This window comes from Mobiluncus holmesii ATCC 35242, from assembly GCF_000185445.1.
In the GTDB taxonomy this organism is placed as follows: Bacteria; Actinomycetota; Actinomycetes; order Actinomycetales; family Actinomycetaceae; genus Mobiluncus; species Mobiluncus curtisii.
In genome coordinates, this window is the sequence record NZ_GL622346.1 from 1,322,353 (window position 1) to 1,783,725 (window position 461,373).

378 protein-coding genes, 5 tRNA genes and 3 pseudogenes (1 of these 386 only partly in view) are annotated in these 461,373 nt (G+C 57.8%); 143 read left to right on the forward strand and 243 right to left on the reverse strand.

Annotation, left to right across the window (positions count from 1 at the left end):
• Positions 1-88: 88 nt before the first annotated feature.
• Together HMPREF0576_RS05735 and HMPREF0576_RS05740 are read right to left on the reverse strand one after the other, a co-directional pair.
• The gene (locus tag HMPREF0576_RS05735; RefSeq protein ID WP_004011085.1) at positions 89-1,075 is read right to left on the reverse strand and encodes a nucleotidyl transferase AbiEii/AbiGii toxin family protein; all 987 of its coding nucleotides are present in this window, start codon (positions 1,073-1,075) and stop codon (positions 89-91) included.
• Positions 1,076-1,078: 3 nt separating this feature from the next.
• The gene (locus HMPREF0576_RS05740) at positions 1,079-1,636 is read right to left on the reverse strand and encodes a type IV toxin-antitoxin system AbiEi family antitoxin domain-containing protein (RefSeq protein ID WP_004011086.1); all 558 of its coding nucleotides are present in this window, start codon (positions 1,634-1,636) and stop codon (positions 1,079-1,081) included.
• Positions 1,637-2,145: 509 nt separating this feature from the next.
• Between HMPREF0576_RS05740 and HMPREF0576_RS05745 the strand changes: the two genes are divergently transcribed.
• A complete protein-coding gene (locus tag HMPREF0576_RS05745; RefSeq protein ID WP_004011088.1) occupies positions 2,146-4,335 on the forward strand; it encodes a cell wall-binding repeat-containing protein in 2,190 nt (729 codons plus the stop codon).
• A 418-nt stretch (positions 4,336-4,753) separates the two neighbouring features.
• Here the strand turns inward: HMPREF0576_RS05745 and HMPREF0576_RS05750 are convergent, their stop codons facing one another.
• The 4 genes from HMPREF0576_RS05750 to HMPREF0576_RS05770 form a co-directional block, all read right to left on the reverse strand.
• The gene (locus HMPREF0576_RS05750) at positions 4,754-7,069 is read right to left on the reverse strand and encodes a cell wall-binding repeat-containing protein (protein WP_004011089.1); all 2,316 of its coding nucleotides are present in this window, start codon (positions 7,067-7,069) and stop codon (positions 4,754-4,756) included.
• A 554-nt stretch (positions 7,070-7,623) separates the two neighbouring features.
• The gene (gene glgB / locus HMPREF0576_RS05755; RefSeq protein WP_004011090.1) at positions 7,624-9,846 is read right to left on the reverse strand and encodes a 1,4-alpha-glucan branching protein GlgB; all 2,223 of its coding nucleotides are present in this window, start codon (positions 9,844-9,846) and stop codon (positions 7,624-7,626) included.
• A gap of 40 nt (positions 9,847-9,886) precedes the next feature.
• Positions 9,887-12,373 carry a maltotransferase domain-containing protein gene (locus HMPREF0576_RS05760; RefSeq protein ID WP_181964216.1) on the reverse strand — a complete coding sequence of 829 codons (2,487 nt, stop codon included), beginning with the start codon at positions 12,371-12,373 and terminating at the stop codon, positions 9,887-9,889.
• A 159-nt stretch (positions 12,374-12,532) separates the two neighbouring features.
• Positions 12,533-13,279 (reverse strand): VIT1/CCC1 transporter family protein, encoded by a 747-nt coding sequence (locus HMPREF0576_RS05770; RefSeq protein WP_036324304.1) that lies wholly within the window; start codon positions 13,277-13,279, stop codon positions 12,533-12,535.
• A 479-nt stretch (positions 13,280-13,758) separates the two neighbouring features.
• Between HMPREF0576_RS05770 and HMPREF0576_RS05775 the strand changes: the two genes are divergently transcribed.
• Positions 13,759-14,706, forward strand: coding sequence for a tetratricopeptide repeat protein (locus HMPREF0576_RS05775; protein ID WP_004011095.1), 948 nt, complete (start codon positions 13,759-13,761; stop codon positions 14,704-14,706).
• Here HMPREF0576_RS05775 and HMPREF0576_RS05780 read toward each other — a convergent pair.
• The 3 genes from HMPREF0576_RS05780 to HMPREF0576_RS05790 all read right to left on the reverse strand — a co-directional run bounded on the left by HMPREF0576_RS05780 (position 14,690) and on the right by HMPREF0576_RS05790 (position 19,803).
• Positions 14,690-15,430, reverse strand: coding sequence for a TetR/AcrR family transcriptional regulator (locus HMPREF0576_RS05780; RefSeq protein ID WP_004011096.1), 741 nt, complete (start codon positions 15,428-15,430; stop codon positions 14,690-14,692). The genes HMPREF0576_RS05775 and HMPREF0576_RS05780 overlap by 17 nt on opposite strands.
• 312 nt (positions 15,431-15,742) lie before the next feature.
• The gene (gene glgP, locus HMPREF0576_RS05785; RefSeq protein WP_181964220.1) at positions 15,743-18,364 is read right to left on the reverse strand and encodes an alpha-glucan family phosphorylase; all 2,622 of its coding nucleotides are present in this window, start codon (positions 18,362-18,364) and stop codon (positions 15,743-15,745) included.
• Between the two features lie 107 nt (positions 18,365-18,471).
• Positions 18,472-19,803, reverse strand: a complete 1,332-nt coding sequence (locus HMPREF0576_RS05790; protein WP_004011098.1) for a DivIVA domain-containing protein — start codon at positions 19,801-19,803, stop codon at positions 18,472-18,474.
• A 201-nt stretch (positions 19,804-20,004) separates the two neighbouring features.
• Between HMPREF0576_RS05790 and HMPREF0576_RS05795 the strand changes: the two genes are divergently transcribed.
• Together HMPREF0576_RS05795 and HMPREF0576_RS05800 are read left to right on the forward strand one after the other, a co-directional pair.
• Positions 20,005-20,991, forward strand: a complete 987-nt coding sequence (locus HMPREF0576_RS05795; RefSeq protein ID WP_004011099.1) for a hypothetical protein — start codon at positions 20,005-20,007, stop codon at positions 20,989-20,991.
• A complete protein-coding gene (locus HMPREF0576_RS05800) occupies positions 20,981-21,967 on the forward strand; it encodes a hypothetical protein (protein ID WP_004011100.1) in 987 nt (328 codons plus the stop codon). Before HMPREF0576_RS05795 ends, HMPREF0576_RS05800 begins: the two co-directional genes overlap by 11 nt.
• A gap of 99 nt (positions 21,968-22,066) precedes the next feature.
• Here HMPREF0576_RS05800 and HMPREF0576_RS05805 read toward each other — a convergent pair whose 3' ends face one another.
• Entirely contained in the window at positions 22,067-22,843 is a 777-nt protein-coding gene (locus tag HMPREF0576_RS05805) for an alpha/beta fold hydrolase (RefSeq protein ID WP_004011101.1), read from the reverse strand.
• Positions 22,844-23,019: 176 nt separating this feature from the next.
• Between HMPREF0576_RS05805 and HMPREF0576_RS05810 the strand changes: the two genes are divergently transcribed.
• Both HMPREF0576_RS05810 and HMPREF0576_RS09210 read left to right on the forward strand, forming a co-directional pair.
• Positions 23,020-24,306, forward strand: a complete 1,287-nt coding sequence (locus HMPREF0576_RS05810; RefSeq protein ID WP_004011102.1) for an N-acetylglucosamine-6-phosphate deacetylase — start codon at positions 23,020-23,022, stop codon at positions 24,304-24,306.
• A gap of 11 nt (positions 24,307-24,317) precedes the next feature.
• Positions 24,318-24,620, forward strand: coding sequence for a hypothetical protein (locus HMPREF0576_RS09210; RefSeq protein WP_004011103.1), 303 nt, complete (start codon positions 24,318-24,320; stop codon positions 24,618-24,620).
• Positions 24,621-24,748: 128 nt separating this feature from the next.
• Here HMPREF0576_RS09210 and nucS read toward each other — a convergent pair whose 3' ends face one another.
• The 22 genes and pseudogenes from nucS to HMPREF0576_RS05925 form a co-directional block, all read right to left on the reverse strand.
• A complete protein-coding gene (nucS, locus tag HMPREF0576_RS05815) occupies positions 24,749-25,441 on the reverse strand; it encodes an endonuclease NucS (protein WP_004011104.1) in 693 nt (230 codons plus the stop codon).
• 36 nt (positions 25,442-25,477) lie between these two features.
• On the reverse strand, positions 25,478-25,915 hold the full coding sequence (locus HMPREF0576_RS05820) for a DUF2550 domain-containing protein (protein WP_236589683.1): 438 nt from the start codon (positions 25,913-25,915) through the stop codon (positions 25,478-25,480).
• A gap of 180 nt (positions 25,916-26,095) precedes the next feature.
• The gene (locus HMPREF0576_RS05825; RefSeq protein ID WP_004011106.1) at positions 26,096-26,404 is read right to left on the reverse strand and encodes a F0F1 ATP synthase subunit epsilon; all 309 of its coding nucleotides are present in this window, start codon (positions 26,402-26,404) and stop codon (positions 26,096-26,098) included.
• A 6-nt stretch (positions 26,405-26,410) separates the two neighbouring features.
• Positions 26,411-27,856, reverse strand: a complete 1,446-nt coding sequence (gene atpD, locus HMPREF0576_RS05830) for a F0F1 ATP synthase subunit beta (RefSeq protein WP_004007334.1) — start codon at positions 27,854-27,856, stop codon at positions 26,411-26,413.
• Between the two features lie 33 nt (positions 27,857-27,889).
• Positions 27,890-28,822, reverse strand: coding sequence for a F0F1 ATP synthase subunit gamma (locus tag HMPREF0576_RS05835; protein ID WP_004009039.1), 933 nt, complete (start codon positions 28,820-28,822; stop codon positions 27,890-27,892).
• 70 nt (positions 28,823-28,892) lie between these two features.
• Complete coding sequence (gene atpA / locus HMPREF0576_RS05840) at positions 28,893-30,515, reverse strand: F0F1 ATP synthase subunit alpha (RefSeq protein ID WP_036324579.1); 1,623 nt, start codon at positions 30,513-30,515, stop codon at positions 28,893-28,895.
• Positions 30,516-30,577: 62 nt separating this feature from the next.
• A complete protein-coding gene (locus tag HMPREF0576_RS05845; protein ID WP_115306602.1) occupies positions 30,578-31,399 on the reverse strand; it encodes a F0F1 ATP synthase subunit delta in 822 nt (273 codons plus the stop codon).
• 24 nt (positions 31,400-31,423) lie between these two features.
• A complete protein-coding gene (locus HMPREF0576_RS05850; RefSeq protein WP_004009036.1) occupies positions 31,424-31,972 on the reverse strand; it encodes a F0F1 ATP synthase subunit B in 549 nt (182 codons plus the stop codon).
• A 9-nt stretch (positions 31,973-31,981) separates the two neighbouring features.
• Positions 31,982-32,197 carry an ATP synthase F0 subunit C gene (gene atpE / locus HMPREF0576_RS05855; protein ID WP_004007339.1) on the reverse strand — a complete coding sequence of 72 codons (216 nt, stop codon included), beginning with the start codon at positions 32,195-32,197 and terminating at the stop codon, positions 31,982-31,984.
• A gap of 61 nt (positions 32,198-32,258) precedes the next feature.
• The gene (gene atpB, locus HMPREF0576_RS05860; protein ID WP_004011108.1) at positions 32,259-33,083 is read right to left on the reverse strand and encodes a F0F1 ATP synthase subunit A; all 825 of its coding nucleotides are present in this window, start codon (positions 33,081-33,083) and stop codon (positions 32,259-32,261) included.
• Between the two features lie 109 nt (positions 33,084-33,192).
• On the reverse strand, positions 33,193-33,696 hold the full coding sequence (locus HMPREF0576_RS05865; RefSeq protein ID WP_004011109.1) for a Cg1360 family ATP-synthase-associated protein: 504 nt from the start codon (positions 33,694-33,696) through the stop codon (positions 33,193-33,195).
• On the reverse strand, positions 33,693-34,877 hold the full coding sequence (locus tag HMPREF0576_RS05870; RefSeq protein ID WP_004011110.1) for an MraY family glycosyltransferase: 1,185 nt from the start codon (positions 34,875-34,877) through the stop codon (positions 33,693-33,695). Before HMPREF0576_RS05870 ends, HMPREF0576_RS05865 begins: the two co-directional genes overlap by 4 nt.
• 130 nt (positions 34,878-35,007) lie before the next feature.
• Entirely contained in the window at positions 35,008-35,655 is a 648-nt protein-coding gene (locus HMPREF0576_RS05875; protein ID WP_004011111.1) for an L-threonylcarbamoyladenylate synthase, read from the reverse strand.
• 179 nt (positions 35,656-35,834) lie between these two features.
• Complete coding sequence (locus HMPREF0576_RS05880) at positions 35,835-36,323, reverse strand: response regulator (protein WP_004011112.1); 489 nt, start codon at positions 36,321-36,323, stop codon at positions 35,835-35,837.
• A 126-nt stretch (positions 36,324-36,449) separates the two neighbouring features.
• Positions 36,450-37,988: an ATP-binding protein gene (locus HMPREF0576_RS05885; protein WP_004011113.1), complete on the reverse strand. Its 1,539-nt coding sequence runs from the start codon at positions 37,986-37,988 to the stop codon at positions 36,450-36,452.
• A gap of 84 nt (positions 37,989-38,072) precedes the next feature.
• A complete protein-coding gene (locus HMPREF0576_RS05890; protein ID WP_004011114.1) occupies positions 38,073-39,443 on the reverse strand; it encodes an ABC transporter permease in 1,371 nt (456 codons plus the stop codon).
• A complete protein-coding gene (locus HMPREF0576_RS05895) occupies positions 39,440-40,246 on the reverse strand; it encodes an ABC transporter ATP-binding protein (protein ID WP_004011115.1) in 807 nt (268 codons plus the stop codon). Before HMPREF0576_RS05895 ends, HMPREF0576_RS05890 begins: the two co-directional genes overlap by 4 nt.
• Positions 40,243-42,330, reverse strand: coding sequence for an efflux RND transporter periplasmic adaptor subunit (locus HMPREF0576_RS05900; RefSeq protein ID WP_004011116.1), 2,088 nt, complete (start codon positions 42,328-42,330; stop codon positions 40,243-40,245). Before HMPREF0576_RS05900 ends, HMPREF0576_RS05895 begins: the two co-directional genes overlap by 4 nt.
• A 230-nt stretch (positions 42,331-42,560) precedes the next feature.
• Positions 42,561-43,433 carry a N5-glutamine methyltransferase family protein gene (locus tag HMPREF0576_RS05905; RefSeq protein ID WP_004011118.1) on the reverse strand — a complete coding sequence of 291 codons (873 nt, stop codon included), beginning with the start codon at positions 43,431-43,433 and terminating at the stop codon, positions 42,561-42,563.
• A 127-nt stretch (positions 43,434-43,560) separates the two neighbouring features.
• Positions 43,561-44,664 carry a peptide chain release factor 1 gene (gene prfA, locus HMPREF0576_RS05910; RefSeq protein WP_004011119.1) on the reverse strand — a complete coding sequence of 368 codons (1,104 nt, stop codon included), beginning with the start codon at positions 44,662-44,664 and terminating at the stop codon, positions 43,561-43,563.
• Between the two features lie 195 nt (positions 44,665-44,859).
• Positions 44,860-45,060 (reverse strand): annotated as a pseudogene (rpmE, locus tag HMPREF0576_RS05915) (50S ribosomal protein L31); the annotation flags it as partial.
• Between the two features lie 690 nt (positions 45,061-45,750).
• A complete protein-coding gene (locus tag HMPREF0576_RS05925; protein WP_004011121.1) occupies positions 45,751-46,446 on the reverse strand; it encodes a hypothetical protein in 696 nt (231 codons plus the stop codon).
• 291 nt (positions 46,447-46,737) lie between these two features.
• Between HMPREF0576_RS05925 and HMPREF0576_RS05930 the strand changes: the two genes are divergently transcribed.
• Complete coding sequence (locus HMPREF0576_RS05930) at positions 46,738-48,216, forward strand: L,D-transpeptidase (protein WP_245527351.1); 1,479 nt, start codon at positions 46,738-46,740, stop codon at positions 48,214-48,216.
• Between the two features lie 20 nt (positions 48,217-48,236).
• Complete coding sequence (locus HMPREF0576_RS05935) at positions 48,237-49,226, forward strand: L,D-transpeptidase (RefSeq protein WP_036324310.1); 990 nt, start codon at positions 48,237-48,239, stop codon at positions 49,224-49,226.
• A gap of 13 nt (positions 49,227-49,239) precedes the next feature.
• On the opposite strand, the gene HMPREF0576_RS05940 is transcribed toward HMPREF0576_RS05935, so the two are convergent.
• The gene (locus HMPREF0576_RS05940) at positions 49,240-50,121 is read right to left on the reverse strand and encodes a stage II sporulation protein M (protein ID WP_392390511.1); all 882 of its coding nucleotides are present in this window, start codon (positions 50,119-50,121) and stop codon (positions 49,240-49,242) included.
• 120 nt (positions 50,122-50,241) lie between these two features.
• On the opposite strand from HMPREF0576_RS05940, the gene HMPREF0576_RS05945 reads away from it, so the two are divergent.
• A complete protein-coding gene (locus HMPREF0576_RS05945) occupies positions 50,242-51,099 on the forward strand; it encodes an RDD family protein (protein ID WP_004011125.1) in 858 nt (285 codons plus the stop codon).
• A gap of 28 nt (positions 51,100-51,127) precedes the next feature.
• Here HMPREF0576_RS05945 and HMPREF0576_RS05950 read toward each other — a convergent pair whose 3' ends face one another.
• The 4 genes from HMPREF0576_RS05950 to manA all read right to left on the reverse strand — a co-directional run bounded on the left by HMPREF0576_RS05950 (position 51,128) and on the right by manA (position 57,911).
• Positions 51,128-52,789 (reverse strand): DUF5719 family protein, encoded by a 1,662-nt coding sequence (locus HMPREF0576_RS05950; RefSeq protein WP_004007359.1) that lies wholly within the window; start codon positions 52,787-52,789, stop codon positions 51,128-51,130.
• Positions 52,786-56,118 (reverse strand): glycosyltransferase family 2 protein, encoded by a 3,333-nt coding sequence (locus HMPREF0576_RS05955; protein ID WP_036324313.1) that lies wholly within the window; start codon positions 56,116-56,118, stop codon positions 52,786-52,788. The genes HMPREF0576_RS05950 and HMPREF0576_RS05955 overlap by 4 nt, the downstream gene beginning before the upstream one ends.
• 30 nt (positions 56,119-56,148) lie before the next feature.
• Complete coding sequence (locus HMPREF0576_RS05960; RefSeq protein WP_004007361.1) at positions 56,149-56,442, reverse strand: WhiB family transcriptional regulator; 294 nt, start codon at positions 56,440-56,442, stop codon at positions 56,149-56,151.
• 257 nt (positions 56,443-56,699) lie between these two features.
• Positions 56,700-57,911, reverse strand: a complete 1,212-nt coding sequence (gene manA, locus HMPREF0576_RS05965) for a mannose-6-phosphate isomerase, class I (RefSeq protein WP_004011127.1) — start codon at positions 57,909-57,911, stop codon at positions 56,700-56,702.
• Positions 57,912-58,007: 96 nt separating this feature from the next.
• Here manA and rfbA point away from each other — a divergent pair, with 96 nt between their 5' ends.
• Positions 58,008-58,871, forward strand: a complete 864-nt coding sequence (rfbA, locus tag HMPREF0576_RS05970) for a glucose-1-phosphate thymidylyltransferase RfbA (RefSeq protein WP_004007363.1) — start codon at positions 58,008-58,010, stop codon at positions 58,869-58,871.
• Between the two features lie 34 nt (positions 58,872-58,905).
• Here the strand turns inward: rfbA and rfbD are convergent, their stop codons facing one another.
• Positions 58,906-59,769, reverse strand: a complete 864-nt coding sequence (gene rfbD / locus HMPREF0576_RS05975; protein ID WP_004011128.1) for a dTDP-4-dehydrorhamnose reductase — start codon at positions 59,767-59,769, stop codon at positions 58,906-58,908.
• Between the two features lie 130 nt (positions 59,770-59,899).
• Here rfbD and HMPREF0576_RS05980 point away from each other — a divergent pair, with 130 nt between their 5' ends.
• On the forward strand, positions 59,900-60,946 hold the full coding sequence (locus tag HMPREF0576_RS05980) for a glycosyltransferase (protein WP_245527352.1): 1,047 nt from the start codon (positions 59,900-59,902) through the stop codon (positions 60,944-60,946).
• On the opposite strand, the gene HMPREF0576_RS05985 is transcribed toward HMPREF0576_RS05980, so the two are convergent.
• The 9 genes from HMPREF0576_RS05985 to HMPREF0576_RS06025 form a co-directional block, all read right to left on the reverse strand.
• Positions 60,914-62,188 (reverse strand): lipopolysaccharide biosynthesis protein, encoded by a 1,275-nt coding sequence (locus tag HMPREF0576_RS05985; RefSeq protein ID WP_245527353.1) that lies wholly within the window; start codon positions 62,186-62,188, stop codon positions 60,914-60,916. The genes HMPREF0576_RS05980 and HMPREF0576_RS05985 overlap by 33 nt on opposite strands.
• Before the next feature lie 2 nt (positions 62,189-62,190).
• Positions 62,191-63,285 carry a glycosyltransferase gene (locus HMPREF0576_RS05990; protein WP_004011131.1) on the reverse strand — a complete coding sequence of 365 codons (1,095 nt, stop codon included), beginning with the start codon at positions 63,283-63,285 and terminating at the stop codon, positions 62,191-62,193.
• Positions 63,278-65,005: a DUF2142 domain-containing protein gene (locus tag HMPREF0576_RS05995; RefSeq protein WP_004011132.1), complete on the reverse strand. Its 1,728-nt coding sequence runs from the start codon at positions 65,003-65,005 to the stop codon at positions 63,278-63,280. Before HMPREF0576_RS05995 ends, HMPREF0576_RS05990 begins: the two co-directional genes overlap by 8 nt.
• Positions 65,002-66,087, reverse strand: coding sequence for a UDP-N-acetylglucosamine 2-epimerase (locus HMPREF0576_RS06000; protein ID WP_004007369.1), 1,086 nt, complete (start codon positions 66,085-66,087; stop codon positions 65,002-65,004). Before HMPREF0576_RS06000 ends, HMPREF0576_RS05995 begins: the two co-directional genes overlap by 4 nt.
• Positions 66,084-66,518, reverse strand: coding sequence for a DUF2304 domain-containing protein (locus HMPREF0576_RS06005; protein WP_004007370.1), 435 nt, complete (start codon positions 66,516-66,518; stop codon positions 66,084-66,086). Before HMPREF0576_RS06005 ends, HMPREF0576_RS06000 begins: the two co-directional genes overlap by 4 nt.
• Positions 66,518-67,279 (reverse strand): glycosyltransferase family 2 protein, encoded by a 762-nt coding sequence (locus HMPREF0576_RS06010; RefSeq protein WP_004011133.1) that lies wholly within the window; start codon positions 67,277-67,279, stop codon positions 66,518-66,520. The genes HMPREF0576_RS06005 and HMPREF0576_RS06010 overlap by 1 nt, the downstream gene beginning before the upstream one ends.
• Positions 67,280-67,309: 30 nt before the next feature.
• Positions 67,310-68,302 carry a dTDP-glucose 4,6-dehydratase gene (rfbB, locus tag HMPREF0576_RS06015; protein ID WP_004011134.1) on the reverse strand — a complete coding sequence of 331 codons (993 nt, stop codon included), beginning with the start codon at positions 68,300-68,302 and terminating at the stop codon, positions 67,310-67,312.
• Positions 68,303-68,380: 78 nt separating this feature from the next.
• Positions 68,381-69,949, reverse strand: coding sequence for a DUF2142 domain-containing protein (locus HMPREF0576_RS06020; protein WP_004011135.1), 1,569 nt, complete (start codon positions 69,947-69,949; stop codon positions 68,381-68,383).
• A gap of 196 nt (positions 69,950-70,145) precedes the next feature.
• Positions 70,146-72,500, reverse strand: a complete 2,355-nt coding sequence (locus HMPREF0576_RS06025; protein WP_004011136.1) for a cell wall-binding repeat-containing protein — start codon at positions 72,498-72,500, stop codon at positions 70,146-70,148.
• A 221-nt stretch (positions 72,501-72,721) separates the two neighbouring features.
• On the opposite strand from HMPREF0576_RS06025, the gene HMPREF0576_RS06030 reads away from it, so the two are divergent.
• The 4 genes from HMPREF0576_RS06030 (at position 72,722) to HMPREF0576_RS06045 (ending at position 78,064) form a co-directional block, all read left to right on the forward strand.
• Positions 72,722-73,558: an ABC transporter permease gene (locus tag HMPREF0576_RS06030; protein ID WP_004011137.1), complete on the forward strand. Its 837-nt coding sequence runs from the start codon at positions 72,722-72,724 to the stop codon at positions 73,556-73,558.
• The gene (locus tag HMPREF0576_RS06035; RefSeq protein WP_004011138.1) at positions 73,555-74,799 is read left to right on the forward strand and encodes an ABC transporter ATP-binding protein; all 1,245 of its coding nucleotides are present in this window, start codon (positions 73,555-73,557) and stop codon (positions 74,797-74,799) included. Before HMPREF0576_RS06030 ends, HMPREF0576_RS06035 begins: the two co-directional genes overlap by 4 nt.
• On the forward strand, positions 74,796-75,866 hold the full coding sequence (locus HMPREF0576_RS06040) for a rhamnan synthesis F family protein (protein ID WP_004009000.1): 1,071 nt from the start codon (positions 74,796-74,798) through the stop codon (positions 75,864-75,866). The genes HMPREF0576_RS06035 and HMPREF0576_RS06040 overlap by 4 nt, the downstream gene beginning before the upstream one ends.
• 68 nt (positions 75,867-75,934) lie before the next feature.
• Entirely contained in the window at positions 75,935-78,064 is a 2,130-nt protein-coding gene (locus tag HMPREF0576_RS06045; RefSeq protein WP_245527354.1) for a glycoside hydrolase family 99-like domain-containing protein, read from the forward strand.
• A gap of 97 nt (positions 78,065-78,161) precedes the next feature.
• On the opposite strand, the gene rfbC is transcribed toward HMPREF0576_RS06045, so the two are convergent.
• From rfbC to HMPREF0576_RS06060, 3 genes are all read right to left on the reverse strand, one after another.
• Complete coding sequence (rfbC, locus tag HMPREF0576_RS06050; RefSeq protein ID WP_004011140.1) at positions 78,162-78,779, reverse strand: dTDP-4-dehydrorhamnose 3,5-epimerase; 618 nt, start codon at positions 78,777-78,779, stop codon at positions 78,162-78,164.
• A gap of 85 nt (positions 78,780-78,864) precedes the next feature.
• The gene (locus HMPREF0576_RS06055; protein ID WP_245527355.1) at positions 78,865-80,034 is read right to left on the reverse strand and encodes a glycosyltransferase family 4 protein; all 1,170 of its coding nucleotides are present in this window, start codon (positions 80,032-80,034) and stop codon (positions 78,865-78,867) included.
• 92 nt (positions 80,035-80,126) lie between these two features.
• Complete coding sequence (locus HMPREF0576_RS06060) at positions 80,127-82,280, reverse strand: DUF6541 family protein (protein WP_004011142.1); 2,154 nt, start codon at positions 82,278-82,280, stop codon at positions 80,127-80,129.
• 121 nt (positions 82,281-82,401) lie between these two features.
• On the opposite strand from HMPREF0576_RS06060, the gene wecC reads away from it, so the two are divergent.
• From wecC to HMPREF0576_RS06085, 5 genes are all read left to right on the forward strand, one after another.
• Positions 82,402-83,634 (forward strand): UDP-N-acetyl-D-mannosamine dehydrogenase, encoded by a 1,233-nt coding sequence (gene wecC, locus HMPREF0576_RS06065; RefSeq protein ID WP_004011143.1) that lies wholly within the window; start codon positions 82,402-82,404, stop codon positions 83,632-83,634.
• 121 nt (positions 83,635-83,755) lie between these two features.
• Positions 83,756-84,889 carry a non-hydrolyzing UDP-N-acetylglucosamine 2-epimerase gene (wecB, locus tag HMPREF0576_RS06070; protein WP_004011144.1) on the forward strand — a complete coding sequence of 378 codons (1,134 nt, stop codon included), beginning with the start codon at positions 83,756-83,758 and terminating at the stop codon, positions 84,887-84,889.
• Positions 84,890-84,927: 38 nt separating this feature from the next.
• Complete coding sequence (locus tag HMPREF0576_RS06075) at positions 84,928-86,049, forward strand: glycosyltransferase family protein (RefSeq protein ID WP_036324584.1); 1,122 nt, start codon at positions 84,928-84,930, stop codon at positions 86,047-86,049.
• 19 nt (positions 86,050-86,068) lie between these two features.
• A complete protein-coding gene (locus HMPREF0576_RS06080) occupies positions 86,069-87,385 on the forward strand; it encodes a lipopolysaccharide biosynthesis protein (RefSeq protein ID WP_004011146.1) in 1,317 nt (438 codons plus the stop codon).
• A complete protein-coding gene (locus tag HMPREF0576_RS06085; protein ID WP_115306601.1) occupies positions 87,372-88,433 on the forward strand; it encodes a glycosyltransferase in 1,062 nt (353 codons plus the stop codon). Before HMPREF0576_RS06080 ends, HMPREF0576_RS06085 begins: the two co-directional genes overlap by 14 nt.
• A 58-nt stretch (positions 88,434-88,491) precedes the next feature.
• Here HMPREF0576_RS06085 and HMPREF0576_RS06090 read toward each other — a convergent pair whose 3' ends face one another.
• Positions 88,492-89,574 carry a glycosyltransferase family 4 protein gene (locus HMPREF0576_RS06090; protein WP_004011148.1) on the reverse strand — a complete coding sequence of 361 codons (1,083 nt, stop codon included), beginning with the start codon at positions 89,572-89,574 and terminating at the stop codon, positions 88,492-88,494.
• A 144-nt stretch (positions 89,575-89,718) separates the two neighbouring features.
• Between HMPREF0576_RS06090 and HMPREF0576_RS06095 the strand changes: the two genes are divergently transcribed.
• Positions 89,719-90,711 carry a glycosyltransferase family protein gene (locus HMPREF0576_RS06095; RefSeq protein WP_004011149.1) on the forward strand — a complete coding sequence of 331 codons (993 nt, stop codon included), beginning with the start codon at positions 89,719-89,721 and terminating at the stop codon, positions 90,709-90,711.
• Between the two features lie 40 nt (positions 90,712-90,751).
• Here the strand turns inward: HMPREF0576_RS06095 and HMPREF0576_RS06100 are convergent, their stop codons facing one another.
• From HMPREF0576_RS06100 to HMPREF0576_RS06130, 7 genes are all read right to left on the reverse strand, one after another.
• Positions 90,752-92,116, reverse strand: a complete 1,365-nt coding sequence (locus HMPREF0576_RS06100; protein ID WP_004011150.1) for a nucleotide sugar dehydrogenase — start codon at positions 92,114-92,116, stop codon at positions 90,752-90,754.
• A gap of 169 nt (positions 92,117-92,285) precedes the next feature.
• Positions 92,286-93,362: a non-hydrolyzing UDP-N-acetylglucosamine 2-epimerase gene (gene wecB / locus HMPREF0576_RS06105; RefSeq protein WP_004011151.1), complete on the reverse strand. Its 1,077-nt coding sequence runs from the start codon at positions 93,360-93,362 to the stop codon at positions 92,286-92,288.
• Positions 93,363-93,438: 76 nt separating this feature from the next.
• Positions 93,439-94,671, reverse strand: coding sequence for a glycosyltransferase (locus tag HMPREF0576_RS06110; RefSeq protein WP_004011152.1), 1,233 nt, complete (start codon positions 94,669-94,671; stop codon positions 93,439-93,441).
• 149 nt (positions 94,672-94,820) lie between these two features.
• Positions 94,821-95,807 carry a Gfo/Idh/MocA family protein gene (locus tag HMPREF0576_RS06115; protein ID WP_004011153.1) on the reverse strand — a complete coding sequence of 329 codons (987 nt, stop codon included), beginning with the start codon at positions 95,805-95,807 and terminating at the stop codon, positions 94,821-94,823.
• Between the two features lie 112 nt (positions 95,808-95,919).
• Entirely contained in the window at positions 95,920-97,020 is a 1,101-nt protein-coding gene (locus HMPREF0576_RS06120; RefSeq protein ID WP_004011154.1) for a DegT/DnrJ/EryC1/StrS family aminotransferase, read from the reverse strand.
• Positions 97,021-97,052: 32 nt separating this feature from the next.
• Positions 97,053-97,685, reverse strand: a complete 633-nt coding sequence (locus HMPREF0576_RS06125; RefSeq protein WP_004008980.1) for an acyltransferase — start codon at positions 97,683-97,685, stop codon at positions 97,053-97,055.
• Between the two features lie 143 nt (positions 97,686-97,828).
• Positions 97,829-100,147 (reverse strand): cell wall-binding repeat-containing protein, encoded by a 2,319-nt coding sequence (locus HMPREF0576_RS06130; RefSeq protein WP_004011155.1) that lies wholly within the window; start codon positions 100,145-100,147, stop codon positions 97,829-97,831.
• Positions 100,148-100,367: 220 nt separating this feature from the next.
• Between HMPREF0576_RS06130 and HMPREF0576_RS06135 the strand changes: the two genes are divergently transcribed.
• Entirely contained in the window at positions 100,368-101,102 is a 735-nt protein-coding gene (locus HMPREF0576_RS06135) for a glycosyltransferase family 2 protein (RefSeq protein ID WP_004011158.1), read from the forward strand.
• Position 101,103: 1 nt separating this feature from the next.
• Entirely contained in the window at positions 101,104-101,556 is a 453-nt protein-coding gene (locus tag HMPREF0576_RS06140; RefSeq protein WP_004011159.1) for a DUF2304 domain-containing protein, read from the forward strand.
• Here the strand turns inward: HMPREF0576_RS06140 and HMPREF0576_RS06145 are convergent.
• Entirely contained in the window at positions 101,510-102,436 is a 927-nt protein-coding gene (locus tag HMPREF0576_RS06145; protein ID WP_004011160.1) for a glycosyltransferase family 2 protein, read from the reverse strand. The genes HMPREF0576_RS06140 and HMPREF0576_RS06145 overlap by 47 nt on opposite strands.
• 96 nt (positions 102,437-102,532) lie before the next feature.
• Here HMPREF0576_RS06145 and HMPREF0576_RS06150 point away from each other — a divergent pair, with 96 nt between their 5' ends.
• The 4 genes from HMPREF0576_RS06150 (at position 102,533) to HMPREF0576_RS06165 (ending at position 107,146) form a co-directional block, all read left to right on the forward strand.
• Positions 102,533-103,990, forward strand: a complete 1,458-nt coding sequence (locus tag HMPREF0576_RS06150; protein ID WP_004011161.1) for an LCP family protein — start codon at positions 102,533-102,535, stop codon at positions 103,988-103,990.
• Positions 103,987-105,318 carry an LCP family protein gene (locus HMPREF0576_RS06155; protein ID WP_004011162.1) on the forward strand — a complete coding sequence of 444 codons (1,332 nt, stop codon included), beginning with the start codon at positions 103,987-103,989 and terminating at the stop codon, positions 105,316-105,318. The genes HMPREF0576_RS06150 and HMPREF0576_RS06155 overlap by 4 nt, the downstream gene beginning before the upstream one ends.
• 138 nt (positions 105,319-105,456) lie before the next feature.
• Positions 105,457-105,990: a 5-(carboxyamino)imidazole ribonucleotide mutase gene (purE, locus tag HMPREF0576_RS06160; RefSeq protein WP_004008972.1), complete on the forward strand. Its 534-nt coding sequence runs from the start codon at positions 105,457-105,459 to the stop codon at positions 105,988-105,990.
• Between the two features lies 1 nt (position 105,991).
• Positions 105,992-107,146: a 5-(carboxyamino)imidazole ribonucleotide synthase gene (locus tag HMPREF0576_RS06165; protein ID WP_004011163.1), complete on the forward strand. Its 1,155-nt coding sequence runs from the start codon at positions 105,992-105,994 to the stop codon at positions 107,144-107,146.
• 74 nt (positions 107,147-107,220) lie between these two features.
• Here the strand turns inward: HMPREF0576_RS06165 and HMPREF0576_RS06170 are convergent, their stop codons facing one another.
• The 4 genes from HMPREF0576_RS06170 to HMPREF0576_RS06185 form a co-directional block, all read right to left on the reverse strand.
• Positions 107,221-108,057, reverse strand: a complete 837-nt coding sequence (locus HMPREF0576_RS06170) for a hypothetical protein (RefSeq protein ID WP_004011164.1) — start codon at positions 108,055-108,057, stop codon at positions 107,221-107,223.
• Positions 108,047-108,781 (reverse strand): ABC transporter ATP-binding protein, encoded by a 735-nt coding sequence (locus HMPREF0576_RS06175; protein WP_004011165.1) that lies wholly within the window; start codon positions 108,779-108,781, stop codon positions 108,047-108,049. The genes HMPREF0576_RS06170 and HMPREF0576_RS06175 overlap by 11 nt, the downstream gene beginning before the upstream one ends.
• The gene (locus HMPREF0576_RS06180; RefSeq protein WP_004011166.1) at positions 108,774-109,136 is read right to left on the reverse strand and encodes a GntR family transcriptional regulator; all 363 of its coding nucleotides are present in this window, start codon (positions 109,134-109,136) and stop codon (positions 108,774-108,776) included. Before HMPREF0576_RS06180 ends, HMPREF0576_RS06175 begins: the two co-directional genes overlap by 8 nt.
• 116 nt (positions 109,137-109,252) lie before the next feature.
• On the reverse strand, positions 109,253-109,927 hold the full coding sequence (locus HMPREF0576_RS06185; protein WP_004011167.1) for a Maf family protein: 675 nt from the start codon (positions 109,925-109,927) through the stop codon (positions 109,253-109,255).
• A gap of 323 nt (positions 109,928-110,250) precedes the next feature.
• Here HMPREF0576_RS06185 and HMPREF0576_RS06190 point away from each other — a divergent pair, with 323 nt between their 5' ends.
• The 4 genes from HMPREF0576_RS06190 to brnQ all read left to right on the forward strand — a co-directional run bounded on the left by HMPREF0576_RS06190 (position 110,251) and on the right by brnQ (position 115,218).
• Positions 110,251-110,928 carry a response regulator transcription factor gene (locus HMPREF0576_RS06190; RefSeq protein ID WP_004007408.1) on the forward strand — a complete coding sequence of 226 codons (678 nt, stop codon included), beginning with the start codon at positions 110,251-110,253 and terminating at the stop codon, positions 110,926-110,928.
• 3 nt (positions 110,929-110,931) lie between these two features.
• On the forward strand, positions 110,932-112,251 hold the full coding sequence (locus HMPREF0576_RS06195) for a HAMP domain-containing sensor histidine kinase (protein ID WP_004007409.1): 1,320 nt from the start codon (positions 110,932-110,934) through the stop codon (positions 112,249-112,251).
• Positions 112,252-112,313: 62 nt separating this feature from the next.
• Positions 112,314-113,498 carry a site-specific DNA-methyltransferase gene (locus HMPREF0576_RS06200; RefSeq protein ID WP_004011168.1) on the forward strand — a complete coding sequence of 395 codons (1,185 nt, stop codon included), beginning with the start codon at positions 112,314-112,316 and terminating at the stop codon, positions 113,496-113,498.
• 271 nt (positions 113,499-113,769) lie between these two features.
• Complete coding sequence (gene brnQ / locus HMPREF0576_RS06205) at positions 113,770-115,218, forward strand: branched-chain amino acid transport system II carrier protein (protein WP_004011170.1); 1,449 nt, start codon at positions 113,770-113,772, stop codon at positions 115,216-115,218.
• Positions 115,219-115,294: 76 nt separating this feature from the next.
• Here brnQ and HMPREF0576_RS06210 read toward each other — a convergent pair whose 3' ends face one another.
• The 4 genes from HMPREF0576_RS06210 to HMPREF0576_RS06225 all read right to left on the reverse strand — a co-directional run bounded on the left by HMPREF0576_RS06210 (position 115,295) and on the right by HMPREF0576_RS06225 (position 119,358).
• The gene (locus tag HMPREF0576_RS06210; RefSeq protein ID WP_004011171.1) at positions 115,295-116,989 is read right to left on the reverse strand and encodes a methyl-accepting chemotaxis protein; all 1,695 of its coding nucleotides are present in this window, start codon (positions 116,987-116,989) and stop codon (positions 115,295-115,297) included.
• Positions 116,990-117,207: 218 nt separating this feature from the next.
• Positions 117,208-117,597, reverse strand: coding sequence for a 50S ribosomal protein L7/L12 (gene rplL, locus HMPREF0576_RS06215; RefSeq protein ID WP_004007413.1), 390 nt, complete (start codon positions 117,595-117,597; stop codon positions 117,208-117,210).
• Positions 117,598-117,704: 107 nt separating this feature from the next.
• On the reverse strand, positions 117,705-118,226 hold the full coding sequence (rplJ, locus tag HMPREF0576_RS06220) for a 50S ribosomal protein L10 (RefSeq protein WP_004007414.1): 522 nt from the start codon (positions 118,224-118,226) through the stop codon (positions 117,705-117,707).
• A 445-nt stretch (positions 118,227-118,671) separates the two neighbouring features.
• The gene (locus HMPREF0576_RS06225) at positions 118,672-119,358 is read right to left on the reverse strand and encodes a TetR/AcrR family transcriptional regulator (protein ID WP_236585819.1); all 687 of its coding nucleotides are present in this window, start codon (positions 119,356-119,358) and stop codon (positions 118,672-118,674) included.
• 140 nt (positions 119,359-119,498) lie between these two features.
• Here HMPREF0576_RS06225 and HMPREF0576_RS06230 point away from each other — a divergent pair, with 140 nt between their 5' ends.
• The 5 genes from HMPREF0576_RS06230 to HMPREF0576_RS06250 all read left to right on the forward strand — a co-directional run bounded on the left by HMPREF0576_RS06230 (position 119,499) and on the right by HMPREF0576_RS06250 (position 125,526).
• Positions 119,499-122,042, forward strand: coding sequence for a DMSO/selenate family reductase complex A subunit (locus HMPREF0576_RS06230; protein ID WP_004011172.1), 2,544 nt, complete (start codon positions 119,499-119,501; stop codon positions 122,040-122,042).
• A gap of 11 nt (positions 122,043-122,053) precedes the next feature.
• Positions 122,054-122,692 (forward strand): DMSO/selenate family reductase complex B subunit, encoded by a 639-nt coding sequence (locus tag HMPREF0576_RS06235; RefSeq protein ID WP_004011173.1) that lies wholly within the window; start codon positions 122,054-122,056, stop codon positions 122,690-122,692.
• Between the two features lie 2 nt (positions 122,693-122,694).
• Positions 122,695-123,690, forward strand: coding sequence for a dimethyl sulfoxide reductase anchor subunit family protein (locus HMPREF0576_RS06240; RefSeq protein ID WP_004011174.1), 996 nt, complete (start codon positions 122,695-122,697; stop codon positions 123,688-123,690).
• A 76-nt stretch (positions 123,691-123,766) separates the two neighbouring features.
• The gene (locus HMPREF0576_RS06245) at positions 123,767-124,702 is read left to right on the forward strand and encodes a TorD/DmsD family molecular chaperone (protein ID WP_004011175.1); all 936 of its coding nucleotides are present in this window, start codon (positions 123,767-123,769) and stop codon (positions 124,700-124,702) included.
• Positions 124,699-125,526, forward strand: coding sequence for a 4Fe-4S dicluster domain-containing protein (locus tag HMPREF0576_RS06250; RefSeq protein ID WP_004011176.1), 828 nt, complete (start codon positions 124,699-124,701; stop codon positions 125,524-125,526). The genes HMPREF0576_RS06245 and HMPREF0576_RS06250 overlap by 4 nt, the downstream gene beginning before the upstream one ends.
• A 74-nt stretch (positions 125,527-125,600) precedes the next feature.
• Here HMPREF0576_RS06250 and HMPREF0576_RS06255 read toward each other — a convergent pair whose 3' ends face one another.
• The 12 genes from HMPREF0576_RS06255 to lepB form a co-directional block, all read right to left on the reverse strand.
• On the reverse strand, positions 125,601-126,554 hold the full coding sequence (locus tag HMPREF0576_RS06255; protein WP_004011177.1) for a HaeIII family restriction endonuclease: 954 nt from the start codon (positions 126,552-126,554) through the stop codon (positions 125,601-125,603).
• Complete coding sequence (locus HMPREF0576_RS06260) at positions 126,535-127,602, reverse strand: DNA cytosine methyltransferase (RefSeq protein WP_004011178.1); 1,068 nt, start codon at positions 127,600-127,602, stop codon at positions 126,535-126,537. Before HMPREF0576_RS06260 ends, HMPREF0576_RS06255 begins: the two co-directional genes overlap by 20 nt.
• Before the next feature lie 232 nt (positions 127,603-127,834).
• Positions 127,835-128,524, reverse strand: a complete 690-nt coding sequence (gene rplA, locus HMPREF0576_RS06265) for a 50S ribosomal protein L1 (protein WP_004011179.1) — start codon at positions 128,522-128,524, stop codon at positions 127,835-127,837.
• A gap of 61 nt (positions 128,525-128,585) precedes the next feature.
• A complete protein-coding gene (gene rplK / locus HMPREF0576_RS06270; protein ID WP_004007424.1) occupies positions 128,586-129,011 on the reverse strand; it encodes a 50S ribosomal protein L11 in 426 nt (141 codons plus the stop codon).
• Between the two features lie 215 nt (positions 129,012-129,226).
• A complete protein-coding gene (locus tag HMPREF0576_RS06275; RefSeq protein ID WP_004011180.1) occupies positions 129,227-130,531 on the reverse strand; it encodes an MFS transporter in 1,305 nt (434 codons plus the stop codon).
• A gap of 9 nt (positions 130,532-130,540) precedes the next feature.
• Complete coding sequence (locus HMPREF0576_RS06280) at positions 130,541-132,184, reverse strand: MFS transporter (protein ID WP_004011181.1); 1,644 nt, start codon at positions 132,182-132,184, stop codon at positions 130,541-130,543.
• A gap of 48 nt (positions 132,185-132,232) precedes the next feature.
• Positions 132,233-132,317: transfer RNA gene (locus HMPREF0576_RS06285), tRNA-Tyr, on the reverse strand.
• Positions 132,318-132,569: 252 nt separating this feature from the next.
• Entirely contained in the window at positions 132,570-133,850 is a 1,281-nt protein-coding gene (locus HMPREF0576_RS06290) for a UDP-N-acetylmuramate dehydrogenase (RefSeq protein ID WP_004011182.1), read from the reverse strand.
• A 50-nt stretch (positions 133,851-133,900) separates the two neighbouring features.
• Complete coding sequence (locus tag HMPREF0576_RS06295) at positions 133,901-136,510, reverse strand: hypothetical protein (protein ID WP_004011183.1); 2,610 nt, start codon at positions 136,508-136,510, stop codon at positions 133,901-133,903.
• Positions 136,511-136,681: 171 nt separating this feature from the next.
• On the reverse strand, positions 136,682-137,731 hold the full coding sequence (locus HMPREF0576_RS06300) for an adenosine deaminase (RefSeq protein WP_004011184.1): 1,050 nt from the start codon (positions 137,729-137,731) through the stop codon (positions 136,682-136,684).
• A 60-nt stretch (positions 137,732-137,791) separates the two neighbouring features.
• On the reverse strand, positions 137,792-138,643 hold the full coding sequence (gene htpX / locus HMPREF0576_RS06305; RefSeq protein ID WP_004011185.1) for a zinc metalloprotease HtpX: 852 nt from the start codon (positions 138,641-138,643) through the stop codon (positions 137,792-137,794).
• A gap of 69 nt (positions 138,644-138,712) precedes the next feature.
• Positions 138,713-139,612 carry a signal peptidase I gene (lepB, locus tag HMPREF0576_RS06310; protein ID WP_004011186.1) on the reverse strand — a complete coding sequence of 300 codons (900 nt, stop codon included), beginning with the start codon at positions 139,610-139,612 and terminating at the stop codon, positions 138,713-138,715.
• 114 nt (positions 139,613-139,726) lie between these two features.
• Between lepB and HMPREF0576_RS06315 the strand changes: the two genes are divergently transcribed.
• Positions 139,727-140,587: an SDR family oxidoreductase gene (locus HMPREF0576_RS06315; protein WP_004011187.1), complete on the forward strand. Its 861-nt coding sequence runs from the start codon at positions 139,727-139,729 to the stop codon at positions 140,585-140,587.
• A gap of 115 nt (positions 140,588-140,702) precedes the next feature.
• Here the strand turns inward: HMPREF0576_RS06315 and HMPREF0576_RS06320 are convergent, their stop codons facing one another.
• The 15 genes from HMPREF0576_RS06320 to ndhC are packed head-to-tail and all read right to left on the reverse strand — an operon-like array spanning position 140,703 to position 158,012.
• On the reverse strand, positions 140,703-141,755 hold the full coding sequence (locus HMPREF0576_RS06320; protein ID WP_004007433.1) for a polyprenyl synthetase family protein: 1,053 nt from the start codon (positions 141,753-141,755) through the stop codon (positions 140,703-140,705).
• A gap of 10 nt (positions 141,756-141,765) precedes the next feature.
• The gene (gene nuoN, locus HMPREF0576_RS06325; protein WP_004011188.1) at positions 141,766-143,352 is read right to left on the reverse strand and encodes an NADH-quinone oxidoreductase subunit NuoN; all 1,587 of its coding nucleotides are present in this window, start codon (positions 143,350-143,352) and stop codon (positions 141,766-141,768) included.
• Positions 143,349-144,941, reverse strand: coding sequence for a complex I subunit 4 family protein (locus tag HMPREF0576_RS06330; RefSeq protein WP_004011189.1), 1,593 nt, complete (start codon positions 144,939-144,941; stop codon positions 143,349-143,351). The genes nuoN and HMPREF0576_RS06330 overlap by 4 nt, the downstream gene beginning before the upstream one ends.
• A 12-nt stretch (positions 144,942-144,953) precedes the next feature.
• The gene (gene nuoL, locus HMPREF0576_RS06335; RefSeq protein ID WP_004011190.1) at positions 144,954-146,945 is read right to left on the reverse strand and encodes an NADH-quinone oxidoreductase subunit L; all 1,992 of its coding nucleotides are present in this window, start codon (positions 146,943-146,945) and stop codon (positions 144,954-144,956) included.
• Between the two features lie 15 nt (positions 146,946-146,960).
• Positions 146,961-147,260, reverse strand: coding sequence for an NADH-quinone oxidoreductase subunit NuoK (gene nuoK / locus HMPREF0576_RS06340; RefSeq protein ID WP_004007437.1), 300 nt, complete (start codon positions 147,258-147,260; stop codon positions 146,961-146,963).
• The gene (locus HMPREF0576_RS06345) at positions 147,257-148,231 is read right to left on the reverse strand and encodes an NADH-quinone oxidoreductase subunit J (protein WP_004011191.1); all 975 of its coding nucleotides are present in this window, start codon (positions 148,229-148,231) and stop codon (positions 147,257-147,259) included. Before HMPREF0576_RS06345 ends, nuoK begins: the two co-directional genes overlap by 4 nt.
• Positions 148,228-148,965 carry an NADH-quinone oxidoreductase subunit NuoI gene (gene nuoI / locus HMPREF0576_RS06350; RefSeq protein ID WP_004011192.1) on the reverse strand — a complete coding sequence of 246 codons (738 nt, stop codon included), beginning with the start codon at positions 148,963-148,965 and terminating at the stop codon, positions 148,228-148,230. The genes HMPREF0576_RS06345 and nuoI overlap by 4 nt, the downstream gene beginning before the upstream one ends.
• The gene (gene nuoH, locus HMPREF0576_RS06355) at positions 148,962-150,320 is read right to left on the reverse strand and encodes an NADH-quinone oxidoreductase subunit NuoH (RefSeq protein ID WP_004011193.1); all 1,359 of its coding nucleotides are present in this window, start codon (positions 150,318-150,320) and stop codon (positions 148,962-148,964) included. Before nuoH ends, nuoI begins: the two co-directional genes overlap by 4 nt.
• A gap of 5 nt (positions 150,321-150,325) precedes the next feature.
• Positions 150,326-152,938 (reverse strand): NADH-quinone oxidoreductase subunit G, encoded by a 2,613-nt coding sequence (locus tag HMPREF0576_RS06360; protein ID WP_004011194.1) that lies wholly within the window; start codon positions 152,936-152,938, stop codon positions 150,326-150,328.
• Positions 152,939-154,267, reverse strand: a complete 1,329-nt coding sequence (gene nuoF / locus HMPREF0576_RS06365; RefSeq protein ID WP_004007442.1) for an NADH-quinone oxidoreductase subunit NuoF — start codon at positions 154,265-154,267, stop codon at positions 152,939-152,941.
• A gap of 2 nt (positions 154,268-154,269) precedes the next feature.
• Positions 154,270-154,971 (reverse strand): NADH-quinone oxidoreductase subunit NuoE, encoded by a 702-nt coding sequence (gene nuoE / locus HMPREF0576_RS06370; RefSeq protein WP_004007443.1) that lies wholly within the window; start codon positions 154,969-154,971, stop codon positions 154,270-154,272.
• Positions 154,968-156,341, reverse strand: a complete 1,374-nt coding sequence (locus HMPREF0576_RS06375) for an NADH-quinone oxidoreductase subunit D (protein ID WP_004011195.1) — start codon at positions 156,339-156,341, stop codon at positions 154,968-154,970. The genes nuoE and HMPREF0576_RS06375 overlap by 4 nt, the downstream gene beginning before the upstream one ends.
• Positions 156,338-157,078, reverse strand: a complete 741-nt coding sequence (locus HMPREF0576_RS06380) for an NADH-quinone oxidoreductase subunit C (protein ID WP_004011196.1) — start codon at positions 157,076-157,078, stop codon at positions 156,338-156,340. The genes HMPREF0576_RS06375 and HMPREF0576_RS06380 overlap by 4 nt, the downstream gene beginning before the upstream one ends.
• A complete protein-coding gene (locus HMPREF0576_RS06385) occupies positions 157,075-157,620 on the reverse strand; it encodes an NADH-quinone oxidoreductase subunit B (protein WP_004007446.1) in 546 nt (181 codons plus the stop codon). Before HMPREF0576_RS06385 ends, HMPREF0576_RS06380 begins: the two co-directional genes overlap by 4 nt.
• Positions 157,621-157,652: 32 nt before the next feature.
• Positions 157,653-158,012, reverse strand: a complete 360-nt coding sequence (gene ndhC / locus HMPREF0576_RS06390; RefSeq protein ID WP_004011197.1) for an NADH-quinone oxidoreductase subunit A — start codon at positions 158,010-158,012, stop codon at positions 157,653-157,655.
• 572 nt (positions 158,013-158,584) lie between these two features.
• Here ndhC and HMPREF0576_RS06395 point away from each other — a divergent pair.
• Entirely contained in the window at positions 158,585-159,889 is a 1,305-nt protein-coding gene (locus tag HMPREF0576_RS06395; protein WP_004011198.1) for an isochorismate synthase, read from the forward strand.
• Between the two features lie 525 nt (positions 159,890-160,414).
• Here the strand turns inward: HMPREF0576_RS06395 and HMPREF0576_RS06400 are convergent.
• Positions 160,415-161,701, reverse strand: a complete 1,287-nt coding sequence (locus HMPREF0576_RS06400) for an ATP-binding protein (RefSeq protein ID WP_004011199.1) — start codon at positions 161,699-161,701, stop codon at positions 160,415-160,417.
• A gap of 198 nt (positions 161,702-161,899) precedes the next feature.
• Here HMPREF0576_RS06400 and relB point away from each other — a divergent pair, with 198 nt between their 5' ends.
• The 3 genes from relB (at position 161,900) to ubiE (ending at position 163,488) form a co-directional block, all read left to right on the forward strand.
• Positions 161,900-162,127, forward strand: a complete 228-nt coding sequence (relB, locus tag HMPREF0576_RS06405; RefSeq protein WP_004007452.1) for a type II toxin-antitoxin system RelB family antitoxin — start codon at positions 161,900-161,902, stop codon at positions 162,125-162,127.
• A gap of 9 nt (positions 162,128-162,136) precedes the next feature.
• Entirely contained in the window at positions 162,137-162,421 is a 285-nt protein-coding gene (locus HMPREF0576_RS06410) for a type II toxin-antitoxin system RelE family toxin (RefSeq protein WP_004007453.1), read from the forward strand.
• A 374-nt stretch (positions 162,422-162,795) separates the two neighbouring features.
• The gene (gene ubiE / locus HMPREF0576_RS06415) at positions 162,796-163,488 is read left to right on the forward strand and encodes a bifunctional demethylmenaquinone methyltransferase/2-methoxy-6-polyprenyl-1,4-benzoquinol methylase UbiE (RefSeq protein WP_004011202.1); all 693 of its coding nucleotides are present in this window, start codon (positions 162,796-162,798) and stop codon (positions 163,486-163,488) included.
• Between the two features lie 238 nt (positions 163,489-163,726).
• Here the strand turns inward: ubiE and HMPREF0576_RS06420 are convergent, their stop codons facing one another.
• From HMPREF0576_RS06420 to HMPREF0576_RS06465, 10 genes are all read right to left on the reverse strand, one after another.
• The gene (locus HMPREF0576_RS06420) at positions 163,727-166,789 is read right to left on the reverse strand and encodes a glycoside hydrolase family 2 TIM barrel-domain containing protein (protein ID WP_004011204.1); all 3,063 of its coding nucleotides are present in this window, start codon (positions 166,787-166,789) and stop codon (positions 163,727-163,729) included.
• A gap of 172 nt (positions 166,790-166,961) precedes the next feature.
• Positions 166,962-168,905, reverse strand: a complete 1,944-nt coding sequence (locus HMPREF0576_RS06425) for a trypsin-like peptidase domain-containing protein (RefSeq protein WP_004007456.1) — start codon at positions 168,903-168,905, stop codon at positions 166,962-166,964.
• A 257-nt stretch (positions 168,906-169,162) separates the two neighbouring features.
• Positions 169,163-170,935, reverse strand: coding sequence for a 2-succinyl-5-enolpyruvyl-6-hydroxy-3-cyclohexene-1-carboxylic-acid synthase (gene menD, locus HMPREF0576_RS06430; protein ID WP_004011205.1), 1,773 nt, complete (start codon positions 170,933-170,935; stop codon positions 169,163-169,165).
• A gap of 245 nt (positions 170,936-171,180) precedes the next feature.
• Positions 171,181-175,434 carry an FtsK/SpoIIIE domain-containing protein gene (locus tag HMPREF0576_RS06435; RefSeq protein ID WP_004011207.1) on the reverse strand — a complete coding sequence of 1,418 codons (4,254 nt, stop codon included), beginning with the start codon at positions 175,432-175,434 and terminating at the stop codon, positions 171,181-171,183.
• A complete protein-coding gene (locus HMPREF0576_RS06440; protein WP_004011208.1) occupies positions 175,434-175,895 on the reverse strand; it encodes an FHA domain-containing protein in 462 nt (153 codons plus the stop codon). The genes HMPREF0576_RS06435 and HMPREF0576_RS06440 overlap by 1 nt, the downstream gene beginning before the upstream one ends.
• Positions 175,892-176,827, reverse strand: a complete 936-nt coding sequence (locus tag HMPREF0576_RS06445; protein WP_004011209.1) for a PP2C family protein-serine/threonine phosphatase — start codon at positions 176,825-176,827, stop codon at positions 175,892-175,894. Before HMPREF0576_RS06445 ends, HMPREF0576_RS06440 begins: the two co-directional genes overlap by 4 nt.
• Before the next feature lie 47 nt (positions 176,828-176,874).
• Complete coding sequence (locus HMPREF0576_RS06450; protein WP_004011210.1) at positions 176,875-177,942, reverse strand: enolase C-terminal domain-like protein; 1,068 nt, start codon at positions 177,940-177,942, stop codon at positions 176,875-176,877.
• The gene (locus HMPREF0576_RS06455; RefSeq protein ID WP_004011211.1) at positions 177,939-178,844 is read right to left on the reverse strand and encodes a hypothetical protein; all 906 of its coding nucleotides are present in this window, start codon (positions 178,842-178,844) and stop codon (positions 177,939-177,941) included. Before HMPREF0576_RS06455 ends, HMPREF0576_RS06450 begins: the two co-directional genes overlap by 4 nt.
• A gap of 50 nt (positions 178,845-178,894) precedes the next feature.
• A complete protein-coding gene (locus HMPREF0576_RS06460) occupies positions 178,895-179,947 on the reverse strand; it encodes a 1,4-dihydroxy-2-naphthoyl-CoA synthase (RefSeq protein ID WP_004011212.1) in 1,053 nt (350 codons plus the stop codon).
• A 44-nt stretch (positions 179,948-179,991) separates the two neighbouring features.
• The gene (locus HMPREF0576_RS06465) at positions 179,992-181,113 is read right to left on the reverse strand and encodes a DUF3048 domain-containing protein (protein WP_004011213.1); all 1,122 of its coding nucleotides are present in this window, start codon (positions 181,111-181,113) and stop codon (positions 179,992-179,994) included.
• A gap of 25 nt (positions 181,114-181,138) precedes the next feature.
• Between HMPREF0576_RS06465 and HMPREF0576_RS06470 the strand changes: the two genes are divergently transcribed.
• On the forward strand, positions 181,139-182,731 hold the full coding sequence (locus tag HMPREF0576_RS06470) for an AMP-binding protein (RefSeq protein ID WP_004011214.1): 1,593 nt from the start codon (positions 181,139-181,141) through the stop codon (positions 182,729-182,731).
• Between the two features lie 25 nt (positions 182,732-182,756).
• On the opposite strand, the gene HMPREF0576_RS06475 is transcribed toward HMPREF0576_RS06470, so the two are convergent.
• Entirely contained in the window at positions 182,757-183,149 is a 393-nt protein-coding gene (locus HMPREF0576_RS06475; protein WP_245527359.1) for a hypothetical protein, read from the reverse strand.
• Positions 183,150-183,304: 155 nt separating this feature from the next.
• On the opposite strand from HMPREF0576_RS06475, the gene HMPREF0576_RS06480 reads away from it, so the two are divergent.
• Positions 183,305-183,787, forward strand: a complete 483-nt coding sequence (locus HMPREF0576_RS06480) for a PLD nuclease N-terminal domain-containing protein (protein WP_004011216.1) — start codon at positions 183,305-183,307, stop codon at positions 183,785-183,787.
• 144 nt (positions 183,788-183,931) lie between these two features.
• Here the strand turns inward: HMPREF0576_RS06480 and HMPREF0576_RS06485 are convergent, their stop codons facing one another.
• From HMPREF0576_RS06485 to HMPREF0576_RS06500, 4 genes are all read right to left on the reverse strand, one after another.
• Entirely contained in the window at positions 183,932-185,341 is a 1,410-nt protein-coding gene (locus HMPREF0576_RS06485) for an AI-2E family transporter (protein ID WP_004011217.1), read from the reverse strand.
• 139 nt (positions 185,342-185,480) lie between these two features.
• The gene (locus HMPREF0576_RS06490; RefSeq protein ID WP_004007471.1) at positions 185,481-189,374 is read right to left on the reverse strand and encodes a DNA-directed RNA polymerase subunit beta'; all 3,894 of its coding nucleotides are present in this window, start codon (positions 189,372-189,374) and stop codon (positions 185,481-185,483) included.
• 30 nt (positions 189,375-189,404) lie between these two features.
• The gene (gene rpoB / locus HMPREF0576_RS06495) at positions 189,405-192,911 is read right to left on the reverse strand and encodes a DNA-directed RNA polymerase subunit beta (protein WP_004007472.1); all 3,507 of its coding nucleotides are present in this window, start codon (positions 192,909-192,911) and stop codon (positions 189,405-189,407) included.
• 428 nt (positions 192,912-193,339) lie between these two features.
• Positions 193,340-194,125, reverse strand: coding sequence for a DeoR/GlpR family DNA-binding transcription regulator (locus HMPREF0576_RS06500; RefSeq protein ID WP_004011218.1), 786 nt, complete (start codon positions 194,123-194,125; stop codon positions 193,340-193,342).
• A gap of 133 nt (positions 194,126-194,258) precedes the next feature.
• On the opposite strand from HMPREF0576_RS06500, the gene HMPREF0576_RS06505 reads away from it, so the two are divergent.
• From HMPREF0576_RS06505 to HMPREF0576_RS06520, 4 genes are read left to right on the forward strand one after another with little or no spacing between them, the layout of a single operon-like run.
• Positions 194,259-195,140, forward strand: a complete 882-nt coding sequence (locus tag HMPREF0576_RS06505) for an SIS domain-containing protein (RefSeq protein WP_004011219.1) — start codon at positions 194,259-194,261, stop codon at positions 195,138-195,140.
• A gap of 21 nt (positions 195,141-195,161) precedes the next feature.
• Positions 195,162-196,223 (forward strand): ROK family protein, encoded by a 1,062-nt coding sequence (locus tag HMPREF0576_RS06510; RefSeq protein WP_004011220.1) that lies wholly within the window; start codon positions 195,162-195,164, stop codon positions 196,221-196,223.
• 20 nt (positions 196,224-196,243) lie between these two features.
• The gene (locus HMPREF0576_RS06515; RefSeq protein WP_004011221.1) at positions 196,244-197,233 is read left to right on the forward strand and encodes a 1-phosphofructokinase family hexose kinase; all 990 of its coding nucleotides are present in this window, start codon (positions 196,244-196,246) and stop codon (positions 197,231-197,233) included.
• Positions 197,234-198,070, forward strand: a complete 837-nt coding sequence (locus HMPREF0576_RS06520) for a class II fructose-bisphosphate aldolase (RefSeq protein WP_004011222.1) — start codon at positions 197,234-197,236, stop codon at positions 198,068-198,070.
• A 54-nt stretch (positions 198,071-198,124) separates the two neighbouring features.
• On the opposite strand, the gene HMPREF0576_RS06525 is transcribed toward HMPREF0576_RS06520, so the two are convergent.
• From HMPREF0576_RS06525 to HMPREF0576_RS06535, 3 genes and pseudogenes are all read right to left on the reverse strand, one after another.
• Complete coding sequence (locus HMPREF0576_RS06525) at positions 198,125-199,084, reverse strand: aldose 1-epimerase family protein (protein WP_004011223.1); 960 nt, start codon at positions 199,082-199,084, stop codon at positions 198,125-198,127.
• A 336-nt stretch (positions 199,085-199,420) separates the two neighbouring features.
• Positions 199,421-201,094: pseudogene (locus HMPREF0576_RS06530) on the reverse strand (FAD-dependent oxidoreductase).
• A 174-nt stretch (positions 201,095-201,268) separates the two neighbouring features.
• Positions 201,269-202,183 (reverse strand): 1,4-dihydroxy-2-naphthoate polyprenyltransferase, encoded by a 915-nt coding sequence (locus HMPREF0576_RS06535; RefSeq protein ID WP_004008905.1) that lies wholly within the window; start codon positions 202,181-202,183, stop codon positions 201,269-201,271.
• Between the two features lie 396 nt (positions 202,184-202,579).
• Here HMPREF0576_RS06535 and HMPREF0576_RS06540 point away from each other — a divergent pair, with 396 nt between their 5' ends.
• A complete protein-coding gene (locus tag HMPREF0576_RS06540) occupies positions 202,580-204,097 on the forward strand; it encodes a DNA repair protein RadA (RefSeq protein ID WP_004011226.1) in 1,518 nt (505 codons plus the stop codon).
• 34 nt (positions 204,098-204,131) lie between these two features.
• Here HMPREF0576_RS06540 and HMPREF0576_RS06545 read toward each other — a convergent pair whose 3' ends face one another.
• From HMPREF0576_RS06545 to HMPREF0576_RS06595, 11 genes are all read right to left on the reverse strand, one after another.
• Complete coding sequence (locus tag HMPREF0576_RS06545; protein ID WP_004007483.1) at positions 204,132-205,094, reverse strand: DapH/DapD/GlmU-related protein; 963 nt, start codon at positions 205,092-205,094, stop codon at positions 204,132-204,134.
• A gap of 107 nt (positions 205,095-205,201) precedes the next feature.
• On the reverse strand, positions 205,202-206,506 hold the full coding sequence (locus HMPREF0576_RS06550; RefSeq protein ID WP_004007484.1) for a citrate synthase: 1,305 nt from the start codon (positions 206,504-206,506) through the stop codon (positions 205,202-205,204).
• Between the two features lie 237 nt (positions 206,507-206,743).
• Positions 206,744-207,067, reverse strand: coding sequence for a ferredoxin (fdxA, locus tag HMPREF0576_RS06555; RefSeq protein WP_004007485.1), 324 nt, complete (start codon positions 207,065-207,067; stop codon positions 206,744-206,746).
• 24 nt (positions 207,068-207,091) lie between these two features.
• The gene (locus tag HMPREF0576_RS06560; protein ID WP_245527361.1) at positions 207,092-208,996 is read right to left on the reverse strand and encodes a VanW family protein; all 1,905 of its coding nucleotides are present in this window, start codon (positions 208,994-208,996) and stop codon (positions 207,092-207,094) included.
• Positions 208,997-209,042: 46 nt separating this feature from the next.
• The gene (gene typA, locus HMPREF0576_RS06565; protein WP_004007487.1) at positions 209,043-210,962 is read right to left on the reverse strand and encodes a translational GTPase TypA; all 1,920 of its coding nucleotides are present in this window, start codon (positions 210,960-210,962) and stop codon (positions 209,043-209,045) included.
• A 57-nt stretch (positions 210,963-211,019) separates the two neighbouring features.
• Positions 211,020-212,861 (reverse strand): dipeptide ABC transporter ATP-binding protein, encoded by a 1,842-nt coding sequence (locus HMPREF0576_RS06570; protein WP_004011228.1) that lies wholly within the window; start codon positions 212,859-212,861, stop codon positions 211,020-211,022.
• Positions 212,862-212,863: 2 nt separating this feature from the next.
• Positions 212,864-213,832 carry an ABC transporter permease gene (locus HMPREF0576_RS06575; RefSeq protein ID WP_004008897.1) on the reverse strand — a complete coding sequence of 323 codons (969 nt, stop codon included), beginning with the start codon at positions 213,830-213,832 and terminating at the stop codon, positions 212,864-212,866.
• A 10-nt stretch (positions 213,833-213,842) separates the two neighbouring features.
• Complete coding sequence (locus HMPREF0576_RS06580) at positions 213,843-214,769, reverse strand: ABC transporter permease (RefSeq protein ID WP_004008896.1); 927 nt, start codon at positions 214,767-214,769, stop codon at positions 213,843-213,845.
• A gap of 170 nt (positions 214,770-214,939) precedes the next feature.
• Positions 214,940-216,655 (reverse strand): peptide ABC transporter substrate-binding protein, encoded by a 1,716-nt coding sequence (locus tag HMPREF0576_RS06585; protein WP_004011229.1) that lies wholly within the window; start codon positions 216,653-216,655, stop codon positions 214,940-214,942.
• Positions 216,656-217,005: 350 nt separating this feature from the next.
• On the reverse strand, positions 217,006-217,299 hold the full coding sequence (locus HMPREF0576_RS06590) for a hypothetical protein (protein ID WP_004007492.1): 294 nt from the start codon (positions 217,297-217,299) through the stop codon (positions 217,006-217,008).
• Positions 217,292-217,573, reverse strand: a complete 282-nt coding sequence (locus HMPREF0576_RS06595) for a toxin (RefSeq protein ID WP_245527362.1) — start codon at positions 217,571-217,573, stop codon at positions 217,292-217,294. Before HMPREF0576_RS06595 ends, HMPREF0576_RS06590 begins: the two co-directional genes overlap by 8 nt.
• Positions 217,574-217,860: 287 nt before the next feature.
• Here HMPREF0576_RS06595 and HMPREF0576_RS06600 point away from each other — a divergent pair, with 287 nt between their 5' ends.
• On the forward strand, positions 217,861-218,124 hold the full coding sequence (locus tag HMPREF0576_RS06600; RefSeq protein WP_004011231.1) for a hypothetical protein: 264 nt from the start codon (positions 217,861-217,863) through the stop codon (positions 218,122-218,124).
• A 455-nt stretch (positions 218,125-218,579) separates the two neighbouring features.
• Here HMPREF0576_RS06600 and HMPREF0576_RS06605 read toward each other — a convergent pair.
• Positions 218,580-218,664: transfer RNA gene (locus HMPREF0576_RS06605), tRNA-Ser, on the reverse strand.
• A 180-nt stretch (positions 218,665-218,844) separates the two neighbouring features.
• On the opposite strand from HMPREF0576_RS06605, the gene HMPREF0576_RS06610 reads away from it, so the two are divergent.
• The 3 genes from HMPREF0576_RS06610 (at position 218,845) to HMPREF0576_RS06620 (ending at position 222,420) form a co-directional block, all read left to right on the forward strand.
• Positions 218,845-219,465 carry a superoxide dismutase gene (locus HMPREF0576_RS06610; protein ID WP_004011232.1) on the forward strand — a complete coding sequence of 207 codons (621 nt, stop codon included), beginning with the start codon at positions 218,845-218,847 and terminating at the stop codon, positions 219,463-219,465.
• 305 nt (positions 219,466-219,770) lie between these two features.
• A complete protein-coding gene (locus HMPREF0576_RS06615; RefSeq protein WP_004011234.1) occupies positions 219,771-221,747 on the forward strand; it encodes a cell wall-binding repeat-containing protein in 1,977 nt (658 codons plus the stop codon).
• Between the two features lie 40 nt (positions 221,748-221,787).
• Positions 221,788-222,420: a hypothetical protein gene (locus HMPREF0576_RS06620; RefSeq protein ID WP_245527363.1), complete on the forward strand. Its 633-nt coding sequence runs from the start codon at positions 221,788-221,790 to the stop codon at positions 222,418-222,420.
• A gap of 159 nt (positions 222,421-222,579) precedes the next feature.
• Here HMPREF0576_RS06620 and HMPREF0576_RS06625 read toward each other — a convergent pair whose 3' ends face one another.
• From HMPREF0576_RS06625 to HMPREF0576_RS06635, 3 genes are all read right to left on the reverse strand, one after another.
• The gene (locus tag HMPREF0576_RS06625; RefSeq protein WP_004007498.1) at positions 222,580-224,109 is read right to left on the reverse strand and encodes an NAD(P)(+) transhydrogenase (Re/Si-specific) subunit beta; all 1,530 of its coding nucleotides are present in this window, start codon (positions 224,107-224,109) and stop codon (positions 222,580-222,582) included.
• 3 nt (positions 224,110-224,112) lie between these two features.
• Positions 224,113-225,645: a Re/Si-specific NAD(P)(+) transhydrogenase subunit alpha gene (locus HMPREF0576_RS06630; RefSeq protein WP_004011236.1), complete on the reverse strand. Its 1,533-nt coding sequence runs from the start codon at positions 225,643-225,645 to the stop codon at positions 224,113-224,115.
• Positions 225,646-225,764: 119 nt separating this feature from the next.
• Entirely contained in the window at positions 225,765-226,868 is a 1,104-nt protein-coding gene (locus tag HMPREF0576_RS06635) for a beta-carotene 15,15'-monooxygenase (RefSeq protein WP_169761436.1), read from the reverse strand.
• Positions 226,869-227,147: 279 nt separating this feature from the next.
• On the opposite strand from HMPREF0576_RS06635, the gene HMPREF0576_RS06640 reads away from it, so the two are divergent.
• Positions 227,148-227,930, forward strand: coding sequence for a DUF4234 domain-containing protein (locus HMPREF0576_RS06640; protein ID WP_004011237.1), 783 nt, complete (start codon positions 227,148-227,150; stop codon positions 227,928-227,930).
• 3 nt (positions 227,931-227,933) lie between these two features.
• Here the strand turns inward: HMPREF0576_RS06640 and HMPREF0576_RS06645 are convergent, their stop codons facing one another.
• Complete coding sequence (locus tag HMPREF0576_RS06645) at positions 227,934-231,251, reverse strand: MMPL family transporter (protein ID WP_004011238.1); 3,318 nt, start codon at positions 231,249-231,251, stop codon at positions 227,934-227,936.
• 116 nt (positions 231,252-231,367) lie between these two features.
• Between HMPREF0576_RS06645 and HMPREF0576_RS06650 the strand changes: the two genes are divergently transcribed.
• From HMPREF0576_RS06650 to HMPREF0576_RS06660, 3 genes are all read left to right on the forward strand, one after another.
• Entirely contained in the window at positions 231,368-233,194 is a 1,827-nt protein-coding gene (locus HMPREF0576_RS06650; RefSeq protein ID WP_245527364.1) for a cell wall-binding repeat-containing protein, read from the forward strand.
• Between the two features lie 94 nt (positions 233,195-233,288).
• Positions 233,289-233,951, forward strand: a complete 663-nt coding sequence (locus HMPREF0576_RS06655; RefSeq protein WP_013189036.1) for a VTT domain-containing protein — start codon at positions 233,289-233,291, stop codon at positions 233,949-233,951.
• A 14-nt stretch (positions 233,952-233,965) separates the two neighbouring features.
• Positions 233,966-236,911 (forward strand): FAD-binding and (Fe-S)-binding domain-containing protein, encoded by a 2,946-nt coding sequence (locus tag HMPREF0576_RS06660; RefSeq protein ID WP_004011240.1) that lies wholly within the window; start codon positions 233,966-233,968, stop codon positions 236,909-236,911.
• A gap of 296 nt (positions 236,912-237,207) precedes the next feature.
• Here HMPREF0576_RS06660 and HMPREF0576_RS06665 read toward each other — a convergent pair whose 3' ends face one another.
• The 4 genes from HMPREF0576_RS06665 to HMPREF0576_RS06680 form a co-directional block, all read right to left on the reverse strand.
• A complete protein-coding gene (locus HMPREF0576_RS06665) occupies positions 237,208-238,872 on the reverse strand; it encodes a hypothetical protein (RefSeq protein ID WP_004011241.1) in 1,665 nt (554 codons plus the stop codon).
• A 130-nt stretch (positions 238,873-239,002) separates the two neighbouring features.
• Positions 239,003-240,466: an AI-2E family transporter gene (locus HMPREF0576_RS06670; protein ID WP_004011242.1), complete on the reverse strand. Its 1,464-nt coding sequence runs from the start codon at positions 240,464-240,466 to the stop codon at positions 239,003-239,005.
• A 112-nt stretch (positions 240,467-240,578) separates the two neighbouring features.
• Positions 240,579-241,088, reverse strand: a complete 510-nt coding sequence (locus HMPREF0576_RS06675) for a GNAT family N-acetyltransferase (protein ID WP_004011244.1) — start codon at positions 241,086-241,088, stop codon at positions 240,579-240,581.
• 124 nt (positions 241,089-241,212) lie between these two features.
• Complete coding sequence (locus tag HMPREF0576_RS06680) at positions 241,213-242,109, reverse strand: Bax inhibitor-1/YccA family protein (RefSeq protein WP_004011245.1); 897 nt, start codon at positions 242,107-242,109, stop codon at positions 241,213-241,215.
• A 215-nt stretch (positions 242,110-242,324) separates the two neighbouring features.
• Between HMPREF0576_RS06680 and HMPREF0576_RS06685 the strand changes: the two genes are divergently transcribed.
• Entirely contained in the window at positions 242,325-243,284 is a 960-nt protein-coding gene (locus HMPREF0576_RS06685; RefSeq protein WP_036324586.1) for a sensor histidine kinase, read from the forward strand.
• Positions 243,285-243,309: 25 nt separating this feature from the next.
• Positions 243,310-244,056, forward strand: a complete 747-nt coding sequence (locus tag HMPREF0576_RS06690; protein WP_004011247.1) for a response regulator transcription factor — start codon at positions 243,310-243,312, stop codon at positions 244,054-244,056.
• 23 nt (positions 244,057-244,079) lie between these two features.
• Here HMPREF0576_RS06690 and HMPREF0576_RS06695 read toward each other — a convergent pair.
• Positions 244,080-244,155, reverse strand: a tRNA-Leu gene (locus HMPREF0576_RS06695).
• 73 nt (positions 244,156-244,228) lie between these two features.
• On the opposite strand from HMPREF0576_RS06695, the gene HMPREF0576_RS06700 reads away from it, so the two are divergent.
• Together HMPREF0576_RS06700 and HMPREF0576_RS06705 are read left to right on the forward strand one after the other, a co-directional pair.
• On the forward strand, positions 244,229-245,596 hold the full coding sequence (locus HMPREF0576_RS06700) for a Na+/H+ antiporter NhaA (protein ID WP_004011248.1): 1,368 nt from the start codon (positions 244,229-244,231) through the stop codon (positions 245,594-245,596).
• Between the two features lie 249 nt (positions 245,597-245,845).
• Positions 245,846-246,997, forward strand: a complete 1,152-nt coding sequence (locus tag HMPREF0576_RS06705; protein WP_004011250.1) for a hypothetical protein — start codon at positions 245,846-245,848, stop codon at positions 246,995-246,997.
• A gap of 271 nt (positions 246,998-247,268) precedes the next feature.
• Here HMPREF0576_RS06705 and HMPREF0576_RS06710 read toward each other — a convergent pair whose 3' ends face one another.
• From HMPREF0576_RS06710 to HMPREF0576_RS06730, 5 genes are read right to left on the reverse strand one after another with little or no spacing between them, the layout of a single operon-like run.
• Positions 247,269-248,297: a Ppx/GppA phosphatase family protein gene (locus HMPREF0576_RS06710; protein WP_004011251.1), complete on the reverse strand. Its 1,029-nt coding sequence runs from the start codon at positions 248,295-248,297 to the stop codon at positions 247,269-247,271.
• Complete coding sequence (locus HMPREF0576_RS06715) at positions 248,297-248,869, reverse strand: DUF501 domain-containing protein (RefSeq protein WP_004011252.1); 573 nt, start codon at positions 248,867-248,869, stop codon at positions 248,297-248,299. Before HMPREF0576_RS06715 ends, HMPREF0576_RS06710 begins: the two co-directional genes overlap by 1 nt.
• 32 nt (positions 248,870-248,901) lie before the next feature.
• Positions 248,902-249,561, reverse strand: a complete 660-nt coding sequence (locus HMPREF0576_RS06720; RefSeq protein WP_004011253.1) for an FtsB family cell division protein — start codon at positions 249,559-249,561, stop codon at positions 248,902-248,904.
• Positions 249,562-249,594: 33 nt separating this feature from the next.
• Positions 249,595-250,341: a YggS family pyridoxal phosphate-dependent enzyme gene (locus HMPREF0576_RS06725; protein ID WP_004011254.1), complete on the reverse strand. Its 747-nt coding sequence runs from the start codon at positions 250,339-250,341 to the stop codon at positions 249,595-249,597.
• A gap of 9 nt (positions 250,342-250,350) precedes the next feature.
• Positions 250,351-251,274 carry an EamA family transporter gene (locus HMPREF0576_RS06730; RefSeq protein ID WP_004011255.1) on the reverse strand — a complete coding sequence of 308 codons (924 nt, stop codon included), beginning with the start codon at positions 251,272-251,274 and terminating at the stop codon, positions 250,351-250,353.
• A 255-nt stretch (positions 251,275-251,529) separates the two neighbouring features.
• Here HMPREF0576_RS06730 and HMPREF0576_RS06735 point away from each other — a divergent pair, with 255 nt between their 5' ends.
• Genes HMPREF0576_RS06735 through HMPREF0576_RS06750 form a run of 4 tightly spaced genes read left to right on the forward strand, consistent with a single transcriptional unit; the run spans position 251,530 to position 257,631 of the window.
• Positions 251,530-254,277 (forward strand): ABC transporter ATP-binding protein, encoded by a 2,748-nt coding sequence (locus HMPREF0576_RS06735; protein WP_245527366.1) that lies wholly within the window; start codon positions 251,530-251,532, stop codon positions 254,275-254,277.
• Between the two features lie 5 nt (positions 254,278-254,282).
• On the forward strand, positions 254,283-256,856 hold the full coding sequence (locus HMPREF0576_RS06740; RefSeq protein ID WP_004011257.1) for an ABC transporter permease: 2,574 nt from the start codon (positions 254,283-254,285) through the stop codon (positions 256,854-256,856).
• Between the two features lie 59 nt (positions 256,857-256,915).
• Positions 256,916-257,335, forward strand: a complete 420-nt coding sequence (locus HMPREF0576_RS06745) for a phage holin family protein (protein WP_004007521.1) — start codon at positions 256,916-256,918, stop codon at positions 257,333-257,335.
• Positions 257,332-257,631, forward strand: coding sequence for a DUF3618 domain-containing protein (locus tag HMPREF0576_RS06750; RefSeq protein ID WP_004011258.1), 300 nt, complete (start codon positions 257,332-257,334; stop codon positions 257,629-257,631). Before HMPREF0576_RS06745 ends, HMPREF0576_RS06750 begins: the two co-directional genes overlap by 4 nt.
• A 103-nt stretch (positions 257,632-257,734) precedes the next feature.
• On the opposite strand, the gene purM is transcribed toward HMPREF0576_RS06750, so the two are convergent.
• The 9 genes from purM to HMPREF0576_RS06795 form a co-directional block, all read right to left on the reverse strand.
• Positions 257,735-259,021 carry a phosphoribosylformylglycinamidine cyclo-ligase gene (gene purM / locus HMPREF0576_RS06755; protein ID WP_004011259.1) on the reverse strand — a complete coding sequence of 429 codons (1,287 nt, stop codon included), beginning with the start codon at positions 259,019-259,021 and terminating at the stop codon, positions 257,735-257,737.
• Between the two features lie 5 nt (positions 259,022-259,026).
• Positions 259,027-260,700, reverse strand: coding sequence for an amidophosphoribosyltransferase (gene purF / locus HMPREF0576_RS06760; RefSeq protein ID WP_004011260.1), 1,674 nt, complete (start codon positions 260,698-260,700; stop codon positions 259,027-259,029).
• Positions 260,697-260,918: a DUF3073 domain-containing protein gene (locus tag HMPREF0576_RS06765; RefSeq protein ID WP_004007525.1), complete on the reverse strand. Its 222-nt coding sequence runs from the start codon at positions 260,916-260,918 to the stop codon at positions 260,697-260,699. The genes purF and HMPREF0576_RS06765 overlap by 4 nt, the downstream gene beginning before the upstream one ends.
• A 100-nt stretch (positions 260,919-261,018) precedes the next feature.
• Entirely contained in the window at positions 261,019-262,674 is a 1,656-nt protein-coding gene (locus HMPREF0576_RS06770; protein WP_004011261.1) for an ABC transporter substrate-binding protein, read from the reverse strand.
• A gap of 516 nt (positions 262,675-263,190) precedes the next feature.
• Positions 263,191-264,144: a flagellin N-terminal helical domain-containing protein gene (locus HMPREF0576_RS06775; RefSeq protein ID WP_013189023.1), complete on the reverse strand. Its 954-nt coding sequence runs from the start codon at positions 264,142-264,144 to the stop codon at positions 263,191-263,193.
• A 235-nt stretch (positions 264,145-264,379) separates the two neighbouring features.
• The gene (locus HMPREF0576_RS06780; protein WP_245527367.1) at positions 264,380-265,591 is read right to left on the reverse strand and encodes a flagellin N-terminal helical domain-containing protein; all 1,212 of its coding nucleotides are present in this window, start codon (positions 265,589-265,591) and stop codon (positions 264,380-264,382) included.
• 243 nt (positions 265,592-265,834) lie between these two features.
• A complete protein-coding gene (locus HMPREF0576_RS06785; protein WP_004007529.1) occupies positions 265,835-266,251 on the reverse strand; it encodes a hypothetical protein in 417 nt (138 codons plus the stop codon).
• Positions 266,248-266,433: a hypothetical protein gene (locus HMPREF0576_RS09455; RefSeq protein WP_036324903.1), complete on the reverse strand. Its 186-nt coding sequence runs from the start codon at positions 266,431-266,433 to the stop codon at positions 266,248-266,250. Before HMPREF0576_RS09455 ends, HMPREF0576_RS06785 begins: the two co-directional genes overlap by 4 nt.
• 735 nt (positions 266,434-267,168) lie before the next feature.
• On the reverse strand, positions 267,169-267,729 hold the full coding sequence (locus HMPREF0576_RS06795) for a CDGSH iron-sulfur domain-containing protein (RefSeq protein WP_262360605.1): 561 nt from the start codon (positions 267,727-267,729) through the stop codon (positions 267,169-267,171).
• A gap of 505 nt (positions 267,730-268,234) precedes the next feature.
• Here HMPREF0576_RS06795 and HMPREF0576_RS06800 point away from each other — a divergent pair.
• Positions 268,235-269,140, forward strand: a complete 906-nt coding sequence (locus tag HMPREF0576_RS06800; protein WP_004011265.1) for a flagellin family protein — start codon at positions 268,235-268,237, stop codon at positions 269,138-269,140.
• A 49-nt stretch (positions 269,141-269,189) separates the two neighbouring features.
• Here the strand turns inward: HMPREF0576_RS06800 and HMPREF0576_RS06805 are convergent, their stop codons facing one another.
• On the reverse strand, positions 269,190-269,633 hold the full coding sequence (locus tag HMPREF0576_RS06805) for a sterol carrier family protein (protein WP_004011266.1): 444 nt from the start codon (positions 269,631-269,633) through the stop codon (positions 269,190-269,192).
• 135 nt (positions 269,634-269,768) lie between these two features.
• Between HMPREF0576_RS06805 and HMPREF0576_RS06810 the strand changes: the two genes are divergently transcribed.
• Positions 269,769-270,554, forward strand: coding sequence for a hypothetical protein (locus HMPREF0576_RS06810; RefSeq protein ID WP_004011267.1), 786 nt, complete (start codon positions 269,769-269,771; stop codon positions 270,552-270,554).
• 171 nt (positions 270,555-270,725) lie between these two features.
• Here the strand turns inward: HMPREF0576_RS06810 and galK are convergent, their stop codons facing one another.
• Together galK and galT are read right to left on the reverse strand one after the other, a co-directional pair.
• Positions 270,726-272,126, reverse strand: a complete 1,401-nt coding sequence (gene galK, locus HMPREF0576_RS06815; RefSeq protein WP_004011271.1) for a galactokinase — start codon at positions 272,124-272,126, stop codon at positions 270,726-270,728.
• A 98-nt stretch (positions 272,127-272,224) separates the two neighbouring features.
• Positions 272,225-273,484: a galactose-1-phosphate uridylyltransferase gene (gene galT / locus HMPREF0576_RS06820; RefSeq protein ID WP_036324333.1), complete on the reverse strand. Its 1,260-nt coding sequence runs from the start codon at positions 273,482-273,484 to the stop codon at positions 272,225-272,227.
• Between the two features lie 204 nt (positions 273,485-273,688).
• Between galT and HMPREF0576_RS06825 the strand changes: the two genes are divergently transcribed.
• Complete coding sequence (locus HMPREF0576_RS06825; RefSeq protein ID WP_004011274.1) at positions 273,689-275,800, forward strand: hypothetical protein; 2,112 nt, start codon at positions 273,689-273,691, stop codon at positions 275,798-275,800.
• Positions 275,801-275,967: 167 nt separating this feature from the next.
• On the opposite strand, the gene gdhA is transcribed toward HMPREF0576_RS06825, so the two are convergent.
• The 44 genes from gdhA to HMPREF0576_RS07045 form a co-directional block, all read right to left on the reverse strand.
• On the reverse strand, positions 275,968-277,308 hold the full coding sequence (gdhA, locus tag HMPREF0576_RS06830) for an NADP-specific glutamate dehydrogenase (RefSeq protein WP_004007539.1): 1,341 nt from the start codon (positions 277,306-277,308) through the stop codon (positions 275,968-275,970).
• A 285-nt stretch (positions 277,309-277,593) separates the two neighbouring features.
• A complete protein-coding gene (locus HMPREF0576_RS06835) occupies positions 277,594-278,196 on the reverse strand; it encodes a redoxin domain-containing protein (protein ID WP_004007541.1) in 603 nt (200 codons plus the stop codon).
• A 111-nt stretch (positions 278,197-278,307) separates the two neighbouring features.
• The gene (purL, locus tag HMPREF0576_RS06840) at positions 278,308-280,638 is read right to left on the reverse strand and encodes a phosphoribosylformylglycinamidine synthase subunit PurL (RefSeq protein WP_004011275.1); all 2,331 of its coding nucleotides are present in this window, start codon (positions 280,636-280,638) and stop codon (positions 278,308-278,310) included.
• Positions 280,639-280,706: 68 nt separating this feature from the next.
• A complete protein-coding gene (gene purQ, locus HMPREF0576_RS06845) occupies positions 280,707-281,411 on the reverse strand; it encodes a phosphoribosylformylglycinamidine synthase subunit PurQ (protein WP_004007543.1) in 705 nt (234 codons plus the stop codon).
• Entirely contained in the window at positions 281,408-281,668 is a 261-nt protein-coding gene (gene purS / locus HMPREF0576_RS06850; RefSeq protein WP_004007544.1) for a phosphoribosylformylglycinamidine synthase subunit PurS, read from the reverse strand. The genes purQ and purS overlap by 4 nt, the downstream gene beginning before the upstream one ends.
• A gap of 57 nt (positions 281,669-281,725) precedes the next feature.
• Complete coding sequence (locus tag HMPREF0576_RS06855) at positions 281,726-282,709, reverse strand: phosphoribosylaminoimidazolesuccinocarboxamide synthase (RefSeq protein ID WP_004007545.1); 984 nt, start codon at positions 282,707-282,709, stop codon at positions 281,726-281,728.
• Between the two features lie 370 nt (positions 282,710-283,079).
• A complete protein-coding gene (locus HMPREF0576_RS06860; RefSeq protein WP_004007546.1) occupies positions 283,080-283,568 on the reverse strand; it encodes a hypothetical protein in 489 nt (162 codons plus the stop codon).
• Entirely contained in the window at positions 283,565-283,924 is a 360-nt protein-coding gene (locus HMPREF0576_RS06865) for a response regulator (protein ID WP_004007547.1), read from the reverse strand. The genes HMPREF0576_RS06860 and HMPREF0576_RS06865 overlap by 4 nt, the downstream gene beginning before the upstream one ends.
• Before the next feature lie 21 nt (positions 283,925-283,945).
• Complete coding sequence (locus tag HMPREF0576_RS06870; protein WP_004007548.1) at positions 283,946-284,410, reverse strand: chemotaxis protein CheX; 465 nt, start codon at positions 284,408-284,410, stop codon at positions 283,946-283,948.
• A gap of 81 nt (positions 284,411-284,491) precedes the next feature.
• Entirely contained in the window at positions 284,492-284,866 is a 375-nt protein-coding gene (locus HMPREF0576_RS06875) for a response regulator (protein ID WP_004007549.1), read from the reverse strand.
• Complete coding sequence (locus tag HMPREF0576_RS06880) at positions 284,863-285,687, reverse strand: CheR family methyltransferase (RefSeq protein ID WP_004007550.1); 825 nt, start codon at positions 285,685-285,687, stop codon at positions 284,863-284,865. Before HMPREF0576_RS06880 ends, HMPREF0576_RS06875 begins: the two co-directional genes overlap by 4 nt.
• Positions 285,684-286,811, reverse strand: coding sequence for a protein-glutamate methylesterase/protein-glutamine glutaminase (locus HMPREF0576_RS06885; RefSeq protein ID WP_004007551.1), 1,128 nt, complete (start codon positions 286,809-286,811; stop codon positions 285,684-285,686). Before HMPREF0576_RS06885 ends, HMPREF0576_RS06880 begins: the two co-directional genes overlap by 4 nt.
• 240 nt (positions 286,812-287,051) lie before the next feature.
• On the reverse strand, positions 287,052-287,489 hold the full coding sequence (locus HMPREF0576_RS06890; RefSeq protein WP_004008847.1) for a chemotaxis protein CheW: 438 nt from the start codon (positions 287,487-287,489) through the stop codon (positions 287,052-287,054).
• A gap of 6 nt (positions 287,490-287,495) precedes the next feature.
• A complete protein-coding gene (locus HMPREF0576_RS06895) occupies positions 287,496-290,018 on the reverse strand; it encodes a chemotaxis protein CheA (protein ID WP_004011276.1) in 2,523 nt (840 codons plus the stop codon).
• A 185-nt stretch (positions 290,019-290,203) separates the two neighbouring features.
• Complete coding sequence (gene csrA, locus HMPREF0576_RS09615; RefSeq protein ID WP_004011277.1) at positions 290,204-290,620, reverse strand: carbon storage regulator CsrA; 417 nt, start codon at positions 290,618-290,620, stop codon at positions 290,204-290,206.
• A 325-nt stretch (positions 290,621-290,945) separates the two neighbouring features.
• Positions 290,946-292,355, reverse strand: coding sequence for a hypothetical protein (locus HMPREF0576_RS06905; protein ID WP_004011278.1), 1,410 nt, complete (start codon positions 292,353-292,355; stop codon positions 290,946-290,948).
• Complete coding sequence (gene flhA, locus HMPREF0576_RS06910) at positions 292,330-294,423, reverse strand: flagellar biosynthesis protein FlhA (RefSeq protein ID WP_004007557.1); 2,094 nt, start codon at positions 294,421-294,423, stop codon at positions 292,330-292,332. Before flhA ends, HMPREF0576_RS06905 begins: the two co-directional genes overlap by 26 nt.
• Before the next feature lie 117 nt (positions 294,424-294,540).
• Positions 294,541-295,644, reverse strand: coding sequence for an EscU/YscU/HrcU family type III secretion system export apparatus switch protein (locus HMPREF0576_RS06915; protein ID WP_004011279.1), 1,104 nt, complete (start codon positions 295,642-295,644; stop codon positions 294,541-294,543).
• On the reverse strand, positions 295,641-296,387 hold the full coding sequence (locus tag HMPREF0576_RS06920) for a flagellar biosynthetic protein FliR (protein WP_004007559.1): 747 nt from the start codon (positions 296,385-296,387) through the stop codon (positions 295,641-295,643). The genes HMPREF0576_RS06915 and HMPREF0576_RS06920 overlap by 4 nt, the downstream gene beginning before the upstream one ends.
• A gap of 13 nt (positions 296,388-296,400) precedes the next feature.
• Positions 296,401-296,673 carry a flagellar biosynthetic protein FliQ gene (locus HMPREF0576_RS06925; RefSeq protein WP_004007560.1) on the reverse strand — a complete coding sequence of 91 codons (273 nt, stop codon included), beginning with the start codon at positions 296,671-296,673 and terminating at the stop codon, positions 296,401-296,403.
• Positions 296,670-297,938: a flagellar type III secretion system pore protein FliP gene (gene fliP / locus HMPREF0576_RS06930; protein WP_004011280.1), complete on the reverse strand. Its 1,269-nt coding sequence runs from the start codon at positions 297,936-297,938 to the stop codon at positions 296,670-296,672. The genes HMPREF0576_RS06925 and fliP overlap by 4 nt, the downstream gene beginning before the upstream one ends.
• The gene (locus HMPREF0576_RS06935; protein WP_036324339.1) at positions 297,935-298,891 is read right to left on the reverse strand and encodes a flagellar biosynthetic protein FliO; all 957 of its coding nucleotides are present in this window, start codon (positions 298,889-298,891) and stop codon (positions 297,935-297,937) included. Before HMPREF0576_RS06935 ends, fliP begins: the two co-directional genes overlap by 4 nt.
• Positions 298,892-298,921: 30 nt before the next feature.
• A complete protein-coding gene (fliN, locus tag HMPREF0576_RS06940; protein ID WP_004011282.1) occupies positions 298,922-299,674 on the reverse strand; it encodes a flagellar motor switch protein FliN in 753 nt (250 codons plus the stop codon).
• Positions 299,671-300,591 carry a flagellar motor switch protein FliM gene (locus HMPREF0576_RS06945; RefSeq protein WP_004007564.1) on the reverse strand — a complete coding sequence of 307 codons (921 nt, stop codon included), beginning with the start codon at positions 300,589-300,591 and terminating at the stop codon, positions 299,671-299,673. The genes fliN and HMPREF0576_RS06945 overlap by 4 nt, the downstream gene beginning before the upstream one ends.
• 105 nt (positions 300,592-300,696) lie before the next feature.
• On the reverse strand, positions 300,697-301,287 hold the full coding sequence (locus HMPREF0576_RS06950) for a flagellar basal body-associated FliL family protein (RefSeq protein ID WP_004011283.1): 591 nt from the start codon (positions 301,285-301,287) through the stop codon (positions 300,697-300,699).
• 203 nt (positions 301,288-301,490) lie between these two features.
• Entirely contained in the window at positions 301,491-302,414 is a 924-nt protein-coding gene (locus tag HMPREF0576_RS06955; protein WP_004007566.1) for a flagellar motor protein MotB, read from the reverse strand.
• A gap of 58 nt (positions 302,415-302,472) precedes the next feature.
• Positions 302,473-303,252 carry a motility protein A gene (locus HMPREF0576_RS06960; protein WP_004007567.1) on the reverse strand — a complete coding sequence of 260 codons (780 nt, stop codon included), beginning with the start codon at positions 303,250-303,252 and terminating at the stop codon, positions 302,473-302,475.
• A 2-nt stretch (positions 303,253-303,254) separates the two neighbouring features.
• The gene (locus HMPREF0576_RS06965) at positions 303,255-303,527 is read right to left on the reverse strand and encodes a flagellar FlbD family protein (RefSeq protein WP_004007568.1); all 273 of its coding nucleotides are present in this window, start codon (positions 303,525-303,527) and stop codon (positions 303,255-303,257) included.
• A gap of 125 nt (positions 303,528-303,652) precedes the next feature.
• Positions 303,653-305,107 (reverse strand): flagellar hook protein FlgE, encoded by a 1,455-nt coding sequence (locus HMPREF0576_RS06970; protein WP_004011284.1) that lies wholly within the window; start codon positions 305,105-305,107, stop codon positions 303,653-303,655.
• Positions 305,108-305,128: 21 nt separating this feature from the next.
• The gene (locus HMPREF0576_RS06975; RefSeq protein WP_004007570.1) at positions 305,129-305,893 is read right to left on the reverse strand and encodes a flagellar hook assembly protein FlgD; all 765 of its coding nucleotides are present in this window, start codon (positions 305,891-305,893) and stop codon (positions 305,129-305,131) included.
• 16 nt (positions 305,894-305,909) lie between these two features.
• A complete protein-coding gene (locus tag HMPREF0576_RS06980; protein WP_004011285.1) occupies positions 305,910-307,475 on the reverse strand; it encodes a flagellar hook-length control protein FliK in 1,566 nt (521 codons plus the stop codon).
• Between the two features lies 1 nt (position 307,476).
• A complete protein-coding gene (locus HMPREF0576_RS06985) occupies positions 307,477-308,631 on the reverse strand; it encodes a C40 family peptidase (protein ID WP_004011286.1) in 1,155 nt (384 codons plus the stop codon).
• Positions 308,628-309,167 carry a flagellar export protein FliJ gene (locus HMPREF0576_RS06990; protein WP_004007573.1) on the reverse strand — a complete coding sequence of 180 codons (540 nt, stop codon included), beginning with the start codon at positions 309,165-309,167 and terminating at the stop codon, positions 308,628-308,630. Before HMPREF0576_RS06990 ends, HMPREF0576_RS06985 begins: the two co-directional genes overlap by 4 nt.
• A gap of 11 nt (positions 309,168-309,178) precedes the next feature.
• Positions 309,179-310,513 carry a FliI/YscN family ATPase gene (locus tag HMPREF0576_RS06995; protein WP_004008830.1) on the reverse strand — a complete coding sequence of 445 codons (1,335 nt, stop codon included), beginning with the start codon at positions 310,511-310,513 and terminating at the stop codon, positions 309,179-309,181.
• Entirely contained in the window at positions 310,510-311,214 is a 705-nt protein-coding gene (locus HMPREF0576_RS07000; RefSeq protein ID WP_004008829.1) for a FliH/SctL family protein, read from the reverse strand. The genes HMPREF0576_RS06995 and HMPREF0576_RS07000 overlap by 4 nt, the downstream gene beginning before the upstream one ends.
• Positions 311,204-312,229 (reverse strand): flagellar motor switch protein FliG, encoded by a 1,026-nt coding sequence (fliG, locus tag HMPREF0576_RS07005; RefSeq protein ID WP_004007576.1) that lies wholly within the window; start codon positions 312,227-312,229, stop codon positions 311,204-311,206. Before fliG ends, HMPREF0576_RS07000 begins: the two co-directional genes overlap by 11 nt.
• 2 nt (positions 312,230-312,231) lie before the next feature.
• Entirely contained in the window at positions 312,232-313,848 is a 1,617-nt protein-coding gene (fliF, locus tag HMPREF0576_RS07010) for a flagellar basal-body MS-ring/collar protein FliF (protein ID WP_004011287.1), read from the reverse strand.
• Positions 313,848-314,279 (reverse strand): flagellar hook-basal body complex protein FliE, encoded by a 432-nt coding sequence (gene fliE / locus HMPREF0576_RS07015; RefSeq protein ID WP_004008826.1) that lies wholly within the window; start codon positions 314,277-314,279, stop codon positions 313,848-313,850. The genes fliF and fliE overlap by 1 nt, the downstream gene beginning before the upstream one ends.
• A gap of 7 nt (positions 314,280-314,286) precedes the next feature.
• Entirely contained in the window at positions 314,287-314,685 is a 399-nt protein-coding gene (gene flgC, locus HMPREF0576_RS07020) for a flagellar basal body rod protein FlgC (RefSeq protein WP_004007579.1), read from the reverse strand.
• Positions 314,682-315,029: a flagellar basal body rod protein FlgB gene (gene flgB, locus HMPREF0576_RS07025; RefSeq protein WP_004007580.1), complete on the reverse strand. Its 348-nt coding sequence runs from the start codon at positions 315,027-315,029 to the stop codon at positions 314,682-314,684. The genes flgC and flgB overlap by 4 nt, the downstream gene beginning before the upstream one ends.
• Before the next feature lie 803 nt (positions 315,030-315,832).
• Complete coding sequence (locus tag HMPREF0576_RS07030) at positions 315,833-316,171, reverse strand: hypothetical protein (RefSeq protein ID WP_004011288.1); 339 nt, start codon at positions 316,169-316,171, stop codon at positions 315,833-315,835.
• The gene (fliS, locus tag HMPREF0576_RS07035; RefSeq protein ID WP_004007582.1) at positions 316,161-316,607 is read right to left on the reverse strand and encodes a flagellar export chaperone FliS; all 447 of its coding nucleotides are present in this window, start codon (positions 316,605-316,607) and stop codon (positions 316,161-316,163) included. Before fliS ends, HMPREF0576_RS07030 begins: the two co-directional genes overlap by 11 nt.
• A 96-nt stretch (positions 316,608-316,703) precedes the next feature.
• On the reverse strand, positions 316,704-318,323 hold the full coding sequence (fliD, locus tag HMPREF0576_RS07040; RefSeq protein WP_245527369.1) for a flagellar filament capping protein FliD: 1,620 nt from the start codon (positions 318,321-318,323) through the stop codon (positions 316,704-316,706).
• 134 nt (positions 318,324-318,457) lie between these two features.
• Positions 318,458-319,759 (reverse strand): sigma-70 family RNA polymerase sigma factor, encoded by a 1,302-nt coding sequence (locus HMPREF0576_RS07045; protein WP_004007584.1) that lies wholly within the window; start codon positions 319,757-319,759, stop codon positions 318,458-318,460.
• Positions 319,760-319,939: 180 nt separating this feature from the next.
• On the opposite strand from HMPREF0576_RS07045, the gene HMPREF0576_RS07050 reads away from it, so the two are divergent.
• The 4 genes from HMPREF0576_RS07050 (at position 319,940) to fliW (ending at position 324,056) form a co-directional block, all read left to right on the forward strand.
• Positions 319,940-320,425: a flagellar protein FlgN gene (locus HMPREF0576_RS07050; RefSeq protein WP_036324346.1), complete on the forward strand. Its 486-nt coding sequence runs from the start codon at positions 319,940-319,942 to the stop codon at positions 320,423-320,425.
• A 126-nt stretch (positions 320,426-320,551) separates the two neighbouring features.
• Positions 320,552-322,618: a flagellar hook-associated protein FlgK gene (locus HMPREF0576_RS07055; RefSeq protein WP_004011291.1), complete on the forward strand. Its 2,067-nt coding sequence runs from the start codon at positions 320,552-320,554 to the stop codon at positions 322,616-322,618.
• 5 nt (positions 322,619-322,623) lie between these two features.
• Complete coding sequence (locus HMPREF0576_RS07060; protein WP_004011292.1) at positions 322,624-323,607, forward strand: flagellin N-terminal helical domain-containing protein; 984 nt, start codon at positions 322,624-322,626, stop codon at positions 323,605-323,607.
• A complete protein-coding gene (gene fliW / locus HMPREF0576_RS07065) occupies positions 323,604-324,056 on the forward strand; it encodes a flagellar assembly protein FliW (RefSeq protein WP_004007588.1) in 453 nt (150 codons plus the stop codon). Before HMPREF0576_RS07060 ends, fliW begins: the two co-directional genes overlap by 4 nt.
• A gap of 61 nt (positions 324,057-324,117) precedes the next feature.
• Here fliW and purD read toward each other — a convergent pair whose 3' ends face one another.
• Complete coding sequence (purD, locus tag HMPREF0576_RS07070; protein ID WP_004011293.1) at positions 324,118-325,380, reverse strand: phosphoribosylamine--glycine ligase; 1,263 nt, start codon at positions 325,378-325,380, stop codon at positions 324,118-324,120.
• Between the two features lie 81 nt (positions 325,381-325,461).
• On the opposite strand from purD, the gene tmk reads away from it, so the two are divergent.
• From tmk to HMPREF0576_RS07095, 5 genes are all read left to right on the forward strand, one after another.
• Positions 325,462-326,181: a dTMP kinase gene (tmk, locus tag HMPREF0576_RS07075; RefSeq protein WP_004007590.1), complete on the forward strand. Its 720-nt coding sequence runs from the start codon at positions 325,462-325,464 to the stop codon at positions 326,179-326,181.
• A gap of 20 nt (positions 326,182-326,201) precedes the next feature.
• Positions 326,202-327,518 (forward strand): DNA polymerase III subunit delta', encoded by a 1,317-nt coding sequence (locus HMPREF0576_RS07080; protein WP_004011294.1) that lies wholly within the window; start codon positions 326,202-326,204, stop codon positions 327,516-327,518.
• Positions 327,519-327,540: 22 nt separating this feature from the next.
• The gene (locus HMPREF0576_RS07085; RefSeq protein ID WP_004011295.1) at positions 327,541-329,112 is read left to right on the forward strand and encodes an alpha/beta hydrolase; all 1,572 of its coding nucleotides are present in this window, start codon (positions 327,541-327,543) and stop codon (positions 329,110-329,112) included.
• Between the two features lie 119 nt (positions 329,113-329,231).
• Positions 329,232-329,304 (forward strand) — tRNA-Thr (locus HMPREF0576_RS07090).
• 766 nt (positions 329,305-330,070) lie between these two features.
• A complete protein-coding gene (locus tag HMPREF0576_RS07095) occupies positions 330,071-330,409 on the forward strand; it encodes a histone-like nucleoid-structuring protein Lsr2 (RefSeq protein ID WP_004007647.1) in 339 nt (112 codons plus the stop codon).
• 66 nt (positions 330,410-330,475) lie between these two features.
• Here HMPREF0576_RS07095 and ispF read toward each other — a convergent pair whose 3' ends face one another.
• The gene (ispF, locus tag HMPREF0576_RS07100) at positions 330,476-331,063 is read right to left on the reverse strand and encodes a 2-C-methyl-D-erythritol 2,4-cyclodiphosphate synthase (protein WP_004007648.1); all 588 of its coding nucleotides are present in this window, start codon (positions 331,061-331,063) and stop codon (positions 330,476-330,478) included.
• 35 nt (positions 331,064-331,098) lie between these two features.
• Between ispF and HMPREF0576_RS07105 the strand changes: the two genes are divergently transcribed.
• The 7 genes from HMPREF0576_RS07105 (at position 331,099) to HMPREF0576_RS07135 (ending at position 340,758) form a co-directional block, all read left to right on the forward strand.
• Complete coding sequence (locus HMPREF0576_RS07105; protein WP_004011296.1) at positions 331,099-332,292, forward strand: TFIIB-type zinc ribbon-containing protein; 1,194 nt, start codon at positions 331,099-331,101, stop codon at positions 332,290-332,292.
• Positions 332,293-332,303: 11 nt separating this feature from the next.
• Positions 332,304-333,347, forward strand: coding sequence for a TPM domain-containing protein (locus HMPREF0576_RS07110; protein WP_004011297.1), 1,044 nt, complete (start codon positions 332,304-332,306; stop codon positions 333,345-333,347).
• A 174-nt stretch (positions 333,348-333,521) separates the two neighbouring features.
• Positions 333,522-334,379: a phosphatase PAP2 family protein gene (locus tag HMPREF0576_RS07115; protein ID WP_004011298.1), complete on the forward strand. Its 858-nt coding sequence runs from the start codon at positions 333,522-333,524 to the stop codon at positions 334,377-334,379.
• A 90-nt stretch (positions 334,380-334,469) separates the two neighbouring features.
• Complete coding sequence (locus tag HMPREF0576_RS07120; RefSeq protein WP_004011299.1) at positions 334,470-335,930, forward strand: cell wall-binding repeat-containing protein; 1,461 nt, start codon at positions 334,470-334,472, stop codon at positions 335,928-335,930.
• 190 nt (positions 335,931-336,120) lie between these two features.
• Complete coding sequence (locus HMPREF0576_RS07125) at positions 336,121-336,750, forward strand: response regulator transcription factor (RefSeq protein ID WP_004011300.1); 630 nt, start codon at positions 336,121-336,123, stop codon at positions 336,748-336,750.
• A gap of 11 nt (positions 336,751-336,761) precedes the next feature.
• Positions 336,762-339,329, forward strand: a complete 2,568-nt coding sequence (locus HMPREF0576_RS09580; RefSeq protein WP_245527371.1) for a hypothetical protein — start codon at positions 336,762-336,764, stop codon at positions 339,327-339,329.
• Positions 339,322-340,758 (forward strand): sensor histidine kinase, encoded by a 1,437-nt coding sequence (locus HMPREF0576_RS07135; protein WP_004011302.1) that lies wholly within the window; start codon positions 339,322-339,324, stop codon positions 340,756-340,758. Before HMPREF0576_RS09580 ends, HMPREF0576_RS07135 begins: the two co-directional genes overlap by 8 nt.
• Before the next feature lie 29 nt (positions 340,759-340,787).
• Here the strand turns inward: HMPREF0576_RS07135 and HMPREF0576_RS07140 are convergent, their stop codons facing one another.
• From HMPREF0576_RS07140 to HMPREF0576_RS07150, 3 genes are read right to left on the reverse strand one after another with little or no spacing between them, the layout of a single operon-like run.
• A complete protein-coding gene (locus tag HMPREF0576_RS07140; protein ID WP_004011303.1) occupies positions 340,788-341,954 on the reverse strand; it encodes a pyridoxal phosphate-dependent aminotransferase in 1,167 nt (388 codons plus the stop codon).
• Complete coding sequence (locus tag HMPREF0576_RS07145) at positions 341,951-343,093, reverse strand: sensor histidine kinase (RefSeq protein WP_013188988.1); 1,143 nt, start codon at positions 343,091-343,093, stop codon at positions 341,951-341,953. The genes HMPREF0576_RS07140 and HMPREF0576_RS07145 overlap by 4 nt, the downstream gene beginning before the upstream one ends.
• Positions 343,032-343,697 carry a response regulator gene (locus HMPREF0576_RS07150; RefSeq protein WP_004011305.1) on the reverse strand — a complete coding sequence of 222 codons (666 nt, stop codon included), beginning with the start codon at positions 343,695-343,697 and terminating at the stop codon, positions 343,032-343,034. Before HMPREF0576_RS07150 ends, HMPREF0576_RS07145 begins: the two co-directional genes overlap by 62 nt.
• A gap of 371 nt (positions 343,698-344,068) precedes the next feature.
• On the opposite strand from HMPREF0576_RS07150, the gene HMPREF0576_RS09585 reads away from it, so the two are divergent.
• The 15 genes from HMPREF0576_RS09585 (at position 344,069) to HMPREF0576_RS07225 (ending at position 359,630) form a co-directional block, all read left to right on the forward strand.
• Positions 344,069-344,422, forward strand: coding sequence for a hypothetical protein (locus HMPREF0576_RS09585; RefSeq protein ID WP_245527372.1), 354 nt, complete (start codon positions 344,069-344,071; stop codon positions 344,420-344,422).
• Between the two features lie 13 nt (positions 344,423-344,435).
• On the forward strand, positions 344,436-344,714 hold the full coding sequence (locus HMPREF0576_RS07160) for a hypothetical protein (protein ID WP_004007661.1): 279 nt from the start codon (positions 344,436-344,438) through the stop codon (positions 344,712-344,714).
• A gap of 344 nt (positions 344,715-345,058) precedes the next feature.
• Positions 345,059-346,954 carry a ribonucleoside triphosphate reductase gene (locus tag HMPREF0576_RS07165; protein WP_050779757.1) on the forward strand — a complete coding sequence of 632 codons (1,896 nt, stop codon included), beginning with the start codon at positions 345,059-345,061 and terminating at the stop codon, positions 346,952-346,954.
• A gap of 77 nt (positions 346,955-347,031) precedes the next feature.
• On the forward strand, positions 347,032-347,832 hold the full coding sequence (locus tag HMPREF0576_RS07170; RefSeq protein ID WP_004011308.1) for an anaerobic ribonucleoside-triphosphate reductase activating protein: 801 nt from the start codon (positions 347,032-347,034) through the stop codon (positions 347,830-347,832).
• A gap of 66 nt (positions 347,833-347,898) precedes the next feature.
• Entirely contained in the window at positions 347,899-349,089 is a 1,191-nt protein-coding gene (locus tag HMPREF0576_RS07175; protein WP_004011309.1) for a variant leucine-rich repeat-containing protein, read from the forward strand.
• Positions 349,090-349,110: 21 nt separating this feature from the next.
• Positions 349,111-350,961 carry an N-acetylmuramoyl-L-alanine amidase gene (locus HMPREF0576_RS07180; protein ID WP_004011310.1) on the forward strand — a complete coding sequence of 617 codons (1,851 nt, stop codon included), beginning with the start codon at positions 349,111-349,113 and terminating at the stop codon, positions 350,959-350,961.
• Between the two features lie 66 nt (positions 350,962-351,027).
• Positions 351,028-351,882: a DsbA family protein gene (locus HMPREF0576_RS07185; RefSeq protein ID WP_004007666.1), complete on the forward strand. Its 855-nt coding sequence runs from the start codon at positions 351,028-351,030 to the stop codon at positions 351,880-351,882.
• Between the two features lie 70 nt (positions 351,883-351,952).
• Positions 351,953-352,873: a cytochrome c biogenesis CcdA family protein gene (locus HMPREF0576_RS07190; protein WP_004011311.1), complete on the forward strand. Its 921-nt coding sequence runs from the start codon at positions 351,953-351,955 to the stop codon at positions 352,871-352,873.
• 41 nt (positions 352,874-352,914) lie between these two features.
• The gene (locus HMPREF0576_RS07195) at positions 352,915-354,399 is read left to right on the forward strand and encodes a magnesium transporter MgtE N-terminal domain-containing protein (RefSeq protein ID WP_004011312.1); all 1,485 of its coding nucleotides are present in this window, start codon (positions 352,915-352,917) and stop codon (positions 354,397-354,399) included.
• On the forward strand, positions 354,392-354,946 hold the full coding sequence (locus HMPREF0576_RS07200; protein WP_004011313.1) for a DUF1003 domain-containing protein: 555 nt from the start codon (positions 354,392-354,394) through the stop codon (positions 354,944-354,946). The genes HMPREF0576_RS07195 and HMPREF0576_RS07200 overlap by 8 nt, the downstream gene beginning before the upstream one ends.
• Positions 354,947-355,007: 61 nt before the next feature.
• Positions 355,008-355,985, forward strand: coding sequence for a 23S rRNA (guanosine(2251)-2'-O)-methyltransferase RlmB (rlmB, locus tag HMPREF0576_RS07205; RefSeq protein WP_004007670.1), 978 nt, complete (start codon positions 355,008-355,010; stop codon positions 355,983-355,985).
• A gap of 211 nt (positions 355,986-356,196) precedes the next feature.
• On the forward strand, positions 356,197-357,717 hold the full coding sequence (gene cysS / locus HMPREF0576_RS07210; RefSeq protein ID WP_004011314.1) for a cysteine--tRNA ligase: 1,521 nt from the start codon (positions 356,197-356,199) through the stop codon (positions 357,715-357,717).
• Between the two features lie 21 nt (positions 357,718-357,738).
• Positions 357,739-358,497: an AzlC family ABC transporter permease gene (locus HMPREF0576_RS07215; protein WP_004011315.1), complete on the forward strand. Its 759-nt coding sequence runs from the start codon at positions 357,739-357,741 to the stop codon at positions 358,495-358,497.
• Positions 358,494-358,817, forward strand: a complete 324-nt coding sequence (locus HMPREF0576_RS07220) for an AzlD domain-containing protein (protein ID WP_004007673.1) — start codon at positions 358,494-358,496, stop codon at positions 358,815-358,817. Before HMPREF0576_RS07215 ends, HMPREF0576_RS07220 begins: the two co-directional genes overlap by 4 nt.
• A gap of 78 nt (positions 358,818-358,895) precedes the next feature.
• Positions 358,896-359,630 (forward strand): phosphoglyceromutase, encoded by a 735-nt coding sequence (locus HMPREF0576_RS07225; RefSeq protein WP_004011316.1) that lies wholly within the window; start codon positions 358,896-358,898, stop codon positions 359,628-359,630.
• Positions 359,631-359,899: 269 nt separating this feature from the next.
• Here the strand turns inward: HMPREF0576_RS07225 and HMPREF0576_RS07230 are convergent, their stop codons facing one another.
• Positions 359,900-360,133 (reverse strand): hypothetical protein, encoded by a 234-nt coding sequence (locus HMPREF0576_RS07230; protein WP_004007675.1) that lies wholly within the window; start codon positions 360,131-360,133, stop codon positions 359,900-359,902.
• Between the two features lie 138 nt (positions 360,134-360,271).
• On the opposite strand from HMPREF0576_RS07230, the gene HMPREF0576_RS07235 reads away from it, so the two are divergent.
• Positions 360,272-360,754, forward strand: a complete 483-nt coding sequence (locus HMPREF0576_RS07235; RefSeq protein ID WP_004011317.1) for a CarD family transcriptional regulator — start codon at positions 360,272-360,274, stop codon at positions 360,752-360,754.
• 89 nt (positions 360,755-360,843) lie between these two features.
• Here HMPREF0576_RS07235 and HMPREF0576_RS07240 read toward each other — a convergent pair whose 3' ends face one another.
• The 4 genes from HMPREF0576_RS07240 to HMPREF0576_RS07255 are packed head-to-tail and all read right to left on the reverse strand — an operon-like array spanning position 360,844 to position 364,953.
• Complete coding sequence (locus HMPREF0576_RS07240) at positions 360,844-361,155, reverse strand: P-II family nitrogen regulator (protein WP_004007677.1); 312 nt, start codon at positions 361,153-361,155, stop codon at positions 360,844-360,846.
• Positions 361,152-362,786 (reverse strand): DUF1538 domain-containing protein, encoded by a 1,635-nt coding sequence (locus HMPREF0576_RS07245; protein WP_004011318.1) that lies wholly within the window; start codon positions 362,784-362,786, stop codon positions 361,152-361,154. Before HMPREF0576_RS07245 ends, HMPREF0576_RS07240 begins: the two co-directional genes overlap by 4 nt.
• A complete protein-coding gene (locus HMPREF0576_RS07250; RefSeq protein WP_004008784.1) occupies positions 362,787-363,464 on the reverse strand; it encodes a P-II family nitrogen regulator in 678 nt (225 codons plus the stop codon).
• Entirely contained in the window at positions 363,457-364,953 is a 1,497-nt protein-coding gene (locus tag HMPREF0576_RS07255) for a DUF1538 domain-containing protein (RefSeq protein ID WP_004011319.1), read from the reverse strand. Before HMPREF0576_RS07255 ends, HMPREF0576_RS07250 begins: the two co-directional genes overlap by 8 nt.
• Before the next feature lie 593 nt (positions 364,954-365,546).
• Between HMPREF0576_RS07255 and HMPREF0576_RS07260 the strand changes: the two genes are divergently transcribed.
• The 4 genes from HMPREF0576_RS07260 (at position 365,547) to HMPREF0576_RS07275 (ending at position 370,521) form a co-directional block, all read left to right on the forward strand.
• Positions 365,547-366,290: an IspD/TarI family cytidylyltransferase gene (locus HMPREF0576_RS07260; protein ID WP_004011320.1), complete on the forward strand. Its 744-nt coding sequence runs from the start codon at positions 365,547-365,549 to the stop codon at positions 366,288-366,290.
• Between the two features lie 418 nt (positions 366,291-366,708).
• The gene (locus HMPREF0576_RS07265; protein ID WP_004011321.1) at positions 366,709-368,283 is read left to right on the forward strand and encodes an MFS transporter; all 1,575 of its coding nucleotides are present in this window, start codon (positions 366,709-366,711) and stop codon (positions 368,281-368,283) included.
• The gene (locus HMPREF0576_RS07270) at positions 368,280-369,002 is read left to right on the forward strand and encodes a hypothetical protein (RefSeq protein ID WP_004011322.1); all 723 of its coding nucleotides are present in this window, start codon (positions 368,280-368,282) and stop codon (positions 369,000-369,002) included. The genes HMPREF0576_RS07265 and HMPREF0576_RS07270 overlap by 4 nt, the downstream gene beginning before the upstream one ends.
• A gap of 142 nt (positions 369,003-369,144) precedes the next feature.
• Positions 369,145-370,521 carry an MFS transporter gene (locus HMPREF0576_RS07275; protein ID WP_004011323.1) on the forward strand — a complete coding sequence of 459 codons (1,377 nt, stop codon included), beginning with the start codon at positions 369,145-369,147 and terminating at the stop codon, positions 370,519-370,521.
• 48 nt (positions 370,522-370,569) lie between these two features.
• On the opposite strand, the gene HMPREF0576_RS07280 is transcribed toward HMPREF0576_RS07275, so the two are convergent.
• Positions 370,570-371,052 carry an ArsR/SmtB family transcription factor gene (locus tag HMPREF0576_RS07280; protein ID WP_004008777.1) on the reverse strand — a complete coding sequence of 161 codons (483 nt, stop codon included), beginning with the start codon at positions 371,050-371,052 and terminating at the stop codon, positions 370,570-370,572.
• Positions 371,053-371,247: 195 nt separating this feature from the next.
• Here HMPREF0576_RS07280 and HMPREF0576_RS07285 point away from each other — a divergent pair, with 195 nt between their 5' ends.
• From HMPREF0576_RS07285 to HMPREF0576_RS07300, 4 genes are all read left to right on the forward strand, one after another.
• Positions 371,248-372,888, forward strand: coding sequence for an ABC transporter substrate-binding protein (locus HMPREF0576_RS07285; protein ID WP_004011325.1), 1,641 nt, complete (start codon positions 371,248-371,250; stop codon positions 372,886-372,888).
• Positions 372,876-373,889: an ABC transporter permease gene (locus HMPREF0576_RS07290; RefSeq protein ID WP_004007687.1), complete on the forward strand. Its 1,014-nt coding sequence runs from the start codon at positions 372,876-372,878 to the stop codon at positions 373,887-373,889. The genes HMPREF0576_RS07285 and HMPREF0576_RS07290 overlap by 13 nt, the downstream gene beginning before the upstream one ends.
• Positions 373,879-376,464, forward strand: a complete 2,586-nt coding sequence (locus HMPREF0576_RS07295) for an ABC transporter ATP-binding protein/permease (protein ID WP_004011327.1) — start codon at positions 373,879-373,881, stop codon at positions 376,462-376,464. Before HMPREF0576_RS07290 ends, HMPREF0576_RS07295 begins: the two co-directional genes overlap by 11 nt.
• A gap of 125 nt (positions 376,465-376,589) precedes the next feature.
• Positions 376,590-377,060: a peroxiredoxin gene (locus HMPREF0576_RS07300; protein ID WP_004011328.1), complete on the forward strand. Its 471-nt coding sequence runs from the start codon at positions 376,590-376,592 to the stop codon at positions 377,058-377,060.
• A 113-nt stretch (positions 377,061-377,173) separates the two neighbouring features.
• On the opposite strand, the gene topA is transcribed toward HMPREF0576_RS07300, so the two are convergent.
• Positions 377,174-379,915 (reverse strand): type I DNA topoisomerase, encoded by a 2,742-nt coding sequence (gene topA / locus HMPREF0576_RS07305; RefSeq protein WP_004011329.1) that lies wholly within the window; start codon positions 379,913-379,915, stop codon positions 377,174-377,176.
• Positions 379,916-380,335: 420 nt separating this feature from the next.
• On the opposite strand from topA, the gene HMPREF0576_RS07310 reads away from it, so the two are divergent.
• Positions 380,336-382,093, forward strand: a complete 1,758-nt coding sequence (locus tag HMPREF0576_RS07310) for a CAP domain-containing protein (RefSeq protein ID WP_004011330.1) — start codon at positions 380,336-380,338, stop codon at positions 382,091-382,093.
• 129 nt (positions 382,094-382,222) lie between these two features.
• Here HMPREF0576_RS07310 and HMPREF0576_RS07315 read toward each other — a convergent pair whose 3' ends face one another.
• The 5 genes from HMPREF0576_RS07315 to uppS all read right to left on the reverse strand — a co-directional run bounded on the left by HMPREF0576_RS07315 (position 382,223) and on the right by uppS (position 388,324).
• Positions 382,223-384,064 carry a phosphoenolpyruvate carboxykinase (GTP) gene (locus HMPREF0576_RS07315; RefSeq protein ID WP_004007693.1) on the reverse strand — a complete coding sequence of 614 codons (1,842 nt, stop codon included), beginning with the start codon at positions 384,062-384,064 and terminating at the stop codon, positions 382,223-382,225.
• Between the two features lie 249 nt (positions 384,065-384,313).
• Positions 384,314-385,600, reverse strand: a complete 1,287-nt coding sequence (locus HMPREF0576_RS07320) for an adenylosuccinate synthase (protein ID WP_036324357.1) — start codon at positions 385,598-385,600, stop codon at positions 384,314-384,316.
• A 116-nt stretch (positions 385,601-385,716) separates the two neighbouring features.
• Entirely contained in the window at positions 385,717-385,890 is a 174-nt protein-coding gene (locus HMPREF0576_RS07325) for a hypothetical protein (RefSeq protein ID WP_004007695.1), read from the reverse strand.
• A 150-nt stretch (positions 385,891-386,040) separates the two neighbouring features.
• Positions 386,041-387,450 (reverse strand): RNA 5'-3' helicase PhoH2, encoded by a 1,410-nt coding sequence (gene phoH2 / locus HMPREF0576_RS07330; RefSeq protein ID WP_004011333.1) that lies wholly within the window; start codon positions 387,448-387,450, stop codon positions 386,041-386,043.
• Positions 387,451-387,547: 97 nt separating this feature from the next.
• Positions 387,548-388,324 (reverse strand): polyprenyl diphosphate synthase, encoded by a 777-nt coding sequence (uppS, locus tag HMPREF0576_RS07335; protein ID WP_004011335.1) that lies wholly within the window; start codon positions 388,322-388,324, stop codon positions 387,548-387,550.
• A gap of 109 nt (positions 388,325-388,433) precedes the next feature.
• On the opposite strand from uppS, the gene trhA reads away from it, so the two are divergent.
• Positions 388,434-389,126: a PAQR family membrane homeostasis protein TrhA gene (trhA, locus tag HMPREF0576_RS07340; protein ID WP_004008765.1), complete on the forward strand. Its 693-nt coding sequence runs from the start codon at positions 388,434-388,436 to the stop codon at positions 389,124-389,126.
• A 194-nt stretch (positions 389,127-389,320) separates the two neighbouring features.
• Positions 389,321-389,806 carry a transcription elongation factor GreA gene (greA, locus tag HMPREF0576_RS07345; RefSeq protein ID WP_004007699.1) on the forward strand — a complete coding sequence of 162 codons (486 nt, stop codon included), beginning with the start codon at positions 389,321-389,323 and terminating at the stop codon, positions 389,804-389,806.
• Here greA and HMPREF0576_RS07350 read toward each other — a convergent pair.
• From HMPREF0576_RS07350 to xseA, 3 genes are read right to left on the reverse strand one after another with little or no spacing between them, the layout of a single operon-like run.
• Entirely contained in the window at positions 389,797-390,894 is a 1,098-nt protein-coding gene (locus HMPREF0576_RS07350) for an acyltransferase family protein (protein WP_004011336.1), read from the reverse strand. The two genes, greA and HMPREF0576_RS07350, sit on opposite strands and share 10 nt — an antisense overlap.
• Positions 390,891-391,151 (reverse strand): exodeoxyribonuclease VII small subunit, encoded by a 261-nt coding sequence (locus HMPREF0576_RS07355; RefSeq protein WP_004011337.1) that lies wholly within the window; start codon positions 391,149-391,151, stop codon positions 390,891-390,893. The genes HMPREF0576_RS07350 and HMPREF0576_RS07355 overlap by 4 nt, the downstream gene beginning before the upstream one ends.
• Positions 391,152-391,157: 6 nt before the next feature.
• On the reverse strand, positions 391,158-392,420 hold the full coding sequence (xseA, locus tag HMPREF0576_RS07360; RefSeq protein WP_004007702.1) for an exodeoxyribonuclease VII large subunit: 1,263 nt from the start codon (positions 392,418-392,420) through the stop codon (positions 391,158-391,160).
• 184 nt (positions 392,421-392,604) lie between these two features.
• Between xseA and ispH the strand changes: the two genes are divergently transcribed.
• Together ispH and ychF are read left to right on the forward strand one after the other, a co-directional pair.
• Positions 392,605-393,615: a 4-hydroxy-3-methylbut-2-enyl diphosphate reductase gene (gene ispH / locus HMPREF0576_RS07365; protein ID WP_004011338.1), complete on the forward strand. Its 1,011-nt coding sequence runs from the start codon at positions 392,605-392,607 to the stop codon at positions 393,613-393,615.
• A 911-nt stretch (positions 393,616-394,526) separates the two neighbouring features.
• Positions 394,527-395,611: pseudogene (gene ychF / locus HMPREF0576_RS07370) on the forward strand (redox-regulated ATPase YchF).
• A 43-nt stretch (positions 395,612-395,654) separates the two neighbouring features.
• On the opposite strand, the gene hypD reads toward ychF, so the two are convergent.
• The gene (gene hypD / locus HMPREF0576_RS07375) at positions 395,655-396,803 is read right to left on the reverse strand and encodes a hydrogenase formation protein HypD (RefSeq protein WP_004007705.1); all 1,149 of its coding nucleotides are present in this window, start codon (positions 396,801-396,803) and stop codon (positions 395,655-395,657) included.
• A gap of 65 nt (positions 396,804-396,868) precedes the next feature.
• Entirely contained in the window at positions 396,869-397,138 is a 270-nt protein-coding gene (locus HMPREF0576_RS07380) for a HypC/HybG/HupF family hydrogenase formation chaperone (protein ID WP_004007706.1), read from the reverse strand.
• A gap of 172 nt (positions 397,139-397,310) precedes the next feature.
• Here HMPREF0576_RS07380 and hypE point away from each other — a divergent pair, with 172 nt between their 5' ends.
• Positions 397,311-398,369 (forward strand): hydrogenase expression/formation protein HypE, encoded by a 1,059-nt coding sequence (gene hypE, locus HMPREF0576_RS07385; RefSeq protein WP_115306605.1) that lies wholly within the window; start codon positions 397,311-397,313, stop codon positions 398,367-398,369.
• A 68-nt stretch (positions 398,370-398,437) separates the two neighbouring features.
• On the opposite strand, the gene hypF is transcribed toward hypE, so the two are convergent.
• Positions 398,438-400,762, reverse strand: coding sequence for a carbamoyltransferase HypF (gene hypF, locus HMPREF0576_RS07390; RefSeq protein WP_004011342.1), 2,325 nt, complete (start codon positions 400,760-400,762; stop codon positions 398,438-398,440).
• A gap of 95 nt (positions 400,763-400,857) precedes the next feature.
• On the opposite strand from hypF, the gene HMPREF0576_RS07395 reads away from it, so the two are divergent.
• The 6 genes from HMPREF0576_RS07395 to HMPREF0576_RS07420 all read left to right on the forward strand — a co-directional run bounded on the left by HMPREF0576_RS07395 (position 400,858) and on the right by HMPREF0576_RS07420 (position 407,058).
• Positions 400,858-401,208: a hydrogenase maturation nickel metallochaperone HypA gene (locus HMPREF0576_RS07395; protein ID WP_004007709.1), complete on the forward strand. Its 351-nt coding sequence runs from the start codon at positions 400,858-400,860 to the stop codon at positions 401,206-401,208.
• Position 401,209: 1 nt separating this feature from the next.
• Positions 401,210-401,998 (forward strand): hydrogenase nickel incorporation protein HypB, encoded by a 789-nt coding sequence (gene hypB / locus HMPREF0576_RS07400; protein WP_036324361.1) that lies wholly within the window; start codon positions 401,210-401,212, stop codon positions 401,996-401,998.
• A 126-nt stretch (positions 401,999-402,124) separates the two neighbouring features.
• On the forward strand, positions 402,125-403,336 hold the full coding sequence (locus tag HMPREF0576_RS07405) for a hydrogenase small subunit (RefSeq protein ID WP_004008755.1): 1,212 nt from the start codon (positions 402,125-402,127) through the stop codon (positions 403,334-403,336).
• Positions 403,336-405,078 (forward strand): nickel-dependent hydrogenase large subunit, encoded by a 1,743-nt coding sequence (locus HMPREF0576_RS07410; RefSeq protein WP_004007712.1) that lies wholly within the window; start codon positions 403,336-403,338, stop codon positions 405,076-405,078. Before HMPREF0576_RS07405 ends, HMPREF0576_RS07410 begins: the two co-directional genes overlap by 1 nt.
• The gene (cybH, locus tag HMPREF0576_RS07415; RefSeq protein ID WP_004011344.1) at positions 405,075-406,406 is read left to right on the forward strand and encodes a Ni/Fe-hydrogenase, b-type cytochrome subunit; all 1,332 of its coding nucleotides are present in this window, start codon (positions 405,075-405,077) and stop codon (positions 406,404-406,406) included. Before HMPREF0576_RS07410 ends, cybH begins: the two co-directional genes overlap by 4 nt.
• A gap of 10 nt (positions 406,407-406,416) precedes the next feature.
• Positions 406,417-407,058 carry a hydrogenase maturation protease gene (locus HMPREF0576_RS07420; RefSeq protein WP_004011345.1) on the forward strand — a complete coding sequence of 214 codons (642 nt, stop codon included), beginning with the start codon at positions 406,417-406,419 and terminating at the stop codon, positions 407,056-407,058.
• Positions 407,059-407,081: 23 nt separating this feature from the next.
• Here the strand turns inward: HMPREF0576_RS07420 and HMPREF0576_RS07425 are convergent, their stop codons facing one another.
• Positions 407,082-407,468, reverse strand: a complete 387-nt coding sequence (locus HMPREF0576_RS07425; protein ID WP_004011346.1) for a hydrogenase maturation nickel metallochaperone HypA/HybF — start codon at positions 407,466-407,468, stop codon at positions 407,082-407,084.
• Between the two features lie 23 nt (positions 407,469-407,491).
• Between HMPREF0576_RS07425 and HMPREF0576_RS07430 the strand changes: the two genes are divergently transcribed.
• The 4 genes from HMPREF0576_RS07430 (at position 407,492) to HMPREF0576_RS07445 (ending at position 409,948) form a co-directional block, all read left to right on the forward strand.
• Positions 407,492-408,745: a nickel-dependent hydrogenase large subunit gene (locus HMPREF0576_RS07430; RefSeq protein WP_004011347.1), complete on the forward strand. Its 1,254-nt coding sequence runs from the start codon at positions 407,492-407,494 to the stop codon at positions 408,743-408,745.
• A gap of 69 nt (positions 408,746-408,814) precedes the next feature.
• The gene (locus HMPREF0576_RS07435) at positions 408,815-409,042 is read left to right on the forward strand and encodes a HypC/HybG/HupF family hydrogenase formation chaperone (RefSeq protein WP_004007717.1); all 228 of its coding nucleotides are present in this window, start codon (positions 408,815-408,817) and stop codon (positions 409,040-409,042) included.
• A gap of 146 nt (positions 409,043-409,188) precedes the next feature.
• Positions 409,189-409,575 carry a hypothetical protein gene (locus tag HMPREF0576_RS07440; RefSeq protein ID WP_004007718.1) on the forward strand — a complete coding sequence of 129 codons (387 nt, stop codon included), beginning with the start codon at positions 409,189-409,191 and terminating at the stop codon, positions 409,573-409,575.
• 10 nt (positions 409,576-409,585) lie between these two features.
• Complete coding sequence (locus HMPREF0576_RS07445) at positions 409,586-409,948, forward strand: hypothetical protein (RefSeq protein WP_004011348.1); 363 nt, start codon at positions 409,586-409,588, stop codon at positions 409,946-409,948.
• Between the two features lie 133 nt (positions 409,949-410,081).
• Here HMPREF0576_RS07445 and HMPREF0576_RS07450 read toward each other — a convergent pair whose 3' ends face one another.
• From HMPREF0576_RS07450 to HMPREF0576_RS07465, 4 genes are all read right to left on the reverse strand, one after another.
• The gene (locus tag HMPREF0576_RS07450) at positions 410,082-410,504 is read right to left on the reverse strand and encodes an Hsp20/alpha crystallin family protein (RefSeq protein ID WP_004011349.1); all 423 of its coding nucleotides are present in this window, start codon (positions 410,502-410,504) and stop codon (positions 410,082-410,084) included.
• A gap of 228 nt (positions 410,505-410,732) precedes the next feature.
• Positions 410,733-411,812 (reverse strand): uroporphyrinogen decarboxylase family protein, encoded by a 1,080-nt coding sequence (locus HMPREF0576_RS07455; RefSeq protein WP_004011350.1) that lies wholly within the window; start codon positions 411,810-411,812, stop codon positions 410,733-410,735.
• 206 nt (positions 411,813-412,018) lie between these two features.
• Positions 412,019-415,630, reverse strand: a complete 3,612-nt coding sequence (locus HMPREF0576_RS07460) for a putative Ig domain-containing protein (protein ID WP_004011351.1) — start codon at positions 415,628-415,630, stop codon at positions 412,019-412,021.
• Between the two features lie 364 nt (positions 415,631-415,994).
• The gene (locus HMPREF0576_RS07465) at positions 415,995-417,029 is read right to left on the reverse strand and encodes a DUF4428 domain-containing protein (protein WP_245527373.1); all 1,035 of its coding nucleotides are present in this window, start codon (positions 417,027-417,029) and stop codon (positions 415,995-415,997) included.
• A 285-nt stretch (positions 417,030-417,314) separates the two neighbouring features.
• Between HMPREF0576_RS07465 and HMPREF0576_RS07470 the strand changes: the two genes are divergently transcribed.
• The gene (locus HMPREF0576_RS07470; RefSeq protein WP_004011353.1) at positions 417,315-418,550 is read left to right on the forward strand and encodes an SPFH domain-containing protein; all 1,236 of its coding nucleotides are present in this window, start codon (positions 417,315-417,317) and stop codon (positions 418,548-418,550) included.
• Between the two features lie 59 nt (positions 418,551-418,609).
• Here HMPREF0576_RS07470 and HMPREF0576_RS07475 read toward each other — a convergent pair whose 3' ends face one another.
• Positions 418,610-419,158, reverse strand: a complete 549-nt coding sequence (locus HMPREF0576_RS07475; RefSeq protein WP_081456832.1) for a low molecular weight protein-tyrosine-phosphatase — start codon at positions 419,156-419,158, stop codon at positions 418,610-418,612.
• A gap of 213 nt (positions 419,159-419,371) precedes the next feature.
• On the opposite strand from HMPREF0576_RS07475, the gene HMPREF0576_RS07480 reads away from it, so the two are divergent.
• Positions 419,372-419,445: transfer RNA gene (locus tag HMPREF0576_RS07480), tRNA-Pro, on the forward strand.
• A gap of 387 nt (positions 419,446-419,832) precedes the next feature.
• On the opposite strand, the gene HMPREF0576_RS07485 is transcribed toward HMPREF0576_RS07480, so the two are convergent.
• Positions 419,833-421,107 (reverse strand): ATP-binding protein, encoded by a 1,275-nt coding sequence (locus HMPREF0576_RS07485; protein ID WP_004011355.1) that lies wholly within the window; start codon positions 421,105-421,107, stop codon positions 419,833-419,835.
• A gap of 443 nt (positions 421,108-421,550) precedes the next feature.
• Here HMPREF0576_RS07485 and HMPREF0576_RS07490 point away from each other — a divergent pair, with 443 nt between their 5' ends.
• The 5 genes from HMPREF0576_RS07490 (at position 421,551) to HMPREF0576_RS07510 (ending at position 426,596) form a co-directional block, all read left to right on the forward strand.
• Positions 421,551-423,305: a cell wall-binding repeat-containing protein gene (locus tag HMPREF0576_RS07490; protein ID WP_004011356.1), complete on the forward strand. Its 1,755-nt coding sequence runs from the start codon at positions 421,551-421,553 to the stop codon at positions 423,303-423,305.
• Between the two features lie 108 nt (positions 423,306-423,413).
• A complete protein-coding gene (locus tag HMPREF0576_RS07495) occupies positions 423,414-424,568 on the forward strand; it encodes a cell wall-binding repeat-containing protein (protein ID WP_004011357.1) in 1,155 nt (384 codons plus the stop codon).
• A 12-nt stretch (positions 424,569-424,580) separates the two neighbouring features.
• On the forward strand, positions 424,581-425,876 hold the full coding sequence (locus tag HMPREF0576_RS07500; protein ID WP_036324369.1) for a hypothetical protein: 1,296 nt from the start codon (positions 424,581-424,583) through the stop codon (positions 425,874-425,876).
• A gap of 46 nt (positions 425,877-425,922) precedes the next feature.
• Positions 425,923-426,180: a FitA-like ribbon-helix-helix domain-containing protein gene (locus HMPREF0576_RS07505; RefSeq protein WP_036324372.1), complete on the forward strand. Its 258-nt coding sequence runs from the start codon at positions 425,923-425,925 to the stop codon at positions 426,178-426,180.
• On the forward strand, positions 426,177-426,596 hold the full coding sequence (locus HMPREF0576_RS07510; protein ID WP_004011359.1) for a type II toxin-antitoxin system VapC family toxin: 420 nt from the start codon (positions 426,177-426,179) through the stop codon (positions 426,594-426,596). Before HMPREF0576_RS07505 ends, HMPREF0576_RS07510 begins: the two co-directional genes overlap by 4 nt.
• Before the next feature lie 171 nt (positions 426,597-426,767).
• Here HMPREF0576_RS07510 and HMPREF0576_RS07515 read toward each other — a convergent pair whose 3' ends face one another.
• A complete protein-coding gene (locus HMPREF0576_RS07515) occupies positions 426,768-426,899 on the reverse strand; it encodes a hypothetical protein (RefSeq protein WP_004011360.1) in 132 nt (43 codons plus the stop codon).
• A gap of 201 nt (positions 426,900-427,100) precedes the next feature.
• Between HMPREF0576_RS07515 and HMPREF0576_RS07520 the strand changes: the two genes are divergently transcribed.
• Positions 427,101-429,260 carry a PASTA domain-containing protein gene (locus HMPREF0576_RS07520; protein ID WP_004011361.1) on the forward strand — a complete coding sequence of 720 codons (2,160 nt, stop codon included), beginning with the start codon at positions 427,101-427,103 and terminating at the stop codon, positions 429,258-429,260.
• A 93-nt stretch (positions 429,261-429,353) separates the two neighbouring features.
• On the opposite strand, the gene HMPREF0576_RS07525 is transcribed toward HMPREF0576_RS07520, so the two are convergent.
• Both HMPREF0576_RS07525 and HMPREF0576_RS07530 read right to left on the reverse strand, forming a co-directional pair.
• A complete protein-coding gene (locus HMPREF0576_RS07525; protein WP_004011362.1) occupies positions 429,354-430,628 on the reverse strand; it encodes a metallophosphoesterase in 1,275 nt (424 codons plus the stop codon).
• Between the two features lie 41 nt (positions 430,629-430,669).
• Positions 430,670-433,006, reverse strand: coding sequence for a transglycosylase domain-containing protein (locus HMPREF0576_RS07530; protein WP_004011363.1), 2,337 nt, complete (start codon positions 433,004-433,006; stop codon positions 430,670-430,672).
• 241 nt (positions 433,007-433,247) lie between these two features.
• On the opposite strand from HMPREF0576_RS07530, the gene HMPREF0576_RS07535 reads away from it, so the two are divergent.
• Positions 433,248-433,607 carry a WhiB family transcriptional regulator gene (locus tag HMPREF0576_RS07535; protein ID WP_036324376.1) on the forward strand — a complete coding sequence of 120 codons (360 nt, stop codon included), beginning with the start codon at positions 433,248-433,250 and terminating at the stop codon, positions 433,605-433,607.
• A gap of 72 nt (positions 433,608-433,679) precedes the next feature.
• Complete coding sequence (sp36, locus tag HMPREF0576_RS09330; RefSeq protein WP_004007743.1) at positions 433,680-433,838, forward strand: Sp36 family protein; 159 nt, start codon at positions 433,680-433,682, stop codon at positions 433,836-433,838.
• Positions 433,839-433,872: 34 nt separating this feature from the next.
• Here the strand turns inward: sp36 and HMPREF0576_RS07540 are convergent, their stop codons facing one another.
• The 3 genes from HMPREF0576_RS07540 to HMPREF0576_RS07550 all read right to left on the reverse strand — a co-directional run bounded on the left by HMPREF0576_RS07540 (position 433,873) and on the right by HMPREF0576_RS07550 (position 437,982).
• Positions 433,873-434,796 carry a Crp/Fnr family transcriptional regulator gene (locus HMPREF0576_RS07540; RefSeq protein WP_004011365.1) on the reverse strand — a complete coding sequence of 308 codons (924 nt, stop codon included), beginning with the start codon at positions 434,794-434,796 and terminating at the stop codon, positions 433,873-433,875.
• 42 nt (positions 434,797-434,838) lie between these two features.
• Complete coding sequence (locus HMPREF0576_RS07545) at positions 434,839-436,074, reverse strand: Yip1 family protein (RefSeq protein WP_004011366.1); 1,236 nt, start codon at positions 436,072-436,074, stop codon at positions 434,839-434,841.
• 138 nt (positions 436,075-436,212) lie between these two features.
• Positions 436,213-437,982, reverse strand: coding sequence for a hypothetical protein (locus HMPREF0576_RS07550; RefSeq protein ID WP_036324379.1), 1,770 nt, complete (start codon positions 437,980-437,982; stop codon positions 436,213-436,215).
• Between the two features lie 186 nt (positions 437,983-438,168).
• Between HMPREF0576_RS07550 and HMPREF0576_RS07555 the strand changes: the two genes are divergently transcribed.
• The 6 genes from HMPREF0576_RS07555 to HMPREF0576_RS07580 all read left to right on the forward strand — a co-directional run bounded on the left by HMPREF0576_RS07555 (position 438,169) and on the right by HMPREF0576_RS07580 (position 443,160).
• A complete protein-coding gene (locus tag HMPREF0576_RS07555) occupies positions 438,169-439,338 on the forward strand; it encodes a hypothetical protein (protein ID WP_004008710.1) in 1,170 nt (389 codons plus the stop codon).
• Positions 439,335-440,807 carry a TadA family conjugal transfer-associated ATPase gene (locus HMPREF0576_RS07560; protein WP_004011369.1) on the forward strand — a complete coding sequence of 491 codons (1,473 nt, stop codon included), beginning with the start codon at positions 439,335-439,337 and terminating at the stop codon, positions 440,805-440,807. Before HMPREF0576_RS07555 ends, HMPREF0576_RS07560 begins: the two co-directional genes overlap by 4 nt.
• Positions 440,807-442,033 carry a type II secretion system F family protein gene (locus tag HMPREF0576_RS07565; RefSeq protein ID WP_004011370.1) on the forward strand — a complete coding sequence of 409 codons (1,227 nt, stop codon included), beginning with the start codon at positions 440,807-440,809 and terminating at the stop codon, positions 442,031-442,033. Before HMPREF0576_RS07560 ends, HMPREF0576_RS07565 begins: the two co-directional genes overlap by 1 nt.
• A 113-nt stretch (positions 442,034-442,146) precedes the next feature.
• Positions 442,147-442,350: a DUF4244 domain-containing protein gene (locus tag HMPREF0576_RS07570; RefSeq protein ID WP_004008707.1), complete on the forward strand. Its 204-nt coding sequence runs from the start codon at positions 442,147-442,149 to the stop codon at positions 442,348-442,350.
• 8 nt (positions 442,351-442,358) lie between these two features.
• Entirely contained in the window at positions 442,359-442,787 is a 429-nt protein-coding gene (locus tag HMPREF0576_RS07575; RefSeq protein WP_245527374.1) for a pilus assembly protein, read from the forward strand.
• The gene (locus HMPREF0576_RS07580; protein WP_004008705.1) at positions 442,771-443,160 is read left to right on the forward strand and encodes an Rv3654c family TadE-like protein; all 390 of its coding nucleotides are present in this window, start codon (positions 442,771-442,773) and stop codon (positions 443,158-443,160) included. The genes HMPREF0576_RS07575 and HMPREF0576_RS07580 overlap by 17 nt, the downstream gene beginning before the upstream one ends.
• A 52-nt stretch (positions 443,161-443,212) precedes the next feature.
• On the opposite strand, the gene HMPREF0576_RS07585 is transcribed toward HMPREF0576_RS07580, so the two are convergent.
• The 8 genes from HMPREF0576_RS07585 to hemC form a co-directional block, all read right to left on the reverse strand.
• Complete coding sequence (locus HMPREF0576_RS07585) at positions 443,213-444,634, reverse strand: MFS transporter (protein ID WP_004008704.1); 1,422 nt, start codon at positions 444,632-444,634, stop codon at positions 443,213-443,215.
• A gap of 122 nt (positions 444,635-444,756) precedes the next feature.
• Positions 444,757-447,240 carry a heavy metal translocating P-type ATPase gene (locus tag HMPREF0576_RS07590; protein ID WP_004011372.1) on the reverse strand — a complete coding sequence of 828 codons (2,484 nt, stop codon included), beginning with the start codon at positions 447,238-447,240 and terminating at the stop codon, positions 444,757-444,759.
• A 65-nt stretch (positions 447,241-447,305) separates the two neighbouring features.
• Entirely contained in the window at positions 447,306-447,530 is a 225-nt protein-coding gene (locus tag HMPREF0576_RS07595) for a heavy-metal-associated domain-containing protein (RefSeq protein ID WP_004007756.1), read from the reverse strand.
• A gap of 134 nt (positions 447,531-447,664) precedes the next feature.
• On the reverse strand, positions 447,665-449,122 hold the full coding sequence (gene purB / locus HMPREF0576_RS07600; RefSeq protein WP_004011373.1) for an adenylosuccinate lyase: 1,458 nt from the start codon (positions 449,120-449,122) through the stop codon (positions 447,665-447,667).
• Positions 449,123-449,165: 43 nt separating this feature from the next.
• The gene (gene hemL, locus HMPREF0576_RS07605; protein WP_004011374.1) at positions 449,166-450,575 is read right to left on the reverse strand and encodes a glutamate-1-semialdehyde 2,1-aminomutase; all 1,410 of its coding nucleotides are present in this window, start codon (positions 450,573-450,575) and stop codon (positions 449,166-449,168) included.
• Between the two features lie 87 nt (positions 450,576-450,662).
• On the reverse strand, positions 450,663-451,787 hold the full coding sequence (gene hemB / locus HMPREF0576_RS07610) for a porphobilinogen synthase (protein ID WP_004011375.1): 1,125 nt from the start codon (positions 451,785-451,787) through the stop codon (positions 450,663-450,665).
• A gap of 9 nt (positions 451,788-451,796) precedes the next feature.
• On the reverse strand, positions 451,797-452,555 hold the full coding sequence (locus HMPREF0576_RS07615) for a uroporphyrinogen-III synthase (RefSeq protein ID WP_004011376.1): 759 nt from the start codon (positions 452,553-452,555) through the stop codon (positions 451,797-451,799).
• Between the two features lie 6 nt (positions 452,556-452,561).
• Positions 452,562-453,683 carry a hydroxymethylbilane synthase gene (gene hemC / locus HMPREF0576_RS07620; protein WP_004007761.1) on the reverse strand — a complete coding sequence of 374 codons (1,122 nt, stop codon included), beginning with the start codon at positions 453,681-453,683 and terminating at the stop codon, positions 452,562-452,564.
• Positions 453,684-453,774: 91 nt separating this feature from the next.
• On the opposite strand from hemC, the gene HMPREF0576_RS09340 reads away from it, so the two are divergent.
• Entirely contained in the window at positions 453,775-453,936 is a 162-nt protein-coding gene (locus tag HMPREF0576_RS09340) for a type II toxin-antitoxin system VapC family toxin (protein WP_004011377.1), read from the forward strand.
• A gap of 97 nt (positions 453,937-454,033) precedes the next feature.
• Here the strand turns inward: HMPREF0576_RS09340 and HMPREF0576_RS07625 are convergent, their stop codons facing one another.
• The gene (locus HMPREF0576_RS07625) at positions 454,034-455,575 is read right to left on the reverse strand and encodes a protoporphyrinogen/coproporphyrinogen oxidase (RefSeq protein WP_004011378.1); all 1,542 of its coding nucleotides are present in this window, start codon (positions 455,573-455,575) and stop codon (positions 454,034-454,036) included.
• A gap of 48 nt (positions 455,576-455,623) precedes the next feature.
• Complete coding sequence (locus HMPREF0576_RS07630) at positions 455,624-456,754, reverse strand: uroporphyrinogen decarboxylase family protein (protein WP_004011379.1); 1,131 nt, start codon at positions 456,752-456,754, stop codon at positions 455,624-455,626.
• A 74-nt stretch (positions 456,755-456,828) separates the two neighbouring features.
• Here HMPREF0576_RS07630 and HMPREF0576_RS07635 point away from each other — a divergent pair, with 74 nt between their 5' ends.
• Genes HMPREF0576_RS07635 through hemQ form a run of 3 tightly spaced genes read left to right on the forward strand, consistent with a single transcriptional unit; the run spans position 456,829 to position 460,265 of the window.
• Positions 456,829-458,115 (forward strand): glutamyl-tRNA reductase, encoded by a 1,287-nt coding sequence (locus HMPREF0576_RS07635; protein WP_004011380.1) that lies wholly within the window; start codon positions 456,829-456,831, stop codon positions 458,113-458,115.
• A 5-nt stretch (positions 458,116-458,120) separates the two neighbouring features.
• Positions 458,121-459,428, forward strand: coding sequence for a ferrochelatase (locus HMPREF0576_RS07640; RefSeq protein WP_004011381.1), 1,308 nt, complete (start codon positions 458,121-458,123; stop codon positions 459,426-459,428).
• A gap of 21 nt (positions 459,429-459,449) precedes the next feature.
• Positions 459,450-460,265, forward strand: a complete 816-nt coding sequence (hemQ, locus tag HMPREF0576_RS07645; RefSeq protein WP_004011382.1) for a hydrogen peroxide-dependent heme synthase — start codon at positions 459,450-459,452, stop codon at positions 460,263-460,265.
• Positions 460,266-460,339: 74 nt separating this feature from the next.
• On the opposite strand, the gene HMPREF0576_RS07650 is transcribed toward hemQ, so the two are convergent.
• The gene (locus HMPREF0576_RS07650) at positions 460,340-461,086 is read right to left on the reverse strand and encodes a M48 family metallopeptidase (RefSeq protein WP_004008690.1); all 747 of its coding nucleotides are present in this window, start codon (positions 461,084-461,086) and stop codon (positions 460,340-460,342) included.
• A gap of 202 nt (positions 461,087-461,288) precedes the next feature.
• A protein-coding gene (locus tag HMPREF0576_RS07655; RefSeq protein ID WP_004011383.1) for a cell wall-binding repeat-containing protein crosses the window boundary here: on the reverse strand, positions 461,289-461,373 show its final stretch. The gene runs 1,553 nt beyond the window's last position; only the last 85 of its 1,638 coding nucleotides appear in the window; the start codon falls outside the window, past its right edge; it ends in the stop codon at positions 461,289-461,291.

Sequence of the window (461,373 nt, forward strand, 5' to 3'; positions counted from 1 at the left end):
TACGCTTCACCCCGGGCTACACGAACCGTAAAAACCGCCCGGGGAGACTATTGAATCCTCGACAAACATTAATCACGCAAAAATGCTCTTAACTAGCTTCGTCGACGAGACAGAGCCAGGTATTGAGTTCCTCAACGCATTCCTGGAGAGACCCGTTTACACCGCTTCCCTCAGATTCTGTAGTAAAACTTGTTTCCCAGTGCGGCCACGCCACTACTCGTGCAGGCCATGTTTGCACCTTCACGCCCAGGTTAGCGGCTTCGCGCGCCCGGACTTCGAACACGTCGTGTATCGCTGCTGCAATCTCATCCAGTTCTGGAGCCCCGCTACGTTGCACCAAGTCACGTAAAAGCAGCAGGTCAACCACATCACGCGAACGGTCGTTTACAAGCTCAGGGGGTTGATGCGGGCCGGTGACCGCGTGCACCTTCTGCGCTATCTGGTAGCTCATGGACAAAGTCGCAATCCTAGCCGGCGATTCAACACCAAAGCCAGCCAACGAGGGCGCCACCACGCTTTCCACCAACCGCCCGGCATCACCCTCATCAGCGGAAATCTCGACCTGGACGCGACGCCACGTAACACCCTTAATCAACACCAAAACATCAAAACGCCGCGGTTTCAGCACACGCCCGGGCACCGTGATGACTTCCGCTTCCGTGCGTGAAAACTCGAAAGGACCCCAAGACTCAACTAAAACCTTGTCTAATTCATTAAAGAAAGTGTCGAAATCCGTACGCACCAGACCATCGATATCCCGCGTGTTGCGTGTCGTATCCCCGAGCCGGTACTGCAACATAGTCCCGCCTTTCAGCAAGAAAAACGGGCCCGAATTCTTCCCATCTCCCGCAACACAGGCCCGCTGCAGCACTCCAGTCACCACCGTGGCAGCAATCAACCAACCCAACCGTGGCCCACGCGTCCCCAACTGCGCTTGAGCCTGTTCCACCCACTTATCCAAAACACGAGCCGAAAACGGCTCTTTACTCTTGGCTTGCAACAAACCCAGCCGCGCAGCTAACCCTTGCAAGCCCGCCGGTTCCTCCAGACGCTGGGAATCCCGCAATTCTGCCATGACTCACACCCCGTCCCGATGTGCCAAAGCAGACAAAAATAGCTCGTGCTGCGTCGAGGTCAACAGCCCCCGTTGCAAACCCAACTCACCCGCACGCTTCAGCACCCGTGTCGATACCCCGTAGTCCACGCACTGGACCAAGGCTGTTGACACTACCACCACCGGAAGCCCTTGGCACCAAGCTCGTTCCCGTGGCTCCAAATCCTGGTAATGAACCACAAACCCTTCACCATCTGAACGCCGCACACGTCGCCCCCGACCAACCGTCACATGCTTCACCTCGGGCAGGCTTTCCGTGACTTCCCACACCTCCAAAGCCGTCTCATGGCTCAAACAAGCCCGGGTCTCTCCTGTCCACAAAACCGGCAAATGGTAAGCATCCCAGGGCGTCTGCGCCACACCTGGCACACGATAAACACCCCGGACCAGACGCCCAATCCGGCCCCGAGATACCATCTTGGACAAATCCGCGTCTGTCACCCCTGCAGCGATTGCCTGACCCCGAGTCACGAATCCGTGCTGGTCAAGGGCAATCTCGCGCAAATCATCTAATCCAGACATGTCAATACCTTACCAAAAAGGAAAGGTATTGACAATCGCTGACCTCTCATGTTACGCCCTCAGCCTTGCAGGACAGACGGCCAACACGGGCGACCATACCCTCATTAACAAACTCCCCGGGTTACGTCGATCGGGTCGAGATTCTTCACCTTTCAATAGTCTCCCTGGGCGGTTTTTACGGTTCGTGTAGCCCGGGGTTTTAGGGTCTGGGCGAGTGGATGTTTCGGTGTTTGGGGGTTTATAAGGTGGTATTTGGGCTGTAGCTGCCATTATTGGCAGCTACAGCCCATATTCCACTAGTTATTCACACTCCCGCTGAGTATCAACTTGCCGAACCTCCCCGGTTTGCCTGCAGCACTGGCAGGTGTCTACCCGAAAATGCCTATGTGCCTGCAACCCTGGCAGGTATCGGCACGGGGATTTCTCGCGCGTCTGCACCCCTGGTATTTACCCAGTATTTACCCAGAATTCCTGACCCTTTATTACCCAGAAGAAGGGTTTATTTGAAGATGAATTTGAAGAAGAAGTTTGTGATTGGTGCTGCTTCGTTGGCGCTGGTTGCTGGCATGGGCGTCGCCCCGGCGATGGCTGCTCCGGCTGATATTTCGGCTAATCGTTGGGCGGGTTCGGATCGTTACGATACCGCTATTCAGGTTGCCTTGAAGGGCTGGGCTGACGCTAATGGTGAGAATCCGTCCGCTGCTACGGTTTACGTTTCTAACGGTGCTTCCTTGGTGGATGCTATCGCTGGTGGCGTGTTGAAGAATGGCCCGATGTTGCTGGTGAACGGCGATAAGGCGGTGCAGTCTAAGGTTGCTGACGCGATTAAGAAGCTCAATGCTGGCAAGGTTATCGCTTTGGGTGGTACCGGTGCCGTGTCTGATGAGGCTTTGAAGGCTGTGGCTGGTACTGCCACGACTGAGCGTATCGCTGGTGCGGATCGTTTCGAGACTGCCGCTAAGATTGCGGAGGCTGCTAAGAAGCAGGGCGTGTCGGTGAATCGTGTGTACTTGGCTAATGGCCAGACTTTGGTTGATGCCTTGGTTGGCGGTCAGCTGAAAGATGGTGTGATTTTGCTGACTGATGGTGCTGACAAACTGCCGGCTGCTACTGCTAAGGCTTTGAACAAGATTGGTGGTGGCGCTTCCCTGTACGCTTTGGGTGGTACTGGTGCTGTGTCTGATGCGGTCTTGAAGAGTGCGGCTGTGTCTCAGACCATTCTGATTGATTCTTTCTTGGAGGATAACAAGGCTGCTGTCGAGGCTTCCGCTAAGGCTGATTTGGCTGTGAATGGCTGGGTCAAGGTCAACGGCGCAACCCAGGACCAGTTCACTGACGCTCTCAGTGCTACCCCCACTACGAAAGCTAAGATTGCTGCGACCTGGCCGAAGGTCGACGCTGCCCTAGCCGCCAACCCCAACGTCAATGGCAAATCATGGTATTTGAAGAATGATGCTAATGGTCAGGCGACGAAAGAGACTTACGCTAACGCGATTGCTGATGCTTCCCCGACGGAGAAGCTCGAGTCCGGCGCTGAAGCCACCGCCTACCTGGGTACCACCAAGGCTGTCGCGGCCGCTCAGGAGGTCGCTGATGACGCTAAGACTGACGTCACAGCTGGCACCTTGAAGGGCAAGCTGGTCGCCGCTACCGGTATTATCAACGCTAGTGCTGATGCTTTGTTGGATGAGGTCATCAACGACGGTACTAACGGCAAGAAGGGCTTGGGTTCTGTTCCTATTTTGACTGATGTTCAGAATGTGTTCCCGGATGTGACTGCTAAGACTACTGGTATGGAGTTCGTGACTTCTATCGGTTTGGATCCTGCTAATTTGAAGACCGACATCGCTGGTCAGACTAAAGTGTTGGATTCTGCTTTGAAGGCTCAGGTTGCTAAGTTGCAGGCTGATGCGGCTGCTGCTGGTAAGGCTAATACTGCTGCGATTAAGGCTAAGACTAAGGCTTCTGAGGCTCTGGACAAGCTGATTCATGGTGGCGCTGTGAACTACAACGTGAATCGTCTTGGTGGTGCGGATCGTTTCGAGACTGCTGTAAAGATTGCTAATCACGTTTATGGTGAGAAGGGCGAAAAGTCTGATCCGACTCGTATCTACTTTGCTAACGGCATGTCTTTCGCTGACGCGGCTGTCGCTGGTTACATTGATAACTCGAAACGTCCTGGCCCGGTGTTGTTGGTCAACAAGGATTCTGTTCCTTCCGTGACTGGTGAGCAGGCTCTGGCTTGGGACAAGGCCGTGGATTACGTGCGTAAGAACGTGACTTTCATTGGTGGTACTGGTGTTATCTCTGACGAGAACGGTGCTGCCGAGCTGGAGAAGCTCGCCCCGGCCACCGCTGCTTCCGGCAAGGTTTCTTTCGGAACCTGGGATACATCTGCCACCAAGGTAGCTGAGATTGCTGTCACCACGAAGGATATGCCTAACGGTTCTACCCTGAGCATCGAGTGGTACGGTCGTACCGGCAATGCCGGCACCGGTGATTTGCTGGCTGCTACCAGCACTTTGGGTGGTGCTACCGTGCAGTCTGCTACCACTACTGTAGACCAGGATGGCAAGGTCAAGATTATCTTCGCTGCTGTTCCTAGCCCGACTTCCTATGTCCGTGTGAAGGTTACCGCTAAGAACTCTTCTGGCGAGGTCATTACCGAGACCTACTCCACTTGGACCGAGGTCAAGTAGTCTCAAACCAGGATTCATCCTGGATACTGACTGAAAACTAAATAAACACTGTGCCCCGGACTGGGAGTCCGGGGCACAGGTGTCTATAAAACCGGGCTGGGCAAAAATGTGTGTCTGGGGTCTTGTTCAACCTGTTGTTCCGGATGGTATAGCTAATTCAAAGTTATCGGGCACCTAAACAGCAACAAGACAAAGCAAAAACCGTCCCCGCGCAGAAATTCATAGCCACCGACTTCGCAGGGACACCTCGCTACCACGTATTTAGCCTCTCACGGTCGGGCAAGCTGTAAAAAGCTTTTGCCGGGCTGGTCGCCCAGCCCGGCAAAAGCGTGGCTCCGCTAGGAAAACCTAGCGGAGCCAACCATTTTATGAAGTTATCGTTGAAACCATTGAGGTTTCACTAGAATCAAAGGACTCACTAGGAGATGTTTACAGTAACGTCTTTCTCCGCACCATCGGAAACCGTCTTAGCTGCACTGGCGGCGCCGTCCTCGTCAACCTTGACCGTCACTTTAATCGTGCCAGAGACAGCACCATTGTGAGAGTCGTCGGTAGCGGTAACCTTGCAAGCCTTTGTACTAGCATCCCAAGCAACAGCGAACTTTACCTTGCCAGAAGTACCAGCAGAAATCTCGTTCTTATCGATAGAGCAGGTGTACTCGGCAGGCGCAGACTTAGCGCCAGTCACAGGAACCGAAGCAGTACCGTTTACGGCAGTGATTGGGCTGCCAGTTACTGCACCCAAGGTTGGCTTTGCCGAAGCCGTGGGAGCCGCGGGGGCGGCTTCCGGCTGGTCCTTGAGACCTTCAGCGAAGGACTTCACGGCAGCTTTCAGGGTATCGTCAGACACAGCGTTGGTACCACCAATGGTGTAGCCTTCCTTCATGGTGTTACCCTGGGTCATGCCCAAACGCTTGAACTCAGCCAGAACGTTGTCGCTTGGGGTGCCGGTAGAAGGCAGCAGCAAAATCGGACCCTTTTCGAGCTGACCTGCGACCATGGCGTCGACAATGTTAGCGTCGTTACCGGAAGCAACGTAAACGCGACCTTGACCGCTCAGCTGACCGTTATTCTTGCCCTCCGGACCTGCGGTCAGGTAGTAAGACAGCAAAGCAGCGGTTTCGTACCGGTCAGCACCTGCCAAACGCTGATGGGTCCCAGTGGAAGTAATCACCTTCGGCAGCGGACCAGCTTTGTAAGCGTTCACGGCATCTTTCAAAGCCTTGTAAGACTTGTTAGCCTGAGCCTTCACCTCAGCGGCCTTCTTCGGGGCAGCAATACCCATAGCAGCAGCAGAAACCGGTGAAGACGCCGCGTTCGTCTGGAAAGAAGCGAAATTAGCAGCCTCGTAGCCCACAGCATCAGCATAGGTAAACTGCTCAGCACCGATCTTCAACAGATTATCCTTAGACTCAGCAATCTGCTGAGCCTTCTTGTCAGCAGCCGCGAAGTCATAACCAGTCACCACATCACCGGTCGTTGTAAACCCACCAAGGTTCACGCTACCATCACCGTTAACCACCAGCTTCTGAGCATCAAAACCGTAGTAAGCCTTGAACGCGCTCAGGAAACCAGACTGAGCGGCGGCAACACTCGCCGGAGCAGCACCCTGTGCACCAACAAGTGCGTCCAGCGCATCGTTCATAGTTTCCTTGAGCTTGTTGACGGTATTATTGGCAGGATTATCTGCCTTGCCCATAATCTTCGCCAGGTTAGCAGCTACCTCATTGTTAGCGTTCTTCCAGCCCTTGAAAGCCTTAGCTTCCTTGCCAGCTGCAATCCCATCCTTGATGTTAATATCATTCTCATTAGCAGAAGTTCCAGTAATCTCAGCCTTGCCCAAGCCGAAGTACTTGTTGGTTGGCTCTTCGAGAACGTCCTTATCCATGTGCTGCCAAGCTCCCTGACCATAGTACTTAGCAGCAGCGGTCTGAACATCAGCCTTCAAAGAATCAATAGTAGTGTTGTACTTCCAAGGATTGATTTCTTCCTTGCCGCCGGTTACTTTGTTCACCTGGTCATCAGACAAAGCCCCGGTACCGCCCAGAACGATAACACTCTTGTTAGCCAGGTTCTTCTGGTAGTAGTCAACAGTGCCCTGAGGAACATCACCAGTAGGAGGAACCAGGATAATCGGACCATTAATAACCGCGCCAGCAGTCAAAGCGTCAACAACAACATTGCCCTGAGCGAAGTAGTTACGATCCCAGTTGGCACCAGGGGCATCCTTGGCCTTCTTAATGATTTCGATATTCGTGGCGTAACGATCTGCCCCACCCAAACGAGAAATCGTAGGGACACCGTTATCGTAGCCAGCGACGACGTTATCAATCCAAGCATTCGGAACCACGCTGGTACCACCAACAGCAGTGAACTCCTGTACGTTCTGACCAATCAGCTTCTTGATTTGATGACCGACAACAATCTGTCCAGCCTTATCAGCCGGAACCAACACGACCACACCATCATTCAAAATACCTGACGATGCCGCATCCACCATAGCCTTGTAATTAACCAGATAGACCTTACGTGCCTTAGCCGGAGTATCCTTGGCGGCCTTCATCGCAACCTTCAAAGAGGTCTCCACACGCTCCGCACCAGCAACACGATCAAAAGACTGACCGCCAGGCAACACAATCTTGTCACCATCAGCAGCCATCGCGGGGGCGACGCCCATGCCAGCAACCAGCGCCAACGAAGCAGCACCAATCACAAACTTCTTCTTCAAATTCATCTTCAAATAAACCCTTCTTCTGGGTAATAAAGGGTGGAATTTTTTAAACCACCCAGGTGATCCAGGACGGAAGCACCCAGGAAAAGTTTACACCACCCAAGTGTTCTGTCAATACTGCGAAAGACCCAGAGTCGCGAATTCTCGCGGTTTATAGGACCTCACGCTTCCGAGGACTTCCCCGGAACCAAGGAACCCAGCGCACCCCGTGGCTATCAGCTCAAAGGGACACAGGAACCTTGCTAACAACCTCTATATGTAAAGGCTCCAGGCATTCTTACACAACACCGAGAAATATAGGTGTGATTTAGGTCACATCCAGACCTGGACCCAGAGCGACGCCCTATCCGACACAAGCGACCGATTCCAACGCACCCCCGACCACAACCTCGGACAGCAAATGACCATCACCTGCGTCTTTACCGACACCGCGGCGTACATTCACCCGAATTCCCCGGCGAAATCGGTCACTCGTGCACCGACCTCATTGACTAAGGCGCAAAATCCCAGGAGCGCCCTCTGGGGCGCGCGCCGCAACACCCTGGCGAAGTGAAAACTTAACGCGGGCGGTACGGGTTATCCTCGGCGGGGCGCAAAATCACCACACCGAGCGGGGGAATCCGCAAAGACACCGAGCAGGGGCGGTTATTCCACGGAATCTCCTCAGCGGTGACCTGACCCAGGTTACCCACGCCGGAGCCGCCGTAAACTTCAGCGTCCGTGTTTAGCACCTCGTCCCACTGTCCAGCGAAAGGCAGTCCGACCCGGAACGGATCGTGAGGATTGCCACTAAAGTTCGCCACCACTGCCAGCAAGTGACCCGATTCAATCCCCGAAGGATCCGATTCCGCCACGGACCGGCGCAGATACGTAATCAAGTTATGGTCAGCATCACTGGGCTCAATCCACTCAAACCCGCGATAGTCGTCACACCACAGCGCCGGGTTGGATGCATACAGGTGGTTCAAATCGGTGACCAGTTGACGAATCCCCTGATGCTCGGGAATGTCCAGGTGCCACCAATCCAAGGATGCCCCCGAATTCCATTCCGCGCCCTGACCAAACTCGGAGCCCATGAAGATGAGCTGCTTGCCCGGATGCGTCCACTGGTAAGCAAATAGCAGGCGCAATCCTGCCAACTGGCGCCAATAATCGCCGGGCATCTTGGACAGCAGCGAGCCTTTGCCATGCACGACCTCATCGTGGGACAGCGGCAGCACAAAGTTCTCTGAAAAGGCGTAGACCAGGCTAAACGTCAGCTCGTTGTGATGCCACTTGCGGTTCACCGGGTCCTCTGCCAAGTAGCGCAGAGTGTCATTCATCCACCCCATGTTCCACTTGAAACCAAAACCCAGACCCCCCTCGGAAGTCGGCTGGGTGACGCCGGGCCAGGCGGTCGATTCTTCGGCAATCATGACCGTGCCGGGGCAGACCCGGTAGCAGGTCGCGGTGACTTCTTGCAGCAGGGCGATAGCCTCGAGGTTTTCCCGTCCACCGTACTGGTTCGGGTGCCACTGACCTTCCTTGCGGGAATAATCCAGATAGAGCATCGACGCCACCGCGTCCACCCGCAGTCCGTCAATGTGGAACTCTTCCATCCAGTACAGGGCGTTAGCGACCAGGAAGTTCTTCACTTCACGCCGACCGTAGTTGAATACCAGTGTCCCCCAGTCCGGGTGCTGACCGCGCTGCGGATCGGGGTCCTCGTACAGAGCCGTGCCATCGAACCCCGCCAGCGCCCAGTCATCCTTGGGGAAATGCGCCGGAACCCAGTCCAAAATCACGCCAATCCCGTTTTGGTGCAACGCATCCACCAGGTAACGGAAGTCGTCAGGCGTCCCAAACCGGGCGGTCGGAGCATAGTATGACGTGCATTGATACCCCCAAGACGGCCCGTAGGGGTGTTCCGCCACGGGCATGAACTCCACGTGGGTGAAACCCATTTCCTTAACGTAAGGCACCAGGTGTTCCGCCAGGTCACGGTAGCCATAGCCTTCTCTCCACGAGCCGATATGGCATTCGTAGATGCTCATAGGCTGGGTATGAATCGGATGGGTGTCCACGTTCGTGGCGCGCTGTTCCATCCACTCCGCATCGTTCCAAGTATGGAACTGGTCGGTGACCACCGAGGCGGTGGCGGGAGGAATCTCCGTCGCGCGCGCCATCGGGTCAGCCTTTTGACGCCAGTTCCCGTCGGGACCTTTAATGTCGTACTTGTAGCGTGCGCCTATCTCGACACCGGGAATGAACAGCTCCCACACCCCGGACGCCCCGAGGCTGCGCATCGCGCACCCCGACCCGTCCCAAAAGTTGAAGTCCCCCACGACCTTCACTGCTTGTGCGTTCGGCGCCCACACCGCGAAAGCCACACCTTTCACGACCCCCAGCGGACCCTGGTACTCCTTTAAATGAGCACCCAAAACGTCCCACAGACGCTCGTGACGCCCTTCTGAAATCAGGTAAGTGTCCATTTCGCCCAAGGTCGGCAGGAAACGGTAGGGGTCGTCCCCCAAGACTTCCTGATCACCGTAGGTGACTTTCACCCGGTAGTCCTCGACTTCGGCGTGCGGGATGACTGCCACCCACACCCCGTCCTGTTCAGGTTCCGCGGGGAAGTCACCGTGTTCGGTGACGATAGTGACGCTTTGCGCCATGTGACGCACGGTGCGGATGGTGACATCCTCGCCGTCCGAGTGTGGTCCCAGCACCGAGTGCGGAGAGTAGTAGTTCGCGTAGGCGACCTGGTTCAAAAGTTCCGGGGAAACGGTGATTTTAGCCATGAGGTAATTCTGTCACATTTTGCTGTGCTAGTGTTTGGGTTCACTCTGGAATGGGGCTGAAACTGAAAATATGACCGGGACCGGTAGAGGGATTGAGCTGCACAAAATTATCCAATCCCCAGGTATATTCACCGCCAGTCAGCTCATCATGCACCACAAACAGGCGTTGCCCCTCACCGGGCGCGGCAATCTCCGGGAACTCCTCCGGGCACAACCCTAGTGACGGCAAATCCAGGTGCACCCAGCCGGACTGGGTGTGATGCGGATCCAGGTTCACGACGACCAGCACCGTGTCCGCCCGGCCGGTCGGGGAATGCGCCGCGTCAATATGCTTGGAAAAAGCAATAATGGCGTCATTCTCGATAGCGTGGAACTTGATGTTACGCAGCTGCAACAGTGCGGGATGCGCGGAGCGAGCCGCGTTCAAGGTGCGCAACAGGGAGGCGATGCCGTACTTGTCACGCGCCGCCCAGTCATAGACTTTCACCTCATATTTCGGGTTGTCGATGGATTCCTCGACGCCCGGACGCTGCACATGCTCGCAAAACTCGTAGCTGCCCCCGAGGATTCCCCAGGTCGGAGCGGCGGTGGCAGCCAGCAGCGCACGCGCTTTAAACGCTCCCACCCCAGCCGTCATATAGTCGGTCAAAATGTCCGGGGTCATGGGGAACAGCGCCGGGCGCAGCACGTGCGCCGTTTCATAAGCCAGTTCCTCGAAGTACTCGGTCAGCTCCACCTTTGTGTTGCGCCACGTAAAGTACGTGTAAGACAGGTGGAACCCCGCTTTTGCCAGCCCGCGCATCATCGCCGGAGCGGTGAACGCCTCCGCGAGCATCACCACTTCGGGGTGGGTTTGGTGCAAGTCAGCCGCCAAGCGCTGCCAGAACCGCACCGGCTTGGTGTGTGGATTATCCATGCGGAAAATCGTGACCCCATGGTCAATCCAAAACTCGATTACCCGCCGGATTTCGGCATACAGCCCGTCCGGGTCATTATCAAAGTTCAGCGGATAAATGTCTTGGTATTTCTTGGGGGGATTTTCGGCGTAAGCAATCGAGCCGTCAGCCCGAGCCGAAAACCATTCGGGGTGAGCCTTTACCCACGGGTGGTCCGGAGAGCACTGCAGAGCAAAATCCAGCGCAACCTCCAGGTGGTTGCGCTGCGCCTCCGCGACAAACTCGTCAAACGCTGCAATTCCGCCCAAAGCCGGGTCGACCGCATCATGTCCCCCATGCTCGTTACCAATCGCCCACGGCGAGCCGGGATCGCGAGGTCCTGCCACCAGGGCGTTGTTGCGTCCCTTACGGAAAGCGCGCCCAATCGGGTGGATGGGCGTGAGATAGATAACATCAAAACCGTCGGCAGCCACCTCGGGCAAGATTTCCGCTGCCGTGCGCAAGGTCCCCGGCACAATTCGACCATCCGACCCGTAATATGCCCCGATGGAGCGCGGAAAGATTTCGTACCACGCTCCTGCCACGGAACGTGCCCGGTCCACCCGCAGCGGGCACAGTTTCGTGCGCGTCGCCAAATCCCGCAGCGGATTCTCTGCAAAAATGTTCGCGACCAGCTCGTTTGTGGCAGCCGAGAGACGCACCTGGGGGCGGCGCTTTTGCTCGCGCAAACCCGCAATCGCGCCTTGCAGCACTGCCACGTCAGCCGGGGGCAGCGGGTCGGCAGGGGACGCGGTGTCACGAGCCGAGCCGTGGGCGGGTATCGCTTTGCCTGCAATCGCACGTTCTAGTAGGCGGGCGCCTTCCTCTAGGGTCAGCTCCACGTCAATGCCCGCCGGGATTTTCACGTTGGCGTCATGCACCCAGGTTCCATAAGCGTCAATCCACGACTCGACAGCAAAAGCGTAACGTCCCACAGTGTTGGGCTGGAGCCAGGCTTCAAACTGGTTTTCACCAGTGCCGATTTCATACATCCGGGCACGGTCCACGACTTCCCAAGCGGTCGGGTCCCCCGGATCAGGAGCGCCCTCGGGTCTGCCCGCCGGCGCATAAAGGTCATAGCCCCCTTCGCCGTGGCGTTTCGGATCGACGGGGCGCAACAGCACCGCATCGGCGCCAAAGAGGGAATGCCCGTCCACAAACACGGTGGCATGGACCGGGAACATCTCACCGACCGCAGCTTTTGCGGGGAACAGCCCGTTCTCCACAGTGGGACGCAGCTCGGTGACGCTGATACGGTTTAGTTCCGCGTCAGCAGGCAGGTGGTAAAGGTTTGCGGAAGGGGTCGGAACCGCCGGGGTCGGGATTGTGGTTTTTGCCGTCGCGGATTTTGCAGCGGTGGATTTCGCCGCCGCAGCGCTCGCCACAGTCGGGGTTGATTTTGTGGCGCGTCCCGAGGACTTTGCCGCCGGCTTGGCAGTGGTGGTACGAGATTTGCGGGTGGCAGCCGGTTTACGCGGCTGGCTGGACGGGGGCTTTGCCGCCGGCTTCGTCGCCGGACGAGTGTTAGAAGTGGAATGGCGCCCCGGTTTCTTGGCGTCAGAATTGCCCGCAGAATTCGTCGTCTCACTCACATCTGAAATTCTAAAGCAAAACCTGGGAAATTATGGTCGCTCCGGTAGGGGCGCACGCAGCTATCGGAAAGCCGAAGGCAGCGTTGCCGCCCCACCCAGCGCACCCCCGCCACGAGAAACTGAGCCCACCCGAAAACCCGGCGCAACGCCCTTGTGAATCTAAACAGCTGCCCCCACGAAATGACCAACCCCGCCGGTGATAATCATCGCCAGGGCACCCCCAACCATGACCCGGATCACCGCACGCAGCCGCGGAGCCTCGCCGCGCCATGCCGAAAGCCAGCCAACCAGCGCTAAAGCCAGCATCACCAGGATGAAGGTGGCTTCGATTTTCCACGGACCGCTCAGCAGCAAAATCGCCAGTAGCGGCACCAGCGCACCGACCATAAAGGAAACCGCTGAGGAAAAAGCCGCCGCCCAGGGCGAAGTGAATTCCTCAGAACTCAAGCCGTAATGAGCCTGGACGTGAGCCTCGACCGGATCATGGGCAGAATACTCCTGAGCGACCAGGGTTGCGGTGGCGCGGGATAAACCCTTTTCGATGTAGTTTTGCACCAGACCCTGAAATTCTCGGTCCGGGTCCTGGGCAATCAGACGACGTTCCTTTGCCACCACCGCTTTTTCCGTGTCACGCTGGGTGGACACCGAGACATATTCGCCCGCCGCCATCGACAATGCCCCAGCGACCACCGCCGCAATGCCAGCGGTCGCAATCGCCATCATGTTTTCAGGGTTCGCTGCCGCCACCCCCACGACCACGCCCGCGGTCGAGACAATGCCGTCATTAGCCCCCAGGACTGCAGCTCGCAGCCGATTGAGACGCGAGGAAGTCACTGCCGACTGGTCGTGTTTTTCATCCACTTCGCGCAACTGTTCGCTAGGTTTGTGCGCCAAATGATTACTCATGATGCGCCACCCCCGTATCTCCGTCCAGTACTGTTTATCCGATTTCAAATTACGGGGTTTTTGGCGTTATTTCAACGAACCTAAGGCTTTCCTTGGTTAGGTGGGGCTACGCCGGGAGGGGTGGCACGTGGGGATTGGGGCACCTGGTAAGGCGAGCAGAGCCAGGAGACAGCGCGAACAAATACGAGTACGGAGGGCGTTGCGGGCAAGGCGAGCAAGGCGAACGGGACGAGCGTGGCGGGACGGGACGGGCGGGACGATAACGTCAAGGGCGGAACCTCACTTGTGAAAAAATCTGGCGTTTTGAAGCGCATTTGCGGAAATCCCGCCAGCTGGAGTCAATATCCGGACAGTTTTAAGCGCTCCGCGATTTTCCCCGCTTGGACTTGATACCGTCGAGGCTTAACGGGTTAAATATCAACTAGACCGACTTGATTGATTGGTCACGCGGTCCGATTTAGGAAAGATGAGGCACAGACATGAACGTTCCCGCAGAACTGCACGATATTCCCGCTGGTCAAGATGGCGAAGCTGGTTCGGGCGGTTCCGGCACGCCGCAAACAATTCCGGGACCGCTGGTGCGTGATGTCACTGATGAAACGTTTTCCCAGCTGCTAGAGCTTTCCAAGACAGTTCCGTTCCTTTTGGACATGTGGGCGCCCTGGTGCGCTCCGTGCCGTCAGCTGGGACCCATTTTGGAAAAGGCGGTACAGCAGGCAGGCGGGCGCGTCGCTTTGGCAAAGGTCAACGTGGACGAAAGCCCCGCCATCGGTCAGGCATTCCGGGTGCAGAGCATTCCCGCCGTATTCTTGCTGATGAACGGGCAGCCCGCACCGTTGTTTAACGGCGCCTTGCCCGCTTCGTCCGTGCAGGAAGTCATCAACAAGGTCATCGCGTTGGCGCAAAAGGAAGGTGTCACGGGTCGCGTTGAGACTGACGGAGCCGAGACGGCTGGGCAAGCCGGCGCCAACGGAGTCACCGGTGCTGCCACCCCGGCTCCGGACGCTCCGTCCGCGATGCCTGAGGAAATTGAAACCGCGCTAAAACTTCAAGCCCAGGGCGACTATGACCAGGCTATCGAGACGTTAGAGACTTATTTGAAAGCCAACCCCGGCGAATCTAGCAAGGTGAATCCGCTGCTGGCAAAAGTGCGGTTGCAAGCCCGCTCGGCAGAAGCCAAGCCTGCCACCGAGACAGCTGGTTCGACCGCAACCGGCGAAGTAGCAGCACAGCTTGAAGCCGCGGATGCCCAGATGAATGCGGGAGATGCCGCCGGGGCACTGTCCCGCTTGCTCGCAGTCGTGGCAGAAACCAGCGGCGAAGATCGCGACGCGGCACGAGCGCGATTGGTCGAGTACTTCGCGATTCTGGGCGATGACCCGCTGGTCCCGCAGATACGTTCGAAGCTGGCTACTTTGCTTTACTAGCCTTTTTTGCCGCGGGCTTAGCGGCAGCAGTCTTTCGCGAAGTTCGGCTCGCGGGCTTAGCAGCTGACTTAGCGGCAGGTTTCCGGGCAGGTTTAGTCGCTGGCTTAGCCGCCGGTTTGGCTGCGGGTTTAGCCGCAGATTTCCTGGTGTGAGACGTTTTTCCAGATGACCCGCTAGCTGCGGCAATAGCATTCGTGACCTCTGCCGACATGGTACGCAAACCGCGGGAAAGCGCTCCGGCATCATCAAAACCTGCTGCCAGCGTGAGCGTACCTTCCACCCCGGACAAGGTGCGTTCCGACAGTGAAGCCGCCAAGCCACGATCCACACCGAGGCTGAGCAGCGCTTTCGTCAGCGCTGCACGCCACGTGTTGAAATGTGCCTGCACTTCCGGCGCAAAATCGCGAGCAGCGGCGTCATGAACCAGTTTGCCCCAAATGCTCTGTTTCTCGCCGTGGTCAAAAAACGCCAAGATTCCGGTGAACATCCCGGTGACATCCCCCGCTTCTAGCGGTGCCACCACGGCGGCTTGAAAGTCATGTTCCACTGCCACCAGGACTTCCCGCATCATCTGTGCTTTACCGTCAGGAAACAGGTGATAGAGCGAGCCACGTCCCAATCCGGTCGTTGCTGAAATCTCTGCCATGCCCGCACCGGTATAACCATGCGCCTGAAACAGAGCCGCCAGTTTCCCTACTATCTCCACGCGATTTGGTTTCCCCACCGCCGGTCCTTTCCGTGAGCCAATCCATCTAATCGACAGTATGGCGAATTTTTGACCGTTCGTTCCATTGACGCGCCGGCTTGCCCAGTTTTCGCGAAAAATCCCTCGGCATCGGGGGTGTGCGGAGATTATAAGGTGGTATTTGGGCAGTAGCTGCCATTATTGGCAGCTACTGCCCTATTTTCACCTTATATTCACACCCCAGCGAGTATCCCCCAACAAACAGCGACTCGAACGCCCGCAGAAATAGCAAAAGCCCGGTCGGCTGGGTTTCCCCAGCCGACCGGGCAAAATGCGGTCAATCCCGCAAGTTTAGTTACCGAAATAGAAGTGCGTCTCCGGATTATCGGCAGCGCGCTCCGCATTGGTCACCAGACCCAGCTCGGTGTAGCCCGCCATCAAGGGATGGGTCGGCACCACACGAACCTGGTATCCCAGCGGACCGGCATTGTTCAATCGAGTCTCCAGGCGGTAAGAAACCACGCCGTTTTCAGCATGTTCTGCCTGCATCGCCAAGACCTCAAAACCGGACAGGTCATCGTTAGAAGTCACACGCCCCAGCAACAACTGCACCTCCACGTCTTCAGGATGCAGATGCCCCAGTTGCACGTCAGCATAGAACGAGGCGCTGTCCCCCACGGTGGCGACATCGCCGACCTTGGCGTCAACGTGTTTCACCGCGACCTGATCCCAGCCCGAACGCACCCGCGCCTTGTAGGCTGCCAAATCGCGAGCTGCCTGGTGACCCGTGCCGTTCAGCACTCGACTGGACGCAGCAACCGGAGTGTAGAGGTTTTCCACATACTCGCTGACCATTCGCTGCGCCTGTACGCGCGGTCCCAAAGTCGCCAACGTGTGACGTATCATTTCCATCCAGTTGCGCGGAATCCCGTTTTCGTCCCGATCATAGAAGCGCGGGGCGACGGTGTTCTCGATGAGGTTGTACAGACCTTCGGCCTCGATAGCGTCACGGCGCTCCGGGTCGTCGACTCCGTCAGCAGTGGGGATGGCCCAGCCATTGCGACCGTCATACATTTCGTCCCACCAGCCGTCCAAGATGGACAGGTTCAAAGCTCCGTTGATGGCGCACTTCATGCCGGAAGTCCCGGAGGCTTCCAGCGGGCGCAGCGGATTGTTGAGCCACACGTCCACGCCGGGCATCAGGGTTTGTGCCATATCCATGTCATAGTTGGGCAGGAATGCGATGCGATCACGCACGTCGTACTGGTCAGCGAAAGCCACCAGGCGCTGAATCAAGCTGACGCCCTGTTCGTCGTCCGGGTGGGATTTCCCTGCCACGATGATCTGTACCGGGCGCTCTTTGTTCGTCAAAATGGACGCCAAGCGTTCCGGATTGTTAATCATCAACGTCAGACGCTTGTAAGTCGGTACGCGACGAGCAAAACCAATGGTCAAGACGTCAGGATCGAGAATTCGGTTCGTCCAATCCAACTCGGCAGGAGACGCCCCGCGCTCCAGCCAAGACTCACGCACCCGCCGACGTGCGTCCAGCACCAACTGTTCACGCAGTTCACGGCGCAAATTCCAGAGTTCCTCATCGCTGACGCCGCCTTCCTCCGGGGGACGCGCCCAGCGGTAGGTATTGACGTGTTCGCCGGGTTCCTGGTGCTTGCGCGCCAGCTGTGCCAAGCGACCATCGGTCCAGGTCGGACCGTGTACCCCGTTGGTGATAGAGGTGATGGGCACCTCTGAAACATCAAAACCGGGCCACAGCTGGTGGAACATGCTGCGTGAGACTTTGCCGTGCAGCTGGGCGACACCGTTTGCCATACGCGCCATACGCAAGCCCAAAACCGCCATATTGAACACGTTGGGATCCCCGCCCTCGTACGTTTCCGCACCCAGAGCCAGCAGCTGATCGGTGGTCACGCCGGGAATCTCAATCGGCGCCAAGTAGCGTTGTACCAGGGACCGGTCAAAACGGTCGATACCGGCAGGAACCGGCGTATGGGTGGTGAACAGTGTGCCGGAACGTACCGCTTCAATAGCCGTGCCGAAATCGAGATGTTCCTCGCCGGTCATCAGCTCGCGGATACGTTCCACCGCCATGAATCCGGCGTGACCTTCGTTGCAGTGATACACCTCGGGAGTCGGCGCGCCGGTCAAACGGCTGTAGGTGCGCAGGGCTTTCACGCCACCCACGCCCAGCAGCAGTTCCTGTTCCATGCGGTGATCTTTCGACCCGCCATACAGACGGTCTGTAACCAGGCGGGCAGCCTCGTCATTCTTGACCACGTCAGAGTCCATCATCAGCAGGGCGATACGACCCACTTTCGCGACCCACACTTGTGCATACAAAGTACGGTGATCGGGCAGAGGCACGTCCACCAGCGCGGGGGTGCCGTCGTTCTCCCGCAGCAGGGTCAACGGCATGTTATCCGGGTCAATAACCGGGTAGGATTCACGCTGCCAGCCTTCGCGAGTCAGGGACTGGCGGAAGTAGCCCGCCTGGTACAGCAGACCCACGCCGATAATCGGGACGCCCAAGTCAGAAGCAGACTTCAAATGGTCGCCTGCCAGGATCCCCAGACCGCCGGAATACTGAGGCAACACAGCCGTTACCCCGAACTCGGCTGAGAAATACCCAATCGCGCTGGGCTTGTCAGCATTGTTGAACTCGGACTGGAACCATTGCGGCTTTTCCAGGTAATCACTCAAGTCGCGTTCCAATTCCGCGGCTCGGTTTACAACGTCCGGGTTTGCGGATAATTCGTCCAGCTTTTGCACTGAAATCGAACCAAGGAAAGCCGCCGGATCGTGACCGACTTCCTCCCAGACTTGCGGATCTAAGGACGCGAAGAAATCGCGGGAAGGCCGGTTCCAAGACCAGCGCAGATTTTGAGCCAAATTTCCAATTGGCTTCAAATTTTCGGGAAGAACGGATCGGACAGTAAATCTTCGTATAGCTTTCACAGTCCAATTCTACTGTGGGAGTCACCTATTTGCGAAAATCTTAACTCAAAATATAGTTTTGGCGACCCCTAAGGGCCGCCAAAACTTGGGGGTGTCATGAAAAAAGATTATTCGCTGGCTTCTTCCGGCAGAGCGTAAGCGTCCACGTAGGCGGGCAACTCGACCGGTTCGCGCGTCTCTTCTTCCTCTTCCAGAGCCTGCAAGCCAGAGATGGCATCGGCGGCGCGAGACCCCAACAGACCACGCATTTCGTCGAGGTAGGCGGCCACAGATTCGCGCTGACGTTCCAGCTTTTCGACCGTGCGCTGCGCGGCGGCGCGCTCGGCTTGGGCTTCGGCACGTGCCGCTTCGCGCAACTGCTGGGCTTCGACTTCCGCGGCCGAGATGGTCGCTTCGGCAGTGCGGCGGGCGTCCTCTTGGCGGCGACGCACCACAGCATCGGTATCGGTCAGCAGGCGCTCGGCACGCTGCAACGTCTCACCGAGGTGCTTCTCAGCGTCAGCAACCTGAGCCTTCGCGGTGGCGACCATCGCGGAGGTTTCAGCACGAGCCTGTTCGTGAGCCTGTGCATCGGCTTCACGAGCGGCGGCACGAGCGGAGGCAATCTCAGTTTCGGTGTCTTGACGAGCCTGTTCGGACTCGGCGCGCAGACGCTCGGCTTCGGCACGAGCGTTAGAGATAATCTTGTCGGCTTCGGCGCGGGTTTCCGCGAGCAGCTTTTCTGCCATCTGCTGAGCCTGTTCACGCACCTGGGTGGCTTCGGCAGTAGCGGTCTCGCGCAGTTCTTGAACCTCCGTCGCGGCTTCGTTGCGCAGGGCGGTGGTTTCCTGTTCAGCCTTTACCCGAGCCTCGACGTAATCTTTTTCGGCTTGGGCGCGCTGCAACTCGGTTTCCCGGTCAGCCGTGGCCCGCAGGTCGTTGACCTGGGTGTTCACCTCGGCGCGCAAGGAGGCGGCTTCACGTTCCGCCGCGGCGACCAGTTCATCAGCGCGGTGCTGGGCGTTGGTAAGCACGGTTTCCGCTTCGGTTTCTGCCTGGGTGGTGCGTTCCTCGGCTTCACGGCGAGCCTCAGCCAGCATCGAAGCCGCTTCGGCTTCGGCGCGCTGGGTCAGGCGCTGCGTATTAGAGCGGGTCTTTTCCAACAGGGATTCCGCGTCAGCATTCGCCTTATTGATGACGGTAGTGGACTGTTCCTCAGCCGACCGCAGCAGTTGTTCGATGCGCTCGCCCAGACCGGTATAGCTGGACTTGTCGCTTTCCTTTAGACGACGCTGAGCTTCACCCAAATCCCCAGCCAGGGTGGCGTTACGCGCGTCGAGGGTTTCGACCTCACGGCGAGCCTCAGCCAAAGCCGTCATTAAAGTTTGAATCTGCAGGTCAACCTGAACGCGGTCGTATCCGCGCATCACGATTGGAAAATCTGTCTGCTCTTCGGTCACTTGTGAGTCCTCCTAAAGACGTCAACCAACGGGCAAATTAACCTGCCCCGCCAAACTTAGTATAACGATACCCTAAGTCTATAACGAAACAACCCCTGATTAACCATTTACACGAACCTTTATGACATGGCTAAGTCGCTGTGCGTCGCCATTCTCGGTAAAGTTAAATGGTAGCCGGTTTCAAATTTTTCGAGGAGACTCATGTCATCGAATCGCACTGCCCGTTATCTCAGCATTGCCCTGCTGTTTCTCTCGCTTTTGGTGGCTTTCGCCGGGATTTCTCGCCTGACTTTCCTGCGCCCCAGCGCGAATGTGGCGTTTCAGAGTGAACCGACTCGGACAGCAGTAGTCCTAACGGGGAAAAATTTGCTGGAATCTACGGGAGATAAAGTCACGATTCGTGCCACCGGTCCCGCAAAACAAGAAGTCTTTTTAGGAATCGCCCTGACTGCCGACGCCCAGGCTTTCGCCAAGTCCGTCGACCACTTAGAACTCACCGATTTCAAAGCCGATAACCAACTGGCTTCCCGAAGCATTAAAGCGAAAAAAACTGATTCTGCTCCTGGCGAACAAACTTTGCCCGACGGCTTTCAACAATTAGCTACCCCCGCACAAAGCGACACCGCAGACCTAACATCCTTAGACATTTGGAAACAAAGCGCTCGCGGCACCGGGAAAGCCTCCCTGACCTGGCAGCTCAGCGATAACCGCTGGAGCGCGGTGGCTTTTGTGGTGAATCCTCCTGACAAACCGGACAAAGCCGACAAATCTAGCAAAACTGCCCACACCCCCAAAGCGGCAGGACCGCAGCTGGAGCTGAAGTGGAAACTGAAGCACGAACCCTCCAGTTTCTGGGGAATTCTTCTGGTCATTGTGGGAATTATCGGCGCGGGAGCCATCGGAACTTTCCTGACGCTGCTGGTGCTGTCCGAACGACGTTCGCGTGCCAAACGCTTAGATACTTTGGAAAAGGATCAGGCACGCCAGATTGCCAGTCAGGTCACTTCCGCGGTCACCGGCGACGCCCCCACAGATACCGGCGTGATTCCGGCAGTCCATCCCACCCGGCGTTCCCTGCGGATGGCGGAAGAGGCCGAAAATCGGACGCGGCGTGCCAAAAAAACGCGGCGTCGCGCGGAAAAAGAGGAACCGAAAGACGCCGAGACGGAGGACACTAATGAAGAATAAACTGACCGCCCTTCTGACCGCGGGAGCAACCGCGCTCGCCCTGACCGCTTGTTCCTACACACCCACCCTGGTGACCTCCCCGAAAGCCGGCAATGAGCCGCCCGCCTTGGACCAGCAGCGCATCACAAAAATCACCACGGAGGCAAATGCCGCCGCCACCGCTGCAGACGGCGCAAAAGACCAACAGCAGCTCACCAGCCGTTTCGTCAACCCGGCTCTGCGGATGCGCAACGGGGAATACATGATGACCAACGCGACCCGTGGCGCGAACCTGGGGTCACTCCCCTTGGCAAATCCCCAGGTCGCAGTGGTGCAGCAGGATTCAGAGTGGCCACGTTACGCCTTTACAGTTTCACCCTCAGCGGAAGGACAGCCCCTGTACGTGTTCGGCCTGATCCAATCCTCACCGCGCGCTAACTACGCCGTGTGGGGTTACACAAAGCTGTTTCCCAAAGCGAGTTTCCCCGCGACGTTCAAGCCCGAAGTAGGCTCGCCCCGCCCCGCGGCGAAATCCAAAGATTTTGCGATGGCGCCCGGAACCTTGGCGCGGACTTACGCCGGCTACCTGAACGACCCCAACAGTACCAAAGACGTTTTTGACACCGAAAACGATTCTTTCGCGGCGACTTTCGCCAAACGACGCGCGGACTATGCCACTATCTCTCAGCAAAACCGCGGTTTGGAATTCAACATGACCGCCCGACCCGCCACTGACGGATTCATCTCGCTGGGCACCACGGACGGCGGAGCCCTGGTCATGGCAACTCTCAACTACGACTTGACGATGAAATCTCCTCGGAAACTCCAGCTTTCTGCCCTGGCTCAGGCCTACACCGGAAAAACGACCGCTGCCTCGACCCTAACTGAGACGCACACGGTGGTGGCGCTGTTTAACTTGCCAAACAAAGCCAGCCAGAACCAGAAAGTTACGGTTTTGGGCGCCTCCGATGCCGTCACTGCGATGACCGCGGACTAGGGCGTCACGCTAGCCCTTCAGGGTAGGTTCCCTATCAGGCTTCACCAGGGCGTTCGTTCACAAGGGCGGTGACCGCGAGCGGGTGCGTTTGGGGACGGTTTACATGCACTGGGGATAGAGCGCCATCAAACGACGCGAGACGGCGCCAGGATTTTCAATCGGCACCAGGTGTGAAGTCTCGTGGACTTCCACGACTTCCGTGCGGGCAGCTTGTGCCGTCGCGGCGGCGCACTCCGGGGAAATGACCGGGTCTTCCTCACCGCGCATGACCAAGACCGGCTTGTCAAAACTCTCCAACAGTGCAATCCGATCCGGACGGGCCGCCATTGCCCGCTGCGCCCAAGAAATTCCCTCGTTAGAGGCTTCCTCGGACCACTGCACTGCCTGAGAGACGACTTCGGGACGCGACCGGCGAGTCGAAGCGGTGAACTGAGATTCAATCTGTGGGGTCAGCAGGCTCGCGCGGTCCCCTGCCAGCATGGTGATGAGGTTTTCAAAACGGTCGGCTTTTTCACTGACCGTATCCGCGTCTGCCCGCGTACCAATCAGACCCAGACCAGCCACCACGTCAGGGTGGCGCTCCAAAATCGCCAAAGCCACACAGCCCCCCAGCGAATTGCCCACCGGAATGATGCGCTCGATGCCGAACTTGCCCAAGTTTGCCACGATTTCATCCGCAAATACATCAAGCGAGGGGGTGTCCATCATCGGAGGAGTTTGACCGAATCCGGGCGCATCCACCATCAGCAGTGGCACCCCACCCAAACGATCCGCAGTCGGCAACCACATCTGGTGATCCATCGGGAAAGCGTGCAGCAGCACCACCGTCGGACCAATTGGTCCGGGGATAATGTCGCGGGCAATCATGTTCAGCATGGTTTTATCTTAAAGGATTTCCTCTGATACCGGGTAAACCCGAATGGTTTTGCCCCACCTGCCAACTCCGCCAACAGCAACCCACCGGCACTCACCGGAGTCGCTCCCGCTGGCGACAGACAGGACACGGGGTCACATATTACTTTGAAACAACGCAAAAATGCGATAATCGGAACATGAGTGAACCTTTTGCAGTACGCGGACGCATCGTCACGCCGTCTTCCATAATCGTTGATGGAGCCGTCATCGTCGACGGGGAATCTATAGTGTGGATGGGAGAAGCGCCCCAGGCGCAAGCAGCAGGTTACGGTGCTGAGGTGGTGGCAGCGCCTTCCCCAACAGACGGACGCTACATATTGCCCGGACTGGTCGATACGCACTGCCACGGAGGTGGCGGCAGCGCCTTTCCTACTGCCACCACGGTCGAAGCCATGATGACTGCCGTGTGGGAACATCGGGTTCACGGCACCACCACCCTGGTTGGTTCACTCTCTACGGCTTCCCCAGAAGACCTGCGTCGCCAGGGACAGATGCTGGCAGACCTGTGTGACGCCGGGGAGCTGGACGGAATCCACTTTGAAGGTCCGTTCCTCGCATCGGGACGCCTGGGCGTGACCGGGATGTTGCCCGGAGACTCCCCCGCCGATGCCATTCCGGGGGAAGGGCTCACCGCCCAGGAACGCGAGGACCGGGCTCGTGCCGTCCTCGGTTCGCAAGATTTCGCGCAAGTACAGCCACCAAACCCCGCGCTGACCCGTGAGCTGATGATTACCACCCGCGGGCACACGGTGTCGATGACGCTGGCACCCGAAGGCAAACGCGCCATCGGTTCCGGCTCGGTGGCAGAAGTTTTAATCGAAAATGGGGCGGTCCCCGCTTTTGGACACACGGTCGCCTCGGCTGAGTTTATCCGCGGGGCTGCGGCGTGGACCCGAGAAAAGCTGGGGCTGACTCCCGCGGAAAAACTGCGCTGTCCTCGATACATAGTCACGCACTTCTTTAATGGGATGCAGCCTTTCCATCATCGCCATCCCGGTCCGGTGTTGGAGCTGCTGGCAGATGCCGCCGGAGGGGGCTGCATTCTGGAGCTGATTGCGGACGGGCAACACGTCGATCCCAGCGCCGTACGCAATGTGTTTGAGCTGGTCGGACGCGATTCGGTGGTGTTTGTCAGCAACGCTACCGCCGACACCGGCATGCCCTTTAGCGAACCAGACTCCGCCGAGGGCGAGCCCAACCTGCACTTGGTAGACATCGTGCGCCGGGCGTGGAAAGGCGCGGGAATCCCGCTGACCGACGCGGTGTACTGCGCTTCTGTACAGGGCGCCCGCATTTTGGGACAGACCAACATCGGTGAAATTACCCCTGGTAAACGCGCGGATTTGCTGGTCACGGACGAGAACCTCTATCCGCTGGCAGTGTATCGTCGCGGCGCTCTGGTGGCTTCCGTACCCAAGAATTAATCGGATCAGCAGTGCCCAGTCAGCGAAAATCCAAACGTCACGGTCAGCCCTATCGTCCCTTGGACATGCAGCGTCTCGCCAGTGTACCCCGAGTCGTGACGCGCGCCGGACGGGAATACCACGTTCAGCGTCTCAGTGGCAGTGCCGGTCAGAAGTCATACGTCTGCCCCGGTTGTGGGCACCCGGTCGACGCCACTAGTCCGCACATTGTGGCGTGGCCGCTGACCGCTCCTTTTGGGGTGGACACGGGTGTGGGGGCGCGCCGCCACTGGCACACTTACTGTTGGGGCTCCGGCACCACCGGGGGATATTGAAGCCCCCGTGGCGCCGACACTCCGGTCAGGCTCGTGCAATCACGTCGTCCTCTGGCACAAGTGGGGGGCGTCGCGAATTGCGGTAATCTTTCGGGGGTCGGCAGCGTCAGAGGCAGGTTCCCCGAGGTTTAAAACAGCCGATTCTCGGCATCAAAATCCAAGCCGCGCATGTCATCGTAATCCAGCAAGACGCAGCGAATCCCCCGGTCTGTAGCCAGCGTACGCGCCTGAGGTTTAATCTCTTGGGCAGCAAAAATCCCGGTAATTCCCTCCAGGTCAGCCTGTCGCCCCAGCAAATCCAGGTAGCGAGTCAACTGTTCCACCCCATCAATTTCGCCGCGACGTTTCACCTCTACCGCCACCGGACGCCCTTGTGCATCACGAACCAGCAGGTCAACCGGACCAATAGGAGTCGGCCATTCCCGGCGCACCAAAGTCCAGCCCTCGCCCAACCGCACCGCGACCTGTTCTGCCAGCAGCTTTTGCAGATGCGCCTCGACCCCGTCCTTTTCCAGCCCCGGATCGACCCCCAAATCGCAGACGATGTCTTGATAAACCGTCGAGATATTAATCAGCAGGGCGTCCCCGGATTTGGCTTGCACCCGCCACGTCTGCGGACCCTGCGGGGAATCGGGGTCTTCCGGCTCAATGTGCAGCTGGCAGGGTGGACTCATCCAATTCAGGGGCTTGTAAGAACCGCCGTCGCTGTGAATCAACACAGAACCGTCGGCTTTGACCATCAACAGGCGTTTCGCCGCTGCCAAATGCGCGTCCAAACGCCCCGAGTAATTGACTTCACAATCCGCTATGACCAGGCGCATACAGCAAGCCTAACCGAAGCGCGCGAACCAGGAAACTCAGTAAACCATCTGGGTGCGCGGCGGAGCAGATTCTTTCCAGCTAACCAAGCCGGAATAATCATGTTCATTCATCGCCAGCCAAAAATCGTCCGGCTCGGAAAATCCCTGACGCGGCGCGCGGCAATGCAAAATAGCCAGGGCAAAGTCTGACCCCGGCTCTGTATCTATCGCTGCTTCTAAAATCTCAAAATCCGCGCGTTCCCAACGGCGATTTGAGCCCCAACGCAGGGAAATAACCCGATACCACTTCAGGAAATCCTCGGAATAATGGCACACCCCAGCCCGCCACGGATCACCGGTATGAGCCCGCCACGCCACATTAAAAGAGCCATTATTTTGAGCTTTAAAACGCAAGCGCGCTAGGAAATAAATCGCCAGCGCGCATATCAGGAACAGCATCAGGAGCAGTCCAGTCAGCATAAAACTGGTCGACATACCCATGAGCTCCTCCTCACATTAAGTGCCAAAACATCCAAACCTAATCAGGTCAATTTGCAAATGGCGGGCGTCTCGAAAGACGAACCCGCCACTGCCATCTCCGAGAAATCCGCGGAGAAAGCGAATAGCCTTATGGGACATCATATCCCAATCAGACTCATTCGTGTAAGTTGCACATTATCCTGCCACTGCAGGGGTCGATTCCGCAGAGCTGTCAGCCAAGTTGCGTTCCAGCACCACGGTGACGGTGTCATTATCCACCGAGGCAAACCCAGCTTCGACCGGGAATTCATGCGAACCCGCTTTTCCGGTCGAGCCCGGTGCGTCCACGCGTACCTGACCTGCCCGCAGCACGACCAACAGCGGCTGGTGACCTGGCAAAACCCCCAGGTCACCGTCTGCGGCAGGCATGATGACCTGGGACGCTTCTCCCTGATACAGGGTGCGCGAGCGGTCTACCACCGCCACTTTCAGCGTGTCTGCCATGGTTTATCACATATCCTTTTGCAGTTTCGCCCAGGCCGCTTCGAGATCCTCGATGCCACCAATGTTAAAGAACGCCTGTTCCGGAATATGGTCATACTTGCCTTCGCAAATCCGCTTGAACGCCTCGATGGTCTCGCTCATCGGCACGGTCGAGCCGGGCACGCCGGTGAACTTTTCTGCCATGTAGGTGTTCTGGGACAGGAACTGCTCGATGCGACGTGCGCGCGCCACAGTGACCTTGTCCTCTTCGGAGAGCTCGTCCACACCGAGGATAGCGATAATGTCTTGCAGTTCCTTGTTCTTTTGCAGAATCTGTTTGACCTGGGTCGCGACCTCGTAGTGTTCCTTGCCGACATAGCGCGGATCAAGGATACGCGAGGTCGACGCCAGCGGGTCCACCGCCGGGTACAGACCACGCGACGCGATGTCACGAGACAGGTTCGTGGTCGCGTCCAGGTGCGCGAACGTGGTCGCCGGGGCCGGGTCGGTGTAGTCGTCAGCCGGCACGTAGATGGCCTGCAGCGAGGTAATCGAGTGACCGCCCGCGGAGGTAATCCGCTCTTGGAGCTGACCCATTTCGTCTGCCAGGTTAGGCTGGTAGCCCACGGCGGAAGGCATCCGACCCAGCAGGGTAGATACCTCGGAACCGGCCTGGGTGAAACGGAAAATGTTGTCGATAAACAGCAGCACGTCCTGGTTTTGCACGTCACGGAAGTATTCCGCCATCGTCAAGCCGGACAGTGCCACGCGCAGACGCGTCCCCGGCGGCTCGTCCATCTGACCGAACACCATCGCGGTCTTGTCCAAGACGCCCGCGTCTGCCATCTCGTGAATCAAGTCGTTACCCTCACGAGTACGCTCGCCCACGCCGGCGAACACGGACACACCGCCGTGATCCTGAGCCACACGCTGAATCATCTCTTGAATCAACACGGTCTTGCCCACACCGGCGCCACCGAACAGACCAATCTTGCCACCCTGCACGTAGGGGGTCAGCAAGTCGATTACCTTAATGCCGGTCTCGAACATTTGAGTCTTGGACTCCAACTTGTCGAAAGCCGGAGGGGTGCGGTGGATGGACCAGCGATCCTTGACCTCCAGGGTTTCGCCTTCTTTCAGGTTCAAGCATTCGCCAATCACGTTAAAGACGTGCCCCTTGGTGATGTCGCCCACCGGCACCGAAATCGGAGCGCCGGTATCCACGACCTTGGCTCCACGCACCAAACCGTCAGTAGGCTTCAGGGCGATGGAGCGGACGATGTTATCACCCAAGTGCTGAGCCACCTCCATCGTCATGGTCTGGGTCTGTCCAGCTTCGGTGCTGCCCATGCCCGTGTACTCCACAGTCAAAGCGTTGTACATCTCAGGCAGTTGATCCGGGGGGAACTCCACGTCCACGACCGGGCCAATAACCCGGGAGATACGACCGGTTCCTGGGGTTTTCTCACTCATTTTCGTTTCCTCTAATCGGCGTTTGGTAATCGGTTATTTCTTAGAATCTTGGAGCGCATCAGCACCGGACACAATTTCCGTAATCTCGGTGGTGATGTCGGCCTGACGGGCCTTGTTCATGTCCAAAGTCAAGGTGTTAATCAGGTTGGATGCGTTATCGGTCGCGGCGTGCATAGCGTTTTGACGGCTGGCAAGCTCAGCAGCAGCAGCGTGCAGCAAGGCGGTACGAATCCGCGATTCTACATACAGCGGCATGACCGTCTCAAGGACTTCCTCGGCACTGGGCTCAAAGTCATACAGGGGCATGACGGATTTGTCGGTCCCCTCGCCCAACCCCATACCATCAATCTGGATAGCTTCGTCGGGGTCGATGACCTTAATCGGCAGCATCTTGCGCACCTGAGGCACTTGGGAAACCATCGAACGGAACTTGGTGTACACCATGTACAGCTCGGACACGCCACCCGCCTCGGGCGACTTGAGGAACGCCGCCAGAAGCGTCTTGGCGATTTCCATCGTCCGTTCCTCCGTCGGCTTGTCCGAGTCCCCGGTCCATGCCCGGCGCACTTCCATGCCACGGAAGTTGAAGTAGGACAAGCCACGGCGACCCGAGACATAGACCACCGGGTCTTTGCCTTCCTCGCGCAAACGCTCCAACAGGCGCTCCGTCTCCCGCAGGATAGACGCGGAATATGCCCCCGCCATGCCACGGTCGGAAGTGACCGCTAAAACTGCCACCCGATTGGTGTCGGTGCGTTCGGTAATCAGCGGATGATCGAGTTTGGCGTGGGCAGACACCGCCGCGACTGCTGCTGCGATAGCCGAGTCATAAGTGGTGATGGATTCCGCCCCGGCACGAGCCTTGCCGACACGGGAGGCGGCAATCATCTCCATAGCCCGGAAAATCTTTTGCAGAGTCTCAGTAGACCTGATCCTCTGCTTGAGAGCCCTTTGCGAACCTGACACTTTGCCCTTCCCCTACGTTCTGTTCGGTTACTTCGTTGCTAATCGAGTTGCTCCCGTGGGAACATCCCTATTAGCGCTTGGCAACTATCTGTTCCTCGGATTGCTCTGCCTCAGCATCGCCTGCAGCGGCATCCAAGTTAGCCTGGGGAACCAGGTCGTAAGACTTGCGGAAATCCTTGACGGCAGTTTCCAAACGCGCCACCAGTTCATCCGGCCACGCACCCTTTTCCCGAATTTCAGCCAGGATGGTGCCTTCGTTACGCAGGTAATCCAACCAGTCCTTTTCGAACTGAAGCACCTTGTCGGTAGCGATGTCGTCCAGGTAACCGTTGGTGCCTGCCCAGATGGAGCAGACCTGTTCCTCGACGGGATAAGGCGTGTACTGGGGCTGCTTGAGCAGCTCCATCAGCCGCTCACCGCGGGTCAGCTGCTTGCGAGTCGTGGCGTCCAAGTCAGAAGCCAGCATGGCGAAAGCCGCCATCGAACGGTACTGCGCCAAGGTCAGCTTCAAGGTACCAGCGACCTTTTTCATAGCCTTAATCTGGGCGTCGCCACCCACACGGGACACCGAGATACCTACGTCCACCGCCGGACGCTGGTTCGCGTTGAACAGGTCGGACTGGAGGAAAATCTGCCCGTCGGTGATGGAAATCACGTTGGTCGGAATGTAAGCGGACACGTCGTTCGCTTTCGTTTCGATAATCGGCAGACCGGTCATCGAACCGCCACCCAACTCGTCGGACAGCTTCGCACAGCGTTCCAGCAAACGAGAGTGCAAGTAGAACACGTCACCGGGGTAAGCCTCGCGCCCCGGCGGACGGCGCAGCAACAGCGACACCGCACGGTATGCCTCAGCTTGCTTGGACAGGTCATCAAACACAATCAACACGTGCTTGCCCTGGTACATCCAATGCTGACCGATAGCCGAACCGGTGTAGGGAGCCAGGTACTTGAAACCTGCCGCATCCGAAGCGGGGGATGCCACGATGGTGGTGTACTCCATCGCCCCAGCGTCTTCCAGCGCGCCCTTGACAGAAGCAATCGTGGAGCCTTTTTGACCGACCGCCACGTAGATGCAACGCACCTGCTTGTTGGGGTCGCCCGACTTCCAGTTATCACGCTGGTTCAAAATCGTGTCGATGGCGATGGCGGTCTTGCCGGTCTGGCGGTCGCCAATAATCAACTCGCGCTGCCCACGCCCAATCGGAATCATGGAGTCGATGGCTTTCAGACCGGTCTGGAGCGGCTCAAACACGGAACGGCGCATCATCACGCCGGGAGCCTGCAATTCCAGAGCACGGCGCTCACCCAAGTCCTTGATTTCACCCAGACCATCAATCGGATTGCCCAGCGGGTCAACCACGCGCCCCAGGTAACCATCACCCACCGGCACGGAGAGCACGTCACCCGTACGGTAGACCTCTTGACCTTCCTCAATCCCCGTGAAATCACCCAGGACGATAGCGCCAATCTCGCGTTCGTCCAGGTTCATTGCCAGACCCAGGGTGCCGTCTTGGAAGCGCAGCAGCTCGTTGGCCATAGTGCCGGGCAAGCCCTCGATGTGGGCAATGCCGTCAGCAGTTTCGGTCACGTAGCCGATTTCCTCCGCAGTTGCGGCGGATGGTTCATACGCATCCACAAACTTGTCCAGGGCGTTCTTAATGTCCTGGGGACTTATTGATAGCTCAGCCATCAGCATTCCTTCTGTTGTCGTTCCATAGGGACTTGCCCTATCGGTCATATTTTCGTTTCGTTCTAGCTTGCCAGCTTGCGCCGGAACTGCTCGGCGCGAGACTTGACCGCGCCATCCATCACCGTGTCACCCTGCACAATCTTGATGCCGCCCACCAGCTTCGGGTCTACCACTACGTTGACCTCGACCTGTTCGCCGGTACGAGTGGACAGCAACTGAATGAGCCGGGACTTTTGGGTGTCGCTCAACGGCGTAGCGGTGTAAACCGTCGCTATCCCCCGCTGCCGCAACCGCGCTGCCGAATCCAGCAAAGCCCGCAGGTCAGCAGTGAGCCGACCGGGAGCCGCTTTGGCAATCACCGCGTTTACCAGGCGCAATGCCAGAGGCTTGACCCCCTCACCGACCAGCGAGTTGAAAGTCTCCAGACGCTGATCCAGGGAGGCGCGATGATTGTCTGTCAAGAAGTTACGCAAATCACGGTTCTGGGATACTACCTGGCTCATCGCAAAGATGTCGCGTTCGACATCTTCTAGCTGCCCATCATCCTGGGCAGTTTTCAGCAACACGTGGTTTGCCAGCAACCGGCAGGACTCTTGCAAGTCAAGCTCGCTGGACCAGCGTCCAGCAGCGAGTGCCAGCACTCCTGCCAGAGCCGGGTCCGAAAGTTTCGAACCCAAGATGGTGCGTGCCAGTTCTTGCTTGTCAGCAGTGGTACGCGCCGGGTCGGACAGGTTACGTGCCAGGCGGATATTGTTTTCCAGCAGTTCAGACAGGGCAAAGTATTCCTCGGCGACCGCGGGACCAGTCTTGGTCGTGGCTTTTCCCAAGGTCTTATCGACAGCCATGACCATAGCGGCCAAGGTCCTTACCGACGAGGCTCTCATTGACTTCCCTTACCTTCTCTATCTTTAAGCCACCGGCTGAGCTTCGAGTTCGTCGAGGAAACGATCCACGACGCGAGAGCTCAGGGCTTCATCCTTCAGCTGTTCGCCCACAATCTTTTCCGCGAGCTGGGTAGCCAAATCGCCCACGTCCTGACGCAGGGAGGCTTCCGCTGCCGCCCGCTCAGCAGCAATCTGGCGCTGAGCTTGCTCGATAATGCGCTTGGCTTCTTGATCAGCACGTTCCGTAGCGCGGGACACGATGTCCTCCGCTTGCGCATTGGCTTTGTTGCGAATCTGGGCGGCTTCTTCCTTTGCGTCACGCAGTTCAGATTCAATCCGCTGCGCCGCGGCTGCCGAGTCCGCCTGTGCCTTTGCCGTAGCGTCCAAACCCTCTTGGAGCTTGTCAGCGCGTTCCTGCACCAGTCCGTTGTACTTCGGCAGAGCGACCTTCACAACCACCACCAAGATGACCAGGAAGATAATTGCCGACCAAACGATGTCGTAAGTCTCTGGCAGCATAGGGTTCGGGGTATCGCCCGCCTTAGCTACTAGTGATACCAAAGTGCCTAACATACGTGCTCCTTACCGGAACAGGAAGCCCGTTACCAAACCAATCAAAGCCAAGGCTTCGACGAAGGCGATACCGATGAACATGTTAGTGGTGAGCTTTCCGGACAGTTCCGGCTGGCGGGCAATAGCGTCCTGAGTGTGACCAATCAGAATGCCCAAGCCGATGCCAGGTCCAATGGCGGCCAGACCATAGCCGATGGTTGCGAGAACAAGTGCACTTCCAGTCATGTTTTCTTTCCTTATTTGTTGTTATTCTCATGCCGGTTGGCGTGAGAAGCCTATTGTTTTTCTAATGTGCGTGTACGGAGAGGTTCACATACACCGCGGTCAGAATCGCGAAAATGTACGCCTGTAGGAAAGCCACCAGGATTTCAAACAGGGTAAACGCGAAAGCTGCCGCAAAAGTCAGAATCCCTATCGGGGATAGCGCCGAGAGATGCGCAAAGAGGAAATAGTTCGTGGCGCTCAGAGTCAAAGCTAGCAAGAAGTGACCGGCAATCATGTTTGCCAACAAACGGACGAACAGAGTAAACGGGCGAATGATAAAGGTGGAAATCGCCTCAATTGGGGTCAGCAGGAGATACAGCGGCCACGGCACGCCCGGCGGGAATAGCGAGGACTTAAAGAAATGACCCACACCGGTCTCGCGAATTCCGGCATAAATGAAAACAAACCAGGCAAACACTGCCAACAGCAGCGGAAAGCCCGGTTTTGCGGAACCCGCCAGGTTAAAGCCAGGAATAATACCCGCAATGTTCATGAACAGCACCGAGAAGAATACGGTCGTGATAATCGGGGTGTATTTACGCCCGATTTCCTTACCGATGACTTCCTCAGCAATGCTCTCTTGGCAGAATTTAAAGCCAAACTCCAGCATGTACTGGGCACGTCCCGGAATGAGCTTGGCTCGCGTGGCATACAGCACCAGGCACAACACCAGCAGCAGGGTCATGATGAGACGAATCATCATGACGCGGTCAATAGTAAAAGGCGTTCCGGCGAAAGCAACTACCGGGGGGAACAAGTCCATAATGGTGGGGGCATGGAACGAGTCATCTGTAGCGGGAACCAAATTCGGCACCAATGCCGACATGAGCGTCAACTGCACTCCCATTGTTCTCCTTTGAGTCCGAATTCACGAGTTCGCCTAATAACGTTACCACGAAAATCAGCCGTGATTAACCCACCTCTTAACAAGATGTGGCGAAAAACACACTTTTGTTCTATCTAGACGGGTTTTCCTCGACCGTTTCAGATTGTGACGAGGTCACGACCGAGTCCAACAGGGGCACCCGCGCTTTGGTCAGCGCCACCGGGAAGACGATGGCTTGCACCAAAATCATTGCCAGCAGGGTGAAAAAGATGGTTTCAGCATCCAGCCCCGGCAATTTCCGCGCCACCCCCACAGCCACCAAAATGACAACTACTTTTAAGACGAAATCCCCGCCCATGCCTGCCATCATCAAGTCGGGATGATTCAGCGTAAACAGGTGTGTGGCAAACGTCACCGCCACCAGACCCGCGCCTACGACGGCACATAAACCAATGGAACGCAGCCCCGCCGCCCCCACCAGCCACGCGGCTAAGCCCGCCGCGACCAGCAACACTGCCACCACCGCTAGGGAAATCGCAAGCAATGAAAACTTCACTGCCCGGCGCGTTCCCGCCCCCACCGAAGCCGCGTGAAAAGCGTCAGTTGGTACTGACAAAGGAGTCGTTTCGTTCACGACTTCACGCTATCAGAAAGGGCGGAGTCATGGTACAGGGCGTGTTCCGGACCGTGGGGCTGACGATATTTCGGGTTGAACCAGCGGTGTACGCCTTCGCGCCAAGCGGGCAGAATCTCAATCGTCGCCACCATCGACAGCAAGGACGCCACCAACATGACCACCAACACGTAGCGCATCCGCAGCAGAGTCAGAGACGCTGCCCCCAGGGAAAACACTGCCGTCCACAGATACATGACCAGCACGGCGCGCACCCGCGAGCGCCCGGCGTGGGAAAGGCGATGGTGCAGGTGACCAGCATCGGCTTGGAAGGGCGACTGGTGATGATACAGCCGCCGTATCACTGCGGTGACCATATCAATTATCGGGATTGCCAACACTGCCAGGGGCAAAACTATGGGCAGGAAGGACGGAAAAGCCTGGCGGAAATAAACTACTGCCGGGTCAATCTGACCGGTGACAATGATGGCAGAAGCCACGGTCAGTAAGCCCAGCAGCATCGCGCCGGTATCGCCCATAAATATGGAGGCGGGGGAAAAGTTGTGCGCCAAAAATCCCAGGCAGATTCCTGCCAGCGCCGCTGCCACCGTCGAAGCCAAAGAGGCATACGACGCAGCACCGAGCGTGCGCGTCAAAGTATAGGAATAGATGAACAAGCCGGTGGCGCTAATTGCCATCATGCCGGAGGCTAAGCCGTCCAAGCCATCCACGAAGTTCACCGCGTTGATTGCAGCCACCACTACCAGCACTGTGACCAGCAAGGACAGGCGGGACGAACCGATGGTTAGACCGAAAATCGGGAAAGACGTCAGCTGGATGCCCAACCAGGACATCAATCCTGCCACCAGGATTTGCCCTGCCAGCTTCGTGTACCAATCCAAATCCCAGATGTCGTCGATGATACCCAAAATCACAATCAGGACGACTCCCACTGCCAAACCTTTGATGTTATGAAAGCTAGCTGCGTCTGCCAAGAATGGAGTATGCGAAGCGATAGCTAACGCCGTGAGGAAACCCGCGCCCATGGCTACACCGCCCAGACGCGGGGTGGGAAATTCGTGGACGTCACGTTCCCGCACCGGCGCTAAAGTCCCGGTAGCCAGGGCAAACTGGCGTACCAGCGGAACCGTCAGGTACGTCACCGCGACCGCAATCAGGAATATCAACAGGTAAAACTTCATACGGGCTTTAGTTTAGCGGGTTAGTGGCGCGGGATTCGTGTTTGTTTTAAATAAAAGGTGGGATATGGGCTGCAGCTGCCAATAATGGCAGCTACTGCCCATATCCCACTATATAAACGCAGGGGAGCCATCAGACCAGGGCGGCGAGGATGTCCGACAGCGGAATATCGCCCTGACGCAGCAAGCGCGGGGAATCCTGTGTCAAACTGACAATGGTGGATGGATGCCCAGAGGGAGACACGCCAGCATCCACGTAAACGCTGACCCGTTCCCCAAAATAGTTCGTGGCGGCGGCAATATCGGTAGCGGGAGGTCGCGTATGCAGGTTGGCAGACGTAACCGCCAGCGGACCGGTATAACGCAGTATTTCGAGGGCACGAGGGTGGTCGGGCTGGCGCAACGCAATCGTCCCGTGAGTCTGACCCAGGTCCCAGCCCAAAGCCGGGTTGGCAGTCACGATTATGGTCAAAGCACCGGGCCAAAAGCGCTCTGCGAGCAAGCGGGCGGCGCGCCGCTGACTCGCGCTAGCCTGCGGTTCCGGCGCCATTAAATCCTCCAGTGCTGCCGGACCGGAAACCAACACCGGCGGAGGAAAATCCTCGCCCCGACCTTTGGCATTTTGCAAACGCGACACCGCCACGGGCGCGAACGGCACCGAAGCTATTCCATAAACCGTATCGGTCGGCATGACCAGCAGCTCGTCACGTTTCACCGCTGCGTCAATCACTGCCAAGTCAGTCTGGGTAATGGGACCGGTCAGAGCATCAATTATTTTCATAGAGCCGATTTTAGTCCCCCGGTCGACCAAGCTGACACCACCGGAACAGACAGTCCCACCACCCTTGTGACCGAGGCACCAAATCAAATACCCGGTGCAGCTCCGCAGTAGCGCGCAATAAGCCAAAGCGCCCGAAGCGCTAACCTATTGCGCTGTCACCCCACGTGCTCAGCAATCGGCTATTCCGGGCGGTTGAGCCATTTGGTTAACTCCGTTGCCCGCGCCGAATCCAGGGCTGAGAGATAGGGCACCGGATCAATGCCCGCCAACTCTACGTAATCAGTCAACATGGTGCGCACCACGTCTTGCAGCTCCTCGGGTTTCCACGGTTTCGCCACGTACTGATCGAGCCCAGCTTCGTTCACCGCGCGCACGGTGTCAGCCAGGTCAGCCTGACCGGTCACCAGGACTTTGCGGGTCAACTGGGTGCGTTCGTCAGACATCATCTGGCCCATGAACTCGATACCGGTCGTGCCGGGCAACCGATGATCGCACAGCGCCAATGCCAGGACATCACCATCGTCAGAGATTTCGTCGATAACCTCCCAGGCATCGGGCACATCCTCCGCCGGCTCAATGCGTAAAGTGTCCGCAAATCCCAGCAGGTCACGAGTCACGGCGGCACGAACTTCCGGTTCATCTTCAAGAATTAGGATGGCGAGTTTCATGGTTTCTCCTTCATTGGGGATGCTCCTATTCTTTCATCCCGTCGTGAAGTTTGGACAAATTTGCCCTAAACGTCAGAAAACGAGAACTGACGAGCCACGCAAACCTGCCCGACTTGGCTGGTGAATCTAAAGCGAGACGGGAGTCCCCGCGATTGGCAATTCCACGGTGGCCAGGGTGCCCCTCGGGTGGGAGACGTTTTCCAGGCGGATGGTCCCGCCGTGATTTTCCACAATCGAGCGGCACAACCCCAGACCAATGCCCATTCCAAACCGCACTTCGCCGCCCTTGGTGGAAAAATGCGGCTCAAAAATGTGTTCGATGACGTCAGCCGCGATACCCGATCCGGTGTCGCGGAAAGTCACGACGATTTGGTCGCCACGGGCTCTGGTCGCGATGGTCAGCTGACCAATTATTCCCGCCAGTTCGTCTCGATTGGTGGGGCGCTTGCCGACCGCGTCGCTAGCGGCAGAAGCCTCGCCGGACATGGCCTCTACCGCGTTGGTAATCAAGTTCGTCCACACTTCGTCGAGCTGACCGGGATGGCAAGAAATCCTCGGCAGTTCACCATAGTCCACGCTGAGGTCGATTTTGTCTAAGCGATGCGACAACAGGCGCAGCGTGTCCTGCAGCCCGGAGTTGATGTCGACGTTTTGTACCGGATCCCCATCGGGACGGGCATAAGAGCGCAGCGAGGCGACCAGGTCAATGATGCGTCCCGAGGCGGTACGCAGGTTGCGCAGACTGGTGCCGATGGCAGCAGCTTGTTCCAAAGCTCCCAGATCCGCGTCCGGGTCGGCTTGCAGGTCTCTGGCGAGGTTGCGCGCCAAGTCGGTGCTGTAGACTCCCGCCACGGACAGGCGTTCCACCAGGCTCGCGTCTCCGAGGATTGCCAACAGCTCGCGTTTGCGCGCCCGCGTTTCCTTGGTGGACAAGAACGGGGCATCCTCCGCATTTTCCAGGGACTCCAGAGCCAGGTCGCGCCAAGTCGGGTCCGGGCAGGTCGACAGCAACATACGCATATCCTCATGAATGTAATCTGCGGCGCGGCGAATCGCTGCCACCGGATTGTTGAGTTCGTGCGCCACTCCCGCCGCCAACTCGCCCAGTGAAGCAAACCGGGCTTGAGCAGCCATTTCCTCCCTGGTTTCGCGGAGTATTTCCAGGGCCTTTGCCAAATTTGCCCGCTGCACTGCCAGTTGGTCTGCCAGCACTGCCGACTCAATGTGGAGGTTTTCGGCACGCCGCAACCGGCGGTCATAAGTGCGCATAAACAGGGCTGCCACCAGCAGCGACACTCGTGAGTCCCCGGCGATAATCATGTTCATTTCATCGAGTGTCAGTTCAATTCCCACGACTTCTTCGGTCACCACGGCAGTAAAGAACGCGCCGATTTCTTCCCCGGAGGATAGCATCCCGATGATGCGCCCGGTCGAAGCGTGGTGCATCAGTAAGTCCCCGCTCGCCGAGGAACGTTCCAGCGCGATACTGCCCGATAGCGCCAGGATAATGCTGCGAACTGGCTGACCTTCCTCAGTCAGATGCGCCCCCACCGGGAACGTAATCCGCTCCTGGGGTCCCAAGATAGTCTCGGCACGACGCACAATCTCGGCGATGATTTCTTCATCGTCCTGTTCGAGGTCAAACACAAAGCGTCTTTCGTACATGCCACTATCATGCCGGAATTTTTCCCGCACACAGGTAGGTTTACGAGCCGAGGATTGTTTTGGATCAGGTCGACGAGACTCCGACTACTCGTAACGCAGCGCCTCGATAGGGTCGAGTTTGGCAGCTTTGGACGCTGGATAGTAACCGAAGAAAATCCCGATACCAAGCGAGAACGCCAGCGAGAACAGCACTCCACCCAGGGGTGGAATCGCGGGATTACCCATCGCGTTAGCTCCCAAATATCCCGCGAGACCACCAAACGCCACTCCGAGAAGACCTCCCAACAGACACACCATCATGGCTTCAACCAGGAACTGTAGCCGGATATTCCACTGGGTCGCCCCCAGGGCTTTGCGAATGCCTATCTCCCTGGTACGTTCAGTGACCGACACCAGCATGATGTTCATCACCCCAATACCGCCGACCAGCAAACTCAGACCCGCAATCACCGACAGCCCCATAGCGATAGTGGAAAAGACTTTCTTAACCTGATCCATCATTGAATCCATAGAATCAATTTGCACTCCATACTCGGAGTCAGCCCAGGTTTTATCCAAGAACTCCTGCAAATCGTGTTTCAAAGCCTTCGCATCAGTACCGGGAACCGGACGCACGGTCGCCCAGTTAAAACCGGGTTCTTTGGTGCCGGTAACTTCCTCTTCCAGGGTGTAGGGGATATAAAAGGTCGTTCCACTCGCCCCTCCGCCACCGCCGAGGAGGGCGCCGGCAGCTCCTTTCATTTGCACCTGTCGGACGACTCCGATGACTTGGAAAGTCGTTTGGGACTCGTCGCTGTCGAACTCGAAACTCTGGCCCACGGCGTTTTGCGCCGCTCCCCCGAACAGTTTTTTCGCTATTTCGTCAGTGATGACTGCCACCGTGTCCGCACTGTCCACTTCACTGTCTTCAAAACCGCGACCGGCGACCAGTTCCATGTTTGACCCGATGAGGAAATCTTGGTTGGTGGTTTGCACATCCGCGTCCACGTCTCCGCCCGTGCCCGTAGCAGTGCCGTAGCCACCCGCACCTTGCACGCTGATACCTTTGATTTGATCGGAAAACTCCTCACGGATCTGGTCCAGGATTTCCGGAGTCAGATATTGGTCGTCGCCGTCGCTATCCGCACCAGCCGAGCTGGTACCGTCATTCCCGGACATGTCCTCGTCCTCTTCATCAGGCTCTGCGGGCATGCTGCCGTCATCTTCCGTACCAGGCGAATCTTCGTGAGATTTATTCTTGGCGATGTTTTCTTTGGTATCCACCGAGAGGTACATATCCTGCCCTCCCAGAGAACCCAACGAGTCCGTCACCGCGCTGGTCACCCCGCGAGAGATAGTGAGAATCGCCACCACGGAAGCAATCCCGATGATGATACCCAGCAGAGTCAGAATGGCTCGCATCTTGTTCGCCCACAGTCCCGCCAGGGCTAGGCGCACGTTTTCTCCGAAAGTCATTGAGCGCCTCCTTTGGCCGACACGCCCTCGCCCAGCACGCCGTCCACCATGGTAAAGATGCGCTGAGTTTGCTCGGCAAGCTCGGGGTTGTGGGTAATCAACACGATGGTTTTACCCTGCTCGCGGTGCAGCCGGTGGAACAGGTCCATGACCATCAAACCTGTGGCGGTGTCCAAAGCCCCAGTCGGCTCATCTGCCAAAATAATGTCCGGGTCATTGGCCATCGCGCGCGCAATCGCCACCCGCTGCTTTTGCCCGCCGGACAACTCGCTGGGCTGATGGTGAATCCGTTCGCTCATGCCGACCAGTTCCAACAGTTTCAGCGCCCGTTCACGCCGCTGAGCACGCCCTACTCCGGCATACATCATGGGCAGTTCTACGTTCTTTAACGCATCGGTACGTCCCACCAGGTTAAAGTTTTGAAACACGAACCCGATGGAAAGCGAGCGTATCAACGCGGCTTCGTTATCGTCAGCTTCGGAAATATCCACATCTCCCAACAGGTAACGCCCCGAAGTGGGTCGATCCAGCAGTCCGATAATGTTCATCAGGGTGGACTTGCCCGAACCGGAGGACCCCACGATGGACACGAACTCTCCCGGATAAATTGCCAGGTTTACACCCTTCAACACAGTTAGCTCGTGGTCGGTACCCAGAAAGAACCCCTTGTAAATGTCGCTCAACTGGATGACCGGCTGCACTGTTGCTGTCCCAGACGGACCAGCACCCTGCGGAGCGAGCGCGGGAGGGGACGCTGGCGCAATCACCTGACCCTCAGCATGACCTACCGGCAGGCTCATCATCCCATCGCTCCATCTGTCTGCTCCATTGTCTGTGGAGTGTCGACGTAGTGACCAGTTTCTCCAATCAAGTCGAGATAGTTCATGGCGTTATCCAGCACGGATGTGCCGTCTTTGATGCCTTTGCCCTTGATTGCTGCCATGCCGTTACCTTCCACCAGGACTTCTACCTGGACTTCACGAATCTTCGGCTGTTCTGAGTCAGGGTTTTCGACCACCAGCACGGACTTTGGACCATCATCAGCAGACGTCCCCGGCGCCATCATTCCTCCCGAAACGGGAGCTTTGGGAGAGTGCGAGTCCTGACCATCTACCGGGGTGGCAGAGTCAATGAGGGCACCTTTTGGCACGGTCAAAGCGTTCTTTTGCCCGGCGATAATCGCCTTAACCTTGGCAGTAGAACCCAGGCGCAAGCCCTGTAAATCGCCCGTCACCGTAATCTGCACCGGGAACATAACCGAAGTATTTCCACTCCCGCTCCCGCTGTTAACACCCTGGTCAGCACCCGGACCGGACGGCGCGGCGGTCTGGTCGACGGCTGCCGGAGAGATAAATGCCACGGTCCCCGTGAATTCCTTGTCTCCGGTGGCGGGGGTGGTAAAAGTGACCTGGTTACCCACGTTGAGCTTGGCGACCCCGGATTCTTTAATCTGGGTTTCAATGACCATATTTTGATCGTCTTCCACCGTCATCAGGGAGCCTTCCGGCGCGGCACCGACCTTGGCGGTTACGGAGGTCACAATGCCTGCCATCGGGGACGTCACGTGCGCCGAGCTAATGTCTGCCCGCAGCTTTTGGATGGCGCTCTGACCTTCTGCCATGCCCGAGCCGGCAGTGGCTTGCGCTGCCCGCAATGCCCGCAGATTTGAGTTCACTTCCTGGGCGGCATGGATTTTGGCAGAGTCCAGGGCGACTTTGGCGTCAGAGACGCCGGTTTGCGCCTTGGCGACCGCTTCGCCCGCATCGGCGATTTGGGAGTCAATCTGGCGCAGCGCAGCGCGGAATTGGCGCCGTGCCATGCCCAAGTTTTCGCTGGCGTGGTTGGCGTTTTGCTTGGCTTGAGCCTGCTGGGACCACGCGTCCTTGACGGCTTTCTCGGTAGCATCGGCGTTTTGGTCCTTCGCGTCGACCTCCGACATCAGTTCAGCGATACGTTGCTTGGTTGCCTCGATTAGCTCAGCGAGCTTATTCGGATCAGCTTTCAGTGTCGGGTCCTTCTTAATTCGCTCTAGTTCTTTCCTCGCTAGTGCTAAATCGTCCTTAGCGGAGTCCCTTTCAATAGCCGCAATATCGCGCTGCGTTTTCGCATCTGCCACCGCGGCCCCAGCCCGGTTCGCTTCCATTTTGGCGTTTTCAGCTTCTTGATTTGCAGAACGCAAAGCATTTTCCTGGTCCAGCAAAGCTTGCAGGGTGCGGTTATCCTTTTCCTGCTTCATCTGGTCATAAGCGCGGGATGCTTTCACATATTCGTTCTGCGCTTCGTGCAGGGCGGTCTGTGCCCCGCGAATATCCTGGTTCAAGCCCTGGTCCAAGGCACTTTTGGCGTTTTGGTAATTTTGCGCAGCCTCGTCAATGCTGTTTTGCTGGGTGACGCGACTCTCGTTTAGCTGGGACTGCTGACTGGACAGCTGGGACATGGCCTCAGAGCTGTCCAGCTGCGCTAAAAACTGCCCCCGACTCACGCGGTCCCCTGGCTTTACGTTGAGCGTCTGTACTTTCGAGTTCAACGACGAAAACAGGGTCATGCTCTTGGCGCTTTTCAGCGTGCCGGTCATGCTGAGGCTCTTGGTCACGTCGTCTTTCGTAACGGTAGCGACGTCCCCGCGATAAACGGCGGTCGGGTCGTACTTGGGCGCCCCTATCCCCAGCAACGGCGGAACAACCAGCCCGGCGACAACCAAGACTGCCACCACGCTCACCCCGATAATGATTTTCTTTTTCTTGCTTGATTTTTTCTTGCCGAATTTCAGCTTTTTCTTGTCCTTAATCAGGGATTTCGAGGACTTTGCCGAACCCTCTCCCGCCACGGCAGTGACAGGGGTGACAGTCGGGTCATCGACGGGAGTGATCACAGGTTCGTCGCTCACAATAACTCCTTATTATCAAAAACGCTTTTGAAAAACTATAAACTCCGAGGGACGATTTTGTCCTGTCAAAAGCGTCGTTACCAGGAAAATCAGTCCGAAGTAGGAGACTTTACCGGTGCCCGGATACGCCGCTCTCAACCCTCAGGAGGAGACAGTCCCAGATTATCCCGGATCCCGGTTCACTCGCCATCAGGGATATCCCTGATTTAACCCTGACCAGCCCTCAGCCTTCACGCCATAGCTTGCAAGAAACGAGGGCGTCCTGCCAGGTCACACCGGGTTTGCGCGCCCCTGAGTCCGAGTGCTTCGGCAGCTTTCACCAAGGCTTCACCTTGCGACTCGGCGTGTTCCATCACGATGGTGGCTCCCGGCAGTGCGACAGCGACGGCAGCAGCCAAAAATGCCCGTGGCCGCTCCAGACCGTCAGTGCCCCCGCCATAGAGTGCCAACTGCGGGTCTTGAGCGGCTTCGGGTTGCGTGACCGGGTCGACCACGTAGGGCGGGTTAGTGGCGATAACGTGGAATTGTGGTGGGATTTCGGCTTGCACAAGGGCGTTGCGTAGCGTTTGCGGGTCGGTAGCGTCAGTGAGCAGGACCCGCGCCGCTACCCCGGTAAACCGGGCGTTTTCCGCCGTCAATTCCACCGCCGCTTCTGACACGTCCACGCAGGTCAGCACCGACTGGTGAACTTCGGAGGCGATAGACAATCCCAGCGCCCCAGAACCGCAGCCGAGGTCCAGTACCCGCGGAGCCACCCCTTGCCGCACCCAATCCGCTGCCGCGTCGATGGCCCCTTGTGCGACCCACTCCGTCTCGGGACGCACCACAAACACTCCGGGACGAGCGTGCAGAGTCAGGTGGCGAAAGTACATTATCCCCATGACGTGCTGCAACGGGACCCTGGTGGCGCGCTGTCCGACCAGCTCAAAGAACCGTTGCCAGGTAGCACCGTCCAAGCGCTCGCCGTAGCCGGGTCGGTGACCCAACACGTGCTCCAGCAGTAGGCGCGCTTCACCGGGAGCATTGTTGATTCCGGCCTCGCTCAACACGAAAGCCGCGTCATTGAGCGCCGACCGCGCTGCCGCATGCTGGGGTATCTGCATCGAATTCCTTCCGCCGTCTGGGGAAATACACACCTATGCGGCGAATCCACGGGCGTCAAACCTGCTGTTTCGCCTGGATTGCCAGGTCTGACAGACCGGCACTATGGGGAGGTTTGAGCCGGGGTGGTTAGTGGGCGGACTTGCCCACTGCCGCCAGGCGGGCGGCTTCGTCGGCATCAATAGCGGATTGGATGACCGGAGCCAGGTCGCCGTTGAGCACCTGGTCCAGGTTGTAAGCCTTGTAGCCGGTGCGGTGGTCAGCGATGCGGTTTTCCGGGAAGTTGTAGGTGCGGATTCGCTCGGAGCGGTCCACGGTGCGGACCTGGGAGGCGCGCGCCTCAGCCGCTTCAGCCTCGCGCTTCTCTGCCTCCAACTGCATCAGGCGGGAACGCAGCACCCGCATCCCCGCTTCTTTGTTTTGCAGCTGGGACTTTTCGTTTTGCATCGACACCACGATTCCGGTGGGCAGGTGGGTGATGCGCACCGCCGAGTCGGTGGTGTTCACGGACTGACCCCCCGGTCCTGAGGAACGGTACACGTCAATGCGCAGGTCATTAGGGTCAATCTCGATGTCTCCGGTTTCCTCAGCCTCCGGCATGACCAACACGCCTGCTGCCGAAGTGTGGATGCGCCCCTGGGACTCGGTGACCGGCACGCGCTGGACCCGGTGCACCCCGCCCTCGTACTTCAGGTGTGCCCACACGCCTTCCTCCGGGGAGGGGTTGCCTTTCGCTTTGAACGCAATCGAAGCGTCTTTGACTCCACCAAGGTCGGATTCAGTCAAGCCCAGCACCTGTACCGTCCAGCCCATCTTTTCGGCGTAATGCTGGTACATCCGCATCAAATCACCAGCAAACAGGGCAGATTCCTCGCCGCCCTCACCGGCTTTGATTTCCATAATCACGTCACGGGCATCGTCAGGATCCCGCGGGGTCAGAGCCTCAATCAAATCAGCGTTGGATTGCTCAAAAGCGGCTTCAAGACCGGGGATTTCCGCCGCAAAGTCCGGGTCCTCGCCTGCCATTTCGCGCCCGGCTTCCAAGTCGTCACGCGCCTGCAACCAGCTCTGCACCACGGTGTTGACACGGCTCAGTTCCGCGTAACGGCGACCGACCTTGCGGGCATGAGCCTGGTTGGAATGCAGGTCCGGGTCGCTCATCTGCACCTCAAGCTGGTGATACTCCTCCAGCAGGGCTTCCACACCGGCAAATTCTTCAGGAAAGTCGCTCATTTCGGACCTTTCAGTTCGCTTTCAAAATCGAGGTGAGTACGGGGAAAATACCAGGGAAGTCCCTGGCAAATAAAAGACACCGGTCGGTAAAATGTACCGACCGGTGCCAAAGTTTTGCTATTCCGCTGCAGCGGCAGAAGCCTTTGCGGCGTCTTTCTTAGCTTTATCTGCAGCTTTCTTCTTGGCATCGTTAAACTTGGCGTAGCGAGCCTCGAAGCGAGCCACACGACCACCGGTGTCAAGAATCTTTTGCTTGCCGGTATAGAACGGGTGGCAAGCCGAGCACACATCCACACGCATCTGACCGGAAGTCAGGGTGGAGTGAGTGGTAAAGCTGTTTCCGCAGGTGCAGGTGACCTCGGTCAATACGTATTCGGGGTGGATTCCCTGTTTCATGATTACTCCTTGGGTATAAAGGCTCCGGGTCCCGCGGCGGAGGCTTAGGGTGAACCGGAAAAACCAAGGGTCTATTATGCCACAATCCACAAAGTCACACCAACTAGCGCTACCGAGACTGTGCAGCAACACCCGCTGGTTAGCCAGAATCCCTAGATAGCGTCGTTGACCGTAATTGCAGGAACACGTCGGACAGTAAGCCAATAGTGAGCCATTTGGGTCAGGAAAACCACGACAGCAAGCAGTGTGATTACCCATCCAGTGAACATCTCTAGGATTGTCCCTGCCGAACAGAGAAGGCAAATGAATCCGATCCATTTGCCCAGTTGATCACGAAAACGCACTAACATCACCAGTAGCAGGACAAAAGCTGCCAATAAACTGCTGAGAGTAACTACTGTAGCCGGTAGAAACTCTATGTCAGGACGTATTTGAAAATGTGTCAGCATGATTCCGCAAGCAATCAGATAAAGTCCTACCATTGCCGTGAGTACAAATACCGGAACTGCACCCCGAAAGGGTGAAGACGGAACACGCCACGCAAAGGGCAAAACCAAAAGTATTCCTAGCAAATACACTAGGGAAACCCCTGAATGTGCGAAAACTGAGGGCAGTGAAGCGTTCGAGAAGAACGGGGTGGGAATGACACTGCAAACGATTAGCGCCAATCCAACCAGAGCAAAAGCAGTCCTAGCGCGCATAATGACTCGTTTCTGCGTGTACCGTATCAACTATGCAGCCTCGCAAATCATGCGAAAAACCAGCTGAATAACTGCCGTTGGGATTAGAAGTAGCCGAATTGCTCATGTTGTAGGTTTTACCCCTGCAGGTAACAAAGTCAGTTTTAAAATCCGCGACTGCACTAATTCGCGCGTTCCTACCAACAGTGTCTCCAATCGAGGTAAAACGTGCATTATTCACAACATGGTTCCAGGATAATGGCGCGGTTGCGTTGGCGTATCTGGGAGCACTGAAATAACTCATACTCCCGTTCCAGCACATCAAGCTGTTCATTTTCAGACTTGAAATAACTAAGCCAACGGGATCCTTCAAATAATGGTTGGTGTAGAGCGTCTTACACTGGTAGCCCGACCGGGTACTGCTGGTCAGCTGCGTCTTAGCGGGTAGGTTTTCAAAGCTGCTGGTAAAGTTCGAAACCCTGCAAGAAGCATCAATATCATATGCGAGCTTTACGACTCTGTCATTTCTATCGTTTCGAACCACCTCATTGACACGGAAAGACTCGCAATTACCCTCGTTCCAAATTTTCAGAGTTGCTCCTGTGAGGGAATCCGTGACCTCGCGGTACTCAGCGGCTTGTGCTGGCAAAGTGGCTGCTAAGCTCAAAGCTAAAATGCTCACCACTCCATAAATCAGGGATTTCATAAAATTTCCCCCTAAACGTTGGATGGCTTAAAAACGCGCTGAACGAGACACGCCGCCGACCTCCTGCGCTATTTCATTGTAGCGCGATTCTCCGTTGAAAACTAGGGTTAATTATTTGATTAAGTATGCCCAGCGACCATCCACTTACAGTCAGTCAGATGACAGACTGTAAGTGATCCCAGTGAAATAAATAGCGCAGATCATCCACTTGAAACGTCAAAGTGCTCAGACAATCATTCACTTGGGGAACAACAGGTTTCAGCTATGATTAACGAGGATGGAGAGGTGGCAATGACAGCAGACAATTTGAACCCCACTTTAGAGATTCGTGGTGTTGTCAAGCAAAAACGCCGCTGGTCCATCGTGGTCGGCGTCAGCGCGGGGGTTCTCGCCCTCGGTTTGACCGGTGGCGGCTGGGCTTACGCCGCGCACTATTCCAAGTTGGCCCTGCCCCACACTACGGTCGGAAAACTCGACGTCGGGGGCATGACCCCCGATGAACTGAAACGCCATTTGACCGACAACTGCCAAAATCTGCGCGTCACCTTTAGCGGAGACATTCCCCAAAAATCCTTGAGTCTGGGACAGATGGGTTTGGACTGCGACGTTCCCGGCACCGCCGCTGTCGTGATGAAGGCCAACCACAACCTGGGCGAAGTCTTGGCGTCCACCGTCAAAGAACGCCAGGTCACCCCCCTTTTCACCCTTGATAAAGTCGTCGCCACCCAAGCCGCTCGTGCCCTGACCGCTGGACGACCCGACACCGTCGTTGACCCGCATCTGGGATTTAACAGTGAACGCGGCACTTTTGAGGTGCAGGCGGGCAGCGCTGGGCAAGGCGTCGACCCGAAAATCGTCATCGCCGCCGCTCAAAAAACCTGGAAGACCCAGATGAAACAAACCCTCAAGGTGAAACTGACCAAAGTTTCCCCCATCGCCCCGGATGCACAGCTGAAAACTTGGGCAAAGACCGGAAACGAACTGATTGCCCCGAAAGTAAACCTGATTGGTCGCAAGGTCGGGCACGTCATTCCCCCGGCAGACAAAGCCCAATGGGTCGAAGTCACCGAGAACGGACCGGTCATCAGCGAAAAGAAAGTGCTGGATTGGCTAAAAACGTTTACCGACGAAAAAATCGACGTGAACCATGGTCCCGGCGAACGCACCATGACGAAAGATGGCTACCTGTTGACCCTGACCAAAATGGCTCTGGACTCCAAGAAAGTCTCGAACAATGAGACCATCGCCGCCGAAATCACCGCCGCCCTGAAAGCCGGACAAAACTATCGCGGCGTTTTTGAAATGGCAGTCCAGGAAGGCAAATTTCACGACACGGTCGTGGACGAAAACCTGCCCCGCCCGCCCTACAAAGCCAAGCCGGGGGAAAAGTTCATCAGTATCGACCTGACCAACCACACCGTAGCGGCTTGGGAAGGCGACAAAGTTGTGTGGGGACCCGTCGAAGCAGTCCACGGATCGCTGCCATCCCCGACCTATCCCGGAATTTTTCACGTCCAAACCAAACTGGTGAACGCCCACATGAAAAACGATAACGCCTGGGACGGCGCTTATGACACGTGGAGCCCCTGGACCATGTATTATCACGGCGACTACGCCGTACACGGCACCAATACTCGCTGGAATTGGGTGCAGACGAACTACGGTGGGTCACACGGCTGCGTAAACTTAAAGCCCGCCAATGCCAAAGAGCTGTTCAACTGGGCTCGAGTGGGAACTCCGGTGGTCATCCACAGGGCTGGGGTCCTCTAGGTATTCGAAAGGTTCCATGGATGCCCTTCCCGTATCATCCGACGCATTTGACGCCGCAGCATCGGCGTGGTTCGCTCACATCCCACCCCGGCTCACTCGTGCTCGGGGCAGCGTTGCTGCTGGTGTTCGGAGCGAGCTGGCTGACATTTAGCCACCCGCCGGTGTGGAGCCCGGAGCAGTCTGCCCAAATCAGCGCTGCACGCCAGGCAGCGTGTCAGCGCAGCGTCACTTTGCGTCTGGGGAGCAAAAGCTTTTTAGCTAAGCCCGACCAGGTTTGCTCCTGGCTGCAGCCGGTACCGCAACCCACCAAACAGTTCAACCCTCAGCCGCTGCCCAAGCCCCAGTTCAACGTCGACGCAATTACTCAGTGGGTACACTCCTGCACCTCCCAAGTCGAAAAAACCGCCGTAAACGGAAAACGACAGGTAGACAGTGCGGGTCGCCTGGTGAGCCTGCTGAAAGATCCGGTCAATGGGGCGACGGTAGACCACCCGAACAGCCTGGTTACCCAGATTAAAACAGCCCTGCACAACAGCACCGGCAACGTGAAAGTCGCCGGAAAGCTGTCTCCCCGCCACGCCGGTTTCGATGACACCGTGGTGGCAGATCCGCCGCTGACCTACCACCCCCAACCCAATGAGAAATGGGTTGACGTCAACCTGACCACCCACACTTTGGCAGCCTACGAAGGCGATAAGCTGGTCATGGGACCAGTCCCGGTCGTTCACGGACACCGGCTCGCCCCCACCGTGCAGGGCGTGTTCAAGATTTATTCACGAGTTCCGTTCCAAGACATGACCGGGATCGGGTTTGACGGACCGTATTCCGAGCCGGCGAACTATATCCAGTATTTTCACAAGGGGTTCGCCCTCCACCCCGCACCGTGGCGCACCAGTTTCGTCTATACTCCCGATACCGGTTCGCACGGCTGCGTCAATATGCGTCCCGACGACGCCAAGTGGATGTGGGATTGGGCGGACACCAACACCACGGTGGTGACGCACCCGTAAGTCCGCCGGTCCGCTACGCCACGTAACCAGCAGCTGATTCGTCCAAATCCCCAGTCAAACCGGCGCGCTGCGCGCGTCGACCGAAAACCACAATCCACGCCACGAGAACCGCATAAACCACCACTGCCACCGTTATCTTTACCGGTGTCAACAACGCAGACGGCGTCAAGAACGCTTCTTCTAGCCCCGAAATCCCCAGCAGGATAATCAGCCCGGCTGCCACCGGACCGAACTGGCGACCTGCCCGCGCCAAGGACACCATGCGTGGATCCTCACCGGGCACAAACAACGCCCAAAACAGCCGCAGCGCCGCGGCGCAAGACAACACGATACAAGACAGTTCCAGCAACCCGTGAGGGGTGATAAGCCCGAAGAAAATCCCCAAATCACCGTACTTTGCCATGATGGCTCCTGCCACCCCCACATTGGCGAAGTTCATCAACAACTGGTAGACCGGATAGGCACCGGTAAAGAACATAGCCACCATCATCACGGCAATCGTCGCGTTATTGGTCCACACTTGGGCAGCAAAATCCGGGGCAGGATAGTTTGAATAATAGGCTTTGAAAGAATCTTCGGCATATTGGCGCATCTCAATCTCGGTTTGCTGCGCCAGCAGAATCTCGGGATGGGTATAGATCCAAAAGCCCGTAAACACCGCGGTAATCAGCGATAGCGCCAGTAGCGCCAGGAAAATCGGTCCAATTCGATACAGCGCCAGGGGCAGAGTCACGGTAAAGAATCCGCCCACGGACTCCCGAAACGTTCGGCGTGTCCCCCCGATACGCCCTCGTGCCGTGGACACCAGATTCGTCAAATCCAACACGACATCCGGGTCAGTCGGTACGGAAGTGATAGTCGCCAAATCCGCACTAGCGCGGTGATATAGCCCCATCAGTTCGTCGATTTCTGCCCCGCTCAGACGGGGTTTGCGGTTTAACGCCGCCAGGCGTTTCCAGTCCTCAGTCCGCCCTGCGGTATACGCATCGATGTCCATGCTGCTAATTTATACTCAATGGAACAATTTAGCGGAACGAAAATCCGACCCGACGTGGTCATCACCGGTGAAGCCATCGCCCTGCTGGTGCAGCCGGCGTCACTATTTTTGCGCGTCGCGGCAGCTATTGTCGATGCCATCGTCGTGATTTTAGGGATGATTATTACTTACGAAATCCTGTTCCTGATTATGGAGCTGCGCGGTGACGGCGACGAGATTCCATTTTTTTCCAACGAGGCACAAGTCGCCGCGTTCATCTCGATAGTCACGGCGGTATGGCTGTTTTTGGTGCCGATGCTGGTCGAAACGCTGACCCGCGGCAAATCGCTGGGACGTTTCATCGTGGGGACGCGCATAGTTCGTGATGACGGAGGTCCCATCACTTTGCGCCATGCTTTCGTGCGCACCCTGATTGGCTTGGGCGAGCTATGGATGACGATGGGTGCCGGGGCGATTATTGCGGCATGGACGAACCGGAGAGGCAAACGCATCGGGGATATTTTCGCCGGAACTTACGCCGTTTCCGAGGCGTCCGGAGTGACCCGTAGACCGCTGCTGATGGCTCCGGAGCTGGCAGATTGGGCAGGGGACGCCAACGTCGGAGAGCTTGACGGGGTCACCACCGTAGCAGCACGCCGGTTTTTGCAAAGCGCCACCAAGATGGACCCAATCCACCGTCAGCGCACCGCCCAAGCGCTCGCCACCGCCCTGGTGAACAGGGTGTATCCACCACCGCCCCCCGGAACTGACCCAGAGCGCTTCATCGCCGCGGTCCTGGTGCTGCGCCGGGACGCCGAGTATCGCACGAACACTGCGATTCAGGCACGTTTGGAACAGAGACTTTCCGCGGTGTCTGGCTCGCGATACGGGATTTAGCGTCTCGCCCTCGCTTTTAAACCACTGCTCAGCTGGTGAGATGGACATAGATTTGGCTGGACACAGCCAGGTCGGGAATCGGCTCTAGGGCATCAATCCCATCACCGTCACCCAAGTTCGTGGTGACCAGCTGGGTTACATACAAATCCGGGGCTTCTACCAGCTGCGGAGTTTCTTCCTTGAGGGGCATCACCGCCGTGGTCATCGCGTTGACGACATGGGTGGTTTCCGCAATCCGATATTCCTGAGGTTTGTTGGTGAGATTTGTGACCAGCAGCTGCCGCTGGGTTGCGGCGGGTCCCATCACCACTCCTCCGCCGGTAGACAGCGCGGGCAGCCACGCCACATCGCGCACAAATTTGTCCGGGTCCGTGGGAGAAACCGAGCCTTGCCGATAGATGACCGCTCCTGCCACCACGGGCTGAGTGGCGTTGACAACCACCGCATAGTTGCCCGGCTGCAAGCCACCCAGCGTGAAATCCAGCACCGCGCCGGGATCCAAATCCAGGTCTTTGCCTCCCGGCAGCGGGAAACGACCGTTTTCGTTGACGACTTCAATGCTGGCTCGTGCCGTATCCGCACCAGGATTTAACAGGCGCACCGCGCCAAGACTCCCGTCCATCGCCACGCCCGGAATGACCTGGGTGGTGTGCGGCAGGGTCGAGGCGTGTACCAGGGAGACTCCCCCCGCCGTCAAGCCCAGCAAACTGTGCGTCTGCAGTGAAGACGCCAGACCGGCTCCGTTTGCGGTGACTCGCACCACCAGACGCTGGCTCCCTCCCACCTGGGATTCCAGGGGAATGGCTTGCAGCTGATGTGCAGGCACGTTGATTTTGTCCCCGCGGGGAAAATCGAGTTTCCCGGTGTCTCCCCAGACTTCGACCTTGGCATCCACCGGATTGGCGGAGGGGTTCATCAGCTGCAACACGCTCGATTCCCCGACCTCGCTCGAACCGCCGACCAGCCAGGATTCCAACTGTGCCGGTTGACAGGACGCACTGGCCAAACCACGATAGTCACCCGAAGACACCGACTGTTCGATGTCAGCCGCCGCCAGGGCAACTTTGCCATCCCACGGTTGCGCCGTGAGGAAACCGCTGACCGGAGTGGAAAAACTGCCGTACAGCATCGCCGATTTCGGGGTCAGCACGAGGTCGTTGCGGGGATTCTCCGGGGGCGGGGCGACTTCTTCGGGGTCATTTTTTGAGGCGTGCGCGGTCCCGGCATGATGCGACTTAGTTTGGTTCGGGGTCGTTTCTGCCGGAGTCGGAGTGGCGGGCTGCGGGGCGCGTCCCAGCGAGCCCAGGGGCTGGTAGACAGCCTTTTCCGGAACCCTATCAGTGCGAGCCAAAACGGTGGAGGTCATCGACCCCGCGATTTTGGGCGGGGTCAACGGCTTGCCCTCCCCATCGACCGCTGCCGGATTCACCGTAGGCGGCACCTGAGGACAAGCCAAGGTAATCTGACCGGGAGGAACCGGGACCGGCTCGCCATAGTGCGGCTTCTGAGCAGCTGCCGGTCGAGTCAAACCAATGGCGACCACCAGCCCGGCCACGGTCACGACCAGCAGGGTGGCGAGGAACCAACGTACCCGCTCCCACCGGCTGACCGTCGCGTAACGGGAGTCCGCCGATTTCACTTCTGGGGACTCCGCCTCTGGCAGCGTATCCTCAACCGTTTCGAGTTTCACAATCTCACCTCCGACACCCGACGCAGCGGTAGGGCTGCTGCCAGGGCAATCAGCAGGGACACCAGCAGCACCGCACCCCACAGCTGGTGGGGAAGATAAGCGTAGGTGATGGTCACGGTGCCGGAGCTGGGGGGTAGCTGATAGAGCGCATTCCACTGACCCGTTTCTACCGGGTCGATAATTTTGCCGTTAAACCGCACGGTAAAGCTGCTATCAGCACGTTCACTCAACGCCAGCAAGCGCCCCGCCGGTCCCTCCGGGACACGAGCTTTCCCGCCACGCACGTTGAGAGCCTGCGCCTTGACTTCACCAGTCGGCCAGGACGGGTGTCCCCCCTTCCACTGGGCAGGAGCAATCCGAGCCAGGCTCGCCGTGGCGGAATCAGCCAGACGCCACACCGTGCCAGCCTCCGTGGTGGTAATCCGTTCCAGTGGCGCTGCCGAATCCAACGTGTTGACCAGGGCAGTGGTCGCGGCATCACGACTGGGGGGCACGATAATGAAGTTCACGTTCAACTGGGCGAGCTGTTCGCCCAGCTTCGGAGTGGAACCCCCCAGCACCGCTGCCACCGTGGTCTGTAGCACCGCGTCAGCCGCATCGGGGGTACGGGACCCGGTCACGTTACGGTAATTTTTCAGTTTCAGATAGGGGGAAGCCTCAAAAGTCGTGTCTCGCCAGTCCCGCCACAGACTCGCCGTCACCAGGGTGGATTGGTGCGGGGCGCTGGCGACCTCCAGGTTCAGCGCCCGCAGGTGGCGCGGGGAAGACTGCCCTTGCGCGACCGTAGCGGGAAGGCTCGCCTCCCGGAACGTTTTCAGGGCGTTAAAGCCGGAATCGGCAGGAGCCGCAAACTGGTTTACCAACACCGGGGTGGCACCCAAGACCGGAATCAACAGCGCGGCTGCCACCACGGCTTTAGCGCTGCGATTGCTCCAGTTGGCAATCTCTACCGGCATTGTCAGCTCGAGACGCCCCATCGAGAACAGGGCGGACGTAATCAATCCCGCGTGAAACACCGCCAGCCCCGGTCCGCCCCACGCGCATACGGCGTCAGCTCCCGAAACGGAAACCGGGGTGGAACTCGCCAGCCACGCCGTCACCACGCCCCCCAGCGCAAACAGCAGACTCCAGTGCGCCCCGGTGGAACGACCCGGAATAATCACCCCCACCACCACGGTGAGCAGCAACAACCCCAGGGGCAGGAAAGCGAGAATTTGCCAGCCCGGCAGGGCAATGGGCAGGGCTGTCGCCGCCACATCAAGCGGCCACGCCGTGAGCAAATCCCACCAGTTCGGCATAGAGACGGGCAGCGGCACCGACAGACTGGACAGCCACAGCGACCATTGGGCAGGCGAACTCACCGTGCGCATCGCTGTGGGCAAAGCCAGCAGCACCGCGGGAGACAACACAATCAGAGCATGAACGGCTTTCAGCCGTAAACGGGCAGGAATGCGGCTAAAAGTAGAAGCTCTCGTCTCCGCTTGCGCGCCGACATAAAGCGGGTTAGCGACTCCTTTCAGCATCGCCAGCCCCACCAGCAGCACCACGGGAATGACCATAATCACGGACGCACTCACTGTCAGGAACCCGGTGAGGGCAGCAATACCAACCTGAATAATCGCGGCAGAATGCACGCTGACGGTGACCGGTTCGATTTCTCCCATCACGGTGCGAGTCACGGGCATCCCCGTGCCCCGCGCTAGTGAACCAACGAAAAGGGGCACGCTCACTGCCAAAATCCACACCGGCAACTGCCCCAGCCCCATACTGACCAGCAGGTTCGGGCTCAAAGTCCAGGACAAGGCAGCGAGGGCACGCAACGTGCGAGAGTCCGTGAGGACTCCGCTAGCCCACCACGCGCTCAGCCAGGCGAGAGGCAGGGTCGCAAACAACAGGACTGCCAGCACCACCGCCCCTTTTACTCCGACCAGACCGGCGACCTGTCCCAGGCTCGCCACTTCCAGCCCTAGGGGATCCGCTGCCCCGACTGTTGAGCCATAGCCCAGACCGGCAGGAATCCACCCGGAAATCAGGTCATTCCAAAAGTCCCGGTTGCTGGCCGGCAGGTTCGCCAATGCTCCCCCAGACACGCCGCCGATGGCAAAGCGCCAGCCCACCAGCGCTACCAGAATCAGAGCGGCAGCGACGCTCCACACGAGGGTGCGATCCAAGGATTTTTCGGTATAAAAATTACGTCGTGCGACCCCGTCCGGAATCTGGGGACGGCGCTGATCCTTCGCGACGCGCCGGGCAGTCGTTTTGGCTTGGCGGATTTGGGACGACTTCGCTTGGAGGGGTCGCAGGGTGCGGGGGCTAATCTTGCTTTGTCGTGCCCGTCGCAATCGGGATTGCCACGCTGCAAAAGGTCGGAACACCGTTACCAGGGTGGATTTCACTTCTCCTGCCGCCAGTTTTGGCTCTTTCGTGATGATTCGCCAGAGCACCCGCAGCGCGCCGAGTACCAAAACTGCCAGGGGGAGGAAGATAAACTGCCACCAGGGCGCTGCCACCATCCAGTTGTGCAGCTGGGCGGTGCGCCGGGCAGCAAAGGAACGCTTCGGATTCGGTTCCAGCTTGCCGTTGGCATCCGCATCGCGCCCGGTGGGGTCAAAGCTGCGGGCAGAACGCGCGGGACGTCCTCCATCGGGACCGCGCAGCCCAAAGTAGCCTGCCATCTTGTGATAAACCACGGCGTGCGGCGCCACCATGACCCGATACCCCGCCAGGCGAACCCGCCGGGAAAACTCCAGACCATCACCGAAAGGTCCTAAGTGCGGGTCGAAACCGTCCAGACGGCGAAATGTGTCCCAGTCCACCAGCATTCCCGCCGTGCCCACTGCCAGCACGTCTCCGCGACCGTCGTATTGCCCCTGATCGACTTCACCGGTGTCCATTTCTTGCAGACGGCGCCCGGAGCGAGTCGCGTGGATGCCGACCTCGACGATTTGATTGGCTTTGTCCCACAGTCGCTGTTTCGCTCCCACTACTTTGATGGCAGAGTCAGATTCCAGGACTTTCAGCTGTTCAGCCAGGCAGGTAGGAGCGGGGGCGGAGTCATCGTGCAAAATCCACAGGGCGTGGGGTTGTCCCGGCGGGGGCGTCGGAAAATCGGGTTGCGCGGTAGCTTGGCGCAGCGCTTCGCCCAAGTTGGGAACTCCCGGCGTTTTCAGGACTTTTGTGCCGGAACGATGCGCCACCCCGGAGCTGGAAACGTCGATGACGAACACGTCGCGCGGCGCCAAGGTTTGCCGCGAAACCGCCAAAAGGGTCGCTGCCAAATAGGGCGTCTCCCCGGAAGTGACGATGAGGGCGGTAACTGCAGTGCGCACAGAGTTAAGGATATTACTTCCCTATTGGAGTCAGGACACGCGACGCTTCAAACGACGGCGTTCCCGCTCGGACAAGCCACCCCAAATCCCAAAGCGCTCGTCGTTTTCCAGCGCATATTGCAGGCATTCAGCCTTTACTGGGCAGCAGGAGCAGACGTTCTTTGCTTCCCGTGTCGAACCGCCCTTTTCCGGGAAAAAGGCTTCTGGATCGGTTTGAGCGCACAGCGCCTGAGCTTGCCAAGCGAGTGGTCCGTTGAGGATTTCGTCAATCTCTGGGGCTGTATCAGCGAAATCGAGATCGCCTTCACCAAACAGATTCCACAAGGACCCTTCACCTCATTCGCTCGGACAACTTCTGTAGACTCGGCACCGCGTCTCAGAGGGGCCAAGAACCGTTACCTCTAAGTTACACGTGTGTGATTCCAGAGTTCAAGTGGGTTCAGGCTCAGCGTTTGGCTCAAGCACGCGAAAATCCACCAACTGCACAGTTTGAGCGCAAATGTGAGATATGTCACATGAGCTCGACACGCCCCTGGAACGTTTGCCACAAAAGCAGGTTTGAGAATAATTACCTACTCGTCTCAAGGAATATCAGTCTGGAGCACTACCCCGGTTCCGGCAGCATAGACTGGAACCTTATCTGCCCGGACAAACACAACCTCTCCCGGGTGCAACACCAGACCGGCAGTCGCCCCATCACGCATGGTCGGAGTACCTTCCAAACACAGAATCAGGCGCCCCCCGTGACCGGGCAACGCCAGTTCCCGCCCATCCAGGCGGGTCACCGAAAACTCGAAATCATCCACCGGAGCATAGAACACCTGGGTCGACTCCGTCACCCACTCCGGAGCGATGCGCACCGGCGGGGCAGCGACATAATCCAGACAGTTCAACAGCTCCTGACAATCCACGTGCTTTTCAGTCAGCCCTGCCCGCAACACATTGTCCGAGCTGGCCATCACTTCCACCCCCAATCCGGACAGATAGGCGTGAATCCCGCCGGGGGGCGTAAACAGCACCTCCCCCGGGCGCAACGTCACCGGATTCAGCATCGCTGCCACAATTGCCCCCGCATCCCCCGGATAAGAACGTGCCAAACCCATCACGGTCCGGTCCACGCGCACGGACGGAGAAGTTCCCGCCTGTAAGCGATCCGACATCGCCGCCACCGTAGCCTCGACCTGCGCAGCTTGTGGGGTCGTATGGGGAGATAAGAGTCGATCCACCACCGTACGGATGCCCTGGGGAGACGTATTGACCCGCAGCATGGACACGATTTGCACCGCTAGCTCGGTGTCTAAGTCAGCAAAAATCTCGATAATGCGCCGAGGCGCCCGAAACCCTGCCAGTGCCTCGAACTTCGTAATCGCATAGATGAGTTCAGGTTTATAGTTGGGGTCTTTGTACAGCCGCTGCGGGGAATCCAGCGGGATGCCCGCCAAATCCTCAGCTTTGTAGCGGGCCTCGGCACGGGCTTTGTCCGGGTGGACCTGCAGAGACAACGGGCGTTTCGGGGCTATGAACTTCATCAGGTAGGGCAGGCGCGGTCCGAAACGCTCCACCACCGAAGCCCCTAATGTACCGACCGGATCAGCCGCAATCCAGTCCTCCAAAGTTAAGGGGTCCTCCTCTGCCTGACCGGACTCATCAAGCAAAACCGAAGGCGACAGCTGGTGAGCGCCGAACCACACTTCTGCCAGCGTCTGACCGGGCGTACCAATGCCAAAGCGCTCCTGAATAGCGCTATCTGACCCCCAGGCGTAGCGTTTCTCAATCCCTCCGATGCGTTCCACGGTGTTTCCCCTTTCACTGGTCTGGGATTAATTTTAGGGAGGTTTTCGCCGTTCATAAGTCATTTCGGGAGGCTTTTGGTTGATAGGCTTAGTTTCATGCGTGGAATTATTTTGGCCGGCGGATCCGGCACTCGTTTGCATCCCATCACTCTGGGCACTTCGAAACAGCTGGTGCCGGTCTATGACAAGCCGATGGTGTATTACCCTTTGACGACTTTGATTCTGGCAGGAATTCAAGACGTCCTGGTCATTACCACCCCGCACGATGCCCCGTCTTTCCATCGTCTGCTCGGTGACGGTTCTCAGTTTGGGATTCACCTGGAATATCAGGTGCAAGAGGTGCCCAATGGGCTGGCTCAAGCGTTCGTGTTGGGGGCGGATTTCATCGGTTCGCAAGAAGCCGCCCTGGTGCTGGGGGACAACATTTTCTATGGTCCGGGCATGGGCGACCAGCTGCAACGCTTCAAGGGGATTGACGGCGGGGCTGTATTTGCCTACCACGTCCACAACCCCAAGGCTTACGGGGTGGTGGAGTTCGACGAAAACTTCCGCGCGATTTCTATTGAAGAAAAACCCGCGCAGCCCAAGTCAAACTATGCGGTGCCGGGGCTGTATTTCTATGACAACGACGTGGTGGAGATCGCTCGGAACCTACAGCCCAGCGCCCGCGGGGAATACGAGATTACAGACGTCAATAGGGTGTACCTCGAAGCCGGAAAACTGCAGGTCGAGGTCCTGCCGCGCGGCACGGCTTGGCTGGACACCGGCACTTTTGACTCCCTGGCGGACGCAACCGCTTTCGTGCGAACCGTGGAAAAGCGGCAAGACCTGAAAGTGGGCTGCCCCGAAGAAGCCGCATGGCGCCGCGGATTTTTGAGCGACGCGGAGCTGGTCAAACGCGCCGAGCCGCTGCGGAAATCCGGCTACGGGGATTACCTGCTGGGGCTGCTGGAGGCATAGTGCCTCCGCGCGTTGACGCCCCGCAACGCGGGGTTCAATCCAAGTAATCAGCCAAAATCTCTTTAGCTGCTACTTCCCAGCGTTCCTCCCAGGGACCGATTGGCTCCAATCCCAGGTCACGGATAGTTTTGTGCGCCAAAACGGAGAAAGCCGGGCGCGGGGCCGGGCGCGGGAAATCAGCGGTGGTGACCGGAACGACCATCGACGGATCCTTGCCCAGGGAACGTACGATAGCCTGCGTGAAACCATGCCAGTTCGTCTTGCCCTGAGCTGTCCCGTGATAAATTCCGCTGGGCGCTTTCGCTGAAATCAGGCGCCAAATCAAATCTGCGAGGTCACAAGTCCAGGTCGGTTGGCCATACTGATCTGCCACCACTGTCAGTCGGTCATGTTCCCCCGCTAAACGCGCCATAGTCTTGGGGAAACAATTGCCCTTGGCGCCATACAGCCAGGCAGTACGCACAATCAGGTAATCCTCGCTGAGGGAACGCAGCGCCCATTCACCCGCCAGCTTGGTCCGTCCATAGGCTCCTGCCGGTTTCGGTAGAGCGTACTCTTCGCAAGGCGTCTCTCGGTCTGCCGGTTCATCAAACACATAGTCGGTAGAAATATGCACCAGGCGTGCCCCGATTTCACGGCACTGCGCTGCCAGATACTGCACCGCGGTCGCGTTGATATCAAAGGCCGCGCGTTCTTGTTCCTCAGCCTTATCAACCGCGGTAAAAGCGGCGGTGTTAACCACCACGTCAGCCTCCACCACGTGTTCTTTGACGGAAGACTGCACCGTCAAGTCGATTTCCGGACGGTCATAAGTGCGCACGTCCTCCCCCTGGGATTGCAACATCTCGACCAAATCCTGACCGAGCATTCCGTTCGCTCCCACAACTATCCACCGCATTTTGTTTCCCTTCCATTGATTCGCCTGAGTATCAGGACTGTTTTGGGACGCTTTCGCGAGCCAAACCTACCGGGTCTTGTTCCGTGTTCATCATACCCGGCTTTTTCGGCGGGCTTTTATAATGGTAGAGATGAGTACCCAGATTTGGCGCCGCGACCTCACCCCGCTCCCTCCCCACCCGACCTTGGGGGTGGCCATGACGACCTGTAACGGTTCCCGTTTTGTCGCCACGCAGGTACGCTCCATTTTGAATCAACAACTTCCTATCGACGAGCTCACCATCGGGGACGACGATTCTGGTGACAACACCGTAGAGATTGTGCAGAGCCTGGTGGATGATTTTAATCGTCAACATCCCGCCCATCCGATTCGTCTCAACTGGCGCTTACACCGTCCCCGGATAGGAATTCGCGACAACTTTTCTGACGCAATCAGTGCCACCACGACTGATGTTGTGTTTCTCTCCGATCAGGACGATGAATGGGGTCCCGAAAAGACCACGGTACTAACCGCCGCTTTGCACGACGCGGAGCTGGTGCATTCCGATGCGGTCTTGACCGGCTCCGACGGGCGACCCCTGGGAAATCCGCAACGTCCCAAGACCCTGTTGCGCGAACTAAAAGCCTCGCCGTCAGAACTGCAGCACTTGACCGAGGGAGATGCGTTTTCCGTACTTTTGAAACGTAATCTCATCACCGGGGCAACGGTGGCGCTGCGGGGAGAATTCGCCCGCGAAAATATGCCGACCCCACCGGGACTGCTGCATGATGAATGGTTGGCCATGATGGCGGCATTAGACGGACGGTTACGCCTGGTGCAGACTTCTGTGCAACACCCACTAACGTACTATCGCCAACACGGAGGGAACGCGGTCGGGGCTCGAAAAATTACCTTGCGAGACCGTTGGAAACAGCTCACCGCAGGGAATGAATCGGATAACCAACGTCGGCTGACCCGCGCGCGTTCCTTGGCTCAAGCTGCCGACACACGTCAGCTGGGCACACCCCCGCAACGCCACGACCTGGTGAAAGCATTGGCACACCAGCAAAACCGCAGTGACCTGCCCCACCATCGGTTAGCCCGGATTCCCGGCATCGTTGCTGAAGCCATCCGGGGCAACTACAGCCGGTACTCTCGCGGCTGGCTAACCATGATTCGCGACCTGCTCTCTGCCTAGACGCCCCAGCGCGAAGCGAAGCAACAAAGCAGAGAGAAGGTATCCCAGCAGCGAAGCCGCCACGAAACCGGCAGTGCCTCGAGAAAGCGCCTCACCGGGAGTCCCCCACAGTGCCGCTACGGTTCCAGCCAAGGTCACTGCCCAGGTCAGCACCGCATAGAGATATTTTTGCAACGAAACAAAAACTGCGGCTTGGAGCAAAGCTGCCCCCAAGACCACCGTCGCCGCGAGGATGACCGCCACCAGCCAGCCGGGAGCCACGTAAGCGGGACCAAACAACAGGGCTACTGCCCACGGCCCCAACCACCATCCCAGAGCAAAACTTGTGAGCGCTACCGACACGGTCGCGAAAAAGACCTTTCCCAGCAGGGTATAGAGTTCTGCAGCGCGTCCCGCCGCGAGTATCCGGGTAGTCTCCGGAATGACCAGCGCCTGAATCGGGGACAGCAGCACCAGCGGGATACGGCACAGCGTCACCACTGCAAAAAATACGGCAAGACCGCGTGAGCTGCCTAACAATCCGGTCACCAAAGCCGGGTATCCAGTCAAAATAGCAGCTAAAAGGGCGTTTGCCGCCCCCAATGTCAGCACCCGTCCCGCTACGGTCCGCCACGGCTCTCGTGAGTCTGGGGCAAATGGATGCACCCGTAAGCGCCCCAGAGCCACTATCCAACCATAGGAGCCCAAGGCGGTCGCGACTAATGCCCACAGCAGAGAAGGGGCGGTCAGCCAAATCGCGAAAGGCAACAGTCCCAGCAGGCGCAACACCGGTTCAGCCACCAATATCACCGCGTAGATGCCTTCCCTCCGACTCCCCAAAGCCAGACCTCGCATCGAAAATTGCGCCACAAAACCTAAATAAGCAAAAGCCAACACCGCCAGCGTAATCCAGTGAAAAGAACTGGTGCGAGACTCCGAAGTATCACTCCCAAACAAAACCGCCCCTCCGGGGGTGACCCCAACAAGCAGCAACACCATCCAAGCAAATCCGAGAGCCACAAGGTTAAGCTGCCATATCGAAGCCGGAGGGTTCTGTCCGCGAGAGTGGGCTAGGGCGGTCTGACGCGCAGTTTCCTGTTCTACCAGGGATAGCGCCGACCCCCCGGCGAAAAGGACTCCCCACAAGGCGATAAACGCAGCGTTTTCATCAGGGGGAAGCCACCGTGCCACCCATGCCAACAGCAAGATTCCGAGCAGGCTGGCTGCTATCAGTGCCACCCCAATTATTCCCACTCGTTTCACGGTTATTCTCCCTGCGAAACCGTGGGGTCGAAGAATTGCGGTGTAAACGCGGCGGTTTCCTCGGGGCGCGATTGTTTTCGGTAGCCGGCACGGCATCCCATTGCCAAACCCCTCAAAAATCCGCTTCCGAAAATGATTCCGAACGGGAGAGTCAAAGCACCCACCGCACAGGCTTCGCCCTTGGTTCCCCCACAAGCCTTCACGGCACCTCCCGCCGCGGCACTACCAGCTAATGCCAGCCCTGCCACCACACGAGGATGCCAGTGCAGCAGCGCAAATCCAGCCAGGGCAGCACTTCCCGCCCCCGCAAGGATTCCCAGTAAGCCAAACCAAGGCACGTTTCCCAAATAAGAATCCACAAAAGTGGTGCCGCGGTAAAAGCATTGCTTCGACCACTTTCGGGGTGTGTCTTTGCCGAAATAATCACAGCTCACTGCCGGATCGAGACTGATACCCGGCACAGCCGCCAAGGAACGCAGCAAACCGGTGTCATCCGAAACAAGTTTGGGGTTGTCAAAGCTGGAGGAGAATTCCCCAACCGCTGCTAAAAGCCGTTCCCGCGGCGCAAAGAAAGCACCGGTGCCTTTGGGATAACTATTAAAGTTTGCGGAATTGATAGTGACGGGACGGGGGTTCATCCAGTAGTGACGCCACCAGACTTTTGTCAGTCCAGACCAAAACGCTGCCCAGGGACTGGTGGTGTTAGCCAGCTGAACATGAAAATTCCAGACCTCCCGAACCTGATGAGAGGCTTCACTGGCGAGCAGTTCCTGTCTGAGTCGGCGCAGCGCATCCGCGGCAAGGTTCACTCGGGCATCAAGGAGCAGGACATAACGGGTTTGCGCCGCGGCAAGCCCCCGGGAACGCGCCAAGAAACGCCCACTGTTTGGTTGACGCAGCAAGAAAATCTCGCCCTGCTGCGCCAAGACATCGAGTTTGGCAGCATCCGCCGGACCGGATCCGTCATCAACCACGATGAGACGAGTTTTAATCCCCGCGTGGGCAGCAGCAATTTGCAGATGAGCGGCTGCATCGGAAACATGGTCGCCTTCGTTAAATACCGGCATAACTACGTCTAGCTCAGTAAAGTCAGGCATGGGATACCTCAAGTTCACCAGAGTTTGTTTCGGTAAGAGTGCCCCGGTGCGCGGGCGAAACGTGAACCAACCACAAGGTAGCGAAAACCGCGAAGATAAAGGTCAGCGCGCCGATAATCCAGGTCTGGAGAGGTAGCGGAGCGGGAAAATCCCACCACCATGAGATTTTACTATTGAGATTCACTCCGCCTTTCCAGGTTTCGCCACGAACGTAACGTCCTACCACCGCAAAGAGGGATTGCAGATTTGCCCAGCACATAAAGAGCAGCACAAAAATTTCATAGCACAGAGTACTGGTCACGAATTTGTGGGCAGGTTGGTCCGGCTCCGCGCAGACCGGCGGTAACAGCCAAATCACCATCACGATGACCAGCAGCGGAAGCATGTATCGGGGCTGGTAGCGGTTGATGTCGACGTAGTTTTGCAAAAACATCACCACGAAAGGTACTCCCAACAATGCACCCAAACTGAAAAAGATGCCCCAGAATTTTCGTGCCGTGAACGTGGACAAGCCCAGAGAAATCAGCACTCCCACCGCGATGGCAGAAGCAAAAACTCCTTCAGGGCGCAGGTTGACGTCAAACCATCCCGGCCCCCATCCGGCACCCCACAAACCGAAAAAGAATCGGGGCAGCGACATGGTCAAACCAAACAATTTCCCCAAAAGACCAGGCATTTCGCGATCATTATCGCCGGAATCGCTCAGGGCTTCGTTCTGTCCGGAGGTAGCGGTGACTATCAGACCGAGCACCGAAGCAATGATTGAAAAGATTAGCAGCCAACGGCGGCGTGGGCAGCGCGGAATCAGCATCCAGATGCTCAACGACACAACAAAAATATAAAACGCGGCATCAGCGCGCGACGCCATTGCCATCAGGCACCCCAGGGCAGAAAGCACCACTAAGACTATTTGCCGCCACCGCAGCGACACGGGAAGACGCGCGGGCGTTGTGGCGGGAAAAACTTCGCGGCGCGGCTCGCTGAATGCCGCGGCGTGAAGCCCCAGCCCGAATCCCGCGACTCCTATCAGAGCCCAGGAGGAGGGATTATTTGAGGCGATTAAATAAATCCCCATCGGGACCCACGACCCCACCAAAGCAAGGAAATACCACGGTCGGAATCGCGGTGGAGCCAGTAACAATATGACCCCGAGCAGCAGCACCGCCAAAGCCACGTTGCACATCCGCATTGCCACCACGGAAACCTCCACGTTTTTTCCCACCAGGAGATGCTGTAGCTGGTAGTAACCCCAGGGATAGTCGCCACGATCAACACGATTGGTAAATGCCGTCTCGCCGTCAAAGTCTTCGCTGCAAGCCGCTGAAACCTTTGACTTCGTCACAAAACAGGTCAACTGGGTGAAACGGGCGGGAACCTTCACCGCGGGTTTGCCGTCGATGGTCTTTGTGGCACATCCGGAACTTTCCACCGGTCGTGGACACCAGATACTAGCGAGGTGATAATCGTCGTCCGGAGAACCTCCCGGCGGGGAGGCTAATGACCAAGCGAAACCGGTGAGCAGAAACCCTCCCACGGCTATCAACACCAGCACCGCGCGCAGCCACAGTGGAGCCGCAACAGCCCAGTGTCCGATTTGGGCAAACTTTCTCCGCATGCCCCCTATGGGTTTTTCGGTAGCGGGGGTGGCACCAATCTGTACTGTTCCAGAACATGTTGGCGCCGGCTCGACACGGTCGGCGGGGAGGTTCGATTCGCTCATGCTTTCTCCGTCAGGGTGTCCGCGATGATTCGCGATGGATGATAAGCCTCCACCAGTGAATCAAACTGATATTCTCTCCAATGAGTTAGGAAATCATCCAAAATTGTTAAATCCATCTTGGTCAACACCACATTACGACCTAAGCCTTGTTGCCTTTCGGTGTGCGCCCGGTGCACCGCGGTCGGAACTCCCAGTACCGCGCATTCTTCTTGCAGTCCGCCGGAATCCGTGATGACTAAAGCTGCGCGGGTCAAAATCGCCATGAAGTTTATGTAGCGTTCTTTCTCTAAAACTGTGATGTTACCGTTCAAGATAGAGGTCAGACCATATTTCTTAAGCAGCACCCGTTCGGATTGTCCCAGCATCAGCACCACGGGCATATCCTCCGCGAGACGCTCGACTCTGCGCAATATCGTCGTATAGTCGTTCTGATTTTGCACCAGTTCGAAACGATGCAGGGTAACGAGTGCAAAATGTTCAGGTAAATCTTGCCGCGGGGTGGTGTGATTAATCGCGTAACGCAACGCATCAACTACCGTATTTGCTTTCGTCACGATAATCCGCGATCCCCGCGTCACAGAACTCGCGAGGTTATCCCTTTCCAGCTCTGTAGGGGCGAAATGCAGCTGCGCTAAGCGACCAACGATACGCCGGTTAATTTCTTCTGGGAAAGGATTAAACAAGGCTCCGCTGCGCAGCCCCGCTTCTACATGAGCGACCCGGCAACCCCACAGTCGTCCCATTAGCGCGCCGATAACAGTCGTGAAGGTATCACCATGTACCACCACAATCCCTCGGTCACACCGCCTGCGAAATTCCGGAAAGAAACGCACAAAAGTCCCAGCAATGCGGGCTAACCACGGGATGACTTGACCGGTCCTCGCCACGGTTTGACGATGCGAGGACGGCACAAAGTGCGCGTCTTCCGGAGGCAGTCCAAAGTCTTGCAGGACCTCGGAGGCGCCTTCGACATGCTGGTCAGTGGCCCATAGTTGGTATTCCACCCCTCGTTCCCGCAGTTCACGCAAGATGGGGGCGATTTTTATGTATTCGGCGGTAGTACCTGCGATGAAAGTAATCATTGTGATTTGTTCTCCTTTGCGTCCTCATCCGGAGCGAAATCAGTCGCATCAGCCCCTGCTCGCGGATGTCTGGTAACGCCGGTTTTCCGTTCCAAGACTTCAATCCGCTGTTTTAATAAAGCAACTTCTTCCACCAGATGCCTTTTTTCGGCGTCACTGCGGCTCAAATCCACCGAAAACTGTAAAGTCATCAGCAGTAAAACGACCCCAGAGAGGAAAAACCCCAAGTTCAGGGGCACTACCACACCGAGACTCTTTGCCACCCACGTCAAGACACCGGGGAAAATGGACACAACCAATACCGCTACGCCAACCAAAAACCACCATACGGAATATTTTTCTTTCATCCCCGAATTGCGCAGCGCCAAGATAATCATCAGGAACACCAGGAGAGAAAAAACCACCCCGATTAGGTACGTGCCACCCATCATCACTTTCCTCCCTTTCGCCGGGACAATGCTACCAACAATGCCAAACCAGCCCGGAGCAGGTACACCGCGGAAGCTACCGGACTGTGGGAAGGCTCTCCCCCCAGGCGCGGGCGCATCTCCACCGGCACTTGCATGATGCGCAGTCCCGCTTTTGCCGCAATAACCAGAGCTTCGATGGTGTCACCGAGATACTGGGCGGGGAGTTCCCGCGCAAAGAGTTCCATGCCCCGGCGATTGACCAGTTTAAATCCTGAAGTCGTATCCGTGAGTTTTGTCCCGCACACCCGGGAGAGCACTATTGCTAACAGACGCATCGCTAAACGCCGGGGTCCGCGTGCCTGATAGTCTCCGCGACCGGCAAAACGAGCGCCGATGACGATGTCAGCACCTTGTTCTTGACAGGCTGTCAACAGGTTTTCCACATACAGCGGATCGTGCTGCCCATCGCCATCAATCTGAATCGCATAATCATAGTCATGTTCCACCGCGTAGCGATAACCGGCTCGCATCGCTCCGCCAACCCCCAGATTTAAGGGCAAATCGAGCAGCTCCACCGGTGGACCATAATTGCGTACTATGTCGGGAGTGGCATCTGTGGAGCCATCATTGACCACCAAAATGTCGGCGCCCAAATCTGCCGCTACCACTTGGTCCAAGACCACCGGCAAGGTCACCGATTCATTCCAGGCAGGAATGATAATCAGGGTTCTCGCGGCTTGCAGCCCTGTCCCGGTTTGCTGCTCATCTGCATTTGCGTCCAAGGGTGCTCTCAGTCATTTTGTACGGAGTGTTCAATGACCTTGCTGAGCATATTTGGCCTCAGTTTCGACCTTGGCTCCTCGCCACCAGTCCTCGTGGGTGGTGTACCACTCGATGGTGTCGCGCAACCCCTCCTCGAACGAGGTGAACCGCGGGGTCCAGCCAGTTTCCTCGCACAGCTTCGTGTTGTCAATCGCGTAGCGTCGATCGTGACCGGGACGGTCCTTCACATGGTCAAAATCATCCTCGGGGAATCCCATCATGCGGTTCAGGGCTTGCACGACTTCCAGGTTGTTCTTTTCACCATTAGCACCAATCAGGTAGGTTTCGCCCAACCGACCTTGGTTAATAATCGCCCACACGGCAGTATTGTGATCCAACACGTGAATCCAATCCCGGACATTCAACCCATCTCCATACAGGCGCGGGCGCACCCCGTCGATACGGTTCGTAATCATGCGCGGAATGAACTTTTCCACATGCTGATAGGGTCCATAGTTGTTTGAGCAGTTTGAAATGGTCGCCTCCACCCCGAACGAACGCACCCAGGCACGAACCAACATGTCGGACCCCGCTTTTGAAGCTGAGTAGGGTGAGGACGGCAGGTAGGGAGTTTCCGGCGTGAACTTGTGGGGGTCGTCTAGCGCCAGGTCGCCATAGACTTCATCGGTCGAGATGTGGTGCAGACGCACGTGGTGGCGTCGGCAGGCTTCGAGAATGTGGAAGGTACCCACCAGGTTGGAGTAAATAAACGGCGAGGGATCCACCAGCGAGTTGTCGTTGTGGGACTCGGCAGCAAAGTGAACCACCAGGTCAGCATCCTTCACAAGGGAGTCCACCAGGTCACGGTCGGCCAGGTCACCGACCACCAGGTTCACTCGGTCCAGTCCTTCAATGGAGGCAGGATTGCCGGCATAGCCCAGCTTATCCAGCACCGTCACGGTGGCATCCGGGTAATCCTCTACAGTAGTGTGGACAAAGTTAGCGCCAATAAAACCGGCTCCGCCGGTGACTAAAACATGCATTCTCAGTTCCTTCTTTCGTCTCTCTACGTTTCTCAGCCTACCGTGGTACTGGAGAGATTTTAACCACTCTCGCCGCTGTTATTCCGTTCTGAGGTCCTTTTCAGCGCTTTCCGGCTGGTTTTGTCTCGATTCTCGCAAAATGATTACTGCCCAGATTCCAAAGGTTAGCACTTCCATGACCAACCAGAAATGGGGACCCGGCACTCCCTTCCACCACCAGGTCGATTCCCCCAGGAGATACTGTGTGCCACGCCAATAGCGCATCGCCACCGCATAGAGCGCGACAGACGCAGACACGGTCGTCCCCAATCCGGTTACCCACCGCTGCACAGAAACCATCAGGGCAGAGCGATTGAACGGATAAAGCCACACCCCCACAATTAGTGTGAGCAAAGGCAACAGGTACCGCGGTTGAACATAAACACCGACGGTAGCGTGTTTTTCAAACAACAAGAGTAACGGCATCGCCACATAAAACAGCAGCAATACCAACGCAATCAGGTTAGTTCGCCGCGACGCCTGACACAGCGCTAAAAATAGCACCCCGGAACAGACAGCGAAACCCAAGAACGGCACCACTCGAGGCAGGTCGATTTCCAGAGCACCCAGAGGCCACAGCCCGAAAACGCCCAGGAAATAATCTGGGATGTTGAGCAGATTCATGAAGATATCGTGACGGCTCTGTCTCTCCGCTGCATCGCGTCCCAATACCGCCGCAAAAAAATCCCCCAGCACGGTTGAGTGCAGGAAACGAGCGGACACGGCAATAATCACCAGCAAAAACACCACCAGGGAAACTGCCACCCCGCTGATGGTGCCTGCCCCCCGGAATCGGCGACGTAACGCCGAAAAATCCAATCCCCAAGCTAATGCCGCAAGGAGAGCCAAACCACAAAAGACGACGGAGTCCCAGCGGGCCCCAGAACCGTACATAAAAGACACCACCGCCAGAATCACCAAACCTGCCCGGCGCTTCACACTCGCTGAGTCCCGTTCCATAGCTCCGCAAATCGCAAAGAATACCAATACCGGAGCCAGCGTCGCCCAGGAACTGGGGTTGAGGGAAGACAGCAGGGACAATCCCAAGGGAACTTGGGTGACCAAAACGGTCAGCCACAGGTTACGGCGCCGGTTCCTCCCCAAAAGACCAGCAACCGCTCCGGTCAGTACCGCTGCCAAGGCTGCATTGACCAGGCGGGTCAACATGGTGGTCAAGACGAGGTTTTTCCCGGCATACAAGCTGTGGAATCTGTAATAAAACGACGGATAGGCACCCTCGGAATTCCAACGCTTCGTCCGGTGCATCTCAGCGTTGCCGGATTTCAGTGCAGACTCGACGCAGGCTGCAGAATCGGTGGGTGTTTTAATGTAGCAGTTCACCGCTTCAGTATTCGTGGGCACTTCCACAATGCGCGCATCGGTCGCGGAGTGACGGCAGGTTCCCCCACGGTTCTGCGCAGAACACAGGATGGAATTCAAGTGAAAGTCTGCATCGGGCGTGCCTCCCACCGGAGCAGCCACCGCCCACGGCACCAGAATCAGGAAAAACAGCAGCGGTAGAATTAGCAATTCGCCCCAGCACCGCCACCGCACAGACTGCGCAAACTGCGCAAACCGCGCCGCGGGATGGGAAACTTCGGACCTCAAAGTGTCTCCTTAAATGCGGTAAAGATAGCTTATTCATTGTAAGGGAAAGCTGCAGCAGGATGGGGCTTACGGTCAATCGAGTCCGCCAGGTACCGCAAGTTAATCAACATTCAGAGATTTTTTGGTGTCGGCTGGCGCGATTAGGGGTAAAAAGCAGTGGTGGGGACTTTGCAGTCCCCACCACAGACAGTTGCGATTAGTTGCAATCGTAAATACGCGGATCTCGCGGTACGTACGGATTGCTTCCTAAACCGGGAACTTGCCAGCCGGTGCAGCGCGCCCCGAACACTTGATCGTTGCCCAGCTGACCGTCGGGATTGTAGCCCCAGCACCGCGCGCCACCGTCACCGGTAATGGCGCAGGCGTGCGCCCACCCTACTGAAATGGCTTTCACATGGGTGTCTATCGAGCCTACGATACCAATCCGCACCGAAGAGTCATCGTTATCTTTAGCTGACTGACTCCTGCCGACCTGACCCGCATCGTTGAGCCCCCAGCAATAGACTCTGGAATTCGGCCCAATAGCACATGAGCTGTTACGTCCCAAGCTAAACCCTTTGATACTGCCCCAACCGGAAGCGGTATAAGACTGCGCGTGACGATGCACCGGGAATTGTCCATTTGTCGGTGCCATCGTCGCCGGATTAATGTCTTCAAAGAACTGCTCGCGAGAGTTGTATCCCCAGCAATGCATGGAATTCCCCATTTTGGCGCAAGCATAGTACGACCCGGTTTCCAGTTCAGTCGCCCCGTGTACCGAGGTCACCTGTCGAGGGGTCAGTGAATCTGCATAGGAGACGTTGGCTAGCCAGGGATAGCCTTGCCCAGCCACCTGGTTATTCGTGCCCTGACCCCAGTCATGACGGAACGTCCCCCAACAGTACACGTCACCATTGTTGGTCAGCGCACAAGAATAGGTTTCTCCAGTCACGACTTTCTTTGCAGCTTGAGGTATTCCAGAAACCGCTAGAGGCGTGGGTGATGAGATCTTGTTGCCATTACCCAGCTGACCCCACTTATTGTCGCCCCAGCAATAGACCGTGCCGTTCGCGACTGCGCAGGAATGTCCCGTCCCGGTGGGAATCCAGTCCGCCCTGTCTTTACGGATAGACCAAGGACCATTGGTTTCTCCCGCCGCGGCAATGGAGGTTACTCCCGTCAGCGACGGCACCAGAGCGGGGGTGGTGCGGGAGTTGGTGTCCCCTTGCCCCAGTTGACCGGTAACGTTGGACCCCCAGCAGAAGGCATGACCGGCGGCATCATAGGCACAGCTGTGGGTCAAGCCCGAAGAAACTTCCGCCACATTGGTCAGTGTCGACACCAGAGCCGGTTTGCCCACGTTCGCATTGTGACCGGTAAAGGAGTGATACGTTTCCGGCAGCGGATCAGTGGCTAGGTTAAAGCCATAATTCGGCGAGGCGTTGCCAATTCCAATCTGACCGAAACGGTTTGAACCCCAGCAGTACAGGTTTCCCGATTCGGCAACGGCGCAGGTGTGGTCACCGCCCGCACTAATCTGGCGCAGTTTCTTGGGATCACCCTGTCCGGTCGCAGGTTTGCTGTCGGGTTTGGCCCGACCCTCTGCCAGACGTTTTGCGTCTTGCAAAGCTGCTGCCGGCACGGAGCCTTCTCCGCCCAATGCCACGATTTGCTGGGGTCGAGTGCTAGATAGGTACTGAGCGACAGCTTGCGGAATGGTATTGCTGCGCGCCACCAGCAGCACCGGACCATCGGTAAGGCATCCTGCCACAACCGCATCTGCGAAAATATCCCCGCGGGTCAGGTAAACCCGGGAAACCTGATTGGGATTACTGGCTTTCGCGATTTCTACAGAAGTGGCGTAACGATTATTTCCTTGCAATGCCGAAACTATCCCGTAGTGAGAGTTTTGGAAGTTGTTAAACGTGGCAGCTCCGCCCAAACGCACCGGGCTACCGCCCAAACGCTCAATTTCTGCCTTTACCGCCTGGGCATCAGCGCCGTCAGTGCGGGGAGCTAGAAGAATTGCAGCTCCGGGAACGGTTCCTCCCGCTACTGCATCCGGAGAGCCGGTCCCGTCAGGTCCTAACCCGTCTGCCAAGAGAACTTTACTGGGCTTCGCGGCGGGGAAGGCTCGTTTAGTAATTTCTATAGCTGTCAAGAAGCGGGTTTTGCCGGCTAGTCTCTCGGTCTTTCGACCTTGCGCGGCGGAATCCAGCACTGCTTTCGAGACTGAGCCTTCGCCGCCCAAAGCCACGACGCTCTCAGGATTCATGCGCGCTACCGCTTGACGAACCTCCACCGGGGCAGTGCCTGATCTCGGAACCAGCAGTGTCGGACCGTCCGTTAATGCTCCGGCGGCGAGGGCGTCTGCAAAGACATCCTGACGTGCCAAATACACGTGCTTGGCAGTGCTTGGGAAGCAATGCAAGCCCACGTTAACTGCGGTACTGATTCGGTTAGCTCCAGCGATTCTTTCGGTGACGCTATTGGCAGCCCAAGCCGGAGCAGCTAGTGCTGCCGCACAGGCAAATGCGCTGAAATAGACGACAACATCCCGCAACTTTCCCATATTTCCTCCAGAAATTAAGATTGGGGTTTGGATTTGATTTAAACTGCATTCTAAAGTAGCTCTGCATACACAGAGGGCGGTTTGATAAAATTTAGATATTTTTCAAGAAGCCCTCAGGAGGGATGTCTAATCAGACTTTTGCCAGCCGCTAAGCGTTTCCGATATACTTTCTCGATGTCTCATTTCAAGGCATCTCGATAGCTTTTGGAGGATTGCTAAGCATGAGCTCAGGCAAGACCGAGTTTAACGATGTCCGCGACACTAATCTGATTTCTCGCCGCTGGAACCTCATTAGAGCTTTTGGGACACGCGATTTGAAAGCGCGCTACAAGGGATCTTTTCTGGGCTGGGCGTGGTCTTTGCTGGTTCCTTTAGCCACGTTGGGCATCTACACCGTGGTGTTTAGTGTGATTTTTCGTGGCGCTCCTCCACCAATGGGAAATGGTCAAACTATTTTCGTTCTCTGGCTGTTTGCGGGTCTGACCACGTGGACATTTTTTTCATCATCGGTAAACGGAGGCATGGCAGCTCTGACCAGCTCCGGCGGAATGCTCCAAAAAGTGTACTTCCCCGCTTATGCCCCCGTCATGGGAGCGGGCTTGGCTGTCGGCGTGCAGTCGCTGATAGAAATCGGGATTTATGTCCTGGTGATGATTGTCCTGGGAAATATGAGTTGGACCTGGCTGTTGGTACCGCTATGGATGATATTGTTCATCGCTGCCTGCCAAGCCTTCGCGGTGATTGTTGCAGTGCTCAACATTTACTATCGTGATTTGGCTCACCTCATCGCTATTGCTTTGCAGTTGTTGTTTTACGCGACACCGATTATCTATCCCCTCTCCATGGTCAATGCCTCATGGAAAGGAATCAGCTTAGCGTTCATAATCAAGCTGAATCCCCTCACCGAGTACATCGAGCTGTATCGTAATCTGGTTTACTCCTTGAACCCGGGTTCCCTCGGTCAGTGGGCGGTCTGCGTCGGTACTGCCATCGTGATGATGCTGCTAGCGTGGTGGGTATTAAGCAGAAAAGGTCGCGATTTGGGAGAGAGAATTTGAGCGATATTGCGGTTTCAGTAGAACACGTCACGAAAGAATTCGTCCTCCAGAACGAACGTCGTGATTCCCTCAAGGAACGCCTGGTAAAGGGGCGGTCTAAAGGCGGGAAAACTTTCCGAGCGTTAGATGATGTTTCTTTCCAGATCCCCAAAGGGTCGACTTTCGGACTGATAGGGCACAACGGTTCAGGCAAATCCACCATGCTCAAACTGCTGGCAGGCGTGTATCGTCCCACCTCTGGAAGCGTCATGGTCAACGGGAAAGTGTCGGCTTTGCTGGAGCTCGGAGCGGGCTTTCACGGAGACTTGACGGGGCGTGAAAATATCTTTCTCAACGGCGCGATTCTGGGCTTAACCCATAAAGAAATCGAACACTCTATTGACGAAATCATCGAGTTTGCCGACATTGGTCAATTTATTGACGAGCCGGTAAAGGTCTATTCCTCCGGAATGTATGTCCGGCTCGGATTCGCCGTGGCGGTGACTTTGGATCCCCAAATCCTGATTGTGGATGAAATCATTGCGGTTGGGGACGAAGAATTCCAACGTAAATGCTTTGACCATTTGTATCAGCTTCGCAAGAAGGGCTGCACCATAGCTTTCGTTACCCATTCTTTGGGCTTGGCTCAGGATTTGTGCGATGAGGCAATCTGGCTCGATCACGGTAAGACTCAAAAATTAGGTAAGACCAGAGAAGTCATTGACAGCTATCTCAACGCGGTCAATTCTGCGGAAGCTGAAAAAGCCTCCGTGCAGAAACAGGATGTTTTAGCGCCCGTTCCACGCCAAGGATCCGGCGAAGTACGGATGTCCAAAGTCGAAATTATCGACGAAGCCGGGAAATCAGTGCCTTTTGCGGTGTTTGGCAAACCGCTAACGTTGCGGATTTGGGCTCATGCGGTAGAACCAGTCTCCGACGTGGAGGTCGGTCTGGCTTTCGTCCATCAAGATGGGATGACCTTGGCAGGACCAAATTCTGGAATGCAAAAGGTGAAGTATTCTTTCCCAATCGGTGATTCTTTCGTAGATTTTCACTGGCCGGCGCTGATGATTCAACCCGGCACCTACGGCGTATCCACTTCCTTTATTGATTCTGGACATCCCTATGATTATTCCGACCGGGAGTTCGACATCACTATCCGCAGCGAAAGCGCCATCCCCGATCCGGGTCTGGTTCGCCTCAACGGACAGTGGAGCCGCGAGATTAACGATTCTTTAGCCGGAAAGGATGCTGAGTCATGAATGATTCCGAGAACCCAGATTTGCGCGAAGAAAACAGGCTGCTGCGCGTGGCACTCGAACAGACGAAGCTAGATTTGGCGCGTGCCGGCGAGCAGGTTGAAAAACTCCAAGATGAACTGCAGCACCAGCGGATGTTCGCAGCCACAGCGATTGGTCAAGTGCAAGAAATGCGGGCTTCTAAATCCTGGCGCGTCACCGCACCGCTGCGAGCTTTATCCCGTAAATCCCACGATGCGAAGCAGCGAAAGCAAGATTCGGGACCAACTATTGTGCAATCCGGTAGAGACCAAATCACCGTGGAACGCGGCGACGAAACAGTCTTGACGACTGCCGAAAAGGTTGCGTTGGTCGCCTCCTGGAGCAAAGAGTGCACGGCGAGCAAGTCCGTTTCTGTCTATCTTCAAGAACTCGCGAAAAACGGCTACGCAACCGTCCTGATTTCTACCTGCGAAGCTCCCGGAAAATTGCAGTTTCCCCACGGAATTCCGCAGCAAACGATAGTGTTGCGTCGCCCCAATGTGGGATACGATTTCGGCTCGTGGGCGCTAGCGCTGGATCGCTACCCACAAGTGCGTCAGGCTGCGCACGTCTTGATTACGAACGATTCCATGATTGGACCTTTCGAGCCACTCCAAGATTTGCTACGCCTGACCGAAGAGCCCGGACCTGACGTCACCGCCGCAACGCTTTCCTACCAGGTCAGCGGTCATTTCCAATCTTTCTTCGTGTGTTTTCACAACGGTATTTTAGATGCTGAGCCGTGGCGACGCTTTTTTGATTCCATCCAGGAAAAGAGCGACAAGATGAGTGTGGTGCTCTCTTACGAGTTGGGGATGCACGACGTTTGTGTCAAAAATGGTTTTTCCCATAAGGAACTGTTCCTTCCCACCGACTTGAACTCCGGAGGTGGCAACCCCACCTTAGTGTCGTGGTCAGCTTTGGTAGAGAAAGGTTTTCCATTTATCAAGCGAACGATTTATACAGATCCGTCAACTGCCCCCGGTGGTGAATCCCTCAGGGAATTCGTACATTACCGTTACAACGAAGATTTAGAAGATTGGGTTTGAGCTTCGCCGCCGATAACCTTGGGTAACCATCTCGAAAGCGAAACTACCGGAACAGAAAGAAGTCTAGAGTGCGTTTAAAGTTTCCCACCCCCGCTAGAGTTCGTCGAACCTTGGCACGCTACCGGCAGGCTGCACGGGTACGCGTGTATAACGCCATGGAGGACGGGCGACTCAGCCAACTCTGGAACAAAAAACACGCCCCGGTCGACTATTTAGACTGGGTAGCGCGGGGAGCGGGACGACGCGATTCGGGGCACCCGGATGCCTGGCGGGTGGACTCACAGTTCGATTTTGAGACTGACTGCCGCCTAGCGGTAGTCATGCATGTCTACTATTCAGACTTGGTCACAGAAATCGTGCAACGACTGAGTAATATCCCCGTCGAGTTTGACATGTTTATCACCAATGCCAGCGGCGCGGATTTACCGCTGCTCCCCCAGCAGATTCACGAGCGTCTGCCCCTGTTAAAACACCTGGTAGTGGTCCCGGTCGAGAATCATGGTCGGGATATTTTCCCACTGGTTCAGCTGGTAAATTTCGGGGCTTTGGATCCCTACCAGTTAATTTTGAAAGTCCACACCAAGAAATCCGCTTGGCGGGAGAGCCACCCCGATTTGGAAGGTTCCGGAGCCCAGTGGAAGGACGAATTCTTAGACGCACTGCTGGGAAGCAAAGATTCCGTAGAAAAAATCATGAGCGCATTTGGCTCTGACCCCTGGCTGGGATTGGTGACTGCTCCCGGTAACATCGTGGGACCCCAATTTTGGGGCGGAGATCAGGCCCTGACTGCCGAACTGCTGCGCCGGCTGGAAATGCAGTTGAAGCCTTCTAAACTCAAATTTGCCGCCGGTTCAATGTACTGGGTCCGTGGCTTCGTGATTCAAGGATTGCGGTCACTGGGTCTTTCTGCCACAGATTTCGAGACAGAGGCAGGGCAGATTGACGCCACGACCGCTCATGCCCTGGAGAGAGCTATCGGAATCCTCACCACCGAGGCCGGATTGAAACTGCGTGAGACCAACCAGCTCGCTCTCCCGATGGATAAATCCGGTAATGACCACGCGGTCCCAGGCACTGACCACTATCTTGAGCAATCTTGGCAGCGGTTCAACCCGACCTCACAGATTCAGCCCATTGCTCGGTTTATCCCGTTTTATCTGCCACAATTTCACCCCACTGTCGAGAATAACCGCTGGTGGGGAACCGGTTTCACGGAATGGACGAATGTCACCGCTGCCAAACCCGTCTATCAAGGACACGACCAGCCAAAATTGCCTTCCGATTTGGGATTTTACGATCTCAGATTGGACGAGGTTCGAATCGCTCAGGCAGAGCTGGCCGCCCGCCACGGAATCAACGGTTTCATGTATTACTACTATTGGTTCGCCGGCAAACGCTTGCTAAATCTGCCGGTGGAACGTCTGCACAGCGCTGACCCCGCAACGGTCAACATGCCCTTCTGCCTCATGTGGGCCAACGAAAACTGGACCCGCAGTTGGGATGGACGAAACAAAGATATTCTGATTGGGCAACATTACGATGACGTTCCAGCCGAAAAATTTATCGACGATGTGGTGGAGTTCTTGCGCGATTCACGCTACATGCGCGTCGCAGGCAAAGCCATCTTGGCTATCTACCGTCCCGCCCAAATTCCTAACTTTACCGACGTGGTGAAGCACTGGCGGGAACGTGCTCGTGAGCTCGGCATCGGCGAACTGTGGTTATTGAGTGTGGACGTAGCCACCGAATTCGACGGATTGGGAGCCTCCGTGTCCGAACTCGGTCTGGACGGTTCTCTAGGTTTTCCTCCACACAACCTGCCCTGGGAGGGAGCACCCGCCGGAAGCGTAAAAATGCGCCGGAAAATGCGCGGTTCGGTGCTGTCCTACCCCGCATTGGTTCAGGTAGCTACCGAAAAATTACGCCGCCTGCCCAGGGAATTATCCCCCGGAGTTATGGTTAACTTTGATAACACCGCCAGACGCCAATGGAAACCCGATGTCTGGTATGGTGCCAATCCTTATTTGTTCCGCCGCTGGCTAGCTGCTGCAGCACGCTCTGTACTGGATAGACCAGCACCGGAACGCATCGTGTTTATCAATGCTTGGAATGAGTGGGCAGAAGGCGCGATTCTCGAGCCCACCCAAAGATTCGGTAAGACCTATCTACAAGCAGTTCGCGACGTCGCCTTCGGGTAGCCACCGCGAGGGGCAACTAATCGTGAGCAATCAGCCCACCGGGTCAGCCGCGCTCTGTCCGCGGACACCGGCTAGTGCAGAAACTCGATTGACCAGCCTAGCGCCCCAGCGACGCCACGTAATCCAAAGTCTCCTGGTAGTCCGGCAGCAGACCCTGTTCACGAGCCTCGGTCAGGCTCGGCGCGGCGGTGTCCTTTTCTGAAAGAATGACCTCCAGCGGTCGACCCGCCAAGTCGTGGTCCGGCCACTTGAGCGCCACCTCGGGATCGACTGGGGAAACCCCGTGTTCACGCCCTGGATTGTAGCCCTCCGAGCACAGGTAAACCACAGTGGAGTCATCCTCCAACGCGACGAAACAGTGCCCCAAGCCTTCTGAAAGATAGATAGCCCGGCGATGCTCGCCCTCCAGCAGTACCGAGTCCCACTGACCAAAGGTGGGGGAACCCACGCGAATATCGACCGCAAAATCCAACACGGCACCGCGCGGACACATCACATATTTAGCCTGGCTGGGCGGCACTTCCGCGAAATGAATCCCGCGCACCACCCCGGCTTTGGAAATGGAACAGTTCGCCTGCACCAGGTTCAGCGGATGCCCCACGACCTCGGCAAACTCACCCATCTTGTACATTTCCATGAACGCCCCGCGCTCATCGGGGAACTGTTTAGGGGTAATCTCCCAAGCGCCAGCAATTTTTAGTTCGCGGTATTCCATCGCGTATTTCCTCCCTGTTCCGTGGCTGTTTCAGCCATCAATAGTTTAGTGGGTTTTTCCTCACGTGCAGAGCGAGGTCGGTCGGTCAGCGGGCAAATCCGCTGGCTGCCATCGTTTCGGCGTAGACCTCGTCGTATTCCGCAGCGATGGCGGACGGCGAATAGCGGTCCCCTTCCGTTTCGGCAATCTCGCGGGGTTCTATCGCGGCGGTCGCCGCCTGCAACTCCTGGCACGCCTGGGCCCAAAACTTCGAGTTCTTTTCCGACACGATGCGCACGAACCGCTCGGTATCCGCGCCAATCCACTGCAAATCGCGGGCGCCTTCGCCCAGCACCAGGGGGCGACCCGCCAGGAGCGCCTGGAGGGCAGGCACGTAAAAGTTTTCTTCCTTGGTGGGACCAATGAACAAATCCGCAGCGTTGAGGGCTTCCGTCACGCCGACCTCGGCAGCAGAGACGAAACGCACATACTCCTCGAGTTTCAGTTCTTTAATCTTTTCCTGGCTCCGAATCTTCGCGACGCCTTCACCGACCCAGGTCAGGGTCGCGTCCACCCCGGCGGCGCGCAGCGTTTTCACGGTGCGAATCGCCACTTCTGGCTGATGTTTCGCGTTGACCGCACCGACCGAAACCAAGCGCAGCTGACCTGCCACGCGCGGACGTGGGGCAAACTCACTATTGGCAGGAGCGGGGCTTGGCACCCCTGCCAGCTGCGGCACCGGGGGATAGAGCGGGGAAGGCACGATATAGGGCACCGCGGCGGTATAGGAGGCGAAGCGTCGGGCAGCAATATTCTCGAGCATTTTCACTGCCGGGGCGGTCAATCCGTCAGGTCGCAGCAAGATTTCCTCCACCGGCAAGACTTCCTGAGGCCAATCCATCGGGCTGGTCAGCTGCCACGGCTCGGTATGCACCCAGGCACAAGCCAGCTGTTCGTTCTCCCGCTCGGGCAACCCAAACGGAATCAGGGAACGCTGGTTCATGGTGTGAATAATGTCGAAACCGGGAGCTAGGGCGTACACAATCTGAGCAGCCCGTTCGAAGTCCTCCGGGGCACGCATTGTGTTCGGAAAGCCCCGCACATCCACGTTGGCGTCAGCGTAGTGGCTTTCCTCACCACCAGCCGCTTCGGAACGCAAATGCACCACCGTCACCTGGTGATTCATCCCGATAGCCTGGGCATTCATACGCACGAACACGCCGGAATTGGGTGATTCAATCGTGGGATATTCCGTAGTAACAATGGCAACCTTCATACTGTCCATTATGTCTCAATAGTGCGGTCAGGTTGCTGATTCTGGTTGATGGACTTGTATCGACTGCACTAGGGCGGGGGGCGCGGATTCGTTCAGCGCACGTGTCCGGGACAGGTGTCATAGTTGACACGGTACAGACGCTGACCGGTGAACTCGCCGCTCCTGGTGCCCACCGTGTTTTCCGCGATTTTTTGCAGCATCTGCGAGGGCGGACGAAAGATAGCGTTCGGTTCATTCCAAAACCAAATGTAGATGCCGTACCGCGAGCCAGCCGCCTGGGTGTCGTTGTCCGAGTAGTAGTGCGTCACCCCTTGTGCTTTCAGATAGTCACACGTTTCGGCGGAAATCTGACCGTCATAGAGGTCTTTTGTGACTTCCAGGGCTCGCCCGGTGGGGTAGTTCATGGCGGGACGCGCCACATGGACCCCACCCAAAATCCACCAAAACGGGGTGCCAATCTGCGGAGCACCCCAAATGACGGCATCTCGGGGCAAAGTCGGAGCCACCCGCTCAATAAACGCCTGTTCGGAAGCGGTGACCATCGTGCCACGGACGATCACCGCCGGATCGTAGGAACCGTCAATCACCGTGAGACGTCCCCCCAAGGTGCCTCCGCACCCGCTAAGCAACACCACCGCAGCTAGTGCCCACGAAAACCACCGGTAGCTCCGCGGGCGAGCCCGCTCACGTGACCAGCCGACCAGGCGTTCCAAGCTGCGGGACAGGACCAGTGACCCCAGCGGATAGACACACATCAACACCAGCGGGGCAATCCGACCGGACTGCAGGTACCAGGGTGCGGTGAGGAAGTATCCCGGCCACACCGGTCCGGCTGCCAACAGGAAAAACGCTACGCTCATGACCAGCCCGCCTACCAGCCACAACAAACGGCACTGACGCACCAGCCAGACGCTAGCCACCACCGCTGCCGCCGTATAAATCGCGCCTCCCAGCCCGAACCCCACAAAGAACGGCCCTTTCGGATAGTCCATCAGCAAACGCCAGGTCAGGTCCCAAGTGTGGTTGTGCGAGTTGGCAAATTTCGACATAGAAACCAGGCGGGGCACCAGCGCCAGCCAAAACCCGCCCCCCAGCAATACTGCCACCGAGAGGGGCACAAACAGTTTTACCCCTCGTGACACCTGCCAGCTGCGCCACCTGCGCCACCCCAGCACCAGCACCGGCACGAACATCAGCAGCACCAGATTGAACACTGCTGCCGGGTGGGTGCAGCCCAGACCTGCCAGTCCCACCAGCCACCCCAGGCTCATCCACGGGGCGAGCTGGGAGGACAGCAGGTTGCGGCGGAAGTTTTCGCGGACTTTTTGCGTGAGCCGCCGTACCGATGAGGGGGCAAAAGGTGCCCGACCGGGAATGTCCGGGGACGTCCCCGTGGTCTCGTGGCGGGGATATTTCACCGGGGTGGGACGCAACCGATAGATGGCAACGGCGAAAATCACCATGCCTGGGGTCGCCAGGAGCGAGAAAGTGTAGGGCGGGGTCGCCAGGTTCGCCACATAGTTGGCGGTTAGGGTCGAGCTGGTGGCAGTACCCAAGGCAGTTAAAGCCGCGATGGTGCGGCTCGCCGCACCCGCACCTTTCCAAGCAGTCAGCGTCAAGAGGGCAAACAGCCCCAGCAAGGCAGGCCACAGCACCAACACCGCCGTCATGGCACCCACGTAAGCCTGTAGCGGGGAACCGGGTAGCAGCGCCACCAGGTTGTGAAAGATATTGGGATAATATGCCCCGACCCCTTCGTTCATAGGGGCTAACGTGATCCAGGGACTAGCCGATGCAAGCTCGCGCGTATAACGAATTCCGGACAGGTGAAACACCACGTCCCAGGTTTGGGGAATCCGTGTCGCGACGCGAGTCGACACCAGATAAGGCAATGCCGACAGTACGGCACAGCCGGCAAACACCGCCCACAATCCCCCGGAAACGCCACTGGAAGGAACCCGGGGCCACACCGCTCGTGACTCCGGACGCAGTGTCCACAGCCGACCCACCACGAAAGGCAGACAAATCAGTCCCAGCAGGGGCAACGCCAGCCACGCCCGCCACGGCAACTGCAGCCCGATAGCAATCCAGGTCGCTCCTGCCCACATGCCCAAACTCACCGCCGGGGCGGCTACGACGCGCAGAGCTCCGTGAATCCCTAAACCCCACAGCACTGTCAGCCCCGGCACAAGCAGATAAACCAGGGCTACCAGCGTCGCACCAGTCAGCAACAGGGAGTTAATCAACGTCAGCGATTCCTTTCGGAGGGTGATTTAATTCTAGCTGAGAGCGAGTCTCGAAGCTTTGCCAAGATTCTGAAAAGGTCCCTGACGACGACTATGATTTAGGGGACGAAAGGGAAGGCATATGGTTGCAAAAACGGTACAGGTCGTCGGATTGGGGTATATCGGACTGCCAACAGCGGTGGCTTTGGCAGGAGCCGGCATCACCATCAAAGGCATGGACGTGAATCCCACCCATGTGGATTCAGTCAACGCCGGAAAAGTACCGTTTTTAGAGCCCGGCTTGGATGAAGCCCTGCAAAAGGTTCATGCGCAGGGCTTGATTTCGGCTTCCACTCACGCCAGCGCGGCTGAGGCTTATATCGTTTCCGTGCCCACGCCTTTTAAAGGCAATCACGAAGCAGATTTAACTTATGTGATGGCGGCTGCCGACGAGATTTCTCCCTACGTGTCCAAGGGCGTTCTGGTCATTTTGGAATCGACGTCCCCGCCGGGAACGACCGAGGCTATGGCGGATCGGATTACCGCGAACCGACCGGAGCTGCGCGGTCAGCTGCTGTTTGCGCATGCCCCTGAGCGGGTGCTGCCGGGTCGGATTATGGTGGAGATTTTTGATAACGATCGCATTGTGGGTGGTTTGACTCCCGAAGCCGGAGACGCGGCACGGGAACTGTACGCCACGTTCTGCCGCGGTCAGATACGGGTCACCGACGCGAAAACAGCCGAGATGTCGAAGCTGGCGGAAAACTCTTTCCGGGACGTGAACATTGCTTACGCCAACGAGTTGGCCAAGATTTGTGAACGTCTAGGCATCGATGTGTGGGAACTCATCGAGCTGGCTAATCTGCATCCGCGGGTCAATATCCTCCGGCCCGGTCCCGGTGTGGGCGGGCATTGCATCGCGGTCGACCCGTGGTTTATCGTTGACGCGGCTCCCGAACTGGCGCGCCTCATCCGTACCGCCCGCGAGGTAAACGACTCACGTCCCGACGACGTCATTACCCAGGTTCGTTCCACTTTAGCCACGCTGCGAGGGAAAACCGACGAGCCGGTGAAAATTGCGGCTCTCGGCTTAGCCTTCAAACCCGATGTGGACGATTTGCGCACGTCTCCGGCAATTACTGTCGCGGCGAAACTTGCGGAACTTCCGGGCGTTACCGTCTTGGTCGCGGAACCCAACGTCTCGACCCTGCCGACCGCATTGAGCGATAAGCCCAACCTGAAACTGGTAGACCTGAACCAGGCTTTACGTGAAGCCGACCTGGTGGTTGGCTTGGTCGCGCACAAACAATTCAAGGCACTCGACCCAGCTGCAGTTGCTCAGCCCGTGATTGATACCTGCGGAATTTGGCGCTAGCAGCGACGTGTCACCGCTACGCCAACGCGTCCACCGCACCCGTCACGGACGCCCTTGGGCAATGACCGCCTTTCTGCCCCTCACTTTTGTCTAAAATGGAACCGTGAGTAAACCGTGCGTATTGGTAATTTATGGCACCCGGCCGGAAGCCATCAAAGTAGCTCCCGTGGTGTTAGCTTTACAGGACTCTCAGCTGGATGTTAAAACCCTGACCACGGGGCAGCATCCCGAAATGGTTGCCCAGGTCAACAGCATTTTTGGGATTACCCCTGACTTTGCAATCGACGTGATGCGTCCCGGACAATCGCTCAATATGCTGGCTGCCCGAGTGCTGCAAGGCTTGGACACGAAATTGGCAGAAATCCGACCCGACGCCATCATGGTAGAGGGGGACACGACCACGGTAATGGCGGCTGCCCTGGCTGCTTTCAACCTGCATATCCCGGTGGTGCATTTGGAGGCCGGGCTGCGTTCGGGCAACATCAACCTGCCCTTCCCGGAGGAGGCTAATCGCCGCCTGGCGGGGCAAGTCGCGGCGCTACACCTAGCGCCCACCCCGAAATCCCGGGACAACCTGCTGCGCGAAAACGTCGATCCCCGCCTGATTGCCGTCACCGGTAACAGCGTCATCGATGCCCTGCACTACGTGGTCGATACGGGTCAAGCTGGCGAGGGATTGTCCCCCGAGTTTGACGCCGCCTTGACACGTCCCGGACTGAAAGTACTGGTCACCGCGCACCGACGGGAGTCTTGGGGACAACCGCTACGCGAGATGGCTCGTGCGCTCGCGCAGTCCGCCACCGACCATCCGGAAGTACATTTCCTGCTGCCTGCCCACGCCAACCCCGCTGTGCGCGAAGTGCTGACCGAGATTTTGGGCAGCATTCCCAACGTGACCATTGGCGACCCTCAACCTTACGCCGCGTTCTGCGGACTGTTAAAGGGCTGCGACCTGGTGCTGACCGATTCCGGCGGGATTCAAGAGGAGGCTCCGGCGCTGGGCAAACCGGTTCTGGTGATGCGCGACACGACCGAACGTCCCGAAGCCATCGCCGCGGGAACCGCCCGCCTGGTGGGGACCACTTATGAGTCCGTCCACTCTGCTCTGGAAGGAATGCTGATTTCTCCAGAAGCCCGCGGGGTGATGGCCCACGCCGTGAATCCTTACGGGGACGGTCGCTCCGCCGCGCGGGTAGTGGCAGCTCTTGAACAGCTGCTGGGGGTCGGAACACGTCTCCCGGACTTCGAAGCCTGAGAATCCAACGATAGAATACCCCTGTGGCTAAATTGAAGATGCTGATTGTGTCCTACTCCCGACTGGTGTCTGACGCGCGGATTTTGAAACAAATTAACCTGTTCAAAGACGCTTACGAGCTGACCACCTGCGGCTACGGACCTGCCCCGGAAGGTGTGGCTCAGCATTATGAAATCCCCGGTGAAGGCACGTATTGGCAGCGCAACCGGCTGGCCACCATCTTGCACCTGTACACCTGGGCATATTGGTCCTCCCCAGCCTCCGCGTGGTGTCGACGCAACCTGCCACAGGGATATTTCGATGTGACTTTCGCGGACGATATTGATTCCATCGGGGTGGGGCTGTGGACGAAACCAAAACTTGGTATCCATGCTGACCTGCACGAATACTCGCCGCGGGAAAAGGAAGACGTCCCCAGGTGGCGAATGTTTGTGAAGCCCTACATGGAATGGCAGGTGCGTCATTTTGTGAAACGGGCTGACTCGTGTTCCACCACGGCTACGTTCTTTGCCTCTGAATATGAAAAAAACTTTGGCATTACACCGACGTTGGTCGTCAATGCCACCCCGTTCCATGATTTGCAGCCCACCGAGACTCCTGAAAACGGTCCGATACGTTTAGTTCACGCCGGGACTTGCCGACCGGACCGCTTTGCGGAAGTCATGATTGACGCGGTTGCTAGTTTGCAAGATAGATATACCTTGGATCTGTATCTGGTCAACAACAACTCCAGCTACTTTACGCAGTTAAGCGAGAAATGCCGCGAGATACCCAACGTAAATCTGTATCCCGGTGTGCCTTACGATAAACTCATCGACACGTTGCACCGCTACGATCTCGGTTTTCACAACCTTCCCCCGGTGAACTTCAACAACCGTTACGCTTTACCGAACAAGTTTTTTGACTTCATCCAGGCACGTATCGGAATGGTTATCGGTCCGACCCCGGAAATGGTCTCCCGCCTCGATGAATACCAGCTGGGTCGGGTCGCCGCCGATTTCACGACAGAAGCGTTGCGGGAGGCACTGGAGAAAACCACTCCCGCAGAAGTTGCAGCATGGAAACAAAACGCCCACCACCACGCCCGTGAACTGTCTAGTGAAAATGTCGTGGGGCTGTGGAAAGACGCTGTTGACCGCATCGTGACAGCAAAGGGTTAACCTGGACGGAAATTAGCTGATGGACACCAACAATCGTCTGCGAGCTTGGCTGCGGAAACAAGCCGAGGCGCATCCCGTTTTGTCCAATATCAGCATCTTGGCGACGGGCACTGCCGCCAGTCAAGCCGTTGCCATCATTGTTTCGATATTCACTGCCAGAATTTTCACCCCGGAAGCATTTGGAGAATTTGCGCTCTTTTCCTCCATTTCCAGCATCTTCGTGGTCATCGCCACCCTGCGCTACGACGTAGCTATCGTACTGCCGGATACGGATGACGAAGCTCGCCAACTGGCCCGTCTCGCCACCCGCGCGAACCTCGCCGTATCGGTCGTGGCGACAATCCTGGCTTTTGCCACGCGACCAGTCGTGTTACAGGTGTGGGGTTCAGAAACATTGGCCACCTGGCTGCCGCTGGTGGGACTGGCGATTTTTTGTTCCGCACAAGTCGCGATTTGGCAGTATTGGTATAACCGCCAGCGCCAGTATCGCGTCATCGCGCTGAATCGTTTTGAGTCTGGCGTGGGTTCGTCTCTGGGACAGCTGGGATTTGGACTCGGCGGTCTGCGCAGTTTCCTGGGGCTGATTTTCGGGAACTTCATTGGCTTGCTGTGGGCGCTGTTCAATCTGGGGCGCCAATCGGGAACCGTCTGGCATCCCGTGGCCACCGATACCCCCCGGATGCGCGACATGGCACGCAAATACCGCAAAATGCCCCTGCTGAACCTCCCCAATGCGCTGGTGGATGCGGTGCGAACCAACGGTATTCAGATGTTGATTGGGGTCGCGGCGCTCGGTTCACTGGGCCAGTTTAACTTGGCTTGGCGAGTCCTGCAGGCCCCGATTGCCCTGTTGAACGGGGCGATCTCTCAGGTGTTCCTGGAACGCATGGCACGAGTACAGCCGGGACAGCTGACCGGACTGGTGCGGGCGGTGATGAAACGCGCCTTCCTGTTCGGGATGGGTCCTTTCGTACTGCTGTGGATTGTGGCGCCGTGGCTGCTCCCCTTCGTTTTCGGTCCCCAGTGGGTGGAAGCTGGCTTGATTACCCGCGCATTGGTGCCATGGTTGGCGGTAAACTTGATAACTTCCCCGATTTCTGGGGTGTTCGTGGTGACCGGGCGGCAGGCCTGGATTTTATTGCACGCCATCTTGTTTACCGCGATTCCCCTGGGTTGGCTGGCGTTTTCCCCGCTGGATTTCCTGTCAACCCTGCAGATTTTGAGCCTGATGATGGCAGTGATGCTGCTGATTTTGCTGGTATTGGCGGACCTTGCCGCCCAAGCCTGGGACCGGAATAGTGGAGCAAAGGAGACCAAAAACAGTGACCAAGAATGATACCACCGTAGTTATCGCCTGCCACGACCCCAACCGCCCGATTCGACGCGCGGTCGCTTCAGTGTTACGTTCCAGCGGAGTAAATGTGCTGGTCGTAGCCCATAATACGGATTCAGAAGGGATGCGCACCGCCTTGGGCCCGCTGGCCTCCCGGGTGCGTGTGGAGCCGTTTACGGATGGTATCCCCTCCCCGGCGGGGCCATTCAATCACGGGTTAGCCATCGCAGACACCCGCTTCGTGTCAATCATGGGTTCCGACGATGTCCTGGAAACGGGGGCAGTCGATTATTGGCGTGCGCTGGCGAAACGTTGGGACGCTGCTATGGTGTTGACGCGACTGCACCGCGGAAAAGCCCGCCGTCCGATTCATGCCCCCGCGGTTCGCCCTTGGCTCCACGGGGTGGCAGACTTTGCCAAAGATCGGCTCTATTATCGTTCCGCCCCGTTGGGGTTAATGCGTCGCGAACGCCTGGAGGAACTGGGACTACACATGACTCCTGACTTTCCGGTGGGTGAAGATATTGCTTTTTCGATGCGACTCTATTCTTCGTCTCCAGTGGTGGTGCAGCGTCGCGGACCCGGCTACCTGGTCGGCGAAGACGCGAAAACGCGGGTCACCACTACGTCTCGACCGGTAGATCTGGAGCTGCAACACATCACTGATTTGTTGTCTCGGTCTTGGGTGGCAGATTGGAGTGCAGAAATGCGCGCCGGGGTGGCAATCAAGACTCTGCGGATTCACGTTTTTGGACTGTTACTGAACCGAGAAATGGATTTTTGGACACCCGCCCAACGTGTCTCTCTGGCGGCGATTGCCCAATCTTTGTGCGATTTTGCCCCCGGTTGTGAGCGGGCTTTCTCACGAGCTGACACGGCTTTGTTGCATGCCATCTTAAACCCACAATCCCCCAATGAACAGCTGCTCCAGTTAGCTCAGGCTCGGAGTCGGTTCTTTACGCCCGCAGCCCTCGTTCCGGCGTATGCACAAGGGTGGTGCCACCGGGAGGGACCACTCCGTTTTGACGTGGCTAGTTTCCTGGTGCGCTAACTTTAGCTCGACGCAAACTGAGGGCACCACGCGACCTGACGCCCCGACCTTGTGCGGTCTACCAGCCCCGCCAGGAAGGCAGCCGCTCCAAAAGTGCGGGGTCCCCCGCCACGGCCGCCTCGTAAACTTTCCGGTAGGACTCCCCGACGGTTTGGCTGGAAAAGGCTGCGCCGATACTGGCGGCAATAGTCTCGGCTCCAGGCGCGTCATCGGGGGTGGCAGTCAACAGTTCCGTCACCGCGTCCGCGTAGGCGGTCACGTCATGGGTGGCGATAGCCCGCCCCACAAAGTCGCGCATATACTCAGGGTGACCCCCTGCCGTGCCGACCACCACGGGACGACCGTTCAGTATCGCTTCGGCGCAAGACACAAAGAAATTATCGCCGTGAGTGGGACCAATAAACAGGTCTGCTGCCTGGAGTTCCGCCGAAACTCCGCCCTCCCCGGTATAGGGCAAAGGTCCGGTCAGTCGTAAAGGCAGACCGTGATTGGTCGCATAGTCACGCGCGGCTTCTTCCAAAGGTCCCTGACCCACCCAAGTCAGTTCCGCCCGACGCCCTCTGTGGCGCAGCTCCTCCACGACTTGTAGCGCAAAAATCGGATCCTTGCGTTCCACCAGTCCCCCGACTGAAATCAGACGCCAGGGCTCTGGGGCAGGTAGTTTCCGCGGAGTCAGGTCAGGCACCGGCTCTACGACGCAGGGCACTTCTACCGTGGGGCGATGCCGATATTGGCGGATAGGCTGGGACAGATAGGGGCAAACGGTAGTGACAATGTCCGGAAGTTTCTCCAGCCGAAAAATGACTTTTCGAGCCTGTCGTAGCAGTGGGGTCAGTGAGTCAGGGTTCGTCAGCCCGGACCAGTGCTCAGTGTGTACCCACGGCACCTGAGGGCGCGCCAAAGCTGTAGGCAACAGGGTGGACATCGCCATCGAGTGAATCACGTCGGCGTCCCCCACGGAACTGCGCAGGCGACGTGAGGCTGACACTGCCGAAAGCGGGTTGAGTGGCTGGAACGCGATTCGCAGCCCCGCGATGCCTTCGTATTGGAAACGTTGCGGGGAACCTCGGTGATCCGCGTCCAAATGAACGACTCGCACTTGGTTCCCGGCAGCGGCAATCGCATGTAAATCCTTCACCACAAAAGCACCGCTGGAGGGACGCTTCTGATGAGGAAACCAGGTAGTTACAGCCAAAACACGCACCTGACCAGTCTACACTGACCCAGACTCACGGTGATATCTAAGTATCGAGCGCCGACTGGCTTTTCCCCCTAAAATAGGGGTATGAGCAGCGCTGATTCCCCTCGAGTCCTGCACTTCAATGATTGTGCTAACGTCGGGCAGTCCCTGGTCCGCGCTGCCCGGCAGCAGGGTTGGGATTGGGATTATCTGCCGCCCGCCTTGGTGCGTCCCCAGGTCAATCCCGGATCCGGTCTGTCACGACTGGCTTGGACCCCATATTTCTTCCGTCGCTGGTCCCACCTGCGACGAACGGATGTGGTGCACGTTCACTACGCCACTTCGGTACCGCTGATTCACCAGTCTCCCCTTCCGCAGCGTCCTTACTTTCTGCACCTGCACGGGAGTGACATTCGTCGCCGCTGGAAAGAAGCACCGTACCATGACCAGGTACAGCGTGCCATCGATGAGGCTCAGGCAGTTTTTTACACAAACCTGGACACCATCGAAGAAGCCACCACCGCGCGTGGCGACGCGGAATATATGCCGGCTTTCGTCCAGACTGAGTTCCTGCCGAAGTGGCAGCTAGGGCACAATGCCCCGAAAATTATTTTTACCTCGCGCTGGGATGACGACAAAGGCATTGCAGAACAACTGCAATTCGTGAGCGAACTGCGACGGGCTTTCCCCCAGATTCCCTTGGAAGGCTTGGATTGGGGTTACGGCGCCGCAGCGGCGAAGTCTCTGGGCGTGAAGCTGCAACCAAAAATGAAACATGCGGATTACTTGCAGTGGCTTGCCGGCGGGACCCTCGCTATCGGTCAAGCCAACCGCATTCTCGCTGTCTCTGAATTTGAGGCTATGGCTATTGGTCTGCCTCTGGCGGCGCTCGGTTCCCGGATTCCCCGCCCGGATGACGGCAGCACCCCTCCTGTTATCGAAGGAGACATGGAAACCGTTATGGCAGGAATTGCTCAGGCATTGCAAGATCCTCCGGCGATGGCTGCCGCTCTGGGGGGCAAAGACTGGGTGTATAGTCACCACCAGGCTTCGCCTTATGCTGTTCGCTTGGAGAAACTCTACCGCGACGCTATCTGAGCTGACGCTGTCTGAACCAGGAACAAACAGGTTCGATTCTTTAAGCGTCGGTCGCCAGTTTAGCGCCGGCAAAAGCCGTGGTCACGTCGCTGTCCGTGCTGGCACCGCCGCCGACCCGCAGGTAACGCGCGGTGGGGAAACGCGAGGGCGTGAGGATGCCGCGGCCGTCAAAAATCACTTTCGCTCCGGGCAAGTCCGCTGCGGACAGTTCCCGATATTCAGCGTGGTCGGCCTGGAGGATGGCGGCTTCGACCGGCTCGCCCAGGTGATAAGGCTCCCAGCCAAACCCGCGCAACTCCTCGTCACTAAACATCGGGTCGTGCACCACCACATGCGCCCCGCGCTGCGAAAGCTCCGCGACAGTGGCAAACACACCGGAAAACGCGGTTTCTTTGACGCCGCCGCGATACGCCGCGCCCAGCACCACCACGGTCGCCCCGGACAGTGTCGCGCCCTGCTCGTCAAGGGCTTGTGAGAGACGTCCCACCACGTAACCCGGCATTCCCGAGTTTGCCACCCGGGCGGAGCGCACCACGGTTGCGTCAGGGTCAGTCGAGAGATACAGGCGGGGATAGACCGGGATGCAGTGCCCACCCACAGCGATGCCGGGACGGTGAATGTGGGAATACGGCTGGGAATTACAGGCGTTGATGACTTTCATCACGTCAATCCCGGCGCTATCAGCGAAACGCGCGAACTGGTTAGCCAGCCCGATGTTCACATCCCGGTAGGTTGTTTCGGCCAGTTTCGCCATTTCGGCAGCTTCGGCGCTGCCCATATCCCACACGCCGTTGGGCTGAGGCAGGTCGGGGCGCTGGTCAAAATCCAACACTGCGCGATAGAACTCGAGACCGCGCCGAGTCCCTTCCGCGCTCAGCCCGCCCACCAATTTCGGGTAACGGCGCAGGTCAGCATACACTCTCCCGGTCAACACGCGTTCGGGAGAGAACACCATCCAAAAGTCCTGGCTCTCTCGCAGACCGGAGAGTTTTTCGAGCATCGGCTGGAAACGGCGCCGAGTCGTGCCTACCGGCAGGGTCGTTTCATAGCTGACCAGTGTGCCGGCGGTGAGGTTTTCTCCCACGGAAGTCGTGGCGGCGTCCATAATCGCGAGGTCTGGCTCCCAGGTCTGGTCATTAACGAACAGTGGCACCACGATTACGACCGCGTCCGCACCGGGAATTGCCTCGGCATAGTCCGTGGTGGCGCGCAGCTGCCCGGTCGGAACCAGCTTTGTCAGGTATTCACCCAGGTGAGCCTCCCCCGGAAACGGCTCCACACCACTGTTGATGGACTCAACCGTGTGCGGATTGATGTCTACCCCCACAACCTGATGACCCTTTGACGCGTATTGGGTCGCCAGCGGCAGACCAATCTTTCCCATTCCCACAACAGCGATTTTCACGGTGTTTCCTTTCCTTCGCGACACTTTCGCGATGTCTTCTGGGCGTCTGGGCGTGAGCTCGGCGCCATCCGTCCCCGGTTGATTTTACGCCAGACGAGTCCCCCCGGAGGGCAAGAGCACCTGCGCCGTGACCGGCAACCGAGCTGACAAACCGGTTCAGGGGCGCAAATCAGCTCTGCGCAGCGTGCTCCCGCAGGACCTTCAAGACCTCTTGCGCTGCGACACCGGTTCCATAGGGGGTGGCGGTGGTTGGCTCCGGCAGAGGTCGAGTTACCGCCTGGACCAGGGAAGACGGCTCCGCCAGTTGATTCCAGCCCAGCTCAACCGTCTCTACCCACTCAGTTTGGGGTCGCACCGTGGTGGCAGGAACCCGCAGCAAGAACGCTTCCTTTTGCAGTCCGCCGGAATCGGTGACAATGTGGCGGGCTTGCAGCGCTGCCGCTACCAGCTGCGGATATGCCAGTGGTTCGTGCAAGTGAATGGCTCCACGGGTCAGGTTCACGCCCGCCGCCTCCGCTTTGGCGCGCAAGCGCGGGTGGGCTAACAGCACGACGGGGAACGGTAGGTCCGCGAGAGCCGCCACGACGGCCTCGAGACGGCTCGAATCGTCAGTATTTTCGGCTCGGTGTATGGTGGCAAGGGCGTATTGAGAGGGCGCCAAGCTGAGTTCGGCGGGGATAGGGTTCGTAATCTGCCCGGATTGCACCCGGTCGCGGATGGTGAACAACACGTCAGTCATCACGTCTCCCACCAGGACCGTGCGATTCTGCAAACCTTCCTCTGCCAGGTGGCGCATCGCGACCTGGGTGGGTGCCAGCAGTAAATCCGCGGCGTGGTCGGTGAGCACCCGGTTGATTTCTTCGGGCATGTCCCGGTTAAAGGAACGCAGCCCGGCCTCCAGGTGTGCGACCCGCTGGTGAATCTTTACCGCCGCTAATGCCCCCGCCAGTGTCGAGTTTGTGTCCCCGTAAACCAGCACCCAGTCCGGCTTGGCATCGGCAATGACCGGTTCCAACTCGACCAGCATTCGCCCGGTTTGCACCCCGTGACTGGCACTGCCCACGTTGAGATGTACGTCGGGATGCGGAATCTCCAGGTCTTGAAAAAACACTTCGGACAGCATCGGGTCGTAGTGCTGTCCGGTATGGACAATCAGGTGTTCCACTGCAGTCTGGGCACACGCCCTCGCAATCGGTGCCAGTTTCACAAACTGGGGGCGCGCCCCCACAATCGACATGATTTTCACGTCTCTAACTTACCAATCCCGGAGCATCTGTACCTAGGCATGACCCGCTGGCACCCCACGGACCTGACGCCGGAATCTAGTGACGTATCCGCGCCAAAACCACCCGTGCCGCGTTCTGACCGGTCAAACGCAACGAACGGTGCTCCTGCACCCATTTTCGCGTCTCACCAGACCGCAACCGCCCCTCTAAAACGCTGGTCAATGCCATTTTCAAAACGTCGGGGTCATAAGGCAGAGCCAAACCTAACTGGTTTTCGGTGATGTCCGCGGCGGCTGGACCCGCGCCGACGTAAATTACCGGAGTCCCGCAAGCCAGCCCTGCCAGCACCTTGGTCGGGTAGGCAAAATCGTAGCCCTGTCCAGGTTTGATACTGACCAGGCAAGCTCGCGCCTGACGCTGCCACGCCGCGGCCTGTTCCGCAGACACTTGATCAAACAGAATCCGACCCGGTTCTAGACGCGCGGCAATCTCGTGCATAGTAGCGAAAGAACTGCCCTGCCCCAGGAACAGCAGGCGGGCGCGGGGAAACTTCGGGGCAATTTCTGCAAACACCTCGGCAAAAATTTCTGCCCCCTGCCATTCCGAGGCAGTGCCGGCATAAACCAGCCAATCCGTCTGTGCGACCTCATCCGCGCTCAACCCTGCCACTGGCAGCGGGTCAGGACCTAGCTCGGTGAACACCTCGGTATCAATCCCATTTTCCACCACTGCTACCCGTCGGGCTCCCAGCTCCTGACAACGCGCTGCCACCTGGTCAGACACGGCGATGACCGTGGCGGCTCCACGCAGGGCGAAACGTTCCACCACCCGCAACTCCCGCACCACCCAGCCCGGAGCGCTCGTCTGCGCCGCATCTGACCAAATATCAGCCGCGTAATAGACGTAAGGACGGCGTTTCAAAGCTGCCAAAACTCGCAGCATCGCCCCCGTGGTCGGCGGCGGCTCGCTGACATAAACCCTGGGGCTAGGGGCGCAAAAGAGCCGGAAAAACGCGGGAATATCAAAACTCATATAGGGCAGGTAGCCGCGGATATACCCGGTTTCGTCGCGTTTAGCCTGGACTCGTTGGACGTGCAACAGGTCCCCCGCGCCGGTTTGCGTTTCGACTTGCGCCCGCGCATCGCGGTCAGTGCCGGGGGCAGGAATAGTGGTCAGCACGCTTACGGCGGCACGTTGTTCTAGCAGGGCTTTCACCAGGGCTTCGAGCCGGAACGACGCCGCGGCCGGCTCCGGAGCAAAAATCCGGGACACCACGGTGACATCAGGACGTAGACGCATAGCTCTATTCTTTCCCAGTTTTGCGTTCATAAGGGCGGATTGGTTGCATTTTTCGGTTTGTCAGGGAGCTGGTCGGGCGTGAACCTAACTTGTTTCGCTCTGCCAGCCGTGGCACAGCGAAACATTTTGCAGATTTCTGACGGTGGTCAGTAGCGCCGCGACACGCTCGGCTCGCAGCTCTACAAGTCGACCGTTTGCCCCGTGTCTCGTGACTGGACCATCGCCTCCAATACCCTAAGGGTCTGCAGCGCGTCCGTGAGCGGCACGATTCGGCTGGCGTCCCCGTTCAGGGCGGCGACAAAGTTTTCGTGCTCGACCCGCAACGGTTCGCGCTGATCCAAGGCATATTGGGTTACTTCGCCCACACTGACCCCGCGGACGTTCGCCACCTGATCCCATTCCACAGCCTTGGTACCATTCTCATAGAACGTCAAAGTAGAGTTCATCGTGTCCGCGACCAACGCGCCCTTTTCACCGGTCACGGTGGTCAGGCGCTCCTTGAAAGGACTGAACCAGTTAACGATGTGGTTCACCAGCACCCCGTTTTCCAGCACCCCGGTGGCGACCAGCAGGTCTTCATGTTCGCGCCCGGATTTGCGAGCTGTCCGGGCAGACACTGATTGATAGCGAGCACCGGCAATCCACGCGGTCAAATCCACGTCATGGGTAGCCAGGTCCTTAATGACCCCCACGTCTGAAATTCGGGCAGGGAACGGACCTTGGCGTCGCGTGGCAATCTGGAACACTTCCCCGAGCTCGCCAGCAGCAACCCGCTTTTGCAGCTCAATCAACGCCGGGTTGCAGCGCTCTACATAACCGGCGGCACCCACCAGGTTGGCTTGCTGGAAAACGGACACGATTTGTTCCCCTTCTGCAACCGTACGTGCCAGGGGCTTTTCAATGAGAGCCGGGATGCCCGCGGCAGCCAGCTGCAACGCCACCTCCAGGTGAAAAGCCGTGGGCACTGCCACGACCGCTGCCTCGATACCGGCGCCAATCAAGGCGGTCACGTCAGGCAGGACCTCAAGCTCTCCTGCCACACCGAACTTGTCCCCTGCCGGATCCGCCACGGCAACCAGAGTTTCGCCAGGGGTCTCACGGACATTGCGGACATGGTGCCTGCCCATTGAGCCGATTCCGATTACACCAACACGTATTTCTTTCATGACTTTCCTATCTGCTTCGAGTTCCGGCTAAAACGGCCCCCCGGACCGTTTCTAAACGCCTCCACACCACCACGCGACGCCCCATGCTAACGCACCGGCGCCACGCTGGAATCTAGGCACCGGCTTTCACCAGGGCGTTGACGGCGGTCACGATGCGCTCCAGGTCTTCCTGATCCAGGGAAGGGTGTACCGGCAGAGACACGACTTCGCGGGCCGCCGCTTCGGTCTGGGGCAGGTCCAACCCCGGCGCAAAGTGGCACAGGGACCCCAGCCGGTGATTGGGAATCGGGTAGTAAACGCCCGAACCAATCTGGTATTCCTCGCGCAATGCCTGGACAAACCCATCGCGGTCGGCCGTGACCCGAATAGTGTACTGGTGGAACACGTGAGACGCTTGTGGAGCAATAGCCGGGACGGTGACCCCTTGCAGATTTGCGCTCAGGAAAGCAGCGTTTTCCTGTCGTTTCGCGGTCCAGCCCGAGACCTTTTTCAGCTGCTCACGCCCGATTGCGGCATGAATATTCGTCATGCGGAGGTTAAAGCCGATGACTTCGTTCTGGTACTGCTTTTCCATGCCCTGATTGCGGTACAGACGACATTTGCGGGCATGTTCAGAGGACTCAGAAGTAATCATGCCGCCTTCACCGGAGGTCATGTTCTTGGTGGGGTACAGCGAAAACGCCCCGAAAGTCCCAAATGTCCCCACCTGTTGACCATTCCAGGTGGCTCCGTGAGCCTGGCAGGCATCCTCAAAAATCATGAGGTCGTGTTCGCGAGCAATCCGACCCAGCTCGGTCATATTAGCTGGATGTCCATAGAGGTGTACCGGCAAAATCGCCTTAGTGTTCGGTGTAACTGCCGCCTCAACCGCAGCGGGATCGAGACAGAAATGCTCCGCTTCAATGTCAGCAAACACGGGCTTTGCCCCGGTCAACGCCACCGAATTCGCCGTAGCGGCAAAGGTAAAGGACGGCACGATAACTTCGTCTCCCGCCCCGATTCCCGCTGCCAGCAGCCCACACAGCAACGCGGAGGTTCCGGCGTTGACCGCCACCGTTTCGCGCCCCGCTCCCAGCTGGGAGGCGAAAACATGCTCGAACTCGGCCACGACACTGCCCTGAGCCAGCATCCCGGTGCGCAGTACCGCATCCACTGCTTCGCGTTCTTCCGCGCCAATAATCGGCTTCGCGGCGGGGATGAATTCTTTACTCATGTTGTCTCCTTGCTTGTGTTTCTCAGCCGTACTTAGGCTTGGTCCAAAGTCAGTATTCCGTCAGTTTCGGTATAGGTCTGTCCGGTGACTGGGCACTGCCAGCACCCGGTCTTGCCCGCCACTGGTTCCAGGCGCACCCCAGCACGTCCCACCCAGCCAATCTGGCGAGCCGGAACGCCGACCACCAGGGCGTAATCAGGAACGTCACGGCTGACCACCGCACCGGAACCGACTGTCGCCCACTGCCCCACGGTAACCGGGGCGATGCACACCGCCCGAGCCCCGATGGCACAGCCATGACGCAACGTCACCCCCACGGCTTCCCAATCCGTTGCGGATTTCAAAGTACCGTCTGGGTTGATGGCTCGGGGCCACTGGTCATTGGTCAAAACCGCGGCCGGTCCGACGAACACGCCATCCTCCAGCATGGCTGGTTCATAGACTAAGGCATAGTTTTGAATCTTGCAGTTCGCACCGACTTTCACGCCGGCATCAATGTAGGCTCCACGTCCCACAATGCAGTTTTCCCCCAGCACCGCGTCTTCGCGGACCTGGGCGTAATCCCAAATCGAGCAGTCGGCACCGATTGAGGCCGACGGCGCGATTTGAGCGGTTTCAACGATACGACCCATAGCTGCCTTTCCGAGCAAATCAAACTCCTCCATCTTATCCCAACCGGGTCTTACAGAACCTGACGGAATGCGGTAAATCTCAGACATCTCCGGTTTCACAGACCTAGACTCCGCCGATAGTTCGGGCACAAAAAACGGGGGCTCAGGATGATTCCCAAGCCCCCGCTAGTCAGAACTTATTTGGAACCGGCTGGCGCAGCCGGAGCAGGGATAGTGTCCAAGGTCATGAAAACTTGTTTCATTTGCTCCGCAGACACCGCGCCCGGACCACCCAAAGCAGTGGCAGCACGCGCCTGGAGACGCACAATCTCAGCGGAAGTGGCTCCATCCAGAGAATTTCCCAGCGCATTGGGCAGCAGCAGAATCGGTCCGTCGCTGAGCACTCCTCCAGCTACGGCATCGACAGGGTTAGTGCCCGAAGCGAGATAGACATGTGCTGACCCATTGGGGAACTGATACTTGCTGATTTCACGAGCAGTCTGGTAGCGGTCCGATCCGAAAACTCGCTCGCTAGCTCGCTCGCCGGCAGCTTGCGACAACACCGCGTCGGACACTGCGCCCGGACCGCCCAAAGCTACTACTTTCGCCGGTTTAATCGCCGCAATCGTTTGGGTGACGACCGGGGGCAGCTTGCCGTTGGTGGGAACCAGGATGACCGGTCCGGCGGTCAGTGAACCAGCAGCCAACGCATCGACTCCTCGCGACATTTCCGCCAAGAAAACGGCACTGGCAGGTCGAGTTTCCGCGGCGTGACGAGCAATGAGGGCAGAAGTCTCCACTCGGTCACGACCCCCTATTCGGTCGGTATCCACTCCTGCTGCCACCGTATTCAGCACCGCGTCACTGACCGCGCCGGTACCGCCCAAAGCGACCACCTTGGTAGCTTTCGCTTCTTTCACGTATTTCGCGACCGCGGCTTGGGCATCCCGCTTGTTCAGCACCAGTACAATCGGACCATCCGTGAGTGACCCTCCTGCCAGCGCGTCAGCGGTATTCACCCCGTTGGCTACGTAAACCGTGCGTGCCCCCTGCGGGAAGGCATAACGCGCGATGGACAGGGCAGTCCCCACCCGGTCCGGTCCTGCCAAAAGCGTGGGGATACCCATGCTGGCTTGATTTTGCTGTGCTTGGCTGAGACCGGGGGGAACGATGGGGTTTCCTGGCTCAGAAACATAGTGCGCCACCATTTGCCGCAACGTCGGCAAGAATGCGTAAAAGGCGTTGCCCGGACAGGCGGTAGCCCCGACGTCACGGTGCCCGGAAACTACCGGAGCCAGAAAATCGTGTCCGTCTTTACGGATGTTGGTTCGCAGATTCAACGGGTCCAAACCGGTGGGACGCAACTTGTAAGCCACGACGCGCGCCACCGTATCTACAGCCGCGTCCGAGGGGCGGTATTCCATGTAGTTGCCCAGCACGGAAATCCCGAAAGTCGTGCTGTTTACACCATAGGCGTGCCCGCCGACGATGTTGGAGGACCAGAAGTCACCCGCACGCCCTTGCCAGGCGCGACCAAAGTTATCCACCAGCACGTTGTAGCCGATATCACCCCACTTCAGACTGATGGCGTGATAGCGATAAATGGAACGCAGGATAGCCGGAACGTCACCGGGGGAATAGTTATTTCCCGTGGCGGTATGGTGCACCACCGCTCCGCGGACCGCGCCCGCCCGGAGTCTCCATCCCATCCAAGACTCGTTCGCTCCCCAGTCGGCTCGGGAATAAACCGTGGCGGGACGCCCCGTTGCCGGGACATTGGTCCAAGCGTTTCGCGCCGGGTCGGGAGGAATGACCTGTTTACCGGCATCATTAGTTTTGTTGGGCTTTTCCTTGCCCCCATCGGGACCGGTGGCGATGCCAGGTTTCACTCCGGCAGACACAAATGCTTTCGTGTCTCCCGTTTCGACGGTCGCATAAGCGTGGTCCTCGGCTCTGGTTTGGGAATCAATCACTTCTACAGTGGGCTGCAGTTTCGCGCCCCGCGGGACTACCACCGCGATTTGTGCTTTCGCGACGTTGGTCAAAATCCAAGGTTCCGTTACGTTCAGCTTGTCGTCTTTCGTGGAATCGAATTCGTCGCCGATGGTTTGCCACTCGCTCCAGGTCCCGGCTTGCAAATAACGCCCCATTACCACCAGGGGCTGCGGACCGCGAGGTGACCACCGCGCCGCTATCAGCGCCACTGGTGCCTGCACTTTCACAGTGGAGACGAGTTTGTCTGTCGGACCAGTGTTGGCAGCAACCTCGTGGTGCGAGGACCGGAGCATCCCCCGACTGTCAAACAAAGGTACCTCGCCTCGCTGGGAAGCTTGGAAGGCTGCCGTTTTCTGGTTGAGCTCCGAGTCACCCAGAGTGTCCAGTGTTGCGTGGCTCGCAAAATTGGAGCTGACTTTATCGGTGATACCGCCGTTCCGTTCCGCTGCCACTGCCACCGCTGCCGGACTCGCCAACAGACTCAATACCACTAAAGACCACATGATGCCGCGTTTGCGCATAAGTTCCTCCCATCGGTGCTGCAATTTAGCATGACTATTTTAATCATCTCTGTCCAGAGATTTTTACAAAAAATCCAAAATTATCTCACGGTTTGATATGTTTTGATGCTTAATTTTCACACCAGCCACAATAGTAACGCAGCTGCAGCTATCCACCGCAGCTCTCTCGGTTCCAAAATACGCTTTCACTGATTTCATCCTCAAATGACACAATATAAATGTGCACGAAACAGGGAAGGACACCAGCCAAGCTGTGCCGCAGCCATCACCAAACCAGCCTGCGGCTCAAGAGGTCGCTCTAGTGATACCCATCTATAACGAGGGTCCCGTCATCGCCGAGGTCTTGCAGGAAGCCCGACAGACTTTCCCCCACCTCATTTGCGTCGATGACGGTTCCACCGACAATTCCGCTGCCCTGGCTCGCGCCGCTGGCGCCACGGTCCTGACTCACGCTATCAATCTCGGTCAAGGGGCCGCCCTACAGACCGGCATCACCTACTATTTGCAGGCGACTGACTTCCCCTATGTCGCCACCTTCGACGCCGACGGTCAGCACCTCACTTCTGACGTCACCGAAATGTGGCAACGCGCCAAAGCGGATGGCTTCGACATCATTTTTGGCTCCCGTTTCCTCTCTGACGTGCAAGAAATGGGACGAGCCAAACGCATCGTCTTAAAAACTGCCGCCTGGGCTACCGCTCGCACGACCCACATGAACCTGACCGACGCACACAACGGGTTGCGACTGCTCTCGCGCCGGGCTGCCAGCACCCTAAACCTGAAACAAAACCGCATGGCCCACGCTTCTGAAATCGTGGCGCAACTGGGCAAAAGCGGGCTGCCGTGGGCGGAAATGCCAGTCCACATCCGCTACACCGACTATTCCAAAGCCAAGGGGCAGTCCCTGTGGAACTCAATAAACATCGTCATGGATTTGCTGATGGGGGTGCGTTAACGTGGACGTTTTCACAAGTGTGGCCGGGCTGGTTCCCGTCTCGGTTCCGACATTGCTGGTTGGGGTCGCCGCCGGTCAGTGGGGTATCAAGGTCGTCCTGCTCCTAGTGGTTGGGGTGGGGCTGGTTTACGTGTCTCGGCTGCAAGGCGCCCGCAACTTGGCAATGCGACGTATCTTGGCGCTACTGTTCGCGATTTTGGCAGCCGTGGCAATCATCTATCCGCCAGTGATTTCCGCAGTCGCTACGTTCCTCGGTGTCGGCAGAGGTACCGATTTACTGCTGTATCTGCTGGTCATAGTCGTGTTGGCAACCTGGCTGGTGCAGTGGCGTTACAACATCGCGGTGCAGGCACGCCTGACTGAACTGACTCGGGCGTTGGCCCTGTCCGAGGCCCGTCACAACGACTCTAATGACGAGCCAAAACCCAATACCGCAGCCGCAGACCCCAGCTAATCAATACCAGCAACGGCAACACAGAGGGACGACCCGCATAGAGCCGATTTAAGAAAATCCGCGCCGAATCGTGATGAGCCCGCAAGGCACGCAGGTTGCGTTTCGCTCCTGCCCCCAGCGTCTTGTCCCCTGTCGTGGCGCCCTGCTCGTGTATTGCTACGGCGTTGCCCACAAACAGCGCCCCGCGTCCCAGGAAACGCCGCGCCCGCCAAGCCAAGTCCATGTCCTCAAAGTACATAAAGTATGCCGGGTCAAAGCCACCCAGTTGTTCCCAATCCGCGCGGCGCAGCAGGATACACGCCCCACTCAGCCAATCAACCGCGACCGAGTCCGTCCCGCGCCAAGATGATCCCCAATACCGGCGAGTCCACGGGTTTCCCGGCCACACTCGTCCCAGCAGCGCGTGGCCAATCCCTATAGAAATATAGGGAAAAGACCGACCGGTCGGATAGCGCGTGCCGGTTTCATCCACCAGCGCCGGACCGATGAGGGCAGCCTCAGGATGGGCTGCAGCAGCAGCAATCAGGGCATCCACAGCGCCGGGAGTCAGGCGCAAATCTGGGTTAGCGAACACCAGCCACGGCTCCGTTCCTCCGAAGTCAGAACCAAAATTGCTGCCTGCCCCGAATCCCGGATTGTTAGGCAAGGAACGGTATTCCGCCCCGAATTCTTGGCAAGCTGCCACCACCGCGGGGTCGGGAGCCTCTGAGTTATCCACCACGACGGCGTGAATCGACCGGGAAGATGCCTTCGCTAAGCTCTGCAGCAGCCCGCGAATTCCCTCCCCGCAGTGATAAGCGACCGTGACGACGCGAATAGCCGAGTCACTGTCGCCAAATGCCGGAGTCGGGTTGGTGGGGGTGGCGGACACACTCGACACGTACTTTCCTTCCCGGGCACACAAAATCTAGGAAAATCATCGGGTCTGGCACAGCCGTACCAGGAAATACCCGACACTTAAGTCTACAATGGCTTGGTGTCATCAAAGCACCACCCTATTGCCACGCACGCTGCCGCTCTGACCCGCCCGCGGCGGGGACTGCGCATTTTCAGCCTGGTGTTCATGTTCTTGGCGATTTTTAGCCTGAGTTTCGCGGGCATGGTCAACGCAGATATTTCTTCTTGGACCAAAAAAGCCAACGTAAATAAATTTCTGGACCAGAATCGTCACGAAAAGAAAAATCCACGGGACAATTTCGCCAACCGTGACCTGAACGTGATGGTAATCGGGTCTGATCATCGAGCCCAGAAAGATTACGACGAAAACGGCAGGCTGGTTACCGGAATGCGTTCCGATACCACCATGGTGGCGCATATTAGCGCGGATCGCACCCGAGTGGAGGTCATGTCGATTCCGCGTGACCTAATGGTAAAGCGACCGGCTTGTCTGCGCGCTGACGGAAAGACTGAACCCGCCAGCCCAGGTTATGTCCAGTTCAACTCCATTTTTGCGCTGCTGGGACAGGAAGAAGACGTAGCTGCCGCCACTGCCTGCACCATGAAAACAGTCGAACAGCTGACCGGGATTTTCCTAGATGAATTTGTGGTCGTTGACTTTGATGGCTTTGAAAATATGGTTGCCGCCTTGGGCGGGGTGCCGATTTGCCTGGATGAAAAGATGAAAGACAGCAAAGGCGCCATCGACTTGCCCGCCGGTTGCCACACTTTGGATCCCCAACAGGCACTCGGTTTTGCTCGAGCCCGCTACGGGGTGGGAGACGGCTCGGACATTTCCCGAATTGGTCGCCAGCAAAAGCTGGTCGGAGCCATGATGAAGGAAGCCAAGAGCCGTAACATGCTGACCGATTTGCCTTCGCTCTATGCGTTCCTCAAGGCAGGAATGAAATCCCTCACCACCTCTCAGAACTTCGGCAACGCTAAAAACCTGGGCGGATTGGCATTTTCCCTGGCTAAAATCAAACCTGATAACATCCGCTTTTACACTCTGCCGTTTGGGGAATACGCTCCGGATCGGGCACGCGTCGCCGTGGCATACAATGCCCCGAATATGTTCGATGCGTTGCGTTTAGACCAGCCGGTTCCCCCCGAGTTCCCCTACCAGGACATGAACGGGAACCTTCACCAGCCCAGCGAACAGACCGCGACATCCTCGCCTTCGCCGGATTCCGCCAGTTCCGGGGGATCCGTTCCGGCACAAGGGAGTAGCACCGGTCGCACGGGAGGGGCACCTTCGCGGGGAACGACCGCAACGAGCAGGGCAAACGGGACGAACTCTGCACACGCCGGGCAAGCCGTGGGAGGCTCCGCGAGCAGCAACTCTGCCAGCAACGTTGAAACTCCGGCGCGCGGCGCCGATACTGCCCCCAATTCAAACTCGGTGAGTACCGGCGAGGTCGGAGGAAACTCCGCGCACAATGCACCTGCCGGGGAGGCATCCGGAGACAGCAGCATGGGGCAGGTATCCGCGCAATGACCTTGCCACCGTCTTTTCCGCCAGGCAGTTCCCAGTCTCACCCTCACCCCGACAACTCTCCCCAAATTCGGCACCAGGCAGCGAATCAGCCGACTTACCCGGCTTTTCCCAGCAACCCCAACGGGACCAACCGCCCCGATTTGCGCACTGCCGTGGTGGTAGGCAGTTCCGCCACACCTGCGACGCAACACCAGGGGCTGAGCTATACGGATTTGGCGCTGCCAGCCTCCTATGCCCCCGGTTCCGCAGCGAACCACTACCCCGGCACCCCCGGCGTACGCCCCGCGGAGTCTTTCCAGCCCCAGCCCGCCCCCACAGTGCCCGGTGCGGAGTCCTATCTGTCCGCCGAGCCTCCCCGTTCCGGCGCTATCCACACTCGCAGCTGGTCCAAACGTATCTTCCTCACCCTTTTGACCCTGCTTTTAGCGCTGGTTTTGGCGTTTGTATTTTGGGGATTATTCCTGAACAATCGGGTCAATACGAATATCGGTCGCACCGACGCCCTGAGCGGGACCGCCGACACGCCCGGCACGACTTGGCTCATCGCCGGTTCGGACTCCCGCGAGGGCACTGCCGAAGCCAGCCTCGGAGTGCAAGGTCAGCGTTCCGACACCATCATTTTGGTACACCAAGCCGCCAACGGCACCGCCATGATTGTTTCCCTGCCCCGCGACTCCTATGTCGAGATTCCGGGTCACGGTCATAACAAGCTCAATGCCGCATTTTCCGAGGGAGGTCCGGCGCTGCTGGTTTCCACCGTCGAAGGCTTGACCGGACTGACCGTTGACCATTATGTGCAAATCGGTTTCAACGGGGTCTCCCAGGTCGTAGACGGGGTCGGCGGGATTAACCTGTGCTGGGACCAGACATTTTCCGACCGGGTCTCCGGGCTCAGTTGGCAAGCCGGATGTCACGACGTAGACGGGACGACCGCCCTGCTATTTGCGCGGATGCGCTACGCCGACCCACTGGGTGACATCGGGCGCACCCAACGTCAACGCCTGGTCATCAGCTCTACCCTAAAGAAAGCGCTGAGCCCGGAAGTACTGATTAATCCGGCCCGGCAAGTGGCACTGGCAGATGCGGGCGCGGCGGCGCTGACAGTTGACCGCTCCACTCAGACGATTGACATTGCTCGACTCGCGCTGGCACTGCGGAAGGCTGGGGACGCCGGTCTGCAGGGAGTGCCGCCCATTGCCTCTCTCGGTTACAACCCCGGTGGTGGTGTGGGGTCGACGGTGAAGCTGGACGAGAACCGCACCCCCGCCTTCTGGGAAGGGCTGCGTAACGGGACTCTCACCCCTGCCGACCTGACCCCGCAGTTCTAGGCTAGTTGTTTCAACCCCGCGGGTATCGCTCATTTCAGATACCCAGCAGATTACGGCTCGAGCGCTACCCCGCCGAGCGCGGGGACGAATGGCGCAATCGCCGCACCGGGCGGCAAACCGGCGGGGTAGAATGACATCATGAGCGATGCTGCAGAAACGCCCCTGGTGGGCTTGGTGATGGGTTCGGATTCCGATTGGGCGACGATGTCGGCTGCCGCGGAGGTGCTGCGCGACTTTGGAATTCCTTTCGAGGCTCGGGTGGTGTCAGCTCACCGGATGCCTATCGACATGCTGGAGTACGGGACTTCGGCGGAAAAGCGCGGTTTGCGAGTGATTATTGCCGGTGCGGGCGGGGCAGCGCACCTGCCCGGAATGCTGGCGGCAGCTACCGTGCTACCGGTCATTGGGGTGCCGGTACCGCTGAAACACTTGGAGGGCATGGATTCCCTGCTGTCCATCGTGCAAATGCCCTCCGGCGTGCCGGTCGCGACCGTTTCTATCGGCAACGCGAAGAACGCCGCCCTGCTGGCTGCCCGCATCTTGGGCGCCGGGGAAGGACCACAGGCGGAACAGATGCGCGAACGCATGTTGCAGTATCAAGCCCTGCTGCGTCAGGTAGCTATCGACAAGGGCGAAGCCTTAAAGAACGTGATGGACACGGAGGAGAACTGAGTTGACCACCTATCATCCGCCCGTGGTGGCGTGTATCGGCGCTGGTCAGCTGGCTCGAATGCTGGCTACCGAAGCCGGTGAGCTGGGATTTTGCCTGCGAGTTTTAGCTGACTCCCCCTCGGATCCGGCTGCTTTCGTGTGCCCGGAGACGGTGGTGGGTTCTGCTGATGACCCCGCAGCGTTGCGCGAACTGCTGGACGGGGCTGACGTGGTGACTTTCGAGCACGAGTTGATTCCGGACACGGTTTTCGATGTCGCCGCCGCGACTGGTGTCCCGGCTCGACCGGCTCAATCCGCACTGCTCTATGCGAAAGACAAGCTGGCGATGCGTCAGCGTTTGGGCGAGCTGGGACTACCCATGCCCGCTTGGGCCAATGGGGCAGACTTGGATGCGGTCAAGGATGTGGGTCGACGCTGCGGTTGGCCGCTGGTGGCAAAAATTAGCCACGGCGGTTATGACGGGCGCGGGGTGCGCCTGGTATCCAGTTTGGACGAGTTCAAGACCTGGCGAGAGGGCTTGGATGAGGGCATCGAATGTCTGGTCGAGCAGAGGGTTCCTTTCAGCAGCGAGCTGGCGGTAATGGCAGCACGGCGCGCTTCGGGGGAACTGCGCACCTATATCCCGATGCAAACTTGGCAGGAACAGGGACAATGTGCGGCTGTTTTGGAACCGGCTCAGATTCCGGTGGACATCATTGACCAAGCCGAGGAATTGGCGCGCCAGATTGGCGTGGAGCTCGATATTACCGGAGTCTATGCGGTTGAAATGTTCCTGGTGAAAACTCCCAATGGCAAATACCACCTGTACATCAATGAGCTGGCGATGCGTCCGCATAACTCCGGGCACTGGACCCAAGACGGGTGCGTAACTTCCCAGTTCGAACAGCATTTGCGGGCGGTCTTAGACCTGCCGTTGGGCGATACTTCCCGCACTGCCCCCTACACCGCGATGGCTAATGTCTTGGGCAGCAAACTGGAGGACCCTGCCCAAGCCGTAACGAAAGTGATGGAGAAATATCCCGAAGCCAAGATTCACCTGTATCGCAAGAGTAACCGCCCGAAGCGCAAACTTGGTCACGTCAACGTCTGTGGCACCGACCCTGACCTGGAGCTTTCCTCCGCCCGCGCGGCCGCTAACCTGCTGATGGGCAAGTAACCAGCGCCCCGACCTGGTGACCCTAAAAAGTTGTGGCGGTCCGGAATACCGAGCCGCCACTATGAAACACCCGACTAGCGCAACGACAGGTGTCGAGACAGCGAGTTGTGGGCAAACCAGTAGCCGATAATCAGCAGGGGGATCATGCTCAACGTTCCCAGCGGGAGGAATATGCCAGTCCCCTCGTTAGTCCGCGAGAGGATAGCGCCGAAAAGCAGCTTTGCCTGGGCGTCACCTGCCAAACTCGTAATGTGCAACGTCACCGGCACCAGGAAAGTAAACAGAGCCAACACCGCTTCATAAACCACATAGATGAGAATGGCGCTGATGGTCACCGCTTTGTTGGTGGACAGGTAAGCGAATCCGAAACGATTGGCTAGGGCAGAAAAGCACACCACCCACAGCACAAACTGTGCAGCTGTCAGCAGCAAGGTCACGATTATGAAGACGATGAGAACGGGAGCGCCTTGCAGGAGTTTCCCGATGGCTTCCCAGGTTGCCACGAATTTGTCTCCAAAGCTTAGCTTGGAGCCTGCCGCCCCCGCCATATGGGTAAAGATAACCCAAGTCAGCGCCAGGCAGCTCCAACAAATGCTGAGCAGAACCGCGATAAACAGCCACAGGGACTTCGTCCCCAGCACGATTTCCCCCGAAGCGGGCAAGGTGTTTGTAAAGTAGCCGCGTTGCCCGTAGGTGGTTTGGTAGTAATACTTGGAACCCGTGATAGAAATGAGGAAAGGAATGATGATTGACACCACAGCACCGATGGTGGTCCCCATTACCGACAGGAAACTTTGGTTAGTGAGGCTCAACAGCCCCGAGGCAAACACCACCGCCAAGCCAAGAACCAGATAAAGCAACAGTTGCCAGCCCATTTCCTGGGCTTCACACTTGAATAACTTAGCAAACATGGGAGTATTCCTTCCTAAAGATTTGGTCCAGGGACATACCGTAGGCTTCCCGCAGCTCATCGGCTTCGCCCTGTTTGAACAGTTTGCCCGCGTGCAGGAATACGGCTTCGTCCAGCACCGGCTCAATGTCGGTGACCAGGTGGGTGGAAATAAACAGAGTCGCTTCGGGGTTCCACCCTTTCACAATGGTGTCCAGCAGGGCTTGGCGCGCCGCCGGGTCCACTCCCGAAATCGGCTCATCCAGCAGATAGAGCCGGGCGGAACGTGACATTATCAGCGCTAGCTGCAGTTTTTCACGCATCCCTTTGCTCATATGGTTGGTGGTTTGGCGACGTTGTAGCCCCAGGAATTCCACCAGTTCCATGGCTTTTCTCGCGTCAAAGTCCGCGAAACAATCCGCGTGCCGGTTGATAGCCGCTGCTACGCTGATTGATTCGGGCAGCCAGGCGGCATCAGGCAGGAAAGAGGTCATGGCTTTGGTTTTCGCCCCAATCTCTTGACCACCAATGCGGACTTGCCCGCTGGTGGGTTCCAGTACGCCTGCCAAGATTTTTAGCAGGGTGGTCTTGCCGGAGCCATTTTCGCCCAGCAAACCGATGATTTTTCCGGCATTCAAGTTAAGGGTGAGCTGGTCCAGTGCCGGCTTTGTCACCCCGTTTACTTTGATACCCCAATAACGTTTGGTGAGGTTGGACACTTCCACTAAGGGTTGCATCTCAATCACGTCCTTTCCATTGACTATTCAACAGATCTTGGGCTTCGCTGAGGCTTAGTCCCAAAGTTTTCATGTCTGTTATGAAGTTGCGCACGGAGGTTTTCGCCAGATTCCTGCCAAGTTCCCGGACAGCCCGGATATCCTCGGTGACGAAACGCCCCAAGCCCCGGCGCGAAGCAACCAAGCCGGTACGTTCCAGCTCGGTTAACGCCTTTTGCATAGTGTTGGGATTGACCCCGTACTCGGCGGATAAATCGCGCACAGAGGGAATCTGAGAACCCCGCTCCCACGCTCCGCTGGTGATGCGCCGTGAGAAGTCGTCAAGTAACTGACGCCAAATGGGCGTTCCAGTATCAAAATCCATCAGCTTCTCCTTACCTAAACAAACGCGGTACCATGTTTGTGTACTACAACACTAATACACCATCACACAGCTGTCAAGGGGAAACTTTTTCCGGGGTAAATAGAGGGGGATTCAGCTTAGCCCCATAGAGAGGGCCAGAATATCCCCAGTTCGCCAGCCAGTTTTCGCAACAAAGGCAGAGAAATCCCGATGACATTGTGCGGATCGCCCTCGATACCGCTGATGAATGCCCCGCCCAAACCGTCAATGGTAAACGAGCCAGCGACTTCCAGTGGTTCCCCGCTAGCCACGTAGGCGCGGACCTCTGCCTCGCTGAACTGCGCAAAATGCACCACGGTAGACTCGGTGCTCCCCACTTCTGCAACCGTTTCGGCTGCCTCGCTGCGCAAACGCATCACCCAATGCCCGGTGTGCAACACCCCCGAATCTCCCGACAGGGCACGCACCCGCGCGAGAGCAACCTCCGGATCGTGCGGTTTACCCAACACTTCGCCATGAAACTCCAGCATGGAGTCACAACCCACCACCAACGTATCCGCACCCGGCGAAAGCGACGTCTCGAGTTCCCCCGCTACTGCCCGCGCTTTTGCCTGCGCCAAAGCCAAAACCTGCGCCGCGGGATCAGCCCCCTGGGCGCGCAGCTTGGTCAGCAGAGTATCCTCGTCCACGTGAGAAACCTGCACCACCGGGCACAACCCCGCCCCCTGCAACACTTTGCGTCGCGCCGGCGAAGCGGAAGCCAACACCAAGCTCACCGCAGCAGCACCCCTTACAGAATCAGATTTTTCCATGCCTCTAGCTTAATCGCGCGGGTTTGAATCACCGCAACCCAGCCAGCACCACAGACGTTCCCGCAGTTCAGCCCTGATGCACCCAGCATCCACCACCGGCGGACATCGCGCCGTTGGACGCACCGAAAATGCAGAAAACTACTGTTAAAATTAAGCGTTCCGTTGAATAGCGCAACGGGTCAAAAAAGGGTAAAGTTTTATGCGATGATGACTTAGAGTTTCCATAATCTCCCAGTTTATGAACACCCGCATTATTCCAGAGTGTCGGTCAAAGAAGAGAGAACAGAACCGGGAGGAATAAACACGAAAGCAGAGGAACAGGAATGACCAGAGTCCTTTTAGTCGAAGACGATCCCGCCATCGCGGAGCCGCTGACTCGCGCTCTACAGCGGGAAGGCTACGAGGTCGGAGCGCACGTTACAGGCGGTTCTGCCCTGAAACAAGTCAATGACTCCGACATGGTGATTTTGGACTTGGGGCTGCCTGACATGGACGGTCTGGATGTGGCACGCACGATTCGTGCCCAAGGTATCACCATTCCGATTCTGATTCTGACCGCGCGTACCGGCGAAGTCGACATGGTGGTGGGCTTGGATGCTGGTGCGGACGATTATGTGACCAAGCCGTTCCGTCTGGGCGAGCTGCTGGCTCGCGTGCGGGCGCTGCTGCGGCGTTCTGGCGGGGAAATCACTGAGGAAAGTGACCTTTCCGCACAGGACGTGCGCATTGAGGTTTCCGCTCATCGTGCTTTCCAGGGGACACGGGAATTACAGCTGACCGCGAAAGAATTTGAACTGTTGCGAGTGCTGGTGCGCGAGGCTGGCGCGGTCGTGGAGCGGGAAGCCATCATGCGGGAAGTGTGGGGCGGGGACCCGTCGGGTTCCACCAAGACCCTGGACATGCACGTCTCGTGGCTGCGCCGCAAACTCGGTGATGACGCGAACAATCCGCATTACATCACCACAGTGCGCGGCATGGGCTTCCGCTTTGAAACTGCCTAGCCCTTGCGCAAGCAAATCCTGGTTTCTATCCTCAGCGCGGTAACAATTGCTGTGCTGCTGCTGGGTGTACCTTTGGCAGCTTTCGCCGTTAATCAGCTGTGGGACTCGGCACGCGCGGATGTTGACGCAGCAGCTAAACAGTATGCCCTGGCTCTGGATCGCACTTCCCTGACCGGGCACTACGTGACTGATGTCACCATAGCGAGCTGGCTGTGGCCGGGACGCGCTGCCGACACCAGGGTGGAAGTCACCACTCACGACGGGCGCGACCTAAGCTTCGGGACTCGCCCGGTGTTTCCGCTGGTCTCCCGAGTCGAGACTGCCACGGGTGCCACTTTGACGGTAATTTCTTCGTCAGACAACGCCCGTTCACGTTCTGTGGTGTTCGTTTTGGTGACTCTTTCCGGGGTGGCAGCATCAGTATTTGTCGGCGCGTTTATCGCGATGCGGTCGTCCCGTCGGATTTCAGCACCGTTGATTTATCTGTCTGCCCAAGCCGAACAGCTCGGTTCTGGCGGGGTACGCCCGCGGGTGACCCCTTCCGGGATTGAAGAAATCGACCTGGTGCAAGACGAACTGGTTCGCGCCAGTGAAAATCTGGCAGGACGTATCGCCGCGGAGCGCCAGTTCGCTTCGGATGTCTCCCATCAGCTGCGCACTCCGCTGACTGCCCTGTCTATGCGACTGGAAGAAATCCAGATGATCAGCAGCGAACCGGAGGTACAGCAAGAAGCCGAACAGTGCCTGGACCAGCTGGAACGCCTGACCGGCGTGATTGAAGACCTGAAACGTAACTCTCAGAACGCAGGCGGGGGCACCACCCAGGCGATTAACGTGGACGAATTCCTGGTACACCAGCAAAACGAGTGGGAAAACCAGTTCCGAGCGGCGGATCGCCCGCTGGTGTTCCGTAATGAAACGGACCGTCCCGCCTTGGCTACCCCCGGTTCACTCGGTCAGGTCATCGCCACCCTGCTGGAGAATTCGTTGAAATACGGGGCAGGCACGACCACCGTGCGCGCCAAGATGAGTGGCAACAAGAAAGGCATGTATTTCGAGGTCAGCGACGAGGGTCCGGGGGTGGATGACGAAATCGCCCCGGATATTTTTAAGAAGGGCGTTTCGGGACACGGTTCGACCGGGATTGGCTTGGCGCTGGCGAAGCAGCTCATTGAGGCGGACGGCGGGAAACTCGAACTCATTGTGCGCCGACCCCCGACGTTCCAGGCTTTTGTCGCCACCGTACCGGCATCTCTGGATCCGAACAAGGTGTTGCCCCAGGGTGCCATTATTTCCGTCTCCCATCCCAAGCGCCGATTCTGACTTTCCCGGTTTCTGCGGCGATTTTCCCCGGTAAAGGGCGTTTCCCTGGATAGGATTTTTTTGTGGATGATTTTCGGGAAGGTAACTGGCTGTTGCGTGCCGATGCCGCGTGCGGTTTGCGGGCACTGCACCAGGCTGGGCAACGTGTGCAAATGATTTACATCGACCCGCCCTATAACACCGGAAACACTTTCGCCTACCACGATCGGCGTGCCAAGGACGAGTGGCTTGCGATGATGCACCCGCTGCTGGCGACAGCCCGCGAAATCCTGACCCCCGATGGTCTCATCTTTATCTCGATTGACTTTAACCAACTGTGTGAGCTGAAACTGGAGATGGACCGCACTTTTGGCACCGAAAACCTAATTGGAAACTTCGTGTGGGTCTCTAACTTGAAAGGTCGCCAGCTGGGGTCAGGTCCTGCCGGAACGCACGAGTACATCTTGACCTATGCCCGTGACGCTGCGCAGGTCGGCAAGCTCCGCGGTCGCACCGAGCTTTTGCAAAAACTCATGCCTGCCGTGTACCACCTGCCCCAGCGCCAGGTAAAGCATGATGCGCGCGGGGAGTATGTCACCAAGAACGAGCTGTATAACACGAACTCAAAGTTCAACGAGGTCACTGCCCCCTCGATGGTGTTCGATATTCTCTATCATCCCCAGACCGGGGCGGTACGCACCAGTGAGGTCGGGGCGGCGAATCCCGAACTGGCTGCTGCCGGCTGGATTTGCGCTCACCCTCATCCAAACGCGAAACCGGGACTCAAGTACCACGCGTGGCGTTGGTCGCGGGCGAAAGTGGAACGGGATTACGCAAACCTGGAATTTCAGGTGCGCGGACGGGGGGCACATCGCCATCTAAAGATTTATACCAAAATCCGTAACTTTCACGAAACTGCCCTGAAAGACCTGGTTATCGGACCCTCGACAATTTCAGGACAGCGGGAACTACAGCGTCTGGGTCTGGGCGGATTGTTTGAAACTCCAAAGCCCACGAAGCTGCTACAAGTCCTCATCGAGGCCGCCACCAGCCCCGGCGATACGGTCCTGGATTTCTTCGCCGGCTCGGGCACTACCGGGCAGGCGGCACACACCGCGGGGCGACGGTTTGTGTTGATTCAACTGGAAGAGACGTTCAGCTCGGCTAAATCCTCCCCCGCTAGCGAGCATGGACTCGACACTATTGCCGACCTGACAGCCGCGCGGCTGCGAGCCGCCCACGTCCCTTTCCGAGAAACGACACTGTAACCATCCCCGACCATCCCCGCAGTGCTGACCGGCACCCTTGTGAACACCCTTATGAACATCCCCTCTGGCACAGCCTTCGGCGGTATCCCGCGGAGCTCCGACCTGCCACGACCGTGTACTGCCACGATTCCCCCCGCCCCCCAACCCGCCCTGGTACAGAAACCCTGAAATATCTGTGAAAAAACGGGAAATACCTGGTAAATCCGACTTGTGCTAGGCTTGATTCCCAAGAAAGTCTAAATAGTTTGCCACCATTAAGGAAGGTCATAGTATGAATTCTCCCAGCCGTAAAGGCTTCGACACCTACCTTTTAATTTCCGGGTTTGCCCTGTTTGCCATGTTTTTCGGCGCGGGCAACTTGATTTTCCCCTTCCAAGTCGGCGTCAGCGGGGGCGCCAATGTAATCCCCGCAGTCATCGGCATTTTGCTGACGGGCGTGCTGTTCCCCGTGGCAGGGATGATGGCGGCGTCCACCGACGCTTACGGCGCGGGGCGAATTGCCGACCGCATCGGGCACATTCCGGGGCTGATTTTGACCGTCGCGGTATTCCTGTTTTGTGGAATGTGTTACGCGATGCCCCGCGTGGCTACCGTGTCTTGGGAGATGGCTATCCGCCCTTTGACCAGCCTGGGAGCCCAGACCGGGGATAACGCCGCGAATCACGTCGGGCTGTTTATTTACTCGCTAATCTTCTTTGCCATCGTGTTGATTCTGCTGAACCGCCCCGATCGGATGCTGGACCGCATCGGACAGTACCTGACCCCGGCGCTGCTCATTTTGCTGCTGGTGATGATTGCCATCGCCATGTTTAAACTGCCCAGTGTCGAAACAATTCACCCCGATCCGTCCTATCAGGCATCACCCTTTACTGCCGGGTTGATTACCGGCTACGGCACGATGGACGCTCTAGCATCCCTGGTGTTCGGGGTGGTCATCATCACCCAGTTGCACGCTCACGGCTACAACGAAAAGCGTTCCGTGTTCCGGGCGACGACCTTTACTGCCGGTATTGCGGGAGCATCCCTGGCTATCGTTTACACGGGCTTGGCATTTGTGGGTACCCGCGTGGCGGATCAGGAGATTGCTAACCCGGCAGCCGGTCTGTCTCTGGCGGCGCAAATGATTTTCGGACCAATCGGACAAAGCCTGTTCTCGATTATCGTGTTCCTGGCATGCTTGACCACCGCTACCGGACTGATGGGAGCTTCAACTCAGTACTTCTGCGATTTGCTCCCGAAGGTACACCGTTCCGCTATGCTGGCGATTCACGTGGTGATTTCCCTGCTGGTGGCTAATCTGGGTCTCGAGAACATCCTCGCCATCGTGGTGACGATTGGGTTGGCGACCTACCCTCCGGCAATCTGCCTGATTATCATCGCCCTGCTGGATTACACCATGAAACGCCAGCTGTTCTGGACCTACCGGCTCTCCGCCTGGGTAGCCACCCTAATCGGGATTTTTGAAGCCATCTCTACTTTCAAGCTCCCGGCTTGGGAGCACGTCACCGGCTGGCAGCAGGCTTTGCAAGATGTTTTGCATGTCCTTCCGCTGGGCGACGTGCAGATGGGCTGGCTGACCCCCGCTCTCGCTGGAGTCGCGGTCGGTATCGCCATTGACCTGCTGCATCCCATTGACGTGGCCAAATTGCCGAAGTCCCAGACTCCGACCGGGATTCCCGACCGGAACTCAGAGAAAGACAACCTGCCCGTCGAAGGCTAAATCTAAATGTCTGTGTGGGGGGCTCTGCCGGTTGGCAGAGCCCCCCACACATTTACCTAAATCAAACGGCGGTGAGTTAGAAACGGAACTTTTCCATCTCTGTTTGCAGACCTCTTGACTGGTTTGCCAGCTCTTTGGTCTGGTCTACCATTCGTCGCAAAGCTGCCGAGGAATTATCTGCACCGTGAGCCACCGAGGCAATATTTTCGGCAATCTGACCGGCACCAGCGGCCGCGTCCTGAACGGAACGTGACATTTCGTTGGTAGTGGCAGACTGTTCTTCCACCGCGGCAGCGATTGTGGTCTGGTAATCGTTGATGCTGGAAATAATCACTGAAATCCGCTCAATGGCACTGACCGCAGCCTCGGTATCCTGCTGGATTTGAGTGATTCGCGCACCAATATTTTCAGTAGCGGCCCCTGTTTGTGCCGCGAGATCTTTGACCTCCCCTGCCACCACGGCAAAGCCTTTACCGGCTTCGCCCGCGCGGGCAGCCTCAATGGTCGCATTCAGGGCCAACAGGTTCGTTTGCTCGGCAATAGCCGTGATTTCACGGATGACCTCACCAACTTCCTTGCTAGATTCGCCCAGCTTTTCCACCACTTGACTGGTGTCTGCCGCAACCGCGGTAGCCTCACCTGCGACGCGCGCAGCATCGTTAGCATTGGCAGAAATTTCGCGTATGGAGGCACCCATTTCTTCTGCCCCCGCAGCAACGGTTTGAATTGACTGAGAAACTTCATTCGCAGCGTTGCTAACCAATTCGGCTTCGGAACGCACTTGTACGGCTGCCGCCGCAGACTCATCAGCTTCCCGCGCCAAATCCATCGCGGTGGCATTGACATTGCCAGTCAAGCTCGCAGACTGGGTAATCAACTCGCCGATTTCAGTGACCGAGCGGTCCATTCCCTGGCAAATCGAACCCATTTCGTCGCGGGCTTCATAAGCGGTACGTTGCGTGAGGTCACCGTGACCCATCGCCGCGACGACATCATTAACCAGCTGTAGCGGACGGCTTATGACCCGGTACAGCAATATCCCCAGTGCCAATCCGATTGCTAACGCCAGTGCCAACAATATGCCGATGATGATAATGGAACTGAGCCGGGTGTAGTCCACATCTGCCTTCCGCTCCCGCTCCAGCGCGGTAAAGCGTTCGGTGATGGTGTTATAGGCATCATAATAGGCTTGGCGCGCATTTTGATACGACTCACCCTGGAGACGCTGCGAGTAGAGAGCACGGTCGTCGACAAGGGCGGCTGATACCAGTTCGTCTTCCAATACCTTTTGCCAGTGGTCGATTGCGGCAAAGTATTCATCGAGTTCTGGCACAGTTTGCGCGATGGGGTTAGAAGTGATTTCCTGACGCATTTTTTCCACATCGGATTGTTTAGCCTTGAACGCTTCATGGAACTTATTCTTTTCGGCAGGAGTAGGTAAGCCTAAAGTTAGCAACACATCAGAACGGGTCGAAATCAGGGTGGCATCCATGGCTGCCATTGACCGCGAGAACTGGCTGACAGCCAGCAAGCGGTCCGCGTCATCGCCTAGGGTGTTGAGTTTCACAATAGAGTATCCCGAGAGCACTACCATCAGTGCCAACAAGGCAGCAATAACGGTGGTGAACTTGGCAGACAGCTTTAGATTCGAAAATAAGTTTCGCTGAATCTTTGTGCTTACCCTCTTTGCTGGCGCTTCAGAACTTCCTGATTCCATAGCGTAATTCCTATCGTTGATTGTTGGATTATTAGACTTTATTTTTCTTACCATCGGTCAGTTTTTATTGCGCGCCCCGTAATAAAGTCACGGCGCGAGCAATATCATGGCATAACCGATAGCTCATAATAACCCGACTGCAACGCTTTGCTATTTATTTCAAAAAATTAACCACATACATATAAAGCAAGCACTGCAATTCCGTGCAGTGCTTGCTTTATATGTACTATCAAATCACGGTTTTCGGAGTGCCGCGCACTCCGAAAATGTGACTACTTCAAGGTGACGGTAGCGCCGGCCTCTTCGAGTTCAGCCTTGGCCTTTTCAGCGTCTTCCTTCTTGGCACCTTCGAGGATGGCCTTGGGAGCGCCATCAACCAGGTCCTTGGCTTCCTTCAAGCCCAGACCGGTCAGAGCCTTGACAACCTTGATAACCGGAACCTTGGAGGCGCCAGCGTTCTCGAGCACGACGTCAAACTCGGTCTGCTCTTCGCCACCAGCAGCGTCGCCACCAGCAGCCGGAGCAGCAGCCACGGCTACAGCAGCCGGAGCAGCAGCGGTCACGTCAAAGACCTCTTCGAACTTCTTCACGAAGTCGGAGATCTCAATCAGGGTCATATCCTTGAACACGTCGATCAGTTCATCAACAGTCATTTTCGCCATTTTTGGCATCCTTTCGGTTTATCCACCTGGTGATTCCTGCACACCGGGCGTCGCTCTCGCTGATGCGAGCGCTTTTTTCTTTGAATCTAGGTCTAAAGTAAAGCGCCTTAGGCCGCGAGCTTTTCGCGGTAGGCGTCGATGGTACGAACCGTCTTGGAGGCCGAAGCCTGGAACAGCCCGGCAGCGCGAGTTTGCAGCGCCTTGAGCAATCCAGCGGACTTCGCCAGCAAAACTTCGCGGGATTCCAGGGAAGCGAGTTTCTTAACCGCATCAGTGTCGAGGATTTCCCCGTCCATGATGCCAGCCTTCAAAACCAGCGCCTTGTTTTCCTTCGCAAAGGTATCCAGAGCCTTAGCGACGCTAACGACATCGCCATCGGCAGGAACGAAAGCAATCGCGGTCGGTCCCACGAGGTATTCGTCGAGACCTTCCAGCCCAGCTTCCTTCATAGCCAGCTTCGCGAGCTTGTTCTTCGCTACGGAGTAACGCACGTCCGTACCGAGCGAGGTACGCAGCTCTTTCATCTGCTTTACGGTCAGACCACGGTATTCGGTCAAAATAACAGCGGCGGAGTCCTTCGCGGATGCCGCGAGAGACTGCACATCTGTGACTTTATCAGGCCTTGCCATGAGCCCTCCTTCCGTTTTTAGCCGGCTGCACGGGATTCGGGCAATAAAAAAGCCCCGCGCGCAAGAGCCGGGGCGTACAGATACGGTTCCCGTCCGTTTTCTGGGTTTTATTGCCACAGAAGGTCGGTGGGTACCGTTCATGATTCGCTTATCGTTTCCTGCGCAGGCTCAGCTATCGCTGAATTATCCGTTCGGACCGGCGGTCTTAGGCTCGTTCAGGCTAGCACATTGCCCGCTTGGAGCCAAATTACGGTATCTGCACGCGGAGCTTGCCACTAGGCAACTCCGGTTGCTGGAGTTAGTGGAATGCTTGGCACCAACGACCGTTTTCACCCCACCGAACATCCCTTTCACGAAAGCGAAATCGCCACCACCTGCATTTTTACCAAAACGAGAGATGAAGATAACCCTGAATCTGTGTTGAAATCGGTCATTCGTGTCCGCGCTAGGGGTGCAGAAGCTGCTCAATGGCGTGACGCCGCCGGTTTAAAGTGGTACCGGGTTGGTCGAACTTAGTGAACTGCCAGGGGGCAGCCAGACTCATGAAAGTATTAATGGCGACTTCCGGGCTGGTTTTCATTTCGTTTTGCAGCCAGGAGCGAATAATTACGAAAGTATTTTGCACCTGCTGCTCGGCAGCCATCTCTATCCAAAGCTCACCGTTGTTTTCTCCGGAATAAGTCACGTAATCCAGGACGTAGCGACGCAGGTATTGGTGAAAATAGTCGCTGAAATAGCCGCGCGTTCCCGACGAGGGCACGTCGAGGAAAATATGCCCGTAGACTTCGGCGTGACTGGCAATATGCTCCAGCAGCTCGATATAAATTTCGCGCCAGCGCAACAGGTAGTTTTCCCGGCTGGCACGGAGTAGCTGACCGATAGCCGGGAAGAACTCGTGGATTTCTGCCAGTAAACACTTGGCTAAAAGTTCGGCGGGGCTGGAGGCGTGAGCGTAAAACGTCCCTCGAGACACGCCCGCAGTTTTCGTTAGTTCTGACACGGAGACATCTTCTGGAGCCCGCGTGGCGCAGAGACGCAAAATGGCTTCATTCAGATTGGCTCGCGCGCGGGCATAGCGCGGATCCATCACTACTTCTCCACTCGGAAAGTTCAAAGGCTCATTTCTCGCCACAAAAGCATTGTGGCACAACCCTGAGACAGCCCGAAACAAAATGAGAATAACACAATACCCTATTGAACACCTGTCCAATAGGGCGTAATATAATTCCCGAAGCAAAGTGACTTCATTTCAACTCCGGAAAAGGAACACTTATGGCACATCAGAGCGAAACCCCCTCGGGAATCTCCCGACGGTCATTTTTACAATGGTCCGGTGTGGCTGCGGGAACCGCCACCTTGTTGAGCGTGGAAGGCTCCCTTCCGGGCTCTTCGGAGGCAAACGCGGCTGCATCTGACGACACCAAGCTGGTGTGGTCGGCTTGTACCGTGAACTGTGGTTCGCGCTGCCCACTGCAGCTGCAGGTTAAGAACGGTCGGGTAGTACGAGTTCTGCCTGACGACACCGGCACGAACGAACTCGGCTCGCAATCCGTGCGTGCTTGCGTGCGCGGTCGCTCCATTCGGCACCGGATATACAATCCGGATCGGCTGAAGAAGCCCTTGAAGCGTAAACCCGGCACGAAACGTGGTGCTGGCGAATGGGTCGAAATCAGCTGGAAGCAAGCCTTGGACGAAATCGCCCAAAAGATGAAAGAAATCAAAGCGAAGTACGGCAACGAAGCCTTTTACATCAACTACGGCACCGGCACCCTCGGATCTATCGTGTCTACCTCGTGGCCCCCGGATGCGACCGCCTTTGCCCGCCTGATGAACTGCTGGGGCGGCTACCTGGATCACTATTCCGACTACTCCACCACCGAAATCACCACTGCCTACCCGTACTTTTATGGGTCTTGGTTCGGTTCTAACTCACTCGATGACGCGGCACGCTCGAAACTGCAGGTCATGTTTGGCAACAACCCGCTGGAAACCCGCATGAGCGGGGGCGGGCTGACCTTCACCACGCTGGAGACAAAAAAGGCCTCTGGAGTGCGCACCATCATTATCGACCCCCGCTATTCCGAGACTGCCGTTGACCTAGCAGACCAGTGGGTGGCATTGCGTCCGGGGACGGATGCGGCTCTCGTGGCAGGCATGATTCACGTCATGCTGGAGGAAAACCTGCACGACCAAGCCTTCCTGGACACCTATTGCATCGGCTTCGACGAAGCCCACATGCCTCCCGGCGCTCCCGCGAATGCGTCTTACCGCTCCTATATCGAAGGCAAAAAGGACGGCGTCGAAAAAACTCCCCAGTGGGCCTCTGCCATCACCGGGGTTCCGGAACAAACCATCCGCCAACTGGCTCGTGAAATTGCCACCGCAAAGCCCTGCGCAATCACCCAGGGGTGGGGTCCGCAACGCCACGCCAACGGCGAAAACGCCGCGCGCGCCATCTTCCTGCTGGCTTGCGCGACCGGCAACGTGGGCGTCCCCGGCGGCGGTAACGGAGCTCGAGAGTCCTCACCCGGACTGGGAGTCGGCAAGAATCTGACCAGCTCGAAACCAAACCCGTCGATGAAGATTATCTCGGTGTTCTCCTGGCTGGACGCGATTGAACACGGCGAAAAAATGGACACGTTCAACTCGGGGGTCATGGAAAAGCCCGAGCCGGGAGCGCGTGACTTTAAAGTCCCGGTAGATGACAACGGCACCCCGACCAACACGAAGCTGGATGTCCCCATTAAGATGGTGTGGCAATACGGCGGAAACTCGCTGGTCAACCAAACTGGGGAAAACGCCGCTTCGGTGAAAATCCTCCAAGACGAATCCAAGTGCGAACTCATCGTCGATTGCGATATTCAGATGACGGTGTCTTGCCGATACGCTGACTACGTCCTACCTGGCACTTCTGCCGCCGAGGAATGCGACTATCATGCCGGGGAAAACGGCGCACCGATGGCGTATGGGATTGTTTCCTCCCAAGCCATCAAGCCTCTGTATCAGTGCAAGGACGTTTACACGATTTGCACCGAGCTGGCTGACCGCCTGGGTGTAAAGGATGACTTCACTGAGGGCAAGACTCGCGAAGATTGGCTGAAAGAGGCCATTGACACCGCGCGGGAGGATGACCCCGAACTGCCCACCTACGAGGAATGGAAAAAGATGGGCGTCTACCGTCGCTACGAAGGACCGATTGTCTCGATGGAAGACTTCCGCACGGACCCGCTGGCTAACCCCCTGTCGACGCCCAGCGGAAAGATTGAAATCTATTCCCAGCGCATCGAACAGATGGCTACCAAGTGGACTTTTGACGCCTTCCGCGAAAAAGCTGAAGGCGACCGGCTGGTGCCTTTGCCCGAGTACGTCGAGACTTGGGACGGACCGGCAGCCGCCATGACCGGCAAGTATCCGCTGCAATGCATCGGTCACCACTTTAAGGGTCGGACCCACTCCACGTATGGAAACGTGGACTGGCTGCGCGAAGCCCACCTGCAAACCATCTGGATTAACCCGATTGACGCCAAGGCTCGCGGAATCAAGAACGGCGATTTGGTGTTTGCCTACAATGACCGCGGCACCGTGCGAATTGAAGCGAAAGTTACTCCCCGCATTGCCCCCGGAGTGGTTTCCCTACCGCAGGGAGCCTGGTATCACCCGGTCGATGCCTCCGAGGTGAAACCTCCAGCCGGCGCCAATCCGGATATTCCGGTGGACATCGGCGGAAACACCAACACTTTGTCCTCGCTGCACCCCTCGCCCTTGGCGCACGGCAACGCGGTACATACCATCACCGTGGAAATTGAGAAGGCTTAGGAGGACATATCATGGCTGAAAACTTCACCAAAGCTGGCGCCAAGTACGGGTTCTATTTCAATCAGACCCGCTGCAACGGCTGCAAGGCCTGCCAGATTGCCTGTATCGACAAGCATGACCTGCCGCTGGGCGTACACTGGCGCAAAGTCGCGGAATACTCCGGCGGGACCTGGAAAGTCCAAGGCAACACCTTCCAACCGAAAGTGTTTGCCTACTATGTCTCCATTTCTTGTAACCACTGTGAATACCCGGTCTGCATGGAGGTTTGCCCCACCACCGCGATGAGCCGCCGCAAGGATGGCACCGTGTATGTGGATGAGTCGAAATGCGTGGGCTGCCGCTACTGCCAGTGGGCTTGCCCCTACGGCGCGCCCCAGCTCAACCCGGAGACTGGTCACATGTCAAAGTGCGACCTGTGCTACGACTATCGCTCGGAGGGCAAAGACCCGGCGTGCGTCGCGGCCTGCCCCTCCCGGGCTCTGGAGTGGGGCCCCATCGACGAACTCCGTAAGAAACACGGCAACCTCAACGGTATCGCTCCCCTGCCCGACCCGTCCTTGACGGAACCGCACCTGGTCATCGAAGCGCACCGGGACGCGGAACCGTGGGACCAAGCCACCGGCGAAATCACCAACCCGAAGGAGATCTGAAAATGGAAGAACTCCCTATGATTCTGTTTACCGTCATCGCCCAGATGGCGATTGGGGCTTTTTGGGCTCTGGGCTTTGTCCAGCTGCTCGGAAGGCTCCGCAAACTGCCTGGTGAATCCATTGACCGGGTGACTGACACCTCCCTGTTCGCAGTCGGACCGCTGCTGGTTCTCGGGTTCTTTGCGGCATTTTTCCACCTGAATGACCCGTTCCATGCGCCATTTACGCTGTTGCACGTCGGCTCCTCCTGGCTCAGCCGCGAACTGTTGAGCGGGGTACTGTTCGGCGGTTTCGGCTTCGTCTTTGCGGCATGCCAGTGGAATAAGTGGTTGACCCGAACCCTCCGTGACGCGTTGGCAGTCCTCACTGCGCTGAGCGGTCTGGCTCTGCTGGCGGCAATGAGTGGGGTCTATTGCACCGTCAAAACTATTCCGGCGTGGCATACTCCCGCGATTCCCGTGTTCTTCTTTGCCTCGGCTCTGTTGACCGGTCCGCTCGCGGTAGCGCTGAGCCTGCTGCTGGTGTGGAAAAAGGCACTGTCTGCGACCGATACGGTGTCTGCTCCCGAGAGCTGGAAAGACTGGCGTCAGCATCTGGCAGTCGGTCAAATCAGCGATGATCTGAAGTCGCTGGTGCATTCCGCGATGCAAATCCTCACCATTGTGTCGGCTGCCAGCGGCATCATCATCATGATTACCTACCCTGCCTACCTGTTGGGTCTGCATCAGCAGGGTGGGGCGGCAGCTCACGTAGCTGACGTTATCTCGGGTGGTTTCCTGACCTGCCGTCTGATCCTGCTGGGTATCGCGGTCGTTGGCGCGGGTGTGTTTGCGTTCACCCAGATTCGCTTGCATTCACAGCCCACTACCACTCTGACGGTCCTGCTGTGCGGATCGCTGCTGCTGGCATTCATCACTGAACTGCTGGGTCGAGCCGTCCACTACGAAGGCTTGTGGCATGTAGGCTTGAATACAGTGCAACACGTTATCGCACCCTAACCGGGGTCCTAGAGAAACCTCGGTGGCTCCCGGCGCATTACCGGGAGCCACGCTTTATTACAGAAGGAAGATACCCATGAGTCAGCTAATCGACGCGCCCTCTCTCGATACTTTTGCCGCGTCTTTTTTGGTCTTGGGCCGGCTGCACCTGGGCCACGCAACTCCGGACACCCGCCGCGAAGTCTATACGAACCTGTCCGACTGGCCCTTTTGGAACGAACCTAACCCCCACCCGGAGCTGGCAAGCCTCCACGCAGACGCCCACACTGCCCTCACTCGCGGCACCGACCTGCTGCAACGCTCTTGGGAAAGCCACGAAGAGGACTCCACGATTCGCATGGATCAGGATTTTCTTTATGGAGTTTCTGCCACCGCCCGAGTCTCACCCTTTGAGTCTGTCCACGTCGGCGAGGAACAGCTGGTGTTTGATACCGAGACGATTCAAGTCCGGTGGTACTACTCTCAGCTAGGTTTGCGGGCTCCCCAGCTGCATACCGAACCGGATGACCACCTCGGGTTGGAGTTCGCCTTTCTGTCTCAGGGCTGCCAACAGATGCTGTCGGCGCTAGATGCGGGGCGGATTGAGGATTACCACCGCGTGCGCGACATCGTGGTAGCTTTCACTCGCGAACATCCTTTGCGGTGGATTCCCGCGACTCTGCGCGAAGCCGAGGTCCAGGCGCAAACTGCCTGGATGCAGGGGGTCGAAGCCCTGAGCTACGCTGCCTTCGCGTCTTGGGTCGTGACCCTGTCGACCCGGGGTCTGCTTCCCGTCGCGGAGGTTACGTCCGGGTTCGCTGCCCCCTATCGAGGTATTACGGCAGTTCACAAGGGAGTTGCGACGGGTAAGTTTGGTGACCCCGGCGTACCGGGGGTAACGCGCGACGCGGGGAGCACCGCGGCACGCCTACGCCATGACCTGCCCGGTGATTCCGGAACTTCGAGCGAACCAGGCACTCCTGACAGCCCCGAAAACCGCTCTGACCGCACTGTGGAAACCCCATCCTTATGAAAGACTCCCTGCGCGAACTGCTGCGCTATTTGAGCGCGGGGGAAGTCCCCGAAACTCTGGTTCTGGCGTGCGATCACAGCCCCCTGCCGCACATACCCCGCCGGGTGTGCGCGCTGCATTACGATGCCTGCTGGAGCGGGGCACCTTTGGGTTCCCTCGCGCAGATTCTGGCACTAGGGGTGAGTCAGATTGCCTTTGTGCCGTGCTCACGAGGTGAGGGCTTGGGGCGGCTATTACAGCTCGGTGACGTGGTTTTCCCCGGTCGCTTGCGCCGGTGGGAGACAACCCACCAGGGCAGGTTCGCTGGAAAATGGGTTGAGGTTTCGCAGCTGGGGGTATCGCGCCGGTCGTTCCTAGGGCTATCCACCACCTGCGCCCTGGATCTTCACGCCAACTGGCAAGAACGCAGCGCGCAGGCTTTTGCCTTGTTGGGGGTATCTGAGCCGCCGTCGGACCTGCCACCAGCGTGGACACTGCAGGTTGGCAAGTGTAGCGTCTGCGGGGTGTGCGTCGCTGCTTGCCCACACCAGGCTTTATCTCTGACACCTGATCCCGAGGACGCGGATGTGCTCGCCCTCACGCAAGACTTGGCTCGCTGTGAAGCCGATGGCGCCTGCCTGAAGCTATGCCCGGAACACACCTTGACAGCGCAAGGTCACCCCACTTGGTCACAAATCCACACCGGAGCCACCCAAACCCTGACCGAAGTAAAAACGAAGATTTGTCCCTCGTGCCGTAGCCGTTTTCCCGCTACCGCTGGCGAGCTCTGTCCCCTCTGCGCATTCCGCCAGGACCACCCCTTCGGGTCACTCATGCCCCGTTAGGAAATCAGAACCTCCGGGAAATCTGGTTTAGAAAATTGCACCGTCAGTTGACGGCATTCACCAGCAGCATGTCACTATTTCCATTTGCACTCTATGGTTAGTACCGAAACAGGCATACCGATAAACTGCACATCAAATTTGAGACTGGGTTCAACCCTAGAGCTGGCATTATGGATCCTGAAACTGAGCTGCCAACCATTGTTTAAATACATTTCTACAGTGTTGGTACTACCCTGTTTAAACTTTAGAGTCACAAGCTCGGTAGGAAGTTCAACTATAGGTGCAGATATTGTGGCTACAGTAATCGCGCTAGGTCTGTTCAATGTACCATGGATATTGAACGTGCTGATGATGGTGAGATGGCTGCGGTCATGGCTGACGACTTTGTAATAGTCTCTCGTACCAATGAGGTACTCAACCATTTTTCGCGGCATGTCAGGGTTAGCAGTATAGGCTCGGTACAGCTCGTCGATAAATGCCTGAAGCAGAGGTACGTAAACCGTTGTGTCTTTGTCGCGAATTTCGGACCACTTAAGACCTTGAGCTTTTTTAGCCGCCAGACAGGTAAAGATCGGCTCGACGTCATCCCAATACCTCTGACTACAGGGAATGCCGAACCACTCGTTGCCAAAGTCTAATTTGTGGCTGAGACGGCTATGCTTAACCGCTTCATGATTGTGCTTTACACTGAGACCGATTTCCCACTCAATAGCGTCCCGTTTTATAACTATGTCTCTAACATCGCCCTGTATTCCAGCACGGTCAGGTTGAAACTCTAACGTGAGCACATCTGGATTGTCCTCACTCAACATGGGTTCTAGCTGGAGGATTGCATCTACTGCGGAATCAGCGGAGAGCTGGAACACTTCGCGCATATCTCCGCCAATTTGATTCCAGGCACTTTGATTTGCATAGAAGCTAGAATTATGTGCAATTTGGGTATTCCTAGTGTGGTGAAGTGTCTTGAATAAGGAATTTATCCAGGCATACTCATAAGCGCGTCCGTGATCATTGCTGTTTGCACCCATGAGTTTTTTTACCTTTCGGCGCAATGCCTTTAACTTCGTGGCCTCTCCCGGTCAGGAAAAGCCTGATTGCGGTGGCAATCTCGAAAGCAAGATTAACGGGGACGGCATTCCCAATCATCTTGTAGGCATTATTTGTCTCTTTGTAGATAAATTTGAAATCGTCGGGGAACCCTTGTATTCGCGCCACTTCTCGTATTGTCATGCGGCGATAGAGATTCTCACTGCCTTCGACAAAGCGACAGTCATTTTGACCAAATTTGACCATTTTCGGGGCCTGCGGATGCAGTTGGCATTGGCGACCCGATGCCTGCACGGTAAACGCTTGCTCATCCCAATTTTTAACTCGGTTCCGACTCATAAAAATTGGCGAGAATGCCCCGGTAAAGTATTCATTGTTATTAACTGCCTGAGGATTGTGACGGTTTTTCTCTGCCGCGGGGACAGCCGTTTCTTGCAAATCCCATATCACATCGCGCAAGGTAATTTTTTTGGCATCATCCTCAGTGGACCCCTTGGGGAACACGAAATCGATGTTTAAATCTTTTCGGAATCCTATATAGAATACACGTTTTCGTTCTTCGGCAACCCCATAGTTTTTCGCATTGACCATCGTCAAAGTAACATCGTATCCGGCTTCCTCGAATAGCGTAATTATATTTTGTACAGCTTCACTATGCCGGTTTGCCAACATTCCGCTGACATTTTCTGCCAGAAAGAATTTCGGTCTGAATTCTCTCAAAATGCGAATGTAATCATAAAACAGCTGCCCGCGAGCATCTTCAATCCCTCGTAAAGCCCCAGCTTCAGACCAAGACTGGCAGGGCGGACCACCGATGATGCCATCAACTTCACCATCAACAAAGGGCGCTATATCCTCAATAGTAACCCCTCTGATGTCTCCCTCAATGAGATGCGTATGCGGATGATTGGCTTTGAAGGTTTCATAGATTGTGGGATCAAATTCATTAGCTACCGGTATGTTAAAGCCGGCCTGTTCAAATCCCAGGTCAAGCCCCCCACACCCGCTAAACAAGCTAATTACATTCATACCATTTGTCCTCATTTACCATAAGCGTTGCCAAGCTCACCTACGAATCATCCCACTATGCGCCGTTTACGACGTTACTTACAGGTTTAGCTATCCCCTGCCGGACAGCGCAAATCCTCAACTTCAATCTATCAAGCGTCCGGATGGGTGCCTAATCACGCACCTTCCTTCCATACTCATTAAATACCTTGTGGGGTCAAGGTTACCCTTGACCCCACAAGGAAGATATTAACTATTCCTTGGTCGCTAGGGACAGCGGAATAGAGGGACCCATCGTAGTGGAGATAGAGACCTTCGTAATGTAGCGACCCTTGATAGTCGAGGGACGCAGGCGCTGGACTTCTTCCAGGACCGCCCGGAAGTTCTCTGCCAGCTTGGCAGGCTCAAACGAGCATTTGCCGACAATGAACTGCAGGTTGGCGTGCTTGTCGACACGGAACTCGATACGACCACCCTTGATGTCCTTGACAGCCTTCGCCACATCCATGGTGACAGTACCGGTCTTGGGGTTCGGCATCAGACCACGCGGACCGAGCACCTTACCCAAACGACCGACCTTGCCCATCAAATCGGGCGTCGCCACGGCGACATCAAAGTCGGTGTAGCCCTTGGAGACCTTTTCAATGAGTTCGTCCCCACCGACCTCGTCGGCGCCCGCAGCCTCAGCGTCTGCAGCCTTATCACCTACGGCAAAAACCAGGACCCGAGCGGTTTTGCCGGTGCCGTGAGGCAGAGAAACGGTGCCGCGCACCATCTGATCAGCCTTGCGGGGATCAACGTTCAGACGCATCGCAACTTCAACGGTCGCGTCGAACTTCACGGGGGAAGTATCTTTTACCAGCTTGAATGCGTCATCAATGGGATAGAGAGTGTCGGGAAGAATCTTCTTCGCGACCTCGTTGTATTTCTTGGCGTGTTTCATGTTCTGCTCCTTACGCAGTCGTGGTGTGGGCAAACACTAAGCCCCTCCACAGTTTTGACGATTAACCGACCGTGATGCCCATGGATCGAGCGGTGCCCGCGATAATCTTCTTTGCGGCCTCGATGTCATTAGCGTTGAGATCTTGCATTTTTTCCGAAGCAATCTTTTCTACCTGATCCCAGGTCAGATTGGCGACCTTGACGGTGTTCGGGGTGCCCGAACCCTTCGGAACGCCCGCAGCCTTACGAATCATCTCGGAGGCAGGCGAGCTCTTGAGCACGTAGTCGAAGCTGTGATCTTCGTAAACGGTGATTTCTACCGGAACCACGGAGCCGCGCATCGATTCAGTCTTGGCGTTGTAGTCCTTGCAGAATTCCATAATGTTTACGCCGTGTTGGCTCAGTGCCGGGCCAATCGGCGGTGCCGGGTTTGCCCCACCGGCTTGAATCTGGAGCTTGATAACTCCGATGACTTTTTTCTTAGCCATATTTTGGGTCCTTTTCAATAGGGGTGTCGACCAGAGGTTTCCACCCAAACTCTTTTAACTTCATGGAAATCGTGATGACACGGTTTCCACTCGGTCTGTGTCCTCTCCCACGGCGGTTTCCCCGCGGGACGCTACCCGTTTATAGGCAGCAAAAGGTGCGCGCCATCAAGACGCACAAGGAAATATTCTAACGCTCCCCCGGCTTTTGCACCAATTTAGCCAATTCCCAGATGCGCGGCAGAGGGACGGGGCAGGAAGACCATCAACACGTAAAGCCCCAGCAGCACCAGGAATCCAAAGTGCAGACCCACGGCTGCCAGCAGCACCCCCAGCAGCAGCGGTGTCACGATAGCACCAGTCCCGGAAAGGCAACTAATGACCGCCGCCGCATGTTGCTTTTGCACCCCCGGCAACCCGGAAAACTCAGTCGCGCTGATGGGATACAGACAGCTCACACCCAAGCCGGTGATAAACAAACCAACTACTGCCACCGCGATTGAAGGCACAAAAGCGACCGCGACTGTGCCACAAAATCCTAAGCCCACAAACACCCACCAGGCCCAATAGCGGCGAGCAAAGGCAGCCCCACCCAGACGCCCCACCGCCATACCGACGGCAAATGCGGTCGCCAAACCCGAAGCCAGCGCCAATTCAACCCCCAATTCCCGCAGGCGCGTCACCGCCCAAGCGTACATGGCGAACTCGACTCCTGCAGTAAGCCCGAGCCTCATGATTTGGGAAGTAACCAGCCATCTGGAGGGCTTCACGCTGCCCCTAGGAGGGACTCCGGAGTCGGCGGCAGCGCCAGAAGTGCCCGTCTGGTCGCGGTGTCCGTCCGCAGCAGGGGTGGTGGCCGGGTCGCCGTGCCCCTCACCAGTTGCGGACACCGAATCGATTGCCGCACTCAACCCCTTTTGCAATACCTGACGGAACGGTACCGCCGGGAGCTTCCACCCCCATACCAAAGTGGGCACTGCCATCACCAGGACGAACCACAGCGCCATGCGACCAAAACCGGGAAAGACGCGTTCTACCAGGGCAAAAAGCACCGTCGTCACGATTGACACCGACGAGGAAATCCCGACAGTCAATGACATGTATTTCGTCCCCTCGACACCCACGAAAGTGCCGGCGACCCCTGCCGAAACAGTGGTGCCTCCCAAACAAGCCAAAGTCACCCCCACCAGGCTGACCGTAATCGAGGGACTCCAAGCTACCAGACACGTCCCCAGCAGGACCAACAGCGGAGCCAGCCGCAGCGACCAAACCGGTCCGTTGCGCATCACCCAGGGTGCCAGCAGCCCCGAAACCAACATGCCAAAGCCATAGGCGGCACCGAGCCAGTTAAGCGCCTCCGGTTTCACGCCGAGATCTCGGGACAGGGTGGCAATCAGAGAACCGGCAGCCGTGACGTAAAAACCTGCCATCGACAGCCCCAGTGCCATCGGCGGGAACATGCGTTTTTGGTCGTGCCAGATTTCCGGCCCTACGTTTGCAGAGTTCTGCGGCTTCGCGTTCATGTCTCACCTTCATTTTTTCGCGGCGGTCGGGTGCGGCTGTCGAGGAAAGAAAACAAAGATTATGGCTACCACCAGGGCTATCACTATGCATCCCGTACACCCCGCGAAAGACAGCACATAGCCGTGACTCCAAGCGTTTGCCACCGCCAGGTCCACTCCCGGCGTGGTGGTTTCCAATCCCGCGGTGGCGCTAAAGAACACCCCGGTGAGAATCGCCGTTCCGATAGCAGTAAATATGCGCTGTCCGGTTTGCTGAATACCCCCGGCAATACCGCCTCGAGATGGCGGGACTTCCAGCATCGCCTGCGTTTGGTTCGCCGATCCCATAGAACCCGACCCAAAGCCCAGGACTGCCAGCCCCACACTGATGAGCCACACGGAACCACCACGGGCGAACAGCACCGCCATTACCGCGGTCAGTACCACGCCCACCAGCATTATCACCAGCGACCAGGCTTGGATGCTCCGACCGTGTTTGATGGTGTAGCGTGCCACCACGATGGAAGTCAACCCGGATAGAAACGCGCCGGGCATCCCGCTGAGGCCGGCAATCAGGGCAGTCTCACCGAAACCGTTTTGCAAGAACATGGCGTTGATGGCATACACAGAGGGCATACCCAAAAATTGGATAGCACCAATTGCGCTGGCGAAACTGTAGGAGGGAATCTTAAACAGCCGCAAGCTCACCATCGGGTAGCGTCCTCGCGCCTCGTAGGCTCGTTCCCACCAGACCCAGCCGGTCAGCACCGCGAAAGCCGCGGGAATCAGGACGAAACGCCACAGCGAACCGGTCGTGACGAAAGGCAACATCATGCCGATGACTGCTGCCCCCAGCAAAATCATCCCCACCGGGTCAAGGTCGACGCGGGGACGTTTCGGGACTTTCTTGCCAGACTTGGTAGCGAGGGCGATGTCTGCTTCCAAAGCCTCGATGCGGGCGCGACGCGCGAAGATGCGTTCCCGCTTAAACGGCAGCCACAGAATCGCACAAGCCACCCCCAGCAGACCCAGCGGCAGGTTGATGGAAAAAGCTAACCGCCAGCCTTCTTCCCTGCCAAAAATTGCAATCAAGAGACCTGTCAGCATCGGTCCCAGCGCCACAGTGACGGAGACGACCAGCCCCATCAGGGCGTAAGCCAGCGCGCGAGCCTGACCCGAAAAATACTGTTGAATGATTCCCGCAGTCTGGGGGCTAAAGATACCTGCGGCAAATCCTTGCAAAATGCGCATCCACACCAGCATGGATCCGGAAGTTGAGATGGCGCACAGGAATGAGGACAGGGAAAATAGCGCCAGACCCATGACGAACAGGAGCGACCTGCCAAACAAATCGCCAATACGCCCCATCGGCACCATCGATAGTCCAATAGCCAGGGCATACCCGGAAATAACCCACTGCACCTCTTGTGCGCTGGCTCCAATAGAATCGGGCAACACCGCGAGGGCAACGTTCACGGTGGAGACTTGCAGCAGGGTCAGAGCCAGTCCCATCAGGACCACAACCAGTATCAGCGAAGTGCGATATTTCTTGGAAGAACCGGGGACAGTGATAATCCGCGGGTCGCCATTATCAGCCTGGTGGAGAACCTGCGGGCTTTCGTTTTCATCTAAAAGTTCGCCGTTTTCATCGGGGACTTCAGTATTTTTTGCCATGTGTCGCCTGAAATTTCTGTGCCGTAAAAATAACCCAGAATAAAGTGATGGTGGCGGGTAAGGGATTCGAACCCCTGAAGCATTGCGCAGCTGATTTACAGTCAGTCCCCTTTGGCCACTCGGGAAACCCGCCATACGCTGAAAGCGCCCAACTAGACTACCAGATACGCCGCTATTTTCGCAAACATCGCTAGAGCAGAGTTTTGTAGATTACGGAGGCGATTGCATGAACGACCGATTTCAACTTGAATTCCACAGTCACGCTCGTAGTGATGTTTATAAAACTGCTGGTGGGCGCATTTTTAAGCTGTCAAGAATCTGATCAGGCGCGGCGAAATCGGTCGTTCGTGCCGAGTAATGCGTATCTGCGACCGCTCGCGGAACACTACAAAATGACCGGCTCGGGCACCAGGGTAACCCCGTAAATCCCCTGCACCGCGGCAATGATATAGCTGGACAGGGCCGTGATGTCCGCGGCCGTGGCGTTGCCGCGGTTCGTCAACGACAGGACATGCTTCGTCGAGACACCCGCGCCTGCGCCCGGCAGGGAAAAACCTTTCGAAATGCCGGAGTGTTCGATGAGCCAGGCGGCAGATAGTTTCATTCCCGCCTGCCCGCTACCCCCCGGCAGCGTCGTCTCCCAGCGGGGAGCGTCCTCTGGCAACCCCAAAGCTGCCACCTCCGCGGTCGGCAATATCGGATTGGTAAAGAACGACCCTACTGACCAGGTGTCGTGGTCAGCGGGATCCAAAACCATGCCCTTGGAACGCCGCAACTCCAGCACCGCTGCGCGTATCTGCGCCGCCGGCACGACCGTGCCCAGCGGCACTCCGAGCGCCCCCGCCAACTGAGCGTATCTGACCGGGGTGCCCCCGCCGCGCTGCAGGACAAAATCAGCTTCCAGCACAATCCAGCGTCCGGTGGCAGGGTTTGTGCCGGGACGTGCCGGAGCGAACCGCGGTGTCCCAGAATCAGCCTCGACCTGCAGACGAGACTGTTTCAGCAAGGAATCCCGGTAACCGAACCGGAGGTCTGCCGCACGCAAATACACCAGCTGGCGCTCCTGTCGGTCCCAAGCGGTGACTCCCAGCAGACAGTCCGCGACCTCCCCACCGTATGCCCCGATATTTTGCACGGGCGCTGCCCCGACCACACCGGGGATTCCGCTCAGCGCCTCCAGCCCGGAAAACCCTTGCTTCACACAAAACTCCACCAGCCGGTCCCAGGCCAGCCCGCCAGACGCGCTGAGAAATACGCACGAGGGAGTGGCAGCGGCCAGCTCCTGAGCTTGCGCCACGACCGCGGCGGCGTGGGAGTCTCGGGACGCACCAGGGCGCTGCTGAGGTCTGTCCGATGAGTTTACTCCGCCCGGACGCGAGTCAGGACCAGGTTCTGCAGTATGCGCCGAATCAGTTCCACCCATCCGCAAATCGCGAAACTCTGCCAGGGTCAATACCTGCACGTCCTCGCGACCATCGCGAAGCACCAATCCGGGAAAATCCCCATCCACTGGCACCAGGTTCGACCCACCACCCAGAAACAGCAGCGGTTCTCTTGCCGCATCTGCCTGCGTAACCGCTTGAATCAGTTCGTCACGCTGCCGGCTGTGCAAAAATCGGCGCGCGGCTCCACCCACGCGCAAAGTACACAAATCTGCCAATCGCACTTTACGTCTCCTTACGCCCAAACCCTACCACCTGGTTCGGACCGCTCCGCTTAGGGCAGCTCTTCGATTTCGGCTTCGTCCTCGACGAATTCTTCGTATGGTCTGGGGGCAGGTCGCGGCTTCGCAAAGGTCGGCGGGTACACAGCCCGCGGGTCGATAGTTTCCTCGGCGGTTTCCGTGTTTGCTGGGGCATAAGGTTGCGCCGGATGAGGTTGGTTTGGTCCGGCAACGTTCACCATGCCGGGATTTTGAACGAATCGCGGGTCCGCGGGTGGAACCGGTTGACCGGGGTTAACCGGCGCGCCGGACCCTTGCGCGCCCAGCGATGCCGGGTTTACCTGCGGGGTTGCAACTTGCGCACCAAGCTGTCCCGCGTTGACCAGCGGGTGCAGGGACGGCGCTACGGGAGCACCCACGGTGGAATATCCTTCCATCGTTCGCGCCACAAAGGGATAGCCCGGGACGGATTGATTTTCCGGCGTGGCGGGATTGGCAGGATTCACAAGGTCAGCCGGGCGGGCGGGATTCTCAGGTACCGCTGGTGCCTGCGGTGGGGATGGAGTGCCTGGCAGCGGAGCGTTCCCTCCCGGCATCGCGCCTGTCGTGGCGGCTCCCGGCAGTGGCGTGTTTGTCTGCATCGGTATCCCCGGCGTCCCCGATGCCGGCAGAGGTGTCGGCGCGCCTGGTTCTACCGGCACGTTCGGTACACTTAGCGCACCCGGCGCGTTCGGTACACCCGGCGCGGCAAAACCGGAATCCGGAGGGGCGACGGGATTGCCGGGAACTTCTCCGGGGACTCCATTGGTCCCGCCCGCGTCCAGGTAACCGTAGGGCTGCCCGCCGGGAATGGTCGGCGTGCCACCGGACCAACCCCAGGGGTATGCCCCGTAAGCCTCCGCGGCGCTGGGATCCATCTGCCAATATCCCCCGTTGTAACCGTAGGGATCAAAACCGTATCCACCGTAGGGGTCAGCGTATCCGGGGTCCCCATATAAATCCGCGTAAGGGCTGGTCGTCCCATAGCTGTAGCTGTCTACATACGGCTGCGCATAAGGGTCCATCCCGAAGTCTCCGTAAGGGTTGCCGTACCCGCCGTAGGGGTTGGCATAACCGTAGGGGTCGTAGGCATAAGGATCGAATCCAAAAGCTTTGACCGCTAGTTCCTGCATCTCTTTTTGCTTTTCCCAAGCCTTTTCCTGACGCTCCATCGCGTCTTTTTCTTTGTAAAACTCGCCCCACTCCTGCAAAGTCTGTGAGTCCAAACCGACCGCGGTGTCGTTGACGGATTGTCCCAATAAGTTTGCCAAGCCCGAATCCAGATTTGCGGCTTCTTCCTCGTGTTCTTCTGGTAAATCGACAGTTTCTCCAGGGTTACTGTTCGGGTCCCGCACGATGGCAGGGTCAACCGGAATCAAGCTGGAGGCTACGCCCTCATTCAAGGCGACGCGGTGTTCCACCAGTTCGCGCACAGCTTGGCGAATCTCTGCCAGCCCTTGACGTTCCTCCGGACTCAACCCAACCCCCGCACGCGCCGCCACTTTTGCCATATATGAGAAGGCTTGGGCGACTTCCTCGGGGGCTGAACCGGAACCCGGCGCCGTCAGCAGGTCCTTTTGTGGATTGTCCAGCACGGTCAAGAAATAATTTTTCTTGGGCTGGGGGACCGACCCCTTAATGAGTTCGTCCTCGTTGTAGTCCAACATATTCCGGAAGTTTTCCAAGGTGAACAGTTTTGGGTCGCGTTTATCGCTGAGTATCTCGACTTTCAGTTCTTTCATCAGCCGCCGGGACGGATCCAGTTTGCGCATAAACCACCAGGTCGGGATGCAAGCGAGAGCTAGGGAGCTGAGAGATACCGCCCAGCTCAACAACAGAGAGACAGCCGAAATCGCAAACGGACCGCTTTCGTATTGCAGTTGCGCCAGGAACTGCAGGCACCGCGATACTCCTGCCCCCAAAATGAACGTGCAAAACTTTTGCACATTGTTCAAGTCCTCGCGGCGCAACGCCATGTCCACTGCCAGGGGCACCCCCGGAACGGGGTTGCGCCAAGAAATCCGGTACTGGATGTATATCGCCATGCTCAGGAAGATTGCGCCCTCTATCAGGTAGTATCCTGCCGATGCCATGATTTCTTCCCCCGAAATCGAGGCGTTGGGCTTTTCGAATACGACTCCCCCGACTACCAGCATGATTTCCGTCGCTATCCAGATGAGGATGTACACCATCCAGGCGCGAATCCGAAAGCGCGGACTGATGACCCAGTTGTGGTTCGGTATCCAATTCAGAGGTCGAGGAAACCACACGTGAATCATCAACAGGTACGGCACCAGGAAAGCCACCCCAATTAACAGCACCAGCATGGTATTCATGGAGTTAAACGCATTTTCGGAAAGCAACCCCGAGTTATACATACTAATCAGGACAGCCGGGCTGAACATCACGGCAATCAGGGCGAAAGATATAGCGACGCGGAAAGTCCAGCCCATTTGAATCAAAGCTCGCCGGTGGTGCATCGGCATGGCGCGGGGGACCTGGGGTCGGAGCGGAACCATGAGGATAAAAATCGCCAGCAGAACCGGCAGCGGTCCGTATTTCGTAAAGACCTGAAATGCCCACGCCACCCCATTAGAGGGGAAGGTTAGCCAATCATCGAACACTTTGACGCCTTACCGCTGGTAATCCTAGATGTTTCTCATAGAGCCGAGAGCTGCGGTTTTGTCCGCAACCGACTTCCTGCCGTTTCCTGTGTAGCACTCCCCAAACCAGCTCGAGGCATCCAGCCAACTCGTCACTGTCTCGGAGAGCAAACATTATCAGATTTTACCCGTTTAATTCCCAGAATTTGAACCTTTGAGCCACGAATCAACCTGGGTCAGCAGTTTTGCTTTGGTTGACGCGCTGGCCAGGGACGCCCGAATCGAACCCGCTGCCAGCTCCGCCAGTTCCCGGTCGGTGAAGCCGGAGACCTGACGCGCAGATTCATACTGGTCCAGCAGCCGCGACCGGAACAGCAACGGGTCATCCGCGCCCAGCGCAATCGTGGCACCGGCCTGAAACAGGGTGCGCAAGGGAACTTCGGCGAGGGTGGAATATACCCCTAGGGATACGTTCGAAGCCGGGCACACTTCCAGGGCAATACCGTGGTCAACCAGCGATTTCAGCAGGTCGGGTTGTTCCGCAGCTCTGACTCCGTGACCCAGGCGGGCGGGGTGCAGGTGTTGCACCACCTGGGCGATATGTTCCGGACCGCGCAGTTCCCCACCATGGGGAAAGCTGGCGAGCCCTGCCCTGGCAGCGATACGAAATGCCGGCTCAAAGTCGGGGGTGGAACCGGCGCGTTCATCATTGGAGAGCCCGAATCCAATGACTTCCCCCGGCTGGTCGCCCGCATAGCGGGCAGCTAAACGCGCCAAAGTCCGGGCGTCCATCGGGTTGCGGGTGCGAGATGCCGCCACAATGACCCCGATTTCTACCCCGGTTGCGGCAGTGGAAATTTTCGCTTCGTCCAGGATGATTTCCAGGGCGGGGGTCAGTCCGCCCACCCAGGGGGCATAAGATGTGGGGTCGACTTGAATCTCTAAACGTCGCGAGCCTTCGGCGGCGTCGTCCTCGGCGGCTTCCCGCACGATGCGACGCATCACCGCTTCGGAGCGCACCAGGGCTCGTGCCAAGTCATAGGAGCGCTGAAAGCGGAACCAGCCCCGCTCGTCAGCCGGGACGTGTAGCGGGTCGCCTTCTCCCATGAAACGCGGCAGACGCTGTCGGCTTTCCCGAGCCAGTTCCAGCAGTGTCTGGGGACGCATCGCTCCGGTGAAGTGCAGGTGCAGATGCGCTTTGGGCAAAGCCCGCAAATCCCGTTTTGGTTCACTCACAGTCATTAATCTAGGGGTTTTTCGCGCCGGGGGAAACTTCGCCCCGAAGTTGGCAGGGGCTCGAGATTAATATCCCGCCATTTCTTCCAGACGCCGAATGCGCTGATCCATCGGGGGGTGGGTGGAGAACAAGTTGCGCATCCCAAACGGGTTAGCAATCATCATGGCAGACACGGTTTGGCGCTGTGGAGTGGGCGCTAACGGAGCGCGCGCCACTCCGGTCTCCAGCTTCTTTAGCGCCGAAGCCAGTGCCAGCGGGTCATTGGCGAGGCGCGCCCCGTCCTCGTCCGCATCAAACTCGCGGGTCCGGGAGATGCTCAGCTGAATCAGGGAAGCCGCAATCGGCGCCCCCAAAGCGAGCAGTAAACTGGCAACCGCACCCCCGTTTTCTCGATCGCGCCCTGAGAAAAACAGGGCAAACTGGGCTATTGAGGTAATGACTCCCGCCAAACCCGCTGCCACCGAGGAAGTGAGAATATCCCGGTTGTACACGTGCATGAGCTCATGCCCCAGCACCGCCCGCAGTTCGCGGGGCTCCAAGATGTCCAAAATGCCCTGGGTGACGCAGACGGCGGCATGTTGGGGGTTACGCCCGGTCGCGAAAGCGTTGGGGGTTTGGGTCGGGGCTAGGTATAGCGCCGGCATGGGTTGGTCGGCTTGCTGGCACAAGCCCTGTACCATCGAGTACAGCTCGGGGGCTTGTTGGGGGGTGAGCGGCTGGGCGTTCATGGCACGCAACGCAATTTTGTCTGAATTCCAGTAACCCACTGCGGTTTGAATCAAAGCAATGGCTCCGAACACGATTATCCACATGCCGTTTCCGGTGCCGCGCGCCAACAGAGCCCCGATTGCCAACAGTACCATCCACAGGATTCCCATCAGAGCTGCGGTCTTCAAGCCATTAAAATGTTTCTTCACGGTTTGATTGTAACGATAAGTGAGCTACTTCTCGCCGGAAAGTATCCGCCTACGGTACGAATTTTCGCGCTATTGGTTGTCTTTTGAATCCCGCGGGGAAACTTCCGCACCGGAGGTGGCACCGGGCGAGACAGCTGCGGGGGCAGGAGGTTGCGGCGAGGACGGTGGTTCAGACGGAGGGGGTGCTTGTTTCGTCACGCGCGGCAGCTGGTTGAGCCCGGGATTGGAAAAAACTTTCACCCTGTTCACCGGGAAGTAGCGCAGGATGGTGCGTCCGACGATTTGTTCTTCATCCACAAACCCGTGGTTGTTGTCGTCCTGATGGTAGCGAGAATCCCCGGAATTGTCTCGGTTGTCCCCCATCACCCAGTACTTGCCGGCGGGCACTGTCACGTCAAAAGGTACCGGCATCAGGTTCGCGCCCTTTTTCAGGTAAGGCTCTTCCACAACTTTGCCGTTAACCTCAATCTGGTTTTGGGCACTGCAGCAGGTCACGTGGTCTCCCCCGACCCCGATGACCCGTTTCACCAGGTATCCTCCGGGATATTCAGGTTTCAGCTGCAGCACGCGCAGTCCTTTATCAACAGCCTGTCCGAACGAGGTTGCAGCAAAACCGGTGGGGTTGTCGTTCTTGAACTCGTCGGGGAGCCAGTCGTGGCGGTCCTCGAATACTACGATGTCACCGCGTTCGACGGGCTGAAAGTTCTTCATTTTAGAGACAAAGATTCGATCCCCCTTCATCAGGGTGTTTTCCATCGACTCGGAGGGAATCACGAAAAACTGAAAAATGAACGCTTTTGCCAACGCCATTAAGACGACGGCGACAACAACTCCCACGACCAGGTCTAGCCACCACGGCGAGTCTTTAGCCCTGCCGCGGTGAGTGTGCGACCGTGTCGTATCGGGGGTCACCGTGGCGAGCTCGAGAGGGTCACCAGTCCCCTCGGTCCGCTGCGTCTTTTTTCTCACGCCCTCAATCCTACCGTTTGACTACCGAGGAATGCGTCTCAGGATTAGAATTTGGGCTAATCCGGGGTTTCTGCCAGCCCTCGGTTGAGAAATCTTTGCAGGAAGGCGATTGAGATGTTGTTTTTCAAACCTTACAGAGCGCCGGTTAAAGGGGCCGTGGTGTTGATTACCGGGGCGGGTTCCGGGATTGGTCGACTCATGGCGATAGAAGCTGCCCGACGTGGGGCGAGGGCAGTGATTGTGTGGGACATGAATGCTGAGGCCGGGGCGGAAACTGCCGGTTTAGCAGAAGCTGCCGCTACGGCTCCGCAGTTCCGTGCCGGGTCGTTTCACGTGGACGTCACGGATGCGACGGCGGTGCATGAAGCTGCCAATCAGACTTTGGATGAGTTCGCCAGGGTCGACATCCTCATCAATAATGCCGGTATCGTCACTGGGAAACCCCTGCTGGAGACAACTGACAGCGAGGTGCAGCGGTCTTTTGCCGTGAACACAATTGCGCACTATCGCACGGTTCGCGAGTTTTTGCCGGGCATGATTGCACGAGACCGGGGCTCGGTGGTGACTATTGCTTCGGCTGCCGGGTTGGTCGGGGTCCCGCGTCAGTGTGATTACAATGGTTCCAAGTTTGGGGCGGTGGGTTTCGCGCAGTCGATGCGTGAGGAGTTGCGCCACATGCGCAGTCACGTCCACACTTTGCTGTATTGCCCGTATTACATTTCGACCGGCATGTTTGACGGGGTTAAGACCAAGTTCCCCCTGGTGTTGCCCATTCTCACTCCGGAAAAAGTTGCTACGCAGGTTTTGGACGCGATTGACAGAGGGACCCAATTTAAGGTCCATCCTCCGATTGTGCGCCTGGTACAAATTTTGCAAGCATTCCCGGTACCTTTCATGGACGCCTTGGTGGAACTATTCGGCGTCGCCGACACAATGAATGAGTTCAGGGGGCGCGCCAGCGACGCTACGAAGTAGCGTCAAATCGGCGCGCCAGCAGCGCGTAGCCGTTAAGAAACGGCACCGATGTGCCGTTTTAGGCGAAGCACCACAAAACATAAACCGGCGACGCTACGAACAGGATTAAGCCTGACTATTGGAGCCGATTAATTTGGAGGTGCGCAAATTCGACCAGGGCGCGTTTCACTTCGCTATCCGGAATGTTTTGCAGGTGTGCCAGGGCGCGTTCTACCCATTCGCCCGCCAGGCGTTTCGTTTCTTCCGTCACCGGATGGGCTGCCAATTGGGCTGTGACCTGGGCTAAAACCGCATCATCCTGCAGGGCGTCAGTATCGGCTATCGCCTGCAGCAAGGCGCGGTCAGGACCAGTGTCGCGACCGTCCTGCACGGTCTTTTCCAGCAGCAGGACGGGGAAGGTTTTCGTGCCGTCACGCAGGTCGGCGCCGGGGGTTTTCCCGCTTTGTGCCTCGGTGGCTTGCAAATCTAGCACGTCATCAGCAATCTGGAAGGCCACACCCAAATCCTCACCGAACTGGGTCACTGCCGAGACTGTAGCGGCGTCACAGCCGGATAGTTCCGCCCCGTACAGCGCCGCACAGCCAATCAGCGCGCCGGTTTTGTCTCGCAATACGTCAATGTAGAACTCAATCGGGTCGTCATGGCTGTCGGGACCGAAAATGTCACGCATTTGCCCCTGACACAATCTCTCGAACGTTCGGGAGTGTTGCGCCACAATGGTGGGATTAAGCCCTGAAACCAGCAGGGACGCGCGGGAAAAAATCAAATCTCCTGCCATGACCGCCAGGGTGTTGTTCCACTGCACATGCGCCGCAGGTACCCCGCGACGCATGGTAGCTTCATCCATCAAATCGTCGTGATACAGTGAAGCCAAGTGAGTCAGCTCCACCGCGACTGCACCTTGCTTGACCTGGGAGGACACCGGCTGATTCGGGGCTCCCAGCTGGGAAACCAACAGGGTCAGCAGGGGTCGCATCCGTTTCCCGCCAGCGGCCCGCAGATGGGACACCAAGGCAGAGGTCTTTTCGCGCTGTGTCTGCGTTTCCTGAACCAGCATCTGTTCGATGTCATCCAAGGCATCCCGGAGTTTTGTTTCCAGTAAGCCTGGGGTTTCCAGAACAGATTCTGTCGAGACTGGGTAATGCGTGTCCGCCAGTTTTTTTCTCACGTATCCAAGACTATGCGCCGAGGGTAAACAACGCCAAAAGGGGCTGGCTGGCAACACCTAACGCAACGGTCGCCAACGCACACAGCACGATGACACACTTGGTCAAGCCGTCACCAGCGGAGATGGTGGCAGTGTCGGGGGCAGGTTCGGTAAAGAACATGCGCATGATGACCCGGAAGTAAAAGAACGCGGTCACGACTGAGGCCAGTAACCCAATCAGAATCAGAGTCCCGTTGGCAGGGTCAGCCGCCAAGCCCGCCTCGAATACGAGGAATTTACCGATGAATCCTCCGGTCAGGGGGATACCCGCAAAGCTCAGCAGGAAGATTGCCATCGCGGCTGCCATTGCCGGGTGCTTGCGCCCCAGACCGTCCCAAGAGCTCAGCGCCGAAGCCTCCCCACGCACCGTGCCTTCTGCGTCCTCGTCACGCACTATCGAGACGACCGCAAAAGCACCAATGGTGGCGACACCATAAGCCAGGACGTAAAAGGCTATCGAGGCAAAAGCGGTAGCCGCCGCCCCAAACAGGGCAATCATGATGAATCCCACGTGCGCGATGGAGGAGTAAGCCAGCATCCGCTTCACGTCGCTCTGGACGATACCCAGGAAAGTGCCCACCACGATGGTCGCGATAATGACCACCCACATGAGGATAACGAAGTCCCAGCTCAGTTGGGTGTACAGGAAACCGTACAGGTGCAGCAGAGCACCAAACGCAGCGACTTTCACACCTGCCGCCATGAAGCCAGAAATCGGCGACGGCGCGCCTTGATAGACATCGGGAGCCCAGGCGTGGAACGGTACGGCGGAAACCTTAAAGAACAAGCCCACCAGCAGCATGGCTCCGCCGGTCAGGAGCATCCAGTCCAGACCTGGATTCAGGGACACCGCAGTGGACATTTCTATCAGGTTCAGAGTCCCGGTGTAGCCGTAGAGCATGGTGATACCCATCAGGAAGAAAGCCGAAGCGAACGCGCCGAGGATAAAGTATTTCAGACCGGCTTCTTGGCTCAGCAGGCGGCGACGTCGACCCATCGCGCTCATGATGTAGAGCGGCAGGCTCATCAGCTCCAACGCCACAAACAGGGTCAACAGGTTCCCCGCACTAATGAACGCCATCATGCCGCCCAGCGAAAACAGGAACAGGGCGTACAGTTCCGTGCGCTGGTAGCGAATCTTAATCGCGTAGTCCTCTTGGGACGAGCCGGGGGTGTCCGCTGCCTGGGGCGCAAAAGAGCCGTCGTTCGGGGTGGAACGGTCCACGACCACGAGCGCCGCCAACAGTCCCACAATCAGCAAAACCAGTTGGAATCCTAATGAGAGACGATCCTCCATAAAGGTTCCCGCCGCGATTTGTCGCGCTCCTTGGTGACCAACAGCGATAAAACGCCAACCCACCAGCACTATTGCGGCAAGGATGCTGGCAATAGTGAGGAATGCGTTGGCACCTTTACGGAAACTCGACCAGGGGAAAGCCTCAATCAGGGTCGCCAATACAGCTGCCCCCAACAGCACCAACAGCGGGCTCAGCGCATCCCATTCCACCACGGGGGTAACCTCCAAGGTCTTCACAAGCACCGGAAGAATCGCGTTCATTGGGCGCCTCCTTCGTTCGTGGCTATGACTTCGGGGGCAGACGCCGACCCGCTCTGTGACACCGCTTGATACATGAGAGCAGCATCGGGCTTAATCAGGTTCAAAGTCGGTCCCGGCAGGACCCCCAAACCGAACATTGCCAAAACCAGCGGAACCATGATGAACTTTTCCCGCCAATTCAAATCTTTGGCAGTACGCACCGCCCCGTCAATCGGTCCGGTAAACATATTCAGGTAAGGCACCAGCAGGTAAACCGAAGCCAACACGACCCCCAAGATTGACACCATCGCCGCTGCAATGTTCAGTTTAAACGTGCCGACCAGAATCAAGTATTCAGGCAGGAAACCGGACAGACCGGGCAGGGCGATAGCCGCCAAACCTGACACCAGGAACAGACCTGCCAAAGTCGGGGTCACCCTCTGGAAACCACGGTAGGCAGCAATTTCTTGGGTGCCACCGCGTGTGGTCAGCCAACCACTCAACAGGAATAAGCCGGCGATAGAGACCCCGTGGGCGACCATGTAGAGCATAGCGCCTTCAATCGCGGTCTGAGAGCCAATGTACAGTGCCAACACCATGAACCCGAAGTGGCTCACAGAGGTGAACGACACCAAACGCAGCAGGTCCTTTTGCGAAATCGCCGCCAGCGCCCCCCACAGAATCGAGAGCACCGCCAGCACCACAATAACCGGAGCTACTTTGGCGGATGCCGCGGGGAACAGCTGCCAGCAAAACATAATCATGCCCCAGGTCCCGACCTTGTCCAGCACGCCCACCAGCAGCACGGAGGTGCCACCACGGGCGACTGCCGCGGTCGAGGGCAGCCAGGTGTGTACCGGAACCATCGGGGCTTTAATCGCAAAAGCGACCAGGAAAGTCATCATCATCCACATGCCTGCCGCGCCGGGGTGGAAATTCCCAGAGGTTAGGTAATCCATGTGGAAAGCCTGGTCGCCACCACCGGAATGCACGTACACTCCGATGATGCCAAACAGCATCACCAAACCGCCCACCAGGGAATACAGCACGAACTTGATGGCGGCGTGGCGACGCACTTGGGCGTCCCCGTTACCGTAACGACCCACCAGGAAGTACAGCGGAACCAGCATCCCCTCAAAAGCGATATAGAACAGCAACAGGTCACGGGCACAGAACAGCAGCACCATGAAAGATTCCAAAGCTAGGATGAGGGCGGCGTAGCCAGCTGCCGTGTTCGGGTCGTTGTCGTCCCGCCAAGAAGCCAGAATGACCGGGGGGGTCAGGGCGGTGGCGAGGATAATCATCACCATCCCCAGCCCGTTGACACCAAGCGCCCAAGACAGCCCTATTGCCGGCATCCACGCGTAGGATTCGCCCAGTTGAAAAGCTCCTGGCGTATCCGGAGCAAAGTCAAAGCTGGTAAACAGGGCCACCAGTACGCCTGCCAGGACGGCACCGGACACGGCGAGGCAGATTTCCTTGCCGATGGAACGTAGCCAGGGGATGAGCCATATCGCCAGGGCGAAACCCATGGGGATGCACACCAGCAAAGTCAACCAGGGGAAACCAGCCGGGGTCGGAATAGTCGTTTGAGTCAAAACCATGTTCATCCTTTGTTTACCTCACAGCCTTGTCACCAATACCAGGGCAAGAGCCAAAACTGTGCCGAACAGGGTCCAGCCAGCATAGCGACGCGGCGAGCCGGAGTGGAGTGACGCACCGACCTTACCGAGCCACAGCGAGAGCCGACCGGAACCTTCCACGATGCCGTCAAGGACCGCCCGGTCTGCCACTGCCACCCCGGAGGACAACGCCAGCGTCGGGATAATAGCGACCTTTTCATTGACCGCATCTTGGTAGAGGTCATCACGCGCTGCCATAATCAAGGCGTTGGCTTCGGGAATAGCGGTTTCTACGGGGCGTTTCATAAACAGCGCCCACGCGGTAACCACGCCGATGATGACTACGGCTAAGGTCAGCCCCATCAGCAGGGCTTCGGGCATGACCGGCTCGCCGTGGGGAACCGTCTGACCGCGGGCACCGATATTCACAATCGGATTCAGCCAGGTCACAAAGAGGTTGCCTACCGAAAGCAGACCGCCCAGCGCGATGGAGAATACGGACAGCACCAGGAGTGGAATGGTCATCCACGGGCTTGCCTCATGCGGGTGGACCGGGGCACCTTCCGCCTCGGTGGTCCAGCGCGCCTCCCCGTGGAAGATGAGGAAGAACAGGCGAGACATGTAGAAAGCGGTGATACCAGCACCGACCAGGGCAACGAGACCAAATACCCAGGGGTACCAGGTTCCGTAGTTCGGGTTGGGCAGGAAGGCTGCCTCGATGATTTTGTCTTTGGAAAAGAACCCGGAGAACGGCGGGATTCCCAGGATAGCCAGCCAGCCGATAAAGAACGCGAACCAAGTAATTTTCATGACCCGGAACAGCCCACCGAAACGACGAATGTTGACCTGCTCGCTCATCGCGTGCATGACCGAGCCGGCAGCGAGGAACAGTTGCGCCTTAAAGAACCCGTGGGTAATCAGGTGGAAGATGGCAAACGCCCAGCCGACCGGACCCAAGCCCGCCCCCAGCATCATGTAACCGATTTGGCTCATGGTAGAGGCTGCCAGCACCTTCTTCATATCGTCTTTCGCGCACCCCACGACGGCGCCGAACAGCAAGGTTATTGCCCCGACAATGGCGACGACCAGGGACGCGACCGGGGTTTGGGTATAGATAGCGCCGGAACGGACCATCAGGTACACGCCGGCAGTCACCATCGTGGCGGCGTGAATCAGCGCGGACACCGGAGTCGGACCGGCCATAGCGTCACCCAGCCAGGCTTGGAGGGGGAACTGAGCAGATTTACCACATGCCGCCAGCAGCAGGAACAGACCAATCACGGTCGCCCAAACCGGCTGTAGTGTGGCGCCCAGCACCTCGGCAAAGTCCACCGAACCCACCACGGCGAACATCGACATCATCGCCAACAGCAGCCCCAGGTCACCCACACGGTTCATGATGAAAGCCTTGTTCGCAGCCAAGGCATTGTTGTGGACCTGGTTCCAGAAGCCAATCAGCAGGTAAGACGCCAAACCGACACCTTCCCAACCGACGAACGTCACCAGGTAAGAGTTACCCAGCACCAGGGTCAGCATGGATGCCACAAAGAAGTTTAGATACGCAAAGAACCGACGCCGATCGGGGTCAGCTGCCATGTATCCCACCGAATAGATGTGAATCAGACCGCCGACGAACGTCACCAGCATCACGAACGAGATAGATAGCGGATCCAGCAGCAGACCGAAATTCACCGTCAGTTCCGAACCGGGCAGCCAGTTCCACACCGTCAGGCTTTGTGCCCGATTCTCGGGGGAACGTCCCAGCATTTCTGTCAGAATGACCACGCCAATCCCGAAGGACGCCCACGGTGCCAGCATCCCCAGGAAGTGTCCCCAAGCGTCCACGCGACGTCCCGCAATGAGCAGGAACATGGAACTTATGAAAGGAATGGCAATCATCAGCCAGGCATATTGGGCCATGCCGGTGGCAGACCCGAATTGCAGAACCGCGCCGGTAGCCAGCCCGTTGAGTGGATTGAAAGTTTGCAGCATGTTTTCCTTTCCCCCTTAGCCGTTCAACAGGTTGAAGTCGTCGAGGGAGGTGGTGCGCCGGGAGCGGAACAGCGACACAATCAGCGCCAGACCGACCACGACTTCCGCAGCCGCCACGGTCATCACAAAGAACGCCAGGACTTGCCCGGTCATATTAGTGTTGGCTTCTCCCAGAGCCACCAGCGCGATATTGCACGAGTTCAGCATGATTTCCACGCCCATCAGGGCGATGACCGCGGAACGGTGGAGCAGCACGGTCAAGGCGCCTACGGCAAACAGAGCCAGCGCCACGAATACCAGGAACATCACGTTCATGCGTCTTCTCCTTCAGTCGTGGCGGTACCGGGTTCGGTGTGGTCCGCAATAGTTTTATCAAGCGGTTCTGCATGGTCTGGCAGGGCTTCGGGAGCGCCCGGTCCGGGCATTCCCACCGCGCCGGAACGGGCGACCGCCGCGGAGGCTTTCGCGCCATGCAGCCCGACTCCCCCACTAATTTCGGCAGCCAAAGCACGCGCAGTCCACGGCGAGACTTCCCCGAGCGAACGGTCTTCCCCGAGGACTCGCACCACGCGCGGCACCGATTCCGGTACCGGGCGTTGAGTTTCACCGCTGATAGCCGGCACATCCAAAGCGTTGGTTTCCGCATAGACGCCCGGCGGCACGGTCTGACCCAGGACGTGACCACCGTCTCGGTATGCTTTCATCCGCTGCTTCACCAGGAAAGGCTGGGTCAAGCGCGGCAGCAGTGCCTCGGAGTGAGTCAAGCTCATCGCTCCGACCGCTGCCACAATCAGCAGCGTGGCGACCATTTCCAGCGGTGCGTAGTAGGTGTTGATGACTTCAGAAGCCAGGCGCACCGGATTGGGATCCCCGCTGGGGCGCGCCGGAGCCCCGTTCACCGTGGTGTTTACGGCAGCAACAATCGCCATAATCCCGAAAGCCACGACCAGCAGCACGGCTGCCGCTACCGTCCCGACTTTGGAGTCTCGCGGCGAGTCCACCGCTTGCACCCCCACCAACATAATGACGAACAGGAACATCATCATGATGGCGCCGGTGTAAACCACAATCTGAACCGCGCCCAGGAACTCGGCTCCGACCGAAAAGTAGATACCCGCGACACACACCATCATGGCGACCATATATACCGCGGCGTGAACTGCTCGATTCGACAGCGCTACCCCCAATGCCGCAATCAACGCCAGCGCGGAACATGCCGCTACGAAGATTGTCTGACCGGTGCCCATTTCGGGTAATTCCGCGACCGCTTGCAGCAAGTGGCTCATGCTTTCACCTCCTGTGCCGGTTTTCCGGCACTGGCCAAGGAGGCATCCTGCGGACGACGACTCGCAACCCAGTCAATCTGGTCGGGAGTCGCGCCGGTGACGCTTCCGTTGTAGTAATCCATGTCAGAAGTGCCTGACGCCATCGGGTGCGGCGTGCTGAGCATCCCGGCGTTTAAAGGAACCAACAGGCGATCCTTTTCAAAAATCAAATCCTCGCGGTTGTCATCCCAAATCTCGTAATCGTTGGACATCGTGAGGGCTCGCGTCGGGCAGGCTTCGATGCACATGCCGCAAAAGATGCAGCGCAGATAGTTGATTTCATAGACCCGCCCGTATCGCTCCCCGGCACTGTACTGTGCCTCCGGGGTGTTTGCGGCGGCCTCTACATAGATGGCGTCCGCCGGGCACGCCCAGGCGCATAGTTCGCAGCCCACGCATTTTTCCAAGCCGTCCGGGTAACGGTTCAATTGGTGACGTCCATGGTAGCGCGGCTGAGTCGGCACCTTTTCAAAAGGGTACTGTTCAGTCACGTAGGGGCGGAAGAAGTTGCGGAACGTGACTCCGAAACCGGCGACTGCTTTCAGCGATTCCGCCAGGGGACCTTTCTTTTTCCGTTGCCACAGTTGCGGATCTGGGTCCGCCACGGGTTCGGGATTGGTCGGTGCTCCAGCGTCGGGATTTTCCGGTTCGTCCGGGGATGCAACCAAGTTGTTGTCAGAAGTTTGCGCGCTCACTTTTCTTCCTTTCCGCCCGTGATGGCAGTCTCAGCCGGGGTGTTGGGAGTTACTTTCAAGAGTCCAGAACGCGGACTGGGAGGCAGCTCCTGTCCAGGGAGGGGCGGGACCGGGAAACCATCCGCCATCGGGTCAAAGGGCTCAGGGGCGGCCGGTTTCACTTTCTTGACGGGAATCAGCATCACGATAATCAACAGCACCACGCAGACCCCAGCCACCGCAAACATGATTTGTTGCGAGTTGAAACCGAAGAATACGGGCAGAGCCTTAATCCACGCGACTGCCATCATCCACACGAACCCGACCGGAATCAAGACCTTCCAGCCGAGATTCATGAACTGGTCATAACGGAAACGCACCTGGGTGCCACGCACCCACACGAAAATCCAGAACAGAGACCACACCTTGACGTTAAACCACAGAATGCCCCACCACGGCGACCCGGCGACAGGATTCATCAAGTCCCACGCCCACGGCGCTTTGTAACCGCCCAGGAACATAGTCACCGCCACGGCGGAAACGTTAAAGATATTGATATATTCCGCCAGGTAGTACCAGGCGAAGTTCATTCCCGAGTACTCGGTTTGGTGCCCTGCCACCAGCTCGCTTTCGCATTCCGTCAAGTCGAAAGGCAGACGGTTCGTTTCCCCGAAAGAAGCGATGAGATACACGACAAAGGCAGGGAGCAGACCCAACAGCCAGCTCGGATCCTTTTGCGCCTCCACAATTTCGGAGGTGGACATAGAACCAGCCATGATGAACACACTGACCAAGGCGGTGCCCATCGCCAACTCGTAAGAGATAACTTGTGCCGTGGAACGCACCGAACCCAACAGCGGGAACGGAGAGTTCGCGGACCAACCACCTAGGACGATGCCATAGATACCGAGGGAAGAAATCGCCAGCACAATTAGGGTGGCGACCCCGGAGTCGAACAGCTGCAGCGGGGTGGAAATCCCGAAAACTGTCGCATTTGGCCCGAACGGAATCAACGCGTAAATGGCAAAAGCCGTGAACGCCACCAGCATCGGGGAAATCAGATAAATCAGGGTGTCAGCGCCCTTGAGACGGAAGTTTTCTTTAAACACCATCTTGCCGGCGTCCGCAACGGCTTGGAGCAGACCGAACGGACCACGCACATTCGGACCGGGACGGGTCTGGATGCGCCCCAGCCCACGGCGCTCTACCCACAGCGCCAACAGCACGTAGAGAATCAGCACCACGATGATAATCAGGGCTTTAATCAGGGAAATCCACCAGGTTTCCTGACTGAAGTCAGCCCCTTTCGGAGCCGGAGCCGCGGCGGACCACAGGTCAGTACCCAGGGCGGTCAGGATAGGAGTCAATGTGTACATAATGGTTACGCCTCCGCTGCTTTCAAGCTAACAAGCTGACCGTAAGCCGAACCCAAGGTTTCGTGAACCAGGGATCCGGGGGAGCATTCCGGCATCCACACGACCCGATCCGGCATGTCCGTGAGCACCACCGGCAGGGTCACGGTACCTCGCGGTCCCGTAATCTTGGCAATATCGGTAATGCCGTTCTCCTGGGCGGTTGCCGCGCTCAGGCGCACCACCGGGACTCTGGCAGTTCCTGCCAAATCCGGTTCGCCATCCTGGCAGCGACCCGCATCCAGCAGTGGCTTCCAGGTAATGACCAAAGCCTGCCCCGCTTCGGGGGGAACAATGGGGGGATCCTGCCGGAAAGGCGCCCCCAAACGAATGCCTTCCCAGGAACCCAGTTCCTCGTACTCATGCCAGATAGCAGCCAGAGAGTCCAACCCCAGGTCGTATCCCGCAGCCCGACCCAGCAGGTTCATGACCTTCCAGTCCGGCAACGCGTGCGATGCCAAAGCCTGACCGAAGGGACGCAGTCGTCCCTCCCAGTTGACGAAAGTACCGCTCTTTTCGTGGGGCGGTGCCACCGGCAGCACGACATCGGCATATTGGGTGATTTCGGTCTGGCGCACTTCCAGCTGGATGACATGCTTCACGCCTTTGAGGACTTCTCGTGTCCCCTCCGGGTCCTCCAGGTCGCGCAGGTCAACCCCACCCATCACCATAGTGGTGCCGGGCAGGAACTGTTCCCAAGCCTCGGGGGTCAGCATACACCGGAAGCACAGCGGCAGATTCTCGTGCAGCGGCTCCGTCAAGCCCCACGCCGCGTCAATGTTGGCACGAGCCATCGGATCGGTCACCAGGCGACCGCGTGGCAGCAGACCGGGGAAACAGCCCGCCTCGATGGCGGCACGCGAACCGGCGCGGCGCGGTATCCATGCCCACGCAGCGTTGGTGGCGTCAGCCAGGCGCGCGGCATACTCCAGCTCGTCAACGACCAGGCTGGCACGCTCCCCCATCAGCACCAGCGCGCCGGGCTGGCTGAGAGATTCCTTCACCCAGGCAAACTCGCCTTGACCAGCGATGATGTCTTGTAAAATCTGGAGTTGTTCCCCCGGCTGGTTTTGCACCAGGGTGGCGCCGAGTTTGCGCGCCCCGTCGCTCAAGAACGGGGCCAGCGTGGCGACTTTCGTGCCGTGGTTTTGCGTGGCTTTGCGCAGCCGCAAGAACAGGGTGGCGCATTCGTCCTCCGGTTCCAAATCGACCAGGAACACAAACGGTGCTTTTTCAATATCTTGGTAGGTCACTGTTACCGGACGCCCCGCGACCCGCAGTTTGATGAAGTTCACCTCATCCATGCGGAAGTCTCGCGCCCGCGCATCCACGATGTTCGATTTGCCCACCACGTGCGCAAACTTGCCCCAAGCGTAGTAATCTTCGAGGGTGAGATGCTCGCCGGGAAAGAACGTGACCTCGGAGTTTTGTGAAGATTCTTTAACATAGGCGGCAGCCCGCGAAAGGGCGGTGCCCCAGTCAGTTTCCTCCAACTCGCCCGCGTCGTTACGCACCATCGGGCGGGTCAAGCGGTCTGTAGAGGACTGCCAGGCGAACGCGTAACGGTCCTTGTCTGAAATCCATTCCTCATTGACCTCGGGATTATCCCCTGCCAGGTGACGCAGCACAACCCCACGGCGTGCGTCGACCCGGATTTCTGCCCCGCTAGCATCCTGGTCGGTAATCGAGGGGGTAGAGATGAGATCGTGGGGACGCGCCCGGAACCGATAGGAGGCATTCGTGAGCGCCCCGACCGGGCAGATTTGGGTGACATTGCCGGAAAAGTACGAGGCGAAACGTCGACCGGACACGTCACGATGCGCCACGTCCGGGTGTCCCGAATGCATCGAACCGATGATGCCAGGCTCTCCGCTGGGACCGGTCATTGATTCACAAGGGGTGACGGTAGCGCCGTCCGGGTTTGTCTCTTCGTCGTATATCCCCAGCACTTGCGTGTCGAAGGAACCGATGTTTTCCCCCATAAAGAAATGGTGATCGCATGGAGAGGAACCGCCGCCCCGCCCTTGTAGGTCCAAAAATACGTCCCCGGCGATTTCCTTGCCGAAACGCACGCAGCGCTGGCACAGCACGCAGCGATCCCGGTCCAGCAAAATCTCGGAGGTCAAGCGCACCGGCTTGGGCCAGACTCGCTTTTTATCAGTGAAACGCGAAGTCGGATTGCCTTCCATGAAGGTCTGGTTTTGCAGCGGGCATTCCCCGGCTTTATCGCAAACCGGGCAGTCCAGCGGGTGATTGACCAGCAGGAACTCCAGGATACCGTTCTGAGCCTTCGCTGCAACCTCGGAGCTGAGCTGGGTGTAAATCTCCATCCGATCCGTGCAGGTGGTCGAGCAAGCCGGCATTGGTTTGGGCATCTTGGCGACGTCTCCCTGCCGGTTGGGCATGGCGACCTCCACCAGACACGCCCGGCATGCTGCCACCGGCTTCAGCAACGGGTGGTCACAGAAGCGCGGCACGTACACTCCAGCTTGTTCACAAGCCCGAATCGCCAAGGTGCCTTGGGGCACTTCCAGGGGCTTGCCGTCAACTTTAATATTGACCATTTGCACTTCGTCGCTCATTTATTTACCTACCTCACCCGCTGCCTCGTGGTAATACACGCTGCGTTCGTAGGGGAACAACTCCCAAGCCGGAGTTGTGTAGCCTTTTTCAAACTCGTCACGGAAACGTTCGATACCCGACTTCACCGGCGTGATGGCCGCGTCCCCCAACGCGCAGAAGCAGCGCCCACCAATCTCGGAAGTAATCGACAGCAGCTTGTCCACGTCACCCACTTCGCCTTTACCGGCTTCGAGACGGTGCATGATTTGCTTCATCCAATAGGTGCCTTCCCGGCACGGGGTGCATTTGCCGCAGGATTCATGCTGATAAAAATCCACCCAACGGGTCATGACACGCACCACCGAAGTCGTTTCGTCAAACACTTGAATCGCTCGGGTCGCCAGCATCGACCCAGCGGCGGCGACTTCCTCATAAGTCAGGGGAACGTCCAGTTCAGCGGGGGTAAAGATGGGTGCCGAGGAGCCCCCGACCGCCCAGAATTTCAGGTCGTGTCCAGCTCGCACCCCGCCGCAGTATCCCAACAGTTGCCGCATCGTAATCCCGAACGGCGCCTCGAACTGACCGGGGCGGGCGACGTGACCGGAAACCGAGAAAATCCCGTGTCCCTTGGACTTTTCTGTGCCCATCGCGGCGTACCAGTTATCCGAATACTTAAAAATACCCGCGACCTGGGAAATCGTCTCGACGTTATTGATGACGGTGGGACGGGCGTACAGCCCCTGAGCGGCCGGGAACGGCGGTTTCAACCGCGGGTGTCCGCGCCTGCCTTCCAGCGAATCCAGCAGGGCGGTTTCCTCACCACAGATGTAGGCTCCCGCCCCGGAGTGGGCAGTAATCTTGAGGTCGCCCAGCAATCCCGCCTCGGTTGCTTCCCGGATAGCAGCCAGCAGTCGGCGCAGCGGGTGGGTCACTTCTCCGCGCAGATACACGAAAGCGTGTTCGCAGCGAATCGCGCGCGAACAGATTGCCATCCCCTCGATGAGGGCGTGCGGGTTCGCCATGATTTGCGGAATATCCTTGCAGGTCCCCGGCTCGGACTCGTCAGCGTTCACCGTCAGGTAGCGCGGCAAACCGTCATCGGGAGGCAGGAACGACCACTTCAACCCCGCGGGGAAACCGGCACCACCACGCCCGCGCAACCCCGAGTTCTTGACCGCAGCCAACACCTCCGCAGGATCCATCGAGTTGGCTTTTGCCAGACCCTGGTATCCCCCACGTGCCCGGTATGCCTCCAGGGTCCAAGACCGGTCCACGCCCCACATATCCGACAAAATCGGGGTCAGTGGCACCTCACCGCCAGGAATATCAGTCAGGTTCAATTCACTCATGACTATTCACCTTCCTTCGGTTCGGGAGCTGACCAGCCCGGGTCGCTGGGGATTCCCCAACCCTTTTCCGCGGCGATACGCTTGCCCAACAGGGTGGGAACACCTGCAGAGTCGCCCTCGTCCGCCAGTCCGTCCTCGAATCCCGCCAAGAGGTGTTCGTTTTCCTTAAAGGTCGGGACGCGATTTGGACCACGAGTCGGCTGCACCGGGTTGCCCGCCCGCAAATCGTCGACCAGTTTCACCGCCGATTGCGGGGTTTGGTTATCAAAGAATTCCCAGTTCACCATAATGACGGGGGCAAAGTCGCAGGCAGCGTTACATTCAATCGCCTCCAGGGTGACTTTCCCGTCCGCGGTCGTTTCTCCGTTGCCGATGCCCAAGTGGTCACACACGGTTTCCCAAATTTCGTCGCCCCCCATGACGGCGCACAGCGAAGTGGTGCACACCCCCACGTTGTATTCCCCGTTGGGACGGCGCTTGTACTGGGTATAGAACGTGGCGACCGCCGAGACTTCTGCGGGACTGATACCTAACAGTTCGGAACACAGCTCGATACCGTTGGCGGATACGAAGCCGTCCTCGGACTGGACCAGATGCAGCAACGGCAGCAGCGCCGAACGCGAGTGTCCCTCGGGATAGCGAGAAATAATCTCTTGACCTTCGCGAACCAGGCGCGCTTTGACGTCCTCGGGATACGGTTTCATCGATCCACACCTCCAAACACCGGGTCAATCGAACCGATTGACACCACCAAGTCAGAAATCAAGCCGCCCTCGCACATCATGGAGGCAGACTGCAGGTTTGCATAAGAGGGGTCGCGGAAGTGGGCACGGTACGGGTGGGTGCCCCCGTCGGTCACCAGGTGTACACCCTGGATGCCCTTAGCGTGCTCGACCTGGGCGTAAACCTGACCGGGCGGAATCCGGAAGCCTTCGGTCACCAGCTTAAAGTGATGTATAAGTTCCTCCATCGAGTGCCCCAGAATGTGCGACACATGCTCCGGGTCTTGACCTTGACCATCGGCACCGATGGTGAGCTTGGAGGGGTAGGCGAACTTCGGGTCGGCAATCATGACCGGCTCTCCCTCGCTCTGTTCTAGGCGATCCAGCACCTGATACACGATGCGCAGAGACTGATACATTTCCTCGAAACGCACCTCGGTACGGGTGTAACAGTCGGAATGGTCGCGGGCGGGAACATCGAACGTGTACGCCTCATACCCGCAGTAGGGCTGCAGCTTGCGCATATCCAGCGGTAAACCGCCTGCCCGCAGGCACGGACCGGTCAGGGACAGCGCCATCATGGTAGACAGCGGCAGCCACCCCACGTTCTTCATCCGACCAATAAAGATGGGGTTAGCCATAATCAAATCCTGCATTTCGCCAATGTCACGTTTCACCAGCGGAAGCTTTTCACGAATCATGTCGATGGTGTCATCCAACAGGTCGTTGGACACACCGCCGGGACGCATATAGGTGTTGTTCATCCGCAGACCGGTAATGTGTTCAAAAATCCGCAGGATTTCTTCACGACCCCGGAAACCGGTGGTCAGCATGGTCGTCGCACCCAGCTCGTTCGCACCGGTACCGACAGCGACCAGGTGCGAAGCAATCCGGTTCAGTTCCATCAGCAGCACCCGGATTTCACTGGCACGCCGCGGTACTTGATCCGTCACCCCCAGAGCTTTTTCGACCGCCAAACACCAGGCGACTTCTGAAAAGAACGGCGCTACGTAATCCATCCGGCTACAGTAGGCGACGCCCTGATTGTAAGTGCGGTATTCCATAGATTTTTCGATACCGGTGTGCAGGTAGCCGGTGCCCAGACGGCAGTCCTTAACCGTCTCGCCTTCCAGCTCCACAATGACGCGCAGCACGCCGTGGGTGGAGGGATGCACCGGACCCAGGTTTACAGCAATCCGGTCATTGTGAGCCGACTCGAGGTCAGCCGCCATCGCCGCCCATTCCCCGTCTTGCACGGAGAACTCCGGCATTCCCGCCACGGAGTCGCTCGCCCCCGCGGCAGCATGAACATGTTGCGTTTTTGCCTCTGGGTTTATCGTTTCGGTACTCAACTGTAGCTCCTCCGCGTGTCGGCCGGCGGGACGGTGCCGCCCTTGAATTGCACTGGAATCCCGCCCAACGGGTAGTCCTTACGCTGCGGGTGCCCTACCCAATCGTCGGGCAGCAGGGACCGGGTCAGAGCCGGGTGCCCGGTAAAGATGATGCCCATCATGTCGAACGCTTCTCGCTCGTGCCAGTTGTTTCCGGGGTAAATATCCACGATGGAGGGGACTTTCGGGTCATCTTCGGGAGCCGCAGTCTCGATGCGCAGGTTGTGGTTGTGGGTCACACTGATGAAGTGATACACGGCATGCAGTTCCTGCCCGGTGTCGTGCGGGTAATGCACCCCGGAGACACCCATGCACAGTTCAAAGCGCAGGTCTTGGTCATCACGCAAGGCTTTTGCGACCGTCACCAGGTGTTCACGGGCGACGTGAATCGTCAACTCGCCGTGGGAGACGACGACCCGGTCTATGGCAGTGTGGGGATCCACCCCGGCTCCACGCAAATCCTCCTCCAGGTAGTCCACGCAGTCATCAAACCAGCCCCCGTAAGGCTTCGGCGATTGCCCCGGCATCCGCACTTCTCGGTGCAACAGACCGTAACCGGAAGTGTCGCCGGTGCCGTGGACCCCAAACGGGTTATCCCGCACTCCCAGCGATTCGCCGCGAGGATTGGCGTACCGGGGCAACTTCGGCTCCAGGTCACCCTCCGGGGTGGCTTGCAAATCTTGAGTTTCTTCGCTCACGCCATCAATCCCTTCATGTCGTTCAATGAGGCTGCCTGCAGCGCCGCCGCTTCCGCTTTGCGGATGGCTTCCTCACGATGCTTACCCAAAGGATCTTGCTTGATATGGTCGCGTAAGCTCAGCAATGCCCCCAGCAGCATTTCCGGACGCGGCGGGCAGCCCGGCAGATAGATGTCTACCGGCACCACGTGGTCGCAACCTTGCACGATTGCGTAGTTATTGAACACGCCACCGGATGAAGCACAAGCCCCCATAGAGATAACCCACTTCGGGTCCGCCATCTCGTCATATACGTTGCGCATGATGGTGGCCATCTTGTGCGAAACCCGACCCGAAACCAGCATGACGTCGGCGTGGCGCGGAGAGGAGCGGAACACTTCCGAACCGAAACGGGCGATGTCGAAACGTGACGCGGCAGTTGCCATCATCTCAATAGCGCAGCACGCCAGCCCCATCGTGACGGGCCAAATCGAGAGGGAGCGTGCAAAATCAGTAATCTTTTCCGGGAAGGCCGCCAAGCCGTCAGAATCTTGATCCATCATTTTTGGTTTCCTCCAAAATACTTGGAACGTTTTTAATTCCAGTCAAAGCCGCGACGGGCCCACACGTAGATAAAAGGCACTGCCAGCAGTTCCACGAAAGTCATCATCACGAACAAGCCAAACTTTCCTTGCTGGAAAAAGGAAATCGCCCAGGGGTAGAGAAACACCACCTCGATGTCGAAAACGATAAACATCATGGCGGTCAGGTAATACTTAACCGGGAAACGCGCCTGGCTTCCACGATTCGGAGTGGGGTCACAGCCACATTCATAGTTGGCATTCTTAACGCTGTTTGGCTTCGTGGGACCGAACAGGTAACCTGCCAAAACTCCTACTAATGCCACCACTCCGGCCACTAACAGCATAATCAGCAGCGCTACGTAAACATTCATAGCTTCTCCATCTTTAAACCGCCTGAGCTGCTTGCCGGCACTCTAGCCAGCAGATTTTTCCCAAGCGAGTTGCCAGTTCCACCCTACAGTTTTTCCCTTTACTCCGGGAAGCTTTGTCTGCAAGGCGTGATTATCTCCGGGTTTGTCCTGGTTTTGCGCTCCCTGCAGCATTTAACGTGGATTCGATTTAGGAAAAAAAGAGTTTTCATATTGGGACCTGGGTCCCTCTCAGGGGGAAGGACCCAGGGGCACCAAAAAACGGGGAGGCAAAATAGGTCGGGTCCTTTCCCGGACAGGAAAGATACCAGGCAACAGCCGCCGGGGGTCCAGTCGCTCTGTCACGTGGATTCACTGGCTCAGTACTATCACGATGCGGCGACACGAAGGCGCCCTCGGGCTGAACGCCAGATTGAACCCCTGACCTCGGGAGCACTAGGCAAACCCCGCCTCAACATCCAGTGTGGCGGTTGGCGGAAGGTTCTGCACTCTCGGGCGTAGGGCTGCGTCGGAAGTCTACCCGCGTGCCCCTCCGCCGGTTTTGGGCGCTGAGCGGGGGAACCTAGGATGGATGGGTGCTATTCGTCCACACTCGCGCCCTTGACCGCGATTTGTCCCCGGAGCTGTTCCCTATGGACGCCGCGGCACTCCCCACGGACGGATTTTTCTTTGCGTCTCCCCCTGCACAAGGCGCCCCCCTCACGTTGGCAGCGCCGGGTTTAGGGGATATTCCCGGTCAGGACTTTGCGCCAGCCTGGCATTGGGAGGACGGCTCAGACCTGGATCGGGCAGGCGCAGCGTGGTACCTGGTAGGACGCCACGCCCAGGTGTTTGATGCGGTGCAGAGACGCGGCACCGGTCCGGTGGCTTTCGCGTCCTTTGGGTTTAACAGCGCGGCGACCCCGGTTTTTGTCCTTCCGTCATTCCTGGTGGGCAGCGACGACCAGGGGGCGTGGATTACCGTGGCTTATCAAGCCGAGAGTGTTAATGAGCCTAGAGCGGACCGATTGTATCGGGCCGCCATGTCTTGGATTAAAAACTTTCCCCACCGCCAGCGCCAAGATGCCCTGCAAACGCAACCTTCCGCCGTAGTGGGAAAAACGTCTTACCAGGAAAACGTTGCCGCCGCCGTGCGCGCTATCCGCGAGGGCAAAGCGGAGAAAATCGTGATGGCTCGCCCGGCTCGCTTCGAGTTCGCCGGGGAGGCTGGCGCGGAACGGGCACGGGCAGCCGGTGGGGCTTTGACCTCCCGCCTGCGCGAACGCTACCCGACTTGCTGGATTTTCAACGTCGGGGGTCTGGTCGGGGCCACGCCGGAGATGCTGCTGGAGGCTGCAGCGGGACGGGCACATTCGCGGGTTTTGGCAGGCACGGCGACGCCCGGCGAGGACGTGGATTTGGCTCACTCAGCGAAGAACCTGGCGGAACACCAGGTGGCGCTGCGTTCTGTGGCCGAGCCTTTGCGCCGCGTCGACCCCGATTTGGAGGCGAGCGGGCCCTACCTGTTACAGCTGCCGAATCTGACCCATTTGGCTACGGATTTGCACCTGCGGGTGCCGGCGGGCAAGACGCTGTTACACCTGGTCGCACAGTTTCACCCCACGGCGGCGGTGTGCGGGCTGCCGCGGGAGTTTGCGCGGACGTTCATCTCTCGGTTTGAAGCGGATCGCGGGCGTTACGCCGGACCGGTCGGCTGGGTCGATGCCCATGGCGGGGGCCAGTTGGCTTTGGCGCTGCGGTGCGCCCAGCTCGATGCGCTCGGCGTGGAGGCCTGGGTCGGGGCGGGCATCATGGCAGATTCTGACCCGGAAACCGAGTGGCGGGAAACCGGGGCGAAACTGGCGCCAATCCGGGATTGCCTGGACCTGTCGGCTGATTGACCCGCGGGGCGCGCCCCAAAATTGCAGCCCCGGCAGGGGGAACTGCATGAACGACCGATTTCAAAAGAAAATCCGTATCACACCGCCCTTGCGCATTTGCAAAACCGCTGGTAGAAGCGTTTCCGGCTAAAACAGGGCGCGCCAAACCGAACCGAAAACGGTCATTCGTGCACGCCCGCTAGATTCCCCTGCGGGAATAAACAGTGGGATTTGGGCTGTAGCTGCCATTATTGGCAGCTACAGCCCTATTTCCACCTTATTATCCGCAAAAGTAACCCGGACCGGAACAGCGGGCGCGACGGAGCACGGGGCACCTCAGAGAGGCTGGGGGTGAGCGTTTTGCGACAATAAGTCGCGCAAAACGCGAGGGGGTACTCCCCCTACCGCCTCTCGCGAGCGCCCCCGCGACGAAGCTCCCACCACCACTAAAAAAACTTATCCCGGCACGGGACTAACGCGTCGCCGTGGTTATCATTGTCCTGCCTCCAGAAAAAACTTATCCCGGCACGGGACTAACCCCGGGAACTAATCGAGACTGTTGGGATTAAGCAAGAAATCCAGGACACTCATAGTGAGGATTCCGTGCTGGTCATAGGTGGGTTTCACGGTATCGCGCACCAACAAGATTTTCTTAAAGCTGTCCGGGACCTCCACAAGCGGAGCTTTCTCTTGGCGTTCCTTTTCCGAGTCCGGGATACGCCAGGCCGATTGCAGGTAGCAGCGCCGCGAACCCAGATTTGCCACGAAATCTACCTCGAGGTTTTTCCGTATGACTTTGCCATCTTGACGAGCCTGTTTCTCGACGCAACCGACATCGACCGAGAAACCCCGCAGGCGCAGTTCGTTATAGATAATGTTCTCCATCAGGTGGTTTTCCTCGACTTGGCGAAAGTTCAACCTGACGTTACGCAGCCCCACGTCCTCGAAATAGTATTTTTGCGGACTCCCGATATATTTCCGACCTTTCACGTCATAGCGAGACGCCGCCTCGACCAGGAAAGACTCCTTTAGATACCCGATATAGGACGCGATGGTGTTCGCGCTGAGTTTTGACTTCAGGACACTCTTAAACGTCGCCTCTATCCGCGACGGGTTCACCAGCGAACCAACCGAGGACGCCAGCACATTCACCAAGTCCTCTAACTCTTGAGTTTTCTCAATTCCGTTCCGGGCAATAATGTCCTTTAAATAAGTTTCCGCAAACAAGCGCTCCAGGTAGCGCGACTTTTGCTGGTCACTGCGCATCGACAGCACCAGCGGCATTCCCCCATAGAGCACATACTCCGCCCAACCGCCATACCGGTCCCCGTCGAATCCACTCATGTACTCTGCAAAAGACAGTGGCCGCACCCGAACCTCGTCCCCGCGTCCGCGAAACTCGGTCAGCACATCAGTGGAAAGCATCTTCGAGTTACTGCCTGTCACGTAAACATCCACGTTGTAGGAACGGAGCAACCCATTCAAGACTCCGTAAAGGCGCGGAGCCGCCGTCCCTTTCAGCTCTTGGCTTGTAATCGCATACTGGACTTCGTCAATGAGCACGTAGTATTGCGAGGTTTTGTCAAGGAGCCTGGATTTCAGGTAATCGTTGAGCGCGCCGGGGTCGCGGTAAGCTGTCGCATCTTCCGTATCCAGCGCGAGTTCAATAATGTGTTCATCATCTACGCCCAGTTCCCGACGCAGATAATCGGCGAAAAGCCTAAACAGCAGGTAAGTTTTTCCGCAGCGTCGAACCCCGGTAATGACTTTAATCATCCCGTTTTGCATTCGATCAATGAGCTGATTGAGATAAACGTCCCGGCGGATTTCCATACTGTTAGTCTACTTCACTTTGAGCGATTTTGTTACATGTAGCAAAATCGCTCAAAGCACGCGTGTGCGCCAGACCAGACACAGGACTCTGCGCCATTAACACCAAACCCCCTCACCAACAGTGAACTATTCAACTCACCATCGACATTTAAGTGCTACACTTAACGTATTACAGCGCAATGCGAGGGGGAGATTACAATGGCGAAAACTACCACCGCGATACGTTTTGACCAGCAGGAACGTGAGTGGATACAAGCATATGCCGACTTCTTAGGAATCAGTTTTTCACAATTTATCCGTCGGGCAGCGTTAGAAAAACTGGAAGATGCCCTCGACACGCAAGACTATATGCAAGCCCTGAAAGAAGACGACGGCACCCGTTACACCACGGATGAGATTATGCGCGAAGTCATGGAAGACGAGTGACCCAAGCAAATGACTTATCAAGTCCGCTGGACCAATGCCGCTCGCAAAGACCTAAAAAGTATCCCTAAAAAGCAACGCATCCTCCTCGTGACGTGGGTCCGCGACCACCTGGACGGGTGCGAGAACCCCAGAGGCATCCCCCAAGGTAAACAGCTGCAGGGAACCAAAAACGGCTGGCGCTGGAGAATCGGTTCCTACCGAGTGATAGGACAGATTAAAGATCAGGAACTGGTGATTAACATTGTCCGCGCCGGGCACAGACAAGGTGTTTATCGCCCCTTACCCAAGATTTAAGCCACTGATTTATCCCACCAGCAAACACGAGCACTACACACGACCTTCCAACCCGACAAAACTAAAACCACAACCCCGGCACAGAGCGTTGTCAGGATGGCTTTTTGGCGAAAATAAGTACGTAAAATCGCCAATATTGGCGATTTTCAGGACCTAAAACCGGTTTTGGGCTTCATGCGCGGGATCTTATGGGGACTTACACGAACGACCGATTTCAGACCTAAATCTGCACCACAGCGCCCTTGCGCATTTACAAAACCGCTGGTAGCCGCGTTTCCGGCTAAATCATAGGTCGCCAAACCGAACCGAAATCGGTCATTCGTGCAGGGCATGACGTAAACCCCCGCCACGGGCCTGGCGGTAGGATAGAACCTATGCGCGCGAACCTAGACAAGAATCCTCACGACGTCCAATCCATGTTCAATGCCGTGGCTCGACGTTACGATTTGATGAATTTCCTCGTCTCCCTGGGGCAGGAAAAAATATGGCGCGCCCACGTGAAGCGCGCGGTGGTGACGCGGCCATTTCTGAAAGTTCTGGATGTGGCCGCTGGGACTGGCGCCAGCTCGATTGAGTTCGTGCGTGCCGGTGCCAAAGTCGTGGCAGTTGATTTTTCCGAAGGCATGATTGCCGAGGGGCGCCGGCGTCACCCAGAGATTGACTTTCAGCAGGGCGACGCGATGAACCTGGACTTTCCCGACAACACTTTTGATTGCGTCACCATCAGTTTTGGGCTGCGCAACGTGTCGGACCCGGACCAGGCTTTGCGGGAGTTTTACCGGGTGGTGCGCCCCGGCGGACACGTGGTGGTGTGCGAATTTTCCCGCCCGACTTTTGGCCCGTTTAGAGCCATTTATCGGTTCTTTTTGCACCGGGTTATGCCGCCGATTGCCCGGCTGTTCTCGACCGACGCGGTGGCGTATGACTACCTGGCGGAATCTATCTTGGCTTGGCCCTCTCAGTACCAGTTCGCCGCCCACCTGCGCGCGGCAGGTTTCGAGCGCCTGCAGCTCAAGAATCTCACCGGCGGTATCGTCGCCCTGCATCGAGGCTACAAACTGAAGTAACCGCCGGTCCGGGGGCATCTCCTAGAATCGGTAAAACGCAAAAGTTCCTGGTGGCGTTTTTTCGTCGCACACCCGGCTTTTACTGACAATGCGTGGTGATAGACGCATTTCTCCGAAATCGGATTGAAAACCCGTCAAAGAACTTCGGCACCGTTCTCGAAGTCCCGATGACGCCGGCGCTCAGCTCCACCTGGTCGTACCACTGGGGATATTTCTGGTCACCCCTGTGGCACCTCGCCTAATTGCTGGAACACTTGAGAGTGAAAGAAAATTCGTAGTGCGGTGCGGCGACTTGGTAGCATTCCTGCAACTTCGGTCCGCAGCTTTGGGAACCGATTCCCGCCATGCGATGATCCAGGCACAGTACGGTTTCCGGGGTTTCGACCAGTTCATAATCGTGGGCTTTCGCCCCCAGTTCTTCTTGCGTAAAGTGCGACGCGTTGAAACTGAACTCCGCCCCGCTCACCACCTCTAAACTGGCGTTCTCGCCGCTCAACTTGAGGTAGTCACAGGAGCAGCGCGACCCGTTTTCTTGTGGGCGCAAATAGTGCTGGAACAGGTCCCGAACGGGGCTGCAGAAACGCCCGTGCCAGGCAGAACGACGTTTGTCGAGGTAGTTTTCGTGCGGTCCCAGCCCTGACCAGTCGGCGTGGGTAAAGTTTTGGTCCCAGAAGAGCCGCCATCCCAAGCGCGGTAGTTCCGGGAACTGCATATCACGGGTAACGCTGGCGTTCATTCGCAAGGCCCCATCGGCGCCTAGTGTCCACTCCAAGTCCGCTTTCAAAATGGGCTGAATCGACGGCGCCACCAGCGCTACCTGCGATTTCACCACCACGCTCGCACCGGACACCACCTCGACCGAATAGGCATAAGGGGTGCAACGGTCGTAGTGCGCCCGCTCCCACCGCGGCCGGATATACATATCGTTATCGGTCGGGGCGCGCCAAATGTTGAGTTCCATCGGCCGGGTCAGGAGCGACCCCGCGCTGCCACGCCAATCGGTGAGCATTCCGGTGAACCGGGAAAACACGTAAGTGTATGTGCCCAGCTCAATAGTGATTTCCTTGGGGCTGGTTTCGATGCGGGGAGCGTCAGGTGCCGGAATGGTCCGGAGTTCCTGGCTGAGCTGACGGGCAGGCAGACAGCGCGGGTCGGCGTTATCCAGAGCAAACTCGTCGAACCCCAATAAATGCCCCGCCTCCAGGCAGGCGAACGGACGGGACAGGTACGTTTCCACCCTCAGGAAACACCGCCCGCCGGCAGGAACGTCCATGGAAAGCGGAATTTCTACACTCTGGTGGGGCGCCAGCGGGGGCAGCTCGATAGCGCCGCTGTCCTCCGCGCCGTCTCGCACCCTCACCCATTTTAGGGTGGCAAAATCTGCGATGTTGAGGTGATCAGCCATATTGGTCGCCCGCAGCAACCCAGCCTTTTGGTCATAGCTAAACCGCAAGGGACGGTACACATTTTTAACCTCCCACAGCCCGATATGCGGGGTGCGGTCGGGGCTAACCAGCCCGTCGACGCAAAAGTTCCCGTCGTGGGGGTATTCCCCCGAGTCTCCACCGTAGAGCAGACGACCGTCGGCGTCTGGCACTGCGTGGTCACACCATTCCCAAATGAACCCGCCACACATGCGCGCGTCTGCCTGCACCAGGGCCCAGTAATCCTCTAAATCCCCCGGACCGTTGCCCATCGCGTGACAGTACTCCACCAGCAGGAATGGCTTGTCGCCGAGGTTATCCAGATAGTCTGTGATGTCGGAAAGTGGGGGGTACATTCGGGAGTACAGGTCGATATTGTGGTAATCATAAGTGCGGTCGTGGGACCGATAATAGGCGCTTTCGTAGTGCGTCACCCGGGTGGGGTCAAAGTCTTTAATCCACTGCAGCGCGGTTTCGACAGTTACCCCGTAAGCACATTCGTTGCCTGCCGACCAGGAGAACACGCACGGACGATTCTTTTCGCTGTGAACACAGCGCTGGACCCGGTCCAGGATGGCAGGAATCCACTCCGGGTTGTCGGCGATGGGTTTATTCCACAGCTCCACCACGTTTTCTTCCGATTCGTCGGTCAGGACGCGGTTTCGGGTGCCGTGGCTTTCATTATCCGCTTCGCTCATCACGTAAAAACCCAGCTCATCGCACAGATGATAGAACTGGGGGCAGTTCGGGTAGTGGGAGGTGCGCACCGCGTTGATATTGTGCTGGCGCATCAGCTCTAAATCCCGTTTCATCTGGGCTAGCGAGACGACCGGTCCGGTTTGCGCTTCACTTTCGTGACGGTTTACGCCTTTGATTTTGATGGGGTTGCCGTTCATTTTCAGCACGGCGTCAGTGATGGTCACGGTACGGATGCCGACCCGTTCCGTGATGACTTCGTGCGCAGATTCCATCACCAGGGTATAGAGGTGGGGTGCGCCAGGATTCCACAGTTTCGGGTGTTCGAGGTGGAATTCGGTGGCATGGGTGTAGGTTTCGTCCCCATCGCACAAGGGGTGTAGCTCAGTTTGCCCCACAATGTTGGGGCCGTCGGTGAGCGTTACCGTGACCGGGCAGGGTTCCCCACGGAAATTCGCGCGCAGTTTTACGCCGGCACCGTTGGGCTGTATCTCGGTGGTGAGGAAGTAATCGTTGAGGTGTACCGCGGGGCGTTTCAGCAGGTAGACATCGCGGATAATGCCCGAACAGCGGAACTTGTCCTGGTCTTCCAGGTAGCTGCCATCCGACCATTTACAGACCAGTACCGCCAGCGTATTCGTCCCCTCTCGCAGAAACTCGGTGACCTCAAAAGCGGAAACCGTGTGGGAGACTTGTGAATACCCCACGTAACGCCCGTTCAGCCACAGGTAGAAACACGAGTCAACGCCCTCGAAAACGAGGGTGGCATCGGGGGCTTGCGGATCTGGCTGGTAGTGAAACTCATGACGGTAAGCGCCAGCGAGGTTGGTATGGGGCACATAAGGGGGGTCAAAAGGGAAGGGGTAGTTGATGTTCGTGTACTGGTGGGAGTCGTAACCGTGGTACTGCCACGCGCCGGGTGTGGGAATCGTGTCGGGAAGCCCCGCAGCTCCGGGAGTGAAAAAATCCTCCGGCACGTCCTCTACGCAGGGATAGAATCCGAACTTCCACACACCGTTGAGCAGCTGGAAACGGTCTGAACGCTCACGGTCCAGGTTGAAATTCGGGATTTGCGCCGGGGCGCGCGCGACCTCGGGGGAAACCGGAATGTAGTAAGCCCGCGGCGCCACAGTATTTTCGTGTAAAACGTTGAGGTTCTGGTGGTGATTTGGTAACTGCATAAAAGTCTCCTCGGGGAGGTGCCATGGGAATCGTATCCACCGACGCTGGTGTCATCGTTCTCACCGGCACTGGTAACGATAACACAGTTTTGCCGGGGCCGGCGGTGCACATAATTGCCAGGCTGGCCGCCACCCGTAGGTAGCGACCAGCCAGCTAAGCTCATGCTCGCGACTATTGCGCCTGGAGCGTCACGGGAATCTTCTTTTCTGTCCCGCCGCGCACCACGGTCAGTTCCACCGTGTCACCCACGGCATACTGCCGCACGAAGCCGACCAGGGACAACGAGCCTTTCACGGGTTTGCCGTCAATCATGGTGATGATGTCCCCCTGTTTCAGACCGGCTTTATCAGCTGCCGAACCGGAGTTGATTTCTTGCACCCGCGCCCCCAAGCGGGACACTTTGTCTACGGTGGCGACCTCTTGACCCACAACTACGCCGAGCGCCGCGTGTACCGCTTCGCCGTGATCAATCAGCTGGGTAGCAATCATCGAAGCCTGATTAATCGGGATGGCAAACCCCAACCCGATAGACCCTGCCTGCCCCTCTCCGGTCGAGCCGCCAGAACCCGAAAGACTCGCGATAGACGAAGTCACGCCCACTATCCGCCCTCGTGAATCAAACAAGGGACCGCCGGAGTTACCCGGATTCACCGCCGCATCCACCTGAATCGCGTTCGTGGTGACTTCGGTGGGAGCGGTGCTTTTTTCAGGCTGGGAAGGCTGCAGCATCCCGCCACCACCGAAATAACGGCGCAGACCGAAGGGGTCACGTTCATCCTCATCATCGGAACCGCCCCCCTGCACCGCCTGCACTCGCACCGGACGGTTCAGTGCCGAGACAATGCCCGTGGTCACTGTGGACGACAGCCCCAGAGGGTTACCGATAGCCGCGACTGACTCCCCGACTTTCAAGTCGTCAGAGTTACCCAACGGCGCTACGGTCAAGTCTTTCGGAGGGTTCTCGATTTTTATCACTGCCAGGTCGGTCAGCACGTCACGACCCACAATTTTGGCTTTGTACAAGCGCCCGTCGGACAGTTCCACGGTAATGACTCCGTTGCCGTCCGCAGCCCCCGCCACCACGTGATTGTTGGTCAGGATGTGACCTTTCGAGTCGATAATCGAGCCGGAGCCCTGGTCGGATTCGCTGTTCGTTTCCACCGAGATTGCCACCACGGCGGGACGGACCGCTTTGGCGACTGCCTCCCAGTTCGGGTTCTGCGAGTTGGAGTTCGCTACCGGCTCGGGGGTGGCGACGTCTTTATCCTCTGGATTAAACAGGGTGGAACTGGTCGTTTCCCCGTCATGCCCGAGCAAACCGCTCTGTTCGACGGCGTACAAACCACCGGTGCTCAGCAGCGAAGCCGCCACTGCCACGCCAATCAAGGCTCCCCAACCAGGACGGCTTTTTTCCGCTTTGCCCCCTGGGGTTGCTGCCCAAGTCAAGCTGTTTTGCAGCGGGTTTGTCGCCCCGCGGCCGCCAGCAAAGGGGTCGGATGTCGCAAACGGGTTGCCTCCGGGATTGCCCGGCTGACCGGGGTTCATCCCGTTTGGCTGCCCCTGGTTCGGACTGGTCGCGGCAGGTGACGGGCTGGCAGGGTTCGCGAGGGGGTCAGAAAATCCCGGAGTGGTACCCCAAAATGCGTTGGCGCCGTACTGTGTCGAAGGGTTCGGCGATGCCGGATTGGTCGTGTTGGCAGCATTGGCAGAAGTGGGGTCGGTCGGTTTGGTCGAGGCAGCGTCGGGCACACTGGTGAAGTTACCAACGGGCTGTTCAGCCGGGACGCTCCCGGATGGACTGGTGAACCCGTCACCACCAGGACTTGTGAAACCGTCACCGGACGGACTGGCGAACCCCGCGCTGACCGCTTCGCCAGAGGTCGGCGCAACCGCGCTGGCTTGTCCAGCAGGGGTGACCGAGATAATCCGACCGCTCAGGCTCGGAGTTTGTGTCTCGGGGGTCTGCGGGCTGGCCGGCGCCGCGACCTCATTAGAGTTCTGGGGATTCATGGGAATCTGCGTTTCTTGATGTTCCGGGGTGGACCCGGTGTTTTCCCGGCGTTCCGGCGCGGACGCCTCCTCGGGGGAAGCCCAGGGATTATTCGTATCGCTCACTGTTTACTCCTCATAAGTTCTCTTCGGTTTTAACCCGGCGACTTCAAAATTACCTGGGATGCGGGCGGCTGGCAGTGACCAAAGCTCGTTCCCAGGTAGGATTTGCCGGGTTTGAGCTTACTTTCTGCCGGCACTGGCACAGCACCGGTATCGCGTCAACACCAGCACCGGCACCGGCACCGACATCAGCGTAAAGGGTCCCAACTTTGATTCGGACGCTGTGGGATATGTTGCCCCAGCTGCCGGAATCTTCAAAGTCAGGCGGACGGGAGGATGACCTCCATCAGGCTCAAACCCCTGACCGGTTGGCGCAGAGCCGCCACCAGTTCTGCCGGGCTGTCTATCTGCACGGCTTGCCAGCCCGCTGCCCGAGCCAGCTCGCAAATGTCTCCGACCTGGGGGGTGAGGAACATCCGCGTGAAAGTATCCGCCGGAGCTGCGCCGTGTTCCAGGCTGCCAAAAATCCGTCCACCCCCGTTGTTTATCACAATGACCTGCAAGTTTGGCACGGTTTCTACCTGACCGTGGCACAGCGCCCCCAGGTCATGAAAGAACGAAACGTCCCCCAAGATTAGCCGCATCGGTTGCCGCCGTGCCAGCGCGGCTCCCCACGCCGCAGCAATGGTGCCATCAATCCCCGCCAGACCCCGGTTGGTAAAGACACGATGCCCCCCAAACGCGCCGTCCTGGGGATTTACCGACTGGGCGTCTGCCTGCTCGGGGGCTGGAATCAGGTTTCGGGCGAAATTGCGCGCCACCGTGTCAAAAACTCGGATGGTCAGGGAGGCTCCCAGGTACAAATCCAGCGGCTCGGACGCAGTCATGGTGCTGTCCCAAATCGTTTGTGCGGCGCTATGAAAACCCCAGTCACGAGTCAGCGCCGCGACCGCGTTTTCCCCCGCGGCACGCCACATTTCCAGCCAGCTTTCCGGGGTCTCGGCGGCGGGATGGCAGGGAGTCGAGGCTGGCGAGGGTTTCACCACTTTCTCCAGTTCACAAGCCAGGGTGGCAGCGTCTGCCCAGTGCCGCGCGATGTTGCCCGCCAGGTTCACCGTTGTTCCCGGTGCTCCCACGGTTTCCACGGGAATGTCCCGGCGAGAAATGAGTCGCGTAATCGACCGGGTCAGGGTGGGACGGCCCGCGACGATGGCTCGTTCCAGGTTGTGTTCGACCACTGCCGACAATGTGGTTCCGGCAGCTTTGGCGTATCCTCGCACCGCGTGAGGATGGCAGCGCCAGGCGGTTTGCGGCTCGGCAAGGACGGGAATCCCCGCGTTTTTCACTACCTCACGCAAGTCCGCGTAGGTGGCGTCGCTGAGGTCCCCGGCAATCAGCAGGGTGCCGCGGGGTGACTGGTCGGGGTCAAAAGGTTCCTCGCGGGCGTTGGCGCGGACGCTAGCGCTGGCTGTGGCGAACGCTTCGATAGCTTCGGGGGGCGCCAGAGGTTCGATGAAGCTAGCATTGAGGTGTGCTGGACCGGTGGCAGGGAATTGTTTTTCGTTGGTGGCAGGATGGGGAGGAGGAGCTTCACCCCGACAGGCTGCCGCGACCTCAGAGACTACCTCTGACAATACAGCGGAGGTAACGCCGGGTTGTATATCGGCAGCGAAACGCACGAATTCCCCGAAAATTCCCGGCTGCCAGGTGGTTTGATTCGCGCCAGTGCCGCGTAGTGCGGCGGGACGATCTGCGCTGAGGATCAGCAACGGCACCCCCGCATGGGCTGCTTCCATCACAGCGGGGAGGGCGTTGCCCACCGCGGTGCCGGACGTCATCACCAGAACTGCCGGGTGACCCGCTCGTGCCGCCCCTAGCGCCATAAATGCCGCGTCCCGCTCGTCAATACGCACGTGCAGGTCCAGGCGGTGGCTGGCTGCCAAGTGGTTCAAGGCATAGCCCAAGGGGGCATCACGAGAGCCGGGACAGTAAAACCAGTGCGTGAATCCCTGCTGCACCAATAAACGCGCCAACTCCTCAGCGTATTGCTGGGGTGATGCGTCTTTACCATTTCGCTGCCTGGTGTCGTCCACAACTCGCCCTTTCGCTGCTTTGCATCCTTTTTTGCGTCTCCCAGAATCTGGTGAAACCGTTGAAATGCCAGGAAACGAAAGCTGTTTCGGAAACTGCCAGATTTTCGTCTCCGGGGTCAATGCTACCTTTCAAGTACTATCGCACGTACCGAAGGGAGGTTTATGGACAGAACACCGTCAGACAGTTTCGATTCAGTTCAATGCTGACATGGCGCGAATGTTTAGCCATCTTGTTGTGCGGGCACTCAGCCGTTTTCTTGGGGCAGCTGGATTTTGGTGGCACGACCGCCGTGAATCCAATATCCGCGGGCAGGCGGAAAGGCAATGCCGTCTTGAGGGACGCTAACGCCAAAGATGGCGGCAGTGTCGGAGGCACTCAAACCTAGAGAGAGTCCCGCGGCGGGGGCTTTCACCGCCGCATTCAGCTCGGAGTCTGTCATCCAAGACAGTCCGTCGCGGGAAGTGGCAGCGCCGGAGGCAAAGACCAGGTGTCCCTGGCGACGTGCCGCGCGGATGATGTCTGCCATCGCTGTGGCAGCGTCCGTGTTCTGCGCGAATCCGGGCAGGTCGGCAATAAAGATAGCTAGACCGGGGAATCTCGGCGGGGACTTTTGCTCCGCAACGGAGAACAGGTGGTGATAAAAGTCGCGGAAGTCTGAAAAGCCGCAGGCTACCGCGTCCCACATCGCCAGTCCTGCCAAGGTTTTCAACGCGGGCGAGCTTTCCTCGCGGCTCTGTGCAGACAACAGCACCATCCCGGTGTCTGGGCTGGAAGTGCGCAGCGAACGAGCCAGCCAGCGCAGGACTGCCAAGCTCACCGCCCGATCGACTTCCCCGCTACCCCGCGCAATGAGGTACACCCCGCTGGTATTGGTGTTGATTTGTCGACCACCGGGGGCGCTCAGTCCCAGCGCCATTTCTCCCGCGGGAGGTGTGGCGAGGGCGGTGGCAAACACCGGCACGGCTAACCGGGCAATCCGGTGGGCTGGGGTTTTTGCCAAGGCGCCCAAGCGTTCCAGGATGCGTGTTTGGGCAGGCTCGGAGGGGTCGTTACCGAGGACAGCTACCTGAATAGCTCGCGGATCATCCGCAACCACGCCACTGCCAGGGATGGAACCGTTCAACTCGATTCGCATCCCAAATGCACCTCGCCAGGCCACCGGGAGGTTCTCGACACTGTCGGCACTGATGACGAAGTGAATCCCGACGACCCTGCCGCCGGTGATGAGTTCCAGGAAACTGGCGGAGCTGGCTCCCGGCAAGGACTCCAACACGGTTTCCAAACCGTCAATCGCAACAATAATTCGCTCACCACGGTCCATTTCGTCGCCGTCAACAGCATCCGTGCCGAGGGGCATGCCAGGCTGCTTTGCGGGTCGAGCGCCACGCAGCACAGCGCGCAGTTCAGGAAAATCACGGGTGGCGTTGCGCTGCGCCAATGCAGTGCGCCAACGCCACCTGCTGACCAGGTATTCCATCGTGTCGGCAATTGTCTCCGGCTCGTTGGCATGAGCTACCACTCCCACGTTTGCCCAGTTAGACAGCACATCGAGAGTCGAGTCGGCGCTGCAAACATAGAGAGCAACAGGGTTACCTCCGGTGTTTAGACTATCGGCAGCAATAGCTCGCAACACTCCAGTGCGCCCACTACCGCGCGGACCTGCCACGAACAGGTTGCCCTCGTGGTCGGGACTAAACCCAAAGGGGACGACTTCTTGACGCCCCAGGTCATCGCGCACTCCCAGGCGGAACTCCGCATCGCTGGATTGCCCCAAAGACGCCAGGTCATAGACTTTCTCCAGCCCGGAGGTCCACCGCCGGACGGTAGATTTACCGCGATAAAACGACCCTGCCAGCACCGAAAGCGGGGTCAGAGCCGCCGAGTCCCCACTTGTGTCAGTCCGAGGAAAATTCCCCCTCACCAGAGCCGGGACTCGCCGCTGACTGCCCGTCGACAGCGCCGGGGGGAACTCCGTTCCGCCTAGGGGCCCGAAATTCACGGGAGCCAATTCGGAATCACTAAAATCCGTAACCATCAGGGAATTTAAGGTTTGAAAACTGGTCGCAACCCCGCCGACCAGCAGAATTCCGCGACCGGGATGTGAAAAAGCCGACCGCGAATCAATTTCAAGACTGCCGCAAACCACCTCCAGGGCTGCACCTTCCAGATGTAGCACAACACGTGTCGGCAGATATTTCAAGGCTTCACGGGGCAATTTTTCGGTATTCCCGATACTCACCACCAAATGCAACCCCAGGGAGCGGTACATATGCAGCCGTTCAGCCAGCTGCGAGAGCTGCCGCGCGGTAAACGACTCTCCCACGGCGATGACGACAATTAAATCCGCCGGAGTACCCGATATTTTCGCCGCGCGCGCCCGCACCAGGCTGCCCGCCCCGGATTCCCTCAGCCAGTTGTCTCGACGCTCAGTCTCCGCCTCCAGGTAGCGCAGCAACCGGGCAAACACAGCATTTCCCCGCCCCGGCTCAATGCCTAAACAGTGTGGAGTTTGCCCCAGTTCACCCCAGTTCGTAGCGCGGGAATCAAAAATTACCCAGCTCACGTCCTCCGGACGCTGTGTCAGCGCCAAACCCGCCAGGTAAGCAGCGATGGCATTGGTCCGGGCAGCCTGGTTTTCTCCCGCTACAACAGCGTTTTTACCGTCAGCCAAATCCAACAACACCGGACCGGCAGCACCGTAGCCTATCGCTGCCGTGCAGCGACCCCCGTCTCCCGACTCACCGAAAACCGCCGTGCTTTCCTCAGCTGTCAGGGGATAAACATCGGTCAACTGGGCGCTAATAGGCAAAGGCTCGGTGGTTTTGCCCGGTAGCTTCAGATTAGCCAGGAGCTCTGTAACTTTCCGCGCACCAGGGGTGGTCAGCAGCAACGGTTCCACACTCAGTTGGGTCGGACGGGCTGACTGCAGTGGAATCCCGTTAGCGGCGGTGTGCCGTCCCGCCGGCGGGGTAGTTCCGGGAATGCGGGACACACCGTCCTGCCAAGACCCGGTCGCCAGGTCCAGAACTTGCCGCACGGCACTCACCGCACTGCCGAGATTATCAACGGCGTTAACCAGCCAAATTCCGGACTCCCAGGCAAAATCTTCCCATCGAGAGCCTGCCGGGACTTCTCCGTCGATTACCAGCAACAGGCGCTGACGCGAACCGCGCTGCCCCTTTTGACCGCTCCAGGCTTGCGCCAACCTCTCGGCGCTCGCTTCACTCAGGTCACAAACCGGCTCGACCGCTAAATCCTCGCGCACCGCGGCGCCGTGCGGCAGATAGTTAACCCACGTCCACTGTGCAGGTTTCGTCCCGGCGACCACGATTTTTAAATCGGCAGGGGAATAGCGCAAGGCAGCGCGAATCAGGAACTGATTCAGCGCCGGTCCACGCAAGTTCTCGGGACCGGTCATCGCCAGCGGACCAGAATCCGCCGGAACGAAGGCCACTTCCAGACCGGTATGCCCCTCGCCGATGGTAGCGGCACCAATGGCGTTAATCCTGCGGTTAATCGCCGCGATTTGCCCCGAGGCTGCCTGCCCCATCTCCGCGTTAGACACCGAGTCCGGGACCGCGGCTCCGGCTGACCGGTGGACGACCGCGGCGGCTTCTGACCCCGTACTCGATCCCGCAAGCGATCCCCAGCCACGAAACGGAGTCGCCGTCCCGTGGCTGCTCAGCGTAATTTCTGGATAAACCTGGGTGAAACCGACCGGAATGCGCATTTGCGCACTCGCGTGTCCCCACAGTCCAGGCAGCAGGGCGTGGTGGGGATCCGACAGGTCGGGAACACTGTCGCGTATCGCCACGTCACGGCGATGCAAAGCTGCCTGAATCTGGGGAGTGAGCGCAACCATGTCCCGCTCATAACGCACCCAAGCCGCCCGGTTTTGAGTCAACGCCCACCCGACTTCTGAGCCACCCGCAACTACTGCCAAACCCAGCAGGGCAAACGCGACGGCACTGGGGAAAATGACTGCCAGCACCCCAAACAGCACCACCGGCACCACGGGTACGGCAAGCGTCGCGGGATTTGCCAACCACAAGCGTGGTCGCGCCGGCATTTCTATGTTGATTCCCAGCGGTTCGGGGTCAGCAGCCGGTGGGGGTGAATACGCCAGCAGAGACTTCATACCCGCGGGAGCCGGCGGTAACTCGTCGCTCTCCCCCACCAGTGCCAAACCTGCCCCCGGCGGTATCGGCGCTTTTGCCAACGGCAAAACGCGCAGCAGCACGTAAGGTTTACCGACCTGCGCCGGATGTGTCCCGCCCGATTCACCGCGCGGGACTTGTGACCCCGACGTCTCGGCAACGACCGGCAGGGACCCGGTACCGCCCGGATCCAGCAGTGGCGCCAACGGCGTGACGCTGAGACGAGATGTCTGCCCGCCGCCTAAAGCGGTGACCACATCTGCCACTCGGGCGCGGGCGTCTGCCTGCAGCAATACTTCGGCAGGGCTGCCATCCACCAAGATTCGGACTGGTCGTCGCATCAGGCTGCAAACCTCAACAGGTAGTTTGGCGACAGTTCCAGCACGTCACCGGGCTGAATGTTGTACCGCTTGTGCGGCTGTAAATCCACAATCTGACCCGTCGCCCGGCACAAGCGGGTGCCGTTATCAGACCCCAGGTCCTCCACGGTGACTTCCCACCCCTCGGTACAGATTCGGGCGTGAGTGCGGGAAATTTCGAGAATTTCCGGCGGGGTCGTCAGGGAAAATACCCCTTCGCGCCCGTGTGTCTCCGGGGCGCGACCGACCACTAATTCGCCTGTCAGCTCGACAGTCTGCTGGTCGGTGGAACGCACCCAGCCCAGTTTCGGGGATGCCACTTGCATCGGCGCGTCCAGGACACCACCGCACACTCGACAGCGGGGAAAATCCGGCGGGTTATGGTGACCCAGCGGACAAATCCGCACGGTAAACGGGGTACCTCCATCAGCACAGTGTTTCATCGTGCCCCCTCACTGCCTGGAGGTGGGGGCGGGGGTGGCAAAAGGGAGTTTGGGGGCGCGGGCGACTCGGAAAGCGCAGAATCAGCCGGTTCCGTGGGGGCGAGTGCGGATTCCGGGGAGGTCACGTCGAGCACAATCGCGGTCACATTATCGTGCCCGCCCGCCTGTAAAGCCAGGTTCACCAGTGCGTTCACTGCCGCTTCGGGGGTGGGTTTGTCGCCCAGCGCCCGCCCGATGGCACCATCATCAATCATGGAATGCAGCCCGTCGGAGCACACCAGGAAACGCCGGGGCGCCGCCACCGGATAAGTCCAGGTATCAATCTGGGGCAACCCGGCTTGACCAGCGCCAATAGCGCGGGTGATGACGGAGCGGGTCGGCCAGACTCGAGCTTCTTCCACGGTCAGCATTCCCGCCTCGACCATCTCGGCGACTTGGGAATGATCCCGCGTCAGCCGGGTCAACAACCCCTCTCTCAACAGGTAAGTTCGCGAGTCCCCCACGTTGAGAACCAGGAACTGCGCCGGTTCCGACCCGTCCGTAGCGGGGACTGACGCTGACCCGTCAGCCGCGGACTCCCCTAGTGGACCGAGCACCACCAGACCGGTGAGCGTGGTTCCCGGCGGCGAAATCGTGTAGTTAATGTTGGCTTCAACCAGCCCCATGACTTCCTCACAGGCTGCCTCCAGAGATTCCCGCACTACCCGCAAATTAACGTCCGTGCCGGTCAGAGGCTGAATGTGCCCCAGCAGCGTGGCAGAGGCTTGTTTCCCCCCGGCGTGACCGCCCATCCCGTCTGCAACTAAAAAGAACGGCGGCGCCGCCAGGAAAGAGTCCTGGTTTTCAGCCCGTTTCAAACCGATGTCGGTGGCAGCAGCCCAGCGCAGCGTCTCCCCGTGGGCGAGTGTCCAGGTGCCGGTTTCAATCTCCATCGGTTTCGTCCTTCGCTCTCTCCTGATAGCTTCATTGCCGCTGCTAACTAAAGTCTAGCGAACCCGGCGGCCACCTGTTCAACTCGATTCCGCCACCACTGCTGCACTTCCGGGCTGACAGGTGGCAGATTTCCTTTCAGTTCCAGGGTTTCCACCGGATACAGGAATCCGTTTTCGATACGGGGATCCGCGGTGAGGATACTATCTGTGCACAAGCGGAGTGTTCCAAGTCCACAGGCAGCTTTCGTTCGTAGCTGGGTCGCGAGAGCCAGTCCGGCACTCAAGCCCACCCCGGTATCTAAAGCAGAGGACACCACCAAAAGGGGCGCGCTTGTGACACCCGGAGCAGCTGCCCGCAGCCCATCTGCCACCAGAGCCGCGGCACGCGCCGGTCCCCCCAGGGGCATTGCTTTGATAACGGCAGCGGCCAGCCCACTGGCGAGGACCTCGGTGAGCTGCCCGCCCAGGCGAATAGTTTCGTCTGCTGCCACCGGAATCCCCGTCGCCCGCTGCAGTTCGACCAGTTCAGCCAGGGTCTGACAGGGCTGTTCGGCATACTGCAGACCGCCCGGGCCGGCGGCTTCACCCAACCGCGGCAGCGCGGCTGTTGCCTCAGCCAGGCTCCACGCCGCGTTCGCATCTACCCGAATTTTCCCGGTCGCCCCCAACGCCGCACGCACCGCGCGAATCCGCGCAATATCGTCCTCCAGGCTGCTGCGCGGGTCGGCGACCTTCACTTTTGCTGTGCTACAGCCGGACTCCCGGACCAGCCGCGCCGCGGTGTCCGGGTCCACCACCGGCACCGTGACATTGAGGGGAACCGGAGAGAGAGGTGCGGGAAGTCCCCGTGCCGCTACCGCAAATGCTCCCGCGAACCAGGTGGCAGCGACTGGCGGAGGATAGTTCCGGAAGGGCGCCGCCTCAGCCAGACCGGCACTGCCTTGTAAAATCAGCCCTTCTCGCACGGTGATATTGCGAAACTTGACGCGCATCGGCACGGCAAACACCCATGCCCGCTCGATTCCCTGCGCCGTAAACAGCTCGGCGCCGTCCGGACCGGGTTCAAAAGGGGACAGGCGGGCGGAACTGCCAGAATCTTCAACGTGGCTGGTCACGACGACACCACTGCACCGGTCGCCCTCCCGGACTCCGGTAGGGTCAGCGAGGCGGCGACTTTTGCTCCCACGTCTGCCAGCGGTCCGAAATCCGAGCCAGCTGCCTGAAAAGCCAACACCCACAGGGTGTCCCCGATAGCCGCCGCCCAGCGCTGCTGTACTCCCCGACCGTCGGGCAAGCACGAATCAGCCCAAATGGCAGGGCTTTCTGCCAACTGCGAAGTTCCAACTTCCCGCGGCTGCCAACCGGCAGGAACTGCCAGGCGGCGCAGCCAATTCACGCTATTCTCTGGATTTGCCAAGGGCGCGGACATCAACAGAATCCGTGAATGCGGCGCAAAATCATGGGGGGTATCCAACGCAAAACGGCTTTGCAGTTTCAGCCCGGAGACGCGCGCGGGCGCGCTTGGTTCCAGGTTCAACACCCAGGTTTCGGGGTAAGCCAGGGAAACCCCGTCAATCATTTGGGTGTCGAAATAATCAAACCCACGCCGGTTGACTGCCCGTTCCCGGCGCTGCTGCGCGGAGCGGGTGCGTTCCAGTGCCCCCAAAGCTCCATAGAGACGTTCCTCTTTCATCCACCTCGGCTGCAACAGACTCGGCACCGGGGCGGGAACCAACGCCCAAAACGCCACGCCCAGACCTATCAGCGCCAGCAAAGCCGCCAGGGGGATGCCCCACACTCGCCAAAATGACAGCCCGGTTGCATAGGTCACGCAGACCTCGAAAAATGTCACCCCCAGGCACAGGATGGTCAGACCCGGAATCATGATGGTGACGATGCGGTTACCCAAATCAGTCTTTCCGAATCCGTCCCGCAGGAATTTGGCGTAGGGCGTCGCCCAGGTCATGACTACCAGCGCGATTCCCACCAGCGTGGCAACCAGGAACGTGAAATCCACTCTGACCTTCTTTCGGGGTTACATTTCGGGTTTGGTGCTACCGCATCCTCTTAGTAATAATACGGAAACTCGTCCCAGTTCGGGGCGCGCTTTTCGAGGAAAGCGTCGCGCCCCTCGCGGGCCTCCGCGGTCCCATATGCCAGCCGGGTTGCTTCCCCGGCAAACATTTGCATCCCGACCAGGCCGTCATCCACCGCGTTGAAAGCGTATTTCAACATGCGAATCGCCTGCGGGGATTTCCCGGCAATGGTCAGCGCCCAGTCCCAACCGACGCGTTCCAGGTCCTCGTGCGCCACCGCGCGGTTCACCACCCCCCAAGCCTCGGCTTGCGCGGCGGAATAGGTCTCAGCCAGGAAGAATATCTCGCGGGCTTTCTTATCTCCGACTTGCCGAGCCAGCAGCCCCGAACCGTATCCGGCGTCGAAGGACCCGACGTTGGCATCGACCTGTTTGAACTGGGCATGTTCCCGGCTGGCGAGTGCCAAATCACACACCATCACCAGCGAGTGTCCCCCACCGGCAGCCCACCCGTTGACCAGCGCAATGACCGGTTTAGGGGTGGCACGAATGAGGCGCTGCACCTCCAGGATATGCAGTCGCCCGTAGCGTCCAGCCGCGTCTCTCGGGTCGGGGAGGTCCGCAGTTTCAGGAGTTTCCGGGTGTTTCAGGTCAGCAGTCCGCTCGCCCGGGTTTCGGGTTTCACCAGGGCGTTCGGGCGGGTTTGCCGCGCCCTCTGGTGGTTGCAGCGACTCGCTGCGCGGTACGGTCACGTGATACTGGTAACCGTCAGCGCCGCGCACCCGCTGATCCCCGCCACTGCAAAACGCATAGCCGCCGTCACGCGCCGGTCCGTTGCCAGTCAGCAAAATCGCTGCCACGCTGGCAGTCATGCGGGCGTGATCCAGGCAGCGATACAGCTGGTCGACAGTTTGGGGACGAAAGGCGTTGCGCACTTCGGGGCGATTGAACGCGATGCGCACCACCGGCGACGGGCTGCCGTCTGCCAGCACGCCCCGGTGATAGGTCACATCGCTGAGCCCCTCCAGGTCGACTGCCCGCCACCGTTTTGCCTCAAAAATATCTGCCACCGCATTATCTTCCACGCTTAGATTCTAACTGTTCACCAGCGTGTTACGGTCGGCTGGGGTTATTGGAAACTGAAGTTCGGATTGGGCAGCAGCTCAATCCAGGTGGTACCCCGGTTGAGCAGGACGGGCTCGCCGGCAGAGTCCGTCAACTGCAGTGGCGAGCCTTCGGAGTCTTTGGACCAAGTCACTTTGGCGACTGACCCGCCACTGGCGACGTAGGCGGTTCCGCTGCCGGTCAGCACCGTTTCTGGGACTGTAGCCCCCGCAGCGTCTTTCGCACCAGTGTCGATGATGCTGGTCAGCACCACCACCACGTTATCGGTCTGCAACGGCGCTCCTGACCGAGCGCTCGCCGCTGTTCCCCCGTCAACCCGCTGCCAGCGAGAACCGGTCCAGTTGTAGCTTGCGACCAGGGACGGGAAATGCGCCACGAGGGTGTTCGCGGGGTTTCCGGACGAGACCGCGGTGGGCTGCTCCCCCTGGTCGGGGTTGGCGAAATCAAAAATTTGGGGAGCGTCAGGCTCCATAGTGTGTTCTTTGCCGACCTTTTCGTAAAGTTTAGGAATCGATAGATAGAGGTTGTGGGGCATGGCACGGAACTTCACCCGATACAGCGCCCCCCGCGCCTGATCTTCGTTGAAGCCGCACAGTCCGGACGCGGAAACCTGAGATTCAAAGGCGGGGACACCCCCTGAATAGACCAGCATCCCACCGAATGGCGCGGCGATGCCCGGATCCATCGGACGCACGGAACGCACCGGACCGATTTCCTCGGGAGTATGCGCATGGAACACCGCGTTATACCGGGTCATCCCGCCTTCAACCTGTTCTTCGAACACGATGTCGGCGTCTTCCAGCCCGGATTGCGGACGCGCCGCCACGGTGTTTTCCACTTTCACCGCTACCACGGGGTGCGGAGTCGAGTCTTCACGAGGGAGACCGGTCAAGGGCCAAGTGGCGGGTTCCTCGGGCTGGGCGGTGGGGGTGGGAGTTTTTTTCCCAGGTGCCGGATTTACACATGCCGTCAGTCCCAGCATTCCCAGCATTGTCCAGAAAGCCACCAGAACCGCTAGAATCTTATTGAAACCGGCTGTATGACGGGTTCCAGGCGCGTTGCGACGCTCGGCGTAAGCGACTCTGTTTGCCACATTTTCCGCGGTGTTATCCCAGGTTACAGCCATAAATGAACTTTAGCGTTAAGGCAGGGTGAAGTTGGTGAGTGACACAGCGAAGCGGGGGGTTCCCGTCCGGTTCTGTTTCCTGACGGGTGGCACGAAACCCCATGACGTAGTCAATCTGGCTGATGGTTTGGATACCGCGATTGCGCCTTTTCTGACTACCGAGGAACAACTCGCCCGCAGCGGTCGGCAGGTTACGGATGACTACGACTGGGAGGCTGCGCTCGCGGAAATTCGCGCCGAAGAAAACGCCGATGAGCCCACCTCACCCGCAGAAACAGACTCGCCGACGGAACCGGACTGGTCCGCACCAACCAGTGAGTCTCCCCAGGACACCGCCTCTCCGGAAACACCCCAAGATGACGCACCGGCGGATACCCCCTCAGATCAGGCTCCCCGCCAGGAGGTTCGGGAAATCCTGGTACCCATTGCTCCGGGAGTGGATCCGGAACGCGCCCGCAGGATTTTACGGTCGCGACTCAACGGTCCCCTCCCTGCCAAAACTGACTTGATTATGCAGACCTCCGGCTCCCAGACCGGCGACGGGCATTTGGTGGCAATTTCTGCCAGTGCCCTGGTGTCCTCTGCCCGTTCGACTCTGGCTGCCCTGGGCGGACCGGGTCGCTGGATTCTGGCACTACCGACTCACCACGTGTCCGGGCTGCAGGTGCTGACTCGTTCGCTCATTTCCGGGACAAAACCCATCATTGTGGACACTACCAACGGGTTTAAACCCGCCAGTTTGGTGCGCGCGGTTACCCGCGCTACCCAGAACTCCACCCTGCCGGTCTACCTGTCCCTGGTGCCCACTCAGGTATCCAAGATTCTGGACGAGGGCGGGGACGCGGTCGACGCATTGGCAAAAGTGGACACCATCCTGGTGGGAGGAGCCGCGTTTACCCCATTCCTGGCAGACCGGGCGAAAGCCGTAGGCTGGCATGTGGTAGAGACTTACGGGATGACGGAAACCTGCGGGGGCTGCGTCTATGACGGGATTCCCCTGCTGGGCACCCAAGTTTCTACTGTCGGCGATACCGTGTGGGTTGCCGGCACCTCCCTGATGGAAGGTTACGTAGAGAAACCACCAGTCGGCATGGATCCCGCAGAGGTCTCTCCGTGGATTCAAATGGGACCACGTCGCTGGTTTAAGACTTCCGACACCGGGCGGATGGAAGGTCCGCGTTTGATTATTCAGGGGCGCACCGATGATGTCATCAACACCGGCGGGGTGAAAGTCCATGCTTCCGCGGTGGAACAGGCTTCTTTGAGTGTGACGGGGGTCGGTGAAGTGTGTGTGGTCGGGCTGCCCGATGCCCGCTGGGGTGAACTGGTCACCGCGGTGGTGGTACCCGGAGACGACCTCGATGTGGATTTGTTGGCTCCGATGCTGGGTTCTCCGGCGTCCTTGGGGGTTCTCGGAAAAGACGGAATGTCAGAGCCAGATTCTCTGGCGGCGCGGATTCGCACTGCTGTTACCGCGGAGCTTGGCGCTGCCCACGCGCCCCGTGTGGTGGTGGTAGTGCAGCATCTGCCCACCTTAGGACCGGGCAAGGTGGCTCGTCACGAAGTTGCCGAACTGGCGAAACGGGAACTTCGCGCCGGTCGCGCCTGGGTGCGCTAACCCAGCCCCGCAGGACCGGGCGGGCTTAGGACTGCGCCCGGGGGTGTTGGAGGCGGTTTCGCACCAGCCCTGCTATGAGGTTGGGGATAAACGCGAAACCGGCATAGATGCCGGTGAACAGGAAAAATTCATCCCAGTAGATACTGAGGTTAGTGGCAGCGTGCATCGCCAGAAAGAAATGCGGAATAAACAGTACCACCGGAGCGAGGAGCCACCACAGCGACCAGCCGTTGACGATTCCGTCTGCCACCCCGCATCCCAGTCCTAAAAGCGGTAACGCCAGGTAGAAAATCAGCAAAATCCACCCCATACCGTCATCGCCTACAGACTTAAAAATAGGTTGGGTCACATAGGGCAAAGCCAGGAACAGCACGGCGTAAGCTGACCAGATAATCCAGCGTGATTGGGGGTTAGACATCTGCCACCACTCCTTTGTGAATGAAAACCATTTGATAACCATGATACCGGTCGCCCCCCACATTATTTATACTATTTTTCCGTTGGCTATCTTCCAGGCATGTCCAGAAATCGACAAAGCAGGAAAGACCACGGGTTTTACGTTAAGATGAAGCCGTGGTCAGAGTTTTGTTGTTTATCTTGTGGTTGGCGCTGGCTTTGTATGCGCTGATTGATTGCATTCGCACCCCGAAAGATAACCTGCCCGGCAAGATACCAAAAGTTTTGTGGATTATGCTGATTTTGCTGATTAGCCCCATCGGGGCAATAGCGTGGATAATCGTGTCCCGCGTCGCCGCTGCCGAAGCCAAGGGTGGGGTGATTGAACCAAATATCTGGTCCAGTGAGGAATCCGTGTCCCTCAGTTTCGGGCACAGACCTGCCACGGAACAGCCCAGCGCTCCTGACGATGATCCAGAATTCCTCGAGGAAGTCAGCCGGAAATTGCGTGAAAAACAGCGTGAAGAATACGAACGCAAGAAGCGGGAGAAAGAGGATGAGAAGCTCCAACCCCGCCCGGACAAAAATTCCGCCCCAGAGAATCCCACTGACCCACAAAATCCTCCGGACCCCACGGACTCCCCGGACACGAAATCCTGACATCCGGTCTCGTGCGCCTGCCCGCAGTCGCGCGCATTTGCTAATTGATAGCCCGCGCCCTGACTTCCTGCGCTAGCCAGCCGACCGCCAGATTTCGCATCGGGGAATCCCCCCCAAGCCCGGCAGAATCTGCAAGATTTACCGCTACTCCGCGGTTTTCGCGGACGGGTCGACCTTCTTGGCTTTCTCTTTTTCAGCCTTTTCCGCGGCTTGCTCCAAAGCCTCCTGGTTCAGCTCTTCCAGGGTGGCTTGCGCCCGCGCGCGTTCTTTTTCTGCCGCGTCCTGGATTTGTTCCTCACGCAGTCGCGTATCTATGCCTCGGGGTATCCCGGTGGTGTCGTCGACACCATCACCGTCACGGTCACGGAATTCACGGCTCGTCACCAGGGAGGTGGGGGCATCGGAAGGACGGAAGAACACATCAATCCATGCCGTGCGCGGGTCAGAATCCACGAAAATCGCTTTAAAGAACAGCGTCAGGGGCACTGCCAAAATCGCACCCAGCGGACCCATCACCGTGGACCAGACCATCAAAGATAGGAACGAAACAGTGGCGTTCAAGCCCACCGCGTTCCCGGCAATGCGGGGCTGCAAAATATTCAGGAACAGCAGCGACGCAACCATGTAACCGATGAATACCCCAACGGCGGGCCACACTCCATCTAGCGCCAAAGCCAGCAGGATTGGGGGAATCATGGACAGAATGAATCCCACCGCGGGAATGTAGTTCGCGACGAAAGCGAGGATACCCCAGGTCCAGGGGGTCGGCACCCCAAACGCATAGAGAATTCCGACGTCCACCAGTGCTACTACGGCACCAAAAACGGTGGTCATCAGGAAGTAGGTCCGCACCCGCAGGGAAAAGTTGCGCAGGGCGATGGCGAAACCGGGAGCATAGGATGCCAACTCGGCGGCGCGACGTCGCACCACCACGGTGTCTCCAACCACGAAGATCGCCACCATGATGATAAAGAACAGGGTGGTTCCAGCCCCGCTAATCTGGTTAGCAAAGCCGGAGAGGTAGGAAAATATCCGGTTTATGTCCACGTTCTTCCAGGAATCTAGCACGGCAGAAGTGTCGAAGCCACGCCGATCCAGCTGGTTGATGGCATGTTCATAGAGAGCCTGGAACTTTGCGCCGTAGCGAGGCAGTTCAGTCACCATTGCGGTGATAGCAATCGCAATCAACCCCAGCATGATGAACAGGATGGCGAACAGCAGCACAATGTTAACCAAAGCCGCCAACCCCACCGGCCAGCGATGGCGAATCAGCCATTCTGACGCCGGACGCACCGCCAACGCCAGCGAAAATGCCAGGAAAGTCGGCATGAACACCCCGGCTATCAGAGACAGCAGGAAAATTATCAGCGCGCTGGCTGCCAAAGCGAACGCGAAACGCATCCCGGTCGGCCAGGCCTCCAAACCGGATGCTTTCTGCTCGGCTGCTTTTGCCGCGTTAGCACGCTCCGCTTCCGCGCCGGCGCTGCCCCTATCACTGATTACACCAGGCTTTACCGCCTGCACCATCTCTTTTGCCTTATCAAGCATTCCCATAGGAATAACCCTACCAACCGAGCATTGAAAAACTGAAGTTCCCGGTCCGCCAGCGCAAACTGGTGAGCCGGGAACTCCCAAACTATTGAATTAAACCCGCTTCAACCCTGAAATCACGGCTGGTCGGGCAGCTTCGACCCTATCCCCACGGGTGTTCCAGGTCGACATCGTCATCGAACAGTCCGAATCCGGTCGTGTCGCTGTAAGGCAACTGCGACATCAACACTTCGTGACCGCCCGCGGAAGGCTTGATTTCCACGCGACGGTAACGGCTCAGACCGGTACCAGCCGGAATCAGCTTGCCCAGGATGACGTTTTCCTTCAGACCCGACAGCGGATCGTCGATGCCTTCCATTGCCGCGTTGGTCAGAACCTTCGTGGTTTCCTGGAAAGAAGCCGCGGACAGCCAGGAATCGGTAGCCAAGGACGCCTTGGTGATACCCATCAGTTCGGAACGCGCCGAAGCCGGCTGTTTGCCCTGTGTCACGACCCGCTTGTTTTCCTCGCGGAACTTCGCCTGGTCGATGAGCTGACCGGGCAGCAGCATGGTGTCGCCGGATTCCAGCACGGTCACGCGGCGCAGCATCTGTCGCACGATGACCTCGATGTGCTTGGCGTGAATGTCTACGCCCTGGCTGTGGTAGACCTGCTGTACTTCGTTGACCAGGGAACGCTGGGTTTCAGCTTGGCCTTTCACGCGCAGCAGTTTCTTCGGGTCGATGGGACCCTGGGTCAGGCGGTCGCCCACCTCCAGGTGATCGCCGTCGGAGACCAGCAGGGCCTGGCGGCGAGACACCTCGATGACCAGGTCTTCCTTGCCGTCGTCACGAGTGATGATGACCTCACGCGGACCGGACGGGTCGTCGTTTATCTTTACCCGACCGGCTGCCTCGGTGATGGTGGCTTCACCCTTGGGGGTCCGCGCTTCAAACAGCTCCTGCACACGCGGCAGACCCTGGGTAATATCGGCAGCCGAAGCCGCACCACCGGTGTGGAAGGTACGCATCGTCAGCTGCGTACCGGGCTCACCAATGGACTGCGCGGCAATAATACCGACGGCCTCGCCAATGTCCACGCGCTTGCCGGTAGCCAGAGACCGCCCGTAGCAAGCCGCGCAGGTCCCCACCGGTGCGTCACAAGTCAGCACAGAACGTACCTTAATCTGGGTGATGCCGGCCTTGAGCAGCTTCTTAATCGCCACGTCACCGACATCCTGCCCGGCTTCCAGCACGACGTTTCCGGCTTCGTCTACCGCGTCAACTGCCAAAGTCCGCGCAAAAGCGGTGGTCTCGACCAGCTCGTCGGGTTCAATCTGACCATCCTCGTTGACGAAACCGATGGTAATGTTCAAGCCCTTGCGAGTCCCGCAGTCTTCCTCACGGATGATGACGTCCTGAGACACGTCCACCAGACGGCGGGTCAGATACCCAGATTCGGCGGTACGCAAAGCCGTATCCGCCAGACCCTTACGCGCACCGTGGGTCGCGATGAAGTACTCCAACACGGACAGACCCTCGCGGTAGTTCGACTTAATCGGGCGCTCAATCAGGCGCTGCTTCGGGTCGGACACCAGACCGCGCATACCGGCAATCTGTTGAATCTGAGACCAGTTACCACGAGCCCCGGACTTCACCATGCGGTACACATTGTTGCGTTCGGGGAAGTTCTCGCGCATTTCCTCTGCCACCTCATTCGTGCAGGCTCGCCACAGGTCAATCAAGGCGCTGTAGCGTTCGTCCTCGGTGATGGCACCCAGGTCGTAGTCGGCTTGCACGTCAGAAGCGAGGTTTTCGTACTTTTCCAAAATGGCGGGCTTGGTCGCCGGCGGCACCACGTCCGTGAAGGAAATCGTGATTCCAGACCAGGTCGACCAGTGGAAACCGAAAGACTTGAGAGCATCCAGGGACACCTCAATATCGGCCTTTTTGTACAGCTCCGCCAAATCGTTGACGATTTTGCCGAGTTTCTTTTTCTCTACCACGTAGTTGACGAACGGGTAATCGCGCGGCAGCGAGTCATTAAAGATGACGCGCCCCAGGGAGGTCTTCAGCTCGAAGCGTTCTCCCGGCTGCCACCCCTCCGGCATTTCCATATCCTCCGGAGGCAAGTCGCCCGGTTCCATGCGGATTACGCAGGTTTCCTGCAAAGCCAGGTCGCCATTGTCATAGGCCAGGCGGGCTTCGGCAGGGCTGGTGTAGTACTTCAGCACCCGGTTGCCGTCGGGGTCAAACCTCGGAGCATGAACCATTTCCGGATCTTCTTCCGAGGTCAGGTGGTAGATACCGATAATCATGTCCTGGGAGGGCATAGTCACCGGACGACCGTCCGAAGGCTTCAAGATGTTGTTCGACGACAGCATCAGCACGCGCGCTTCAGCCTGGGCTTCTGCCGACAGCGGGACGTGGACTGCCATTTGGTCGCCGTCAAAGTCCGCGTTGAACGCGCCACAGACCAGCGGGTGCAGCTGAATAGCCTTGCCTTCCACCAGCAGCGGCTCGAAGGCCTGGATGCCCAAACGGTGCAGGGTAGGAGCACGGTTCAACAGCACCGGGTGGTTGGTAATAACCTCGTCCAAAACGTCCCAAACCTGGGCGTTTTGCCGCTCCACCATCCGCTTGGCAGCCTTAACGTTCTTGGCTTCGCCGTTTTCCACCAAGACTTTCATCACGAAAGGCTTGAACAGTTCCAGAGCCATCGTCTTGGGCAAGCCACACTGGTGCAACTTCAACTGCGGACCAACCACGATAACGGAACGTCCGGAATAGTCCACGCGCTTACCCAGCAGGTTCTGACGGAACCGCCCCTGCTTACCCTTGAGCATATCGGACAGGGACTTCAGCGGACGGTTACCCGGTCCGGTTACCGGACGTCCACGCCGACCGTTGTCAAACAGGGCGTCCACGGCCTCTTGCAACATACGCTTCTCGTTGTTGACGATGATGTCCGGGGCCTTCAATTCCTGCAAACGACTCAAACGGTTGTTGCGGTTGATGACGCGGCGGTACAAATCATTGAGGTCAGAAGTCGCGAAACGTCCACCGTCCAGCTGCACCATCGGGCGCAGGTCCGGGGGAATGACCGGAATTGAATCCAGCACCATAGCCGACGCTGGCTTGCCGGTCTGGAGGAACGCATTAATGACTTTCAGGCGCTTCAGGGCGCGAGTTTTCTGTTGACCAGTCTTGCTCTCCACGACCTCTTTCAGCGCTTCGGCTTCCGCTTCCAGGTCGAAAGACTCCAAGCGATCCTTTACCGCCTGCGCGCCCATACCGCCCTTGAAATAGGTGCCGTACAGGGCATACATTTCGCGATAGACCAGCTCGTTACCCTCCAGGTCGCCGACCTTCAGGCTCTTAAACCGATCCCAAACTTCGTCATGCAGTTTCAGGTCAGACTCAGCCTGGTGGCGCAGCGCGCGCATTTCCTTTTCACCGTTGCGCTTGACCTTGTCGATTTCGGATTTCTCGGCGCCTTCCTTTTCCAGCGCCGCCATATCCTGTTCCATCTTTTGAGCACGCTTTTCGATGTCCAGGTCGCGGTTCTTTTCGATTTGTCCACGAGCCAGGTCGGATTCCTTTTGCATATCGGCAAGGTCCTTGTGGCGGCGTTCCTCGTCAACGTCGGTAATCATGTACGCCGCGAAGTAAATGACCTTTTCCAGGTCTTTCGGCGCGATATTCAGCAGGTAACCGAGCCGGGAGGGCACGCCCTTGAAGTACCAAATATGCGTGACAGGAGCAGCGAGCTTAATGTGACCCATCCGCTCGCGACGCACCTTGGAACGGGTGACTTCCACCCCACAGCGTTCGCAGACAATACCCTTGTAGCGGACGCGCTTGTACTTCCCGCAGGCGCATTCCCAGTCACGGGTCGGCCCGAAGATTCGTTCGTCGAACAAGCCTTCTTTCTCAGGCTTCAGCGTCCGGTAGTTGATGGTTTCCGGCTTCTTGACTTCGCCGTGGGACCAGCTGTTAATGTCGTCCTCGGTCGCCAGACCGATGTGCAACTTGTCAAACTTGTTTGCATCCAACATGTGTTTTCTTTCCTCTTCTTCCGGTCCGTCTTAGGCGTTCATGAATTCGTCGGTCGTCAATAGACCGGGGGCGTTGGGTCGTTTGCCCAAGTCGAAGCCGAGACTGTTGGGTCCGCGGCTGGCTTCATCTTCATCATCGCGCAAGTCGATGGCGTTGCCGGCAGCATCCAGAGCCTCCACGTTCAGGCACAGCGAACGCATTTCCTGCATCAACACGCGGAAAGATTCCGGAATGCCCGGCTGGGGCAGGTCCTCGCCACGCACGATAGATTCGTAAACCCGCACGCGTCCTTGCACGTCATCGGATTTCACCGTCAGAAGTTCCTGGAGGGCATAGGCGGCGCCGTACGCTTCCATTGCCCACACCTCCATCTCACCGAAGCGCTGACCACCGAACTGGGCCTTACCACCCAAAGGCTGCTGGGTAATCATGGAGTAAGGACCGGTGGAACGGGCGTGAATCTTGTCATCGACCAAGTGGTGCAGTTTCAGCATGTACTTGTAGCCGATAGCAATCGGGTACGGGAAAGGTTCCCCGGAACGACCGTCAAACAGCTTCGCTTTGCCCATTTCGTCGATGAGCGGACGATCGAAGTCCTCACGGACGCGGGTGTTGCGCAGCAGACCGGTAATCTCGTCAGCCTCGGCACCGTCGAACACGGGGGTCGCCACGTGCTGTCCCGGCTCGCAGACCTCCAGCGGGACCCGCTGTGCCCACTCTTCACCGGCCTTGCGGGCTTCACTGACATCCCAGCCCTCGTGAGCCAACCAGCCCAAGTGGAACTCAAGTACCTGACCCAGGTTCATACGACCGGGCACACCCATCGGGTTCAAGATAATGTCTACCGGGGTACCATCCTCGAGGAACGGCATGTCCTCAACCGGCAGAATCTTGGAGACACAGCCCTTGTTGCCATGACGACCAGCCATCTTGTCGCCGACCGTCATCTTGCGACGCTGTGCGATAAAGACGCGAACCATGTGCTTTACGCCAGGTCCGAGCGCGGCGTCGTCGTCCTCATCGGTAAATTCCTTTACCCCGATGACGATGCCGGATTCACCGTGGGGCACCCGCAGGGAAGTGTCACGCGCTTCCCGCGCCTTTTCACCCAGGATGGCACGCAGCAGGCGTTCCTCACTGGTCAGCTCGGTTTCACCCTTGGGGGTCACTTTACCGACCAGGATGTCACCCGCGTTGACCTCGGCACCGACGCGGATAATGCCGCGTTCGTCCAGGTCCTTGCGGGCAGCTTCGGAAACGTTGGGAATATCCCGCGTGATTTCTTCCTCGCCCAGTTTCGTGTCGCGCGCATCGATTTCGTGTTCCTCGATGTGAATCGAAGTCAGCAAGTCCTCAGAAACGACCCGCTGACTCAAGATAATGGCGTCCTCGTAGTTCAGCCCTTCCCAGGACATGTACGCCACCAGCAGGTTCTTGCCCAGAGCCATTTCTCCGCCGTCGGTAGCGGGACCGTCAGCCAGCACGTCTCCGGCTTCGACCCGGTCGCCTTCGTCAACGATAGCCTGCTGGTTATAGCAGTTGCCCTGGTTGGAACGCTTGAACTTTTCGAGCGTGTAGAGGCGGGTTTCGCCGTCATCTTCCTGGAGACGCACCAAATCGGCGCTGACCTCGGTGACGACACCGCCCTTCTTGGCAACGACCACATCGCCGGCGTCAATCGCGGCGCGTTTCTCGATACCGGTGCCCACCAGGGGAGCTTCAGTCTTTAGCAGCGGCACTGCCTGGCGCTGCATGTTTGCACCCATCAGAGCGCGGTTCGCGTCATCGTGTTCCAGGAACGGAATCATCGCGGTCGCGACCGACACCATCTGACGAGCCGATACGTCCATCAAGTCGACTTCTTCCGGGCTGACCAGCACCGGGTCGCCGCCGGTAGAACGGCACAGCACGGTGGACTCTACGAAGTGCCCATCTTTCGTGAGCTGCGCGGAGGCCTGGGCGATGTTTTTGCCCTCTTCATCGTCCGCAGTGATGTAGTGGATTTCGTTGGTGACCACGCCGTCCTTGACCACGCGGTAGGGAGTTTCCACAAAACCGTATGGGTTGATGCGCGCGAAAGTTGCCAGCGAACCAATCAAACCAATGTTCGGACCTTCGGGAGTCTCCACCGGGCACATCCGCCCGTAGTGGGAAGGGTGCACGTCACGAACTTCCATCCCCGCCCGGTCTCGGGACAGACCGCCCGGACCCAAAGCCGACAGACGGCGCTTGTGCGTCAGACCTGCCAACGGGTTGTTTTGATCCATGAACTGCGACAGCTGCGAAGTTCCAAAGAACTCTTTGATGGCTGCCACAACGGGACGGATGTTAATGAGGGAGTTCGGGGTAATGGCTTCGACGTCCTGGGTGGACATGCGTTCCTTTACCGTGCGCTCCATGCGGGACATGCCCGTGCGCACCTGCATCTGGATAAGCTCGCCGACCGGACGCACCCGGCGGTTGCCAAAGTGGTCGATGTCATCCGTCTTGATATGCAGTTCGGTTTCCTGACCAGCAGCGTCCTTGACCGCAACCGTGTCATCCCCAGCGCGCAGTGCCAACAAGTAGCGGAACGCAGCCACGATGTCGGTCAGGTCCAGGGTGCGTTCGCCCATTTCCCTCTCCACACCGAGCTTCTTGTTGATTTTGTAGCGTCCGACCTCGGCGAGGTCGTAGCGCTTGGGGTTGGTGTAAAAGTTGTGCAGCAGGTTACGTCCGGCCTCCGCGCTGGGCGGCTCGCCGGGACGAATCTTGCGGTAGATGTCCTCCAGGGCCTGATCCTGGGTTTCAATCGCGCCATCTTTTTCCAAGGTTTCCAGCATCAACGGGAAGTCGTGGAAAGCCTCGCGGATTTCACCAACGCTCATCCCCAGCGCCTTGAGGAAAATAGTCGCGGACTGCTTGCGCTTGCGGTCGATACGCACCCCGACTGTGTCCTTCTTGTCAATCTCGAATTCCAGCCAAGCACCGCGGGAGGGAATGACCTTACCCAGGTAAATGTCACGGTCGGAGGTCTTGTCAGCAGTCTTTTCGAAGTACACACCGGGGGAACGCACCAGCTGGGACACGACCACACGCTCGGTACCGTTAACGATGAAGGTTCCGCGCGGGGTCATCAGCGGGAATTCGCCCAAGAACACGGTTTGGGTCTTAATTTCGCCGGTTTCGTAGGTAATGAATTCCGCGGTTACGTACATCGGCGCATTGTAGGTCAGGTCCTTGTCCTTGCATTCGTCGATGGTGTAGTGCGGGCTTTCCAAGGTGTAGTCCTTAAAGGACAGGCACATGGTGCCGCCATTGTCCTCGATAGGGCTCATCTCGTTCAAAATTTCTTGCAGTCCCGAAGTGCGGGGGACGTGCTTGTCACCGGTTTTGTCGGCTTCCTTGACGCGTTCCTGCCAGGCTTCGTTCCCCAGGAACCAGTCAAAAGATTCGGTCTGCAGCGCCAACAAATTCGGCGGTGCCATCGGTTCATCAATTTGGGCAAAAGACACCCGGAAAGGGTGAGTGGAGGATTCTTTGGATTTCGTAGCCAAGATTTCCGTTTCCTTTATGTCGTATAGATGGTCGGGATTTTCAAACCGGCTCCCCCGCGCACACGGTCGCGGCAATCAGCCTGGAAAATCTCGATGCGCTGCGGCGTTTGAACATCTCATCCCTCGCTCTACCTGCCCTGATATTGCCGGCGCATTCTTACGCAATATCAACGGTAACAGGTGGCCTCGGACAGAGAACACGCAAATAACAACTCTATAACTTTTGCGGCTTGTAAGCAATTTTCCGCCGTTGAATTTCGGGGACTGTTCCCAGCGAGGGCAGCTACTCAATCCTCCCTGAAGTGAGTTTCCGGCAGACGCATTTCTCGAGGCGGAAAAGCGAACGTGAAAGTGCAGCTAAACCCGACAATGATTTTTATAAGTGTTTTGGCGCTGTTTAAACAACTTAATTTATTTGGTTATCGGTTCTAGACTGTCAGCACCTCGATACCGTAGCTTTCCAGCGCTTCTAAGCAATGCGCTTCGACACTATCCGTGAGGATTTCGTCAATCGGAGCAAAATCGCAAATCCGGGCGGTTCCCAACGCGGAGAATTTGGAACTATCTGCCACCACGGTCACTCGTTGCGCGGAACGTAGAAAATCAGCGTTCGTTTCTGCCTCCAACAAGTCATCATTGAATAAACCACGGTTCACGTCAATGCTGACCACTGCCAAAAACACTCGCGACATTGCCAAATTGTCCAACACCAGTCCGGACATATTGCCCACGACTTCATAAGAACAGGGGCGTAGCGTCCCACCCACCACGATGACTTTGATTTGGGGGCGTAGCGCCAGTTCGTTAGCGATGTTAATGGCGTTCGTGACGACCGTAATCCCCTGGCGTTGAAACGCGGAATCTTTCGCAACACGCAGCGCCAGTTCGCGAGAAACTTCCGTAGTGGTGGTTCCTCCGTTCAAGCCGATAACGTCTCCCGGTTTCACCATTTTGGCAGCCGCTTTCGCCAGACGTTGCTTGATCCTGCCTTGGTTGACGGGGCGATACCGCAGCGGCAAATCTCCTGACAGTGGATTCGCTACTGCTCCTCCCCGAACCCGGGTAATCATCTGTTGAGATGCCAATTTGTCCAAATCGCGGCGTGCGGTGGCGGGAGACACCCCCAGCAGGGTTTCGATGTCCTCTACCTGAATTGAGCCGTTTTCCAACACTAGATCGAGGATTTTGGTCAGTCGAAATGATTGATATGCCATACGCCTTGCCTCCTGATTGATTTAATATGTCTCTAACATGAAATTTAAATCAGTTTTAAACAATTTACTTCTGCTTGCGTGGTATTTTTATTTCTGAAAAATGTCGTCGATTTTGTAGGGAGAACACACCGCCATGAGCATCACCGCTGAGGAAATCGCCAGCCAACCCGAAACTTGGAAACGAGCCATTGACCTGCTCGTGTCCCTGGACTCTCAGTTTTTCCCGAAAAAGGGTCAGAGCGTCGCCATGATTGGCTGTGGCACCTCCTGGTTCATGGCACAAGCCTATTGCCGAGCCAGGGAAGTCGCCGGACACGGAGTTTCTGACGCTTTTACCGCCACCGAATTCCCCCTGACTCGCCACTATGACATGGTCATCACCCTGTCTCGTTCGGGCACCACCACGGAGATTATTGATATCCTCAAAGCCTTGCACGGCAAGGTTCCCACCCGTTTAATTACTGCCGTCGGCAACGGTCCCGCCACGCCCTTTACCGACCGGGAACTTGTTTTGGACTTTGCGGATGAAACGTCGGTCGTGCAGACACGCTTTGCCACTACGGCCCTGGCTTTGCTGCGTGCCAGCCTTGGGGAGGACCTGACGAAGGCTATTGCCGATTGCACCGCGGCTGTAAATGCAGAAATTCCCGCTGCGTTCATCGACGCGGAACAGTTCACTTTCCTCGGCACCGGCTGGACTTACGGTCTCGCCAACGAAGCCGCGCTAAAGATGCGCGAAGCCTCGCAATCCTGGACCGAGTCCTATCCCGCAATGGAATACCGCCACGGACCGATTTCCATCGCCGAGCCAAACCGTATCACCTGGATTTTTGGCGCCATCCCGCAGGGTATGGAGACGCAAATCGCGGCTACCGGCGCCACTTTGGTCCACCACGACTACGATCCGATGGCGTCCCTGGTGCTGCTGCAACGCGTCGCGGTAGCAAGGGCGGAACACCGGGGGCTGAATCCTGACACCCCGCGTCACCTGACCCGTTCAGTGATTCTGTCCTAATTCCGCGCCCGTCTACACCTCATGCCCATGGAGGGACAGATGCCACCCGAGGAGCTTTCGACAGCCCACCCCGATTCCGCCCCGGTCTATGCGTTAGCTTTTGACGTCGGGGGGACCGACACCAAGGTGGCTTTCGTGTCCAACCGGGGTTCACTGGTGAAGCTGCCCACCCTGCCCACTTCCACCGGTGGTGCGGTCGGGCTGATTGCACAGATTAACGACCAGTATCTGCAGATTCAACAGGCGTTGCGCCAGGGCAAAATCCGCGACGCCGACGGCACCGCACTGCCGGTGGCGCGGGTGTGCCAAGCCGTTGGGGTGGGCGTTCCCGGCGTGATGGTGGAAGACACTGGAATGACCATCACCTCAGCTAATCTGGGCTGGGGTCGCTTTCCTATGCGCGATCGTTTAGAGGAAGCCCTGGGTTGTTCCCTTGCGCTGGGACATGACGTTCGTTCCGGGGCGTTAGGCGAAGCCCTGTTCACGGGACGCAAGGAATGCTTTTTCGTCGCTATCGGGACGGGTATCTCGGCAGGAATCGTGCTCAATGGGCAGGTACTGAACCGTAGCGGCTTCTCCGGAGAAATCGGTCAGATTCTGCTCCCCAATCCGGATTTGAACTACCTGGGGAAAGCCACAGCACCGATTCCTGCACAGGCGACCCATCTCCCCCTGGAACGAATTGCGTCCGCCGAATACACCGCCCGTCGCTATGCCCTTCTGAAAGGTCTCTCCCCGGAAACTGCCCGCCCCACGTCTCGTGACGTGTTCCAGCGCGAACGGGAAGGCGACCAGTGCGCTCACCACGTAATCGAAACCGCCACGCAGGCATTGGGAGTGGTCCTCGCCGCCAGCCTGGCGACTTTGGGAGATTTGGAAGTCATCGTGGGCGGAGGACAATCCCAGGAAGGTCCCGCCTACCTAGAGAGGCTTCGCCAAGCGACCGCCACGCATCTCGTGAACCTGCCCGAACCCAAGTTTTCCTTGTCACGCTTTGGGTCTCAAGCACAACTGTTGGGGGTCGCGGCGCAGGCCTTCGCAAAAGCCCAGGTACCGATTGTTCCCCTCACCAGCCCGTCATAAGTTTCTTTGGAAAGACTCCGATGCCCCAGATAATCACGTTTACTCCCAACCCTGCCTTAGACATCACCTACACGGTGGATGCTCTCCAAGTCGGCGCCACCCACCGGGTCGAAGATTTCGTTTACCGTGCCGGAGGTAAGGGTCTCAACACCGCTTCAGTCCTGGCACAGATGGGGTATCCCGCCCGCGCAGTCGGATTTTTCTCATCCCCGGAATATCTCGCTGACCTGCAAAAACGAACCCTAGAGCGGCACGGAAACTTTAGTTTCCAGGCTTTGCCCATGCCATTTCTAAACCGCCAATCCGTCGCCATCGTTGCGGCGGGAGATGCCACAGTTTTCAATGAGGCCGGTCCAAACTATGGCACTCTGACACCTGCTGAAGTTACGCAGAGTTGGGAACAGCCGTGGCGGGAGGCTCTGCAGCTGGACTGGGCGTCTCCCCAGGCTATCGTCAGCATCAATGGTTCTTTCGCCCAGGGTAGCCCCGCGGGGATGCTAGATCGGCTAATCGCCGGTCTGCACGATCTGGGCTGCTGGGTGTTGGTGGACACGTCCGGAGAATACCTGCTCGAAGCGGCGCGGGCAGGCGCGGATTGTCTCAAACCGAATGTGGCAGAACTGCGCGGCGCCACCGGTATTACTGAGTTGCCCGCCGCGGCACGCGCTTTGCTGGACCTGGGAGCACGCGCGTTGCTGATTTCAGCAGGAAAAGATGGGCTGGCATACGTGGAGCATCCCGGTACGTCCGCCCGCACCTCCCTTTTTCAAGTCGAGTGGGCAGCCCCCGGGATGACTTTGGAAGGCAACCCCACCGGAGCGGGAGACGCGGCAGTAGCCGGGTTCATGTCTGCCAGGTCCGAAAACCTGCCGACGCACGAGGCTCTCGGGCGTGCGGTTTCCTGGTCAGCTGCCGCGGTTCCAGTCGCGGTCGCGGGCGCGGTGCAGACCGAAATGGTGACAACAATTGCCACTAAAATGACTTTTCGAACTGAAGAATGGAGTGCATAAATGCTGTGTGATATACGTAAACTTGCTGCTGAGGCAGCCTCGGCGGGAGTCGGACTGGGCGCTTTCAACGTGGTGCTGCTGGAGCATGGCGAAGCCCAAATTGCCGCGGCAGAAGCCGTAAACCTCCCGGTGATTCTGCAACTGTCCCAAAATGCGGTCAAGTACCATCATGGCTGGCTCAACCCCATCGGCTGCGCCGTGCTCAAGCTAGCCGAACAGGCAAAAGTCCCGGTCGTAGCGCACCTCGATCACGCCGAGGACCTCGACCTATGCCGCGCAGCGATCGATTTGGGCTTTACCTCAATCATGTATGACGGCTCCAAACTGCCGGATGCGCAAAACCGCGACACTACCGCGCAGATTACTCAGTGGTGTCACGACCGTGGCGTGAGCGTCGAAGCCGAATTAGGCGAGGTCGGCGGCAAGAACGGAGTCCACGACCCCAGCGCACGGACAGATCCGGAGGATGCCGCCAAATTCGTGACAGATACCGGCGTGGACATGCTGGCGGTAGCAGTGGGATCTTCACACGCGATGACCTCGCGGGATGCCACGTTGGACACGGAACTGATTTCTGCCATTAAGCAAGCCGTGCCGGTTCCGCTGGTCTTGCACGGTTCTTCCGGGGTTTCTGACGACGGAATGCGCGCTGCCATTAAAGCGGGAATGACCAAGATTAACGTCTCTACGCACCTGAATGTGGTCTATACCGCCGAGGTCCGTAAGGATTTGGCGCAAGGTCCCCAGCTGGTCGATCCCCGCAAGTATTCCCGTAACGGTAACGCCGCCTTACAGGCAGAAGTGGAACGTTTGCTTCTGTGGTATGCGGGCAAATAGTCATTGTCTGCCCGACGTTGCAATGCCGATGCGGAATCGTTGGTAAACCGCCTGCTAGCCCGTGATGACGCGAAGTCCGAAAGCCAGGATTTCCGGTTTTCCCGGTTCTAGCACCAGTACGTCCTGGTTGCGGCTCAGGGCGTTAGGCGGGCAGGTCATCGGTTCGACCGCCAGCGCACGCCCGTCAGGAACGCCGGGGAATGCCTGCTGACGGGCAGGGTCGGCGGTATAGATTTGGAGCCACCGGCACCACGGTCCGGCACTGAGTTCAGTCCCTAGACCGTCGGTACGGCACAAGGTCGCCCGCACTTGTCCATCCGGTCCGGGTTGCGCCCGAAACGCGTGGTCAAGCCACAGTCCGCGTAGCGCTACCGGACGCACTGGACCCAAAACAGTGTCCGCGGGTTGTTCCAGACCAGTCGGCAGGTTGCGTGTTGAATCGAGCACCAGGTTGTTGCCTACCGAGACGCTCAGGGTGCATTCATCCGGGCTCGCGCCCGCAGCGCTCAAATAAGGATGCCATCCGAAGCCAAACGGGCATGGTGTCGTGCTGAGATTGCGCACCTGCAATTCACCTCGCAGCCCCCGTGCCGCCTCAAGGCTCCAGTTCATCACATATTCCAGCCGCCACGGCCAGCCCTGTTGCGACGCCATTTCCAGCGTGAGGCTCACGCCCGCGGGACCGTCGGACGTTTCAGAAGTGAGTTCCCAAGGCAGTTCCCTAACGAAGCCGTGAATGGCGTTGTGGCGTTCAGGCTCGTTAATTTCGAGCTGATACGTTTCGTCTTGAAACGTGAATTGTCCGCCGTCCACCCGGTTGGGCCACGGCGCCAACAGACACCCCGCCGCGAAAGGAATCGGGGAGACTTGTGACAAGCCCTCAGGCGGCACCGGAGGGGTCACCACCAGCGGTTTCCCCGCAAAAGTCAGCGACCACAAACCCCCACCGAAAGGCGAAATCTGGGCGCGATATTGACCGGCTCGAAGTTCTATGAAGTCATTGCTCGAGGTCATACGCTGATTTTAGCAAGGGTGGGGAACGGAAAACCATTGTCATTTCTTAACGGATCCGCACCCTGAGCGTTTCGCATTTCTGCTACTTCGTAGCAGGGGCGAAGCGCCGCTTTGCGGCAGAAATGCTCAGCGAGAAAAGAAACTCGCGAATAGGGATTGCGGTTTGCGTTTGTCCTCTGGGCAAGTACACCACTGATCCGGCGGGACGCTGGCTTGCACCGCCGCAATGTGTTGACCACACCCGGTCCATGTAGTCTTTCCGCAGTTCGCACATTTTACTGGAGAGCACATCTTATTCCCTTTCCTCGATTCCGGACTGGCCTGTTGGAAGCTATGTTACATTTCCAGCACCGCGCCGGGGTTATCAAAATAGTAAGCGAAAACCGTATTGACCCCGCCAGACAATACTTTAGCATTAATTCCCGCGGGTTCCAGAATTCTCTGTGCCATCCAGGCGTTAGCTCCCGTATCATCGCTCAAGTACACGGTTTTCCCGTCGGTCCAAGTCCGCACCTCGTCGAGCCGCGAACGCAGTTCCGTCAAGGGTATACACCTGGCGCCCTTTAGATGCCCGGCATTAAATTCGGGGATCGGACGCACATCGAGGACTGGCGTGGCGGGGTCGAGGTGAGCCACTTCCTCGGCATACCACAGCCTGAGCCGACCGCACAGCACATTTTCTGCCACATACCCCAGGAAATTCACGGGATCCTTTGCTGCGGAATAGGGGGGCGCATACGCCAAATCCAAGTCAATCAAATCAGGGGCAGTCAGCCCCGCTTTGAGAGCTGTAGCGATAACGTCAATCCGTTTATCCACTCCGTTGCCCCCGAAACCTTGCGCACCCAGGAGTTTGCCGTCCGCGGTCGCAAAATGCAGCATCAGTTGCATCGGTTGAGCACCGGGCAGGAAAGTCCCGTGGTCGGTGGGGTGAGTGTGGATAGTGCGGTAGGCGATGCCTTGCGCATCCAGCTCAGCCCGGTTTGCCCCGGTCTGCGCCACAGTCATGCGCCCCACCCGGAAAATCGAGGTAGAGATAGGTTTAGGCAACGGACGAGCGGATTTCGGGTCAGCGATGAAGTCCGCGATGAGCCGAGCAGCGCGGTTAGTCGGACCGGCCAACGCAACCGGTCGCGCTATTCCCGTCACCCCGGTCTGTTGCGTAACGGCGTCACCACAAGCAAACACGTCAGGCAAGCTGGTGCGTCCATGCTGATCAATTTCTAGATAGCCCCGTTCGTCAGCCCGCACTCCCGCCGCTACGAATGGCTCGGTGGCGGGAACAGCACCCGCTGCCTACACAATCAGCTCCGTTTCCAGGCACTGTCCGTCTGACAATTCCACCAAGACATGAGCTGGGAAATCGCGAATCTGGGTGACACGAGTGTTTGCAATGACAGTGATGTTTAGCGACCGCAGGGCTCCGGTCACCAGGTGCGCCATTTCTAGGTCCAGCGGGGGCATGACATGGGCGCTGCCTTCCACGATAGTCGTGTTGATGCCGCGACGAGCCAGGGCTTCCGCCGCTTCGATGCCGATGAATCCCCCGCCGATGACCAGCGCTGACCGGGCAGATTCCGCCAGGTCCACAATCCGTTGGGCATCATTTACCGTGCGCAGCGTGCGCACCCGGAGGGAGTCCAACCCGACAATCGGCGGGCGGGCGGCTTTGGCGCCAGGGGAAAGAATCAGTTTGTCGTAGCCTTCGGTGAATTCTCGCCCGTCTGCGCCACGCACCCGCACGGTTTTCGCCTCCGCGTCCAAGTCGATGACCTCGTGATTCACGCGAACATCCAGGTTCAGTTTCGCCTGCAGGCTCTGGGGCGTATTCAGCAGCAGGCTTTCCCGTGCGGAAATCTCTTGACCGACATAGAACGGCAATCCACAGTTGGAAAACGAAGGGTACGGTCCCTTTTCAAACACCACAATTTCAGCAGACTCGTCCAACCGGCGCATTCGCGCGGCAAAGGACAGACCGCCCGCGACTCCACCGACCACTACCAGCTTCATTCGCTCCCCTTTTCTTCGGTTTGTTCAGAAGGTTCTCCGGGCGTCTCCCCGGTAAGCTCTCAACCCCATCAACATAGCACGAGGTGGTGTGCTAGGTGAACCGGCTACCGCCACCCGTAACGAATTGCCGCCCATCCGCACTGGTGCACCATTATGAAAAACCGGCCACCTCGGCTAGAGCAAGGCAAACAGCAGCCCGAGCAAACCACCATACGCCAAGGTTAAGAAACCCGTGTTGCGCAAAGCGACAATCAGGGCTTTTCCGGTCTGGTGCATGCGGACCGGACGCATGGTCAGCAATGCCCCCAGCCACAATGCGAGCTGCACTACGAAACCGCTGGTCCATTGAATGAATCCGCCGGGAAAGATTTCCGACCACGGTACGAACAGCACCGTCAGCGACAACAGCAACGCAATATAGATAAAAAGCCGGTAAATGCGTCGCGACCAAGCATCGCCCAAACGCACTGCCAGGGTAACTTTGCCGGATTTCCGGTCCGTAGGAATATCGCGCAGATTATTGACCATCAGCAGTGCACAGGACAGCAACCCCAGCCCGCTGGCCAGCGCCCAAGACTGCCACGGCAGGACTTGTGCCTGCACCCACAGCGTTCCCTGCACCGCCAGCAGTCCGAAAAAGACAAAAACCAGCAGCTCAGACAGGCCTATCCCGGCATAGCCATAGGGGTGTTTGCCGCCGGTATAGCACCAGGCAGCCGCGACCGCTGCCACGCCGGCACCGATGAGCCACCACGACTGGGAGATGATGGCAACGCCCAGCCCCACGATGCTCGCCAACGCGAAGCAGCTCAGCGCCACTGCCAAGACTTTGCGCGGATTCTCCCCGCTTCCGACCAGGCGCGGCGGACCGACGCGGTATTCATCCGTGCCACGGATCCCGTCGGAATAGTCGTTGGAAAAATTCACCCCGATTTGCAGCAGCAGCGCCACTGCCAGGCACCCCAGCGCCAGCCCTGGATCCATCTTGCCCAATCCAGCAGCAATGCCGGTGCCGAGCAGGACGGGTGCCGCCGAAGCCGGGAGGGTACGCAGCCGCGCTCCTTCAATCCAGGCTTGAGCAGTGGCCATCAGGGTTCCTTTCCTTGCTTATCAGTCTTTGCAGCACCGGGTTTTCGCGAAGTTTAGCGCTTCACGAGTACCTGAGAGTGTTTGTCAGATTCCAGCAACATTTCGCCCTAAAAGTCTAGCGCGGTTTCAACGTGAAGTTAACCGGTGGAGTTGCGACCATTGCCTTTCCTCTGAGTAGTGGCATGAACGACCGATTTCAACCCGCAATCTGGGTTCTTGCAGACCCTAATTTTTCTAACACTGCTGGTAGGCGCGATTCTAATTTCTCGGAGCCGGCACCACACACGGTGAAATCGGTCATTCGTGCGAGACCACCCCGGTTTAGGGATTCAGTGCGCACCGGCAGACCTCAAACTCATGATTTTTCGTGCTCGGGGCTTGTGAGACGATGGAGTTATGGCAAAGGAAAAAACGGTTTACGTGTGCTCCAGCTGTGGGGAGGAATGGCCCAAATGGACTGGTCAATGTCGCAGCTGCGGTCAGTGGGGCACCTTGGAAGAGAACGTGGTCCTGGCGAAAAGTTCCGCTCGGACGACCGGGTCGGGCACTACCCGCAGCACCGGTAGTTACGGACGCCCCGCGTCCCCGGCTAAACCTATCGGCCACTATTCCACCGAGCGGGCGGTGCGTCTACCTACCGGAGTGGGCGAATTCGACCGGGTTCTCAGCGGCGGTATCGTCCCCGGCGCGGTCATCTTGCTGGCAGGAGAACCGGGAATCGGGAAGTCCACGCTACTGTTAGAAGTCGCTGCCCGAATTGCCCAAGGCACCGCTCCGCGCTCTCCTAGGGTTAGCGAGAATAGCCCCGGGTTGCGCTTAGTCTCTGCAGATTCAGAAACGCCCGCGACTGTGGATACGGAGGGCAAAACTGTCCTGTACCTGACCGGTGAGGAAACCGCCGAGGCAGTACTGTCTCGCGCTAAGCGCATTGGCGGAGTGGCAGAAAATCTTTATCTAGCAGCTGAAACCCAAGTCTCGCAGGCACTGGCTCAAATCGAGACTACCAGCCCGGACGTAACTATCGTCGACTCCATCCAGACCCTGACCGATCCGACTATGGACACTTCTATCGGCGGTCCCGCGCAAGTCCGCGAAGTTACTGCCCGACTCATTGACGCTGCCAAAAGCCGCCACATGGCACTAATTTTGGTGGGGCATGTTACCAAGGACGGTGCGGTGGCAGGTCCGCGCACGCTGGAACATCTGGTGGATGTAGTGTGCCAGTTTGAAGGCGAACGAACCGGGGAGCTGCGGCTGTTGCGCGCGGTAAAGAACCGCTACGGACCCACGGACGCGGTCGGGTTCTTTCAAATGGTGGAATCCGGCATCGAAGGCATCGAGGATCCCAGCGGTCTGTTCCTCAGCAAAACCGCCGAGCCGGTGCCCGGGGCTTGCGTCACCATGTCGTTGGAAGGTAGGCGCGCTCTGCCCATCGAGATAGAAGCCCTCACCACCCCGATAGCGGGCGGTTCTCCGCGACGCACAGTTTCTGGTTTGGATTATTCCCGCACCGCCATGATGCTGGCAGTCCTGCAAGCGCGACTGAAATTACCTTTTGGCACCCTAGATGCCTACGTCTCGACAGTGGGCGGAGCCCGAGCAGTCGAGCCGGCAGTGGACTTGGCGGTTGCGCTCGCGGCGGCGTCAGCAGTGACAGGCCAGGTCATCGACCCCGGTCTGGTGGCTTTTGGGGAAGTCTCTCTGACTGGGGAGATTCGTTCCTGCACCGCAGTGTCTCGCCGGGTGGCAGAAGCCGCGCGACTGGGATTCACCGGCGCTATCGTGCCCGCCGCCGCCACGAGGGATTTGAAGGCTCCGCGAGGATTCAAGATTCAAGCTGCCGCAAACCTGCGCGAAGCAATGAGCCTGGCTCTGCGCCGCGCCCCCGCCTCGCCTCCAGACTGCGAAATCTGAGTTAAAACCGGAACGCCGCCAAACTGGCGGATTCTCAATCTGAAAATTCGATGGCAGCACCGCCGCGGGATACGGCCTCGACACGACCCGTCTGCGAGTTACGGCGGAACAGGGCGTGTGACACCCCGGACAGTTCCTCTGCCAACATCGTCTTTGGCTCCATAAAGAACCCAGTTTCACCAGGCATGACACCACCGGAAGGCATGTAGTAAACCTTGGTGTCACTGTTTAAATACAGACCACCTTCAATGACGCAGTCGTCACCTAGGGGAACCGCCAGACCGGAGTTCGCCCCCATGTGGCAGTTCTTGCCCAAAGACACGCGCTTGTGCATCCCCACCGCCAACGTACCCGCCGTGGAGGCACCGCCAGCCAGAGTCGTGCCTTCATCCACGGTCACGCCTTGTGATAAACGCCCCTCAATCCGGGCAGCCCCCAAGGTTCCCGCGTTGTAGTTCACAAACCCGGTGTAGCCAATCTGGGTGCCCGGATGCAGGTAAGCACCCAAACGAACGTTCTCAGTATGGGCAATGCGCACCCCGCTCGGGGTCACATAGGTGGTCATGCGGGGAATCCGGTCCACACAGCGGATGTTGGCGCCGATACCGTACTTGGTCATCAGACGCAGACGAGTTTCCTCAAAGTTTTCGTAGTCACAGGCACCGCGGCTGGTCCACGCCACCATATTCAGCTTGTCGAACAATCCTTCCAAGCTCAAAGTGTTGGGTTTCACCATCCGGCGTGACAGGGAGTGCAAACGCAAATACCCGTCGGGAGCGCTTTGGACATCGTCCTCCAAATCGGCAGTCACGGTGATGACCTTGTTAATAATCATGCGGGCATCGTCTTTGCCCTCCAGATGCGTCAGCGTCGCGGCCAAAGCCTTCGCTTTCGCTTCGTCTACGTCGCCCTCGTAAATGTAAGGGAACCAGGTGTCCAGCGATTTGCCGCTCTCGGTTTCAGCCGTGAGACCGACACCCCAAACTTTCTTAACCATGTTTTCCTTCTCTCTAGTTGACAATGGCTTGGCGCGACCCGCTACTCCAGCAAAACACGTTCCGTGTCGCCGGTCAACAGACCGCGGGCGGGAAGGCACAAAATCGCTTACCTGACGGAACGGGCACGCAGGTTCTGGTAGTGGCGTTCGGAGTGACCGATGTACACCTGACGCGGGCGAGCAATTTTCGTCGCCGGATCGGCAACCATCTCGCGGTACTGGGCAATCCAGCCGGGCAGACGACCCACCGCAAACAACGGGGTAAACATCTTCATCGGGAAGCCCATCGCGCGGTAAATCAAGCCCGTGTAAAAGTCTACGTTCGGATACAGGTTACGGGAGACAAAATAGTCATCACTCAGCGCGATGCCCTCCAGCTCCAACGCCAAATCCAGCAGTTTGTCGGATTTGCCCATCCGGCTCAAGACTTCGTGGGCGGATTCTTTCACCAGGGCGGCACGCGGGTCATAAGCCTTGTACACGCGGTGTCCAAAGCCCATCAGTTTGATGCCGTCTTGCTTGTTCTTCACCCTTTCGACGAAGTTCTTAATCGATATATCCGTGTCACGCAGCTGCATCAACATGCGCAGCACGGCTTCGTTAGCCCCGCCGTGCAGCGGACCAGCCAGCGCTCCCACCCCGGAAGCTACCGAAGTATAAAGGTTTGCGTGCGAAGAACCGACAAAACGCACGGTTGAAGTCGAGCAGTTCTGTTCATGGTCAGCGTGCAGGATAAACAAACGGTCCAAAGCACGAACCATCGCCGGATCAATGTCAAAAGACTGATAGGGCAGCCCGAAACACATCCGGATAAAGTCCTCGGTCAGTTCCCGAGAGGCGTCGGGATACAGTTGGGGCAGACCGGCGGCACGTTTCGCAATAGTCGCGACCATGACGGAGAGCTTGGCCAGCAGCTGAATCGTGGCTTCTTCAAGCTGTTCAGGATCGAGGGGGTTCAAAGTATCCTCGTAGTAGGTTGCCAGACCAGCAACCCCCGCCTGGAGGATAGACATGGGGTGACCGTTCGAGGGGAAAGCCGTAAAGAATGCCTTGAAGTCTTCAGGCAACAGGCGGTTGCACTTGATTTTGTGGGTGAATGTTTCCAGGGACTTCGCGTCAGGCAAGTCTCCGTAAATCAAGAGATACGCGACCTCTACGAAGCTGGATTCGCGAGCCAGTTCCTCAATCGGGTAGCCCCGATAACGCAACACCCCGTTAGCGCCGTCAATGTAAGTTATCTTGGATTCACAGTTGGCAGTGTTGCCGAAGCCATAATCCAGCGTCACGTTACCGGTGGTGCTCAACAGTTTGTTAATTTCGATACCGTTGTTGCCCTGCGTGGCCTGGTGAAGGGGGGTATCCAACCGCGTCTGGTCTGATTGAATAAAGTATTCTCCGTTATTCTCACCCATGAGATTCCTCCTCAAAATTTTTTGATTTTCATATCTACGCTGGTCGGCAACATCGCCAGGCTAGGGCACTTTGGGACTTAAGTCCTTACAAATATAGTACTCCCGTCACCCGTGTTTCGTCCAATATTCCGGGCAACATTATATGAATTTCACAAGACCAATGCTGTCGGTGTCAGTACTGTACCGTTCTTCGAGGGGGGGGACGTCAGCTTGGTAAAGCTGCGTTCATCGCACAGGTTATCCCTGGGGTGGCAGCGCGGCAATCATCGGGTCGTCCTTGTCGACCTTGCCCACTACCGAAGCCCCACCGGGGGTCGGGTTATCAAAATCAGCGAAAAAGTCCCGACCAGCCCGCAAGAAATCTGTCCACGGCTCGGGCAAATCATCCTCGTAATAAATCGCCTGCGGCGGACATACCGGCTCACAAGCCCCGCAATCCACGCACTCCAAGGGATTGATGTACAGGGTGCGTTCCCCCTCATAAATGCAGTCGACCGGGCACTCATCGACGCAAGCCTTATCTTTCACGTCCACGCAGGGTTGAGCAATTACGTAAGTCATACGTATATCCTACCCCGGTCCGGTCTATTGCCCCTCCGGGGAGTCCGCCCCAGCTGCCGCAGCTTGCTCCTCACGAGCCTTTTGGGCAGCCAGGTCCTTGGCACAAACCACTGCATTATCCGGCGCATAGGTGTGCGTGTAGGTCTTGGAATCGACCTTCTTGCCGTCCAGGTAGCGGGTGCGCGTGTTGCTGATAGTAAACCCGGGCTGACCCGCACCGGAAGGCACGCACTCGGACCAATTGTTGACCGTAGTCTTGGGCTGTACATAGTTAGTCCGGGGGCTTTGTGAAGATTCCACGGTGTAGTACTTGGTGCCCCAGATACGCATATGTAACTGACCTCCGCCAGTCCACCCCTGCAGCACCACGGGAGTCGGATTCGGGTTTTTCCATTTCAGATCCAAAGACCCGGTCCAGAGCGTACACTCGCGTCCGGCGGGATACCGGGTAAAGTACACCCCGTGCGGGTTGAACTCCACCAAGTCCATTCCCGCAAACCAAGCCGCGTTCAGAGTCGTGACACACATCTGAGACAACCCACCGCCGATAGCCTTGGTGTGTACGCCGTTTTGAAAGACCCCCGAAGCTCGCCAACCATTCTCGGGCGTCAACGGACCCAAGTCACGTTCCAGAGAGAAATCCTGTTTCGGCAGATAGACCTTGCCCGTCAAGATTTGCGCCGCCCTGGTCAGATTGCCAGTCCGCACGCTGTCTGACGTCAGCGGGGTGGCAAACTCACCAATGACTTCCTTAACCCCAGCTTTATTGGCGTCATCGGTGGTGAATTGGGGGGCAATCGGGGTCAAATCCACGCTCACCTCACGGTTTTCCTGCGAAATCGCGCCCATCGTCACCCGGTCGGACAGCTCTTTGGAATCAAGTTTGGCCCCATCCACAGATGCCACCACCTGCGGGGATCCCGAATCAAAGCTGAATCGGGCATTAACCGGTTCGGTTTCTAAACCTTTGGTGTTTGCCAACGTGTATTTCTTTAGTTTCTCGCCATCTAAACTGGCTTTTAGCTTTTCGCCCTGCAGGGACCACGTTGCGTCTTGGCACAGTTCCGCAGTGGGAATGTCCAGGCTTTGCCCGCCTACGTTGAGTTTCACCGGGGCGCTCAGAAGGGTTTTCGCCTCACCCTGGGCGGCAGTGTCCAGTTGCGCTTGGGTCGACTTTGGCGCACTAGACTTGCCGGGAAGGTTCAGGGGGTCGCCCGGTTTCCACCACTCCCGGTGCAACAGGGCGGTGGCAGCTTTCAGGTCCAGCTCGCGTCCCGGAGCGGGCTTAACCGGCTGGAGCTGGCTATCTTGGCAAATGAAATCTGCCTCTTGCGGAGCGGACTTTAGATCCGCCGCGGCTGCCGACACCGCTTTGTCCAGTGCTTTTTCATCAATTTTCGATTTCAGGTCCAGTGGACCAGTTCCCCCGAGATGAGCCAGAATTTTGACGGGGCTCAAGGAAAAATCGGCGACCTCATGCACGGAAGAAGTGAAATCGGGCTGCAATCCGGCTGCGGCTGGGTCAATGTTTGCGGTTTTGGCTCCCAGTTTCACCGGGAAAGGTTGTTTCAGCCGGGGACCCAATTGAGAATCAAGCTTTTTGATTGCGTCCGTAGGGGACATTCCCCCGACAGTGACTCCCGCAAAAGACGATCCTCGCGGCATACTGCCCGAGACGGCGACAGCCGTCCCAGCATAAGCCAGTGCCAAAATCCCAATGGCGGCACCGATAACCACCGGAACCTTGCCATTACGCTTCTTGTCCTGCGCGAAACCGGGAAACATTTCGGTGGCGTTGGCATCCCGCGCCCCGCCCGGCACTTTTCCAGCCGGTCTGACGGGTCGAGGACTGGGTCGGAGCTTGGGGGGGCGTGGCTCCGACGGGGAACCACCCGGTTTCGCCCCTTTATTCACGTCTTGACTACCCATCGAATCCCTCCGCGGTATCTGCCCTCCGTAAGAGTGCTCCGCCGAATCACTGTTCGCGACGGCGTCGCGCTGCATCTTTGTAGCGCGTTTCCGTACCTAAGATTACCTTACGAATCCGCACGGCTTCGGGTGTTACCTCGACGCATTCATCATTTCCAGCGAATTCCAGGCTTTCCTCTAAAGTGAAGTTAATCGGCGGGGTCAGACCTTCAAAAGCGTCCTGGGTCGAGGAACGCATGTTGGTCTGCTGCTTTTCCTTGGTGACGTTGACAATCATGTCTTCGCCGCGCGGGTTCTCTCCGACGACCTGACCCTCATATACCTGTGAGCCGGGCTGAATGATGAAGTTACCGCGCTCCTGCAGTTTAATCATGGCGTAGGGGCTAGCTTTCCCGGCGCGGTCGGCAACGAGTGAGCCAGTCGCGCGCCCTGCAATGTCGCCCTGCCACGGCGCCCACCCGGAACTGACCGAGGAGGCAATCCCGGTGCCGCGTGTCTCGGTCAAAAACCGTGTCCGGAAACCAATCAAGCCTCGGCTCGGAACTGTAAATTCCAGACGCACCCAGCCGGTTCCGTGGTTGGTCATCGTGTTCATCTGACCTTTACGCGCCGCCAGCAGCTGCGTCACGGTGCCCAAGTGTTCCTCCGGGACATCGACGGTCAGAGCCTCCATCGGTTCCATCACTTTGCCGTTTTCCGTTTTCGTAACGACCTGCGGTTTTCCGGCGGTCAGTTCGTAGCCTTCGCGACGCATCTGTTCCACCAAGATTGCCAAAGCCAGTTCGCCACGCCCCTGCACTTCCCAGGCGTCCGGGCGTCCAATATCCACGATCCGCAGGGACACGTTACCCACCAGTTCCCGCTCCAAACGGTCCTTGACCTGGCGGGCGGTGACTTTTGCGTCCTTTACCCGCCCGGCAAACGGCGAGGTGTTGATGCCAATCATCATCGAAATTGCCGGCTCGTCCACCCGAATCAAGGGCAGGGGACGCGGGTCATCCACATCGACCAGAGACTCCCCGATGGTGATGTCTTCAATGCCTGCCACGGCGACAATATCACCGTATTTAGCGGACTCGGCAGGAACCCGTTCCAACCCATGTGTGGCGAGCAGCTGGGTAATCTTGACCGTCTCGACCATGCCGTCCTGGCGCGCCCATCCCACCGTCTGACCTTGCCGGATGGTGCCATTGTGAATCCGCAGCAGCGCCAGGCGTCCCAGGAATTGCGACGCATCGAGATTGGTGACGTGCGCCTGCAGCGGAGCGTCCGGATCATAAGTAGGTCCCGGAATGTGCTGCAAAATAGCCTCAAACAGGCACTCCAGGTCGCCGTCGGGAACATTACCGTTGCCGGGGTTAGTCAGGGACGCCGCCCCGACCTTTGCCGAAGCGTAGATAATCGGCAGGTCCAGCAGCTGATCCAGGTCCAGGTCGTCCTCGCCAAGTTCCCCACTGGCTTCCAAGTCAGTAGCCAAGGTCAGCAGCAGGTCGGTAGCCTCGGAAACGACTTCATCAATACGCGCGTCGGGGCGGTCTACCTTATTAATGACCAAAACGACCGGCAAACGCGCTGCCAAGGCTTTACGCAACACGAAACGAGTCTGGGGCAGGGGACCTTCTGAGGCGTCCACCAGCAGCACCACCCCGTCCACCATCGACAGACCGCGTTCGACTTCCCCGCCGAAATCAGCGTGTCCAGGGGTGTCAATCACGTTAATGGTGACACCCTGAGGACATCCGCTATCCACCGCCGCCGGACCGCAATACTTGACTGCGGTGTTTTTAGCCAGGATGGTGATGCCTTTTTCACGCTCCAAATCGCCCGAATCCATGACTCGTTCCGGACCATCAGCCCGGAGCCCCTCGGCATGAGCCTGTTTCAACATGGCGTCGACCAGGGTGGTCTTCCCGTGGTCGACGTGCGCGACGATGGCGACATTTCGAATATCTTGACGCTGTGCCATAAACCCTTTTCTGATAGTTAACGGTTTTCCAAAAACAACGTCCTATTGTAACGCCGCTTAGTCACCGTTGAACAACGGAATGCTGGCGCCGGGAATCGCGTCAATCAAGTCCCTGGTGTAATCCTGGGAGGGGTGATCAAAGATTTCGTCAGCCATGCCGGTTTCCATGACCCGACCCTGCTGCATCACCACCACGTCGTCAGCCATCTGACGCACCACTGCCAAGTCATGCGTGATGAACAGGTAGCTGATGTGTTCACGGTGCTGAATCTCAGCTAAAAGCTGCAAAATCTGTTCCTGCACCAGCACATCCAGAGCGGAAACGGCCTCGTCCAAGACGATAATCTCGGGCCGCAACGCCAAAGCTCGCGCGATAGCGACACGCTGGCGCTGCCCGCCGGAAAGCTCTCCAGGATAGCGACGCATCGCCGAACGTGGCAGGGCTACTGCATCCAGCAGCTGTGCCACGCGTTCTTCACGAGCCTTCCGGTCGCCCTTGCGATGCACCAGCAGCGGTTCCTCGATGCAGCGGTAGACGCTAAACATAGGATCGAGTGAGCCGTAAGGGTTTTGGAAGACGACCTGCATTTTCGCGCGCATATCGAACAGCTCGCGTTTGTTCAAGGTCGACAGGTCGGTACCTTCGTAATAGACCTTCCCTGAAGTGGGGTCGATGAGGTTCAAGATGATGTTTGCCACCGTGGATTTACCGGAGCCGGATTCGCCCACGAGTGCCAAAGTCGTACCTTTACGCAGTGCAAAGGACACATCATCCACTGCCTTGAGCTTTTTGGCAGCGCCTTTCGAGCCGCGTACCTCAAAAGTCTTGGTCAGGTTTTCGACGCGGATGATTTCGTCCTTGTATTCATCCAGGCTGGCTCCATGGGTCAGCAAATCTTCAGAAACCTCGCCACGGTCTTTCGCAGCTTGGATACGGTGTGAAGCCAGGGATGGCGCGGCGCTGACCAGGCGCTTCGTATAGGGATGTTGGGGCTGTTTCAAGATGTCCAGAGCCGGACCGGATTCCACCACGCGCCCACGGTGCATGACGACCAGGTGCGAAGCCCGTTCTGCTGCCAGACCCAAGTCGTGCGTGATGAACAGTACCGAGGTGCCACGCTCGTGCGTCTGCTTCTGCAGGTGGTCGAGAATCCGTCGCTGCACCGTAACGTCCAGAGCGGAAGTCGGTTCGTCAGCAATCAGCAGCCGCGGATCGGCAGCCAAACCAATGGCGATGAGGGCGCGTTGGCGCATCCCACCAGAAAATTCGTGCGGATACTGTTTCGCGCGCCGTTTCGCGTCCGGCAGTCCCGCTTCCTCCAGCAGTTCCACCACTCGGTCGTCCTCACGACCTTTGGCTTTGCCGTTAGCTCGCAGGGCTTCACGCACCTGGTAACCGATTTTCCACACCGGGTTCAAGTTCGACATGGGATCTTGGGGCACCATGCCGACGTGCGAACCGCGCAATTCCACGTATTGGCGCCGACCCAAACTTGTGATGTCGTGTCCCTGGAACAGAATCTTGCCACCCACGACTTTGCCCGTACCGGGCAGCAACCCGATGATGGCAGAAGCAGCCGTAGACTTACCGGAACCGGACTCACCCACAATAGCGATGGTCTGACCGGGATAGACACAGAAGTTGGCTTTACGCACGGCGGAAACCATTCCCGTGGAAGATTTGAAAGCCACTTCCAAATCGATAACTTCCAGCAAGGGCATCGTCTCGCCGGATTTCGCAGCTGCATAGGAGGTCGAACCCAGGATTAATTCGTCTTGGGTCGCTTCCATTTCGGCGGCGGTAGCCGGATTGTCAGCACCTTCCAGCTCTTGGTTTAATACCGGCATCCCCGAGGCTTCAGCAGCGACCTCGCCGAGGTTCTTTGCAGTGTCACTCAACGTTACTTCCTCGCTTTCGGATCGAGGGCATCGCGGACCACGTCACCCATCATGATGAAGCTCAAAACGGTCAGAGCCAGCGCGCCAGCGGGATAGAACAGCACGGACGGATTCTGGCGCAATGCCGACTGGGCGCGAGAAATATCCCCACCCCAGCTGACCACGTCAGAAGGCAAGCCCACACCCAGGAAGGACAGCGTCGCTTCTGACACGATGAACGTCCCCAGGGCCACGGTGGCGTAAACAATCATGGGAGCAATCGCATTGGGCACGATGTGGCGCAAAATGATACGAATCTTGCTCTCGCCCAGGGCTTTGGCGGCATTGACGAATTCTTCGTTCTTGGTTTGCATCACTGCTCCGCGCGTAATACGCGCGATTTGCGGCCACCCAAACACCGCCAGCACCAAAACCACTGTAAAGATAGTGCGGTTTTCCCTGAACATCTGCATCACCACGATGGCTGCCAACAGGAACGGCACCGCAAAAACAATGTCCGTAATGCGGGAGAGGAACGAGTCTAGCCAGCCCCCAAAGAAGCCTGCCAGGGTTCCGAATGTGCCGCCAATCAGCACCACTACCACGGTGGTTAAGATTCCCACAATCACGGAGGCGCGCGCCCCATAGACTGTACGCGCCATGATGTCGCACCCCTGCCGGTCGAAGCCGAACGGGTGCCCCATACTAGGCTTGCCGTAAGAGTTCTTTAGCTCGCAAAACTTCGGGTCCACACTGGTAAACAGGCTGGGAAAAGCCGCCAGCATAATAGCGAACAAGATGATGGCAGCAGCCACCCAAAACAGGGGTCGTTTGCGCAGGTATTTCCAGGCTTCTCCCCACATGGAGGAAGGCGCGCGGTCATCGGCAACGGCGTCTACCGCCCCCAAACCCGTTTCGTCAGTTTCTGAAACGTAGTGGGACTGTCCGGGCAAATTTTTCGTTTCCACAGTGCTCTCGTTTTCGTTTGCCATTTCCCCCTCCTTACTCGTAGCGAATCCGCGGGTCCAGAAGGGCGTACATCAAGTCGACTATCAGGTTCGCCAGGACGTAGACCATCACCAACACGGTGGTAAAGGATACGACAGTAGCAGGTTCACCTTTGATAATGGCTTGGTAAATATTTCCGCCTACGCCGTTGATGGCAAAAATACCCTCGGTTACAATCGCGCCGCCCATTAGCGCCCCCAGGTCAGCCCCTAGGAAAGTAGCGACGGGAATCAGCGAGTTACGCAAGATATGTACCCGGATGACTCGTCCGGGACGCAAACCTTTAGCGTAAGCGGTACGCACGTAATCAGCCGACACAGTTTCAGAGACAGATTGGCGGGTCAGGCGCAGCACATAGGCAAAGGACACTGCCCCTAGCACGATGGCGGGCATCAGCAGCCTTTCGAAGGAAGTATCCCCGCCAACCGTAGTGGGCAGCCATCTCAGCTTTACCCCTATCAAGAACTGCATCACGAAACCAATGACGAAAGTCGGTACGGCAATCACGAACAACGAGACCACCAAAACCGTGGCGTCAAAGACACCCCCGCGCTTCAGACCCGCAATCGTCCCAAATACAATCCCAAAGATGGCTTCAAACGCCAAGGCCATCAAAGCCAATTTAATGGTCACGGGGAAAGCCGAAGCCATAACCTCGGTAACTTCCCGCCCCGAGAATGTCAAGCCAAAGTCTAGGGTAAAGATGCCTTTCAGATAGAGCAGATATTGCACGATGAATGGCTGATCCAAGTGGTAACGCCGGCGCATGGCGGCAGCGGCAGCCTCGCTCAAACCACGATCACCGCCCAGAGCTTGAATCGGATCGCCTGGCATCAGGAACACCAGCGCGTAGATGAGCAACGTCGCACCCAACATCACTGGAATAATCTGCAGGAGCCTGCGGCCGAGATATCGTCCCACGGCGCCTCCTTGTCAAAATCGAAATAATGCAATGATTCTACCTCGATAAGGTAGTGAAAACGTAACTGCGGCCTGGGAGTGACATTTCCTACCCAGGCCGCAGTCGTTCATTTTTCAAGCTTTCCTGGCGGTCTTTCGACACGTCAAGTCAAGCCCAAATTATCGCCAAATTACTTGGTGATGTAGAAGTACAGCGGCTTGGAGTGCCAGTCGAACTGGACGCCCTGCACGCCTTCAGCCCAACCGCCGTTGACGTTGGAGTACCACAACGGAATCGCCGGCAGTTGCTTCATCAGGATTTCCTGAGCCTGATCGTAGATCTTGAAGGCTTCCTTCTGATCAGAGGTGTTCAGAGCCTGCGCGAGCAGTTTGTCGAATTCTGGGTTGGAGTACTCACCGTCGTTAGCGGAACCACCGGTGCGGTAAAGCGGACCGAGGAAGTTATAAGGCGAGGGGTAATCTGCCTGCCAACCGGTACGGAATGCCGTCTTAATGGTGTGCTTGGTGACTTCATCACGAATGGACTTGAAGTCGGGGTAAGGAGCGCCCTTAGCCTCGATGCCCAGAGTGTTCTTAATGGAGTTGGCCGTCGCGTCAACCCATGCTTGGTGACCACCATCAGAGTTGTAAGCCAGCTCAAAGTCACCGGTCCACGGCTGAATCGCGTCAGCTTGCTTCCACAGTTCCTTCGCCTTCTTCGGGTTGAACTTCAGCACTTCGTTGCCCTTCACAGAAGGGTTGTGTCCGGGAATGACCGGGGCAATGAAGTCAACTGCCGGAGTCCGAGTGCCCTGGAAGATGGTCTTGCAAATCTCGTCACGGTCAATCGCCATCGAGATAGCCTGCATACGCAAAGCGCCAGCCTCACCCTGGAAACGGTCATCAGACTTCGGGAAAGTGAAAGACTGGAAGATGGCAGAAGGATCGTTCACCGAGCGGTCGCCCAGCTCATCCTGGTAGGTTCCAAATGCGGAGTCCGGAATCGCATCCAAGACATCCAGAGAACCAGACTGCAAGTCACTCATAGCCGCATCCTGGGTGGAGTAGAACTTGAAAGTCACCCCGCCGTTCTTCGGCTTGCGATCGCCCTTGTAATCCGGGTTCGGAATCAGTTCAATCTGTTCGTTATGCTTCCAGGAGTCCTTTTTCACCAGGTAGGGACCGTTGGTGATGGGGTTTTCGCCGTAAGCCTTCACCTTTTCCGGATCGCCGATACCAGCCTCCGGCATCGGGTAGAACGCCGAGTAACCTAAACGCAGCGGGAAGTCAGATTCCGGCTGGTTCAAAGCCACGGTAAAGGTGGTGTCATCCACCACGTTCAGACCGGTCATATCTACAGTGCCGGTACCGTTCTTGGGGTCGGCTGCAGTGGCGTCTTCCGCGGCCTTCAAGGCTTCGTCGTAGCCCTGGATGGACTCAAAGAAGCTGGCGTTGAGCATGTTATGCTTCACTGCCTGGTTCCAGGCATCCACGAAAGACTTAGAAGTCACCGGAGTGCCATCCGAGAACTTGGTATCGCCCTTAATCTTAATAGTCCAGTTCTGGTTGTCGTCAGACTTGATAGATTCGGCAACTTCCATCTGGGGGTTGCCTTTGGCATCGTAGTATTCCAGACCGGAAAAGATGTGGTCCAGAATCAAACCGCCGCCGGTTTCATTAGTGTTAGCAGGAACCAGCGGGTTCTGGGGCTCGGAATCGTTACCGACAATTACCGCATTGGCATTTGTTTTGCCTTCAGCGCTTCCGCTGTCCGAGCCAGATCCGCAAGCAGTCATCGTCAATGCCAGAGCTGCCGCAGCAGCGATGGCAGTCAGTTGCTTCTTCACGAGGTTAGCCTCCAAAGATTTCCTCAGCTTGGCGCTGTCTATCAGCGCCGTCGCCGACATTTTCGGGTAATACCACTTTTGTGGCACTTGGCTAGTTTACATTCAAAACCTAAATTTAACTAAAAACATACCCATCATTTACCTTTTATCCGCATTTGCGGTGCCTTAGGTCCGCAATTGGTCAGCGTTTATCCGTGGCAGCATTGCGTTATTTTGGGTTTTCATGCGACTCAGCTGATTTTCGGGGGTGCACGTGGATTATAAGGTGGGATTTGGGCAGTAGCTGCCATTATTGGCAGCTACTGCCCAAATCCCCCTGTTTATTCACAACCGAGCAATTATCTTCCGGAATTTTCCGGAGTTTATACAGCGCCGGTTGGCTAGCGCAAGACCGCTGCCTGGAGGTGTCCCTAGACTTCTGCCAGTGCTTTATCCAGCAAATCGCGCACCGCAGCACTCTGGGTCAGGTGGTGCTCGTTCATATATTTACTAAGTTTTACGTCACGTTCCTGGTCGATGCGCACCCGCAGCACCTTGACGGCTGGGCTATCTCCCACACTTAGAGGGCGACCACGCATCCGCTTCTCACCCGCTTCAAGCTGCGCCATGCTGTAACCACGTTCAGCCTCAGCTACGTCTCGCACCAGCATTTCCGCTTCCTCCGGGGAAAGCTCGTCAAATTTCCTTACCTGTATGTCACTCATTTCGTCCTCCTTCCATCAGTTTTTGATACCTCTTACGCATGGGCATCGAATGAATCAAAGCTTCGCCGAAAAGCTCCGTCTCAGCAGTCACGACTTCCAAGGCTTGCCCACTGGAAGAAAAACCCAGGTATAACACTTTCCTCGGGTCTTCCCTCATCAGAAAACTTCGTAAAGAGTGCTGCACCACATAGAGTGAATCCTCCGGGTCAATCCCATGCTTAAGAGCCGATTCGAACACTTCCACACGATTATTGTGCCACATAAATGTAGTCACCAACAAGAGGGTACCGCCGAGAATAGGTTTTCAGAACCTTTGTTGTCCATCTCCCATTCCAAACAAACTAAAAACCCGACAGAGTACGTGTCATAAGCGAAAGGAAATACAGTCCGGAAGATGATTGATGGTGTTCTAATTGAAGTCACTGCCTATGGCTGGTAACTATTCCATATTCGAAGCAGCATTTCCGGTGTCCGGTAGAAACATTTACGAATATAACCAGCCGGGTAAAATACTGAATAGGTTCTTGCGAACTGTGGTGGAACGAAAAGGGATTGTCGGACATGACTGAGGATGAAAAAAGAGTTGCAGCCCTGCTTGAGCACTTATATGCCGAGGGCTACGCTACCGAACAGGAGCGCAACGATATGCTATGCGCCCTTGAAGGAGATGGGATTTTCGTCCCTCTCGTTGGGGTGACGGCTATAGTTGCCAATAACAACAAACCCCTGACGCAAGAACTTCTTGATGAGGTCATAGCGCTGAAAGACATCTATGACGAGGAATACTACGAAGAACTCATGGAATCCCAGGGATATCCGCTGTGATATGGGGTACTTTTTGAGCACAGAGACGGGGTCAGCCCACCAGGCTACGCAGTAGACCGTGCAGGCTTACCGTTTCTGCGCTTATTTTGGCACATCTTGGGGTTTCTTCCCCACGTTTATTTTGAGCCTAAAATGCGGCTCCGCTTTTTAACTTCCGGTTGTCTGGACTCTCGTGGAGCCAGGTTTCGGAATGCACGTGGATTATAAGGTGGGATTTGGGCAGTAGCTGCCATTATTGGCAGCTACTGCCCAAATCCCCCTGTTTATTCACAACCGAGCAATTATCTTCCGAAATTTTCCGGAGTTTACACAACGCTGTTTGGCTGATTACAGGCAGTGAAGAACGCATGGGTTACAGATGAATCACACAAAACTGCTAGTCATCTCAGGATCTCACCCCGCGGACCTTGTGCAAATGCAAATGATGCCCGGCACAATCCGAGCATCATTTCTAGCGGAGGATGGGGGATTCGAACCCCCGAGGGCTTGCACCCAACACGCTTTCCAAGCGTGCGCCATAGGCCACTAGGCGAATCCTCCAGGTATTAAGTTTGGCTGCGAAAAGCAGCGCCTACCATTGTACATATTTCCGCGCTGAGCGAGAAATTCAGCGACCGCGATTTTGCTATAGGCGATACTTCGCCGAAAGTACGCCTGCGCTCCGATAGAATCGAGCCGTCGGGTCAACCCAGATCTGACGGTAACAGTTAGGAACAAAACATGGCGGTTTACACCCTCCCCGAACTCCCCTACGACTATGCTGCTCTGGAGCCGCATATCTCCGGCAAGATTATGCAGCTGCACCACGACAAGCACCACGCCAACTATGTAAACGGCGCGAACACGGCTTTGGAAAAACTCGAAGAAGCCCGCGCGACCGGCAACTTTGCCACGATTAACCAGCTGGAAAAGGATCTCGCCTTTAACCTGGGCGGTCACGCCAACCACTCTGCCTTTTGGAAGATGATGGGTCCCGCCAACGACACTCCGGATCGCCCCAGCGGTGAACTCGCTGCGGCGATTGATGAATACTTCGGCTCTTTTGAAGCCTTCCAAAAGCACTTCACCGCCGCCGCGACCGGGCTGCAAGGCTCGGGTTGGGCGGTGCTGGCTTGGGACAGTGTGGCGGGTCGCCCGGTCATCTTCCAACTGTTTGACCAGCAGTCGAACGTTCCGATTGCCCAGATTCCGCTGCTCATGCTGGATATGTGGGAACACGCTTTCTACTTGGATTACTTGAATGTCAAGGGTGACTATGTCAAGGCCTGGTGGAATGTGGTGAATTGGACGGAGGTCGAAAACCGTTTCCATGCCGCCTCTAAACATCACGGCGTAATCTAAGACCCAAACAGCTATTTCGCACGGTGGCGGCGCTTCGCGTCGTCACCGTCGCTTTTTTACGCCCGAAGCCCCACCTCTGGATTTCGGCTTGCCCGAACTCAGGATTCTCTGTCGGGCTTTGCCCGAGCTGCAGCTGAAAGCAAAACCTGAAACCACGCTGCCCCTGCCACCCCTGCCAGCCCATGCTCCGGCGCCTATTTTTCCCGTTTTCCCCGAAATTCCTAGGAATTTATTACCAATTTCAACTACAATTTGTGCTGCAACATTGCAGATTTTGTTTGGTTAGATGAGATAGGTGATGTATTTTGCTTCGCGTCACACACACGCCACGTGCGGTAATTAGCAGCTTCGCGGGCATCGCCATCGCAGCCAGTTTGCTCGCTGCCACAGTACCAGCTCATGCCGACGAGGACCTGACCGACCCGCCTCAAACCGGAGCACCCGCAGCGGGAGAGTTTGCAAGCCCCGACCCGCAAGACCCCAGCGCCCACGCGTTACCGCGAAACACTCCCGGTAATGCGGGAGTTCCCGGCTCAGATTCCCCGGTTCCGCCTGGTAGCCAGATTTCACCGGACAGCCCAGTTTCTGCCGGTGCCCCCAGTTTGGTTCCCACCCTCGCTGGGGCGACTCCCGCGGGACGCCCCGATTTGTCCCGAGTCGCGGGAGTCAGCAGGTTTGAGACTGCCGTCACCATCGCCCGCTATACCTTTATTACTCCCCCCAAGACTGTCTATCTGGCAGAAGGGTGGAAACTCGCCGACGCGATGGCGGCCGGTTCGCTGCGGGATGGGCCTGTCTTGCTAACCGCCAGCCACAACTTACACGCCGCCGTCAAAGCCTATCTGCAGGAAATCAAACCTGAGAAAGTTATCGCGCTGGGCGGCACCGGGTCGATTCCGGAAAAAGTCCTGGAGCAAGCCAAAGTGTCTGAGACGACCGAGCTGGAACGGATAGCGGGAGCGGACCGCTTTGAAACCGCTAACGAAATCGCCAAATACGCTTTCCCGGACGGCTCGAACATCGTTTATGTTACCGATGGCACGGGTTCACAAGGCGTCATTGGACCAGATGCCCTCACCGGCGCGTCCCTGCGTAACGGTCCGATTCTCTTCGGTTCGCGCCAAAACGGGCTCTCTGCGGACACCCTGGATGTTATTTCTCATCTGGGAGCCAAGGAAATCGTCCAACTCGGATCCAACCAGTTGGGGTCCTATAAACCCACCAGATACCTGGCAGGTCCGCATCGTTACGCAACCGCGGTGGAAGTTTCCAAACAGGTCATGAAAGACCATCCCGAGGTACAAATTGCCTACCTGACCAATGGTTTGGTTTTAGCCGACAGCGTGGCTGCGGGAGGTCGTCTCGATGACGGCAGCGTTCTGTTGACCGAACCGGATTGGTTGCCTTATGCAGTGTGCGAGCATATCCGCACCAGCGGCATCAAGAAAGTCATCGCCCTGGGTGGTGACAGCACTGTCACCCCGGAGGTCCTCAACGCTGCAAATGAGTATGCACAAAACCCCGCTAAGCCTTGCTTGCAGACTCGACCGGTGGTGCGGGGATGGGTCGCTCCAGGCTACTATCTGCAAGCTGTGGACAAAATTACTCCCCCGCCGGGTACCGTGGTGCCCCAATCGGGGTGGAATGGAACCAAAGTGCGGGAAGTCCGCGCCCGTCTGGGGGTTGGGGTTCCGCTAAATGCCAGTATGACTTTTGATCGCGCGACCAGGAATGCAGTGGTGCGTTTCCAACGTCGCAGCGGGCTGCCCGCCTCGGGCGTAGTGGATTACGCCACTTGGGTCAGGCTGACCGGGCGCCCTTGGAATATGGATAATTTCCAGATGCAGCCTCCTCCGCTCAAAGCCAATCGGGAGCAGCGGATAGATGCCATGCTTTCCTTTGCTCGCGGTCAAATCGGCACTCCCTACACGTGGGGCGGTGCGGGTCCGACCGGCGATGGTTACGACTGTTCGGGACTGGCTCTGCAAGCTCTGTATGCAGCCGGCATCGACCCGCAGCCGATTAATGTCATTTCCCACGCGGCACCCACCTATCGCACTTCCAAGCAGCTTTATGCGCACCCCGGTCTGCAGAAGCTCCCGTTCGCCTACCGAATTCCCGGTGACCTGGTATTTTGGCAGGGACGCGGGGGCATCTATCACGTCGCGATATACGTGGGATCGAACCAAGTTATTGAGTCCAGCTACGGTTACACCAGGCAGCGCCCTCTGTATAAATGGGGCAATATCGCTCCTTACATCGTTCGCCCTCTGGCGACCTAGCCGGATGCCCCCCGGATAACCGTAAGCAAGGCAGGTCTCAGTGTCGTTTCGGATGAGCCGTACTCGCGTTTTCGTGATTTTGGTTGCCGTCATCATGGCTGTGGTGCTGGCAGCAGGAGTGTGGTCGTGGCGGTCGTCGCGTCGCGCAGGGGATGACACCCCGAGTCCGGCGGGTCCGACCGTGAAATCTTCGGCAGGACCAAATGCCCAACTGCCCCCGGTGAAGGCTGGTTCGAAAGGGTGTGCTGCCATGGATACGGTCTTGAGCAACCTTCTGGAGCAGTCTCCGCAAGGCAAAACGTTTACGCAACGAGTAGCTCAGATTCAAGCCCAACAGACCAACCCGAACGCAGGAACGGTCAATGCGGCCCCCGAATGGGCACAGTTTTTGCAGATTCTGCCCAAGCACTATGCGGAATTTGCCGCTGCTGGTGGAACGGATCGCGACGCGCGAAAGGCGTTGGACAATTTGCACAAGATTGTGGAGATAGAGCCGCGGTTAATCTCCGGTGAGATTCCCGAGTACACAGATCCGGAGGCGGCGCAGCGTTTGCTGGACGAGGGCACTGCCCCGGCACAAAATCCAAAGTATGTAGAGAGCCGCACCCAGCTCGATAAAGCCCTGGATCAAGTGACCTGGTGCCTGCCGACCTGGCCGGTTATTTTCGGCTAGCACCCCTGCCTGCGCCGTCGTTGCCCGGTGCGATTTTGGTGGCAGTCACGAGTCGTGCGCACGAACGAATTGTTTTGCGGTCGGTTAACGTCGGGTTGTTTTTGGGGCTTAAACACGGTTTCCCCTGCCGAAAGGCAGGGGAAACCACTGGGCAAAGCCTCACAGATTCTTAATTATTTCCTCCACGGAGGCCTTGGCATCGCCAAAGAGCATGTCCGAGTTCTCGTTAAAGAACAGCGGATTTTGCACCCCGGCATAGCCGGTCGCCATCGAACGCTTGAAGATAATCACGCGCCCCGCCTCCCAGACGTGGAGCACCGGCATCCCCGCAATCGGAGAGCCCGGCTCGTAGGCGTCAGGATTCACAGTGTCGTTTGCGCCGATGACCAGGACCACGTCAGTATCGGGGAAATCGTCGTTAATCTCATCCATCTCCAGCACGATGTCATAAGGCACTTTGGCCTCTGCCAACAGCACGTTCATATGACCGGGTAGACGCCCTGCCACCGGGTGAATCCCGAAACGAACCTCCACGCCCGCCTCGCGCAGTTTCTTGGTCAAGTCCGCGACCGCAAACTGCGCGCCCGCGGTAGCCATGCCGTAACCGGGGGTGATGATGACGGACTTGGCGCCCTTCAAAATCTCCGCGGCTTCGGGAGCTTTGATTTCGGTGTGTTCACCGTAATCCTTGGCTTCCTGCTTCGGGCCCGCGCCCTCGCCGAAACCACCGAGGATAACGGAGATAAACGAGCGACCCATGCCTTTACACATGATGTAGGACAGGAACGCACCGGAGGAGCCGACCAGGGCACCGACGATAATCAACAGCGGGTTGGACAGCATAAAGCCCGCCGCCGCGGCCGCCCAGCCGGAGTACGAGTTCAGCATGGACACGACCACCGGCATATCCCCACCGCCAATGGCTGCCACCAGGTGCAAGCCGAGCACCAGGGAAATCGCGGTCAGAACGCCCAGAGCAATCCACTGCTGCTGAACCAGAGCCGCATCGGCGCTTGCCGGGTCGGTTCGCTTGGCGACAATCATCCACACAATCATGGCGACAACTGCCAAAATCATCAGGATATTGAGGAAGTTACGCGCCGGCAGCATTAACGGCTTGCCTTTAATCTTTGCCGAGAGTTTCAGGTAGGCGATGATGGAACCGGTAAATGTCACCGCGCCGATAAAGATGCCAATCCCGACTTCGCCGAGGTGGAAACCCATGTCACGGACAGTTTCCGCGTTGGCGGTGCCCGAAAGCTCCATGAAGGTGTTGAACCCGACCAGCACCGCTGCCAGACCTACAAACGAGTGCAGCAAGGCGATGAGTTCGGGCATTCCCGTCATCTTAACGTTCTTGGCTTTCCACAAGCCGATAATCGCCCCCAGCAGCATACATCCTGCCAGGATAGCGGCCGTTTGACCGACGTGAGTCACGGCGTTTGCCGGCGGGGTGGCGGTCAGGGCGACAAAGATAATCGACACCAGCGCGATGCTCATGCCGGCGATACCGAACTTGTTGCCGCGCAGGGCGCTGGCCTGGTTAGACAGACCTGCCAGTGCCATGATGAACAGCAGGGCGGCGATGAGGTAGGCGAAGTATTCGACGTGTTCACTCCAGTAAGCGAGGGTGGTCATGTCGGCATGATCAGTTGCGTTAGCCGCAAAATTCACAAGTGTGGGCAACATGGCTTAGTCCTCCTTCTGGAACATCTTGAGCATTCGGTGGGTCACGAAGAAACCGCCGAAAATGTTGATGGATGCGATTAGGATTGCCAAACCAGCCAGACCGGTCACAATCCACGAGGTCGATTGTGCCAGCGACAGAATCGCACCGACCAGGATGATGCCCGAGATAGCGTTCGTTTCGCTCATCAGCGGGGTGTGTAGCGAGTGGGTCACGTTGGTAATGACATAGAACCCTGCCACAATCGCCAGCGCCAAAATAATGTAGTAGGGCAGCATTGAGAATGGTGTCACTGCGACCAGGGCTATGCCCAGCACGGCTGCCACAAAAATCCAGAAGTTCCGCATGGCGTGGGACTTTGGCTTTTCCGGTTCCGGCGCCGCGGGCGTTGCCGCGCCGGGGGCGGGCTTGGCAGGGGCTGCCGATACTGAAATGGCTGGCGGGGGCCACAGCACGTCCTTTTCGCGGGCAATAGTGATGGACCGCACGACTTCATCGTCCAGGTTAAAGACGATGTTGCCGTCCTTTTCCGGGGTCATCAGCTTCATGAGATTCACAATGTTTTGCCCATAGAGCTGGGAGGCCTGACCGGGCAGACGGTTGGCAAGGTCGGTGAAGCCAATGATGGTTACGCCGTTATCGGTGACGACGACTTCCCCGGCCTTGGTCAGTTCACAGTTGCCGCCCGCCATGTCCACGATGACGGAACCGGGCTTCATGCCCGCCACCGCTTCTGCCGTGAGCAGCAGTGGCGCGGGACGACCCGGAATCTGGGCAGTGGTAATCACGATGTCGGATGCAGCTGCCTGTTCGGTATAGAGTTTCAGGGCTGCTTTGGCTTGATCCTCACTCATTTCCTTGGCGTAGCCGTCGGAGGATTCCTGAGCGGGGGCGGGAATCTCTACGAATTCGGCGCCCATGGATTCCACCTGTTCGGCAGCGGCGGCACGCACGTCGGTGGCTTGGACGATGGCACCCATCGAGTTCGCGGTGCCGATGGCTGCAAGCCCGGCGACACCCGCGCCGATAACGTAAACCTTGGCGGGGGGCATCTTGCCGGCAGCGGTGACCTGACCGGTGAACAAGCGCCCGAAGGCATTAGCGGCTTCGATAACTGCCCGGTAACCAGCGATATTTGCCATCGAGGACAGCACGTCCATCGCCTGAGCACGGGTAATACGCGGCACGGCATCCATTGAAATCGCGGTCACGTTTCGCTCGGCGAACACTTCGGCGATTTCGGGATGAATACGCACCCCGAGGCGTGAAATCAACACGGCGCCTTCGCGCAACTGATCGATTTTGTCTTGCGGCGGGGTGTCCAAAGTCGTGACAATGTCTGCCTGCCAAACTTCCTGTGGTCCCACCACTTCGGCACCGGCATCGCGATACAGCTGGTCCGGGTACGATGCGTCAACGCCAGCTCCGGCTTCGACGATGACCTCATAGCCCAACTTAATCAGTTTGCCAACGGTGTCAGGTGTGGCAGATACCAGTTTTTGCCCCTCAGCGGGCTCTCTCGGTATTCCTATGCGCACGTATAACTCCTGAAATACTTAACTTAGTTGACGACGTTTGAGCCGTCGCGCGGGGTTTTCCCGTGATACAACCAGCTTATCAGGAACCGTCAACGCTAAAAAGGTCGGCTGTGTGGCGTCTAGTAGGGCGTAACGTAATCAATCAGGGACGCAATCGAAGGTACATAATTATTCACCAAGCTGTTTACGATGGAGATTGCCAGCAAGATGGCAGCCACGGACGCAATCTGAATAGATATGTTCCAGCGGGTTGAATCCGGGTTCAACAGTTTCATCGCTATGGTGCAGTTAATCTCTAGCATCAAGAACGCTGCCGGTATCACTATGTACCACATAAAATTAAACAGCGTGAAAAATGGCGAAGTGAGAAAACCGTTCATGAATGCGGTGATGATAATGGTCGGAATCATTATCACCGTCGGCAGCACCAGACCTGTACCCACAATGTTTGCTGCTTGCGTGAATGTGATGGGGGTCTTGTGGAATTTGGATTCTGCCATGAGCAATACCGACCGCAGCGAAATCAATCCGAATGTGATGCCTCCACCCAATACCAGATTGAGCAAAAGATTAATTAAGGCAATAAGCAGAGCCGAAAAGGTGCCGTTTATAGCTGCAGCTCCGGCAAAAAAGGCCCCGTAAATCCCATAGACAATGCTGAATGCCCCTGCCGAGGCGAACCACCATTCTTTGATGTGGCTATTGTCGAGAATGGTTTTGACGGTTTCCCCTTTGAAGGGGTTGACTAAAGAATCAACGAAAGCCTGCGGCACCTGACTGGGAGTTTTAGGGGTCACTGGTGGCGCTGCTGGGTAACCGGGTGTAGTCCCATAGACATTAGCGCCGGGCTGTGGAACGTATCCTGGCACGGGCTGACCAGGGGGCACCTGTCCGGGAGTCGCATAAGTGGGGGTGGGCGAGACAGGTGGAACGGGCTGAGTCGGTTGCGGCGCCTGCGGGGTCTGCGGCATGGTCGGAGCCGAAGGGGAGTTCATCGGGGGTTGCGGATAGCCCGGCATTGGTTGGGGAGCTGCGCCGGGTGCCGGCGCGGAAGGTGGCGAAAATACCGCATCGGATGCTAGCGGGGGCGGTGGCAAATCTGGATCAAGCTGAGGCGGATTCGGTGTCTGCTGCTGAACCGGCTGCGTCTGACTGGAGTGAGCCGCAGCGTGGCTGGATGGACCATTGGCTTGAAAACCTGCGGGGCTGGAAGGAGTAGACACTTAGGTTTCCTTTCAATCGACTTTGCGTTAAACGTCACCTTACCACCGACCTAAAGGTTGCCGAACGGCTATAAGACTTCGTTATTGTCATAGTGCGGTCCGCGCCGTAGCTAGGCGCCTGTCGTTGACCAAGTTCGTCGACAGGAGCTTCCCTAACGCTTCTGACCAAAGGGGCGGGATGGTTGCGGAAAATACAGTCCCCAACTTCGTATTATTTCCGCCTCAGAACGTTACACTGACCGTAGCAATTTGAGTATCCGCTAGTGGAAGGAATCTCAAGTGACCAGCCCATTCCTGCCCAACACCGATGGTAGTATCGCTAAGCCAGACTATACCCCTCACGTTTCCGTTTCTACCCCAGGACTTTCACCTTTCGGACAGACTTTCCCCGGAGCATCAGAGCCCTCGGCATCGTCAGAAGCGAAGGTTGCTGCCCCGACCCCAGGCACAGACGCTCTGGGACAGGGCGCAACGCAGACCCCGGCAGCTAATGCGACTGCTCCCGCAACTGTAACCGTCACCAATCAACCTGCCAGCGTCACACCGCCAAATGCGCCGCAAAACTTTTCCCCTAGCCCGCTCAAAGACCCCACGGCGTTATTACAGCAAGGACGGATGGGCAGGTTTAAAACCAATCGCAGCTTCTGGGCATATTTTTTCCTTTCTCCGCTCACCTTCGGGATTTACGGTCTGATCTTTATGTACGCCATGACCGAAGACCTCAACACTGTGGCTTGGAGAGACGGCAAGAAAACAATGAACTACCTCTTGCTGATTTTTATCGTCGGACCGCTGACCCTCGGCATTGGGTCAATTGTCTGGATAATTAAAGTATTTCTACGTATCGAGAACCAAATAAAGGTTCGCCAGATTAATTACAACTTCAGCCTGCTCAATGAACTTTTGTGGATGATTCCCGGTACGCTAATTTTGATTGGACCGTTCGTTGGCGCGATTAAGTGGGTTAAGGCCATGAACTTGCTGAATGCTGATGCCAACTTGGAAATGCAACAAATGCAGGTCACCCAGCCGGTTCAGACCGTAGTCAACGTTTACCGGTAATCCCTATTCCCAATGACCGATTCGTTCTGAGAACCGGTTATGCAACCGACGGAGGGGTCGTGGCGCCCACCAGTTCACCCGTCCAAACAGAGCCATCACGGAAGGCACCAGTACCATCCGGACGATAGTAGCGTCAAAGGCGACCGCCAACGCCAAAATAAATCCAACCTGCTTCAACACAATCATGTGTCCGGTCACGAACGCGAGGAACACAAAGACCAAAATGGTCGCTGCGGAAGTAACAATCCGCGCTGATCTCGACAAACCTTGAATCACAGACAGACGTGCCGACCCGGTCTCGTCCCACACCTCTTTCATCCGAGACAATAGGAACAGCTCATAGTCCATCGACAGCCCGAAGCCGAAACACATCAGCATCACGACCACGTAAGACTCCAGCCCCGGCAGCTTCTGCGCCCCCAGTAGCTCCACCCCGAAACCATCCACAAAGACCAAGGTGGAGATTCCCAGGGTTGCCATCAGTGACAACGTGTTTATTACCAGGGCTTGCAGCGGTATCACTATCGAGCCAGTCATCAGGAACAACAGGATGATAGTGATTATCACCAGCACGCTAAGCACCCAGGGCAAGCCTTGCGCCAGCGAAGAGATGAAATCGATTTGGTTCGCCGCCTGACCGATGACATAGCGTTGGAAATCGTGGGGTTTATCCCGAATTTCCTGCACGACCCGCTCCGCTTCCGGGGAACCAGCATCCGTGGTTTCCAAATCCACAATCACCACGGAGTCTTTGGTATCGCTCAGTTGTGCAGCAGCGAAAACTTGGGCGATACCTTTGATGTCGTGAAGGTTTGCCGCGGTCCACGCATCGAGTTCTTCGGGCGTGGTGTCCTCCGCCACGATACGCACCGGGGGCAGTCCCGTGCGCGGCACTTGCGCTGCCAAATCTTCGTACAAAAGCCTCTGTTCGTTCTGGACTGGCAGCATGTCCAGCAGCGAGTTGCGCAGGTTCAGGGTCGCCAGCGGCAGGCACGCTGCCACCAAAACGACCGCCGAGACAATGAATGACAGCCAGGGACGGCGGGTTACCCCGACTGAGATGCGGTAAAAGAACGTGTTTTCTGTCTCCGGGTCAACTTCCGGCGCACCCTGCGGATCTAGGCTCTGTTTCACCCGGTGCTTCACATGTGCCGGCTCGACGTTACCCATGAAACGGCTCAAGAACGGAATCCGGGACAGAAGCGAAGGCTTTTCCAGGTGGGCAGACGCCATGAACATGAGGGCGGACACTAAAGTCAGCGCGGCAATCATCGCCAGCAGCACGGTAGAAAACCCTGCGATTCCCAGTGACTTCAACAGTTCCGGGCGGAAGAAAATCATTCCGGAGGCGGCAATCGCTACGGTCAGGGCACTAAAGAACGTGGTTCGCCCCGCGGTTGCCAGGGTGATTTCCAAAGCCCGCAGATAGCGCGGGTTCAAAGCCTCCAACCGCTCACGAGTCTTGGGTTTTTTCACCCCGGAAAAGTCCGGTTCCCACTCGTCTGGAGGAAGCTCTCGTAACCGCACAAGTTCCTCGTGGTAGCGCGACACGATTAGCAAGCCATAGTCGATGGATAGACCCAATCCCAGCACTGAGATTACGTTGACCGCAAAAGACTGCTGTGCAAACAGGTAGGTCATCCCCAACATAATCGCCAAGGCGGTAGAGATCGCCACCAAAGCCCCGGACAGTGGCAGCAAAGCCGCTAAAAATCCTCCAAACACCACCGCCATAATTAAGAAAGACAGCGGGATGCCAATTGATTCGGAACGCACCAAGTCTCGCTTTAGGGTCTGGATTCCCGCATCGTTTACCAAGTCTGAGTCCGTGATTCGCACCTGGAAATCCGATTGCACGGCGTCTTTGGGCAGCGCCGATTTCAGCGTGACCTCCAGCTTTTCAAAAGCCTTCTCCACGTTCCTAACGTCTGGCTCGAACTGTTCCGGCGGATCCTCTTGGGCTTTCCCATTCACCCGCAAATCCATAGTCGCCACGATGACGAACCCCTGACCGTCTTTTGCCACCAGTTCCCGCGCTTGGGGATCGAGCATGGCATTGTATGCCACGAATGGATAAGACACCTTGTCTACGTGAGGCATCTCTTTAAGGGTCTTTTCAAACTTTTTCAGCTCGGTGTGCAGGGCTTTCGAAACGGGCCAGTCGGGTTCGGACAGCGCTTTGGCTTTATCACCCAGCGCTTTCGCACCGTCACCGATGGCTTGCGCGCGGTCTGCCAGGTCTTGGGCAATGTCCCCCTTATCTTTTGCCTGATTGCCCAGTTCCCGCGCCCGGTTGCCTTTCGCTTTGGCTTGATTGCCGAGCCGGCGGGCTTGCGCGGCGAGACTTTGCGCTTGGTTTCCGCTGGCAAGCGCCCGTTGTCCAGCTGCCTGCGCTTGGGCACCGATTTCTTGGGCACTAGCGGCCTGGGTTTGGGCTTCGGTGCCGGCAGCTTGGGCTTGGGCACCAAGACGTTGGGCAGCAGCGCCCTGTTCTTGGGCTTCGGCACCTGCCTGCTGTGCCGCGGCACCAAGCTGTTCCGCTTGCGCTTTTGCTGCCCCAGCACCCGCCATATCGCCACTGGTGGCGAGCTGTTGTGCTTTTGCTCCGGCAGCCTCGGCTTGCGCCTTCAAATCTTGCGCTTTCGCTCCCGCCGCCTGCGCTTTTGCTCCGGCAGCCTCGGCTTGCGCCTGCAACTCTCGCGCTTGCGCTCCCGCCGCCTGCGCTTTTGCTCCGGCAGCCTCGGCTTGCGCCTGCAACTCTCGCGCTTGCGCTCCCGCCGCCTGCGCTTTTGCTCCGGCAACCTCGGCTTGCGCCTGCAACTCTCGCGCTTGTGCTCCCGCCTCCTGCGCTTCATGCCCCAGGGATTTAGCTTGGTTGCCCAAGCTGGTGGCACGGTTACCCAGCTCGGTCGCTTTCGCCCCGAGAGCGCGCGCCTGTTCCCCCAGCGTCTGAGCCGGATCCCCCGCCGCTTTCGCTTCATTGCCCAGTTTCTTGGCTTCGTCTCCCTGATTCTCAGCTTTAGCCTTCAACTCATCCAGTTGACTCGCCAGCTTCGGAGCCTGTTCCCGCTCTGCCCGTAAATCAACTCCGGAAACGTAAGCCATCACGGAATATGCCGCGGTATGGTGACTCTCCACCAAGACTTGCCCCGAATGAGATTCCGATGGGGTCGCCTGCGGAACGTCAGAAATGAGCCGATTCCATAGGGGATTTCCGAATCCAGTCATCGCACTCAGTGAGGTGGCAATGACCACCAAAATCCAAAATGCCAGCACTTTCCTCGGCCTGAGGGCCAAGAAACGCGCCAGCTTGACATACATACTTCTAATGTAGTCATCCGGCGAGAAAGTCGCACCCGAATTGGAACTCCGTTTTTATCCCCGCACAAAACGGTGACGGTTGGATAAAACCGCGCCGATAGTCGATAATTGGCCTTATGTTCCGTGGTTTTACATTACGTCGCCCCCTGTGGGTTTCGGCACTGTTCATGTTGGCTTTCGCCCTAGTTAGTATCGTTCCGGTGGCACCAGCCCGCGCCGAGACCGCCGACACCCCGTCTCAGGACCTGTCGACCGAAGTACACCAGCTCCTCCAGCCCGCTCCTGCTGACCAACCAGACAGCACGACCCCCCTTGTGAACTCTCCCGAAATGGGATTCACCCAAGCCGGACAGATTCCTGACCCGCACCCCGCCACCGTCCAGATTATTATCGGACCGGGTCCGGACGGAATGGCATCCATGTGTTCTGGGGTTTGGGTCGGACCCAACATGGTGCTGACTGCGGCGCACTGTTTTAAGAGCCTGCCTCAAGGACCGGCGCGGATTTATTCTGCCAACTCCCACCTTCCGGGGACTCCTGCCATCGCCACCGGGGTGACTTGGGACACGACTTCACAAGGTGACGTGGCGCTGATTGTGACCACACCGGCGAACCATCCCATTGCCCCGGTCAGCGCGGCGATTCAACCCCCCGGTACTCCCCTGTTCATTTGCGGACAGAACTACATCATTAAAGAATCCGCCACCATCGAGGCGGTCTCCCAAATGATCGGCGGCAAAGGAAACTACTGCGCCAACGTCAACACCTTGGATGCTCGGACTGCCCAGCGTTTCCAGATTCCCCCTGCCGGAAACATCCTCGCCACCGTGCCGATGGCGGTAGATCGGGGGGATTCCGGCGGTCCTCTGTACAATGCTGCTGGCGAGGTGGTCGGTATCACCAGCTCGAAATCCCACACAGCTTTCAGCGATAACAGCGAACAGCTGCTGTTTAACGCGGCCTCACCGATGTCGCGCTTCGCGCCGTGGTTGAGGAGTTTAGGGGTGTCGGTGCACGGCAGCGAGGCTAATTTGGCGTTCAAGCAACTGCCGCCAAACGTGATGCGGGTCAGCGGTGCCAACCGGATGGAGACTTCCGGGATGATTGCTGAGGCTTCTCCTAACGTGGAAACCCTGATTCTCACCACCGGTTTAATTGCCGCCGATGGTTTGGCAGCGACTCAGCTCTCCGGGGTCACCAGCTCGGCGCTAGTCTTGTCGAATTCTCGCAATCATCTGGACTCCCAAGCCGTGAAAGCCCTAGATAAATTTGGGCTGCGCCGCGTCGTGCGCGTGGGCGGAACCGTAGGTCTGAGCGCTGCCGACCGGGCGGCGATTGCAGCCAAAGGTCTGGAATTGGTGGAGCTGGTCGGCATGGATCGATTCGACACCGCCCGGAAAGTCGCGCAATATCGCGATTCTTTAGGGGGCGACCCCAGAGTGGTCTTGGTGGCTGACGGCATCAATTTCCCCGATGCCCTCGCTGCCGGCGCTGCCACCGGAGCGCTGCGCGCCTCCCTGGTGCTATCCAGTCATGCCAGCCTGCCCGACGCTACCCAAAGCTACCTGAAACCCCTTTTGACCAGCGCTAAAATCATTACGGTGGGCGGTCCGGCACATTCTGCCGTCGCCTCGGCGGGCATTAATCCCAGCGCCACCTACACCGGGGCAGACCGTTACGACACTGCCCTTCGCCTCGCCACCGGTCTTGACCGCGGGCGCAACGTAAACGGTCTGGTGATGGTGTCGGGACAGAACTTCCCCGATGCCCTGGCAGCCGGAGCCTACACCGTGAAGCAAGGTGCGAAACTTGTGCTGATACCTCCCGCCGGGTCGAAACCCGCCTTTTTGCGGAGTTTGTGGGCATCCACCGGCTCCCACGGGGTCATCGTCGGTGGCACCGGCGCACTGTCTGACCAGGACGTAGCCTGGGCGCTGCGCTAGCCGCCCTCTTGCGGTTTGGCGTTCGCCGTTTGCGGTTTGGCGTTTGCGCTGCGACCAGAATCCCTGACTCTCGACATTGATTAAGATTGGAACCATGGTTTTTACTGCGAATTTGCTGGAATGGTTAAAAGACCCCGACGCCCTGTTGGAACACCTCATTTCCGCCTATGGGGTGTGGATGGTCGCCATTGTCGCACTCATTGTGTTCATCGAGTCCGGAGTGCTGTTCCCCGTGTTGCCCGGCGACTCGATGCTGTTTGCGTTGGGGCTGCTCCAAGACCGGATGCCGGTAAACCTCGCCGTAATCCTGTTCGTGCTGATTGTGGCAGCGATAGCCGGCGCCCAAGTCGGCTACTGGTTCGGGCTGCTGTTCGGCGAGAGGTTCTTTAAACCTGACGCTCGCGTGTTGAAAACCGAATACTTAGATAGTGCCCAAGTGTTCTTTCACAAGTGGGGTGGTCCCGCGGTGGTGTTGGGACGTTTCATCCCCTTCGCGCGCACTTTCGTGCCTATCGCTGCCGGTATCGGACGTTACGGCTGGGCGCATTTCACCCTGTGGAACGTCATCGGCAGTATTGCCTGGACCGGGGTGTTCATCGTCGCGGGAATTTCGCTGGGCGGAGTGCCCTTTATCCGCAACAATGTGGAGCTCATCGCCGTTATCATCATCGCGGCATCAGTCATCCCCATTGCGCTGGGAATTTTGAAAAAGACCCTGAGCAAAACTCCGGAAAGCGGAGATGCTGAGGAAAAGTAACATACACTAGGGCCATGGTGAAATACCTCCAAGATCCACTGAATCGGGCCATTTATTCGACGGATGCCTCAAACTATCGCATCGTGCCCGACCGGATTGCTCAGCCGAAAGACCTTGACCAACTGCGTGACACGATTTTGGAGGCTCTCTCCACCGGCGTGCCCCTCACGATGCGCGGTCGCGGCACCTCATGTTCCGGCAACTCCATCGGACCCGGTCTGGTCATAGATACCTCGCACCACTGCAACCGGATTTTGTCCTTTGATCCTTCCGCACGTCAGATTACGGTGGAACCAGGGGTGGTGCTCGCCGATATTCAAAAGGTCGGAGCGCCCTTTGGGCTGCGTTTCGGTCCCGATCCGTCCACTTGGACGCGAGCCACCGTCGGAGGCTCGATTGGCAACAATGCTTGCGGTCCGCACGCCCAAGCCTGGGGACGCGTGGCGGACAATGTCATTTCGTTGGACGTTATCGACGGTTTTGGACGGGAATTTACCGCCGCCTCCGGCGCGGGTGCGCTGGACGCGGTACCAGGTTTGCAGCGCCTAGTTGACGAAAATCTGGCGCTGATTCGCACGGAATGCGGGCGTTTTCACCGGCAAGTTTCGGGGTATTCACTGGAACACCTGCTGCCGGAAAACGGACGCGACCTGGCAAAATTCTTGGTTGGCAGTGAGGGGACTCTGGTCAGCGTGCTGCGTGCCACGCTTCGTCTGGTGCCGGTGCCGACCGCGCCGGTGATGGTGGTGCTGGGATACCCCGACATGATTGCCGCTGCCACCGATGTGCCGCTGATTAATGACTTTTCGCCCCTCGCGGTGGAGGGCATGGATTCCCGTTTGGTTTACACTTTGGCGCAAAAGCCGGGGGTTGGTGAGCTGCCTGAGCTGCCGGAGGGTAATGCTTGGCTGTTGGTAGAGATGGGCAGCGCCACCGAGGATTTGGAGACCACCCTGGCTCGTGCCAATGACCTGGCGCAAGCTGCCAACACCCGCGCCACCCTGGTGCTGCCCCCGTCCACGCAAGCCACCAAACTTTGGCGGATTCGCGCCGATGGAGCCGGGTTGGGCGGACGCACCCCGCTGAACCCGGACGGGAGCGGCAATGATCCGGCGTGGCCTGGCTGGGAGGATGCTGCGGTTCCGCCCCAGAATTTGGCGGCGTATCTGCGAGATTTCACCGATTTGATGCGGGAGATGAACGTGGACGGGATGCTCTATGGGCATCTCGGTGACGGCTGTTTGCACGTGCGGTTGAACCTGCCGTTGGGTGCAGAGGCAGGGCAAGGGCGTTCACGGGAGTTCTTGGAACGTGCCGCTGACCTGGTGGGCAAGCATCATGGTTCGCTCTCAGGCGAGCACGGAGATGGTCGGGCTCGCTCAGAGTTGCTGCCGCGGATGTATTCCCCCGCACTGATTGATTTGTTTAAGCAGGTCAAAGCCCTGTTCGATCCGCGAGGTTTGCTGAATCCTGGCGTCTTAGTCGATCCTGATCCACTGGATCAAAATCTGCGTCTGACAGCGGCTCAGGTCATTCCGGCTCTGCCCGGTCAAGGCTTTACTTTCCCGAAAGACAAGGACTTTACCGCCGCGGTGCATCGCTGCACCGGAGTCGGCAAATGCTTGGCAATGAACCAGGTTAAGAACGCTTGGATGTGCCCCAGCTATCTGGCGACTGGTCAGGAAAAGGATGCCACCCGCGGACGCGCCAGGGTGCTCCAAGAAGTCACGAACGGCACGCTCATTAAGAATTTTCGCGACCCGAACCTGTTGCGAGCTCTCGACTTGTGCTTAGCATGTAAGGCGTGTTCCACGGCTTGCCCGACCGGGATAGACATGGCGGCGTACAAATCCGAGTCGCTGTATCGGGCGTATCGCCGGTCGTTGCGACCCCGCTCGCATTACCTGTTGGGTCGATTGCCGGGGTGGCTGCGTTTGGCGCGACGGATTCCCGGCGGAGCGGGTCTGGCAAACAGTGTTTTCGGGGTAGGGTGGATTCGCCGCCTGGTGTTTCGGCTGTTCGGGCTCGATCCAAGCCGTCAGATGGCGCATTTTGCCTCCGAGTCATTCCGGACTTGGACACGGCGTCACGGCGGATACGCTGCCGAACCGGAATTCGACACGGACGGGCTGGTGAGCCCACACACGGATTCGACACCGGAGGCTACGGGACCAGTCAATGTTGCTGCCGCATCAGCGCGCGAGGGCAGCCAACCCGCTCCCGAAGCCAAGCCGTGGGTCGCCGTTTGGGCAGATTCTTTCTCGGAGGGAATCGCCCCCGATGGTGCTGAGGCGGTAGTGGAGCTGCTGGAAACGGCGGGATACCAGGTGTATGTACCGCGTCCGGCTTGCTGCGGGCTGACCTATGTGACCACCGGACAGTTGGACAAAGCCCGACACAATATGCGGCACCTCTGTCAGATTCTGGGACCCCTGGCAGTTAACGGGATTCCAATCGTCGGCGTGGAGCCATCCTGCACCGCGACCTTGCGCGATGACCTGGAACGTTTACTCCCCGATGATCCCCGCGCTCACGCTATTGCCCGAGCCACGCGAACTTTGGCAGAGCTGCTCAGTGACCCGGAGACTGCCCCGAACCCAGATGTCTGGCAGTTACCGGATTTGCGCGGAGTCCAGGTCGTTGCCCAGCCGCATTGCCACCACTACAGCGTCCTGGGCTGGGAAACCGACCGCAAGCTGCTGGCAGCCACCGGGGCAGAGGTCGTAGAACTGGCAGGATGCTGCGGCATGGCAGGCAATTTCGGCATGGAACGCGGCCACGTCGAGGTTTCAAAGCGGATTGCCGAACACGCCTTACTGCCCGCCCTGCGTGAACACCCGAACGCGATCTTCCTAGCTGACGGCTTCAGCTGCCGTACTCAGGCGGAACAGCTGGCGGGTAGCCACGGGATTCACCTAGCGCGACTGCTGCTGGGACCCAGCGCTCGCGTCGAAGCCTAACCCCACTGCGCGACGATTCCGCACCAAATCAACCAAAGAGCACCCGGAAAACACCCGGTGAATCCAGGTATGCGCGCGGGGGTGTGAATATAAGGTGGGATTTGGGCAGTAGCTGCCATTATTGGCAGCTACTGCCCAAATCCCACCCTATAATCCACGCGCGCCCCATGAAACCAGACAAGTCGCCCGGAGAAACCCGGCATAAAACTTAAAAATGTTTCGGTGTGCCCTCTACGCACACCGAAACAAATTAATAGTATTAGCCCCCACACGGGGAATATTTCCCGGAATGAGATTTAACGATTGCGTTGAATTTCAGCGTTAATCTCAGCTTGGGCTTCAGCGAGGGTCGGCCCCTCGCTAAAGCCCAGGTGCCAGAACTCCCAGCCGTCGACATCTTGACCGAGCTCCCGTGCCGCATCGCTGGGATCATGAAATTCGCGACCTTCCAGAATAATGACCCCGCGTTCTGCCAGAATCGCGGTGACTTCTGCCGGGGTGCCATTAAAGTCAATCAGGGCGACCAGCGGGGTGTCCTCCCCGGTCACTTGGGCGATGATACCCAGCCCGGTAGCGTCGCGGTACAACAGGTCGAATTCGTCTGACTGACCCGCCCCTAGTGTCTCTGGTGTCTCCCGCGTCAGGGACGTCTCCGAGACTTGCACAGTTTCAGCGGGCGACACCGGCTGTACCGGTTCGTTCTCAGCTTGGGCTTGTGCCTCTGCTGCCAAGGTTTCTTCGCTGGCAGGCGCCCGGTGTGAATGATGTACCGGCGGTAGCTCCCCGGTATCAGTGCCGGAAATAATGTCTGCAAAGGACGGCGAGTCTGGTTCTGCAGCACTGCCGTGATGGGTGGTAAACAGCGACTCTACCGGCTCGTCATCCTCTACCGTAGCCAACGGGGACACTGCCGATGCCCGTGCTGCTTCCATAATGGAGTGGCGGGAAATTGACCCAGTTTGCAGCTCTGGCTCGTCTACCGGGGTCGGACTGTCCGCAGTCTCTGCCGCCGGTTCCGAGTCGGGCACCACGGTTTGCAAAGTCGTCTCCGCCGGCTCTGCGCTGCCAGATTCGCCTTCCGGCGCGACGGCTTCGGGAACCGAACCGGGCGCCATCGGGGTCGCCAAATCGGTGACCACTCCGGACACCTGATCCGGACCGGACTCCGCCTCAGGTGTCACAGATTCCGCATTTTGCATATCTGCATCGGTGGCAGAGGTAATCGCTGGGATGCGGGCTCCCCGGCCTGCCAAAAGATTCGTATCGTGGCTGAACAGCGAGGACGCGACGCGCTGTACATCCAGGAACCTACGCCCGTTGGACATTTCGCGCACGCTGACATGATGGACTTCCAGTCCGGAGGGGGTCAACGCGTCCAGGGCGGGGCGCACATCGGGGTCAATCTCGGTGGCGACCAAAATCAGGCGCGGTCCCGCCGCCAAGTTCGGTGGCATAGCATCGCGGAATTGCGTCCACCCGGAACGGAAAGCGCTGACCCCGCCGGGATAGGCGGCAGCTAAATCATTCCACCCCAGATTCGACACTGCCCCGAGCCGTGCCAATGCCGCAATTAAACCGCTGGAATCCAGCCGATCCACCACTTCGACCAGCACGACCTGACCGGAACCGTCCAAAGCGGTCAAACGCGGGGACTGCTGGGGAAAACTGTGCTCAGTCCGACCCGCACCCCCGGACCCTTGTGACGTCCCCGCAGGTTCCGCAAACTCTCCGGGCATCCCAGACACCGGCGTCACAGTCATATCGTTCCAGGTCACAGGGAAAAGCGGGCGCGCAATGACTTCGAGGACTTGGCGACGGATGGAATCCAGAATCTCCCCCTGGGCTTCTGGTCCTACGGGATGGCCAAACTGGGCAGGAATCAGGTGACCTTGGTCATACTCAAACAGCGACATCGCAACCTCAATCGTCGGGACTTTAGCGAGCCAGCCTGTAAGGCTCAACTTCCCCTATCATCTCACGTTTTTACTCCTGTTACATACAGGCGTGGGAAGCATTTGAAAAAGGTCGCGATTTTCCCTGCCGTGATTCCGGTGAAGCTGGCGTTGCGTCGGGGGCGACGGGAGGTCACGATTAGGACTTTTCGGAACCAGCCGGGGTTGCCGAGTCCGTCGCGGGCCCGTCAGCAACAGCGGTGTCCCCAGCCTTTTCGGTCGGGTCTTTCGCCGGGGATGCCGTCGCCGCGGTGGATTGCTGCCGGGAAAGTTCCTGGGATGCCATCACTTTCGCGGTGTCCTTTTTGGAGCCACCAATATAAGACGCCGCCACCTGGGCGTGAACCGTGCCCGGAGCCCCGCCAATTCGGTCGTGACGGATGGATAGCTCCGGCATCGAGTCGTGTCCGGTCAGATACAAAACCACGGTGTTAAAGAATGCAATCACCGGAACCACCAGCAGCGCTCCGATGATTCCTGCCAGGAAGGTTCCTGCCGTCACGCCCAGCAGCACTGCCAGTGGATGCAAATTAACCGCGGAGGACATCAGCATCGGATGCAGCACGTTCGATTCAATCTGTTGCACTGCCAAAATCACAATCAGCATTATGACAGCCGCCATGAAACCTTTATCTAGCAGCAAAATCAGCACAGCGATAGCCCCGGTGGTCACTGCCCCCACGATCGGGATAAAAGCGCCGATGAAAATGAGCAAAGCCAGCGGAATAGTCATCGACCCCGCCCCCAGGACCGCGGCTCCGATAGAGATAAACACGGAATCCACCAAAGCCACCACTGCCTGTGCCCGGATGTAACCATTTAGCGTGGTCCAGCCGCGAATCGCCGCCTCGTGTACCGGCTCACGAGCGGGCACCGGCAACATCCGAATCAACCAAATCCAAATCTGGCGACCGTCCTTGAGGAAAAAGAACAGGCAGAACAGCGAAATCAAGATGGTGGTGACTACGCTGGCGACCGAAGAGGTCACTGACAGCGCCGAGGACGCGATTGAGGAGGAATACTTGGTGGCAAAAGCGGTGATTTGGGCAGTCAGCTCGTGAATATATTTCTCGATTTGCTCCTGATCCAGTTTCAGGGGACCGTCACTCAACCACGCTAATGCCTTGTCGAAACCACCCCCGGCTTTCACCAGCAGGGCGGGCGCGCCGTGCGCCAGCTGCGAAGTCGCAATCCAAATCATCGCGACGACCAGCCCGACCCCCACGAGCAGGGAAATAATCGCGGATAGGGTCTTGGGAATGTGCCACTTTTGCAGGCGGAGATGCATCGGCTCCAACAGCAACGTCAACAGCAGGGCAATGGCCAGGGGAATAAAGACGATGGATACTTTCGTGATTCCGTACAGAATCAGCCCCAGTGCCGCAACGATGGCGAGGAAACGCCACGCCCAGCTGGCTGCCACCCGGATTCGCCACGACACAGCATAAGCCGAGTTCGGACCGTTTTCCACCAGCGGTGGGGCGGTCGGTTCCAGCTCGTCAAAGTTAGGAACCCGATTTTGTGTGTCTCGCCGGGCAATGACCTCACGCCACCACCCGCGTCTGTATTCAGCTCCGGCGTTCAATAACGCTTTCTTTTCCATCGCACTTCCGTTTCGATTGGTTGTTGTCAAAAGTTTCATTCTGGTCGCCCCGCCTTTTGGAGCATCGCGACTGGGTGAGCACAGACCGAATGCCGAGTGAAAGGAATAATGCTTAGCGCACCATCCGGTTGAGCGTCAGCCCGTAGTTGACCTCGCGACCGGTCATGGCTCCGTCCGAGAGGAACCCGGCACGACGATATAATCGGTGCGCTCGTTTTTCCCCCGGATACCCTGCCGGTAGCCACAGTTGGGCTGGCTCTTGAGGACCGACCACGTATTCCAGCAGGCGCCGTCCCAGACCTTGCCCCTGAAATTCTGGCATCAGGTAGTGCATGGACACTTCCCGTTCCCGTGCGGGCGGGGTCACGTGCTCGTTACGAACTGTCTGTACCGTCATGGCGATACCGACCACCCGACCGTGCTCGACCGCAATAGCAATGCGGCGTCCTGCCGGATCCGAAGTCAACAGATTGTGCCACTGCCCGACCAAAGTCGGCTCATCGAAACGGGAACGGTATTTTGCGTCAATAAATTCACCGTAGTTAGCCAGCCACATGCGGGCATGAGCCACCCCCATACCGGCAGCATCCTGAACTTCTGGCGGGCGAATGTTGACAGTCATTACTCTCGATTCCGTGTGATGTTTTCTCTAAGTCTAACTTCTGAGGGGAGGCAAACGGTATCCTCCCCGCGGGTTAACACGAAACTGCGCTGAACATTCAGACCGGAAACTCCGGAACACAAACCTAGTTATTATCGGACGCAAAGTACGCAAAAATCCGCAGGAACTCAATGTAGAGCCAAATCAAGGTCACCATGAGCCCAAAAGCGGCCGTCCAAGCGGTTTCCTGAGGCGCCCCGTTATCGACCGCAGTGACGATGTAGTCAAAGTCCGTAACCAGCGAGAACGCGGCTAATCCGATGGCGATGAGGCTGACCACAATCCACAGCGGGAAGCCACCGATGGTTGGTGCGTTGGGGCCGTAGAAAGACCATGCCGGGTTGATGAGGCTGACCACCATGTTGCCCAGATAGAACACAAAAATCGAAAACATACCAACTGTGATGACCCGCATCAAGGTCGGGGAGTTCCGCACCACCTTGGTCTTAAACAGCACCAGCATCACCAGGGTGGTGACCAAGGTCGCCACGATTGCTTTCACCACTACACCGTCGTAAAGCGCGGCGAACAGGCTGGAAATGCCACCTAACATGACGCCCTCGAAAGCGGCGTAACCCAAAATCAAAGCCGGGGAGGGACGGCGCTTAAACGAGTTCACCAGCCCCAACACCAAAGCTACAAGCATCGAGACAAACGCCACGCTCATGCCCAGACCCGGATTGGTCGCGGTCAACGCCCAAGACCCGGCTCCGAAAAGCAGGAGGGTCCCGAAAGTCACCACCGTCTTAATCAAAACATCGTCCATGGTGACGGGACGGCTGGCAGAAGTCGTGCCGTATTGTTCCTGTCCCTGCGGAGTGGGGAACTGCTGGGGGCGTTCCGGCGCGTAGCTCACTTGGGGAGCGTCACCGGGATAGGTCTGAGTTGCCCCTCCGCCGACATGGTAGCCGGGCATAGTCGGGTATCCCCCCGGAGTGCGCTCGGTAAATACTTTGTTGCGGGTAAACACTGGATTACTCATGTCGCTCCTTATAGTCTCAACAGTTTTATCGTAGCGGATTTCCGGGTTTCTGCGGGGCTCAGTCCTCCTGCTGCGGGGGGATTTTCCGGGACGCCGCCCGTCGCGAAGCCAGCGAAAACCAGCTATGTCACAATAGGTTGGTGACTACCCCCCCAATTCCTCGCCAGCCCGGTGGCAATGTTGACCCCGCGCGGCGCCGAACCCTGCGCGGTTTGGTGTCAAACGCGCTGCTCATAGTCACGTTCTTAGTGCTGTTCGGAGTCGGTATTTTGGTGGTAGTCCAGGTGGGATTCCTGGAACCGCAGGAAAATCTGGCTGCCCGCGGAATGCTGGCGCTGGTCATCACCCTGCTGATGGTGGTGGCAGTGATGCTGGCACGTATCGTCCAATTGGGACGCGACCGGGTGGACGAGCTGACGTTGCGCAACCGCCAGTTGGAACTGGAACGCGAGCAATCCGAACAGATTGCGGTAGCTGACGAACGCGCCCGGATTGCGCGGGAGATGCACGATATTGTGGCTCACTCACTGACGGTGTTGATTGCGATGAGTGACGGCGCCACCGCCGCGATTGACAAAAACCCGGAACTCGCCAAAGCAGCCTTGCGCAATATGAGCGAGACGGGGCGGGCAGCACTGGCAGACACCCGCCGCCTGGTGGGAGTGCTGCGCCAACCCACCGAAGTGCCCCAGAACCTTGACCCCAACGCTCCGCAAGACGCCCCCGCATCCTCCCTGGAGGAAGTCCGTTTCACCCCGTCCCCGGACTTGGCAGAAATGGAGGGGCTCATTGCCCAGTTCCGAGCGGCTGGTCTGCCCATTACTTACCGGTATTCCGGGGATGAGGTGCCGGCTGACGGTCCGCTGCAACTGACGATTTATCGAATCGTCCAAGAGTCTTTGACTAACATTTTACGTCATGCTCCCGCCTCCACCGCGGTCGAGGTTGATTTGGAAGTGCAGGGAAACGGCATTCATATCGTCGTGTTTAACGCCACTTCCTTGGCGGGGATTAACCCCGGCGGCGGAAAAGGGCTGATTGGGATGCGCGAGCGTGCTGCGGTTTATGACGGTCATGTCGAGGCCGGTCCCACCCCCGGCGGGTGGCGGGTAGAAGCCTCCTTGCACTGGCAGGCAGAAGCTCCGAAGCCTGAGGGCTGGGTCATGCCCGCGTGAACGACTTTTAGGGGACAATAGAAACGTGAGTGACAACGAGAACGAACCGGGACAGACCGCGCAATCCGCGGAATCCGCACAGTCCGCGCCTAGTGAAGCCATCAAAGTGCTGCTGGTCGATGACCAATCCCTGATACGAATGGGCTTTCGGATGGTGCTGGAAGCCGCCGACGACATCACGGTGGTAGGCGAAGCGGCAGATGGCAAAACCGCACTACAGATGGTCAAAGCGACCTCGCCTGACGTGGTGCTGATGGATGTGCGGATGCCACACATGAACGGCATCGAAGCGACTTCGGAAATCATTACTGGCAACCCAAACGTGAAAGTCCTCATCCTCACCACTTTTGACCTGGATGAATACGCTTTCGCCGCACTGCGAGCCGGAGCCAGCGGATTCCTGCTGAAAGACGCCAAACCAGAGGAACTCATCGGCGCCATCCGCAATGTCGCCCACGGGGACGCCACGATTTCTCCGCGCGTGACGAAACGGATGCTGGAAATGTTCGCTCCCCAGCTGCCCGGAGAACAGGACGAGGTGGAGGAAGCGAACCTGGTCGATAAAGCCCTGCTGGACAGCCTCACAGATCGGGAGACTGAGGTCCTCACCCTCATCGCACAAGGTCTGACCAATCAGGAAATCGCCACGCAGCTGTTTATTTCGATGACTACGGTGAAGACTCACGTGGGCAATATCCTGAACAAAATCGGTGCCCGCGACCGCGTGCAAGCGGTCATTTTTGCTTACGAAAATGGTCTGGTTTCCGCCTAAATCCGCCAGATTAGCGGGAGGAATGGTACCCCCGGTCGGATTCGAACCGACACTGAACTGATTTTAAGTCAGCTGCCTCTACCATTGGGCTACGGGGGCGGTCGCATTTTTCAACTTGGTTAATCATCCATTCATTTGGGGATTTACTCAAATCGAACCTAGACTGTGGATTATGGACAAAGAAGTGCCAAGCAATGATAAAGAATACGAAAACCTCGACAAGGGTCTGTTCGGAGAGCCGGACTTAGCCAGTCCTTCCCCGACGGACTACGATGCCGCGGTTCAGGCTGGCGAGCAACGACTCAGCCCGCAGCAGCGGTTTGCTCGGTTTGTTTCCGACGACATCGTCGGAGGGCTGATTCTGATTATCGCTGCCGTGCTCGCCCTGGTGTTTGCCAACACCCCTTTCCGCGAGGGGTATCAGGCAGTGGCACAGTTCGTGCCCGACCCTGGTCTGGCGCAAGCCGCCGCCACTGACACCCTGTCTGTGCTGCAAAAACTGCACCTGTCCATGCCTATTGAAGAGTGGGCGCGTGACGGTATCCTGGCAATTTTCTTTTTCACCGTCGGGTTGGAGCTAAAGGAAGAGTTCACCCACGGCGCCCTGCACGATCCCCGCACCGCGGCGATGCCGATTATTGCCGCCGTTTTCGGGATGGCAGGACCCGCCCTGGTCTTCGCAGTGGTCACCGCCATCACTGGCTCTGGAGCTTGGCACGGTTGGGCGATTCCGACCGCTACAGATATTGCCTTCGCAGTCGCGATTTTGCAGATTTTTGGTCGCGGCTTGCCTAACGGGGCGCGGACGTTCCTGCTGACCCTGGCGGTAGCGGACGATCTGGGCGGGATTATCGTCATCGCCGTGTTCTATGGCTCTAACCTGAATCTGGTTTTCCTGCTGCCGATGGCGGCGTGTGCTGCCTGGTTTGGGCTCCTGTGCCGCAAGCGGAAAGGTCACTGGTATTTCCTGCTCCCTCTGGGGGTGCTGACCTGGTACTTCATGCTGGTTTCCGGTATTCACGCCACGATTGCCGGAGTGGTGCTGGGCATGGTGGTTCCCGCCGATAAGCGCGATTGGGAAGTCCACAATATGGTGGAACAAATCGCAATGAAAGTGAACCCGGTTTCTGCCGCGTTTGCAGTGCCGTTCTTTGCTTTCTTTGCCGCGGGGGTGGACATTGTGGACACCCCCGGTGGGGCGCTGCAAATGCTGGCAAATCCCGTGGCGATAGCGGTCATGTTAGCGTTACCTTTCGGGAAATTGCTGGGAATCTCCGGTTCCGTATTGGTGATGGAAAAGTTCACGCCCCTCCACTTGGAAAAGGGCGTGACCATGGGTGATATGGTTCCAATTTCGCTGGTGGCAGGGATTGGTTTCACGGTGGCGCTGCTGATTTCGCACCTGTCTTTCCGTGGCGACGATTTGTTGACCCAAGCCGGTTCTATCGGTGTGGTCATGGGCACCGCGCTGTCCATCATCTTGGGTGCGGTTGCTCTGCAGCTGCGTCTGGCTTTCCGTCGTGCCCATTCGCACGAGTGAGGTTTTTTGCCCGGTTTCCTGGGCGAAAGTTAGCGGTTTCCCGGCTGCGCGAGGATTCAGTCAAGCATCCCCGCCCGCCCGGCTGACCCCACGGACTGGGGAACGCTAGAGCCGCCCTTGTGCATCCACTGGACCCCGCGGACGGGGAAAATAACCCAAAAGGGTATTTCAGACGTCGAGCACATTTGATATTTTCGAAGCGAAGAATCGGCGTTGAGTCGTTTCCTGGAAACCTAGAAAGGCACACAAATGCGGAGTTTGCGCAAGAAAAGCTTGGTAGCGGGCATAGCGGCAATCGCGTTGGTGGCATTGAGCGGCTGCGAAATGAACGTCAAACTGAAAGTCATCGACGAGCACACCATTGAGCCTTCGGTCATCGTGGCGATGAGCGAAGCCGAAAAGGACATGCTTTCCTCCATGGGCGACGGCGGGAAAGTGACCTGCCAGGATCTCGCGGATACGGAAAATGAAGGCGAGGCCACGGTCAAAGATTTGAGTACCGGCGGGGATATGAAATGCGAGATTATTCTGCCTCAGGAACAGAGTCTCAATTCAAGCAAGAACCTGAAAAAAGAGGGCGATGACCTGGTTCTGACCCTGCCCAAAGAGGACATTGACGACCTGAAATCGAAACTGAACGGTGCTGGGGACACCAGCGGGCTCGGTATGGATTCAATCACCATGAACCTGATTATTCAGATGCCCCACGGTATCAAAACAGCCACCGTGGACGGGCAACCCGTTGATTTTCAGGGTGACAGTGTGACGCTGGATCTGACCGACCTTGGCAGCGAGGTTAAGGTGGTGTCCTCCCCTGACATACCTGCTGGAACCAGTGGCGATAAGGCTGATTCCGAGTATGATTCGGACACTGACCTCGCGGCTGCCGGGATAACCAGAACGTCGGTCCCCGGGTATTTTTTGCTGGCGATTCCCTTGTTTTCAATCCTGATTGTTGCCGGAATCGTCATTCTGATTGTGGTGCTGGTCAAAAAGAGCAAAGCTAAGGCTAATCCGGTGGCTCAGTTCGGCCAGCCGATGAACTACGGGCAACCGGGGCAGCCCCAGTTTGGGCAACCCACACAGCCACAACCTTTCGCACAACCAGGGCAGCCACAGCCCTTCATGCAGCCGGGACAGCCCGCCCCAACGCAATCCTTCGCACAGCCTAGCGCGGGGCAACCTGCCGTGCAGACCTCACAACCCCAGTTCGGGCAACCCAACCCCTTTGCTCAGCCAGGACAGCCAGGACAGCCGGGACAAACTCAGTTTGGACAGCAGCATCAGCCTGACCAGACCCAGTTTGGGCAACCGCAGTCTTTCGGGTCGAATATTCCAGACCAAGCTGGTCCGTCCCCTGAACCGACCGACTCCACCCAGAATCCAAATCCGCAAAACTAGCCCTAAACATATTGCCCCAGGTTGGAGATACCTGCCGGGGTTGTGAATATAAGGTGGTATTTGGGCTGTAGCTGCCATTATTGGCAGCTACAGCCCTATTTCCACCCTATAATCCACGCCCGCCCCGACACTCACCAAAAAACAGCGCTCTAATTCCCCGAAAACCTGGAGTAAAACCTATTTAGAACGGCTCGGGGCGCCAGATATGGCACCCCGAGGCAAAGAGCGCGGGCGAAGTCACGACACCAAATTCAAAAACCAGCCCCGGAAATCAGGGAATCTGGGACAGGATAATCCCATCGAGGATGTCATTTTCAGAGGTCAAGACTGGGAATGCGCCACGGGGTTCGCCGGTAGACACCGTTCCCGATTCCGAGCGACCCGGGAACGAACCGGGAGCCGGATGAGCCTCCAACCAAGCCAAAATCCGCTCCCACACCAGGACTCCGCCAGCAATCTGGCGCACCCGCTGCGGATGCATGGGTCCCAGCTGGGCTTTTTCCTCGTGCGGCATCCGAATCAGGCGCTGGGCGTGTTCCCGCAGCGCCCCGGAATCCAGCACGGCACCGTTGATTTTATCCGGCTCATAACGTTCCAACCCCAATTCCAGGGCGGTCAAAGTCGTGACCGAACCGGCGACCCCAACAATTTGGCAGGCGCAATCCAACGGCACCTGGGCTGCAGCCTGGGTAATCATCCCATCGACAAACTGGGCAGCTTGGCTGATTGCATCCTCGCAGGGCACACCTCGTGCATCTTCGGCGGGACGCAAGTAACGTTCGGTGACGCGCGTGGAGCCCATATTCATCGACACCGTGGCACTGACCTGGTCAAACCGACCGGTAGCGGGGTTAATCTCTCCGAACGCGAATTCGGTGGAACCTCCCCCAATGTCTACGGTCAGTGCCGGGCTGGCAACGTCGCGATGCGCCGAGAGCGTCCCGGTGAATCCCAATGTCGCCTCGAGTTGTCCCGAAATGACCTCCGGGATAACCCCCAGCCGTGCCTGTACCCCGGCGCTAAACTCCGGAAAATTATCCGCGTCCCGCGAAGCGGAAGTCGCCACCATCCGGATTCTCTGGACGTCCTCACGGCGCACATACTCGGCATATTCCGTGACCGCTGCAAAAGTCCGTTCCAGCGCGGCTGACCCCAGGTGCCCAGTCCGGTCCACTCCTTCGCCCAAGCCCACAATCCGGTTCAACCGCACCACATCGGTCATCGTCCCGGACTGGGGGTCGACCTCACTAATGAGCAAACGAATCGAGTGAGTCCCACAATCAATTGCTGCTATACGCATTACCGATTCTCCTCCCCCACAGTTTCGTCAAATTTCCAGGCACAAGTCGTGGGCGTCCAACGATGCGGGTTGCTGGCGGGCAACTGTTCCAACCGATCCAACACCCAATCCCCGATGGGATTTACTCCCCGACCTGCCGCCAATGAGTGTCCAAGCAGGGCGTGGAAACACTTGACCCGGTTCGGCATTCCCCCGGCTGACACCCCCGCGATTTCGGCGACTTCCCCGATTCCGGCGGCTTCACCCGCCTGGGTGCGCTGGCGAATATAGAGCTCATGGGCGCGCGTATAAGCCGCCGCTATCTGCGGGTTTGCCGCTAACAGGGCTTCTGCCTCGCGCATGACCCCGTTTGCCTCCAAGTGTGAGGCGGCTGCGACTGCTGCCGGGCAAGTCAGGTAATAAAACGTGGGGAAAGGCTCGCCACCGGGCAGGCGCGGGGCGCTCGCAATGACCGCGGGGTGACCGGCGGCGTCACCGCCGCATCGGGCGGCAACCCCTATAACTCCCCGCGGGACACGCCCCAATTGAGCTGCGATGATACGCAAATCTTGCGGGCTAGCAGGTGTAATCACAAGGGGCTCCTTTGTCAGTTTACGGTTAGCGCTCAGTTGCGGGTCGGGGCGTTCTTGGGGTTAGAGGTTTTTTCGGGGGTGGCTTTGTCAGCAGGCGTCGCGGACGGTCCGGCAGTTTTCGCGGGTTTTCCAGGGGCGGGAGCCACCCCGGCGACTTCCAGCCCGGTGACGATTTGGCGGAACCACGGCAAATCATTCGTGTCTTTATCGGTCCAGCCGCTAGTCAGCTGCGGTTTTTCCGCACCGGGAGGATCAACTACGACATAGGTAACTTCGCCGGGTTTCACATATCCCAACCGTTCACGGGCTTGCCGGGAAATATATTCGGGGTCCCGATAGCGTTTGATTTCCGCTTCCAGCTCGGCGTTTTGGGCTTTGACTTGGGCGATTTGGGCGGCGAGCGCTCGCGCCTGTTGCTGCTGATCCATCCAGGAGCGCAGCGGGGAAAACACCACCAGGAATACTGCCAGCGCTACTGCTGCCAGGGTGAGGATACGTGCCAGACGGGTCGAGCCGGGAGCGTCCTCGACGCGGGGACGCGACGGGGCTTTTACCGCGGGCGAGGTCGGGGCGGCGTTTTGGCGTGAGTTCTTCCCAGCTCTCCGCGGGGCAGCGCCTGACTGCGCCGAGCTGCGCGGGGTCGGCTGTGCCGCATCGGAGAGTTGACGCGGTTTCAAACTGGGACGCTTCACGTGGACATTATCCCAAAAATCTGCAGGGTTCCGTCACGAGACAGGCTTTTGCGCGTAATCTCGCGGACCGAACAGGGCTGACCCGACCCGCACGCACGTGGAGCCCGCCGCAATCGCCAGCTCGAAATCCCCGCTCATGCCCATCGACAGTTCCCGGCAATCCGCCCCACCAGGCAGCCCTAGCACCGCCTCTCGCAACCCTGCCAGCTGGGAAAACATCTCGAATACACCGCATTCTCCCACCCGGTCTATGTGCGCTGCCACCGTCATCAAGCCGATGAGGTGCAGTCGCGGCTGATCAATCACCAATCGCGCCAGTTCCAGAGTTTCCTCCGGGGCGACCCCGTGTTTCGCGTCCTCACCGGAAGTGTTGACCTCAATCATGACTTCCAGTGTGCGTCCTGCCTGGTCAAGCAGACGGTTCAGGGTTTGCGCCAGTTTCGCCGAGTCTAGGGACTGCAGCTCCGCGCCATAAGCGACGATGAGTTTGGCTTTGTTGCGTTGCAGGTTGCCGATCTGAACCCAGCGGGGGCTGACCTCGTTCCTGTCAGCGCACAAGTCCAGGTTCGCGCCCAATTCCGCGGCTTTCGTTGCTAGTTCCTGGGGTTTATTTTCCCCAAATTCACTCACTCCCGCGGCGAGAGCTTCACGCAGGTCCGCGACCGGGTGAGTTTTGCTGACCGGTAGGATGCGAATCGACTCGCTGTCGCGCCCCGCGGTCGCGGCAGCTGCGGCGACTCGTTGCGAGAGGTCTTGCAAACGTTGTGAGAATCCGCTCATAAGCCTAGTTTAGTCCGTTGACCCGACCGGGACGGGAGTGGCAGGGTCAACAGGGTCGGCAGAGGTGACGGGATCGACAGGATCGCGCCGATAGGTCATCGCCACCGCTATCGACACCAAAATCAAACCCCCGACTTCTGGCCAACTCGGAACCTGCCGCAGCATAATCAGCCCCACCAGCAGGGACGTCACCGGCTGCAGCGCGGAGAGCAGCGCGAAAATAGCTGCGGACACGTCACACAGCACGACCATTTCCAGGAAGTAGGGCACGAGGGAGGAACACAGACTCACCAGCAATGCCAGACCGAATACAGACCACGAACTAAACGCAATGTGAATGTCTGGCCACGCCAGAGGCAGCTGCAGGCACGAACCAAACGCCAGGGCTACTGACAGGGAATCAATCCCGCGCCCCAAAACCGCTACTTTGCGCCCCAAAGCCATGTATGACACCCACATCCCCCCGTTGACCAGCGCCCAAATCAAGCCCACCCGTTCGGTCGGATTGCTCATGTCCAAGCCCAGTCCACTAATCATGACCACTCCGGAAAAAGCCAGCAGGACGGAGAGCTTGCCCATCCAGCCGGAGATGCCGATAGCTGCAAAAATGACCGGTCCCAGGAATTCCACGGAAACGGTGGTGCCCAAGGGAAGCCTGGATACGGCCTCGTAAAAAGTCATGTTCATACAAACCAGCGCGGTCCCGAACAGGCAGGACCACAGGTAACCACGGGGGGTGAGCGCTCGTGCGCCCCACGGTCGACGCCATGCTAACATCAGCACGGCTGCAAACACGGTGCGCAGCCATGCCACAGTCAAGGGCTCCATCAGGGCAAACAGCGTTACCGCAAAACCAGCCCCGACATATTGGATGAAACCATCGGTAAAGAAAATCAAGGGCGCAGGAACGGGTTTTCGGGATTTTCCAGGCATTTAGACATTCTAGACCGCACTTGGAAAGCCGTAAAGATACTCTGTTCCTGCCATTTTTCATCGCCGCGTGGGATGTTTTACCAGTTCACACCATTTTGTAAAATTGTGTCCAGATCGCGAGGTCCTTTTGCCCTCCGTTGCTCGCTGAGCGGGTCGCGAGCGAGTCTACCCTTTGTAACGAGTTGCACTTCTCTCGGGCGCGGAAACCAGCACCTTGGCGGCAAATGTGAAAGAATGCAGAGAAAGGAGGCGAACTTGGCCAATCAAATCCCTGCGGCATCACCGAGGTTTTCCACCACGCTTTCTCCGGTCTCGGATTCTCTCATCAGCGTTCGCGGTCTGACTAAAATTTATGGTCATGCCGATACAGAGCGCGCCGTCACGGCTTTAGACCAGGTGGATGTGGATTTCCCCCGCGCCCAGTTCACTGCCATTATGGGTCCTTCCGGTTCCGGCAAATCCTCCTTGCTGCATATTTTGGCAGGGTTGGATTCGTTTCAATCTGGCACGGTGACGGTCGCCGGTCGTGACTTGTCGGGGCTGAATGCCGCGGAACTGACCCGGTTTCGCCGTGACACGATGGGGTTTATCTTTCAGGCGTTTAACCTGGTGCCCACGCTGACCGTCGCGGAAAATATCGAGCTGTCAGCGTTGGTGCGCCGCCAGTCTCCGGATCGGCGCCGGATGAAAGCCCTGGTAAAAGAGCTTGATTTGGAGTCTCGGCTGGATGCGTTTCCCGCCGAGCTGAGCGGGGGGCAACAGCAAAAGGTAGCTTGTGCTCGCGCTTTGCTGGTCACTCCCGAGGTCGTTTTCGCTGATGAGCCGACCGGGAACCTCGATTCGGAGTCTTCGGCACAGGTCCTTTCGTTCCTGCGGGCAGCGGCGCGCGACTGGCAACAGTCAGTCATCATGGTCACCCATGAACCCGATGCCGCTAAATATGCTGACCGGGTGCTGTTCCTGTTTGACGGTCAGATTGTTGCCCAGCTGACGAACCCGACTCGCGAGGCGATTCTCGCCGCCGAGCAAAACCTCGGCGAAGTGCGGAAAGCCCGGAAACGCGCGGGACAGCCCAGCGCACCCCAGACTTTGCGGGACGTCGATCCGGCAGCGTTAGAAAAAGACCTGACCGCCGTCATGAGTTTGCCAAAGATTGAGGACGAAACAGACTCTGAACAGCCAGAACTTCCTGCCGATACCGCCACAGGCTTGCCAAAATTGGCTCCCGTTACAGCACCAACCCCGCCGGCGGTGCCGGACTCGCCCAGCACCATCCCGGCAGCGCACACCGTCCCGACACCGGCTCCAGAACCGACTTCGGCGTCGGCGCCAGAACCGACATTCGCACCTGTGGCACCCCCCGCGAGTCGCCAACGCGACACCGCCCTCACTTTTGCCAACTTGGGCATTGCCGAGACCAATCCCGAACCGAACGAACTGGCAGATTCCCTGGCTCGGGGTGATTTCAAGTGGCCCAGCATGTCCGTAGCGCACCCTGCCGCCCAGGAGGACACCAACGATTTGCTGGGTAAACCACTGGCATCCGGGTTTGCTAATCCCGATACCACCAGGGACTCCGCATCAGGTTCCCCCGCTAACGCCAAAGAACTCAGCGACTTTGACTCCGTGATTTCCGGGGCTGCCGAGTTGGTAGCCAGCGGTTCCACCACCCCGGCAGCTGACAATTACGAAACAGCACGTCCCGAGCGTCCGAACATCCCGGATACAGACTCAGGCTCTGGCGATACTGGGTTTAATTCGTTTGATTTTATGGACAAGCCCGCGCGTACAGCGAGCGGTGAAGCTGACGTGGAGGTGTCTGTCCGGCGGCGCCGTCCGATATTGGGCAGTTTTGGTGCGAGGCAGCCCGCACCCACACCAACGCCCACACCAACGCCCAGCCTTCCCCCAGATGCGGTGGCTCCCACTCTGCCCACCGCGCCCACCACACCCGCTGCTCCAGTCACCCCGCCGCTGGCACCTCCGGTCGAGCCTCCGGTTACGCCACCAGCTGCACCGCCGGTCGCGCCCCTCGCGGTAAACGACCCGAACGCGTGGGTGGACAACCCTCCCACACTTGTGCCCAGTTCGGCTTCGTCCCGGATTCTTTCCGAGGCGTTTGTCCCCGAAGCTGTCCCGGCACCCCCTGCCGAGCCTGAGCTGGAACGCCCCGAGTTGCCTGACAGTTTCTCAGCACGATACCCCGCAACACCCCCGGCAGAAGCCCCGACCGCGGCACCATCCGCGCCGCAGCCACAGACTTTCCCGACCCCCCGACGGGTCTCCCAGCTGGAAAGCACCCTCAGCGCCCCGGACGCGTTCGCGCACCAACCCGAGCTGCAGCCTGAACCGCGCCCTTCACCGGAGCCAACCCCAGCTCCCCTGGCGCAACCGACCCCGGCTCCCCAGCCGGAACGCTCAAAACCCGCCGCGTCCCGCACTTATGACGGACCGCGTCGCTCGCGCCGACCTGCGGTCGACCCGCACTTGGCAGAAGCCGAAGGCAAGAACGAACTGCTCGCCATGATTGAACAGGCGGAAAAACTCTTGGCAGCTTCGGGCGCAGCCATCAACGCTGCCACCGAGACACTGCAGGAACCCGACGCCCCGCGCGACTCCCGCGCTTCGGCAGCGACTCGTGCCCCTCGTAGTGCCACGCCCTCGGCAACCCCGGCAGCTCCGGCGACACCAGCAACCCCAGCGAACTCGGCGACCCCGCACGGCGGGAACCCAAGCTTGCCCAGTCGCGGAAAGACCCCCGATCAAGAACTGCTCATCGCCCGCGCTGACGCCATGCTAGCCCAGGCAGAAGCCCGGTCGGCGGCTCTGCAGGATGATTTACGCAACCTGGGACGCACCCCCGCCCCAGCAAGCCCGGCGATGCCAGGGACCCCAGTCCCCCCGGAGGCGGCTACAACCACTGCCCCCGGCACGGACACTCCCGAGACTTTCCCTCCCGACTGGCGCCCCCAATCCTTGCGATACCCTCCTAAGGGTCGGTAGACGCCATGTGGAAACTCATTTGGCGCGAAATCACCCGCCGCGGCTCCCGCTTCGTTCCCACCGTGTTCGCCGTCGTGCTGGGCGTGACGTTCCTGACCGCCACTTTGGGGATAACTGACCTGATGACAGACGCGGCGCAGTCCTCCGCGACCGCGACGCTCGACGGGGATCTCTATGCAGTGGCGCCTCCGGTAAAGGATGCTCCTGCGGGTGACCTGAACTCGCGAGGCAGCATCAGCGATGAACTCGTGCAGATTATCGAAGACGTCGACGGGGTCGCCCATGCGGTGCCTCAGTTCGAGGGCCAGGCGGTCCTGTTAAATCAAGACAAACAGCCCGTCTCGGTAGGGCTCAGCCCGACCTTGGTGCGTGGCGCTTTCCCCTATCCGCCCGGTCCGGAAGTTGCGGCGGGACGCCTGCCGCACGGACCGAAAGAAGTCATGCTGGAACTGCACATGGCACGTCGCGCCGGACTGCAAACTGGCAAAACTGCCACCCTGATTTGGGCAGGGACGACCCATTGCCTGAAAGTCGTAGGGCTCGCCCAGTTTAAAGCCCCGCTCGGCACCACCACTTTGGCTTTCGTGGACGGCAAAGACGCAAAGACTTGGTTCTCTCCCGAGGGCAAGGTCAAACTCATCGGCATTCACGTAGCCCCCGCCGCGGACACCAGCAATGTCAAGCAGCGGGTCCAAGACGCTGTCGGTCCCGATGCTGTCATTTTGACGGGAGCCGCGCTGCGCGCTCAACAGTCCGCGGCGATGGCGCGCACGATTGGTTTGGTGAATCTGCTGGCACAAGCGTTTGTGGCGCTGGCGCTGCTGGCGGGCGCTTTCCTGATTACAAACACTTTCGGGATTCTGGTCACTTCCCGCTATCGGATGCTCGGGATGCTGCGCACCCTGGGCTATAGTCCCCGTGCGCTGCGGATGTTGGTGGCTGGCGAAGCCCTGCTGATTGGGCTGGTCGGCTCCATTTTGGGCGCGGGAGTGGGGCTGGCGCTGGTGCTGGGAGTCCGGCAGGTGCTCGTGGCACAAGGGTGGGTGTTCACCCCCGGTATGCCGTTGGGGCTGGTCCGGGCGCTGGTGATTGTGGCACTGGGAGTGCTGATTACCGTGGCGGCTGGTTTGCTTCCGGCTTGGCGCGCCGGGCGGATGACCCCGCTGGATGCTCTGTCTGCGAGCGCACCCGCCCCGGAGGGTCGGCTGCGCGGTGCCACACTTTTGGGACTGACAATCCTGGTTGTGGCGGTCGGTCTCGGCGCGGGGGCGCTGGTGGAGTCGTCTCGGTCAGGAGTGGGGATGCGCGCGATAGCGCTGGCTGTGGCAGCTTCGGTGTTGGGGCTGTTCGGGGTGCTGTGGCTGACCCCCGTCCTGTTGCGCCCGTTCCTGTGGGTGTTTGCCACGCTATTTCGTCGTTTTAACCGGCTACCGGCGCAGTTCGCCCTGCGCAACCTGCGCCGCTACCCGCGTCGCACCTCTTTGGGGGCAGCCGCCCTGGTTATCGGCATTGCTATCGCCACTACCGGGGGAATTCTGGCGGATTCTGCCCGCCAATCCCTGCAATCAGGGGTGGTCCAGGAAGTCCAATCCGACCTGGTCGTAGCTTCGCTGCAGCCCTCCACTAATGTGTCACCGGTGGTCGGAGCACTGCGGAAAGTGGACGGGGTGCGTTCCGCTGATGCCGGTATCTTTAGCGCCCCGATGCTGGTACGGCTCGACCGAGATTCCACTCGGTCCTTAGTTACTGCCGGCATCACTGCGGATGACGCCAAAAACCTCATCTCACTGCAGGTCAAAGCAGGTGACGTCGAGAGTCTGGCGAACGGTCAAGCTCTGGTGAATGCCCGTGACGCGGCTCGAGAGGGTTGGAAAGTCGGGAACGCGATTACGGTGACGGGTCCTCGCGGGATTTATTCCACCAAGGTCGCCGGGATAGTGCGTTCCACCCTGCTGGACGCGGCGATTTTCCTCGATCCGGAGTATCTGCGCCAGGCTGCTGGTCCTGAAACTCTGGCATACCGCTACATTTTTGTGAACCTGGACAGCCCGCGCGACACCCCGTCTGCGGCTGAAATCCGACAGGTTCAGGGTCGCATCCAGCAAGCTCTCAATCCGTTCTGTGTCTATCGGGTCTTTACCCCGGTGGAGCTGTCCCACGCGCTGTCCCAAACCACCACGCAAGTGCTGTGGTTGATGTATGCGCTGCTCGGGCTATCAATCATCATCGCGATTTTGGGGATTGTGAACACTTTGGCGCTGGCGATGATAGAACGCCGGCAAAGTTTTGCCCTGCTGCGAGTGCTGGGGTTGGCCCCGCGGGAGGTACGGGCCTCGCTGCGGTGGGAGGCATTTTTCTTGGCGCTGCTGGGCGCGGGGCTGGGATGGATTTCCGGCGTAGTCATCGGGTTGCTGTGGCGTTGGCTGCTGCGCGACTTGGGGATGGGCGCGTGGGGTATCCCGGCGCTAGGTCAGCTTGGTTTCGTGGCGCTGGCTGTCGCGTTGGCAGTTTTGGCAGCTTCACTACCCGCTCGCAAGACTTTACGGGCCCCGGCTCTCATGGCGACTTTGGCTTCCTGAACGCAAATTTTGGGGAAATAGTAAACTAGGTCTGAAGTGATGTCGACGAGGAGGCCGGGATGGCTATAGAAGAACCAAAATTATCGCTGGGGGCACTGTTTGCGCGATTTTCCACCCAGATTTCTGACCTATTCAGGGCTGAGGTCGCGTTGATGAAGGCTCAGGCAAAAGCCGCCGGGTCCCGGTTCGGTCTGGCAGCAGGGATGCTGGCAGGTGCGGGCATATTTGGGTTATTTATGCTGGGGTATTTGCTGAAAGCAATGTTCTTTGGGTTTACGATGTTGACCGGTTCGCTGCTGTGGGGAGCGTTGATTAACGCGGCAGTATTGCTGGTATTGACGCTGATTTTGGTTCTGGCTGGGCTATCCGCAGCGAAACGCGCCAAGGCAACTATCCCGGAACCTCAAAAGCACGTGAAGCGGGACGTAGAGACGTTGAAGGCTGCTCTCAAGCGACCGGATTTAGGAGCGGAAAAATGAGCGAAAACATTGCGGAGAAAAAAGAATTTAACGGTAGCCCTGAGGAAATCGAGCGTCAGATTGAAACTACCCGCTCTGAAATGGGTCAGACCGTAGACCAGTTGGTCGATCGGCTTCATCCCGCTAATCAGGTCAGGGAAGCCCAGGCGAAAGCTCAGGATTTTGCGCAGCGAGCCAAAGCCACCTTTACTGACGCCCTGGATGGCGACGCAGCATCACAAAAGAAGCTGGGCGTCGTGGCAGGTGTTGTGGCGGGCGTGCTGCTCTTGGCTAAACTGCGCCACCCCCAGAGGTAACTGCTTTTTGTCTGTAAGTGGTGGTATTTAGGCAGTAGCTGTCAATAATGGCAGCTACTGCCCATATTCCACCTTATATTCACGCCACGCCTGGTTACCGGGGCTAATACTGGTATTCACCGCGCAATACCACGGTGCCACCAGAGACCCCTTTGGTCCCCGAAATCAGGCGCTCACCTGCGGGAATGCCGTCGCTGACGGTTCCCATGACAAAGGCTTCCATACCGGCGCGCTGCGTTGCTTGCACAGTGGCGGGCACAAAATCAGGATGTACCAGCGCCACCATGCCCACGCCGAGGTTCCAGGTGTCCTCGGCACTGGTCACGTCCACTCCACCCAAATCCATCAGGTAGCGGAAAATCCCCGGCACCTGCCAAGTTGAACGATCCACCACGGCGTGCAGCCCGGCAGGAATGACCCGGCACAGATTCGCGGCCAAACCACCCCCGGTCACGTGGGCGAACGCGTGTACCCGGTTTCCGTCCAGTTCCCCAACGAAATCTCCGGCTTGGCGGGCAGCCAGCCAGCCAGAATTTTCCAGGTCCAAACACAACCGGGAATACAACCGGGTCGGTTCCAGACAGGCGTGCCCCAGGGAATAATCAGCGCCATCAGCAAACGGCGAACCGTGGGGCGCCACCACCCCGTAAGACTGGGGAATCGAGGACTCCCAAGCCACGCCCGCGTCTGCCACAATTCGGCGCACCAGGGAATACCCATTGGAATGCAGACCACTGGCACCAAACCCCACTACCATGTCACCTGCACAAACGCGCTGGGGTCCCAACAGTCGGGGCGCGTCCACCACACCGGTGGCAGCCCCGGCGACATCGAAATCCGCCACGCCCAGCACTCCCGGATGCTCGGCAGTCTCGCCTGCCACCAGCGCGCAATCTACCGCCTGGCAAGCGCGGGCGATGCCCTCGACCACACCCGCAATCATCTGGGGGACCACCCGACCACAGGCGATGTAATCGGTCATGAACAGGGGTCGCACCCCTGCCGGGGTGAGGTCATCGACGACCATTCCCACCAGGTCTTGACCGATAGTGTCATAAATCCGCATCGCTTTCGCCAGCTCAATCTTGGTGCCGACCCCGTCGGTAGACGTCGCCAACAGGGGGCGACGCATGGTGGTCATCCCCGCTGCCGAGGCATCATAGAGTCCCGCGAACCCGCCGGTACCGCCCAAAACTTCCGGCCCCTGGGTGGCTTGCACTGCGGTCTTCATCAGTTCCACCGCGCGGTCACCGGCCTGGGTGTCCACGCCGGCGCGGGCATAAGCGTTTACCGGGTTGGTCAGATTAGCAGTGCCATTTTCACGCGGATTATTGCCTGTCGTCCCTCCGGTAATCGCATCGGTAGCGCCAGAGTTAACCTCGAAATTCATGCCGGTCAGTCCTTTCCCCCACAGTAGCTCAATCCCCGCGGGAGCGCCCCCGCGGTTTCCAGGTCCGCCAAATGTGTGGGGTATCGCCCGGAAAAGCAAGCTGTACACAGCTCATTGTCGGGCTGATCCGTGGCGGCAACCATGGACTCATAAGACAGGTAGCCCAGGGTATCTGCCCCGATGGAACGGCAAATTTCGGAAATATCCATACCGGTGGCGATGAGCTCGGCGCGAGTGGCGAAATCAATCCCGTAATAGCAGGGCCACATGACCGGCGGGCTGGAAATGCGCACGTGTACCTCAGCGGCTCCCGCAGCGCGCAACATCTGGATGACGGCCCGCTGTGTGTTGCCCCGGACGATGGAATCGTCCACCACGATTAGGCGCTTGCCTTCAATGACGGAGCGCAGGGGGTTGAGTTTCAGACGGATGCCCATCTGGCGCATGGCTTGGGTTGGCTGGATGAAAGTTCGCCCCACGTAGGCGTTTTTCACCAGACCTTGCCCAAAGGGAATGCCAGATTCCTCGGCGTAGCCGATGGCAGCCGGCGTTCCGGAATCCGGTGTCGCCATGACCAGGTCCGCCTCAACCGGATGTTCCCGAGCCAGGGCAGCTCCCATCGACCGGCGCGCGGCAGCGATGGAACGCTGCGCAATCGTGGTGTCTGGACGCGCCAGATACACGTATTCAAACACGCACCCCGCGGGTCGCGCCGGGGCAAAGTTCTCAGAATGCACCCCGTTTTCATTGATAGCAATCAGCTCGCCGGGCGCGATTTCGCGCACGAAAGTCGCGCCAACGATGTCCAGCGCGGCAGTTTCGGAGGCGACTACCCAACCGTTAGCGAGCCGTCCCAGCACCAGGGGTCGTATCCCCTGCGGATCGCGCGCCGCGTACAGCGTGGTTTCGTCCATAAACGCCAGGGAATACGCGCCGTCCAGCTTCGGCAGGATTTCCCGCATGACGCTCAGCAACGGCGGTTCGCCGCCTATCGACACGGCGCGGGCAGACACGGCGTCAATAATCTTCATCAACAGCATGGTGTCTGACGAGGAATCCTGCAAACCGTGTGCTTTTTGCTCTTTCACGTCGGCGACGGTTTGGGCAGCTGCGTCCTCGGGTTTACGGCAGGCAGCAGGGCTGCCGGCAGGGTTCACCAGGTCGGGGCGGGCGGTTGGGGTCTCTGTTGCGGGGGTTCCGGCAGCAGGTTTCCCGTCGGCAGGTTTCCCGTCTGTGGGCAGCAGTTCTTCCAGCAGGCTGCGCGTGTTCACCAGGTTCCCGTTGTGTGCCATCGCGAGGGTCCCGAAAGCGGTGGGTCCCAGCGTGGGCTGGGCATTGTGCCAAGAGGACATCCCGGCAGTCGAATAGCGAACGTGCCCTAAGGCGAGGTGACCTTGCAGGGAAGCTAAATCCCGGTCTTTGAACACCTGAGAGACTAATCCCATGTCCTTGTAAACCAAGATTTTGGATCCGTCTGAAGCGGCGATACCGGCGGATTCCTGACCGCGATGCTGCAGGGCGTAGATGCCGAAATAGGTCAGACGCGCGACTTCCTCGCCCGGCGCCCAGACACCAAAAACACCGCACTCATCGTGCGGTTTATCGTCAGAGTCGTGTCGAGGGGAATCGGCGGGAGAGGTCATTGCCACATTACCGAAGATGGGCGACCCCGGCTTCACGCGGCGTCCCCGCCGTCATCCGGGTCATCTTCAGCGTAGTCAGCCCACTTATCGTAATCAGGCTCAGCATATTTGGCGTAGGGGTCATCGTCCCACGTATCCTCACCGGACTTACCTGATAGTTCCCGCTGCAACGCCTCGAGATCCATTTCTGGAGTCTCATATTTCAGTCGGCGTGCGACCTTTTGCTGCTTAGCTTTCTGGCGGCCACGGCCCATTGCCCGAGTCCCTCCTTGAAGTCACGATTGGTCAGCTTTTAGTTTATCCCCTGACCTAAGATTATGCCACTTGTTTAGCTCGTTTCGAGAGCGCCTCAGCTTAGTTCGCGCTGACTTTCCAATACTGCACGCTCCCCCGCCAATTCGGCACTACATCCGCAATCTTCGCGGACCACCCAATCAGGGATTTCGCGTGCCACAGCGGCAATACCGGCAAGTCACGCAGCAGTATTTCCTCGGCACGCTGGTACTCACGGTTAGCTGCCGCGTCATCGCTCACCCCGCGTGCCTGATTCAAAACTGCGTCGAAATCCGGGGCGGAATACCCGATATTGTTGGCATACCCGTCGGTGGCGAAGCACGGCTGCAGGTAGGAATGCATCCCCGGATAGGGCGACTGCCAATCCACCAGGAAAGCTGCATCTATATCGTGGCGGGTCACTGCCAAATCTATGGCTCGCTGATCGAGGTAGGACTCGCCCGCGGTGCGAATCCCCAACGTCTCGCCGATAGAGCTCAAAGCGGCATCAATCCAGGTATTCAATCCGTTATCGGGACGAGCGATGGTAAAGGTGTCCCCGTCGGTCCAGGGTGAAATTTGGTTGGCGCGCTCCCACAAGCTCCGGGCAGTGTCTGGCTGATAGGTCAGCACTTCGTTGCCCGGCAGCTTCGTGGTGTGACCCGCAATTGTGGGGGTCACGAAATCGGTGGCAACTTCCCTGGTGCCGTTAAAGAACCGTTTCACGATGTCGTCGCGGTTGATGGCTTGGGATATGGCAGCGCGACGCAGCCTGCCTTCCTCGGTGCCCAGTGCGAAGTGCCCGCTAGAGGGGATTGCCAGGAACTTCACGTGCGCCGAGGACACGGCGAGGGTACGTTTCCCGAGCTGTTCGGTGAAGCTGTCTTTCGCCCGGTCTGGCAGGGTTTCATCAATGTCTAAAGCGCCACGGGTCAGGTCTTCGTAGGCTTGGTCCGGGTCATGATAGAACTTGAAAGTCAGTCCGGCATTCTGGGCTTGGCGGGGTCCGTGATAGCGGGTGTTGGGCACCAGGGTTAGCTGAATGCCGTGTTCCCAAGCGCCCTCCCGCGCCAGCATGTATGGTCCGTAGCCATAGGGGTTTTCGCCAAAGCCCGAGGTTACGTTACCCGCCGAGTCGAATGCGGAATCGGGCAGTGGCACAAATGCCGGGTCGGTCAACCGCATCGGAAAATCGCAGGTCGGCTGGGTCAGATAGACCTTAAAGTGGGTGTCGCTCAGGCGCTGCAGGCCGGTCAAGTTTTGGTTTGCGGTGTCAGAAAAGCCTTCGATGGGCGCAAACAGCCCCGCTTTCAGACGCCGGTTGGAGGCTTTGGCGGCATCGTTCCAGGCCTGGATGAAGTTGTCAGATTTCAGCTTGGTGCCGTCGGAGAATACTTCGCCGGAGCGGATTTGAATGTCGTATTCGGTACAGTCCGGGTTGGGCACCACCGCGGTAGCCAGTTCGTTTGCAATGGTTCCGTCCGGGTTCAGGTAGGACAGTCCGGAAAACAGCAGGGGGGTAAAGGTAGCTCCGGAGGAATACGAGGAATCTGCGGGAATCAGGGATCGCTCCGGTTCGATGGCTGCCACGTTGATTAAGGTGTCGGTGGGTGTCCCTGGTTTCAACAGGGTGTTGGTCGAGGTCGCGGGGCTGGAACACGCTGCCAGTCCGGTGGCAACAATGACCACCAGTGCCGCCAGTGCGCCCCTCGCGGTCAGTGTTTGCTTGATTTGCACCGGGCCTCCCTGAGCGGTTTCGTTACGTACGTTTTTATCTTACCGATTTGCCCCGCCGGCGCGGGGGTGCGATATGCGCCCGGGCTGGACCGGTGTGGCACGAACGACCGATTTCACTGCGCCCAGAGCCAAATCCCCCCGGAGCAAATCGCACCTACCTGCGGTTTTATTCAACCAGAAGGCACCAATAACCCAGATTCCGGGTTGAAATCGGTCACTCGCGCAACTGCCCCGAAATTCCGGGGATAACCGGGAATGAAACCTATTTAAACGCTCGGTGTTCCATATATGGCACACCGAGCCGAATTAATAGGATTAACGAGTCCCATTCCAGAAAGGTCGCGCGGCGGTGCGACAAAGGGGGGCAGGCTGCGGGATGGGGGGTGGCGGGGCAAGGCATGGTAACCCTTAGGGATAGGCGTGGGTTAGCGGGGGATTAAACGGGGGGGACCCCCGCGAGAGCGGGGGTCCCGATAAGCTAGAGCCGGGCTACAGCCAGCCGGTCTGTCAGTCCGCTTAGCGGAGCAGGGACAGCACGGTCTGGGGAACCTGGTTGGCTTGCGCCAGCATGGAAGTACCAGCTTGCTGCAGAATCTGACCACGAGTGAACTGCATCATCTCAGAAGCCATATCCGTGTCACGGATACGAGCCTCAGAAGCAGACAGGTTCTCTACAGCCACATTCAGGTTGTTGATGGTGTGCTCGAAACGGTTCTGGACCGAGCCGAAGTCAGAACGCAGCTTGGACACGGCGTGAATGGCAGTATCAATCTTGCCAATCTCTGCCATATAACCCTTGTGGTCTTTGATGGCGATATCAGCCTCTGTGCCCTTAACCGAGTACTTGGTATCGAGAGACTTCAAGGTAGTGGTAACCAAGTCCTCCAACTGAACAGAAATGTCGTCAACCTGAGCATCACCGTTAGCACCGACCTGGAAGGCCAATACACCTTTAGACTTACCCCACCATTCGGCTTGATCTTTACCTGCTGTTTCTGCAATCGCAAAGTCTGAACCAGTTACCACTGTGTCCTTATCAACCTTGGCACCATTCCACAGCAGCTTGCGACCATCAAAGTTCGTGGAAGCTCCCACACGAACCAGCTCCATCTTAAGCTGACCCATTTCCTGCTCGATGAAAGCACGAGCCTTAGAATCGTTAGTATCGTTAGCACCTTTCACAGCCAGCTCACGCATACGCTGCAGCATGTCATGAACCTCATTCAGGGCACCCTCAGCGGTCTGGACCACGGAGATACCATCCTGAGCGTTCTTAACAGCCTGCTTGTTACCACGGACCTGGGAGCGCAAGCCCTCAGAAATCGCCAAACCGGACGAGTCATCGGCAGCCCGGTTAATCCGGAAACCAGACGACAACTTTTCCAGGGATTTGCCCAGATTGGACTGGGTCAAGGACAAGTTACGGTAGCTGTTCATAGCCATGATGTTCTGATTAATAGACAAAGCCATTTTTAAAATCCTCCTGATTAGACCAGTCGGCAATTTACCGTCCTGGTAGCCTTGCGTCAGACTTCCTGTCCGACAAACCATTCAATCGGATAGCAGACAAGAAACTTTAGGAAAAATGTTTCCGAGATTTAATTTTACGGCATTTTCCAGCCCACGCCAGGAAAATTCCCTATCCACCAGCACCCTGCATCGACCGGGAAGGGGCAAACCGGGTCGGAAACACCCGGATTTCGGGCTACGCCACGCTCAGCAGCCGCAGGACCCCGCGGGGAGCCGACAGTGCCTGAGATAACACCGCGCGGGAAGACTGGTTCAAAATCAGCCCCCGCATGTAGTTCATTGACTCCGCTGCCATGTCTACATCCTGCATCCGGCTTTGGGCAGCGCAGAGGTTCTCTACCGTGACATTCAAGTGATTAATCGTGTGGGCAAAGCGATTTTGCACTGCGCCGAGCGCGGCACGCGCCCCGGAGATGACTTGAATCTGATCATCAATGTTTTCGAGGGAACGCTGGAATGCGGCATGGTCAGCGTCCTGGGGAATGTGACCAATCTGATTTTTGGCAATATCAGTCACATCCACAAAGGTAATCGCGATGACCTCCACATCGGAGGCATTCGCCCCCACCTGGAAACGCAACGCATCGGCTGGCTCCACATATTTCCCGCCCAGAATCCGACGTCCCATCGCTTCGGTAGCCTGACCAATCCGCCCGATTTCCACGCGGATAGCGTCCATCTCGGCACCAATCTGGACCCTGGCACGCAGTGAATACGTATCGTTGGCGCCTTTCACTGCCAGCTGACGCATCCGCTGGAGCATATCGTGGACAGCATCCAACACGCCGTCTGCCGTCTGAGTCAGGGAAATTCCATCTTGCGCGTTCTTAATCGCCTGGCGGTTACCCAACACTTGCGTCCTCAACCCCTGCACCAACGCCAGACTGGAAGAATCATCGGCAGCCGAGTTAATGCGTTTACCCGAGGACAGGCGCTGCAGGGACTGGTGCAAGAGCTGCACCGCGCTGGCGTTATGCCGGTAAGCATTCAAAGCCATAATGTTGGTGGTGATGCTGCGCGGAGCGCCTCCACGTGCCTCACGGGACCGCGGCGCACCCCCCAACGGGGTCAACACCGCGTAGCGTGAAAAAGCCCCGGATTTTACAGCAGCGAGACGGGTCCCCGGCGTGTCAGAACGCGCAGCCCCGGAATCGGGAACAGCATCGGCGGCAGGGTCCCCCGCATCCTCGGCAGCATCCCCCAACCCAGAAGTCTTACGCAGCGACCGGGACCCCTCAGCACAGCGCGAGGTGCCAAACGAGGGCATCTCGGTGTCATCATCCGAGAAAGGCTCGGTACAGTCATCGGAGCCGGGTGCAGAAAAACCCGCCGCGGACATGCCTGCTGACATAGCGACGGAGTATCCATCCACAGTTAACGTGGTCATCGCTCCCACCATCCTTGGGGCCAGTTCAGAGGGGTCAGACACAGGGTGTCAACCCATCACCGAGGAACATTCCTTGCCCTCGCGCGGGACAGATTTCGGCTTGCCCGAAATTGCACCATAAATTTAGTGTAAAGCGCGGCGGGCGAAATGTGAACAGTCCCATTTCAATTGTGCAAATGACAGGACAAATGCCGTCCGCCCGGGGAATGCACCCAAAAGGCCTATTGAACAGGAGAACACGCCTTAGGCATGGGCAAGTTGGGACACGCGCTGAGGGCTGACCCCCATCAAAGTGGCTATGTCGCGCACGCCGAGGTTGGCCTTTTTCAGTTTTGCGACCGCGGAACGCGAAGCGGCGGCAACTTTCGCCTCGGCATCGCGGGCTTGCGCGGCAGCCTCTTTATATTTTTCAACTTCGCTAATGTATTCAGCCATGTCGACAACGATGTGGACATCGAAAGTGTCTTCCGGGCGGCCGGTCATCAGGGCTGAAGCGTCCTTGACCATGTCCACCAGCTGATCCAGGCGCTTCGCCTGTGTGCCGTATTCCTTGCCATCGCAAGTGAAGTCGGCCACCCACCAGCCGTTTTCACGGATAGCATGGGCGGTGACGTTGGTCATCTTCTGGGTTTTCGAGGTTTTTGGGGTTTTTGCGGTCATCGGCTTGCCCTCCTGATAATGCCCTTAGCAAGGTGTTCCTGGATTTCGCGGTGGCGCGGGATTGGCTCGGACCATTGCCCTATGCGGACTTTGGTGTGGTTGCCGCCTTCTTCGAGTTCCAGCGATTCGCCTTTGCGGCTTGCGATATCGGCAAGGCGTTTCAGCAAGTCGCGGCGTTTCATGGATTAATACTAGGGTACTTGAACGATTAATTCAAGGGTTATTTACTCATAGCATCTGATTGCCACCTGAGGCCAATATACACAAGGGAAAAGGACAAATCACCCCCGCCGAGACCAAGCAGCCCCAACGTAAGAAATCTGCAAGTGCCGCGACTAAGTGCGCAAATTCGTCGAAAAACCGGTGCCATATCGCTAGCAAAGTCGCGCGCTACCCATGCCGGCAAACAAGGGACACCCCGCACTACAGACGGGTTCGCAGCGCCGTCCAACAAGCGCGTTAGTAAAACGGAAACAATGGACTTGAGCATTTGCTCCGAAAGAATAGATACAAAGATATCATCCATACCTCTTGCCGTGTGGGGGGATGGAAAAGTTTGCTGGGGCATGCGCTCGAACCCAGAACAATCGCAGTGAACACAGTGAAATCTGGGTGCATCGGACATGAGATAGATTGCAAAGAGAAATACTCCCCAAGGAAGCACAGAAACATCAGTTGAGTTAATCATGTGTTTCTGTTGTGTGCGGGAACCTAAAAACCAGCACCAACCCGAGAACGCAACCAAGGGGAGAACGACGCAGGGCGAGTGTAATCCAAAGCTTGCTCCAGCCGGCGAACCAGGGACGTTCACCAGCCGTGATGTCGGGCTCTGTCTGTTCGCCGCGGTCGACCTATCAGCAGGCCCGACAACAAGCAGTACGTTTCAGACCCGCCAACCCACGATTCACCCGCTCGCGTCAGCCATTGATATGCCCGTCATCGAAGCCGAAATTCACGTGGCTAGCATCACAAAACGGGGTGTTCTTGGTGCCCGCACACCGGCAGAGCACATAGCGATTTTGCACCGGGTAGGTTTCACCGTTCGCGTCCGTCAGCGGAATCCCGCCCTGAACATAGATTCCGGCAGAACACTCATTTTGAGGGTCTTGGGCGACGACCACCAACGGCTCCAAATCCGGTTCCTGCACGGCACCCTGTGGATCCAGGCGCGTCAAACGGCCCGCCGGGCATTCGTCAATGACCTTGGTGGCCGCCGCCACCTCGGCCGGAGTTTGCGCCGTGGCGACCTGCGTCCACGCATCCCCGGCGGGTCCGTGACAAAACCGGGCGTAAGCGCAGCGCCCATCGTCGCCCATCCGCAACTGGGGACCTTCCGCAATGTCGATACGTTCGGTATAAGGCTGGTGATTGGCCGTTTCCGTACCCGCAAAGTCCACCTGATGATGCGAACCGTCACAAAACGGCTTGTCATGCGACAATCCGCAGCGGCACAGGGCGTAAGTTTCGCTCTGGGGCAGGGCGCGACCCGGATCCTAGGTGTAGCCCGACCCATCGGGATGAATCCGCGCTTCTCGCAGCGGTACCCCGCCGGTCACCAGGTAGGGCCCGCCCGCGCTGACTTTGATTCCCATTCCCTTTGCTGACTGAGACATCGCAAACTCCTCGCTGAAACTTGACCATGAAAAGGTCAATAAAGTTTATAGAATCTGTACAGAACTGTACTCGCAATGACTGCCGCGCGGCACTGGGGAAGCCTGAAAAAAGACTGAATTAAACCCGAGTTCCCCCGGAATTTGCCGCAATCGCGTACCTTACCAGGCGGTAACCTTTAGTCTTATAAAACCGCATCGGTCGAGGTCAAGGCGACACGCCGAGATTAATTGTCCTGACAATTACCTGAAATAGGGATTTCCTGCAGAAATGCCCCGTATTATTTCTAAAGTGGCAGCACAGACTGCCGAATATGTCAGGTGTAAGTCGACGAGGCTGACACAGCTGAATAAATCGATAATGGAGACATAGATGCAGTTGAATGGTTTGGGCAATTACCAGGCGAACGCCTTAGGCGCGCCGTGGAACAATGCCACGACCTCCAAAGAGCTCGCCACCGCGAACCACGGACCCTCCGGGCTGAGCGCAGGTTTGAACGCCCTGCGCGGAGCATCTCGGACCGCCCCGGTCGCGCCCGCAACCACCCCGGCAGGGAGCCATCATGCCACGGTGGACGGTTTCGGCGACGAAGTCCGCGTCTCTCCCACTTCCAGCACTCGCGCGGAAGTCTCAATCGAAAACTATAAATCCCAAACTGCCCAAGCTGCCGTCACCACTGCCAACGTGGTCAACGATTCCCTGGGAAAGACCGACCAAGTCCTGACCGGCATGAAAGCCATCGTCTCGGAGCTGTCCAATCAATCCCTGACTCGCACCCGGCGCGCCGAACTGACCGAAGCTTTCGGGCTGCTGGCAAAGCGACTGGATAGCCTGGTCGACCACGAATCTTTCGCGGGGCACAAGACCCTGGACGGTCGATTCCGCGCCACTTTCACCGTCGGCGATTCCGCCCGCGTCACCGTCGATGCCACCCTGCCCAACGGCAAAAGCTTTAACACCGAAGGCTTAGGACTCCAAGGCTTCGCCGACCTGTTGGCAACATCGCACCGCAACGACACCCCGGCAGTCGTGCAGAGCCTCAACATTGCCCAGGGTGCCGTCGCCCAGGTCCGCACCGGTTTGAGCGAAGCGACCGCCTCGACGGTAAACGCGATGTCTGCCAGCTCCAAACTGTTGAGCGCCGCTATCGGAGGCACCCCCGCCCTGGCTCAAGGTTTGGTCGCAAACACGATGTCGCAGCTGTCACAATCCGGCTCTGCCGCCTTTACTGCCCAAGCAAACACGGCGATTTCTTCCGCCCTGCGGTTGCTGTCCTAACGAGCTCACCCCGGAGACACCCGTTGAGTCTCCCGTCTCTCCCGGCGATTTAGATTTGCAGCGGTAACAACGCCCCCAAATCCGCACGATTCCCCGAAGCTGCCACGAATCCTCGCGAAACGGCTGTCGACCAGGTCAGACCCCCGACTGCCAACGCCAACCACACTTCCGGAGACATCTCAATCACCGCCGGCGGCGTCCCGCGCCGATGCGTCGTCCCCGGCAAAATCTGGACCGCGCCAAAAGGCGGCACCCGCACCTCCACCGCCTGACCCGGCGCTGCGGCTTCCAACCGCTGCAGGGTGAAACGCACCGCGGTCGCCACCGTGTCACGCGGGATTTCCCTGGTAAAATCCGGCAAATGTCCTGTCAATTCAGTGAACGAGACGGGCGCCGGAGAATCCCCCACTCCACCGCCATGAGCTGGGCAGACAGCGGAAACACAAGCAGAAACGGCAGCGCGACCGGCTGCGGAAGAAATCTTTTTTGCCACGACAATAAACTCCCTATTCCCAGGTTGCTTTCAGGATGCTATCATTGATTAAACAGCTTGGTGACCGGGAGAGTCACCATCCATACACTTTAGTCCCAGGATTACCGGAACGACGAGACGCTAAGGAAGGCCATCATGGTAGTGCAACTGACCACCAACACCAACGCCAGCCTGCAGGCAATGCAACCGGCAGCTGCGACTGCCCCCACCCGGAGCACCGATGCTCTGCAACGCGCGGCGGCACCCAACCACGCGGATTCCTTGGATTTGCGGGCAAACCCCCTGGCAGCGAAAGTCGGTCAGACTCACCAGACACTCGCCGCTGCCCAACGCGGAGTGGAAGTCTTACGTGTCGCCAACGAGCACCTGGATGCCGCCGCGAAACACCTGGAATGGATACACAGCGTCGTTGAAGCGGGCAAATCCGACCCTTCCGCCCGTTTAGCTCTGGCTGACGGACTCTCCCGCCTGGATCAAACCCTGCACGCGGCGCGCTATCAAGACCAGGACGTCCTGGACGGCACCGACTTTTCTATCGCTCCCGGCGCACACGGCGCAGGTGTCACCGTGGCGATTGGTTCTGCGGATTTGCAGGATTTGGCGTCCCTGTTAGCTACCGGGGGACGTGGCATCGCCGCTATTAATCTGGATGACAAAGCCACCTCGATGAAATCCGTGGACCACGCCGATTTGCTGCTGTCTCACGCCAAGATTCAAATCGCGGCACAGACTTTCGCGCTGGGCGGACTGTTCAACTCCCTGACCGGCAATCTCGACGAACTGGGCGGTTCGGCTCTGACCCCCGACCAGGCTGGCGCTGCCGCACAGGATACCCAGTCCACTATTGCCGCTGCCCCCTCAGCTGCGATTGCAGCGCATCGGGTCAGCACGACTGCCGCACAAAACCTGCTGCTGAGCTAACAAAACACTACAAACATCCGGGACCGGTCTCTGATGAGGCCGGTCCCATGCTATGCCGGCGTTTTGGCACCGCGCACGGCACATTCCGCCACTGACCCCCGGCTGGCGCCATTCCGCGCCCGCGATAAACCGGGCTGGTTACACACCAAGCTGGTGAGGACCGGCAGCAAACTAAACCTGACCGGCAGCAGCGGAAGGTTCCCCAACCAAGAACGCGGGGCGTTCCCAACCAGCTTGGAGGAACGCGGCAGTCACGTCTCGCGCGACCCGATCCACGTCATCCAGGCTAACCAGCGCGATAGCACAGCCGCCGAAACCACCGCCCGTCATGCGCGCCCCCAACGCCCCGGCATCCCGCGCCGCCTGAACTGCCAAATCCAACTCCGGGCAGCTAACCTCATAATCGACACGCAGCGACTCGTGAGATTCGTTCATCAGCTGACCCAACTTGTGCCAATCCACCGTGGGACGCATCAGCTCGTAAGCAAAGTTGCGGGTCCGCACGATTTCCGTGAGCACGTGGCGCGCCCGACGGAACACTTCTACCGCCGATTCACCCTCGCCCAGCCGCTCGGAAAGCCGGGACAAAATCGCTGCAATATCTGGGTTTTGCAGCGGACGGTCAAAGTCAGAGGGCTGCAGCACCCCTGCCAGCTCGCCCAGGAACTCCACCCCCATCGCTGCCGCCGCAATCTCGCAGGTCTGACGGCGCGCCGCGTATTGACCATCTGCCAAGTCATGACGCGCCCGCGTATCAATGACTAACAGTTCCATCCCCGCTGGCGCCAGCGCAAACGGGAAATCGATAGTCTCAAACGTCCGGCAGTCCAACAGGAACACCTTATCCGGGTGGCTCAGCAGCGCTGCCGCCTGATCCAGCCCACCCGTAGGCGCTCCGACATAAAAGTTTTCTGCCCGTCGACCCGCGTCAACCAGCTGGTGACGACCGGGAATCGACCCCGCCAAGCCAAACCCGCACAGCGCATCCACCCCGACCGCCACGGCACATTCCAGCGCCGCCGACGAGGATAGCCCCGACCCCAGCGGCACGCAGGAATCCACCGCAATATCAAAGCCGGTCGCCGCCCCCGGCTGTTCCAACACGTCCTCCAGGCTCAAAATCGTGCCCCCCACGTAAGCCGCCGGTCCGCGCACCAAGCGCGAACCGTCCTCGGGAATCGCATCGGTCAGACCGCGGGAAAACTCGTCCAAATCCAGTTCCAGAGCCGCACTGCCGGGAGCGAACTGGGCGGAAATCAGGCGCAACCTGCGATCCGAGCGCGGACGCATCGCGGCATAAGTCGCGTGCGGCAGGGCCAGCGGCAGCGCGACCCCGCCGTTGTAATCCGTGTGTTCCCCGATGACATTGACCCGTCCGGGGGCGCGAAACACGCCCGCCGGTGCCGCCCCAAACGTGCGCTGGAACAGCTCGGTGACGCGGGCAGCCCCCTGTTGGGTCGGGTAGGGGTCCATGAATAGTGGCTGCGCCGAGTCTGAGCCAGCCGGAGGATTGACCGGGGCGGCAGGGGCGGCAGGGGTTTGGGCTGGATTAGCGGGGGTGGAATCGCTCATGTTTTGCCTCGTTTCGTGGTGTAGATTATCGGATTTGGTTCAGAAGGGCGGTTGACTTGGTTTACCCATTTAGGGAGTAGGCGGTGGGGCGGTGGCGCCTAGCGGAAAGTCGTGGGATAGTCCAGACCCGCAAAAGCGTCCAGTTCCACACACTCGCGCGCCGCCTGGCGGGCGCGAGTAGCGATTTTTTCCGGAGTCGTGTCGGAAATCCAGGCACCCATCCCCGACTCGGAACCCGCGAGGTATTTCAACTTGCCCGGTGCGCGCAAGAAAGAGAAAAACTCACAGTGCAAACCCAACTGAGCGCGACCGTCCGCGGGCGACAACGGCGCTTGGTGCCACGCCGAAATATAGTTGACCGGCAAATATGCCCCCGGCTGCGCATCCTCGCCACGCGCCGGTTCCCGATGAAAATGGTTCGCCACAATCATCATCTTTAGGTAAATATCTGCCAACGCTTCGCGCTGCGCCGCGTCCAAAGCCGCGAAATCCGGCACGATACGCCGCGGCACCAGGTGAAACTCGATAGGCCACCGTGCCGCAACCGGGACATAGAGTACCCAATGCGCATTTTCTGCCACCACACGCGTGCCTGCCTGGAGTTCCGCGTCCCGCACGGAGGCGATGAGGTTCACCTCCGGGTCACCGGTTTTCTGCCCCAACGCCCGTGCCTGGCGCAGCATCGCCGCGGTTTTCGGCGTCAGGTAAGGGTAAGCATAAATCTGACCGTGAGGATGCGACAAGGTGACTCCGATGTCCTCGCCGTGATTTTCAAACACGAAAACCTGTTTTATTTGGGGCAACGCCGACAGCGCGGCAGTGCGATCCGCCCAGGCTGCAATGACGGTTTGCATCCGCTGCGGTCCCATCGAAACCAGGTTCGTGTGCAAGTCCGGACCGAAACACACGACTTCGCAACGCCCGTTCGCGGGGCGTTCACAAAACAGGTCCTGACCATCCGGGTGAGTCTCGGCGTTACTTACACCGGGGACTTCCAGCAGGGACGGAAAACGGTTTTCAAAAACCACCACGTCATAATCAGTGTCTGGAATCTCCCCGTCCTGATAGGTCGCGCCGGGACGCGCCGGACCCAGCGGGTTAGCATCCGCGGGCGGCAGGAAAGTGCGGTTCATACGATGCGCCGCCATCGGAATCCAATCCCCCGTCAACGGGTCCCGACGCATAATCGGACCCGATGTACCTCTTGCATCCCCCGATTCAAACCGAGGAGGCAACGGGCGCGGATCGTCGCAACGACGAGTCGCCCGCCCCGAAACATACGGCTCAGAATCATCAAAATAGAACAAATCGCGGCCATCAGCCAGTTTTATCGCAGTTTTACGTACCAGGTGTTCCATCACGTACCCCTTTCCGGGGTTAATTCTAAGCAAAACCTGCGCCCAAAGTGGAGGTATATGTGCCAACTGTGCGCAACTCTGACAATCCGGGAAAGCACCCCGTGTCGATGCGACGGGCGAACCGCGAAGATGCCCCCACACAGAGGGGCGAAACGGCGGGGCAAGCCGGAGAACCGCGGGGCGGGGGTCGACTAAACTGGTTGCATGGATAACATCTATGCTCACGGAATCGCGCGCGTAGCCAGCGCGACTTTTACCATCCAGCTGGGAGACCCCCACGCTAATGCCCGCCAAATCGTCGAACTGGCACGGGCTGCCGCTGCCCAACACGCCGCCCTGGTGGTGTTTCCCCAGGACTGCCTGACCGGCGTGACGCTCGGAGATTGGGGTGCCAACACCGCGGTCGCCAACGCCACCGTGTCAGCACTGCATTGGATTGCGACCCAGACCGCGGACCTGTCCATCGTGACCATAGTCGGGGCGCGGCTCGGCGGGGTGTCGCGCGCCGTGTCCATCTGGGGCGGAGACGTCCACGACGACATGGAACAGAGCTGGGGATTTTCTGCCACGAACCTGCCGGGGCTGCATATTGTGCCCGTAGTCGGCTCGTTGAATCGACTGGCTACCTACGACGCCCCCACTCCGACGAGCTTTTATACCCGCAATTCTTTCGGCGCTGCCATGTCCGGGAATTCCCTGCCCACCGCCACAATCATCGCCCACCTGGCGGCACCAGCGCACACGGTCGGCTCCATCCGGCACCTGCACCGCGCGGCCCGGACCCTGTCTCGGGACCTGCACCTGGCAGTCGTACAAACCATCGGTTCCCACGGCGAATCATCCACCGACGGGACCTACAGCGCCAGCGGATACATTGCCGCTGATGGTCAGGTCCTGGCTGCCGAAACGCACCTGAGCCAAGCCGGTTTGACCCTGGCAGACATCGTGCTGCCGGAACTGGCGCGGTCGGTGCGCTACACTGGTCCGAGCTATACCGAGCTGACCGGATACGGAAGCTTCGAGGTAGCCCTGGATTTGGGCACCGAGATTCCCCTGCTGCAGCCCCCCGCGCAGCGTCCCCTGGTGCCCGTGTCTGACCGGCGCTACCGGGCTGACCTGCGGGAAGCCTTTGATATACAGCGCGACGCCCTGGTGAGACGCTTGCAGGCGCTGGGGAATGCGAACATTATTTTGGGGATTTCCGGCGGTCTGGACTCCACGCTGGCGCTGTTGGTCGCTACTGCCGCCCGCGACAGCGCTTTAGCGCATGAGTCGGGGCGGCAAACGGCGGAGCCGAACCGCAAAAGCAACGATTTGCTTTCGCCGGCGGAGCACCTTGAAAACACCCGCGACAGCGCTGGTTGCAAGCCGGAAATTCTCACCTTTACCCTGCCCGGCTTTGCCACTTCGGCACACACCAAGAGCAACGCTCAAAAACTTGCCGCCGCAGTGGGGGTGAACTGCGAACTTATCGACATCCGCCCGGCTGCCACCGAGATGCTAAAGACGATGGGGCATCCTGCCGGACACGGCGAACCCATCTATGACGTTACTTTTGAAAACGTACAGGCGGGGCTACGCAGCGACTACCTGTTCCGCCTGGCTAACCAGCGACACGGATTCGTGCTGGGAACCGGGGATTTGTCCGAAAGTGCGCTGGGGTGGACGACTTACGGGGTCGGGGATCACATGAGCCACTATTCCGTGAACTGTGGGGTACCCAAGTCGATGATGCCTGATTTGATTCGCGAAGCCGCCACGGTGCTGATTGAACGCAATCTCATCGCCGACCCCGCAGCATTGCGTGACACAGTGGAATCCATCATCGCCACCGATGTCACCCCGGAGCTGATTCCTGACCATGACAGCGATGGTCAGACGCAACACCAGACGACCGAGGGGTCAATCGGACCGTACCTGTTGCATGATTTCTTTCTGTACCACACGCTGCGCGGGGCCGGACCGGACCTGGTCGGATTCCTGGCGCTGGCGGCGTTCACCAAACCCGAGGAATGCGCCGACCCGGATGCTGCACACGCCGTGGGTACGGATGATACCTGCCCGGATTCCATCGGCAGCTCTCCGTGCTGTTCCCATGGCAGCGGGCAAAACGAGGATCGCTACTTTACCCGCGAGGAAGTGCTGAAATGGCTGGAAGTGTTTTATCGCCGTTTCCTGACCCAGCAGTACAAACGCTCTACCTCGGTCGATGGACCGGTCATCTGGGAGGGCATGACGCTATCGCCCCGCGCCGGGTTCAATTTCCCCTCGGATTTATCCCCCGCAGCCACTTTGGCGCAACTGCAAAACCTGTAATTTGCACCAGCACCCCGGAGATACATGCACGAACGACCGATTTCAAACCAGAGTCAGGGCTTTCACCCTTTATCAATTTCCTAAACTACCAGGTTATAGCGATTTGGATATTGAAAGTTTGACTCCAGCCAAAGTGAAATCGGTCGTTCGTGTCAGGTAGGCAAAAATCAGATGACGCCGTGTGCCAGCATGGCATCAGCGACCCGGCGGAAACCGGTAATGTTCGCGCCATAAACGTAGTCGCCAGGCTTGCCGTATTCCTCAGCAGTCGCCAAGCAGTCGTTGTGAATCTCGCGCATCATGGCTTCCAAACGTTCCTCGGCATATTCAAATGACCAGCGGGAACGCGAAGCGTTCTGTTCCATCTCAAAGGCGGAAGTCCCCACCCCACCGGCGTTAGCAGCCTTGCCCGGCGCGTAGGAAACGTCGGGAGCGGACTGGAACACTTCAATAGCCTGCGGGGTGGAAGGCATATTTGCGCCCTCTGCCACATACTTGCAGCCGTTCTTAACCAGGGTTCGCGCGTCATTTTCGTCAATCTCGTTCTGAGTAGCGGCAGGCAGTGCTACGTCCACCGGGACAGCCCAGACTCGACCGGAATCGTGGAACTCCGCGCTGGGACGCTGCGCCGCATAGTCAGAAACCCGACCGCGGCGATGTTCCTTAATCTCTTTGAGCAAGTCCAGGTCGATGCCTTCCTTGTCATACACCCAGCCGTCAGAGTCCGAACAGGTCACCGGCTTGGCACCGAGCTGCTGGGCTTTCTCGATGGCGTAAATCGCCACGTTACCCGAACCGGAGACAGCGCAGGTCAAACCTTCCAGAGACTCTCCGCGATCTTCTGCCATGAACCGGGCGAACATGACCTGTCCATAACCGGTCGCTTCGGTACGAACCAGCGAACCGCCCCAGCCCAGACCTTTCCCGGTCAACACGCCAGCTTCGTGCACGCCGGTCAGGCGCTTGTACTGACCGAACAGGTAGCCAATCTCGCGACCACCCACACCGATGTCACCAGCGGGAACGTCGGTCTTGTCGCCAATGTGACGGTACAGCTCGGTCATGAAGGACTGGCAGAACAGCATGACCTCGTTATCCGACTTGCCGTGCGGGTCAAAGTCAGAGCCGCCCTTGCCGCCACCGATGCCCTGGTTCGTCAAGGCGTTCTTAAAGATTTGCTCGAACCCCAGGAACTTGATGATGTTGCGGTTCACCGACTTGTGGAAACGCAAGCCGCCCTTGTAGGGACCCAGCGCGCTGTTGAACTCCACGCGGTAGCCCCGGTTGACCTGGACATCACCATTATCATCGACCCAGGGAACGCGGAAAATAATCTGGCGTTCCGGCTCGGTCAAACGCTCCAGCAGCCCGTAGTCGGCGTATTCCGGATGCCGTTCGATAATCGGATCCAGCGAGATGAGCACCTCAGTCAAAGCTTGGAGAAACTCCGGTTCGCCGGGGTTACGGTGAGCAGTTTCTTGTAATACTTTTTCTAGTTTAGGATGCACGAGTTTACGCTCCTTTGTTTAATTGATTTTGTCGCGCCAAATATACCACCTGTCTCATTTCGCAAAAGAATCGTTCCGCATCTTGGACGTGTCTCGTAGCGTTTGGGGAGGGTCGCGGCGCCCCCTGGTGCACACCCCGAATCCCCACCAACACGGACAAAACTCGGCAACCACCCACACCGCCCTGGTGCGCCCGATCCAAACGCACACAACGCACACAACGCCCATCTAAAAAAGCGACCGGGAAACCCATGGGGTTCCCCGGTCGTGAAGATGAAAACCAAATCAGATTGACAGCGACACCATGTTCGTAGCCGCTTTGAACACATCGAGAGTCGGTTCGCCCGGATGCCACCCGCACGAAGTCAAACCGCCGGATTGCAAAGCGTTGAGCTGGCGCACCAGCTCCTCGGCGTTACGCCCGACCGAGCCATCGTCAACCGAGACAAAACGCACCCGGTTATCGGGGTCGACCAAGAACGACGCACGATCACACACACCATCGCGGTTCAACACCCCGACCGCTTTCAAGAAGTCATGAGTCAGGTCGCTCGCCAAGGGGAACGGGACGTTTTTCAGCAGCTCGTCCCTGGAGCGCCAAGCCAGGTGGACGTACTCGGAATCAGTGTTCACCGCCACCACGTCACAGTGGCGTTCCTGCAAATCCTCATACACTCCGGCGATTCCGGCTAACTCGGTGGGGCACACAAAAGTGAAGTCCTTGGGCCACATGATAAACAGTCGCCACTGCCCCTCCGGCACGTCAGCGGAGCGCACCCTGGTAAAGTAGTCTTCTTCCTTGTTAACGGGCAGCTCAGAGAGCACCCCGCCGACTACTGCCTGAAAGTCGTACTCCGGGAACTCGTCGCCAATTGTCAAAATCGCCATAGCTTATATCTCCTCTGGACTGATAGTCAGCGCTAACCACTGACGTGGTAATTCTATGCGAAAGCCGCAAAATATGCAGGTTTATGCGGTTTCGCTACCTCTACGCGAGGGTTATTCGAACAAATCGGGCAAGACCTGGGTGCTGGCGTGAACCAAGTCTTTCACCGCGAAGCTCACTTCACCCTGCGAGAAAGTAATCGACAGGTCATGCCCGCCACTTTCGCCAATCCGCCACACACCGATGCCCGCCGCTGCTGCGTTGCGACACACCTCGTCAACCTGGCTCGTGCGAACACAAACCACGGCTCGTGCCTGCGTCTCACTGAACAGCAGCGCCGTCGCGCCCAGCCCCGTTTCGGCCTCAAGCTGACGCAAGTCCAGGCGCGCCCCGATTTCAAAACGGCACGCCATATCTACCACGGCCTGTGCCAAACCGCCGTTAGACAGGTCATGCGCTCCGAGGTGAGCCTCGCTGGTCGCGCCAGCAATCAGCACTTCACCCAGCGCCTGTTCCGCGGCAAAATCCACCACCGGCGGTTGCCCGCCGAAGTGCCCGTGGAATCGCGCCCACGCCGACCCGTCCAGCTCCGCGGCAGTTTTGGCGCCGAGCAGCAAAAGCTGTTGCCCTTGCCCCACAAAACCGGCAGGCGCCACCCGCGTCACCGAATCCATCAGCCCCAGCATACCCACCACCGGGGTCGGGTTGATAGAAGAATCCGGCTGACCCATCGTGTCCCCGGACGAGTTATACAGCGAAACGTTACCGCCGGTCACGGGCACTTTCAGCGTGGCGCAGCCGTCTGCCAAACCCGTCATCGCCGTCACCAGCTGCCACATGGCGTCCGAATCCTCCGGGTTGCCGAAGTTCAGGCAGTCGGTAATCGCCATCGGGCGCGCCCCGACCACGCACACATTGCGGTAAGCCTCCGCCAGCGCCTGCTGCGCCCCAGCATAAGGATTCAACTTGGTGTACCACCCGTTCGCATCCGTAGCCAGCGCCACCCCGCGCCCAGTCTCTTCGACCACGCGAACGACCCCGGCATCATCCGGCTGAGACAGAGCGGTGTTGCCGCGCACGAACCGGTCGTATTGGTCCGTCACCCAATTCTTTGCTGCCTCGTTCGGGCTGGTCACACACACGTCAAGGATTTCTTGGCGCAGTTTCTCCGGGTCGGTGTCCCCCGGCATCGCCAACTCGTCGCGCGCCATCGCTTCCAACACCGTGTTCGCGTTCAGCGCGTCTTGCCAAGACGGTTTCGCATAAGGGCGGTCGTAGACGGGAGAATCAATGGCAACCGTTTTCGGGTCCACGTCCACAATGCGCTGACCGTGGTGATCCACCGTCAAACGCCCGTCCCCGGTGACCTCGCCAATCACAGCATATTCCACATCCCACCTGCGGACAATGTCCACAAACTCGCTGAGGTGCGATTCTGAAACAATCGCCATCATGCGCTCTTGAGACTCGCTCATGAGGATTTCCCCAGCGGTCAAGGTCGGGTCACGCAACAGGACTTTCTCTAGGTCCACGTGCATACCCGAGTCTCCGTTTGCTGCCAGCTCGGACGTGGCGCAGGAAATCCCCGCCGCTCCGAGGTCTTGAATCGCCTCTACCACGCCGGCTTTAAACAGCTGTAAACAGCATTCAATCAAGACTTTTTCCATGAACGGGTCGCCGACCTGGACGCTGGGACGCTTTGCGGGCATCCCGTCCTCGAACGACTCGGACGCGAGGATGGATGCCCCGCCGATACCGTCACCGCCGGTGCGTGCCCCGAACAGCACCACGTGGTTACCCACCCCGGTCGCGTTCGCCAAGTGAATGTCCCCATGCCGCAGCACCCCCAAGCACAAGGCGTTGACCAGCGGGTTTCCTTGATAGCTGGGGTCAAACTCAGTCTCGCCGCCGATATTGGGCAGCCCCAGGCAATTTCCGTAGCCACCCACGCCAGCAACCACGCCATGCACCACGCGAGCCGTATCGGGGTGGTCCACCGCGCCGAAACGCAGCTGGTCCATGACCGCAACCGGGCACGCCCCCATCGCCATGATGTCGCGCACGATGCCACCTACCCCGGTGGCAGCGCCCTGATATGGTTCGACAAAAGACGGATGGTTGTGCGACTCGACTTTAAACGTCACCGCGTAGCCGTCCCCGATGTCGACCACCCCGGCGTTTTGCCCCATGCCCACCAGCAGGTTTTTCTTCATTTCCGGAGTGGTTTTCGCGCCGAATTGTTCCTTCAAATGCTTCTTTGAGGATTTATACGAGCAGTGCTCGGACCACATGACGGAATACATCGCCAGCTCCGCCGCGGTAGGGCGGCGTCCCAGAATCTCTTTGATGTGAGCATATTCATCATCTTTCAGCCCCAACGCCCGGTAATCTTGCGGCTCATCGGGGGTCTGTGCAGCATTTTCAACGGTGTCATAAGTCGTCATGAGTGGTTCCTTCAGTAGTTTTGGGTGGGCGGTACGGTCAGTCGCGGTTCTTCGACATGGGCTTTCGTTTAGACCAGCACCGTGTTAATCGCGGAAGTAAAGAACTTAAGACCGTCAGTTCCGGCGCGGTTGCGCGAGCCGGGAGTGGGACCGAAACCCGGCTCCACAGCGTGCTCTGGGTGGGGCATCAAGCCGACCACGTTCCCTTTTGCATTGGTAATCCCGGCAATGTCGTTTAGCGAACCGTTGGGGTTACCCAGCGGACCGGCATAGCGGAACACGACCTGACCTTCGCCCTCGAGGCGTTCCACGGTGTGCGGGTCAGCCCGGAAATTGCCCTCCCCGTTTTTCAGCGGAATGAGGATTTCTTCGCCCTCGCTAAATTCGCTGGTCCATGCTGTGTGATTGTTTTCGACCCGCAACACCTGGTCGCGGCAAATGAACTTTTTATGCTCGTTACGCATCAGGGCTCCATCCAGCAAATGCGCCTCAGTCAACACCTGGAACCCGTTACAAATCCCCAGTACTGGCATACCCCGACCAGCGGCCTCGACGATAGACTCCATCACCGGAGCGAAACGGGCAATCGCGCCACAGCGCAAATAGTCCCCGTACGAAAACCCGCCTGCCAAGACGATGGCGTCAACCTCGTGCAAGTCTGCATCCTGGTGCCACAGCTGCACCGGCGTGGCGCCTGCCAACCGCACCGCCCGGCGCGCGTCTTGGTCATCGAGGGTCCCCGGAAACGTCACGACCCCAACTTTTGCACTCATGCTTGGTCCTCCGTGACGGCTTTGACAGCCACAACGTCCTCGATAATCGGGTTGGACAGCAGGGTCTGTGCCGCCTGACGTGCCGCCTCAAGGTCCGCTTCGGTGACATCACCAGCGGTGTCCAAGGTGAAGCGTTTGCCCTGACGCACGTCCACAAAGTTTTCGATTCCCAGGCGAGCTAACGAGCCTTTAATGGCTTTGCCCTGCGGGTCGAGAATCTCTGGTTTCACCATAACCTCAACAACGATTTTTCCCATTTTTGTTCCTTTTCCGTGGATAGGGGCTTTCCGGGGTTCCGGCAAGCGTTTCAAAGTTTAGATGAGAGGTTGACCGGTCAGAATCCGGTACGCCTCGAGGTAGCGTTCGGTGGTGCGCTGGACCACCTCGGGTGGCAAAGCTGGCGGTTTGGCACTGCCGTGACGATCCCAACCCGACTGGGGGCTTGTCAACCAGTCTCGCACGTACTGCTTATCGAAACTGGGGGTGACCTGCCCCTCCACCCAAGCGTCGGCGGGCCAGAAGCGCGAGGAATCCGGGGTGATGACTTCGTCTCCCAGCACAAAAGAGGCAGATCCGTCGCTGACGGTGTCGCCGTGAACGTAATGTCCCGGCAACGCGCCGAATTCAAACTTGGTGTCAGCCAGGATGATCCCGCGTTCCGCCGCGATCTCGGCAGCTTTGCGATACACCAGCAACGTCAAATCCATGAGGTTTTTTGCCACCGCCCGTCCGTGCAGTTGGGCGATGCGGGCAGCGGACACATTTTCATCATGTTCGCCCAGTTCAGCCTTAATTGCGGGGGTGAAAATCGGCTCGGACAGTTTCGAGGCTTCCCGCAGCCCCGGCGGCAGGGCAATGCCGCACACCCCACCAGATTGCTTGTATTCCACTAATCCTGAACCGGTCAGATATCCACGAGCCACGCACTCGACCGGATACATCTCCAGTCGCCGGGTAATCATCGCTCGTCCCGCTACCTCTGCCGGCACGTCAACGCCCAAATAGTGCGTGTCCACCAAGCCGTTTAGCTGGTTAAACCACCAGCGAGACAGTTGGGTCAACACCGCTCCCTTGCCGGGAATGGGGGTATCGAGGATAAAGTCATAAGCTGAAATCCGGTCGGTCGCCACTAACATCAAACGATCCGCGGTAGCGATTCCGGCAGCGTCTTCGGGAATAAAGATTTCCCGGACTTTGCCTGCTGCCGCCTTTTTCCACCCTGGAATGTCTGGAATCTCAGTCACCGGGTGCTCGAGAACGTCGCTGGGAACATAATCTGGAGCTACAAGTTCAGCCATGCGTTCATTCTTTCACACAAGCGCCAACGCCCTCAAACCACCCTGCAAGGGTTCGGATAGCTCGATTCTGCCGCGAGCGCAGACAGCGAGTCGGTAAACGCCGGCAAAATCCGGGGATAACTGGTCGGAAGTACCGGAGGATACGTGCTGGGGTGTGAATATAAGGTGGGATTTGGGCAGTAGCTGCCATTATTGGCAGCTACTGCCCTATATTCACCCTATAATCCACGCACACCCTGAACCCGGAATAAAACTTATTAATGTCTTGGCGCAACTAGGGCATTGCAGGTTAAAACGTTTTTCCCCCGGCACGCAGCCGGGGGAAAAACGTAAAAAGAATCAGCTGGGCTAAACCCCCAGCGGGAAATCGCTAGTTAAAGCACATGACGCCGAAGCGACCCTTGCCGTAACCTTCGATGTCGAGGACAGAATCGCGACGCTCCACATACGAGGTAACCATCTTGTACTCGTTACCGGGCAGTTCCTCGCCGGGAGTGTACATCAAACCGATGGTGACGTGAGGGGCATCGTCCTTGTTCAACAGACCCGAGAAAATGTTGAGGATTTCGTAGACATTCTCAATGTAGCTGTCCGACAAGGTGCCGTTGTTGATTTCGTCTTGTGCCCCCGCAGCGGGAATCAGCTGCAGGGCGGCACCGGCATAGGCACACAAATCCAGGTCCATAATGCAGGCGGCACAGACGTTATTCATCGCATCGTTAAAGAACGCCACGCAGCAGCCGAATTCCTCATCCGGCTTGAGAATTTCGTAGTCCGGCGAAACCTCAACGCTGCGTCCTAACAGCATTTCAAACAGGTCGCGAATCTCTTTCGCGGTAGGCAAAGGGGTGGCACTCATCGGTTGAACGCTCCTAAAATTGACTTGAAGGTGGCGGCATCAAAAGGCTTTTGAATCAGGAAGTTCGCACCCGCCTGTTGTGCGATTTCCCGCATCTGAGGGGAACCCTCGGAAGTCACAAACCCGACCGGAATCTTTGACCCCGTCGCCCGCAGCTGCTGCAGCATCTCAATACCCAGCATATTTGGCATATTCCAGTCAGACAGCACCAAGTCAGGGGATTCTGACAGCGCCAACTGCAAAGCCTGAGCGCCATCCTCGGCCTCCATGACTTCCCAGTCGAATCCCGCCTGGCGCAGGGTACGCACCACGATTTGTCGCATCACTCGCGAATCGTCGGCAACAATAATACGCATCGATTACCTCCGTGTTCACCCTTAAGCCGCGTCTCGCGGGGTATTAAGGTCACTTATCGAGACTACCAGGAATTTGCCTTTCCAGTTGAGGTTTACGCTAACTAAAGGTGAATCCTGGTCAGTCGGTTTTTCTTTTTCAACTTTGGGAAGAACCAGGTTTCCGGAATCTTCCACGATTGATTTCATATTTCCGCCAATCACATTGACGATTTCTCCAAAAGCGTCCCGCTGGTCCTCTTCGGTCACTTCATCAGTTTCGCCCAGGAGGTACATGGCTCTGGTCAGGTCCTTGGCTGTGGAGTCTTCCATCGCTAGCATGACACGCAGCTGCTTATCCCCTTGAGATTCTATCCAAGCATAAATCGGATCCTGAAAAGGCTCGATTTCTTCGGTCCATTCCCTCACAGTGCCTTCGCGTTTATCAATCAGGGCATAGAAAACGTCGTTCGCAATGTTCAACACCGCCTCGCGAATTTCCTGGTCCATTTTGCTCTCCTCGTGTTCCTTACTGACGACAGACTCCGGGCATTTGGTTTCACCGACCGTCCCGCAGGGTCTGACAGTTCCTCAAGTCCCCAACCCCAACAGCATGAGCTTTTCGTTGACGGCTTCGGGAGTGAAAGGCTTGATGAGATACTCGTGCGCCCCCGCCGCCAAGGCACGCACAATCTGCGAGTGCTCCGACTCGGTGGTCACCATCATCAACGTGATATTGCGCAGTTCCTTTTCTGCGCGGATATTGACCACCAGTTCCAGCCCGTTCATCACCGGCATATTCCAGTCGATTGTCGCCAAATCGACACGTCCCGTGGCGGGGTCATGCAAGATTTTCATAGCCTGTTCCCCATCGTTGGCCTCCAGGACTTCAAATCCTTCCCGGCGCAGGATACCGCCGATGATTTTACGCATAGCACGGGAGTCGTCAACGATTAATGCTTTCATTTCCCGGCCCCTTTCAACTTATAGACCGCGCCACTCGTCAAGGTCACACGCTCCCATACCGGATCCATCCCCATGGTGGTTTCCGCCGCCCCCAAGAACAGGTAGCCGCCGGGCACCATCGAGTGCGCCACGCGACGCAAGACCTCACGCTTCGTGTTGATATCAAAATAAATCAAAACGTTACGGATGAACACGATATGGAAAGGACCACCCTTGGGCGGGGTCGACAACAGATTGTGTTCCTGGAAATTAATCCGCGACCGCAGCGACGGGCTAATGACCCAGTTGGCGCCCTCACGAGCAAAGTAACGCACCAGCATAGGCGCCGGCAGACCGCGGTTTACCTCCAGCTGAGTGTAGAAACCCTGTTTCGCTTTAGCTAACACTGCCCGAGAAATATCCGTGGCGACAATGGAAAAATTCGGCGCCTGTGGCATTTCCAGCAAACTCATCGCAATGGAATATGGCTCCTGACCGGTGGAACAAGCCGCGGACCAAATCGAGAGGTTACGGTGACCAGCCTCAGCCAAGCCGGGAATCACGGATTCGGTCAAGCCCTTAAACGGGGTGACATCACGGAAAAACGAGGTTTCGTTGGTGGTCAGTGCTTCCGCAATATCTTGCAGGTCCCCAGCCCGGTGGGTCGCGATAACCTGTTGAATCCACTTGTCCACCGCAGTTTCGCCAGTAAATCCGGCTTCCCGTGCCAAAGGAACCAGCCTGGATTCCACCAGGTATTCCTTTCCGGCGGGAAGTTGGATAGCACTGCGTTGCTTTACCAATCCCGCCACATAATCAAATGTTTGGCGGGTCAGGCTCATCGTCTGGCCTCCGGAGCATAAGCCTGGACGTGGCGCTGAATCTGGGTGGCAATCTCATCTAGCGGTCGGATTTCGTCTGCAAAGCCCGCGTTAGCTACCGCCCCTGGCATCCCCCAAACCACAGAAGTCTGTTCGTCCTGCACCAGGGTGCGTCCTCCTGCTTCCAAAACCTTGCCACAGCCGTTCTTGCCGTCCTGACCCATGCCGGTCAGCACGACTGCCAACATATCTCCGCCATAGAGATTCACCGCGGAGTCAAACATGACGTCCACGGAAGGACGGCAAAAGTTTACCGGCGGGGTCTGGGTCAATTTCACGCGTGGAGCCCCGGCATTGCCGGCAAAAGTCATATGGAAGTTGCCCGGTGCCAGATAAATGTGACCCGGCGCCAACATCATGCCTTCCGAAGCCTCCTGCACCGTCGCGGAAGTCAGCTTGTCCAAACGCGCCGCCAACTGGGTGGTAAACACCGGGGGCATGTGCTGGGTGATGACCATCGGAATCGGCATGGGACGGCTCAATCCGGAAATCACCTTGGTCAAAGCTTCGGGACCGCCGGTGGAAGAACCGAGAATGACGATACGAATCGGCTTGTCCGGCATACCCGTACGGTCGTGGAGTTTGAGCGGACCGGCAAACATGGTCGGCACGGAAGAAATATTGGCGCGCGCCTCGGGGGACAAATTGGCAGAGACCGCCCCAATCGCGCGAACTTTGCTGGGCAGCAAGCCCAAAATGATAGGAACCAGCTGTTCCCGCACACTTTGAATGGACTGCTGGACGGAACCCTGGTTAGCCGGTTTCGTCACGTAGTCCGTAGCGCCGGCAGAGAGAGCTTCCAAAGTCGCGGTCGCGCCACGCTGGGTCAGGGTGGAGAACATGATGATGGGGTCTTTACAGCCCATCTTGCGCAGCTCGCGCACCGCCTCAATACCGTCCATTTCGGGCATTTCTATGTCCATCGTGATGGCATCAGGCTTTAGCTGTTTCCACTTCATCAGCGCCAGTTTGCCGTTCGGGGCAGTACCTACGACCTCCAGACTGGGGTCAGCGTTGAGCGCATCCGTAACAATCTTGCGCACCACGACAGAATCGTCCACCACGAGGACTTTAATGCCAGCCATTCTCTCTCCTCAGCTGCGTATTCTTCCCTGTTAAGGTTAACTGGTTTTACAGTTCTTCGCCCAACAACGGACGGCCATCTTTGCGACGTTCCCGACTCGAAACGCGCGCGGGTACGTACAGATTACCGGAAAAGCCGCACCCGAAAAAATATCGCCGCCACCCGTCCTTGTGCAGACAAATCGGAGGGAGCCACCGCAGTGACCCCCTCCGATTGAGCAATCTCAGATTACGGCACGAATTTACGCCCCCCGGGCTTCCGCGCCGATAGCGACCACACGCTCGACATCGAGGACCAGCAGCAGGTCGTCGCTCAGCTTGTACGCACCCAGGATGAGTTCGCGCATATCCTGACCCAGCGTGTCCGGCGGAGCCTCGAAATCAGACTCGTCGACTTCGCGAACATCACCAATTGAATCCACCATCAGCGACAGCGTCTCACCGTCCAGCACCACCACGACCATCATGGCTTCGCGGGGATCCTCGCGCGGCGGCAGGTGCAGCTGATTGCGCAGGTCAATCAGGGTGGCAATCTGTCCGCGCAGGTTCACCAGACCGGTGATGGCAGTCGGCGAGAGCGGCACGTTGGTGATGTCCTCACCGTGCAGAATCTCGGTGACCTGATTGACTTCAATGCCGTAAAGGGCTCCGTCCAAGCGGAAAGTTACGTACTGCGTCATCGTTCATCACGCTCCGACCATATCCAGACGAGAGTTCATCTCGAGTTCGGCGTTGAAATCTTCGATTTCATCGAAGAACGTCGGGTCGGCAGCGCGAACCGCCTGTTCGACGTCCAGCAGCTCGGTGACCCGGTCCTTCAACACCGCAGAACCCAGCAAGCCGTGATCTTCGATGTTGGAGTGCTTGCGCTTGTCGTCCGCAACGATGTCCAGAATCTCGCGAACCACCATCGCCACAGAACGCTCGCCCCGGCGATACACCACGACCTGCAAGTCCTTCGGCTCTTCGTAGTCCATGACCCCGAGCAGGCGATCCAGACGGACGATAGGCAGAATCTGACCCCGGTATTGGATAACCTCGCGACCACCCACGCGCTCCACTGCCTCGACGCTGATGTGCTCCAAACGGGTAACGGCAGCCAGCGGAATCGCCACGCGGCGACCATCGCCAATCCCGACCACCAAAGCCTGACCGGTCATCTCGGAGCTGCGAGCCTGCGCGGCTTCCGCATCCATCTGCGCCTTTTGCGCCGCCTGAGTCGTCGCGCCAGTCAGGGACTTGCGCGCCACCGCGCCAATATCCAGAATCAACGCGACGCGACCATCGCCCAGCAGGGTCGCGCCCGCGTACAGACCGATGGACTTGAGCTTCGAAGACAGCGGCTTGACCACGATTTCTTCGTTGTTGATGACCTTGTCGACCACCAAGCCGAACCGTTGATCATCGTTTTGCAGCACGGCAATCACGCCGTTGGCTTCGGAACCGCGGTCGCTGGCTTCCTCGGGGTGCAGCACGTGGCTCAAGCGAATCAGCGGAAGCAACATGCCACGCAGGCGGTACACCGGCGAGGCGTTGACATACTCCATGGAAGTTTCCTTGCGGGATGAATCCAGCACGACCAACTCGAGCAGGGACACCTGCGGGATGGCGTAAAGCTCACCGTGGGACTCAACCGTCAAAGAAGGCTGAATCGCCAAAGTCAGCGGGATGCGCATCCGCCACGTCGAGCCCTTGCCCAACTCGGATTCCACATCGACTGTACCGCCAATAGCCTCGACGGAAGTCTTGACCACGTCGGTGCCGACTCCACGACCGGAGATGTTCGAAACTTTCTTTGCAGTCGAGAATCCCGGCAGGAACAGCAGGTTAAAGATTTCCTTGTCGCTCATTTCGCCGAGCTGCTGCTGGGTGACCAGACCCTTGTCCAGAGCCTTGTTTGCCACCACAACCGGATCGATACCCGCACCGTCGTCGATAATGTCAACTACAACCTGACCACCGGCGTGGTAAGCCTTCAGGGTGACGGTACCCTTCGGGTCTTTACCAGCAGCCTTGCGTGCCTCGGGCGATTCCACCCCGTGGTCGACCGCGTTACGCACCATGTGCGTCAGTGGGTCCTTGATGGCTTCCAGCAGGGACCGATCCAGTTCGGTGTCCCCGCCAATCATGACCAGCTGCACGTTCTTTTCAGTCTGCTTCGCCAAGTCACGCACCACGCGCGGCATCTTGGACCAGAGGTGTTCGATGGGCTGCATCCGGGTCTTCATAATGCCCTCTTGCAGCTCGGTGGCAACGATAGACAAACGCTGGGATGACTGCACCAGGTTCATGTCGGTCATCGAATCGGTCAGGCGCACGATTTGGTTACGCACCAACACCAACTCGGACACTTCGCGCATCAATACGTCCAGCAGGTCGACATCCACGCGGATGGAAGAGTCCGCGGCGGAACGGGACGAACCGTGTTCTGCCGGTTTCGCATCGTCCTTCTTGGCGGCGCGCAGCGAGGACTTCGGAGCTGCCGGTGCCGAGGGCTCCGGCTTTGCAGCCGGGGCAGCCTGAGCTGCCGGGGCAGCGGTCTCGGCAGGCGCCGGGGCAGCAGCTTCAGCAGCGCCATCACCCAAGTTTACGTTGCCGTTTTCGTCAGCAACGTTTGTCAAAAACGGGACTTCCGCCGGGGCATCCGCAGCCGGGGCAGCTGGCGCGGACGCCAAGTCCTCGCCCAAGTTTACGTTGCCGTTCTCATCAGCAACATTAGTCAAGAACGGGACTTCCACCGGCGCATCCGCAGCCGGGGCAGCAGCCTCAGCCGGAGCCGGTTCGCCTGCCATACCATCGGCAGCCGGTAGCGGCGCACTCGACGTCTTGCCTTGAATAGCTTCAATCTGAGCGATGACGGATTCAATATCCACGTCGCCCTCTTGACCGGTTTCTTCCACCGAACCCATAATGTTACGAATGCGGTCTACCATCAGCAGCAGCACGTCAGCGGTCTCTTGATCCATCTCACGTACGCCGTCGCGGAGCTCGGAAAGCAAGTTCTCACCGCGGTGGGCTAACTTTTCAAGCCGGTTGAACGCCAGGAATCCTGACGTGCCTTTAATCGTGTGAATAGTCCGGAAAATTGAAGACAGGAGTTCTTTTGAACCAGGTTCGGATTCCAAAGACACCATGTCTTGCTCGAGTTGATCGAGGTTCTCATAGGACTCGACCAGGAATTCGCGGACAATTTCATCCATTTCGCCCATAAAGCGACCTCCCAAATAAGTGGCGCCTGCGGCACCGTCTACGCACCAGTTTCGCGCATTTAAATGAGTTATTTAGCAAATTCAGCAAATTTTCAGCGATATTTCTCTATTTCTAGAGCGCTTTTGGACGATTTGCCCAGCTTTGGGGGGAATTTTCTCACGACCGGACAAACAACCCACAACGATTATTTCGTCACCGGCGGGTGCGGTTTCGGAATCGGTTTGGCAGCGGGGGACTTTTGCTGTGGTGCGACCGACGCCGGGGTGACCCGAGCCGAGACGACCGGGGAGGCTTGGGACGAAGCCGAAGCGGCGCCTGGGAGCGCCGCCGAACTCCGCATCAGTCGGCGCAAATCCAGAGGCTGCCCAGACTTGGGCTTAATAGATTGCAAGGACTGCAAGGCAGCAGCGGCTTCGGTACCCGACATCGCTGCCTGGTTTTCTTCAGAAACAGCCTGGACCAGTTCTGCCCGGTTGACCGGAACGGAACGGGGGGCATCCACACCCAAACGCACCGAATCACGGTGGACTTCCACCACGGTAACTACGATGCCGTCACCGATGACAATCTTTTCGCCTACACGCCTTGATAAAACCAACACGGAACTACTCTACATGAGACAACCCCGTAAACTCACTCTTTTACCCGCGAAAGGGTCCCTCCGGGAAAACCGCCGCAACGCCCTGGTGAGGAAGTCCCTGTACCCAGCCTGCCTTGCACGAATCACCGATTTCACGGCGCGATGTGCCGACCTGCCAAAACCAAAATCGCCCTAACCTGCAAGTTTGAAAAAACTCAGGGCAGCACGCCCGCGACTTACAGGTTGAAATCGGTCGTTCGTGCAACCCGCTCCAAAAATCCAGGGAACCTCACGCCCAAACAGAGCCAAAATTCGAGGTAAAGACACCGGTTTATTGGCGAGGGAATCAGTGTGCGCCGGCGAAAATGTCTTCCAGCAGCATCTTCCAGGCTTCTCCGCGCGCGGGGACCCCGTCCAACATGCCGATGGGAATGCCCACTTCAAACAGGGCGCCGGGATGGTCAGATTCCCAAATACGCTGAACCGCCAGGGCATCGGGACGTATCGCGTCAGGCAGACCGCGAATCCAACTCTCGATTTTATCCGCAGGATTGCGCGCGTCGACTACCGCCCAGGTTTGATCTACGTAAATAACCGAGATGAGCTTCGCCATGGTGCGTCGATGCGCTTCAATGAGCGAATCTGCCAGAGCCAACACACAGGTCTGTCCCGGATGTTCCTCCATCAAGGACTTCAGCTCTTCACCAGAGCGTGCCCGCAACGCTTCGCCAGGAAGGGTCGTCTTTGGTCCGCCCAGTACGCAATAGGCATCTTGTCCCAGCCGACCTGCCAAACGTTGCGCGGTTTCTACAATCGACAGAGAAATCGGGGAGGAACCCACCACCACAATCGTGGAACCAGGCTTTTCCAGCAGCGGCACCGGTTCGGGCAGCGCTGCGACCACATCATTCAACGCCATTTCGCTGGTGTCGACAGTGCCGTTAGCGACGGCTTCCGCCAACTTTTCTCCACCGGGCACCCCGGCGAACAACTCCGCGGGGAATCCCAGTTCACTCAGCGCTGCTGCTGGCAGTTTCGGACCGGGAGCAACACGCGGAGTGGAGGTGATGATACGTCCCGCCGTAGCGCCCGGCGCTGCCGCCCCCTGGAGGCGCGCATCAAAAGCCCCGCTGGCAGGTCGTGTCAGGGACCCGATTGCACCGGTTACGGCGGAAGCTTCACCCGCCACAGCCGGGATGCCCGATTCTGGCTTTGTATCGTTGATGAGAGCAGCCGCATCCCCAATTCCCATTTGTGCCATTTGGGCTTCCAGCTGGGCTTGGGCAGCTTCGGTGTTGGAGCTGAGCTGGGAACGAGCTTCGTCAAGCAGGTGTTCCAGTCCGGGGTCTTTCTTGGTGGGGGAAATCGCGCCGTCGTCGTCTCGCACGGTCTTAGCGGCGGGAACCGCAGCGGTATCGCCAGGTTCACGAGCGCCGGGGGGAGCCTGTTTCTTTTGTCCCCAGCCAGCTTCATCAGCTTGTTCCGAAAGAGTCTTGTGGATGGGCTTGGGCTTAGCGCTCGCGGCAGCAGCAGCGGCAGCAGGGGTGCCGGTAGCGTTGCGGAAGCTCTGGGGCGGTTCACCGACCCCCTCGACTTCCACCAGGACTTCATAATGTTCCTTGGCGAACATCCCGGCCAGACCGCCCTTACGGACTTTTTCCGCTTTGAGCACGGTGACCCGTCGACCCATGCGTTTCACTTGGCCGATGAGGACGTCAAGGCGATCGCCTTCAACCAGATATCGCGTGGCTGCCACTTATCGTTCCCATCGTCTCGATCATTACTTTTGCGCCCGACACTTCGGTGTATGACAGCACCGGCAAGCGCGCTATACCAAGGTTAACAAGTTTTCGCAGCGCTGGGCGTAAGACAGGCGCGCAAACTAAAACAACAGAAAATCCGGTTTGCTCTGCCTGCTCGGTCACTTCACGGGTCTGGTTCAGGAAATTCTCCATCCGGTCCGGATCTAGAGCCAGCTGCGAGCCATCATCGCCGGGACGCACGCTCTCCAACAGAGACTGCTCAAAAATCGGATCCAAAGTAATCACCCGCAGCACCCCGTCCATCACATATTTTGCGACAATCGAGGGACCCAGCTCCGCCCGAGCTGCTTCAATCAGCTGCTCCGGCTCGGTGGTTTGTTTGCCCTTGACAGACAGCGCCTCAAAAATGCGGGGCAGGTCCAGGATGGGGACCTGCTCTTCCAGCAGACCCTGGAGCACCACTTGGACTTCACCCAGAGACAGCATCGCCGGAATTAGTTCCTCTACCGCGCTCGGGTTCGTCTGGCGCACCCCATCGACCAGAATTCGCACGTCTTCACGAGACAGGAGTCGCGCCGCGTTCTCGCTGACCAGCGCCCCCAGGTGAGTAATCAGCACGGAGACTCGATCCACCACGGTGGCTCCTCCCAGCTCCGCGTTGTAGCGCAGCTCCACGGGAATCCATTTACCGGTCAAACCGAACACGGGTTCGTTGGTAACGTCACCAGGGAGGTCATCCAGCATGTCGCCCAGTGCCAGAACTTTTCCGGGTGGGGCGATGCCGCGGCCGACTTCCACCCCGGACATGCGGATGACGTAGGTGGATACCGGCAGGTCTACGGAATCACGAGTCCGCACCGGGGGCAGGACAAAGCCCGACTCGAGTGCCACTTTGCGGCGCAGACCGCGCACTCGTGCCAGCAGGTCAGTGTCGGTGTTCGCGCCCACCAGGTCGATGAGGTCGGGAGCGAGGAGGATTTCAAGAGCCGGAACCCGCATCTGTTCAATGAGCTGTTCGGGGGTTTCGCCGGCAGGCTTGGAGTCGTCCTCCTCGACTATGATTTCCTCTTCGGCTTCGACTTGCTTAAGTTTTGCCATCGCACGCCACCCGGCATACAGCAGCAAAGCGCCGATGATAAAGAACGGGGCTTTTGGCATCGCCGGAATAATTCCCATCAGGACGCACGCCACCCCGGCGATGAACAGCGCGGCAAAGGACTGGGTCAGCTGACGTGAAAAGTCTCCGCCGATACCGCCCTCGGGAGAGTCCTTGGAACGGGTGACGATGACACCGGTAGCCAGGCTCATCAGCAGGGAGGGAATCTGGGAGACCAGACCGTCACCGACCGTAAGCTGGGAATATGTCGAGATTGAATCACCGACCGGCATCCCTTCCACGACCATGCCGATGATGAACCCGGCGATGAGGTTGACGATAGTGATGACAATACCCGCGATAGCGTCGCCTTTGACGAACTTGGAACCACCGTCCATAGCGCCATAGAAGTCAGCTTCGGAGGCGATTTCAGCGCGCCGGGCACGAGCGGTTTCTTCATCAATGAGTCCGGAGTTCAAGTCGGCGTCGATAGCCATCTGTTTACCGGGCATAGCGTCCAAGGTGAAACGCGCCCCCACTTCGGCGACACGTCCCGCGCCGTTGGTAATGACCACAAAGTTGATGATGACCAGGATGACGAACACCACCATGCCGACGACGAAGTTACCGCCGACCACGAAAGTCCCAAACGCTTCAATGACCTTGCCAGCTTTCCCGGAGCCTCCCCCGGATCCGGGCGTCAAAATCAGTCGGGTCGAAGCGATATTCAAACTCAGTCGGAACAGGGTCAGCACCAAAACCAAGGTCGGAAACACTGAAAAATTCAACGGCTTGGACACGAACATGGTGGTGAGCAGGGAAATCATGGACAACATGATGGACATGGTGAGGAAAAGGTCCATCATCCACGGCTGCAGGGGGAAAACGAGCAACATAACGATGCCGACAATCCCCACGGGGACTATCAGCCTCGAAATTGTGGCGGCATCAATCTTGCCCTTCACGTGCCGGTCTCCTCACCGCCAGGGACTCCATTCCTGCTATATCTTACCGTCCGAACATCGGCAAACGGGTCTTTTACATTAGATTTTCCTACTTTTTTAGGGATACGACACACTTTGTCAGGACTCCCTCGCAAACAGGTAAGACGGCATCTTGTGAACTCCCCCACGCGTCCCGCGCTTTTTCAAAATCAACACGAACGCCAGGACCTGAGCAACCGCGGTATAAAGCTCCTCCGGAATCGCCGCCCCGACCTCGACCGTAGAGTACAGGGTACGCGCCAACGAAACATCCTCTACCTGGGGAATCTTCGAGTCTTGGGCGACTTCACGAATCCGCGCTGCCACGTGATCCACACCCTTCGCCAAGACTTTCGGGGCGCCCTGTCCCGCTTCGTATTTCAGGGCGACCGCGTAGTGGGTCGGGTTCACTACCACTACGTCAGCATTAGCGGCGTCGGCAATCATCCGGTTGCGGCTCATGGCGATGGCACGAGAGCGGCGCTGGGACTTAATCATCGGGTCGCCTTCGTCCTGTTTGTATTCCTCCTTGATTTCCTGTTTGGACATCTTGGTCTGTTTCTGGTTCTTTTTAAAGATAAACAGTGCATCCAAAACGGACACTACGATGCCGGCAATGACCGAAGCCCAGATGAGCAGCCACATCTTGCCTTGACCGTAGGCAATCAGATTCCACAAGGAGATATGCCCCGCTGCCCCCATCACCTCGGTGACCCCGGAAATCACCACGTACAGCACGACACCCACCGCAACGGTCTTGAGCAGTGCTTTTAACCCGTTCCACAACGCCTGGACGCCAACCACTTTCTTGATGCCTTTGACCAAGTTCAGGTTCTGCAATTTAGGTTTCAAGTGTTTGGCAGAGGGGAACACCCCTCTGCCCTGGATGATGTTTACCATCACCGCAATCAGCAAAATCGCCAGCATAAACGGCAGCAGCGTCCACACAATCGTTCCCAGGGAACTGCCCAGGTATCCAACCAGTTCGGACTGGGAGGGGATTTTCGTGAAAGTGACCGCGGTAATCGTCTGGCGGCGCGCATTTTGAAACGCCGTGTCTATCAGGGACGGGAGCAGGGCTGCCCCGGCTGCCAGGGAAATCCAGCCGGTCAGATCCTGAGATTTTTGGAGGCCACCTTCTTCACGAACTTTCTTTAGTTTTCGCGGAGTGGCCTTTTCAGTCTTTTCCCCGGAATCGCTCACTGGAACACCCCCTGAAAACTCACCATGACTTTATCCATCAGTTTGTCCACGACCTGTGGAATCACCACCATAATCAGCGGCGCGGTGAACGCGGTCATCATAATCTTCAGGGGGAAGCCCAGTGTAAAGGCGTTCATCGCCGGCGCCACCTTGGTCAACAAACCCAGACCCATGTCGGTGAGGAACAGTACCAGCAGCAGCGGTCCGGCGATTTCGATGGATGCCACCATCAGTTCTCCGAAACGAAATACCAGGCGGTCAGCATAGTTACCCATGTCAAAGGCAGCACCTATCGGCATGGCATTAAATGACCGCGCCAGCCCCAATATCAGCAGCTGGTAGCCGTTGGTGGCAAAGAGCATCGCCATTGCCGACAGCTCATAGACCCGCCCAAAAGTCGCCTGGTTCGTCATGGTGAGCGGGTCGAATGCTTGTGCCATCGCGAAACCGCCTTCAAAGTCAATCAGCGAACCTGCCATCTGGAGCGTCGCGACGATAATGCGCACCATTACCGCCATCGCGAAACCAATCAGGGCTTGAATCAGCAGCTCAAACAGGAACACGTCCGATCGGTCTACGGGTCCGATGCGTCCCATGCAGGCAAACCCGAGAGCTGCGCCCAGCATCGCTTTGATACGTCCGGAAATGGCGCGGTTATTGAAGGGGGGACAGAAAGCCAAAAAGACCGTAGCGCGCACGCTAGCCAGAGCGAACGCGGTGAATAAAGCGAGATTGACGGTCACGGCACACCTCGCCCTAAGAATTAAGCAGGGTTGGAATCCGCGCCATCATGTCTTCGGTGGTAGTGACCAGGGTTTGCAGCATCCAGTAACCCGTAATGTACAGGGCAATCCCCACAGCAACGGTCTTGGGGACGAAAGTCAGTGTGACTTCTTGGATTTGGGTGATGGACTGGAACAGTGAAATCAGAAAACCCACGACCAAGGAAGTAATCAAAATGGGTGCTGACAGCTTAGCGCCCATCAACATGGCGGTCAGCGCGAGGTCCAAAACTGCGGAAGAATTCATCGGTACGTTCCTATCAAAGTCTTGGTCAGCAAGCCCCATCCGTCAACCATGACAAACAGCAATACTTTGAACGGCATGGAAACCATCACCGGAGGAAGCATCATCATACCCATACTCATGAGGGCAGCACCGACGACCAGGTCGATAACCAAGAAAGGAATAAACACCACAAACCCGATGATGAAAGCGGAACGAACTTCAGAAATCATAAACGCTGGCACCAGGGTGGTAAAGGGGGTTTCTTCCAGACTGGGCGGGTTGGGGCGGTCCGCGGCGCGGGTCATCAGGGCGATGTCCTCCTCGCGGGTCAGCGGTCCCATAAACTCACGCACCGGCTTTTCCGCGAGTTTGAACATGTCCTGCACTTGAATCTTGCCGTCCATATAGGGTTGCACCGCATCTTGCCAGATTGACGTGATAGTGGGACTCATGATGAACAGGGACAGGAATATCGCCAATCCAGAAATAACCTGATTTGGCGGGATTTGGTTTAGTCCCATGGCGTTACGAGCCATCGCCAGAACGATGAAAATCTTGGTAAAGGACGTCATCATCAGCAGCAGTGACGGCGCGATTGAAAGCACGGTAATCAGCAGGAACACCAACACCGCGGTGGACGGCGCTTTGTCCCAGCCGTTGACGTTGAGTTGGATGCCCGGTTTTTCCGGATTAACCGGCGCGTTGGGGTCAGCAGGACCGATAATGTCCCCCGGATTCGGATTCGGGTTGGTTTGTCCCGGCTGGATGGTTCCTGCGGTTCCTACAAGGGCGGGTTGTCCTGGTTGACCCATTGCGGTGCTGCCGGGGGTTGTCGCTTGGCTGGCAGCGGACGCGATAGGAGTAATCCCAGCGGCAGGGTCAGCGGAAGCATGGGGCATCGAAAAATTAATGGCAAACACCGCGATAACCGCCAGGAACCAGACCAGCTGCAGACGCAGACGAGACACGCGCTGTGCGGGGTTGAGTTCCCGACGCTTCAGCCCGAAACCATAACGCGAACGACGGGCGCGTTCACGGTCTTCCTGAGCCAAGTGAGCGGTATCAACAGTCCCGTGTACGGGAGCGAGGGTATCCACCGTAAAATCGGGAGGTAAAGTCAGCGTGACTCCCAGGCGTTCCCAACGCGCCGCACTGGTGCGGTACTGTTCGCGCACCGCCTGGCGAAACGCTGCCTGACGTCGCGCTTGACGCGCCTGACGCGCCTGGGCATAGGCTTGAAAGTCCGCCACCGAAGCGGCGTGTTGCGCCAGCAGCAGCTCGCTCATGCGGATTCACCGCCCGTAGTGGCACTCTGTGACGTGGTAGAGGGAGTTTCCGCCACAGGCGTTTTGGTGGTCTTTGCGGGTTTGGTCACAGCTGTTTTCGCGGGGATTGCCGGGTCGTTCGCGACAGGTTTACGCGGTCCTTTCGCTCCGAATTCGGCGGCAATCTGCGCTGCGAGGGCATCCATCTGTGCCTCGGTGACCTGCGACTTCGGCTTTACCTGGGCAGGGCGGGTGGACTTGGTGGGTTTAGTCTGCACGGCGGGGCGATTCTGCGCCGCGGGTCGAGTCTCGGTAGCGTCCCGACGTGCCGGGTCGGGAGCGGGGCGCGCCACTCCGCGTTCGACTCGCTTGGTCGCCCGCGCCAGCAACTCCCCAAAAGGTCTGGAGACTGGCTGATTTGCGCGCTCTTGAAAAGCCTCGGCAGCAGCGCTGAGTTCCGCAGACATTTCCTCGGTGTCATAAATCTCAGCGATTGGAGTAACGGCAGAATCCCCCGCCCCCACCAGGAACATCCGTCCCCCAATCTCGATGAGCGCGACTTGTGACACCCGCGAGAGCTGCAACCGAGACACCAAACGCAACCCCGGTCCCTCGTAATCACCCAGGTTCGTACGTTTCACCCAGCGCCACAACAACCACATCAACAGGAACACCACCACGATTCCCACAATGAACCGCAGAAATACCATCATGGGATTCTCGGCAGGGGCACCGGCAAAAGGCGCGGTCGGGGTAACCACCTCAGTGGCAGGGGAACTCGGTGGGGCGCTCCCTGCAGGAGTGGTCGCGGGAGCTGTCGGAGTCGGTCCGACCAACTTCGTGTTACCGGTCGGGCTGGGACTGTTCGGATCTGCAGTGGTGGCGCTACCCAGGGTAGCGACAAAGCCATTGAGGCGAACATAACCGAGCGTCGTCCACGCCGCACCGGTCTGTAAAACGCCCAGCAAGCTCACTGCGCACACCTTTCCGACTGATTCAACCCGCTAGGACTGGCTCTGATTCTGTTGATCCGCCAGAGAGACAATTTCCGTAATGCGGATGCCGTATTCTTCGTCAACCACGACAATCTCTCCGCGAGCAATCAAGCGACCATTCACCATCACGTCAGCAGCTGAACCTGCCGAACGATCCAGCTCAATTACCGAGCCGGGGGACAAATCCAGCACGTCATGCACTGCCAGCTTGGTCCGCCCGATTTCTGCCGTCAAGGTCATCTCGACGTCATAGAGCAGCTTCATGGACTCCGCACGCTGTTCCGGAGTGGCAGTAGATTGGGTGATTGGACCCTCCGGGGCAGCTTTAGCTTCCTCCGCGGGGGCAGAATTCGGAGCTGCCGGTGCGGGGCGTACTGCCAGCCAGCCTTCCACTGTGCCGTCTGCCACCAAAGTGACTTTGGTCCAGTCCTCGCTGTTCAGCAGGTCATCAACCGTGCCCTCGGTGGTATCTTCCATAACCCCGGTGCCCAGGGAAGAGGCAGCCGCTTGCAACGCCGGCAGCAAAGCCTGGGTCTGGGTCATTCCCTCCGCGCCCTCTAATGCCTCGGCAATGATGGAGGACGCCACCAAACACACCTGCAGGGATTCCTCGGAGGATAAAGTCGTGACAACGGCGGGAGAATCAGCACCCGGCATCGGGTCGCCAGGCTCCCACGAGGATGCGGTGAGCTCCGTGGTCGAGGGCAGCAGGGGGATGGCTGCCTGGGCAGCTTCCAGTACCTGGTTCGGGGTCACGCTCATTTCTTTTCTCCTTTGTTAACGGAAACCACCATCGCCGCTAGACGCGACCCGGAAGTTCCAGCAGCGGTTTCTGCCAAAATCAAATCCCCAACCACCAAGTCTAGAGGTCGGGAAGTCGGGTGTATTAAAGGTAAGGTATCACCGATAGCCAGACCATCGAGTTCGCGCGGATTAACATTGCGCGGAGTGAAACGCACCGCTACCCCAATCGGCACGTCTTCTAACGTATCTACCAGGTGTTGACGCACCGCCGCGGCTTCCGCCTTTTGCTGTTCGGTACGAGTATCGTGCACGTCCCCCTGATGGATTGCATCCGTAATCATCGACACCGGCATCATGATGGAGCAGTCGTCCAGATGTTCCCCCGCAGTCAAAGTAATCGGAGCAAACAGCACCGGGGTGGAGCCGTCTACGACCTGCACAAACTGCGGAGCATATTCGATGGTGCGGAACTGACTGTCCAGCGGCAGCATGGATTGGAAAGCTATATCGAGGTCAGCCAGCACCCGCTTGAGGAAGTCAATGAGTACAGAAACTTCCACCTCAGTCAGTTCCCGGTCCGGAGTGGATTCCACGTCTCCGGTGCCACCCAGCAGGTGATCGACCCAGGCTAGAGCAGTCTGACGAGGAAACTGTAGGACCCCCTTGTTGCGCCCCCCTTGGAAATCGATAATCACCATCAAGGTCTGATTAGGCAGGGTCTTAATGTAGTCATCGTAGGAACGCATGGACAAATCCCCGACTTCGCCGGTGATCACCACATGCAGGCGTCCCACCAGCTGATTAACCCAGTGTCGGGTGAAGGCTTCCAGGGCCATCTCCATAATGCGCGCGTACTCGCGCGGGAGCTTCATCGGTTTACTAAAGTCGTAAACTCTCGCATCCACGTCGGTCTGAACGATATTTGTCTTTGCCATCGCTGTCCATTTTATCCAGGTCAACCGGTAGATTTGGGGGTTTCCTGGCGTTATGAGAAAGAATCGTCTCCCGTATCAGGGCGTCCCCGGTATCACCAGTGAGATTTACTGATACGCGAAAGTGGTGAACTGAACGGTTACCACGTGTCCGTGATACGGCGGAATCGGACTCTTGTTCAGCTCCGCAGTATATTTCTTTTTCAGTTCCTCTATTGCACCGGACTTATCAAAGTCTTCTTTCTTCATGCCTTTGAATATCCGCAAAGCCGCGTCACGAGCCGGGGACGGATCAATTTCTGAGCTACCCTCGCCTTCTGCCTTGACATCTTGATCAAAGTAAATCGTGGCAGCAAACGACATATAACCATCATCGAGGTTAATGCTGAGTGGCTCCCCGGTCGATACCGACAGTTCACCCATCACTAAAGCCTTGGTGGTTTTCGCAGGCTTCGGAGTGTCCTCGTCGCCTCCCCCGCCGAAAACACCCAGCAGTTTCAGCGCCAGGAACACACCTACCGCTAAGACTGCCAAAATCACCACAATCAGGACGATGACGAGAATCTTTTTCAAGCCACCGCCACCGCCGGGATTCGCTCCTGCCGGGGGCGCGGTCGGGGGCGCAGCCGGCTTAGCGACCGCTGGGGCCGGTCTTGCTGCGGTGCCTCCCGCTGGTTTCGCTCCAACTCCGACTGGCATATTTCCTCCCTAAAGTCCTGACCATTGTGGCCGGTTTTGGTCTGTGTTTAGAATCGCACCGCGTCAGAGACTCTCAAAATCACCGACACCGGGGCGACTCGCATTATCCTTCTCTACGTTACCTATAAAGTCCTGCTCTCGGGGCTGCTTGACGTCAGAATTATAGCTTTCCTCACGTCACAGCTCGCTGAACTCACCGCACCTCAGCCCGCATCTCCCTCCGAGCTTTGAGCGCCCTCCGGGGACGCTGGCTGCGGAGACGGTCCGATTTGGGGCGCTGCCGGGGCAATGTTGCCATCTCCGGAAAGCTGTTTAGCCGCATCGGGCAAGAGGGCACGGACAGAATCCTTCGCGGTTGACATGATTACAATATCCACCCGCCTATTGAAAGCCCAAGCATCCTGACCGGGAGTAGCCTCAGTCTGATGGTCTGCCCCATAAGAAATCGAACGCAGCTTCGTTCCGGGCACGCCGTCATCTTTGAGGGCAATTAGCACCTCGATAGCCCGCGCCGAAGCCAAGTGATAGTTCGAGGGGAATTTTGCACTGGAAATTGGCTGCGGGTCAGCGTAACCTTCGATGGCGATGCCCTCTTCGATAGACATCAGGGTCGGCGAAATTGCTTTCAAGACTTCCCGCGCAGTGGGCTGAATCGTCGCATCGCCAGTCTTGAAATAGGTGTCGTTGGCGACCATACCCAGCACCAGGCCCTTGTCGGTAATCCGCATTGCCAGGGAGCCTTCCTTGCCGGCGTCCTTTAATTGTTCCTCGACCTGCTTCTTAATTGAGTTCAGGTGACTGGCTTCCCGCATGGCTTGGATACGTTCGGGCTGCGATTCAGGATTTTGGTTCAGGTTCCCCATTAGGGTCCCCAGCTGCACCGCCGAGGTGGACCCTGCCAAAATCCCCAATCCGCCATCGGTTTGGAGGGGATTGGCAATCTGGATGGTGGAATTGAAACCTGCCGCCAGGGAGGTGCGCAGTTTCGACAGCTTGCCCTGGTCGACTTGTGAAATCGCGTACAGCACCAGGAACAGGCACATCATGACGGTAATCATGTCCAGGTAGGATACTGCCCAACGCTCGGTGTTATCAGGTTCCGGGCATTCATGCTTACGCTTGGCCACGGTAGGTGCCTCCTCTCGGTGAGTTACGGGAAATTGGTGTTCGGGTCACAAGTTCGGGTTAGGCGGCTTTTTCGCCCTTTTCACCCTTTAACTGGTTCGGCGGAATCAACGAGCGCAGACGTTCACCGACCTGACGCGGGTTCGCTCCGGATTGCAGACTGATGAGCCCTTCCGTGACGATTTCCATCCGCGCCAACTCCAGCGTTGAAATCCTCTCCATCCGGGAGGAAAGCGGCAACCAAATCATGTTCGCACTCATCAGACCCCACAGGGTAGCCACGAAAGCCGAAGCAATCAGCGGACCCAAGGTTTCTGGCTCGGACAACTGCGTCAACACGTGGACCAGAGAAATCACGGTGCCGATGATGCCGATAGTCGGGGCATAACCGCCGGCTTGCTTAAAGAATCCGTAGGCGGATTTATCCGATTGCTTACGAGCCTCAATCTTGTCAGACAGCATAGACCGCAAATCTTCGGGATCCATACCGTCAATGGCTGCCATGAGACCCTCGCGCATGAACTGATCTTCAATGCCCTTCGCAGCATCTTCCAACGCCAACAAACCTTCGCGACGAGCCTTTTCCGACAGCGACACAATGGTGTCAATCGCGTCGGTGGCATCCGGAACCTTGGCGGTAAAGGCCTTTGGAATCCTGCCAAACGCATAGAGGAAGTCCCTCATGGTGAAAGACGCCATCGTTGCCAGGACGGTTCCGCCGAACACCAGAATCATCGGAGGGGGCAGCAAGATGTTTGAAATCTCAGCACCCTCCATGTACAGCATGGCTACTACGGCTGCCAGTGCGCCAACTACGCCAACAATTGCTGCGGGATCCATACTTAGTCCTCCGAATCTTTCTGTATGTTCACCACGGTCAGCTTCGCCGCGGAAGCCAAAGTCCGGGAATCATCTTGGATGAGTTCCTCCACGCGAGCCAGCAGGCGGGCGCGATCCTCACGAATCAGTGCGATGACTTCGGTCACGGTCTGGGAAACCACGTAGCGGGTAGCATCCACCATGACGATAATCGTGTCAGGCGTTGACTCGACGCGCTCAATCAGGTCGGGATTCAGGACAAAGTCCGACCCGCCCAAGCGTGTCAACGCAATCATGGCTGCTCCTCTCCGCGATTTTCCTTAACTTCGGTGCGTTTTCTGAAATCTAAAGGTTTTTCGGGATTTTTCCGGGAATTATGCTGGAATTTTCACCCCTGACTCACTCCCGGTCCGTCCCTGACCTAGCGCTTCATATTCACCAGTTCCTGCAGGATTTCATCCGAGGTGGTGATGACCCGGCTGTTCGCCTGGAAACCGCGCTGGGACAGAATCAGGTTCGTGAACTCGGCAGCCAGGTCGACGTTCGACATTTCGATGGCGCCACCCGTCATGGCGCCACGCTGACCGGTGCCGGCTTCGCCAATCTGGGGCTGACCAGAGTTACCCGTTTCCACGAAGTAAGAACTGCCCGCCTTTTCCAAGCCCAGCGGGTTGGCAAAGCTCGCCACAGCGATACGTGCCAACGCACGGTTATCCCCGTTCGAGAACGTGCCGCGAATTGTGCCGTCAGCCTCGACCGAGTACCCCGTCATGTAGCCTGCCATATTGCCATCGACCTGCTTTTGACCGAAGTTATTAACCCCACCGAAGCCGGTCAGAGCCGATAGATCCAGGTTAATCGGCTGCTTGGTGACGTTCGGCTGCAAAATTTCTGACACCTTCGGGACCGCCGTTTCTTTCACATTCACCTGATCGAGCTTGAATTTGACGGTCTTCATGGCTTTCAGGGAATCCTCGTCCAAGGTACCGTCGGTCTTAAACTTGAAATTCAATACGCCATCGCCATCAGCAGGTTTGACCTTTGAACCGCCGATGCTGACCGAACCGCCGTCTTCAACCTCTAATGCGATGCGCGCCCCGCCATCTGTCGTGAGCTTTTCACGTTGAGTTTCGTCCAATTCTTTGAACACGTTTGCATCATAGGCACGCAGCTCCCACATTGGTTCCGAACCCGGATTGGCAAAATCGTTACGCGCGAAGGTCAGCAGGACATCGTGCGGGTTGCCCTTGTCATCGTAAGCGTGCACGATTTGGGAACGCTGGAACGCGTTGTCCGGGGAAGTCTTGGAGCCGGTCGGATCCATGTAAATCTGGTCAGCGGGAATGTTGCCACCGTAAATGACCTTGGTAGTCGGTCTGCCTTCTACCGTCTTGGTTAACGGCAAGGTGATATTGCCGGGGGTACCCGAAGCGTTAATAGTACCGTCCTTGTCTCCCATCCAGCCCTGTACGAACGAGCCGTCCGCCGCCACGACCTGACCTTGGGCGTCCAAACCAAAGGAGCCGTTACGGGTGTAGACGCTGGAACCGTTCGTTTTGCGCAGGACATAGAACCCGTCGCCATTAATCATGGTGTCCAGGTTACGACCCGTCATCTGGGCAGCGCCGCCGGTGAAGTTTTGGGTGATGGACTGGAGCTTCACACCCAAACCGACCTGCGCGGGGTTCATCCCGCCACGTTCGTTCAGTCGGGGGGCTGCCCCGGAACGCACCAGCTGGCTGAACGTGTCCTCGAAACGAGTCGACGCGCTCTTAAACCCAGTGGTATTGACGTTAGCAATGTTGTTGGAAGTCACATCGAGCATGGTCTGGTGGACACTCAAGCCCGAAATCCCGGTAAACAGTGAACGTAACATTTTCTCTTTTCCTTTACTAGATTAAGCCGCGGGGGCTGGAGTGTTGGTTGCTTGATTATTAGTCTGTGTCGCCGGGGTGGGAGTCGCTCCCGTTTGCCCCGGCGTGGTTTCCGCAGCAGCGGCAGCTCCCGCAGCTGCTGGTGTCTTCTGAGGTTCGGCAGCCGCACCGGGCTTTTTACCTTCTTTCACCGCATCACTAATGGCTTTATCCAACGGTGAATTTTCCGTCGGGTCCGCAATACCCAGGATGTCAGACATCTCCACCTTTTCTTTGCCGATATGAGCCAAGACCTTACCGTCAGCCAGGAACTCGACAGCATCAATCTTTCCGGCGGTGGTCACGGCGTTGCCCTGGGCATCAACCGCGTCATACACGGCGGTCTTGCCGACCATGGTCGTACCCTGAGCGCGCTGTTGCGCCTCAAAAGACTTCTTGGAAGCCTCGGTCATCTGAATCATCTGTTCCATGTTCGTCATGGTCGAGGTCTGTTCCAGCAGTTTTGCGGTATCCATGGGCTCGGTCGGATCCTGGTACTTCAACGTTGCCAACAGCAGCTTCATGAAGTCGTCTTTGCCCAGTTTGCCGGGGTTTTCCTTCGTTTGAGCAGCCTTGTCAGTTTTCTGTCCCTGGTTCATTTTCTTAAGGAACAGGGCTTCTTTCTCCGCCTGGCTCATTTCCTTGGTGGTGGCGAGGGTCTTCGCGTCCTCTTTTGCCTTGGCGTTCGCCCCGATTGTGTAGTTATCCACAATCGGATTAGCCCCGGCGCCTACTGCATCAACTGGCATTATCTTCTCCTCACAATCACGCGAACATATCCACCGAACCGTCAGTGCCGTCCTTTAGGACATCACCGACTTTCGGCTGGGTCACGACGTTTTCTGTTTCAGTTTCGGATCCATCCGTTCCGGCTGCGCCCGCCTGGCGAGCCTGTCCGGCTTCCTTGTCGGAAGAACCGGCTCCCGCGCCCGTGAACTGGGCAAACTCTTGGGCGTCTGTCGCCACATCCAAATCCGCCTGCAACCCGGTAGACGCCAGGTCGCGACGCAAGTCACTCAGGGCTTGGCGCAGCTGCTCGCGCGCCGCCTCCGACGCTCCCAGCAGCTGCAAATGCACAGTGCCGTCAGCGTGGAAGTTCGCTGCCACCCGCACCGGACCGAAGGTCTCGGGGTTGATAGCCAACTTCAACTGGTGTTGACCCTGACCCAACATTTTCAACCGCGACAGCTGGTGTTGCATCTGATCAAAAAGCTGTTGGTTCAGGTTCGGGGCGTAAGTCGGCGCAGCCTGGCTCACCGGGTTCGGGGTGGATACGGCAGGAGCGGCAGCCGGCGCGGCGGAAGCCACGGGGGTGGTCTGAGCAGAAGTACCGGACACGGCGCTCACCGCGGAGGTCCCCGCGTTAGCCCCTCCCGCAGCTGTAGTATTTGCGCTGTTACCAGCGGTTTGCGCAGCTGCCGCCACCGCTTCTGCCATAATCTGTGCAGGCTCGATTCCCTCCGGCATCACGGGAGCCACGGTCTCGGGCTGTGTCGGGAGGAGCGACGGGGCTTTGCCAGATTTCAACTGGGCGGCAATGTCTGCCCCGTCGATTGGTTCTGACTCCGGCGCTGTCGTGGTGGGCGCAGCGGGAAGCTCTGGAGTGTCCGGAGCGGTTTCAGGCTGCACAGGAGCGACTTCCACAGTTTCCGGAGCCGACTCTGCAGGGTTCACCAGTGGGGTCGTGGCAGGTGCCGCGGTTTCCTCTGAGGTGAGCGAAACGTTCGGTTCCTCCGGGGAAACTTCCGGCGTTGCGACTGGGGTTTCCGTCAGCGTTTCCACAATCTCGGCAGCGACATTCACCCCGGTTGACGCTGCCATCGCGTCAGTCGCAGTAGTCTCCGCAACGGAAGTGGAATCTGAGGTTTGCGCCGCATCAGCCGATTTGCTCGCATCATCAGCCGGCTTATCTGTGGATTTCGCGTCTTCGGCGCGCTTACCATCGCTGGTCTGATCCTGCGCCGCAACTCTTTCGGGTCGCTCCGGGCGACCCGGGCGCTCGTTGCGTTCGAGTCGTTCCGGGCGCGCCGGCTTGTCGGCTCGCGCTTCCTCCGGTCGATTGGTGGCACCACGACGGGTACTGGACGGGCGTACCGTCGCCACCGGTTCGGGGGTCCGCGCGTGGGAAGGCTTTGCCGCAGCAGGGCGGGAATCACGAGCCGGGTCGGGGTGGTTTTCCCCGTGACGCGCCACGCCTGCCGCGGGAGTGCGCGCTTCGGTCGCTAACGCACTCATGAGCGACTCAAAAGCAGTGGTGTCGGCAGCTTTCGCGCCAGATGAAGCGGCTTGGGCAGCAATCGCTGCCGCATTCGTGTCCTTAATATCAATCATGTCACACCCCCAGAGAAGAACGTAGGGCGCCCAACGCGCTTAAGGACGAAGCGGTATTGCTCAGGCTTGCGTTGGCTCCCATCGTGCCTTGGTTACCTATCAAAGCCCCCAAGCCACCGGCAGCGTTAGCCCCGTACAGGGAGGACCCTCCCAGGAACTGTCTGAGCAGTGTCGAGCTATAAGAATTATTCGAATTGGCGGTACCCAACAAAGAAGCCAGCGGATTGGCCCCCGCCGTGCCTGCCCCCGCTCCTGACAAAGCTCCTACCAGCGCAGCTGCCAAGTCAGCGGACGAGTTGCCCGAATTTGCCGCACCGGGGTTCGCTGCGCCAGGCACAGCGTTATTTTGTGGCAGAGACGTATTGCCCAAAGCTCCCAGCAGACTCGCCAAACCTGACCCCGCCGCACCCGGTGTCGTCGCGCTGGCGTGGCTCGGAGCTGCGGGATTTTCCCGCACCGCAGGAACAGGCGAAGGCGTGCCAGCCGAAGACCTCCGAGGTGCGACTGCGTGATGCGGGGCGGGGCGCGGATTTGCTACCGGAGCAGCTCCGGGCGCATCGCCAGCGGAACGCATGACGCGACGGATGGTCACAATCGGACCCAAGTCAGAAACGTTAATTTCCGTCACGGTCTTGCCTGGACGTGGCGCATGAATGGCTTTACCGTTGCCGACATAAACCGCCACGTGCCCAGAATTGCGCGTAATCAACAGGTCGCCTGGCTTCGCATTCTTAATCCCGTCCACTTCCACGCCGGAATGCTGCTGATCATAAGTGACGCGCGGCAGCGTCACCCCAACCTGCCTGGCAGCAGTTTGCACCAATCCGGAGCAATCCAGTCCCTTGGCGGGATCCGTACCACCCCACACGTAAGGCACCCCGATGTAGGAGCGCACCTTTTCCACAAAAGCTTCAGCTGTCCCCGGGACTCCCTGAATTTCCCCTTTTCCGGAGGCCCGGGTGGGCGTGGACTTGTTAGCCGCGGAAATCTGGCTGGCTAGCTTGGCGCTGAAATCTCCGGAAGTCCCGGAAGTTTTCGACGCAGAACCAGCCGCCCCGCTCTCGGTCACAGAGACCGGGGGACGACCGTGATTATTCAACGCGTTAATCATGTCTTGAATCGCACTGATTCGTGACTGGACACTAGCCAGGCTCACAATTTACCTCCCTCGGCAAAAGCCGGGTATCGCTGACCGACCGAGCCTGCCACAGGCTCCTCCGGGAGCGTCTCCCTCCTTGTGCGGACACGCAGTTCCGCACCGGTTTTGCCTTCCGTGGCACTGCCAGAGTTGCCCATATGAGACGCTAACTCATCGAGGACAACTTGTTCCTTGTGTAAGTCATCGGCAATAACTTCTTCCGCATGACGATTTTCAAGTTTTTCTAAGGTTGCAGTCAGGCGCCGCGCTCCCTGCCATTCATCTTGACGCTGATCGACCACCGCTTGCGCGTACTCTTTTCGCGCGATTCCCTCTTTAATCTGCATCATTGCCGCGTTACGCATCGCCGCAGCGACGGCGAGGTTGGTGGCTCCGGAAGTCTGCATGGAACCGAGCCGTTCCCGCGCCGAGGACAGTTGCTGGTCAGCGTGGTTTAAGTCAGCGTGAGCCGAGGCGAGACGACCTGCCGCCTGATCCTCTTGCAGCTGACGCAAATTCAGTAAACCCTGGAGACGAAACGCGCGATCCACCATTTACACCACCCCTATGCCACTTCCTCAGACTTGAAAGCCTGATAGAGGTCGAACAGTTGCGACCAAGCTGCATCGAATTCGACCTTCTCGTCAGTCTTTTGGGTCAGGAATGCTTCAATCTCGGCATCATATTTCACTGCCGTGTCCACCTCGGGATTGGTGCCCGCCTGGTAAGCCCCCACATCCAGCAAGTCCTGCACGGAACGTTTTGCCCCCATAATCTGACGCAAAGCGGTTGCAGCTTCCCGTTGCTCCCGCGTCGTGACTTTGGATGCCACCCTGGAGATAGAACCCAGCGCATCAATAGCCGGATAGTGTCCCGCCACCGCCAGTTTCCGATCCAGCACGACGTGCCCATCCAGGATAGAACGTGCCTGGTCAGCAATGGGTTCGTTGTGGTCGTCCCCGTCCACCAGCACCGTGTAAATGCCGGTCACAGACCCGATAGCACCGGAACCTGCTCGTTCCAGCAACTGCGCCATCATCGAGAAAGTCGAAGGCGGATAGCCGCGCGTGGCGGGCGGTTCACCTACAGAGAGACCAATTTCGCGCTGTGCCATGCAGGTACGGGTCAGGGAATCCATCATCAGCAGGACGTGGCGACCGGCATCCCGGTAGTACTCGGCGACGCGGGTGGCGGTGAAGGCGGCGCGTTTACGCAGCATCGGGGACTCATCCGAAGTCGCCACCACCACGACCGAACGGGACAGACCCTCCTCACCCAAGTCATCTTCCAAGAACTCACGGACTTCCCGTCCACGCTCACCCACCAGGGCAATCACACACACTTCGGCATTCGTGCCACGTGCAATCATCGACATCAATGTCGATTTACCGACCCCGGAACCAGCAAACAAGCCGATGCGCTGACCGCGCCCTAACGTCACCAGCGTGTCCAGGACACGCACCCCCATCGCGACCGGCATATCAATTCGGGCGCGTTCCAAAGCATTGGGAGCCGCTCCATGAATCGGTACCCGGTCAGCCGCATAGATAGGACCTTTGCCGTCCAGCGGGCGTCCGGCAGCGTCGATAACCCGTCCCAGCAGAGCCGGACCTACCGGAACTGTGGCAGGTAAGCCGGTACCACGCACCGGGGAACCGACCCGCAGACCGTCCAGGTTATCCAGAGGCATACACGAGGCGATACCCGCATCCAGCGCCACCACTTCGGCGGGGACACCGGGGTCGTCCCCTACCAACACGACTTCACCTACGGAGCACTGCAAACCGCGAACCCGGACAGACAAGCCCACGACGGATTCCACCTCGCCGACCCGCTGCGGACGTGAGGCATTCAGCAGACTCACAAAAGATGGTAAAGTGGCCAGCTCCAAGGCGCTCACTCCTCGGCTGCTTGGGCGGACGCCAGGGCCTCTCGCGCACGCCGCACAGCCGAAGTCAGCCGGGCATCCAGCAACCCCTCCGGCATGTAAGCCACCGCGTCGCCCGGATCCAGTTCCGAATCGGGAACCAGCTCCACCGGGCAATCCACGCCCAAGCTGGTCAGCGTAGCCACATCCTGTGGGTTCATATTGACCTTCACAATGTCTTTCGGGTCATTCATCGACAAAGCTCGTCGTAACGCTGCCTTGGCGCGAGTCGGTTCGTCGGACAGTTCCGCCCCTAATAGGGCTTCCGCTAAATCCAGCGCCGCTTCCATCAGTGCGGCTTTCATTTCTTCGATGACCAGGGCATCACGAGAAGAAACCGCATCGGCGATAGCCTGGATCTCATCCATCGCGTCGACATACGCCTCGGTGCGAGATTCTTCAGCCAAACGCGCCTCCTCATTGAGGATGTGGCGTTCCTGTTCGGCTTCACGAGTCGCCCGCTTTTGACCGGCAGCCCACCCGGAGGAAAAGCCTTTCGCGTATCCGAAAGCCTGCGATGACTTCCCATCGCCCTTGATTTGGTTTGTCGCTCCTGCCAAGCGGAAGGCTCCGGCAGAGTTCGACCCAGCAGCGGTAGACAAAGCCACCGGATTGGGCACACCGCCGCGACGCTGGTTTTCTTTGACCTCCAAGAGGTCTTGATCAAGCCACATATTCGTCTTCCTCCTCGCGGCGGATGACAATTTGTCCAGATTCCTCCATCTTGCGAATCAGCTGCACGATTTCGGAACGGGCCTCTTGCACCTGGCTCATGCGCACACTGCCCAGCATGTCGATTTCTTCCATAACATTCTGGCGAGCACGCTCGGAGAGGTTCTTCATCAGGCGAGAACGCAAATCTTCGTGAGTACCCTTGAGAGCCATCGCCAGGCGAGCCCCGTCGACTTGCCGCAGCACCAGCTGAATACCACGATCTTCCAACATAACGATGTCTTCAAAGACGAACATCCGGGAGCGAACTTCGTCAGCCAGGTCTTCGTCGCGTTCTTCCAGTCCGGTCAGAATCATCTTTTCCGTGCCCGGATCCGCCCGGTTGATGATGTCGACCAGCGGTTCAACACCGCCGATAGCTTGCATTTCTTCGGAGTTAATGACTTGCTCAGCCTTCTTTTGCAGGGACTCAGCGACCAACGCCACCATTTCGGGGTTCGCCCGTTCCATCTGGGCGATGCGCACTGCCACTTCGCCCTGAAGCTTCGGTCCTAAACCTGCCATGACTCGCGCGGCATGATCCGGACGCAGATGCGCCAGCACCAGGGCAATCGTCTGCGGGTGCTCGGCAGAAACCAAGGTCACGATTTCCCGCGGGTCGGCGGATTTCAGGAAGTCAAAAGGCTGTCCTTGCATTCCCTGCATCAGGCGTTCCATGATTTCCGCAGCTTTTTCCCGACCGAAAGTCTGTTCCAAGACTTTCTGAGCGTAATCCAGACCACCGCGACCCAGCTGCAAACTGGCGGAGGCTATGGAGTTTTCATAGAACTCGTCAATGACATCTGCGGTGATTTCGCGGGGTACGTTGGTCATCCGCAGAATTTCAGCCGACAGCGCCTCGACTTCATCATCGTTCATTTCACTCATGACGCGGGCAGCGCGGTCTTTGCCGATTTGAATCAGCAACAAGGCAGCTTTTTGCAGCCCGCTCAGAGTCAGGGCTTGCGACATTACCATGATTAGCGACCTCCCATCCAGGCGCGCAGCTGCTCAGCAACCAGTTGCGGTTTATCGAGAGCCAGTTCGGCAATTTCCTCGCGCTTGGCTTCAATCTTAAGCAGAATCGGATCCGGTTCGGGCTCGGGCTCCGGCTCAGGCTCGGGCTCCGGTTCAGGTTCCGGAATCGTGGCAGCTTCAATCTCGAGAGCTTCTTCTTCCGGAGCGCTCAAGGTGTACGGATCGGGTAGCTGATCCAGCTCGCCGAGGTCCAGAGCCTCACGTTCACGAGCCTTGGCACGTTTCTTTGCCACCGCCGCGATGATAATCAGCAGCAGGATAATCAGCCCGGCGATAACCGCCTGACGAATCAGAGAAGCTGTCTTGGCAGCGGCTTCGGCGGCAGCTTCATCCGCCGCAGCCTTTTCCGCAGCTTTCTTGGCGGTGTCATCGAACGGAGAACGCGAGATATTCACGACGTCTCCAGTCGCCGCGTCAATACCGGTAGCTGCCGCCACCATGTCGCGCACCTGAGCCATGTCCAAGCGCCGGGCGGTCTCTTGATTCAACACGACCGAGACGGACTTACGCAGTGCCGCACCAGGGGCACGAGTCGACTGGGTTACTTCTTCATTGACAGCGTTGTTTTGCACATTTTGGGTATTGGTGTAATTCCCACCGTTATTCCCATTCAGCTCGTAAGGGTTCCCAATGTTATCCGGGCCCAGCACGCCACCGACGACTGCTCCACCGCCGCTGTACTGTTCGGCAGCGTTTGAAGCGGACAGCGGTTTGACCCCGCCCTCCGGGTCGGTATAGATCCGAGTGGTCTTCACCTGATTGTCTTGGGACAGGTCGACTTGCGCCGAAACACGGGCATTACCGGCTCCAACCAGGGGTTCCACCACTGCCAAAGCCTTGTCGACCAAGCTCTTTTCCATTTCTGAAGCCGCGGCAGTGCCCCCTTCAACCTTGTCGGACAGGCTGTTGCCCAACGTATCGACCACGGTCACTCCCGTTTTATCCAGATTAGGCACAGATGCCGCGACCATATTAATGATGGCCTGCACCGTGTCATTAGACACGTCTTTGCGATTCTTCGGGGTGATAGTCACAGAAGCGGTGGTGGCGACGGGTTTCTTCGGGTCGGCGAACACGGTCTCTTGCGGAATGGCTAGCGCCACGGACGACTTATCAATGTCATCCATCGTGTCAATCGTCTTTGCCAACTCACCTTCCAGAGCACGTTTCTTTGCCATCTGCTGTTGGAAGTCGGAAGCTGCCACGCCTAAGTTATCCAAAACGGCGTAACCGGAGGTGGGCTGGGCGGGCAGGTCGGCAGCCGCCAAGCTCATGCGCGCGCTTTGCACATCTTTCGCCGGTACCTTGACCACGCCATTGTCGGCGACCTGATATTTGATGCCCTGGGAATCAAGCTGTTCAGTCACGGCAGCTTGATCTTTATCGGTCAATCCGGAGTACAGCGTGGTGTAATCAGGGCTTGCCACCCAAGAGTACAGCACCACACCGCCCAAAATGAGCACCGCGACCCCGATAATCGACAGGGTCTTTTGTCCTAAGGAAAATTGTCCGACGGTATTTTTTACTTTATCTACTGCGTTTACAATGACCGGTGGCATTATGCTTGCATCCTCATAATCTCATTGAACATGTCAACTGCCTTGTTGCGAATGGTAGAGGTCAGTTCCATAGTCAGCTGGGATTCTGCGGCTGCAATAGTGTATTGGTGGACATCATTGAGTTGCCCCGTGAGGGCCTGCACACCCAGCTTCTTGGCGGTACTCTCACGTTGCTGCATGTTATACACCGCATCGGCAAAGATATTGCCGAAAGAGGTTTCCGCGACATCGCGGACATCTCCACCCTGCGGAGTCAGACCGGTGCCGGTCGGGGCGACGGACGGGGCGTTGGTGCCCAGACGTGCCGGACCGGCTTGGGTGGCTGCGGAACGTGAGAACCCAAGGGATTGTACTAAGTCATTGGTCAGCTGCTGGGTTCCGGTCAAAGAACTGGTCAGCCTGCTACCAATACCGTCTACAGAGTAAGGCACGGCTTACTTACCTCCCGATTTGCAATGCTGCTTCATAAGTGGACTTTGCGCGATCCACCACCGCAGCGTTCGCCTGGTAAGCCCTCTGCGCCATAATCAACTGGGTCATCTGTGATCCCAAGTCAATATCTGGGTGGCGGACATACCCTTCTTCGTTCGCGTTCGGATCGCGGGGGTCGTACACGATCCGACCATCGGTGCCACCGAGCGCAATGCCCGATACCATCGTGCCGGCTGGACGCCCATAATCAACAGCCTGAGCCACGACGTAACGCGCCCGGAAGGCTTCCTCGTTCATGGGCTTGGTGGTGTTGATATTGGCGATGTTATCCGAAATGCAGTCCAACCATTTACGGTTAACCGTCATCCCGGTACCAGCTATGCCGATTGCTCCAAAAGTGGTCATGACGTCGTCCTCATGGCCGAGCGAATGTTGGTATATTCTCCACTGATTGCTTGGGTAGCCAGCTGAAAGCGCAGTACCGTATCCACACTCGAAATGGTCTCAGTGTCCAGGTTGACATTGTTACCGTCGATGCGAGTGGGTTCCAAAGAGCGTGCAGTGGCGATATGCGTGGTGGCAGGGTGTCCAAACTGAACGGCACGAGCCAGTTCGTTTTCAAACGATACCTTGCCGGCTAAGAATCCCGGCGTCTGAATGTTGGCAATGTTATCGGCGATGACTCGCTGACGCATTGACAACCCATCCAGCGCGGTCCGCATTGCTACGTAACCAACAGAATCAAACATGACGACCTCACATGTTATCTCGCTGGATCATTCCTCGATCCTCATTACCCGCATAACTTCCTGCTAGCGGTCCAGTGCTTTGTTGCGCTGACATATTCAAGTATCGGCAGTTCCTAAGCAATTGTCGAGGAGTTTTGTTAATTTGTTTTGGGCTTCAGGGGACGTTTTTTCAAAAACCCGCATTTTTGCATCAAGTAGGTTTTTGTTAGGACAAATGACCATACTATACGCGCTGGTAGAGATACTTTCTGAAAGGTTACACAGGTGTAATTTACCGGATTATCAGCATCGTATTTTTACCACCCTGTAATTTTTCGATTCGGCGGGTTTTGTTCACTGTTAGTTCCTTTCTCCATAAAGCAGTAAACCGTTTTGTTCAGTTTCCTTTCAGTTTGCAATACCGCGACGCCTCGCGCCGACCCATCCTCATCGATTGTCAAATTGTCAGCAATTTTAGGTATATTTACGCGATTTTCCGCGCGACCTGCTCAGATACAGATGCTTTAGACATGGTAACTTTCTGAGGCTTAACTGAACATTAGAGGAAACTCACGCAGATTTACAGATTTTGGTCCGCTTGTAGACGGGCGCGAAAAATAAATTCACTTACGTTCACAGGTTGAACTTATATAGGACTTACGTCCCTCGTGTGATGTTTGTCACATTATCTGATTTGTATGCAATTACCCAGCGCTTTTCCCGCCGCTTTGCCTAAATACTCAGGGAACTTTCAGGAAAAGACGCTTTCCTGAAAGTTCCCCGTGAATGCAAAGAGTCCGTCTCGATTTAACCGTGGTGTCAGCCTACCCCTCGAAATCTACGTACCGCGGAGTGGGGTCAGATTTATTTTCCGGAGGAATCTTACGCAATTTATCGCGTTCTTCCCCGGCGCGACGCAGCTCCTCCTGATTCTTTTTCATGGCAAACCGGACTTTCTTCCCCAAATCGGACAAGTCTTTCTGCACCCGACGCGCCCGCGGAGCCAAGTCCGGAGGCAACGGTCCGAGCTGCGGAGGCTGCCAACCCGAATCTTCGGGAGGAATCTGACCAGATTTTAACAGCTTCCGATCCTCCACAATCTGCGCTTCGAGCCGATCCAGCTCGCCCTCCCACCCCGGAGAGTTAACGCGATTAGCCGACACCCAAATCACCTCGTGAATTACGCTTGACCTCACCGTTCTTAGCAATCCCCGTAGACTTTGCTTCCTCCGCCTCCAGCTGTGCTGCTGCCTGTTTCCACGCATCCGCCAGAGGTTCAAATAGCTCCCGAATCTCTTGGGCTTTATCAGCATCGCTCTGCACGTTGGCGTTAACCAACTCTTTCATGGCATACACGTACAGGGCCATTAGCCCTTCTGCGCCGTCCCACACGTCCATCCGCAAGGACGACATCAACTCGGCGATGATGTCTTGCGCATGAGTCAGATTTTTATGTGCTTCAACCCGGTTCTGACCGCGCAGGGCTTTTTCAGCCCGCCCGATATCAAGCAGCAGCCGGTCATAGAGCATCGTCAGCAACCTGGCTGGTGAAGCGGTGACAATAGAGTCCTGCTGGAACCTATTAATGGCGGTCTGCATACTATCCTCCACTAGATCAAAAACCTACCCTTAACCATACTTCGGCTGGGTTAACAATGTCAGAAACCCAGCCGAAGAATGTCAGATTATGCAGTTTTACTGGCCTCCCAGCTGAGACAACTGCCCAGCCAGCCAAGTCTGCTGCTGCTGCATGCGCGCCAGCATCGTTTCCAAAGAGGAATACTGTTTGTACAGCTGTGCCTCTTTACGATCCAGACGATCGCCGTATTCGCTGATGCGATCACGATAGTACGAAACGGTCTTTTGCCGCGACTCGATGGACCTGGTCAACGACCCTTCGGTGAAATCCGAAACCTTGGATGCGACGTCCCCGACTTTCTTGGCGAATTCCACCATGACCTGCTGGACTTTCTCGGGATTGCTTTCCATGGCCTTTTTAAACTTCTCCGCGTCGAACTTCAAGTTCACTTGCGAGCCGTGGACCTGACCGTCGGCGCCTTTCTCGACACCACCCGTGAAGCTAACCCCAAACGTGGACAGAGAATATGTTTGTGACTTGCCCTCAGCATCCGTGACGGTAATCCCGCTGGAGACTAGCCCCATAATCTTGTTCTTGAGTTCGCGTCCCTCCGAGTTACCCAAAGGACCGGCAGCGGTATAGGTGAAACGCTTATTAGTGGTCGGATCAATGCCTTCTTTGGTGACGCTTTGCATCCCCCGGTTCAAAGTATTCAGGGCATCCGTCAAAGCACCCATCATCTTTTCCATCTTGCCCGCAGCCACATCGAAGTCCCGCGTAGCATTAACCTTGACGCCTTTTAACAGGGCATCGGTATAGAGCGGAGTACCGTTGGGGTTGGTCTTTTGCACCACATTGGACAAGTCAATTTTGACGTGGTCCATAATCTGAATCTCGTTCGAGCCGTAAGTGCGTTCTTGACCGAGCAGACGAATCTTGGCATCCGAAGATTGATGGATGATGTTCAAAGCCTGTTCCTGAACGCCGGTATTCCTCACGGCGGCAGCCAAAGCGGCGGCATCCTCGTAAACATAATGAGCCGAGTTAGTGGCAGCGTCCGTCTTGGACGTCTTGGCATTCAGTCCCAGACCCTGCGTAATGTCACCGGCGAAAATCTTAAAGTCGCCCTTGTCGGCACCGGTCTCTTTCCCGGTAATCTGGAGCACGTATTTGCCCGTCCCGTCGGGATTATCACCGACACGCACCGACGTGGCGCTGATTCCCGAATCGGAAGCCGCATTAATCGCCCGCGCAAACGCCGGAGCGGTGGCTGAAGACGGAGAAATCGTGGTGATTTTGTCTCCAATCATGATGGAAATCTTGGGCGGCTCACCTTTCGCCTTTGCGGCGTCATAGAGATTCTTGACACCGCCCAAATCCAAAGTCGCCTGCTTCGACTTCGCGACCTGCAAGACATCGAATTCGACCGAGCCAACCTGGGCTCCAGGAGTAGTGGTCACTCCTACCATCGGATCGGATGATGTCGCCTTAGCAGCTTCCCAAATCTCGGCAGTATCAAAACGGACGCTTTCTTTGCTAGCACGCCCGTAGACGTCCCAAGCTGCCCGCTTGATATTAGAAAACTTAGTGTTCATAGTCTGCAGGGATTGAACTTGAGACTTGTACTCATTTTGTTTTGACTCAAGTTTCCGCAGCGGAACCTGTTCCAGCATCATCAATTGCTTGACAATGCCCTGAGTATTGAACCCACCCAGTCCGGGGATTGAAATTCCCATGATGTGCTCCTTCCATGGAATAAGGGTGTCATCCCATCCTGAGATAACGCCGAGGCTCAGGATGCCTACCGGCATCCCACTGACACTACCTCACGCTTAATCATCGGTGATTAGGAGCGAAATTTAAGGAGAAATTATTTTTTTCTGCGGTTCTGACGCGCCGCAGCCCGCATATTTTGTTGCCGAATGGATAATCCTCCCAGGTAGGAGGTGGTCGGTGGGGTTGGGGGTTTTTCTTCCTCTGCCGGTGGTTCGACAGCTGTTTTGACGCCAGGAGAGCGGGCTTTGTCTTTACTTTTAGGTTTCTGCGATTCTGCGGCGGCGCGTTTAGCCTCTTGCTCCGCTTCGATGCGGGCTTTTGCTTGCGCCGTGCCCCGGGCGTGACCAGCCAGGAAGCTCTCGGTGGAAGTGCCCTGCAGGTCCGCGGTAACGGGCTTTCCCTCCCCGTCCTCACGGCGAGACGAACCCGCCGATTGCCCGGACGAAACTTGTGACAGAGAATCACGCAGAGACGACGAACGGGGGCGGGGAACCCCGGAAGCATCCCGCGGGCGACCCCGTGCTGACGAGGAACTGGGAGGTGGAATCAGCGTGTCCTCTATCTCCAGGTCCGGATCTGCGTCTCGTCGCAACATCTCATCGGCGTGATCTTCAATCTTTTGGAAGTAGCTCTCGCGACGTTTCTTAACGATGCCGGTGACTTCCTCATTTTCTTCCGCAGCTGTTTCCGGATCGAGGTGGCGGTTCATCCCCTCACGCATCAGGGTGAGAGCTTCCGAACGAAGCTGCGACACGCGAGATTGGGTCACGCCTAACTCATCTGCCACGTCCTGAATGGGACGCTCCTCAAAAAAGACCTGTTCCACCACGTAACGCAGGCGCTGCGGGAGCGCTCGAACCGACGCGTGTAAGTACACCAAGCGTTCGTCATCCAGCAGGGTGTCCTCCGGGGAGGGGCTTTCGTCAGGCAACTCCAGGGAGCGCTCGTCTTCACTACCAACAGGCGCATCCATAGAGACAACACGACGAGCCGCGTCTTGCTGGGCAGACTCGACCGACTCCACGTCCACCCCCAGAGCTGAAGCGAGTTCCTCTTTCGTGGGGGCACGTCCCGCCGCAGCAGTGAGGGTAGAGGTCATTTCCTCCAGTTGCTTGGTGCGTTGGCGCGCCCCGCGCGTCGCCCAGTCCATAGAACGCAGTTCATCCAGCATGGCTCCGCGGATACGGTAGATTGCGTAGCGATGAAAGGGTACCCCGGTCGCGGAATCGTAAGAATTAGCGGCTTGCACCAGAGCCAAAGAACCCGCCGAAGCGAGGTCCTCACGCTGCACAAAAGACGGCACACGGCGTAATAACTCCGCGACTTGGTAACCAACCAAGGGGAGGTTATTTTCAATTAGTTCATTGCGGTTCACTTCGCCGAGTGAATCCTCCACCGTGTCTCTCCTCAGAAAAAATCGCAGGTGCAGTCCAAATTAGTTTACCTTTTTAAACCATTTAATTAGCGATAGATTAATGAGTAATCGGCAGGTTTGAGCGATTGGCAATTTTGCCGGTAAGTTTAGCTAAAGAGCTGTCCAACACTGACGATGGGCGGGACCGAGGAGGAGAGTGCCATGTCATTAGACGCATTATCACGTCAACTGTGGAAACAACGTGAAACTCTGGAGGTCATGCTGTTCAAGCTGGAAGAAGAGCGTTTAATCACTGCCACCGCCTCGTCCCGATGGTTGCCTCGCGCCACGCGTGAGCTGGAAGCTGTCATTGCGCAAGCCCAGACGATAGAACTGGAACGTTCCATGGAATCCGAAGCCGTGGCAGTCGACTTGGGACTGCCCCCCGACGCCTCCCTGAAAGAAATCGCCGCGGCATCCGAAGAACCGTGGCAGACCCTGCTGAACCAACACCGCGAAGCCCTCATCTCCCTGACTTCTGAAATTGCCGATATGTCCCAGGCAAATCAGGAAGTCTTGTCCTCCCTGCAGCGCGCCACCCAAGAAACCCTGATGAGTATGCAGGACACCGAAGAAGTCTACGGTGAAGACGGCGGAATCCACGTTTCGGGAACTGGCGAATCCACCATCCTCGACACCTCAATGTAAGAACAAGCGCGCGGGGGTTTTGGAAAAATTCTCATATCCGAGCCTTTCACGCCGATGGGCTTAAACGCGGACGCGAGAAGCGTCACCAAGATTTAGTAAGCACTCGGCTCAAGAAAGGACATTCCGATGGGTTCAACGTTTTCTTCGCTGAACGCCGGATTGACCGGTCTTTACGCAGCCCAACGTCTCATTGAGGTTTCCGGGCAAAACATCAACAATATGAACACTCCCGGATACACGCGCCAGCGCGTCGAGCAACGCGCTCTGGGTATCGGTTCGGAACCGTCAGTCTTTGCTGGTTCCGTACCGCAAGGCGGTGGCGTAGAGATTACTCGTATCCGCCGACTGGACGATTTTTTCTTGGACGCAAAACTGCGTTTAGAAACCGGTCGCGCTGCCGGCACCAAAGAAACCAGCGAGGCATGGAAAGGCATCGAGTCCTCGATGGACGAACTGGGACGCATGTCGGTATCCGATTCCATGCGCACCTTCTTTAAGTCCTGGGGAGACGTCAATAACAACTCCGATAACCGCGGAGCGCGCGCCAGCACTCTGGGTGCCGCGGAAGCCCTGGTCACCAATATTAAGACCGGATACACGCACATTAACGACTTGTGGAAAAACGGGCGCGAACAGCTCGACGCATTAGTGGCAGACTTGAACACCACGATGGATTCTGTCCAAAAGCTAAACGATCGCATCCGCAAGACTACGGTATCTGGTGGTAACGCTAGCGGTGCGGTGAACCACTTGAAAGACGAGCGCGATCAGCTGATTATGCACATTTCGAAGCTGACCGGCGCGACCGTGCGGCAGGGTTACTCGGTGTACACAAAAGAAAACGCTCCTCACCCCAGTATGATTGGTCAAGCCTACGAGGACGGCACCGTGGAAGTCATGCTCGGCGGGAACTCCCTGGTCGGCAAGGACTACGTGAACCACTTTGAGGTGGAAGGCGCCCGCGATATGGCGGGTATTGATGCGGCCCCGCGGGACAAGTACAAGGCTGCGGTTGATGCCCTGAAAGCCAAATTTCCCACTAATTGGAACGATACGTTCGACTACCACGGTCAAAAAATTCAGAAGTATCAAGCGCACGTGCAGCGTTACGAAGTCGGCGACGAGATTTTGAAGCCCGACGGCAGTAAGAAGAAGTTAGACTCCGGCGATTCCGAAGTCGGCACCAAGTACGTGGCGTTTTACGACATGGAAGGTGTCCAGAAGGGCACGAAGAAGCTGAAAGAAGCCAAAGTAGAAAAGACCGAGCAGGGCTTTACCGAATTCACTTTCATGAAGGACGAGGGTCCAGCACGGTTACGCTGGGAACTGGGGGGTCACGTGGTCGCCATCGAAGATGGCACCATCGGCGGGTTAATGCAAAACCTGAAACCGGCTCAGTTCCCCGGAGTCTCGGGCACGATTGGCAGCGGCGGAGCTTGGGCAGAAACCGGCAAGCTCTACAATGACTTGGCGACCAACCTGGCTGATGAAATTAACGGGATTCACGCCAACAACGTGGGTCAAAAGCTCCCCGACGGTTCCACAGGAAACAACAACACCAAGACCCTGGTAACCAAGGAAACCAAGTTCTACAAAGTAGACTTGACCAAACCCGTAAATGACCGAGACCGCATGCAAGAGCTAACTGGAGAGACTCTAAAGCGTATCGACTATAAAACTGAGGAAGCCTACGATACGGCTGTTAAACAGAGAGTCGCCAAATTGGAAAAAGACCATCAAGGCTCCGGCATTGTGTACGAAAACGTGAAAGAAGACGGCGGAGACTTCTTTAAGTTCGCCGCTACCGATAATAAACTGCCCGCCGCCATGCGTCTGTCCGTCGCCGTCAAAGACCCCCAGATGATTGCCGCCGGTCAGTACGTCAACGGGGTCTATGACGGCTCAGTTTCCCTGGCTTTGGGCAACCGTCAAGACGCGCCGACCTCGGCTATGAACGAATGGTCCAAGTCAGTGGTGGACATCGGGGTGCACGCCAAGGGTGCCGATGACAAGCACACTCTGGCAGAGCAAACGCGCCAGATTGCTGAACAGCAGCAAAAGTCGCAGAGCTCCGTTGATATGAATGAAGAAGTAATTAACCTGATACAGGGTCAGCACGCCTACGCGGGCGCAGCACGCATCATGAGTACCGTAAACTCGATGCTTGAGGCCCTCATCAACATAGGTAGGTGACAGACATGATTACCCGCATGACAACCTCTATGATGGCTGGCACTACGCTGTCCACGATTCAACGCAACTTTAACCGGCTGGCTGATGCCAACAAGAAACTGTCCTCCGGTAAACGCATGTCTTTTGCCTCCGACGATCCGGCGTCTTCCGTCTCTTCCATGCGCCTACGCAAGGAGCTGGCAGCGACCGAACAGTACAAGCGCAACATCAGTGACGCGAACTCCTGGCTGGCGACTTCGGATGCTGCTATGCAATCCGTCGCGGAACGGTACACGGAAGCCCGCACTTTGCTGATTAACTCCATTGACGGAGCTTTGGGAAGTCAATCCCAAGGCGCGCTAGCAGCTCAGTTGCGCAAGGTAGCCGAATCCATCATGTCGCAAGCTAACGCGACCTACCTGGGTCGCACCGTTTTTGCCGGGAACTCTGACAAAGGTCTGGTGTTCAAAACTGGCTCTGACGGGCACGACACAATTTTCCTCGCCGCCGAAAAAGACGAAATCACCGCCAAGACTGTCGATCGCCGCATCGACGCGGACACGACCGTGCAAGCCAACCTAGACGGTAACAAGCTCTTTGGCACCGGCACTATTAAGTGGGACGATAACGACAAAACCAAGCTGGATACGGATAACAACCCGTCAGTCATGAACCTCTTGGTTGAGGCTGCCAAAATCTTGGAATCTCCGACCGGTCCGGTGGGTGACAATCGCTCAAAGATTGAGTCTATCCAAAAGGAACTGACCGAACGGTTCGCAAAACTACAGGAGGCTCAATCCGCAGTCGGCGCCCGGCACAAGCAGGTTTTGGAAGCCCAAGAAAATGTGATTTTTGACCTGGAACAGGTCAAAGGTCAGATTTCATCCGTAGAAGACATTGACATCCTCAGCGCCACGATTGACATGTCCTTGGCTTCCATGGCTTATCAATCATCCCTGGGTTCAACTCAGCGTGTCGTGCAACCAACTTTGTTAGACTACTTACGATGAGCACCAACGACGAAGTTACCGAAAACACTGAAAACGCCGGCGATGGCGAGGATTTTCCGACCCTCAAAATCCGCATGGTACGTCCCATGCCAGGTCTGGAGACGCACCTGGATTTCAGTCTCTCTGCGGTTGATGAAACTGGAGTCTTGTGGACTTTGAAGTCCATAATTGACCCTAATGTGCGCCTGTTCGCGGTTCCCCCAGTGGCGTTCTTTGACGGTTACACTCCCCTGATTCCCTCCTCCGCGCGGGAACGCATCGAGATGAAAGAGGGCGAGGAACCCTTTATTCTGGTCATCGTCCACCCGGCATCCGGTTCGTATCCCCACACGGCAAACCTGCTGGCACCCCTGGTGATTAATCCAGAAAACATGAGTGCGATACAGGTCGTCCTCGAGGATCAAGACTGGCCCCTCCAGGCTCCCATCGGGGATCCCAAGGAAGCCTAAGATTTCCGTACCACGATAAATCGATAGCGCCCCGACGCAAGCCGTGGCGCTATCACGATTTTTAGAACTGGGCGATGTCGGTACGGAAGTGTGAGCCCTCCAGGGTGATGCTATCCATTGCCTGATAGGCACGCTGTCGGGCTTCACTCAAATCGCTCCCCCGCGCAACTACTGACAGCACTCGACCCCCGTTAGCAATCAGCTGACCAGAATCACTGACTTTCGTTCCCGCGTGAATGATGTGCACTCCCGGCACCTGGCTCGCGGCCTCTAGACCGGTGATGACACCGCCTTTCACGGGTGCCTGCGGATACCCGGAGGCAGCCAGCACCACATTCACCACAGCTTCGTCATTAACCTGGAGCTGTTCAGCCGCCGCCAAGTTACCGTCTGCCGCCGCTGCCAACAGTGCCAGCAAATCGGTATCCAGACGTTCCAGCACTGACTGAGTTTCCGGATCCCCAAAGCGAACATTGAACTCAACCACTCGCGGACCGCGCGAGGTCAAAGCCAACCCGACATAGAGCAACCCAATAAACTCACAGCCCTGGTCTGCCATCACGCGACACACCGGGAGGGCAATCTCTTGGGCAACCCGTTGCGCCAAATCCTGCGGAGCCCACGGCAGCGGTGAATAAGCCCCCATGCCACCCGTATTGGGACCCTCATTATGGTCATAAGCGCGTTTGTAGTCTTGAGCAATGGGCAAAGCAACTGCGTCGCGACCATCACAAATACAGAACACCGAAGCCTCGGGTCCCTCCAGAAATTCTTCGATAACAACCGCCGGCTCGTGAGGGTTCGCCACCGCTTCAATACAGGCGGCAGCATGTGTCAGCGCGACATAAAAGTCAGACGTCACCACCACGCCTTTACCGGCAGCCAAACCATCTTGCTTGACTACATAAGGAGAGCCGAAACGTTGCAGGGCACCCCGCGCTTCTTCCAGCGTCCGACAGGCTACCGAAGCAGCCGTAGCGACCCGAGCCTGCTGCATGATTGTTTTCGCAAAGGCTTTCGAGCCCTCCAGTCGTGCTGCCAAACGTCCGGGACCAAATACTTTGAAGCCCTCCTGGCGCAGGACATCAGCGACGCCTTTAACCAGCGGGGCTTCCGGACCAATGACCACCAGGTCGGGACGTAGCGACTGCGCCAGTTCCAGCACCTGTGCGGGGTCATCAGCCACACAGGGCACGTTTTCACCGACAGTGGCAGTGCCGGGATTACCGGGCGCAATCCACAGTTTCTCCAACAGCTCTGATTTCGCAATAGCCCTGGCCAGGGCATGTTCACGCCCGCCACTTCCCAAAAGTAAAACCTTCACAATTTCAGTTTAATAGCTTTTTAGATTTGTCCCTAATAAGGAGCCAATTTTTGCCTTCGGGTCGGCTGCTAGGATGTGGGTATGTCGTTTACAGAAGCGCTCGGAATGGGCGAATTTCGCCCCCAAACCAACGTTGATTTTGGTCGCGTGGCAGAGATTCGCCCTGCCCAGGGTCTGTTTGTGGCGTTTGAGGGCTGCGACGGAGTGGGCAAGACCACCCAAATTACGCGAGCTGCGTCGTGGGTGCGGGAACAGGGTTGGGACGTCGTCGAGACACGTGAGCCCGGTGGCACCGACCTGGGGGTGGCGTTGCGTCAACTGCTGCTGGACGCGGGAGACGTGTCCCCTCGTGCCGAAGCGCTGCTGTTTGCTGCCGACCGGGCGCAGCACGTGCACAAGCTCATCATCCCCGCTATCAATGATGGCAAAGTCGTGATTACCGATCGCTATCTGGCTTCATCGATTGCCTATCAGGGGCACGGACGGGAGCTCGGCGCCAGGGAAATTCGCGATTTATCCCTGTGGGCGACGGGAGGATTGGTGCCAAACCTGACGGTACTGCTGGACCTAGACCCCGAGGTGGCAGCGGAGCGCCAAGCTGCCGATGCATCCCTGGGCGGTCCGGATCGGATGGAACGCGCCGGAATCGAATTCCAAAAGCGCGTCCGCGAAGATTTCTTGCGCATGAGCGAGGGTCAGGACACTTGGCTGGTCGTCGATGCCAGCCTGCCCGTTGCAGAAATCGCTACCCAGGTGCGGCTGCGCTTAGCGCAGCTGCTACCGGTCATAAAGTCCTGGTGAGCCGGAAAGTTGCGGTAAGTATGAGTATCAATCCCAGCGGTGGAGTGTGGGCAGAGGTAGCCGGTCAGACCCGAGCTATCTCACAGCTATCCCAAGCGGCTGCAGCCGCCAGGGACCTCATCACTTCCCAAAACCACCCTGCTGACCCCGCCGTCTCACCAGATGGCGCAACCCCAGCCGGAGGGACGGACATGGATTCTGGCACCCACCGCGCCGCCATGACCCATTCCTGGCTGGTAGTCGGCCCGCCCGGCTCCGGACGTTCCACCGCTGCCAAAGCCTTCGCCGCCGCTTTAGAATGCGAGGACCCAGACAATCCCGGTTGTGGAATCTGCCCAGCGTGTCGCGATGTACGCCAAGGCACCCACGCTGATGTCAGCGTCTTAACCACAGAAATGGTCGAAATCAAATTTGATGACGTAAAAGCCCTGGTCCAACAAGCTTACCGGCGACCCGTCCGCGGAGAGTGGAACATCATTATCATCGAGGACTACGACCGCATGAGCGAATACAGCTCCAACCTGCTGCTGAAATCCATCGAGGAACCACCCGAACGTACCGTGTGGGTGTTGTGCGCTCCCAGCGCCGCCGATGTGCTCTCGACCATTCGCTCCCGCACCCGCCTGGTGCAGCTCAGTCTGCCCAGCCCCGCCGCGGTGGCAGAGCTGCTGGTGCGGCAAGACGCCTCCATCAGCCCCGAATTAGCTGCCGAAGTTGCTGCCGCCGCCGAGTCTCATGTGGGACGTGCCAGGGCACTGGCTTATGACCCGCAACTGCGCGAAGAACGGCTGGGGATGCTGCGGATGATTTCGCAAATGCACACCACCGTCGAAGCGATGTGGACAGCCGCCGCCCTGGTGAAACTGGTAGACAAGCAAGCCGAGACCCTGCGCGGTGCGAACGACCGGGAAGAACGCGCGAAAGTTCTAGAGGCTTTCGGTTTGGCTGCAGATACCCCCGACTCGCGGCTGCCCCGAGATGTAAAGTCAGCCCTGCGGGGAGCCAAGCTCAGCGAGACTGATGCGCATCGGCGTGCCCGGCGCGCCAGCTTCGACACTTGGGACCGGGTTTTGGGCGACATTTCAGGATTTTATCGCGACGTTATGCTGGCACAAGTGGGGTCCGCCCAGCCACGTATCAATCTGTCGCGACCTGCCGGTGAGCTAATCGATGCTTACGTAGCGAGGGTCGGCATCGGACCGCAGTCCCTGGCACAGACCACATCCCGGTTAGAGGCAATACGTAAAGCACGCCGCCGCCTGATGGGAAACGGAAACATCGCCCTGGACCTTGAAGCGCTTTGTGTGGAACTGGTGGACCGGAATAGGGCAAAATGAGCTAAGGCAAAACGGAAGGGAAATGATGAACAAGCTAACCAAAGGTTTGGGGATTGTGGCTGCCGTGGGACTGGCGCTAGCAGGATTGGCAGGCTGCGCCCCTGAAAAACCCCTCGCGCAACCCTCCAAACTGCCCAAGCCCACCCAAACTATAGACCAGCCGAAACTTTCCGAGTATTACTCCCAAGACCTGCAGTGGAAGAACTGCGGCGGCGACTTCCAGTGCGCCATGTTGGAAGTGCCCCTCGACTATGCAAACCCCCAGGGCGAACACGCCAAAATCGCGATGAAACGCCTGAATACCGCCAACAAAGAAACACGTATCGGGACTCTCATCATGAACCCCGGCGGCCCCGGAGGCTCGGGACTGGAAAATATGAAACCCGAAAATGTGGCGTATTTCTTTAGCGACACGGTGCGCAAGTATTACGACGTGCTGGGATTTGACCCCCGCGGCGTCGGGTCTTCACAGCCCGCCATTAAATGTCGCACTGACCAGGAACTTGATGAGGACAGCTCGACGTACTATGACCTCTCTACCGAAGCCGGACGCGCTGCCGACGCCGCCGAAATTAAAGCCTTGGGGCAAAAGTGCCTACAAAACTCCCCGCAAATGACCCGATTTGCCAGCACGGAATATACCGCCCGTGATTTGGATATTATGCGCGCCGCTGTTGGCGACGACAGGCTCTACTACCTGGGATTTTCCTACGGTACTTACCTGGGCGCCATTTATGCAGACCTCTTTCCATCTCGAGTGGGACGCATGGTGCTGGACGGGGTGCTCGACCCATCTTTGAACATGAACCAGGTTTCTGCCCTGCAAGCCAGCGGATTTGAAGCCTCCCTGCGCGAATTCGTGACCGAGTGCCAGAAACAGCACGCCAAGCAATGCCCACTGCACGGTGACGTAGACGCGGGAATGGCACAAATTAAAGCCCTGCTGGATTCTCTGAAAACCAACCCCATGCCCGCCAAGAGAGGCCGCGAACTGACCGTCACGCAAGCCTTTACCGGACTGATTGGCAATATGTACAACACTGCATCATGGTGGCAGCAACTCCTGCCCGCCCTGTCCCAAGCCCTAAACGAGTCAGACGGCACCGCCCTTCTGAACAGTGCCGATTTTTACAACGAACGTAATGCAGACGGAACCTACAAAAACAATTCCTCGGATGCTTTCGTGGTTATCAACTCCCTGGACTACGAGCCAATCGGCAATATGGCGCAATGGAAAGCCGATGCGGCAAAAATTCAGGCATCCTCTCCTACCATCGGAGAATTCTTCACATACGGTTCGCTGGGCGCGGAAAGCTGGCCAGTCAAAGCAAAAACCACCGCCAAACGCGAAGTCAATCCCCAGCTAGAGGAAGACATCCTACTGATTGGAACCACCGGAGATCCTGCCACCCCACTAAAGATGGCACAACACACCCGACAGATGATGGACCACTCCAAACTGTTGACCGTGCAAGGCTGGAACCATACGGCATATAACTCGTACGCACCGGGATGCGTGAAAACCATCACCGACACTTACTTGGTTTCCGGCAAAATCGAGGCTGCGAACAGCGACACCTGCCAGCTGGATTAGGTGCGTCCACGGCGCGAGGGGACAGGCAGCGGGGTCTGTCACCGGGCTGCCTCCTGCCTATCACAGTTTGGAACAGCCCGTTTTTCAGGCTAAAATGAAACTCGCGCATTTTGCGCACCGCCGCCTTAGCTCAGTCGGCAGAGCGATTCACTCGTAATGAATAGGTCGTGGGTTCGATTCCCACAGGCGGCTCCGTTTACACAGCGGCTCGAGTTATCCTCGGGTCGCTTTTTTCTGTCTGGAGCTCCACCTAAAACAGTCCACAGGACTGTTTCTTAACGGCTCCGCACCACCACGAGCGGCACACACGCTCCGCGCTGCCGCTCCTCTCTCAGGCGGCTCCACATCTTTAGTTGATATTCCAACGAAAGCTCAAGCTAGAGGATAATGAGGATTGGCAATTAACGTTCAATTAACGTTTGGCTAACCACACTAGCCATGACTTTTCGGTATCTAAACGTCCATAACTGGACACTAAAACCATGAATGCCACCACTGGAACTAACACCCCGGTCACGGATTCTCTCTATCCCCCTGGCTCCACACAAGAATCGGTTGCCGTCTTTGGATAATACTTTGCAAGGATTCGCGGGTACTGATGTGGAAGTTGTTGATTACCTCGACTGTCACTGTAGAGAATGAAAATGAACCAAAGTCATTTCAATAGCTGCATATTGGCGCGATGAGCATACTCCAGTTCCACTGCCAACTCGACAACACGATTCTTGGACTCTCGGAAATGTTTCCTCGGGATAAACCAATGCCCTCAAAATACTCGGAACGATAACCAGGACTTACCTGGCGACACATTGTGCAAAACGTGGGTAGGTTATTCAGGTTTATTATGCGTCCAAGCACAATTGTGCTTGGAGAATTTGTTACCACCATGGATTTGAATTATTTATTCCCCAATGCCTAATATATATCTGTTCATTCACTCGTGCTTGGAGGGCATATCATGGCCAAGAAAGTAAAAACCATCCTGATAGACGATATCGACAGTTCAGACGCGGCAGAAACAGTCGCTTTTAGTTTGGATAACGTCAATTATGAAATTGATTTAAATGCAGCCCACGCTAAGGAGCTGCGCGACAGCCTGCAGCGTTGGATTGATGCTGGACGTAAAGTTTCCGGTCGTCGCCGCCGCGGCACTACCCCGGCGGTAAATAACGAAGTTCGCGAACTCAACCGTCGCGTGCGCGCTTGGGCTGGTGAAAAAGGAATCCCGGTCAACGACCGCGGTCGCGTCCCGCAAAAACTCATTGACCAATACCGCGACGCCACCGGCGACAAGTAAGAGATATTCTCACCGAAAACTTCATAACTTGTGAGGACTGACCGTCCAGCATATTGCGAAGGAACTTTATTCACGACGCAATAAACAAATTGCCAGGGCGGCCAGTCCTTCCTTATTCCCCGTAAATCCCATGCGATCAGTCGTGGTCGCCGAAAAAGACACAGGTGCTGCCAAAATGTTTCCCAACGCCGCCTCCGCTTCTGCGTAATGCGGACCGAGACGCGGCTCCTGACCGACGACAGTCACGCTGGCGTTAACCACCACCCAACCGGTCTCGTGCAGCATCCGCATCGCCGCACGCAAAAACACTTCCCCGCTGGCTCCGGCATACTCGGGACGCGATACCCCAAAGTTCGTGCCCAAGTCGCCTAACCCGGCTGCCGCGAGCAGGGCATCGGTCAAAGCATGGGCGGCAACGTCCCCATCCGAATGCCCCTCCAGCGGCGCATGGTCGGGAAAAGACAGGGTCCCCACCCGAAGTGGGCGACCCACCACCGGCGCACCGGCAGCAAAACGATGTGCGTCAAAACCCTGACCTACTCGAAAATCCATGCATAAAATCCTAATTGGAATGTCGGTGGTATTTAACCCTTTTGGGTGGTGTATTCCCCTGACCAGCACTTTAGTCTGAGGATGGTAGCGAATTTTGTTCATCCCCAGCGGATACAAGCTAAGGAGGTCAGCCAATCGTGAGCGATGTACAGCTTAAATGTCCGTCCTGCGGTGCTCCCATTAATTTTGATGTGCCCAGCGGCAAGATGAAATGCGGCTTTTGCGGGGCTGCATTCACGGTCGAGGAAGTTAACCAATTCAACGGTATCTCCCAAGCCAACGCGGAACTCGCTGCCGCGCACGCGCAACAGGTGGGGACCGCCGGTGCCGCCGGCGGGGCTGGCCCCGCTGCGACCCCGGAAACCCAGATTTCCACCACTCCTGCCGAGGGTCACCCCGGCTGGGTGGAACCCCCGCCCACCTATCTGGACGCAGCGACCGGACAACAAATGGCTCAATTCCAATGTAATTCCTGCGGTGGGGAAATCATCGGCTCACCCGACATGGTCAGTGCCCGGTGCCCCTGGTGCAACAACAACTTCGTGGCGACCGGACAGCTGACCAGCACCCGCGTCCCCGACCGGATGATTCCTTTTGCAATGACCAAAGAACAAGCCTTGGCGGCTTTCAAAGCCGAAATGCGCAAGCTGAAGCTCATTCCCAATGAGTTTAAGCAGGTCAGCGTGGACGACATCCAAGGCGTTTACGTGCCTTACTGGCTGTATGACGCAACGGTCGCGGGCGAAGGTAACTACCGGTGCGAAACCATCCGCACCTGGACCGATTCTGATTATGAGTACACCGAGCATCGGGAATTCGACGTGTATCGCAGCGCCAACGTTGCTTTCCTGGATGTGCCGGTGGCGGGCACCACGAAAGTGACCGATAAGCTCACGGAATCCATCGAACCTTTTGACTACACCAAATCGGTCGCGTTTTCTCCCGCCTACCTGACGGGCTTCATGACCAACAAATACGACGTGGAAGCGCAAGACGCCAACCCCCGTGCTTTGGAACGCATGAAAGAATCCACCGAGACGGTGCTGCGGAACTCAATCAGCGGCTATAACTCGGTGTCAACCGTCAGCACCTCCATCCAGCCGGCTTTCGGCGAACTTGAATACGTGTTCTTGCCGTTATGGTTGATGAATGTCGATTTCCAAGGCAAAAACTACAACTATGCGATGAACGGGCAAACCGGCAAGTTCGTGGGCACGTTCCCGGTATCCGAGCGCAAGTACTGGGGCGGACTGTTAGGCATCGCCATCCCCATCGCCATCATTTTTGGCGCCATCTTTATCCCGTTCCTGATGCCGATATTTTTTGATTGAGGTGAGAAATCATGAATATCCGTAAGACGATTCTTTATTCCGTGGGCGCGCTAGCGGTGGCTCTGGCTCCGTCGGTTGGTTTCGCCCTGCCCGCAGCGGCGGGCGCAGAAGTCAGCCCTGCCGCGTTTTCCGTATCGGTTGCGTCGCCTGGGGTACCGGCGACGCAGACTCCGCCCCCTAATCCGGACGATGCCCCGGAAACTAGCGAAGAACCGGCTGACTCCGCGGACCTGCCGCTGACCGAATTTGGCGACATCATCAAATTCCCTTATGGAGAGCAGTTTCCCTACGTGGGCGGACAGTCGGACGTAAAATCCGCGGCGCCTTTCATCCGCGACCACTCCGAGGTGTTTAGCAAGTCAAAGATTGCCGGCTGGGAAAAGCAAATGACCGCTTTGGCTGACAAGTACGGGATTGCGCCCTATATCGTGACCGTGGACGATTTCCGTTATCAAACTCCGCAAAAGTGGGGTGCGAACTACTACAACGTTAACCAGCTTGGTCTGGGGGAAAAGGACGCCAGCGGGGTGCTCATGGTCATTAACCCCAGCTCGCGTGATTTGTGGTTCCTGGGTCACGGGGCCGGTGAGCAAGCATTTACCGTCTATGGCATCGAAAAGCTCTATGACCACGTCAAACAACCCTTGGGTGATGACCACTGGGACGACGGCGTGGACGTCTACCTGACCCAGGTGGCGGATTACCTGGAACAATGGAAAGCCGGCACGCCCTACAGTGCGAGCCACCCACTGCCCCACCCCATAACCCTGGAGTCAACCACTGCCGGGGTCGCCGGGGCGGCAGCCCTTGGTGGCGGTGCCGGCACCCTGGTGATGCGCCGAATCAGGAAAAAGCACGATACTGCACATTTACAGTGGGGAGCGATTTATTACGTCGTGCCTGGTTCGGACCAGATCACCGGCTCCAATGATGTCTTTGCGAACGAATACATAACCCACGTCGCACGTCCCAAGAGTAGCGGCAGCTCCGGCCACCACGGCGGCTCGTTCAGGTCTGGGGGTACGTCGTTTAGTTCTGGGGGCGGTAAGTTCTAAGTTCACGGTCCCAAGTCCGGTGGCGTGGCGTACATGGCAGCGCGGTGTGTCCGCTGGCGTCGCGCCCCGCCGGCAGCCGCACCACCTGTGAACGAACCTCGTCACCGACCTTGTGAACAGGTGCAATGCGCACCGCGTTGGCAACGCCCTGAATAACCGACCTAAGATTGACTCGTGAGTGAGGTTTCGGCGCCACGGCTAACCCGCAACCAGTTTTTTCGACTGGTTGCGGCGGTGGGCTGCGCAATTCTCGCCGCGGTCATTGCTCAACGGTCCCTCCACACCGTCAAGGGGCAAAACTTTGACGGTCTGACTCGGTTTGCGGTCAGCCGTGGAAAACCGTACCTGTTCGGGGCGGACACGGCAGCGCTGGACACGATTTCTATGGGTGCCCTCATTGCTCTGACCGGGGTGGTTTTTTTGATAGCTGCCGCACGCAAGCGCCGCGAACTGGGAATTCGCGTGCTGGTTTTGGTGGCAGGCGCGAACCTGACCACCCAAATCCTGAAACATTGGATCATCCACCGCCCCGCCTTGGGCGTCGACTATCAAGGATTAGCGAACTCGCTGCCCAGCGGACACACCACGGTAGCGATGACCGCGGCAATTGGAATTGTCATGGTCGTCGTGCCCAAGTGGCGTTCTGTGGCGGTGTTTATCGGCTGGCTCACCGGCAGTTTTGTCGGCATCGCCGTGATGCTCAACCAGTGGCATCGCCTGTCCGACGTGCTCACCGCCATTCTGATCGCGGCAGCGTGGGGCTTGGTGCTGACGCCCCGCGAAGCTACCAACCGTCGTTTTGGTCATACCCACCGCGTTACCCTGTTGGTTTCCCTGGTCGCCGCCCTTCTCGGGGCACTCGGAATAGCTGCGGTATGGCTGCGGATGACCGACGTCCCCCTGTCTGAAGCTGCCTTGCAGGCGACTGCCCGGACCTCACTCGGTCTAGCGACTGCCGGAGCTTCTGTCCTCACCATCCTCGGTCTGAGCGGTCTGGTCTTGGCTATGGTAAACACACAAGCCCGCCATTAAACCGGGTCGGGACGATTTCACCCTTTTGGGTGGTTACTGACACGCAGGACACCGTTAGCCTGAGGGGGTCTGTTCTATCAGGAGGTAACCATGATTGTTTCTATCCCCAGTTTCCCCTCTCTGTTCAGTCGTGTCGGGGCAGGATTCGCGGTGAGTGCCCTGGCTCTAGCCGGTTTAATGGTTCCGCTAGCACAAGGGGCGGAATCGGGTGAGACTCAGACCAATCTCGGCTGTCTCGCTCAGGACCGCTTGGGAGGCCAAAACGCCATCGAAACATCTGGTCTGGTGGCCGCCCAGGCTTATCCGGAGGGCTCCCAAAAATTCCTGGTGGCCTCCGCGCGCAACCCCGTTGACGCTCTGCCAGCCGCAGCCCTAGGTTGGGGTCCCGTACTGCTGACCGATGGCCTCAACTGGGATTTGCACACCCTCGCCACTCTGAACACTGCCTACATTGTCGGAGGACCGGGGGCGGTACCAGCATCGGCAGAAATGTTCTTTGCTGAACATGGGATTGAACACCACCGGATTCAAGGCGCAGACCGCCATCAGACCGCCGCAGCTATTGCGGAGTCCTGGGCTTCTACCAATGGACAACCAGAATACGTGTATGTCACCCGCAATGCTGGTGCTGGTTCCCCGGATGCCGTAGCGGTCGCCGGGGTGCGTAACGGACCGATTTTAACCTTCACCACTCCGGCTAGCCGGCAAGCCGCAGCGGCAAAAATCCACTCTCTGAAACCGCGAAGCGGGGTGGTCATCCTGGGCGGTGCCGGTGTGGTCAGCGATGCCGAAGCCCAGGTCTTGGCAGGTGGTCTGCCCTGGCAACGCTTGGGAGGTCAAGACCGTTACGAAACGTCTTGGGTCATCGCCAACTGGATACTGCAATCTAAATCCCGCTCCCATATCTATCTGGCCAGCGGTCACGCTTTGAAAGATGCCATGGTGGCAGGGGCTTTCAATGACGGGGTTATCTTGTTGACACCACCCGATGGTTCCCGCATTTTCCAGTGGGCTAATGAAATCAACGCCGATGGCATCACGGTTATCGGGGGACGCGGTGTCGTTTCTGACACCGCCGCACATAACGCGGCTTGTGGCAAGACCCCGGGAGTGGACGAAAAAGTGGTAGCGAACCTGCTGTACCCGTCAACGGAACACGTTTGCACCACAGAAACTTGGGATAGTTTGCACAGCCGGGGATTGATTCCGTCCATGCCCTCTGCGCCCAATGCGTGCTGGATGCCGCGCGACCGGATTAACGAGCAAGTGAAAATCGTTCGCCAATCAGATTTTGACCAAGACGGTTTCGGTGATGCTGTGGTCTACCTGTATAGCAACGACGGAACCTCAGTGTACCTGGTTCTATACAACGCTTACGATCCAGCACATCCCTACGTGGCATATCTGTGGGGAGGCAATGGCGACTGGGATTTCCGCATCACGGACGATCCCTTTGCCACGTTTGACCTGATTGCCAACGGCGAGGTGGTCCGCAACCTAGCTGTCATCCGTAACCACGGGGTCCCCGAAATGCTAGAACCGGTTGGTTAGGTGGCGTTGCTATGAATCCCCCGAGAGCTGTAGCTCGGCTTGCGCAGGTGATGGGGCTTCACAAACCCCCCACCGTCACTTTTCGTTGCAACTCAGCCCAAAGGTTCGTGCTCCCTGATAAAATTGGCAAACCGCAGACGGCAGGACTTTGCCACAGTCACAGACCGGAAAATCGGAAAGGGAAAGGCTATTGACCCGGATAACCATTGTGGAGGATCAGACTATCCTGTTGGATTCCCTCGCTTCCGCGATTGATGCTGAGGACGATTTTACCGTTGTCGACAAACTGACAGATGCCGCCGCGATACACGCTTCGGTACGGATTCACCCCGTCGACCTGGTGCTGATGGACGTGGTGACGGAAAATTCTTCTGGTCTGAGCGAATCGACCAAGCTTAAGCGGGATCACCCCAATCTCAAGGTTGTTATCTTCACCGCCATGCCGGACGCGGCTTTCTTACAGGAAGCTCACGAAGCCGGGGTCGATTCTTTCGTGTACAAAAACATTTCCACCCCCGACCTGTTGGCAGTGCTACGTTCGACCATGCAGGGTGACTCCAGTTTCCCCGGTGCCACCGCCCTGCCCAGTTTTGGCGCCAACGAACTGAACCAGCGCGAGATGCAGGTGTTGCGCCTGGTGTGCGCGGGTTATGCGCGCAAGGAAATCGCGAAAAAGATGTACTTGAGCGAAAACACCATCAAGTCCTACATCACCCAACTACTGGCGAAAAGCGGTTTTTCCTCCGTAGCGCGCCTCGCGTTGTGGGCGGTTTCCAGCGGCTACATCGTAGTCCAAGACAATGACACGGACTGTGGCTGAATCGGGATTTCATGTCTACCTCGCCCCCAAAATATCCGCGCAATAGGTTTCCCGGTTCACCTTCCGTAGTTTCGGTAGGTCCCACCTGGGTACACGACTGGCTGGCGCATTTGAGTGTTGCGCTCGCCTTGGGGTTGATTGCGGTGGTTTTGATTTTTGCCCCGCTGCGCACGATTTCCTTTCAAACTGAATCCACCATGGCGGTTCCTACCAGTTTTGACCAACGCTTGACGGACTACTACCAACAAAATGGAATCAAGGTCGAGACTCACAGTGAGTGGTCACTGCTAAAACTGCTGCGTTCGGGTCCTGCTTACGTTATTACCAGCGAAGTCATGGCGAACTCGGCACAGAAATCCGAATCTGAGGGGCAGTTCACGAAACTTTATCCCGAATCGATTGTGCTGGTCTCACGCTCAACGAAAGTCATATCCATCACCGATCTCTACCAACTAGCCGACAGCGCCAAAACCGTCTATCTCGACCAAGGCGTTTCCCGTCTGGAACTGATGAGCGCCTTAGCTTTACGCCACGACTCCGAGGGAACGCAAGTTTTCTCCGCAGCTCAAGCGGAACGACTACTGAAAACCATCAAGCGCCAGGGTCGGCTACAGACCGGAACCTCCCCGCAAGATTTGGAACGGGCACTGCACCGTGGCTGGTTTTGCTTGACCACGGATCGGCGCGCGGCTCAATCCCCCGCGGGTCCCTCAGCCCATTACGCCCCCGCCCCCACGCTCACCGCACAAATCGGCATCTGGCAACGCAGCCCCAACGGCATCAACGGGACTTCGCCGCTAGTGGCGCAACCCCCCGGTTTCTTTAGCCCCCTCGACTATCCCTCTACGAACCCGGCTTTTCGGAAACAAATCCACGCCGAAACAGTAACTCACCTGAACAATTACGAGGAATTTATCTGGAATGCCAGCCTCTACAACGACACCTACGGCGGGTCTTGGGGATGGGAAAACACCAACGAAGCCTACGAACTGGGAGGATTCATTGCCCTGCTGGTTTTCCTGAGTTTCTGGGCAGGGTGGCGGTTCTGGACAGCGACTTTCACCTACGTACGCTGGGCGGTGCTGGTGCAAGCGGGGATACTCGCGTTGTGGATTATGGCGCGGATTATCAAACACGCCTCTCTCGGGGTTTTCGAGCGTTACACCTGGTACTACTATTACGTCCCGATTTATACGACCTGCGCAATCTTGTTCTTTGTCATGTCCCACTCCAGTCGCGGGCGCCCGCCAGGTTACTGTTTCTTGCGCGCCGCAATTATCGGAGTCGGCGCGACCCTGATTCTGCTGGTATATACCAACGATTTGCACCACCTGGTGTTGCGCTTTGGCACCGGGCAGTCCGGGGTGGATTACAGCTACGGTCCGGGATACTACCTGTATTACACGGCAGCGCTGCTGGTTTTCGCAGCGGTCATCTATGTCGGTTCGTGGTCGCTGCAGGGTCATTGGTTGCGTCTGGTGGCGGGAATCGGGGTGCTGTTCCTCGCGGTGTTGTTCTATTCCATGGCGTACACGGTGCGAATCCCGCTGGTTCGCGCCACCGAAACCGTCCAAATGTTTTGTGTGATTTTCGTGTTGGCGTGGGAGATTCTGTTCTTTATCGGAGCAATTGGGCAAAACCGCGGCTATCTGCGTTTCTTTGAAAAATCCCAGATCCCCATCGAAATTGTTAACCGAGATTGGATCCCCCATTACCGCACTTCCCAGCCCCTCAACCTGGACCAAGGCACTCGTCAGCAGCTGCGGGACGGTCAGGGACCGGTGGTGGTCACAGACACTTCGGTACAGCCGAACCGAACCGTATACTGTCAAACCCGTCCCGTGGACGGCGGTCACGTCCTGTGGGAAACGGACGTCACCGCGGTGCAGGATTTGGAGCGGACCTTGGCGGCACTGCGCGCCCGCGAGACTCACCAAACCGAAATTCTGCGCTCCGAATACGAAGCCACGTTAAACATGGAGGAATCGGCCGATGCCCCCGTCCTCTTTGATCGGCTCGACGACTTGATGAACGCGTCCCTGGGCAGAATTCAAGCCAATACCGCCCGGCTCAATGTGCCGTTGGACGAAAGTGAACGCTCCAATATTTTGCGCAACATTAAGATGGACCTGGGTTACGCCAAACGCGCGGGTCTGTTGACTTTACAGAACTTTGAGAACGAAACTGTTTCGGTCAACGCCCTGACGACGTTTATGAGCCAATCCTGTACCGATTTTTCCTACGCAGGAGCGGTGGCTGGATTGCACGGTCCGACCACCGGCGCTGTGCAGCCCCAATTGGCGCTGTGGTGTTTGGAGGGCTTGCACCGCACTTTGAACCAGCTCATTGGGGCTGCAGAGGTGGCAGTGTTCGTTAACTTCGAAGTCGCCCCAGATGGTAAAACCGCCCGCCTGAACTGGATTGTTGACCTGACCGAGCAGGACCTCCCCCTGTTCGACCCGCTCTTAGCCTGGTCTCGCGCCCAAGTCGAACTGTACGTTGAAGACGCCACCTGCCACCTGAACATGATTATCAGCGCTGGTGAACCCACTTTGGCACCGGAGGTAGCGCATGAGTGACCAACTCTACAATCTCACCTCCGTCCAGATGGGAGCCGCTACCACCCTCATGTGTATCGGCTTATTGGCGGCATGCCTGCTCACCATGGGGCAATGGCTCATTCATCGACGGCGTCTCGCTACGGTGTTCCTGTTCAGCGTGGTGATTTTGCTGGCGTTCTATATGTGGGCCTTCGCCACCGTTTTCATTCATTCCCAGACCGGAATTTTTTGGCTCCAAGACCGTAACTTTGGGTGGTTTGTGGTGGTTTGCTTGGGGCTGGGGGCGATGACGATGGGAACCAACTACCGCTATGCCGAGATACCCCTGCTGGTGACGTTGACCCCGACGATGCCCCCTTTTGTTACTGCCGGGGGAGTCTGGGTGCTGCTCACCTCCGGAGCATTGACGACTTCCTGGCTGTGCGTCCAGGTGTGGCGAGATTGGCAATTGTTACACCGTGATCTCAGCCCTTTCAGCGTCAAAGAGGCCTTGGACCGACTGCAACACGGGATAGCGTTCGCCAAATTCCGGGGTCGCAGCAAGTTTGCCAACGCCGCTATGGAAGGGCTTTTGGGGCGTCTGGGGTTGACATCGTTGACTAACATGGGGACGTTGGAACGCCAACTATGTCAATTCAGGTTTGAGACGAAAAACCACCAAGCGAGTCCTGATCCCCTAAACTGCTGGGAAGAAAACGAAGACGGAACCTCCCGGCTGCGGATTACGGAACCCGATGGGCGGACTTGGGTGTTGACCCAGAGTCGGATTCGAGACGACCGGCGGTCTTGGATTCAACTGCTAGCTGTCGATGTCAGCGACTACATGACACTCAGTTACCAGCTTTCAGCAGAGATTGACGCCCTGCAGGACCGTCAAAAACGCCTGGTCAGGGAGACTTCGCGGCTCGATGAGGCCCTGTCGCGCCGGCTCATTTTGTCTGCCCGGTCCACCATTCACGACACGCTTTCCCAGCGGATTTCTTTCGTTCACCGGTTCTTGGAGGACGAAGTGTCGGACGATGAACGTCTGCATCGCCTCCAAGGCCTGCTCGAGGATTTGCCCTCCGACCTGAGCAAAGACCGCGTCACTGCCACCCCCGAAATTTGGCTGGAGACCCTGCAGGATTTAGCCACGGCGGCTGAACTGGAACTGCATATTTCCGGTGACCTGCCACCCCAGGTCAACAAAGCCCGGATGTTTACGGATGTGCTGCGCGAAGCCATCACGAATGTGCTGATTCATACGACTTCTTGCGAAATGGAGGTGCGTCTGGGTCAGGACGCCTCCGGCTTCTGGATAGAAGTCTCTAATCCCAGCACCATGGAGACCGCGCTGACCTACGGCACCGGTCTGAGCAACTTGGAATCCCGGCTCGAAGCCCTCGGCGGTTCCCTGTCCGTGTTCACCACCCCACGTTTCACCCTGCGCGCCCGCCTGCCGCGCTGAGCGGGAATCGTTTCCTACCGGTTCGACAATCAGAGTTGGTCGGCGATGCTTGCCAGCAGGGCTTGGGTCGCGAATTGGAACGCCGGAGCGTCGAGCAGCAGCGACACAGACACCACTCCAACAAAAGGCATATCGAAAAAATATCCCGGCTGTGCGGTAATCCCTCGCCGGGCAATCAGCCCGGTGATGAGCGCGTCCTCGTCCACGTGGGCAGGAAATCGCAGCAGCGCATTCCAGCCGCCTTCGGGTTCCAACAGGCTCACGGTGCCACTGGGTTCTGTACGCACAAGGTCTCTCAGGGTGGCGAGGTTCTCGCGGCAGCGTTGCCGGGTGGCACTGGTCGCGGCGGGCACCGCTGCCAAATATTCCGTCAAGCGCTGTGCCAAAACATCGGAAAACGGCAGGTAGGCATCCGCGATTACGTCCAACCGCGCGCGCGCCGCCACCACGTCGCGCTCAGGTCCGGACACTTCCAGCCACGCGATTTTCAACCCCGGCGCACTCAAATTTTTACTCATCCCATCCAGGGCAAAAGTCAGTACTTCCGTGGTTCCTGCCAAACGCCGACGGTCAGCGGGCTGGGTGGGAGCGCCGGGCAGGTCGAAGTCAAAAAATACTTCATCAGCGATGAGCGCTACCCCGCGGTCTGCACAATAGTTCAGGAGCCGTTGACGATCCTCTCCGTGTACATAAGAGCCGGTGGGATTGTTTGGATTGATTGCCACTACCGCGCTGACCTCTCCCGGATTGAGCTCGCTCAGCTCCCACCGGGAACCTACCCAGGTCAGGGGATAGAAATCCACTCCCACGTTTTCCAGCCCGGCAATGGTTTCTACCAGGGGGTATCCCGGCGTCGGGACAGCGAGCCGGTCGCCGGGATCGCTGGTCAACTTCGTCAACCAGGTATAGCCCTGGGAAGTAGAACTCAATAGGTACAGGTTTTCTGGATCGACCTCGCGACCATCACGCTCACCCAGCCAGGCAGCCAGTACCTCGCGGGCGGCGCGGGGTCCCCGCGGGTCTGGTTCATAGGGTGGCAAGCCCGGCGCACCTAACCCCCAGCGGGTCGGATTAGAATCAGCCAAATTCACTTTCAACATGCCGTCCCGTCGGGCCGCACGCTGGGCGAGAGTCACGGCGTTGGGTTCATTCAGTTCCACCCGTTCAGAAAATTTCACGTGTTCTTCGCTCCTCATGATTTAGGCACAGAAATAGAGATACTGTATTGACCTGAATCCAGCCTGGTTTCTAGCTGTCCTCCCAATTGGTTTACTTTTGACTTCATACTCTTCAAACCCAGCCCACTGGGTGTGAATAAGGCATCTTCACGAACTTGGTTAGCGCTAAAGATACGTATTTGCGTCGCTGTGCAGCGCACTAAAATGTATGCTTTAGTATTTGGTTGCCCGTGTTTCATGATGTTCGTAGCGATTTCTTCGACCAGTTCGGTAAGTATTTCAACGGTTTGGAGGGGTTGTATTTCATAGCCGCTCAGGGTGCATTCCGGGATAAACCCTACACTTTGTAACTGGTTTTTAATATGTTCAAGGGTTTGAGGCAGGCTCTTAAATCCTTTACACCTTACGACTTCTTCGCCGGTTGCATCACGTCCCAAATCCTCTGTAAAGTCCCTTAGTTGGGAGAGAGCCGAGACCGACACTTCACGAATTTTCACGCCTATAGAATCGCTCTCGGAGTCTTTAGCTTTTGGTAGCAGGCGTGAAAGTAAAATCAGTTGTACCAGTTTGTTGGAGAGATTGTCGTGAAGTTGGTTTGCCAAGTTCTCCCGGAGGGCTGAAATCCGCAGGCGCTGCGTAGCTTCCTGGGCTTCCTTTTGCGCTCGCAGCTGATTGAAGCCAAAGCCGACCAGTAGGGGAATTAAATACAGAACCATCCCGAATTTGCCGGAAAGCGAGGCTATCGACGAGTGTCCGTAGTAAACGGCGAAAGCTGAGACAGCTCCGAGAATGATTCCGACATAGGGTGGACGCCGAGTAATTAGGAATCCAATCGACACCAGGGAAAGGTAAAAACCAGAGCCTTGCTCCAGCGTTTGCGCAATAGCAACCGCAGCGATAAACCACACGGAAACCAGCACCGCCGCAACGGAGGGAAACCTCAACCCGAAAGCCACAAAGACAATAGAAAGACCAATCATTATGAAGTCCAGGACAGTTTTTGCATTCAATATCAGCGCCAATACCTGCAGCAAGATGCCTATCGTAATCACCAAATAGCGAAGCCAAGGGCTATTTATAGTCATCCGGTACCCCTCAATCGATGATACCTTGGCGTATTCCGTGCGCGACCGCACCTGCACGATCAGCTGCGTCACATTTCTGCAAGATGGATTTGATATGGGTTTTAACAGTGTTTTCGCTAATCTTGAGTCGACTGGCTATCTGAGAATTCGTGCGTGACTCGCTCATAAGCGTCAGTATTTCCTTTTCTCGCGGGGTTAAAACTGTATCGCTTGGTTCGCCAGCGTGACGTTTCACAGCCACAAGTGCCGCGTCATCGGTGAGAACAGAAATCAGTTGCCGGGAACACGTAGGGGAAAAAACCAGCTCGCCAGCAAGGGCCTTCCCCAGGTTTTCAGCGATTAGTGCCGGGTCGTCCTCTTTCACGAAATAGCCTGTGGCTCCGGCGCGAAATGCCTCACGGATTTTGTCAGCCCTGGTTAGTACGGAAATCATAATCACGGCTGATGTTGGGGATAAAACGTGGAGTCTTCGAACCAATTCAATCCCATTCATGCCTGGCATACTAATATCCACTAAAAAAACTTGCGGTTGTGCGGTCTCATCTTGATTCAAGCGCGCTAACGCCTCCGAGGCTGTTCCGGCCGTCCAGGAAACCGTAATCCCATCAACCCGGCGCAACAATGTCTTCATTGCGTCTCGGGCGAATGCATCATCATCGATAATCGCTACGCGCACAAAACCATACTAGCCCACGTCGGGAGGGGCTTACCTCGCTATCCCATCCTGCTATCTCACCCAATCGGGTGAGCCTTGAGGGTGATGTGCAGGGGTTTGACAATCCCTAACCTTGAAAGTATCCGCTTCAAAGAGCTGTATGCGCTTTCTGTTCAGAAAGGAAAATCATTATGAAGTTCGTTAGTAGTATGGTCGCTGGTATCGGAATCACAGCAATGGTTCTTACTAGCGTGTCTCAAGTTACCGCCGTTCCCGCCTCGGCATCACCTCGAAGCCTAACGTCCGTAAACAACACTGCCTCCGTAAACGGTTTCACTTTGTGGACCGGGACTCAGGGAAGAAAGATTCAGCAAATTGGAGGGAGTCTCCGTTTGGTATTAGCACCGGGAGATACCGTTGAAATCACACCAAACGGAATGAACGCTCTATGGAATAACCGAGAGGGTGTCACCTTGGTTTCGTTTGACGCAAAAATCATGTTCTCTTCCGATAAAGCCAGCATTAAATTCGATGAAAACAGCTCTACCCTTTACGCCGTAACACACGATGAAAACAGTGATGGCAGTGGTACTAGGTATGGTTGTGCCAACAAGTGGGTAGCATGGGGATGGACCGTTGCCTGGACAGGTCTCGTCTGTGTCCCCTTCGGGATTGCCGCAGGAGGAGTTGGCGGCTTTGCTTGCGGAGCCGCTGGTGGGGCGATCGGAACCGCGATTTCTTGCTAGGAGGCGGCGCAGGATGAAAGATACGTCGAAAATTAAGTTCATGCGGATGGGGGAATCCGCTTCTTTTGGGGCAATGCTGACTTTGATTACGGCTGTGATGTTTACCGTCAAGTCGGTTGACATTCCGATTTGGGCCTGGATTATCGAATTTGTGATATTGAGCGGAATCGCTTTTGTCATCCCACGTCAACCTCACACCGTAACCCCCGAGCAAAAACGGCTCTTGATATTTTCCTCGATTACCGCAGTTTTGCTAATCATTGCCCTGGTTGTCATTATTGCCGTGAGCTAACTTTTCCTCCAGACTTTGCGGGGATGAGCACCCATCATGCTAAGTTAACCGGGGAAAACACACGCTCACGAATACGTTTTGCCAGAGCACTAGACAGACATGTAAACCCGATAATCTCTAAAATCCTCACAATTATCGAGTTGACGTACAGTTCTCGGTTGTATCCAGACGCGCAGCGACACGCACAGCGGCGAATCCCCGCAACCCACAGACCTGGGCAAACACAATATATAGGGGTTCAATTAAGCCATGCGCACAATATATAGTTGATTTATCCAAATACCCCCCTAGAGTATTTTCTTGTGTTCTCCGCACTGGGAGATGAGGAGATGAAAGGAAAACAGATGACTGCGACGAAACCAGAGACGACCCCCGTATTTGAAACCAATCCACGCCACCACATGATTGACCCCATAGAGACAGTGGACGAATACTTGAGCCAGGCTGACTGGCGGGTGAACGCCAACGCTAACCAGGGCTACTCAGTCGGCGGACTAATCCTGAATGCGGCGGGCAAGATGGTCGCCAACTACTGGCTGGACAAGGTTTATCCCGCCGCTGCCGGACACGCCCACCGCGACGGCGACTTCCACATTCACGACCTGGATATGTTTGCCGGGTACTGCGCCGGCTGGTCGCTGAAACAGCTGCTGCAACAGGGTTTCAACGGGGTCAGCGGGGCGATTGCTTCCAATCCACCGCGGCATTTTTCCTCGGCCTGCGGGCAAATCGTGAACTTCCTGGGCACGCTGCAAAACGAGTGGGCTGGCGCCCAAGCATTCTCTAGCTTTGACACCTACATGGCACCTTTCGTCCGCCTGGACGACATGACGTATGCCGACGTCAAACAGTGTATGCAGGAACTCATCTACAACCTGAACGTACCGAGCCGCTGGGGCAGTCAGTGTCCGTTCACGAACCTCACTTTTGACTGGACCTGCCCACCGGACCTACGCGACGAAGTACCGCTCGTAGGCGAGGAACTGTGCGACTTTGCCTACGGGGACCTGCAGGCTGAGATGGACATCATCAACCGCGCCTACATGGAGGTCATGACCGAGGGGGACGCGGACGGGCGCGTGTTCACCTTCCCCATTCCGACCTACAACATGACCAGGGATTTCGATTGGGATTCCCCGAACGCCAACCTGCTGTTTGAGATGACGGCAAAATACGGGCTGCCCTATTTCCAGAACTTCATCAACTCGGAGCTGGACCCCGGTCAGATTCGCTCCATGTGCTGTCGATTGCAGCTCGACCTGCGGGAACTGGTCAAGCGCGGTAACGGGCTGTTCGGTTCGGCAGAACAGACGGGGTCTATCGGGGTGGTAACCATCAACCTGGCGCGTTTGGGTTATCTGCACAAGGGCGACGAGGACGGTTTGCGTGCCCGCTTGCGTGAACTCATTGAGTTGGCTTCGGTGACTTTGGAACGCAAGCGCGTCACCATCCAGTACCACATGGACCACGGTCTGTTCCCCTACACGAAACGCTACCTGGGGAATCTGGATAACCACTTCTCGACCATCGGGGTCAACGGCATGAACGAGCTGATTCGCAACTTCACCGATGACGCTTATGACATCACCGATCCGCGTGGACACGCCATGGCGGCTCGGATCCTGGACGGGGTGCGCGAACAGATGGTAGAGCTGCAAGAAGCCACCGGACACATGTACAACCTGGAGGCGACCCCCGCCGAAGGCACCACGTACCGCTTGGCAAAAGCCGATCGGAAACGTTTCGAGGACAAAATCCTGCAGGCAGGCACGACCGAAAACCCCTACTACACGAACTCTTCGCAGCTGCCTGTCGGGTTCACGAACGATCCGTTCCTCGCCGAGGAACTGCAAGAGGAACTGCAAACCAAGTACACCGGCGGCACCGTGCTGCACCTGTACATGGGCGAGGCCGTGTCCAGCGCGGAGGCCTGCAAACAGCTGGTGCGCCGCTCCCTGACCACCTGGCGCACGCCCTACATCACTATCACGCCAACGTTTAGTATCTGCCCGACACACGGCTACATTTCTGGCGAACACTTCACCTGCCCGCAATGCGAAGCGAAGGGTCGGCACCAGGAATGCGAAGTCTGGACGCGGGTCATGGGCTACTTCCGTCCGGTCCAGTCCTTTAACATCGGCAAGAAGGGCGAGTTTGCCGAACGGCAGTATTTCAACGAGTCAGCAGCGGCGTCCCACGGGGAGTTGCGCTCGCACCTGGCAGAAGCGACCTTGGTTTAGCTCTAAAGACTGAATCTGCTACCCAGGTAATCCGACTGGGTTACCTGGGTCATGCATTTAATCAAGAAGGAGCGCCAATGTCCACAGCAGTTACGGATAGCACCGCGGTCAGCCCGCTCACGGGTTTGGTCATCGCGGGGGTGACGCCGTTTTCCACGGTAGATTGGCCGGGAAAATTGGTGGCATCCGTGTTCCTACAGGGATGCCCCTGGAACTGCGGATATTGCCAGAATGTTGCCATCATTGACCCGCGGACGCCTGCCGGTTACCAGGAGGCAGACTTGTGGGAGCTGCTGGGGCGACGGCGCGGTTTGCTGGACGGGGTGGTGTTTTCCGGAGGGGAGCCGACTCGCCAAACAGCACTGGTGCCCGCCGCCCAGCGGGCGCGTGACCTCGGCTTTCTGGTGGGGCTGCACACCGGGGGAGCCTACCCGAAGCGTCTGGAACAGTTACTGAATGCCGGGTTGCTCGATTGGGTCGGTTTGGACGTAAAGGGTCTGGCACAAAACTATCCACAAGTGGTGGGGCGTCCCCAAGCGCATCGCGCCGGCACAGACGCTTGGCGGGCTTTGGACCTGGTGTTGGCAGCGCATCGCGCGGGAACGCTGTCAGACTATGAGGTACGCATCACCGCCTATCCCGGAACTGATCCGCGCGATACGAATCCCGCAGCCCTCCCCGCCTTAGCCCAGGCTCTGCATGAGCGCGGGGTGGAATGCCTAGCGGTGCAACAGGCTCGACCCGACGGTACACGCCCGGAATTTCAAGAGCTTTGCGCCCAAAATCATGCGAAATCCTTTGCGGTTGACTTGGCTCGCCAAGCTGAAGAACTCACCGGGATGTTTACACATTTCACTTTTCGCGGAACCGCCGGCTGATCCCACAACCCTCGCCAAACCCCAAGGTACACATGGAAAGACGCGAATTTATGGAATAATGACCGTATGGATGAACTACGCTCCCAGGCTAGTGACCCGTCTACTCCCGGTTTGGATCTACAACAGCTGGCTACCAATGCGGAACTACGCCCTTTAATCGCGAAAAACCCCGCGGCATATACGGGACTGCTCGATTGGCTCGTGAACAAAAAAGAACCCGAAGTCCTCGCCGCCCTGCGTGAGCGGCAAGCGGCTTTTGAAGCTGGTCAAATCATGCCCATGCCTTCCCTACCCCTGCCCGAACCGTCTGCGTCACCAAGCCCCCGCGAATCGGCAACCCCCACAGCTCAGGAGACTCCCGAGACAGTCGAACCCACCTCCACTGATACACCGCAACCGACCACCCTGGTGCCTGAGGCAGCCACGGATTCCACCACCGGGGAAACTCCCGGAAGTCCCCACCGCACTTCAATACTGGGGCAAAACCCCGCAGAAACCACTGTCCTGCCGCCGATAAACGCCCCCATATCCAGCCCGGTAGCGGCTCCCGGTCTGCCTCCGTCTTTCCCCCCCAATGCCGCACCAAGCCAAAACTTGGGAACCGGATACTATGGCGCGATTCCCGCCGCAGCGACACCAACTCAATACCTGGCTCCCGTTAGCGGCAACGCCCCGATGATGGCTCCTGTCCCCGAACTCTATCTGCCAGCGGAAAAGCCAAAATCCAACGCTGTGTTGTGGGTCATTTTCATCATCCTGCTGCTTGCAGTGATAGGGATGGGTATCGCGGTAACCTTGGTGCTGACCGGGGTTATTGGTGATGATTCCCCTCAGACTGACACGAACTCCCCAAGCACCGCCAGTGAAGCTCCCACCGCCACAGAAAAGGCTCCCGCCCCAGCCAACGCCCAAAACATCCAGTCTTTTGTCACCGAAACCGGAGACTCCACCTGCCGGGTAGACGGCGAAGAACTCATCTGCCAGGTGCGCAACCTGGTCAGCACCGTGGCAGGCTGCACGCCAAAACAGGATTCTTTGGTCATCAGCATGAAAGACGGCGACCCAAACGTCACCTGCCAGCCCAATCAGAACTATTCCCCCAGCGGAGACACGATTCTTCACGATACTGCCATGACGTATCAAAATTTCGCCTGTCAATCGAAATATACCGGCACTGAATGCTGGAACAAGATGACCGGCAAAGGCTTTTTCTTTGCCAAGCAGGACTATCATCAGCAAGACGCCCCCGCGCGATAAGTCAACATATTCAGGAGAAACATGCCTAACTGGGAGGAATTCGACACCTGGGAACCGACCCAGGATTACCCTTCTGCGCCCCCGGCACGTTCCTCCTCCCTGGGCGAGCCCCCGAGCCGCCACCTGCCCCCCGCCCTAGGTGCGGCGTCTCACCCCGAGCGCGATTCAGGATCTAGCCTGGCGGATACCCACGCTGCTAGCTTTTTTGAAGAGTTTTCCGCCGCTGCCGAGGCGGCTGGTGCCGCCAGCGCCAACCAGATACCGCAACTGCCCTACGGCGATAATCCGGGGATTGCTGCCCTGTTGGCCAATGCCCAAAACATGCTGAACGCGGACGGTTCACAGCACCAAGATCCTCCTTTCACCCCGTCAGCAGCTGCGGATACTCCGGAATTCCCCGCCGTGGAAGTCCCCGACGCTATGCGCGCGGATTTCGACACCCCCCTGGCTCCGGGAGAACCCGCCAGCCCCCCTACCTCCACCACCCCACCGGCACGAAACACGAGTCCCACGGGGCGCAAACCCACGCAGCGCCGACCCGAACCGGTCCATTCCGAAGGGTGGAAATCTTTAGTGTCCGGATGGGACGAAATGGGCGGGACCAGCGCTGCCACCGCCTCACCCCGAACCGGTGCTCCGGGGACCGGCGCTCGTCCTCTCTCGAAAACGCACCAGACTTCCCCACGCGCCGCGGCACACCCGGACACTGACTGGGAACGCCTAAAAGCGGTATCCCCGCGCACTCCGCAAAAAACTTTGGGCACCCCACCCTCACGGGCAGATTTATCTGAACCACGCTGGAAGTCCCTCACTGCCCAAACTCCAGAGGGACCCTCCAAGTTACGGTTGCGTCGAGTTGGTACGGGAAGCTCCGAACCGCGTCCGAGCGACGGTATTTCGCCGCTGGTAGTCCTGGCAGGAGGAATCATCCTGTCCCTGGTCAGCGTGGGAATCGGGGTGAGCGCAGGGATGAACCTGGTGCCGCGTCCGACCGTGACCGTCACAGCTACCCCCAGAGACTTCGCCAAACCGAACTCGAACAATCCAGACTCCATCGGAAACGCAGACCCCTCGGAGGACCCCGCTGCCGGGACCGCCGGGGGACTGAGCGGACTGAAAGTCGCCCTTGATCCGGGACACAATGGCGGTAACGCCGCCGCTTGGCAGCAAATCGGGACGAATGTTCCCGACGGACGCGGTGGTCAAAAACCCTGCAACACGACCGGCACTGCTACCGCTGACGGCTACACCGAACACGAGTTCAACTGGAAGATTGCGAACGCCCTAAAGACCAAACTGGAGGCAGCGGGAGCCACCGTGTTCCTGACGCGTGATTCCGATCAGGGCGTGGGTCCGTGCGTGGACGCCCGCGGTCAGTTTGCGCAAAAGGTCGGGGCGGACGTGATGGTGTCTATTCACGCCAACGGAACCACGGACACGGCTCAGCACGGATTCTTCGTGATGATTTCAGAGCCGCCCCTGAATGAGGCTCAAAAACAGCCCGCCTCAGATTTGGCTACCAAACTGGTGAAGTCTCTGCAAGAGGGCGGATTCACGCCCCAGTCCGGCGGGTCTATCAGCAGCGGGATATGGAAACGTTCCGATGTGGCGACATTGAATTTTTCGGAGGTGCCCGCCGCAATGGTGGAGCTTGGAGAGATGCGTAACCCGGCTGATGCTGCCCTGATGAAGTCAGATACCGGTCAGGAACGCTACGCCCAATCCTTGTTCGACGGTTTAAAGGCGTGGGCAGAGGCAGCCCGACCGGCATCGAAACCTGCCCCGGCAGCTTCGGGTACGACAGCGGCGACATCGCCGCAGTCTCCCGCTGCGGGGTCGCCCTCCCCGGCTGCCCCTACTGGCGGACAGTAGCAGCCGGGCGGCAAACCGCACCTCCGTTATGCTTTAATTAACCAGTCTTTGGAATATGAGGGGAAAATGAGCGATAAGAACAAATCTGTGGAACGCAGCGCCGCTAACGTGTGGGCTTTGAAAATTATTGGTGTCCTAGCTGTTTTGGTGCTTTTAGCCATCGCGTTTTTCCTGGGGCGCACCACGGCTCCGGGAGCGAACACCCCCGCAGCCTCCCCCAGCAGCCCGCAAAAAACCACTGCCGGTGGCGCCACTGCTGGTGACGCGCAAAAGGCCGTGGCAGATTTCGTGGCGCAAACGGGCTTGGTCCCCGGTCAAGACTTCGCCTCCTCCGTCACGAACGAGGGCGGGCTAAAAGCCATGAAAATCCTGCGAGACGGGGCGGATGAGCCCGAACGCACCCTCGGGAAGCCCGACGCCCCGGTGACACTGACTGTATTGAGCGATTTTTCCTGCCCGATGTGTACCAGCTGGGGCAACGATACGCTGCCGAAACTGCAAAAATACGTAGATGACGGCACTCTCAAAATCCAGTGGCACAACATGGTCATTTTCGCTGACCAATATCAATCCGATATAGCCGCCAAGGCTTCAATTGCGGCAATGAAACAGGGCAAACTGTGGGATTTCGTGCGGGCAGCCTACCACACCGCGCCAGAGGGAGAGCACCCCACTTATGACGAAAACAAAGTCATCCAAATCGCTCAATCCATCGGCATCACTGACTTGGGTCGGTTCAAGACCGATATGAACTCCCCCGAAGCACAAGCCACCGTTTCCGAGGAAACCGATTCCGGGCATTCGGTAGGTGTCAACGGCACGCCGTTCTTCGTGCTGGGCGATTCCACGATTTCAGGAGCCTATCCGATTGAATACTTTGAGCACTCTATCGAGTACCAAAAGTTCCTGGCTACCAAATAGGACCTGGTCACCAAGCGATTCAGGTTTCAATCTCACAGCGGACCGTTAGACCCGCGGGGAAGGACGCAAAATGGACTCAGTGACCTTCGCGGTGGCGTATGCCGGAGGGATTCTGACCCTATTTTCACCCTGTTCCGCCCTGCTGATTCCGTCTTTCTTTTCTTACGCTTTTTCGTCAAAGACTAAGTTGGCGTCCCGCACCGCCGTGTTCTTCCTGGGGCTTATGGCGGGATTACTGCCCACCGGAGCCGCCTTTGGGGCACTCGGGGCGATGTTGAACGCGAAACTGCGCGGTCTGACGGTGTGGGCGGGGCTGGTCATCGTCCTGTTCGGTTTGTGGCAAGCCTTGGCGCTGCCGGTACCGAACTTTGGTCGACTGCGCACCCGCTGGCAGGTCTGGAAATGGCAACGCGCCACGCGACAAGCTCAAGTTTCAAACCCGTCCCCGCGGGAGGGACACGTCCCGGTGGAACGCACCGCACCGGCAGCGATTTTCCTGTTAGGGCTGACTTACGGAGTCGCCGCAACCGGCTGTCAAGCCCCCATCTTGGGCTCCATCCTCGCTTTCAGTGTCAGCGGTGGCTCTCCCGTGACCGGATTCTTTACCATGTTCGCCTTTGGCGTGGGCATGTTTACCCCGGTCGCGGTGCTGTCATTCCTGTGGAACCTGATTCCGAATCGAGTGCTGCGCCCGCGCCCCATCAAGGTTTTGGGGCGCGATTCCACGCTCGGAAACTTGGTTTCCGGGCTGCTGATTACCCTGTTAGGTCTGGTCATGGCGCTGTCGGGTCCCGGTGGTCTGGCAACTTCCCTGCTGACTGCCAGCGCCCAATCAAATCTGGAGTTTGCGGTACAACGCACCCTCGCGGGAATTCCCAACTGGCTGTTCTGGCTGCTGGCCGCGCTGCTGGCCGCCTTCGTGACAGTTTATCTGTGGGGAAAGCGCCGCCCCTACCCTTCTGACGACACCGCGGCCGACTCTGCCTCCTGAAGTTTCCCACCCTCACCGGCGCAAACAGGTAGGATTTAGGCGTGAGCAGAGACGAAGTGGAACGCGTCTTCGTAGGACGCCTGGGGGGAACCGCCGTTTTTGATCCCATTGGGGATCCGGTGGGAAAAGTGTATGACGTGGTCGTTTTGCTGCACCGTCGACCGCCCGTCGCTGTAGGTTTAGTGGTGGAAGTCACGCGCGCCCACCGGGTTTTCGTGCCTATCACCCGCGTCACTGCCATCAAATCCGGCGCCGTCATCACGACCGGGCTGGTGAACTTACGTCGTTTCCAGGCTCGCCCACTGGAAACCTGCGCGATTCAAGACGTTTTGGATCGAATCGTGACGTTAAAGGACGGTTCGGGTCAGGCACAGATTTTGGATTTGGCAATAGAACGGCAAAAGGACCGGACTTGGGCAGTAACGGAACTTTACGTGGCGCGGGCGCGCCGGGGGGCTTTCCGCACCCGGCTCGGGGAAACCTTGCATGTCGGAATCGACGAAGTCACTGGTTTATCAGTCGGGGGCGCCGATCAAGCAGCGGATTCCCTGCTGGCCACTTTGGGAGACATGAAACCTGCCGATATGGCTGACGCGATGCACGATTTGTCTGATTCCCGGATGCTTTCGGTCGCTTCCCAGCTGCCGGATAGCCGCCTGGCTGACATCCTCGAAGAGTTGGAGGAAGACGATCAGGTAAAGATTGTTTCCTCCCTGGAACCGGCACGCGCCGCCGACGTGTTGGATGTCATGCAGCCCGACGACGCTGCCGACCTGGTGGCAGAACTTCCGCGAGAAGTCGCGGCTAACCTGCTGGAACTGATGGAGCCGGACGAAGCGAAAGACGTGCGGCGTCTGCTGGCTTACGATGAAGAAACAGCTGGCGGTCTGATGACTACCGAGCCGGTGGTACTGGCTCCCGACGACACGGTTGCCACCATGCTGGCGCATGTGCAGCGCCGCGACATACCTCCCGCGCTGGCAGCCATCGCCATGATTGCCCGCCCACCCCTGGAGACGCCCACCGGCAAATTTATCGGGGTCGTACACCTGCAGCGGGCCTTGCGGGAACCGCCCCACGTCATGCTGGGAAACATCGTCGACACCGACCTGGAGGCCGTCACCCCGGATCGTTCGGTGGACTACCTGACACGTACTATGGCAACGTACAACCTAACAGCTATCCCGGTCGTGGGACCAGTTTCCGGTTCCCTGCTGGGTGCCGTCTCGGTTGACGACGTTTTGGACCACCTGCTGCCGGATGACTGGCGGTGGGATGACCGCGCCGAAGCGGAAGAAGCCGCCATTGCGGAGGCCGAAGCCGCTGCCGCCAACGATGAGGAAACCGCACAAGACACCGCTGCTGCCTTGGCTTCAGACGATGCGGAAGGCGCCCCCAGTGACGAGGATGACGCCACGGTCACGATTCTCCCGACGAACGCCCTCGTGACGAATCCGGGCCGCGCCCCGCAGTCACTGCCAGAAACCGGGAAAAAGGCAGGTAAGGAGGTCAACCCCCATGTCTAAGGGATTGGAGACCCCCACCGACGGACGTCGCGGAGTGTTCGGGTGGCGGCGGCGCTCCCAGATGGGCGCCCAGGATCGTTCGCTATTCACCAGGGTGGCAGAGAGCACTGCCCGGTTCATGGGTACCTCCAAGTTCATCCTGTGGATGACCGTCTTCGTGGGGGTCTGGATTGCCGCGAACCTGGTGTTGACCCGTTCCCTGGGGGATAACCCGTGGGATCCCTATCCGTTTATCCTGTTGAACCTGATGTTTTCCACCCAGGCTTCCTATGCCGCACCGCTCATCATGTTTGCGCAAAACCGGCAGGATGACCGCGACCGCGTTATTGCCGAGCAGGACCGTCAGCAGGCTGCCCGAACCTTGGCTGATACGGAATACCTCACCCGTGAAATTGCCGCCCTGCGTTTGGCAGTATCCGAGCTGGCGACCCGCGATTTTGTGCGTTCCGAAATCCGTGACCTACTCGATGAGCTGGAACAGCGCACCGCTGATTCCTCCGAAGAACCCGACGACACGTGCTCTGACGTGAATCCTGCGCAGCGCTGACGGTTTACCTGCCCTGGGCACACACAGTGAGTTTGCGCCCAGTGAAATCCTCTTAGGTAAAATGGTTGGCATGAGTCCAAAGAAATCTGCTTCACACGCCCCGAAAGGCAGTGGCGGGGTACGCCGGCACCGCTTGAAAGGCAAGGGACCGACCCCGAAAGCTGCTAATCGTCCTTATCACCAGGCATACCGTGACCGTCTGGAGGCGGAACGCAAAGCCACGCATACCTCGGGAGTGACCCAGCGGGCTGCTGCAAGAGACAGGTACCGTCCCAACACCGCTGCTGACAGCGAAATCATTTTCGGACGCAACCCGGTAGTCGAAGCCGCTGCCGCCGGGGTGCCGCTGAAACGCTTGTTCGTTTCCGCTTCGCTCATGAAAGATGAGCGCCTGTCCAAAGTGGTGCAGCGCGGGGCTGCTTCGGGAGCAAAGCTGCAAGAATGCTCCCCCGCCGACCTGGACCGTATCACCGCGGGAGGAACCCATCAAGGAATTGCGGCAGAAATCGCCGCTTACAATTACGCCGAGGTCATGGATTTGTGGGACCGCGCGGTGACTCGGGCTAAATCTGAGCCGAATCATCCCCCCCTATTGATTGTGCTAGACCAGGTCACTGACCCACACAACCTGGGAGCGACGCTGCGTTCCGCGGCGGCTTTTGGAGCTGACGGGGTCATTATTGGCGAGCACCGGTCAGCTTCGGTCACCGCTGCCGTGTGGAAAGTTTCCGCGGGGGCGGCGGCGATTGTGCCCGTCGCTAAAGCGCGAAACCTGACTCATGCCTTGCAGCAGCTGCAGGCGGAGGGGGCTTTCGCTATCGGTTTGGACGGCGGGGGGGACGTGGATTTGCCCGACTTGAAGCTGGCGGATCAGCCCCTGGTGGTCGTGACCGGCTCGGAAGGCAAAGGGATTTCCCGGCTGGTGCGCGAGACCTGCGACCAGATTGTGTCCATCCCCATTGATAAACGCATGGAGTCGCTAAACGCCGCTGTCGCTACCGGCATCGCCCTGTACCAAATCGCCGCCCTGCGGGGTTAGACGAGCTGAGGCTGCCGCGAAATTGGGTATGCCGTGCACGAATGACCGTTTTCATCGCGCCTTAAGCTTGCTGCACGCCACTCAAATCGCTACAACATGCGGTTTTAGACCTCGCACGTCGCGCCAATCCCATAATTTGTCTTGAAATCGGTCATTCGTGCATGCGCCACGACTACTGCACCAAACAGCACCGAACCAGTAGACTTAGCTCATGAAGATTTTTGATTCCGCCACGCATGAAGTCCGCGACTTTGTACCGGTCACACCGGGGAAAGTGGGGCTCTATCTGTGCGGACCAACTGTGCAAGGGGCTCCTCACCTGGGACATTTGCGCGCCGCGCTGAACTTCGACGTGCTGGTGCGGTGGTTGCGCCGGCGGGGATACGCGGTAACTTACGTGCGTAACGTCACGGACATTGACGACAAGATTTTGGCTAAATCAGCCGCTGCCGGCGTGCCGTGGTGGGAGCTGGCGGCACATTTCGAGCGGGAATTCGACTTTGCGTACCGGGCTTTGAACACCGTGCCCCCGACCGTGACCCCGCACGCTACCGGGCATATTCCCCAACAGATTGCGCTGATTGAGCGCTTACTTGAGCGGGGTCACGCCTACAGCGACACGAACGGCAACGTGTACTTCTCGGTCACGTCCCTGCCGGACTACGGCGCGCTGACGAACCAGCCGGTTAGCGAACTCGCTTCTACAGAGGACGAGTCCCAAATCGACACCGCCACCGAGGCGGGCAAGCGCGACCCGCGTGACTTTGCCCTGTGGAAAGCCGCAAAAGACGACGAACCCAGCGACGCAGCTTGGGATGCGCCCTGGGGACGCGGGCGTCCCGGCTGGCACCTAGAATGCTCCGCCATGAGCCAGGCCTATCTGGGCGACACGTTCGACATTCACGGCGGCGGGCTGGACCTGCGCTTTCCCCATCATGAAAACGAGATGGCACAGTCGCACGGAGCTGGCTGGGGATTTGCCCGCTACTGGATGCACAACGCCTGGCTGACGCTTAAGGGCGAAAAAATGTCGAAGTCTGTCGGCAACGTAGTCGGGGTACGCCGCCTGCTGGAGGATTGGGATCCGGCAGTGGTGCGGATGTCCGTGGTCACCACGCACTATCGGACGAATCTGGAATACTCCGAGGATTCCTTGAAGCAGGCGGCTTTGTTGTGGGACAAATTCACCAGTTTTCTCCAGCAAGTTCCTCGGTCTGTCCCGGCGGAGACGGCGGCTCCAGAGGTTCGCAATGTCTATGGCGACGTCGATCCAGACCTCGCCCGGCAACGCGAACTCGCTGCGGTCGAGTTACCCGATGACTTTGTGGCAGCTCTGGACGATGACCTGAATGTTCCCGGCGCTCTGCCTGCGCTGCACCGCACATTAAAAACCGGTAAAGCGGCTTTGAACAGCGGAGACACGACAGGCGCTCAGCAGGAAGCCCTGCAATTGCGCGCCATGTTAGACGTGTTCGGTCTGGATCCACACGACCCGGCTTGGGTCGCGTCTGTATCCGCGACCGAGACTCCTGGCACTGAGCCCAACCCCACAGACACCCCAAACGACAGCCTAACAGCGCTGGTCACCGCCCTTTTGCAGCAGCGTGGTGAGGCGAAAGCGCAGCGAGATTGGGGTCGTGCCGACGCGATTCGTGACCTGTTGCAAACCCACGTCGCCCCGGTGGTGGACACCCCTGCCGGCGTCCAGTGCGGTTCGGTCACGTTCAGCTAGCCTCGTGAAGCAGGTCAGACTGTGAAAACACACGATTTTAACGCGGGAATCAAGGCGGGACTTCCCATCGGGCTGGGCTATTTCGCAGTGTCCATCGCCATTGGTATGTATTGGGCACAGGGTCACTTGCCGCCACTCTCTTCGGCTATTTTTTCCCTCACTAATGTGTCCTCTACCGGTCAGTTTGCGGGCATCTCTATCATTGCTGCCCACGGCGGTCTGGTGGAGCTAGCTATAACCACATTATTGGTGAATTTACGCTACCTGTTGATGAGTACCTCCCTGTCTCAACGCTTAACCAGCACCAACCCGCATCCAGTCGGGACCTGCAAACGGATGTTGCTGGGGCTCGGCGTCACCGACGAGATTTATGCCATTAACATTGGTCGCGCCCATGTCGGTTTCGCTCATTATGCGGGTTCGATGATTCTGCCCTTTTTAGGCTGGGTCGGGGGCACTTTGGTCGGAGCGTTTGCCGGTACGGGGCTGCCCAAATCGGTCGAAAACGCGGCGGGGATTCTGCTCTATGCCATGTTCATCGCGATTGTCATCCCCCCGTTTAAACAGTCCTCGCGGGTAAAAATCGTGACCGCAATCGCAGCCGGGACTTCAATCACACTCACTTTTGCCCCCCTCGTGTCCCAGCTGTCCTTGGGCTGGCGCATCATTATCGCTACCTTGGTGGCAGCGGGACTAGGGGCCACGTTCTTTCCGCCCCAGGAGTCGGCAGCGAACCGGGATCATTCCGACAGCACAACCGGGAAAGCAGGGGAATCATGAGCTACATACCCGCGGCTATCCTGGTGACCGCGCTGGTCACCTATGCTTTGCGCACTCTGCCGCTGCTGGTGTTGCGCCGAGACATCAAGTCCCCCTGGGTGAATTCTTTCCTGTATTACGTGCCGTGGGCAGTATTGGCAGCCATGATTATTCCCGCTGCTTTCCTGTCCACCGGTTCCTTGATTTCCGCAGTGTTGGGCATTGGGGTGGCACTGGTGCTGTCCTGGCGAGGACAGTCGCTGTTTGTTGTGGCTGTCGCGGCGGCGGTCACGGTGTGGGTGTGTGAGGTCGCACCAGGATTCCTGTCCGCGCTTTCGTGAATTCGCTAATGCCGCGCCACGCCAGAAACCAGGACCAAATGCCCTGTTACAGGCAAACCGCTGTGGAAGAATGAAACTATGACATACAAACTTGTGTTGCTCCGCCACGGCGAGAGCGAATGGAATGCAAAAAACCTGTTTACCGGGTGGGTTGACGTGCCTTTGAGTGAAAAGGGGCGCGCCGAAGCTACCCACGGCGGTGAGCTGCTTAAGAAGGAAGGCATCCTGCCTGACGTCTTACACACTTCCCTGCTGCGCCGCGCGATTATGACCGCTAACTTGGCATTGGACGCGTGCGACCGGCACTGGATTCCGGTGCACCGCTCGTGGAGATTGAACGAACGACACTACGGTGCCCTGCAGGGCTTGAACAAGAAAGCTATCCGCGATGAATACGGCGAGGATTTGTTCATGCAGTGGCGCCGTTCCTATGACGTGCCGCCGCCCCAGATTGAACTCGGTTCCGAGTTTAGCCAGGACACCGATCCACGTTACGCCGGCGAGCCGATTCCGCGGGCGGAATGTCTCAAGGACGTGCTGGAACGTGCTCTGCCCTACTGGAAGGATGCAGTCATCCCAGACCTTAAGACCGGCAAGACCGTCATGGCGGCAGCCCACGGCAACTCGCTGCGCGCCATTGTGAAGCACTTGGATTCCATCAGCGATGATGAGATTTCGGGTCTGAACATTCCCACCGGGATTCCGCTGTACTACGAGCTGGGCGAAGACTTTAAGCCTGTCTCGCACGGTCGCTACCTGGATCCGGATGCAGCCGCCAATGCGATTAAAGCAGTGGCGAATCAGGGCAAATAGTCCCTCAAACAACTGTTTGGGGCGCTTCGGTCTGCCGAGGCGCCCCATTTTTGTGGCTCGTGGGTGGTTTGCGGAGCGGGCTGAAGGTTCCGCGGTCCCATTCACCCGGTCAGCGTGTTACGCAGAAGGTCGGTGGGTCAGGCTAGTGGGAGACGTCGCTCACCGGTCGGGCTGGGGTTTGCTCGGATCCGCCTGCGGAGCCGCGCAAACCAGGAAACATACCGGGAGTGTCGCCACTTTTCCGCGAGTTTCCCGGCGTGTCGCGGATTCTAGAATTCGGTACCCCGCGACGGTTCTGCCAGAATCCCACGACGCGACACTTCATAGACCGGAGGATCCAGCAGTTCCGCCTCAGTTCCGTGCAAAGCCGCCAAATCCGCAGCTTGTGAAGCCACCACCCGACGCGCCGCCCGGACCGCTTTTCGTTTCACCGGAGCGTTTGTTAGGTCAATGCCTTGTTTCTTTTTACGCCCGGACTTCTTTTTTCTCTTCGGTTCAATCATTGTTACCTCGGTAAATTATCGTGCATTGGCGGGCTTTTTCGCACCATTGCGCCAAAAGAGGACACACTTTTAATTGCTCTTTACCACAAAATTGTGATAAGATAAGTATATCCACCTCAAAAACGGGAGATTTTCAATATGACATTTAAGGTTGGAGAAACCGTCGTTTATCCCCATCATGGGGCTGCCACGATCGAAGAGATCATAACCCGAGTTATTGGAGGTGTGGAACGCGAATATCTCAAGCTCCGTGTAGCCCAAGGCGACCTCACCATCCAGATTCCATCCGAAAACGTCGAGATGGTTGGCGTCCGCGACGTCGTTGACGAAGCCGGACTGGAACACGTCTTTGAGGTGCTGCGCGCCAAAAAGACCGACGAGCCGTCCAACTGGTCGCGTCGCTACAAAGCCAACGTGGAAAAAATCGCTACCGGCGACGTGGTCAAAGTTGCCGAAGTCGTGCGTGACCTGTCCCGCCGGGACTCGAACCGTGGACTATCCGCCGGTGAAAAGCGGATGTTGAGCAAGGCACGTCAGATTCTGGTTTCCGAGCTGGCATTGGCTGAAAAGACCAATGAAGAAGACGCTTCGCTGCGTCTGGACGAAGTCTTGGCTTCCTAAAACACCATAACTTTTACAAATAGTAGTTGGAGGAAAACCTCCAACTATTATTTTTTGCCCACTGTACCCGTTTTTAGGCTGTGCCCGACCTACTCGGTCGGTTGGTAAAGTCCGCGCACGCGGGTCGTATTTTGCACGAAAACAATGCCGTTTCCGGGCTGGCGCAAATCCAAAGTCTCGTAAATCGTATCCACAATCTGTGGGGTATTCGCTTGGTCAGCCAAAATCATCACCAACTCTTTTTCCGGTTCGATACCCATCCCAAACAGGGTGGCGGTTTCGTGAACCCCGGAACCGCGCGCATTAATAATCGTCCCGCCGTGCGAGCCAGCCTGCACCGCCGCGTCGATAACCTCTTCGGCGTGGCCTTTTTCCACAATGGTCAATATCGCCTGAATCATGAGTTTTCCTTCTTTCCGGGGCTGGTATCAGCCAGTTGAGACCCTGCCGCGAAGGCAGCAGCGCGGGGGGTGGATTTTGCACAAGTGGTGGGGGAGGTGGGGGAGCCGTCGTCCTCAGTCGGGGCGGGGCTCGCCCACGGGTCTTTGGCACGCAAGTTCGTCCGGCGCCGAGCGCGAGCCTGGAACACAACACCGAGCAGCTGAATCACAATCGGAGGCATCAACGCGACCATAGTGATGAGTCCCAGACCATCCTCCACCACATCCGCAGTGGGTGTGCCGGCAGCTGCCCCTTGCGCAAAAGCCAACACAAACGTGGTCAACATCGGTCCGGGCGCCACCCCGCCACCGTCAAAAGCCAGCCCGCCGAACAGTTCTGAAGACACAAACGTCAACCCAACCGCCACCAGGTATCCCGGCAGCAGCAGGTGCCACAGCTCTAAACTGGGCACTACCAAGCGCAACGTAGACAGCAGTACTGCCAAACCCACCCCTAGTGCCATCGCTGCCATCACCGCGGAGGCACGCACCGACCCAGAAGTGACCTCTTGGACCTGCTCGGTCAGGACGTGCACTGCCGGTTCTGCCAACACCGCCAGGAAACCCAGCGCGAAAGCAATGGTCAGCAGTAACGGCGCGCTGCCGTGAAGCGCCAAGCTCACCCCGATAGTGCGCCCCGCATCCATGAAACCACCATTGGCACCGGTCAGGAAGAAAGTCAGCCCCAAAAACGCCATGACGATACCCGCAATGACGCTTCGACGCACGGACTTGTGCAGTTTGAAAACCGTGACGTTCCCAATCAAAAACAGCGCCAACAGCGGAGCGAGAGCGAGACTGACACTGCGGGCTTCCATCGGGAAATGCCGCACTAGCGGTTCAAATAAATGGGTAGTATCCGGGGTCAAGGTCGGTCCGGTGCTCGGCAGAGCGCCCAAGTGCAACAGGATAGACGTGATTTGCAGCGCCAGAATCGCCCCTACACAAGCAATCGCCACCAGTCCGAAAGCGTCCGATTCGCTCCGCGCCGAGTCACGTTTCAGGGACGCCACCCCGGTCGCGAAAGCCAACACGACCGGCACCGTGAGCGGTCCGGTCGTGGCACCGGAGGCGTCGAAAGCAATCGCCAGGTACTGCATAGGAGCCACCAACGCCAGCAGCACCACCAGCGCATAAGACCCCAATAGTACCCAGCGCAGTTTCCAGCCTCGCAGAATCCGCACCATGCCCAGACACAGCAATACTGCCAGCCCAGCTGAAACCACCACAATCAGCAGGATGGAGGACACGACTCCGCTGGTCAGCGTGTTGACCTGCGCCGCATAGATGAGAATATCCGGCTCTGCCATGGTCAACAGGAAACCCAGCACAAACGTGACTGTCATGACCACCGTCACCCGTCCGGACTTCACCACGGTAGAGGACATAATCCGTCCAATAGGGGCGATACCAACCTCGACCCCCAGCAAAAACAGCGACAGTCCGGCGATAACCGCGATGGCACCCAATCCGAAACGCGGCAGCAGCACGCCCGGCAAAGGAACTACCGTGAGATGCATCAGCACCACAACACCAGCAATGGGCAGGACCGACTTGGTCGTTTCCCAGAGCTTCGCGGTTAAGGTATTCATCTATGCTCCCTGGTACAGCCCGCTGACGGCAACCACATTTTGGGTGAAAAGGATGCCGTGGTTCGGTTTTTCCAAATCGAGACGCTGGTCGATGGCTTCCTCTATCTGAGGGGCAGTCTGGGCAGGGGCGAGCATAAACACAATGTCTTTTTCCGGTTCAATCTCCATGCCCAGCACCAGTTCGGTTTGGGCGACTCCCGAGCCGCGTCCGGCGATGATAGTACCTCCGCGGGAGCCGGCACTTTGCGCAGCCTCGACGACGTCTTCCGCCCGACCGTGCTCCACGATCGTGGTGATGAGCTGCCACTGTGTAGGTTCCGTGGCGTGGTCTGCGGGGGGTTCGGGCCAACGTTCGATGGCGGACGTTCCCGCGATGCCCTCCATTTCAACCGCAAAAGCGATACCCCGGTTGGGTTTCTCGAAATGGAAACGTTTTGCCAGGGCGTCCATCGCGGTTTTGGCAGTAGCGGTGTCCGCTCCCATGATGAGGACTTCTTTGCGGGAATCCACCACTCCGATGGCGTTGAGCCACTTATTTTTGATGGTGCCCCGTCCCAGCATCACCGTCGCGCCGCGAATCCCGTGTTTTTTCGCCTCAGCAATAACTTTGGAGGCCATCTGGTCATTGACCACCACGTACAGTAACACGGCGTCTTTGTGCCAGTCTTTCTCAAGCATGGGAAACCTTCCTTGTCTTAGAAGAATATATTAGTCCGAGAATTTGAATGGTAATCAGCGGCGTCATGGCTACCGTGGCAATCACTCCCAGTCCGTCCACCACCACGTTTGCCCCCGGTGTCCCCGCCGCTGCCCCCTGGGCAAAAGCTAGGACGAAAGTGGCAGTCATCGGACCGGACGCCACCCCGCCGGAATCAAAAGCGATACCGGTAAACAGCGACGGAGCGTAACGCATCATCACGATTGTCACGGCATATCCCGGCAGCAGGATGTGCCACAGCTCCAGTGTGGGCACCAGGACCCGCGCAGTAGACAGCACGACCGCCACGCCCACCCCTAGTGCCAGCGAGAACATCACCGCTTTGCGGCGCACCGCCCCTGCCGTAACATCCTCTACCTGATCCATCAGCACATAAACTGCCGGCTCCGCCAGAATCGTCACTACCCCCAGCAGGAATGCCACTGCCAGCAGCAGGGCGGGAGGCTGGTTAGCTGCCAACGTTTCGCCAATGGTACGCCCCACGTCCATGAAGCCCGCGTTGACCCCGGTCAAGAAAATCACCAATCCGGCATAGGAAAACACGAGACCCCAGATGATACGGCGCAGTTTCGCCGCGTTCAAGGGGAAAAACTTTGCCACAGCACCCACCACGAATGCGGTCAGAATCGGAGCCAGTCCGAGCGCCACATCGCGAACCTGACGCGGAGCTTCTTGTGCCAACGCCGCCAGGGGACTGAGATCCAACACTTCCGGGGCAGGAATGTCACGAGGAATCTGACCCAGTTGAAATATGACCGCAGTGACCAACACTGCCAAAATTGCCCCCGCGGAAGCAATCCCCACCAACCCAAACGCATCGGCTTCTCCGCTACGGGAATCCTTTTTCATCGCAGATACGCCTGCCGCCATCGCCAAGATGAACGGCACGGTCAATGCCCCGGTAGTGGCTCCGGAAGCATCGAAAGAAATTGCGAGGTACTCAGTGGGGGCAAAAAATCCCAGGACCGCCACCAAAACATAAGCGCCCAGGAGAATCAATTTCAAGGGAACGGAACGGATGATGCGGACCATTCCGATGGTCAGGAGCACCGCTATCCCCAAGCTCACCACCAGCACCAAAAAGAGCTTGCCCAGCATTCCGCCGGTAATCAGCTCCACTTGACCGCCATATATGTGCAGGTCAGGCTCAGCAACTGAAACAAACAGACCCAGCACAAAAGTCGCTGCTATCACGACTGCGAGCTTGCCGGATCGAGCGATAGCGTGACCCAGCAGCTGCCCGATGGGGGTCAGACCAATATCCACTCCCAGCAGGAATATCGCCAGCCCCACGATTATGGCTAACGTACCCAAGGCGAAACGTGCCGGCAGTGAGCCTTCCAAGGGAACCAGCGTGAGTGCCAAAATCACGACAATGCCCACAATCGGTGTCACAGAGAGCAGCGTCTCTTTTAACTTTCGCAGCGGGGCAGAAAAATCAGCAAGCAACTTGGCTCCTCCATAGGGGCGGTTTTATGCCAGCCTATCAAGTTATTCCGCCAAAAAGTTTCGCTCCGGCAGCGCGAGGTCTGGCGGCGTTCGGGGGGATGCCTCCGCCACCGCCCTCGCGTAAAACCGGCTTGTATTGCACGAATGACCGATTTCACGCCGATAAGTGCGGGCTCCACACAACTAGAATCGCCATAACCTGCAGGTTTAGAAAACCGGGACTCAATGATGGTCCAAATTCTGGGTTGAAATCGGTCGTTAGTGCAACTATTCCGAAAAACCACAGAAGTTTTCACACCTAAACATGGCGGAAAGCCGGAGCATAGACACCGATTTCGGGCAACAAAATCTGGGGATACTCGCTGGGTTGTGAATATAAGGTGGGATTTGGGCAGTAGCTGCCATTATTGGCAGCTACTGCCCTATTTCCACCCTATAATCCACGCGCACCCCGAAATCCACCAACGAACAGCCCTTATTTCTCAAAAACCGAGGATAAAGCCTATTTACACGGCTCGAAGTGCCAGATATGGCACAGCGCAGAGAATTAATCGAACGCCAAAACTAGGGGAAAATTTTGGGGGTAAATTGGCATGGTGAGACTTTTTGTGGTGCTGACAGCGGCGGGGTCGGGCACTCGACTCGGCTGCGGCATGCCCAAAGCACTGGTTCCGGTAGCGGGTCGCCCGCTGCTGGAATGGGCTTTAAAAGGTCTGCCCAGCTGTGATTTTGTGGTTGTCAACGCCCCGTCGGCACAGCTCGACCGTTTTCAATCGGTGGTTTCCGGTTTCGACTTCCCCACTTTGGTCACCCCCGGCGGTTCTTCACGACAAGGTTCCGTCGCAGCAGCCCTGCGCGCACTGATAAATGCGGTGGGCCCAGCACGAGACGATGACTTGGTCCTGGTTCACGACGCAGCCCGCCCTTTCACACCCTCCGCCGTGTTTGACCGCGTGGTGGCAGCTTTGCGAGACGGCCACCGAGCCGTGGTTCCTGCCCTGGCAGTCACCGACACAATCAAGGTCGTAGCTCCGCGGACCCGTCCCGACGAGCCTGTCGAGATCGTCACTACCACCCCAAACCGCGCGACTTTGCGCGCAGTCCAAACACCACAAGGCTTTTACCTGCATGAGTTGGCTGCGCTACACGAGCGGTTTGCCGAGCGGGCGATTGCGGAGTCCACCGCGTTTTCCGACGATGCGGCGCTGTATGAAGCCGCGAATCAACCTGTCGTGACCGTAGTTGGCGATTACGCCGCCTACAAAATCACCACCCCCGCCGATTTGACCCTCGCCGAATTCCAGCACTCCCCGCACCGCAGACGTCCCCACTCCTAAGCAACGAACACCCTGGATAACACGAGAAACTTAACCAATCCCGGAGATAAAACCGGTAGGTTAACAGTAAAGTCGGCAAAGGGGAAAGACATGCTAAAACCAGGCGGACCCAACCAAAAACCAACTTGGTGTATGGGGGCGCGATGGCAGCGCGAAGCGCACGAGCCATCGCGGGCCGGGCGCGAAGGCGTCAAAAAACGGTCCGGGGGACCGTTTTAGCCGCAGCTCCACAAACAGAATTCAACCAGCACACAGGAGAAAACAATGCCAAAACCAGGCGGATTCATCCAAAAGTTAACTTGGTGCATGGGGGCGCGATGGCAGCGCAAAGCGCACGAGCCATCGCGAGACAAGCGCGAAGACGTCAAAAAACGGTCCAGGGGACCGTTTTAGTCGAAGCTCTTTGAAAGGGAAAACAATGGTAAAAGAAGGCGGATTCATCCAAAAACTTACGTGGTGTATGTGGGACGCCGGCGGCGCCTCCGTCAACGCGGTCGCTACGACTTTCGTGTTCACGGTGTACCTGACCGGGGCCGCTTTCGGCAACCAAACCGCCTCTTCCCAGGCTGTCTCAACCGGCATGACCATCGCGGGGATTATCGTGGCGTTGACCGCCCCCATCACCGGACAGCGCGCGGATCGGCGCGGCAAAGGAACATTCTGGCTGGGGGTCTTTTCGGTAATCATCATCGTTTGCCTAGCAGCGATGTTCTTTGTTGCTCCGCACCCGAACTTCCTGTGGCTGGGCGTGGGTCTGCTGGCGTTGATGACGATGTTTTTCGAGTTCGCCACCGTGAACTATTACGCCATGCTGACCCGGATTTCCAACGCCGACAACATCGGAAAAATCAGCGGTATCGGCTGGGCGAGCGGGTATTTCGGCGGGATTGTCCTGTTGATGTTCCTGAACTTCGGGTTCATCTCGGAAAATAATTTCACCGGCTTGGATACCTCGAACGGCATGGGGGTGCGGGTCGCGATGCTGGTCGCCGCCGCATGGTCGCTGATTTTCTTTGTGCCGGTGCTGTTCACCGTACGCGGGCGAGTCGTGCCGGGCAGCGAAAACCTGCCGCACGAGTCCATTTTCACCTCCTATAAAAAGCTGTTCCAAACCATCGCCTGGTTGTTTCGCAATGCTCCAAATGTGCTGTATTTCTTGATTGCCTCCGCGATTTTCCGCGACGGGCTGTCCGGCGTCTTTACGTTCGGTGGCATCATCGCCGCGGTGACCTTCGGTTTCTCTCCGGGGGAAGTCATTATTTTCGCGGTCGTCGCCAACGTCGCGGCGGGCATCGCCACGACGTTGATGGGTTTCTTTGACGACAAAATCGGACCCAAAAAAGTCATGATTTTCTCTCTAATCATGCTGGTAGCCTGCTGTTTAGGGGTTTTCGCCCTGCACGCCCAAGGCAAAATCATCATGTGGACTATCGGGCTGTTCATGACGCTATGGGTCGGCCCGGCCCAGTCGGCGTCCCGTTCTTTCTTGGCGCGACGCATTCCCGAGGGCCACGAGGGCGAGGTGTTCGGGCTCTACCAGACAACGGGGCGTTCGGTGACGTGGCTGGCTCCCCTGATGTTTACCCTGTTCATCAGCTTGGGTCAGCAGTTTACCCCGTTTATCCCGCCCGCTTTGCTGTCCGTGACTACGGGTCCGGGTGGTCCGATGATGGCGATTCATGCGCAGGCTCAGTACTGGGGCATCCTCGGCATTGGCTTGGTGCTGTTGCTGGGGTTGTTGATGTTGCTGCCGGTGCGCGAGGACCACACCGTCCTCAAGCGGGCGCCTCAGGAAACGCCGGAGGGTTCCGTCCCTGCTGCGATTTCGGGCGACTCCACAAGTCTGGAGGGGGACGTTTCCGTGACGGTTTCGCCCTCCGGGCTCGGCCAGCCGGTCGAACTCCCGGCGGAAACGCCGACGGAGGACTCTTCACCCGGGACTCCCCCGCCCAGCACGCCAGACCCCACACAAACCTCCGGAGGTGCCCAATGAAACGCCAGCTTATTTCGATGATTGCCACGGTCGGCCTGGTGACGTTGAGCTTGACTGGCTGTGCCTCAGATCAAAGCGAAGTAGACGCGAAACCGGCGCCCGGTTCTCCGGACATAGGCGCGACCGCCGCCATTTTTGCCGACCTGAAACTGGCGGGTCACTCGCTCACGCCGTTTAACGAGGACGAATCCACCCAGTTGCGGCAACAGGTCGACCTGGCGGGGAACCTGGTGCGCGAACTGAAAAATCCCAGCGGACTGAAGTTTGCGCCGGCTGGTTCCGGCTGCCAAGCCATGATGCGCAATTCTTTCAATCTTCCGCTGCTGCATTGGTCCTCTCTGGCTGCCCCGGCGCCTGATGGGCAGGCGGCAGCTCAAGTGTTCCTGGCTCCCTCCGAGCAGGACGCGCAATCGATGATTGATGACCTCAACACCATGGTCAGGGACTGCGAGGAAGTGACCGTGAGCGCCCCGACCGGCACTGTAAAGATGACTATCAAAGCGAACGACCCTGCCGTGTCTTGCCCCGGCGGATACCGTCAAACCGTGACAAGCAACCAGGTCAGCCAGACTTTGGACGTGTGCTACGTCCCGCAGGGTAACGCAGTTTTGGCACTGTCCCTGGTGGATTCCACGGATACCGCTCAGGGCATGGAGCAGGATTTCCAGGATTTTTCATCGCGTTTTTATGCGCGACTGGCTCCGCTGTACACCGAGTAGTCACGGGGCGCCCTTGCACGAGTCCCGCTGCCCCCGCCTTTTTGCACACTACCCAGTCCCTGCGAGCCGTATCTGTGGCGTTGCCCGATGAGCGCAGTTGCGCGATGTCAGCGGGCATTCCGCCGGGGAATATACTGGCAATATGTCGTCAGTTCGCAAATCTAAGGCTCCTGGTCCTCGCCAGCCTGACAGTATCCTGGCTTCTCCCGATCCTGCCATGATTGATGCCGCCCGCACCGAGCCGGGCGGCATTCCCATTCCGGTTGAGGATTTGCCCCTGACTGCGCTGCGCCCCGCCGCCCAAGCGGCTTTCACCGGCTACACCAGTCACGACCCGGAATACCGCCGCATCAAGTTTGCCCTGTTCGTAGCGGGTTTCGTGACGTTCGCGCAGATTTATGAGGTGCAGGTGCTGCTGCCGGATATCTCGAAATTTTTCTCGATTTCCCCGGTCACAGCGTCGCTGGCACTGTCGTTGACGACTCTGGCGCTGGCGATTTCGATGTTCTTTATCGGGCCGTCCTCGGAGCGTCTGGGGCGCCGCCCGATTATTTTGATTTCCCTGTTCGTGGCTTCCCTCCTAGGTATCGTCTTGGGTTTTACCCCGAACTGGGGCTTTTTGATGGTGGGGCGTTTTGTGCAAGGCATGGCTTTGGCAGGTTTGCCCGCGGTAGCGACGGCTTATCTGGCTGAGGAAATCTGTCCGGCTGAGCTGCCCAAGGCAGCCGGTTCTTACGTGGCCGGCACCGCGATTGGCGGCATGTTAGGCAGGATTCTCTCCGGGTTTCTGTCTCACCTGGTGGGATGGGATATGACCATCACTGTCCTGGGGTGCATCGGCGTGGCCGGCACGCTGCTGGTGTGGCTGTTTTTACCTCAGCAGGAGGGGTTCTCTAAAGCCGAGCCGGGGTTAAAGACTCTGCTGCAACACACTAAGGATGTCTTGACCGAACCTGGTTTGGTGCTGCTGTTTGTCATTGCTGGCACCGCGCTGGGCGCTTATCAAAGCATTCTGAACATGATGCCTTACCGTTTGACCGGCGCGCCTTACTTCCTGGCGACCTGGATTGTTTCCCTGATTTTCCTGGTCAATCTGTTTGGTTCGGTCGCGGCCTCTACAGCAGGGAGCCTGGCTTCGCGTTTTGGCAGGCGGGCAGTAGTTCCGCTCGCCGGCATCATCTATTTGGTGGGAATTCTGATGATGTTAGCCAGACCGTTGTGGGCGATTTTTGCGGGTCTGGTGGTGTTTACCATTGGGTTCTTTGGGGTTCATTCCGTCGCGACCGGCTGGGTCACGGCTCGGGCAGTGTCCGGGGTCGGGGCCACCGGTCAGGCTTCGTCAGCCTACTCGATTGTTTACTATGCCGGCGGCTCGATTTTCGGCACGTTGGCAGGTTTTGGCTGGACTGCCTTGGGTTGGCCGGGAGTGGTGGCAATTTCTGGATCCCTGGCAGTGGTGGTCATCGTCTTGGCGTTAATTCTGCGCCACATCAAGCCGCTGTCTGCTTCCGGTTACTGAGCCAAGTTCCGCATTCCCGCAGCGTTTCTGGGGTTTCTCACCATAAAGCTACACGTGGATGTGCCCAATAAAATGCAGCATCTGATGTGCAGCCGTGTCCTTCAAGGTGTACCGCATCAACCGCCCGTCACGATCGGCGCTAACCCAACCTTCGTCACGCAAGACCCGCAGCGCTTGTGAAGCTGCCGTCTGAGTAATCCCCGCCGCGTTAGCTAAATCCTGCACGCAAGAACCGGGATAAATATGCATATAGGACAGCAGTTTCAGTCGGGTTAGGTCGGCGAGCAATTCGAAGCGAGGTGCCCAGGTGGTCGCAATCTCATCGATGTCTACCGGCTGCATGGGGGAGTGCGCCGGTCGACCGTGGCGGGTCTGGTTTTCGTCGTGAGTTGCATAGGATGCATGAGGTTTTTCGGTTTCGTGGGGCGTCAGTTCCGTCTCTGTAGCGCACCGACATCCCGCACCAGTTCCGTGAGGATGCGCCAAGATTTCATGCAGGGCACGTATCTCGGCAGCGGGCAGCTTGCTCATGACTGTTTCCTTCCTTGCATTTTTTCAATTGTGACATTATCGACCTGATTTTGGCGCGTTATCTCTGGATTTCCTTGCTACCGAGAGAATTGCCGCAATACTGACCGCATGGTAATATCTTTGCGAACTGACATATGTCTATGTGGACATGATTAACCCTGCATGAAAGCAATACGTTACACACAAGGAGCAGCTATGTCTCACCCCTGCCACCCTGGCAAATTCAACTTAAAGACCCTTGCTGTCAGCGGCGCTGCCGTAGCGCTAGCTTTGAGCCTCAGCGCTTGTCAAGGAGGTACCTCCCCGAAAGGCTCCGCTGGCACCGGCAAATCAGCAGCCGCCGATGAAATCACCCTGGCGGACGCTTTTGAACTGGGAGGATACAACCCCACCAACGGCTATGCCGAACTCGGTGTCTCCCCCATGTATGAAGGTCTGCTGGGGCTGGAAAGCAAAGACCCACATAAACTACCGGAGCTACGTCCGGTCCTGGCGACTGCGATGCCGACCTCTAACGCAGATAAAACCGAGTGGACCGTGGAAGTCCGCGACGGAGTGAAATTCTCGGACGGCAGCGATTTTGATGCGCAAGACGTGGTGGCAAATTACAAAGAAGTGATGAATCCCGACACGGCTTCGGAAATCGGAGCCTCTTACGAGATGGTGGACCAGATTAACGCGGACGGAAACAAGGTCACTTTCAAGCTCAAGTACCCCTACCCTGATTTTCCCTCTCGACTGCTGCTGGGACTGGCACCTGGTGAATACATGAAAGGTGGACTGGCGAGTGAATCTCCGCTAAACACCAAACCCGTAGGGACCGGACCATATGTCCTGAAAACGCTCGACAGCCAGAAAGCCGTGTGGGTAGCCAACCCCAATTATTGGGGCAAGGCACCGCAAGTTAAGCAGCTGACCACTGTTTATGTTCCCGACGATGCCGCTCGCGTGGCACGAATTCGCACCAAAGAATTCGACGGTTCGATCATTCCTCCCGCTTTGGCAAACAGCCTGAAAAACCTCCCCGGTTACCAGGTGGTACATGCGGATTCCGCTGACTGGCGCGGAATTAGCTTCCCCGGCAGCAACGCATTTTGCGCCGACCTACAGGCCCGGATTGCCATGAATGAAGCCGTGAACCGCCAGGAAATCATCAAAAAAGTACTGTTTGGGGCGGGTAAACCGGCTTCCACCCCGGTTTCTGCAGTTTACGAGGCTTACGACCCGGAAGCACAGTTTAAGTTCGACCTGGAGGGCGCCAAGAAGCGTCTGGACGCTGCCGGCTGGAAACCCGGCGCGGACGGGATTCGCGAAAAAGACGGTCAGCGTGCGGCTTTCACCCTGGCTTACAGCTCCAATGACACCGTGCGCCGTGACCTATCGGTGGCTTTCGCAGCCGCCATGAAGCCACTGGGCGTAGACGTGAAACTGGAAGGAACGACTTGGGATGCGCTGGATGGACGCCTGGACAAAGTCGGTATCTTGCTGGGTGGTGGCGACAAGCCGTACTCCATCGACACCCAGGTGTACTCGATTCTGCACACCCGCGAAGCAAATACCTCGCAGTACGATAACCCCGGCAACTACGGCTCGCCGGAAATGGATAAAATCCTGGAACAGGCACGCAAATCCGGGGATGAATCCGAACGCGTGAAGCTCTACCAGCAAGCCCAAAAGCAGTATTTGGAAGCCCCGAACCACGTGTTCCTGGCATTCTTGCAGCACACTTATGTCACCCGTGATGCCGGTTGGAAGACCGGGAATCTGACGGTAGAGCCACACTCTCACGGCGTGAATTGGGGTCCGTGGTGGAACCTGGGGCAATGGGAGAAGTAAGCACCGGAATAACTCTGCGCCTGGCGCGTCGCCACGAGCGACGCCGCCAGGTGTGGATTTTGGTACGCAACCGCCTGTTGGCGTTGCCGGTGCTGCTGGTGGCGATTTCAGTAGGTGTTTTCCTGCTCGCCGCCGTATCGCCCTTGAACCCGCTGGTGGCGTACTTGGGGGACCGCTATCAGTTCCTCAGCGCCACCCAACGGGAATCCATCGCGAAGGCGCTTAATTTGGATCAATCCTGGCACGGAGCCTGGTTGGCTTGGGCTAGTGATCTGATTCATGGCAATTTGGGTTTTTCCCGCACCTATAATCAACCCGTCGTGCAAGTCTTGGCAGAACGCTGCGAAGCCACCCTGGTGCTATCGGGGGTGGGTCTGGTCCTGGCTTTCGTGCTGAGTATCGTCTTGGGGATACTCGGGCTGCGGTGGAACTGGCTGGGACGCGTATTCCAAGCTCTCATGCTGTTTATCCAAGCCATCCCCCCCTTTGTGTTGGCTTTGGGTGCAGTGTTATTCCTGGCTTTAGGAACCGGATGGTTCCCCGCCGGGGGGCGCACGGGTCCAGATGCCACCTCATCCTGGGAGTTGTCGTATCTAATCTTGCCTGCCAGCGTGTTGGCGTTAACCCAAATGCCGTGGATGCTGTTGACCTTGTGGGAACGTGCCCAAGAGAATCTCCATTCCGACTGGTGGAAAGCCGGGATTCAACGCGGGATTCCGCAAAGCACTTTAATCCGCCGTTCGGTCCTGCCGCTGTCCCTGGCTCCCACTATCACCATGGTGGGAATGCGCCTGCCGGAACTGATTGTCGGAGCAGTGCTGGTCGAGGAAGTCTTTTCTTGGGGTGGGCTGGCGGCAGCGCTGGTAGCTTCCGCTAAAGGACTGGATTTACCGCTGCTAACTTTTCTGACTTTGGCATCGGCGGCACTGGTAATTATCGGCAATCTGGTCGCTGATGTTTTGTATCTCTATTTCGATCCACGGGTGCGCTATGAATCTTAAGTTGACCTTCCTCGTTTCACTGCGACGCGCGTTTAGCCCCAGCCGTCTATCTTTCTGCGCCTTGGCGTTGATGCTGCTCTATGCGGCAATCTTGCCGTTTTTTGCCGGCACGGATTTGCACGAGGCGGATTTGTCACAAGCACGGTTGGCGCCCAGTGCCGCACATTGGTTTGGCACTGACTTGGCAGGGCATGATTTGTTGGTGCGCGTGGCTTTGGGGCTGCGGGTCAGCATTTTCGTGGCAGCAGTCTGTGCTGTAGTCTCCACGGTCATTGGGGTACTGATTGGTGCCGTGGCAGCGTCCTGGGGCGGAAAAGTCGACTCGTTGCTGATGCGCTTTACCGACACGATTAATGCACTGCCCCAGCTGCTGCTGGGCATTGCGATTGTAGCGTTTTACCCCGGTTCTCTCGTGGCTATTATCGCTTCGATTGCCTTGGTGCATTGGTCGCCGGTCGCGCGTATTGTGCGTTCCATTGCCCTCTCCACACGTGAATTGGAGTATGTCGAAGCTGCGTATCTGGCAGGCGCGAGCCACTGGCAGGTGGCGCGTAAACACCTGCTGCCTTCGGTGTTCGGTCAGATGAAAGTTAGTGTCGTACTGCTGTTCCCCCACGCGATTTGGCACGAGTCTACCCTGTCTTTCCTGGGTCTGGGGATTTCTCCCGACCAGCCTTCGCTGGGAACCCTGCTAGAGGTGGCGCGCACGGAAATCCTGATTGGCTGCTGGTGGGAACTGGTGTTTCCAGCAGGTGCATTAGTACTGTTGACCCTGCTCATTTTCGGGTGGGCTTCAGGTTTGGGCAAGGCTTCGCGCGGTGCAGCCAGAGAAACAGATTCCGCAGAGTCCGACACTTTGGTAGGGGATTTGAGTGTTCCTGCCAGCGACGTTCCCCCGTGTGTGCATGAGGCTCCAGCCGGGGAACCAGACGAAAATACCGCCCCACCCGCCTTGGAATTTCAGGATTTGAGCGTTACGGTTCCGCGTTCTGGCTGGATTTCTGACCAGCGTCAGAAGTCCCTGACCGGCAGCACCGCCGCAAAGCCAGCATCGACAGCCAATTCCCCCACGGAACGCGACCTGGTTTTGGAAGACCACGTAAACCTGCAGGTTAAACCCGGCGAACTGCATGTACTGCTGGGACAATCCGGGGCAGGGAAATCGATTCTGGCAAAAACTGCCACCGGAATGCTGCCCGGAAAGATGCAGGTCAGCGGGCAAGTCAGCGTTGGCGGGAGAAAACTTTATGGCAAAAACTGTCCCTGGCAGACGATTCGGGGGCATCTCATCGCGGTGGCGTCTCAATCCAGCGCCACAGCTTTCGCACCGAACCGTACCGTTGGCGACCAGCTGGAAGAATCCGTCAAGCTACTCAGGCGCCGGGACCGGGCGGAATTGCTTTCCGTGGCGACCCCCGAGCCCGCGACTGTAACGGATTTGTGCGAAATGACGGGATTTCCTACGGATTCCCTGGCGGCTTATCCGCACGAGTTGTCCGGCGGCATGTTGACCCGTGCTAACTTGGCTCTGGCTTTGGCAGGGAACCCCGCAGTGTTGATTGCCGATGAGGTCACCGCTGGATTGGACGAAACTCGGCGCGACCAGATTTGGCAGCTGTTGCGAAAGTTAGCAGACCGGGGTCTGGCAGTGTTGTCCATCACCCACGATTTGGCGTTGTTGCTGGATTTGCCCCTGGCAGATCAGGTGACAGTGCTGGGTCACGGTCAGGTGTTGGAGCAAGGCACCGCAACGCAGGTGCTCGATACGCCGCGACATCCTTACACGCGGGAGCTACTAGCGGCTTTGCCGCGCAACATGGCACGAAACAGGACCGATACATCCGCGCCGCACCCCGCTTCTGGCCACGAGAACCAACCTCGACCGGCATCCGAAGTGACCCACGAAACCGTGTTGGAGGTACGCGACCTGACCGTCGGATACCATGGCGTTCCGGTGGTCACAGCCTTTAACCTGAGCCTGCACCGCGGCGAAACCGTGGGATGGTTCGGAGACTCGGGTTGCGGCAAAACCACCACCGCCAGGGCAATTGCCGGGCGCCTCACTCCTCTGACAGGTCGAATTCGCTGGTGCGGCTCCGGGGAAACGACCACTCCACAGGGCAAAAGCCCCGCCCCTAAACAGCACCCACACGCGGCGGTACAACCTGGAGTGGCGATGCTGTTCCAGTCACCTCGACGCTCCGTGAATCCGCGGTGGACGCTGGGGCAAATCATCGAGGAACCGTTAGTTTACGCGGATGTGCCGCCAGACGTGCGCCGCAAACAAGCCGCGGAAATCTGCGAGGAACTGGGGATTCCCTCTGAGTTCAGGCGGCGCTTCCCGGCGGAAGTTTCAGAGGGTCAACTGCAGCGCGTTGCCTTGGCCAGATGTCTATTGACCAATCCCACGGTGCTGATTTGTGACGAGGCCACTGCCATGCTGGACACTTTCAGTACCGCCAGCCTGGTGCGGGCGATTCAGCGACGCTCGGCACGGGGACTTGCGGTTATCGCCATCAGCCACGACCGGGAACTGCTGGATTACTGGGCTGATTACAGCCTGGAACTGGGCTAATCCGCAACCTGCGACGAGATAATTTACCGGGTTTACCCCCGCCCCGGTAGCGGAACAAACTCAGTCAATTCCAGGTGTCCCGCACCGCCCTGCCAGTTCACCCCGTCCGCCTATAGGATAGAGGCATGGAACAGAAACTGAGCGTGGGCGATGCGGCCCCTGACTTTACGATCGAAACCACCGAAGGTGCCTTCCACCTGGTCGAGGCTCTCCAGTCTGCAAAAGCCGGGGTGGTGGTGTACTTTTACCCCCGTGCGATGACGCCGGGCTGCACCACGGAGGCTTGTGACTTTCGCGATTCCCTGAACTCCCTGAAATCCGCGGGATACACGGTCATCGGCATCAGCCCGGATGAAATCCCCGCCCTGGAAAAGTTCCGTGACAAACAGACCCTGAACTTTGCCTTGGGCTCCGACCCGGAGCATAAAGTCCTATCGGACTATGGTGTGTGGCAGGTGAAACCCCTGACGAAAAAACTCGGAGTGGTGCGCTCCACGTTCGTGGTCGACCCGGACGGCACGTTAGCCTCCGCGAAATATAACGTGCGCGCCACCGGGCACGTCGCCCGCCTGCGCAAAGAACTCGGGTTGGACTGACTCGCCGTCCCGCGGCTTGACCGCGGGGTTCCCGCCGGCTTCACCACCACGCTTGGCGCGGGGGTTCCCTGCAGGGCGGTTCCACCAACGGGACGAACCCGGCAGGCTTTCGCCTACTTTTTCGCGGTTTTGGCAGTAGTTTTTTTGGCGGTTTTCTTTGCTGTAGTCTTGCGAGCCGGCGCTTTGCGTTTCTTAGTCGGTCCCTTAGCGCGTTTAATCGCCAAGAGTTCAAACGCTGCGCTTTCGGTCAGCGTCGCGGGGTCGGTGCCGCGCGGCACGGTGGCATTCGTGGTTCCATCCGTCACATAAGGTCCGTAGCGACCGTTCTTGAGGGTGACTTTCTGACCCGTTTCGGGGTCCTCACCAAACTCCATCATCACGGTTTGTGACGTCGCCGCCCGTCCGCGAGTTTTCGGAGCCGCCAGCAACGCCAACGCTTGCTCGGTCGTCAGCGTGAACAGCTGTTCCTCGCTTTCCAACGAGCGCGTGTCGGTGCCGCGTTTGATGTAAGGACCATACCGCCCGTTCGACGCCACGATGTCCACGCCTTCGCTGTCCTGCCCGACCGTGCGCGGCAAGCTCAACAGTTGCAGGGCATCTTCCAGCGTAAGCGTATCCAGGGACTGTGTTTTCAAAAGGGAGGAAGTCCGGTTTTTGGTTTTCTTTTTCGCAGTCTTTTTGGGCTTAGTTTCACCATCGGTTTCAGCTTGTGGTTCGGGCTGCAGCTCTTCCACATAAGGCCCGAACCTGCCGTTCTTGGCGACAATTTCCAACCCAGTTTCGGGGTGTACCCCCAACACTCGATCACCCTGGGCGCCTTTTTCCAACAGTTCCTTAGCGACCTGCAGGGTCAGCTCATCGGGAGCCACCGTGTCGGGGACCGAAGCGCGTTCCTCACCACGCTGCAGGTAAGGTCCGTAACGCCCCACGCGCAGGGCAATACCTTCACCAAGCTCCACCGTGTTCAGGGCGGCGGCGTCAATGTCTCCCAGTTCTGCCACCGCGCGCTGCAACCCTAATCCTTGCAGGTCGGAGCCTTTACCTCGCCCATACCAAAAATTCTTCAACCACTGGGTGCGGTCGGCTTTCCCAGCCGCGATTTTATCCAAATCGGCTTCCATATCGGCAGTGAAGTCGTAATCAATCAGTCCGGGCAGGTTTTCTTCCAGCAGTTTCACCACCGAAAACGCCAGCCACGACGGCACCAAGGCTTGCCCGCGGCGATACACATACTGTCGGTCCACAATGGTAGAAATCGTGGAGGCATAGGTCGAGGGTCGCCCTATCTCGCGTTCTTCCATCGCTTTGACCAGCGACGCGTCCGTGTAGCGGGCAGGCGGGGTCGTGAAATGCTGGCGGTCCTCGCCAGAGTCCAAGTGATCGAGTTGCAGCCGGTCCGCGGCTTGCATCCGCGGCAACCGTGCCTCCCCGGTCTTGCCCCCGCCGGGAGTCGCCGCCGGTTCATCACCCTCATCCCGACCTTCTTCGTAAGCGGAGAGGAAACCAGGATTTTCAATCACTGTTCCCGAGGCTCCGAACTCGGCACGCACCGAGCCGTCCGCAGGGACCGCCGCGATTTTTACTGACACCGTGGTACCGGTGGCGTCGTTCATCTGGCAAGCCAGGGTGCGCCGGAAGATGAGGTTGTACAGTTTCCACTCGCGCGGATCGAGTTTACCTTCCAAGCTGGAGGGCAGTTGGAACTTTTCTCCGGCGGGACGGATAGCTTCGTGAGCCTCCTGCGCTCCCTTCGTTTTCGTTTCGTAGACGCGGGGTTTATCCGGGACCGCATCATTGCCGAAACGGCTCACCGCCAGGGACCGTGCGGCGGAAATGGCCTGTTCAGACAGGTTTACCGAGTCGGTACGCATATAGGTGATATACCCGTTTTCATACAGGGACTGCGCCACACGCATAGTATCGCGCGAGTTCAAGCGGAGCTTCCGGGAGGCTTCCTGTTGCAGGGAGGACGTGGTGAAGGGCGCGGGGGGACGACGGCGGTAGGGCTTGGAATCGATATCATCGACCGACCAGGTTGCGCTCCCACTGAGTGCATCAGCCAACGATTGCGCTGCCGTACCGTCCAAGGCAAACACCCCGGACTTTTGCGCCGCGGACTTGAGCTCTCCGTGCTCATCAAAGTCCTTGCCGGTGGCGATGCGTTTGCCATCCACCTCACGCAGGGTAGCGGAAAACTCGGTGCCGCCCGCCGCGGGGGTCAGCCACGCCACTAAATCCCAGTATTCAGCGGACTTAAACTGCATCCTGTCGCGTTCCCGGTCGACAATCATGCGAGTCGCCACCGACTGCACCCGTCCTGCCGACAAGCCGGTGCGAATCTTGCGCCACAAGAGGGGAGAAACTTCATAGCCAACCAAGCGGTCCAGGATGCGGCGAGTTTCTTGGGCGTTCACCAGGTCGGTGTCCAGCTCGCGGGGGTTGTCGAGGGCGCGGTTGATAGCGTCTTTGGTAATCTCGTGAAACACCATGCGTTTCACGGGGACTTTCGGTTTGAGCACCTCCAGCAGGTGCCAGGCAATAGCCTCCCCTTCGCGGTCCTCATCAGTGGCGAGCAGGAGTTCGTCGGCATCTTTCAGCCGGGCTTTTAACTCGCTGACTTTCTTTTTCTTATCCCCGTCAATCACATAGTACGGCTCAAAGTCGTGATCCAAGTCAACCGCAAACTTCGCGTAGCCAGTCTTTTTCAACGTGGCGGGAAGGTCCGAGGGTTGCGCGAGGTCGCGAATGTGACCCACCGATGCCTCGACGTCAAAGTCTTCGCCGAGGAACTTCCCAATGGTCCGGGCTTTCGCCGGAGACTCGACAATCACGAGTTTTTGGTTTGCTTCAGCCACTAAGTCTTACTCCTTTTAAATGCGCAAAAAATGAGTTTTCTCTCTGAAACATACCTCGAATTCCCCGATTCCGTAAAATTCAAGGATTTCCTGCCGACTTCGTCACCATCTAATTTGTTAGGACTAAGCTCTCGAATTGCCTGTGATTTATCTCACAGCAAAAACACTCCTGTCAGGTTCATCCGATTTGCATGGTCCCTACTGGCAACGAAAACCAACGGTAAACGGCGCGCCCAGCGGCAAATCCCCCGCCACGCCCTTTTGCCGACACCGCCTAAAATATGTCAAGATATTGTTTTTTCATTTATGACTTATTGGCGGCCGATACGATTAAAGGGGGCAGGTGTGCCCAAATCACCAGTTTCCATTTCTGTGTAAGGGGACTGGAGTGTTGTCATTTGTGAGGGGAGGGACTGAGCGATGCGCCGTGCGTTAGACACTAAACTAACGCCACTTCTGGCGTTCATCTCGATAGTCTGCATCCTCGTAGCGTGCCTGCTAGAGGCACCTCCGCTCCCGAACAGCGAGAGATTGGGCGCCGCAAAAGTACCCGGTCATGTCCACTCCGCCGAACTGCACCAGCCAGCCCCACCGGATGACAACTTTATTGACACGACTTCAAAATCCGAAGTTCGCCGTGCTTACCTGGCACATTACGAAAAAAACATGATTCGTCCCGCCATGAGTGTCGGGGTGGACCTGGAAAACTGTAATCCCGGTCAAGCCGTCACGGACGGAATTCGCCCGGTCCTGGATGCGTGGAATTTCATGCGCGGGCTCAACGGTCTAAATGCGGTGGCGCTGGACACCTCCGGGGCGATTGCCCCCTACACTCAAGCCGCGGCCATGGTTAGTGCCCGCAACGGCAAACTGTCCCACTACCCGGCGGTTGAGGGATTCGCTTGTGCTACCGAAGATGCGGTGCGGGGTGCCCGGCACTCCAACCTCGCTCAATCTATCTCGCAAACCTCCGCGGAGACAGCCCTGTGGTACTACATGGATTATTCCAATCAATCCAACCCCATCAATGACCAGCTGGGACACCGTCTGTTTATGATGGACCCGCAATTGTCCCTGACTTCCATCGGCGCCACCGCGGGCTATACCGCCATCTCGGTGCGGACCGGCGAACCATATCCGGGACTGCCCGCCGAAGCCATGCACAATCCCCAAGCACCCACTCCGGAATGGATGAGCTGGCCCTCGGCAGGATTTTTCCCCAAACAACTGTTGACCTCAGTCGGGGAAACCAACTCCGGAATGGACGTGGAACGTTGGAGCTTCTCGGTGCTAAACGCAGACCTTTCCACTGCCAAAGCTACCATTATCGACCCGAACGGAAACCCGATACCTCTAACCACCATTCACCCTGGTGAACGAGGGGTAACGTACTCGCCCCGCGCAATCGCAGACTATTCCACCCTGCTGATGAAGTTCCCCACCATCGAGAAAAAGCCGGTAGGTCAGGAAAATCTGGTGTACAAGGTGAAGATTGAGGGGGTTAAGAACGCCCCGCGGAGCACTTACGAGTACCAAGTAGCGCTGTTCGATCCGTTGACCCCTCTGGAAAAGACTCCTCCCCATCTGCAGCTAATGGAACAGCCTCTCACCGGTGTGGGGTACAAACTGGTCAACCCCATCAGTATGCAAGTCTCCGCTTGGCCGGTGCCGAAATATCAGTGGCAGGAACGGGATCACGGCGGAGTCTGGACAGACATTCCCGGAGCTAACCAGGAAACCTTCACTCCTGATGGCATCTGGTCCTGGGAGCGATCCAAGAACACCGAGTACCGTCTGGTTGCGATTTCTTCAGAAGGGACCGCTACTTCTGAACCGGTACGGGTGGCGGTCCAGGGGTTAAAGAACATGCCTTCGAGCGCAAAAGTCCCGGTGGGGTCGCGTGTCTCTTTCGAAGCTTCGCCGATTATGGATCCCGATGGCTCCCTGTTCGACACGACCTATGAGTGGCAGGTGAAACGCGCCGGAATCTGGCAGCGGATTTTCGACGACGGGCATTTTGAGAACACCACCACGAATCGACTGTCCATCAGCCGGGTCACACTGGCAGACCAAGGTCTGCAATTCCGTCTGGTGGTCCGGTCCAAGATTTTCAAACTATCCGGCTATGACGTGGTAGTTTCCTGGTCAGACGGCAACGCCAAGCTGACGGTCTACTAAGCTCACGTCTGCGCTGTGCCCGGTTCGAGGTTTAGGCTTTCTGGCAAACTATTGGCATACAAAGGCGGGCAGCCACCGAATGGTGACTGCCCGCCAAAATATTAATGGGTCAGTGCCTTTGCACACTAACTACTTGGCAGCGTGCAGGCGCTCACGCAAGGCTTCCAGCTCAGCCTTTAGCTGCGCCGGGAGCTTGTCGCCGAACTTCGCGAAGTAAGCCTCGGTATCCTTGGTTTCCTCCAACAGAGCCTCGGGGTCAATTGCGAACAACTTGTCCCAGGTGGCGCGATCCAGGTCAATCCCCTCGGTGTTGAAGTCCTCGAACTTCGGGTACTTGCCGGTCGGACCGTCAATGGCGTCAACCTGACCGGAAACACGCTTTACAATCCAGTCCAGGACGCGGGAGTTATCACCATATCCGGGCCACAGGAAGTTGCCGTCCTCGTCCTTGCGGAACCAGTTGACCTGGTAGACGCGCGGGAACTTGTCGCCCAGCTTCTCTTGCATCTCCAGCCAGTGACCCCAGTAGTCGGCCATGTTGTAACCGCAGAACGGCAGCATCGCAAAGGGGTCGTGACGCAAGGAACCAGCCTTGACGTCGGTGGCAGCGGCAGTGACCTCAGAGGACACATTGGAACCGATGAACACGCCGTGAGCCGGGGTGTACTGTTCAGCAACCAGCGGAATGTTGGTGGCGCGGCGACCGCCAAAGAGCACCGCGTCAATCGGCACACCTTCGGGAGCTTCCCAGTCGGGGCAGATAATCGGGCACTGCTTGGCTGGGGCGGTGAAACGGCTGTTCGGGTGAGCAGCCTTTTCACCGGAGGCCGGAGTCCAATCCTGCCCCTTCCAGTCAATCAGGTGTTCCGGAGCCTCGGTGTCGCAACCTTCCCACCACACGTCACCGTCATCGGTCAGAGCCACGTTGGTAAAGATAGTGTTTTCTTTCATGGCTTCCATCGCCATCGGGTTGGTCTTGTGGGAGGTTCCCGGAGCCACACCAAAGAAGCCCGCCTCGGGGTTGATGGCACGCAGGGTACCGTCGGGACCGGGACGCATCCAGGCGATGTCATCGCCAATAGTCTCGACCTTGTAGCCCTTGATGGTGGGCTGCAACATGGCGAGGTTCGTCTTGCCACAAGCCGACGGGAACGCTGCCGTCACGTGGTAACGATTGCCAGTCTTTTCGTCCGTCAGGCGCAAAATCAGCATGTGCTCTGCCATCCAGCCGTCGCGACGCGCCATAGTGGAGGCGATACGCAGCGCGAAGCACTTCTTGCCCAGCAGAGCGTTCCCGCCGTAACCCGAGCCGTAGGACCAAATCTCGTTGGTTTCGGGGAAGTGCGTGATGTACTTCGTTTCGTTGCACGGCCAGTTCGTGTCCTTCTGACCCGGTTCGAGTGGGGCGCCCACCGAGTGAACTGCCGGAACCCACGGCTTGCCCGAGTTAATCAAGTCCATCGCCTTAGCACCCATGCGCGTCATGATGCGCATGTTCAACACCACGTAGGCAGAGTCGGTCAGCTCGATGCCCAGCTGGGAAATCGGACCGCCCAACGGACCCATCGAGAACGGCACCACGTACATGGTGCGTCCTTTCATCGTGCCCTGGAACACGCCGTTTTCCCCAATCAGGGTTTCCTTCATTTCCTTGGGGTCAGCCCAATGGTTCGTAGGACCAGCGTCTTCTTCCTTTTCGCAGCAGATGAAGGTGCGGGATTCCACACGCGCCACGTCGGACGGCAACGAACGCGCCAAGAACGAGTTCGGGCGCTTCTCCGGGTTCAAACGGGTAAAGATTCCGGCATCAACCAGCAGTTGCGAGAGACGATCCCATTCCTCTTGGGAACCATCACAGAACTCAATAGATTCCGGAGTAGTCATTGCCGCAACCTTAACAACCCAATCAACTACCTCTTCAGGAGCATTTGCGGGAGCAGCAGCGCGGACATCGGATTCAGTAACAGCCATAAAGGGCCTCCTCCATAGAATGTTTCTCTTACACGCTAATTATCGCGCATTTTCGAACATTGTGCAGGGAGTTAAGTCCCACTCCGAGGTGAATTTGTGCAACTTTTTCACGGTCAAAAGGTCGGTGCAACCGTTCCTCCGGATGGTACGGGTTACCGGTGGTGAACCACCGGTCCGACAGTACCGTACGGAAGAACCTCCCACCCGCGCTTTTGCGCAGGCAAGACCCTAGCAAAAACCGTAACGGTGTCAGACGAGGCTGTGTCGCACGATAGCGTCTTCACGAGACGCGCCCGTCCCGATGACGGAGATGCGGCAGCCGACCTTTTCCTCCAGGTAAGTGACGTAATCTTGCGCCGCCTGAGGAAGTTTCCGGAAGTCGGTGATGCCACTAATGTCCTCGCCTTTCCAGCCAGGGACTTCTTCGTAAATGGGGCGAGAAGCGGCGAAATCGACCGAATAATCAGGCATCTGGTCGGTGCGTCCACGCGGCGTTTCGTAGCCCACGCAGACCGGAATGGTTTCAAACTCCGACAAAATGTCCAATTTCGTCATCACCAAGTCGGTCAGACCGTTGACCCGCACGGCGTATCGCGCCACTACGGCGTCAAACCAGCCGGTCCGGCGCGGACGTCCCGTAGTCGCTCCGTATTCACCGCCGAGTTTCCGCAGTTTTTCACCAGTATCGTCGGTCAGCTCCGTCGGGAAAGGTCCCTCCCCCACGCGAGTCGTGTAGGCTTTCATGACTCCGACCACGCGGTCGATGCGGGTCGGTCCGATGCCGGTCCCGGTGCAGGCACCACCCGCGGTGCAGTTCGACGAGGTAACGTAAGGATAGGTGCCGTGGTCGATGTCCAGCATGGTCGCCTGACCGCCCTCAAACAGCACCACCCGATTTTCGTCCAGCGCGTTATTCAGCACCAGGGAAGTATTTGCCACCATCGGGCGCAGCCGCTCCGAGTAGGACAGCAGTTCCTGGGTAACTTCAACGGGGTCAATCGGTTCGGCATGGGACCAGCCCTGGGAGAGACTCTTCACAAGGTCGGACATGACGGTGACTTTTTCGCCCAAGATTTCGGGGTCAAACAGGTCTTGGACTTGAATCCCGATCCGGTACATTTTTTCAGCATAGGTCGGACCAATTCCGCGGCCGGTAGTACCGATTTTGCGAGTGCCCCGGAACTTTTCCGAAGAATGGTCTATGGCGATGGCGAAAGGCGTAATCACGTGGGCACGGCTAGAGATGAGCAACCGGTCACAGGGGACACCCCGCTTCTCTAAGTCATCGATTTCCTGGAACAAAACTTTCGGGTCGATGACGGTGCCGTTGCCGATAACCGGGGTCACCCGCGGAGACAGAATGCCGGTGGGCAGCAGGTGTAGCGCAAACTTTTCCCCATTAACCACCACAGTGTGACCAGCATTGTTGCCACCGTTGTATTTGACCGAAAAGTCCACGTCTTTGGCCAGCTGATCAGTTGCTTTTCCTTTACCTTCGTCGCCCCACTGGGCTCCCAGAACTACTATCGCAGGCATTGTTCTTTCGTCGTCCTTTGAAAATCGGAATCGCGCCATACGCGCAGGCTCAGTCTAGCAAAATCATCGGAACTTTTATCCCCTCCGGCTCTGACCAGGGGAGAATGACCGGGCGCTCAAGGACGAGAAGACGCCTCCAGCTCAGCCCATTCCGAGGGAGTCAACCGAAATACGCCCTTTTCCTCCGCCAAGCGCTTGGAAGCGAGCGCGGCAGCGATGGCTGAGCGCATCAGCAATGATTGTGCCTCCGGAGGAAACGGGAGATTTTGCGGGTTTTCGTCATCACGCACGGGTATCAAACTAGCATTCAGTGGCAAAATGCTGCGGTATCAACACCCGAAACCGCCAAAAATCAACAGGAATTGTCACCTTCGAGCGTGCTCAAATCCGCGTCACACAATAGCGTGGCGCATCGGGGACAGACTTGGGGGCGCAGTGGCTTAGTAATCGAGCAGACTGGTGACCAAATCCGCGATGGCGCTGCGTTCCGAACGCATCAGGGTGGTGTGCGCGAACAGGGGCGAACCTTTCAAATCTTCGATAACTGCCGCGATACCGTCATAGCGTCCTACCCGCAGATTATCGCGCTGTGAAACATCATGAGTCAGCACAATTTTAGCGTTCTGACCCATCCGCGAGAGCACAGTCAGCAACACGTTGCGTTCCAGCGACTGCGCTTCGTCCACAATCACGAATGCGTCGTGCAAGGAACGACCGCGAATGTGGGTCAGCGGCAGCACTTCCAACAGCCCACGCGCCACCACTTCGTCAACGACTTCGGGAGCCACAATCGAGGACAGGGTGTCGAACACGGCTTGTGCCCACGGATCCATCTTTTCCTCGCCACTACCGGGCAAGAACCCCAGGCTCTGACCCCCGACCGCGTAAATGGGGCGGAACACGATAATCTTGCGGTGCTCGTGACGCTCCACCACCGCATCCAGCCCCGCCGCTAAAGCCAGCGCTGACTTGCCGGTTCCCGCCCGTCCCCCCAGGGACACAATGCCGATTTCGGGGTTAACCAGGTGATCCATTGCGATACGTTGCTCCGCGGAGCGACCCTTCACGCCAAACAGTTCCCGATCCGTGCGCACCAGGTGTACCTGGTGGTCATTCCAGATGGTTGCCAAGGCAGAACCGCGCGGGGAACTCAAAATAATTCCGGTATGGATGGGCTGTTCCTCCAGCGTGAGGATTTCAGATTCAACGACTTCGACACTGCTATCGGGTTCGCACCCCAGGCACTCCGAATCGTTGCTGGCGGCGAGGTCGTCAGCTTCGTCCCCTGGTTCGTCAGTCAACACAATCGTGTCGAATTCCACCGCGCCGTCTTGATACAGCCGCGACATGTCCTGTTCGCTCATCTCGCCACGAACGACCCCGCGATAGGTGTCTGCCCGCGACAGCGAGTTACGGTACACATCCGTGTCCAACCCGAGAGAAGACGCTTTCACCCGCATTGGCAGGTCTTTAGACACGACCGTCACATCCGCCCCAGCTTTTGCCAGGTTGGCGGCGACTGCCAAAATCTTCGTGTCATTGTCGCCCAAGCGCATCCCGGAGGGGAGCACCGAGTCGTCGAGAGAGTTCAGCTCGACCCGCACGGTCCCCCCTTGTGAACCGACCGGAATCGACCGATCCAGCCGACCGTTCGCAATCCGCAAATCGTCCAGCAAGTGCAGCGCTTTGCGGGCAAAATATCCCAGCTCCGGATCGTGACGCTTTTTCTCTAACTCGGTGATGACCACCACCGGCAGCACCACCTGATGTTCAGCAAACTTGAGCAGCGCCTTTGGATCGGACAACAACACGGACGTATCAAGCACATAGGTGCGCGCGGGGGTAGCCATATCTCGACTTTATCAATAGCACGCGGTTCTCGTGTGCAAAAGCAACGGATTTCTGCACTTCCTCCTGTGCAGTTGGTCGGGCGGGAGGTAGCGCGACTCACTTACCCAAGCGACGTTCCCGATTTCCGTAGTCGCGCAGGGCACGCAGGAAGTCGACCTTGCGGAAGCTCGGCCAGTACGTTTCACAGAAATAAAACTCTGAATTCGCGCTTTGCCACAGCAAAAATCCGCTGAGTCGCTGCTCCCCCGAAGTACGAATCACCAGGTCAGGATCGGGTTGCCCCTTGGTGTACAGGTGTGCCTCGATATCCTCCAGTCGGAGTTGGTCCGTTACCTCCGCCAAGGTTTCGCCTTTCTGTGCGGCTTCGGTGAGGTATTCCCGCACGGCATTCACGATTTCCTGGCGTCCCCCATAGGCAACGGCGATATTGACCACCAGTGCCTGTTCTGGTCCGGTGCCGTCAGCCGCGCGCAAGATATCTGCCAGGTCGGAATCCAACAGAGACGTGTCGCCCAGCACCCGCAAATGGTATCGACCCGAGGCTTGCAGACCTTGCACGGTCCGACCGATAACATCTTGCAAGGGCTGCAGCTCCGCGGCTTTCCGCCCCAGGTTGTCTATCGAAAGCATCCACAAGGTGACGACTTTCACGGGCCATTCCTCGCACCACTGCAACACTTCGGTAATTTTCAAAGCCCCGCGCTGGTGTCCGCGGGTCGCCGGAGCGCCTTCCGCTTTCGCCCAGCGCCGGTTTCCGTCCAGGATAATGCCGATATGCTGCGGCACCCCTGCCGGGTCAATCTCATGAGTCAAACGTCTGGCGTAAATCTGGTAAAGGATTCCGGGCTTTGACTTTTTTACGGAGCTGCTCACATAATCAGTTTAAAACATAAAACACTTAACTTGCCCGTCCTGGAGCGCCGCGGATGGGGTGAGGTGTGCGGGGGGGATTGTTATGGGTAAAAAATCTGGAAGGACGCTAATGCCGCGTCTGGTTAATCCTCGCACCGGACGGCCCTACACTTTTCAACGCTGGGACTGGAAAGCGATGCGCCGCAAACCAGCTATGCGCGGCTGGATTCACACTGTCGCCACCCCGCTGTCCATGACGGCTTCTATCGTGTTGCTGGTTTTGGCGCCGTTATCTCTAAAGTTCGCCTGCGTCGTCTATATGCTAGCTTCCTTGGTGCTGTTCTCGATGAGCGCGGTGTACCACATGGGTTCGTGGCCCAAAACGGTGGACGCGATTTTGCGCCGCTTCGATCACGCCAACATTTTCCTGTTGATTGCCGGCACCTACACACCTATCTCGTTCGGTCTGCTGGCAGGACGCGACAGAGTCATTTTGCTGTCAGTAGTGTGGGTAGGGGCGATTTTGGGGATTACCACCTCCCTGATTTGGCCTCACGCCCCGCGCTGGGTGACCACGATTCTTTACGTTGTTTTGGGCTGGGTCGCGTTGATGTATTTCCCCGAGCTCTATGCGGCTTCTCTGCCGGCGTTTTGGCTGTTGGTGGCAGGAGGTTTGGCGTACACCGTCGGAGCAGTGATTTACGCTACCAAGCTGCCGAACCCCAGTCCCAATATTTTCGGTTTTCACGAGTTTTTCCACGCCTGGACAGTCGCGGCTTGGGCGTGCCACTGCGTCGCGGCGTATTTCGCGATACTCGGTTAGGGTTTCACAAGGTCGGTGGTTCGGGTTTCCTCACAGCAGCGGACTTTTGCCGGGTTGATTCGTTTTTTCTAGCGTTTTACTTGATTTTATTATCTGGTAGAGTGATGAGCGCTTGCGTTGCGGCTGATTTCTAAACTAGCTTGCTTTCTTGCCTGACGCAGGCGCTAATCTTTTAATCTTTCAAGGAGACGATTATGGCTGAAGAAGCGAAGAAAAACTGGATGACCCAGGCGTCTTTTGACCGTCTACAAGCGGAACTCGACGAACGCACGGGTCCGATTCGCTCTGAAATCACCAAGAAAATTGACGCGGCCCGCCGCGAAGGTGACCTGAAAGAAAACGGTGGCTATCACGCGGCTCGTGACGAACAATCTCAAAACGAAACCCGCATCCTGGAGCTGCAGGAAATCTTGAAATACGCCGAGGTAGGCGAAGCCGCCACGGATGGCACCATCGGACCGGGTAGCGTGGTAGAGGCAAAAGTCGGACCGAAAAAGATGACTTTCCTGCTGGGGTCACGCGATGCCGCCAAGGGAATGGACATTCAAGTGTTTTCCCCCGACGCCCCCCTCGGGGTGGCGTTGGCTGGTCATCGGACCGGCGACACCGTGGAATACGTGGCGCCGACAGGCAAGAAAATCAAGGTTGAGGTGCTCGACACGCATCCCTATCAGGGCTGAGATTTTCCTTTCTTTTCCGCGCGTTTGGTGCCAGAAACCGCCCAGGATTTAGACCAGGTGGCAAGTTTGGCGTCAAGTGGCGCGGTGAGACGCGCCATCAGCCATGCCAAGCCAACCGTCGCCGCGAAGCACGCCAGGGCGTAAACGTAGGGGGCGGCATCAGCCATGCCGAGTTCCTGCAGCGTCAGCATCGGCAAACGCTGCAGCACGTAAACCCAGAACAGGTGTTTACCAAACCAGTACAGCACCGGGTTACCCAGGTGTACGTACAGTGTGAGTTGTACGATTATCAGGCAGAACAGCATAGCTTCAAGCTCAAACACCAGGAAACTCACGTGGTCGAGCTTAACGGCGAGGACAAAGAGCGCCGCCGTGATGAGTAACGCGCTGACGTACCCCCAGGTGCAGCGGTAGACGCGCTCGAAGTGTTCGCGAGCCAGGCAGTAACACATGCCCAACAGATAGCAGCACAGCGTGTTGTAGGTGTAGGTGGCGTTTCCTTTGAAATGCCACATGAACACGGTAAATACTCCCACCAGCACACAGTCCAGCAGGAAAGCCTGCCACGGACGGTTTCGGAAAATGCTAAACGCCAGCCAAGTCAGGGCATAGAGCACCAGAATCGCAAAGATGTACCAGCTGGAAGAACCGATGGACTTCCAGCCAAGGAACGCCCAGGCGGTCTGTGCCGGGGTGAACGGGCGGGACAGCGACAGGTTCATGATGATGAACAAGACCTGGGCAACAGCGAAGTTCACCCAGGTCACTGCTACGCGCTTCAGCGGCATGGTGTGGACATAGCCGGGTTTGTGTGCCAGTGAATGCGCCACTCCGAAACCGGAATAGAACAGGAACAGCGCTACCATCAGCTGACCGAGTCCGGTCGCGACGTGGTGCATCACCCCGTCCCACGCCGGGTTATAGGGCATGTAGGAACGGATGTGAGCATAGAACACTATCAGGATAAAGACACCGTTAATGCGGGTGGTGTGATCGTGGTCCAGGTATCCCTCGAAATTGTCAGCGCGCCGATGCAGCCTGGCGCCCCACAGCACCAGAACGATAATGAAGAGCAGAAACAGGTTCATTGTGCTTGACGTTCGGCGAGTCGCGCTGTGGCAGAGTCGAGGATAGCCTGGCAGCGCGACGCTAGCGCTTCTCCGCGATCCCACAGTTTCAGAGTGTCTTCCAAGGGCGCTTCGGCGTTTTCCAGGGCCTGCACGGTTTCGATGAGTTCGGCGCGCGCCGCCTCATAGCTCATCTCCGTGACATCCTCGTTTCCTGATACTCCCGTTCCCGCTTCATCAGCTGGGTTTGCGGTTTGTTGAGGATTACTTTCGCTCATGATTCTTTACCTTTCATCTCTGTGCGGATTGGTGCCAAAAACCGTGGCGACCAAGGAGCCACGCGCCAACACCGCCTCCAGGAGGTCACCCTTCTGAACTGCACCAGCATCGGTCACGACGGTTTGATCGGGTTTACGCAACACGGCATAGCCGCGTTCCAAAGTGGCTTGAGGCGAGATAGCACGCAGGGTGGCGCGAGCCGCTGCCAAGTCACGTGCTTGATTAGCCAGGACCGCCGCCACTCGCGACCGCAGCATTTCCACGCCATGATTGATATCGCGGCGTCTTTCGTCCAACGCTGCTTGCGGATTTTGCATGACCGGTCGGGAGCGAATCGCGTCAAGTTCGCGTAACCCCAGCTCAATACGGCTGGAAATGAGTGCCGTCATCCGGGTGCGCGCACCGGTCAACCCCTCAATTTCAGCAGCCAAATCCGGGACAATCCGCTTTCCCGCATCGGTGGGGGTAGAAGCACGGAAGTCAGCTACAAAATCCAGCAGCGGGGTGTCTTCCTCATGTCCCACTGCGGAAACAATGGGGGTACGCGCGGCGTACGCCGCGCGTACCACGCGCTCGTCAGAGAATCCCAGCAGGTCCTCCAGCGCCCCGCCCCCGCGCGTCACGACAATTACGTCAACCTCGGCAAGGGCATCAAGCTCCGCGATAGCCGCGCTGACTTCCGCTGCGCAGCGTTCCCCCTGCACCGCAACCTCGCGAATCTCGAACTGTACCAGGGGCCAGCGTCGCGTCGCGTTTTCAATCACATCTGCCTGTGCCCGCGCCGCATGACCGCAGATAAGCCCTACCCGTCGCGGGAGGAACGGCAGGGACTGCTTGTGTTCCCGCGCAAAAATTCCCTCCGCAGCAAGCTTTTGTTTCAGCTGTTCCAGCTGTTCCAGGAAACCACCCAAACCCGCCGGGTGAATCTCGGACGCCATCAGGGACAGCGACCCGGTCTTGAGGTAAAAATCGGGCTTGACCCGCATGACCACGCGCGCCCCCGCACTCAACGCCGCTCCGGCGGCAGCCACCACCCCGCCAAATGCCTTGACCGGCATAGACATATCGGCTTCCAGATCCTTTACCACGAAAAAGGACATGCGGTTACCGGGGCGCTGGTTGTATTCGATGATTTGCGCTTCTATCCAGGTCGGATCGACCCGGTTAACGTAATTTCGCATGTTTTCGCTCAGGCGACTGAGCGGCCAGGGGTTTTCCCGAGTCGTCTCGCGCGCCAATCGCGCCGGTTCTGGTTTTGTCACTTCCATGACTCCATCATGGCACAGACCCCGGAGATGAAAATTTCCGAGTTTTGCCCTGGCACGCAAACCGCTAAACTCAAGGCAGCTGCGCACCCACCCGAAACGGTTTGCCACCCGAGACGCCGCGAGGGACACCTGGTGCGCCACGGAGAAAACCCTCCCAGGGACCCTAGTGCGAAAGTGAAGACAGATGGGGAAAGTTTTGCTGGCGTCGCCACGCGGCTACTGCGCCGGGGTCGATCGCGCCGTTACGGCGGTGCAACGCGCCCTCGAAGTTTATGGTCAACCCATCTACGTGCGCAAAGAAATCGTCCACAATAAATTTGTGGTGCGCACCCTAGCTGCTGCTGGCGCGATTTTTGTCAACGAATTATCTGAGGTTCCCTCCGGTTCGCGAGTAGTATTTTCCGCGCACGGCGTTGCTCCGAGCGTCTACGCCGAAGCTGAACAGCGCGGTCTGGAAGTTATCGATGCCACCTGTCCACTGGTCTCGAAGGTGCATCGAGAGGCGCGACGTTATGCCAACGAAGGCTACGACATTATTTTGATTGGTCACACCGGTCATGAGGAAGTGGAAGGAACCTCGGGAGTAGCCCCCGAGAAGATTCACGTGATTGACACTGATTGGATTGATACCTCGGAGTCTGCCACAACGGGCACAGAATCCGCCGACACCACCGCCACCGGCACACCCCCTGCGGATCCCCTGGCAGGTCTCAGCACCGACCCAGATGCCAAGCTAATCTGGCTGTCCCAAACGACTTTGTCGGTAGATCAGACGGCTGCCACCGTAGCGCGTCTCCAGCGGCGATTTCCCGGTTTAATTAGCCCGCCATCTGACGATATTTGCTTTGCCACCCAGAACCGACAGGGCGCAGTTAAAGCTATGGCGCAACAATGTGAAGTTGTCATAGTTGTCGGTTCGTCGAATTCTTCCAATTCGGTGCGACTGCGGGAAGTCGCCGTCCAGGCCGGAGCCGGAGCGGCATACCGGATTGAAGGCGTCCACGAGCTGAACCCCGACTGGTTTACCGGAGCTAGCACCATCGGGGTGACTTCGGGAGCTTCGGTACCGGAAGTCCTGGTGACCGAGGTGTTGGAATGGCTGGCACAACGTGGTTTCGATGAGGTGCAGATGGTGCAAACTACGCAGGAAACGACCTCGTTTGCCTTACCGAAGCCCCTGCGCAAGCAAAGCTAGGCTGGCACTGGCGGCGCCAGCATACCCGCGAGGTCTGGCGGCGTTCGGGGGGATGCCTGTCCGTCGCAGAAAGACTTGGAAGCTTTGCTTTCCGTGCCGCTTCCTGGACTTTGGCAATGCAAGCGAGCTTGCTCGCGTAAAACCGGCTTGTATTGCACGAATGACCGATTTCACGCCGATAAGTGCGGGCTCCACGCAACTAGAATCGCCATAACCTGCAGGTTTAGAAAACCGGGACTCAATGATGGTCTAGATTCTGGGTTGAAATCGGTCGTTAGTGCAACTATTCCGAAAAACCACAGAAGTTTTCACACCTAAACACGGCAGAAAATCCGGAGCATAGACACCGGATTTCAAGCTCGAGAAGTCAGAGACTACTCGCTGGGTTGTGAATATAGGGTGGGATTTGGGCAGTAGCTGCCATTATTGGCAGCTGCAGCCCTATTTTCCCCTTTAAACCACGCGCACCCCGATACCGAGGAAGGTTTCACGACTGAACAGCGCTGAAATCTGGTTATACACACAGGAATTCGAGCGAGCTGTGAGCGGAGTGTACCCCTGCGGGACGTGATAGTGTCCGCGGGAAGTTAGGCGGGCGGGGCGGGGAGCGTGGGGGGCGACTCAGCGAGATGCTGGGGGGTGAGCGTTTTGCGACAATAGTCGCGCAAAACGCGAGGGGGTACTCCCCCTTCCGACTCTCGCGAGCGCCCCCGAGCGACCACCCCGCAGATGTGAGCCGAGACAGGCGAGCGGGACGCAAGGAAACGCCCCCGAGCGAACGCCCCACAGAACGAAAACACGCAATAAAACCTATTTAAGTGCCAAATATGGCACACCGAGCCAAATTAATAGGATTAACGCCCGGGTTTAACCGGTTTAGGACCGGTCGGAAAACCCACTAAGATTGAAGCATGGCTTTAACTATCGGTATCGCGGGACTCCCCAATGTCGGCAAATCCACTATTTTTAATGCCCTCACCAGGGCGAACGTCCTAGCAGCGAATTACCCGTTCGCCACTATTGATCCCAACGTCGGGGTGGTGCCGCTCCCCGACCCACGGTTGCAAGTCCTGTCTGACATGTTCCAGTCGGAAAAAATTGTGCCTGCCACCGTGTCTTTCGTGGACATCGCCGGTATCGTCAAGGGCGCTTCTCAGGGTGAAGGCTTGGGTAACAAGTTCCTGGCGAACATCCGCGAAGCAGACGCGATTTGCCAGGTCACTCGCGCTTTTACCGATCCTGACGTGGTTCACGTGGAGGGAAAAATTGACCCCGCCTCCGACATTGAAACCATTTCTACCGAGCTAATTCTGGCCGACTTGCAGACTCTCGAGAACACGATTCCTCGCCTGCGCAAAGAAGTCAGCGGCAAAAAACCCCGAAAGAAGTGCTGGCGGAGGCGGAAAAATGTGAGGAATACCTCAACGCCGGCACGGTTCTCTCCAAGGAAATCGCAGTGGGAAACCTGGACCGAGATATCGTCAAGACTTTCCAACTGATGACCTCGAAGCCTTTCATTTACGTGTTCAACATGGACGCAGCCGGTCTGGCAGACAAAGCAAAACAAGCGGAACTCGCTGCCCTGGTTTCTCCTGCCGAAGCCATTTTCCTCGACGGCGCTTTCGAAGCGGAACTGGTAGAACTCGATGCCGAGGACGCACAAGAGATGCTGGCAGACGCCGGGATTAAGGAATCCGGTCTGGACAAATTGGCGCGCGTTGGCTTTAACACGCTGGGGCTGCAAACGTTCCTGACCGCTGGAGAAAAAGAATCCCGCGCTTGGACCATTCATCAGGGCGACACCGCCCCGCAGGCTGCCGGCGTGATTCACACCGACTTTGAACGTGGCTTCATCAAGGCTGATGTCATTTCATACGACGAGTTGGTGGAAATCGGCGACATTCATAAGGCTCGCGAATTGGGCAAAGTCCGCCAGGAGGGCAAGGACTACGTGATGCAAGACGGCGACGTGGTCGAGTTCAAGTTCAACGTCTAGCCCCGGCGCGAGCTTAGCACTCTCGAGCCTAGTCCCCGCTAGCTTAATCCTCGATAACGATGGCGTGGGCAGTCTCCCGGTCAATGCGACCGAAGTTATAGAACGCGGCACAGGCTCCTTCGGGGGAAACCATGCAGGTCCCGATGGGTTTTTCCGGCGAGCAGGCAGTGCCGAATACTTTGCATTCCCACGGTTTAATCCGTCCGGTCAACACGGAACCGCATTCACAAGCCGGTGGATCGGGAATCCGCTTGCCGGGAACATCAAATAACCGCTCGGCGTCCCAGGCGGCAAATTCCTCAGAAATCCCCATACCGGAATACGGCATCCACCCCAAGCCACGCCACTCGAACGTGTCGCGGGTCGCAAACACGCGATTCAGCAATCGCAATGCCGCGGGATTACCACCATCACGCACGACCCGTGAATACTGGTTTTCCACCCGGGCCTCGCCGCGCGCTATTGCCCCACTCGTGTACTGGTCGATGAGCATCGCCACGGCCTGCAATATATCCAGCGGCTCGAAACCGGTCACGACCACGGGTTTGTTGAATTCCTCGGGCAGGAATTTGAATGCGTCGGCTCCCACTACGGTACCGACGTGACCCGGTCCGATAAACCCGTCTATCCGCGTCTCATCGGCGCCCACAATGGCACGCAGGGGTGGCTCGATTTTGACGTGGTTAGAAAACACCGAAAAGTTCCGCACCTGCTGTTTCTGTGCTGCCACCAGGGTCACAGCGGTGGAAGGCGCGGTAGTTTCAAACCCGATAGCAAAGAAAACGACCTGTTTATCCGGGTTTTCTTTGGCAATCTTGAGGGAATCCAACGGGGAATACACGAACCGCACATCGCAACCGCGAGCGCGCGCCTGCAACAGCGACTCTTGTGAACCCGGAACCCGCATCATGTCCCCAAAAGTAGTCAAAATCACGTCCGGCTGATTCGCCAGCCACAGCGCATCATCCACCCGCCCCATCGGAATAACGCACACCGGGCAGCCAGGACCGTGAATAAACTGAACGTTCTCCGGCAGCAAATGCTCCAAACCGTGCCGGTAAATCGTGTGGGTGTGACCTCCGCAAATCTCCATAAACGCCAGTGGTCGTTCAAAATGGGCGGCCTCGGCATTGATGCGCTGCACCAGTTTCCGGGCAAACTCGGGGTCGCGAAATTCGTCAACGTACTTCATTTCGTGATTGCTCTTTCCTAGACAGATTCCTCGACAAACTTCCGCGCTAACGCCAGAAGGGTGCCCTAATCCGCTGAAGTGGTCTTAAACTGTTCCAGTTCGCTCTCGAACTGACCGAGTTTCTTAATTTGATCCAGGGTGGTGGCAGCTTCCGCAGCATCAATCTTGGACATGGCGAAACCAACATGCACCAGCACCCAATCGCCAATCTTGACGTCCTCATCCATCAGCAAATCTGTGGAAATCATTCGTTCCACCCCAGACAGGGACACTTTCGCCCGTCCGCTTTCTGCCTCGTCAAAAGCCACAATCTCGGCAGGCACTCCCAAACACATCGGCTGCTCCCTTCCCCTCTACCTTTCCAGGTTACTTACATTGTCCCACTCCGTCCAAAAGATGAAAAATACGTGTCGTTTGTGCAATTATCAATGTGTGGATCCAAAGAACCGCCTAAACACAGATGAAGTACAAGTGAACTCAAATATCGCGCGGGTACGCCGCCGCGGCATGAGACTAAAAGACGACTATGTGACGCTTTCCCACGGGGCAGGAGGTAAGGCGTCAGCCGCCCTGGTCGAACAGGTTTTCGTTTCTGGTTACGGCAACGAGGTGCTCGACGAAATGACCGATGCGGGGGTGCTTCCCTTGACGGAGCTGCTCGCAGGTCTGACCGGAGAGGACACCAGCACGGTGGGCGGCAAACTCGCGATGTCCACCGATTCCTATGTGGTCAATCCGCTGGTTTTTCCCGGTGGCTCTATCGGCGAGCTGGCAGTGAATGGGACGGTCAATGACCTGGCGGTCAGCGGGGCTATCCCGAAAGTCATCAGCGCTGGTTTCATCCTGGAAGAAGGTCTGCCTATCGCGGATTTACGCCGCGAAGTCCAAGCTATGCACGACGCAGCCGAGGCGGCAGGAGTGCAGATTATCACCGGTGACACCAAGGTCGTCCCGAAAGGCAGCGGCGACAAGCTGTTCATCAACACTGCCGGAGTCGGTATCGTGCCTGCGGGTCGGGAACTGGGTGCCAGCAAAGTGCAGCGCGGGGATCGCGTCATTGTGTCCGGCGCGATTGCTGACCACGGCATGTCGGTCATGATGGCGCGGGGTGACCTGGCAATTCAAGCCCCTATTGAATCTGACACTAGGGCGGTCAATCACCTGGTCGAAGCCCTGATTGGGGCGGTCCCGGAGACTCGCTGGATGCGTGACGCGACCCGCGGAGGCTTGGGAACGGTGTTGAATGAGCTGGCGATGGCAACCGGCTGGGGCATCGCCATTGAGGACGAAGCCGTGCCGGTACACGAGATGACTCGCGGAGCGTGCGACATGTTGGGGATTGACCCGATTTATGTCGCTAACGAGGGCATGTTTGTAGCGGTGGTTCCGGCTGACCAGGTGGATACAGCTGTGGCAGCGCTGCGGAAACTGCCCGGTGGTGGGGAAGCAGCAAATATCGGTCGGGTCGTGTCTAAACCGGAGTCTTCAGTGGTGATGGTGACTGCGTTCTCCGGCACCCGCATGATTGACATGTTGGTCGGCGACCCGCTGCCACGTATCTGTTGAGTAAAAACCCCGCGTAAATCCCCAGATATTCACCCAGAGTGTATTTATAGAGTGGAAATAGGGCATCCTCAGCACGCTCCGAGCACTGCTGCCCACACTTGTCCCAGGCTCAAGCCCCCATCGTTGGGCGGCACGTTCTGGTGGGTCAGCACCCGGTATCCGCCCTCTTCCAAGAAACTCACAAAGTGCCTGGTGAACATCCGGTTGAGGGCAACCCCGCCGGTCAACCCCACGGTTTTGGTGTCTGCCTGTTCCGCGACTTGGCAGGCCTGTTCTCCCAGCAGCTGCGCCAAACCCACATGGAACGCCCAAGCACGCTCGCCGACGGGTCGGTCAACCTCGCCCAATTTCTCCACAAGCTCCTGATAGCTGCCGACCTGTGGCAGACTTGCCTCCGGGTGGGCGTTTGCCCAGCTGGTAGCCACGTGTTCCAGTTCCATCGCGGCCTGGGCCTCATAGGTCACCTCGGTGCGAATCCCTAAAATCGCCGCGGCCGCATCAAACAGCCGTCCGCAACTGGTGGTCGCACTCACCCCGAAACCGCTTACCAGCTGGCTTTTCACCAGTTCCAGTTCGGTCGATTTGCCTGGCTGCGACCCGATTTCAGCGCTGATTTTCTCTGTAATCCAGTCCATGCCCCAATCGTGGGCAATCCCCAATGCGACCCGCCAGGGATAGCGCACCGCGCGGTCGCCACCGACCAGGCTGAAAGTCGGCACGTGCGCACTGCGCTGCCACTGTGCTCCGCGAATATCCAAGACTTCCCCGCCCCAAATAGTGCCGTCTGTCCCGTAGCCGGTACCGTCCACCGACACCACCACTGCCGGATCGAGACAGGAATGCTCTGCCAGCAAGGAATAGGCGTGGGCGACGTGGTGCTGCACCTGTGTCAGTTCAATGTCATGAGAGGCAGCAAAACGTTCCGCCCAGCTGACCGTGGAATAGTTTGGGTGCAGGTCACACACGACTTTTTCGGGGCGTTGCCGCTGGAAGTTCAGCAGTTGCGTCACTGCCCGGTCAAATGCTTCCTGACTGGCGAGCGTGCCCATATCCCCGATATGCCCCGAAATATGCGCCCAGCTCCCGTGTGCCAGGCAGAACGTGTTTTTCAGTTCTCCACCCACTGCCAAAATCGGCACGGTGGCTGGCTGCGACAGCGCGACCGGTAGTGGCGCATATCCCCGAGAACGCCGTGAAGGAATGGTGACCTGTGCGTTTGCCAGGAATACGGAGTCCTCCATGGGCAGGTGAATGTCGCGGTCATGGAACACAAACGCATCGACAATTCCCGCCAGCCGCTCGGCAGCGTCCTGGTTCGTGAAGCACAAGGGTTCACCTGCCAGGTTTCCCGAAGTCGCCACCAGCGCCATCTGGGCGCATTCCCCGCTCAACAACTCCAGGTGCAGTGGCGCGTAAGGCAGCAAAATTCCCACGTCCCCCAGACCGGGAGCGATCGCGGGAGCCAGGTCATATTCCTGCCCGAACGGGGCAATCACAATGGGTCGGGCGGCAGTCTGCAACGTCCGCAGCTGGTCTGCGTCAAGCCGCGCCAGCCGGGCGGCGGTCGCTGCATCCGCCACCATGACGGCAAACGGCTTGTCCCCCCGATCTTTGCGTTTCCGCAGTCGTGCGACTGCGGCTTCATTGCGGGCGTCACACATGAGGTGGAAACCGCCGATGCCCTTCACTGCCAGGATTTGTCCGGCTCGTAACCGCTGCCGGGCTTCGTCCAGAGCCGCAGCAATCAACGGCCGGCGGTCCCCTTCTGGGGGCCACAAGTCCGGTGCGTCTGCCGGGCTGACCCACAGCACTGGTCCGCAGTCGTAGCAGCTGACGGGCTGGGCATGATAGCGCCGGTTGGTCGGATTGGTGTATTCCTGGTGGCAAGCGGGACACATCGGAAACTTCACCATGGTGGTGGTGTCCCGGTCATAAGGGAGGTCCACCATGATGGTGGCTCGTGGTCCACAGTTCGTGCAGGTGGTGAAGGGGTAGCGGTAGCGTCGGTTCGTCGGGTCTGCCATCTCGGCTTGGCAATCGGGACAGGTGGCAGTGTCTGGGGGAATCAGAGTGCGGGCGCCAGGGCGACGGCGGGAAGGCACAATGCGAAACTCAGTTTCACCCTTCTGTTCGGGCAGGTCTGTGGACGAGCTGTGCAGCACACTAGCCAGCGGAGGCAGGGTCGCCAGCATGGTTTCCATGAAGCCGTCCACCGCCTCACGCGCGCCTTGGGCTTCGATAAACACTGACTCATCGTCGTTTCCGACAAAACCGGTGATGGGGTACTGGGCAGCCACTTTGGCGACGTGCGGACGGAAACCGACTCCCTGCACCACCCCCCGCAGTTCGTAAGCTCGGCGCATTTCTAACCTCCTGGCCACAATGTCACGCATTTCTAAGCCTAGTAGCTCTGACGCCCCGCGGCAGAAAACGGTAGGGTGGAATGCGCCGCGAGGAACCCATACTTAGTGATTAGCGAGGAGACACGATGCACGAAGTCGCCCTGTCCCAACAGCTGGCTCGGGTGGTAGCGCGCGGGGCGGCGGGACGCGAAGTACTGTCTGTCCAGGTAGAGGTCGGGCATCTGCGTCAGGTTGTGCCCGAAGCGCTGCGTTTTGCCTGGAGTGCGGTCCGGAAAAATACCCTCCAAGGTCCCGCCGAACTGCACATCACCGAGATCCCAGCAGTCATCGTTTGTCAGGAGTGCCACGCACAGACACAGCTGGGAGAGTATCTGGATTTCCGTTGCGGGCAGTGTTCTTCACGCGAGGTCGAGACAATCAGTGGAGAAGAGTTTAGAGTGGTATCGATAGATGTCACGCCAGAGAGGAATCATTAGCATGGGACGTTTTCATCGCCACGATGACGGCACAGTACACGAGCATGACCACGGGGATCACTCCCACCATCACGACCACGGCGACTACGTGGCAGATCCGGAAGTCATCGGGGATCACTCGGGATACGAAACTGAACGTGAACGCATCGAAATCCTGGAAGACATTTATGCGGAAAATGACCACTTAGCCCAGCACAACCGGGAATCTTTCGCTGCGCACGGGGTGAAGGTCGTGAATCTCATGAGTTCACCAGGGTCGGGCAAAACGACTTTGCTGGAGCGTACTTTGGCGCAGCTGCAGGGCAAACTGCGGGTCGGGATTATTGAAGGCGATATTGAGACCCCGTTGGATGCCGAGCGCTTAGGTGGCTACGGTGCCCAAATTTCCCTGTTGAATACCGGTCATGGTTTCGGTGGGGAATGCCACCTGGATGCCCCGATGGTGCATCATGCCCTGGACGACTTGAATCTCAGCCAGCTGGATTTGGTCATCATCGAAAACGTAGGCAACTTGGTGTGCCCGGCTGAATTTGATGTCGGCGAAACTGCCAAGGCTATGTTGTTCTCGATTACCGAGGGCGAGGACAAACCGTTGAAGTACCCGGTCATGTTCCGTTCGGTGAAAATCGTGGTGGTGAACAAGATGGATTTGGCTCCCTACCTGAACTTTGACATGGACAAGTTCCGTGGCTACCTGGAACAGGTCAATCCGGGTGTGCAAGTCGTCGAGCTCTCTGCCCAAACCGGCGATGGCGTCGAGGCTTGGATTGACTGGCTGAAAGAACTTTGAATAAGTCATCTGAGCTTTGCGAAAAGGCATGGCACTTTTTGCCCGGTTTTTAGGCTCAACTGCGAAAACCCGGTAGAATGAGAGTATGGACGTTGTTGTCCAATTCGATACTACTGGGGGGCGCATATGACTTATGAGATTAAACCTTGGCGAGCGGGGACACTCGCAGAGAACCTTGCCAGTGCTGGCGTGAGCCGACGTGACTTCGTCAAGTTCTGTGCCGGTTTGGCAGCTATCTTTGCAGTAGGGACTCCCGAGCTGGCTCATGCCTCTGCAGCGCGGACTGCCGGTGAAGAACTGGCTGACAAGCTGGGAGCCATCACGAAGCCTAATGTGGTCTGGCTCCAGCTGCAGGAATGTACCGGATGCATGGAATCTACGCTCCGCTCCGGTGGTACCACAGTGGAAGAAGTCGTCCTGAATCTGCTGTCCGTCAACTACAACGAACTGGTGATGGCAGCCTCTGGGGAAGCCGCTGAAAAAGCCTTGGATGACACGAACGCCAAGGAACACATCCTGGTCGTCAACGGTTCTATTCCGCTCAAGGACGGTGGTATCTATTGCACCATCGGCGGTAAGACCACCGAACAGATACTGCGGGAATCCGCAGAGAACGCCACCATGATTCTGGCAGTCGGAGCTTGCGCGGTCTTTGGCTCAGTGCAGGCTGCCAAGCCCAATCCCACCGGTGCGGTTGGGGTGGATGAAATCATCAAGGACAAACCGGTCATCAACGTGTCCGGCTGTCCTCCGATTGGCGAGGTCATCACGGCATCCTTGGCGTACATCTTGACCCACGGCAAAGCTCCCGAACTCGACTCCGAGGGTCGTCCGCTCTTTGCCTACGGTCAGCGCATCCATGACTCGTGCCCGCGCCGTCCACACTTCGACGCCGGTCAATACGTGCGCAGCTTCGACGATGCCGGAGCCCGCGAAGGCTGGTGTCTCTACGATGTGGGCTGTAAGGGACCTTCTACCTTTAGCCCCTGCCCCATTTTCCAGTGGAACCTCAAGGCAGGTTGGCCTATCGGCGCCGGTCACCCCTGTATCGGCTGTACGGAACGGGATTTCTTTGACCGTTTCACGCCTTTCTACGAGAAACTACCTCAGGTTCCTGGTTTCGGAATCGAAATCACTGCCGAAAAGGTTGGTCTGGGTCTGACCGGTCTCGTCGCTGCCGGAGTGGCTGCCCACGCTGGCGTGACCGCCACTCGTGCCGCCGCTGACCGCAAGGCCACCCGAAACTCTCCCATGGCAGCTTTTGGTGACACTGCTGCGGAACCCACCGACGCAGCGCCGACCGAGGAAACTACCGAACAGAACAGCGAGGATAAGTAATGGCAGAGAAAGTTGTTATTGACCCGTTCACGCGTATAGAGGGTCACCTGCGCATTGAGATGGAAACCGAAGGGAAGCAGATTAAGAAAGCCTGGAGTGTCAGCACACAGTTCCGCGGCATCGAAACCATCGTCCAAAATCGTGATCCTCGTGATGTGTGGGCATTCGTTCAGCGGATTTGCGGGGTGTGCACCTCGGTACACGCCATTGCTTCGATTTCTGCGGTAGAGGATGCGATTGGCTCCAACCCACCGGAAAACGCGCGGTTGATTCGCTCCTTGGTCCTCGGTTCCCAAGAAATCCAAGATCACGTGATTCACTTTTATCACCTGCACGCTCTGGATTTTGTCAACGTGGTGAACGCCGCCAAAGCGGACCCTCAAAAGACTCTGGAGTTCGCTCATTCCATCGGGTCGAAGTGGCGCGGCAACAACCTGAAGCGTTTCACGGAAGTTCGAGACACGGTTAAACAGATTCTCGAGTCCGGTCAGTTGTCGATTTTCACCGGTGGTTACTGGGATCACCCGGACTACCGGCTGCCCCCCGAAGCCGACTTAATGTGCGTGGCGCACTACTTGGACGCTTTGGAGTTCCAGCGTTCCATGATTCGGATTTGCACGGTGTTTGGTGGCAAGAACCCCCACCCGAACTTCCTGGTCGGCGGCATGGCTTGTTCTATCGACCCGAACTCGTCAGAGTCCATCAACCAGGTACAGATGGATCAAATCAAGACCTGGATTGACGAAATCATCGAGTTTGTCAATGACTGCTACTATCCCGACGTTTTGGCAATAGCCGGGGTCTACAAAGATTACTTCGATATTGGCGCGACCCACCCGAACTACCTGGCGGTAGGTTTGGCAGGGTCTATTTTCTCCGGTGATCCCAACAAGTCCCGCATTTCCTCTGCACACACGGCAATTAAGCCGGGGGTCATTCTGGGCGGAGATATAACCAAGGTTCATCCTTTCGACCCGCACAAGATTGAGGAGTACATCAGCTCCGCCTGGTACGAGTATTCGGTCGGGGACGATAAACCCCTGACCCCGGACAAGGGTGAAACCACCGTCAAGTACACCGGACCCCAACCGCCTTTTGAATGGCTGGGCGACAACGATAAGTACACCTGGTCAAAAGCGCCCCGCTATGACGGCAAACCGATGCAGGTCGGTCCGATAGCGCGGATGATATTGGCGTATGCGCAGGGCTACGAGCCGGTCAAACAGATACTTGACCAGGCTATGGCAACATTGGGGATCACTCCGGCACAGCTCAACTCCACGATGGGGCGGACTTTTGCCCGCGCCGCCGAGGCTACTGTTTCTGCCCAGCTAATGTTGGATGACTACAACCAGCTGGTCGACAACATCAAAGGCGGTCAGATTGACGTCTTTGATGCTAGCAAGTGGGAACCGTCCAGTTGGCCGGCAGAATGCCAAGGTTACGGGTTCGTCGAGGTTTCCCGCGGTAACTTGTCCCACTGGGTCTCTATTAAGAACAGCAAGGTCGAGCGGTACCAGGCGGTCGTACCGACCACGTGGCTGGCCGGGGGACGTGACGCCAACGGCGTGACCGGTCCTTATGAAGAATCCTTAATGGGTACCGGCACACACCCCCTGTTGAATCCGAAAGAGCCGCTGGAACCGATGCGCACCATTCACTCTTACGATCCGTGCATGTCCTGCGGGGTTCACATCCTCGATCCAGACGGTAATCTGGTTGGCGAGGCGATGACCTCATGAAAACTAAAAATACTCCCTCCCCGGACACCCCTAAAGACGGCGCGACCTCCGAAAAGACCTCGAAAAATCCGGCTTCCGCCACGGCTGTGCCGGAAAATCATCTCGAGTTCTTTGCTGAGGGTGCTCACCGGAAGGACGGTATCGAAGTCGGCGGCGGTTTCAGCTGTTCTGACCTGTCGATGCGCCGCCTCTTGGCAATGGCTGCGGTATCCCCTGAGGGCAGCACCGATCCGGTAGATGTCGCCCTCAAGGAATCTCTGCGCTATCGCTTCCGCCACGGCGCGCCGAACGTCGATATTCCTGAAAAGGATTTCGACCCCCCGTGCGATCGCCGCTATTCCCTGGCGCGTATCTCTGACATGAAACGTACCAAGACGGGCGAATCCAAACAGACCGTGATTGTGCGCGGCGATTTGGAATCTGTCATGAACGTGGCGCAGCCCAAACGCGCCCAGCGCACCCTGCTGCGTAAGAACGCCCAGATGGCAGGCTCGCGGGGCTACCGCTGCTTGGGAGTCGCCACCGCTACCGTGGATGAAAACGGTGAGCTAACTCCATTCCAGATGGAAGGTTTCGTCAACGTCCGCCCGGTCGGCACCGGATTGCAGGATGGCGACCTGACTCCCACCACGGAAGACTGGGTGCGTTTGAGTGTTTGGTCCGCAAGCCTACGTTTCCTGCACTGGCTGAACGTACTGCTGATTGTGTTGCTGTCCATCACCGGGTACTACATCATGGATCCGTTCTTTGGTGACACGTTCTTCCGTGGCATCGAAATCGGCTACCTGATGGGGATTATGCGGTTTATTCACTTCACCGCGGCTTTCACCTGGATGGCGATAGGCGCAGTTCGCGTCTTTATTGCTTTCGTATCCAAGGATCGCTACCTGCGCTGGGAAACATTCTGGCCGTTAAAGAAAAAGCAAGACTGGAAACACTTGTACGAAACTTTAGGGTTCTACCTGTTCCTACGCAAAGAAGGTCCGCTGTACGTGGCACACAACCCGCTGCAGCAGCTGACTTACACGTCTATTTATGTGCTGGGAGCGTTCCAGATGGTAATCGGTCTGGCGCTTTACGCCCTGCCGCACCGCAATGAGAACCTGTTCTGGCAATTAATGGCTCTCCCGAATGACTGGTTTGGCATTCAACAAATGCGGTTGATTCACGCCGCCATTATGTTCATATTCTGGGCGTTCGTGATTGCGCATATCTATCTGGCCTTCCGGGCAGACTCCCTGGAGCGTCACGGTGGTATCTCTGCCATGATTTCTGGTGGTGTGTGGATGCGCCGCACCTCCAAACCGGTTGATGCCCCCGAGCTTTAGAAAGGTTTAGATGGCTCACGATGCGAACCCTGCCGGGGGGACGGCGGCGGACACTCTTTCCGCTGGGGTCTTTGATTCACCAGACGTCCCTGGCAGGCTCGATGGACAGGTCCCGCTGCCGGATGTTTCTGCCGTAGACGCTACCTGCTGGGCAGGGGCGCGTTTCACCGTCCTGGCGGTGGGGAATCCAATCATGGGTGACGACGGTATCGGGCTGCAAATCTTAGCTGGCTTGCAGCAGCTCGTGCCGAGCCGTCCCGCTTGGCAGGCTGCGCAAAAGGGCGGTGAGTTAGCTCTGCTGGAGGGTGGCACTGGTGGCATGGAGCTGGTGCCGGTGGTACAGGAATCTGAGCATCTGTTGATTCTGGATTCGGTGACTTCGGGCAACGGACGCACTCCCGGTCAAGCCCTGCACCTGAGTGGGGATCACGTCCCGCGCCTACTTTCCATGAAAATATCGCCTCACCAGGTCGGTTTGCTCGATATTTTGACTTCGGCTCGCTTAACCGGCAAGGAACCTCGTATCCTCGAAGTCGTCGGGGTGGTCGCCGAAAACGTGAACTTGCACCTGGGTCTGACCCCGAGTGCCCAGAGTGGTATTCCCCGCGCAGTCGAACTCGCGGCGGAAGTCCTCGATTCCTGGCTCAGTTGAAAGCCCAGCGCTGACTAGGCGCACTAAGATTTCGCAGCGCTACTCGGGTTCTCGGACGCGGTATCCCACTGCACCCAGGCGATTTTGAACTCACGCCCGTGCGTCAGGTTCCCGGTGGGCATTCCACATTCCGGGCAGGTGAGAGCAAAGAACTCATCAATGGGGACGTCCCGCGCGCACCGTGGACAGTACACGCTGGCGGGAATCATAGTGACTTCCAGTTCGGCTTGGGCACAGATGCTGCCCTGTCGGGCGATGGGCCAGGAACCGTAGAGAGCCTCTGGAATTGCCTCCGACATGGTGCCCACATCGAGCGCAACTTTTTCAACTCGAGTAACCTGGGAATCAGCCTGTGCAGCCGCTTTTTCGACCGCTGCCACCACCGAAGTTAACAGCCCAAGTTCATGCATGAACCAATTGTCTCAGGAGAATCATGAAAATCAATCTTGATGAAATCATCGACCCGATGGAGGGACGCATCGTCGTCACTCACGATTCTTCCGGGCATCCCCACGCCCGTTTTGACCTGCAGGGCTTGCCCCGAGTGGACGGCATGTTGGTGGGCAAAACCGCGCTCGAAGCCTTGAAAATGACCGAGCATCTGTGCGGGATTTGCCCGGTAGCGCATCACTTGGCAGGAACCAGGGCGCTGGATGCGTTGAGCGGTCTGACTCCGCTTACGTCTGCCGCGCAGCTCATCCGTCGGCTGCTGCATTACGGTTCTATCGTCGAAGCTCACTCGCTACGGTTCTTAATGCAAGACCGTGACGCCGGGGTGGCGCTGAAACGGATTTCGAAAAAGATGCTGGTCGCAGCGGGCTCGCCAGGTCATTTTCCGGCGACGGCAGTACCCGGCGGGGTCAGCATGTGGCCCGCTACCCCGACCTTGTGCGACCTCTCCGCAGACCTCGCCACCACACGGGACGCTGCCGCAGCCCTGTGCGATGCTGCTTTAGCATCCTCCCCCGAAGCGGCTGGAGCCGGCGACTTTACCGGAGCGGACGTGGCGCTCATTGATGACAACGGCGCCCCCGACGTGTTTGGCACCAGGGTCAGAGTCGCACGGAACACCAGCGCAGTGGACGAGTTCGAGTTTTCCCAGTGGAATGACCGGATTACGGAGGAAATCCCCGGTTCGCCCGCCCCGCGGCCGTACTTGCGCGTTGAGGGTCCCGAGAACGGGCGCTACCGGGTCGGTCCGGTCGCCCAGCTCTCCGTCGGGACTTTATCCACCCCGCGGGCGGCGACGGCACAAGCGCGGTGGCTGGCTGGCGGTCGGGGGGCTGCCGGGGCGCGTGCCATCATCACTTTGCATGTTTTGGAACGAACCGAAGCCCTGACCCAGCAGCTGACTCAGCTCGTGGAGGGGGCTGACCGTGGCGAACTCGTGGATCCCGCAACCGTGCGGTTCACTGCCGGCAGTGGGACCGGGCTGGTGGACGGACCGCGGGGCATCCTTGCTCACACCTATGCCCTCGGGGCTGACGGGACAATCGCGCAGGCACGCATCCTCACTCCCACTGCCCAAAACGAACCTTGGCTGGCACAACTGCTGACCCAGGCTAGTGCCCTGGACCAGGCACAACAGGCTGACGCTTGGGAACAATCCATTCGTGAAGCGGACCCCTGCCTGCCCATCAGTTCCGCGCCTGCCGGTCAGATGGGACTGAAAGTCGAAAACGTCTAAAATGGGACTGGGGAGTGTCGCGGCGAGAGAATCTCGTCTCATGATTTCCCCCGTGGAAAGGATGCCGTCATGTGCGTAGGAGTGCCCTGCAAGATTTTGTCGATTGCCCCCGGTGTCATGCCGATGGGACGTATCGATGTGGCTGGTCACGTGCAAGACGCCTGCATGGCGTACGTTCCCGAAGCGCAGGTGGGCGATTATGTCTTGATTCAAAATGGGTTCGCGATGAACCTGTTGACGCCCGAGGAAGCTCAGGATTCCCTGGACACGTGGCGGGAACTGGGCATGATTTCCTAGCATTTGCCCGCGGACGGGCGCTGGGTGCGGAATGTAGCGGGTTCGACGATTTTCACACCGCCGCACGAAACGGTCCCTTTTCTCAAGTAAGGCGCACCTGTGTAAAATAAATGCTAGGTTTTATCCCCCTAAAGTAAGGATTCATAATGGCATGTTTTCTGGTCCCCACCGCTGAAGCTGTAGTGGTGACGGCAGTAAAGAAGCACCTCGCCCACAAAGCACAAACTGGTGAAGCCTCGGAGAAGTCCGCGCGCACCCTGGTCTTGGTTCGGAAACTGAACTGGCTGACCAACCTGCTGTGGGGCGGGGCTGTTCTGTTGATGTTTGAACACTTTTGGCATGGCGAAGTCGTGCCGTATTTCCCGTTCCTGACGGCAGCTGCCGACCCTGCTGACGCGCAGCAAATGCTTCTGGAAATGGGCACTGTCGGAGTTGGTATGGCAGTGCTGGTGACATTGGTTTGGGCAGTCGGGCTCGCGGTCATTCGCGCTACCGAACGTCGCTCTGTCACTGATACTAACCCGAAAGCGTAAGGAGCCGGACATGACCCTATTGATTACACTTTTTGCCGCCATCGCCTCGACCGCCTGGTGGTATTCTCACGCTCCGCAATCTAAGATGCGGGTGGACCTGCTGTGCTGGATGTACTGGGGTGCTTCCCTAATGTGGATTGTGGATTTGATTGCTGAATACATCGAAGAGGGCGTTGCGGTATTCAATCCCGAACCCTTGGATATGCTCAATGACACCTACCTGGGTCTGTTCGTGGTGGCTCTGGGGGGCATGATTTGGGCAGTTTACCTGATTGTGAAGGATCCGCGCGGCGTGCGTCCGCCGCTGGATGCCCCGATTACCACCGCTCCGGAAACCCCCGCGGAAGTCGCGGACTCAGTTTCTGTCGGCTAGGATTCGGTAGCGAAACTTTCCATAAATTCGACAGTCTCCCCGGTCAAACGTTTGACCGGGGAGAATTTTTTATCACCCGGGCGGAGCTGCCCGTTGCAACGGACGTGGCGTGGCTCTGCCCGCGCTGTTTCTGTTAGCTTTCGATGACTTTGTCGGCGTCGCCGCCCACGGCGACCTGAATCTTGCGCGGCTTGTTTTCTTCGGCGACCGGAATGGTCACGGTCAGGACTCCGCCTTCATAGTTGGCAGCAATACGATCGAGTGCCAAGCCGTATCCCAGGGTCAGCTGGCGCGCGAAGGTTCCGGCGGGACGTTCGCGGTTCAGCCAGTGCAGGTCCTCACCTTCGGTGGGTTTGCGCTGGGCAGAGATGGTCAAGGTGCGATCCTCGACGTCAATGTCAATAGTCGCGGGGTCTACGCCGGGCAGGTCCACGCAGGCGACGAATTTGTCGCCGTCCCGGTATAGATCCAAGGGCATCGCCGGGGTTGCCGGGGAGTGCAGTGCCGTGTTGAACATGCGGTCGATTTCAGTGAATGGGTCTCGATAAGTAGCCATGATTTGTATCCTCCAGATAGTTTTTCCAGTTGTGTCGTTTTTCAGTTTTCGGCTGTGGTCCCGGCTTTCCCGGTTCCATTCAGTACAACAACCAGATTAGCACTCTTATTCCCAGAGTGCTAGTTAAACTTGATACGCATGGACTCAACTTTGTTTTTTTAGACACGTATTCCCTGATGAAAGACATAATTATGCTGCGGAAAAATCTGTCGAGAATGCCGTGAAATGTTAAAACCGGTAGTCGTGGATGAAATCAACCAGCCGGTGAACCTCGTCGGGGTCAGAATCGGGATCCAGTCTGCCGGCGACATTAAAGACATGGGCGGGCGCACTCAATCCAGATTCCAGCACCTGACGCGCAGCTGCTTGGGCGTCTGAGCCACCGAGCAGGATGAGGTCCGGGTCGAGGTTCCCCTGCAAGACCATCCCCGGCACAATTTGTGCTGCTTCTGCCAGGGTTAATTCATCACCCACGCCCAGCACATTTACGTAAGGGGAAATCGAAGACAGCAAATGTTCAGCGCCCAGGCTGCAGGAAATCCGGATGATGCCCTCGTCGAACTCGTTATATATTTCGCGCGCATAGGACTCCGCTAGGCACGCATATTCTCCCTCAGTCAACGTCCGCACCCACGGATCGACCATCTGAATGACTTCCGCGCCGCCCCGCACTTGTGCCATCAAAAAGTGACGCACCAGACTCGAACACCAGCTCATCAGCCGTTCCCAGTTCCGGGGCTGCGACTGCATAAAGATGCGGGTCTGGAGGTTTTGCGGGACGCTGACGGAGCCTTCCACCAGCAGCGAGGACAGCACGAAAGGCGCTCCCGCGATGGCGATGAGGACTTTTTCGGGTGCTAGCTCACTGCGCTGCGCCCGGCTGAGCGTCTCGACTCGTGACCAATCTGGATTAGGCAGAGCCATGATTCGATCCACATCCGCGGTGGAACGCAGTGGTCGCATGGGTTCACCGTGGGGGTCAATTTTGCGCACCAGGTCGTAACCCACCAGTCGCAGGGGAAACAGCACGTCAGAGTTGCACAGGGCGGCATCCACACCGAATTGCCGCACCGGATCTAGCGCGGTCTTCACCCCGACTTCTGGACGCAGACAATAGTCCATCTGTTCGCGGACGCTCAAATCCTGCCAATTATCAGGGTGCTGCAGCGCGGACTGACCCAGGAACCAGACCGGGGTGGAATCGGGGCGCTTGCCCCGATATGCCTGACGGATCGGGGAATCTGTTCGTGTAGCCGGATGTGGCGATGTGTCTGTCGTGTTCACAAGGTGTTCCTGGTCACTTTCCACGGTCTTTCCCTCTCCTTTTGATTAAGTTTATAGCTTGCCACGCAAATTTCCACGCAGCTGATTCAGAATTATTAGCCCCAGATACCGGCGTTTCTGGCGAGGGCTATCCACACAGCTAAAAACCATTAGCGGGAGCCTCACCGGAGGTTCCCGCTAATGGTTCTACAGGAGAGAGCCAGTCTCTCGATTTATGCAGTTATGTTCAGTTAATCCTGGTCAAGTTTGCGGCTCCGCAGACTGAAGCAAGCACCCAATCCCAACAGCAGGGCCGCTACAGCGAGGCTGAAAGGTACCGAGTTTACGCCCGTGTGAGCCAAGGCAATGGGCATCTTTGGCTGATACGGAGCAGCCGGAACCAAGGACGGAGTCGCGGTCACTCCGGCTACCGGAGGCTGCGGAGCTTGCTTGCCACCGTTGGCGTTCGGGGCAGGCTGCGCATGTTCCTGTACTCCCGCCACCGGAGGCAGCTCCGGGCTGGGGTTCGGTGTGATGTTTTCAGGGGCAACAGGAACAGGGAAAGGTCCATCAGGGGTGGTTCCGCCAGGGATACCGCCGGGCGTGTTCCGTCCGGGGGTATTTCCGCCACCGTTATCACCCTTGGTGATGTTGACTTTACCGGTGCTAGGCTCGGAGGTCTTAGTTTTCTCCGGGTTCTGCGGGTCGGGATAGGTCACGGATACCTTGATTTCGCCGGTCTTTGGCTGGGTCGGGCTTCCCGAGATAACGCAAGCCGTGCCATCCTGGTTCAGCTTGATGGTCAAACCGGCGGCTAGCCCCTCGGCGTGGCACTCCAGTTTGGTGATTTTTCCGGAGTTATCAACCGGGATTTCCACCGGCGTAACCGGTTTGCCGGTTTCTCCGTTCACGTCCGGGACAGTACCGACGGTTGGAGCCACGGGGCAGCCATTGGCATCAACCTTAGCGCCCTCCGGGGTGCCGGGGCAGTGATCCTCACCCGCGCCGGGATGATTTGGGTCTTCCGGATCGTCCACGCCATCGCCGTCAGAATCTTTACCTTTGATGGTGACATTACCGGTCGTATCAATCTTTCCAGCCGAATTGTTTTCATCCTGCGGAGTGTAGTTGACGGTCACGGTGTAGGTGGTGTCAGCCGGGACCTTCACGGTCGGAGTGCCCGAAATCACGCACCCATGCTTCGCTTCGTCATAGGCAATGCTCAAGCCCGCCGGCAAATCCTTGGATTCACAGGTAATCTTGGCTTTGCCGGGGTTGGCTACTGGCACCACCGCCGGGGTGATGGGGTCACCTACCGTGCCGGTGATAGTAGGAGCCGGACCGACAGTCGGCACCACGGAGCAACCGTCGTCGTCAACCTTAGCGTCGTCCGGGGTGCCGGGGCAGTGGTCCTCACCAGCGCCGGGATGATTCGGGTCTTGCGGATCAGGCACACCGTCGCCGTCACCATCTGGTTTATCAGCAATAGCTACGCTACCGTGACTGATGGCAGTGCCGCCCTGGTAGGTCACTTCAACGGTCAGACCGTCTTGGTTCAGAGCCTTATCGGGATGGGTGGCAGTGCTTACCATACACGTCCCCTTTTCCCATTTGGCGGTCAAGCCCAGGGGCAACTCTCCCGAGGTGCAGTTCGTCACGATGTGGTCGGGGTCAATGATGACGATTTGTGCCGGATTGATGGGCTTGCCCACGGTACCGCGCACAGTGAAGTCACTAACCGTAGGAATCGCACATCCGTCTGCGGTCACCTGACCCTGGTAATCCTTTGGGGTATTCGAGCACTTGTCTTTGCTATCCGGCACGCCATCGCCATCCTCATCGCCATTGGTAGCGATGAAGTTCGCGGTAGTATCCACGCTGGTTCCATCACTGTAGGTGACGGTGACAGACACGGGGTTGCCGCCTTCTTTCGCGGGCGTAATGGTGATAGCACCGTTCTGGGCAGCTGTACCGTCCCCAGGTTTGAACAGAGCCGCGGAACCCTTGCGGTCCTTGCCTAGCCCGTTGTAGAGCAGATGTTCCACCTCAGATGTGGTCGCGTCATCAAAAGTGGGGGGCTCGGACGTTGCTTTCTGTCCGACCTTAGCCTCGGTGTCACGGTAGTTCGGCTTGTAGCGCTGCGCCAAAGTGCAGCCGTCTTCGTCTACCGTAGTCCCGTCCGGGGTTTTCTCACATTTGTCTTTGTCGTCGGGCACACCGTCACCGTCAGTGTCCCCCGTGTCAGGAACCGCCGTGAATGCATCCATTGCCAGTGGGGTTTCGATACGAGTTCCATCAGCGGCAAAAGCGTAAAGCTTCGCAGTATAGGTGGTCTTACGCTCCAAGTTGGCGGGAACTGTCAAAGGACAGGATTTCAAATCACCCATAGCGTTGGGACGCTGCTTCTCGCAACTACCACCGGGTACGACCTTACCCTCCGCGCTCCACTCGATTTGGTACGTCGTGGAGTTGTTCCATGCCTTCGGCAACCCGGTGGTGGTTGTACCGGCGGTGTCTCCACGCTTAGCCAAGTTATCTGCAGTGTTGTAGGGGTTTACGTCAAAATCTACGTATTCAGGGTAAAGCGCGAAATTTACATGATTGAGATAATTCACCATGTTAGTTACTGGCCAACCCGCGGTGGTCAAAGAACCTATATAACCCTTGAAGGCGTTGTTATAGAAAGGGCTAGTTTGGGCAATGCCCGGATGGTTTTCTATAGAGATAAACATCCAATCGTCATTAATGTGCTTGGAATTCGCGTTTCCCTTGAGCCACGAGCCTGTTTTCGCATCAGCCGCGAGAGTGCCGCATAATTTCTTGTCAACAAGACCGCATTTTTCCTCATCTGCAACATGGCTACCCCAAGTTCCCTTGAATTGCAGGGCATACTCACCATTCGCATCCGTTTTCGTGGTTACGGTTTCTGCAATCCAGTTATCCACGCCTTCTTTGGCAATCTGATCTTTAATCCACGCCTGCATTGAGGCTTCATCTTTTGGCGTCCAGATAGCGATTCCACCCGCCCGAGGGGTCTTACCGGCAATCGTTTTGTACCCAGTCATGATGCGCCGGATAGCGGAGTCCTTCAGATAGGAGCCAGTCACTGTTACGCCTGCAACAGGTTTGTCCTTATTGGAGTCGAAATTAGTTACGGTTCCCCAGTTCAGACCGCCAGGCAACTCAAAAAGGTTCCAGTACACACGTCCTGCAACAAAGCCAGCATTCTGTTTCGGACCATTGTCACTAGCTTCGGAAAGATGCATCAGAGTGGCATCCACCTTTTCCGAGTATGCGAAGCGTAATCCCGTCACTCGATTGGAACCAATCAGGTTGGCTGCACCGCCCGCAGTGTCCATGACAATACCTTTTGGCCCTACTTGAGAATGGTTCCAGGACCACAAAAGTTGATACTTGCTAGTGTCAGGATTGACCGTCCAGACCCGCCATTTCTCACCTTCGGGCAAGTTTGGGTCGGCATCAAATTTGGCCACCTCACCGTTGTCTTTCACAAACTGCTTCATTGCAATCGCGAAAGAACCGTCAGCCCTTGAGGTTGTCGTATAAATCGGGGAGGTGGAGCCATCCTTTTCGGTCCACTGCGCATAAACACGAACGCCAGGCAAGGGAACGCCGTAGCCTTTTTCAGAATTAGGAGCCTGCCAGAGATCTCCACCCTGCTGTTGGAACACAGAACCCGAAATTGAATGGTGAGCGTTAACCGAGGTCGTGGTCTCAATCGCCCCGGCAGTCGCTGGACCAGTGGCAAATGCGCCGGCGGTACCGGCAACCAGCGTCGAGAAAACCAAAGAAGCTGCCCCAACGTAGGCGAGCGCGGCTTTCGTCAAATCTGTCTTACGCACGTTTTCTTGCCTTCCTATAGAAACATGAGCTCGGAACCTTTATTCCTGTCCCAATAATATCCCAGCTTTTGCCCAGAAAAAAGACAGGATTTAATAAGGTTTACCTTATCTACCATTTCCCCATGTAAACACAGTTTTAACCCGTGCTACTATAGCTATAGTTGTACTTACAAACCTGTAAGCAAGCTGATAATTTTCCCACTTTCCTGAAATTAGCATGAGAGTTTCCCAGCCCTTCCCGCCACTACGTGAAGTGAAGGGTCTGACCCGTGATTTGCCGAGGGCAAAACAACGGGGCCTCCTTGCGGAAGCCCCCGTTGAATGCAAAATCCTCACTCCAGAGGTTCGCTTTGCATCTGGGATTTCAATAAACTTTGGTGCCACAACTGCCGCAGAATTGCCCGTCTACCAGCGCATTACAGGCGGGACAATTTGTCGGGTGCGCGCCCTGAGCTGGTGCCCCGCCCATCTGGGCACCCATGCCCTGCTGGGGAACTGCCCCCATCGAGGGCTGCTGCATTGGCATCGCACCTGGCATACCGTACTGCATCCCCGGCTGCGCCATACCCTGCTGGGGCATACCCATACCCCCGACCATCATGCCGCCCGCCATAGGAGCCATACCCGGCTGACACATTATGCCCGGCTGGTCCATCGGAGCCCCCATGCCACCAGCACCGACGCGGAGCTGGGCGAGGGTCTGAATAGTCTGTTGAGCTTCCTGCAACTTTTGCATATCGTTACCCGCCCCAAAGAACGAGCCGCGCAACCGCACTTCTGGCCAGAAACGGTTGGTGGTGCCCACAACCATGGTGATGTCCGTCACTTCGGAAGGCATCCCCGCATCGTTGATCTGATTGCCGACGGAACGGAAGTACTGGACCATTCCCGAACCGTTGACGAACATATTGGCTGATTGAGAGTTCAGTTCGCCGCCCATCGTCCCCATCATTCCCATGCCGTTGCGGTGTGAACCATGGGAATCACAATCGTACTGATCGGGGATACCGTCGCCGTCCTCATCGTCCGCGATGGAATCGTAATGAATTTCCGCATAGAAATTACCCAGTTCGTTAAAGGCAAATACTTGGGCGTTGCCCTGCTTGTAGTCGCGCCCAATCTTAAACCGGAACCAGCCGTGGGTGTCGTCAAGTTCCAGGCAACCCCCGGTCCCAATCGAGCGAGTGACTTGGAACTGGGCGGAACGTTCTTTGTTCGCCTCGCGCAGCGCCAGGTGTTCGTTCACGTCCGCGACGGTGCGTTGCTTCCACCCCGAGGACAGGTCGGACAATTTCTTCTTGCAATCCCCACACAGAAAGCCGTCTTGCAGCTTTTGCTTGGTGAGCATTCCGGCCTTTTGAAAACACAGCGCGCACTGTTTCGCATCAAATAAACCCATGATTTCCTCCTTGGTATTGACTCCAACTGCGGGATTTTCCACACCTATACTTACAGCGCCGCCACCCAAAACGAACACCCAAATGGGTGAAAGCCCGGACGCACCACCCTTTTGACCGCTCACGCCTTCCTGAGAAATGCCCGTTCGGCACGAAACCAGCTGGGTTTTCACCCTTTTGGGTGTTAAATCGTCTAGGTTTTTAGTGAAAGCTAGAGACTGCCAGCCGGGTAGCCCCGCACAGGCGACCCGAGTGGTCTTTGGCACACACTGAAATGAGGAGGAAACATGGGCTTGATTCAGGCGGCAGCCGGCGCTATCGGCGGTACTTTGGCGGATCAGTGGCTGGATGCCATCGCCGCACAAGACATGGGGGAAGGTATCGTCTTTACCAAAGGTGTCCAGATGCGCCAGGACGGGCGCGGATCAAACAAGCGCGGTTCGCAGGACATCATTTCTGACGGTTCTAAGCTGCTGGTTTATGACCGTCAAGCCTTGCTGGTCACAGATTCGGGCAAAATTGTGGACTTTTCCACCGAACCGGGCGCATACACGTTTAATTCCGGTTCGGCGCCGTCTCTGTTTTCCGGGAGCTTTGGTGATGCACTGAAAGAGACTTGGAATCGTTTCAAGTTCGGCGGCACTCCTTCCGGGGCACAACAGGCGTTTTACGTCAATTTGCAAGAGATTAAGGGCATTAAGTTCGGCACTCCTAACGCGGTTCAGTACTTTGACAATTTCTATAACGCCGAGCTGTTCCTGCGCGCGCACGGCACCTATTCCATTCGTATCGTCGACCCGTTGAAGTTCTATGCCGAGGCGATTCCGCGTGATGCCACGCGCGTGCATATTGATGAGATTAAGGAACAGTACCAAAACGAGTTCCTGGAGGCGTTGCAGGTTTCCATCAACCAGATGAGCGTGGACGGTATTCGCATCTCTCAGGTCACCTCCAAGATGAGCGAGCTGTCGAAGTATATGCGCGACGCTTTGGACGCCGAGTGGCTGCAACAGCGCGGTATCGAGGTCCAGGCTGTTGGTATTGCTTCGATTTCTTACGATGAACAGTCGCGCCAGATGATTGATATGCGCAACCAGGGCGCGATGCTCCAAGATCCCACGATTCGCGAGGGATTTGTGCAAGGCTCCGTGGCCCGCGGTATCGAGAACGCCGGGTCGAATCCGGCGGGCGCGGGTATGGCGATGATGGGTGTCGGCATGGGAATGCAAGCCGGCGGCGGTTTTATGGGGGCGGCTGCAGCTTCGAACCAAGCACAAATGCAGCAGCAGCAAGCAGCGCAGCAGGTCGGTGCGGCAGGTGGCGCCGGGGCGGCAGGCGTATCGGGCGCGGCGTGGGTTTGCGATTGCGGGGCGCAAAACACCGGCAATTTCTGTTCTAACTGTGGTAAACCGCAGCCGGCGGCTCCGGCTGGGGGCGCCGGCGGCTTTTGCTCGAATTGCGGGGCAAAACTCCCCGACACCAAACCAAAGTTTTGTGCAAATTGCGGAAACGCATTGAACTGACGGCAACTGCCGTCAGTTCAATGCGTTTCCGTCACAGCGTGAGACCGGCAAGTGGGACCCTACCGGGCTTGTGCCCCTCCGCCCTTGTGCCAGCGCAACAGACCCTCCGCACCAGCCTCCACAACCGCTAAAGTGCGATAAAACCCGTCCTGATCCCCATACCAGGGGTCGGGAACGTCTGCGTGGCCTCCGGAAGAATACTGGTCGGAATACCCTGGCGAAGATTGCAGATAATCGTTGATGGAGCCGAAAGGCACGGTGCCGTCGAACTCCCTCCACAGGTGCAGTTTGTCGGCACTGACCCCAGCGGAGGCCATCATGCGCTGGAGGATGCGGGCGTGACCTGTGGTCATTGCCAGCACAAGGTCGGCACTCCGTAGTTCCGCGGTGGTGGCGCGGTGGGCCAAGTGGCTGGTGGGCAGGGTATAGCCGGCTTCGCGGAGGACTTTTGCCGCGCGCCGATCCAGACCGTGACCGTGTTCTTCGTCCGAGGTTCCTGCTGAGGATACGCGCAGGTCAAGCCCTTCTCGTTGGGCGGTTTCGCGTAGGACGATTTCAGCCATCGGGGAGCGGCAGATGTTGCCGGTACATACAACGAGGATATTCACGTTTCGATTGTATCGAAAGCCGCAAACGGGTCGATTGGGAGGCGATTAGTCTGAAGTTATGGGCGATTTATGAGCTATTCTGCCTGATGGGAGATGCTTGCCAGCAGAGTGCAGTTCCGGGCAAGTCTCATGATCCGGCGCACGAATTATTTAGCTCGGTCGCAATTTCTGATATTTCGGTTCATCTGTATAATTGAGGGGTTGCAAAACGCACGGGGTGTGGCGCAGCTTGGTAGCGTGCTTCGTTCGGGACGAAGAGGCCGCGGGTTCAAATCCCGCCACCCCGACTCCGGTCAAGGTAAGCACCTTGACCGGTTTTGTTTTGCCCGCGAAGCGGGCTAGTTGCGTGGCACAGCCGCGTCGCAAGCTTGCTTGCGTAAGCGAGCTGGACCGCGCAACGTAGCCGCAGACGCAGTCCGCGGCAAAACAAAACCGGAAGGTATTTGCCGCTTCGGCTAAGGGGCATGCAATCGCGCAGCGATTGCATGCCCCGACGGAGGCGTGAAACGAACCCAGACAGGGGGGCGGGAGACGAACCCAGACAGGGGGCGAGCGCAGCGAGCTCACGGATAGGGGTGTGAGCGAGAGCGCCGCGATTGCGGATACCCCGACGGGGAAGAACGTAGCGAAACTCGGCGGTTAATCTTTGGTACTTATATGCCGGTATCTTAGCGTTACCCCAGCAGAGCGAGGGGGACGATGGCAATGCCGTCGGGGCGGCGGAATGCGAACTGTCCGGTGGTGATTACGATGCGCTCGACCAGACGTTTTCCGAGTTGTTCACCCAGCCAGTGCAGGTGCTTCAGGTCGTTTTCACTGACGGTGGTAGCTAGTTTGACCTCGAAAGCAATGACTTTCCCATCGTAGCGCTCCAAAATCAGGTCGATTTCGTGTTCCCCAGCGCGGGTGCGCAAGTGGTAGCACTTGGCTTCAGCGGCTTGTCCGGCCGCACGCACAGTTAAAGTAGCCAGTGCCTCAAAGAGCCGCCCGAAGGTCTCCATACTGCCGGGTTTGCCGCTGAGCAGTGTTTCGGGGGTGGTTCCCGTCAGAGCAGCGGCTATACCGGGGTCGAACAGTTGATGCTTGGGCCCGAAAGTAAGTCGTTTCAGGGACGTGCCAGTTGGTGCCCAACCGGGTACCGGATCGAGAATCCACAGTTGGGTCAGCAGCTCGCGAATATTCTGGGTGGTGCTTTTCGCAGGTTTATCGGGGTCTCCAGGACTAGCAGCATCCAAGATGGCAGAGTAGCTGGCGGTGGTTGAGGATGCGGCTGCGTAAGCACTCATCCAGGCTCTAAGACTTTGGGGTTTACGCATCAACACGCCTTGTTCGGGGATGTCGTGGTCGATAATGCGCTGAATATAGCCATCTATCAAAATCCGTCGGGCGCGTGGGGAGGCGCGGAAAATCTGGGGCATCCCGGTCTCACAGATAGCCTGGGCATAATCCGGGAGTCCAAAATTGGTTTCCCCAGATATTTCCGCGTTGCCTAAGAACAAGCGGCTAATGAACACACTAGGGTTGGTGCTGGGACGCTCGGCCAGGCTCAAGGGGCGCAGTCGCAGCGAAGCGATACGTCCCGCTCCGCTATGTGTGTCCACCCCGGAAACGGGCGTGGCGCTGCCGGTTAGCAGGAACCTGTTGGGTGTTTGTTGATCCACGAGGCGGCGTACCGCGTCCCACACGGGTGGGTATTTCTGCCATTCATCTATGCATGTTGTTGCATATTTAGTGAGCTGGTTTACGGTATCGGCGGCGATGAGTTGTCCCATCTCGGGATTATCCAAAGCCAGTACATGCTCCACCCACCGCTGTGCGGTTTCGGTTTTCCCTACGCCCTTGGCGCCGTCAATCGCAATCGCGGGCAGCTGCGTGAATAATTCCCGTAGTTCTTCGTCTAAATACCGGGGAAGATAGTCTTCGGGAGCACCAGGAATTTTCGTGAGCATATCGACATTTTATCAGTCTATCGGTCGTTTTGCCGAGGACTTATCAGTCGTTTTGCCGAGGACTTATCGGTCGGTTTGCCGAGCTGTCACCAAGTACTTTGCCGAGATTGCGCCGGTCGTTTTACCGGTTTCACGAGGTTCTATTCGAGATCACCGGCGCTGTCTCTGGATACGAGCTTTCTCACATCTTGTAGACATTTAGCCCGCAAGCATTCCGGCGGTCAGCAGGGCACAAGCGGGGATGTTTTGCGTGTATGGTGAATACCCCGACAGGGTGGGGCGAGTAGCAACCCCCGACAGAGGGGTGCTATCGCCCCCATGTTTTATTGCTGTAACGGCATATGTCGCTGGTTTGCGTGAGAGAATAGACCCGATATCGAAGGTTTCCTTGTAGGTGTTGTTAGGGTGCCTTCGTAAACAATCCAAGTAGAAAGCCCACGTTCATGAATCGTAAATTTGTCGCAGCATTATCCTGTCTGGCTTTAGCAGGTACGGGTGTGGGGTTAGCACAAGCCGCCCCAAAGACGGACCGTATCGGCGGTATCGACCGTTACGATACGGCGGTACAGATAGCGGCTCGTACTTTCACGGGTCACCAGAACACGGTTTATATCGCCCGTGGCGATTTGCCTGTAGATGCCTTGGTGGCGGGTCAGCTTACCGATGGTCCGGTCTTGTTGTCCTCCCTTGGTCAGGTAAACCCCCGCACCTTGCAAGCCCTGCAGGGGTATTCGCCTAAAGAAATCATTTTCCTGGGCAAAGCCTTTCCGGCTTCTACTATCAATGCTTATAAGACTCCAGGCGCTGAGGCTTGGGTTATGGGCGGGAAAGACCGTCAGGAAACCTCGGCTTTGATAGCCGGACGGGCTTTCAATGGTAAGTCGTTGTACCACCTATATGTGGCTGCCCCTGATGGGGTAGACGCGGTTGCTTCCGGCGCTTTGACTGATGCGCCTATCGTTTTGGCTTACCCTGACGGGCGTGTCCCTAACGTGGCAGGACTTCCCGCTAACATGGCACGGGTTTGTATCGGTGCAGCCTGTAACTATGTGTCTGCTAAGGAACGTGTGCAGGGTAAAGACCGTTTCGAGACGGCTGAACTGTTAGCGAAGCGGGCTTTCCCTAACGGTTTCACAAGGGCGTATGTGGGGCGTTCGGATAACTTTATTGACGCCGTGGTCGGCGGCACTTTGACTGACGCCCCGATTCTTTTGGTACACCCCTCTGGGCATGGTAATGACCGTATCAACGCTTTGAACCTCGCCCACGTCACTTTCCTAGGCGGACCTGGAGCGTTACCCGATAACGTCCTTACCCTAAAACCCCAACCCAAACCTACCAACGGTCTCGGCTTACCTTGGGCAGGGAAAATCAACCCACTTTTCGCCGGTACTGGAGCTTTCCAGGGCTGGAATTTCAATGAATACACGGAAGTCTACGATTGGGCTAGCGTGGCAGCGTTCTATGGTGCATCTCGCGATATTCAGGACAGTGCTGTAGTTGACTTTTTCCAAAGTAAAGGGATTATCCTATTTGGCGCAGACCTTGTTTCCCGTGATGACCCACGGGTAACTACAGTCATTTTCAATAAGAACTGGCGTTATACAGTTAATAAGCCATCTCCTGATAATTTGAGTGCTATGACGCCTCAGCAGCGTGCTTTGTACATTCAGGCGCATATTGATGAGTTTGAGGTAGCTTTGGAAAATGCTATTCAGAAGCGTTTACCTGAGTATCGTTTGAACCTTAACCGCAACTCTGAGCTTATTGCACAGTATCGGGAATGGGCTTCGGGTATGCCTCGTGATGAACAAGGGCGTGTTGGTTTCGTGGGTCATGTAGAACACCTTTTTAACTTACCCCAGAATATTGTAACACAGGTTATGCCTTCGTACAAAGGTTCACAAGTTCACGAGGGTATATTAACCTCTTATAATTTAGGTGATAAGTCTATTGGCTCTTATTACCTAAAAGATATTGCTGAGGATAGGGCAGAGAGCTTTTTCCAATCCGAGGGGCATTGGGCTTGGGTTGAGAAAGCTGGTCGTTCTGGTAAGCCCTTTGCTTGTGGTGCTTCTGCTGTTACTACGCACGGTCCATGGTTCCGTCCTGATACTAACGGAGTTATGGTTGGAGACGGTCTATTAACAATTTCTTGTGGTTCTTTTGATAACTCCCTCACGACTGTTTACCACTAAAATTTCATACCGTATTACTCCCCTATCTTCCTATTCGGGTTGATAGGGGAGTTTTATTTATTTTTTTATTTGTTTGCTCATCACTAGGTTCAAGATTGGAGTGAATGTATGAGTTATTTAAAGTACGTAGCTTCGGCTACGTTATTGTTGTCGTTAGCTGGTTTAGCGGGGGCGTCTCCTGCACTAGCTAACACCACGGATACCCACCAGGGTAATGCTACCGTGAAGCATTTGGGTGATGACACTTTTGATGTGGCTCACTCGGTGATGCCAGGGTATTCCAAAGTTTACTTAGTTGACCGTTCAGAGGTAGCTAAGTCAGCTGCGGTAGGTAGTTTTCAAGATGGCGTTAAGCTGATAGTGGATTCTAAGAATCCTCAGTGGCAGCAAGTCGAGCCTTTGCAGCAGGTAATTGCGACATCTGCAAAGACTGCCAAATTTTCGGCAGTCAAGGTTACGGATAAGGTAGCTGTTGACACTGTTAGTGTAAATGATGCTATTTATCAGGGTAAGCAGCCTACTGGGGACGTGTACCTTACATCTACTCCGGTAGACACTATGCTGACCCAGGCGAACATTAAGGGTAGTCCGATTATTCAGATGAATTCTGATGGTACTATCCCCGCTAATTCGTACACAAGTTCGGCTACTAACTTGTATTGTGTGGGTGCTGCCTGCAATTACAAGTCGGTGCAAGCTCTTTCGGCGATTCCTTTGAAGGGTCAGACTCGGTATCAGACCGCTTTGGACGTGGCTAAGCATGCCTATCCGCAAGGTTTTACCAGTTCTTACTTGGTTAAGGGTAGTGATTTGGCGAGTTTGATGGAAGCGACCACTGTTTCGGGTAAGCCTGTCCTGCTTTACAATTCGACTCTGAAAGATTCTTCTTTTAAAGAACCGCTTTCTAAAGTAGATTCGTTCGTTACTGTAGGTTCGCCTAAATACTTTAAAGAATCTCAAGTCCTGTCCATGAAAGAGGGCGAAACTTTCTCCAATTCTGACCTGTTCGTAAAGGGTGTTGACTCGTTAACTGGGTTTACTCTATACCTTCCGCATACTGACGAGAGTTCTGCAGGTTATGACAATTATTCGTTGATGCGTGACGGCTGGGTTAATACGGGTATGTTGCAGATTGGGTCTGAGGGTAAAGCTGTCTTGCTTTTCTGCGGCTCTGACGCATTGGGTAGCTGTACTAAGACCGATGCTGACTGGGTACGTTCCATGTTAGCTAAACTGTCTATCCCAGTGACCGTGTTTGGATAAGGGGTATTAACAATGACACAAACGATTTCTAAGAAACTCATTGCTCTTATTATTGCATTATCTGTCGCCCTATCATCTGCTTTGATTGCGAGCGTAGCTATTGTCAATAACCAGTCCACGGCTAATGCCGGTAACGTTATGATGACCCCTAAGATGCGTGTTGGTTGGCATGGGACTACTTACCGTTCCACCGATTGGTCGATAGGTGCAGCGTATTGTTCTCTTATGGACCACCGACCTGGTCCTGGTAATGGTTCTAGCCCCTCAGCTGTTCCTTACACAGCACCAGCTCCAACTAACTCTATCTACTTAGAGCCAGATTATACACGTTCTAAGACTATTAATGACCCTAATATTATCAAGCAAATTGGTTACGCAATTGCTGCTTTCGGTTATGACCCACCTGCTGAAGACCCCTATCGGGGTATGGCTATTAAGCAAGCAATTGCTGGACTTACCGGAACTCCTTGGCATTACGCCATGGGCGGGTCGGTAGCAGACTTTGCTAATATGGTAGTCGCAAACGCACAATTCTGGGGTACTCAGGATTTACAGATGAGTGATGTGAAGATAAATTGGGAAGGTGGTAAAGATAAAGGTAAGGTTGGTCAAACGGCTTCTCTAACTAACATTGGTGTTACTAATGCTCAGAAAAACGCATGGTGGGGTTACCGCACTGGCATGTCTACCCATGTCCCGAGGGTAAAGATTACTTTGACAGGCGACATAGCCATTAACGCTCCAGGTCAGCCTAAAGTATGGGAGTATCCTTTAGACGAGAATTATAGCCCTACTATACCAATTGGGTTGATTCGTACAGGTACTAAAGATTGGTCTTATAAAGTTGAGATTAATAATATTCCTGATAATGTTTTGTTGGAGCAGTACCCTTTAGGTAGAAAATACCGTTACCAGAATTTGCTTTCTGCTCGTCTAAAGACCATTTCTACCGACAAAAACGGTAATATGAAGGACATCGTAAAGGACGTTTCCCTGGAGTTTTCCTCTGACATTTCGTCTAAGGTTATCGAGCCTGGTACTCCTTTCCATGACACTGGTCATGTTAAGGCGAAGTCTAACGACCCTGATGTTCCGGCTACTTGGCCTCAGCGTGAGTTTAGCTGGCGGGATTCGGACGGCAATGCGCATACTTCTTCGGAGCCGGTGCCTTTCCGTATCAAGTTCCATCTTTGGGGACCTTCGCAGACTCCTATCAAGGAGGGTGCGAACCCTGGATTGAACAGACTTTTTCAATTTGTTTCTCAGCACCCCGTCACACATCCCACCCCATTTTTTGTCACTGGCTGAGGTATAATTGCATGCAATGCAGTCGTTGCTTTCAGGGGGTGCGATAATGACAATGCTCACAGTGCGAGATTTGAACGAAGAAGACAAACGCATGTTGCGCATCCGCGCGGCGAGCAATGGACGCTCTATGTCCGCAGAAATCCGTGCGATTATCCACGACACTGTGCGTGAGCCACTTCCGACCTCCACCCCACCACAGAATGGAACCTGGCCAGAGCAAATGCTGGAACTGGGTCAATCAGTTGGCGGCGTAGAGCTCGAAATTCCCCCTCGTGACCAAGCTCGTATTCCAGAATTGCCATGATAATCCTCGACACTAATGTTTGTTCCGAACTGCTCAAACCAATGCCCAACCCTGCAGTTCTCACCTGGCTACAAAACCTGAGCGAAATACCGCGCACCACCGTCATTACCCGCGCCGAACTACTCTCCGGCGTGGCGCTATTACCCGATGGAGAGAGAAAAGACCGGTTGGACAGAGGAATCAAACAGGTACTCTCGCCCTTGGGAGACTGCTTACCGGTAAACAGCATGGCTGCGGACTACTACGCCACTATCATCGCCAAACGCCGCCGCATCGGACGCCCCATCAGCGGATTCGACGCACTCATCGCTGCCATAACCAAAGTACATAACGCCACCCTTGCCACCCGCAACGTCAAAGACTTCCAGTACCTAGACCTAGTAATCATCAACCCTTGGGATACGCGCCAAAACTGAAAACTGGACTGTCCAGGTTTTGTTCATAGACACTTGTTTTTGATCTCTTTATTCCTGGGCTTTTCCCCAGCAGAAAAGATGCCCTATGTTTGCGTAATGGTGAAACTAAATCCGGAATCGTTTGCGTTCGATGTCGACGCGGTTGAGATCTAGCTGATTGTCGCTCATAGTTCACAGGTTCACGAGGTCTTGTTTGGGGTAGATGATGGCTTTTTCGATAAATTCTGGGGTGGTGTGAATCATGTTCCAGAAGTCTTGGATGGGCGGGGTGTGCGGGTTTGCTTGCGGGCTGCTGGAACTCACGCAAGAACTGCAGCTTACACGGGACGACCCGCACCCGCCTTATGAACCAACAAGGAAAAAGATATAAAGACCTATAAAGGAACGTAAGGCCGTTAGGTGCGGCAAAATCCTTCAACACCGCAGTAAGAACCGCGAGGCATGTTAAAATTGCGCTTAATATCTTCAGTTTTCTGCCTTCTAGGAGTTCAGTTGCCTGAATTTATGCCTGCATCGAACAATCTGACCGGAACAACTGCTGAAAACCGCACCCGCACTTTTCTCATCGTGGCGATTTCTTCCCTGGTAACAGCATTGCTCATTGGCATGGTTGTCATTACTTACCTGGTTGGGTGGTGGGGAACGACCAGACTGCCGGAAGCAACGCAACTGGTAACTGCTGACCAGAACGGCAACGTCCGGGCTGATGCCGTTGTCAAAGCTCTCAAAGGTAAGGGTATCCGAGCTGTAAAGAGAGATGCTTTTTCAGGTCTGGCACCGGGCATTTTCGTTGCTTATGAAGGGCACAAACCCGGTGACAATATCCGGCGTAGCGAGTCGGTTGCTGTTTTGTCTTCCACCGGTCCGGGAGTTCCCACGGGGATTTCAGGTAAAAAAGCTCGAGCTGTCGAGCCGGAACTAGCCAAGATGGGAGTCACTATTCATTACAAGGGTATCCCTGTTGAGAACACTAACAAGCATCCGCTAGGTACGGTTGTAGCCACTTATCCCAGTCCAGGTTCGGGACTGCCTGAAAGCGAACATAGCGCAGGCATTTATGTGGGGGTCGCCATCGCCACCGACGGTTCCAGCATTCCCGCGGATGTGTACGGACGAGATGCAGAGACGGTAGAAACAGAGCTCACGAATCGCGGATACGAAGTTAACTACGTGGCGCATCTGGCTTCACGACAAAACGTGGGGAAAGTTGTCGGCACTAATCCATCACCAGGAGTTTCGCTTCATTCGGGACAAAAGGTAACACTGTATTACGGAGTGGATTCTAAAGGCTTACGACAGGAATACGACCAGTTAATGGCCAAGCCCAATCGAGGCAGCGTTACCGGGTCTGCCCCGGAGGAACTCTACAGCAAGGCAACAGTCGGGCGCTGGTGTCGCAACAATGGCGAGTGCCTCCGCATAGATGATAAGGACTCGCTAGGGTACGAGGTGAATCTAGTCGAAGGTGCCTTTGGACAGGCTGTTGATTACAACGAGGGCGTAGTTAAGCTATACCCGTGTGAGAACGGTGTACAGTCAGTATGTTCTATGGACTACGACCAGAATAGCCTGTGGAAACTGGGATTCGGCGCTTATGAACTAACGCCCACAGAATACTTATTCCCTTGGTGCGGTAACACTCTGAGCGGAATAGATGTCGATGGGTGCCAGAACGGACAAGTCGCTGCGGGAGAGGACTTCAAAGGTGTCTGGAGCGGGGCAAAGTGGAAGATCCAGGATTACCTGATGGTATTCCCCGTGGGCAGTCAATTGAAACAGGTAATCGACACAGGTATGTTTTCGTCAGATGAACTGCGGAAAGCCAACAAACTGAAGCCGGTCGATAGTGACCGACCTTTCATATTGCATCAGGATCCGAAACTGTACCCGGAAACGGAGAAATCTGCGGATGCAGGCTTGAATAACCCCGATGAAAGTTCTGGCTGGGAGAACCCCTTTTTACCTGGGGTTACACCACGAGAAAAAGGTCTGATGAAACCCGCGCCCTCAGATGACACTGCCTATTACCTGGTAGAAGAACTCACCGTGGATTGGAATACGTTAACGGATGTGGACCTGGGCTCTTTAGAACAAACCAAAGGCTCTAAATCGCAGACTGTTCCAACTAAACCTCTACCCAACGTGGAAACCTTGATGAACTCTCGGATTGTGATGCCCGAGGGTGTCTGTGCTGATGGTGCGATACAAAATAATGATGGAACCGTTCAGCTGGTTAACGGGACATGGGATATTAATGGAAGTAACTCCGAAATTGGCGGAAATCTCGAGGTGGCTGCGCCCATGAAGGTGGGTAATCGCGAGTTACTTGCCGCGTTGTTTACTTGCGACCAAGGCTCAATAAATACCTACAGTTACGTGGGGTTCTATGACGCTGACCTCAACAAGGTACCCCTGAAATGGGAACCGTATACAACTTTGGCCAAAGCTATTGACAACGCAGGTTTAGCCGAGGGGGACCACGGTACGCCGATTCTGGATATGCAGGTTGGTACTGACACTATTCACTTGGTTTATGGTCTGTATGAAAAATCTCGTGTCTGTGCGTGTCCTTTCGGTCAGTTTCCGGTGGATTATAGCTGGGATGGAAACCAGTGGAAATTGTCCAAAGTTGGCCAATTCATCCCGCCAGATCTCAATTATTGATTCCCGTAATTCGTAATGCTGGCGCGGCATAACGGCGCAGTGTATAAAGCGGGTCCGTGTAAAAGCGTTGCAGCGGCGCAGCAGCACAGGGGGCTAGCGTTTTGCGGGTACAGACTCGGCAGCGACCAGCTCGACGATGTATGCCACTGGGGGGCAAAACACGCGCCAGGGGGTGAATGGCGAGGTCCCCAGACCGGGGCTGACGCATACACTCATACTCGCCCGGTCCAATTCCCCAATGTTGCACTCGTGTCCAGGACGCGCTTCGGCTTGCCACTTGAACAGACCAGAGGCGAAATGAGGATCCAAATCACAGTTTGTCACCAGGGCATGACCGCCCGGTAAACAGACCTGCCCCCCGTGCGTATGTCCACAAAAGACCAGGTCAGTGCCGTCCGAAAGGAACCTATTGAGCACGCGCGCATAAGGGGCGTGGGACAGTCCCAGGCGAAGGCTGCGACCGGTCGCACGCAAGTATTCATTGGAAAAGCCGACCCCCCCGGCACTTGTGGAACCGCCCTGGTGCGGTCCGCTAGTACCCGACCCCGCGACCTTTCCCGAAACGTCACCGCTGGTGACCTCACCACTCACGACCTCACCACTCACGACCTCGCCGTCTTGACCGCTCCGACCCGCGCCACCGCTCGAACCTAGTGAACCCGAACCGTCGCCGTCAAAACCCACGTAACGATCCCGATGCCCATGCGGATCATTAACCCCGCTAAACTCCAGACGCACCCCGCGCACATCCATACTGCCGTTCGCATTGTTGAGGTTCAGCCACCCGGAATCTGCCAATAACCGAGTCAGGTGATTGCCCTGACCGGGCTGACCAATCCGCTTGACGACGGCAGGACCCGCCCTGGAGGACTCACTGGTGCTCCACAAGTATTTCAAGGGATTGCCCACGCGGCTGGCAAAGAAATCATGATCACCAAACACGTAAGCACCCGGCACTCCCGAGTCGATGAAGGGTTGCAGCGCCGGGGTGACCAAATGTGCATCCCCGTAGCTCGATGACAGCATATCTCCGGTCAAAACAACCAGGTCAAAGTCTGTTCCCGCGCGTTTCGCCAGTACGCGTAACCAGCCGACTAAATCCTCGCGACCGCGATAAAAATGCGTATCCGACAGGTGCAACACCCGCAAGCCCGGAAACTCAGGCGTCCCCGCCACCCCGAAACGCGGCACTGGCACATTCGTCCCCGGCGCGGCAATGGACCGCAACGCCCTTCCGGGCACGGGAACCGTCAAATGGCGCAGCTGATAAGCGCGGGAGGCACGCGCGGCACTCCACGCCACTGCTCCTGCCGTCACCGCACCGACTTTCAGTGCAGTCCAGGCGCGTGTCCACGAGGAGGGATTCATCGGGTCTACCTTTACTTTCCTGCCGCGTTGGGGTTGGCTGTTTACTGTGCCGGGGCCGCAGGCTGGGCTGGTGCGGGGGGCTGTGCCGGAGCTGGCGGCTGTGCGGGAGCGGGAGGCGCCGGATTGTTAGCTCCCGGATTAGCGCCGGGGTTTGCCCCACCCTCACCGGAAGAGGTCCCCGGACTGCCGGCACCGTTGTAAGACGCCCCCGGATTGGCAGAATTCCCCGGTATGGGTGACGGACTTTCCTCAGTCTTAGACCTGTAGCCTCCGCCCACAAACACGCCGGTAGAGCCCAGATTCACATTCGGTAGGGGCTGGACCGGGACCCCGTCCAAAGCGGCGGTCATAAACGTCCCCCAGGTCGGGGCAGCAATCGAGGAACCATAGAGGGAACCGTAGTAGCGTCCCCCGATAGTTTGATGTCCCACCGGGATATTCGCGTTGGCGTGCCCGACCCACACCGCGGCCGCCAGTTGGGGAACGAAGCCCACGAACCAGGTGTTTTCGTTGTGGTCGGTGGTGCCGGTCTTGCCCGCGGCCGGTCGGGGAATAGCAGCGGATCGCCCGCCCGCGTGCAGGACTCCCTCTAAGGTCACAGCCACTTTGTCGGCTACGTCGGGGGTCAGCACTTGGTGACAGTTTGCGTCGGGTACCTCGTAAGATTTCCCGGAGGAATCCGTGACGGAAGTAATGCCGATGGGGTTGCAGTAGACTCCGTGGGCGGCAAAAGTTGCGTAGGCGTCTGCCATCTGCAGCGGGGTAGCAGAGCCGGCACCGATAACGAAAGAGGGGTTTGGCTTGAAGGGCGAACCATCAGGTTCATTCACCCCCATCTTGGCGGCAGTTTTCGCGATGTCGCACAAGTCCAGTTTGGTCGCCATATTCGCGAACACGCCGTTGATGGAGTTGGCGGTGCCGTTAGCCACTGTCATGGCACCTTTCTTGGCGCCGCCGGTTTCGGAAAAGTTCCAGGTGTTAGCCAGTTCCGGGGCGCAGGAAATCTTCCAGTCTTTGGCGGGAATGCTGTAGCGTCCCCCGGCTTGGTCATAACCGCCGTACCCGTCGATATACCACTGGGTCAGGGTAAATACCTTGAATGTAGATCCGGTCATGAAGCCGGCGGAACCGCCGTGAGCGTAGTCGGCGTTATAGGAGTTTTCGGTCACCGCATTGTTGCCGGGGTCGACACCGTAGTTGGTGTTTTGGACCATGGCCTTGATTTTGCCGGTGCCCGGTTCCACGCTGGACAGAGCAATCTTTACGTCAGAAGGGTCACCCACCGGGATGCGTCCGGTAATTGTGTTGTAGGCGTCATCTTGAGTTTTCGGGTCAAGGGTGGTTTTGATGTTGAGTCCGCCGCGCAGCAGCAACCGTTGGCGTTCCGCATAGGTAGCGCCGAATTCGGGGGAAGAGAGGATTTCGCCAACCACCCAGGAACAGAAGTACGAGGCGTTGCCTGCCAGTCCGCACCCCTGTTGCTGGTTGGATATGTTCAATAGTTCCGCGACTGGGATGGATTTGGCTTTTTGGGCTTGTTTCGAGGTGATGTATCCGTCCCGCACCATCGCGTCCAGCACCATGGCCTGACGTTTGGTGGCGGATTCAGGGTGAGCGACCGGGTCGTGTCCGTTGGGGGACTGAGGAATTCCTGCCAGCAGGGCGGCTTCGGCAAGGCTGAGGTCTTTGGCGGGTTTAGAGAAGTAGTGTTGCGCAGCTGCTTCTACTCCGTACACCGAGGGTCCGAACTGGGCGATGTTCAGGTATCCTTCTAGGATTTCAGACTTGGTCATTTTTTGTTCCAGGCTCATTGCCAGTTTGGCTTCGCGGGCTTTGCGTTCCAGGGTGGCTTCGCTGGCGGCTTCAATCATGTCCGGGTCTCCCGCCACGCGTCCCTGTTCGATGAGCAGGTTTTTCACGTATTGCTGGGTGAGGGTCGACGCTCCTTGCAAGTCATTGCCTGCCAGGTTAGACAGGATAGCCCGGCTCATGCCCTCGATGTCGACGCCTTGATGTTCCAAGAAGCGCCGATCCTCGATGGCGATAACCCCTTGTTGCAGAGTTTTCGCGACTTCTGCCAGGGGGACCACTATCCGGTTTTCCGCGTAAAACTCAGCGATGGGGCTGCCGTCAGCTGCGGTGATGATGGATTTCATCGAGGGCTGGGAAGTAGTGAAATCAGCGGGTAGGTCGTCGAAGGTTTCTGCTCCCTTGGCGCTGACGATGGCAGCGGCACCGACCACGGGCAGAGCCAAGCCGGCAGTGAATACGCCCGCGACCGCGCTTGCCGCCACGAACGCGACCAAAAGGGCGAGGACTCGCGACTTACGGGTCTTGGGCAGTGCGGAAGTTGAACTTGCGGCGTCATTTTTCCCCATGGGTTAATCCTAAAGGTCGGGCGTGATTCTTTCTAAATTAAACCCGGCGATACCACCGAAAACCTTTCCTCTGGCGGTCCGGTGCCGTGACATTTCGTAAGCCCGATATGCAAATGGAAAAAATCAGTATGCCGCGCGTAAATCTTTCTCGATTTAATTATAAAATCCCGCCCTTGAAATTCCTTTGACCGGCAGCTAAGGTGTTAAGGGCAAGCTGGCTTTCGAGAAAGAAAGATTCATCATGTCAGTCAATGGAGACCAAACTTGGGCAGCGGAAGCGCTTTGCGCAGACTGCCCGCCGGATCAACTTTTTGTCCAAGGTGCAGCGCAACGCGAAGTCCGTTCTATGTGTTACGGATGCCCTGTCCGCATTGAATGTCTGGCAGATGCGCTGGATTCCCGCGCATCTTTCGGAGTTTGGGGCGGTTTGACCGAGCGGGAGCGTCGTGCCATGCTGCGTCGTTATCCCGAAGTGCGCTCCTGGGAGACTTGGCTGCGCGAAGCCGACGACGAACTGGCGGCGGAGCTGCGCACGAAGCACGCCCCGCACGTGTTGGCTCATGTGCGTGCGTCTCGCCGCGAAGTCGCGCTCTCTAAGTAGCGTCCATTAGGGATTATTCACAAGGGCGGGTTGCCGGTGTGGGCTCAACTCGCTCACGTTTAGGTGGGTTTTATGACAAAGTGGGAATACTTGACGGCACCGGTGATGGTGCATAACACAAAAGCGATTTTGGATCAGTTTGGCGCGGACGGCTGGGAACTGGTGACGATAGTGCCCGGGCCGAGTGGCGGAGATTCCCTGGTCGCTTACTTCAAACGACCTTTGGCTTAGCGTTTGACGGTTTCGGGCGCGCCCTTAGGGCGGTTTATGACGCCCGATACCGCAACCTTTCCTGATTCACGATGATAATTGACCGGCGCTTTTGAATGATCCAGCCGCGGGCAATGAAATCTGCCAGCACCTTGTTAGCAGTCTCCCGGCTGGCTCCTGCCATCTGACCTAACTCCAGTTGGGACAGTCCATGTGGCAGCCGTACCCCGGTGGTGGGAAGACCGGACTCTCGTGGGTTTTCACCATTTAATCCCGCGACTGCCGATGGGCTTTGTCCTGACATTTGGTCGCTCGCGGCACTCTCTCCGGTCAACTGGGACTGACTGGTAGTCTCCGCCTCTAGCGGTTGACCGAATCTTTCCATTAGTTCCAGCAGTGCTGCCGCGATACGTCCCGGCACGTCGACATCCCGCAGCGCCATAGTGCGTTGATAGAGCAGCTCCGTTTGCCGATTCAAGGCTCGCAGCACCTCGAGGTGCAGCGCCTGGTGTTTCTCCAGGTAATCCCGTGCATCCGTGACTAAAACCCAGTCCAGACGTACCGGTTCCAGGGTGGTGGCGCTAGAAAACCACATCCGGGCGGGGGTTTGCCCGGCGCTACGATGGGTACTGTCCAGACCCTCTGTTCCCGATTTTTCGGGGTGTTGGGCGACCGTGGAAGTTCGTTGACCGGGGTGGGATACCCCCTGTCCACCCCCCGCCGAGAGGTCGGTGAGGGCGTTAAGACCGATGGTGTCCGTCGGCCCCAGCACTTCCAGGAGGTGATCGCGCCCCATCGAAGTGGAGCGGGTGAGCTTAACTTTTCCCGTATGCAGGTGAAAAATTCGGTCTTGCAGGGTGTCCTCAGCAGCTAGGCGAAACCGCGCCTCTAAATCGGTCTGGTGTACCTTGGCACCCATTCCCGCCAGCACTTCTGCCCAGATTACGCCCAGGCTTGCCAAATCGCTGTTTCTCACCACCGCGGACGTTCCCTCATCTAAACCTTTGGTTACTGCTGGAAACTATGCATTTTCGGCACGTGCCAAGGCTTTGTCAGCGATTTGGTCCACCCTACCTTTGCGGCGTGCGGTATGTCCCACCACGCCGATCATAATCAGCAGGATGCCGATAATCAGGAATTGTCCCGAGGCCCCGGCAGATTCGATGAGGTAACTCAGCACCTTCAGCGCCATCAGCGGGCTGTCCTGCAGTCCGTGCAGAGTGGAGCCGATCGCGTTTTTCATCACTCCGGGAACCACTACGAAAGCGCCCCCCAGCACCGTGAGCACAATTCCGGATACAAACATCCCCAGCGAGGACAATCGCACCACACTGCCGACAAAAATGACCGCTGCCAAACCCAAAATCAGGAAGATGAGTCCCTCTAAAGAGTATTTGCCTGTCTCCCATGCAGAATGGTTGGAGCCGTAAAGCAACCCCCCGGCGTGGCGTAAAAATGCCCACGCCAAAGGAACGCCAATGATGCTGATCACCAGGGACCAGGCATGTGCCCCAGCTCGGCTCAACTTCGCCGGCTTGATAGAGGCGCCTGCCAATATGGTGGACTCGTTGAGTTTTTTGTCTTCATTACCCAAAAGTTCCGGTTGACGCGGTTGCCATTTTGGGTCAGATTCCGCGGTCGTCATAGCGTCAGCAGCAGCCGCGTTCGTCAGGGGGGTTGGATTGGGTTCTGTTCCCAAGAGAGACTTCCGTCGCACTACCGTGGTTTCCACGTCATCGGCGGAGGGCACAGGGGTGGCAGCCTTGTCATTAGCGTCAACCACGTCAGCACCAGAATCAGCGGCAGTTGCAATGGTTTCTTCGTTGAGAAAAGAGGACCAGGCTTGCGTCGAGGTGTCACTGACCGGATCGGGTTCCGGTTCTGGTTCTCGCTCCGGCACAGTCTCAGATTCCGGCTCCGACTCCGGCACAGGTGCAGAAGCGAGCACGGGGGTGTCGCTATTCGCTACCGAAGTCTGCGAGACAACCGCAGTTTCCTCACTATCAGGACTAATGGTGGTTGACTGACCCTGGGGATGTTTGGGTGCGTCCGCCTCGGTATCTACGGTTTCCGGGGTGGATTCTGTCTGTGCACTGGCAGCGTCGTTAGCATCGGTATTGGAGTCTCCACCGGATTGCGCAAAAGCCTGCGCCCACGCTTCGGCAGCATCGATTTCTCCGTCCAACGGCTTTGCGGCGTCCTGAGACGCATCACGCAGGTAGTCGGGCAGTTCTGCCGGCTGATTTTCTTCGGTCACGGGAGTCTCCCTTCGTCAGTCACCTCGGAACTCACGTTAGCGCACGAGAGTGACCAAGCTCACTAGGCGCGCGGAGAAAAACCGAAGACAGTAACGAAAACCCGTGCTCACTCCTGGTGAACAACCGAGAAAGACCGGCTACGCACCAGCCTCGAGATCTGCCTTTTGATCACGTACACCCGATTGACGGCACCACCACAACGTTAAAGCACAGGCAATCAGTACAAAGCCGAAAGTCATCAGCGGTCCGCCCGAGACGTGCATGGACGCCGTGAGGTAGTCAGAAAGCATCCTGACCAGGCGTTCCGCCCAGCCGGAAGTCGACGCTTCACCGAAAGCCAGAATCGCCCCCGGGATGACGCCACAGGTAACCCCGGCAAACATCAGACCCGCGGCGGAACGAGAGCCGGAATAAACCGCTATGAACAGCAACAGGATACCCAGAATCGGCAGCCCGTAAGTCGCGACCGCCGGCAGCTTGGACAGGTGACCGCTCGCTCCAGTAATTACTGCCAACCGGTCGTGTAGCGGAATCAGCGACAACATGCCCGCGACCGTGCAGACAACCGAAACCACGATTGCCCGCAGGTGATACTTCAGACGCGAAGGCGGGGCGATGGGAGTACCTGGCTCCCGGTCATTGGTTTCGCCGAGTTGATGCTCCAGCATAGCGAAGTCCCGCCCCTCCAGATAGGCAATCTGGGCTGCCAAAGACGCCCCGACCATGACTATTGCCATAGTGGGGAACAATCCAGACGCCGTCAAGGTCGAGACTCCGTCCAAGAAATCCCACCACAGCGAATACTGCGAAGCTCCCGTCAAAGTGTCGTTGTGAGAAGCCACCAAGCCTCGAATCGGGCTAGCCAAGACCGTCAACAGCACGGGCCAGAGCGCAGAAATCGCCCAGGATAACGACGAGTAATATCCCGTGATTACACCGGTTATGGAGAGCAGCGCGGTTCCCGCCAGGATTTCAAAAATTCCCAGGAAGATGGCGACCGCACCTGCGCCATAACTGGCATCCATCACGGTTTTCGTACCCCAAATCAGGAAAATCATCGCGAGGGGTGCCACTAACAGACCGGTAAGAATTCCGATGAGATTGGCGCGCAGGGTGCTGGGCGGAGGATTGGGTACCCCGGTTTTCGCGAGGTTACGAGACTGATCGCGCAGGTGTGACAGACGTTTCCAAGTGCCGGGTCGCTTGGCAGGGGGCTCTGTCGGAGCTGGTTCAGGATTCAAACTCTCAGGAGCCTCGACTTGTTCGAATTCGTTTTGAGCGGCAGCGGCGGCGAGTTCAGTCCTCCAAGCGGCGGTTTCTGTCTCGTCGATTTCTTCGTCCGCCGCGGCAGGCGGGGCGCCAGCGCCAATCGGGGTAGACGGAACGGGCTGGGGCTGACCGGAACGAGCCGGTTGAGGTGTCGGGACCGCGGGGGCAGTAGGCATGGCAGACGCAGTCGGGACCGCGGGGGCAGCGGGGGCGGTCATAGCCGGAGGAATAGTCGCTGCCGGAGGCACAGGGACGGCAGGAACAGCGGGAACGGTCGGCGCCATCGGCGTCATCGGTACACTAGGGACGGTTGGGACGGTTGGGACACCCCTGTTTGCCGCCGGAAAAGGTTGATTAGGAACGTTTTGTGCTGGGTTGGGGACGGGTTGCCCTGGCTGAGGGACCAATCCTCGTCTCACCGCGGAACGAGATGGCAGTACCCGAGGATGAACGGTCTGGGGACCGGGGCGCCAGGCAGGAACGGGAGGATTGCCGGATATTTGACCAGGTTGCATGGGATTAACCGGGACCTGCGGACGGGCAGGAGGAAAGAACGGTTGCCCCTGGCGGCGCTGCTGCGGATCGCCTCCCTGTGGAGGAACCGGATTCCGGGGAGGCTGCGGAAGGTTATCTGACACCGAGCCATTGTATAACGCAGGGGCTACGCTATACTAAACTTCCCCAAAAATGAGTCAAGTTTTACAGGTTTTCCCAGGTAGCGCCACGCTTTCCACAGTTTTCCACAGGGCGGGGATTTTGGGGTTTTCCACAGGTAAAAATTGTTCCACTTTTTCTCTGCCAGGCGACAGCAAAAACTTGGGGGCATGGTCAATACCTTCAAGACGGTGACGCTGCTATGCGAACCGCACGAGAAAGCCTGGCGGGAACAGCTCGAAATGCTCGCCACGCTCGCGGCTGCGGATTTGCGGGTCATGGCGCCACGAGACTGGTCCGAGACGTGCGCCGGTCCGGTCTTTTGCTCTGCCCAAGCGGCCGCCGCCTTTCCGGGACGATTGGCGACGGGAACCTACCTGGTGCGTCTGCAGGGAGAGACTAACGGCAGGGCGGAAATGGGGCCAGCGCTGGTTTTGCCAGCTGATGAGCGTGAAGTGTTGGGTCTCATGCTCCCCCAGTCTGGCAGTGCTTTCACCGTCATGGTTCGCGGTTTGGTGCCGGGAGTGAAGACGACGGTCATCGCCGGATTGCTCGCACATGCCCTCGCGGTAGTGGCACACAGCGAACCGAGAGACGGACACCCTGGTGAACTCCGACGCAACTGCGTACGTTCCCGAAACAGAGGACGCGAAGCCCGATTTGCAGGTGACCGCGACGGGACTAGTGGCAGCGGGGAGTTTAGTGCGTTACCTCCGGTTTGCTGGGTGGATTGCAGTGGCTCCTACCTGCCCTTAGACGCGTGGGTCGCGCCGGTCAGCGGGGCTGATTTGGATTGGCAGGCTTGGCAGACGACCGGGCAAATTCCGGGTTTTCGTGCCGCGGCGGGACTGCCCACATGGGAGAACGTGGCGTTGCTGGGCGGTTCGGGGTCCATAGTCCGTCCCCAGACTGTTGCCGGCGTGCTGCGTGATTTGGCAGGGATTTTCCCGTGCCTGGTGCTGGATTTGGGCTCCGGAGCGGGGATACCTGCGCTATCTGAGACGGGAGTTTCACGTGGAACCGCACGGGCGGATGCCGTCGTGTGGGTCGCTGATCATTCCCGCGCAGCGCTGCTGGCGTGGGAAACGCTACCCCCGGAGTTTCCTTGTCCCACACACCTCATCGTGGTTCCCGGCGGAGGCTTGCCACCACGGCAAGCCCGCCGGGCGCTGCGCGGAATTCATCCGGAAATCGACGTTTCGGACTGGTCCTATTCTGCGCGGATTTGGGACAGTTTCGGCTGTGACGGGCTAATTGCCCCGCTGCCCCGAAAAGTGACGCACTGCACGGAAACTCTAGCGGCAAGTCTGCTGCATTTGGAACTGAGGACACGACGATGAACATTGGGGAAATGCGACGCCTGGTCGCGACCGGTTTAGATCCGGCACAAGCAATTTTACAGACCGCTCCCGCTGCCACCACCACCGGAGAGTTGGCACAGGGTGCCCGCGGGCTGCGTCAATCCTTAGAGGGGGTCGACGAGCCGCTCGGTTCCCTGCTGACCCGACCCGGAGTCACGGATTTGCTGGTCAACAGCCCTGAGGAAGCTTGGATAGATGCCGGGGCAGGTTTGGAAAAAGTGCCGGATTTTTCCATGGGATCAGCCGTGGCGCTGCGCCGGGCAGCGGTACGGATGGCTGCCGCGGCCGGGCAACGGCTCGACGACGCGACCCCGATTGTCGATGCGACATTGCCTTCAGGAGTGCGTCTGCACGCCGTGTTGCCGCCACTGTCGGGGGATTCGGCGGTGATTTCGTTGCGGGTGCCCAGTCCGGTGGCGCTACCTTTGGAGGCGGTGGTGGCATCTGGCATGGTTTCGTCATGGCTTGCTGAGGCGTTGCGCCGATTAGTGCAGGTGCAGGCGTCGGGGTTGATTACCGGGGCCACCGGTACGGGGAAGACGACTTTGCTGGCGTGTTTGTTGGGGTTGGCAGCCCCGGATGAACGTCTCATTTGTATCGAGGAGGTTTCGGAGCTGCGCCCCGCGCATCCCCACGTGGTTCATTTGCAGGCACGGGGGGCTAACGTGCAGGGAGCGGGGGGAGTGTCTCTGTCCGATTTGGTAAAGGCTGCGATGCGGATGCGCCCGGATCGTTTGATTTTGGGTGAGGCTAGGGGTGCCGAAGTCCGGGAGATGCTCTCGGCGTTGAATACGGGTCATCGCGGCGGTTGGGCGACGGTTCACGCCAATTCGGCACTGGAGGTGCCGGCACGTTTGGAGGCTCTGGGGGCTTTAGCGGGCATGAACCGTGAGGCTTTGTGTGCCCAATCCCTGCCGGCTTTCGATGTCATTGTGCATCTGCGCCGGTTTCGTAATCAGGACGGTCGGGTGCGTCGCGCGGTGGTGCAGTTGGCGCGGTTAGTCCGTGGTGCTGATGGGGCTTTGGCAGCAAAAGCGGTGTTGGATTTCAATCCCCAGACTGGGGCGGTGCAACGGTTAGAGGGCTGGCGGGATTTTGCCGTCCAGTTTGAATTGCCCGAGCCGCCACGAGACTCAGTATCGACCGTGTCCGCTGCGGCAGGTTCCCCCGCCACCGTAACGGACACCCCCAGCCACAGCACCGCCCTTGTGACCCCGAAACCGGGACATGCGGACCCCGAACTTGTGAATTCGGATCCGGAACTTGTGCGCTCAGACGCGAAACTTTTGCACCTCGAACCGGAACTGACGGAAACCAGCCGGGTTGCCACCCTCACACCGCCACCAAAATGGCAAGTTCCCCAGTTGGAATGGAACCCCGTGGGGGAACGTAATCAGGTGCCGTCCGGGTCCGTCAACGTTTTGGCAGACATTCAGGGGGTGGGCTGATGGATTCGACACAGCTGGTCACCGTGGTGGTAGCGGTGGTGTTGCTCGCGGGGGCGGGACTGTTAGCGGGAATGGGGTCACGCAGCGGGCGTGAATCACAACCGCGCGACCTACTCTCTCGCGTCGAGGCAGGGGGGGTTCGCAGCGCGAAAAGTATGGAGCGAGTACCGCTGTGGCGTGCGGTGTTTTCCAAGCGGAACAGGTGCCCGGCACCGCGGGGACTGAGGGATTTAGACGTGGGGCTGTTGTGTGCGGAAATTGCTACTCGTTTGGAGGCGGGTGCCAACATTGCCAACGCCTGGGACACCACCTTGCATCGTCTGGATACACGTCTGGATTACGCGGCAATACAAGCATTTGTGGCTCATCCGCGGTCGGGACTGTGGGAACGGCTCAATCACTGGCGGGCGGGGCGAACGGCGGAAACAAACCCGCTGGCGCGGGTACGTCATCCGGAGGCTGCCGCGCAAGCCTTGCGGGGTATGTTGATTGCCACCCAAGTAGCGACCCAGGTTGGAGCCCCCTTGGCAGAGATTTTGAACCGGGTTGCGGACGGGATTGCCGCCACACTAGAGACCGCCGCGAAACGTCACACCGCCCAGGTCGGTCCTAAAGCTACCGCGCGCCTGCTAGGAGTGCTGCCTTTGGCGGCGCTGGGGATGGCGCAGTTTATCGGGGTGGATGTCATTGATATGGCTTTTCAAGGCGGTATCAACACCTGGGTTTTCGTCATCGGTCTGGGTCTGATGGTGGCAGGAAACCTGTGGTCAGCCGCCATGATTCGCCAGGCTACCGGCAGCTCTGTGACGGGGCTTGATCCGACTTTGGCGATGGACATTATTGCGGCCTGTCAGCAAAACGGAGTGTCTCTGACGTCCACTCTGCAAGCTGTGTCGGCGGCGAGTGAGGAGGCGGATTTGGCGGTGGTGGCGCGGATGCTGCTGTTGGGGGCGGACTGGGATGAGGCGTGGGCGCAGGCGGATAGCAAGTGGGTTGACTTAGCCAGCGTGTTACAGCCGGCGTGGGAGGAGGGCGCCTCTCCGGTGCCTCTGTTGGTGCGCGGGGCTTCGCGAACTCGGACCGCGGAGATTCACCGGGCTGTCGACGCGGCGGAACGTTTAGGGGTGCGGCTGATGATTCCCCTGGGGGTGTGTTTATTGCCGGCATTTTTTGCGCTGGGGATTGTGCCGGTGGTGGTGTCCACGATTGAGGACCTCATTTCATGAGGGAAATACAGACTTCCCTTTGTCAATGCACAAGGGGGGTGCCAGTTCGTCACCGTGACGGCTGGCGGTCACGCGGAAGGTCCGCGAGACAAATTGCAAAAAGGAGAAAGAAAATGAACAAGGTAAGCGCATTACAAATGAAGGCACTGTCTTTTTGGACTCGTCTGAAGGGCGAGGAGGACGGCATGGCGACCGCGGAATATGCCATCGGTACCCTGGCGGCGGCAGCTTTCGCGGGATTGTTGTTGATGATTATGAAAGGCGGCGAGTTGAAAGGCGCGCTGCAGTCCATCATCGAAGCGGCTTTGCAGGTCTGAGCATGTTGATGAGTGTCGGGAAAGGTTGGCGTCAGCAGCTTCGCCGGCGCTTGTTGCGTCGCTGGCTGGTTCGGGGGCGGCGTCTCAGTTCGGAACACGGGATGGTTACGACCGAGCTGGCGTTGACCTTTCCCGCAGTCATCATGATTGTGGTGGCTTTGGCGTTGACCGGGGCAGCCGGTATGGCAGGAGTTCAGGTCAACACTGCCGCACGAGCAGCTTGCCGGTCAGTGGCTATTGGAGAGGACAGCGCGGCAGCAGTGGCAGCCGGTAATCGGTTGCTTGGGGGTGCCGGGGGCGCTGCGGGTGCGGTGAGCGTCAGTACCACTGGCAAGGACGTGCAGTGTAGCGCCACCAAGAAGATGCCCGCGATGCTCGGAATGCTCGGTATGAGCGCCAAAGCGCAGGCGGTGATTCCTCGTGAAGATTCGTGGTGAAACTGTCCGACAGGAGTCGCTCCAGGAGGGGCTGCGTGATGAACGTGGTTCGGGAACCGTGATGGCCTTGGGGTTGATTCTGTTGGGGCTGGCTTTGACCTTGGGTTTGGCACAGGTCGGGGTGGCAGCGGTGGGTTCGACCGCCGCTCATCAGGCCAGCGATTTGGCTGCCATTGCCGGGGCTACCGCCGTGTTGACTGGCGGGGACGGGTGTGTAACTGCCGGGGAATACGCCACCAAGAACGGCTCTCACCTGGAGTCTTGTTCGGTTTCCGGATGGATGGTGACCGTTCGGGTGGCGAAGCCGTTGAAAATCGGGCTGGTGCCGGAGGCGCAGTCGACGTCCCGAGCCGGTCCGGAATTCCTGGGCTAGGCGGTTGGGCGCGCGGTCCTGGCAGGTCTGAAAGTCCTCGCCGGGCGCGCGCTCAGCTCAGGCTTTGCCGGACCCGGGCGGCGGTGCCGTGCGCCCAGCCGGTCGTGACCACCACCGCGATGACGGCTACTGTGGCGCCCAGGAAGATGGTGATGTACCAAGCCGGATGGGCAGCCTCGTGAATGGGCAGGCCGCGCGCTACTCCCAGGTTCATGAATGCGCCGAAACCTGCGATGCCCAGGGACATGCCGATTTGGCGGGCAGTGGACGTGGTGGCAGAAGCGACCCCGGCCTGGCGTTCCGGCATGGCTGCCAGTACCCGGTTCGTCACCGGCATGTTGGTAAAAGCCAGTACCACCCCAGCTAAAGTTGTCGCCATGAACAGCAACACGACCGGACCGGTGCTGTTCAGGGGCAGCAGGCAGACGCCCAACAGCAGGGTACCGATACCGGCTGTCAGGAACGCCGCTCGGTAGTTGCCCGCGGCGACGATACGTCCTGCCGCGACGGCCGCGACCGTGTTGGCAAGCGCCAGAGGCAGCATCATCAGCCCGGCGTGCAACGGGGTGAAACCCAGGTCTAGCTGCAGGTAGAGGGCAAACACGAACATGAAACCGCCGTGGGTAATAAAGACGAACTCCATGACGGACAGGGACCCGACGAAAGGAACGGAACGGAAATAACGAAAATCTAGCATCGGCCAGGGTGTGTGAGTCTCTCGCCACACAAAGCCGAGGGAGGCTGCCAGGAATATCCCTGCGAGAATCCACTCGCGGAGACCAAAAATGCCTTCTCCGAAGCTGATGATGTCATAGGTCAAGGCACCCATGAGGATGGCGGTCAAAATTTGACCGGGAATGTCCAGGCGGCGCCCGGTTTCATCACGGGATTCGGGGACTTCGCAGATGATGCCCGCCAGGGTCAACGCCAACAGTGGGAGCGGCGCCCAAAACACGGCGCGCCAATCGACCCAGGTCACCAGCGCCCCAGCCAGCACCGGTCCGGCGGCTAAACCGACTCCGAGCAGGGCATTCCAAAACCCGATGGCTTTCGCGCGTTCCACCGGGTCGCGAAACACCTCGTTGATGACCGCGAGGCTGATAACCGGCAGCATACAGGCTCCCAGTCCTTGCAAGCCGCGGCCGACAATCAACACCAGCGGCATCCACGCTACGGCAGCCAACACGGTACCGACCGTGAAAGTCGCCATGCCGACAATCATGGTGCGGCGGCGTCCGAAACGGTCGCCCAAAGCTCCGGTCACCATCAGCATGGCTGCCAAAGCGAGGGCATAAATGTTCAACGACCACTGCAGTTCCCCGGTGCTGGCGTGCAAATCCGCCCGAATTGCCGGTAGAGTCACGTTCATTGCGTTTAGATACAGCTGGGTACACACGACGGTCATCGAGCACACCAACAGCACTCGTTTGCGTCGTGCCGGCGTCAAAGCGTCAGCATCATTCTCAGAAGCCACCTCTACCGTCCCTTCGCTGACCTCCCTTAGTCTAGCGTTTTTACGCCCGGCACCAATCCGCGCGAAAGGTTTGGGTCGCCCGGTTTGCGCCGCGGTGTCCCACGTCTAAAAAACCGGCGAAGTTACAGGTGAACACGGTTTAGGCGCAGGGAGTTCAGCACCACCAGCACCGAGCTGGACGCCATGAAAGCCCCCGCCAGCACCGGGTTCAACATTCCCGCGGCCGCCAGGGGGATGGCCACAATGTTGTAACCAAAAGCCCAAGCGAGGTTCTGTTTGATGTTTCGCAGGGTGGCTCGAGACACGTTGATAGCCTGGGTGATTGCCTCCAGATTGGGGTTCACCAGGGTGATGTCCGCGGCACCGATAGCCGCATCGGTGCCGGTGGCCAGGGCAATCCCCAGGTCGGCGGCGGCTAGGGCGGCTGCATCGTTGACACCGTCCCCGACCATTGCCACGATTTTTCCGGCGTCTTGCAGTTCCCGGATCGCGTCGACTTTGCCCTCCGGGCTGACCCCCGCCACGACCGTTTCGATTCCGGCCTGGTCGGCCGCTAGGCGTGCAGGTTCGCTCTGATCTCCGGTCAGCAGGACGGTTTCGATACCGGCCGCTTTCAGGCTGGCTACCGTGTGTGCGGCTTCGGGTTTGACCGGGTCGCTGAACGTAAACACGGCGAGGGCTCGCGCCTGCACTAGGTCTCCCGCTACGGCGGCGGCATTGTTTTCGCTGCGCCGGCCCGGTTCGGCCGCGGTTCCCGCACTGTCCAGCAAACTGGCCCCGTACCCGGCCTTTTCGACCTGCGCAATCAGGGTTTCAACCGGGATATCCGCGGTGAGAGTCACGGTGGCGATTTCTAAGGGGAGGTTCACGACAGCCGAAACTCCCTCGAGTTTATTGAGCCGCTTTTCCACTCGCGCCACGCAAGACGCGCAGGTCATTCCCGTGACTTTCAAGGTCATTTCCCTACTGGCTCTCCCCGCCGCCAGCTGCCCGTTACCGGCCGGCTCACCTGGCAACACCGGACAGGCGTCCCCGGAAACTTGTGACGACCAGTCCGCACCCGTAGCCAACACCGCCACGGTCCGCCCTTGTGACTGGGCGGCCTCAATCGCCGCAGCCAGCTCCGGGGGAATGTCCGCGCCCATCGCCGTGAGCCACTTCGGTTTCCCAATCGCATAGGCCACGCCGTCTACGAAACCTCCGGCGCCGCGCCCGATGAACGTGACGAACCCGGTCAAGGCGCCGGGTCCGCTCCCGCAGTCTCTCGCCTTTGCCGCCGCGACCAGGGCTTTTCCAATCGGGTGGGGGGATCCTGTCTCTAGTGCAGCCGCCAACGCGAGAGCCTGGGTATCCCCCAGCGACGCCATGTCCGCGGTCCTCGGAGCGGACACCGTCACGTCCTCCAGGCTCATTTCGCCGCTGGTCAGCGTGCCGGTTTTGTCCATGACCAGGGTGTTGATGCGCCGGGTTTCCTCCAGAATCTGGGGACCTTTCAGCAAGATGCCCGCGCGGGACGCCCGGGTGGATCCGACCAGCAAAGCCATCGGGGTCGCCAACCCCAACGCGCACGGACAGGCGATGACCAGCACTGATACCCCGGCGGTGAAAGCGGCAGGGAACGGTTGTCCGCCTCCCAGCCACAGCGCGAAAGTCAAGACAGCCAGGGCAATCACCACCGGGACGAACACTGCCGACACTCGGTCCGCTAGGCGGGAAACCGGGGCTTTCTCGGCTTGAGCGCGGGTCACCAGCCGGGTGATTTGGGCCAGTTTCGTTTCCGCACCGACTTTGGTGGCCTGGGCGACCAGCAGGCCTTGGACGTTGATGGTGGCGCCGGTCACACTATCGCCCACGGATTTTTCGACTGGGACAGGCTCGCCGGTCAGCATGGATTCGTCAACGGTGGAATGTCCCTCGAAAACGATGCCGTCGGTGGCGATTTTTTCCCCGGCTGGTACCAAAAAGTAGTCCCCCGGCTGGAGCGCGGCGACGTCGATAGTTTCAGTTTCCCAAGGCGTGGTCGTGTCACGAGGGTCGCCGGGGCGAGTGACGCGCACGGCGTGTTTTGCCCCCAGGGACAGCAAGGCGCGTAGCGCCGAGGTTGCCGAGGACTTGGCTCGGGCCTCTAAATACCGTCCGGTCAGCAAGAATACGGTAATCATCACGGCGGTTTCGAAAAAGATTTCGCCGCCGGGTCCTGTTTCGTGCGCTGCCGCGAGCGGGTTCATGCTCATGTTCATGGTCATGCCGATACGGCCGGCGGGGGTGAAAATCAGTGCCCCCCAGGAGTACAGCGTCGCCACGCTAACCCCCAACGCAACCAGGGTGTCCATCGTGGTGGACCCCCCTCGTGCCGCCCGCAGAGCCCCGCGATGAAACGGCGCGGCGGACCAGCCCACCACCGGCAGACTGCACACCCCCACGACCCACTGCCAAGCCGGGAACTGCAGGACTTCCAGCATGGAAATCACCATCACCGGCAGACCAAAAATCAGCGCCACCACCAGGCGACGTCCCAGGTCTTGTCGGCGCAGCCCGGTCGGGTCCAGCGCTGGATCCATCGCCGGGTCAGCGGAGGAATTAACTGTCGTTTCGTTGTGTGTCATCAAATCACCGGGCCGACCCCGCGCCGTCCTCACACCACCGCTGGAGACAGCGAAGGAAACAAAATCTAGCGGTTGATGGACACCACGCGGTAGTTGCCGGCGTCCTGCACGGTTTCGGTGAGGACCTGGTCGGAGGGCAGGCTTTCGCCAGTCACGGTAGCGACACCGCGGCCCTCGTCACGCACCACTTCGACCCGCTCAACGCCCGCTAGGTCGCTGAGGTCAGCGGTGATGTGCTTGACGCACATGTCACAAGTCAGTCCGTCGAGGTTCATGGTGAGGGTTGCCATTAGGGTTCCTTTCGTTGCTGTTTCGCGATATTGGCCGCTCGTAGGACCACTGTCTATTTTAACCACCGGTTGCGCCAAATTATTCCCACCCGGCACGTGACCGGAATCGGTCCGGCGTAACGTGGCGAGCCGGTCTATTTGAGATAGTCGACCAGCTCGGCAGCCAAGCCGATGTAAGTCGCGGGACTCAGCGCCTGCAAACGTGCGGTTTGCTCGGCGGGAAGCCCCAAACCGGAAATAAACTCACGCATCCGAGCCCCGTCAACCTTGTGCCCGCGGGTCAGCTCTTTCAAGCGCTCGTAAGGGTTATCCATACCGGGAACCCCCGCAATCCCCGCCACGCGCATAGTCTGTTGGACTGCCTCGCCCAGCACTTCCCAGTTGTCATCCAAATCGGCTGCCATCACGGCGGCATCAACTTTCAGCCCCGCCAGTCCGCGTCGCAGATTATCGATTGCCAGCAAGGAGTGACCAAACGCGGTGCCGATATTGCGCTGGGTGGTGGAATCGGTGAGGTCGCGCTGCATCCGGGTGGTGACCAGAGTCTGTTCCAGTACCTCGAACAGACCGGAGGAAATCTCGAGGTTCGCTTCGGCATTTTCAAACCGAATCGGGTTGATCTTATGCGGCATGGTTGACGATCCGGTCGAACCTTGCGCTGCCAAATCTTGGGCAAAATACCGCAGGGAAATATAGGTCCAAATGTCGGTGGCGAGGTTGTGGGCGATGCGGTTAAAGTGCGTGACCGTCGCGTAAAGCTCCGCTTGATAGTCGTGGGACTCAATCTGGGTAGTCAACGGGTTCCAGGTCAAACCCAGACGATCCTCGACAAAACCGCGGGACAGAGCCGGCCAATCCGCTCCGGGTACCGCGACCGTGTGCGCCGCAAAATCGCCGGTCGCGCCGTTGATTTTGCCCAAGTATTCCTGGGCTTCGACGCGTTTCAGCTGGCGATTCATACGCCAGGCAAACACGGCAAGTTCATGTCCCAAGGTGGTGGGGGTGGCGGGCTGCCCGTGGGTGTGGGCCAGCATCGGCACCTGAGCGTTTTCCTGGGCAAGGTCGGTGATTTGGGTTTGCAGGGCGCGAGCGGCGGGCAGCCACACCCGTCCCACCCCCTGCTTTAACAAGATCGCATAGGTCAAATTGTTGATGTCCTCAGAAGTGCAGAATATGTGCACCATTTCTTTGAGCTTCGGCAGTGCCTGACCTTCCGCACCTCCCAACACCTCCGGGGCCGCTTCAAGGGCGGACTTCAAAAGGTATTCCACAGCTTTCACGTCATGCTTGGTTTTTGCTTCGGTTTCGCTCAGCGTAGCGATTTCATCCGCCCCGAAAGTCCCCACCAGACCCCGCAGATAGGATTTTTCTGCCGCGCTCAACACCGGCGCACCGTCCAGTACTTCCTGGTCCGTGAGCCAAATGAGCCACTCAATCTCTACGAACAGGCGTGCCCGGTTCACCGCCGCTTCGGAAAACCAGTCCACCAGCGGAGCCACGACCCCGCGGTATCTTCCATCCAGTGAACCGAGGGCAATCGCCGGGCTCAGCGCCCCCAAATCAACGTGTGCGGTAGGAAATTCAGTAACCATTTTTCTGCTTTCAATAGTTGTGAGAGGGGGTTGGCGGTTAGGTTCAACCCTGCGGCGGTTCGGCAGCAGCCGCTGCCTTCGCTGCCGCCGGAATTGCGTCCAAAATCTGGTTCATGGCGGCATCGTCACCGAAGTGGGCTGCGGACACGAACCAGGCTTCGAACACGGAGGGCGGCAACATGACGCCTTGCCGGTGAAACTCCCAGAACATCGGGGCGAATCGCCAGGTTTCCTGGGCTTTCGCGCCAGCATAATCGGTGACGGGAGTTTCGGAAAAGAACACGGAGAACAGCGACCCAGCACGCCCAATGAAGTGAGGCACGCCCTCCCGGTTCAACGCCGCGTCCAGGGCGCCCGCAATCGTGTCTGCCACGGCATCGACCTTGCCATACACGTTATTGTCGGCACCTCGTAAAGTGGCCAACCCGGCCGCGCAAGACAGCGGGTTGCCGCTCAGGGTTCCGGCCTGATAGACCGGACCGAGGGGCGCGAGCTGATCCATCAGTTCAGCCCGACCCCCAAGAGCTGCCAAGGGCATTCCTCCCCCGATGACCTTGCCGAAAGTCAGCAAATCTGGGGTCCAAAACTCACCGAAGGTCACGCCCTTATTTTGGGCAGCAACCCCCACGGGGAATAATCCCGCCGGTCCGGACGTGGTACCTACCGGACTTTCCAGATATTCCCGCCCGGTGGACAGTCCCCACCAGCCCGACGGCGACACCCTAAACCCGGTCAACACTTCGTCTTGAATCATCAATGCCCCGTGCTCGCGGCACAACCGGGAAATTTCAGGCAGGAATCCGGCTCGCGGTGCCACAACACCCATATTCGCGGCAGCACCTTCCACAATGACGGCAGCGATTTCGGAACCGCGCTGCGCAAACGCTTCTTGCACAGCTTTCACATTGTTGTAGGGCAACACCAAGGTCAGGGCAGAAATTCCTGTCGGCACGCCCGCGGAAGCAGGCAAGCCGCCGGTGGCGACTCCGGAACCGGCTTCGCTGAGCAGACAGTCAGAGTGTCCGTGATAGTTACCGGCGAACTTGATAATCAAATCCCGCCCGGTCACCCCGCGCGCCAAGCGGATAGCCGTCATGGTCGCCTCGGTCCCGGTCGAAACAAACCGGACCTTTTCTGCCAGCGGCACCCGTTTCCGGATAGCCTCTGCCAACAGGGTCTCCGACTCGGTGGGCGCCCCGAAACTGAGACCTGCCTCCGCCGCGGTCCGGACTGCGTCTACCACCCGTTCATCGGCGTGACCCAGCAGCATCGGACCCCACGAACAAATCAAATCAACAAACTCGTGACCTTCCGCATCCCACACGCGCGGACCCTTCGCGCGAGCCACGAAAGACGGCACCCCCCCGACCGAACCGTAAGCGCGCACGGGGGAATCAACCCCTCCGGGGATGACGGCTTGCGCCGCCGCAAACAAATCAGCATTCGTTGTCATTTCGCCCTCCTTTGGGTGATGAAAGGACCTTGTCACAAGTTCTTTCGAGCTACGTGTTCAGTTCACTAACCGTGGCGGGGGCTCGGGTTACGCCAAGCCTTGCGCCGCTTCAATCGCATAGTAAGTCAACACAATGTCCGCTCCGGCGCGAACGATTGAAGTCAAGGACTCGTCGATGACGCGAGAACGGTCAATCCAACCGTTAGCGGCCGCAGCTTCAATCATCGCGTATTCACCGGACACCTGGTAAGCAGCCACCGGCACCGGTGCCGCCGCAGCGATATCAGACAGCACGTCCAGGTAAAGCGAGGCTGGCTTGACCATTACCATGTCGGCGCCTTCCTCAATGTCCAGCAGGGTTTCCCGCATTCCTTCGCGACGGTTGGCAGGGTCTTGCTGATAGGTGCGCCGGTCGCCTTTCAGGGCGCAACCGACCGCGTCCCGGAACGGTCCGAACAGGCCGGACGCATATTTGGCAGAGTAAGCCATAATCGCCACGTCACTGTACCCGGCTTGATCCAGAGCAGCACGAATCGCTGCAACCTGACCGTCCATCATGCCACTGGGTCCGACCGCGGCCGCTCCCGCCCGCGCTTGTGACACCGCCGTGGCGGCATAACAAGACACTGCCCAATCGTTGTCTACCGCGCCATCGGGTCGGAGTGGTCCGCAGTGTCCATGCGAGGTTGTCTCATCCAGACAGGTGTCCGCCATGACCACCAACTGATCCCCGACCTCTGCGGCGAGCGCAGCGATGCCCCGGTTTTGAATCCCGTCGGGGTCCCAAGCTGCCGAACCGATTTCGTCCTTGTCAGCGTCGGTGGGGACTCCGAACACAATCATGCCCCCGATGCCGGCATCCGCCGCTTCCCGACCCAGTTTCGCCAAAGATTCCGGCGTGTGCTGGTATTGACCAGGCATGGAAGGAATCTCTACCGGTTCAGTAATCCCGTCGCGCACAAAGACGGGCAATATCAGCTGTTCGGGGCTCCAGCGGGTTTCCGTCACCAGACGGCGCATCGCCACGGAGGTACGCAACCGGCGGGGACGCACGAAAGGGGTCAGACCGTGGGGCAGTTTCCGCGCGGGCACGACCTTTTCGTTCGCCCCGGCTTTCGTTTCAGCTTCACCAGTACCGGTGTGCCGTCCTCCGGTCGCGCTCGGAGTGGTCGGTCCTACGCCCAAGTTTGCGGCGTGCGGTAATCCTGTCATAGTTATCCCCTAATCTTGTGCGGCTTTCTTTTCTTGCTCTCTAACGGCGTCCTCGTAAGCCCGAACGACCCCTTCGGTGTTCGTGGTTTCGCAGACTTCGGCGGCGGACCAGCCCAGTTCCCGCAGTACGGTTGCCGAAGATTTCCCAAAAGCGATGGGCTCGGGCCATTGTTTCACGCCGGCTTTCGTCAGCAGTTGGTGGGCAGCGTGCGCCACCGAACCGGCAGTAATCAGCACGTAGGTGTGCGCCCCCGGAGCCAAGGCGGCCTCCCATTCCAGTGGCAGATCGGGCAGGCACACGGATTCATAGAGTCGCAGTTTTTCTACGTTATATCCCTTGCGGTTCAGTCCTTGCCCCAAGGTCGGTGCCGCGCCGACCGCGCCGGGCAGCAGCACTGTTCCGGTTCCTGCCGGGAACACTTCGACCAAGGACTCGGCGCACGCCGGATCCGGTCCCACCAGGTCAACGTGACCGTCGAACTGGCGGATGGCTTCGGCAGTGGCACTACCTACGGCAGCAACCTGCACTTGGGCAAACAAATCTTCCAGGTCGTAGTGAGCGTCCAGGAATGTCGCCGTCGCCACGCTGGAGAGCACGACCCAGTCATATTCCCCGCTCTGCAGCCGTTGCATCGGATCAAACCAGTCCTCGCTGGGGGTGGGCACTTTCTCAGTTACAGGCGCACACACGACCGGCAGTCCGGCCTGTTCCAATCCCGTTGCCAACACGTCACCAGGGACTCTGGGCACCAACAGTTTAGGTTTCATCAAATGCTATTCTCCCCACAATTCCTTTTCATTGCATATCGTCTGATTTGCGTCTGTCTGAGTTGACGCGGATTTGGCGGCTTTGAGGTCTGCGATTGTTGCGGCTCCGGCCTCCAAGAGTTCTCCCGCCAAATCTACCCCGAGCTGCTCGGCAGCAGCCAGGGCAAAATCACGCTGCGCGGCTTCGGCTCCCAGCAACACGGTGGTTTCCCCATTGACTTCCAGGACTTCGCCCTGATTTCCGATGACTCGGGCAGTCAGTTCCAGGCGTCCCGAAGGTGCCTCGGTATGTTTGTCCCAAGTCACGACGCCTCGTACGCCCAAGGGTGCGGCGCAGCCCGCTTCGAGGTAGCGCAGCAGGGCGCGTTCCGCACTGACTTCTAACCGGGTGGGTTCGTCGTCCACAAACTTGAGGATTTGGGCGAAGTTTCGCCCCTCATCACTGTCCAACAGCTCGGAACGGGTTTCCAGGGCTAAGGCACCCTGTCCGCCGGCAGGAATCACCGTACCTTCCAGGGAATCCGTAATTGCGTCATCCATTCCCAAGCGACGCAGCCCGGCTCGCGCCAGCACCACCCCGTCCAGGTCTTCGGCAGCTTTCCCCGACGGCAGACCAGCCTGTTCAGCTACGGCAGCCAAACCTTTCACCCGCCCGACCCGCGTGGGGACGTTGCCGCGAATGTCTACCAGCTCAATATCTGGACGTGCCACCGCAATCTGGCGAGCTCGGCGAGGCGAGCCGGTACCCAGACGCGAACCGGCGGGCAAATCTGCCAAGCTGAGACTGTCCCGCGCCACCAACACGTCTCCCGGATCTTCACGAGTCGGGGTGGCAGCCACCACCAGACCGTCTACCGGCACGGTGGGCAGGTCTTTCAGAGAGTGGACCACCAGGTCGCAGTGACCCTCCAGCAGTGCCACCCGCAGGGCTGCGGCGAACACGCCAACGCCACCCAGGCTGGCTAGTGAAGCCCGATTGATGTCGCCCTCCGTGGTAAACGTCTGTACCTGAACGTGTAACCCGCGCTGCTCCAAGTCGGAGGCGACGGCGCGGGTTTGGGTCAAAGCCAGGGCGGAGGCACGGGTGCCAATCACGAGCGGACGCTCAGTGCTGCCAATCGTTTGCATAGGTTCTAGCTTAGGACAAAGCAGGGTTAAGTTGTAACCGAAGAGACAAACGAACCTCCCACTTTTCTAGCGTTAAGGCTAGAAATTCTTTATGCCGATGCTGACTATCAGAGATTCCCAAGTGTATGAAAACGTTCGCGAGCTCGCGAATCGTAAAGGCATAACCATGACTGCCGTGGTCGCCCGCGGCTCGGGTTCCCCCGCCAAGCTAAACTTCGGAGACTGTTTCTCCTACGCCGCCTCCGCGCCCTGAATGAACCGCTGCTGTTCAAGGGCACGGACTTCAGCGCTACCGACGTCATCGCGGCATGAGCATCCGGCGACCGTCCGCCCCACCCTCGTGACCTGTCCTATTGAAACTGCAATCCGCGTGCAACCACGGCGGTAATCCCGGTCCCAGCAAACAGCGCGCCTTCCAAATCCAAGCCCTCTACGCGTTCGGCGGCAGCGGCAATCTGGTTCAGCACCGCGCGTTCCTCGACGGTAGGGTGAGCCATAGCGTCTCCCCAAAAGATACGGCGCGAATCCAGGACCTGATCCATGGTCAGTTCCACCCCCAGCATCCGCGACGCGTCTGCCAAAGCTCGCTCCACGCTCACCTGATACACGAAGCCTTCCGGGTCGCCCTCCCGACCGTAGGAAATCCGCAGGATATGCGTATGAGGGGCAGCTCCTGCCATCGTCCCGGGCCATTTCGCTGAATAGTTCGTGATGGCTTTGGCCTGCAGGACGTTCGGGTCCTCATCAGGTCCGCAGGGCGGGGGACCGACCAACATGCCTGACCCGCGCGGCGGATTGTCCAGTTGGGGCGCGTTGACCGCCAGGGTCACATTCATCACGTGAGTGCCTTTATGCAGCTGAAATCCGGTGGTCAAATCGCCGATTTCTTCCAAAGCCGCCGCGTCAAACCGTACGGTGGCGTCCCGGTGTTCACGTTCGGCGTGATACTTCAGACGCAACATCGAGGCCGCGGCCGAGTTCAGCACTTTCAACGCACTGTTGCCCGGCAGCGCCACCACAATTCGGTCGGTCGCCAAACCGAAAGCGTTACCGATTTCTTCCGGGGGACCGCCCTGGAACTTGGTGTTGGAAATCGTGTGTTTGCACCACACGACCCAGCGCGGGTTGTCCGCGCCGATACCGGCTTCAACGTGCATGACTCGCACGTGGTTGTCGATGCGTCCCCCCGCCGCGGTAATACGTTTCACCAGCTCGTCTACCAGCTTGAACATGCCGCCTTCGGGCATCATCACCACGATGGAGTTGGGTTTGCGGGTGGCAGCCACCGCCTTGGTCAGCGACCCGGTGCGCGCCAAAGCGGCACGCAATCCCGGGGCCACTCGGTCGGGATCTAATCCGTAGGGGTGTGTGGAGTGAATGCCTCCCGCGAATGGGGTCACGAACGCGTCCAGCACGTCTTTGCCCAGCCGGGCTTCGACCATTTCTCCAAAACTTTTCGCGTCTGCACCGACTTCTGCGGGCAGCGTCAAATCCTGTCGGGCGCGTTCCAGGGCTTGTGGTCCGGCAATGTGAGTCAGTCCCTCCACGAACACCGGGTCATCAAGGTTGGCGGGAATGCCCAGCGTGCCAAAGGGAATCCGCACGGCATCATTGCGACCGTGATCCCATACCCAGGAGTCGCTGTGGGGGGCGACCGGGTGCAAGCCCAGTTCCTGACACAGCTCCGTAACTTCGGGGGTGCGGGTAGCGTAGGACTCGGCTCCGATGTCCACGGTGGCTCCCCCAAAGACTCCCGAGCAGACCAGACCGCCAGGGCGCCCGCGTTCCTCCAAGATGAGGGGACGCAGCCCGCGTTTTGTCGCCGCGTATCCAGCCGCCAGCGCGCCGAGCCCGCCGCCGAGGATAATCATGTCGAAGCCTTCGTCAGTCATAGTGTTTTCCCTTCAAAAGCGTAATCTGGTGGGTTTGGTGGGAGTCTTTCAGTTTTCAGTCGGGGACGTTGCGGGAGGTCGCCACGTGTGAATCCGCGCGGTCAGTTCGGTCAGCACCCCAGGGTCAGTCTCGGGTCGCACCCCGTGTCCCAGGTTGAAAATGTGGGCAGGGGCAGCGAGTCCGGTCTGGAGGACTTTTTCGGCTTCGCGCCAGATTTGCTCCATGTGGTCGGTTGGTTTCGCGTCGGTTGGGGTGGAGTCAGTTTGTGCCGACTGCTCCGCAGTGACCAGCAGGTCTGGGTCGAGGTTACCCTGCAGGACTTTTCCGGGCAGCCGCCGCGCGGCGGCGTCCAAGCCCAGGTCGGAGCTGATTGAGACCACCTCCGCGATTTCGCCCATTGCCTCGATGAGGTGGGCAGTGCCAACCCCAAAATGAACGTGGGTGGCTCCCCGCGCGCCTTGGAAAGCGAGTGACGAGTAGGGCAGCGCGAATTGGCGGTACTCTGATGCGGTCAGGGACCCCGCCCAGGAATCAAACAGTTGCACCGCCTCAGCGCCACCGTTGATTTGGGCTTTCATGAACTGCCCGGACAGTTTGGCACACCAGGTCGCCAGTTTGTTCCAGGCGGCGGGTTCAGCTTCGATAAAAGCTCGGGTTTCCAGGCATTCTCTGCGTCGCGGACCGCCGGCTTCTAACAGGTAGGACGCCAGGGTAAACGGCGCTCCGGCAAAACCCAACAGGACTTTTTCATAAGGTAGTTCCCGACGGACGTGAGCGGCAGCTTGCTCGATTACCGACCAGTCCGTGACTTCCAGCTCGGTCAGTTTTTCTATCTCGGCAACGCTGGTCAGAGGCTGTCTCAATACCGGTCCGCGGCCGGGCACAATGTTAATGTCCGCGCCCGCCAGATACAGTGGCACCACAATATCGGAAAAGAACACGGCGGCATCAACGTGGTGGCGGCGCACTGGCTGGAGGGTAATCTCGGCAGCAATCTCTGGGATGGTGCAGCTTTCGAGCATGGTTTTGCCCTCGCGCAGGGCGCGGTATTCCGGCAGGGATCGTCCGGCTTGGCGCATGAACCACACCGGGGTGGTCAGCGGTCTGATTCCATTCAACGCGGCGCGAATGTTCGACCCAGAAAATAGCGGGTCAAGGCCCAGAGAAGATGCAGCCAAAATCCAATCCTAACTTAGGATGCCCTTAGTAACTGTTTTGCGGGGGTAATTCTATTTAAGGTATAAAAAGGTTGATGCCTTTTCAACTCTACACCGTCAATCACCTGACCCACAGCTTGTCTGAAGTGGCTCAGGCGGCGGCTCAAGCTGCAGAAAAGGAATCGGAATGGCTCGACACTCCCGGAGTGCATTCCCTAGTCCTGGTCTCTACCTGTAATCGCGTGGAAATCTATACTTCTGCCGATCCGGAAGTGCGTTTAGTCCCTGCCTCGGAACTGCCCTCCCAGACGCAACCGTTGCAAGTTCCGTCCTGTAATCAGACACATGACGGTCCTCTCGCGTGGAATTTTATTGAAGGTCGGGCGGTTGCTGAACATTTGTATCGGGTTGCCGCGGGGTTGGACTCCATGGTGGTAGGAGAAGCCGAAGTCGCCGGTCAGGTGCGTCGTAGCTTTACGCGAGCTCAAGACTTGGGGGAAGTTCACGGGTTGATGGTACGCATGTTTGAAGGTGCGCTCTCTACCGCGCGAAAGGTTGCCAGCAAGACAGAACTGACCGGGCTGGGACGTTCGGTTGTTTCCGTGGGTCTGGATGTGGCAGAGGCGAGCGGTCGGCTCCCCAACTGGCGACAGGCACGAGTCTTACTGGTCGGCACCGGCGCTTATGCCGGGAGTACGGTCGCTCAGCTACGCGCCCGCGGAGTACGCGACATCGCTAACATTTCGACTTCGGACCGGGTCATTGCCTTTGCTAAGAATCACGGCACCCGCGTGGTTCCGGCTGCTGATTTGGTACCGGCATTACGGCAGGCAGATTTGGTCGTGACTGCCCGCGGGATTGGTGCCCCCGTGCTGCGTCGTGAACAGGTTCGCGACAGCTTGGTTGATCCAGACAGCACCTTAACCATTCTTGACCTGGCATTGCATCGTGACGTGGAAGAAAGCGTGCGGAACCTGCCGGGGGTCATGTTGTGGAATTTGGAAGATATTCGCCATCGAGTGCCGGCTTTGGCAGTGTCTCAAGTGCGCCGAGCACATGAAATTATTGAAGAAGGTTTGAGCGAGTATGACGCGGCAGTGGCGGCGCGTCACATGGACCCGGCTATAGTGCAGTTGCGTGCGATTTTCGAGCAGGCTGCTGCCGCCGAGATAGATCGACTTCCCGCTGGTGACATGATTTCTCGCGAAGCTGCAGAAGCGGCGATTCACCACGTCATTGCGAAACTGGCGCATACGCCTACCGTTTCTGCCCACATGGCTGCCGAAGCGGGCTTGGGAGCCGAGTGGGTGGGTGCCTTAGCGACCGTGTGGGGACTGACACCGGCGGTACTTGAAGCTGCCCTGAATGCCGAAGTTAGGTAAACCGCATGAGTAATCTGGCGCCTTATGATGCGTTGCTGTTGGTCAGCTATGGAGGTCCGAACGGTCCCGAGGACGTTTTGCCTTTCTTACGCAATGCCACCGGCGGGGCAGGAATTCCAGATTCTCGCCTGGAACAGGTCGGTGGTCACTATCGTCTGTTTGGTGGCGTGTCTCCCATTAACGCCCGCAATGCAGCACTGCTTTCCAGCCTGCATCAGCGCCTTGGTGATGAACTCATTTATGCAATAGGTAACCGCAACTGGCACCCGTATTTCAGTGAAAGCCTCATTGACTTGGTTGACCGTGGAGCGCGCCGGATTCTGACCTTATTTACCACCGCTTACACCTGCTATTCAGGATGCCGGCAATATCGGGAGAACCTGGCTCAAGCTCTCGCCGACCTGCGTGCTGCCCGCCCCGAGATTGCCGACCAAGTCACCCTTGACCGGGCACGTCCTTTTGCAAACACCCCCGGATTCATCAGCGCTAACGCCCGTGCTATCGCCGCAGCGGCTCGCGACTTAAACCTTACTCCGGCTTCTACACAATCCCCTGAAACACCATCAGAGCCGGTTCACTTGGTTTACGTAACACATTCGATTCCACTCGACATGGCACGACATTCCGGACCCTGTCACGGCGCCCACGGCGCGACCGTCGATTCTTCGACCACCCAGAAACCCGCGCTGTTTGACGACCGTCTTGACACTCCCGTCAGCCGACCCAGCGTCCCCATGCGCCAGCGCCAGACAGACTTTTCCCCCGCAGCCCTCAATGCTTTGCCCTCGGTAACCCGTGAGCAAGACGCCCTCGGGCAGGGCTGGACCTACCTGGCACAACACCTCGCGGTAGCGCAAGCCGTGCACCGGCACCTGTCCGCACAAGGGCTGGACCTGCCGTGGTCGCTGGCGTTTTGTTCCCGTTCCGGCTCCCCGCACCAGGCTTGGTTGGAACCCGATATTAATGACCACCTGCGTGATTTGGCAGCCTCCGGAGTGCGTCGCGTCATCGTCGCGCCTTTCGGTTTCATCTCAGATCACATGGAAGTCGTATTTGACCTTGACACCGAGGCTGCGGCGACCGCCCAGGAACTTGGTCTGGATTATCGTCGGGCTGCCACCGCAGATTCTGACCCAGAGTTCCTCGATGAACTGGCTAACCTGGTTTACGAACGGGCAGCTTTTGCCCGCGGTGAACACCCCTCACAATCCGTGGAACCCGATACCTACCCGCCGCTGGCAGAAACTTGCGGACCAAATTGTTGCCAATATCCGCGCCCTGCCCACCCTCATCTTCATCACCCCAATCACTAAACCACTAGCAAAGGAGACATTATGGGACATCCCGAGTCTGTTCAAACTGCTCCGGAAATCACCGGCGACCCCCGCGACTACGCGGTAGATTATCGCGAAGTCAATGCCAGAGATAACTATTCTCTGCACATGGTGTTCCGTCGGACCCGACCCCTGCCGACCGACCCGCAGCGCCTCGAACGCATTATCCGCCGTTTGGAAGAAGCCGTGCAGGGCGTCGTGGTGCGCGGCTGGTATGACGTGTCCGGATTCCGTCCGGACGCCGACCTGATGATTTGGGCGCTCGCCGATAACGCGGAAGCTCTCCAAGATGCCTTCCGCAAAGTTGGAGCCATCGGAACCTGCCACGGCAGACCCGCCCTGTTTGAGCCGGTATGGTCGGCGATGAGTCGCCACGTGCCCGCTGAGTTCAATGAATCGCACCTGCCGGCTTGTTGGGGTGGCTTTGCCCCGCGCAAGTACGCTACGGTTTACCCCTTCGTCCGCTCTTGGGACTGGTACTACCTGCCCAAAGCACGCCGCAATGCCATCCTCAAGGAACACGGTATGAACGGTCGCGACTACAACGATGTGGCAGTCTCAACCCTGGCGGCTTTCGCTTTGGGAGATTGGGAATGGACCATCACCCTGGAGGCTGACCGCCTGGATCGCGTCATGGGCGTGTTGCGTCAGCAGCGCGAGGTGGAAGCCCGTCTGTTCGTGCGTGTCGATACCCCGTTCTTTACCGGGGTGCGCGTCGAGCCTCGCGAGTGGGTGGATTTGCAGCCCAAGCGTGACGACGCGACCAGCCAGGGTCACCAGCCCGAAGAAACGTCCTGCGGCTGCGGACACAATTAACTCGCGCCTTTTAATCACCTTTCATCGAACCCCTGCGGGCTGTCACAAACAGGTCGCAGGGGTTTCGTTTCGGTTCAAGTAGCGTTGCGCCGGTTTAGAGCGCGATGTAACTCGCGCTCCTCGGGCAGCTTGGCAGACAGCAAGGCGTGGAATTCCGGTCCGTGATTGGCGTGAAAATAATGCGTGAACTCGTGAGCCACCACATAGTCGAGGTATTTCGGGTCTTTCGCGCTGAGTTCCAAATTAAACGTCAAGGCTCGCGTGTGCGGATTGCACGATCCCCAGCGAGACTTCATCCGCCGGATTCGCACCACACCGGGATCAATATCAAAGGCCGTCGACCATTTTGCCAAGAGTGGAGCGAGACGCATCTCCAAGGAAGACTTGCGCAATTTGTCCACGGCACGCTGACGTTTTTCCAGGGGGGCTCCCACTGGCAGGCGCAGCACAATCGCCCCCTCTCGGATTTCCGCGACCGCACAAGCGCGGGGGTGGGGGTCCTCCACGACCTTGAGGGGGACGTCTTGACCCCACCAGGCGACAGTTTCACCATCGACCAGCTGTGGTTGTGCAGCTTGCCGTTGTGTAAATCTCTGTTGCTGCTGGGAAATCCAAGCGGTCTGTTCGTCTACAAATTCCCGCGCCATCGCCAGCGACGCGCGCCAGGGAATCGAAAGGTGAAACTCGCCGTGGGCATCAATACGCAGTCGCAGGTTGCGCACATTTTTGCGGGTAAAGTACACCGGGATGCCGTCAACTCGATACACGCCCTCCGCGCGGACTCGACGGGATACCCTCTTGCTTCCGGACTGAACAGACATCGCCTTATGCTACCTGACCAGCTCACATTCTGGGTTTAAATCGCAACGAAAATGTCTCCCCGCCCGCTACCCGCGAAAATGTCGCGACCGGTCGGACAGCCGCGCCGCACGCGCCCTTGTGCAAACTAAAAATGAGTTTCGGTGCCAGGCTGTACCTGACACCGAAACCCAGGGAGATGAATAGGGGATTTCCCTCAAAGAATCAGTATTGACCGAAGTTCTGTACCGTGTACACCCATTGGCGTCCGGTAGCCGTGCCGATGCCGGTGCGGTTGAAACGCCGATCC

Coding starts and splice junctions, on each gene's coding strand:
- HMPREF0576_RS05735 (WP_004011085.1), bottom strand. CDS start 1,075: ATGGCAGAATTGCGGGATTCCCAGCGTCTGGAGGAACCGGCGGGCTTG.
- HMPREF0576_RS05740 (WP_004011086.1), bottom strand. CDS start 1,636: ATGTCTGGATTAGATGATTTGCGCGAGATTGCCCTTGACCAGCACGGA.
- HMPREF0576_RS05745 (WP_004011088.1), top strand. CDS start 2,146: ATGAATTTGAAGAAGAAGTTTGTGATTGGTGCTGCTTCGTTGGCGCTG.
- HMPREF0576_RS05750 (WP_004011089.1), bottom strand. CDS start 7,069: ATGAATTTGAAGAAGAAGTTTGTGATTGGTGCTGCTTCGTTGGCGCTG.
- glgB (WP_004011090.1), bottom strand. CDS start 9,846: ATGGCTAAAATCACCGTTTCCCCGGAACTTTTGAACCAGGTCGCCTAC.
- HMPREF0576_RS05770 (WP_036324304.1), bottom strand. CDS start 13,279: ATGAGTAATCATTTGGCGCACAAACCTAGCGAACAGTTGCGCGAAGTG.
- HMPREF0576_RS05775 (WP_004011095.1), top strand. CDS start 13,759: ATGAACGTTCCCGCAGAACTGCACGATATTCCCGCTGGTCAAGATGGC.
- HMPREF0576_RS05795 (WP_004011099.1), top strand. CDS start 20,005: ATGTCATCGAATCGCACTGCCCGTTATCTCAGCATTGCCCTGCTGTTT.
- HMPREF0576_RS05800 (WP_004011100.1), top strand. CDS start 20,981: ATGAAGAATAAACTGACCGCCCTTCTGACCGCGGGAGCAACCGCGCTC.
- HMPREF0576_RS05805 (WP_004011101.1), bottom strand. CDS start 22,843: ATGCTGAACATGATTGCCCGCGACATTATCCCCGGACCAATTGGTCCG.
- HMPREF0576_RS05810 (WP_004011102.1), top strand. CDS start 23,020: ATGAGTGAACCTTTTGCAGTACGCGGACGCATCGTCACGCCGTCTTCC.
- nucS (WP_004011104.1), bottom strand. CDS start 25,441: ATGCGCCTGGTCATAGCGGATTGTGAAGTCAATTACTCGGGGCGTTTG.
- HMPREF0576_RS05820 (WP_236589683.1), bottom strand. CDS start 25,915: ATGTCGACCAGTTTTATGCTGACTGGACTGCTCCTGATGCTGTTCCTG.
- HMPREF0576_RS05825 (WP_004011106.1), bottom strand. CDS start 26,404: ATGGCAGACACGCTGAAAGTGGCGGTGGTAGACCGCTCGCGCACCCTG.
- atpD (WP_004007334.1), bottom strand. CDS start 27,856: ATGAGTGAGAAAACCCCAGGAACCGGTCGTATCTCCCGGGTTATTGGC.
- atpA (WP_036324579.1), bottom strand. CDS start 30,515: ATGGCTGAGCTATCAATAAGTCCCCAGGACATTAAGAACGCCCTGGAC.
- HMPREF0576_RS05845 (WP_115306602.1), bottom strand. CDS start 31,399: ATGAGAGCCTCGTCGGTAAGGACCTTGGCCGCTATGGTCATGGCTGTC.
- HMPREF0576_RS05850 (WP_004009036.1), bottom strand. CDS start 31,972: ATGTTAGGCACTTTGGTATCACTAGTAGCTAAGGCGGGCGATACCCCG.
- atpE (WP_004007339.1), bottom strand. CDS start 32,197: ATGACTGGAAGTGCACTTGTTCTCGCAACCATCGGCTATGGTCTGGCC.
- atpB (WP_004011108.1), bottom strand. CDS start 33,083: ATGGGAGTGCAGTTGACGCTCATGTCGGCATTGGTGCCGAATTTGGTT.
- HMPREF0576_RS05870 (WP_004011110.1), bottom strand. CDS start 34,877: ATGAAGTTTTACCTGTTGATATTCCTGATTGCGGTCGCGGTGACGTAC.
- HMPREF0576_RS05875 (WP_004011111.1), bottom strand. CDS start 35,655: ATGAAAATAATTGATGCTCTGACCGGTCCCATTACCCAGACTGACTTG.
- HMPREF0576_RS05880 (WP_004011112.1), bottom strand. CDS start 36,323: ATGAAACTCGCCATCCTAATTCTTGAAGATGAACCGGAAGTTCGTGCC.
- HMPREF0576_RS05885 (WP_004011113.1), bottom strand. CDS start 37,988: ATGTACGAAAGACGCTTTGTGTTTGACCTCGAACAGGACGATGAAGAA.
- HMPREF0576_RS05890 (WP_004011114.1), bottom strand. CDS start 39,443: ATGACTTTCGGAGAAAACGTGCGCCTAGCCCTGGCGGGACTGTGGGCG.
- HMPREF0576_RS05895 (WP_004011115.1), bottom strand. CDS start 40,246: ATGATGAGCCTGCCGGTAGGTCATGCTGAGGGTCAGGTGATTGCGCCA.
- HMPREF0576_RS05905 (WP_004011118.1), bottom strand. CDS start 43,433: ATGCAGATACCCCAGCATGCGGCAGCGCGGTCGGCGCTCAATGACGCG.
- prfA (WP_004011119.1), bottom strand. CDS start 44,664: ATGAGCGACTTTCCTGAAGAATTTGCCGGTGTGGAAGCCCTGCTGGAG.
- HMPREF0576_RS05925 (WP_004011121.1), bottom strand. CDS start 46,446: ATGAAATCCCTGATTTATGGAGTGGTGAGCATTTTAGCTTTGAGCTTA.
- HMPREF0576_RS05930 (WP_245527351.1), top strand. CDS start 46,738: ATGACAGCAGACAATTTGAACCCCACTTTAGAGATTCGTGGTGTTGTC.
- HMPREF0576_RS05935 (WP_036324310.1), top strand. CDS start 48,237: ATGCCCTTCCCGTATCATCCGACGCATTTGACGCCGCAGCATCGGCGT.
- HMPREF0576_RS05940 (WP_392390511.1), bottom strand. CDS start 50,121: ATGGGGCTATATCACCGCGCTAGTGCGGATTTGGCGACTATCACTTCC.
- HMPREF0576_RS05945 (WP_004011125.1), top strand. CDS start 50,242: ATGGAACAATTTAGCGGAACGAAAATCCGACCCGACGTGGTCATCACC.
- rfbA (WP_004007363.1), top strand. CDS start 58,008: ATGCGTGGAATTATTTTGGCCGGCGGATCCGGCACTCGTTTGCATCCC.
- rfbD (WP_004011128.1), bottom strand. CDS start 59,769: ATGCGGTGGATAGTTGTGGGAGCGAACGGAATGCTCGGTCAGGATTTG.
- HMPREF0576_RS05980 (WP_245527352.1), top strand. CDS start 59,900: ATGAGTACCCAGATTTGGCGCCGCGACCTCACCCCGCTCCCTCCCCAC.
- HMPREF0576_RS05990 (WP_004011131.1), bottom strand. CDS start 63,285: ATGCCTGACTTTACTGAGCTAGACGTAGTTATGCCGGTATTTAACGAA.
- HMPREF0576_RS05995 (WP_004011132.1), bottom strand. CDS start 65,005: ATGAGCGAATCGAACCTCCCCGCCGACCGTGTCGAGCCGGCGCCAACA.
- HMPREF0576_RS06000 (WP_004007369.1), bottom strand. CDS start 66,087: ATGATTACTTTCATCGCAGGTACTACCGCCGAATACATAAAAATCGCC.
- HMPREF0576_RS06005 (WP_004007370.1), bottom strand. CDS start 66,518: ATGATGGGTGGCACGTACCTAATCGGGGTGGTTTTTTCTCTCCTGGTG.
- rfbB (WP_004011134.1), bottom strand. CDS start 68,302: ATGCATGTTTTAGTCACCGGCGGAGCCGGTTTTATTGGCGCTAACTTT.
- HMPREF0576_RS06025 (WP_004011136.1), bottom strand. CDS start 72,500: ATGGGAAAGTTGCGGGATGTTGTCGTCTATTTCAGCGCATTTGCCTGT.
- HMPREF0576_RS06030 (WP_004011137.1), top strand. CDS start 72,722: ATGAGCTCAGGCAAGACCGAGTTTAACGATGTCCGCGACACTAATCTG.
- HMPREF0576_RS06040 (WP_004009000.1), top strand. CDS start 74,796: ATGAATGATTCCGAGAACCCAGATTTGCGCGAAGAAAACAGGCTGCTG.
- rfbC (WP_004011140.1), bottom strand. CDS start 78,779: ATGGAATACCGCGAACTAAAAATTGCTGGCGCTTGGGAGATTACCCCT.
- HMPREF0576_RS06055 (WP_245527355.1), bottom strand. CDS start 80,034: ATGAAGGTTGCCATTGTTACTACGGAATATCCCACGATTGAATCACCC.
- wecC (WP_004011143.1), top strand. CDS start 82,402: ATGGTTGCAAAAACGGTACAGGTCGTCGGATTGGGGTATATCGGACTG.
- HMPREF0576_RS06075 (WP_036324584.1), top strand. CDS start 84,928: ATGCTGATTGTGTCCTACTCCCGACTGGTGTCTGACGCGCGGATTTTG.
- HMPREF0576_RS06080 (WP_004011146.1), top strand. CDS start 86,069: ATGGACACCAACAATCGTCTGCGAGCTTGGCTGCGGAAACAAGCCGAG.
- HMPREF0576_RS06095 (WP_004011149.1), top strand. CDS start 89,719: ATGAGCAGCGCTGATTCCCCTCGAGTCCTGCACTTCAATGATTGTGCT.
- HMPREF0576_RS06110 (WP_004011152.1), bottom strand. CDS start 94,671: ATGAACGCAAAACTGGGAAAGAATAGAGCTATGCGTCTACGTCCTGAT.
- HMPREF0576_RS06115 (WP_004011153.1), bottom strand. CDS start 95,807: ATGAAAGAAATACGTGTTGGTGTAATCGGAATCGGCTCAATGGGCAGG.
- HMPREF0576_RS06120 (WP_004011154.1), bottom strand. CDS start 97,020: ATGAGTAAAGAATTCATCCCCGCCGCGAAGCCGATTATTGGCGCGGAA.
- HMPREF0576_RS06125 (WP_004008980.1), bottom strand. CDS start 97,685: ATGGAGGAGTTTGATTTGCTCGGAAAGGCAGCTATGGGTCGTATCGTT.
- HMPREF0576_RS06130 (WP_004011155.1), bottom strand. CDS start 100,147: ATGCGCAAACGCGGCATCATGTGGTCTTTAGTGGTATTGAGTCTGTTG.
- HMPREF0576_RS06155 (WP_004011162.1), top strand. CDS start 103,987: ATGACCTTGCCACCGTCTTTTCCGCCAGGCAGTTCCCAGTCTCACCCT.
- purE (WP_004008972.1), top strand. CDS start 105,457: ATGAGCGATGCTGCAGAAACGCCCCTGGTGGGCTTGGTGATGGGTTCG.
- HMPREF0576_RS06170 (WP_004011164.1), bottom strand. CDS start 108,057: ATGTTTGCTAAGTTATTCAAGTGTGAAGCCCAGGAAATGGGCTGGCAA.
- HMPREF0576_RS06180 (WP_004011166.1), bottom strand. CDS start 109,136: ATGGATTTTGATACTGGAACGCCCATTTGGCGTCAGTTACTTGACGAC.
- HMPREF0576_RS06185 (WP_004011167.1), bottom strand. CDS start 109,927: ATGGAAAAATCTGATTCTGTAAGGGGTGCTGCTGCGGTGAGCTTGGTG.
- HMPREF0576_RS06190 (WP_004007408.1), top strand. CDS start 110,251: ATGACCAGAGTCCTTTTAGTCGAAGACGATCCCGCCATCGCGGAGCCG.
- brnQ (WP_004011170.1), top strand. CDS start 113,770: ATGAATTCTCCCAGCCGTAAAGGCTTCGACACCTACCTTTTAATTTCC.
- HMPREF0576_RS06210 (WP_004011171.1), bottom strand. CDS start 116,989: ATGGTAAGAAAAATAAAGTCTAATAATCCAACAATCAACGATAGGAAT.
- rplL (WP_004007413.1), bottom strand. CDS start 117,597: ATGGCGAAAATGACTGTTGATGAACTGATCGACGTGTTCAAGGATATG.
- rplJ (WP_004007414.1), bottom strand. CDS start 118,226: ATGGCAAGGCCTGATAAAGTCACAGATGTGCAGTCTCTCGCGGCATCC.
- HMPREF0576_RS06230 (WP_004011172.1), top strand. CDS start 119,499: ATGGCACATCAGAGCGAAACCCCCTCGGGAATCTCCCGACGGTCATTT.
- HMPREF0576_RS06235 (WP_004011173.1), top strand. CDS start 122,054: ATGGCTGAAAACTTCACCAAAGCTGGCGCCAAGTACGGGTTCTATTTC.
- HMPREF0576_RS06240 (WP_004011174.1), top strand. CDS start 122,695: ATGGAAGAACTCCCTATGATTCTGTTTACCGTCATCGCCCAGATGGCG.
- HMPREF0576_RS06245 (WP_004011175.1), top strand. CDS start 123,767: ATGAGTCAGCTAATCGACGCGCCCTCTCTCGATACTTTTGCCGCGTCT.
- HMPREF0576_RS06250 (WP_004011176.1), top strand. CDS start 124,699: ATGAAAGACTCCCTGCGCGAACTGCTGCGCTATTTGAGCGCGGGGGAA.
- HMPREF0576_RS06255 (WP_004011177.1), bottom strand. CDS start 126,554: ATGGGTGCAAACAGCAATGATCACGGACGCGCTTATGAGTATGCCTGG.
- HMPREF0576_RS06260 (WP_004011178.1), bottom strand. CDS start 127,602: ATGAATGTAATTAGCTTGTTTAGCGGGTGTGGGGGGCTTGACCTGGGA.
- rplA (WP_004011179.1), bottom strand. CDS start 128,524: ATGAAACACGCCAAGAAATACAACGAGGTCGCGAAGAAGATTCTTCCC.
- rplK (WP_004007424.1), bottom strand. CDS start 129,011: ATGGCTAAGAAAAAAGTCATCGGAGTTATCAAGCTCCAGATTCAAGCC.
- HMPREF0576_RS06275 (WP_004011180.1), bottom strand. CDS start 130,531: ATGAACGCGAAGCCGCAGAACTCTGCAAACGTAGGGCCGGAAATCTGG.
- HMPREF0576_RS06280 (WP_004011181.1), bottom strand. CDS start 132,184: ATGGCAAAAAATACTGAAGTCCCCGATGAAAACGGCGAACTTTTAGAT.
- HMPREF0576_RS06300 (WP_004011184.1), bottom strand. CDS start 137,731: ATGACTGTGAGTGAACCAAAACGGGATTTGCGGGCTTTGCCCAAAGCG.
- HMPREF0576_RS06315 (WP_004011187.1), top strand. CDS start 139,727: ATGTTGTTTTTCAAACCTTACAGAGCGCCGGTTAAAGGGGCCGTGGTG.
- nuoN (WP_004011188.1), bottom strand. CDS start 143,352: ATGAACGCGATTCTTCCGGTGCTTGTGAAGACCTTGGAGGTTACCCCC.
- HMPREF0576_RS06330 (WP_004011189.1), bottom strand. CDS start 144,941: ATGAACATGGTTTTGACTCAAACGACTATTCCGACCCCGGCTGGTTTC.
- nuoL (WP_004011190.1), bottom strand. CDS start 146,945: ATGCTGCAAACTTTCAATCCACTCAACGGGCTGGCTACCGGCGCGGTT.
- nuoK (WP_004007437.1), bottom strand. CDS start 147,260: ATGAACGTGATGTTCCTGGTATTCGTGGCGCTGGCTCTGTTTGCCGTA.
- HMPREF0576_RS06345 (WP_004011191.1), bottom strand. CDS start 148,231: ATGAGCCACTTGCTGCAAGCGGTCGCGGAATTACCCGAAATGGGCACC.
- nuoH (WP_004011193.1), bottom strand. CDS start 150,320: ATGTACACATTGACTCCTATCCTGACCGCCCTGGGTACTGACCTGTGG.
- HMPREF0576_RS06360 (WP_004011194.1), bottom strand. CDS start 152,938: ATGAGCGACGAAGTGCAAATGGTCAATATTAAAGTTGACGGCAAGCCC.
- nuoF (WP_004007442.1), bottom strand. CDS start 154,267: ATGAGTGAATTGAACCTGACTGATATTCCTGGCGGTGAGGTGCCACTG.
- nuoE (WP_004007443.1), bottom strand. CDS start 154,971: ATGAAACCGTATCCCGAGGACGTCAAAGCGCGCCTGGTTCGCGAAGGT.
- HMPREF0576_RS06385 (WP_004007446.1), bottom strand. CDS start 157,620: ATGATGGATCAAGATTCTGACGGCTTGGCGGCCTTCCCGGAAAAGATT.
- ndhC (WP_004011197.1), bottom strand. CDS start 158,012: ATGAATGTTTACGTAGCGCTGCTGATTATGCTGTTAGTGGCCGGAGTG.
- HMPREF0576_RS06400 (WP_004011199.1), bottom strand. CDS start 161,701: ATGGAAATCCGCCGGGACGTTTATCTCAATCAGCTCATTGATCGAATG.
- relB (WP_004007452.1), top strand. CDS start 161,900: ATGGCGAAAACTACCACCGCGATACGTTTTGACCAGCAGGAACGTGAG.
- HMPREF0576_RS06410 (WP_004007453.1), top strand. CDS start 162,137: ATGACTTATCAAGTCCGCTGGACCAATGCCGCTCGCAAAGACCTAAAA.
- ubiE (WP_004011202.1), top strand. CDS start 162,796: ATGCGCGCGAACCTAGACAAGAATCCTCACGACGTCCAATCCATGTTC.
- HMPREF0576_RS06420 (WP_004011204.1), bottom strand. CDS start 166,789: ATGCAGTTACCAAATCACCACCAGAACCTCAACGTTTTACACGAAAAT.
- HMPREF0576_RS06435 (WP_004011207.1), bottom strand. CDS start 175,434: ATGCGACGACCAGTCCGAATCTTGGTGGATGGCAGCCCTGCCGAAGTA.
- HMPREF0576_RS06440 (WP_004011208.1), bottom strand. CDS start 175,895: ATGAAACACTGTGCTGATGGAGGTACCCCGTTTACCGTGCGGATTTGT.
- HMPREF0576_RS06445 (WP_004011209.1), bottom strand. CDS start 176,827: ATGGAGATTGAAACCGGCACCTGGACACTCGCCCACGGGGAGACGCTG.
- HMPREF0576_RS06465 (WP_004011213.1), bottom strand. CDS start 181,113: ATGGCTGTAACCTGGGATAACACCGCGGAAAATGTGGCAAACAGAGTC.
- HMPREF0576_RS06475 (WP_245527359.1), bottom strand. CDS start 183,149: ATGTCTAACCCCCAATCACGCTGGATTATCTGGTCAGCTTACGCCGTG.
- HMPREF0576_RS06485 (WP_004011217.1), bottom strand. CDS start 185,341: ATGGGAATGCTTGATAAGGCAAAAGAGATGGTGCAGGCGGTAAAGCCT.
- HMPREF0576_RS06490 (WP_004007471.1), bottom strand. CDS start 189,374: ATGTTGGATGCAAACAAGTTTGACAAGTTGCACATCGGTCTGGCGACC.
- HMPREF0576_RS06500 (WP_004011218.1), bottom strand. CDS start 194,125: ATGGCATATCAATCATTTCGACTGACCAAAATCCTCGATCTAGTGTTG.
- HMPREF0576_RS06505 (WP_004011219.1), top strand. CDS start 194,259: ATGAGCATCACCGCTGAGGAAATCGCCAGCCAACCCGAAACTTGGAAA.
- HMPREF0576_RS06510 (WP_004011220.1), top strand. CDS start 195,162: ATGCCCATGGAGGGACAGATGCCACCCGAGGAGCTTTCGACAGCCCAC.
- HMPREF0576_RS06515 (WP_004011221.1), top strand. CDS start 196,244: ATGCCCCAGATAATCACGTTTACTCCCAACCCTGCCTTAGACATCACC.
- HMPREF0576_RS06520 (WP_004011222.1), top strand. CDS start 197,234: ATGCTGTGTGATATACGTAAACTTGCTGCTGAGGCAGCCTCGGCGGGA.
- HMPREF0576_RS06525 (WP_004011223.1), bottom strand. CDS start 199,084: ATGACCTCGAGCAATGACTTCATAGAACTTCGAGCCGGTCAATATCGC.
- HMPREF0576_RS06535 (WP_004008905.1), bottom strand. CDS start 202,183: ATGGCCACTGCTCAAGCCTGGATTGAAGGAGCGCGGCTGCGTACCCTC.
- HMPREF0576_RS06540 (WP_004011226.1), top strand. CDS start 202,580: ATGGCAAAGGAAAAAACGGTTTACGTGTGCTCCAGCTGTGGGGAGGAA.
- HMPREF0576_RS06545 (WP_004007483.1), bottom strand. CDS start 205,094: ATGGTTAAGAAAGTTTGGGGTGTCGGTCTCACGGCTGAAACCGAGAGC.
- HMPREF0576_RS06550 (WP_004007484.1), bottom strand. CDS start 206,506: ATGGGTGAGAATAACGGAGAATACTTTATTCAATCAGACCAGACGCGG.
- fdxA (WP_004007485.1), bottom strand. CDS start 207,067: ATGACTTACGTAATTGCTCAACCCTGCGTGGACGTGAAAGATAAGGCT.
- HMPREF0576_RS06560 (WP_245527361.1), bottom strand. CDS start 208,996: ATGGGTAGTCAAGACGTGAATAAAGGGGCGAAACCGGGTGGTTCCCCG.
- typA (WP_004007487.1), bottom strand. CDS start 210,962: ATGGCACAGCGTCAAGATATTCGAAATGTCGCCATCGTCGCGCACGTC.
- HMPREF0576_RS06575 (WP_004008897.1), bottom strand. CDS start 213,832: ATGGCAAACGAAAACGAGAGCACTGTGGAAACGAAAAATTTGCCCGGA.
- HMPREF0576_RS06585 (WP_004011229.1), bottom strand. CDS start 216,655: ATGTCGGCGACGGCGCTGATAGACAGCGCCAAGCTGAGGAAATCTTTG.
- HMPREF0576_RS06590 (WP_004007492.1), bottom strand. CDS start 217,299: ATGAGTGACATACAGGTAAGGAAATTTGACGAGCTTTCCCCGGAGGAA.
- HMPREF0576_RS06600 (WP_004011231.1), top strand. CDS start 217,861: ATGACTGAGGATGAAAAAAGAGTTGCAGCCCTGCTTGAGCACTTATAT.
- HMPREF0576_RS06610 (WP_004011232.1), top strand. CDS start 218,845: ATGGCGGTTTACACCCTCCCCGAACTCCCCTACGACTATGCTGCTCTG.
- HMPREF0576_RS06625 (WP_004007498.1), bottom strand. CDS start 224,109: ATGTTGCCCACACTTGTGAATTTTGCGGCTAACGCAACTGATCATGCC.
- HMPREF0576_RS06645 (WP_004011238.1), bottom strand. CDS start 231,251: ATGTATGTCAAGCTGGCGCGTTTCTTGGCCCTCAGGCCGAGGAAAGTG.
- HMPREF0576_RS06650 (WP_245527364.1), top strand. CDS start 231,368: ATGTTCCGTGGTTTTACATTACGTCGCCCCCTGTGGGTTTCGGCACTG.
- HMPREF0576_RS06655 (WP_013189036.1), top strand. CDS start 233,289: ATGGTTTTTACTGCGAATTTGCTGGAATGGTTAAAAGACCCCGACGCC.
- HMPREF0576_RS06660 (WP_004011240.1), top strand. CDS start 233,966: ATGGTGAAATACCTCCAAGATCCACTGAATCGGGCCATTTATTCGACG.
- HMPREF0576_RS06670 (WP_004011242.1), bottom strand. CDS start 240,466: ATGGAAAAGAAAGCGTTATTGAACGCCGGAGCTGAATACAGACGCGGG.
- HMPREF0576_RS06675 (WP_004011244.1), bottom strand. CDS start 241,088: ATGACTGTCAACATTCGCCCGCCAGAAGTTCAGGATGCTGCCGGTATG.
- HMPREF0576_RS06680 (WP_004011245.1), bottom strand. CDS start 242,109: ATGAGTAATCCAGTGTTTACCCGCAACAAAGTATTTACCGAGCGCACT.
- HMPREF0576_RS06700 (WP_004011248.1), top strand. CDS start 244,229: ATGGACAAAGAAGTGCCAAGCAATGATAAAGAATACGAAAACCTCGAC.
- HMPREF0576_RS06705 (WP_004011250.1), top strand. CDS start 245,846: ATGCGGAGTTTGCGCAAGAAAAGCTTGGTAGCGGGCATAGCGGCAATC.
- HMPREF0576_RS06710 (WP_004011251.1), bottom strand. CDS start 248,297: ATGCGTATAGCAGCAATTGATTGTGGGACTCACTCGATTCGTTTGCTC.
- HMPREF0576_RS06725 (WP_004011254.1), bottom strand. CDS start 250,341: ATGAGCGGATTCTCACAACGTTTGCAAGACCTCTCGCAACGAGTCGCC.
- HMPREF0576_RS06730 (WP_004011255.1), bottom strand. CDS start 251,274: ATGCCTGGAAAATCCCGAAAACCCGTTCCTGCGCCCTTGATTTTCTTT.
- HMPREF0576_RS06740 (WP_004011257.1), top strand. CDS start 254,283: ATGTGGAAACTCATTTGGCGCGAAATCACCCGCCGCGGCTCCCGCTTC.
- HMPREF0576_RS06745 (WP_004007521.1), top strand. CDS start 256,916: ATGGCTATAGAAGAACCAAAATTATCGCTGGGGGCACTGTTTGCGCGA.
- HMPREF0576_RS06750 (WP_004011258.1), top strand. CDS start 257,332: ATGAGCGAAAACATTGCGGAGAAAAAAGAATTTAACGGTAGCCCTGAG.
- purM (WP_004011259.1), bottom strand. CDS start 259,021: ATGAATTTCGAGGTTAACTCTGGCGCTACCGATGCGATTACCGGAGGG.
- HMPREF0576_RS06765 (WP_004007525.1), bottom strand. CDS start 260,918: ATGGGCCGTGGCCGCCAGAAAGCTAAGCAGCAAAAGGTCGCACGCCGA.
- HMPREF0576_RS06775 (WP_013189023.1), bottom strand. CDS start 264,144: ATGGCTTTGTCTATTAATCAGAACATCATGGCTATGAACAGCTACCGT.
- HMPREF0576_RS06780 (WP_245527367.1), bottom strand. CDS start 265,591: ATGACCACGTTAACTGTGGATGGATACTCCGTCGCTATGTCAGCAGGC.
- HMPREF0576_RS06785 (WP_004007529.1), bottom strand. CDS start 266,251: ATGACCGCAAAAACCCCAAAAACCTCGAAAACCCAGAAGATGACCAAC.
- HMPREF0576_RS09455 (WP_036324903.1), bottom strand. CDS start 266,433: ATGAAACGCCGCGACTTGCTGAAACGCCTTGCCGATATCGCAAGCCGC.
- HMPREF0576_RS06800 (WP_004011265.1), top strand. CDS start 268,235: ATGCAGTTGAATGGTTTGGGCAATTACCAGGCGAACGCCTTAGGCGCG.
- HMPREF0576_RS06810 (WP_004011267.1), top strand. CDS start 269,769: ATGGTAGTGCAACTGACCACCAACACCAACGCCAGCCTGCAGGCAATG.
- galK (WP_004011271.1), bottom strand. CDS start 272,126: ATGAGCGATTCCACCCCCGCTAATCCAGCCCAAACCCCTGCCGCCCCT.
- galT (WP_036324333.1), bottom strand. CDS start 273,484: ATGGAACACCTGGTACGTAAAACTGCGATAAAACTGGCTGATGGCCGC.
- HMPREF0576_RS06825 (WP_004011274.1), top strand. CDS start 273,689: ATGGATAACATCTATGCTCACGGAATCGCGCGCGTAGCCAGCGCGACT.
- HMPREF0576_RS06835 (WP_004007541.1), bottom strand. CDS start 278,196: ATGGCGATTTTGACAATTGGCGACGAGTTCCCGGAGTACGACTTTCAG.
- purL (WP_004011275.1), bottom strand. CDS start 280,638: ATGACGACTTATGACACCGTTGAAAATGCTGCACAGACCCCCGATGAG.
- purQ (WP_004007543.1), bottom strand. CDS start 281,411: ATGAGTGCAAAAGTTGGGGTCGTGACGTTTCCGGGGACCCTCGATGAC.
- purS (WP_004007544.1), bottom strand. CDS start 281,668: ATGGGAAAAATCGTTGTTGAGGTTATGGTGAAACCAGAGATTCTCGAC.
- HMPREF0576_RS06855 (WP_004007545.1), bottom strand. CDS start 282,709: ATGGCTGAACTTGTAGCTCCAGATTATGTTCCCAGCGACGTTCTCGAG.
- HMPREF0576_RS06860 (WP_004007546.1), bottom strand. CDS start 283,568: ATGAGTGCCACCCCTTTGCCTACCGCGAAAGAGATTCGCGACCTGTTT.
- HMPREF0576_RS06865 (WP_004007547.1), bottom strand. CDS start 283,924: ATGCGTATTATTGTTGCCGACGATTCGCGAGTGATGCGACAAATCGTG.
- HMPREF0576_RS06870 (WP_004007548.1), bottom strand. CDS start 284,410: ATGGACCAGGAAATTCGCGAGGCGGTGTTGAACATTGCGAACGACGTT.
- HMPREF0576_RS06875 (WP_004007549.1), bottom strand. CDS start 284,866: ATGAAAGCATTAATCGTTGACGACTCCCGTGCTATGCGTAAAATCATC.
- HMPREF0576_RS06880 (WP_004007550.1), bottom strand. CDS start 285,687: ATGAGCCTGACCCGCCAAACATTTGATTATGTGGCGGGATTGGTAAAG.
- HMPREF0576_RS06885 (WP_004007551.1), bottom strand. CDS start 286,811: ATGGCTGGCATTAAAGTCCTCGTGGTGGACGATTCTGTCGTGGTGCGC.
- HMPREF0576_RS06890 (WP_004008847.1), bottom strand. CDS start 287,489: ATGACGCAGTACGTAACTTTCCGCTTGGACGGAGCCCTTTACGGCATT.
- HMPREF0576_RS06895 (WP_004011276.1), bottom strand. CDS start 290,018: ATGGGCGAAATGGATGAAATTGTCCGCGAATTCCTGGTCGAGTCCTAT.
- HMPREF0576_RS06925 (WP_004007560.1), bottom strand. CDS start 296,673: ATGAATTCTTCCGCAGTTTTGGACCTCGCGCTGACCGCCATGTTGATG.
- fliP (WP_004011280.1), bottom strand. CDS start 297,938: ATGAGCGAGCTGCTGCTGGCGCAACACGCCGCTTCGGTGGCGGACTTT.
- fliN (WP_004011282.1), bottom strand. CDS start 299,674: ATGAGCGTGACCCCGAACCAGGTACTGGAAGCTGCCCAGGCAGCCATC.
- HMPREF0576_RS06945 (WP_004007564.1), bottom strand. CDS start 300,591: ATGGCAAAGACAAATATCGTTCAGACCGACGTGGATGCGAGAGTTTAC.
- HMPREF0576_RS06950 (WP_004011283.1), bottom strand. CDS start 301,287: ATGCCAGTCGGAGTTGGAGCGAAACCAGCGGGAGGCACCGCAGCAAGA.
- HMPREF0576_RS06960 (WP_004007567.1), bottom strand. CDS start 303,252: ATGGATCCCGCAGCAATTGTTGGCGTAGTTGGCGCACTGGCAGCCGTA.
- HMPREF0576_RS06965 (WP_004007568.1), bottom strand. CDS start 303,527: ATGATTGCGTTGACACGCTTGGGCGGGTCGGACTTTGTCCTGAATCCC.
- HMPREF0576_RS06970 (WP_004011284.1), bottom strand. CDS start 305,107: ATGTTACGTTCACTGTTTACCGGGATTTCGGGCTTGAGTGTCCACCAG.
- HMPREF0576_RS06975 (WP_004007570.1), bottom strand. CDS start 305,893: ATGCCAGTTGATGCAGTAGGCGCCGGGGCTAATCCGATTGTGGATAAC.
- HMPREF0576_RS06980 (WP_004011285.1), bottom strand. CDS start 307,475: ATGATTGATATTAAGGACACGAATGCGGCAGCGATTGCTGCCCAAGCC.
- HMPREF0576_RS06990 (WP_004007573.1), bottom strand. CDS start 309,167: ATGGTGGATCGCGCGTTTCGTCTCCAGGGTTTACTGAATTTGCGTCAG.
- HMPREF0576_RS07000 (WP_004008829.1), bottom strand. CDS start 311,214: ATGTGGCTTGATCAAGACCTCTTGGAGGTCAAAGAAAACCAGCGTCGC.
- fliG (WP_004007576.1), bottom strand. CDS start 312,229: ATGGTAATGTCGCAAGCCCTGACTCTGAGCGGGCTGCAAAAAGCTGCC.
- fliF (WP_004011287.1), bottom strand. CDS start 313,848: ATGCCACCGGTCATTGTAAACGCAGTAGATAAAGTAAAAAATACCGTC.
- flgC (WP_004007579.1), bottom strand. CDS start 314,685: ATGACCACTTTTGGAGCAATCGGCATAGCTGGTACCGGGATGACGGTT.
- flgB (WP_004007580.1), bottom strand. CDS start 315,029: ATGTTTGATTCTGTTGGTTACGTAGCAATGCGGACCGCGCTGGATGGG.
- fliS (WP_004007582.1), bottom strand. CDS start 316,607: ATGCAGACCGCCATTAATAGGTTCCAGCAGGACTCTATTGTCACCGCT.
- fliD (WP_245527369.1), bottom strand. CDS start 318,323: ATGGGAATTTCAATCCCCGGACTGGGTGGGTTCAATACTCAGGGCATT.
- HMPREF0576_RS07050 (WP_036324346.1), top strand. CDS start 319,940: ATGTCATTAGACGCATTATCACGTCAACTGTGGAAACAACGTGAAACT.
- HMPREF0576_RS07055 (WP_004011291.1), top strand. CDS start 320,552: ATGGGTTCAACGTTTTCTTCGCTGAACGCCGGATTGACCGGTCTTTAC.
- HMPREF0576_RS07060 (WP_004011292.1), top strand. CDS start 322,624: ATGATTACCCGCATGACAACCTCTATGATGGCTGGCACTACGCTGTCC.
- fliW (WP_004007588.1), top strand. CDS start 323,604: ATGAGCACCAACGACGAAGTTACCGAAAACACTGAAAACGCCGGCGAT.
- tmk (WP_004007590.1), top strand. CDS start 325,462: ATGTCGTTTACAGAAGCGCTCGGAATGGGCGAATTTCGCCCCCAAACC.
- HMPREF0576_RS07080 (WP_004011294.1), top strand. CDS start 326,202: ATGAGTATCAATCCCAGCGGTGGAGTGTGGGCAGAGGTAGCCGGTCAG.
- HMPREF0576_RS07085 (WP_004011295.1), top strand. CDS start 327,541: ATGATGAACAAGCTAACCAAAGGTTTGGGGATTGTGGCTGCCGTGGGA.
- HMPREF0576_RS07095 (WP_004007647.1), top strand. CDS start 330,071: ATGGCCAAGAAAGTAAAAACCATCCTGATAGACGATATCGACAGTTCA.
- ispF (WP_004007648.1), bottom strand. CDS start 331,063: ATGAACAAAATTCGCTACCATCCTCAGACTAAAGTGCTGGTCAGGGGA.
- HMPREF0576_RS07110 (WP_004011297.1), top strand. CDS start 332,304: ATGAATATCCGTAAGACGATTCTTTATTCCGTGGGCGCGCTAGCGGTG.
- HMPREF0576_RS07120 (WP_004011299.1), top strand. CDS start 334,470: ATGATTGTTTCTATCCCCAGTTTCCCCTCTCTGTTCAGTCGTGTCGGG.
- HMPREF0576_RS09580 (WP_245527371.1), top strand. CDS start 336,762: ATGTCTACCTCGCCCCCAAAATATCCGCGCAATAGGTTTCCCGGTTCA.
- HMPREF0576_RS07135 (WP_004011302.1), top strand. CDS start 339,322: ATGAGTGACCAACTCTACAATCTCACCTCCGTCCAGATGGGAGCCGCT.
- HMPREF0576_RS07140 (WP_004011303.1), bottom strand. CDS start 341,954: ATGAGGAGCGAAGAACACGTGAAATTTTCTGAACGGGTGGAACTGAAT.
- HMPREF0576_RS07160 (WP_004007661.1), top strand. CDS start 344,436: ATGAAAGATACGTCGAAAATTAAGTTCATGCGGATGGGGGAATCCGCT.
- HMPREF0576_RS07165 (WP_050779757.1), top strand. CDS start 345,059: ATGACTGCGACGAAACCAGAGACGACCCCCGTATTTGAAACCAATCCA.
- HMPREF0576_RS07170 (WP_004011308.1), top strand. CDS start 347,032: ATGTCCACAGCAGTTACGGATAGCACCGCGGTCAGCCCGCTCACGGGT.
- HMPREF0576_RS07175 (WP_004011309.1), top strand. CDS start 347,899: ATGGATGAACTACGCTCCCAGGCTAGTGACCCGTCTACTCCCGGTTTG.
- HMPREF0576_RS07180 (WP_004011310.1), top strand. CDS start 349,111: ATGCCTAACTGGGAGGAATTCGACACCTGGGAACCGACCCAGGATTAC.
- HMPREF0576_RS07185 (WP_004007666.1), top strand. CDS start 351,028: ATGAGCGATAAGAACAAATCTGTGGAACGCAGCGCCGCTAACGTGTGG.
- HMPREF0576_RS07190 (WP_004011311.1), top strand. CDS start 351,953: ATGGACTCAGTGACCTTCGCGGTGGCGTATGCCGGAGGGATTCTGACC.
- HMPREF0576_RS07200 (WP_004011313.1), top strand. CDS start 354,392: ATGTCTAAGGGATTGGAGACCCCCACCGACGGACGTCGCGGAGTGTTC.
- rlmB (WP_004007670.1), top strand. CDS start 355,008: ATGGTTGGCATGAGTCCAAAGAAATCTGCTTCACACGCCCCGAAAGGC.
- cysS (WP_004011314.1), top strand. CDS start 356,197: ATGAAGATTTTTGATTCCGCCACGCATGAAGTCCGCGACTTTGTACCG.
- HMPREF0576_RS07220 (WP_004007673.1), top strand. CDS start 358,494: ATGAGCTACATACCCGCGGCTATCCTGGTGACCGCGCTGGTCACCTAT.
- HMPREF0576_RS07225 (WP_004011316.1), top strand. CDS start 358,896: ATGACATACAAACTTGTGTTGCTCCGCCACGGCGAGAGCGAATGGAAT.
- HMPREF0576_RS07230 (WP_004007675.1), bottom strand. CDS start 360,133: ATGATTGAACCGAAGAGAAAAAAGAAGTCCGGGCGTAAAAAGAAACAA.
- HMPREF0576_RS07235 (WP_004011317.1), top strand. CDS start 360,272: ATGACATTTAAGGTTGGAGAAACCGTCGTTTATCCCCATCATGGGGCT.
- HMPREF0576_RS07240 (WP_004007677.1), bottom strand. CDS start 361,155: ATGATTCAGGCGATATTGACCATTGTGGAAAAAGGCCACGCCGAAGAG.
- HMPREF0576_RS07245 (WP_004011318.1), bottom strand. CDS start 362,786: ATGAATACCTTAACCGCGAAGCTCTGGGAAACGACCAAGTCGGTCCTG.
- HMPREF0576_RS07250 (WP_004008784.1), bottom strand. CDS start 363,464: ATGCTTGAGAAAGACTGGCACAAAGACGCCGTGTTACTGTACGTGGTG.
- HMPREF0576_RS07260 (WP_004011320.1), top strand. CDS start 365,547: ATGGTGAGACTTTTTGTGGTGCTGACAGCGGCGGGGTCGGGCACTCGA.
- HMPREF0576_RS07265 (WP_004011321.1), top strand. CDS start 366,709: ATGGTAAAAGAAGGCGGATTCATCCAAAAACTTACGTGGTGTATGTGG.
- HMPREF0576_RS07270 (WP_004011322.1), top strand. CDS start 368,280: ATGAAACGCCAGCTTATTTCGATGATTGCCACGGTCGGCCTGGTGACG.
- HMPREF0576_RS07275 (WP_004011323.1), top strand. CDS start 369,145: ATGTCGTCAGTTCGCAAATCTAAGGCTCCTGGTCCTCGCCAGCCTGAC.
- HMPREF0576_RS07280 (WP_004008777.1), bottom strand. CDS start 371,052: ATGAGCAAGCTGCCCGCTGCCGAGATACGTGCCCTGCATGAAATCTTG.
- HMPREF0576_RS07285 (WP_004011325.1), top strand. CDS start 371,248: ATGTCTCACCCCTGCCACCCTGGCAAATTCAACTTAAAGACCCTTGCT.
- HMPREF0576_RS07290 (WP_004007687.1), top strand. CDS start 372,876: ATGGGAGAAGTAAGCACCGGAATAACTCTGCGCCTGGCGCGTCGCCAC.
- HMPREF0576_RS07295 (WP_004011327.1), top strand. CDS start 373,879: ATGAATCTTAAGTTGACCTTCCTCGTTTCACTGCGACGCGCGTTTAGC.
- HMPREF0576_RS07300 (WP_004011328.1), top strand. CDS start 376,590: ATGGAACAGAAACTGAGCGTGGGCGATGCGGCCCCTGACTTTACGATC.
- HMPREF0576_RS07310 (WP_004011330.1), top strand. CDS start 380,336: ATGCGCCGTGCGTTAGACACTAAACTAACGCCACTTCTGGCGTTCATC.
- HMPREF0576_RS07315 (WP_004007693.1), bottom strand. CDS start 384,064: ATGGCTGTTACTGAATCCGATGTCCGCGCTGCTGCTCCCGCAAATGCT.
- HMPREF0576_RS07320 (WP_036324357.1), bottom strand. CDS start 385,600: ATGCCTGCGATAGTAGTTCTGGGAGCCCAGTGGGGCGACGAAGGTAAA.
- phoH2 (WP_004011333.1), bottom strand. CDS start 387,450: ATGGCTACCCCCGCGCGCACCTATGTGCTTGATACGTCCGTGTTGTTG.
- trhA (WP_004008765.1), top strand. CDS start 388,434: ATGCCGCGTCTGGTTAATCCTCGCACCGGACGGCCCTACACTTTTCAA.
- greA (WP_004007699.1), top strand. CDS start 389,321: ATGGCTGAAGAAGCGAAGAAAAACTGGATGACCCAGGCGTCTTTTGAC.
- HMPREF0576_RS07350 (WP_004011336.1), bottom strand. CDS start 390,894: ATGAACCTGTTTCTGCTCTTCATTATCGTTCTGGTGCTGTGGGGCGCC.
- HMPREF0576_RS07355 (WP_004011337.1), bottom strand. CDS start 391,151: ATGAGCGAAAGTAATCCTCAACAAACCGCAAACCCAGCTGATGAAGCG.
- xseA (WP_004007702.1), bottom strand. CDS start 392,420: ATGGAAGTGACAAAACCAGAACCGGCGCGATTGGCGCGCGAGACGACT.
- ispH (WP_004011338.1), top strand. CDS start 392,605: ATGGGGAAAGTTTTGCTGGCGTCGCCACGCGGCTACTGCGCCGGGGTC.
- hypD (WP_004007705.1), bottom strand. CDS start 396,803: ATGAAGTACGTTGACGAATTTCGCGACCCCGAGTTTGCCCGGAAACTG.
- HMPREF0576_RS07380 (WP_004007706.1), bottom strand. CDS start 397,138: ATGTGTTTGGGAGTGCCTGCCGAGATTGTGGCTTTTGACGAGGCAGAA.
- hypE (WP_115306605.1), top strand. CDS start 397,311: ATGAGACTAAAAGACGACTATGTGACGCTTTCCCACGGGGCAGGAGGT.
- hypF (WP_004011342.1), bottom strand. CDS start 400,762: ATGCGTGACATTGTGGCCAGGAGGTTAGAAATGCGCCGAGCTTACGAA.
- HMPREF0576_RS07395 (WP_004007709.1), top strand. CDS start 400,858: ATGCACGAAGTCGCCCTGTCCCAACAGCTGGCTCGGGTGGTAGCGCGC.
- hypB (WP_036324361.1), top strand. CDS start 401,210: ATGGGACGTTTTCATCGCCACGATGACGGCACAGTACACGAGCATGAC.
- HMPREF0576_RS07405 (WP_004008755.1), top strand. CDS start 402,125: ATGACTTATGAGATTAAACCTTGGCGAGCGGGGACACTCGCAGAGAAC.
- HMPREF0576_RS07410 (WP_004007712.1), top strand. CDS start 403,336: ATGGCAGAGAAAGTTGTTATTGACCCGTTCACGCGTATAGAGGGTCAC.
- cybH (WP_004011344.1), top strand. CDS start 405,075: ATGAAAACTAAAAATACTCCCTCCCCGGACACCCCTAAAGACGGCGCG.
- HMPREF0576_RS07420 (WP_004011345.1), top strand. CDS start 406,417: ATGGCTCACGATGCGAACCCTGCCGGGGGGACGGCGGCGGACACTCTT.
- HMPREF0576_RS07425 (WP_004011346.1), bottom strand. CDS start 407,468: ATGCATGAACTTGGGCTGTTAACTTCGGTGGTGGCAGCGGTCGAAAAA.
- HMPREF0576_RS07430 (WP_004011347.1), top strand. CDS start 407,492: ATGAAAATCAATCTTGATGAAATCATCGACCCGATGGAGGGACGCATC.
- HMPREF0576_RS07435 (WP_004007717.1), top strand. CDS start 408,815: ATGTGCGTAGGAGTGCCCTGCAAGATTTTGTCGATTGCCCCCGGTGTC.
- HMPREF0576_RS07440 (WP_004007718.1), top strand. CDS start 409,189: ATGGCATGTTTTCTGGTCCCCACCGCTGAAGCTGTAGTGGTGACGGCA.
- HMPREF0576_RS07445 (WP_004011348.1), top strand. CDS start 409,586: ATGACCCTATTGATTACACTTTTTGCCGCCATCGCCTCGACCGCCTGG.
- HMPREF0576_RS07450 (WP_004011349.1), bottom strand. CDS start 410,504: ATGGCTACTTATCGAGACCCATTCACTGAAATCGACCGCATGTTCAAC.
- HMPREF0576_RS07465 (WP_245527373.1), bottom strand. CDS start 417,029: ATGGGTTTATTTGATGCGAAACAGTGCGCGCTGTGTTTTCAAAAGGCC.
- HMPREF0576_RS07470 (WP_004011353.1), top strand. CDS start 417,315: ATGGGCTTGATTCAGGCGGCAGCCGGCGCTATCGGCGGTACTTTGGCG.
- HMPREF0576_RS07485 (WP_004011355.1), bottom strand. CDS start 421,107: ATGCTCACGAAAATTCCTGGTGCTCCCGAAGACTATCTTCCCCGGTAT.
- HMPREF0576_RS07490 (WP_004011356.1), top strand. CDS start 421,551: ATGAATCGTAAATTTGTCGCAGCATTATCCTGTCTGGCTTTAGCAGGT.
- HMPREF0576_RS07495 (WP_004011357.1), top strand. CDS start 423,414: ATGAGTTATTTAAAGTACGTAGCTTCGGCTACGTTATTGTTGTCGTTA.
- HMPREF0576_RS07500 (WP_036324369.1), top strand. CDS start 424,581: ATGACACAAACGATTTCTAAGAAACTCATTGCTCTTATTATTGCATTA.
- HMPREF0576_RS07505 (WP_036324372.1), top strand. CDS start 425,923: ATGACAATGCTCACAGTGCGAGATTTGAACGAAGAAGACAAACGCATG.
- HMPREF0576_RS07510 (WP_004011359.1), top strand. CDS start 426,177: ATGATAATCCTCGACACTAATGTTTGTTCCGAACTGCTCAAACCAATG.
- HMPREF0576_RS07520 (WP_004011361.1), top strand. CDS start 427,101: ATGCCTGCATCGAACAATCTGACCGGAACAACTGCTGAAAACCGCACC.
- HMPREF0576_RS07525 (WP_004011362.1), bottom strand. CDS start 430,628: ATGAATCCCTCCTCGTGGACACGCGCCTGGACTGCACTGAAAGTCGGT.
- HMPREF0576_RS07530 (WP_004011363.1), bottom strand. CDS start 433,006: ATGGGGAAAAATGACGCCGCAAGTTCAACTTCCGCACTGCCCAAGACC.
- HMPREF0576_RS07535 (WP_036324376.1), top strand. CDS start 433,248: ATGTCAGTCAATGGAGACCAAACTTGGGCAGCGGAAGCGCTTTGCGCA.
- sp36 (WP_004007743.1), top strand. CDS start 433,680: ATGACAAAGTGGGAATACTTGACGGCACCGGTGATGGTGCATAACACA.
- HMPREF0576_RS07555 (WP_004008710.1), top strand. CDS start 438,169: ATGGTCAATACCTTCAAGACGGTGACGCTGCTATGCGAACCGCACGAG.
- HMPREF0576_RS07560 (WP_004011369.1), top strand. CDS start 439,335: ATGAACATTGGGGAAATGCGACGCCTGGTCGCGACCGGTTTAGATCCG.
- HMPREF0576_RS07565 (WP_004011370.1), top strand. CDS start 440,807: ATGGATTCGACACAGCTGGTCACCGTGGTGGTAGCGGTGGTGTTGCTC.
- HMPREF0576_RS07570 (WP_004008707.1), top strand. CDS start 442,147: ATGAACAAGGTAAGCGCATTACAAATGAAGGCACTGTCTTTTTGGACT.
- HMPREF0576_RS07575 (WP_245527374.1), top strand. CDS start 442,359: ATGAGTGTCGGGAAAGGTTGGCGTCAGCAGCTTCGCCGGCGCTTGTTG.
- HMPREF0576_RS07590 (WP_004011372.1), bottom strand. CDS start 447,240: ATGACACACAACGAAACGACAGTTAATTCCTCCGCTGACCCGGCGATG.
- HMPREF0576_RS07595 (WP_004007756.1), bottom strand. CDS start 447,530: ATGGCAACCCTCACCATGAACCTCGACGGACTGACTTGTGACATGTGC.
- purB (WP_004011373.1), bottom strand. CDS start 449,122: ATGGTTACTGAATTTCCTACCGCACACGTTGATTTGGGGGCGCTGAGC.
- hemL (WP_004011374.1), bottom strand. CDS start 450,575: ATGACAACGAATGCTGATTTGTTTGCGGCGGCGCAAGCCGTCATCCCC.
- hemB (WP_004011375.1), bottom strand. CDS start 451,787: ATGACAGGATTACCGCACGCCGCAAACTTGGGCGTAGGACCGACCACT.
- HMPREF0576_RS07615 (WP_004011376.1), bottom strand. CDS start 452,555: ATGAAACCTAAACTGTTGGTGCCCAGAGTCCCTGGTGACGTGTTGGCA.
- hemC (WP_004007761.1), bottom strand. CDS start 453,683: ATGCAAACGATTGGCAGCACTGAGCGTCCGCTCGTGATTGGCACCCGT.
- HMPREF0576_RS09340 (WP_004011377.1), top strand. CDS start 453,775: ATGCCGATGCTGACTATCAGAGATTCCCAAGTGTATGAAAACGTTCGC.
- HMPREF0576_RS07625 (WP_004011378.1), bottom strand. CDS start 455,575: ATGACTGACGAAGGCTTCGACATGATTATCCTCGGCGGCGGGCTCGGC.
- HMPREF0576_RS07635 (WP_004011380.1), top strand. CDS start 456,829: ATGCCTTTTCAACTCTACACCGTCAATCACCTGACCCACAGCTTGTCT.
- HMPREF0576_RS07640 (WP_004011381.1), top strand. CDS start 458,121: ATGAGTAATCTGGCGCCTTATGATGCGTTGCTGTTGGTCAGCTATGGA.
- hemQ (WP_004011382.1), top strand. CDS start 459,450: ATGGGACATCCCGAGTCTGTTCAAACTGCTCCGGAAATCACCGGCGAC.
- HMPREF0576_RS07650 (WP_004008690.1), bottom strand. CDS start 461,086: ATGTCTGTTCAGTCCGGAAGCAAGAGGGTATCCCGTCGAGTCCGCGCG.